419 protein-coding genes, 1 tRNA gene and 3 riboswitches (2 of these 423 cut by a window edge) are annotated in these 451,971 nt (G+C 71.2%); of the genes, 249 read left to right on the forward strand and 171 right to left on the reverse strand.

Annotation, left to right across the window (positions count from 1 at the left end):
* The 4 genes from ctaC to AQJ54_RS10585 form a co-directional block, all read left to right on the forward strand.
* A protein-coding gene (gene ctaC / locus AQJ54_RS10570; protein WP_062024841.1) for an aa3-type cytochrome oxidase subunit II crosses the window boundary here: on the forward strand, positions 1-197 show its final stretch. The gene continues 763 nt to the left of window position 1, outside the view; the window shows 197 of its 960 coding nt (coding positions 764-960); the start codon falls outside the window, past its left edge; it ends in the stop codon at positions 195-197.
* Entirely contained in the window at positions 194-1,930 is a 1,737-nt protein-coding gene (gene ctaD, locus AQJ54_RS10575) for an aa3-type cytochrome oxidase subunit I (protein ID WP_020137385.1), read from the forward strand. The genes ctaC and ctaD overlap by 4 nt, the downstream gene beginning before the upstream one ends.
* Complete coding sequence (locus AQJ54_RS10580; protein ID WP_062024840.1) at positions 1,927-2,325, forward strand: cytochrome c oxidase subunit 4; 399 nt, start codon at positions 1,927-1,929, stop codon at positions 2,323-2,325. The genes ctaD and AQJ54_RS10580 overlap by 4 nt, the downstream gene beginning before the upstream one ends.
* Positions 2,326-2,456: 131 nt before the next feature.
* Positions 2,457-3,719, forward strand: a complete 1,263-nt coding sequence (locus tag AQJ54_RS10585; protein ID WP_062236263.1) for a L,D-transpeptidase — start codon at positions 2,457-2,459, stop codon at positions 3,717-3,719.
* A gap of 93 nt (positions 3,720-3,812) precedes the next feature.
* Here AQJ54_RS10585 and AQJ54_RS10590 read toward each other — a convergent pair whose 3' ends face one another.
* Complete coding sequence (locus tag AQJ54_RS10590) at positions 3,813-4,214, reverse strand: response regulator (protein ID WP_030319115.1); 402 nt, start codon at positions 4,212-4,214, stop codon at positions 3,813-3,815.
* Positions 4,215-4,359: 145 nt separating this feature from the next.
* On the opposite strand from AQJ54_RS10590, the gene ctaE reads away from it, so the two are divergent.
* The 7 genes from ctaE (at position 4,360) to AQJ54_RS10625 (ending at position 13,616) form a co-directional block, all read left to right on the forward strand.
* Positions 4,360-4,980, forward strand: a complete 621-nt coding sequence (gene ctaE, locus AQJ54_RS10595) for an aa3-type cytochrome oxidase subunit III (protein WP_053849778.1) — start codon at positions 4,360-4,362, stop codon at positions 4,978-4,980.
* Between the two features lie 60 nt (positions 4,981-5,040).
* Positions 5,041-5,850, forward strand: coding sequence for a cytochrome bc1 complex diheme cytochrome c subunit (gene qcrC, locus AQJ54_RS10600; protein ID WP_028809595.1), 810 nt, complete (start codon positions 5,041-5,043; stop codon positions 5,848-5,850).
* Positions 5,847-6,902 (forward strand): cytochrome bc1 complex Rieske iron-sulfur subunit, encoded by a 1,056-nt coding sequence (qcrA, locus tag AQJ54_RS10605; RefSeq protein WP_030319113.1) that lies wholly within the window; start codon positions 5,847-5,849, stop codon positions 6,900-6,902. Before qcrC ends, qcrA begins: the two co-directional genes overlap by 4 nt.
* Positions 6,899-8,536 carry a cytochrome bc1 complex cytochrome b subunit gene (gene qcrB / locus AQJ54_RS10610; protein ID WP_062236266.1) on the forward strand — a complete coding sequence of 546 codons (1,638 nt, stop codon included), beginning with the start codon at positions 6,899-6,901 and terminating at the stop codon, positions 8,534-8,536. The genes qcrA and qcrB overlap by 4 nt, the downstream gene beginning before the upstream one ends.
* A 130-nt stretch (positions 8,537-8,666) precedes the next feature.
* Complete coding sequence (gene trpD / locus AQJ54_RS10615) at positions 8,667-9,731, forward strand: anthranilate phosphoribosyltransferase (RefSeq protein WP_062236269.1); 1,065 nt, start codon at positions 8,667-8,669, stop codon at positions 9,729-9,731.
* A 76-nt stretch (positions 9,732-9,807) separates the two neighbouring features.
* Positions 9,808-9,924, forward strand: a riboswitch (SAM riboswitch).
* Positions 9,925-10,046: 122 nt separating this feature from the next.
* The gene (locus tag AQJ54_RS10620) at positions 10,047-11,408 is read left to right on the forward strand and encodes an aminotransferase class V-fold PLP-dependent enzyme (protein ID WP_062236272.1); all 1,362 of its coding nucleotides are present in this window, start codon (positions 10,047-10,049) and stop codon (positions 11,406-11,408) included.
* Positions 11,409-11,474: 66 nt separating this feature from the next.
* Entirely contained in the window at positions 11,475-13,616 is a 2,142-nt protein-coding gene (locus AQJ54_RS10625) for a protein kinase domain-containing protein (RefSeq protein ID WP_062236275.1), read from the forward strand.
* A gap of 47 nt (positions 13,617-13,663) precedes the next feature.
* Here AQJ54_RS10625 and AQJ54_RS10630 read toward each other — a convergent pair whose 3' ends face one another.
* Positions 13,664-13,945 (reverse strand): Lrp/AsnC family transcriptional regulator, encoded by a 282-nt coding sequence (locus tag AQJ54_RS10630; protein ID WP_020137395.1) that lies wholly within the window; start codon positions 13,943-13,945, stop codon positions 13,664-13,666.
* Positions 13,942-14,682, reverse strand: coding sequence for a rhomboid family intramembrane serine protease (locus AQJ54_RS10635; protein WP_079069839.1), 741 nt, complete (start codon positions 14,680-14,682; stop codon positions 13,942-13,944). The genes AQJ54_RS10630 and AQJ54_RS10635 overlap by 4 nt, the downstream gene beginning before the upstream one ends.
* 163 nt (positions 14,683-14,845) lie before the next feature.
* Between AQJ54_RS10635 and AQJ54_RS10640 the strand changes: the two genes are divergently transcribed.
* The 5 genes from AQJ54_RS10640 to AQJ54_RS10660 all read left to right on the forward strand — a co-directional run bounded on the left by AQJ54_RS10640 (position 14,846) and on the right by AQJ54_RS10660 (position 20,153).
* Positions 14,846-15,085 carry a hypothetical protein gene (locus AQJ54_RS10640; protein WP_020137397.1) on the forward strand — a complete coding sequence of 80 codons (240 nt, stop codon included), beginning with the start codon at positions 14,846-14,848 and terminating at the stop codon, positions 15,083-15,085.
* Between the two features lie 34 nt (positions 15,086-15,119).
* Positions 15,120-16,463 carry an NYN domain-containing protein gene (locus AQJ54_RS10645; RefSeq protein WP_062236283.1) on the forward strand — a complete coding sequence of 448 codons (1,344 nt, stop codon included), beginning with the start codon at positions 15,120-15,122 and terminating at the stop codon, positions 16,461-16,463.
* A 211-nt stretch (positions 16,464-16,674) separates the two neighbouring features.
* Complete coding sequence (locus AQJ54_RS10650; protein WP_062237107.1) at positions 16,675-17,709, forward strand: C40 family peptidase; 1,035 nt, start codon at positions 16,675-16,677, stop codon at positions 17,707-17,709.
* A 203-nt stretch (positions 17,710-17,912) separates the two neighbouring features.
* A complete protein-coding gene (locus AQJ54_RS10655) occupies positions 17,913-18,929 on the forward strand; it encodes a C40 family peptidase (RefSeq protein WP_062236286.1) in 1,017 nt (338 codons plus the stop codon).
* A gap of 33 nt (positions 18,930-18,962) precedes the next feature.
* On the forward strand, positions 18,963-20,153 hold the full coding sequence (locus tag AQJ54_RS10660; RefSeq protein ID WP_062236289.1) for a hypothetical protein: 1,191 nt from the start codon (positions 18,963-18,965) through the stop codon (positions 20,151-20,153).
* 19 nt (positions 20,154-20,172) lie between these two features.
* Here AQJ54_RS10660 and AQJ54_RS10665 read toward each other — a convergent pair whose 3' ends face one another.
* Complete coding sequence (locus tag AQJ54_RS10665) at positions 20,173-20,703, reverse strand: PadR family transcriptional regulator (RefSeq protein ID WP_062236292.1); 531 nt, start codon at positions 20,701-20,703, stop codon at positions 20,173-20,175.
* 91 nt (positions 20,704-20,794) lie between these two features.
* Here AQJ54_RS10665 and AQJ54_RS10670 point away from each other — a divergent pair, with 91 nt between their 5' ends.
* Positions 20,795-22,120, forward strand: coding sequence for an MATE family efflux transporter (locus tag AQJ54_RS10670; RefSeq protein ID WP_062236295.1), 1,326 nt, complete (start codon positions 20,795-20,797; stop codon positions 22,118-22,120).
* On the opposite strand, the gene AQJ54_RS10675 is transcribed toward AQJ54_RS10670, so the two are convergent.
* Positions 22,078-23,325, reverse strand: a complete 1,248-nt coding sequence (locus AQJ54_RS10675; protein WP_062024817.1) for a glycosyltransferase family 87 protein — start codon at positions 23,323-23,325, stop codon at positions 22,078-22,080. The two genes, AQJ54_RS10670 and AQJ54_RS10675, sit on opposite strands and share 43 nt — an antisense overlap.
* Before the next feature lie 120 nt (positions 23,326-23,445).
* Between AQJ54_RS10675 and AQJ54_RS10680 the strand changes: the two genes are divergently transcribed.
* Together AQJ54_RS10680 and AQJ54_RS10685 are read left to right on the forward strand one after the other, a co-directional pair.
* A complete protein-coding gene (locus AQJ54_RS10680) occupies positions 23,446-24,588 on the forward strand; it encodes a glycosyltransferase family 4 protein (RefSeq protein ID WP_062236300.1) in 1,143 nt (380 codons plus the stop codon).
* A gap of 32 nt (positions 24,589-24,620) precedes the next feature.
* Complete coding sequence (locus AQJ54_RS10685) at positions 24,621-26,252, forward strand: GMC oxidoreductase (RefSeq protein ID WP_455711788.1); 1,632 nt, start codon at positions 24,621-24,623, stop codon at positions 26,250-26,252.
* A gap of 15 nt (positions 26,253-26,267) precedes the next feature.
* Here the strand turns inward: AQJ54_RS10685 and AQJ54_RS10690 are convergent, their stop codons facing one another.
* Positions 26,268-28,064, reverse strand: a complete 1,797-nt coding sequence (locus AQJ54_RS10690) for an AMP-dependent synthetase/ligase (RefSeq protein WP_062236307.1) — start codon at positions 28,062-28,064, stop codon at positions 26,268-26,270.
* Between the two features lie 293 nt (positions 28,065-28,357).
* Here AQJ54_RS10690 and AQJ54_RS10695 point away from each other — a divergent pair, with 293 nt between their 5' ends.
* From AQJ54_RS10695 to AQJ54_RS10720, 6 genes are all read left to right on the forward strand, one after another.
* Positions 28,358-29,155 carry a metallophosphoesterase family protein gene (locus AQJ54_RS10695; RefSeq protein WP_079069807.1) on the forward strand — a complete coding sequence of 266 codons (798 nt, stop codon included), beginning with the start codon at positions 28,358-28,360 and terminating at the stop codon, positions 29,153-29,155.
* Positions 29,156-29,238: 83 nt separating this feature from the next.
* Positions 29,239-29,679, forward strand: coding sequence for an SRPBCC family protein (locus AQJ54_RS10700; protein WP_053849311.1), 441 nt, complete (start codon positions 29,239-29,241; stop codon positions 29,677-29,679).
* A 191-nt stretch (positions 29,680-29,870) separates the two neighbouring features.
* A complete protein-coding gene (locus AQJ54_RS10705; RefSeq protein WP_062236311.1) occupies positions 29,871-31,028 on the forward strand; it encodes an ArsA family ATPase in 1,158 nt (385 codons plus the stop codon).
* Between the two features lie 57 nt (positions 31,029-31,085).
* Entirely contained in the window at positions 31,086-31,583 is a 498-nt protein-coding gene (locus AQJ54_RS10710) for a DUF5304 domain-containing protein (RefSeq protein WP_030319072.1), read from the forward strand.
* Between the two features lie 67 nt (positions 31,584-31,650).
* Entirely contained in the window at positions 31,651-32,604 is a 954-nt protein-coding gene (locus tag AQJ54_RS10715) for an ROK family glucokinase (protein ID WP_020137409.1), read from the forward strand.
* Between the two features lie 110 nt (positions 32,605-32,714).
* Entirely contained in the window at positions 32,715-33,422 is a 708-nt protein-coding gene (locus AQJ54_RS10720; RefSeq protein ID WP_062236314.1) for an endonuclease/exonuclease/phosphatase family protein, read from the forward strand.
* A 30-nt stretch (positions 33,423-33,452) separates the two neighbouring features.
* Here the strand turns inward: AQJ54_RS10720 and AQJ54_RS10725 are convergent, their stop codons facing one another.
* Both AQJ54_RS10725 and AQJ54_RS10730 read right to left on the reverse strand, forming a co-directional pair.
* Positions 33,453-34,055 (reverse strand): hypothetical protein, encoded by a 603-nt coding sequence (locus tag AQJ54_RS10725; RefSeq protein ID WP_062236317.1) that lies wholly within the window; start codon positions 34,053-34,055, stop codon positions 33,453-33,455.
* Positions 34,048-34,827, reverse strand: coding sequence for an alpha/beta hydrolase (locus AQJ54_RS10730; RefSeq protein ID WP_062024799.1), 780 nt, complete (start codon positions 34,825-34,827; stop codon positions 34,048-34,050). The genes AQJ54_RS10725 and AQJ54_RS10730 overlap by 8 nt, the downstream gene beginning before the upstream one ends.
* A gap of 144 nt (positions 34,828-34,971) precedes the next feature.
* Between AQJ54_RS10730 and AQJ54_RS10735 the strand changes: the two genes are divergently transcribed.
* The 4 genes from AQJ54_RS10735 to AQJ54_RS10750 are packed head-to-tail and all read left to right on the forward strand — an operon-like array spanning position 34,972 to position 38,725.
* Positions 34,972-35,715 (forward strand): lysophospholipid acyltransferase family protein, encoded by a 744-nt coding sequence (locus AQJ54_RS10735; RefSeq protein WP_062236321.1) that lies wholly within the window; start codon positions 34,972-34,974, stop codon positions 35,713-35,715.
* 39 nt (positions 35,716-35,754) lie between these two features.
* Complete coding sequence (macS, locus tag AQJ54_RS10740; RefSeq protein WP_062237109.1) at positions 35,755-36,972, forward strand: MacS family sensor histidine kinase; 1,218 nt, start codon at positions 35,755-35,757, stop codon at positions 36,970-36,972.
* On the forward strand, positions 36,969-37,643 hold the full coding sequence (locus tag AQJ54_RS10745) for a response regulator (RefSeq protein WP_062024793.1): 675 nt from the start codon (positions 36,969-36,971) through the stop codon (positions 37,641-37,643). The genes macS and AQJ54_RS10745 overlap by 4 nt, the downstream gene beginning before the upstream one ends.
* A gap of 53 nt (positions 37,644-37,696) precedes the next feature.
* Positions 37,697-38,725, forward strand: a complete 1,029-nt coding sequence (locus AQJ54_RS10750) for a 6-phosphofructokinase (RefSeq protein WP_062024791.1) — start codon at positions 37,697-37,699, stop codon at positions 38,723-38,725.
* 3 nt (positions 38,726-38,728) lie between these two features.
* On the opposite strand, the gene AQJ54_RS10755 is transcribed toward AQJ54_RS10750, so the two are convergent.
* The gene (locus AQJ54_RS10755; protein ID WP_062236323.1) at positions 38,729-40,585 is read right to left on the reverse strand and encodes an anthranilate synthase family protein; all 1,857 of its coding nucleotides are present in this window, start codon (positions 40,583-40,585) and stop codon (positions 38,729-38,731) included.
* A gap of 100 nt (positions 40,586-40,685) precedes the next feature.
* Positions 40,686-40,742, reverse strand: coding sequence for a trp operon leader peptide (locus AQJ54_RS47745; protein ID WP_071528813.1), 57 nt, complete (start codon positions 40,740-40,742; stop codon positions 40,686-40,688).
* Between the two features lie 96 nt (positions 40,743-40,838).
* On the opposite strand from AQJ54_RS47745, the gene AQJ54_RS10760 reads away from it, so the two are divergent.
* Both AQJ54_RS10760 and AQJ54_RS10765 read left to right on the forward strand, forming a co-directional pair.
* Positions 40,839-42,191 carry a class II 3-deoxy-7-phosphoheptulonate synthase gene (locus tag AQJ54_RS10760; protein WP_062024787.1) on the forward strand — a complete coding sequence of 451 codons (1,353 nt, stop codon included), beginning with the start codon at positions 40,839-40,841 and terminating at the stop codon, positions 42,189-42,191.
* A gap of 122 nt (positions 42,192-42,313) precedes the next feature.
* The gene (locus AQJ54_RS10765) at positions 42,314-42,547 is read left to right on the forward strand and encodes a (2Fe-2S)-binding protein (protein WP_174856980.1); all 234 of its coding nucleotides are present in this window, start codon (positions 42,314-42,316) and stop codon (positions 42,545-42,547) included.
* On the opposite strand, the gene bfr is transcribed toward AQJ54_RS10765, so the two are convergent.
* On the reverse strand, positions 42,544-43,023 hold the full coding sequence (bfr, locus tag AQJ54_RS10770) for a bacterioferritin (protein ID WP_030319052.1): 480 nt from the start codon (positions 43,021-43,023) through the stop codon (positions 42,544-42,546). The two genes, AQJ54_RS10765 and bfr, sit on opposite strands and share 4 nt — an antisense overlap.
* A 178-nt stretch (positions 43,024-43,201) precedes the next feature.
* Here bfr and AQJ54_RS10775 point away from each other — a divergent pair, with 178 nt between their 5' ends.
* Positions 43,202-43,834, forward strand: a complete 633-nt coding sequence (locus tag AQJ54_RS10775) for a sulfite oxidase-like oxidoreductase (RefSeq protein ID WP_030319050.1) — start codon at positions 43,202-43,204, stop codon at positions 43,832-43,834.
* A gap of 6 nt (positions 43,835-43,840) precedes the next feature.
* Here the strand turns inward: AQJ54_RS10775 and AQJ54_RS10780 are convergent, their stop codons facing one another.
* From AQJ54_RS10780 to thiO, 6 genes are all read right to left on the reverse strand, one after another.
* Positions 43,841-44,293, reverse strand: a complete 453-nt coding sequence (locus tag AQJ54_RS10780) for a DUF4396 domain-containing protein (protein ID WP_062236329.1) — start codon at positions 44,291-44,293, stop codon at positions 43,841-43,843.
* Positions 44,294-44,347: 54 nt separating this feature from the next.
* Positions 44,348-45,232, reverse strand: coding sequence for a deoxyribonuclease IV (locus tag AQJ54_RS10785; RefSeq protein WP_079069808.1), 885 nt, complete (start codon positions 45,230-45,232; stop codon positions 44,348-44,350).
* A 227-nt stretch (positions 45,233-45,459) separates the two neighbouring features.
* Positions 45,460-47,391, reverse strand: a complete 1,932-nt coding sequence (gene pknB, locus AQJ54_RS10790; RefSeq protein WP_062236336.1) for a Stk1 family PASTA domain-containing Ser/Thr kinase — start codon at positions 47,389-47,391, stop codon at positions 45,460-45,462.
* 218 nt (positions 47,392-47,609) lie between these two features.
* Positions 47,610-48,404 carry a thiazole synthase gene (locus tag AQJ54_RS10795; RefSeq protein ID WP_062236339.1) on the reverse strand — a complete coding sequence of 265 codons (795 nt, stop codon included), beginning with the start codon at positions 48,402-48,404 and terminating at the stop codon, positions 47,610-47,612.
* Between the two features lie 3 nt (positions 48,405-48,407).
* The gene (gene thiS, locus AQJ54_RS10800; RefSeq protein WP_062024773.1) at positions 48,408-48,608 is read right to left on the reverse strand and encodes a sulfur carrier protein ThiS; all 201 of its coding nucleotides are present in this window, start codon (positions 48,606-48,608) and stop codon (positions 48,408-48,410) included.
* Complete coding sequence (gene thiO / locus AQJ54_RS10805; protein ID WP_062236342.1) at positions 48,605-49,762, reverse strand: glycine oxidase ThiO; 1,158 nt, start codon at positions 49,760-49,762, stop codon at positions 48,605-48,607. Before thiO ends, thiS begins: the two co-directional genes overlap by 4 nt.
* A riboswitch (TPP riboswitch) is annotated at positions 49,760-49,872 on the reverse strand. It overlaps the preceding gene by 3 nt.
* A gap of 52 nt (positions 49,873-49,924) precedes the next feature.
* On the opposite strand from thiO, the gene AQJ54_RS10810 reads away from it, so the two are divergent.
* From AQJ54_RS10810 to AQJ54_RS10835, 6 genes are all read left to right on the forward strand, one after another.
* A complete protein-coding gene (locus tag AQJ54_RS10810) occupies positions 49,925-50,275 on the forward strand; it encodes an avidin-fold protein (RefSeq protein WP_062024769.1) in 351 nt (116 codons plus the stop codon).
* Positions 50,276-50,307: 32 nt separating this feature from the next.
* Positions 50,308-51,525, forward strand: coding sequence for an NAD(P)/FAD-dependent oxidoreductase (locus AQJ54_RS10815; protein ID WP_211278521.1), 1,218 nt, complete (start codon positions 50,308-50,310; stop codon positions 51,523-51,525).
* 587 nt (positions 51,526-52,112) lie between these two features.
* The gene (locus AQJ54_RS10820; RefSeq protein ID WP_030319033.1) at positions 52,113-52,484 is read left to right on the forward strand and encodes an Rv2175c family DNA-binding protein; all 372 of its coding nucleotides are present in this window, start codon (positions 52,113-52,115) and stop codon (positions 52,482-52,484) included.
* Between the two features lie 95 nt (positions 52,485-52,579).
* Positions 52,580-53,230 carry a thiamine phosphate synthase gene (gene thiE, locus AQJ54_RS10825; protein ID WP_062024766.1) on the forward strand — a complete coding sequence of 217 codons (651 nt, stop codon included), beginning with the start codon at positions 52,580-52,582 and terminating at the stop codon, positions 53,228-53,230.
* Positions 53,231-53,328: 98 nt separating this feature from the next.
* Positions 53,329-54,252 (forward strand): methylenetetrahydrofolate reductase [NAD(P)H], encoded by a 924-nt coding sequence (gene metF, locus AQJ54_RS10830; protein WP_051735453.1) that lies wholly within the window; start codon positions 53,329-53,331, stop codon positions 54,250-54,252.
* Between the two features lie 56 nt (positions 54,253-54,308).
* Positions 54,309-55,262, forward strand: coding sequence for an SCO2102 family sporulation regulator (locus AQJ54_RS10835; protein WP_062236345.1), 954 nt, complete (start codon positions 54,309-54,311; stop codon positions 55,260-55,262).
* A gap of 15 nt (positions 55,263-55,277) precedes the next feature.
* Here the strand turns inward: AQJ54_RS10835 and AQJ54_RS10840 are convergent, their stop codons facing one another.
* The 5 genes from AQJ54_RS10840 to AQJ54_RS10860 all read right to left on the reverse strand — a co-directional run bounded on the left by AQJ54_RS10840 (position 55,278) and on the right by AQJ54_RS10860 (position 61,460).
* On the reverse strand, positions 55,278-56,789 hold the full coding sequence (locus tag AQJ54_RS10840) for a phytoene desaturase family protein (RefSeq protein ID WP_079069809.1): 1,512 nt from the start codon (positions 56,787-56,789) through the stop codon (positions 55,278-55,280).
* Between the two features lie 63 nt (positions 56,790-56,852).
* Complete coding sequence (locus AQJ54_RS10845; RefSeq protein ID WP_062024760.1) at positions 56,853-57,458, reverse strand: DUF4126 domain-containing protein; 606 nt, start codon at positions 57,456-57,458, stop codon at positions 56,853-56,855.
* Between the two features lie 441 nt (positions 57,459-57,899).
* Positions 57,900-58,532: a TetR/AcrR family transcriptional regulator gene (locus AQJ54_RS10850; RefSeq protein WP_062024758.1), complete on the reverse strand. Its 633-nt coding sequence runs from the start codon at positions 58,530-58,532 to the stop codon at positions 57,900-57,902.
* Positions 58,533-58,579: 47 nt separating this feature from the next.
* Positions 58,580-60,664 (reverse strand): YhgE/Pip domain-containing protein, encoded by a 2,085-nt coding sequence (locus tag AQJ54_RS10855; protein ID WP_062236352.1) that lies wholly within the window; start codon positions 60,662-60,664, stop codon positions 58,580-58,582.
* Complete coding sequence (locus AQJ54_RS10860) at positions 60,636-61,460, reverse strand: ATP-binding cassette domain-containing protein (protein WP_062237113.1); 825 nt, start codon at positions 61,458-61,460, stop codon at positions 60,636-60,638. Before AQJ54_RS10860 ends, AQJ54_RS10855 begins: the two co-directional genes overlap by 29 nt.
* Before the next feature lie 185 nt (positions 61,461-61,645).
* On the opposite strand from AQJ54_RS10860, the gene AQJ54_RS10865 reads away from it, so the two are divergent.
* The 3 genes from AQJ54_RS10865 to AQJ54_RS10875 all read left to right on the forward strand — a co-directional run bounded on the left by AQJ54_RS10865 (position 61,646) and on the right by AQJ54_RS10875 (position 63,937).
* A complete protein-coding gene (locus AQJ54_RS10865) occupies positions 61,646-62,227 on the forward strand; it encodes an SAV_6107 family HEPN domain-containing protein (RefSeq protein WP_062236357.1) in 582 nt (193 codons plus the stop codon).
* Between the two features lie 270 nt (positions 62,228-62,497).
* A complete protein-coding gene (locus AQJ54_RS10870) occupies positions 62,498-63,268 on the forward strand; it encodes a methyltransferase (protein ID WP_062024750.1) in 771 nt (256 codons plus the stop codon).
* Between the two features lie 276 nt (positions 63,269-63,544).
* Positions 63,545-63,937, forward strand: a complete 393-nt coding sequence (locus tag AQJ54_RS10875) for a DUF3040 domain-containing protein (RefSeq protein WP_062024748.1) — start codon at positions 63,545-63,547, stop codon at positions 63,935-63,937.
* Positions 63,938-64,051: 114 nt separating this feature from the next.
* Here the strand turns inward: AQJ54_RS10875 and AQJ54_RS10880 are convergent, their stop codons facing one another.
* From AQJ54_RS10880 to AQJ54_RS10895, 4 genes are all read right to left on the reverse strand, one after another.
* Positions 64,052-66,463: a transglutaminase TgpA family protein gene (locus AQJ54_RS10880; RefSeq protein WP_062236360.1), complete on the reverse strand. Its 2,412-nt coding sequence runs from the start codon at positions 66,461-66,463 to the stop codon at positions 64,052-64,054.
* Positions 66,463-67,830: a DUF58 domain-containing protein gene (locus AQJ54_RS10885; protein WP_062236363.1), complete on the reverse strand. Its 1,368-nt coding sequence runs from the start codon at positions 67,828-67,830 to the stop codon at positions 66,463-66,465. The genes AQJ54_RS10880 and AQJ54_RS10885 overlap by 1 nt, the downstream gene beginning before the upstream one ends.
* Positions 67,830-68,864 carry an AAA family ATPase gene (locus AQJ54_RS10890; protein ID WP_030319006.1) on the reverse strand — a complete coding sequence of 345 codons (1,035 nt, stop codon included), beginning with the start codon at positions 68,862-68,864 and terminating at the stop codon, positions 67,830-67,832. Before AQJ54_RS10890 ends, AQJ54_RS10885 begins: the two co-directional genes overlap by 1 nt.
* A 244-nt stretch (positions 68,865-69,108) precedes the next feature.
* A complete protein-coding gene (locus AQJ54_RS10895) occupies positions 69,109-69,714 on the reverse strand; it encodes a beta-class carbonic anhydrase (protein ID WP_079069811.1) in 606 nt (201 codons plus the stop codon).
* 354 nt (positions 69,715-70,068) lie between these two features.
* On the opposite strand from AQJ54_RS10895, the gene rsmH reads away from it, so the two are divergent.
* From rsmH to AQJ54_RS10975, 16 genes are all read left to right on the forward strand, one after another.
* The gene (gene rsmH / locus AQJ54_RS10900; protein WP_079069812.1) at positions 70,069-71,025 is read left to right on the forward strand and encodes a 16S rRNA (cytosine(1402)-N(4))-methyltransferase RsmH; all 957 of its coding nucleotides are present in this window, start codon (positions 70,069-70,071) and stop codon (positions 71,023-71,025) included.
* Positions 71,026-71,076: 51 nt separating this feature from the next.
* On the forward strand, positions 71,077-71,730 hold the full coding sequence (gene ftsL, locus AQJ54_RS10905) for a cell division protein FtsL (RefSeq protein WP_079069813.1): 654 nt from the start codon (positions 71,077-71,079) through the stop codon (positions 71,728-71,730).
* A 5-nt stretch (positions 71,731-71,735) separates the two neighbouring features.
* A complete protein-coding gene (locus tag AQJ54_RS10910; protein ID WP_079069814.1) occupies positions 71,736-73,712 on the forward strand; it encodes a peptidoglycan D,D-transpeptidase FtsI family protein in 1,977 nt (658 codons plus the stop codon).
* A gap of 190 nt (positions 73,713-73,902) precedes the next feature.
* Positions 73,903-75,423 (forward strand): UDP-N-acetylmuramoyl-L-alanyl-D-glutamate--2,6-diaminopimelate ligase, encoded by a 1,521-nt coding sequence (locus tag AQJ54_RS10915; RefSeq protein ID WP_062025286.1) that lies wholly within the window; start codon positions 73,903-73,905, stop codon positions 75,421-75,423.
* Between the two features lie 4 nt (positions 75,424-75,427).
* Positions 75,428-76,837, forward strand: coding sequence for a UDP-N-acetylmuramoyl-tripeptide--D-alanyl-D-alanine ligase (locus tag AQJ54_RS10920; protein WP_062236373.1), 1,410 nt, complete (start codon positions 75,428-75,430; stop codon positions 76,835-76,837).
* A complete protein-coding gene (gene mraY, locus AQJ54_RS10925; protein ID WP_062024735.1) occupies positions 76,834-77,907 on the forward strand; it encodes a phospho-N-acetylmuramoyl-pentapeptide-transferase in 1,074 nt (357 codons plus the stop codon). The genes AQJ54_RS10920 and mraY overlap by 4 nt, the downstream gene beginning before the upstream one ends.
* The gene (gene murD, locus AQJ54_RS10930) at positions 77,889-79,307 is read left to right on the forward strand and encodes a UDP-N-acetylmuramoyl-L-alanine--D-glutamate ligase (RefSeq protein ID WP_062024733.1); all 1,419 of its coding nucleotides are present in this window, start codon (positions 77,889-77,891) and stop codon (positions 79,305-79,307) included. Before mraY ends, murD begins: the two co-directional genes overlap by 19 nt.
* A gap of 20 nt (positions 79,308-79,327) precedes the next feature.
* Positions 79,328-80,689: a putative lipid II flippase FtsW gene (gene ftsW, locus AQJ54_RS10935; RefSeq protein ID WP_062024731.1), complete on the forward strand. Its 1,362-nt coding sequence runs from the start codon at positions 79,328-79,330 to the stop codon at positions 80,687-80,689.
* Positions 80,690-80,695: 6 nt separating this feature from the next.
* A complete protein-coding gene (murG, locus tag AQJ54_RS10940) occupies positions 80,696-81,787 on the forward strand; it encodes an undecaprenyldiphospho-muramoylpentapeptide beta-N-acetylglucosaminyltransferase (protein WP_020137454.1) in 1,092 nt (363 codons plus the stop codon).
* Between the two features lie 25 nt (positions 81,788-81,812).
* Positions 81,813-82,607 (forward strand): cell division protein FtsQ/DivIB, encoded by a 795-nt coding sequence (locus tag AQJ54_RS10945; protein WP_062236375.1) that lies wholly within the window; start codon positions 81,813-81,815, stop codon positions 82,605-82,607.
* Between the two features lie 287 nt (positions 82,608-82,894).
* On the forward strand, positions 82,895-84,091 hold the full coding sequence (gene ftsZ, locus AQJ54_RS10950; protein ID WP_062024728.1) for a cell division protein FtsZ: 1,197 nt from the start codon (positions 82,895-82,897) through the stop codon (positions 84,089-84,091).
* Positions 84,088-84,816: a peptidoglycan editing factor PgeF gene (pgeF, locus tag AQJ54_RS10955; protein WP_062236378.1), complete on the forward strand. Its 729-nt coding sequence runs from the start codon at positions 84,088-84,090 to the stop codon at positions 84,814-84,816. Before ftsZ ends, pgeF begins: the two co-directional genes overlap by 4 nt.
* 6 nt (positions 84,817-84,822) lie before the next feature.
* A complete protein-coding gene (locus tag AQJ54_RS10960) occupies positions 84,823-85,542 on the forward strand; it encodes a YggS family pyridoxal phosphate-dependent enzyme (RefSeq protein WP_062024724.1) in 720 nt (239 codons plus the stop codon).
* A gap of 130 nt (positions 85,543-85,672) precedes the next feature.
* On the forward strand, positions 85,673-86,314 hold the full coding sequence (locus tag AQJ54_RS10965; protein WP_062024723.1) for a cell division protein SepF: 642 nt from the start codon (positions 85,673-85,675) through the stop codon (positions 86,312-86,314).
* A 72-nt stretch (positions 86,315-86,386) separates the two neighbouring features.
* On the forward strand, positions 86,387-86,671 hold the full coding sequence (locus tag AQJ54_RS10970; protein WP_020137460.1) for a YggT family protein: 285 nt from the start codon (positions 86,387-86,389) through the stop codon (positions 86,669-86,671).
* 46 nt (positions 86,672-86,717) lie between these two features.
* Positions 86,718-87,917 carry a DivIVA domain-containing protein gene (locus AQJ54_RS10975; RefSeq protein ID WP_030318976.1) on the forward strand — a complete coding sequence of 400 codons (1,200 nt, stop codon included), beginning with the start codon at positions 86,718-86,720 and terminating at the stop codon, positions 87,915-87,917.
* A gap of 183 nt (positions 87,918-88,100) precedes the next feature.
* Here the strand turns inward: AQJ54_RS10975 and ileS are convergent, their stop codons facing one another.
* Positions 88,101-91,232, reverse strand: coding sequence for an isoleucine--tRNA ligase (gene ileS, locus AQJ54_RS10980; protein ID WP_062236381.1), 3,132 nt, complete (start codon positions 91,230-91,232; stop codon positions 88,101-88,103).
* A 588-nt stretch (positions 91,233-91,820) separates the two neighbouring features.
* Between ileS and AQJ54_RS43395 the strand changes: the two genes are divergently transcribed.
* From AQJ54_RS43395 to AQJ54_RS11015, 6 genes are all read left to right on the forward strand, one after another.
* Positions 91,821-93,146: a TraR/DksA family transcriptional regulator gene (locus AQJ54_RS43395; protein WP_079069815.1), complete on the forward strand. Its 1,326-nt coding sequence runs from the start codon at positions 91,821-91,823 to the stop codon at positions 93,144-93,146.
* Between the two features lie 61 nt (positions 93,147-93,207).
* The gene (lspA, locus tag AQJ54_RS10995) at positions 93,208-93,783 is read left to right on the forward strand and encodes a signal peptidase II (protein ID WP_062024716.1); all 576 of its coding nucleotides are present in this window, start codon (positions 93,208-93,210) and stop codon (positions 93,781-93,783) included.
* Positions 93,784-93,874: 91 nt separating this feature from the next.
* On the forward strand, positions 93,875-94,819 hold the full coding sequence (locus AQJ54_RS11000; RefSeq protein ID WP_062236389.1) for an RluA family pseudouridine synthase: 945 nt from the start codon (positions 93,875-93,877) through the stop codon (positions 94,817-94,819).
* Positions 94,816-95,286: a GNAT family N-acetyltransferase gene (locus tag AQJ54_RS11005; protein WP_062236392.1), complete on the forward strand. Its 471-nt coding sequence runs from the start codon at positions 94,816-94,818 to the stop codon at positions 95,284-95,286. The genes AQJ54_RS11000 and AQJ54_RS11005 overlap by 4 nt, the downstream gene beginning before the upstream one ends.
* Before the next feature lie 202 nt (positions 95,287-95,488).
* A complete protein-coding gene (locus AQJ54_RS11010) occupies positions 95,489-97,063 on the forward strand; it encodes a Na+/H+ antiporter (protein ID WP_062024711.1) in 1,575 nt (524 codons plus the stop codon).
* A 64-nt stretch (positions 97,064-97,127) separates the two neighbouring features.
* The gene (locus AQJ54_RS11015; RefSeq protein WP_062236394.1) at positions 97,128-97,868 is read left to right on the forward strand and encodes an SDR family NAD(P)-dependent oxidoreductase; all 741 of its coding nucleotides are present in this window, start codon (positions 97,128-97,130) and stop codon (positions 97,866-97,868) included.
* Positions 97,869-97,963: 95 nt separating this feature from the next.
* Here AQJ54_RS11015 and AQJ54_RS11020 read toward each other — a convergent pair whose 3' ends face one another.
* Positions 97,964-99,076: a mechanosensitive ion channel family protein gene (locus AQJ54_RS11020; protein WP_062236397.1), complete on the reverse strand. Its 1,113-nt coding sequence runs from the start codon at positions 99,074-99,076 to the stop codon at positions 97,964-97,966.
* 128 nt (positions 99,077-99,204) lie between these two features.
* Between AQJ54_RS11020 and AQJ54_RS11025 the strand changes: the two genes are divergently transcribed.
* Positions 99,205-99,774 (forward strand): dienelactone hydrolase family protein, encoded by a 570-nt coding sequence (locus AQJ54_RS11025; protein WP_062236400.1) that lies wholly within the window; start codon positions 99,205-99,207, stop codon positions 99,772-99,774.
* A 32-nt stretch (positions 99,775-99,806) separates the two neighbouring features.
* Here AQJ54_RS11025 and AQJ54_RS11030 read toward each other — a convergent pair whose 3' ends face one another.
* From AQJ54_RS11030 to AQJ54_RS11045, 4 genes are all read right to left on the reverse strand, one after another.
* Positions 99,807-101,462 (reverse strand): alkaline phosphatase D family protein, encoded by a 1,656-nt coding sequence (locus AQJ54_RS11030; protein ID WP_062236403.1) that lies wholly within the window; start codon positions 101,460-101,462, stop codon positions 99,807-99,809.
* A gap of 84 nt (positions 101,463-101,546) precedes the next feature.
* Positions 101,547-102,362 (reverse strand): thioredoxin domain-containing protein, encoded by an 816-nt coding sequence (locus tag AQJ54_RS11035; RefSeq protein WP_062237117.1) that lies wholly within the window; start codon positions 102,360-102,362, stop codon positions 101,547-101,549.
* Between the two features lie 71 nt (positions 102,363-102,433).
* Positions 102,434-103,126, reverse strand: coding sequence for a hypothetical protein (locus AQJ54_RS11040; protein WP_062236407.1), 693 nt, complete (start codon positions 103,124-103,126; stop codon positions 102,434-102,436).
* A 91-nt stretch (positions 103,127-103,217) separates the two neighbouring features.
* Complete coding sequence (locus AQJ54_RS11045; protein ID WP_062024695.1) at positions 103,218-104,543, reverse strand: DUF2252 domain-containing protein; 1,326 nt, start codon at positions 104,541-104,543, stop codon at positions 103,218-103,220.
* 203 nt (positions 104,544-104,746) lie between these two features.
* Between AQJ54_RS11045 and dnaE the strand changes: the two genes are divergently transcribed.
* Positions 104,747-108,286: a DNA polymerase III subunit alpha gene (gene dnaE / locus AQJ54_RS11050; RefSeq protein WP_062024693.1), complete on the forward strand. Its 3,540-nt coding sequence runs from the start codon at positions 104,747-104,749 to the stop codon at positions 108,284-108,286.
* Between the two features lie 139 nt (positions 108,287-108,425).
* Here the strand turns inward: dnaE and AQJ54_RS46065 are convergent, their stop codons facing one another.
* Positions 108,426-108,590 carry a hypothetical protein gene (locus AQJ54_RS46065; protein WP_162952126.1) on the reverse strand — a complete coding sequence of 55 codons (165 nt, stop codon included), beginning with the start codon at positions 108,588-108,590 and terminating at the stop codon, positions 108,426-108,428.
* A 224-nt stretch (positions 108,591-108,814) separates the two neighbouring features.
* On the opposite strand from AQJ54_RS46065, the gene AQJ54_RS11055 reads away from it, so the two are divergent.
* The 4 genes from AQJ54_RS11055 to AQJ54_RS11070 all read left to right on the forward strand — a co-directional run bounded on the left by AQJ54_RS11055 (position 108,815) and on the right by AQJ54_RS11070 (position 112,743).
* Positions 108,815-110,035: an NYN domain-containing protein gene (locus tag AQJ54_RS11055; protein WP_062237119.1), complete on the forward strand. Its 1,221-nt coding sequence runs from the start codon at positions 108,815-108,817 to the stop codon at positions 110,033-110,035.
* Positions 110,036-110,155: 120 nt separating this feature from the next.
* Positions 110,156-111,130, forward strand: coding sequence for an ABC transporter ATP-binding protein (locus AQJ54_RS11060; protein WP_062236410.1), 975 nt, complete (start codon positions 110,156-110,158; stop codon positions 111,128-111,130).
* 73 nt (positions 111,131-111,203) lie between these two features.
* Entirely contained in the window at positions 111,204-112,028 is an 825-nt protein-coding gene (locus AQJ54_RS11065; RefSeq protein WP_062236412.1) for an ABC transporter permease, read from the forward strand.
* A 34-nt stretch (positions 112,029-112,062) separates the two neighbouring features.
* Complete coding sequence (locus AQJ54_RS11070; RefSeq protein ID WP_079069816.1) at positions 112,063-112,743, forward strand: DUF2567 domain-containing protein; 681 nt, start codon at positions 112,063-112,065, stop codon at positions 112,741-112,743.
* A 29-nt stretch (positions 112,744-112,772) separates the two neighbouring features.
* On the opposite strand, the gene ybaK is transcribed toward AQJ54_RS11070, so the two are convergent.
* The 4 genes from ybaK to AQJ54_RS11090 form a co-directional block, all read right to left on the reverse strand.
* Entirely contained in the window at positions 112,773-113,273 is a 501-nt protein-coding gene (gene ybaK, locus AQJ54_RS11075; RefSeq protein WP_062024683.1) for a Cys-tRNA(Pro) deacylase, read from the reverse strand.
* Between the two features lie 17 nt (positions 113,274-113,290).
* Complete coding sequence (locus tag AQJ54_RS11080) at positions 113,291-114,031, reverse strand: LON peptidase substrate-binding domain-containing protein (protein ID WP_062236414.1); 741 nt, start codon at positions 114,029-114,031, stop codon at positions 113,291-113,293.
* Positions 114,032-114,042: 11 nt separating this feature from the next.
* Positions 114,043-115,050 carry a hypothetical protein gene (locus AQJ54_RS11085; protein WP_062236415.1) on the reverse strand — a complete coding sequence of 336 codons (1,008 nt, stop codon included), beginning with the start codon at positions 115,048-115,050 and terminating at the stop codon, positions 114,043-114,045.
* A gap of 121 nt (positions 115,051-115,171) precedes the next feature.
* A complete protein-coding gene (locus AQJ54_RS11090) occupies positions 115,172-116,758 on the reverse strand; it encodes a hypothetical protein (RefSeq protein WP_062236416.1) in 1,587 nt (528 codons plus the stop codon).
* Between the two features lie 169 nt (positions 116,759-116,927).
* Between AQJ54_RS11090 and hisD the strand changes: the two genes are divergently transcribed.
* Genes hisD through hisF form a run of 8 tightly spaced genes read left to right on the forward strand, consistent with a single transcriptional unit; the run spans position 116,928 to position 122,635 of the window.
* On the forward strand, positions 116,928-118,250 hold the full coding sequence (gene hisD / locus AQJ54_RS11095) for a histidinol dehydrogenase (RefSeq protein ID WP_062024676.1): 1,323 nt from the start codon (positions 116,928-116,930) through the stop codon (positions 118,248-118,250).
* Positions 118,247-119,356, forward strand: coding sequence for a histidinol-phosphate transaminase (locus AQJ54_RS11100; protein ID WP_062236417.1), 1,110 nt, complete (start codon positions 118,247-118,249; stop codon positions 119,354-119,356). The genes hisD and AQJ54_RS11100 overlap by 4 nt, the downstream gene beginning before the upstream one ends.
* Positions 119,353-119,946 (forward strand): imidazoleglycerol-phosphate dehydratase HisB, encoded by a 594-nt coding sequence (gene hisB, locus AQJ54_RS11105; RefSeq protein WP_020137489.1) that lies wholly within the window; start codon positions 119,353-119,355, stop codon positions 119,944-119,946. The genes AQJ54_RS11100 and hisB overlap by 4 nt, the downstream gene beginning before the upstream one ends.
* Positions 119,943-120,107, forward strand: coding sequence for a hypothetical protein (locus tag AQJ54_RS46070; protein WP_062024672.1), 165 nt, complete (start codon positions 119,943-119,945; stop codon positions 120,105-120,107). The genes hisB and AQJ54_RS46070 overlap by 4 nt, the downstream gene beginning before the upstream one ends.
* Positions 120,104-120,751 (forward strand): imidazole glycerol phosphate synthase subunit HisH, encoded by a 648-nt coding sequence (gene hisH / locus AQJ54_RS11115; RefSeq protein WP_174856984.1) that lies wholly within the window; start codon positions 120,104-120,106, stop codon positions 120,749-120,751. Before AQJ54_RS46070 ends, hisH begins: the two co-directional genes overlap by 4 nt.
* Positions 120,751-121,488: a bifunctional 1-(5-phosphoribosyl)-5-((5-phosphoribosylamino)methylideneamino)imidazole-4-carboxamide isomerase/phosphoribosylanthranilate isomerase PriA gene (gene priA / locus AQJ54_RS11120; protein ID WP_031048746.1), complete on the forward strand. Its 738-nt coding sequence runs from the start codon at positions 120,751-120,753 to the stop codon at positions 121,486-121,488. Before hisH ends, priA begins: the two co-directional genes overlap by 1 nt.
* On the forward strand, positions 121,485-121,883 hold the full coding sequence (locus tag AQJ54_RS11125; RefSeq protein ID WP_062024669.1) for a RidA family protein: 399 nt from the start codon (positions 121,485-121,487) through the stop codon (positions 121,881-121,883). The genes priA and AQJ54_RS11125 overlap by 4 nt, the downstream gene beginning before the upstream one ends.
* Positions 121,880-122,635, forward strand: coding sequence for an imidazole glycerol phosphate synthase subunit HisF (hisF, locus tag AQJ54_RS11130; RefSeq protein ID WP_062236418.1), 756 nt, complete (start codon positions 121,880-121,882; stop codon positions 122,633-122,635). Before AQJ54_RS11125 ends, hisF begins: the two co-directional genes overlap by 4 nt.
* 76 nt (positions 122,636-122,711) lie before the next feature.
* Here the strand turns inward: hisF and AQJ54_RS11135 are convergent, their stop codons facing one another.
* A complete protein-coding gene (locus AQJ54_RS11135; RefSeq protein WP_062236419.1) occupies positions 122,712-123,347 on the reverse strand; it encodes a TIGR03085 family metal-binding protein in 636 nt (211 codons plus the stop codon).
* An 83-nt stretch (positions 123,348-123,430) separates the two neighbouring features.
* Here AQJ54_RS11135 and hisI point away from each other — a divergent pair, with 83 nt between their 5' ends.
* The 11 genes from hisI to lgt all read left to right on the forward strand — a co-directional run bounded on the left by hisI (position 123,431) and on the right by lgt (position 132,191).
* A complete protein-coding gene (gene hisI, locus AQJ54_RS11140) occupies positions 123,431-123,829 on the forward strand; it encodes a phosphoribosyl-AMP cyclohydrolase (protein ID WP_062025282.1) in 399 nt (132 codons plus the stop codon).
* A gap of 11 nt (positions 123,830-123,840) precedes the next feature.
* The gene (locus tag AQJ54_RS11145; RefSeq protein WP_030318901.1) at positions 123,841-125,319 is read left to right on the forward strand and encodes an anthranilate synthase component I; all 1,479 of its coding nucleotides are present in this window, start codon (positions 123,841-123,843) and stop codon (positions 125,317-125,319) included.
* A 51-nt stretch (positions 125,320-125,370) separates the two neighbouring features.
* On the forward strand, positions 125,371-126,012 hold the full coding sequence (locus AQJ54_RS11150) for a TIGR02234 family membrane protein (protein ID WP_062025281.1): 642 nt from the start codon (positions 125,371-125,373) through the stop codon (positions 126,010-126,012).
* Positions 126,013-126,163: 151 nt separating this feature from the next.
* Complete coding sequence (locus AQJ54_RS11155; protein ID WP_062024657.1) at positions 126,164-126,412, forward strand: HGxxPAAW family protein; 249 nt, start codon at positions 126,164-126,166, stop codon at positions 126,410-126,412.
* A gap of 80 nt (positions 126,413-126,492) precedes the next feature.
* Positions 126,493-126,933, forward strand: coding sequence for a DUF2752 domain-containing protein (locus AQJ54_RS11160; RefSeq protein WP_062236420.1), 441 nt, complete (start codon positions 126,493-126,495; stop codon positions 126,931-126,933).
* Between the two features lie 137 nt (positions 126,934-127,070).
* A complete protein-coding gene (gene trpC, locus AQJ54_RS11165; protein ID WP_030318893.1) occupies positions 127,071-127,880 on the forward strand; it encodes an indole-3-glycerol phosphate synthase TrpC in 810 nt (269 codons plus the stop codon).
* Positions 127,881-127,901: 21 nt separating this feature from the next.
* A complete protein-coding gene (gene trpM / locus AQJ54_RS47750) occupies positions 127,902-128,066 on the forward strand; it encodes a tryptophan biosynthesis modulator TrpM (RefSeq protein WP_107047838.1) in 165 nt (54 codons plus the stop codon).
* A gap of 108 nt (positions 128,067-128,174) precedes the next feature.
* The gene (trpB, locus tag AQJ54_RS11170) at positions 128,175-129,461 is read left to right on the forward strand and encodes a tryptophan synthase subunit beta (protein ID WP_062236424.1); all 1,287 of its coding nucleotides are present in this window, start codon (positions 128,175-128,177) and stop codon (positions 129,459-129,461) included.
* Positions 129,458-130,276 (forward strand): tryptophan synthase subunit alpha, encoded by an 819-nt coding sequence (trpA, locus tag AQJ54_RS11175; protein ID WP_062236427.1) that lies wholly within the window; start codon positions 129,458-129,460, stop codon positions 130,274-130,276. Before trpB ends, trpA begins: the two co-directional genes overlap by 4 nt.
* Before the next feature lie 102 nt (positions 130,277-130,378).
* Positions 130,379-131,152 (forward strand): DsbA family protein, encoded by a 774-nt coding sequence (locus tag AQJ54_RS11180; RefSeq protein WP_062236431.1) that lies wholly within the window; start codon positions 130,379-130,381, stop codon positions 131,150-131,152.
* An 82-nt stretch (positions 131,153-131,234) separates the two neighbouring features.
* The gene (lgt, locus tag AQJ54_RS11185; RefSeq protein ID WP_079069817.1) at positions 131,235-132,191 is read left to right on the forward strand and encodes a prolipoprotein diacylglyceryl transferase; all 957 of its coding nucleotides are present in this window, start codon (positions 131,235-131,237) and stop codon (positions 132,189-132,191) included.
* A 71-nt stretch (positions 132,192-132,262) separates the two neighbouring features.
* Here lgt and AQJ54_RS11190 read toward each other — a convergent pair whose 3' ends face one another.
* The 7 genes from AQJ54_RS11190 to AQJ54_RS43400 all read right to left on the reverse strand — a co-directional run bounded on the left by AQJ54_RS11190 (position 132,263) and on the right by AQJ54_RS43400 (position 140,113).
* Positions 132,263-133,090 carry an HpcH/HpaI aldolase/citrate lyase family protein gene (locus tag AQJ54_RS11190; protein ID WP_062024646.1) on the reverse strand — a complete coding sequence of 276 codons (828 nt, stop codon included), beginning with the start codon at positions 133,088-133,090 and terminating at the stop codon, positions 132,263-132,265.
* Entirely contained in the window at positions 133,087-134,277 is a 1,191-nt protein-coding gene (locus AQJ54_RS11195; protein ID WP_062236438.1) for a CaiB/BaiF CoA transferase family protein, read from the reverse strand. Before AQJ54_RS11195 ends, AQJ54_RS11190 begins: the two co-directional genes overlap by 4 nt.
* Entirely contained in the window at positions 134,274-135,167 is an 894-nt protein-coding gene (gene rbsK, locus AQJ54_RS11200; protein WP_030318885.1) for a ribokinase, read from the reverse strand. Before rbsK ends, AQJ54_RS11195 begins: the two co-directional genes overlap by 4 nt.
* A gap of 101 nt (positions 135,168-135,268) precedes the next feature.
* Positions 135,269-136,621, reverse strand: coding sequence for an ADP-ribosylglycohydrolase family protein (locus AQJ54_RS11205; protein WP_062236441.1), 1,353 nt, complete (start codon positions 136,619-136,621; stop codon positions 135,269-135,271).
* Complete coding sequence (locus AQJ54_RS11210; RefSeq protein ID WP_062236444.1) at positions 136,609-137,775, reverse strand: ADP-ribosylglycohydrolase family protein; 1,167 nt, start codon at positions 137,773-137,775, stop codon at positions 136,609-136,611. The genes AQJ54_RS11205 and AQJ54_RS11210 overlap by 13 nt, the downstream gene beginning before the upstream one ends.
* 8 nt (positions 137,776-137,783) lie before the next feature.
* Positions 137,784-139,100: an ADP-ribosylglycohydrolase family protein gene (locus tag AQJ54_RS11215; RefSeq protein ID WP_079069818.1), complete on the reverse strand. Its 1,317-nt coding sequence runs from the start codon at positions 139,098-139,100 to the stop codon at positions 137,784-137,786.
* Complete coding sequence (locus tag AQJ54_RS43400) at positions 139,097-140,113, reverse strand: ADP-ribosylglycohydrolase family protein (protein WP_062024642.1); 1,017 nt, start codon at positions 140,111-140,113, stop codon at positions 139,097-139,099. Before AQJ54_RS43400 ends, AQJ54_RS11215 begins: the two co-directional genes overlap by 4 nt.
* A gap of 256 nt (positions 140,114-140,369) precedes the next feature.
* Here AQJ54_RS43400 and AQJ54_RS11220 point away from each other — a divergent pair, with 256 nt between their 5' ends.
* The 3 genes from AQJ54_RS11220 (at position 140,370) to AQJ54_RS11230 (ending at position 147,524) form a co-directional block, all read left to right on the forward strand.
* Positions 140,370-141,101, forward strand: coding sequence for a VIT1/CCC1 transporter family protein (locus AQJ54_RS11220; protein ID WP_062024641.1), 732 nt, complete (start codon positions 140,370-140,372; stop codon positions 141,099-141,101).
* Positions 141,102-141,478: 377 nt separating this feature from the next.
* A complete protein-coding gene (gene gltB, locus AQJ54_RS11225) occupies positions 141,479-146,071 on the forward strand; it encodes a glutamate synthase large subunit (protein WP_079069819.1) in 4,593 nt (1,530 codons plus the stop codon).
* Positions 146,064-147,524 (forward strand): glutamate synthase subunit beta, encoded by a 1,461-nt coding sequence (locus AQJ54_RS11230; RefSeq protein WP_062236453.1) that lies wholly within the window; start codon positions 146,064-146,066, stop codon positions 147,522-147,524. The genes gltB and AQJ54_RS11230 overlap by 8 nt, the downstream gene beginning before the upstream one ends.
* A gap of 176 nt (positions 147,525-147,700) precedes the next feature.
* Here AQJ54_RS11230 and AQJ54_RS11235 read toward each other — a convergent pair whose 3' ends face one another.
* Positions 147,701-148,618 (reverse strand): rhomboid family intramembrane serine protease, encoded by a 918-nt coding sequence (locus AQJ54_RS11235; RefSeq protein ID WP_062236457.1) that lies wholly within the window; start codon positions 148,616-148,618, stop codon positions 147,701-147,703.
* A gap of 97 nt (positions 148,619-148,715) precedes the next feature.
* On the opposite strand from AQJ54_RS11235, the gene AQJ54_RS11240 reads away from it, so the two are divergent.
* A complete protein-coding gene (locus tag AQJ54_RS11240; RefSeq protein WP_062236460.1) occupies positions 148,716-149,438 on the forward strand; it encodes a vWA domain-containing protein in 723 nt (240 codons plus the stop codon).
* A gap of 25 nt (positions 149,439-149,463) precedes the next feature.
* Here the strand turns inward: AQJ54_RS11240 and AQJ54_RS11245 are convergent, their stop codons facing one another.
* Positions 149,464-149,973 (reverse strand): MarR family winged helix-turn-helix transcriptional regulator, encoded by a 510-nt coding sequence (locus AQJ54_RS11245; RefSeq protein ID WP_062236462.1) that lies wholly within the window; start codon positions 149,971-149,973, stop codon positions 149,464-149,466.
* A 136-nt stretch (positions 149,974-150,109) separates the two neighbouring features.
* Here AQJ54_RS11245 and AQJ54_RS43405 point away from each other — a divergent pair, with 136 nt between their 5' ends.
* Positions 150,110-151,759 carry an MFS transporter gene (locus tag AQJ54_RS43405; protein WP_062236464.1) on the forward strand — a complete coding sequence of 550 codons (1,650 nt, stop codon included), beginning with the start codon at positions 150,110-150,112 and terminating at the stop codon, positions 151,757-151,759.
* Positions 151,760-151,802: 43 nt separating this feature from the next.
* Here the strand turns inward: AQJ54_RS43405 and AQJ54_RS11255 are convergent, their stop codons facing one another.
* Together AQJ54_RS11255 and AQJ54_RS11260 are read right to left on the reverse strand one after the other, a co-directional pair.
* A complete protein-coding gene (locus AQJ54_RS11255; RefSeq protein WP_030318864.1) occupies positions 151,803-152,699 on the reverse strand; it encodes a hypothetical protein in 897 nt (298 codons plus the stop codon).
* 37 nt (positions 152,700-152,736) lie between these two features.
* Positions 152,737-154,506: a glycoside hydrolase family 35 protein gene (locus AQJ54_RS11260; RefSeq protein ID WP_062236466.1), complete on the reverse strand. Its 1,770-nt coding sequence runs from the start codon at positions 154,504-154,506 to the stop codon at positions 152,737-152,739.
* A 188-nt stretch (positions 154,507-154,694) separates the two neighbouring features.
* On the opposite strand from AQJ54_RS11260, the gene AQJ54_RS11265 reads away from it, so the two are divergent.
* From AQJ54_RS11265 to AQJ54_RS11290, 6 genes are all read left to right on the forward strand, one after another.
* Positions 154,695-155,567, forward strand: a complete 873-nt coding sequence (locus AQJ54_RS11265) for a helix-turn-helix domain-containing protein (protein WP_062024626.1) — start codon at positions 154,695-154,697, stop codon at positions 155,565-155,567.
* 411 nt (positions 155,568-155,978) lie between these two features.
* Positions 155,979-156,329 (forward strand): chorismate mutase, encoded by a 351-nt coding sequence (locus AQJ54_RS11270; RefSeq protein WP_062024625.1) that lies wholly within the window; start codon positions 155,979-155,981, stop codon positions 156,327-156,329.
* Between the two features lie 112 nt (positions 156,330-156,441).
* The gene (locus AQJ54_RS11275) at positions 156,442-157,059 is read left to right on the forward strand and encodes a response regulator (RefSeq protein WP_062236468.1); all 618 of its coding nucleotides are present in this window, start codon (positions 156,442-156,444) and stop codon (positions 157,057-157,059) included.
* 56 nt (positions 157,060-157,115) lie between these two features.
* On the forward strand, positions 157,116-159,602 hold the full coding sequence (gene pepN, locus AQJ54_RS11280; RefSeq protein ID WP_062236470.1) for an aminopeptidase N: 2,487 nt from the start codon (positions 157,116-157,118) through the stop codon (positions 159,600-159,602).
* A gap of 116 nt (positions 159,603-159,718) precedes the next feature.
* Positions 159,719-161,080 (forward strand): pyridoxal phosphate-dependent decarboxylase family protein, encoded by a 1,362-nt coding sequence (locus tag AQJ54_RS11285; protein WP_062236473.1) that lies wholly within the window; start codon positions 159,719-159,721, stop codon positions 161,078-161,080.
* Entirely contained in the window at positions 161,077-162,501 is a 1,425-nt protein-coding gene (locus AQJ54_RS11290) for a lysine N(6)-hydroxylase/L-ornithine N(5)-oxygenase family protein (RefSeq protein WP_062236475.1), read from the forward strand. The genes AQJ54_RS11285 and AQJ54_RS11290 overlap by 4 nt, the downstream gene beginning before the upstream one ends.
* 42 nt (positions 162,502-162,543) lie before the next feature.
* On the opposite strand, the gene AQJ54_RS11295 is transcribed toward AQJ54_RS11290, so the two are convergent.
* Positions 162,544-164,343: a bifunctional metallophosphatase/5'-nucleotidase gene (locus AQJ54_RS11295; protein ID WP_062236479.1), complete on the reverse strand. Its 1,800-nt coding sequence runs from the start codon at positions 164,341-164,343 to the stop codon at positions 162,544-162,546.
* A gap of 127 nt (positions 164,344-164,470) precedes the next feature.
* On the opposite strand from AQJ54_RS11295, the gene AQJ54_RS11300 reads away from it, so the two are divergent.
* On the forward strand, positions 164,471-165,157 hold the full coding sequence (locus AQJ54_RS11300; RefSeq protein ID WP_062236482.1) for an SIMPL domain-containing protein: 687 nt from the start codon (positions 164,471-164,473) through the stop codon (positions 165,155-165,157).
* A gap of 144 nt (positions 165,158-165,301) precedes the next feature.
* Positions 165,302-166,738 (forward strand): pyruvate kinase, encoded by a 1,437-nt coding sequence (gene pyk, locus AQJ54_RS11305; protein ID WP_062236484.1) that lies wholly within the window; start codon positions 165,302-165,304, stop codon positions 166,736-166,738.
* A 12-nt stretch (positions 166,739-166,750) separates the two neighbouring features.
* On the opposite strand, the gene AQJ54_RS11310 is transcribed toward pyk, so the two are convergent.
* Positions 166,751-167,527 carry a helix-turn-helix domain-containing protein gene (locus AQJ54_RS11310; protein WP_062236487.1) on the reverse strand — a complete coding sequence of 259 codons (777 nt, stop codon included), beginning with the start codon at positions 167,525-167,527 and terminating at the stop codon, positions 166,751-166,753.
* An 87-nt stretch (positions 167,528-167,614) separates the two neighbouring features.
* Positions 167,615-167,697 (reverse strand) — tRNA-Leu (locus tag AQJ54_RS11315).
* A gap of 100 nt (positions 167,698-167,797) precedes the next feature.
* Between AQJ54_RS11315 and AQJ54_RS11320 the strand changes: the two genes are divergently transcribed.
* Positions 167,798-168,454, forward strand: a complete 657-nt coding sequence (locus tag AQJ54_RS11320; RefSeq protein ID WP_020137531.1) for an ANTAR domain-containing response regulator — start codon at positions 167,798-167,800, stop codon at positions 168,452-168,454.
* Positions 168,455-168,530: 76 nt separating this feature from the next.
* On the opposite strand, the gene AQJ54_RS11325 is transcribed toward AQJ54_RS11320, so the two are convergent.
* From AQJ54_RS11325 to AQJ54_RS11360, 8 genes are all read right to left on the reverse strand, one after another.
* A complete protein-coding gene (locus tag AQJ54_RS11325) occupies positions 168,531-169,247 on the reverse strand; it encodes an ABC transporter ATP-binding protein (RefSeq protein ID WP_062024605.1) in 717 nt (238 codons plus the stop codon).
* Positions 169,244-170,098 (reverse strand): ABC transporter ATP-binding protein, encoded by an 855-nt coding sequence (locus tag AQJ54_RS11330; RefSeq protein WP_062024603.1) that lies wholly within the window; start codon positions 170,096-170,098, stop codon positions 169,244-169,246. The genes AQJ54_RS11325 and AQJ54_RS11330 overlap by 4 nt, the downstream gene beginning before the upstream one ends.
* A gap of 5 nt (positions 170,099-170,103) precedes the next feature.
* Entirely contained in the window at positions 170,104-171,873 is a 1,770-nt protein-coding gene (locus AQJ54_RS11335) for a branched-chain amino acid ABC transporter permease (protein ID WP_062237121.1), read from the reverse strand.
* Positions 171,874-171,878: 5 nt separating this feature from the next.
* A complete protein-coding gene (locus AQJ54_RS11340; protein WP_020137535.1) occupies positions 171,879-172,808 on the reverse strand; it encodes a branched-chain amino acid ABC transporter permease in 930 nt (309 codons plus the stop codon).
* A gap of 140 nt (positions 172,809-172,948) precedes the next feature.
* Positions 172,949-174,169 (reverse strand): branched-chain amino acid ABC transporter substrate-binding protein, encoded by a 1,221-nt coding sequence (locus AQJ54_RS11345; RefSeq protein ID WP_030318821.1) that lies wholly within the window; start codon positions 174,167-174,169, stop codon positions 172,949-172,951.
* 226 nt (positions 174,170-174,395) lie between these two features.
* Positions 174,396-175,070: a hypothetical protein gene (locus AQJ54_RS11350; RefSeq protein ID WP_062236490.1), complete on the reverse strand. Its 675-nt coding sequence runs from the start codon at positions 175,068-175,070 to the stop codon at positions 174,396-174,398.
* 528 nt (positions 175,071-175,598) lie between these two features.
* Complete coding sequence (locus AQJ54_RS11355) at positions 175,599-176,060, reverse strand: hotdog fold thioesterase (protein ID WP_062024600.1); 462 nt, start codon at positions 176,058-176,060, stop codon at positions 175,599-175,601.
* 55 nt (positions 176,061-176,115) lie between these two features.
* Positions 176,116-178,395: an FdhF/YdeP family oxidoreductase gene (locus tag AQJ54_RS11360; RefSeq protein ID WP_062236493.1), complete on the reverse strand. Its 2,280-nt coding sequence runs from the start codon at positions 178,393-178,395 to the stop codon at positions 176,116-176,118.
* Positions 178,396-178,771: 376 nt separating this feature from the next.
* On the opposite strand from AQJ54_RS11360, the gene polA reads away from it, so the two are divergent.
* Positions 178,772-181,501, forward strand: coding sequence for a DNA polymerase I (gene polA, locus AQJ54_RS11365; RefSeq protein WP_062236497.1), 2,730 nt, complete (start codon positions 178,772-178,774; stop codon positions 181,499-181,501).
* Positions 181,502-182,070: 569 nt separating this feature from the next.
* On the opposite strand, the gene AQJ54_RS11375 is transcribed toward polA, so the two are convergent.
* On the reverse strand, positions 182,071-182,913 hold the full coding sequence (locus AQJ54_RS11375) for a DUF4184 family protein (protein WP_062236502.1): 843 nt from the start codon (positions 182,911-182,913) through the stop codon (positions 182,071-182,073).
* A 307-nt stretch (positions 182,914-183,220) separates the two neighbouring features.
* Here AQJ54_RS11375 and AQJ54_RS11380 point away from each other — a divergent pair, with 307 nt between their 5' ends.
* From AQJ54_RS11380 to pgfA, 3 genes are all read left to right on the forward strand, one after another.
* Positions 183,221-184,978 carry a lytic transglycosylase domain-containing protein gene (locus AQJ54_RS11380; RefSeq protein WP_062236504.1) on the forward strand — a complete coding sequence of 586 codons (1,758 nt, stop codon included), beginning with the start codon at positions 183,221-183,223 and terminating at the stop codon, positions 184,976-184,978.
* Positions 184,979-185,126: 148 nt separating this feature from the next.
* Positions 185,127-185,261, forward strand: a complete 135-nt coding sequence (locus tag AQJ54_RS44930) for an SPW_0924 family protein (protein WP_107121043.1) — start codon at positions 185,127-185,129, stop codon at positions 185,259-185,261.
* A gap of 21 nt (positions 185,262-185,282) precedes the next feature.
* Positions 185,283-186,266: a cell envelope lipid trafficking protein PgfA gene (pgfA, locus tag AQJ54_RS11385; protein ID WP_062236507.1), complete on the forward strand. Its 984-nt coding sequence runs from the start codon at positions 185,283-185,285 to the stop codon at positions 186,264-186,266.
* Here pgfA and hrpB read toward each other — a convergent pair.
* Complete coding sequence (hrpB, locus tag AQJ54_RS11390; RefSeq protein WP_062236509.1) at positions 186,256-188,781, reverse strand: ATP-dependent helicase HrpB; 2,526 nt, start codon at positions 188,779-188,781, stop codon at positions 186,256-186,258. The two genes, pgfA and hrpB, sit on opposite strands and share 11 nt — an antisense overlap.
* Before the next feature lie 42 nt (positions 188,782-188,823).
* Positions 188,824-189,726: a class I SAM-dependent methyltransferase gene (locus tag AQJ54_RS11395; RefSeq protein WP_174857077.1), complete on the reverse strand. Its 903-nt coding sequence runs from the start codon at positions 189,724-189,726 to the stop codon at positions 188,824-188,826.
* A 314-nt stretch (positions 189,727-190,040) separates the two neighbouring features.
* Here AQJ54_RS11395 and rpsA point away from each other — a divergent pair, with 314 nt between their 5' ends.
* The 4 genes from rpsA (at position 190,041) to AQJ54_RS11415 (ending at position 193,770) form a co-directional block, all read left to right on the forward strand.
* Positions 190,041-191,537, forward strand: a complete 1,497-nt coding sequence (gene rpsA / locus AQJ54_RS11400) for a 30S ribosomal protein S1 (protein WP_062024585.1) — start codon at positions 190,041-190,043, stop codon at positions 191,535-191,537.
* A 214-nt stretch (positions 191,538-191,751) separates the two neighbouring features.
* Entirely contained in the window at positions 191,752-192,690 is a 939-nt protein-coding gene (locus AQJ54_RS11405) for a PAC2 family protein (protein WP_062236513.1), read from the forward strand.
* Between the two features lie 31 nt (positions 192,691-192,721).
* The gene (gene coaE, locus AQJ54_RS11410; RefSeq protein WP_062236516.1) at positions 192,722-193,339 is read left to right on the forward strand and encodes a dephospho-CoA kinase; all 618 of its coding nucleotides are present in this window, start codon (positions 192,722-192,724) and stop codon (positions 193,337-193,339) included.
* A 50-nt stretch (positions 193,340-193,389) separates the two neighbouring features.
* Complete coding sequence (locus AQJ54_RS11415) at positions 193,390-193,770, forward strand: tetratricopeptide repeat protein (RefSeq protein WP_020137550.1); 381 nt, start codon at positions 193,390-193,392, stop codon at positions 193,768-193,770.
* Between the two features lie 26 nt (positions 193,771-193,796).
* On the opposite strand, the gene AQJ54_RS11420 is transcribed toward AQJ54_RS11415, so the two are convergent.
* Entirely contained in the window at positions 193,797-194,072 is a 276-nt protein-coding gene (locus AQJ54_RS11420; protein ID WP_062024579.1) for a DUF6343 family protein, read from the reverse strand.
* A gap of 67 nt (positions 194,073-194,139) precedes the next feature.
* On the opposite strand from AQJ54_RS11420, the gene AQJ54_RS11425 reads away from it, so the two are divergent.
* Positions 194,140-195,039, forward strand: a complete 900-nt coding sequence (locus tag AQJ54_RS11425) for an acyltransferase domain-containing protein (protein ID WP_062236520.1) — start codon at positions 194,140-194,142, stop codon at positions 195,037-195,039.
* 102 nt (positions 195,040-195,141) lie between these two features.
* Positions 195,142-195,621 carry a DoxX family protein gene (locus AQJ54_RS11430; RefSeq protein ID WP_062236523.1) on the forward strand — a complete coding sequence of 160 codons (480 nt, stop codon included), beginning with the start codon at positions 195,142-195,144 and terminating at the stop codon, positions 195,619-195,621.
* 93 nt (positions 195,622-195,714) lie between these two features.
* Here the strand turns inward: AQJ54_RS11430 and AQJ54_RS11435 are convergent, their stop codons facing one another.
* Positions 195,715-196,491: an RNA-binding S4 domain-containing protein gene (locus tag AQJ54_RS11435; protein ID WP_062236526.1), complete on the reverse strand. Its 777-nt coding sequence runs from the start codon at positions 196,489-196,491 to the stop codon at positions 195,715-195,717.
* 65 nt (positions 196,492-196,556) lie between these two features.
* Here AQJ54_RS11435 and AQJ54_RS11440 point away from each other — a divergent pair, with 65 nt between their 5' ends.
* Positions 196,557-197,255: a uracil-DNA glycosylase gene (locus tag AQJ54_RS11440; RefSeq protein WP_062237123.1), complete on the forward strand. Its 699-nt coding sequence runs from the start codon at positions 196,557-196,559 to the stop codon at positions 197,253-197,255.
* 89 nt (positions 197,256-197,344) lie between these two features.
* Here the strand turns inward: AQJ54_RS11440 and AQJ54_RS11445 are convergent, their stop codons facing one another.
* On the reverse strand, positions 197,345-198,013 hold the full coding sequence (locus AQJ54_RS11445) for a GntR family transcriptional regulator (protein ID WP_062024572.1): 669 nt from the start codon (positions 198,011-198,013) through the stop codon (positions 197,345-197,347).
* A 193-nt stretch (positions 198,014-198,206) separates the two neighbouring features.
* On the opposite strand from AQJ54_RS11445, the gene AQJ54_RS11450 reads away from it, so the two are divergent.
* Positions 198,207-199,676, forward strand: coding sequence for an NCS1 family nucleobase:cation symporter-1 (locus tag AQJ54_RS11450; RefSeq protein WP_062236528.1), 1,470 nt, complete (start codon positions 198,207-198,209; stop codon positions 199,674-199,676).
* A 5-nt stretch (positions 199,677-199,681) separates the two neighbouring features.
* Positions 199,682-200,404 carry an aspartate/glutamate racemase family protein gene (locus AQJ54_RS11455; RefSeq protein ID WP_062236531.1) on the forward strand — a complete coding sequence of 241 codons (723 nt, stop codon included), beginning with the start codon at positions 199,682-199,684 and terminating at the stop codon, positions 200,402-200,404.
* Positions 200,405-200,515: 111 nt separating this feature from the next.
* On the opposite strand, the gene AQJ54_RS11460 is transcribed toward AQJ54_RS11455, so the two are convergent.
* The 3 genes from AQJ54_RS11460 to AQJ54_RS46365 are packed head-to-tail and all read right to left on the reverse strand — an operon-like array spanning position 200,516 to position 201,842.
* A complete protein-coding gene (locus AQJ54_RS11460) occupies positions 200,516-200,965 on the reverse strand; it encodes a GNAT family N-acetyltransferase (protein ID WP_062024566.1) in 450 nt (149 codons plus the stop codon).
* The gene (locus tag AQJ54_RS11465) at positions 200,962-201,381 is read right to left on the reverse strand and encodes a RidA family protein (RefSeq protein ID WP_062236534.1); all 420 of its coding nucleotides are present in this window, start codon (positions 201,379-201,381) and stop codon (positions 200,962-200,964) included. Before AQJ54_RS11465 ends, AQJ54_RS11460 begins: the two co-directional genes overlap by 4 nt.
* Positions 201,378-201,842: a hypothetical protein gene (locus AQJ54_RS46365; protein ID WP_062236537.1), complete on the reverse strand. Its 465-nt coding sequence runs from the start codon at positions 201,840-201,842 to the stop codon at positions 201,378-201,380. The genes AQJ54_RS11465 and AQJ54_RS46365 overlap by 4 nt, the downstream gene beginning before the upstream one ends.
* Positions 201,843-201,967: 125 nt before the next feature.
* Between AQJ54_RS46365 and AQJ54_RS11475 the strand changes: the two genes are divergently transcribed.
* Both AQJ54_RS11475 and AQJ54_RS11480 read left to right on the forward strand, forming a co-directional pair.
* A complete protein-coding gene (locus AQJ54_RS11475; protein WP_062236540.1) occupies positions 201,968-202,732 on the forward strand; it encodes a nucleotidyltransferase domain-containing protein in 765 nt (254 codons plus the stop codon).
* A gap of 213 nt (positions 202,733-202,945) precedes the next feature.
* Entirely contained in the window at positions 202,946-204,922 is a 1,977-nt protein-coding gene (locus AQJ54_RS11480) for an FUSC family protein (RefSeq protein ID WP_062236543.1), read from the forward strand.
* Positions 204,923-204,983: 61 nt separating this feature from the next.
* Here the strand turns inward: AQJ54_RS11480 and AQJ54_RS11485 are convergent, their stop codons facing one another.
* Positions 204,984-205,931, reverse strand: coding sequence for an endonuclease/exonuclease/phosphatase family protein (locus AQJ54_RS11485; RefSeq protein WP_062236545.1), 948 nt, complete (start codon positions 205,929-205,931; stop codon positions 204,984-204,986).
* Positions 205,932-206,224: 293 nt separating this feature from the next.
* On the opposite strand from AQJ54_RS11485, the gene AQJ54_RS11490 reads away from it, so the two are divergent.
* The 3 genes from AQJ54_RS11490 to AQJ54_RS11500 all read left to right on the forward strand — a co-directional run bounded on the left by AQJ54_RS11490 (position 206,225) and on the right by AQJ54_RS11500 (position 208,825).
* The gene (locus AQJ54_RS11490; protein ID WP_079069820.1) at positions 206,225-207,649 is read left to right on the forward strand and encodes an amidohydrolase; all 1,425 of its coding nucleotides are present in this window, start codon (positions 206,225-206,227) and stop codon (positions 207,647-207,649) included.
* A gap of 131 nt (positions 207,650-207,780) precedes the next feature.
* Positions 207,781-208,470, forward strand: a complete 690-nt coding sequence (locus AQJ54_RS11495) for a DUF899 domain-containing protein (protein ID WP_062236548.1) — start codon at positions 207,781-207,783, stop codon at positions 208,468-208,470.
* A gap of 169 nt (positions 208,471-208,639) precedes the next feature.
* Positions 208,640-208,825, forward strand: a complete 186-nt coding sequence (locus AQJ54_RS11500) for a hypothetical protein (protein WP_020137566.1) — start codon at positions 208,640-208,642, stop codon at positions 208,823-208,825.
* A 2-nt stretch (positions 208,826-208,827) separates the two neighbouring features.
* Here the strand turns inward: AQJ54_RS11500 and AQJ54_RS11505 are convergent, their stop codons facing one another.
* The 3 genes from AQJ54_RS11505 to AQJ54_RS11515 form a co-directional block, all read right to left on the reverse strand.
* The gene (locus AQJ54_RS11505; protein WP_388206030.1) at positions 208,828-210,690 is read right to left on the reverse strand and encodes an ABC transporter ATP-binding protein; all 1,863 of its coding nucleotides are present in this window, start codon (positions 210,688-210,690) and stop codon (positions 208,828-208,830) included.
* Positions 210,691-210,973: 283 nt separating this feature from the next.
* Positions 210,974-211,420 (reverse strand): hypothetical protein, encoded by a 447-nt coding sequence (locus AQJ54_RS11510; RefSeq protein ID WP_020137568.1) that lies wholly within the window; start codon positions 211,418-211,420, stop codon positions 210,974-210,976.
* Positions 211,411-212,073 (reverse strand): ATP-binding protein, encoded by a 663-nt coding sequence (locus AQJ54_RS11515; RefSeq protein ID WP_246091201.1) that lies wholly within the window; start codon positions 212,071-212,073, stop codon positions 211,411-211,413. The genes AQJ54_RS11510 and AQJ54_RS11515 overlap by 10 nt, the downstream gene beginning before the upstream one ends.
* Before the next feature lie 287 nt (positions 212,074-212,360).
* Between AQJ54_RS11515 and AQJ54_RS11520 the strand changes: the two genes are divergently transcribed.
* Complete coding sequence (locus AQJ54_RS11520; RefSeq protein WP_062024548.1) at positions 212,361-213,221, forward strand: helix-turn-helix domain-containing protein; 861 nt, start codon at positions 212,361-212,363, stop codon at positions 213,219-213,221.
* Positions 213,222-213,476 (forward strand): DUF397 domain-containing protein, encoded by a 255-nt coding sequence (locus tag AQJ54_RS11525; protein WP_020137571.1) that lies wholly within the window; start codon positions 213,222-213,224, stop codon positions 213,474-213,476. It abuts the gene before it with no gap.
* Between the two features lie 48 nt (positions 213,477-213,524).
* Here AQJ54_RS11525 and pdxR read toward each other — a convergent pair whose 3' ends face one another.
* Positions 213,525-215,159: a MocR-like pyridoxine biosynthesis transcription factor PdxR gene (pdxR, locus tag AQJ54_RS11530; protein ID WP_062236553.1), complete on the reverse strand. Its 1,635-nt coding sequence runs from the start codon at positions 215,157-215,159 to the stop codon at positions 213,525-213,527.
* Between the two features lie 46 nt (positions 215,160-215,205).
* On the opposite strand from pdxR, the gene AQJ54_RS11535 reads away from it, so the two are divergent.
* A complete protein-coding gene (locus tag AQJ54_RS11535) occupies positions 215,206-215,685 on the forward strand; it encodes a carboxymuconolactone decarboxylase family protein (RefSeq protein ID WP_062236556.1) in 480 nt (159 codons plus the stop codon).
* Between the two features lie 70 nt (positions 215,686-215,755).
* On the opposite strand, the gene AQJ54_RS11540 is transcribed toward AQJ54_RS11535, so the two are convergent.
* The 3 genes from AQJ54_RS11540 to AQJ54_RS11550 all read right to left on the reverse strand — a co-directional run bounded on the left by AQJ54_RS11540 (position 215,756) and on the right by AQJ54_RS11550 (position 219,065).
* Entirely contained in the window at positions 215,756-217,243 is a 1,488-nt protein-coding gene (locus AQJ54_RS11540; protein ID WP_062236558.1) for a glutamate synthase subunit beta, read from the reverse strand.
* A 178-nt stretch (positions 217,244-217,421) separates the two neighbouring features.
* Positions 217,422-217,901, reverse strand: a complete 480-nt coding sequence (locus tag AQJ54_RS11545) for an anthrone oxygenase family protein (protein ID WP_062025273.1) — start codon at positions 217,899-217,901, stop codon at positions 217,422-217,424.
* 447 nt (positions 217,902-218,348) lie between these two features.
* Positions 218,349-219,065, reverse strand: a complete 717-nt coding sequence (locus tag AQJ54_RS11550; RefSeq protein WP_079069821.1) for a DUF2293 domain-containing protein — start codon at positions 219,063-219,065, stop codon at positions 218,349-218,351.
* Positions 219,066-219,126: 61 nt separating this feature from the next.
* On the opposite strand from AQJ54_RS11550, the gene AQJ54_RS11555 reads away from it, so the two are divergent.
* Together AQJ54_RS11555 and AQJ54_RS11560 are read left to right on the forward strand one after the other, a co-directional pair.
* Positions 219,127-219,759 (forward strand): nucleoside/nucleotide kinase family protein, encoded by a 633-nt coding sequence (locus tag AQJ54_RS11555; protein ID WP_062236566.1) that lies wholly within the window; start codon positions 219,127-219,129, stop codon positions 219,757-219,759.
* A 127-nt stretch (positions 219,760-219,886) separates the two neighbouring features.
* A complete protein-coding gene (locus AQJ54_RS11560; protein ID WP_062236570.1) occupies positions 219,887-220,318 on the forward strand; it encodes a CBS domain-containing protein in 432 nt (143 codons plus the stop codon).
* A 22-nt stretch (positions 220,319-220,340) separates the two neighbouring features.
* Here AQJ54_RS11560 and AQJ54_RS11565 read toward each other — a convergent pair whose 3' ends face one another.
* Positions 220,341-221,468, reverse strand: a complete 1,128-nt coding sequence (locus AQJ54_RS11565) for a magnesium and cobalt transport protein CorA (protein ID WP_062024534.1) — start codon at positions 221,466-221,468, stop codon at positions 220,341-220,343.
* A 210-nt stretch (positions 221,469-221,678) separates the two neighbouring features.
* Here AQJ54_RS11565 and AQJ54_RS11570 point away from each other — a divergent pair, with 210 nt between their 5' ends.
* The gene (locus tag AQJ54_RS11570) at positions 221,679-222,473 is read left to right on the forward strand and encodes a class I SAM-dependent methyltransferase (protein WP_062237128.1); all 795 of its coding nucleotides are present in this window, start codon (positions 221,679-221,681) and stop codon (positions 222,471-222,473) included.
* 246 nt (positions 222,474-222,719) lie between these two features.
* Here the strand turns inward: AQJ54_RS11570 and AQJ54_RS11575 are convergent, their stop codons facing one another.
* Both AQJ54_RS11575 and AQJ54_RS11580 read right to left on the reverse strand, forming a co-directional pair.
* Positions 222,720-223,658: a carbohydrate kinase family protein gene (locus AQJ54_RS11575; RefSeq protein WP_062236585.1), complete on the reverse strand. Its 939-nt coding sequence runs from the start codon at positions 223,656-223,658 to the stop codon at positions 222,720-222,722.
* Positions 223,655-224,563 carry a pseudouridine-5'-phosphate glycosidase gene (locus AQJ54_RS11580; RefSeq protein WP_062236588.1) on the reverse strand — a complete coding sequence of 303 codons (909 nt, stop codon included), beginning with the start codon at positions 224,561-224,563 and terminating at the stop codon, positions 223,655-223,657. The genes AQJ54_RS11575 and AQJ54_RS11580 overlap by 4 nt, the downstream gene beginning before the upstream one ends.
* A 98-nt stretch (positions 224,564-224,661) precedes the next feature.
* Between AQJ54_RS11580 and AQJ54_RS11585 the strand changes: the two genes are divergently transcribed.
* Positions 224,662-225,090, forward strand: a complete 429-nt coding sequence (locus AQJ54_RS11585; protein ID WP_062236591.1) for a VOC family protein — start codon at positions 224,662-224,664, stop codon at positions 225,088-225,090.
* A 33-nt stretch (positions 225,091-225,123) separates the two neighbouring features.
* Here the strand turns inward: AQJ54_RS11585 and AQJ54_RS11590 are convergent, their stop codons facing one another.
* Complete coding sequence (locus AQJ54_RS11590) at positions 225,124-225,678, reverse strand: methylated-DNA--[protein]-cysteine S-methyltransferase (protein ID WP_062236595.1); 555 nt, start codon at positions 225,676-225,678, stop codon at positions 225,124-225,126.
* A 56-nt stretch (positions 225,679-225,734) separates the two neighbouring features.
* On the reverse strand, positions 225,735-226,604 hold the full coding sequence (locus AQJ54_RS11595; RefSeq protein WP_062236599.1) for a glycerophosphodiester phosphodiesterase: 870 nt from the start codon (positions 226,602-226,604) through the stop codon (positions 225,735-225,737).
* A gap of 279 nt (positions 226,605-226,883) precedes the next feature.
* Between AQJ54_RS11595 and AQJ54_RS11600 the strand changes: the two genes are divergently transcribed.
* The 7 genes from AQJ54_RS11600 (at position 226,884) to AQJ54_RS11630 (ending at position 236,330) form a co-directional block, all read left to right on the forward strand.
* Entirely contained in the window at positions 226,884-227,753 is an 870-nt protein-coding gene (locus AQJ54_RS11600; protein WP_062024527.1) for an MHYT domain-containing protein, read from the forward strand.
* A gap of 693 nt (positions 227,754-228,446) precedes the next feature.
* Positions 228,447-230,594 carry an excinuclease ABC subunit UvrB gene (uvrB, locus tag AQJ54_RS11605; protein WP_062024525.1) on the forward strand — a complete coding sequence of 716 codons (2,148 nt, stop codon included), beginning with the start codon at positions 228,447-228,449 and terminating at the stop codon, positions 230,592-230,594.
* Positions 230,595-230,724: 130 nt separating this feature from the next.
* Positions 230,725-231,303: a TerD family protein gene (locus AQJ54_RS11610; protein WP_020137588.1), complete on the forward strand. Its 579-nt coding sequence runs from the start codon at positions 230,725-230,727 to the stop codon at positions 231,301-231,303.
* Between the two features lie 52 nt (positions 231,304-231,355).
* Positions 231,356-233,578 (forward strand): TerD family protein, encoded by a 2,223-nt coding sequence (locus tag AQJ54_RS11615; RefSeq protein ID WP_062236602.1) that lies wholly within the window; start codon positions 231,356-231,358, stop codon positions 233,576-233,578.
* Positions 233,579-233,804: 226 nt separating this feature from the next.
* The gene (locus AQJ54_RS11620; RefSeq protein WP_107121044.1) at positions 233,805-234,806 is read left to right on the forward strand and encodes a TerC/Alx family metal homeostasis membrane protein; all 1,002 of its coding nucleotides are present in this window, start codon (positions 233,805-233,807) and stop codon (positions 234,804-234,806) included.
* 130 nt (positions 234,807-234,936) lie between these two features.
* Positions 234,937-235,239 carry a hypothetical protein gene (locus AQJ54_RS11625; RefSeq protein WP_062236607.1) on the forward strand — a complete coding sequence of 101 codons (303 nt, stop codon included), beginning with the start codon at positions 234,937-234,939 and terminating at the stop codon, positions 235,237-235,239.
* A gap of 35 nt (positions 235,240-235,274) precedes the next feature.
* The gene (locus tag AQJ54_RS11630) at positions 235,275-236,330 is read left to right on the forward strand and encodes a calcium:cation antiporter (RefSeq protein ID WP_062024517.1); all 1,056 of its coding nucleotides are present in this window, start codon (positions 235,275-235,277) and stop codon (positions 236,328-236,330) included.
* Between the two features lie 155 nt (positions 236,331-236,485).
* On the opposite strand, the gene AQJ54_RS11635 is transcribed toward AQJ54_RS11630, so the two are convergent.
* Entirely contained in the window at positions 236,486-237,532 is a 1,047-nt protein-coding gene (locus tag AQJ54_RS11635) for a S66 family peptidase (RefSeq protein WP_062236610.1), read from the reverse strand.
* 80 nt (positions 237,533-237,612) lie between these two features.
* Between AQJ54_RS11635 and aroQ the strand changes: the two genes are divergently transcribed.
* Entirely contained in the window at positions 237,613-238,086 is a 474-nt protein-coding gene (gene aroQ, locus AQJ54_RS11640) for a type II 3-dehydroquinate dehydratase (RefSeq protein WP_062024513.1), read from the forward strand.
* A 45-nt stretch (positions 238,087-238,131) separates the two neighbouring features.
* On the opposite strand, the gene AQJ54_RS11645 is transcribed toward aroQ, so the two are convergent.
* The 4 genes from AQJ54_RS11645 to AQJ54_RS11660 all read right to left on the reverse strand — a co-directional run bounded on the left by AQJ54_RS11645 (position 238,132) and on the right by AQJ54_RS11660 (position 241,619).
* Complete coding sequence (locus AQJ54_RS11645) at positions 238,132-238,890, reverse strand: amino acid ABC transporter ATP-binding protein (RefSeq protein ID WP_282959628.1); 759 nt, start codon at positions 238,888-238,890, stop codon at positions 238,132-238,134.
* Positions 238,887-239,777, reverse strand: coding sequence for an amino acid ABC transporter permease (locus AQJ54_RS11650; protein ID WP_062024511.1), 891 nt, complete (start codon positions 239,775-239,777; stop codon positions 238,887-238,889). Before AQJ54_RS11650 ends, AQJ54_RS11645 begins: the two co-directional genes overlap by 4 nt.
* Positions 239,774-240,658, reverse strand: a complete 885-nt coding sequence (locus AQJ54_RS11655) for an ABC transporter substrate-binding protein (RefSeq protein ID WP_062236612.1) — start codon at positions 240,656-240,658, stop codon at positions 239,774-239,776. Before AQJ54_RS11655 ends, AQJ54_RS11650 begins: the two co-directional genes overlap by 4 nt.
* A gap of 379 nt (positions 240,659-241,037) precedes the next feature.
* Positions 241,038-241,619, reverse strand: a complete 582-nt coding sequence (locus AQJ54_RS11660; RefSeq protein ID WP_062236628.1) for a TetR/AcrR family transcriptional regulator — start codon at positions 241,617-241,619, stop codon at positions 241,038-241,040.
* A 120-nt stretch (positions 241,620-241,739) separates the two neighbouring features.
* Between AQJ54_RS11660 and AQJ54_RS11665 the strand changes: the two genes are divergently transcribed.
* Positions 241,740-242,870: an FAD-dependent oxidoreductase gene (locus tag AQJ54_RS11665; RefSeq protein WP_062236631.1), complete on the forward strand. Its 1,131-nt coding sequence runs from the start codon at positions 241,740-241,742 to the stop codon at positions 242,868-242,870.
* A 23-nt stretch (positions 242,871-242,893) separates the two neighbouring features.
* On the opposite strand, the gene AQJ54_RS11670 is transcribed toward AQJ54_RS11665, so the two are convergent.
* Positions 242,894-243,082 carry a hypothetical protein gene (locus tag AQJ54_RS11670; RefSeq protein WP_246091202.1) on the reverse strand — a complete coding sequence of 63 codons (189 nt, stop codon included), beginning with the start codon at positions 243,080-243,082 and terminating at the stop codon, positions 242,894-242,896.
* 93 nt (positions 243,083-243,175) lie between these two features.
* Entirely contained in the window at positions 243,176-243,460 is a 285-nt protein-coding gene (locus AQJ54_RS46370) for a response regulator transcription factor (RefSeq protein WP_062236639.1), read from the reverse strand.
* A 283-nt stretch (positions 243,461-243,743) separates the two neighbouring features.
* Between AQJ54_RS46370 and AQJ54_RS11680 the strand changes: the two genes are divergently transcribed.
* The 6 genes from AQJ54_RS11680 (at position 243,744) to AQJ54_RS11705 (ending at position 248,451) form a co-directional block, all read left to right on the forward strand.
* Positions 243,744-243,974, forward strand: a complete 231-nt coding sequence (locus AQJ54_RS11680) for a hypothetical protein (RefSeq protein WP_062236642.1) — start codon at positions 243,744-243,746, stop codon at positions 243,972-243,974.
* A gap of 67 nt (positions 243,975-244,041) precedes the next feature.
* The gene (locus AQJ54_RS11685) at positions 244,042-245,622 is read left to right on the forward strand and encodes an MFS transporter (protein ID WP_063806407.1); all 1,581 of its coding nucleotides are present in this window, start codon (positions 244,042-244,044) and stop codon (positions 245,620-245,622) included.
* Positions 245,623-245,711: 89 nt separating this feature from the next.
* Positions 245,712-246,116: a winged helix-turn-helix transcriptional regulator gene (locus tag AQJ54_RS11690; RefSeq protein ID WP_062236646.1), complete on the forward strand. Its 405-nt coding sequence runs from the start codon at positions 245,712-245,714 to the stop codon at positions 246,114-246,116.
* Positions 246,113-246,541 carry an HGxxPAAW family protein gene (locus AQJ54_RS11695; protein ID WP_062236649.1) on the forward strand — a complete coding sequence of 143 codons (429 nt, stop codon included), beginning with the start codon at positions 246,113-246,115 and terminating at the stop codon, positions 246,539-246,541. The genes AQJ54_RS11690 and AQJ54_RS11695 overlap by 4 nt, the downstream gene beginning before the upstream one ends.
* Positions 246,542-246,640: 99 nt before the next feature.
* Positions 246,641-247,567, forward strand: coding sequence for a class I SAM-dependent methyltransferase (locus AQJ54_RS11700; protein WP_063806408.1), 927 nt, complete (start codon positions 246,641-246,643; stop codon positions 247,565-247,567).
* 20 nt (positions 247,568-247,587) lie between these two features.
* A complete protein-coding gene (locus tag AQJ54_RS11705; protein WP_062236652.1) occupies positions 247,588-248,451 on the forward strand; it encodes a PhzF family phenazine biosynthesis protein in 864 nt (287 codons plus the stop codon).
* A 98-nt stretch (positions 248,452-248,549) separates the two neighbouring features.
* Here AQJ54_RS11705 and AQJ54_RS11710 read toward each other — a convergent pair whose 3' ends face one another.
* A complete protein-coding gene (locus tag AQJ54_RS11710; protein ID WP_062236655.1) occupies positions 248,550-249,206 on the reverse strand; it encodes an MBL fold metallo-hydrolase in 657 nt (218 codons plus the stop codon).
* A 10-nt stretch (positions 249,207-249,216) separates the two neighbouring features.
* A complete protein-coding gene (locus tag AQJ54_RS11715; RefSeq protein WP_062236657.1) occupies positions 249,217-249,903 on the reverse strand; it encodes a maleylpyruvate isomerase family mycothiol-dependent enzyme in 687 nt (228 codons plus the stop codon).
* Between the two features lie 231 nt (positions 249,904-250,134).
* Here AQJ54_RS11715 and uvrA point away from each other — a divergent pair, with 231 nt between their 5' ends.
* Positions 250,135-253,203: an excinuclease ABC subunit UvrA gene (gene uvrA, locus AQJ54_RS11720; protein WP_062236661.1), complete on the forward strand. Its 3,069-nt coding sequence runs from the start codon at positions 250,135-250,137 to the stop codon at positions 253,201-253,203.
* Between the two features lie 114 nt (positions 253,204-253,317).
* On the opposite strand, the gene AQJ54_RS11725 is transcribed toward uvrA, so the two are convergent.
* The 3 genes from AQJ54_RS11725 to AQJ54_RS11735 all read right to left on the reverse strand — a co-directional run bounded on the left by AQJ54_RS11725 (position 253,318) and on the right by AQJ54_RS11735 (position 256,604).
* Positions 253,318-254,229: a carbohydrate kinase family protein gene (locus AQJ54_RS11725; RefSeq protein ID WP_062236665.1), complete on the reverse strand. Its 912-nt coding sequence runs from the start codon at positions 254,227-254,229 to the stop codon at positions 253,318-253,320.
* The gene (locus tag AQJ54_RS11730) at positions 254,226-255,362 is read right to left on the reverse strand and encodes a LacI family DNA-binding transcriptional regulator (RefSeq protein ID WP_062236668.1); all 1,137 of its coding nucleotides are present in this window, start codon (positions 255,360-255,362) and stop codon (positions 254,226-254,228) included. The genes AQJ54_RS11725 and AQJ54_RS11730 overlap by 4 nt, the downstream gene beginning before the upstream one ends.
* A 285-nt stretch (positions 255,363-255,647) precedes the next feature.
* Entirely contained in the window at positions 255,648-256,604 is a 957-nt protein-coding gene (locus AQJ54_RS11735; protein ID WP_062024487.1) for a hypothetical protein, read from the reverse strand.
* A 328-nt stretch (positions 256,605-256,932) separates the two neighbouring features.
* Here AQJ54_RS11735 and AQJ54_RS44940 point away from each other — a divergent pair, with 328 nt between their 5' ends.
* The 12 genes from AQJ54_RS44940 (at position 256,933) to pgi (ending at position 271,738) form a co-directional block, all read left to right on the forward strand.
* Positions 256,933-257,310 (forward strand): hypothetical protein, encoded by a 378-nt coding sequence (locus AQJ54_RS44940; RefSeq protein WP_062236672.1) that lies wholly within the window; start codon positions 256,933-256,935, stop codon positions 257,308-257,310.
* A gap of 98 nt (positions 257,311-257,408) precedes the next feature.
* Positions 257,409-259,508 carry an excinuclease ABC subunit UvrC gene (uvrC, locus tag AQJ54_RS11745; protein WP_062236674.1) on the forward strand — a complete coding sequence of 700 codons (2,100 nt, stop codon included), beginning with the start codon at positions 257,409-257,411 and terminating at the stop codon, positions 259,506-259,508.
* Complete coding sequence (rapZ, locus tag AQJ54_RS11750) at positions 259,505-260,464, forward strand: RNase adapter RapZ (RefSeq protein ID WP_028809639.1); 960 nt, start codon at positions 259,505-259,507, stop codon at positions 260,462-260,464. The genes uvrC and rapZ overlap by 4 nt, the downstream gene beginning before the upstream one ends.
* Positions 260,461-261,528 (forward strand): gluconeogenesis factor YvcK family protein, encoded by a 1,068-nt coding sequence (locus AQJ54_RS11755; RefSeq protein ID WP_062024480.1) that lies wholly within the window; start codon positions 260,461-260,463, stop codon positions 261,526-261,528. The genes rapZ and AQJ54_RS11755 overlap by 4 nt, the downstream gene beginning before the upstream one ends.
* Complete coding sequence (gene whiA / locus AQJ54_RS11760; RefSeq protein WP_020120074.1) at positions 261,519-262,508, forward strand: DNA-binding protein WhiA; 990 nt, start codon at positions 261,519-261,521, stop codon at positions 262,506-262,508. Before AQJ54_RS11755 ends, whiA begins: the two co-directional genes overlap by 10 nt.
* Positions 262,509-262,653: 145 nt before the next feature.
* Positions 262,654-265,605: a M14 family metallopeptidase gene (locus AQJ54_RS11765; RefSeq protein ID WP_062236676.1), complete on the forward strand. Its 2,952-nt coding sequence runs from the start codon at positions 262,654-262,656 to the stop codon at positions 265,603-265,605.
* A gap of 213 nt (positions 265,606-265,818) precedes the next feature.
* Entirely contained in the window at positions 265,819-266,826 is a 1,008-nt protein-coding gene (gap, locus tag AQJ54_RS11770) for a type I glyceraldehyde-3-phosphate dehydrogenase (RefSeq protein WP_030318674.1), read from the forward strand.
* A gap of 125 nt (positions 266,827-266,951) precedes the next feature.
* Positions 266,952-268,163, forward strand: coding sequence for a phosphoglycerate kinase (locus AQJ54_RS11775; protein WP_062024476.1), 1,212 nt, complete (start codon positions 266,952-266,954; stop codon positions 268,161-268,163).
* A 6-nt stretch (positions 268,164-268,169) separates the two neighbouring features.
* A complete protein-coding gene (tpiA, locus tag AQJ54_RS11780) occupies positions 268,170-268,946 on the forward strand; it encodes a triose-phosphate isomerase (protein ID WP_030318671.1) in 777 nt (258 codons plus the stop codon).
* Between the two features lie 103 nt (positions 268,947-269,049).
* Positions 269,050-269,280 (forward strand): preprotein translocase subunit SecG, encoded by a 231-nt coding sequence (secG, locus tag AQJ54_RS11785; RefSeq protein ID WP_020137612.1) that lies wholly within the window; start codon positions 269,050-269,052, stop codon positions 269,278-269,280.
* 215 nt (positions 269,281-269,495) lie between these two features.
* A complete protein-coding gene (locus AQJ54_RS11790) occupies positions 269,496-269,831 on the forward strand; it encodes an RNA polymerase-binding protein RbpA (protein ID WP_003976875.1) in 336 nt (111 codons plus the stop codon).
* Positions 269,832-270,082: 251 nt separating this feature from the next.
* Positions 270,083-271,738, forward strand: a complete 1,656-nt coding sequence (gene pgi / locus AQJ54_RS11795; RefSeq protein ID WP_062236678.1) for a glucose-6-phosphate isomerase — start codon at positions 270,083-270,085, stop codon at positions 271,736-271,738.
* A 110-nt stretch (positions 271,739-271,848) separates the two neighbouring features.
* On the opposite strand, the gene pgl is transcribed toward pgi, so the two are convergent.
* From pgl to tkt, 5 genes are read right to left on the reverse strand one after another with little or no spacing between them, the layout of a single operon-like run.
* Positions 271,849-272,631 (reverse strand): 6-phosphogluconolactonase, encoded by a 783-nt coding sequence (gene pgl / locus AQJ54_RS11800; protein ID WP_062236679.1) that lies wholly within the window; start codon positions 272,629-272,631, stop codon positions 271,849-271,851.
* The gene (gene opcA, locus AQJ54_RS11805) at positions 272,628-273,803 is read right to left on the reverse strand and encodes a glucose-6-phosphate dehydrogenase assembly protein OpcA (protein WP_062236681.1); all 1,176 of its coding nucleotides are present in this window, start codon (positions 273,801-273,803) and stop codon (positions 272,628-272,630) included. The genes pgl and opcA overlap by 4 nt, the downstream gene beginning before the upstream one ends.
* Positions 273,800-275,323 (reverse strand): glucose-6-phosphate dehydrogenase, encoded by a 1,524-nt coding sequence (gene zwf / locus AQJ54_RS11810; RefSeq protein ID WP_030318659.1) that lies wholly within the window; start codon positions 275,321-275,323, stop codon positions 273,800-273,802. The genes opcA and zwf overlap by 4 nt, the downstream gene beginning before the upstream one ends.
* A 3-nt stretch (positions 275,324-275,326) precedes the next feature.
* Positions 275,327-276,445, reverse strand: coding sequence for a transaldolase (gene tal / locus AQJ54_RS11815; RefSeq protein WP_062024465.1), 1,119 nt, complete (start codon positions 276,443-276,445; stop codon positions 275,327-275,329).
* Between the two features lie 33 nt (positions 276,446-276,478).
* A complete protein-coding gene (gene tkt, locus AQJ54_RS11820) occupies positions 276,479-278,566 on the reverse strand; it encodes a transketolase (protein ID WP_062024463.1) in 2,088 nt (695 codons plus the stop codon).
* 342 nt (positions 278,567-278,908) lie between these two features.
* Between tkt and AQJ54_RS11825 the strand changes: the two genes are divergently transcribed.
* The 4 genes from AQJ54_RS11825 to AQJ54_RS11840 all read left to right on the forward strand — a co-directional run bounded on the left by AQJ54_RS11825 (position 278,909) and on the right by AQJ54_RS11840 (position 282,696).
* Entirely contained in the window at positions 278,909-279,862 is a 954-nt protein-coding gene (locus tag AQJ54_RS11825; protein WP_028809643.1) for a heme o synthase, read from the forward strand.
* Positions 279,863-279,921: 59 nt separating this feature from the next.
* Entirely contained in the window at positions 279,922-280,257 is a 336-nt protein-coding gene (locus AQJ54_RS11830; protein ID WP_062236683.1) for a hypothetical protein, read from the forward strand.
* 568 nt (positions 280,258-280,825) lie between these two features.
* Positions 280,826-281,932 (forward strand): amidohydrolase family protein, encoded by a 1,107-nt coding sequence (locus AQJ54_RS11835; protein WP_062024459.1) that lies wholly within the window; start codon positions 280,826-280,828, stop codon positions 281,930-281,932.
* Positions 281,933-281,976: 44 nt separating this feature from the next.
* Entirely contained in the window at positions 281,977-282,696 is a 720-nt protein-coding gene (locus tag AQJ54_RS11840) for a nucleotidyltransferase domain-containing protein (RefSeq protein ID WP_062236685.1), read from the forward strand.
* Here AQJ54_RS11840 and AQJ54_RS11845 read toward each other — a convergent pair.
* From AQJ54_RS11845 to AQJ54_RS11860, 4 genes are all read right to left on the reverse strand, one after another.
* On the reverse strand, positions 282,651-283,673 hold the full coding sequence (locus AQJ54_RS11845) for a COX15/CtaA family protein (protein ID WP_062236687.1): 1,023 nt from the start codon (positions 283,671-283,673) through the stop codon (positions 282,651-282,653). The two genes, AQJ54_RS11840 and AQJ54_RS11845, sit on opposite strands and share 46 nt — an antisense overlap.
* A 39-nt stretch (positions 283,674-283,712) precedes the next feature.
* The gene (locus AQJ54_RS11850) at positions 283,713-284,483 is read right to left on the reverse strand and encodes an ABC transporter permease (RefSeq protein WP_062236690.1); all 771 of its coding nucleotides are present in this window, start codon (positions 284,481-284,483) and stop codon (positions 283,713-283,715) included.
* Positions 284,480-285,403, reverse strand: a complete 924-nt coding sequence (locus AQJ54_RS11855; RefSeq protein WP_062236693.1) for an ABC transporter ATP-binding protein — start codon at positions 285,401-285,403, stop codon at positions 284,480-284,482. Before AQJ54_RS11855 ends, AQJ54_RS11850 begins: the two co-directional genes overlap by 4 nt.
* 98 nt (positions 285,404-285,501) lie before the next feature.
* On the reverse strand, positions 285,502-286,299 hold the full coding sequence (locus AQJ54_RS11860) for an AAC(3) family N-acetyltransferase (RefSeq protein WP_062236695.1): 798 nt from the start codon (positions 286,297-286,299) through the stop codon (positions 285,502-285,504).
* Between the two features lie 161 nt (positions 286,300-286,460).
* Between AQJ54_RS11860 and AQJ54_RS11865 the strand changes: the two genes are divergently transcribed.
* The 8 genes from AQJ54_RS11865 to AQJ54_RS11900 are packed head-to-tail and all read left to right on the forward strand — an operon-like array spanning position 286,461 to position 293,017.
* Positions 286,461-287,204, forward strand: a complete 744-nt coding sequence (locus tag AQJ54_RS11865; protein WP_062024448.1) for a helix-turn-helix transcriptional regulator — start codon at positions 286,461-286,463, stop codon at positions 287,202-287,204.
* The gene (gene sufB, locus AQJ54_RS11870) at positions 287,201-288,622 is read left to right on the forward strand and encodes a Fe-S cluster assembly protein SufB (protein WP_053847444.1); all 1,422 of its coding nucleotides are present in this window, start codon (positions 287,201-287,203) and stop codon (positions 288,620-288,622) included. Before AQJ54_RS11865 ends, sufB begins: the two co-directional genes overlap by 4 nt.
* A 54-nt stretch (positions 288,623-288,676) precedes the next feature.
* The gene (sufD, locus tag AQJ54_RS11875; RefSeq protein ID WP_062236698.1) at positions 288,677-289,858 is read left to right on the forward strand and encodes a Fe-S cluster assembly protein SufD; all 1,182 of its coding nucleotides are present in this window, start codon (positions 288,677-288,679) and stop codon (positions 289,856-289,858) included.
* Complete coding sequence (locus AQJ54_RS11880) at positions 289,858-290,175, forward strand: non-heme iron oxygenase ferredoxin subunit (protein WP_030318627.1); 318 nt, start codon at positions 289,858-289,860, stop codon at positions 290,173-290,175. Before sufD ends, AQJ54_RS11880 begins: the two co-directional genes overlap by 1 nt.
* 8 nt (positions 290,176-290,183) lie before the next feature.
* Entirely contained in the window at positions 290,184-290,948 is a 765-nt protein-coding gene (gene sufC / locus AQJ54_RS11885) for a Fe-S cluster assembly ATPase SufC (RefSeq protein ID WP_062024442.1), read from the forward strand.
* Positions 290,945-292,201 carry a cysteine desulfurase gene (locus tag AQJ54_RS11890; protein ID WP_062024440.1) on the forward strand — a complete coding sequence of 419 codons (1,257 nt, stop codon included), beginning with the start codon at positions 290,945-290,947 and terminating at the stop codon, positions 292,199-292,201. The genes sufC and AQJ54_RS11890 overlap by 4 nt, the downstream gene beginning before the upstream one ends.
* A gap of 16 nt (positions 292,202-292,217) precedes the next feature.
* Positions 292,218-292,688: a Fe-S cluster assembly sulfur transfer protein SufU gene (sufU, locus tag AQJ54_RS11895; RefSeq protein WP_030318620.1), complete on the forward strand. Its 471-nt coding sequence runs from the start codon at positions 292,218-292,220 to the stop codon at positions 292,686-292,688.
* Positions 292,685-293,017, forward strand: coding sequence for a metal-sulfur cluster assembly factor (locus AQJ54_RS11900; RefSeq protein WP_028809645.1), 333 nt, complete (start codon positions 292,685-292,687; stop codon positions 293,015-293,017). Before sufU ends, AQJ54_RS11900 begins: the two co-directional genes overlap by 4 nt.
* 81 nt (positions 293,018-293,098) lie before the next feature.
* Here AQJ54_RS11900 and AQJ54_RS11905 read toward each other — a convergent pair whose 3' ends face one another.
* Complete coding sequence (locus AQJ54_RS11905; protein WP_062236701.1) at positions 293,099-293,917, reverse strand: AbfB domain-containing protein; 819 nt, start codon at positions 293,915-293,917, stop codon at positions 293,099-293,101.
* A 203-nt stretch (positions 293,918-294,120) separates the two neighbouring features.
* On the opposite strand from AQJ54_RS11905, the gene AQJ54_RS11910 reads away from it, so the two are divergent.
* The 5 genes from AQJ54_RS11910 (at position 294,121) to AQJ54_RS11930 (ending at position 298,092) form a co-directional block, all read left to right on the forward strand.
* Entirely contained in the window at positions 294,121-294,441 is a 321-nt protein-coding gene (locus tag AQJ54_RS11910; protein WP_062024436.1) for a DMT family transporter, read from the forward strand.
* A complete protein-coding gene (locus AQJ54_RS11915) occupies positions 294,441-294,977 on the forward strand; it encodes a TetR/AcrR family transcriptional regulator (RefSeq protein WP_062236704.1) in 537 nt (178 codons plus the stop codon). Before AQJ54_RS11910 ends, AQJ54_RS11915 begins: the two co-directional genes overlap by 1 nt.
* A 194-nt stretch (positions 294,978-295,171) precedes the next feature.
* The gene (dapD, locus tag AQJ54_RS11920) at positions 295,172-296,161 is read left to right on the forward strand and encodes a 2,3,4,5-tetrahydropyridine-2,6-dicarboxylate N-succinyltransferase (RefSeq protein WP_062236707.1); all 990 of its coding nucleotides are present in this window, start codon (positions 295,172-295,174) and stop codon (positions 296,159-296,161) included.
* A 141-nt stretch (positions 296,162-296,302) separates the two neighbouring features.
* On the forward strand, positions 296,303-296,872 hold the full coding sequence (locus AQJ54_RS11925; protein ID WP_062024431.1) for a SigE family RNA polymerase sigma factor: 570 nt from the start codon (positions 296,303-296,305) through the stop codon (positions 296,870-296,872).
* On the forward strand, positions 296,869-298,092 hold the full coding sequence (locus AQJ54_RS11930) for a WD40 repeat domain-containing protein (protein WP_062236710.1): 1,224 nt from the start codon (positions 296,869-296,871) through the stop codon (positions 298,090-298,092). The genes AQJ54_RS11925 and AQJ54_RS11930 overlap by 4 nt, the downstream gene beginning before the upstream one ends.
* Positions 298,093-298,100: 8 nt before the next feature.
* On the opposite strand, the gene dapA is transcribed toward AQJ54_RS11930, so the two are convergent.
* Complete coding sequence (gene dapA / locus AQJ54_RS11935; RefSeq protein WP_062236713.1) at positions 298,101-298,994, reverse strand: 4-hydroxy-tetrahydrodipicolinate synthase; 894 nt, start codon at positions 298,992-298,994, stop codon at positions 298,101-298,103.
* Positions 298,995-299,148: 154 nt separating this feature from the next.
* Here dapA and AQJ54_RS47385 point away from each other — a divergent pair, with 154 nt between their 5' ends.
* Genes AQJ54_RS47385 through AQJ54_RS11950 form a run of 4 tightly spaced genes read left to right on the forward strand, consistent with a single transcriptional unit; the run spans position 299,149 to position 301,034 of the window.
* The gene (locus AQJ54_RS47385) at positions 299,149-299,277 is read left to right on the forward strand and encodes a hypothetical protein (RefSeq protein ID WP_279389298.1); all 129 of its coding nucleotides are present in this window, start codon (positions 299,149-299,151) and stop codon (positions 299,275-299,277) included.
* The gene (locus AQJ54_RS11940) at positions 299,274-299,996 is read left to right on the forward strand and encodes a hypothetical protein (RefSeq protein WP_062236716.1); all 723 of its coding nucleotides are present in this window, start codon (positions 299,274-299,276) and stop codon (positions 299,994-299,996) included. Before AQJ54_RS47385 ends, AQJ54_RS11940 begins: the two co-directional genes overlap by 4 nt.
* 52 nt (positions 299,997-300,048) lie before the next feature.
* A complete protein-coding gene (locus AQJ54_RS11945; RefSeq protein ID WP_062024423.1) occupies positions 300,049-300,468 on the forward strand; it encodes a phage holin family protein in 420 nt (139 codons plus the stop codon).
* Complete coding sequence (locus AQJ54_RS11950) at positions 300,465-301,034, forward strand: DUF3618 domain-containing protein (protein ID WP_062024422.1); 570 nt, start codon at positions 300,465-300,467, stop codon at positions 301,032-301,034. Before AQJ54_RS11945 ends, AQJ54_RS11950 begins: the two co-directional genes overlap by 4 nt.
* A gap of 150 nt (positions 301,035-301,184) precedes the next feature.
* On the opposite strand, the gene AQJ54_RS11955 is transcribed toward AQJ54_RS11950, so the two are convergent.
* The gene (locus AQJ54_RS11955) at positions 301,185-302,165 is read right to left on the reverse strand and encodes a YihY/virulence factor BrkB family protein (protein WP_062237132.1); all 981 of its coding nucleotides are present in this window, start codon (positions 302,163-302,165) and stop codon (positions 301,185-301,187) included.
* Positions 302,166-302,294: 129 nt separating this feature from the next.
* Between AQJ54_RS11955 and AQJ54_RS11960 the strand changes: the two genes are divergently transcribed.
* Together AQJ54_RS11960 and AQJ54_RS11965 are read left to right on the forward strand one after the other, a co-directional pair.
* Positions 302,295-302,891 (forward strand): ArsR/SmtB family transcription factor, encoded by a 597-nt coding sequence (locus AQJ54_RS11960; protein ID WP_062236719.1) that lies wholly within the window; start codon positions 302,295-302,297, stop codon positions 302,889-302,891.
* A 3-nt stretch (positions 302,892-302,894) separates the two neighbouring features.
* Positions 302,895-303,629, forward strand: a complete 735-nt coding sequence (locus AQJ54_RS11965; protein ID WP_062024418.1) for an SRPBCC family protein — start codon at positions 302,895-302,897, stop codon at positions 303,627-303,629.
* Between the two features lie 23 nt (positions 303,630-303,652).
* Here AQJ54_RS11965 and AQJ54_RS11970 read toward each other — a convergent pair whose 3' ends face one another.
* Positions 303,653-305,476 carry an endonuclease/exonuclease/phosphatase family protein gene (locus AQJ54_RS11970; protein ID WP_062236722.1) on the reverse strand — a complete coding sequence of 608 codons (1,824 nt, stop codon included), beginning with the start codon at positions 305,474-305,476 and terminating at the stop codon, positions 303,653-303,655.
* A 292-nt stretch (positions 305,477-305,768) separates the two neighbouring features.
* Here AQJ54_RS11970 and AQJ54_RS11975 point away from each other — a divergent pair, with 292 nt between their 5' ends.
* The 6 genes from AQJ54_RS11975 (at position 305,769) to AQJ54_RS12000 (ending at position 313,671) form a co-directional block, all read left to right on the forward strand.
* Entirely contained in the window at positions 305,769-307,193 is a 1,425-nt protein-coding gene (locus tag AQJ54_RS11975; protein ID WP_062236725.1) for a hypothetical protein, read from the forward strand.
* A 207-nt stretch (positions 307,194-307,400) separates the two neighbouring features.
* Positions 307,401-308,846: an alkaline phosphatase PhoX gene (locus tag AQJ54_RS11980; RefSeq protein WP_062236728.1), complete on the forward strand. Its 1,446-nt coding sequence runs from the start codon at positions 307,401-307,403 to the stop codon at positions 308,844-308,846.
* Between the two features lie 355 nt (positions 308,847-309,201).
* Positions 309,202-310,782, forward strand: a complete 1,581-nt coding sequence (locus AQJ54_RS11985; protein WP_062236731.1) for a TROVE domain-containing protein — start codon at positions 309,202-309,204, stop codon at positions 310,780-310,782.
* Positions 310,783-310,867: 85 nt separating this feature from the next.
* Entirely contained in the window at positions 310,868-311,515 is a 648-nt protein-coding gene (locus AQJ54_RS11990; RefSeq protein WP_062236734.1) for a GntR family transcriptional regulator, read from the forward strand.
* Between the two features lie 14 nt (positions 311,516-311,529).
* Positions 311,530-312,555, forward strand: a complete 1,026-nt coding sequence (locus tag AQJ54_RS11995) for a 1-aminocyclopropane-1-carboxylate deaminase (RefSeq protein WP_062236737.1) — start codon at positions 311,530-311,532, stop codon at positions 312,553-312,555.
* A 78-nt stretch (positions 312,556-312,633) separates the two neighbouring features.
* Positions 312,634-313,671 carry a LacI family DNA-binding transcriptional regulator gene (locus tag AQJ54_RS12000; protein WP_079069822.1) on the forward strand — a complete coding sequence of 346 codons (1,038 nt, stop codon included), beginning with the start codon at positions 312,634-312,636 and terminating at the stop codon, positions 313,669-313,671.
* Positions 313,672-313,700: 29 nt separating this feature from the next.
* On the opposite strand, the gene AQJ54_RS12005 is transcribed toward AQJ54_RS12000, so the two are convergent.
* The 4 genes from AQJ54_RS12005 to AQJ54_RS12020 all read right to left on the reverse strand — a co-directional run bounded on the left by AQJ54_RS12005 (position 313,701) and on the right by AQJ54_RS12020 (position 317,758).
* Entirely contained in the window at positions 313,701-314,717 is a 1,017-nt protein-coding gene (locus tag AQJ54_RS12005) for an aldose 1-epimerase (protein WP_062236740.1), read from the reverse strand.
* A 16-nt stretch (positions 314,718-314,733) separates the two neighbouring features.
* Positions 314,734-315,516: an ATP-binding cassette domain-containing protein gene (locus tag AQJ54_RS12010; protein WP_020137661.1), complete on the reverse strand. Its 783-nt coding sequence runs from the start codon at positions 315,514-315,516 to the stop codon at positions 314,734-314,736.
* Positions 315,513-316,544, reverse strand: a complete 1,032-nt coding sequence (locus AQJ54_RS12015) for an ABC transporter permease (protein WP_062024403.1) — start codon at positions 316,542-316,544, stop codon at positions 315,513-315,515. Before AQJ54_RS12015 ends, AQJ54_RS12010 begins: the two co-directional genes overlap by 4 nt.
* A gap of 86 nt (positions 316,545-316,630) precedes the next feature.
* Positions 316,631-317,758, reverse strand: coding sequence for a substrate-binding domain-containing protein (locus AQJ54_RS12020; RefSeq protein WP_211278522.1), 1,128 nt, complete (start codon positions 317,756-317,758; stop codon positions 316,631-316,633).
* Between the two features lie 149 nt (positions 317,759-317,907).
* Here AQJ54_RS12020 and AQJ54_RS12025 point away from each other — a divergent pair, with 149 nt between their 5' ends.
* Together AQJ54_RS12025 and AQJ54_RS12030 are read left to right on the forward strand one after the other, a co-directional pair.
* Entirely contained in the window at positions 317,908-318,966 is a 1,059-nt protein-coding gene (locus AQJ54_RS12025; protein WP_062236744.1) for a LacI family DNA-binding transcriptional regulator, read from the forward strand.
* Positions 318,959-319,999: a carbohydrate kinase family protein gene (locus AQJ54_RS12030; protein ID WP_248845338.1), complete on the forward strand. Its 1,041-nt coding sequence runs from the start codon at positions 318,959-318,961 to the stop codon at positions 319,997-319,999. Before AQJ54_RS12025 ends, AQJ54_RS12030 begins: the two co-directional genes overlap by 8 nt.
* 76 nt (positions 320,000-320,075) lie before the next feature.
* Here AQJ54_RS12030 and AQJ54_RS12035 read toward each other — a convergent pair whose 3' ends face one another.
* Positions 320,076-322,625: a glycoside hydrolase family 32 protein gene (locus AQJ54_RS12035; RefSeq protein ID WP_062236747.1), complete on the reverse strand. Its 2,550-nt coding sequence runs from the start codon at positions 322,623-322,625 to the stop codon at positions 320,076-320,078.
* Between the two features lie 300 nt (positions 322,626-322,925).
* Here AQJ54_RS12035 and AQJ54_RS12040 point away from each other — a divergent pair, with 300 nt between their 5' ends.
* Together AQJ54_RS12040 and AQJ54_RS12045 are read left to right on the forward strand one after the other, a co-directional pair.
* Positions 322,926-323,972, forward strand: coding sequence for a LacI family DNA-binding transcriptional regulator (locus tag AQJ54_RS12040; protein ID WP_243659608.1), 1,047 nt, complete (start codon positions 322,926-322,928; stop codon positions 323,970-323,972).
* Between the two features lie 121 nt (positions 323,973-324,093).
* Entirely contained in the window at positions 324,094-324,663 is a 570-nt protein-coding gene (locus AQJ54_RS12045) for a TetR/AcrR family transcriptional regulator (RefSeq protein WP_062236750.1), read from the forward strand.
* 178 nt (positions 324,664-324,841) lie between these two features.
* On the opposite strand, the gene AQJ54_RS12050 is transcribed toward AQJ54_RS12045, so the two are convergent.
* The 7 genes from AQJ54_RS12050 to AQJ54_RS12080 all read right to left on the reverse strand — a co-directional run bounded on the left by AQJ54_RS12050 (position 324,842) and on the right by AQJ54_RS12080 (position 332,259).
* Entirely contained in the window at positions 324,842-326,068 is a 1,227-nt protein-coding gene (locus tag AQJ54_RS12050) for a TerD family protein (RefSeq protein WP_211278529.1), read from the reverse strand.
* Between the two features lie 104 nt (positions 326,069-326,172).
* Positions 326,173-327,162, reverse strand: a complete 990-nt coding sequence (locus AQJ54_RS12055) for a zinc-dependent alcohol dehydrogenase family protein (protein ID WP_062024392.1) — start codon at positions 327,160-327,162, stop codon at positions 326,173-326,175.
* Positions 327,159-327,983: a carbohydrate ABC transporter permease gene (locus tag AQJ54_RS12060; protein ID WP_062024391.1), complete on the reverse strand. Its 825-nt coding sequence runs from the start codon at positions 327,981-327,983 to the stop codon at positions 327,159-327,161. The genes AQJ54_RS12055 and AQJ54_RS12060 overlap by 4 nt, the downstream gene beginning before the upstream one ends.
* Entirely contained in the window at positions 327,980-328,918 is a 939-nt protein-coding gene (locus AQJ54_RS12065) for a carbohydrate ABC transporter permease (protein WP_062024389.1), read from the reverse strand. The genes AQJ54_RS12060 and AQJ54_RS12065 overlap by 4 nt, the downstream gene beginning before the upstream one ends.
* Positions 328,915-330,285, reverse strand: coding sequence for an ABC transporter substrate-binding protein (locus tag AQJ54_RS12070; protein ID WP_062236753.1), 1,371 nt, complete (start codon positions 330,283-330,285; stop codon positions 328,915-328,917). Before AQJ54_RS12070 ends, AQJ54_RS12065 begins: the two co-directional genes overlap by 4 nt.
* Before the next feature lie 77 nt (positions 330,286-330,362).
* The gene (locus AQJ54_RS12075) at positions 330,363-331,130 is read right to left on the reverse strand and encodes a DeoR/GlpR family DNA-binding transcription regulator (RefSeq protein ID WP_062024385.1); all 768 of its coding nucleotides are present in this window, start codon (positions 331,128-331,130) and stop codon (positions 330,363-330,365) included.
* Positions 331,131-331,449: 319 nt separating this feature from the next.
* Positions 331,450-332,259, reverse strand: a complete 810-nt coding sequence (locus AQJ54_RS12080) for an NAD-dependent epimerase/dehydratase family protein (protein ID WP_062236756.1) — start codon at positions 332,257-332,259, stop codon at positions 331,450-331,452.
* A 153-nt stretch (positions 332,260-332,412) separates the two neighbouring features.
* On the opposite strand from AQJ54_RS12080, the gene AQJ54_RS12085 reads away from it, so the two are divergent.
* Positions 332,413-333,357, forward strand: coding sequence for a 5-dehydro-4-deoxyglucarate dehydratase (locus AQJ54_RS12085; protein ID WP_062236759.1), 945 nt, complete (start codon positions 332,413-332,415; stop codon positions 333,355-333,357).
* Complete coding sequence (locus AQJ54_RS12090; protein WP_062236762.1) at positions 333,354-334,523, forward strand: hypothetical protein; 1,170 nt, start codon at positions 333,354-333,356, stop codon at positions 334,521-334,523. The genes AQJ54_RS12085 and AQJ54_RS12090 overlap by 4 nt, the downstream gene beginning before the upstream one ends.
* Here AQJ54_RS12090 and AQJ54_RS12095 read toward each other — a convergent pair.
* Positions 334,460-335,683 (reverse strand): MFS transporter, encoded by a 1,224-nt coding sequence (locus AQJ54_RS12095; protein WP_211278523.1) that lies wholly within the window; start codon positions 335,681-335,683, stop codon positions 334,460-334,462. The two genes, AQJ54_RS12090 and AQJ54_RS12095, sit on opposite strands and share 64 nt — an antisense overlap.
* 146 nt (positions 335,684-335,829) lie before the next feature.
* Here AQJ54_RS12095 and AQJ54_RS12100 point away from each other — a divergent pair, with 146 nt between their 5' ends.
* From AQJ54_RS12100 to AQJ54_RS12175, 16 genes are all read left to right on the forward strand, one after another.
* A complete protein-coding gene (locus AQJ54_RS12100; RefSeq protein ID WP_062236768.1) occupies positions 335,830-336,414 on the forward strand; it encodes a TIGR03086 family metal-binding protein in 585 nt (194 codons plus the stop codon).
* Positions 336,415-336,509: 95 nt separating this feature from the next.
* Complete coding sequence (locus AQJ54_RS12105) at positions 336,510-337,265, forward strand: MBL fold metallo-hydrolase (RefSeq protein ID WP_062024375.1); 756 nt, start codon at positions 336,510-336,512, stop codon at positions 337,263-337,265.
* 144 nt (positions 337,266-337,409) lie between these two features.
* Positions 337,410-338,066 (forward strand): GntR family transcriptional regulator, encoded by a 657-nt coding sequence (locus AQJ54_RS12110; protein WP_062236772.1) that lies wholly within the window; start codon positions 337,410-337,412, stop codon positions 338,064-338,066.
* On the forward strand, positions 338,063-338,974 hold the full coding sequence (locus AQJ54_RS12115) for a dihydrodipicolinate synthase family protein (protein WP_062236775.1): 912 nt from the start codon (positions 338,063-338,065) through the stop codon (positions 338,972-338,974). Before AQJ54_RS12110 ends, AQJ54_RS12115 begins: the two co-directional genes overlap by 4 nt.
* Positions 338,971-340,731, forward strand: a complete 1,761-nt coding sequence (gene araD / locus AQJ54_RS12120; RefSeq protein ID WP_062236777.1) for an L-arabinonate dehydratase — start codon at positions 338,971-338,973, stop codon at positions 340,729-340,731. The genes AQJ54_RS12115 and araD overlap by 4 nt, the downstream gene beginning before the upstream one ends.
* Positions 340,732-340,881: 150 nt before the next feature.
* Positions 340,882-341,820 carry a carbohydrate ABC transporter permease gene (locus AQJ54_RS12125; protein ID WP_062236780.1) on the forward strand — a complete coding sequence of 313 codons (939 nt, stop codon included), beginning with the start codon at positions 340,882-340,884 and terminating at the stop codon, positions 341,818-341,820.
* Positions 341,817-342,713, forward strand: coding sequence for a carbohydrate ABC transporter permease (locus AQJ54_RS12130; RefSeq protein ID WP_062236783.1), 897 nt, complete (start codon positions 341,817-341,819; stop codon positions 342,711-342,713). Before AQJ54_RS12125 ends, AQJ54_RS12130 begins: the two co-directional genes overlap by 4 nt.
* A 277-nt stretch (positions 342,714-342,990) precedes the next feature.
* Entirely contained in the window at positions 342,991-344,184 is a 1,194-nt protein-coding gene (locus AQJ54_RS12135; RefSeq protein WP_062024363.1) for a Gfo/Idh/MocA family protein, read from the forward strand.
* A complete protein-coding gene (locus AQJ54_RS12140; RefSeq protein WP_062236787.1) occupies positions 344,181-345,026 on the forward strand; it encodes a DUF6807 domain-containing protein in 846 nt (281 codons plus the stop codon). The genes AQJ54_RS12135 and AQJ54_RS12140 overlap by 4 nt, the downstream gene beginning before the upstream one ends.
* 172 nt (positions 345,027-345,198) lie before the next feature.
* Positions 345,199-346,542, forward strand: a complete 1,344-nt coding sequence (locus AQJ54_RS12145; RefSeq protein WP_062024359.1) for an ABC transporter substrate-binding protein — start codon at positions 345,199-345,201, stop codon at positions 346,540-346,542.
* Positions 346,543-346,637: 95 nt separating this feature from the next.
* The gene (locus AQJ54_RS12150; protein ID WP_062236790.1) at positions 346,638-347,438 is read left to right on the forward strand and encodes a rhamnogalacturonan acetylesterase; all 801 of its coding nucleotides are present in this window, start codon (positions 346,638-346,640) and stop codon (positions 347,436-347,438) included.
* Between the two features lie 32 nt (positions 347,439-347,470).
* Positions 347,471-348,790: a pectate lyase family protein gene (locus tag AQJ54_RS12155; protein WP_062237140.1), complete on the forward strand. Its 1,320-nt coding sequence runs from the start codon at positions 347,471-347,473 to the stop codon at positions 348,788-348,790.
* 315 nt (positions 348,791-349,105) lie between these two features.
* A complete protein-coding gene (locus AQJ54_RS12160) occupies positions 349,106-350,242 on the forward strand; it encodes a pectinesterase family protein (RefSeq protein ID WP_062236793.1) in 1,137 nt (378 codons plus the stop codon).
* Position 350,243: 1 nt separating this feature from the next.
* The gene (locus AQJ54_RS12165; protein WP_062236795.1) at positions 350,244-351,257 is read left to right on the forward strand and encodes a pectinesterase family protein; all 1,014 of its coding nucleotides are present in this window, start codon (positions 350,244-350,246) and stop codon (positions 351,255-351,257) included.
* A 73-nt stretch (positions 351,258-351,330) separates the two neighbouring features.
* Positions 351,331-352,443, forward strand: coding sequence for a right-handed parallel beta-helix repeat-containing protein (locus AQJ54_RS12170; protein ID WP_062236799.1), 1,113 nt, complete (start codon positions 351,331-351,333; stop codon positions 352,441-352,443).
* An 89-nt stretch (positions 352,444-352,532) separates the two neighbouring features.
* Positions 352,533-353,330: an HAD family acid phosphatase gene (locus tag AQJ54_RS12175; RefSeq protein ID WP_062236802.1), complete on the forward strand. Its 798-nt coding sequence runs from the start codon at positions 352,533-352,535 to the stop codon at positions 353,328-353,330.
* Between the two features lie 3 nt (positions 353,331-353,333).
* Here the strand turns inward: AQJ54_RS12175 and AQJ54_RS12180 are convergent, their stop codons facing one another.
* The 3 genes from AQJ54_RS12180 to AQJ54_RS12190 all read right to left on the reverse strand — a co-directional run bounded on the left by AQJ54_RS12180 (position 353,334) and on the right by AQJ54_RS12190 (position 357,110).
* Positions 353,334-355,415 (reverse strand): glycoside hydrolase family 43 protein, encoded by a 2,082-nt coding sequence (locus AQJ54_RS12180; RefSeq protein ID WP_062236804.1) that lies wholly within the window; start codon positions 355,413-355,415, stop codon positions 353,334-353,336.
* A 268-nt stretch (positions 355,416-355,683) separates the two neighbouring features.
* Entirely contained in the window at positions 355,684-356,547 is an 864-nt protein-coding gene (locus AQJ54_RS12185; protein WP_062236806.1) for a hypothetical protein, read from the reverse strand.
* Positions 356,544-357,110 carry a SigE family RNA polymerase sigma factor gene (locus AQJ54_RS12190; protein WP_062236808.1) on the reverse strand — a complete coding sequence of 189 codons (567 nt, stop codon included), beginning with the start codon at positions 357,108-357,110 and terminating at the stop codon, positions 356,544-356,546. Before AQJ54_RS12190 ends, AQJ54_RS12185 begins: the two co-directional genes overlap by 4 nt.
* A gap of 237 nt (positions 357,111-357,347) precedes the next feature.
* Between AQJ54_RS12190 and AQJ54_RS12195 the strand changes: the two genes are divergently transcribed.
* On the forward strand, positions 357,348-358,751 hold the full coding sequence (locus AQJ54_RS12195; RefSeq protein ID WP_062236810.1) for an NCS2 family permease: 1,404 nt from the start codon (positions 357,348-357,350) through the stop codon (positions 358,749-358,751).
* A gap of 13 nt (positions 358,752-358,764) precedes the next feature.
* On the opposite strand, the gene AQJ54_RS12200 is transcribed toward AQJ54_RS12195, so the two are convergent.
* From AQJ54_RS12200 to AQJ54_RS12210, 3 genes are all read right to left on the reverse strand, one after another.
* Positions 358,765-360,216 (reverse strand): peptidoglycan D,D-transpeptidase FtsI family protein, encoded by a 1,452-nt coding sequence (locus AQJ54_RS12200; RefSeq protein WP_062236812.1) that lies wholly within the window; start codon positions 360,214-360,216, stop codon positions 358,765-358,767.
* A gap of 80 nt (positions 360,217-360,296) precedes the next feature.
* Positions 360,297-360,767 carry a GNAT family N-acetyltransferase gene (locus tag AQJ54_RS12205; protein WP_062024337.1) on the reverse strand — a complete coding sequence of 157 codons (471 nt, stop codon included), beginning with the start codon at positions 360,765-360,767 and terminating at the stop codon, positions 360,297-360,299.
* A gap of 25 nt (positions 360,768-360,792) precedes the next feature.
* Positions 360,793-361,566 carry an IclR family transcriptional regulator gene (locus AQJ54_RS12210; protein ID WP_020121403.1) on the reverse strand — a complete coding sequence of 258 codons (774 nt, stop codon included), beginning with the start codon at positions 361,564-361,566 and terminating at the stop codon, positions 360,793-360,795.
* Between the two features lie 206 nt (positions 361,567-361,772).
* Here AQJ54_RS12210 and AQJ54_RS12215 point away from each other — a divergent pair, with 206 nt between their 5' ends.
* The 4 genes from AQJ54_RS12215 (at position 361,773) to AQJ54_RS12230 (ending at position 366,316) form a co-directional block, all read left to right on the forward strand.
* Positions 361,773-363,239: an aldehyde dehydrogenase (NADP(+)) gene (locus tag AQJ54_RS12215; protein WP_062236815.1), complete on the forward strand. Its 1,467-nt coding sequence runs from the start codon at positions 361,773-361,775 to the stop codon at positions 363,237-363,239.
* 241 nt (positions 363,240-363,480) lie between these two features.
* Entirely contained in the window at positions 363,481-364,089 is a 609-nt protein-coding gene (locus AQJ54_RS12220; protein ID WP_062024333.1) for a DUF1349 domain-containing protein, read from the forward strand.
* Positions 364,090-364,384: 295 nt separating this feature from the next.
* The gene (locus tag AQJ54_RS12225; protein ID WP_062024331.1) at positions 364,385-365,110 is read left to right on the forward strand and encodes a DsbA family oxidoreductase; all 726 of its coding nucleotides are present in this window, start codon (positions 364,385-364,387) and stop codon (positions 365,108-365,110) included.
* 144 nt (positions 365,111-365,254) lie between these two features.
* Positions 365,255-366,316 carry an aminotransferase class V-fold PLP-dependent enzyme gene (locus tag AQJ54_RS12230; protein ID WP_062236819.1) on the forward strand — a complete coding sequence of 354 codons (1,062 nt, stop codon included), beginning with the start codon at positions 365,255-365,257 and terminating at the stop codon, positions 366,314-366,316.
* Positions 366,317-366,431: 115 nt separating this feature from the next.
* On the opposite strand, the gene thpD is transcribed toward AQJ54_RS12230, so the two are convergent.
* The 6 genes from thpD to AQJ54_RS12260 form a co-directional block, all read right to left on the reverse strand.
* Entirely contained in the window at positions 366,432-367,328 is an 897-nt protein-coding gene (gene thpD, locus AQJ54_RS12235; protein ID WP_062024328.1) for an ectoine hydroxylase, read from the reverse strand.
* A 4-nt stretch (positions 367,329-367,332) separates the two neighbouring features.
* Positions 367,333-367,749, reverse strand: coding sequence for an ectoine synthase (locus AQJ54_RS12240; protein ID WP_062024326.1), 417 nt, complete (start codon positions 367,747-367,749; stop codon positions 367,333-367,335).
* A 45-nt stretch (positions 367,750-367,794) separates the two neighbouring features.
* Complete coding sequence (ectB, locus tag AQJ54_RS12245) at positions 367,795-369,066, reverse strand: diaminobutyrate--2-oxoglutarate transaminase (RefSeq protein ID WP_062024324.1); 1,272 nt, start codon at positions 369,064-369,066, stop codon at positions 367,795-367,797.
* 80 nt (positions 369,067-369,146) lie between these two features.
* Positions 369,147-369,653, reverse strand: coding sequence for a diaminobutyrate acetyltransferase (ectA, locus tag AQJ54_RS12250; RefSeq protein ID WP_062236821.1), 507 nt, complete (start codon positions 369,651-369,653; stop codon positions 369,147-369,149).
* 306 nt (positions 369,654-369,959) lie between these two features.
* Positions 369,960-370,478: a DinB family protein gene (locus tag AQJ54_RS12255; protein ID WP_062236824.1), complete on the reverse strand. Its 519-nt coding sequence runs from the start codon at positions 370,476-370,478 to the stop codon at positions 369,960-369,962.
* Between the two features lie 164 nt (positions 370,479-370,642).
* Positions 370,643-371,740, reverse strand: a complete 1,098-nt coding sequence (locus AQJ54_RS12260) for a pyridoxal-phosphate-dependent aminotransferase family protein (protein WP_062236827.1) — start codon at positions 371,738-371,740, stop codon at positions 370,643-370,645.
* 94 nt (positions 371,741-371,834) lie between these two features.
* Between AQJ54_RS12260 and AQJ54_RS12265 the strand changes: the two genes are divergently transcribed.
* The 6 genes from AQJ54_RS12265 to AQJ54_RS12290 all read left to right on the forward strand — a co-directional run bounded on the left by AQJ54_RS12265 (position 371,835) and on the right by AQJ54_RS12290 (position 377,518).
* Positions 371,835-372,698 (forward strand): transporter substrate-binding domain-containing protein, encoded by an 864-nt coding sequence (locus AQJ54_RS12265; protein WP_062024315.1) that lies wholly within the window; start codon positions 371,835-371,837, stop codon positions 372,696-372,698.
* The gene (locus AQJ54_RS12270) at positions 372,695-373,528 is read left to right on the forward strand and encodes an amino acid ABC transporter permease (RefSeq protein WP_062236830.1); all 834 of its coding nucleotides are present in this window, start codon (positions 372,695-372,697) and stop codon (positions 373,526-373,528) included. Before AQJ54_RS12265 ends, AQJ54_RS12270 begins: the two co-directional genes overlap by 4 nt.
* Positions 373,525-374,352: an amino acid ABC transporter ATP-binding protein gene (locus tag AQJ54_RS12275; RefSeq protein ID WP_062236833.1), complete on the forward strand. Its 828-nt coding sequence runs from the start codon at positions 373,525-373,527 to the stop codon at positions 374,350-374,352. The genes AQJ54_RS12270 and AQJ54_RS12275 overlap by 4 nt, the downstream gene beginning before the upstream one ends.
* Before the next feature lie 57 nt (positions 374,353-374,409).
* Positions 374,410-375,192: a PIG-L deacetylase family protein gene (locus AQJ54_RS12280; protein ID WP_062236838.1), complete on the forward strand. Its 783-nt coding sequence runs from the start codon at positions 374,410-374,412 to the stop codon at positions 375,190-375,192.
* Positions 375,193-375,324: 132 nt separating this feature from the next.
* The gene (locus tag AQJ54_RS12285; protein WP_062236841.1) at positions 375,325-376,416 is read left to right on the forward strand and encodes an amidohydrolase family protein; all 1,092 of its coding nucleotides are present in this window, start codon (positions 375,325-375,327) and stop codon (positions 376,414-376,416) included.
* Between the two features lie 169 nt (positions 376,417-376,585).
* On the forward strand, positions 376,586-377,518 hold the full coding sequence (locus AQJ54_RS12290; RefSeq protein ID WP_062236845.1) for an SCO1860 family LAETG-anchored protein: 933 nt from the start codon (positions 376,586-376,588) through the stop codon (positions 377,516-377,518).
* Positions 377,519-377,607: 89 nt separating this feature from the next.
* On the opposite strand, the gene cobC is transcribed toward AQJ54_RS12290, so the two are convergent.
* Genes cobC through cobM form a run of 6 tightly spaced genes read right to left on the reverse strand, consistent with a single transcriptional unit; the run spans position 377,608 to position 383,982 of the window.
* The gene (cobC, locus tag AQJ54_RS12295; protein WP_062236847.1) at positions 377,608-378,678 is read right to left on the reverse strand and encodes an Rv2231c family histidinol phosphate aminotransferase CobC; all 1,071 of its coding nucleotides are present in this window, start codon (positions 378,676-378,678) and stop codon (positions 377,608-377,610) included.
* Positions 378,668-379,594, reverse strand: a complete 927-nt coding sequence (locus AQJ54_RS12300) for a sirohydrochlorin chelatase (protein ID WP_062024306.1) — start codon at positions 379,592-379,594, stop codon at positions 378,668-378,670. Before AQJ54_RS12300 ends, cobC begins: the two co-directional genes overlap by 11 nt.
* Positions 379,591-380,181 carry a precorrin-8X methylmutase gene (locus AQJ54_RS12305; protein ID WP_062024304.1) on the reverse strand — a complete coding sequence of 197 codons (591 nt, stop codon included), beginning with the start codon at positions 380,179-380,181 and terminating at the stop codon, positions 379,591-379,593. The genes AQJ54_RS12300 and AQJ54_RS12305 overlap by 4 nt, the downstream gene beginning before the upstream one ends.
* A complete protein-coding gene (gene cobJ, locus AQJ54_RS12310; RefSeq protein WP_062236849.1) occupies positions 380,178-381,869 on the reverse strand; it encodes a precorrin-3B C(17)-methyltransferase in 1,692 nt (563 codons plus the stop codon). Before cobJ ends, AQJ54_RS12305 begins: the two co-directional genes overlap by 4 nt.
* Complete coding sequence (locus AQJ54_RS12315) at positions 381,866-383,164, reverse strand: bifunctional cobalt-precorrin-7 (C(5))-methyltransferase/cobalt-precorrin-6B (C(15))-methyltransferase (RefSeq protein ID WP_062236853.1); 1,299 nt, start codon at positions 383,162-383,164, stop codon at positions 381,866-381,868. Before AQJ54_RS12315 ends, cobJ begins: the two co-directional genes overlap by 4 nt.
* On the reverse strand, positions 383,161-383,982 hold the full coding sequence (cobM, locus tag AQJ54_RS12320) for a precorrin-4 C(11)-methyltransferase (RefSeq protein WP_062236856.1): 822 nt from the start codon (positions 383,980-383,982) through the stop codon (positions 383,161-383,163). Before cobM ends, AQJ54_RS12315 begins: the two co-directional genes overlap by 4 nt.
* A gap of 106 nt (positions 383,983-384,088) precedes the next feature.
* Between cobM and AQJ54_RS12325 the strand changes: the two genes are divergently transcribed.
* Positions 384,089-384,817 (forward strand): ZIP family metal transporter, encoded by a 729-nt coding sequence (locus tag AQJ54_RS12325; RefSeq protein ID WP_030318436.1) that lies wholly within the window; start codon positions 384,089-384,091, stop codon positions 384,815-384,817.
* A gap of 104 nt (positions 384,818-384,921) precedes the next feature.
* On the opposite strand, the gene cobI is transcribed toward AQJ54_RS12325, so the two are convergent.
* The 9 genes from cobI to AQJ54_RS12370 form a co-directional block, all read right to left on the reverse strand.
* Positions 384,922-385,668 (reverse strand): precorrin-2 C(20)-methyltransferase, encoded by a 747-nt coding sequence (gene cobI, locus AQJ54_RS12330; RefSeq protein WP_062236859.1) that lies wholly within the window; start codon positions 385,666-385,668, stop codon positions 384,922-384,924.
* The gene (locus tag AQJ54_RS12335) at positions 385,653-387,086 is read right to left on the reverse strand and encodes a cobyrinic acid a,c-diamide synthase CobB (RefSeq protein WP_062236862.1); all 1,434 of its coding nucleotides are present in this window, start codon (positions 387,084-387,086) and stop codon (positions 385,653-385,655) included. The genes cobI and AQJ54_RS12335 overlap by 16 nt, the downstream gene beginning before the upstream one ends.
* Positions 387,087-387,093: 7 nt before the next feature.
* Positions 387,094-387,693: a cob(I)yrinic acid a,c-diamide adenosyltransferase gene (cobO, locus tag AQJ54_RS12340; protein WP_030318429.1), complete on the reverse strand. Its 600-nt coding sequence runs from the start codon at positions 387,691-387,693 to the stop codon at positions 387,094-387,096.
* The gene (locus AQJ54_RS12345) at positions 387,693-389,702 is read right to left on the reverse strand and encodes a putative cobaltochelatase (protein WP_062236864.1); all 2,010 of its coding nucleotides are present in this window, start codon (positions 389,700-389,702) and stop codon (positions 387,693-387,695) included. Before AQJ54_RS12345 ends, cobO begins: the two co-directional genes overlap by 1 nt.
* A complete protein-coding gene (gene cobN, locus AQJ54_RS12350) occupies positions 389,699-393,355 on the reverse strand; it encodes a cobaltochelatase subunit CobN (RefSeq protein WP_062236867.1) in 3,657 nt (1,218 codons plus the stop codon). The genes AQJ54_RS12345 and cobN overlap by 4 nt, the downstream gene beginning before the upstream one ends.
* On the reverse strand, positions 393,352-394,860 hold the full coding sequence (locus tag AQJ54_RS12355) for a cobyric acid synthase (protein WP_062236870.1): 1,509 nt from the start codon (positions 394,858-394,860) through the stop codon (positions 393,352-393,354). Before AQJ54_RS12355 ends, cobN begins: the two co-directional genes overlap by 4 nt.
* Positions 394,857-395,801: a cobalamin biosynthesis protein gene (locus AQJ54_RS12360; protein ID WP_062236873.1), complete on the reverse strand. Its 945-nt coding sequence runs from the start codon at positions 395,799-395,801 to the stop codon at positions 394,857-394,859. The genes AQJ54_RS12355 and AQJ54_RS12360 overlap by 4 nt, the downstream gene beginning before the upstream one ends.
* Before the next feature lie 101 nt (positions 395,802-395,902).
* Positions 395,903-396,042, reverse strand: a riboswitch (cobalamin riboswitch).
* A 128-nt stretch (positions 396,043-396,170) separates the two neighbouring features.
* Complete coding sequence (locus AQJ54_RS12365; protein WP_020140762.1) at positions 396,171-396,392, reverse strand: hypothetical protein; 222 nt, start codon at positions 396,390-396,392, stop codon at positions 396,171-396,173.
* Between the two features lie 29 nt (positions 396,393-396,421).
* Positions 396,422-397,675 (reverse strand): inorganic phosphate transporter, encoded by a 1,254-nt coding sequence (locus tag AQJ54_RS12370; RefSeq protein ID WP_062236876.1) that lies wholly within the window; start codon positions 397,673-397,675, stop codon positions 396,422-396,424.
* Positions 397,676-397,851: 176 nt separating this feature from the next.
* Between AQJ54_RS12370 and AQJ54_RS12375 the strand changes: the two genes are divergently transcribed.
* The 3 genes from AQJ54_RS12375 (at position 397,852) to AQJ54_RS12385 (ending at position 401,672) form a co-directional block, all read left to right on the forward strand.
* Positions 397,852-398,538, forward strand: a complete 687-nt coding sequence (locus AQJ54_RS12375) for a class II aldolase/adducin family protein (protein WP_062236881.1) — start codon at positions 397,852-397,854, stop codon at positions 398,536-398,538.
* A 329-nt stretch (positions 398,539-398,867) separates the two neighbouring features.
* A complete protein-coding gene (locus AQJ54_RS12380) occupies positions 398,868-400,055 on the forward strand; it encodes an alpha/beta hydrolase (protein WP_062024282.1) in 1,188 nt (395 codons plus the stop codon).
* A 363-nt stretch (positions 400,056-400,418) separates the two neighbouring features.
* A complete protein-coding gene (locus AQJ54_RS12385; RefSeq protein ID WP_062024280.1) occupies positions 400,419-401,672 on the forward strand; it encodes a hypothetical protein in 1,254 nt (417 codons plus the stop codon).
* A gap of 43 nt (positions 401,673-401,715) precedes the next feature.
* On the opposite strand, the gene AQJ54_RS12390 is transcribed toward AQJ54_RS12385, so the two are convergent.
* Positions 401,716-402,129, reverse strand: a complete 414-nt coding sequence (locus AQJ54_RS12390) for a VOC family protein (protein WP_030318409.1) — start codon at positions 402,127-402,129, stop codon at positions 401,716-401,718.
* Between the two features lie 118 nt (positions 402,130-402,247).
* Entirely contained in the window at positions 402,248-403,138 is an 891-nt protein-coding gene (gene ypfJ / locus AQJ54_RS12395; protein ID WP_062024278.1) for a KPN_02809 family neutral zinc metallopeptidase, read from the reverse strand.
* A 276-nt stretch (positions 403,139-403,414) separates the two neighbouring features.
* Here ypfJ and AQJ54_RS12400 point away from each other — a divergent pair, with 276 nt between their 5' ends.
* The 3 genes from AQJ54_RS12400 to AQJ54_RS12410 all read left to right on the forward strand — a co-directional run bounded on the left by AQJ54_RS12400 (position 403,415) and on the right by AQJ54_RS12410 (position 406,500).
* A complete protein-coding gene (locus AQJ54_RS12400) occupies positions 403,415-405,013 on the forward strand; it encodes an ABC-F family ATP-binding cassette domain-containing protein (protein WP_062024277.1) in 1,599 nt (532 codons plus the stop codon).
* A gap of 323 nt (positions 405,014-405,336) precedes the next feature.
* Entirely contained in the window at positions 405,337-405,558 is a 222-nt protein-coding gene (locus tag AQJ54_RS12405) for a helix-turn-helix domain-containing protein (protein ID WP_004002281.1), read from the forward strand.
* A 129-nt stretch (positions 405,559-405,687) separates the two neighbouring features.
* Positions 405,688-406,500, forward strand: coding sequence for an enoyl-CoA hydratase/isomerase family protein (locus tag AQJ54_RS12410; RefSeq protein WP_062024275.1), 813 nt, complete (start codon positions 405,688-405,690; stop codon positions 406,498-406,500).
* A gap of 110 nt (positions 406,501-406,610) precedes the next feature.
* Here AQJ54_RS12410 and AQJ54_RS12415 read toward each other — a convergent pair whose 3' ends face one another.
* The gene (locus AQJ54_RS12415) at positions 406,611-407,363 is read right to left on the reverse strand and encodes a hypothetical protein (protein ID WP_062236883.1); all 753 of its coding nucleotides are present in this window, start codon (positions 407,361-407,363) and stop codon (positions 406,611-406,613) included.
* A gap of 86 nt (positions 407,364-407,449) precedes the next feature.
* Here AQJ54_RS12415 and AQJ54_RS12420 point away from each other — a divergent pair, with 86 nt between their 5' ends.
* The 5 genes from AQJ54_RS12420 to amaP are packed head-to-tail and all read left to right on the forward strand — an operon-like array spanning position 407,450 to position 409,810.
* Complete coding sequence (locus AQJ54_RS12420; protein WP_020140752.1) at positions 407,450-407,908, forward strand: Asp23/Gls24 family envelope stress response protein; 459 nt, start codon at positions 407,450-407,452, stop codon at positions 407,906-407,908.
* Between the two features lie 36 nt (positions 407,909-407,944).
* A complete protein-coding gene (locus AQJ54_RS12425; RefSeq protein ID WP_062024273.1) occupies positions 407,945-408,139 on the forward strand; it encodes a hypothetical protein in 195 nt (64 codons plus the stop codon).
* Entirely contained in the window at positions 408,136-408,543 is a 408-nt protein-coding gene (locus tag AQJ54_RS12430; RefSeq protein ID WP_248845339.1) for an Asp23/Gls24 family envelope stress response protein, read from the forward strand. Before AQJ54_RS12425 ends, AQJ54_RS12430 begins: the two co-directional genes overlap by 4 nt.
* Positions 408,540-409,226, forward strand: a complete 687-nt coding sequence (locus AQJ54_RS12435; RefSeq protein ID WP_062236887.1) for a DUF6286 domain-containing protein — start codon at positions 408,540-408,542, stop codon at positions 409,224-409,226. The genes AQJ54_RS12430 and AQJ54_RS12435 overlap by 4 nt, the downstream gene beginning before the upstream one ends.
* A gap of 5 nt (positions 409,227-409,231) precedes the next feature.
* Positions 409,232-409,810, forward strand: a complete 579-nt coding sequence (amaP, locus tag AQJ54_RS12440; protein ID WP_062236890.1) for an alkaline shock response membrane anchor protein AmaP — start codon at positions 409,232-409,234, stop codon at positions 409,808-409,810.
* Positions 409,811-409,895: 85 nt separating this feature from the next.
* Here amaP and AQJ54_RS12445 read toward each other — a convergent pair whose 3' ends face one another.
* The 5 genes from AQJ54_RS12445 to AQJ54_RS12465 form a co-directional block, all read right to left on the reverse strand.
* On the reverse strand, positions 409,896-410,651 hold the full coding sequence (locus AQJ54_RS12445; RefSeq protein WP_062236893.1) for an SDR family oxidoreductase: 756 nt from the start codon (positions 410,649-410,651) through the stop codon (positions 409,896-409,898).
* Positions 410,652-410,656: 5 nt separating this feature from the next.
* Positions 410,657-412,468 (reverse strand): glycoside hydrolase family 15 protein, encoded by a 1,812-nt coding sequence (locus AQJ54_RS12450; protein ID WP_211278524.1) that lies wholly within the window; start codon positions 412,466-412,468, stop codon positions 410,657-410,659.
* Between the two features lie 423 nt (positions 412,469-412,891).
* Complete coding sequence (locus AQJ54_RS12455) at positions 412,892-413,689, reverse strand: SURF1 family cytochrome oxidase biogenesis protein (RefSeq protein WP_062236896.1); 798 nt, start codon at positions 413,687-413,689, stop codon at positions 412,892-412,894.
* A 70-nt stretch (positions 413,690-413,759) separates the two neighbouring features.
* Entirely contained in the window at positions 413,760-413,993 is a 234-nt protein-coding gene (locus AQJ54_RS12460; protein WP_078616881.1) for a hypothetical protein, read from the reverse strand.
* A gap of 242 nt (positions 413,994-414,235) precedes the next feature.
* A complete protein-coding gene (locus AQJ54_RS12465; protein WP_062024267.1) occupies positions 414,236-415,219 on the reverse strand; it encodes a DEDDh family exonuclease in 984 nt (327 codons plus the stop codon).
* An 88-nt stretch (positions 415,220-415,307) separates the two neighbouring features.
* On the opposite strand from AQJ54_RS12465, the gene AQJ54_RS12470 reads away from it, so the two are divergent.
* The 4 genes from AQJ54_RS12470 (at position 415,308) to AQJ54_RS12485 (ending at position 418,816) form a co-directional block, all read left to right on the forward strand.
* Positions 415,308-416,018: a VIT1/CCC1 transporter family protein gene (locus AQJ54_RS12470; protein WP_062024265.1), complete on the forward strand. Its 711-nt coding sequence runs from the start codon at positions 415,308-415,310 to the stop codon at positions 416,016-416,018.
* Positions 416,019-416,177: 159 nt separating this feature from the next.
* A complete protein-coding gene (locus AQJ54_RS12475) occupies positions 416,178-417,044 on the forward strand; it encodes a sterol desaturase family protein (RefSeq protein WP_062236899.1) in 867 nt (288 codons plus the stop codon).
* The gene (locus AQJ54_RS12480; protein ID WP_062236902.1) at positions 417,041-417,736 is read left to right on the forward strand and encodes a lysoplasmalogenase; all 696 of its coding nucleotides are present in this window, start codon (positions 417,041-417,043) and stop codon (positions 417,734-417,736) included. The genes AQJ54_RS12475 and AQJ54_RS12480 overlap by 4 nt, the downstream gene beginning before the upstream one ends.
* 36 nt (positions 417,737-417,772) lie before the next feature.
* Positions 417,773-418,816 carry a zinc-dependent alcohol dehydrogenase family protein gene (locus tag AQJ54_RS12485; protein ID WP_062236905.1) on the forward strand — a complete coding sequence of 348 codons (1,044 nt, stop codon included), beginning with the start codon at positions 417,773-417,775 and terminating at the stop codon, positions 418,814-418,816.
* 68 nt (positions 418,817-418,884) lie between these two features.
* Here AQJ54_RS12485 and AQJ54_RS12490 read toward each other — a convergent pair whose 3' ends face one another.
* The 4 genes from AQJ54_RS12490 to AQJ54_RS12505 all read right to left on the reverse strand — a co-directional run bounded on the left by AQJ54_RS12490 (position 418,885) and on the right by AQJ54_RS12505 (position 424,630).
* Positions 418,885-419,892, reverse strand: coding sequence for a CopD family protein (locus AQJ54_RS12490; protein WP_062236908.1), 1,008 nt, complete (start codon positions 419,890-419,892; stop codon positions 418,885-418,887).
* Positions 419,893-420,002: 110 nt separating this feature from the next.
* A complete protein-coding gene (locus tag AQJ54_RS12495; RefSeq protein ID WP_062236912.1) occupies positions 420,003-421,343 on the reverse strand; it encodes a CoA transferase in 1,341 nt (446 codons plus the stop codon).
* A 91-nt stretch (positions 421,344-421,434) separates the two neighbouring features.
* Positions 421,435-423,018: a S8 family peptidase gene (locus tag AQJ54_RS12500; RefSeq protein ID WP_062236915.1), complete on the reverse strand. Its 1,584-nt coding sequence runs from the start codon at positions 423,016-423,018 to the stop codon at positions 421,435-421,437.
* 73 nt (positions 423,019-423,091) lie between these two features.
* Complete coding sequence (locus AQJ54_RS12505) at positions 423,092-424,630, reverse strand: S8 family peptidase (protein ID WP_062236918.1); 1,539 nt, start codon at positions 424,628-424,630, stop codon at positions 423,092-423,094.
* Between the two features lie 254 nt (positions 424,631-424,884).
* Between AQJ54_RS12505 and AQJ54_RS12510 the strand changes: the two genes are divergently transcribed.
* The 3 genes from AQJ54_RS12510 (at position 424,885) to moaA (ending at position 428,004) form a co-directional block, all read left to right on the forward strand.
* A complete protein-coding gene (locus tag AQJ54_RS12510; RefSeq protein WP_062236921.1) occupies positions 424,885-425,241 on the forward strand; it encodes a DUF485 domain-containing protein in 357 nt (118 codons plus the stop codon).
* On the forward strand, positions 425,238-426,857 hold the full coding sequence (locus AQJ54_RS12515) for a solute symporter family protein (RefSeq protein WP_062024253.1): 1,620 nt from the start codon (positions 425,238-425,240) through the stop codon (positions 426,855-426,857). Before AQJ54_RS12510 ends, AQJ54_RS12515 begins: the two co-directional genes overlap by 4 nt.
* A gap of 157 nt (positions 426,858-427,014) precedes the next feature.
* Complete coding sequence (moaA, locus tag AQJ54_RS12520) at positions 427,015-428,004, forward strand: GTP 3',8-cyclase MoaA (protein ID WP_062236924.1); 990 nt, start codon at positions 427,015-427,017, stop codon at positions 428,002-428,004.
* On the opposite strand, the gene AQJ54_RS12525 is transcribed toward moaA, so the two are convergent.
* Positions 428,001-428,219, reverse strand: a complete 219-nt coding sequence (locus AQJ54_RS12525; protein ID WP_062236925.1) for a hypothetical protein — start codon at positions 428,217-428,219, stop codon at positions 428,001-428,003. The two genes, moaA and AQJ54_RS12525, sit on opposite strands and share 4 nt — an antisense overlap.
* 189 nt (positions 428,220-428,408) lie before the next feature.
* The gene (locus AQJ54_RS12530) at positions 428,409-428,807 is read right to left on the reverse strand and encodes a DUF3099 domain-containing protein (RefSeq protein ID WP_062024251.1); all 399 of its coding nucleotides are present in this window, start codon (positions 428,805-428,807) and stop codon (positions 428,409-428,411) included.
* 245 nt (positions 428,808-429,052) lie between these two features.
* Here AQJ54_RS12530 and AQJ54_RS12535 point away from each other — a divergent pair, with 245 nt between their 5' ends.
* Positions 429,053-429,334, forward strand: coding sequence for a GlsB/YeaQ/YmgE family stress response membrane protein (locus tag AQJ54_RS12535; RefSeq protein WP_030318355.1), 282 nt, complete (start codon positions 429,053-429,055; stop codon positions 429,332-429,334).
* Between the two features lie 66 nt (positions 429,335-429,400).
* On the opposite strand, the gene tyrS is transcribed toward AQJ54_RS12535, so the two are convergent.
* The 3 genes from tyrS to AQJ54_RS12550 are packed head-to-tail and all read right to left on the reverse strand — an operon-like array spanning position 429,401 to position 433,641.
* Positions 429,401-430,669: a tyrosine--tRNA ligase gene (gene tyrS / locus AQJ54_RS12540; RefSeq protein ID WP_062236929.1), complete on the reverse strand. Its 1,269-nt coding sequence runs from the start codon at positions 430,667-430,669 to the stop codon at positions 429,401-429,403.
* A 57-nt stretch (positions 430,670-430,726) separates the two neighbouring features.
* Positions 430,727-432,121 carry a metallopeptidase TldD-related protein gene (locus AQJ54_RS12545; protein ID WP_020140720.1) on the reverse strand — a complete coding sequence of 465 codons (1,395 nt, stop codon included), beginning with the start codon at positions 432,119-432,121 and terminating at the stop codon, positions 430,727-430,729.
* Positions 432,118-433,641 carry a TldD/PmbA family protein gene (locus AQJ54_RS12550; RefSeq protein ID WP_030318349.1) on the reverse strand — a complete coding sequence of 508 codons (1,524 nt, stop codon included), beginning with the start codon at positions 433,639-433,641 and terminating at the stop codon, positions 432,118-432,120. The genes AQJ54_RS12545 and AQJ54_RS12550 overlap by 4 nt, the downstream gene beginning before the upstream one ends.
* A gap of 295 nt (positions 433,642-433,936) precedes the next feature.
* On the opposite strand from AQJ54_RS12550, the gene fabG reads away from it, so the two are divergent.
* The 3 genes from fabG (at position 433,937) to AQJ54_RS12565 (ending at position 435,948) form a co-directional block, all read left to right on the forward strand.
* Entirely contained in the window at positions 433,937-434,656 is a 720-nt protein-coding gene (fabG, locus tag AQJ54_RS12555; RefSeq protein WP_062024246.1) for a 3-oxoacyl-[acyl-carrier-protein] reductase, read from the forward strand.
* Between the two features lie 5 nt (positions 434,657-434,661).
* The gene (gene fabI / locus AQJ54_RS12560) at positions 434,662-435,429 is read left to right on the forward strand and encodes an enoyl-ACP reductase FabI (protein WP_062024245.1); all 768 of its coding nucleotides are present in this window, start codon (positions 434,662-434,664) and stop codon (positions 435,427-435,429) included.
* A gap of 165 nt (positions 435,430-435,594) precedes the next feature.
* Positions 435,595-435,948, forward strand: a complete 354-nt coding sequence (locus tag AQJ54_RS12565; protein WP_062236932.1) for a hypothetical protein — start codon at positions 435,595-435,597, stop codon at positions 435,946-435,948.
* Here the strand turns inward: AQJ54_RS12565 and AQJ54_RS12570 are convergent.
* Positions 435,923-436,618 carry a FadR/GntR family transcriptional regulator gene (locus AQJ54_RS12570; protein WP_030318338.1) on the reverse strand — a complete coding sequence of 232 codons (696 nt, stop codon included), beginning with the start codon at positions 436,616-436,618 and terminating at the stop codon, positions 435,923-435,925. The genes AQJ54_RS12565 and AQJ54_RS12570 overlap by 26 nt on opposite strands.
* Before the next feature lie 70 nt (positions 436,619-436,688).
* Here AQJ54_RS12570 and AQJ54_RS12575 point away from each other — a divergent pair, with 70 nt between their 5' ends.
* From AQJ54_RS12575 to AQJ54_RS12585, 4 genes are all read left to right on the forward strand, one after another.
* A complete protein-coding gene (locus AQJ54_RS12575) occupies positions 436,689-438,023 on the forward strand; it encodes a CynX/NimT family MFS transporter (RefSeq protein ID WP_079069826.1) in 1,335 nt (444 codons plus the stop codon).
* Between the two features lie 60 nt (positions 438,024-438,083).
* Positions 438,084-438,194, forward strand: a complete 111-nt coding sequence (locus AQJ54_RS47390) for an SGM_5486 family transporter-associated protein (RefSeq protein WP_020140711.1) — start codon at positions 438,084-438,086, stop codon at positions 438,192-438,194.
* Between the two features lie 206 nt (positions 438,195-438,400).
* The gene (locus tag AQJ54_RS12580; protein WP_062236938.1) at positions 438,401-438,607 is read left to right on the forward strand and encodes a hypothetical protein; all 207 of its coding nucleotides are present in this window, start codon (positions 438,401-438,403) and stop codon (positions 438,605-438,607) included.
* A gap of 65 nt (positions 438,608-438,672) precedes the next feature.
* Positions 438,673-439,191, forward strand: coding sequence for a SixA phosphatase family protein (locus AQJ54_RS12585; protein ID WP_062024241.1), 519 nt, complete (start codon positions 438,673-438,675; stop codon positions 439,189-439,191).
* 206 nt (positions 439,192-439,397) lie between these two features.
* On the opposite strand, the gene serB is transcribed toward AQJ54_RS12585, so the two are convergent.
* Complete coding sequence (gene serB, locus AQJ54_RS12590) at positions 439,398-440,612, reverse strand: phosphoserine phosphatase SerB (RefSeq protein WP_062024240.1); 1,215 nt, start codon at positions 440,610-440,612, stop codon at positions 439,398-439,400.
* A 120-nt stretch (positions 440,613-440,732) separates the two neighbouring features.
* Positions 440,733-442,796 carry a streptophobe family protein gene (locus AQJ54_RS12595; protein ID WP_062237146.1) on the reverse strand — a complete coding sequence of 688 codons (2,064 nt, stop codon included), beginning with the start codon at positions 442,794-442,796 and terminating at the stop codon, positions 440,733-440,735.
* 238 nt (positions 442,797-443,034) lie between these two features.
* On the opposite strand from AQJ54_RS12595, the gene AQJ54_RS12600 reads away from it, so the two are divergent.
* Entirely contained in the window at positions 443,035-445,638 is a 2,604-nt protein-coding gene (locus tag AQJ54_RS12600) for an ABC transporter ATP-binding protein/permease (RefSeq protein WP_062236942.1), read from the forward strand.
* 76 nt (positions 445,639-445,714) lie between these two features.
* Here the strand turns inward: AQJ54_RS12600 and AQJ54_RS12605 are convergent, their stop codons facing one another.
* From AQJ54_RS12605 to AQJ54_RS12615, 3 genes are all read right to left on the reverse strand, one after another.
* Positions 445,715-446,473 carry a transglycosylase SLT domain-containing protein gene (locus AQJ54_RS12605; RefSeq protein ID WP_062024237.1) on the reverse strand — a complete coding sequence of 253 codons (759 nt, stop codon included), beginning with the start codon at positions 446,471-446,473 and terminating at the stop codon, positions 445,715-445,717.
* A gap of 298 nt (positions 446,474-446,771) precedes the next feature.
* Positions 446,772-447,878, reverse strand: a complete 1,107-nt coding sequence (locus tag AQJ54_RS12610) for an S-adenosylmethionine:tRNA ribosyltransferase-isomerase (protein WP_079069827.1) — start codon at positions 447,876-447,878, stop codon at positions 446,772-446,774.
* Positions 447,875-448,570, reverse strand: coding sequence for an SDR family NAD(P)-dependent oxidoreductase (locus AQJ54_RS12615; RefSeq protein WP_062237148.1), 696 nt, complete (start codon positions 448,568-448,570; stop codon positions 447,875-447,877). The genes AQJ54_RS12610 and AQJ54_RS12615 overlap by 4 nt, the downstream gene beginning before the upstream one ends.
* Before the next feature lie 186 nt (positions 448,571-448,756).
* On the opposite strand from AQJ54_RS12615, the gene AQJ54_RS12620 reads away from it, so the two are divergent.
* The 4 genes from AQJ54_RS12620 (at position 448,757) to AQJ54_RS12635 (ending at position 451,331) form a co-directional block, all read left to right on the forward strand.
* Positions 448,757-449,902, forward strand: a complete 1,146-nt coding sequence (locus AQJ54_RS12620; RefSeq protein ID WP_062024236.1) for a GAF domain-containing sensor histidine kinase — start codon at positions 448,757-448,759, stop codon at positions 449,900-449,902.
* The gene (locus AQJ54_RS12625; protein WP_030318319.1) at positions 449,895-450,533 is read left to right on the forward strand and encodes a response regulator; all 639 of its coding nucleotides are present in this window, start codon (positions 449,895-449,897) and stop codon (positions 450,531-450,533) included. Before AQJ54_RS12620 ends, AQJ54_RS12625 begins: the two co-directional genes overlap by 8 nt.
* A gap of 117 nt (positions 450,534-450,650) precedes the next feature.
* Positions 450,651-450,896: a chaplin ChpE gene (gene chpE / locus AQJ54_RS12630; protein WP_062024235.1), complete on the forward strand. Its 246-nt coding sequence runs from the start codon at positions 450,651-450,653 to the stop codon at positions 450,894-450,896.
* Between the two features lie 195 nt (positions 450,897-451,091).
* Positions 451,092-451,331 (forward strand): chaplin family protein, encoded by a 240-nt coding sequence (locus tag AQJ54_RS12635; protein ID WP_020140699.1) that lies wholly within the window; start codon positions 451,092-451,094, stop codon positions 451,329-451,331.
* 229 nt (positions 451,332-451,560) lie between these two features.
* On the opposite strand, the gene AQJ54_RS12640 is transcribed toward AQJ54_RS12635, so the two are convergent.
* Positions 451,561-451,971, reverse strand: the 3' portion of a protein-coding gene (locus AQJ54_RS12640; RefSeq protein WP_079069828.1) for a hypothetical protein. It continues 378 nt past the right edge of the window; the window shows 411 of its 789 coding nt (coding positions 379-789); its start codon lies beyond the right edge, outside the window; it ends in the stop codon at positions 451,561-451,563.

Consider the following 451,971-nt stretch of genomic DNA (forward strand, 5'->3'; position numbering starts at 1 on the left):
AGGGCACCTTCCTGGGCAAGTGCGCCGAGCTCTGCGGCGTGGACCACTCCCGGATGCTGTTCAACGTGAAGGTCGTCTCCCCGGAGCGCTACGAGCAGCACCTCAAGGACCTCGCGAAGAAGGGGCAGACCGGTTACGTTCCCGCGGGCATCGAGCAGACCGCCCACGAGAAGGACCGGGAGACGACGAACCTGTGAGCATCCTCAACGAACCCCAGGGTGCCGCCGAAGCAGGGTCCCACTACGCGGACGAACTGCCGGTCCGGCGCCAGAACCGCGGGAGCGTGGTCATCAAGTGGCTCACCACCACTGACCACAAGACGATCGGCACGATGTACCTCGCCACGTCGTTCGCGTTCTTCCTCATCGGTGGCGTGATGGCGCTCTTCATGCGCGCCGAGCTGGCCCGTCCGGGCCTGCAGATCATGTCGAACGAGCAGTTCAACCAGGCGTTCACGATGCACGGCACGATCATGCTGCTGATGTTCGCGACGCCGCTGTTCGCCGGCTTCACCAACTGGATCATGCCGCTCCAGATCGGCGCGCCCGACGTGGCGTTCCCGCGGCTGAACATGTTCGCCTACTGGCTCTACCTGTTCGGTTCGACGATCGCGGTGGGCGGCTTCCTCACCCCGCAGGGCGCGGCCGACTTCGGCTGGTTCGCCTACTCCCCGCTGTCGGACGCGGTCCGCAGCCCGGGCGTCGGCGCCGACCTGTGGATCATGGGTCTGGCCTTCTCCGGCTTCGGCACGATCCTCGGTGCGGTCAACTTCATCACCACGATCATCTGCATGCGCGCGCCCGGCATGACCATGTTCCGCATGCCGATCTTCGTGTGGAACGTGCTGCTGACCGCGGTGCTGGTCCTGCTCGCCTTCCCGGTCCTCGCCGCCGCGCTGTTCGCGCTGGAGGCGGATCGGAAGTTCGGGGCACACGTCTTCGACGCGGCCAACGGCGGAGCGTTGCTGTGGCAACACCTCTTCTGGTTCTTCGGCCACCCAGAGGTGTACATCATCGCGCTGCCGTTCTTCGGCATCATCTCCGAGGTCATCCCGGTCTTCTCCCGCAAGCCGATGTTCGGCTACATGGGCCTGATCGGCGCGACCATCGCGATCGCGGGTCTGTCCGTGACGGTGTGGGCCCACCACATGTACGTCACCGGCGGTGTGCTGCTCCCGTTCTTCTCCTTCATGACGTTCCTCATCGCCGTACCGACCGGCGTGAAGTTCTTCAACTGGATCGGAACGATGTGGAAGGGGTCCCTGAGCTTCGAGACCCCGATGCTCTGGGCCACCGGCTTCCTGATCACCTTCACCTTCGGTGGTCTGACCGGTGTCATCCTGGCCTCGCCGCCGCTGGACTTCCACGTCTCGGACTCGTACTTCGTGGTGGCGCACTTCCACTACGTCGTCTTCGGCACCGTCGTCTTCGCGATGTTCTCCGGATTCCACTTCTGGTGGCCGAAGTTCACCGGCAAGATGCTCGACGAGCGCCTCGGCAAGATCACGTTCTGGACGCTGTTCGTCGGCTTCCACGGCACCTTCCTGGTCCAGCACTGGCTGGGCGCCGAGGGCATGCCGCGTCGTTACGCCGACTACCTGGCGGCCGACGGCTTCACCGCCCTGAACACGATCTCGACGATCAGCTCGTTCGTGCTCGGCCTGTCGATCCTGCCGTTCCTCTACAACGTGTGGAAGACGGCCAAGTACGGCAAGCCGGTCGGCGTCGACGACCCGTGGGGCTACGGCCGCTCCCTGGAGTGGGCGACCTCCTGCCCGCCGCCGCGGCACAACTTCCTCACCCTGCCGCGGATCCGCAGCGAATCCCCGGCGTTCGACCTGCACCACCCGGAGATCGCCGCTCTCGACCAGCTCGAGAACGCCGGCCACGGTGAGAAGGCTCTCTCGGGCGGCAAGGAGGCCGGCAAGTGAAGATCCAAGGACGGATGTTCATCTGGCTGAGCGTCTTCATCCTCGTCATGGCGATCGTCTATGGCGTGTGGTCGAAGGAGCCGGCCGGTACCACCGCGCTCTTCCTGGCCTTCGGCCTGTCCGTCATGATCGGCTTCTACCTGGGCTTCACGGCCAAGCGGGTGGACGCCGGCGCGCAGGACAACAAGGAGGCCGACGTCGCTGACGACGCCGGTGAGATCGGGTTCTTCAGCCCGCACAGCTGGCAGCCGCTCGCCCTCGGCTTCGGCGGCGCCCTCGCCTTCCTGTCGGTCGCGATCGGCTGGTGGCTGCTGTACTTCTCGGTGCCGGTGATCCTGGTCGGCCTGTACGGCTGGGTCTTCGAGTACTACCGCGGTGAGAACCGCACCCAGTAGCACGAGCGGAGCTCAAAAGGAGCCCGGACACTCCGTCAGGAGCGTCCGGGCTCCTGCGTTTGCCGCAAGAGTCATCACTCGTACGAGTCGCCCGGCGTGCCGCAGTTGACTTCGCTTCCTAGCGTGAAGTCATGAATCACACACCGCGTACCCGCACCGTCGTCAGCTGCACGATGTTGGTGATCACCTTCGGCATAAGCACCTCAGCCTGCGGGTCCGACGGGAACCCGCTGGCTGCGACGCCCTACGACGCGGCGGACCAGATCGCCTTCAACGCGCCCACCGGCGACGGCAAGAAGGCCGACCCGGACAAGCCCCTGGAGGTCACGGCCGAGGACGACGACGGCCGTATCACCGACGTCACCGCCACGGACGCCACAGGCCGCTTCGTGGCGGGCGAACTCTCCGCCGACGGCTCCCGCTGGCACAGCACCTCCGCACTGGCCGCCAACGCCCACTACACGGTCCGGGTGAGCACCGAGGACGACGACGGGGCACCCGGTCGCAAGGTCCTCGCCTTCGACACCAGCAAGCCGCTCGGCAAGAAGCGCCTCAACGTCACCTTCGGCCCCAAGTCGGGCACCTACGGCGTCGGCCAGCCGATCACCGCCAAGCTGGACAAGCCCGTCAAGGACAGGGCCCAGCGGGCGGTCGTCGAGCGGGCCCTCAGGGTCGACGCCACCCCCGCCGTGCAGGGCGCCTGGCACTGGGTGGACGACAAGGAGCTCCACTACCGGCCCAAGGAGTACTGGCCCTCCCACGCCACCGTCCAGGTCCGCAGCGAGCTGGAGGGCGTCAAGATCGGCGACCGGCTCTGGGGCGGCAAGGCCAAGCCCGTCAAGCTGACCACCGGCGACCGCATCATCGCCGTGACGGACGCCTCCACGCACTCCATGACCGTCTACAAGAACGACCAGGTCATCAAGGAGCTCCCGGTCACCACCGGCAAGCCCGGCTTCGACACCCGCAACGGCGTCAAGGTCGTACTCGCCAAGGAGTACTTCGTACGTATGCGCGGCACCAGCATCGGCATCGCCGAGGGTTCCTCGGAGTCGTACGACCTGCCGGTCTACTACGCCACCCGCCTCACCTGGAGCGGCGAGTACGTGCACGCCGCCCCCTGGTCGGTCGGCTCACAGGGCTACGCCAACGTCAGTCACGGCTGCACCGGCATGAGCACCGACAACGCCGAGTGGTTCTTCGAGACGGTCCACGAGGGCGACGTCGTCAAGGTCGTCAACTCCGACGGCAAGACCATGGAGTCCTTCGGCAACGGCTTCGGCGACTGGAACCTGGACTGGAAGAACTGGCGCGAGGGCAGCGCACTGGCCTCCGGCACTTCGGACGGCCCCACCCCGGCGGAGCAGGCCAGGCTGAGGCCACAGAGCGTCTAAGCAGGGCTCGCTGGACTTACCAGGGGCGCGGGGAACGGCGCGACCAGCCACGACGAGCCCGCAGCCGCCATCGCACCCCCGCACCCCGAGCTGTCAGGCGCTCAGGGCCTTCCGAGACCGCAGCAAAGAAGCCAACGCCGACGCGAACTCCACCGGATCCACCGGATGCGTCACCGCACCCTCCGCCCGGCTCCACGTGGCCAGCCACGCGTCCTGCGGCCGCCCGATCAGCAACAGCACCGGCGGGCAGTGGAACACCTCGTCCTTGATCTGCCGGCACAACCCCATACCGCCCATGGGCACGGCCTCGCCGTCGAGGACACAGACGTCGATCCCGCCCTTGTCCAGCTCCTTCAGCACCGCCGCAGGCGTGGCGCACTCCACGAACTCCACCACCGGCACGTCGGGAGCGGGACGGCGTCCCGTCGCCAGCCGAACTTGCTCGCGGGTGTTGGAATCGTCGCTGTAGACCAGCACCGTGGCGGTCGGCTGCATTGTTCCTCCGTGACGTCAGCGTCGTAAGGACAGGCCCGTAGGCCCGGATGCTACTCCCTTGAACACCACGTCAACACCGGTACGGAGGAGCAAGACACTCCGAACGGCACCCCCCGGAGTGAGGGCGGGATAAGCGACCGACATAATGTCGGTCGTGGCGACAGCAACGACAGTAGAAACCGGGCACGCGCACCCGTCGGTCAACCGGCCGAACCTCACCAGCGTCGGAACCATCATCTGGCTGAGTTCCGAGCTGATGTTCTTCGCGGCCCTCTTCGCGATGTACTTCACCCTGCGATCGGTGACGGGACCCGATCACTGGAAGGAAATGGCGCACAGCCTGAACTTCCCGTTCTCGGCGACGAACACCACGATCCTGGTGCTCTCCTCGCTCACCTGCCAGCTCGGCGTCTTCGCCGCCGAGCGCGGTGACGTGAAGAAGCTCCGGGGCTGGTTCATCGTCACGTTCATCATGGGCGCGATCTTCATCGGCGGTCAGATCTACGAGTACACGGAGCTGGTGAAGAAGGACGGGCTCTCCCTGTCCTCCGACCCGTACGGCTCGGTGTTCTACCTGACCACCGGCTTCCACGGCATGCACGTGACGGGCGGCCTGATCGCGTTCCTGTTCGTTCTCGGGCGTACCTACGCGGCCAAGAGGTTCACCCACGAGCAGGCGACCGCGGCGATCGTCGTGTCCTACTACTGGCACTTCGTCGACGTCGTCTGGATCGGCCTCTTCGCCACGATCTACATGATCAAGTAGCCGGGCCCGCTCCCGACATCGCAAGCATCGACGCAGAAGATCCTGACACCGGGGTAATCCGTGAAAAAGCTCTCCGCACGACGACGCCACCCGCTGGCGGCGCTCGTCGTCCTACTCCTCGCGCTGGCATGCACCGGGGGGCTGTACGCCGTGTTCGCGCCCGCGAGCAAGGCGCAGGCAGATGAAACCGCCCAGTCCCTGGCCATCGACGAGGGCAAGAAGCTCTTCGCCGTAGGCTGCGCCAGCTGCCACGGCACCGGCGGTCAGGGATCCTCCGACGGCCCGAGCCTGGTGGGCGTGGGCGCCGCGGCCGTAGACTTCCAGGTCGGAACCGGCCGCATGCCGGCCCAGCAGCCGGGCGCGCAGGTTCCGCGCAAGAAGGTCATCTACACGCAGGCCGAGATCGACCAGCTGGCCGCGTACATCTCCTCGCTGGGCGCGGGTCCGAGCATCCCGACCGAGGCGCAGTACGGCCCCGACGGTGCCGACATCGCCAAGGGCGGCGAGCTGTTCCGCGACAACTGCACGCAGTGCCACAACTTCACCGGCAAGGGTGGCGCGCTGACGCACGGCAAGTTCGCGCCGAGCCTCGAGGGCGTCGACCCGAAGCACATCTACGAGGCCATGCAGACCGGCCCGCAGAACATGCCGTCGTTCCCCGACACCACCCTGTCGGAGCAGAACAAGAAGGACATCATCGCGTACCTGAACGCGGTCAACGGCGACGACACCGTGAGCCCCGGCGGCCTTGAGCTGGGCGGTCTCGGCCCGGTCTCCGAAGGCCTGTTCGCCTGGATCTTCGGCCTCGGCGCGCTGATCGCGGTCGCCGTCTGGGTCGCCGCTCGGACCGCAAAGGCCAAGAAGTCATGAGTAGCCAAGACATTCCAGAAGAGAACCTGCCCGCAGAGCAGGGCGCGCACGGCGCGGTAGGCGTCGCGGACGAGCAGAACCCGTTCGCCGACCCCGGTCTCCCGCCGCACGAGCACCGGGTGCAGGACATCGACGAGCGGGCCGCCAGGCGGTCCGAGCGCACGGTGGCCATGCTGTTCACGGTCTCGATGCTGTCGACGATCGGGTTCATCGCCTCGTACGTGAGCATCCCCCACGACAAGTCGATCTTCGTCTTCCCGATCGGCCACATCAACGCGCTGAACTTCGCGCTGGGTCTGACCCTCGGTCTCGCCCTCTTCGCGATCGGCGCGGGCGCGGTCCACTGGGCCCGCACCCTGATGTCCGACGAGGAGATCGCCGACGAGCGTCACCCGATCGAGGCGTCCCCCGAGGTCCGCGCGAAGGTCCACGCGGACTTCAAGCAGGGCGCCAAGGAGTCGGCGCTCGGCCGCCGCAAGCTGATCCGCAACACCATGTTCGGCGCGCTGGCCCTGTTCCCGCTCTCCGGTGTCATGCTGCTGCGCGACCTCGGTCCGCTGCCCGGCACCAAGCTCCGCCACACCATGTGGTCCAAGGGCAAGCTGCTGGTCAACATGAACACCGACCAGCCGCTGCGTCCCTCGGACGTCGCCGTCGGCTCCCTCACCTTCGCCAAGCCCGAGGGCCTGGAGGAGCACTCCGAGGAGTTCCAGACCGAGATCGCCAAGGCCGCCCTGATGATCGTCCGGCTCCAGCCCGACAACATCAAGGACAAGCGCGAGCTCGAGTGGTCGCACGAGGGAATCGTCGCGTACTCGAAGATCTGCACCCACGTCGGTTGCCCGATCTCCCTGTACGAGCAGCAGACGCACCACGTGCTCTGCCCCTGCCACCAGTCCACCTTCGACCTCTCCGACGGTGCCCGGGTGATCTTCGGCCCCGCCGGTCACGCCCTGCCGCAGCTGCGCATCGGCGTGAACGACGAGGGCTACCTTGAAGCGCTCGGCGACTTCGAGGAGCCCGTCGGTCCTGCATTCTGGGAGCGCGGATGAGCACTACAGAGTCCACCGAAGCCCGCTCTCGCGGGAAGGCACCGGCCGGCGAGCGCGTCGCCGACTGGGCCGACGGCCGGCTGGGGATCTACTCCCTGGCCAAGGCCAACATGCGCAAGATCTTCCCCGACCACTGGTCGTTCATGCTGGGTGAGGTCTGCCTCTACAGCTTCATCATCATCATCCTCACGGGTGTGTATCTGACGCTGTTCTTCCACCCGTCGATGAACGAGGTGGAGTACCACGGCAGCTACGTCCCGCTCCAGGGACAGATGATGTCCGAGGCGTTCAACTCGACCATGCACATCTCCTTCGATGTGCGCGGTGGTCTGCTGATCCGGCAGATCCACCACTGGGCGGCGCTGATCTTCCTCGCCGGCATGTTCGTGCACATGATGCGCGTGTTCTTCACGGGTGCGTTCCGCAAGCCGCGTGAGGTCAACTGGCTGTTCGGCTTCCTGCTGTTCGTCCTCGGCATGTTCACCGGCTTCACCGGTTACTCGCTCCCGGACGACCTGCTCTCCGGCACCGGTGTGCGCTTCATGGAGGGCGCGGTCCTGTCCGTGCCGATCGTCGGCACGTACCTGTCGTTCTTCCTGTTCGGCGGAGAGTTCCCGGGCGGCGACTTCGTGGCCCGCTTCTACTCGATCCACGTCCTGCTGCTGCCGGGCATCATGCTCGGCCTGGTCGTCGGCCACCTGATCCTGGTCTTCTACCACAAGCACACGCAGTTCGCGGGCCCCGGCAAGACCAACAACAACGTCGTCGGCATGCCGCTGCTGCCGGTCTACATGGCCAAGGCCGGAGGCTTCTTCTTCCTGGTCTTCGGTGTCATCGCGGCCATCGCGGCGATCGCCTCGATCAACCCGATCTGGTCCATGGGCCCCTACCGTCCCGACCAGGTGTCCACGGGCGCCCAGCCGGACTGGTACATGGGCTTCTCCGAGGGCCTGATCCGTGTCATGCCGGGCTGGGAGATCAACTTCTGGGGCCACACGCTCGTCCTGGGCGTGTTCATCCCGCTGATGATCTTCCCGCTGGTCCTGGTCGCGATCGCGGTCTACCCGTTCATCGAGTCCTGGGTCACCGGCGACAAGCGCGAGCACCACATCCTGGACCGCCCGCGCAACGCCCCGACGCGGACCGCGTTCGGTGTCGCGTGGATCACCTGGTACTTCGTGCTCCTGGTCGGTGGTGGAAACGACCTCTGGGCCACCCACTTCCACCTGTCGATCAACGCCATCACCTGGTTCGTCCGGGTCGCGTTCTTCGTCGCCCCGGTCCTCGCGTTCATCGTCACCAAGCGGATCTGCCTCGGCCTCCAGCGCCGCGACAAGGACAAGGTGCTGCACGGGCGTGAGTCCGGCATCATCAAGCGCCTGCCGCACGGTGAGTTCATCGAGGTGCACGAGCCGCTCAGCCAGGAGCAGCTGCACACGCTCACGGCGCACGAGCAGTACAAGCCGGCCGCGATCGGCGCCACGGTCGACGAGAACGGCGTCGAGCGCAAGGTCGGCCGCTCCGAGAAGCTGCGCGCGAAGCTCAGCGAGGCGTACTACGGCGAGGAAGCGCAGATCGCCAAGCCGACCGTCGAGGAGTACAAGGAGATCACGAGCGGCCACGGCCACCACTGATCACTGCTTGTCGCTGCGCTCGCCACGGCGCGGTAGAAGGGCCCCGTCCGAACACCGGACGGGGCCCTTTGCCGTGCCCCGGGCTGGATAGGGTGGCAGCACACTTTTCTACGACATCTGGAGCGGCCCCATGAGCGCTGTGACCCCCGCTGGAGGCGACACCGCGGCGGGCCGTTCCTGGCCCGAGGTGCTGAACGCCCTGCTGTACGGCCGTGACCAGAGCGCCGACGCGACGGCGTGGGCGATGGACCGGATCATGCAGGGCGAGGCGACCGACGCGCAGATCGCCGGTTTCGTGGTCGCCCTCAGGGCCAAGGGCGAGACGGTCGAGGAGATCAACGGGCTGGTGCGGACGATGTACGCGCACGCCAACGTGATCGAGGTGCCCGGGCGGACGGTGGACATCGTCGGCACCGGCGGCGACGGCGCCAAGACCGTCAACATCTCCACGATGTCGGCGATCGTCGTGGCCGGCACGGGTGCCACGGTCGTCAAGCACGGCAACCGGGCCGCCTCCTCCGCGTCCGGCGCCTCGGACGTCCTGGAGAAGCTCGGCGTCAACCTGGAGCTGACCCCGCAGCGGGTGGCCGAGGTGGCGGGCGAGGCCGGGATCACCTTCTGCTTCGCGATCAAGTTCCATCCGGCGCTGCGGCACGCGGGCGCCGCCCGCGGTCAGTTGGGCATCCGCACGGTGTTCAACATCCTCGGCCCCCTGACCAACCCCGCGCGGGTGCGGTCCCAGGCGGTCGGGGTCGCCGATCCGCGCATGGCACCCGTCGTCGCGGGCGTCTTCGCCGAGCGCGGCAACTCCTCCCTGGTCTTCCGCGGTGACGACGGCCTCGACGAGCTGACGACCACCTCGACCTCGCACGTCTGGGTCGTCCGGGACGGCAAGGTGACCGAGGAGAGCTTCGACCCCCGGGACGTCGGCATCGACCTGGTCCCGGTGGAGGCCCTGCGCGGCGGTGACCCGGCGTACAACGCGGAGGTCGCCAGGAAGCTCCTGGACGGCGAGAGGGGCCCGGTCCGCGACGCCGTACTCCTGAACTCGGCGGCCGCGCTGGTGGCCCTGGATCCGGGCACCGGGACCCTTGCCGAGCAGCTGCGGGCCGGGATGGACAAGGCCGCGGAGTCGATCGACTCCGGGGCGGCCAAGCGGACCCTGGAGCGCTGGGTGGCCGCGAGCAACGCCTAGCGGCAGGCGGGGTGTCGTCCCGCGATCCGGACACGGGTTGCGGGACGACGATCACCTCACGTAAGTTTTTCGACCAGGTCATGAGTGACAGTCATGAGGCCCCGGCCGACTGTCCGGCAACCCTCCGTCCGTGGCGGGGTGCCCCGGGTGAAGACCAGGCCGCAGGCAGCGAGGTCTGCGGCAAGCGCGGATCCCTCACGAACCAGGGATCCTGGTCGTTCGAGGAGTCTTCCGTGAGCAAGCGAATGCGATAGGGCGCCGAGCCCCCACCTCCGCACACCCATCTCACCTTTCTCTTTTGCCCGGGAGTTCCCCATGTCCGTCTCCACCGCTGCCTCCGCCCAGACCATTTGTGCCCAGCTGCCCGTTCTGGGCAGGGATGTCACCGTCCCGCTCGTGACCGGCGGCGAGGTCACCTACGCGGCGCTCGACTACGCGGCCAGCGCCCCCGCCCTCCAGCGCGTCTGGGACGACGTGGCGGCCTACGCGCCCTACTACGGCAGCGTGCACCGCGGGGCCGGCTACCTCTCCCAGCTGTCGACCGACCTGTTCGAGAACGCCCGCCGGACCGTCACCGAGTTCCTCGACTGCCGCGAGGACGACCAGCTGATCTTCACCCGGTCGACCACCGACTCGCTCAACCTGCTCGCCGCCGCGCTCCCGGCCGACTGCCAGGTCTTCGTCTTCGAGACCGAGCACCACGCCAGCCTGCTGCCCTGGAAGGACGCCCGGGTCAGCTACCTCGACGCCCCCCGCACCCCGCGGCAGGCCGTCGAGACCCTGGAGAAGGCCCTCGCCGCCCGCGACCCGCAGGGCCCGGCCCTGGTCTGCGTCACCGGCGCCTCCAACGTCACCGGCGAACTGTGGCCGGTCCGCGAGCTGGCCGCCGCCGCCCACGCCCACGGCGCCCGGATCGTCCTGGACGCCGCCCAGCTCGCCCCGCACCACCCGGTGAGCGTCCGTGACCTGGACGTCGACTGGGTCGCCTTCTCCGGCCACAAGCTCTACGCCCCGTTCGGCTCCGGCGTCCTGGCCGGCCGTGCCGACTGGCTCAAGGCGGCCGACCCCTACCTCGCCGGCGGTGGCGCCAGCCGCAAGGTCACCCGGCGCGAGGACGGGGGAGTGGACGTGGAGTGGCACGACACCGCCGCCCGCCACGAGGCCGGCTCCCCGAACGTCATCGGCGCCTACTCCATCGCCTCGGCCTGCAAGGCCCTCACCGAGGCCGGCTTCGACACCCTGGTCGCCCGTGAGCAGCACCTGATCGCCAAGGTCCGCGCGGGGCTGGCGGAGGTCCCCGAGGTCCGCGTCCTCTCCCTGTTCGGCGACGACGCCCCCCGCGTCGGCGTGATCTCCTTCGTCGTCGAGGGCTGGAACAGCTCCCACTTCGCCGCCGCGCTCTCCGCCGAGTACGGCATCGGCGTCCGCGACGGCCTCTTCTGCGCCCACCCCCTCGTCCGCACCCTCCTCGGCAGCGACCCGCAGACCCAGGGCGAGTGCGGGGCCCCCGAGGCGGCGCCCGGTGAGAAGTCCCTGAACGCGATCCGGGTGAGCTTCGGCGCGGGCACCCCGGACGAGCACGTGGAGCGTTTCGTGAAGGCCGTGAAGGAGCTGGTCGCCGACGGTGCGAAGTGGTCGTACCGCACCGAGGACGGGCGCTGCGTCCCGGCCGTCTGACCGACTGACCCTTACCTACGGCGTATACGCTCGCCCGAGAGCCGTACGAGGCAGGGGGAGCACGGGGTGCAGGAGCTGCGGGAGACCGATCCGCGGACCATCGGACCGTACGGGGTCCTGGGCAGACTCGGGTCGGGCGGCATGGGCGAGGTGTACCTCGCCGAGGCGCGGGGCGGGCTCAGGCTCGCGGTGAAGGTCGTCCGCGCCGAGCACGCCGAGGACCGCACCTTCCGCGCCCGGTTCCGGCACGAGGTGCGGGCGGCGCAGACCGTCGGCGGAGCCGGCACCTACACCGCGCGGGTCGTGGACGCCGACACCGAGGCCGCGCGGCCGTGGATGGCCAGCGAGTTCGTGGCGGGCCCGAACCTGCGGGACGCGGTGCTCGACCGGGGGCCGCTGGGCGCGGACGCGGTACGGCTGCTGGCGGGGGCGCTCGCCGAGGCGCTCGCCGCGATCCACGCCAAGGGCCTGGTGCACCGGGACCTCAAGCCCTCCAACATCCTGCTCGCGCCGGACGGGCCCCGGGTCATCGACTTCGGGATCGTCCGGGCGCTGGAAGGGACCGCGCTGACCCGGACCGGGGTGGTCGTCGGGTCGGTCGGCTACCTCTCGCCCGAGCAGATCCGCAACGGCGCCCAGGTGGTCCCGGCCAGCGACGTCTTCTCCCTGGGCGCGGTCCTCGCCTACGCCTCGGGCGGGAAGGAACCGTTCGGCGAGGGGCAGGACTCGGTCGTCCTGCTGCGGATCCTGACCGGGGACGTCGACCTGTCCGCCGTACCGGAGGAACAACTGCCGCTGGTGGAGGCCTGTCTGCGGGACGATCCCGCGGCGCGGCCCACCCCCGCCGAACTGGTCGCCGCCGTGGGGCACACCGCCGGCTCGCTGCGGGAGGGTCTGCGCGAGGGGTGGTTCTCCGGAGGGCCGCCCACCGTGGCCCTCGGCGCCGACGAGCGCTGGGTGCCGGAGGACGGGGCGCGGGAGCGGCTCAGCGGGGTGGAGTACATGGCCCCCATGACGACGGTCACCGACGTACCCGAGGCCACCGGCCCCGCCCCGGCGAAGCCCTCGCGGCGGCGGATCCTGGCGGCCTGGGCCGGCGGCGCGGGAGCGGTCGGCGCCGGGGGCCTGGGCTGGTGGCTGCTGCGGGGCTCCTCGCACTCCGCCGCCTCCACGGGCGCGGGACGGTCCGTGCAGGGCGGGCCGGTCGCGGCCCAGGTGGGATGGACGTACGCCGTGCAGGGGCTCGGCGGGCGGCGCGGCCCCTGTGCCGCCGTCTCGCCCGACGGCACCCGGGTCTACGTCGGCGGCGCGGACGGCGCGATGCACGCCCTGGACCTGAGCGGCCGGCCGGTGTGGCGGACCGCGCTGGGCGGCGAGGCCATGTCCCCGCTCGCCACCGCGGACGGCGTGTACTGCCTGCTGGAGAACGACCGGGAAGGGGCCTCCGCACTGTGCGCGCTCGGCCCGCGCGGCAAGGTCCGGTGGAAGAAGGCGTTCGCCGCGAACAGCCAGTTCCCGGTCGCCTCCGGACGACTGGTCCTGGTCTCCTACGGCGACGGCTCGGACGCGGGCGGGGTGCGCGCCTACGCCCCGGACGGCAGTGTGCGCTGGTCCACGCCCACGGGTGCGGCGCCCACCAGCGAGCCCCTGGTGGCGGACGGGGTGGTGTACGTCGGCACCTTCGGGGACGAGGTGCAGGCCCTGGACGCGAAGACCGGCAGGCGGCTCTGGGCCACGAAGGCCGGCGCCGACACCGGGCGGCCCACGCTGGTCGGCGGCACGCTCATGGTCGGCTCCGGCGGCGAGCAGATGCTGCACGGCCTCAGCCGCGCGGGCCGGCTCCTGTGGAACTCGGCCAACGACAAGGTGTACGGCAGCCGCTACTTCACCTGCGTGCCCTTCGCGGGGCTCGGCATCGCCGCGTCCGACTTCGAACTCGTCGCCCTCGACCCCGCCGACGGATCGACGGCGTGGTCCTTCCAGTTCACCGACGACGGGAGCCAGTACAGCGACCCGGTGGTCCACGGCGACACCGTCTACGTACGGCGGGGTTCGACGCTCTACGGTCTCGACCGCAAGGGCCGGCGGGTCTGGCGGAAGCGGGTCGAGGGCGGTGCGTCGGTCGGCACCCAGTCACCGGTCGTCCGGGACGGCCGGGTCTACGTCGCGACCGCGGACGGCATCACGGCGCTCGCGCTGGACTCCTAGCCGCGGGGGCCGGTCAGCCGTCGAGGCCGGTCAGCCGTCGACGCCGGTCAGCTGTCGAGGCCGATCGCGAAGGCGGCCTCCAGGTCGTGCTGGGAGTACGTGCGGAAGGCCACGTGGGTGTCGGTGGCCTCCACGCCGGGGATCTTGCTGATGCTGCCGGGGATGACCTCGGCGAGGTCCTCGTGCTGCTTCACCCGGACCATGGCGATCAGGTCGTACGTGCCCGTCACGGAGAAGACCTCGCTCACGGACTCCAGCGCGGCGATCCGCTCCGCGATCTCGGGGATCCGGTCCACGCTGGTCTTGATGAGGACGATCGCGGTGATCACGGCTGGTTCTCTCCCTCGGGGGCCGGAGCTGGGGCGACCTTCACTCTAGTGGTACGGCCGAAGCGCACCCAGGCGAAGGCCAGGCCCAGGCCGAAGCCCACCACGTGGGCGAGATAGGCCACCCCCGGTCCCTCGTTCGCCCGGCCCGCCGCCAGCCATTGCAGCGTGGCCCAGAACGGCAGGACCACCCAGGCCGGGAAGCGCAGCGGGAGGAAGAAGAGGAACGGCAGGAGACTGGTCACCCGGGCTCGGGGGAACAGGAAGAGGAACGCCCCGAGGACCGCGGAGATCGCCCCGGACGCGCCCACCAGGGACTGCTCCGAGCCGGCGTTGGCGGCCGCGTAGCCCAGCAGGGCGAGGTAGCCGCAGCCGAGGTAGAAGAGGAGGAACTGCACCCGGCCCATCCGCTCCTCGGTCATCACGCCGAAGACGTAGAGGAAGAGCATGTTGCCCAGCAGGTGCACCCAGCTGCCGTGGATGAACAGCGCGGTGGCGGGGGACAGGGCGGCGCCGGCGGAGCCCTCGAAGAGCTCGGCGGGGACCACGCCCCAGCGGTGGAAGTACGCCCGCTGGGCGGCCAGGAGCGCGTCACCGTGGCCGTAGGCCGGATTGAGGCCGGACGCGGGCCCGACCAGGAAGACCAGGAAGCACAGGGCGATCAGGCCGTAGGTGACCGGTGCCGACCCCCGAAGCGACGTGCTTGCTGCACCGACCGTCACCCTCCAGTTGCGGATCATGAACACAGAGCATGACGTAACGGGACGCAAGCCGACAGACCGCCTCGCCGCCGTGGACGCCCGAGCGGCGAGTACCCGCCAGGCCGTAGGGTTACGTGCCACACCCCGGGAGCCCGGAGTGTCGCGGACAATAGAAGGCCTAGAAGGAAAGAGCACAGCCACGATGACGGTTCCCCTCCCGACCGCCTCGACGCGGTGGCGCTGCACCCTCTGCGGCAACCTCACGCGCTTCGACGTGACCCGCTCGTCGAAGGTCGTCGAGTACGTCCACCTCGACCTGGCCGGAGAGCCGAAGGTCGAGGAGCGCGAGGTGGTCAGTGAGACCATCGAGTCGGTGCGGTGCCGCTGGTGCAACGCCGTGGACCAGGTGGAACTCGTCGACAGGCCGGGCGCCGACTCCTGAGCGGAGCGGCCCCGCAGGTATTGGGGTGTGACGGATGGTGGAGACCACGGGCGGGGGGCCGGGCGACGGCGCCGCCGAGGTGCTCGACCGTCCGCTGCCCGACGGTGTGCGGCGCCGGGTCGTGCACATCGTCTCGGAGGGCTTCGGCGGGCTGACCGTCGGCGAGCTGCCCGCCCAGCTGCGGCAGTACGCCCGGTTCGCGCCCAACCGGCGCGCCAAGTTCGCGGGCAACGCGATGGCGGCCGCGCTGGAGACCGATCCGCTGTTCCGGCAGCGCATCGCGGAGAAGTTCAGAGAGACCCAGCCGGAGCTGTGCGGTGCTCTGGACTCCGGTGCGCCGCCCCCGGCCGCGGATCCGCTCGACGTGGCGGCCGCGGCCTATGTGCTGCGGCCCACCGGCTGGGTCAAGCTGGTCACCGCGGCCGGCGAGGAGGCCCTGCGCGCGGACGCCGAGCGGGCCGACGAGGAGGCCCGCGCCGAGCTGGAGCGGCTGCGCGAGGAGCTCGCGGCGGCCCGCGACCAGACGCGCGTCGAGACCGAGCGGCTGCGCACCGAGCTGGAATCGGCCAAGAAGGAAGCCGAATCGCTTCACCGCAAACTCCGCGCGGCCCACAGCGACGTCAAGCGCGGCGAGGCGGCCCTGCGCAAGGTGCAGGGCGAGATGGACGCCGTACGCGCCGAGGGCCAGGCCCAGCTGTCGGCCGCGGAGAGCGAGACGCGGCGCCTGAAGGCCCGGCTCGGGGAGGCGGAGGCCGCCCTGGAGGCCACGCGCAGAGCGGCGCGGGAGGGGCGCAGCGTCGAGGACATGCGCGTGCGTCTGCTGCTGGACACCGTGCTGGACGCGGCCCAAGGGCTGCGCCGGGAGCTGGCGTTGCCGCCCGTCTCCGTGCGGCCCGCGGAGACCGTCGACGCGGTCGAACCGGGCCGTATGACCCCGAAGGACATCGCCGCGCGGGCCCTGTCGGAGAACGACCCGGCGATCCTGGACCAGCTTCTCGCCCTGCCCCAGGCGCACTTGGTGGTCGACGGCTACAACGTCACCAAGACCGGCTATCCCCAGATGCCGCTGGAGAAGCAGCGCCTGAGGCTCCTCGGGCAGCTCTCCCAGCTCGCCGCGCAGACCGGCGCCGAGGTGACCTGTGTCTTCGACGGGGCCGAGCTGGCCGCGCCGGTGCTGCTCGCGCCGCCGCGCGGGGTGCGGGTGCTGTTCTCCAAGGCGGGTGTCACCGCCGACGAGTTGATCCGGCAGCTGGTGCGCGCGGAGCCGCCCGGACGGCCGGTGATCGTCGCCTCCACCGACCGCGAGGTCGCCGACGGCATCGCCAAGGCGGGGGCGCGGCCGGTCGCCTCCGCGGTCCTGCTGAAGCGGCTGTCCTAAACCTTAAAGTTAGAGGTTTAACGCCCGAATTGGCCGTTATGGTCACGCAACGTAGCGTCAAGCCGACATCACTGCACGTGAGTTGTGTGTAAAGAATGCATGGCGTGACGGGATTTTGCTCCTGAGGATTTGAACTGATCACAGGAAGGTCACTAGGGTCTGCTCTCGAACCTCCGAGCGGGTGATCACTCAAAAGAAGGAGTTCACCTCCGTGGCGTCCCACCGTCGACCCAAGCAGCCGAGCCGAGTGCGCGTGACCGTGCTCACCACTGCAGCTGCTGCCGCCGTAGCCCTCAGCGCCAACGCCGCCAACGCGGCGCCGAGCGACAAGCACAGCAAGGACGAGGTCAAGGCGAAGGTCGACGCGCTCTACGAGCAGGCCGAGCAGGCCACCGAGAAGCTCAACGGCGCCAAGGAGAAGCAGCAGGAGCTCCAGAAGGAGATCTCCACGGTCCAGGACAACGTGGCCCGCGGCCAGGAGGAGCTCAACGAACTGCGCGACTCCATAGGCCTCGCGGCCGCCGCGCAGTACCGCTCCGGCTCCATCGACTCCTCCCTCCAGCTCTTCCTCTCCTCGAACCCCGAGGACTACCTGGACAAGGCGTCCACCGCCGACCAGCTCAGCGCCCAGCAGGTGGACGCGCTGAAGAAGATCCAGGAGAAGCAGCGCGAACTCGCCCAGGAGCGCGCCGAGGCCACCGAGAAGCTCCAGGACCTCGCGAGCACCCGCGCCGAACTGGCCAAGCAGAAGAAGGCCGTTCAGGCCAAGCTGGCAGAGGCGCAGAAGCTCCTCAACTCGCTGACCGCCGCCGAGAAGGCCGCCCTCGCCGCGGCCGACGCCCGCGCCAGCCGCTCCGCCACCGCGCGCGTGGACCTCGGTGACGCACCGGCCGCCTCCGCCCGGGCCGAGGCCGCCTTCCAGGCCGCCCAGACCCAGCTCGGCAAGCCGTACGTCTACGGCGCCACCGGCACCGCCTCCTACGACTGCTCGGGCCTGACCTCCTGGGCCTACGCACAGGCCGGCGTCACCATCCCGCGCACCTCCCAGGCCCAGGCCAACGCCGGTACCCGGATCTACTCCGAGAGCCAGCTCAAGGTCGGCGACCTGGTCATCTTCTACGGAGACCTGCACCACGTCGGCCTCTACGCGGGCAACGGCCAGATCATCCACGCCCCCCGCACCGGCACCGTCGTCCGCTACGAGTCGATCAACAACATGCCGTTCCAGTTCGGCGTGCGGATCTGAGCCCTTCAGCGGCTCAAGATCGCGACGACTCGCCCCCCGTTCGGGCGAATCCCGGCGACGCCGTCTGACTCCACGCCCCGCCCATGACCTGCGTCTGAGGCGGGGCGTTCCGTTATGCCCCCTCTGAGGTCTTTGGCCGAGTCCCGTTCCCGGGGCTACTGTCTGCCGCGTTCTCGTCCGCCAACGGAAGGAGCGCGGCCTCCGTGGGGTCCCATCGCCGCCTTGTCCAGCCGTCCGGGTTCAACCGGGGCGCCGGTGCCGCCCTATGTGTGCTGTCCGCGGCGGCCGCCGCGCTCGGCGCCGTACCCGCCGACGCCGCTCCGTCCGAGGGCACCCGGGCCGAGGTGGACCGCCTCTACGAGCAGGCCGAGCAGGCCACCGAGGCCTTCAACAAGGCCGACGAGCGCGCCGACGCGCTCCGCGAGGAGATCAGCACCGCGCAGGACGGCATCGCCCGGCAGCAGGAGCGCGTCAACTCCATGCGGGAGGCGCTCGGTTCGCTGGCCGGCGCGCAGTACCGCTCCGGCGGCCTCGACCCCTCGCTCGCGCTGCTGTTCTCCGAGGACCCGGAGGACTACCTCGACAAGGCCGCCGTCCTCGACCGGATCAACGCCCACCAGGCGGGGGAGCTCAAGGACCTCCAGGAGGCCCTGCGCGAACTCGCCCAGGAACGCGCCGAGGCGGCCCGCACGCTCGGCGAGTTGGAGACGAGCCGCAAGGCCGTCGCCACCCACAAGCGCGCCGTCGAGAAGAAGCTCGCCAAGGCACGCGAACTCCTCAACACCCTGCCGTCCGACGAACGGGCCGCCTACGACCGGGCCTCGCGCTCCGGCCGCACCGAGATGCCCGACCTCTCCGGCGCGGTGGCGCCCTCGGGCCGGGCGGCCGCCGCCGTCGCCGCCGCGCAGTCCGCGCTCGGCAAGCCCTACGTGTGGGGCGCCAACGGCCCGAACGGCTTCGACTGTTCGGGCCTGATGCAGTGGTCGTACGCCCGCGCCGGCGTCTCCCTGCCGCGCACCTCCCAGGCCCAGCGGTACGCCGGCCGCCAGGTCCCGCTCTCCCAGGCCCGCCCCGGCGACCTGGTCACCTACCGGGGCGACGCCAGCCATGTCGGCATGTACGTCGGCAACGGCCAGGTCATCCACGCCCCCTACCCCGGCGCCCCGGTGCGCTACGACCCGGTCGGCATGATGCCCGGAGCCACCGTCACGCGCCCCTGACCGGGGGCCGGTGACCCCGTACGATCGGGAAACATGGCTGGTCGAAGGCAGGCGTCGAAACACGGTGTCGTGGTGCTGTGCCTGCTGCTGGCCTCCCTCGTGGCGTGCGGCGGAAGGCCCGCCGCCGACTCCGCCGCTGCGGACGTCCAGCGCGTCCTGGACCTGCGGGCCGCGGCCGTCCTCGACCGGGACCGGGCCGCGATAGCCAGGACGGGCGCGGCGGACTGGTGGAGCGACCTCAGCGCCGTCCCGCTGGCCTCCTGGTCCTACAAGGTCACCTCGGTGCACCGCAGCGGCGCCACGGCCACCGCCGACGCCGAACTCCGTTACCAGGTCCAGGGGTACGACAGCGCCCCCGTCACCGTCGGCCGCGTCCTGGACCTCTCCCTGGACGCCTCCGGGCACTGGTACGTCGTCAGGGAGCGGCCCGCCGCCAAGGCCCCGCAACAGCTGTGGGACCAGGGCCCGGTGACCGTCGTCCGCGGGCGGCACAGCATGGTCCTCGGCGTCGGCCAGTCAGGCGAGAAGCTGCACTCCTTCGCGGACCTGGCCGACCGCGCGGTGCCCGCCGTCTCGGACGCCTGGGGCACCGGGTGGTCCCGGCACGTCGTCGTTCTCGTCCCCAGGTCCCTGGACGGCATGGCGGGCCTGCTGGGCTCGCCCGCCTCCTCGTACCGGGGAATCGCCGCCGTCACCACCGGCGAGACCGGTGCTCCGGCCGAGGCGCCCGCCGACCGGATCATCGTCAACCCCGACGCCTACGCGCTCCTCGGCACCCTGGGCCGGCAGGTCGTGCTGACCCACGAGACCACCCATGTCGCCACCCGCGCCGCCACCACCGCGGCGACCCCGCTGTGGCTGTCGGAGGGGTACGCGGACTGGGTCGGCTACCGGGGCACCGGGCGCACCCCGGCCGAGGCCGCGCCGGAGCTCGCGGAGGCCGTCTCCGCGCGCCGGGTGCCGAGGTCCCTGCCGTCCGACGCGGACTTCGGCTTCTCGGGCAGCGCGACCGGGCTCGCGCTGTCCTACGAGAGCGGCTGGATGGCCTGCCGGATGATCGCGGACCGCTGGGGCGAGGCGAAGCTGGACGCGTTCTACCGAGCGGTGGGCGCCCACGAGAAACGACCGGGCGCGGTCGAGAACGCCCTGGCGAAGACCCTCGACACGAACCTGCGCGACTTCACGACCCAGTGGCGCAACTACCTGCGCGACCGGCTCGACTGACGGCCCGTCTGCCCCTCGGTCAGGACGGCTGCTCCAGCCGCTCGACGGCCTCGGTGAGCCACTCCCGCTCGGCCCGCCCGGTCGCGCGGGCCACTCGCAGCATGCCCTGCCGGAACAGGTCGCCGGTCTCCTCCGCGGACACGGGTGCGCCGGCGTCGTAGAAGAAGCTCGTGGGGGTCTCCAGGAACTCCAGCCGTCGCCGCAGCACGGCCGCCTGTTCGTGCCGGTCCGGGAGATGGCGCAGGAACGCGAGAACGGTGTTGAAGCGGACCTGGTCGGTGATCTCGGCCTGCTTCGGGTGCCGTAGCCGCTCCAGGAGGTCCTCGCGGCCGAGGGCGGTGAGGGAGAGCGTGCGCCGCGGGGCCGCGCTCGTGCCCGGCTCGGAGCGCTCGTCGAGCTTGCCGGCCCCTACGAGCCGGGTGATCGCCGGATAGAGCGCCCCGTCGCTGACCGGGCGGACATGGCCGGTGAGCGCCTTGATGCGCTCCTTGAGTTCGTAACCGTGCAGGGGTTCTTCGGCGAGGAAGCCGAGGATCGACAGCTCCAGCACCGGGATTCCTCCTTGCGGGGTCGTCACTACCGATGCTACCTCTTAACGAGCTACCTCGATTCGAGGTAGCTCGTATCGAGGGGGCCACTCAGTGAACAACCACCGCAGACAGCTCGTCGCGCTCGCCCGTCCCGTCTACTTCGGCCTGCTGGCCTCCGTCGCCGCCGGGATCATCAACACGGTGTGGGTCTCCCGAATCGGCGGCCCGGCCGTCGCCGCCGTCGCCGTGGCGACCGGCGCGGAGAACGTGCTGCTCGGCGTCGCGCTCGTCTTCGGCTCCGGTACGACCGTGCTGGTGGCCCACGCCCGGGGCGCGCGGGATCCCGGTGGAATGCGGGCGGCGGTGCGCGGCGGCACGGCTCTGTGGGCTCTGGTCACCCCGGTGGTGGCCGGGGGCGGGTTCCTGCTGCGGGAGCCCCTCTCCCGGCTGGTCCTCGACGACGGCCCGGCCGTGTCCCTCGCCACGGCCTACTTCGCGCTCTCGATGCCCGGGATCGCCGTCTTCTTCGCCCAGCAGCTCGTCGACGGCATCCTCAAGGGCGCCGGTGACACCCGCACCCCCATGCGGCTCGCCCTCCTCGCCAACGGGCTGATCCTGGTGTGCGACCCGTTCCTGATCCGCGCGTACGGCGTCCAGGGGGCGGCCGCCTCGACCGTGCTGTGCCGGGCCGTGGCCCTGGTGATGGGACTGGTCGTCCTGCGCCGGAACACCATGCTGCGGTCCTCCGTCGGAAGCGGGAGGGCGCTCGGACGCGGGACCGCGCTCGGACGCGTGCTCAGCACCGGCCTGCCCATGGCCGCCGACTTCACCGTGCGCCAGGGCGGCACCCTCGTCCTCGTCGCGGTCGTGGCGCGGCTCGGGGTGACGGCGGTGGCCGCCTACTCCATCGCGTACAAGGTCATGTACGTGGCGACCATGGCCTTCTACGCCGTCCGGCAGGCCGCCTCGATCCACATCGCCCAGCTGCGAGGAGCGGGACGGGACGAGCGGCGGGCGGTCGGGCGGGAGGCGGTGGTCGTGTCCGGGGCGGTCGGGCTCGTGGCCGCCGTCCTGCTCCTGGTGACCGCCCCGTGGATCATGGCCGCCTTAGGGGCGGGACCCGAGGTCGCCCACGCCGGCGTGCTGTTCCTGCGCTGTGTCGGCCCGTATCTGGTGCTCATGGCCTGCTGCATCGCGCTCGGTGGGGTTTTCGAAGGCAGTGGGGGAGCGCCTGCGCTGCTGCGGGTGACCTTGCTGGGCACGGTCGTGCAGTTGGTGTCGGCGTACGGCTTCGCCGGGCTCGGACTGCCCGGGGTGTGTCTGGCGCTCGCGCTGGCCATGGCGGTGCAGTGCGGACTGGTGCTCGTGCTCCTGCGGCGGGCCGGCAGGGGCGTTCAGGAGGACGCCGGGGCCTCCTGGGCCGGGGTTTCGGTCTGATTCGGGGATGGGGGTGGGGTCGGGAGGGGCTGTTGGGGGACCGTGTCGCGCCACAGTTCTCGCATGCCGATGGCCGTGGCGAGGACCAGGAGGCCGTTGCGGACGACGAGGAGGCCGATTCCGCGCGGGGTGCTGCCCACCACGTCCGCGAACCAGATCGGGAACTCCAGGACCGTCACGAAGCACGCCACCAGCACCAGGACGGCCGGCAGCCCCATCCGGCTGGCGCGGAAGCACAGACAGGCCGCCGCCAGGCCCACCAGCCACACCATGTACTGCGGGCTGATCACCCTGCTGGTGGTGGTGAACATCAGCACCGCCACCAGGGCCGCGTCGGCCGCCGTGTGGGCCTGGAACCGGGTGGCCGTCAGCCGCCACAGCAGCAGCAGTCCGAAGGCCATGCCGGTCAGCGCCAGCGCGGCCGTGGAGACAAGGGTCACCCACGGCCCGAGGAACTCCACCGAGCCGTAGTTGAGCAGCACCGAGCCGCTCCAGCCGTGGTGCCGGGCGATGTGGAAGACCAGGGAGCCCAGCGACTCCACCTCGGTGCCCCGCTCCCGCTGGAAGGTCAGGAAGGCGAAGGCCCCGGGCATCGCGAGGGAGAACACCCCGGCCACCACGCCGGCCGTCACCGCAGCCCAGGCCCACACGCTCCGCCTGCGGATCCCGACCAGGACCAGCGCCGGCCACACCTTCAGCATGGCCCCGAAGCCCACCAGGGCTCCGGCCACCCGGGGATGCCGGGCGGCCGCGAGGACCGCGGCGACCGCCACCGCGGTCACCATCACGTCGTAGCGGGAGTAGACGGTCGGTCCGAGCAGCGGTACGCCCACCACCCACACCCAGGCCCCGCGCAGCCGCCGGCCGGGGCGCAGGCCCGCGTACAGCAGCAGGGCGAGGACGGCCAGGTCGGCGGCGAAGGCGATCAGGAAGAAGGCCTGGGTGTACTCCAGGAAGGGCAGCAGGGCGGGGGAGAGGATCGCGAGGGCCGCGGCGGGCGGGTACTGCCAGGTCACGTCGTCCTGCGGGAACGTTCCGGTGCGCAGGACGTCGTACCAGCCCTGGTAGATGACCGACACGTCACTGGTGACGTCCGGGCCCGGGAAGACGTACACCTTGTACACCCAGAGCAGCAGCAGCAGCCTGGTCACGCCCCAGGTCAGCAGCAGTCCGGTCAGGGACCGCCGCCAGGCCGTCGTCTCCACGTGATCCCCTGCCGTTCATTTCCGGTCTTGAGGGGAACATGATGTCCCGCTCTCCTGTGAGGGTGCCATAAACGCGGCCGTGCCCGGCTGTGAGCAGCCCGTTCGGTAGGGTCGGCGGCGATGCACAAGACCCTGATCGTGACGAACGACTTCCCGCCCCGTCCCGGTGGCATCCAGGCGTTCCTGCACAACATGGCGCTGCGGCTCGACCCCGAGCGGCTGGTCGTCTACGCCTCCACCTGGAAGCGGAGCCGGGAGGGCGTCGAGGCGACCGCGGCCTTCGACGCCGAGCAGCCCTTCACCGTCGTACGGGACTCCACGACCATGCTGCTGCCGACGCCCGGGGCGACCCGCAGGGCTGTCGGGCTGCTGCGGGAGCACGGGTGTACGTCGGTGTGGTTCGGGGCGGCCGCGCCGCTCGGGCTGATGGCCCCCGCGCTCAGGAGGGCCGGGGCGGAGCGGCTGGTGGCGACGACCCACGGGCACGAGGCCGGGTGGGCCCAACTGCCCGCCGCACGGCAGCTGTTGGGGCGTATCGGGGAGTCGACGGACACGATCACCTACCTCGGCGAGTACACGCGCTCGCGGATCGCCGGGGCGTTGAGCCCGCAGGCCGCCGCGAGGATGGTGCAGCTGCCGCCGGGGGTCGACGAGAAGACCTTCCACCCCGGCTCCGGCGGGGACGCCGTGCGGGCGCGGCTCGGGCTCACGGACCGGCCGGTGGTGGTGTGCGTCTCGCGGCTGGTGCCGCGCAAGGGCCAGGACACGCTGATTCTCGCCATGCCGCGGATCCTCGCGCGGGAGCCCGAGGCCGTGCTGCTGATCGTCGGGGGCGGCCCGTACGAGAAGGAGCTGCGCAAGCTCGCCCACGAGACCGGGGTCGCCGCGTCCGTGCGCTTCACCGGGGCCGTGCCCTGGGCAGAGCTGCCCGCGCACTACGGCGCCGGGGACGTCTTCGCGATGCCGTGCCGGACCCGGCGGGGCGGGCTCGACGTCGAGGGGCTCGGGATCGTCTACCTGGAGGCCTCGGCCACCGGGCTGCCCGTCGTCGCCGGGGACTCCGGGGGCGCCCCGGACGCCGTGCTCGACGGCGAGACCGGATGGGTGGTGCCCGGCGGTTCCCCGGAGGAGGCCGCCGAGCGGATCACGGTCCTCCTCGGCGACGCGGAACTGCGGAGGCGTATGGGGCAGCGGGGCAGGGAGTGGGTCGAGGAGAAGTGGCGGTGGGACTTGTTGGCGGAAAAGTTGAAGACACTGCTATAGCCGGATGCCGGTAATCCGCCGATGCTGCGGACATGACCGGAAAACTGATACAACGTCAGCTGACTAGACGTCAGATCCTTGGTATGGCCGCCCTTCAGACGGCGGCCACTCTCGGCTTCACCCGTGTCGGGCTCCAGTCGGCCCGCGCGGACGAGCCCGCCGCGGTCGAGTCCGCACCCGCCATCGTCGTGGGCTCCGGCTACGGCGCCTCCGTCGCCGCCCTCCGGCTGGGCCAGGCCGGTATCCGCACCCTCGTCCTGGAGATGGGCCGGCTCTGGAACACCGCAGGCCCCGACGGCAAGGTCTTCTGCAACACCGCCAACCCCGACCAGCGCTCCATGTGGTTCCGCACCCGCTCCGAGGCGCCGCTGGCCACCTTCCTGTGGCTGGACGTCGTCAACAAGGACATCAGCCCCTACCCAGGCGTCCTGGACCGGGTCCACTTCGCCAACATGTCCGTCTTCGTGGGCCGCGGCGTCGGCGGCGGCTCCCTCGTCAACGGCTCGATGGCGGTCACCCCGCTCCAGTCCTACTTCGCCGAGCAGTTCCCGACCGTCGACACCGCCGAGATGTACGCCACGTACTTCCCGCGCGCCCGCGCCATGCTCGGCGTCAACACCATCGACCCGGCATGGTTCGAGTCGACCGAGTGGTACAAGTTCAGCCGGGTCTCCCGCAAGCACGCCCAGAACACCGGCCTGAAGACCACCTTCGTGCCCAGCGTCTACGACTTCGGCTACATGCAGCGCGAGGCCGCCGGCACCGCCACCAAGTCCGCCCTCGGCCAGGAGGTCATCTACGGCAACAACTTCGGCAAGAAGAGCCTCGACAAGACGTATCTGGCGTCCGCGCTCGGCACCGGCAACGTCACCATCCACACCCTGGAGAAGGTCACCGGCATCAGCCGGGCGAGCGACGGCAGTTGGATGCTGACCGCCGACCGCATCGACTACACCGGCGCGGTCGTCGAGACCAAGCAGTACTCCTGTACCTATCTGTTCCTCGGCGGCGGCAGCCTGGGCACGAGCGAACTCCTGCTCAGATCACGGCAGTCGGGGACGCTCCCGGCGCTGGACGCGAGCGTCGGCGCGGGCTGGGGGCCCAACGGCAACACCATGCTCGGGCGGGCCAACCACCTGTGGGACACCGTCGGGGCCAACCAGTCGACCATGCCGGTCATGGGCATCGACGACTGGGCCAACGCCGACAACCCCGTCTTCGCCGAGATCGCGCCCCTGCCCACGGGACTGGAGCACTGGGTGAGCCTGTACCTGGCCATCACCAAGAACCCGCAGCGCGCCAAGTTCTCCTACGGCAGCGGGGGGTTGGCCCTCGACTGGAGCGCGGCGCAGAGCGCGGTCTCCTCCGGCATGGCCAAGAAGCTCTTCGACCGGATCAACTCCGCCAACTCGACCATCTACCGCTACGACCTCTTCGGCTCGCCCAGCAGGGTCTTCGCCGACGACTTCACCTACCACCCGCTGGGCGGCTGCGTGCTGGGCAAGGCCACCGACAACTACGGCCGGGTGAAGGGGTATTCGAAGCTGTACGTCACCGACGGTTCGTTGATCCCCGGCAACATCGGGGTCAACCCGTTCGTCACCATCACGGCGCTCGCCGAACGGACGATGGCGCGGGTCCTCGTGGAGGACACCGCGCCATAAGCCCTGTGCCGGTGACTACTTGGCGTAGATGGCCTCGATCTCGCCGGCGAAGTCCTTCGCCACCACATTGCGCTTGAGCTTCAGCGACGGCGTGAGGTGGCCCGTCTCCTCCGTGAACTGGGAGGACAGAATGCGGAACTTCCGCACCGATTCCGCCTTCGACACCGCGGCGTTGCCGTCGTCGACCGCGGCCTGGATCGCCGCGTTCAGGTCCGCGTCCCCGGCCAGCGACGCCGCGGTGGAACCCGCCGGCTTGCCGTGCTCCTCGGCCCAACGGCCCAGGAACTCCTCGTCGATGGTGACCAGCGCGCCCACGAACGGCCGCCCGTCGCCCACCACCATGCACTCCGCGACCAGCGCGTGCGCCCGGATGCGGTCCTCGATCACGGCCGGGGCGACGTTCTTGCCGCCCGCGGTGACGATGATCTCCTTCTTGCGGCCGGTGATCCTGAGGTAGCCGTCCTCGTCGAGGGTGCCGATGTCACCGGTGTGGAACCAGCCGTCGGTCAGCGCCTCGGCCGTGGCGGCCTCGTTGTTCCAGTAGCCCTTGAACAGGTGCTCGCCGTGCAGCAGCACCTCGCCGTCGTCCGCGATCCGGATCACCGAACCCGGCAGCGGCTGGCCGACGGTACCGATCTTCGTGCGGTCCCACGGGTTGAACGCGGTGGCCGCACAGGACTCGGTCAGGCCGTAGCCCTCCAGGACCGTGAAGCCGATACCGCGGAAGAAGTGGCCGAGGCGCTCGCCGAGCGGGGCGCCGCCGGAGATGGCGTACTCGCCACGACCGCCCAGCACGGCCCGCAGCTTGCTGTAGACCAGCTTGTCGAAGGTCTTGTACTTGATCTTCAGGCCGAGCGACGGGCCCGCGGGGGTGTCCAGCGCCCTGCTGTACGCGATCGCGGTGTCGGCGGCCTTGTCGAAGATCTTGCCCTTGCCGTCCGCCTGCGCCTTGGCGCGCGCCGAGTTGTAGACCTTCTCGAAGACCCGCGGCACGCCGAGAATCAGCGTCGGCCGGAAGGACGCCAGTTCGTCGGTGAGCTGCTTGATGTCCGGGACCATGCCCAGCTTGATCGGCGCCATCATCGGCGCGATCTGCACCAGCCGGCCGAAGACGTGCGCGAGCGGCAGGAACAGCAGCACCGAGCACTCGCCGGTACGGAACAGCGGGCGCAGCCGCTCCACGATGTTGCCGCACTCCGCGAAGAAGCTGCGGTGGGTCAGCACACAGCCCTTGGGGCGGCCGGTGGTGCCGGAGGTGTAGACGATGGTGGCCGGGTCGTCGGCCTTCGCCAGCGAGCTGCGCTCGTCCACGGCCGCGTCGCTGATGTCCTTGCCCGCGCGGCCCAGTTCCTCGATCGCGCCGCCCTCGATCTGCCAGACGTGCTTGAGCGCGGGCAGCTGCTCGCGCACCGACTCGACGGCCGCGGAGTGCGTGTCCAGCTCCACGACACAGGCGGTCGCGCCGGAGTCGGAGAGGATCCACTGGATCTGCTCCGGCGAGCTGGTCTCGTACACCGGCACGGTGACCGCGCCCGCGCTCCAGATCGCGAAGTCGAGCAGCGTCCACTCGTAGCGGGTGCGCGACATCAGGCCGACCCGGTCGCCCGGCTGGACGCCGGAGGCGATGAGCCCCTTGGCGGCGGCGTGCACCTCGGCCAGGAAGGCGGTGGCCGTGACGTCCTGCCACGCGCCGCCCACCTTGCGGGCGATGACGGCGACGTCGGGATGCTGCGCGGCGTTTCTCCGGACGATGTCGGTGAGATTGCCGTCCGCAGGGACCTCGTACAAAGCCGGAAGGCTGAACTCGCGCAAGACTGCTGCTCCTCATAGGGCGCCGGCGCCACGACGTTGTGTGATGCGACGGTCGGTCCAAGGCTCGGGCAGGTGCTCAGGATTTCAGTAGTTGAAGGCTGAGCACGACTGGACTGCCCGGACGTTACCCGCCGGTATGGCTTCTTCGACAGGGGGTCCCGACGAGATGTTCGCTGCGTCACATGGATGGGGGTTCTTGCCGCACAGTAGTCCACCTGCTTACTGACTGGCCAGTAACCGCAGGCCCGGCCGCCACTGTTCACGTATGCCCCACAGGCCTACTCTTGATCGTCATGGCACCCTCACCGGCCGGAAGCCGGACGACGCGCGTTCATGTGGTCAGCGATGTGCACGGCAACGCCCGTGACCTGGCCAGAGCCGGCGAGGGCGCCGACGCCCTGATCTGCCTGGGCGACCTCGTGCTTTTCCTCGACTACGCCGACCACTCGCGCGGCATCTTCCCCGACCTGTTCGGAGCGGAGAACGCCGGCCGGCTCGTGGAACTGCGCACCGCCCGCCGCTTCGAGGAGGCGCGGGAGCTCGGCGCCCGGCTGTGGGGCGGCATCGACGCCGACCGGGCCTCGGTGATCGAGAAGGCGGTGCGCAAGCAGTACGCCGAGATGTTCGCGGCCTTCCCGACACCGACGTACGCCACGTACGGCAATGTCGATATGCCGTCCCTCTGGCCGGAGTACGCCGGACCCGGAACCACCGTGCTCGACGGCGAGCGGGTGGAGATCGGCGGCTGGACGTTCGGCTTCGTCGGCGGCGGCCTGCGCACCCCCATGCGGACGCCGTACGAGATCAGCGACGAGGAGTACGCGGCCAAGATCGAGGCCGTCGGCGAGGTCGACGTGCTGTGCACCCACATCCCGCCCGAGGTGCCCGAGCTGGTCTACGACACGGTGGCGCGGCGGTTCGAGCGGGGGAGCCGGGCGCTGCTGGACGCGATCCGCCGGACCCGCCCCCGGTACTCCCTCTTCGGTCATGTGCACCAGCCCCTCACCCGGCGGATGCGGATCGGGGCGACCGAGTGCGTGAACGTGGGGCACTTCGCGGGGACCGGGAAGCCGTGGGCGCTGGAATGGTGAGTCCGCGCGCGCGGTAGCCTTCACGCTGCACAGACGTGCGTACCACCCTTTCCCACCGGTCCGTATCTGGAGGAGCCACGGCGATGGCGGAACACACCAGTTCGAGCATCACGATCGAAGCTGCGCCGGCCGACGTCATGGCCGTGATCGCCGACTTCGCCCGCTACCCGGACTGGACCGGCGAGGTGAAGCAGGCGGAGGTGCTCTCGACGGACGCGTCCGGCCGCGCCGAGCAGGTCCGGCTGGTCATGGACGCGGGCGCGATCAAGGACGACCAGGTGCTCGGCTACACGTGGACCGGCGAGAACGAGGTCTCCTGGACGCTGGTGAAGTCCCAGATGCTGCGGCAGCTGGACGGCTCGTACGTCCTGAAGCCGGCGGGGGCGGGTTCGACCGAGGTCACCTACCTGCTGACGGTCGACGTCAAGATCCCGATGCTGGGCATGATCAAGCGCAAGGCGGAGAAGGTCATCATCGACCGGGCGCTGGCGGGGCTGAAGAAGAGGGTGGAGTCGGGGCAGTAGGAGTTCGCCGGTTCGCTGTCGTCTGCGGGCCGGTGGGGGCTGATCGCGCAGTTCCCCGCGCCCCTGAAGCATGTGGGTGCAGTCCCACCTTCTTTGGGGGCGCGGGGAACTGCGCGACCGGCCACGACGGACCCGCAGCCGCAAGACGGCACAGCGAGGCACAACCCCGGCGTCCGTTACGGTTCACCCCTATGCGCACCATCCTGATCACCGGCCCCGGCGGCAGTGGCCGTACGACCGTCGCCGCCGCCACCGCGCTCGCCGCCGCCCGCGAGGGAACCCGCACCCTTGTGCTGAGCGCCGACCGGACCGACACCCTGGGCACGGTCCTCGGCGCGACAACCGGCCCCACCCCCACCCAGGTCACCCCCACCCTCACCGCCTGGCGCCCCGACGCGACCGCCGGTTTCCGCGACGACCTCGCCGGCTTCCAGGACCGCGCCTCCAACGTGCTCAACCTGCTCGGCGCCTCCCGGCTCGACCCCGAGGAGGTCACCCCGCTGCCCGGCGCCGAGGAACTCACCCTCCTGCGCGCCCTGCGCGACGCGGCGCTCTCCGAGCGGCACGAGCTGCTCGTCGTCGATCTGCCGCCCACCCCGCAGGCCCTCGCCCTGCTCTCCCTCCCCGAGGAACTGCGCCGCTACCTGCGCCGCCTCCTGCCGGCCGAGCGCCAGGCCGCCGCCGGTCTGCGGCCCGTGCTCGGACGCCTCGCCGGGGTCCCCATGCCCTCGGAGTGGCTGTACGAGACCGCCGCCCGCTGGGACACCGAACTCGGCGCGGTCGAGGCCGTCCTCGCCGACCGGCACCGCGTCGTACGCCTGGTCGCCGAGCCCGGCCCCGCGGGCAGCGACGCCGTACGGTCCGCGACCCTCGCCCTCGCGCTGCGCGGCCTGCGCCCCGACACCCTGGTCGCCAACCGGGTCGTACCGGAGGACTGGCCCCCCGGCCTGGTCGCCCAGCAGCGCAAGGTTCTGGAGGAGTGGCAGGAGACGTACGACGTCCGTGCCCTCCCGCACCTCGGCCACGACCCGCGCGGCACCGACGACCTCGACGCCCTCCAGGTGCCCGGCGTCAACGCCACGACCTCCACCGTCGAGTGGCCCGTCGCCGACCACCTCGCCGAGGACGGCGTCCTCGTGTGGCACATCCCGCTGCCCTGCGCCGTCCGCGAGGAACTGGACCTGATCCGGCGCGGCGACGAACTCGTCGTCACCGCCGGGCAGTTCCGCCGGATCGTCCCGCTGCCCTCCGTCCTGCGGCGCTGCACCGTGGCCGGCGCCGCCCTGCGCGACGGCGAGCTGCGGATCCGGTTCGCGCCGGACCCGGACCTGTGGCCCCGCACCCCGTGAACCGCGTACGGCCGTTCGGGTAACGTCGGAGGGACGAACCGTAGTCAGGAGTCCGTCATGAGCGAACAGCTCCCCCCGTCCGACGCCGGGGAACACGAGGCGAACGACGAGGTACGGGCGACCGACGCCGACGCGTGGGCGACGGCGGCCGCTGAGGACCTCGCGGCGGAGAAGGCCCGCCGCCGAACCCAGTACGGCCCGCCCCCGGGCTCGGCGGCCGAGGAACTGCGCAAGCTCGTCGACAACGTCGCGGAGAAGCTGTCCGGCATCCAGTCCCCGCTGCTCGGCGGCATCGCCGGACCCGCCGCCCAGCAGGTGGTCCGGCAGGTCGTCCAGCAGGCCAAGGCCGCCGTCGAGCCGGTCATCGAGCGCAACCCGGACGTCTTCGACCACCTCGCGGCCGCGGGCGGGGAACTCCTCGCCGCGTACCGCTCGGCGGTCCAGGCGCAGGAACAGCGCTGGACGGCCCGCGGCACCGGACCGCGCGACCCCGACGGCGACGGCCGTGACCGGGGCGAGGGCACCGGCCCGGGTGAGCGCATCGACTTGGACTGAAACCCTGTGACGGCAGGGCCTCGGGTACGGTTGACCGTAGCGGGGCTCGACCGAAACTGAGGGATTCATGGGACTCACCATCGGCGTCGACATCGGCGGCACGAAGATCGCGGCCGGCGTGGTCGATGAGGAAGGCAACATCCTCTCGACGTACAAGGTGCCGACCCCGGGCACGGCCGAGGGCATCGTGGACGCGATCGCCTCGGCGGTGGAGGGCGCGCGTGCCGGGCACGACATCGTGGGCGTGGGCATCGGCGCGGCCGGATACGTCAACCGCCAGCGCTCGGAGGTCTACTTCGCCCCCAACATCCACTGGCGCAACGAGCCGTTGAAGCAGAAGGTCGAGGCCCGGGTCGGCCTTCCGGTCGTCGTGGAGAACGACGCCAACGCGGCCGCGTGGGGCGAGTACAAGTTCGGCGCGGGCAAGGGCCACCGCAACGTCATCTGCATCACCCTCGGCACCGGCCTCGGCGGCGGCATCATCATCGGCAACAAGCTGCGCCGCGGGCACTTCGGCGTGGCCGCCGAGTTCGGCCACATCCGCATGGTCCCGGACGGCCTGATGTGCGGCTGCGGCTCGCAGGGCTGCTGGGAGCAGTACGCGTCGGGGCGGGCGCTGGTGAGGTACGCCAAGCAGCGCGCCAACGCCACCCCGGAGAACGCCGAGATCCTCCTCGGGCTCGGCGACGGCAGCCCCGACGGCATCGAGGGCAAGCACATCTCCATGGCCGCCCGCCAGGGAGACCCGGTCGCCGTCGACTCCTACCGGGAGCTCGCCCGCTGGGCCGGCGCGGGCCTCGCCGACCTCGCCTCCCTCTTCGACCCCTCCGCCTTCATCGTCGGCGGCGGCCTGTCCGACGAGGGCGAACTGGTCCTGGACCCGATCCGCAAGTCCTACAAGCGCTGGCTGGTCGGCGGCAACTGGCGCCCGGTCGCCGACGTCATCGCCGCCCAACTGGGCAACGAGGCGGGCCTGGTCGGAGCAGCGGACCTGGCGAGAGAGCCGGACCCGATCATGTAACGGTGACTGTGCTTCTTTTAGGGGCGCGGGGAACTGCGCGACCAGCCACGGACGACCGGCAGTCGCGCACGATCCCCCCGCCCCTCTCTCGTGGGCGTAAATTGATCCACATGGTTCCGGTCAAAGTCCTGAGCTACAACATCCGCTCGATGCGCGACGACACGGACGCCCTGGCCCGTGTCATCAGCGCCTGTGAACCCGACCTCGTCCTGATCCAGGAGGCCCCCCTCTTCTTCCGCTGGCGCAAGAAGCTCGCGCGGCTCGCGTCGGCCTCAGGGCTGGTCATCCTCACCGGCGGCGGCACCGCCGCGGGACCCGCCATCCTCTGCAACCTGCGGGTCACGGTCGAACGCACGGAGGACGTCCTGCTCCCGCTCACCCCAGGGCTGCACAGAAGAGGCTTCGCCACCGCCGTCGTACGGATCGGCGGCGCCCGCCTCGGCGTGCTGAGCTGTCACCTCTCGCTCCAGAAGGACGAGCGCTACGAGCAGGCGGGCGCGCTCCTCGACCGCCTCGCCGGCATGGGCGTGGACCACGCGATCGCCGGCGGCGACCTCAACGACCGCCCCTCGGGACCCGCCTTCAGCCGTCTCGCGGCCAACCTCCAGGACTGCTGGGCGACCAGCCCCACCGGCGGCGAACACACCTGGACCCACTCGCAGCCCCCGCAGCGCATCGACGCCGTCTTCGCCACCAAGGGCATCGAGGTGCTCGGCTGCGGAGTGCCCACGGACCTTTCCGGGATCACCGCGACAGACCTGAGGGCGGCCACCGACCACCTCCCGGTCCTGGCCACCCTCAACGTGCCCGCGAGCTAGACATTCCCGCGAGCCAGACACTCCCGCGAGCTAGACGACCGCTCCCCGCCCGGGGTCGCCGTCGTCCTCGTCGTCCGTCCGCATCCGCGTCACCAGCGTGACGAAGCCGCCCAGGAAGCCGCCGATCCCGACCGTGGCCAGCCACCAGGTCATCTCCCAGCCGAGCAGCACCGCGACCAGCAGCAGGAGCGGCCCGCCCAGCACCCCCAGCCACGCGAACTTGGCGGTGGTGTCGGCGGCGGGCAGCGGCGGCGGCTCCGGCGGGACGAAGTGGCCCTCGTCGTCCTCCTCGAAGTCGTCCTCGGAGGGCTCCGGAGCGCTGTAGTCGCGTGGTCCCACACCGGGCGCGAAGGAGACGGAGCCGCCCAGCGGCTTCACGGGCTTCTCGTCCTTACGGGCCCCGGGTTCCGCCTTCTCCGCGGTCGTCGGCTCGTCGTTGGTCTCGGTCTCCAGGAGCGCGAGGTCCTCGACCGACTTGAACGGCTTGGTGCCCGGCGGATCCTTCGGCTCCTCGCCGTACCCGGCGACGATCGCCGCCCACGCGGCCTCCTCGTCGAACGGGACGCCCTGCTCCTCCGGCTCGTGGCCCTCGTGGCCCTCGCGGTCCTCACGGTCGGAGTCGTGCTCAGCCACGGGCGGCCGTCCCTTCACTGCCGATGCCGGTGGTGTGCCGGCCGATGAACGCGAGGCTCTCGTCGAAAATCCGCTCCGCGTCATGGTCCAACGTCGCCACGTGGTAGCTCTGTTCCAGCACGATCTCTGTTACGTCCGTAGAGGACACCCGGCTCAGCACGCGCGCGGTGTCGGCCGCCGGCACCACGTGGTCCCGGGCGCTGCGCAGCACCAGCAGCGGCTGGGTGACCTGCGGCAGCTCGCCGTCCACCTGCTTGAAGAAGGTCCGCAGGGAGTGCGCCGCGTGCAGCGGCACCCGGTCGTACCCCAGCTCGACGCTGCCCTCCTTGGCGATGTCACTGGCGATCCCGGGCGCGGTGCGCACGAAGTGCCGGGCCACCGGAAGGGCGTACGGCGCGAGGCCGTGCATCCGGTTCGCCGGGTTGACGACCACGACTCCGCTGACCGCGTCCCCGTGCCGGGCGGCGAGCCTGAGGGCCAGGGTGCCGCCCATGGAGAGCCCGGCCACGAAGACGGAGGAGCAGCGCTCGCTCAGGGCACGCAGCTCGCGGTCCACCTCGGCGTACCAGTCCTGCCAGCCGGTGAGGGCCATGTCCTGCCAGCGGGTGCCGTGTCCGGGCAGCAGGGGCAGGGAGACCGTCAGTCCACGGTCGGCGAGGTACTGGGCCCAGGGACGCAGCGACTGGGGGGAACCGGTGAAGCCGTGGCAGAGAAGGACACCGGCCTCCCCGCCCTCATGGCGGAACGGCTCGGCTCCGGGGAGGACCGGCACCTAGGTCTCCTGTTCATGAAAGAAGTGTGAGCAAGTCCGGGTGTGGTTCACCGTACGCGACCGCACTGACACCGACCAGGGCCGTCGGACTCTTTGACAGCGCTCCGGGTTAAGGTCTGAGCGACGGACACAGGAGGCACTCGGTTGTTGTACGGCACGATGAAGGTCGCCATCGGCGGGCCGCTGAAGGTCGCCTTCAGGCCCTGGGTGGAAGGCCTGGAGAACATTCCCGCCGAGGGTGCCGCCATTCTGGCGAGCAACCACCTCTCCTTCTCCGACTCCTTCTTCCTGCCGGCGGTCCTCGACCGCAAGGTCACCTTCATCGCCAAGGCGGAGTACTTCACCACGCCCGGCGTGAAGGGCCGTCTGACGGCCGCCTTCTTCAAGGGCGTCGGCCAGCTTCCGGTGGACCGCTCCGGAGCGCGCGGCGCGGGCGAGGCGGCGATCAAGAGCGGCCTCGACGTCCTGGAGCGCGGCGAGCTGTTCGGCATCTACCCCGAGGGCACCCGCTCGCCCGACGGACGCCTGTACCGCGGCAAGCCCGGCGGCCTCGCGCGCGTGGCGCTCGCCAGCGGCGCCCCGGTCATCCCCGTCGCGATGATCGACACCGAGAAGATCCAGCCGCCCGGCAAGGTGATGCCCAAGCTGATGCGCCCGGGCATCCGGATCGGCGAGCCGCTGGACTTCAGCCGCTACCAGGGCATGGAGCACGACCGCTTCGTGCTGCGGGCGGTGACCGACGAGGTCATGTACGAGATCATGAAGCTCTCCGGCCAGGAGTACGTCGACATCTACGCGACGGCGGCCAAGCGGCGGATCTCGGAGGCGGCCAAGGCCGAGAAGGCGGCCAGGGCCGAGAAGGACAAGCCCGGCACGTCCGCGTCCTAGGATCCTGGGACACGGCAGTCCGGGCCGGGGGTGGGGGAGATGGCCAAACAGGTACGCGTCATGCGCATGTCCGTCGAGCAGCCGCTGTGGCGTGCCCTGACCGGGTACCGCGTGCTCACCATGCTGTACGCGGTCGGGCTCTTCGCCAGCGAGTACGACAGCTTCGACCTGCCCGGCGTCGCCATCGCCTACTACGTCGTCCTGTGCGTCTGGACGCTCGCCACCCTGCCCCGCGTCCAGAACGCGGCCGCGTGCACCAAGCGCTTCCTCGCCGTCGACCTGGCGATCGCGCTCTCCGGCATCGTCCTGACCCCGCTGGTCGTCGACCAGCACCACATCGACAGCGGCGGGCCCACCCTGCCGTCGATATGGACCGCCGGTTCCGTCCTGGCCTTCGCCATCAAGGGCGGCTGGCGCTGGGCCGCCCTCGCCTCCACCCCGGTCGCCGCCGCCAACCTGATCGAGCGCGGCCAGCCCGCCCGTGACACCGTCCACAACGTGATCCTCGTCTGGGTCGCCTCCATCGCCATCGGCTACGTCGTCGAGGTCGCCCGCGCCTCCGAGCGCACCCTCGCCCGCGCCCTGGAGATCGAGGCGGCGACCCGCGAGCGCGAGCGCCTGGCCCGCGACATCCACGACAGCGTGCTCCAGGTGCTGGCCATGGTGCAGCGCCGGGGCGCGGTCCTGGGCGGCGAGGCCGCCGAACTGGGCCGGATGGCCGGCGAGCAGGAGGTGGCGCTGCGCACGCTGGTCTCCGGCGGCCTGGCGACCGTGTCGCGGGTGTCCTCGGACGCCTCCCAGGGCGCGGTCGTGCACGTGGTGGAGGACGAGGCGGCCGACGACGGCCCGCTCGACCTGCGCGCGCTGCTCGCCCCCTACGCCTCGGCGAAGGTCTCCCTCGTCGAGCCCGGCGCCCCCGTCCCGCTGCCCCCGCCCGCCGCCCGCGAGCTGGCCGCGGCCGTCGGGGCCGCCCTGGACAACGTGCACCGGCACGCCGGCGAGCACGCGCGCGCGTGGATCCTCGTCGAGGACGAGCCCGACGAGGTGATCGTGACCGTGCGCGACGACGGCCCCGGCATCCCCGAGGGCCGGCTCGCCCAGGCCGAGGGCGAGGGGCGGCTCGGGGTGGCCCTGTCGATCCGGGGCCGGTTGCGCGATCTCGGCGGCAGCGCCGAGCTGATCTCTCCTCCGGGGCAGGGCACGGAGGTCGAGCTGAAGGTACCGAAGGTCTCACGGGGGAAGGCAGGACAGCGATGAGCGAGAAGGACCCGATCAAGGTGATGGTGGTCGACGACCACCCCATGTGGCGCGACGCGGTCGCCCGGGACCTGGCCGAGTCCGGTTTCGACGTGGTCGCCACCGCGGGCGACGGCGACCAGGCCGTACGCCGGGCCAAGGCGGCGGACCCCCACGTCCTGGTCCTCGACCTGAACCTGCCGGTCAAGCCCGGCGTCCAGGTCTGCAAGGAACTCGTCGGCCACAACCCGGCCCTGCGCGTCCTCGTGCTGTCCGCGAGCGGTGAGCACGCCGACGTCCTGGAGGCCGTGAAGTCCGGCGCGACCGGCTATCTGCTGAAGTCGGCCTCGACCGAGGAACTCCTCGACGCGGTCCGCCGTACCGCCGTCGGCGACCCCGTCTTCACCCCCGGCCTCGCCGGCCTGGTCCTCGGCGAGTACCGGCGCCTGGCCACCGACCCGGCGCCTTCCGGGGACCCCGACCAGCCCAAGGCCCCGCAGCTCACCGAGCGCGAGACCGAGGTGCTGCGCCTGGTCGCCAAGGGCCTGAGCTACAAGCAGATCGCCGAACGCCTGGTGATCTCGCACCGCACGGTCCAGAACCACGTCCAGAACACGCTCGGCAAGCTGCAACTCCACAACAGGGTCGAGCTCGTCCGGTACGCCATCGAACGGGGCCTCGACGACGAGTGAGACGCGCGTCACACTGACCCTTCGTCGGACACCTACGGCGAAGGGAACCGTCCATGCGCGTCGGAGTACTGACCGGAGGCGGCGACTGCCCCGGTCTCAACGCCGTCATCCGGGCCGTCGTCCGTAAGGGCGTTCAGGAGTACGGCTACGACTTCACCGGCTTCCGGGACGGCTGGCGGGGTCCACTGGAGGACGCCGTCGTGCGTCTCGACATCCCGGCCGTGCGCGGCATCCTGCCCCGCGGCGGCACCATCCTCGGCTCGTCCCGCACCAACCCGCTCAAGCAGGAGGACGGCATCCGCCGGATCCAGGAGAACCTGGCCGCGCGGGACGTCGAGGCGCTCATCGTGATCGGCGGCGAGGACACCCTGGGCGTGGCGGCCGAGCTCTCCGACCGGCATGGCGTGCCCTGCGTGGGCGTACCGAAGACCATCGACAACGACCTCTCCGCCACCGACTACACCTTCGGCTTCGACACCGCGGTCGGCATCGCCACCGAGGCCATCGACCGGCTGCACACCACCGCCGAGTCCCACATGCGGGTCCTGGTCTGCGAGGTGATGGGCCGTCACGCGGGCTGGATCGCCCTGCACTCCGGGCTCGCGGGCGGCGCCAACGTCATCCTCATCCCCGAGCAGCGCTTCGACGTCGAGCAGGTGTGCGCCTGGATCACCTCCCGCTTCAGGGCGTCGTACGCCCCGATCGTGGTCGTCGCCGAGGGCGCCATGCCGAAGGACGGCGACATGGTCCTCAAGGACCAGTCGCTCGACTCCTTCGGCCATGTGCGCCTGTCCGGGGTCGGCGAGTGGCTGGCCAAGCAGATCGAGAAGCGCACCGGCAAGGAGGCCCGCACCACCGTGCTCGGGCACATCCAGCGCGGGGGCACCCCGAGCGCCTTCGACCGCTGGCTCGCCACCCGCTTCGGCCTGCACGCCATCGAGGCCGTCCACGACGGCGACTTCGGCAAGATGGTCGCCCTGCGCGGCACGGACATCGTCCGCGTCCCCATCGGCGAGGCCACGGCACAGCTGAAGACGGTCGACCCGAAGCTGTACGAGGAGGTGGGCGTCTTCTTCGGCTGACGCCTACACGGCCGTGCGGCGCAGCTGTCCCACCAACTCCCGTACGACTGCGGCACCGTTCAGGGTCAGCACCGACTCGGGGTGGAACTGGACGCCCGCGAAGCCGGGGCCGCGCAACGCGTGCACCTCTCCGTTGCCGTCCCGGCTCACCTCGATGCCGTGCGCGGCCAGCTCCTCGGCGGTGTCGTCGTCGCAGCGCGCCACGAAGCTGTTGTAGAAGCCGACGGTCTCCGGCCGCCCGAACAGGTCGACCGTCGTCTGCGCGCCCTGGTACGGCACCTCCTTGCGGACGATCTCCAGGCCCAGCTCCGCCGCGAGCAGCTCGTGGCCCAGGCAGACGCCGAGCACGCCGTGCCGGTGGTCCCGGACGACCTCGGCGGTCAGCTCGCGCAGGAACCGCATCTTGGGGTCGGTGAGGTCGGACGGGTCACCCGGACCCGGCCCGAGCACCACCGGCCCCTCGTGGGCGAGCACGGCCTCCCTGAGCCCCGGCTCGTCGTAGCGCCGTACGGTCACCTCCAGGCCGCCCGAGCGCAGCACGTGCGCGAGCATCGACGTGAAGGTGTCCTCGCCGTCGACCACGAAGGCGTGCCCTTCCAGGTCGTACGAGAGCTCCTGCATCCGCAGCCAGAACGGCGCGAGGTGGGCCCGGCGCCCGTCGAGCGCGGCACGCACGCGTGGGTCGTCGGAGAGGCTCACGCGCGCGTGCTCCCCGCGCGGCCGCGACGGCCGTACGCCAAGGGCCGCCAGCACGCCCGCCGCCTTCGCGTGGGTCTCCGCGACCTCGCTCACCGGGGCCGAGCCGCGCACCAGGGTGGCGCCCACCGGGACCCGCAGCCGGCCGTCGGCGTCGATGTCCGCGGTGCGGATCAGGATGGGGGAGTCGAGGGTCTGGGCGCCCCCGGAGTCCCGGCCGAGCAGGGCCAGCGCACCGGCGTAGTAGCCGCGCCCGCCGACCTCGTGCCGCTCGATGACCCGGCAGGCGTTCTGCACCGGCGAGCCGGTGACCGTCGCCGCGAACATGGTCTCCTTCAGCACCTCCCGGACGTCCAGCGAGGACTTCCCGCGCAGTTCGAACTCGGTGTGCGCGAGATGGGCCATCTCCTTGAGCCGGGGCCCGATCACGACCCCGCCCATGTCGCCGACCGTGCACATCATCTTGAGCTCCTCGTCGACGACCATCGACAGCTCCTCGATCTCCTTGCCGTCGGCGAGGAAGTCGAGCAGGTGCTCGGGGGTGGGGCCCTCGGCGGGATAGCGGTACGTGCCGCTGATCGGGTTCATCACGACGGTCCCGCCGGACATCCGCACGTGCACCTCGGGGCTCGCGCCGACGAGCGTGCGCTCACCGGTGTGGACGACGAAGGTCCAGTACGCGCCCCGCTCGCCTTCGAGGAGCCGCCGGAACAGGGCGAGGGCGTCGGCGCGGGAGAACCCCGGGATCCCGCCCTCGTAGGTCCGCCGGATCACGAAGTTGGCGCCCTCGCCCCGTCCGATCTCCTCGCGCAGGACACGCCCGACGATCTCGGCGTATTCCTCGTCGGCGACGTCGAAGCCGCCGTTCTCGACCCGGACGGGGTGCGTGGGGAGCTGTTCCAGCGCGCGGGCCAGCGGGACGCGGTGGGTCTCGTCGGGGACGAGCACCGCCAACGGCGTCCCGTCGTCCCGCACGTCGAAGCCGCGCTCGCGGATCTGGCGGAAGGGGACGAGCGCCAGGCCCTCGTCGGGGAGGTCGGCGAGGCGGTCGCGGGTGCTGACGGATCCGAGGAACACCTCCACGGTGTTCTCGTCATGGCCCGGCGTGCGGCGGCGCAGCAGGGCGAAGGGGCGGTCGTCGTGCAGGAGCTGGGTCAGGTCCATGGTTCCTCTGCCGTCTGATGTCGATAGCGGTGAGGAACGACCCCGGAAACGCCGAAGGCCGCCCCTCGGGCGGCCTTCGCGAAGTCTTGCGTACGCGCAGTCAGTGGGCCGCCGGATGAGCGGTCCACCACCAGTTCTGGGTCGAATGCGCGAACATGTGCGGCACCCTACCCCATGTCCGGGGAGTGTTTCCGGTGTCTCACTTGATGGGCATGGCGCTGGAGCCATGACACGACCCCGTAATGTTGAGGACGTGACAGTGAACGCTAAGACCAGCGCGAGTGCTGGCAACACCTGGCGAGACCTGCCCGCGGCGCAGCAGCCCGAGTACCCCGACACCGAGGCTCTGCGCGCAGTGATCGCGGACCTCGAGTCGTATCCGCCGCTCGTCTTCGCGGGCGAGTGCGACCAGCTGCGCGCCCGGATGGCGGCGGTCGCCAAGGGAGAGGCGTTCCTCCTCCAGGGCGGCGACTGCGCCGAGGCCTTCGACGCGGTCTCCGCCGACCACATCCGCAACAAGCTCAAGACGCTGCTCCAGATGGGCGCCGTGCTGACGTACGCCGCCTCGGTGCCGGTCGTCAAGGTGGGCCGCATCGCCGGCCAGTACTCCAAGCCGCGCTCCAAGGGCACCGAGACCCGTGACGGCGTGACCCTGCCGACCTACCGCGGCGACTCGGTCAACGGCTTCGAGTTCAACGAGAAGGCCCGCGTCCCGGACCCCGAGCGCCTGAAGCGGATGTACAACGCCTCCGCCTCCACGCTCAACCTGGTGCGCGCCTTCACCACCGGCGGTTACGCCGACCTGCGTCAGGTGCACGCCTGGAACCAGGACTTCGTGAAGTCGTCCCCCTCCGGCCAGCGCTACGAGCAGCTCGCCCGGGAGATCGACCAGGCGCTGAACTTCATGCGGGCCTGCGGGACCGACCCGGAGGAGTTCAAGACCGTCGAGTTCTACTCCTCGCACGAGGCGCTGCTCCTCGACTACGAGTCGGCGCTCACCCGCGTGGACTCGCGCTCCGGGCACCTGTACGACGTCTCGGCGCACATGGTGTGGATCGGTGAGCGCACCCGCCAGCTGGACGGCGCGCACATCGAGTTCGCCTCGAAGATCCGCAACCCGATCGGGATCAAGCTCGGTCCGACGACCACGGCCGAGGACGCGCTCCAGTACATCGAGCGCCTCGACCCCGACCGTGAGCCCGGCCGGCTGACCTTCATCGTGCGCATGGGCGCCGACAAGGTCCGCGACAAGCTGCCCGAGCTGGTCGAGAAGGTCACCGCGTCCGGTGCCACCGTGGCCTGGGTCACCGACCCGATGCACGGCAACACCTTCGAGGCGGCCTCCGGCCACAAGACCCGCCGCTTCGACGACGTGCTCGACGAGGTCAAGGGCTTCTTCGAGGTCCACAAGGGCCTCGGCACCCACCCGGGCGGCATCCACGTCGAGCTCACCGGTGACGACGTCACCGAGTGCGTGGGCGGCGGCGACGAGATCTTCGTCGACGACCTGCACCAGCGCTACGAGACGGCCTGCGACCCCCGGCTGAACCGCAGCCAGTCGCTCGACCTGGCCTTCCTCGTCGCGGAGATGTACCGGGACCAGTGAGTCCCTGAGACGGCTGTGGGGCGCGGATCACATACGATCCGCGCCCCACACCACTTTTGTCGCCCCCCGGCGCCGGGTAAGGTTAGGTTAGCCTTATCGATCTCGGCGGGAGGTGAATCCGCGTGTACGTGTGCAGCTGCTTCGGTGTGACCGAGACGCAGGTCAGGAAGCACGCGGAGGACGGCGCCTGCACGCCGCGCCAGATAGCCTCCGCCTGCAAGGCCGGCACCGACTGCGGTTCCTGCGTACGGCGCATCCAGGCGATCCTCGGCCGGGGCGCGTGTCCGCGTCCTGCCTCCGCCGACGCCGCCACGCCGGTCCTGGCCGAGCTCGAAGCGCTCGAAGAGGCCGCCTAGCTCTCCGGCTGCTCGATCAGCTGCGCGATGTAGAGCGCCTCGCCCAGCTTCTCCAGCAGTTCCAGCTGTGTGTCGAGGTAGTCGATGTGGTGCTCCTCGTCCGCCAGGATCGACTCGAAGATGTTCGCGGACGTGATGTCGCCCTTCGCGCGCATCACCTCGATCCCGCGCCTGAGGCGGTCGATCGCCTCGACCTCCACCTGCCGGTCGGCCTCGAACATCTCCTTGACGGTCTGGCCCACGCGGACGTGGAACAGCCGCTGGTAGTTCGGCAGTCCCTCCAGGAAGAGGATGCGGTCGGTCAGCACCTCGGCGTGCTTCATCTCGTCGAACGACTCGTGCCGCGTGTACTTCGCGAGCTTCGTCCAGCCGAAGTTCTCCTGCATCTTCGCGTGCAGGAAGTACTGGTTGATCGCGGTGAGCTCGCCCGTGAGCTGCTCGTTGAGGAATTCGATGACCTCGGGGTCGCCCTGCATCGCAGAGGCTCCTTCCAACCGTGGGGAACTGGCCAGGTTGGGCCGCATCCTTGCACCGGCGAAGAAGATCGTCCAGTAAGTCTCCACTTAGTTAGTAAGGACATGCTTAGTCCATTTTGGGCTGGTTTGAGGGGTGGCTGGTCAGGTGCATCCCCTCGGGTCTGTCAGGATGGAAGGCATGGGTCAGCCGGAGGAGCGCGAGGGTGGAGCAGCGGCACACTCCGAGCTTCCGCCGGGACAGCGGCTCCAGCGCGGCTGGCCGGTCACGCACTACGGCCCGGTCCCCAAGTTCCGGCCCGAGCGCTGGGAGTTCCGGGTCTTCGGCGCCACCGCGGACGGCGAGAAGCAGTGCTGGAACCACGAGGAGTTCACGGCCCTGCCGTACACCAGTGTCGTGGGCGACCTGCACTGCGTGACGAAGTTCAGCATGCTCGGCTCCGAGTGGGGCGGCATCCCCGCCCGGACCGTCCTGGAGCTCGCCCCGCCCGCGCCCGCAGTCACCCATGTGATGGTCTGGGCCGAGTACGGCTTCAGCTCCAACCTCCGCCTGGCCGACTTCGCGTCCGAGCGCACGATCTTCGCCACCCACAAGGACGGCGAGCCGCTCACCGCTGAGCACGGCTTCCCGCTCCGCCTGGTCGTCCCCCACCTGTACGCCTGGAAGGGGCCCAAGTGGGTCCGTGGCGTGGAGTACATGACCGCCGACCGCCGCGGCTTCTGGGAGGAGCGCGGCTATCACAACGTCGGCGACCCCTGGAAGGAGCAGCGGTACTCCTACCAGGAGGAGCCGGGGGACGGCCCCGAGCTGTGAGGCCCTTCAGTGCGCGTGGTGCTCGTGGACCACGGCATGCCCCTTGCCGCGGCCGATCATCCACTTGTTGACCGGCACGGTCACGACGAACGCGATGGCCAGCGAGATCGCCAGTGACGCCCAGAACAGCAGATCAACGAGTTTCGCGTCCATGGCGTCCGGCCACAGTGCGATCACCCCGTTGTCGATCAGCTCCATCACGGCGATGGACAGGGTGTCGGCGGCCAGGGCCACCTTGACGGCCGCGCCGAGACCGAGGCCGGACTTGAGGATGCCGTACAGGGTGAACGAGTAGCCGAAGAGGAAGGCGAGCGCGATCGCCAGGACGGTCGTCGGCAGGTTTCCCCATCCCAGTGCGGTGCCGACGACCATGCCGAGCACCTCGCCGACGGCACAGCCGGTGAGGCAGTGGAGGGTGGCCTGGACGGCCGTTTTCCAGCTGGAGCCTTGGTGCTGCACGGGTACCCCCAGGGTCGGACGACGGTTCCTGCACTGGCGGGAACCGTATACCCCCTAGGGGTATTCCTCAACGGGCCCCGCCTCGCGGAGTTTCTTCAGTCGCTCCACGTCCGCCGCATGGCCCTCCTTGCCGCCGGGGGTCTCGATGATCAGGGGGACGCCCTCGGTGGCGGGGTGGGTCATCAGGGCGCGGAAGGGGTCCTCGCCGATGTGGCCGGAGCCGATGTTCTCGTGGCGGTCCTTGTGGGCGCCGACCACATCCTTGGAGTCGTTGGCGTGGATCAGCTTCAGACGGCCCTCGCCGACCGTGTCCACCAGCAGGTCCAGCGTCTGGTGCATGCCGGACGGGCCGGTCAGGTCGTGACCGGCCGCGAAGATGTGGCAGGTGTCCAGACAGACGCCCAGCTTCGGATGGGCGTCCAGGGCCTCGAAGTACGGGCCGAAGTCCCAGGTCCGTGAGCAGAGCGAGAAGCCCTGGCCGGCCGTGGACTCCAGCAGCAGGAACGGGTCGTCGTCGTGGGTCAGCTCGTCGAGCAGCGGGAGCAGGTGCTCGCGGACCTGCTTGAGGGCCACGGAACGGTCCCGGCCGCCGGTCGCGCTGCCGGTGTGCACGACGACACCCAGCGCGCCGATCTCCCGTCCGCGTCGCAGGGAGTGCCGGAGCGAGTCGACGGACCTCTCCACGGTCGCCTCCGTGTGGGAGCCGAAGTTGATCAGGTAGGGCGCGTGGACGTACGCCGGGATCGCCTCTTCGGCACACGCCTCGCGGAACGCCTCGTCCTGCTTCGGGTTTCCGGCGGGGGTGGCCCAGCCGCGCGGGTTCGCGACGAAGACCTGCACGGTCTCGGCGTTCAGGTCACGGGCGTAGGAGAGCCCGACGGAGTTGAGACCGCCGGCCACGGGGACGTGTCCGCCGACGGGGTTGCGCTGAGTTGTCACCGGTCAAGGGTGCCATTGCCTGCGGCGGGCTGTGCGGGGCGCCCAGGGATGTGGGTCGGTCCGTCGTAGGGCGGGTGCGGGCCGGTGGGGCTTGGTCGCGCAGTTCCCCGCGCCCCTGAGAGGCGCGTCCAGTGCACCTACCTCAAGGGGTGCGGGGAACTGCGCGACCAGCCACAACGCACCCGCAGCCGCCCGACGACCTTGCCCTGCACCCCGTCCCGCGCCGCTCAGCGGATCGTGATCGTGATCGTCGACCCCTTGGGTGCCGTCTCCCCGCCCTCCACGGACTGTTTCCTCACCGTGTCGCCGAACAGTCCGAGCAGTCCCCGGTCCTCCTCGACCTGGAACCCGGCCTCCTCCAGCGCGGACTTCGCGTCGTCGACGCTGTCGCCCGTGACGTCGGGGACCTCGATCATCTCGGGGCCCTTGGAGATCGTCAGGGTGATGGTGTCGCCCTCGGCGGCCTGGCTGCCGGATTCGGGGCTCTGCCGGGCCACCTGGCCCGCGTCGTACTCGGAGTTGACCCGCGTGTCGGCGATCTTCACCTTCAGGCCGGCCTCCGTGAGGTCGGACCTCGCGTCGGACAGGTCCTCGCCGGTGACGTCCGGGACGTCGACCGGGGCGCCCTTGCTGACGGTGAGGGCGATCGCCGAGCCGGTGCGCAGGGTGGTGCCGCCCGACGGGTCGGTGCTGATCACGAAGCCCCTGGGGACGTCGTCGCTGAACTCCCGGGTGACCATGCCCGGCTGGAGCCCCTCGGCCTTCAGCCGGTTGCGCGCCGTGCCCAGCGCGTCGCCGTCCACATCGGGCACCTTGACCGTCTGCGGGCCCCGGGAGACGGTGATCGCCACCGAGTCGTTGTTCCGTATGCGGCTGCCCACCCCCGGGTCCGTGCTGATCACGGTCCCGCGCTTGACGGTGTCGCTGTAGGCGTAGGTGACCTTGCCGGTCTCCAGCCCCACCTCGTCGAGGCGGTCACGCGCCTGTGCCTCGGTCTTCGCCAGCAGGGCCGGGACCCGGGTGAACTGGCCGGAGTTGATGTACCAGACGCCCGCGCCGAGGCCGAGCGCCAGCAGGACCGCGGCGACGATCAGGACCGGCCCGCGCCGGGAACGGCCACCGGAGGCCCGGCCGCGCCGGGGCGGGGGCGGTGGGGTCTCCAGGACGCTGGTGCGGTGGTGGACCGGCTCGTCCTCGTTGACCGGGAGCAGCCGGGGCACGGTCAGGGAGCGCGGGATCACGCTCGTACGGTTCTCGGCGCCCGTGTACTCCGACGGGAGCGCCTGCGGGGGCACCATGTCCAGCTGGGCGTCGCTCAGCCTGCCGTGTGCGTCACGGGTCTGCGCGAGCAGCGCCACCGCGTCGTACGGGCGCAGCTCCGGGGTGCGGGCGGTGGCCGAGGCGACCAGCTCGTCCAGCTCGTACGGCAGCCCCGGGACCACGGCCGACGGGGGCGGGACGTCCTCGTGGAGGTGCTTGTAGAGCACTATCGCGGGGGATTCGCCCTCGTGCGGCTGGCTGCCGGTCAGCATCTCGTACAGCATGACGCCGCACGCGTACACGTCGACGCGGGCGTCCGCGGTGTTGGGCCGGTCGATCTGCTCCGGTGACAGGTAGGAGACGGTGCCGAGGACCGCTCCGGAGCTGTTGGTCACGTTGTTCACGGACCGCACGAGCCCGAAGTCGGCGACCTTGACCCTGCCGTCGTCCCCTATGAGGACGTTCTCCGGCTTCATGTCCCGGTGCACGAACCCGGCGCGGTGCGCGGCGCCGAGCGCGGCCAGGACCGGCTCCAGGATGTCCAGGGCGGCGCGCGGTTGCAGCGCCCCGCGCTCGCGCAGCACGTCACGCAGGGTGCAGCCGGCCACGTACTCCATGGCGAGGTAGACGTACGACCCGTCGGTGCCCTGGTCGAAGACCTGCACCACGTTGGGGTGGGCCAATCGGGCGACGGACTTGGCCTCCCGGATGAACCGCTCGACGAAAATCCCGTCCGCCGCGAGCGCGGGGTGCATCACCTTGAGCGCGAGCACGCGGTCCAGACGGGTGTCCAGGGCACGGTAGACCGTGGCCATCCCGCCGACCGCGATCCGCGCGTCCACGCGGTAGCGGCCGTCGAGCACCTGCCCGACCAGCGGGTCCTGAAGGGTCGTATCCACGCAGGCGAGTCTACGAGCCACGGCTGACAGCCGATCGGGTTCGGCCGGAACAGGGGCGGTACTGGAGCCGAGCTGTGACGGAGGTCGCACCTGCCCGGGGCCGCGGTCGAACGTGTGTTCAGGTGGCCGGACGGTCCGGTTCAGGTCCAGAAGCCGGGACCTCCGAATCCGGATCCGGTTCAGGTCCAGAAGCCGGGACCTCCGAATCCGGATCCGGTTCAGAAGGCCGGCCGCTCCGGGTCCAGTGCGGCCAGGCCCTCCGCCGGGGACGACGCCTCCGCGAAGTGCCGGCGGGGGATCCGGCCCGCCCGGTACGCCAGTCGGCCCGCCTCCACCCCGTGCCGCATCGCCTGGGCCATCAGTTCCGGCTCCTGCGCCCGCGTCACCGCCGAGGCGAGCATCACCCCCGCGCACCCCAGCTCCATCGCCAGGGCCGCGTCGGACGCCGTACCCGCCCCCGCGTCCAGGATCACCGGCACCCGCGCGTGCTCGACGATCAGCTGGAAGTTGTGCGGGTTGCGGATGCCGAGCCCGGAGCCGATGGGGGAGCCGAGCGGCATGATCGCCGCGCAGCCCACGTCCTCAAGGCGGCGCGCCAGCACCGGGTCGTCGTTGGTGTACGGCAGCACCGTGAAGCCGTCGTCGACCAGGGTCTCCGCCGCGTCCAGCAGCTCCACGCCGTCCGGGAGCAGGGTCCGCTCGTCGGCGATGACCTCCAGCTTGATCAGGTCGGTGCCGAGCGCCTCGCGCGCGAGACGGGCCGTGAGAACCGCCTCGCCGGCCGTGAAGCAGCCCGCCGTGTTGGGCAGCACCCGGATGCCGAGCCGCTCCAGGACGGACAGCACCGAGCCGTGCACCGACGGGTTCACCCGCCGCATCGCGACCGTCGTGAGCTCGGTCCCGGAGGCGACCAGCGCCCGCTCCAGGACGTCCAGGCTCGGCGCCCCGCCCGTGCCCATGATCAGTCGGGACGAGAACGACGTACCGCCGATGACAAAGGGATCGTCGGCCATGGGTCAGCCTCCTTGGACGGCGGTGAGGACTTCCACGCGGTCACCCTCGGCGAGGGGCGTCGAGGGCCACTGCGTGCGCGGCACGACGGTCTCGTTGAGCGCGGCGGCGACCCCGGAGGGCGCCGCGGTGAGGGCCCGTACGACGGTGTCGAGGGCCGTACCGGGAGCGAACTGGCGCGGCTCCCCGTTGACGGAGATGTTCATGCCGGCTGCTCCACCCGCCGGCGGAACCGGCCCGGGGTGAACGGACGGGCCACCTCCGGGAGTTCACCGGTCGCAAGGACGTGGGCCATCGCGTCCCCGGTGACCGGGGTCAGCAGCACGCCGTTGCGGTAGTGCCCGGTGGCGAGCAGCAGGCCGGGCAGGTCCGTCGGGCCGAGCAGGGGAGCGTTGTCGGGGGAGCCCGGGCGCAGGCCCGCGCGGGTCTCCGTCAGCGGCAGTTCGGTGATGCCGGGGACCAGTTCGTGCGCGTCCCGCAGCAGTTCGTACACCCCGCCCGCGGTCACCGTGGTGTCCCAGCCCAGCTCCTCGCTGGTCGCGCCGATCACCAGCTCGCCGTTCTCGCGCGGCACGAGGTAGACCTGGCTGCCGCGTACGACGGCCCGCACGGTACGGCTCAGGAAGGGCGCGTACCGGGTCGGCACCGTCAGGCGCAGCACCTGGCCCTTCACCGGCCGCACCGGGGGCAGGACGGCCTCGGGGACCCCTTCCAGACGGCCGCTCAGACTCCCGGCGGCGAGCACGACCTGGCCCGCGTCCAGTTGGTCGCCGTCCGTCGTGGTGATCCCGGCGGCACGGTCCCGGAGGACCCGCAGGCGCTCCGCCCACACGCGGTGGAACACCACACCGGCCCGCTCGCACGCGGCCAGCAACGCGCGCGTGAGGCGGCGCGGATCGATCTGGTGGTCACCGTCCACCCGCAGCCCGCCCCGCACCCCCGGTGCGAGCATCGGCTCCAGACGGCGGCACTCGCGCCCCGACAGCCACTCCGACTCTAGGCCCGACTGCCGCTGGAGCGCGTGCAGTTCGCGCAGATGGGCGCGGTCGTCGGCGTCCAGCGCCACGGCCAGCGTGCCGCACCTGCGGTAGCCGAGGTCGTGGCCCGTCAGCTCGGTGAGCTCGGCCGCGAAGTCGGGGTAGCGGCGGGCCGAGGCGAGGTTCAGGCCGAGCAAGGTCTGCTCGCCGTAGTGCAGTTCGGTGACCGCGGCCAGCATCCCGGCGGCCACCTGGGCGGCCCCGCCGCCCGGTTCCGGGTCCGCCACGGCCGCGCTCAGACCGCGTTGCGCGGCCCGCCAGGCCGTGACCAGGCCGATGATGCCGCCCCCGACGACGAGGACGTCTGACGTACGTGAGGACATGGGCGTCCAGCCCCTCCCTTCGCCGGCATGACCCGGATCAGGTTCGTACGGTCGGAGGCCGGCCAGCCTCCCTCTCAGCCCGGTGCGTCCGGGCTCCCGCGAGTGCTCTACGTTGGCCACCCTAGCCCGACCCCGTACGTCTCAGTAAGGGAGCCTCTCTCCGTGGCACGCTCGCTCGACAACCTCGTCCTCGCCCCGGTCGCCGACCAGGCCCCAGGTCAGGTGGGCACCGGCACCCGGTTCACGTACCACGAGAAGGACGGGGAGATCTGGGCCGAGTACGCGGGCGGCGACGTGGTCCGCGGGCATCTGGTCGGCACGCGCGCGGGAGACCGCCTCGACTTCCGCTACGTCCAGCTCAAGCACGACGGGACGACGTCCTCGGGCCACTGCGTCTCCACGGTCGTCGACCTGCCCGACGGCCGGGTGCGGCTGGAGGAGACTTGGCAGTGGGAGTCGCAGTCCGGCAGCGGGACCAGCATTGTGGAGCAGGTCACTCGGCACGACTCCTGACTGACTGAACGTCAGGTGGCTAGGGTGATCAAATGACCGAGCAGACACAGGCGCAGCAGCGGGTGGTCGTGGTCGGGGCGGGCATGGCCGGGGTGCAGACCGCGGTCGCCCTGCGCGAACGAGGCTTCCAGGGCACCGTCACGGTGATCGGCGCGGAACCCCATCAGCCCTACGACCGACCGCCGCTCTCCAAGGCGGTCCTGCTGGGCAAGGCCGAGGGCTCCGCCTTCGAGGTGGACTTCGAGGCCCTCGGCATCGAACTGCGGCTCGGCCGCGAGGCGCTGGGCGTGCGCCCGGACGCGCACGAACTGGACACCGAGGCCGGGCCCGTGCCGTACGACGTCCTGGTCCTCGCCACCGGCGCCGAGCCGATCCGGCTGCCCGGCACGGAGGGCGTGCCCGGCGTGCATCTGCTGCGCACCCTGGACGACGCCGAACGGCTGCGCCCCGTGCTCGCCCGGCAGCACGACATCGTGGTCGTCGGCGCGGGCTGGATCGGCGCCGAGTTCGCCACCGCCGCGCGCGAGGCGGGCTGCGCGGTCACCGTCGTGGAAGCCGCCGACCGGCCGCTCGCCGGCGCGCTGCCCGCGGAGGTGGCCGCCCCGATGACGTCCTGGTACGCCGACGCGGGCGCCGATCTGCGCACCCACGCGCGCGTGGTGCGCGTCGAGCCCGGCGAGGTCGTCCTGGACGACGGCTCCCGGGTGCCCGCGGGCGCGGTCGTGGTCGGTATCGGCGCCCGGCCCGCCACGGCCTGGCTCGCCGGTTCCGGCATCCAGCTCGGCGCGCACGGCGAGGTCGTCGCCGACGAACGGCTGCACACCTCCGCGCCGGACGTCTACGCGGTCGGCGACTGCGCCTCCTTTCCCTCGGGGCGCTACGGCGAACGGCTCATGGTCCACCACTGGGACAACGCCCTCCAGGGACCCCGCACGGTCGCCGCGGCCGTCCTGGGCGAGACCTCCGCGGTCTACGACCCGGTCCCGTACTTCTGGTCCGAGCAGTTCGGCCGCTTCGTCCAGTACGCCGGCCACCACAAGTCCGCCGACACGACCCTGTGGCGCGGCGATCCGTCCGGCCCCGCCTGGTCGGTGTGCTGGCTGCGCGAGAACCGCCTGGTCGCCCTCCTGGCGGTGGGCCGCCCCCGCGACCTGGCGCAGGGCCGCCGCCTGATCGACGCGGGCACCGAGATGAACCCGGACCTGCTGGCAGACCCGGCGAGACCGCTGAAGGCGGCGGCGAAGGGGTAGGGCGCGGAGCGGGTGGCTTGAGGCGGCCCGCCTGATTCGATCCGCGGGCTTGCCCGAAGCTGCCCGGGCCGGTGCGGTGGCGTGGCGTTCGGGGGGTGGGTGGCTTGAGGCGGCCTGCCTGGTTCGATCCGCGGGCTTGCCCGAAGCTGCCCGGGTCGGTGCGGTGGCGTGGCGTTCGGGGGGTGGGTGGCTTGAGGCGGCCTGCCTGGTTCGATCCGCGGGCTTGCCCGAAGCTGCCCGGGTCGGTGCGGTGGCGTGGCGTCGGGGGTGGCCGGCGTCAGGGTCTCCCCGGGTCGGCCCACTCACGGGGTCTCCGCGGTGGCCAGGCGCTCTCGGAATCCTCGGGCCGACCCGCCGGGGCCCGGGGCCGTCCAGCTGCCGGGGGCCTGGGCCGGTCCCGATGCAGGGGTCCCCGCCGGGCAGGTCCCGCTGCCGGGATCCACGTCCCGCTCCGGCCCCCCCGCCGGGATCCACGTCCCGGTCCAGCCCCCCGCCGGTGTCGTCGGCACCGGCGAAACCGCCCCCCGTTCCCCCGCCGGAGGCGCCCCGGCTTCCGACTGTCAGTGTGGGATGGCACGCTTAATCCCGTGACCGAGATTGACGCAAAGATCGATGCACTCGTCCCCGCCTGGCTCACCCTCCCCGACATCGCGGAGCTGCTCGACGTCGAGGTGACGCGGGTGCGGCAGCTGGTCAAGGAGGGCCAGCTCATCGCCGTACGCCGTGGTGAGAACCGCGCGCTGCACGTCCCCGCCGCCTTCATCGACGGGGCCGAGCAGAAGGTCGTCAAGGGGCTGGCCGGGACCCTGACGCTCCTGAGGGACGACGGCTTCACCGACGAAGAGATGCTGGAGTGGCTCTTCACCCCCGACGAGAGCCTGCCCGGCACCCCCGCGCAGGCCCTGAGCGAGAATCGCGGCACGGAGGTGAAGCGCCGGGCCCAGGCGCTCGCCGTCTGACCTGACAGCACCGGCGTACGGGCCGGGCCCGCACAGAGGCCGCGGCCGCGGTCGAGCACGGCCCGTACACCGCCGAAACCGGGGGAGACTCCCGCATGCCCGACACCGCCCGCACCCGGCTCGCCGACGCCCGTGTCTACCTGTGCACGGACGCCCGCAGGCGCCAGGGCGACCTTCCCGAGTTCCTGGACGCCGTCCTGGCCGGCGGCGTCGACATCGTGCAGCTGCGGGACAAGGGCATGGAGGCGGCCGAGGAGCTGGAGCACCTGACGGTCCTCGCCGAGGCCTGTGCCCGGCACGGCAGGATGCTCGCGGTCAACGACCGGGCCGACGTGGCCCACGCGGCCGCCGCCGACGTCCTCCATCTGGGGCAGGGCGACCTCCCCGTCCCCGCCGCCCGGGCGATCCTCGGCGACGACGTCCTGATAGGCCGCTCCACGCACGCCGAGGCGGAGGCCGCCGCGGCCGCGGTGCAGGACGGCGTGGACTACTTCTGCACCGGCCCGTGCTGGCCGACCCCCACCAAGCCCGGCCGGCACGCCCCCGGCCTGGACCTGGTCCGGTACACCGCGGCCCTGGGCACCGACCGTCCCTGGTTCGCCATCGGAGGCATCGACCTCGGCAACCTCGACGAGGTCCTGGAGGCCGGGGCCCGCCGGGTCGTGGTCGTCCGGGCGATCACCGAGGCGGACGACCCCGGCGCGGCAGCCGCGGAGTTCGCGAAGCGGGTCCGGCACGCGCTGTAACCGCTCCAGGTGTCCGAGGGGTGGACAACAAGTCGACAATCCGGGCAAATTTCCCGGATCAGGTTGGGTGGTCGCCGCCCCCTGACTAACCTTCCGGTATGGCCCTAGGAACCGCATCCACCAGGACTGACCGCGCACGCACCGTGCGCGACATGCTCGCCACGGGCAAGACGACGTACTCCTTCGAGTTCTCGGCGCCCAAGACTCCCAAGGGTGAGCGAAACCTGTGGAGCGCGCTCAGGAGGGTCGAGGCGGTCGCCCCGGACTTCGTCTCCGTGACCTACGGGGCCGGCGGGTCCACCCGTGCGGGCACCGTCAAGGAGACCGAGCAGATCGTCGCGGACACCACCCTGACCCCGGTCGCCCACCTCACCGCGGTCAACCACTCCATCGCCGAACTGCGCAACATCATCGGCCAGTACGCCGACGCCGGGATCCGCAACATGCTCGCCGTGCGCGGCGACCCGCCCGGCGACCCCATGGGCGACTGGCTGGCCCACCCGCAGGGTCTGACCTACGCGGCCGAACTCGTCCAACTCATCAAGGAGTCGGGCGACTTCTGCGTCGGCGTGGCCGCCTTCCCGGAGATGCACCCACGCTCCGCGGACTGGGACACCGACGTCTCCCACTTCGTCGACAAGTGCCGCGCGGGCGCCGACTACGCCATCACCCAGATGTTCTTCCAGCCGGAGTCCTATCTGCGGCTGCGTGACCGAGTCGACGCCGCCGGCTGCCCGACCCCCGTCATCCCGGAGATCATGCCCGTGACCAGCGTGCGCATGCTGGAGCGGCTCCCGCAGCTCAGTAACGCGATCATCCCCTCCGCCCTGAAAGAGCGGATCCTCACAGCACAGGACGATCCGACCGCTGTACGCTCAATCGGAATCGAGTTCGCCACGGAGTTCTGCGCGCGACTGCTGTCCGAGGGAGTGCCCGGACTGCACTTCATCACGCTCAACAACTCCACGGCATCGCTGGAAATCTACGAAAACCTGGGCCTGCACCACCGACCGCAGGCCTAGACCGGCCGCACGGACATACGACACACTGCGTAGCGGTCACTGGGAGAGGGGCGTACATGGGCTGGACGGTCCTCTACATCGCGTTCGGATTCGTCGCGTTGTGGCTGCTCGGCGAAGTGCTGTTGCAGTACAAGGCGCGGCTGCGCTGGCGGGTGCTCGCCTTCGTCGGCTTCCTGGGCGTGGTCGCCGGCGTGCTCATCTCGCAGGTGGTCGTCATCGGCCTCGGCGCGATCGCCTTCGCGGTCGGTCAGACCTACGTCACCCTGTCGTTCCGGCGCGGCTTCGAGCAGGGCTGGGCGGTCAACCCGCCGGCCGCGCTGGAAGGTCTGACCGGCGGCAAGAAGACCCGCCGGGAGCGCGGCCGCGAGGAGGCCGCGCCGCAGGCCCCGGAGCCGGAGGCCGCGGCCTACCGCGACGAGACCGGCTACGACCAGGGTCTCCCGGACACCGCCGGGTACGGTCACGACGACGACTACGACCGCGACGACGTCTTCACCCCCGCGCGCACCGCCACGGCCGCCGAGACCACCTCGGTCTACGAGCCCCAGCCCATGCCCGACGACACCGGCTCCTACGGCGTGTACAGCGACGCCGGTTACGGCGGCGACCAGTCCTACGCCACGGCGGGCCAGCCCCAGGACCAGTACGCGACGGCCGCCGCCGACCAGACGTACGGCTACGACGGCTACACCGGCTACGACCAGCAGCAGTACGGCTACGACACGGGCGGGCAGCAGTACGCCGCCTACTCCGACCCGTACATCGGCACCCAGACCTACGGGACGGGGTCGTACGACACCTCCTACGGCGGTCAGCAGCAGTTCGCCCAGCAGGGCTACGACCAGTACGGCGGGACCTACGGCGGCGAGACGCCGGCCGGCGGGGTGTGGGTGCCGCAGCAGCGCACCGACGAGTACGGCGCCGAACTCCCGCAGGAGCAGCAGTACTACCAGGACAACAGCGGTCAGGGGCACCAGGGCCAGGGGTACGACGAGCAGTACCGCTTCTGACCCCGGCGGGCGCCCTCACTGCGAGCCGCGGAACTCCGGTCCCTCCACGACGAGTCCGGCGACCAGGGCCCCCGACATGCCGGCGTGCGCGAGCCCACCACCCGGGTGAGACCAGCCGCCGACGGTGAACAGGCCTGGGAGGGCTGTGGTGTTGGAGGGATGCAGCATGCTGCTGCCGCCGGCCAGTGAGGGCGGCGGTACCGCACCGCCTTCGGCTCCCGTCTCTCGCTCGGTGTGCAGGGGCGTCCGTACCTCGCGCCACAGGATCCGCTCCCGGAGGTGCGGCAGCGCGCGCTCGGCGGCGGTGACCATCCTGTCCGCGAAGGCGTCGGCGGCCCCCGGAGCGGTCCAGTCGAAGCTCCCTTGGGACGCCACGGTCGCCGTCAGCACCACGGACTCGTGGTCCGCGTCGGGACGCAGGGCCGGGTCGTCCGGGCGGTCGATCCACACGGTGGGCTCGGGCGAGGGCACTTCCCCGTGCGCGAAGTCGCACAGCTCGCCCTCCGGGTCGGTGCCGTGCACCACCGTGCGGTGCGCGGCGTCCTGCTGCCGCGCTCCGCGCAACGCGAGACAGACCACGACCCGGCCGAGACGCAGGTTCTCGGCGTACGGGGGGACGTCCTCGGTGCCGTAGAGCTCACGTCCCGGCAGGAGCCCGCGCAGTCGCCAGGGCCCGCCGCCGACGACGGTGTCCGCCTCCACGAGCGTCCCGTCGGCCAGCTCCAGACCGCTCGCGCGACCGTCCTTCTCCAGGACACCCGTCACCTCGGCGCCGAAGTGGAACTCCACCTTGCGCTTGACGCACCGCTCGTGGACGGCCCGCGCCAACTCCCGCATGCCGCCCCGGACATACCAGGTCCCGAAGGCGTGCTCCATGTACGGCAGGATCGCGGCGCTGGCCGGAGCGCTGCCCGGGTCGAGGCCGTACGCGAGCGCGTAGCCCTCCAGCAGGGACAGGAGCCGGGGGTCACGCAGCTCCCAGGCGCCGATCTCGGACAGGGTGCGGGCCCGCCGGGTGCGCAGGAACTTCTTGTGGGGGACCGACGGATACGGCTCACGCTGGGCCAGCACCGACCAGTTGGGCCACAGCGGCTCCTCCAGGAGCGGTCTGCGGGTGCGGTCCCAGGCCTCGCGGGCCCGGACCAGGAAGTCGCCCCAGCGTGCGCCGGCCCCCTCACCGAGGGCCTCGTCCAGCGCGGCGACCACTCCCGCGCGGGACGCGTTCGGCAGGGACACCTCGGTGCCGTCCGCGAAGACGTGCCGTGACGAGGGGTCGACCTGGACCAGGTCGACGACCGACTCCAGCGGCTCCTTGCCGGTCTTGACGAACAGATCGCGGTAGACCGCGGGGAGCGTGAGCATCCCCGGTCCTGTGTCGAAGGCGAAGCCGTCCCGCTCGAAGCGGCGCACCGCTCCGCCGTACGTCTCCGTACGCTCGTACACCGCCACCCGATGACCCGCGACGGCCAGCCGGGCAGCGGCCGCCATCGCGCCCATCCCGGCGCCGATCACCGCAATCCTTGCCATGCCTGCGACTTTATCGGCCGCCACTGACAGTCCGGGCCGACAGGGGTGCTCGCCCGGCGGCCCTCAGGCAGGTGGCCGTGCCGCCAGCCGTCGCTCCTCCCGGCGTTGCGCCCGGCGTCTGCGGAATCTCCGGATGCGGGAGATCAGGAAGTACAGCACCACCAGGCCCGCCACCAGCAGGACGCCCGCGATGGTCGCCGCCGCCTCCGGGTGGAAGATCGCGAACGAGACGATGCCGGCCACGCCGAGATCCTCGGCCAGGCTCAGCACGATGTTGCTGAACGGCTCCGGAGAGGCGTTCACGGCCATGCGCGTGCCCGCCTTGACCGTGTGGCTGGCCAGTGCCGTCGAGCCGCCCACCAGACCCGCGACCACGTCGTTGAGCGAACCGCTCTGGCCGGCCAGCAGCGCGCCGACCCAGGCGCCCGCGACCGGGCGGACCACGGTGTGCACGGAGTCCCACGCCGAGTCGACGTACGGGATCTTGTCGGCCACCGCCTCGCACAGGAACAGCAGGCCCGCCACGACGAGGACCTCGGGGCGCTGAAGGGTCTCGGGGACGTCGTCGCTCAGCCCGGTCGCGCCGAAGACGCCGAGCAGCAGCACCACCGCGTACGCGTTGACACCGCTGGCCCAGCCGCTGGTGAACACCAAGGGGAGTACGGACACGGACGCGATGGTAACCAGTCGGCCACAGGCCGTCCTGGGGGTGAGCACGCAGGACTGAGTATCCGTACCTAGGACCTGAGATGAGTACGCGCGCGGATGGGCCTCGACCTGCGTGAACGGGAGAGTGGAGGCACGGCGAAGGGGAACGGCTCCGGCACCGGCGACACGGGGCGCCGGAACGGAGCCGCCCCGGACCCGCTCCTTCCGTCGACCGCGGTCGGCGGGAGCGAGGCACGGGGGAACCCGGAAAGCGGGGGAACGACCGAACGGGGGCCCAACGGGGGGAACCGGGGGGACGTGGGGGAACGGGGGAATCGGGGGAAGAAGGCGCCGGTTCGGGGTGGCCCGCGGGGGACGCGGCCACAACGGACCGGCGCTTTCGCCTGTCAGCCGGACAGCGGCCGGATATCGGTCGAGTACCGGCCAGGTGCCGGGCGGGTGTCAGCCCCTGCGCCCGCTCACCCGCCCCTGCAACAGCCGCGACAGCGCCGCGTGCACGTCGTCCAGGGAGCGTTCGGGCTGGAAGGACTGCCAGTCGAGGGCGGCCACCAGGACCATGCCGACCAGGGCGGCGGCGGTCAGCGGGACATCGATCTCCTCGCTGAACTCGCCGTTCTCCACGCCTTCTCGCAGCACGCCCTCCACGACCGCCACGGCCTCCTGACGGACCACCATGAGCGTGGACTGCCATGCCCGGTTGGTGCGCCACAGCTCGGCCACGTACAGCTGGGTGAAGGCCGGGTAGCGCTCGATGAAGACGAGACCCGCGCGGATCATCGCGTCCAGCGCGTCCACCTTGCCGCCGCCCGCGCGGGCCGTCGACTCCGCCGCCTCCCGCAGGGAGGTGGTGAGCAGGCCCACGCCGTGCCGCAGCAGCTCCTCGAAGAGGACGGACTTGCTCGCGAAGTTGTAGTAGACCGTGCCCTTCGCGACCCCGGCCCGCTCGGCGATCTCGTCGACCGTGGTGGCGGAGAAGCCCTGCTCGGCGATGAGCGTGACGGCCGCCTCGTAGAGCTTCTGCCGGGTGGCTTCGCGGCGCGTGCTGACGCCCGCCGTGGCGCTGCTGCTTTCCATGCCTCTGATTCTCACAGGCGACAGGGCCCCTGAGGTGCCGGAACGGCTCACAGCGTCAGCTCCGGGTGCAGCCGGTCCAAGGTCCACACCTGCCGGCGACGCGCGGACACGGCGGTCAGCGCCAGCGCGCCCGCGGTGAAGGCGAGGAGCACCACGCACGCGTGCCACACCGGAGTGAGACCGCCGCCCGTGATGAGCCTGCGCAGGGCCTCGACGACGTAGCTCATCGGCAGGAACGGGTGGAGGGCGTTGAAGAACCCGGGGCTGGTCTGGACGGGGTAGGTGCCGCCCGCGGACGTCAGCTGGAGCATCAGCAGGGCCAGGACCAGGATCCGGCCGGCCGCTCCGAAGCGGGCGTTCAGCCACTGGACGATCGCCGCGAAGCACGCCGTCACCAGGAACAGGAAGCCCACGGTCCCGGCCGCGCGGGCCATCTGGAGGCCCACGGCCCAGTGCAGCACCGACATCAGGGCCAGCGTCTGGAGCACCCCGATCGCCACCACCGGCAGCCAGCCCGCGAGCGCGATCCGCCAGGCCGCGGCACCGGCGGCGAGCGCCCTGCGGTTCATCGGCGTGATCAGCATGTAGGCCACCATCGCGCCCACCCACAGGGACAGCGGGATGAAGTACGGGGCGAACCCCGTGCCGTAGTTCGGCGCCTTGTGCAGGTCCCTGGAGACCAGCTGGACCGGGTCGGCCATCACGTCGGTGCGCTGGTCGCGGTCCTTCTTGTCGTAGTCGGGGATCCGCGAGGCGCCGTCGTGGAGGCCGCCCGCGAGCTTCCCGGAGCCGTCGGCGAGCTTGTACATGCCGCCGCTCAGGGTGTCGGCGCCGCTGCTGAGCCTGCCGATCCCGTCGTCCAGGGTCTGGGCGCCGGTCGTGGCGCTGCCCAGGCCCGAATGCAGCGTCCTCGCGCCTGCGGCGACCTTCTGCGCGCCCGCGTTCAGCTTGTCGATCTTGGCGACGGCGTCGTCGAGGTCCTCGGAGAGCCGGGGCGACCGGTCGGCGAGCGCCTTCGCCTGCTTCTGGAGGGTGGCGAGCTGTCCGTCGAGCTTCTTCAGGTCGCCGTTCTGGTCGGCGACCAGGACGTTGACGTCGTCGGCGACCCTCGCCGCGTCGGAGGCGGCCTGCTGGGCCTTCTTCAGGTCCGCGCAGGCCGGGTCCGGCAGGACCGCGTCCGTGCAGCGGGCCTTGTAGACGGCGTTCAGGGTGTCGGCGGCCTTGTGCGCCCCCTGGGCGGCCGCCGGGGCGGTCCTCACCAGGGTGCCGAGGTTGTGGCGAACGGCTCCGGCCGAGTCGGCGACGAGCCGCGCGGTGTCGCCGATGCTCTTCTCGTTGTCCGCGACGAAGGGCCCCACCTTGTCGGCGATGCCGTTGACCCGGTCGGCGAGCGTCCGGGTGCCGTCCGCGACCTGCCGGGCGCCGTCCGCGAGGTCGCCGGAGCCCGAGTCGAGCCGTGCCAGCCCGTCGGAGAGCCTGCCGCTGCCCGCCTGGGCGTCCTTCAGGCCCGCGGCGAGGTCCTGGGACCCCTTCTCCGCCTTGCCGATGCCGCCCTCCAGGTCGTCCGCGCCGTTCGCGGCCTTCACGGTGGCGCCGTGGATGTCGGAGAAGGAGATGAAGATCCGGTCCAGGAAGGACCGCGAGGCCTTGGTGGACGCGGCCTGGCGCACCTCGGCGAAGACCGTGCGCGAGATCTGCCCGACGATGTAGTTGTTGGCGTCGTTCGTACGGACCTGGAGCGCGCCGGTCTCGGGCGAGTCGCCCGCGCTGGAGGCGATCCGCCGGCTGAAGTCGGCCGGCATTGTCAGCGACAGGTAGTAGGTGCCGTCCTCGACGCCCTTGCGGGCCTCCTCGGCGCTCACCTGGTGCCAGTCGAAGGTGTCGCTCTTGTGCAGCCCCTTGGTGATGTCCGCGCCCGCCGTGAGCCGGTGGCCGTCGGCGGTGGCCCCCTTGTCGTCGTTCACGAGGGCCACCGGGATGCGGTCCAGGCGGCCGTAGGGGTCCCAGAAGGACCACAGGTACAGGGCGCCGTACAGGAGCGGCAGCACCAGCAGGGCCACCAGTGCGGCGCGCGGCAGTTTCCCCCTGCCGAAGCGGCGCAGCTCAAGCGCGGCCAGTCTCGGTGAGCGCATCGCCCGTCTCCTTCCGGTTCTGCTCGTCGTCGGTGGCGTCGGTGGCGTCGGTGGCGTCGGTGGCGTCGGTGGCGTCGGTGGCCTCGGCAGCTTCGGTGGCTTCGGCAGCTTCGGGGCGCGTGGACACCGTCACGGCGTCCTCCGGGGCCTCGCTGCACACCGCCAGGACCGTCGTCCCGGTCGCGGTGAGCGACCTGAGCAGGGCCCAGGCCTCGGCGCGCTCGGCGTCGGACAGCTTCAGGTCCAGGTCGTCGACGGCGAGCAGTCGCGGACGGCCGATCAGCGCGAGGGCGATCGAAAGCCGCAGTGCCTCCAGCCGTTCCAGATCGCGTACGGCGGTCCGCGCGCCCTTGGGCAGTGCCTCCCTGTCGAGCCCGGCGGCCGCGAGGGCGGTGTCGATCCGCAGCCCCGACTCGGCCGCACGCTCGGCGCGCGGCCGTACCAGCGCCCGCACCGAGTCGCCGAACCGGCGCTGGAGCAGCGCCCGTTCGCGCAGGTGCTCCCCGACGGTGAGGGCCGGGTCGAGGTCGGTGACCCCGGCGACATTGGCCGGCGCGCTGAACCGGCGCACCGCCGCGAGCTGCTTCGGCAGCCGGGCCCCGCCCACGATGGCGGATCCCTCGGTGGCCTTCATCCGCCCGGTGAGCGCGAGCAGCAGGCTCGTCCGCCCGGACCCCGAGGGCCCCTCCACGGCGATCAGCGCACCGGGCTCCGCGGCGAGATCGATCCCGCGGAACGCCCAGCCGCGAGGGCCCTTCAACCCGAACCCCTGGGCCGTGACGTCGACTCCGTCCACGGCCACCCCCTGATTCCTCGAAGTGACAACTTTTTGAACTGACTGGTCAGTGCAAAAATAGACCCGAACCTACGTCCGAAGCAAAACAGCAGGTCAGAACGGATTGTCAGTGCCATACCTCACGATGGGCACATACGGCACTCCGTAGCGGGAGCTGCCGTCAACCAGACGACAGGAGGTTCGTCATGGCCAGCTACCACGCAGCCGCCGCCCGTCGGCGCCGCGCCACCGGCCCTGCCCCCTCACTGACCGGCCCGGCGAGCGACGTGCACCCCGTGCTGCGCCGGGCGACGGCCCCGCCCGCCGCCCTCGACCTGCTCGCCCAGGCCCGCGCCGGCCTGGACGAGGCCTCGGCGCTGGAGACGTCGAACGAGCGCTACGCCACGGCACACCTCGCCGCCCTGCGCACCGCGGCCGCCGTACTCGCCGCGCGGGGGCGTCCGGAGCCCACGCCCCGACGCCGTGCCAAGATCCGCAGCGCCTGGGAAGTGCTCCCGGAGATCGCCCCCGAGCTCGCCGAGTGGAGCGCGCTCTTCGCCTCCGGCGCCCGGCGCCGTGCCCGGGCGGAGGCAGGCATCCAGGGCGCGGCCAGCCGCCGGGACGCCGACGACCTCATACGTGACGTGGCGATGTTCCTGCGCCTCGTCGAGCGGATGCTGGTCCTCCAGCCGGTCCTGCCGCAGCCGCGCCAGGACCCGGAGGGGGCCGAGGAGGGGGCCCGCGGCACCGACCGTGACCGCGAACGCGACTTCCCGGACGCGGGATGAGCCGGCGGATGAGACGGCGATGAGACGGTGCGCGAGACGCCGATGAGTCGCCGGGCGAAATGCCGATGAGACGGCGGACGAGTGCCGATGAGTCGCCGGGCGAGACGCCGGGTGGCGGGCGGGCCGCGCCCCGGGTCGCAGGGGCCCGGCCGGGTCCGCCGTACGAGACGGGCGGCCGGGCGGGCCACCGGAGTGCCCAGGTGGGGCGGCGGAGGCAATAGGGTGGAGGGCGCCTGAAGCCTTCCCCTGCGCGCCGAGGAGCCAACTGCCGTGCCGGACCCGCTGCGACCCCGCGCCTCCCTCCGTACCGCCGTGGTCTGGGACGTCCTCCAGGACGCCCTCGACCGCCGGGTCAAGGCCACGGGACGCCCGGCGCTGGACGTCCTCGACACCGGAGGCGGCAGCGGCAACTTCGCGGTGCCCGTCGCCCGTCTCGGGCACCAGGTCACCGTCGTCGACCCCAGCCCCAACGCGCTGTTCGCGCTGGAGCGCCGCGCGGCGGAGGCCGGAGTCGCCGACCGGGTCCGCGGCGTCCAGGGCGACGCCCACGGCCTCTTCGACGTGGCCGAGCGCGGCGCCTACGACGTCGTGCTGTGCCACGGCGTCCTGGAGTACGTGGACGACCCGGCCGAGGGCGTGCGCAACGTGGTGGCCGCCCTGCGCCCCGAGGGCGTCCTCAGTCTGCTCGCCGCGGGACTCGGCGGTGCCGTGCTCGCGCGGGCCCTGGCCGGCCACTTCAAGGAGGCCCGGCAGGCCCTCGGCGACCCGGACGGCCGCTGGGGCGACGGCGACCCGGTGCCGCGCCGCTTCACCGCCGAACAGCTCACCGCGCTCGTGGAGGGCGCGGGCCTGAGCGTGGGCGCCGTGCACGGCGTGCGGGTCTTCGCGGACCTCGTCCCCGGCGTCCTCGTGGACACCGAGCCCGGCGCCGTGGAGGCCCTCCTGAAGCTGGAGGAGGCGGCGGCCGAGCTCCCCGCCTTCCACTCGGTGGCCACCCAGCTCCATGTGCTCGGCGAGACGCGGGAGACGGCCGGGGCCTGAGTCGCCTCCTGTGCCGTAGTGCTGATCAGGTACTTGATGGCGCATGGAGTACGCCACAGGCCCCCCGATCGGGCGCTCAGCGCCGTATGATCGAGGGAGACCGCCCGGCATGACGGGACGGCCGCTGGGGAATGACAGATTCAGCAGCCGGAGTGTTCATGGCGGATTCCGGTTGGCCAATTGGCGCAGAGGGGCGGGTTTCACGGGGGCGATTCCCTGCCTATCCTGAAGGGACCCCCCGAGTCGCCCCGGCGACTGCACGATGAGGAGGACTCCGTGCCGCTCTCGGAGCACGAGCAGCGCATGCTCGAGCAGATGGAGCGAGCGCTGTACGCCGAAGATCCCAAGTTCGCGTCGGCGCTCGAGGGAAGCGGGCTGCGTACGTACACCCGGCGGCGGGTCTACCAGGCGGTTGCCGGCTTCCTCGTGGGTATCGCGCTCCTCATGGCCGGTATGGTCGCCAAGCAGGTCTGGCTCAGCGTGGTGGGCTTCCTCGTGATGCTCGGCTGCGCGGTTCTCGCCGTGACCGGCTGGCGCAAGGCCCCCAAGCCCGGTGAACAGCCGGCCGGCGCTCCGCATGCCCGTCGGCAGGCGCGTCAGAAGCGCTCGATGATGGACCGGATCGAGCAGCGCTGGCAGAAGCGCCGTGACGAGCAGGGCGGCCAGTAGCCGCTCGCGACCAGCTCCCACAGATGTGTGAGGGGGTGAGCACCCGACAGGGTGCTCACCCCCTCTGCTCACCCCCTCGCGCAGGCCCTGGCGGGCCTGCGCGAGGGGGCTTTTTCAGCCTTGCTGACCCGACGGCCTGCGCAGGGTCGGCCGGGCCGCCGCCACCCTGGCGCGGACCCCGGCCCACCACTCCGACGCCGCCCACACCACCCGAGCGGTCGAACGCGGCGCGATCAGCGCGCGCACCCGGGTGCCCCGGCCGACGGAACCGCGCAGACCGCCGATCACCTGGTGGACGTCCTGGGCGAGACCGGCCGTGAGCCGTGGCCGAGGGGCGTAGAGGACCTGCTCCACCGCGTCCGCCACCCGGTGCACCGAGGCCGCGGCCGAGGTCTCCAGATGCCCGAGCCGTACGATCCGCGCCGCGGCCTTGCGCGGTGTCTGCGAGTCGTCCGGCGGGATCCCGAAGTCCCACGCCGTGTCGGTCAGCTCCTGCCAGACCGCCAGGGTGTGCACGGCCGCGTCCGCCTCGCTGCGGCCGTGACCGCCCAGCCGGGCGGCACGGGTGCGCAGCCGCCACAGCATCGGCGACAGCGGGACCAGGAGCACGGCCAGCCCGAACAGGACCCAGAACAGCAGCTTCAGGTACCACCACGAGCCCTGTACGGCCCACCAGGGGCCGCCACCGCCGCCGCCCGCCACCGCCGCCGGGGACGCGCTGTCGCACGCTTCCAGCTTCCGCAGCTGCGGCGAGCAGCTCTCGCTCGCCGAGGCCGAGGCCGAGGGCGCCGTGGACGAGCCCGCGCTCGGCCGCGGAATGTCGGGGTTCGCGTTGCCGGTGGCGTCCGGGACCGTGTACGACGGCACCGTGCCCCGGGTCGGGGTGGGCTCGAAGCGGGTCCAGCCGACACCCTCGAAGTACAGCTCGGGCCAGGCGTGGGCGTCCTTGAGCCCCACCGACACCGAGCCGTCCGCCTGCGGGGTGCCGGGCGCGAAGCCCACCGCCACCCGGGCCGGGATGCCCAGGGAGCGGGCCATCGCCGCCATGGCGAACGAGAAGTGGACGCAGAAGCCGCGCTTGTCGCGCAGGAAGTTGGCGATCGCGTTGGGCCCGTCACCGACCTCCACCTGGGTGTCGTACTCGAACCCGCCGGTCACCGCGAAGTAGTCCTGAAGGTCGACCGCCTGCTCGTAGGGGTTCTTCGCGTCCGCGGTGACCTCGCGCGCGGTCCTGCCCACCACCGCCGGCAGCGAGTCGGGCAGCTCGGTGTACTCGCGCTCGATCGCCGGGGGAGCGGCCGGCGCCGAGGCCAGCTGCGCCGCGGTGGGCTGCACGTCCAGGCTCGTCACCTGGTAGGTCAGCCCGCGCGTGTTCTGCCCGTGGTCGCCGACGAGCGCCATGCCCTGGGGCTCGTAACGCCAGTTGCCGCTGATCTTCACCCCGCTCGGCGGGTACGGCATCGGCAGGTAGTCCTGGGCGTACCAGTTCGCCGCCGAGACGGTCGTCTCCACCTTGGTGCGGTTGACGTCGGCGCCGAGGCCGATCGGGGTGGGGAACTCCTTCGGGACGGCCGTGATGGAGCGCTTGGACGGCTTCCAGGTGCGGCCGTCGAAGTCGTCCAGGGAGACGATCCGCAGGTACAAGTTGGAGATGTCGGTGCTGCTGCCGGTCTGGAGGGACAGGACCTGGCGGTCCTCGTCGACGTTCAGGCTGTCGCGCAGGGACAGCAGCGGGTTCACCGCGGAGATGGTGCCGCCGTTTCCGTTGCCCGCGCCCACGCCCGCCCCGGTGGCGTCCAGCAGTCCGCCGCTCATCGAGGGCAGCCCGAGGGGCACCACGAGGGCGATGCCCAGGGCGAGCGCGCCGATGCGCCGCCCGGTGCGCACCGGGGCCACGGGGCCGGTGTCGATGCCGGGGGTGCGCGCGGCACCGCCGAAGACGCGGCCCCACTGCGAGAGCCGGTCGCGGCCCTCGGCCAGGAGCAGCAGCAGGTAGCCGCCCGCGGCGACCAGGAACCAGAGCCAGTCGCCCCCGCTGTCGGACAGCCCCGCCGCCACGGAGTACAGCGCGAGCAGCGGCAGGCCCGCCGGGGCCGCGCTGCGGAAGGTCACCGCGAGGGTGTCCACCGCGAGCCCGATGATCAGGACCCCGCCGAACACCATCAGCTTGATGCCCTCGGACTCCAGTGGCGCCGGGATCGCGTACCGCGCGATGTCGTCGCCGCCCTGCTGGAGCAGGTCACCGAAGTGCAGGAAGGCGCCCGGACCGGGGATCAGCCCGAAGAGGGCCTGGCCGCGGGCGAAGATCAGGGTCAGCATCATCAGCGTGACGGCTGTCTGGGCGGCCAGCGTCAGCGGCCGGGCCAGCGGGACGCGCCGGGTCATCGCGCCCACCACCGTCTGGACGCCGAGCAGGAAGGCCACCTGGACGATCCAGGTGACCGGCTCCACCAGGGGGAGCAGGGCGCACGCGGCCATCAGCGTGGCCGCCCACGCGCACAGCGCCAGTCGTGCCCGCCCGCTCATCACGATGCCTCCCCGGCGCCGGCCGTGCCGACGCCCGTGCGCTCACGGTCCGCGAGGCGCCACAGCTCCTCCAGCGAGGTGCCCCTGGGCACGCCCAGGGCCGTCCAGCCCGCCTCGCGCAGCATCCGCAGCCGGCCCTCGTGCTCCGTCGCCGGTCCGGGCACGTCGGTCGGTTCCCGGACCCAGTTCTCGCTGTCCAGCACGAAGGCGAGGGCGCCCCCGCTGCGCTGGCGCATCTTGGCGGCCACCGCGGCCTGCTCCTCGTCGAGGTCGCCGAAGAAGGCCACCAGCAGCCCTTCGTTGCCGCTGCGCAGCACGTCGTACGCGAGCGACAGGCCGGTGCCGTCGGAGTGGTCGATCACCGCGAGGGTGTCCATCATCAGCCCGGCCGCGTCCGCGGTCCCCTGGCTTGCGCCCGCGAAGCCGTCGGCGCCCTCACCGGGCACGGAGTTGCCGGTGTCCGTCAGCAGCCGTACCGAGAAGCCCCGTTCGAGCATGTGCACCAGCACCGAGGCGGCGCCCGAGACGGCCCACTCGAAGGCCGAGTCCGGGCCCGCGCCCGCGTAGGCGAGGCCCCGGGTGTCCAGCAGCACCGTGCAGCGGGCGCGCTGCGGCTGTTCCTCGCGGCGGACCATCAGCTCGCCGTAGCGGGCGGTGGAGCGCCAGTGGACCCGGCGCAGGTCGTCGCCGTAGCGGTAGCCGCGCGGGATCACGTCGTCCTCGCCGGCCAGGGCGAGCGAGCGCTGCCGTCCGTCGCCGTACCCCTTGGCCTCGCCGCTCAGGCGGACCGGCGGCAGCGCCTCCACGCGCGGGATCACGGTCAGGGTGTCGTACGCCGAGAAGGAGCGGGTCAGTTCGCACATCCCGAACGGGTCGGTCAGGCGCAGCTGGAGGGGGCCCAGCGGGTAGCGGCCGCGCAGGTCGGAGCGGACCCGGTAGGAGACCTCGCGGCGACCGCCCGGCTCGACGCGGTCGAGCACGAAGCGGGGGCGCGGGCCGAGGACGTAGGGCACCCGGTCCTGGAGCATCAGCAGGCCGGTGGGCAGCCGCGAGACGTTGTCCATGCGCAGATGGACGCGGGCCTCGCTGCCGGCCGGCACGCGCGCGGGGGAGAGCCTGCGGCTGCCCGCCACCCGGTAACGGGTGCGGTACAGCACGGTGGCGCACACCAGCGGCAGCACGGCGAGCAGCAGGCCGACCCGCAGCAGGTCGCTCTGGCCCAGGACGTACGCGCATATCGCCGCGGCGATGCCGGCGGCGAAGAAGGAGCGGCCGCGGGTGGTGAGGCCGGCCAGCGCGGTGCGCACCCCGCCCTTGTCGCCCCGGTCGGCCTCCGGGCCGCCGGCCGAGGGCACCCCGGTGGACATCACAGGCTCCGCGGCGGCTGCTGCGGATACGCGGGCGCGACCCGGCCGATCCCCGTCCCGCCCTGCTGGGGCGCGGCGGGGACCGCGGTGCGCTGGAGGATCTCCTGCACGACCTGCTCGGCGGTGCGCCGGTTCAGCTGGGCCTGGGCGGTGGGCAGCAGCCGGTGGGCGAGCACGGCCACGGCGAGCGCCTGGACGTCGTCCGGCAGCGCGTACTCGCGGCCGCTGAGGGCGGCGGCGGCCTTGGCGGCGCGCAGCAGGTGCAGCGTCGCGCGTGGGGAGGCGCCGAGTCTGAGGTCGGGGTGGGTGCGGGTGGCGGCGACCAGCTCCACGGCGTACCGCCGGACCGTTTCGGCGACATGGACGCCGCGGACGGCCTCGATCAGCTTCACGATGTCGTGCGCGTGGGCCACCGGCTGGAGGTCCTCCAGCGGGCTCACCCCGCCGTGGACGTCGAGCATCTGCAACTCGGCCTCGACGCTCGGGTAGCCGACCGAGACACGGGCCATGAAGCGGTCGCGCTGGGCCTCGGGCAGCGGGTAGGTGCCCTCCATCTCGACCGGGTTCTGGGTGGCGACCACCATGAAGGGGCTGGGCAGCTCGTAGGTGTGCCCGTCGATGGTGACCTGGCGCTCCTCCATCGACTCCAGGAGCGCCGACTGGGTCTTCGGCGAGGCGCGGTTGATCTCGTCGCCGATCACGATCTGCGCGAAGATCGCGCCCGGCTTGAACTCGAAGTCACGCCGCTGCTGGTCCCAGATGGACACGCCCGTGATGTCCGAGGGCAGCAGGTCGGGCGTGAACTGGATGCGGCGCACCGAGCAGTCGATGGACCGCGCCAGGGCCTTGGCCAGCATGGTCTTGCCGACGCCGGGGACATCCTCGATCAGAAGATGTCCCTCGGCGAGCAGCACGGTCAGAGAGAGCCGTACGACCTCGGGCTTCCCCTCGATCACGCCCTCCACCGAACTGCGTACCCGCTCCACGACGGCGGTCAGATCAGTGAGGCTCGATCGATCGTCATAGGTGGTCACCCGGCCCTCCTCGGCCCGTACTTTCCGGGCCGACGCTCTGTGATGCGTAATCGGCCCACCCCGAATCACGGACACCACGCGTGAAACTCTCAGCGCGACGCCACACCCGCATTCTTGCTGCCGTTACCGATTCGTGTCACTCGACTGTGGACAACTGGCTGCACTATGTCGGGTTTTACGGCGTTGTAGGCACCCCTGGGGCCGAAATCAACAGCGAAACGACAGGTAGGACCCCGCCTGAGGCCTAGGCGGGGTCGACCTCGCGCAGCAGGCCCGTCTTCACGTCGAAGACGAAGCCCCGCACGTCGTCGCTGTGCAGCAGGAACGGCGAGGTCCGCACCCGCTGCATGGACTGCCGTACGTCCTGGTCGACGTCACGGAAGGCCTCCACCGCCCACGCGGGACGCTGGCCGACCTCCATCTCCAGTTCGTTGCGGAAGTCCTCGGTGATCGCCTCGAGGCCACAGCCGGTGTGGTGGATGAGGACGATGCTGCGGGTGCCGAGCTTGCGCTGGCTGATGGTGAGGGAGCGGATCACGTCGTCGGTGACCACACCGCCCGCGTTGCGGATGGTGTGGCAGTCGCCGAGCTCCAGGCCGAGCGCGGCGTGCAGGTCGAGGCGGGCGTCCATGCAGGCCACCACGGCTACATGCAGGACGGGGCGGGCGTCCATCCCGGGGTCCGTGAACGCCGCGGCGTACCGCGTGTTGGCGTCGACCAGGCGGTCGGTCACGGAGTCGTCACGGGTTATGGCGCCTTCGGTGGGAACAGATGCGGAAGTCGTCATAACCATGACGTTACTGGTCACCGCGGACCCGGTCCTGCGGTGGGAAGGGAAAAAGAGCGTCATCACGCCTTCGGTGTGAGGTAACCCACAAGAGTGCCTGGTGCACCCGAACGGGTGGTTTCCGGTCATTCGCCGCTTCGAGTCCCCGTCGATGCGCGACGCGCAGGCCGGTTGATTGACCGCGAGACACCGTGGACTAAAGTGACGCGAAGCGGGAGGCGAGGCCTCCCCGCTGACATTCCCCCGAGACCCCGGCTCACGCACGGACGGTCTCCCCGCGTGCGCGGCGCGTACGTACGGCTCGGCCTCCTCCCGCTTCCGGTCGGCTGACGCTTCCGGCGCCGGCAGGCCCTCCCCTTCCGCCGGCGGGCGGGGCCCCGGCGGTGCGTCCGGCCACGCCGGATCTGAGAGGGCCCCTTGAGCCAGAGTCGACATGTTCCGGTGATGCTCCAGCGGTGCCTGGACCTGCTGGCCCCCGCGCTGGAGCGGCCCGGAGCGGTCGTCGTCGACTGCACGCTCGGTCTCGGCGGCCACAGCGAGGCCCTGCTCCAGCGCTTCCCCGAGGCCCGGCTCGTCGCCCTCGACCGCGACAAGGAGGCCCTGCGCCTGTCCGGCGAGCGGCTCGCGCCCTTCGGTGAGCGCGCCACCCTCGTGCACGCGGTCTACGACGAACTCCCCGACGTCCTCGACCGGCTCGGCATCGCGCGCGTGCAGGGCGTCCTCTTCGACCTCGGTGTCTCCTCCATGCAACTCGACGAGGCCGACCGCGGCTTCGCCTACGCCCAGGACGCCCCGCTCGACATGCGCATGGACCAGACGACCGGCATGAGCGCCGCCGAGGTCCTCAACACCTACCCGCCGGGCGAACTCGTCAGGATCCTGCGGGCCTACGGCGAGGAGAAGCAGGCCAAGCGGATCGTGTCCGCGATCGTGCGGGAGCGCGAGAGGGAGCCCTTCACCAACAGCGCGCGGCTCGTCGAGCTGATCCGGGACTCCCTGCCGCAGGCCGCCAAGCGCACCGGCGGCAACCCCGCCAAGCGCACCTTCCAGGCCCTGCGCATCGAGGTCAACGGCGAACTCGCCGTCCTGGAACGGGCGATCCCGGCCGCTGTCGAGGCGCTCGCGGTCGGCGGCCGGATCGCGGTGCTGTCGTACCACTCGCTGGAGGACCGGCTCGTGAAGCAGGTCTTCGCGGCCGGCGCCGCCACCACCGCACCGCCCGGACTGCCCGTCGTCCCCGAGCGTTACCAGCCCCGGCTCAAGCTGCTCACGCGCGGTGCCGAACTTCCCACCGAGGAAGAGATCGCCGAGAACCGGCGGGCGGCACCGGCGCGCTGCCGGGGCGCCGAGCGAATCAGGGAGTCCATCGAGTGAAGTGCGTAAGCCGCATCAGTGAGTTGGGAAACCGGACTCACGGGAGGGTGTGTGAGTAGGAAACCCGAACTGAGGGGCAGGGCCGCCCGTCTCGCGCGCCTGTTCCCCGGTCCGACGAGCTCAGGACAGGCGGCCCGCACCCCCTTCGTGCTCCTCGTGGTCCTGCTCCTCGGCGGCGGCCTCATCGGCCTGCTGGTACTGAACTCCGCGCTCAGCGAAGGGTCGTTCAAGCTCACCGACCTCCAGAAGGACACCAAGAGCCTCACCGACGAGCAGCAGGCCCTCCAGCGGGACATCGACGCCTACTCCGCACCCGAGGCCCTGGTGCGCCGCGCCCGGGAACTCGGCATGGTGCCCGGCGGCGACCCGGCCTTCCTCGACCCCGACGGCACCGTCAAGGGCGTGCCGTCCCCCGCCTCCGGCGCCGACCTGGCCTCCCTGCGGGAACCGCTCGTCCTCGCACCCGAGGTGCTCGCCGCCGCGACCGTCCCGACGCCCGCGGCCGGTTCCACCCCGTCGGCCGTCCCGACCCCGACCGACCCCACCGAGCCCGGGGCCGCCGGGCAGACCCCGGGAGCCGACGGGCAGACCCCCGACACCGTCGAGCAGACCACCGGGGCCGCCCCCTTGGACGTCCCGCCCGCCGGGACCGCGCCCTCCTACGCCACAACCTTGACGAACCCGACCCCGAACCCCGGCAGGTGACGGCAGTGTCCGACGATTCCGGCAGGCAGCCGCCCCGCCGCCGCGTGCCAGGACCCGCGCGCCCCGAGCGCTCCGCCCGCCCCGTCGGCCGGCCGCGCCCGGGCCCCGGAGCCCGCCCGGCCCGCCGGCCCGCCGCGCCCCGCGCGGCGACCCCCAAGACGATCCGCCTGGGCAGCCCCCGCCCCCGGTTGCGCCTGGTCGGCCTCGCGCTGACCCTGGTGCTCGGCGCCTTCGTCGTACGACTGCTCCAGGTGCAGGCCGTCGACGCGAGCACCTATGCGGCCAAGGCCGAGCAGAACCGGTACGTCGGTTACACCCTGGCCGCCGAGCGCGGCGGGATCACCGACCGCGACGGGGTGGCCCTCGCGACCAGCGAGGACGCGTACGACATCACGGCCGACCCCACGCTGTTCACCCGCAAGCAGCTGAAGATCGACGACGGCCCCGAGCAGGCCGCGGCGCTGCTCGCCCCGATCCTCGGGCAGGACCAGGAGGCGATCGTCCAGAAGCTGCGGCCCAAGGACAAGAAGCTGCGCTACGTCCTGCTGGCGAGCCGTCGCACCCCGCAGGTCTGGAAGCAGATCAAGGACCTGAAGAGCGCGCTCGCGGCGAAGGCGGAGACCGACCCGGGCACGGCCAACGTCCTCGGGGGCGTCCTGTCCGTCCCGACCACCAAGCGGGTGTATCCGAACGGCGACCTCGCCGCCGGGATACTGGGCTGGGTCAACGCCGACGGCAAGGGCGGCGGCGGGGTCGAGCAGGAGCTGAACAGCCTGCTGGCCGGGAAGGACGGCAAGATCCGCTACGCCCAGTCCGGGGGCCGGCAGGTGCCCACCGTGGGCTCCACCGAGACGCCCGCGGTGCCCGGCAGCGACGTCGAGCTCACCATCGACCGCGACATCCAGTGGGCCGCCCAGAAGGCCATCACCGACCAGGTGAAGGAGTCCAAGGCGGACCGCGGGTACGTGATAGTGCAGGACACGCGGACCGGCGAGGTCCTCGCCATGGCCAACGCGCCCGGCTTCGACCCCAACGACCTGTCCAAGGCGAGCTCGGTCAACATGGGCAACGCGGCCCTCCAGGACGCCTACGAGCCCGGCTCCACCGCCAAGATCATGTCCATGGCCGCCGTACTGCAACAGGGCGTCGCCACTCCGCTCACCCATGTCATCGTGCCCAACCGGCTGCACCGCGGCGACCGGCTCTTCAAGGACGACATCGACCACGAGACCTGGTACCTCACGCTCAACGGCGTGCTCGCCAAGTCCTCGAACATCGGCACCATCCTGGCCACCGGCCAGCTCGGCAAGACCCAGGCGCAGGCCAACCAGGTCCTCTACTCGTACCTGCGCAAGTTCGGGCTCGGCAGCTACTCCGGGCTGGACTTCCCCGGCGAGACCCCCGGCATCCTCGCCAAGCCCGCCGACTGGTCGACCTCGCAGCAGTACACGATTCCTTTCGGCCAGGGCGTGTCCCTCAACGCGATGCAGGCCGCGTCCGTCTACTCGACGATCGCCAACGGCGGGGTCCGTATCGAACCCACGCTCGTCCGCGGCACCACGGGGCCCGACGGACGCTTCACACCCGCCGCGAAGCCCAAGGAGACAAGGGTCGTCAGCGCGAAGACGGCGAAGACCCTCTCCCAGATGCTGGAGTCCGTGGTGGACGACCAGGAGGGCACCGGCACCAAGGCGCGCATCCCCGGCTATCGGGTCGCGGGAAAGACGGGCACCGCCAACCGCGTGGATCCGGCCACCGGCAAGTACAAGGGCTACACCTCGTCGTTCGCCGGGTTCGCGCCCGCCGACCAGCCCCGGATCACCGTCTACTGCGCCATCCAGAACGCCACCAAGGGCAGCTACTTCGGCGGCCAGATCTGCGGACCCGTCTACAAGCAGGTCATGGAGTTCGCCCTGAAGACCCTCCAGGTCCCGCCCACGGGAGCGAAGCCGGCCAAGCTGCCCGTCTCCTACACGCCGTGACCAGCGGCCCTTCACACCTGCTCCGCATCTCGGAAAGGCCACCAGGAACCACCTCGTGACGACGATCACCTCCGCAGCCGGTAACCAGGGCACGCCCCGCCCCTCACTTCGCTCCGAGGCGGGTACGCCCGGTACGCTCACCGCCGTGCCACACGCTGATCAGTCCCAAACCACCCAGAAGGGCGCACCCGTGACCTATCCGGGACCGCCCAGGCCGGTCCGGGTCTCCGCAACACCCCTCGCGGAGCTCGCCGATCAGCTGGGCGCCGCCACCCCGGCAGCCGCCGCCGAGATCACGGGCATCACCCATGACTCGCGCGCCGTCCGCCCCGGCGACCTGTACGCCGCCCTCCCGGGCGCCCGCCTGCACGGCGCCGACTTCGCCGGCCAGGCCGCGAGCCTCGGCGCGGTCGCCGTCCTCACCGACCCGGCCGGAGCCGAGCGCGCCGCCGCGAGCGGGCTTCCGGCCCTGGTCGTCGACGACCCGCGCGCGCGGATGGGCGAACTGGCGGCCACGATCTACGGCCACCCCGGCCGTGACCTGCTCCAGATCGGCATCACCGGCACCTCCGGCAAGACCACCACGGCGTACCTCGTCGAGGGCGGTCTGAAGACCTCCCGCAGCACCGGGCTCATCGGCACAGTCGAGATGCGCATCGGCGACGAGCGCATCAAGTCCGAGCGCACCACGCCCGAGGCCACCGACCTCCAGGCGCTGTTCGCGGTCATGCGCGAGCGCGGCGTCGAGGCGGTCGCCATGGAGGTCTCCAGCCACGCGCTGGTCCTCGGGCGTGTGGACGCCTGCGTCTTCGACATCGGCGTCTTCACCAACCTCAGCCCGGAGCACATGGAGTTCCACTCCGGCATGGAGGACTACTTCCAGGCCAAGGCGCAGCTCTTCACGCCGAAACGCAGCCGGCTCGGCGTCGTCAACCTCGACGACGAGTACGGCCGCCGGCTCGTCAAGGAGGCCTCGGTCCCGGTCGTCACCTTCTCCGCCGAGGGGCACCCCGACGCCGACTGGCGTGCCGAGGACGTCCGGGTCGGCCCGATGGACTCGACGTTCACCGTGCTCGGCCCCAAGGACGAGCGGATCACCGCCAGGTCGCCGCTGCCGGGCCCCTTCAACGTGGCGAACACCCTCGCCGCGATCGTCGCCCTGGCCGCTGCGGGCATCGACCCGCAGACCGCCGCCGACGGTGTCGCCGCGGTGCCGGGCGTGCCGGGCCGGCTGGAGCGCGTGGACGCCGGCCAGCCCTACCTCGCGGTCGTGGACTACGCCCACAAGACGGACGCCGTCGAGTCGGTGCTCAAGGCCCTCCGCAAGGTCACCGAGGGCAAGGTGCACGTCGTGCTGGGCTGCGGGGGCGACCGGGACACGACCAAGCGCGGGCCCATGGGCGCCGCCGTGGCCCGCCTCGCCGACACCGCCGTACTGACCTCCGACAACCCGCGCTCCGAGGACCCGCTCGCGATCCTCGCGACCATGCTCCAGGGCGCGGCGTCCGTACCCGTGCACGAACGCGGCGAGGTCCAGGTCTTCGAGGACCGGGCCGCCGCGATCGCCGCGGCCGTCGCCCGCGCGCAGCCCGGTGACACGGTGCTCGTCGCGGGCAAGGGCCACGAGCAGGGCCAGGACATCGCCGGGGTGGTCCGTCCCTTCGACGACCGCCAGGTGCTTCGAGAAGCCATCCAGAAGACCCAGGGATGAACTTGTGATCGCCCTCTCTCTCGCCGAGATCGCCTCAGTCGTCGGCGGGCAGACGCACGACATACCGGATCCGTCGGTGCAGGTGCACGGGCCCGTCGTCATCGACTCCCGGCAGGTGGCGGACGGCGCTCTGTTCGCCGCCTTCGTGGGGGAGCGCGTCGACGGCCACGACTACGCGGAGCAGGCCGTCCGGGCGGGCGCGGTGGCCGTGCTGGCCCAACGCCCCGTCGGAGTGCCCGCGATCGTGGTCGAGGACGTCCAGACGGCCCTCGGCGCCCTCGCGCGTCATGTCGTACGACTGCTCGGCGCGACCCTCGTCGGCCTCACCGGCTCGGCCGGCAAGACCAGCACCAAGGACCTGATCGCCCAGGTGCTCCGGCGCAAGGCGCCGACGGTGTTCACACCGGGCTCGCTCAACAACGAGATCGGGCTCCCGCTCACCGCGCTCACCGCCACCGCCGAAACCCGGTTCCTCGTCCTGGAGATGGGCGCCCGCGGCATCGGGCACATCAGCTACCTCACGGATCTGACACCGCCGAAGATCGGCCTCGTCCTGAACGTCGGCACCGCGCACATCGGCGAGTTCGGCGGCCGCGAGCAGATCGCGCAGGCCAAGGGCGAGCTGGTGGAGGCACTGCCCCCGGCGAGCGAGGGCGGCACGGCGATCCTCAACGCCGACGATCCGCTCGTACGGGCCATGGCGTCCCGTACGAAGGCGAAGGTGCTCCTTTTCGGAGAGTCCGGCGAAGCGGACGTACGCGCCGAGAACGTGCGACTCATGGACAGCGGACAGCCCGCCTTCATGCTCCACACACCCTCCGGTGCAAGCGAAGTGACCATGCGCCTGTACGGTGAGCACCACGTGTCGAACGCGCTCGCCGCGGCCGCCGTCGCCCATGAGCTGGGCATGTCCGCAACCGAGATCGCCACCGCGCTCTCCGAGGCGGGCTCCCTCTCCCGCTGGCGTATGGAGGTCACCGAGCGCCCGGACGGCGTGACCATCGTCAACGACGCCTACAACGCGAACCCCGAGTCCATGCGAGCCGCTCTGCGCGCGCTCGCGGCGATGGGCAAGGGGCGGCGGACCTGGGCTGTGCTCGGCAAGATGGCCGAGCTCGGGGACGAGGCGCTCGCCGAGCACGACGCGGTCGGACGGCTCGCCGTCCGGCTCAATGTCGGCAAGCTCGTCGCGGTCGGGGGCAGGGAAGCGTCCTGGCTGCAACTGGGCGCATATAACGAGGGTTCGTGGGGTGAGGAGTCGGTGCACGTGTCCGACGCACAGGCGGCGGTCGACCTGCTGCGCAGCGAGTTGCGCCCGGGAGACGTCGTCCTCGTGAAGGCGTCCCGTTCGGTCGGCCTGGAGAGCGTCGCCCAGGCGCTGCTCGACGCCGAGGGTGAGGTTGCCGCCCGATGATGAAGCAGATCCTGTTCTCAGGAGTCATCGGCCTCTTTCTGACCCTGGTCGGCACTCCGCTGCTGATCAAGCTGCTCGCGCGCAAGGGTTACGGCCAGTACATCCGCGACGACGGCCCGCGCGAGCACGCCAGCAAGCGCGGTACGCCCACCATGGGTGGTATCGCCTTCATCCTGGCGACCGTCGTCGCCTACTTCCTGTCCAAGGTCATCACCGGCTACCCGCCCACCTACTCGGGCCTGTTGGTGCTCGGCCTGATGTGCGGGATGGGCCTGGTCGGCTTCCTCGACGACTACATCAAGATCGTCAAGCGGCGTTCGCTGGGCCTGCGGGCCAAGGCGAAGATGGCCGGCCAGCTGATCGTCGGCATCAGCTTCGCGGTGCTCGCGCTGATGTTCCCGGACGCCCGCGGCAACACCCCGGCCTCCACCAAGCTGTCCTTCATCACCGACTTCGGCTGGAAGATCGGCCCGATCCTGTTCGTGGTCTGGGCGCTGTTCATGATCCTCGCGATGTCGAACGGCGTGAACCTCACCGACGGTCTGGACGGCCTCGCCACCGGCGCCTCCGTGCTCGTCTTCGGTGCCTACACGTTCATCGGTGTCTGGCAGTTCCAGGAGTCCTGCGCCAACGCGCAGACCCTGACCAACCCGGGCGCCTGCTACGAGGTGCGCGATCCGCTCGACCTCGCGGTGATCGCCTCCGCGCTCATGGGTGCCTGCCTGGGCTTCCTGTGGTGGAACACCTCGCCGGCCAAGATCTTCATGGGCGACACCGGTTCGCTCGCCCTCGGTGGTGTCCTCACCGGCCTCGCGATCCTGTCCCGGACCGAGCTCCTGGTCGCCATCATGGGCGGTCTGTTCGTCCTCATCACCATGTCGGTCGTCATCCAGGTCGGCTCCTTCCGGCTCACCGGCAAGCGCGTCTTCCGGATGGCCCCGCTCCAGCACCACTTCGAACTCAAGGGCTGGTCCGAGGTCCTGGTCGTGGTCCGTTTCTGGATCATCCAGGGCATCTGTGTGATCGTCGGACTGGGCCTCTTCTACGCGGGATGGGCAGCAGAGAAGTGATCGACCTGGAGGGCGTGCGCGTCACCGTCGCCGGGCTCGGCGTCTCCGGCATCCCGGCGGCCAAGGTGCTGCACGCGCGCGGGGCACACGTCACGGTCGTCAACGACGGCGACGACGCACGCGCGCGTGAGCAGGCCGCCGAGTTGGAGGCGCTCGGCGTCACCGTCCGCCTCGGTGACGGTGCGACCCTGCCGGACGGCACCGAACTCGTCGTCACCGCGCCCGGCTGGAAGCCCGACAAGCCGCTCTTCACGGCGGCCCGCGCGGCCGGCGTCGAGATCTGGGGCGACGTCGAACTCGCCTGGCGGCTCAGGGGTCCCGACGCGGCCCCCTGGCTCGCGATCACCGGCACCAACGGCAAGACGACCACCACCCAGATGCTGGCGTCCATCCTGAAGGCCGCGGGCCTGCGTACGGCCGCCGTCGGCAACATCGGCGTCTCCGTCCTGGACGCGGTGCTCGGCGACGAGCAGTACGACGTCCTGGCCGTGGAGTTGTCCAGCTACCAGCTGCACTGGGCGCCCTCGCTGCGCGCCCACTCCGCCGCCGTCCTGAACCTCGCGCCGGACCACCTCGACTGGCACGGCTCCATGGAGGCCTACGCCGCCGACAAGGGCCGTGTCTACGAGGGCAATCGGGTCGCGTGTGTCTACAACGTGGCCGACAAGGCCACCGAGGACCTGGTGCGCGCGGCGGACGTCGAGGAGGGCTGCCGGGCGATCGGCTTCACCCTCGGCACCCCCGGGCCGTCCCAACTCGGCGTCGTGGAGGGCATCCTGGTCGACCGGGCCTTCGTCGAGGACCGGCACAAGAACGCCCAGGAGCTCGCCGAGGTCTCCGACGTCAACCCGCCGGCCCCGCACAACATCGCCAACGCCCTTGCCGCGGCGGCCCTCGCACGCGCTTTCGGGGTGCCCGCGAGGGCCGTACGGGACGGCCTGAGGAACTTCACCCCGGACGCGCACCGCATCGCGCACGTGGCCGACGTGGACTCGGTCGCCTACGTCGACGACTCCAAGGCCACCAACACCCACGCGGCGGAAGCCTCGTTGGCGGCCTACGAGTCGATCGTGTGGATCGCGGGCGGGCTCGCCAAGGGAGCCACCTTCGACGAGCTGGTTGCCAAGTCGGCAAAGCGACTTCGCGGGGTCGTCCTGATCGGCCAGGACCGCGCCCTGATCCGCGAAGCCCTCGCGCGACACGCCCCGGAAGTACCCGTGGTCGACCTCGACCGGACCGACACTGGGGCGATGCTCGCGGCGGTCCGCGAGGCGCAGGCCCTGGCCGTGGCCGGGGACACGGTGCTGCTGGCGCCGGCCTGTGCGTCGATGGACATGTTCGCCAATTACAACAAGCGCGGTGAGGCGTTCGCGGAGGCGGTTCGCGAAATCGGCTCCTGACCGACGTAGCGGAGGCGTTGATGCCCAGTAGCCGGACCGGCAGGCCGCCCGTGCAGCGGGCGCCCCGGCGCCTCGTCGTCCCCCGACAGGCCCGCGAGAACCCCGTCCTGCGGCTCTACACCCGCGCGCGCAAGGCCTGGGACCGGCCACTGACCGCCTACTACCTGATCCTCGGCGGCAGCCTGCTGATCACCGTGCTCGGCCTGGTGATGGTCTACTCGGCCTCCCAGATCACGGCGTTGCAGATGTCCCTGCCCGGTTCCTACTTCTTCCGCAAGCAGTTGCTCGCCGCCGTCATCGGCGGAGTGCTGCTGCTGGTGGCCTCGCGCATGCCGGTCAAGCTGCACCGGGCGCTCGCCTACCCGATCCTCGCGGGCGCGGTCTTCCTGATGGCCCTCGTGCAGGTGCCGGGGATAGGGATGTCGGTCAACGGCAACCAGAACTGGATCTCGCTCGGCGGCTCCTTCCAGATCCAGCCCAGCGAGTTCGGCAAGCTCGCCCTCGTGCTGTGGGCGGCCGACCTGCTCGCCCGCAAGCAGGACAAGAAGCTGCTGTCCCAGTGGAAGCACATGCTGGTGCCGCTCGTCCCGGTCGCCTTCCTGCTGCTCGGTCTGATCATGCTCGGCGGGGACATGGGCACGGCGATCATCCTGACGGCGATCCTGTTCGGCCTGCTCTGGCTCGCGGGGGCGCCCACCCGGCTGTTCGTCGGGGTGCTGTCGGTCGCCGCGTTCATCGGGTTCGTCCTCATCAAGACCAGCCCCAACCGGATGGCCCGGCTCGCCTGCATCGGCGCCACCGAGCCCCGGTCCGGCGGTGCCGACTGCTGGCAGGCCGTGCACGGGATCTACGCCCTCGCCTCCGGCGGGATCTTTGGTTCCGGACTGGGCGCGAGTGTGGAGAAATGGGGCCAACTACCCGAAGCCCACACCGACTTCATCTTCGCCGTCACCGGTGAGGAACTGGGCCTCGCGGGGACGCTGTCGGTGCTCGCCCTCTTCGCGGCTCTAGGCTATGCGGGTATCCGCGTGGCCGGACGCACGGAGGACCCCTTCGTGAGGTATGCCGCGGGAGGCGTGACCACCTGGATCACCGCTCAGGCGGTGATCAACATCGGTGCGGTGCTCGGTCTGCTGCCGATCGCCGGCGTCCCGCTCCCGCTGTTCTCCTACGGAGGGTCCGCCCTGCTGCCGACCATGTTCGCCATCGGGCTGCTGATCGCGTTCGCGCGGGACGACCCCGCTGCGCGGGCGGCGCTGTCGATGCGGCAACCTCGCTTTGGTAAAAAGCGGGCGGGAGGCGCCGTGCCGGCACGGGGGCCTCGGAGATGGAACACGATGCGACGGCGTGCCTCATCGGCGCGTTCGTCCGGAGAGCGGTGAATTTCGGTGCATGTCGTACTCGCCGGTGGGGGGACCGCCGGCCACATCGAGCCCGCGCTCGCCCTCGCGGACGCCCTGCGCAGGCAGGACCCGGGAGTGGGGATCACGGCCCTGGGCACGGAACGGGGTCTGGAGACCAAGCTCGTCCCGCAGCGCGGCTACGAGCTCGCCCTCATCCCGGCCGTCCCGCTGCCCCGTAAGCCCACCCCCGAGCTGATCACCGTCCCGGGCCGGCTGCGCGGCACGATCAAGGCCACCGAGCAGATCCTGGAGCGCACCAAGGCCGACGCGGTCGTCGGCTTCGGCGGCTACGTCGCCCTGCCCGGCTACCTCGCGGCCAAGCGGCTCGGCGTGCCGATCGTGATCCACGAGGCCAACGCCCGCCCCGGCCTGGCCAACAAGATCGGCTCCCGGTACGCCGCCCAGGTCGCCGTCGCCACGCCGGACAGCAAGCTGCGCAACTCCCGCTACATCGGCATCCCGCTGCGCCACACCATCGCCACCCTGGACCGGGCCGCCGCCCGTCCCGAGGCCCGCGCGATGTTCGGCCTCGACCCCAACCTGCCCACGCTGCTGGTCTCCGGCGGCTCGCAGGGCGCCCGGCGCCTCAACGAGGTCGTCCAGCAGGTCGCGCCCTGGCTCCAGCAGGCCGGGATCCAGATCCTGCACGCGGTCGGCCCGAAGAACGAACTGCCGCACGTGCAGCAGATGCCGGGAATGCCCCCCTACATCCCGGTAAGTTACCTGGACCGGATGGACCTCGCGTACGCCGCGGCCGACATGATGCTCTGCCGCGCGGGCGCGATGACCGTCGCCGAACTCTCCGCCGTCGGGCTCCCGGCCGCCTACGTCCCGCTGCCCATCGGCAACGGCGAACAGCGGCTGAACGCCCAGCCGGTGGTCAAGGCCGGCGGCGGACTGCTGGTCGACGACGCGGAACTGACGCCCGACTGGGTACGGGCCAACGTCCTGCCCGTGCTCGCCGACCCGCACCGGCTGTACGAGATGTCCCGCGCCGCCGCCGAGTTCGGCCGCCGGGACGCCGACGACCTCCTCGTCGGCATGGTCTACGAGGCGATCGCCTCGCAGCGCCGTTAGGACCCGTGTACGAAGGGCAGGAAGCGTGGCCGGATCGACGACCGCCGAGCGCGGTGAACGCCAGCAGGAGTCGTCCGGCCCGCCTCCCGCCCGGCGGTTGAGGGTCCGGCGCCTTCGTGTGATCATCATCCTGGCCGTGGCGCTCGTCCTGCTCTCCGCGGGCACCGTCTGGCTGTTGTACGGCTCCCAGTGGCTGCGCGTCGAGCGCGTGTCGGTCTCCGGGACCACCGTGCTCACCCCCCAGCAGGTGCGCGAGGCCGCCGACGTACCGCTCGGATCGCCCCTGATTTCCCTCGACACCGATGCCGTCGAGGCCCGACTGCGCCGGAAATTGCCCCGAATTGACGCAGTTGACGTCAGCCGTTCCTGGCCTCATGGAATCGGGCTGAAAGTGACCGAGCGTGTTCCGGTTCTGCTTGTCCAAAAAGGCGGAAACTTTGTCGAAGTGGACGATGACGGTGTCCGTTTCGCCACAGTTTCCGTAGCCCCGAAAGGCGTCCCCGCACTGCAATTGACGCTCGCCCAGCCCGGCTCCCGCGCCGCGAGCCTGCGCCGCTTCGGGGAAGAGCGGCTGGTGCGCGAGGCGGTCCGCGTGGCGGGTGACATTCCGGCCGCGGTCGCACACGCCACCCGTGCCGTCAAGGTGCGTTCCTACGACGACATCTCGCTGGAGTTGAACGACGGCCGGACCGTCGCCTGGGGGAGCAGCGAGAAGGGTGCCGCCAAGGCCCGTACGCTCAGCGCTCTCATGAAAGCCACCCCGGATGCGCGGCACTTCGACGTCAGCGTTCCCACCGCCCCTGCGTCATCGGGGAGTTGACGCACATCAGCGCAGGCCAGCACCCTGGTTGGGCACTGCTACGGCTGATCACATAGGGTGAAAAGAAAAACGGGAGGTTCGGCGTGTTCGTTGAACGTGCGCCACTTGTCGACTTAGTGTCCTGTTCAGAAGACTCCAGGGAACAGACACACTGGTAACCCTAAACTTCAGCGTTAGGGTTCGGGTCGGCGCTACGGACCGTCCCATTCGGCATCAGTCGACGGATCGCTTGGCAGCAGTGCCACGTCGGTTCGGCGACACGTAACTCGAGGCGAGAGGCCTTCGACGTGGCAGCACCGCAGAACTACCTCGCAGTCATCAAAGTCATCGGTGTCGGCGGCGGTGGTGTCAATGCCATCAACCGGATGATCGAGGTCGGTCTCAAGGGCGTCGAGTTCATCGCCATCAACACCGACGCGCAGGCGCTGTTGATGAGCGATGCCGACGTCAAGCTCGACGTCGGCCGCGAACTCACCCGCGGACTCGGCGCCGGCGCCAACCCGGCCGTCGGCCGCAAGGCCGCCGAGGACCACCGCGAGGAGATCGAGGAGGTCCTCAAGGGGGCCGACATGGTCTTCGTGACGGCCGGTGAAGGCGGCGGCACCGGCACCGGCGGCGCGCCCGTCGTGGCCAACATCGCCCGCTCGCTCGGCGCCCTCACCATCGGCGTGGTCACCCGCCCCTTCACCTTCGAGGGCCGGCGCCGCGCCAACCAGGCCGAGGACGGCATCGCGGAACTCCGCGAAGAGGTCGACACCCTCATCGTCATCCCCAACGACCGCCTGCTGTCCATCTCGGACCGCCAGGTCTCGGTGCTCGACGCCTTCAAGTCGGCCGACCAGGTCCTGCTCTCCGGCGTCCAGGGCATCACCGACCTCATCACCACGCCCGGTCTGATCAACCTCGACTTCGCCGACGTCAAGTCGGTCATGTCCGAGGCCGGTTCGGCGCTCATGGGCATCGGCTCGGCCCGCGGCGACGACCGCGCGGTGGCCGCCGCCGAGATGGCGATCTCCTCGCCGCTGCTGGAGGCGTCCATCGACGGCGCCCGCGGTGTCCTGCTCTCCATCTCCGGCGGCTCCGACCTCGGCCTGTTCGAGATCAACGAGGCCGCCCAGCTGGTCAGCGAGGCCGCCCACCCCGAGGCCAACATCATCTTCGGTGCGGTCATCGACGACGCCCTCGGCGACGAGGTCCGCGTCACCGTGATCGCCGCCGGCTTCGACGGCGGTCAGCCGCCGGCCCGCCGCGAGACGGTCATGGGCTCGTCCTCCTCCTCGGCCCGCCGCGACGAGCCCACTCCGGTACGGCAGCCCGAGAGCCGTCCGTCCTTCGGCTCGCTCGGCAGCGTCACGCCGAAGGAGGACCCGGAGCCGGCGCCCGAGCCGGTCGCCGACCTCCCGGTCTCCCCGCCGGTCCCGCCGTCGCGGAGCTACTCCGACAGCGCGGCGGAGGAACTGGACGTGCCGGACTTCCTGAAGTGATAGGACAGCGCGAGAGCGTGAGCGGCGCGCACTTCGCCTTCACCGACCGGTGGGGCGGGGTGAGCGCCGCTCCGTATGAGGAGCTCAACCTCGGCGGAGCGGTCGGCGACGACCCCGAGGCCGTGGCGACCAACCGTGAACTGGCCGCCAAGTCGCTCGGGCTCGACCCCGCGCGGGTGGTCTGGATGAACCAGGTGCACGGAGCCGACGTCGAGGTGGTCTCCGGGCCGTGGGGCGAGCGCCCGGTGCCCGAGGTCGACGCGATCGTCACCGCCGAACGCGGTCTCGCCCTCGCCGTCCTGACCGCGGACTGCACTCCGGTGCTGCTCGCCGACCCGGTCGCCGGGATCGTCGCGGCGGCCCACGCCGGCCGGCCCGGCATGGTCGCCGGGGTCGTCCCCGCAGCGCTACGCGCGATGACCGCACTCGGCGCCGACCCCGCCCGGATCGTCGCCCGCACCGGACCCGCCGTCTGCGGAAAGTGCTACGAGGTGCCCGAGGAGATGCGGGCCGACGTCGCCGCCGTCGAACCCGCGGCGCACGCCGAGACGAGTTGGGGCACCCCCGCGGTCGACGTGACCGCCGGAGTGCACGCGCAGCTCGACCGGCTAGGGGTGCGCGACCGGCAGCAGTCGCCGGTGTGCACGATCGAGTCGGGCGACCACTTCTCCTACCGCCGCGAGCGCACCACGGGGCGACTCGCGGGATATGTCTGGCTGGGTTGATGGGGCATGACGGACCGTAAGGACGAACTCGCCGCGAATCTGGCGAAAGTGGAGGAGCGCATCGCGGCCGCGTGCGCCGCCGCCGGGCGCGGGCGTGACGAGGTGACGCTCATCGTGGTCACCAAGACCTACCCCGCGAGCGATGTGCGGATCCTCTGCGAGCTCGGGGTGCGGCACGTCGCCGAGAACAAGGACCAGGACGCGGCGCCCAAGGCCGCCGAATGCTCGGATCTGCCGCTCACTTGGCACTTCGTTGGTCAGTTGCAGACCAACAAGGTGCGATCCGTGGTCGGTTACGCGGATCTCGTGCAGTCCGTCGATCGTTCCAAGCTGGTGACGGCCCTCTCCAAGGAGGCCGTGAAGGCAGGGCGTGAACTGGGGTGCCTCATCCAGGTCGCGCTCGACGCCGGATCCAGCGAGCGAGGGGAGCGGGGTGGCGTGGCGCCGGGCGGAATCGAGGAGTTGGCCGGCCTGGTGGCCGGGGCTCCGGGACTGCGGCTCGACGGGCTGATGACCGTCGCTCCGCTCACCGGTGAGTACGCGGGACGTGAACAGGCGGCGTTCGAGCGGTTGATGGATTTGTCGACCGACCTGCGCCGAGCCCATCCGGCTGCGAACATGGTCTCCGCAGGGATGAGCGCGGACCTCGAACAGGCCGTGGCCGCCGGGGCGACACATGTGCGCGTCGGCACCGCGGTACTCGGAGTCCGCCCCAGGCTCGGGTAACGTCGCCAGGAAGTCGGACCACAGCAGAAAATATGGTCATTACCGCCCGAAAGGCGGCAATAACGACCTCGTGGATCGCGGGCACTTGGCAGTAGTCAGTCGATCCACCACAGAGCGGAGGACTCAGAGAATGGCCGGCGCGATGCGCAAGATGGCGGTCTACCTCGGCCTCGTGGAGGACGACGGGTACGACGGCCGTGGGTTTGACCCCGACGACGACTTCGAGCCCGAACTCGACCCGGAGCTCGAGCGGGACCGGCGGCGGCATGAGCCGTCTCACCAGTCACATCAGGCACTTCAGTCCGAAAGGGACGAATCGGTCAGAGTCGTGCAGCCGTCCGTGGCGCGCGACCCGCTGCCCCGATCCTCTTCGCCGGCCGCGGAATCGGTGCGTCCCGCGCGTATCGCGCCCGTGGCATCCATCACACAAGAGCGCGCAAGCCTGGAGAAGAACGCACCGGTGATCATGCCCAAGGTCGTGTCGGAACGAGAGCCTTACCGGATCACCACGCTTCACCCCCGGACCTACAACGAGGCCCGTACCATCGGGGAACACTTCCGTGAGGGCACCCCGGTGATCATGAATCTGACTGAGATGGATGACACAGACGCCAAGCGACTTGTCGACTTTGCGGCCGGTTTGGTGTTTGGTCTTCACGGCAGCATCGAGCGGGTGACGCAGAAGGTGTTCCTGTTGTCGCCTGCTAACGTCGATGTCACGGCGGAGGACAAGGCCCGCATCGCAGAGGGCGGGTTCTTCAACCAGAGCTGAGACGCACAACCGGAAACAGCAGGACCGGCAGTACCCAGCAGCACGGAAACAGGGGAGAGGGAAGCACCAGCAATGAGCGTGGTCGTTCAGGTGATCTACATCGCGCTGATGTGTTTCCTCATCGTGCTCATCTTCCGGTTGGTCATGGACTACGTCTTCCAGTTCGCCCGCTCATGGCAACCCGGCAAGGCGATGGTGGTCGTTCTGGAGGCCACCTACACTGTCACTGATCCACCGCTCAAGCTTCTGCGGCGGGTTATCCCGCCGTTGCGTCTCGGGGGCGTGGCGCTCGACCTGTCCTTCTTCGTACTGATGATCATCGTCTACATCCTGATCTCCGTCGTGAGCCGGCTGTGAACGATACGGTCTTGCCGAATGCCGACGACTACGTTGAGGTGAAGAGATGCCGTTGACCCCCGAGGACGTGCGGAACAAGCAGTTCACGACCGTCCGCCTCCGAGAAGGCTATGACGAGGACGAGGTCGATGCCTTCCTCGACGAGGTCGAAGCCGAACTGACCCGCCTGCTCCGCGAGAACGAGGACCTGCGCGCCAAGCTGGCCGCGGCCACGCGCGCTGCTGCCCAGAACCAGCAGAACATGCGCAAGCCTCCGGAGCAGGACCAGCAGGGCGGCATGCAGCAGGGCGGTATGCAGCAGCAGGGTGGCATGCCCGGACAGGGGATGCCGCAGCAGGGCATGCGCGGACCCGGTCCCGGCGCTCCCGTACCGGCCGGCATATCTGGGCCGCCGCAGCAGATGGGTGGCCCCATGGGTGGTCCTCCCCAGCTGCCGAGCGGTGCGCCGCAGCTGCCCGCCGGCCCCAGCGGCCAGGGCGGCCCGCAGGGCCCCGGACCGATGGGTCAGGGTCCGATGGGTCAGGGCCCCATGGGTCAGGGCCCGATGGGCCAGGGCACCATGGGCGGTCAGCCCATGCAGCAGATGGGTGGCCCGATGGGCGGCCCCATGGGCGGTCCGATGGGCGGCCCCGGTCAGGGCCCCGGTGGCGACAGCGCCGCGCGCGTCCTCTCGCTGGCCCAGCAGACCGCCGACCAGGCGATCGCCGAGGCCCGTTCCGAGGCCAACAAGATCGTGGGCGAGGCGCGTTCGCGTGCCGAGGGCCTCGAGCGTGACGCCCGTGCCAAGGCCGACGCCCTGGAGCGGGACGCGCAGGAGAAGCACCGCGTCGCGATGGGCTCCCTGGAGTCCGCCCGCGCCACGCTGGAGCGCAAGGTCGAGGACCTGCGTGGCTTCGAGCGCGAGTACCGCACGCGTCTGAAGTCGTACCTCGAGTCGCAGCTGCGTCAGCTGGAGACCCAGGCCGACGACTCGCTGGCTCCGCCGCGCACCCCGGCGACCGCGTCGCTGCCGCCGTCCCCGGCGCCTTCCATGGCCCCGGCCGGTGCGAGCGCCCCGTCGTACGGCGGCAACCCCGGCGGCATGGGCGGCGGTCCTTCGCCGGCCGCTCCGTCCTACGGCGGTCAGCAGCAGATGTCGCCCGCGATGACCCAGCCGATGGCTCCGGTCCGGCCGCAGGGCCCCGGCCCGATGGGCCAGGCTCCGTCGCCGATGCGCGGCTTCCTGATCGACGAGGACGACAACTGACGGCCTCTAGTACGCCTTAGGCGTCGGCAGCGTTCAGGGCGGGACCCCGGATCTTTCATCCGGGGTCCCGCCCTTTTACGCGTGTTGATCACGGTGTCCCGGTAGGGAAGAGGCCTCGTTGTCGAAGAGGCATGGAGAAGGCCCGGCCCCCGCTCGGGGACCGGGCCGTCTTCTTGTCGGCGTCTACGCCTTGCGCAGGCGGAACGTCAGCGACAGCCCTTCGTCGCTGAACGCCTCGCCGTAGGAGCCGTCCGCCTCGCCCTGCGCGAAGTCCGTGGCCAGGACCTCGTCGGAGATCAGACCCGCGTGCTCGGTGAGAGCCGCGGTCACCGCCGGCTCCGTGGACGTCCAGCGCAGCGCGATGCGGTCGGCCACGTCGAGGCCGCTGTTCTTGCGGGCCTCCTGGATCAGACGGATCGCGTCACGGGCCAGGCCCGCCTGGCGGAGCTCCTCGGTGATCTCCAGGTCCAGGGCGACCGTGGCACCGGAGTCGGACGCCACCGACCAGCCCTCGCGCGGGGTCTCCGTGATGATGACCTCGTCGGGAGCGAGGGTGACGGTCTCGCCGTCGACCTCGACCGACGCGGTGCCCTCGCGCAGGGCCAGGGAGAGCGCGGCCGCGTCGGCGTTCGCGACGGCCTTGGCCACGTCCTGGACGCGCTTGCCGAACCGCTTGCCCAGGGCGCGGAAGTTGGCCTTCGCGGTGGTGTCGACCAGGCTGCCGCCGACCTCGGAGAGGGACGCGAGCGAGCTCACGTTCAGCTCCTCGGTGATCTGCGCGTGCAGTTCACGGTCGAGGGCGTCGAAGCCGGTCGCCGCGATCAGCGCCCGGGACAGCGGCTGACGGGTCTTCACGCCCGACTCCGCGCGCGTGGCCCGGCCCAGCTCGACCAGCCGGCGCACCAGGACCATCTGCCGCGACAGCTCCGGGTCGATGGCCGAGAGGTCCGCCTCCGGCCAGGAGGCCAGGTGCACCGACTCCGGCGCGTCCGGGGTGACCGGCACCACCAGGTCCTGCCAGACCCGCTCGGCGATGAACGGGGTCAGCGGGGCCATCAGCTTGGTGACCGTCTCGACGACCTCGTGCAGGGTGCGCAGGGCCGCCTTGTCGCCCTGCCAGAAACGCCGCCGGGACCGTCGTACGTACCAGTTGGACAGGTCGTCGACGAACGCCGACAGGAGCTTGCCAGCGCGCTGGGTGTCGTAGGCCTCCAGGGACTGGGTCACCTGGTCGGTCAGGGCGTGCAGTTCGGACAGCAGCCAGCGGTCCAGGACCGGGCGGTCGGCCGGGGCCGGGTCCGCCGCGCTGGGCGCCCAGTTCGACGTACGGGCGTACAGGGCCTGGAAGGCGACCGTGTTCCAGTACGTCAGGAGCGTCTTGCGGACGACCTCCTGGATGGTGCCGTGGCCCACCCGGCGGGCCGCCCACGGGGAACCGCCGGCCGCCATGAACCAGCGCACCGCGTCCGCGCCGTGCCGGTCCATCAGCGGGATCGGCTCCAGGGTGTTGCCCAGGTGCTTGGACATCTTGCGGCCGTCCTCGGCGAGGATGTGGCCTAGGCAGACGACGTTCTCGTACGACGACTTGTCGAAGACCAGGGTGCCGACGGCCATCAGCGTGTAGAACCAGCCGCGCGTCTGGTCGATGGCCTCGGAGATGAACTGCGCCGGGTAGCGGGACTCGAACAGGTCCTTGTTCTTGTACGGGTAGCCCCACTGCGCGAACGGCATCGAACCCGAGTCGTACCAGGCGTCGATGACCTCCGGCACGCGCGTGGCCGTCTTGTGGCACTGCGGGCAGTCGAAGGTGACCGCGTCGATGTACGGGCGGTGCGGGTCCAGTTCGGACTGGTCGGTGCCCGTCAGCTCGGTGAGCTCCGCGCGGGAGCCGACGACCGTGAGGTGGTCGTCCTCGCAGCGCCAGATCGGCAGCGGGGTGCCCCAGTAGCGGTTGCGGGACAGGGCCCAGTCGATGTTGTTCTGGAGCCAGTCGCCGAAGCGGCCGTGCTTGACGGTCTCCGGGAACCAGTTGGTGTTCTCGTTCTCCTGGAGGAGACGGTCCTTGACGGCGGTGGTGCGGATGTACCAGGACGGCTGCGCGTAGTAGAGGAGCGCGGTGTGGCAGCGCCAGCAGTGCGGGTAGCTGTGCTCGTACGGGATGTGCTTGAAGAGGAGGCCGCGCTGCTGGAGGTCCTCGGTGAGCTTTTCGTCCGCCTTCTTGAAGAAGACGCCGCCGACCAGGGGAACGTGCTCCTCGAACGTGCCGTCCCGGCGGACGGGGTTCACGACGGGCAGGCCGTAGGCGCGGCAGACCTTGAGGTCGTCCTCACCGAACGCGGGGGACTGGTGGACCAGACCCGTGCCGTCCTCGGTCGTGACGTACTCGGCGTTGACCACGTAGTGGGCCGGCTCCGGGAACTCCACGAGCTCGAACGGACGTTGATACGTCCAGCGCTCCATTTCGGCGCCGGTGAAGGACTGGCCGGTGGTCTCCCAGCCCTCGCCCAGCGCCTTGGCGAGCAGCGGCTCGGCGACGACGAGCTTCTCCTCGCCATCGGTCGCGACGACGTAGGTGACCTCGGGGTGCGCGGCCACGGCCGTGTTGGACACCAGGGTCCAAGGAGTCGTCGTCCACACCAGGAGCGCGGCCTCACCGGCGAGCGGACCGGAGGTGAGCGGGAAACGGACGTACACGGAAGGGTCGACGATCGTCTCGTAGCCCTGCGCCAGCTCGTGGTCCGACAGGCCCGTCTCGTCGCGGGGACACCAGGGGGCCACGCGGTAGTCCTGGACCAGCAGGCCCTTGTTGAAGATCTCCTTCAGCGACCACCAGACCGACTCGATGTACTCCGGGTCCATCGTGCGGTAGGGGTCCTGGAGGTCGGTCCAGTAGCCCATGCGGGTCGTCAGCGCCTCGAAGGCGTCGGTGTGGCGGGTCACGGACTCGCGGCACTTGGCGTTGAACTCGGCGATGCCGTACGCCTCGATGTCCTTCTTGCCGGTGAAGCCGAGCTCCTTCTCGACCGCCAGCTCCACCGGGAGGCCGTGGCAGTCCCAGCCGGCCTTGCGGGCCACGTGGTAGCCGCGCATGGTGCGGAAGCGGGGGAAGACGTCCTTGAAGACGCGGGCCTCGATGTGGTGGGCGCCCGGCATGCCGTTGGCGGTGGGCGGGCCCTCGTAGAACACCCACTCGGGGCGGCCCTCGGACTGCTCCAGGGTCTTGGCGAAGATCTTCTGCTCGCGCCAGAAGTCGAGCACGGCGTGCTCGAGCGCGGGCAGGTCGACCTGGGCGGGCACCTGGCGGTACTGCGTCATCAGTCTTCCTCCGGCGGATGTGCTGCCTTCCGTCCGGAGGGACGAGAGCCTTCTTCTCTACGCCGGTCTCGGCGCGCTCCCGCGGTACCACCCTCCTTGGCCCGCCGGCACGGGGTGTGCGCCGGTGAGCCCCCTCATTGGGGTCGCGATGCCGGGTCTACGCCCCCTGCTGGGGGTTTCTTCCGGCGGCTCCGGGGTGATCTTCGCGTCGCGCTCGCCCCCGGGCTTCCACCGTCCCCGGGTCGCTCCTGGCTGCGTACGCCGCTACTCGTCCCCATCCACGCTTTTCGCTCCGCCCAGTGTACGGCGCGTCGAGGACAGTGGCCGACCGGATTTCCCGGGCCGGGCGCCGAGGCCGCCGCGGGGCGCGGAGTGACCCGAATGGAGCGGCACGGCTGTTCGCATTCCGGGACGGCCGCTCCGGCGGATTACCTGGCGGGGAGCTGGGCACAACGCTTGCATGCTCCTCGCCCCGCGCGCGGGGGGCGGGCGAATCGGGCGGCGTGCCCCGTTGCCGCGGGACTCGAGTCGATTTATCGTCCCAGCACGATTCGCGAGCAAGATCACAATATGTGAAGGGGCCGCGGCATGGTGGCTAAGAAGACCGCCGTACAGCAGTCGGCGTCGGGCCGGTCCACCGATGCCCGGGCCTCCGGCGGCGAGGCCAAGGAGACAGGCGGGAAGAAGAGTGCGCGGGGGGCGCCCGCCAAGGGTGCCGACAAGGCCGTCAAGGCCGTGAAGGCGGTCGGGGCGGCGGCCAGGAAGGCGGTGCCCCGGAAGGCGAGCGGCGCCAAGAAGGCCACGGCGGCCTCCGGCGGGCGCGGGGCCGCCGAGGAGGGGAGATCGGGCGGGAGAACGGCGGCCGAGGCGCCTGTGGGTGGGGCGGAGGAGGTCACCAAGGGCGTCGGCAAGGCCTCGGTCACGAAGACGTCCGGGGCCGCGAAGAAGTCGACGGCCGCGAAGAAGGCGGCGAGCGCTAAGAAGGCCGTGAGCGCTAAGAAGGCCGCGGTCGGGAAGAAGGCCGCGGTCGGGAAGAAGGCCGAGGCTTCCAAGAAGGCGGTCGGCAGGAAACCCGCGACCGCCGAGCAGCCCGCGGTCGCGGTAGTGAAGAAGACTCCGGGCACGAAGAAGGCCTCGGAGACGAAAAAGGCCCCGGACACGAAGAAGAAGGCGGTCGCGAAGAAGACCGCGGCGAAGAGCGCTGCCGCGGTGAAGGGCACGGCCGCGGCCAAGAGCACGGCCAAGAGCCCCACCGCGGCGAGGACCGCGGGGAAGAGGACGGCCGCCAAGGACACCGCTGTCACGGAGACGGTCGCCACGGAGGCCGGTGTTCCGCAGGGCACCTCCGGGGAGGGCACTCCCAAGAAGCGGGCGGCCAGGAAGAGCACGGCCAAGAAGGCGGGCGCGGCCGAGGCCGCGAAGAAGACGGGAGCCACGACGGTGGTTGCGAAGAAGACTCCTGGCACGGCCACGGCGGACAAGAACGCCGTACCCGGCGCGCGTGCCTCCGCGGAACCCGGCGAACTCGCGGTACGCCCCGGCGAGGATCCCTGGACGCCCGAGGAGGTCGAGGAGGCGCGCGCGGAGCTGACGGCCGAGGTGCTGCGGCTGCGCACCGAGATCACCACCTCCGAGGAGTCCCTGGTCGGGCTCATGCGGGACTCCGGTGACGGCGCGGGCGACGACCAGGCCGACACCGGCACGAAGAACATCACGCGGGAGAGCGAGATGGCCCTCGCGGCCAACGCGCGCGAGATGCTCACCCAGACCGAGCGCGCCCTCGGACGCCTCGACGCCGGCACCTACGGTCTGTGCGAGAACTGCGGCAACCCCATCGGCAAGGCACGCATGCAGGCCTTCCCGCGCGCGACCCTGTGCGTGGAGTGCAAGCAGAAGCAGGAACGCCGGTACTGAGGGTGCTCGTGGGCGTGTCGTACCCTCGTCCTCAGTCAGGTACCTAGGTCGAGGGACTCACGTGGCAGAGGCGGAGCGCATCATCGGTACGCCGGATACCCCAGAGGCGGCGGGGGCCGAGCCGGAGCAGGACCAGCAGGCGCGGTCCCGGGGCAAGCGCCGTGTCGCCGTGCTGTTCACGGTCGCCGCTTTCGCGTACGCCCTGGACCTCATCAGCAAGATGATCGTGGTCGCCAGGCTGGAGCACCACGAGCCGATCGAGATCATCGGTGACTGGCTGAAGCTGGAGGCGATCCGCAACGCGGGCGCGGCCTTCGGCTTCGGCGAGGCCTTCACGGTGATCTTCACGGTGATCGCGGCCGCCGTCATCGTGGTCATCGCCCGGCTGGCCCGCAAGCTCTACAGCCTGCCCTGGGCGATCGCGCTCGGTCTGCTGCTGGGCGGTGCCCTCGGCAACCTCACCGACCGGCTGTTCCGCTCGCCCGGCGTGTTCGAGGGGGCGGTGGTCGACTTCATCGCGCCCAAGCACTTCGCGGTCTTCAACCTCGCGGACTCGGCGATCGTGTGCGGCGGCATCCTGATCGTGCTGCTGTCCTTCAAGGGGCTCGACCCGGACGGCACCGTCCACAAGGGCTGAGCGTCCAGGGCTGAGCGCCGGCCGAGCCCCGGCCTTCCGGTTTTCCACAGGGCCGGTCGGGGCCGTCCGGGCGGTCCGGCATACTCGACGGGTGAGCACGATTCCCGAGATCCGTACCCTGCCCGTGCCCGACGGACTGGAGGGCGAGCGCGTCGACGCCGCCATCTCCCGCATGTTCGGCTTCTCCCGCACCAAGGCGGCCGAGCTCGCCGCCTCGGGGAAGGTCACGGTCGACGGGTCGGTGGTCGGGAAGTCCGAGCGGGTGCACGGCGGGGCCTGGCTCGAGGTCGAGATGCCGCAGGCGCCCGCGCCGGTGCAGATCGTCGCCGAGCCGGTCGAGGGCATGGAGATCGTCCATGACGACGACGACGTGGTCGTGATCGTCAAGCCGGTCGGCGTGGCCGCGCACCCCTCCCCGGGCTGGACCGGGACCACCGTGATCGGCGGGCTCGCCGCCGCCGGGTACCGGATCTCGACCTCCGGCGCCGCCGAGCGCCAGGGCATCGTGCACCGGCTCGACGTGGGCACCTCCGGGCTGATGGTCGTGGCCAAGTCGGAGCGGGCGTACACCTCGCTCAAGCGCCAGTTCAAGGAGCGCACGGTCGACAAGCGCTACCACACGCTCGTCCAGGGCCACCCGGACCCGACCAGCGGCACCATCGACGCACCCATCGGCCGGCACCCCCAGCACGACTACAAGTGGGCGGTCACCGCCGAGGGCAAGCCGTCCGTGACGCACTACGACCTCATCGAGGCGTTCCGCGCGGCCTCCCTGCTCGACGTGAAGCTGGAGACCGGGCGCACCCACCAGATCCGCGTCCACATGGCGGCCCACCGGCACCCCTGCGTCGGCGACCTGACGTACGGCGCCGACCCGACGCTCGCCAAGCGGCTCCGGCTGACCCGGCAGTGGCTGCACGCGGTGCGGCTCGGCTTCGAGCACCCCGGCGACGGGGAGTGGGTGGAGTTCGCGAGCGACTACCCCGAGGACCTCCTGCACGCGCTGGACCTGGTGCGCGAGGAGACCTACGGGTGAGCACGCCCGCCTACGAGGTGCGGGTCGCCGAGGACCCCGCCGACCGTGAGGCCTGCTTCACGGTCCGCAAGGAGGTCTTCGTCGGCGAGCAGGGCGTGCCCGAGGACATCGAGTACGACGCCTACGACGCCGTGGCGCTGCATGTGCTGGCCGTGCGGGAGGACGGGGTGCCGCTCGGGACGGGGCGGCTGCTGTTCGGCGAGGCCGCGGCCGGGAAGACCGGCGGGGACGCCTCGGTGGGGTCCCTGGGGCGGCTCGCGGTGACACAGGCGGCCCGGGGCCTCGGGGTGGGCGCCGCGCTGGTGCGGGCCATCGAGGACGCGGCTCGCGCGCGTGGCCTGGCCGCGGTGGATCTGCACGCGCAGACCCATGCGCTGGGGTTCTACGAGCGGCTGGGGTACGTGGCGTACGGGCCGGAGTTCCCGGACGCGGGGATCGCCCATCGGGCCATGCGGCGGGTGCTCTGACGGCTGGGCGAGTGCTGTGACGCCTGGCGGGTGCTCTGACGGCGGGGCGGGTGCTGCGACGGCCTGACGGTTGCGCGGGCTCCTGGGCCTGGTTCCGGACCGGGTCCGGTCGGTACTCGCAGGCGGCGATCGGGCAGGTCCCCGGGTTGAGCGGGCAGACTTAAGGGACCAATGGTTCGTCGAGGCGCCCGGAGTTCTGACCGTGGATCAGCTGGCCCTGTTGTTCGTGTTGTTGCTGGGGGCTCTGATCAGCGTCCCGGTGGGGGACCGGTTCGGGTTGCCGGCGCCCGTGCTGATGACGCTGCTCGGGATCGTCCTCGCCGTGCTGGACTTCGTGCCCAACGTCGACATCCCGCCCGAGCTGATCCTGCCCATCCTGCTGCCACCGCTGCTCTACGCCGCCGTCCGGCGCACCTCCTGGCGCCAGTTCACGGCCAACAAACGGCCGATCTTCCTGCTCGCCGTCGCTCTCGTCTTCGTCACGACCCTGTGCGTGGCCGCGGTCGCCCACACCATCGTGCCGGGGCTGCCGCTCGCGGCCGCCGTCGCGCTCGGCGCGCTCGTCGCACCGCCCGACCCGGTCGCGGCCACCGCGGTCGCGGGCCAACTGGGTCTGCCCCGCAGGCTGGTGTCCATCCTGGAGGGCGAGGGGCTCTTCAACGACGTGACGGCGATCGTGCTGTACCACGTGGCCGTCGCCGCCGCTGTGAGCGGCTCCTTCACCCCGGGCGAGGCCGCCATCGAGCTGGTGCTCTCCGCCGTGGTGGCCGTCGCCGTGGGGCTCGTGCTGGGCTGGGGCGCCAACAAGCTGATGGACCTGCTGGGCGACGCGACCCTCCAGATCGGGCTCACGGTCCTCGTGCCGTACGCCTCCTACGTCCTCGCCGAGGAGCTGCACGGCTCCGGTGTGCTCGCCGTGCTGACCACCGCGCTGTTCCTCGCCGAGTACGGCACCGACGCCGACGACGTGATGACCCGGCTCGCCGGCCACACCTTCTGGGACATCGTCGACACGCTCGTCACCGGGGTGGCCTTCGGGCTCATCGGGCTGGAGCTGCACAACGCGATCAGGACCGCCTCCGGACGCTGGGGCGAGATGCTCGGCTGGGCCGGGGTGATCGTGGCCGTGGTCGTGTTCGTACGGCTCGCGTGGCTGCTGCCGGCGACCGCGCTCACCAAACGGATGCACGCCAAGCGGGATTACGAGGAGGAGATCCCGGTGGGGTGGCGGGAGACCGTCATCATGTGGTGGTCCGGGATGCGGGGCGTGGCGTCCGTCGCGCTGGCCCTGGCCATTCCGCTGGAGACCGACTCCGGGGCGGGGTTCCCCGACCGGGACGAGATCATCTTCATCGCGTTCGGGGTGATCATGGCGACCCTGGTGCTCCAGGGGCTGACCCTGCCATGGCTGGTGAAGCGGCTGGGGGTGACGGCCGACTCCGAGCGGGAGAAGGAGTTCGAGAAGTCACTGGCGGTGCGGGCGGCGAAGGCGGCCAAGCGGCGGCTCAAGGAGATCGAGAGCGCCGAGGAGCTGTCGGAGGAACTGTCCGAGCAGATGCAGCGGCGGGCGTTCGAGATCGGTGTGCGGATCTACCCGGAGATGGGGGACGAGGAGCGGCGCGAGGCCCGGCGTCGGCTCAAGCGGATGCGGCGGATCCAGGGGGAGATGCTGAGCGCGGCGCGGCACGAGGTGCTCGCGGCGCGGAGCGAGCCGGGGGCCGACCCGGAGGTCGTGGACCGGGTGTTGCGGCATCTTGACGTTCGTAGCCTGCGGTGACGGCTGTGCGAAGGCCGGGTGAATCGGGGTGAGGCGGCCGGGGGACGGTTTGTAGGGTCCACCCATGGCTCGCAATGTGGTGATCAGTGGTGGCGGTACAGGGATCGGGCTCGCGGCGGCGCAGGTGTTCGCCGCGGAAGGGGACCGGGTGCTGCTGCTCGGGCGGCGCGCCGAGGTGTTGGAGAAGGCCGGGGTGCCGGGGGCGTTGACGTACGCCGCGGATCTCGCCGACGTCGACGCGGTGCGCGGGGTCGTCGGGTTCGTGGAGCGGGAGCTGGGGACCGTGGACGTGCTGATCCACAGTGCCGGGGGGAACGGGCAGCTGGAACCGGCCCTGGAGGCCGGGGACGCGCTGGATGCCGTCGCACACAACTGGACCGTGAACTTCCGACTCAATCTGCTGACCGCGGCGCTGCTCACCGAGGGGTTGAAGGAGCGGCTCGCCTCGCCGGGTGGGCGGGTGCTGTTCGTCAGTTCCATCGCCGCGTACCGGGGGTCCGGGAGCGGGGCGTACGGGGCGGCGAAGGCGGGGTTGCATCCGTACGCGCACGATCTGGCGCGGGAGTTGGGGCCCCGGGGGATCACGGCGAACGTGGTGGCGCCGGGGTATGTCGAGGACACGGAGTTCTTCGGGGCGGCGATCGATCCCGCGCGGCGGGAGCGGCTTGTCGGTGACACGTTGACCGGGCGGGCCGGGACGCCGGGGGATGTCGCCGCCACGCTGCATTGGCTGGCGTCAGTGGGGGCGGGGCATGTGACTTCTCAGGTTTTGCAGGTCAATGGGGGTGCGGAGAGGGGGCATTGACCGGTCGGTGGGCGGGTGCGGGTCCGTCGTGGTTGCTCGCGCAGTTCCCCGCGCCCCTGAGTGGGTGCAGTCAACCGGCGCCATGACGGACCGTCCTAGCCGCGGCCCGTGCGGGGGACCTCCTGGGTTCGGCTCTGGCCGTTCCTCGTGTTGCCGTCCACTCGGTGGAACCCCGGTGCCAGTGTCGCGTCCGCCGTGTTGACCCTGGGGAGGGCGTACGGGTGGTGGTCGGTGAGCCAGCGGACCATCTGTTCGCGGACCGTGACCCGGACCGTCCAGATGTCGTCGGCGTCCTTGGCGGTCACCAGGGCCCGTACCTGCATGGTGTTGGGGGTGGTGTCGGTGACGGCCAGGCCGTAGTCGCGGCCGTCCCAGGCCGGGCACTCGCGCAGGATGTCCCGCAGCCGCTCGCGCATCAGCTCCACCGGGGCCGTGTGGTCGACGTGCCAGTAGACGATGCCGGTCATCTGCGGGGTGCCGCGCGACCAGTTCTCGAACGGCTTCGAGGTGAAGTACGACACCGGCATGGTGATCCGGCGCTCGTCCCAGGTGCGGACCGTCAGGAAGGTCAGGGTGATCTCCTCGACGGTGCCCCACTCGCCGTCCACCACCACGGTGTCGCCTATGCGCACCATGTCGCCGAAGGCGATCTGGAGCCCGGCGAACATGTTGCTGAGCGTGGACTGGGCGGCCACACCGGCGACGATGCCGAGGATTCCGGCGGAGGCCAGCAGCGAGGCGCCGGCCGCGCGCATCGCGGGGAACGTCAGCAGCATCGCGGCCACCGCCACCACGCCCACCGTGGCGGCGACCACCCGCATGATCAGCGTCACCTGGGTGCGCACCCGGCGGACCCGGGCGGCGTCGTGGTGGGCGCGCGCGTAGCGGCTGTAGGTGGTCTCCACGACGGCGGCCGCGATCCGGATCACCAGCCAGGCGGTCGCCCCGATGAGGATCAGGGTCAGCGTCTGCCCGATGCCGGCGCCGTGCCGTCGCAGCGGCCGCACCTGGTCGTACGACCCTCTCAGCATGGCCGCGCAGAGCACGAGCATGTAGGGGATGCGGCCACGGCGCAGCAGACCCCACAACGGGGTCTCGCTGTGCCGGTCGTCGGCCTTGCGCAGCAGTCGGTCGGTGGCCCAGCCGATCAGCAGGGTGAGCAGCACGGAGCCGCCGACCACGATCAGTGGGCGGAGTACGTTCTCCATGACCCCGAACCTAACCGGCCCGGCAGGGGCATGAACATGTGACTTCTGCCGCGAAGTGGGTAGGCCCCCGGCCCCGCTCGCCGCCCGTGAGAAACGGCACTGTCGGTCCCGGCTGGCACCATGGCCTCATGAACATCATGCTCTTTCACTCGACCTACGGACTCAGGCCCGCCGTCCGCCAGGCCGCCGACCGGCTGCGGGAGGCCGGGCACGAGGTGTGGACGCCGGACCTCTTCGAAGGGCGCACGTTCGACACGGTCGAGGAGGGCATGGCCTTCAACGAGGAGATCGGCAAGGACGAACTGCTCAAGCGGGCCGTCCTGGCCGCCGCCCCCTACTCCGAGCGCGGCCTCGTCTACGCCGGCTTCTCGCTCGGCGCCTCCGTCGCGCAGACCCTCGCCCTCGGCGACGAGCGGGCCCGCGGCCTGCTGCTCCTGCACGGCACCTCGGACATCGCGGCCAACGCGACCGCGGACGAACTGCCGGTCCAGCTGCACGTGGCCGAGCCGGACCCGTTCGAGACCGACGACTGGCTGAGCGCCTGGTACCTCCAGATGGGCCGCACCGGTGCCGACGTCGAGGTCTACCGGTACGCCGGGGCCGGCCACCTCTACACCGACCCCGACCTGCCGGACTACGACGAGGAGGCCGCCGAGGCCACCTGGCGGGTGGCCCTCGGCTTCCTCGACACCCTCTGAGCGGGTTCGAGAGGTTCTGGAGGTTCGGGCCCCTAGACGGGGCTGTACGTCCGCTCGACCTTCTGCGTGCCGGTCTTCGTGCGGTACGAACGCGCCCAGGACGAGGTCGCGTTCGCCTTCGTCTTGTCGGACAGCACGTAGTAGTCCATCTGCGCCCGGTCGGCGGTGATGTCCAGGACGCCGTACCCGTGGCGGTCGGTGTCGACCCAGTGGACGTGCCGGTTGGCGAGCTGGATGACCGGCGCGGCGAGCGCGGTGACCGTGCCCTCGGGGACCTTCAGGAGGTCGTCGAGGTTGTCGGAGGTCACCGAGGTGACCACGAACTCCGTGGCGGCCGAGGCCGACAGCGGGTAGGTCCCGGCGTCCACGGGCACGTCGTTGGCCCACGCCATATGGATGTCGCCGGTCAGGAAGACGGTGTTGCGGATGGCGTTGGAGCGCAGGTGGGCCAGCAGTTCGCGGCGGTCGTCGGTGTAGCCGTCCCACTGGTCGGTGTTGAGGGCGAGGCCCTCCTTCGGCAGGCCGAGCAGTTCGGCGAGCGGCTTCAGCAGGTCGGCGGAGAGCGAGCCGATCGCGAACGGCGAGATCATCACGGAGTTGCCGACCAGCCGCCAGGTGGTGTCGCTCGACTTCAGGCCGGCCTTCAGCCAGTCGAGCTGGGCGCGCCCGGTGATCGTACGGTCCGGGTCGTCGACCGAGCCGTTGCCCACGGCGACCTGCTGGGAGCGGAAGGACCGCAGGTCGAGCAGGGAGAGGTCGGCGAGCTTGCCGAAGCGCAGCCGGCGGTAGGTGGTGCCGGCGAGCGCGGGGCGCACCGGCATCCACTCGAAGTAGGCCTGCTTGGCGGCGGCCTGACGGGCCGTCCAGGCGCCCTCCGCGCCCTCGGTGTGGTTCTCGGCGCCGCCCGACCAGGCGTCGTTGGCGAACTCGTGGTCGTCCCAGATCGCGACGACCGGGGCGACCGCGTGCAGGGCCTTCAGGTCCGGGTCCGTCTTGTACTTGCCGTGCCGGATCCGGTAGTCGGCGAGGGTGAGGATCTCGTGGGTCGGCGCGTGCTGCCGTACGACGGTGTCGCGGGTGCCGTACTCGCCGGTGCCGTACTCGTAGATGTAGTCGCCCAGGTGCAGCCAGGCGTCCAGGTCGCCGCGGGCCGCGAGATGGCGGTACGACGAGAAGTAGCCGGCCTCCCAGTTGGCGCAGGAGACCACGCCGAAGCGGAGGTTGGTGACCGTCGCGTCCGCCGCCGGCGCGGTGCGGGTGCGCGCCGGCGGGGAGTCGGTGCCGCCGGCCGAGAAGCGGAACCAGTAGTCGGTCGCGGGGGCGAGACCGCGCACGTCCGCCTTGACGGTGTGGTCGGAGGCGGCGGTCGCGGTCACCGACCCCTTGGCGACGACGTTCGTGAAGGCCTTGTCCTTCGCCACCGTCCAGGCGACCTCGGTGTCGGGGCCGAGCCCGGAGCCGGGGACCGCCTCGGCGGTCGGGGTCACGCGGGTCCACAGCAGGATGCCGTCCGGGAGCGGGTCGCCGGAGGCGACACCGTGCAGGAAGGCGGGGGCCTCGGCGGCGCGGGCCGGTATCGCGGCGGCGAGCGGGGCTGCCAGGACAGCGGTCGCCGCCGCGGCCTTGACGACCGTACGGCGGCGAGGGGACAGGGAGTTGCTGTCGGCTGTTCTCTGTCTACTAGTCACGGCCGATCAGGTTACTGATCGGTATGAACGAGAGCGGGCGAACTCGTTAAAGTCCGCCCGCTGTTTTCCCGAAGTGTGCGGGACTCAGCCCTTGAGCGCCGAGGCGAGCGCGGTGTTGAAGTCGGCCACCGTCATCGGCGCGCTCTTGCCGTCGGGGCCGGTCAGCGTCTTGCCGTCCATCTTCAGGGTCGGCGTGCCGCTGATGCCGTCCTTGTTGAACTTGTCGGACATGTCCAGGGCCCACTTGTCGTAGGTGCCGTTCTTCACGGCGTCCTGGAAGGTCTTGTTGTCCTTCAGCTCCGGGACGGTCTGCGCGATCTTGATCAGGTAGGAGTCGTCCTTGAACTTGTCCGGGCCGCTCTCCTCCGGGTGCCACTTCGTGGAGTACATCGCGGTCTTGTACTTCAGGAACGCGTCGGTGCTGACGTTCAGCGCGGCGCCGAGGGCGCTGAGGCCGTTCTTGGAGCCCTCGCCGCCGAGGTTGCCGTCGAGGAAGGTGGCGCCGACGTACTGGATCTTGAACTTGCCGTCCGCGACGTCCTTGTCGACGGTCGAGCCGACGGTCTGCTCGAACTGCGCGCAGACGGGGCAGCGCGGGTCCTCGTACATGACCAGGGTCTTCTTGGCGGTGCTCTTGCCGATGACGACCGTCGTGCCGTTGGTGCCCGTGGAGTTGGCCGGCTTGACGAGCTTGTCGTCCTTGGCCGCCTCCCAGTAGCTGGGCTTGTTGCCCTGGACGACCGCGTAGCTGATGCCGCCGGCTATCGCCAGGACGCCGACTATGGAGGCGACGACGATGAGCTGACGCTTCATCTTGTCGCGCTTGGCCTGGCGCTCGCGTTCCTGCCGCAGCCGCTCGCGGGCGGCGGTCTTCGCCTGCTGGCTGTTCCGCTTGCTCATGGTGGTGTTCTCCGTGAAGGGGACGCGCACACGTCACATGTGCGGGGTACGTGAAGGGGGACTGGTCGGGCTCAGACGGAAGCGACCGAGCACGGCGGTCCACGCCGTCCCAGGGAGTGCGCGAGGATCTCGTCGAGCGCGACGGCCGTACGGCGGCCGGGGCGCGCCGGGCGGACCGGCTCCGGCGCCGAGCGCACGGTCAGCGCGGCGGCCGCGAGGAGCAGCGGCCGGAAGGTGGTGGCGGCCACGGCCCGCAGCAGCTGGGCCAGGGCCCGCTCGCCGCGGCGCAGCCAGGCGGCCGCGAGGAGGCCGACCGAGACGTGGGCGGCGAGCAGCAGCCACGCGGTCTGCGGATCGGCGTGGGCGAGCAGGCCGCCGAGCCGGTCGGTGTCGGTGCCGGTCATCCGGGCCAGCGGCGAGCCGACGCTGGTGCCGTCGCCGCAGAACACGTCCCAGCCGACCGAGCGCAGCGGGCCGGCGACCGGGCCGCCCGCGGCGCCGTAACAGACGTGCTGGCCGGTGGTGAAGACGGTGTCGGCGGCGAGCTCCAGCGGGATCAGCACGGCGGCGATCCGCCCGAAGCCGCGCTCCCGGCCGGCCAGCAGGTAGGCGAGCGCGAACACGGCGACGCCGACCGCCGCCACCGTGTTCAACGGCAGGGGAGCCCGGGACAGCAGCACGTGCGACGTGGTGCTGAGCGTCACGACGAGCGCCGTGAACAGCGCCGCGCGGAGCGCTCGTAGCTGGGTCCCGGATATGTCCATAGCGTGGAGAGTGTGTCACGCGGGCCTGTAAGGGACCCCTAAAGGGTCCCTGTGCGCGGCCCTATCGTTATCGACGGCGGCACGGCCCCGGTCACAGGCCGGGGATGCGGCCGTTGCGGAACAGGTCCACGAAGGTCTGGTGGTCGGCACGCGCGCGTGCGCCGTAGCTGTGCGCGAAGTCGACCAGGAGTTCCGCGAAACCGTCCTCGTCGGCGGCGATCGCCGCGTCGATGGCCCGCTCCGTGGAGAAGGGCACCAGGGATTCCCCGGACTGGTCGTCGGCCGCGCCGTGCATGGTGGCGGTCGCCCGGCCGAGGTCGGCGACGACCGCCGCGATCTCCTCCGGGTCGTCGATGTCGCTCCAGTCCAGATCCACGGCGTACGGCGAGATCTCGGCGACCAGCTGGCCCGCGCCGCCCAGCTCGGTCCAGCCCAGCCACGGGTCAGCGTGCTGCTGGAGGGCGCGCTGGGAGATCACCGTGCGGTGGCCCTCGTGCTGGAAGTAGTCGCGGATCTCCGGGTCGGTGATGTGCCGGGAGACAGCCGGGGTCTGGGCCTGCTTGATGTAGATGACCACGTCGTTCTCCAGGGCGTCGGTGTGGCCCTCCAGGAGGATGTTGTACGACGGCAGCCCGGCCGAGCCGATCCCGATGCCCCGGCGGCCGACGACGTCCTTGACGCGGTAGGAGTCCGGGCGGTCCAGGGAGGCCTCGGGCAGGGTCTCCAGATAGCCGTCGAACGCGGCCAGCACCTTGTAGCGGGTGGCCGCGTCCAGCTCGACCGAGCCGCCGCCCTCGGTGAAGCGGCGTTCGAAGTCACGGATCTCCGTCATCGACTCCAGGAGCCCGAACCGGGTCAGCGCGCGGGCCTCACGCAGTGCCCCCAGCAGCGGGCCCTCGGCGGTGTCCAGCGTGAACGGCGGCACCTCGTCGCTCTTGGCGCCGGTGGCCAGCGCGTGGATCCGCTCGCGGTACGCGGCCGCGTACACCCGCACCAGCTCGCTGATCTGGTCGTCGCCGAGCGCCTTGGCGTACCCGATCAGCGCCACGGAGGCGGCGAAGCGCTTGAGGTCCCAGGTGAAGGGGCCGACGTAGGCCTCGTCGAAGTCGTTGACGTTGAAGATCAGCCGGCCGTTGGCGTCCATGTACGTGCCGAAGTTCTCCGCGTGCAGGTCGCCGTGGATCCACACGCGCGAGGTGCGCTCGTCCAGGTACGGGCCGCCCCGCTTCTCGGCGTCCAGGTCGTGGTAGAAGAGGCACGCCGTGCCGCGGTAGAACGCGAACGCCGAGGCCGCCATCTTGCGGAACTTCACGCGGAACGCTGCCGGGTCGGCGGCCAGGAGCTCGCCGAAGGCGGTGTCGAAGACGGCGAGGATCTCCTCGCCGCGGTGCTCGTCGTTGAGCTGCGGTACCGACATCGCGGAATGCCTCCTGGTGCATGTGTACGACAGCGTTTCTGTCGTCTGTCCAACGGGCGGGCCGGGGGGAAAGTGCCCGCGACCCTCGTTGTGAAGGTACGCGGGGCGGCCCCTTGAGTGTCAGTGCCGAGGCATAGACTTCCGAGCTGTCCCCGGAACTGTCCGCCCGCCAGTCGCCGAGTGTTTTCCATGGAGGCCACGCCGTGTCAAAGCCGCCGTTCACGCACCTGCACGTCCACACCCAGTACTCCCTGCTGGACGGTGCCGCGCGGCTCAAGGACATGTTCAACGCGTGCAACGAGATGGGCATGACCCACATCGCCATGTCCGACCACGGCAACCTCCACGGGGCGTACGACTTCTTCCACTCCGCGAAGAAGGCCGGGGTCACCCCGATCATCGGGATCGAGGCGTACGTCGCCCCCGAGTCCCGGCGCAACAAGCGCAAGATCCAGTGGGGCCAGCCGCACCAGAAGCGGGACGACGTCTCCGGTTCGGGTGGTTACACCCACAAGACGATGTGGGCCGTGAACAAGACCGGCCTGCACAACCTCTTCAGGCTCTCCTCCGACGCGTACGCCGAGGGCTGGCTCCAGAAGTGGCCCCGGATGGACAAGGAGACGATCTCCCAGTGGTCCGAGGGGATCGTCGCCTCCACCGGCTGCCCCTCCGGCGAGCTCCAGACCCGGCTGCGCCTCGGCCAGTACGACGAGGCCCTGAAGGCGGCCGCCGACTACCAGGACATCTTCGGCAAGGACCGGTACTTCCTGGAGCTGATGGACCACGGCATCGAGATCGAGCACCGGGTCCGCGACGGCCTCCTGGAGATCGGCAAGAAGCTCGGCATCCCCCCGCTGGTCACCAACGACTCGCACTACACGTACGCGCACGAGGCGACCGCCCACGACGCCCTGCTGTGCATCCAGACCGGCAAGAACCTCTCCGACCCGGACCGCTTCAAGTTCGACGGCACCGGCTACTACCTGAAGTCCACGGAGGAGATGTACGCCGTCGACTCCTCGGACGCCTGGCAGGAGGGCTGCGCCAACACCCTCCTGGTCGCCGAGATGGTCGACACCACCGGCATGTTCGAGGCCAAGAACCTCATGCCGAAGTTCGACATCCCCGACGGCTACACCGAGGTCACCTGGTTCAAGGAGGAGGTCCGCCGGGGCATGGAGCGCCGCTTCCCCGGCGGCATCCCCGAGGACCGCCAGAAGCAGGCCGACTACGAGATGGACGTCATCATCCAGATGGGGTTCCCCGGCTACTTCCTCGTGGTCGCCGACTTCATCATGTGGGCCAAGAACAACGGCATCGCCGTCGGCCCCGGCCGAGGCTCCGCGGCCGGCTCGATCGTCGCCTACGCCATGGGCATCACCGACCTCGACCCGATCCCGCACGGCCTGATCTTCGAGCGGTTCCTCAACCCCGAGCGCGTCTCCATGCCCGATGTCGACATCGACTTCGACGAGCGTCGGCGCGTCGAGGTGATCCGGTACGTGACGGAGAAGTACGGCGCCGACAAGGTCGCCATGATCGGCACCTACGGCAAGATCAAGGCCAAGAACGCGATCAAGGACTCCGCGCGCGTGCTGGGCTACCCGTACGCGATGGGCGACCGTCTCACCAAGGCCATGCCCGCCGACGTCCTGGGCAAGGGCATCGACCTCGACGGCATCACCAACCCCTCGCACCCGCGCTACAACGAGGCCGGCGAGATCCGCGGGATGTACGAGAACGAACCGGACGTGAAGAAGGTCATCGACACCGCCAAGGGCGTCGAGGGCCTGGTCCGGCAGATGGGTGTGCACGCGGCCGGCGTGATCATGTCCAGCGAGCCCATCGTGGACCACGCCCCGATCTGGGTGCGGCACACCGACGGCGTGACCATCACGCAGTGGGACTACCCGCAGTGCGAGTCGCTCGGCCTGCTGAAGATGGACTTCCTGGGCCTGCGCAACCTCACGATCATGGACGACGCCATCAAGATGGTGAAGGCCAACAAGGGCATCGACCTGGAGATGCTCGCCCTGCCGCTGGACGACCCGAAGACCTTCGAACTGCTCTGCCGCGGCGACACGCTCGGCGTCTTCCAGTTCGACGGCGGCCCCATGCGCTCGCTGCTCCGCCAGATGCAGCCCGACAACTTCGAGGACATCTCCGCCGTCTCGGCCCTCTACCGGCCCGGCCCGATGGGCATGAACTCGCACATCAACTACGCGGAGCGCAAGAACGGCCGCCAGGAGATCACCCCGATCCACAAGGAGCTGGAGGAGCCGCTCGAGGAGGTCCTCGCGGTCACCTACGGCCTGATCGTCTACCAGGAGCAGGTCCAGAAGGCCGCCCAGATCATCGCCGGGTACTCGCTCGGCGAGGCCGACATCCTGCGCCGCGTGATGGGCAAGAAGAAGCCCGACGAACTCGCGAAGAACTTCACCATCTTCCAGGCCGGCGCCCAGAAGAACGGCTACAGCGACGAGGCCATCCAGGCCCTGTGGGACGTCCTGGTCCCCTTCGCCGGCTACGCCTTCAACAAGGCCCACTCCGCCGCGTACGGACTGGTCTCCTACTGGACCGCCTACCTCAAGGCCAACTACCCGGCCGAGTACATGGCCGCGCTGCTCACCTCGGTCAAGGACGACAAGGACAAGTCGGCCGTCTACCTCAACGAGTGCCGGCGCATGAAGATCAAGGTGCTCCCGCCGAACGTCAACGAGTCCGAGCACAACTTCGCCGCCCAGGGCGACGACGTGATCCTCTTCGGCCTCGAGGCGGTGCGCAACGTCGGCACCAACGTGGTCGAGTCGATCATCCGCAGCCGCAAGGCCAAGGGGAAGTACGCGTCCTTCCCCGACTACCTCGACAAGGTCGAGGCGGTGGCCTGCAACAAGCGCACCACCGAGTCGCTGATCAAGGCGGGCGCGTTCGACACCATGGGGCACACCCGCAAGGGCCTCACCGCGCACTTCGACACCATGATCGACAACGTGGTCGCGGTCAAGCGCAAGGAGGCCGAGGGCCAGTTCGACCTCTTCGGCGGGATGGGCGAGGCGGACAACAGCGAGCCCGGCTTCGGACTCGACGTGGAGTTCACCACCGACGAGTGGGACAAGACCTATCTGCTCGCCCAGGAGCGGGAGATGCTCGGTCTGTACGTCTCGGACCACCCGCTCTTCGGTCTGGAGCACGTGCTGTCCGACAAGGCCGACGCGGGCATCGCCCAGCTCACCGGCGGTGAGCACGCGGACGGCGCGGTCGTCACCATCGGCGGCATCATCTCGGGCCTCCAGCGCAAGATGACCAAGCAGGGCAACGCCTGGGCCATCGCCACCGTCGAGGACCTCGCCGGGTCCATCGAGTGCATGTTCTTCCCGGCGACCTACCAGCTGGTGTCGACCCAACTCGTCGAGGACGCCGTGGTGTTCGTCAAGGGCCGCCTCGACAAGCGGGAGGACGTGCCCCGTCTGGTCGCGATGGAGCTCCAGGTGCCGGACCTGTCCAACGCGGGCACCAACGCGCCGGTGATCCTCACCATCCCGGCCCTGAAGGTCACCCCGCCGATGGTCAGCAGGCTCGGGGAGATCCTCAGCCACCACAAGGGCGAGAGCGAGGTCCGCATCAGGCTCCAGGGGCCCAGCAAGACGACGGTCCTGCGCCTCGACCGGCATCGCGTCAAGCCGGATCCGGCGCTGTTCGGCGATCTGAAGGTGCTGCTGGGCCCGTCCTGCCTGGCGGGCTGAGGCGGATTGAGCCAGTGAGCGAAGGGGCGCACCCGCGGTCGGGTGCGCCCCTTCGTGTACCTGGGCCTCAAGGGCCCTCGTGCCCAGGGCCGCAACGGCCCTTGACGTACCCGGGTCTCAACAACCCTTTATGCACATGTCAGTTGTGGCCGAAGCTTTTCTGCCGACCCTTGCGGGCGACATCGCCGGGAGTGACCTGCGTGGCGTGCTGCTCGGACTGCGGCTCCATCGCGGAGTGCTGCGGTGCCTGCGGGCCACGCTCGGACTGCGGCTGCTTGCGGTTCTGCTTCTTGTTCTTGGCCATGGGGATCTGCCTCCTGAGGGGGGTCTAGGGGCCAGGGCCGGGATCAGATTCACATAGGCTGGCAAGAGGCGCATTTCGGATAATTACCGTGTGTGACAGGGAATGTCGCGCGGCGATGCCCCGAAACGCCACGCCGAAGATCGAGTTCGGGCCGTTAACCCCCGTGCGGTCGGGCAGACTCGAAGCAAGCCCGAAGCAAACCTCCCGGAAAGAGGGTGGAAAGCGTGGACCGCTGCATCGTCCTGGTGGACGCCGGGTATCTGCTGGGGGCCGCCGCCAGTCTCCTTGCCGGGGAGCCCTCCCGTTCCCGCATCACCGTCGACCACGCCGCCCTCGTCCAAGGGCTGCGCGACCGGGCCGAGTCCGACACGGAACGGCCCCTGCTGCGCATCTACTGGTTCGACGGCGCCCCCGACCGCGTCCCGCAGCCCGAGCACCGCAGGCTGCGGGTGATGCCCCGGGTCACCGTCCGGCTCGGCGCCCTGACCCGCAGCGACGGACGCTGGGCCCAGAAGGGCGTGGACGCCGCCATGCACGCCGAACTCACCGAACTGGCCCGCAACCGCGCCTGCTCCGACGTCGTCCTCGTCACCGGCGACGGGGACCTGCTGCCGGGCATGATGGCGGCCAAGGAGCACGGGGTCGCCGTACACCTGTGGGCCGTGCAGGCCGCCGACGGGGACTACAACCAGTCGGAGGACCTGGTCGCCGAGGCGGACGAACGGCGGGTGCTCGACCGTACGTGGATCACCAAGGCGGTCCGCGCGAAGGACGTCGGCGGGGTGTGCGCGCCGCCGCCCGTGCCGCGCCCCGAGATCGCCGCGATCCTCTCCGCGCCGCTGCCCGAGTCCGCGCTCTCCCGGGCGCCCGAGCGGACCGACGAGGAGACCGAGCACGCCCCGGCGGGCGCCCCTTCGGAGAACGGCACGCAGGAGCGGGTGCCGGCGCCCAAGGGGGTGCCCACCCCCAAGGACCTCGCCGCGCTGCGGGCCCCCGGCACCCAGCCCGCCCAGCACCCCGCGAGCGCGACCCTGCGCTGGTCCTCCGACAAGGGCTGGGTGGACCGGCCCGGAGCCGCCGCCGAGCCGCCCGAGGTGGCGTCCATGCCGACCCTCGCCCAGCTGACCACCGCCGAACAGCGGTGGGCCGACCGGGAGGAGGACATCACCACGGTCGGCGGGGACCCCTTCGAGGTCGGGCAGGTCTTCGCCCGCCGGTGGATGGAGCGGCTGGGCGACCAGGCGCACCTCCAGCGGCTGTCCGGGATGTACCCGCGGGTGCCGCACCGGATCGACGGCGAGCTGCTGCGCTACGCGGCCCGGTTCGGACTGCTCGCCCACAAGGACGACCAGATCGACGAGCACGACCGTTACGCCATCCGGGCCGGGTTCTGGCGGGAGATCGACGCCCGGACGGCCGCGGAACACGCCTCCGCCGGTGAGTGAGTTTTGCGGTGTATTTCGGTATGAGGGGCGCCCCGGGAACGGCGGAGCGCTCCCGACCCCGTAGTCTCGTCCCTTGTGAGTACGCGCGCTGCCCCGGCACTTCGACACCGTGGTGATGTCGTGTGCGCGGTGCGCGGGCTGACCAAGACCTATCCCGCGGTGCGCGGGCGGCGCGGGGCCCCGGGAACACCCGAGGTGCGGGCCACCGACGACGTACGCCTGGACATCCGCCGGGGTGAGATCTTCGGGCTGCTCGGGCCCAACGGCGCCGGCAAGACCACCCTCGTACGGCAGCTCACCGGGCTGATGCGGCCCGACAGCGGCAGCGTCGAGATCCTCGGCCACGACATCGTGCGCCACCCGGACCGGGCCTCGCGGATCCTCGCCTACCTCGGCCAGGAGTCCAGCGCCCTGGACGAACTGACCGTCTCCCTCGCCGCCGAGACCACCGGACGGTTGCGCGGCCTGGAAGCCAGGCAGGCGCGGGCCGAGCGGGACGCCGTACTCGACGAGCTGGGGCTCACGCCCCTCGCCGGGCGGCCCCTGAAGAAGCTGTCCGGCGGGCAGCGGCGCCTCGCGTGCTTCGCGGCCGCGCTGGTGGGGGAGCGGCCGCTGCTGGTGCTCGACGAGCCGACCACCGCGATGGACCCCGTGGCACGGCGTGCGGTGTGGTCCGCCGTGGACCGGCGGCGGGCCGAGCACGGCACCACCGTGCTGCTCGTCACCCACAACGTCATCGAGGCGGAGACGGTCCTCGACCGGGTCGCCGTCCTCGACCAGGGCCGGGTGATCGCCTGCGACACGCCCTCCGGGCTCAAGGAACAGGTTGCCGGGGAGGTCCGCGTGGACCTGGTGTGGCGCGCGGAGGCCCCGCTGCACGTCCCCGAGGTCGCCGCCCTCCAGGACCGGGCCGTGGCCGCCGGGCGCCGCTGGACCCTGCGGCTCGCCCCCGAGGAGGCCCGCGCGGTCGTCGCCACCGTCACCGGCGGGGCCGCGTTCGCCGCCCTGGACGACTTCACGCTCGCCACCCCCAGCCTGGAGGACGTGTACCTCGCGCTGGGCGGGGCCGCGCAGCAGGGGCTGGTGAAGGCGTGAGCACGTTGAGTACGCGGACTGCCGTATCCGTACGTCACAGGGCGACCGCCGGAGCGAAGAGGAGCAGAGCCACGTGAGTGTCGTACCCGCCGGGATCCTGTCCGGCGGCGCCCTGGCCGCCGAGGAGACGGACCGGGACGGGGCCGCCGAGCTGGGGCCCCGCGCCCGGCTGTGGCCTTCGCTGGCGGCCGTGTACCGCGCGCAGCTGTCCCGCGCGCGGGTCGCCCGCATCCCGCTGCTCTTCGTGGCGACCTTCCAGTCCGTCGGGATCATGATCCTGATGCGGGGGGTCGTGGACGGCGGCGGCGAGGCACAGTCCGTCGTCGCCGGTGCCTCGGTGCTCGTGGTCGCCTTCGTCGCGCTCAACCTGCTCGCGCAGTACTTCGGGCAGCTGCGGGCGAGCGGCGGGCTCGACCACTACGCCACCCTGCCGGTGCCGCCCGCGGCCGTGGTGCTGGGTGCCGCGGGCGCGTACGCCTCCTTCACCGTGCCCGGGACCGTGGTGACCGCCGTCTTCGGGTGTGTGCTGTTCGGGCTGCCGATGGCGCATCTGTGGGTGCTGGTGGCGGTGATCCCGCTGGCGGGTGCGGCCCTGGCGGGGCTGGGGGCGGCCCTCGGCCTCCTCGCGCCCCGGCCGGAACTGGCCACGCTGCTGGGGCAGCTCGGCATGTCCGCCGCGCTGCTGCTCGGGGTGCTGCCCGCCGACCGGATGCCCGAGGTGGTGCGGTTCGCCCGGGACCTGCTGCCGTCGACCTACGGCGTCGAGGCCTTCGCACGGACCTTCGGACCGCATCCCGACTGGGCCTTCGTGCTCGGGGACCTCGCCGTGTGCGGGGGCGTGGGCGTGGTCTCGCTGGCCGTCGCCACCTGGGCCTACCGTCGGGCGGCCGTCCGGTGACGCGCCGCACAGGCGGGCCTGGCACGATGTCAGGGTGACCGCACCATTGACTCCCCCTCCGCCGCCGCACGAACCCTCCCCGCACGACGCGTGGCAGGCTCCTGACGCCGGGTACGCGACCCCTTCCGACGTCGGGTACGGGCACGGTGGGCCCGGGATGAGGACCGAGCTGCGGGAGGCCGCGGTGATCACGGTCTGTGTGGCGGTCGTCGGGGCGCTGCTCGGGGTGCTGTGGTGGTGGCTGGCGCCGCATGTGCCGCTCGTCGGGGACGTCGACGAGCGGGGGAGCTGGGTCGTCTATCTCAAGGACACCGAGGGCGAGCAGGCGGTGGGGGTGGACGGAACGTTCACGCTGCTGGCGCTCGCGTTCGGCCTGCTGAGCGCGCTGGCCGTGTTCCTCTGGCGGCGGCGGGGCGGGGTGCCGCTGGTGGTCGGGCTGGCCGTCGGAGGGCTGCTGGGGTCGCTGCTCGCGTGGCGGGTGGGGATGTGGCTGGGACCCACGTCGGACGTGCTCGCGCACGCGAAGTCGGTGGGCAAGGGGGTGACGTTCTCGGCGCCGCTGCGGATGGGCGCGAAAGGGGCGTTGCTGGTCTGGTCGTTCGCGGGCCTGGTGGTGCATCTGGGGCTCACGGCGTTGTTCGGGCCGCGGGATCCTGAGCCGGGGTTCGGGGCGGTGGCTCCGGAGGGTGGCGGGTACGGGGCGCCTGTGCGGTAGGGGAGTGCCGCCGTACCCGAAAAGCGCGGTCAGGCTCGGGCGATGGGGGCCAGGGTGGCGTCGGTGAGGTGGGCCAGGTCGGTGGGGGAGAGTTCGACCTCCAGGCCCCTGCGGCCCGCCGAGACGCAGATCGTGGCGTGGGCGGAGGCCGAGGCGTCCAGGACCGTGGGGAGCTTCTTGCGCTGGCCGAGCGGGGAGATGCCGCCCCTGACGTAGCCCGTGGTGCGTTCCGCGAGGGTCGGGTCGGCCATCGCGGCCCGCTTGCCGGACACCGCCGTCGCCAGGGCCTTCAGGTCCAGGGAGCCCGCCACCGGGACCACGGCCACCGTGAGGGTGCCGTCCACGTCCGCGACGAGTGTCTTGAAGACGCGGTCCGGGGAGACCCCCATCGCCTCGGCCGCCTCCTCGCCGTAGGACGGGTGGGAGGGGTCGTGGTCGTAGGCGTGGACGGTGAAGGAGACTCCCGCGGAGGTCAGGGCCACCGTCGCGGGGGTGCCTCCCGGCTGCTGCTTCTTCGTCTTCTTCGGCATCTCGCGGTTCCCCGGGCTCAGTTCAGACTCGTCGGGCCGCGCGTCAGGTCCGACGCCGGCAACGACGGAAGGTTACGGATGATCGCCGTCTCCGCGCGCAGGATCCGCAGTTCGTCGCGGAGGCGGGACGCGGTGTCGGGCGCCTGGAGCAGCCGCTGCTTCGTGGGCGTGTCCAGCATCATCGCCGCCGCCACCAGGTAGGACAGCACCGAGGGCTCGTCGGGCAGGTCCGCACCGCTCGACAGGGAGCGTTCCCGCGCCCCCGCCAGGCGCTTCTGGTACTGGCGGAAGGCCCTGAGCACCCCTTCGGCCAGCGGTCCCGACTCGTCGCCCGCCGTCTCCTCCAGCTCCTCCAGCTCGGCCGTGAGATACGGGCCCGAGGCGTCGACCGACACCAGCCGGACGCGGGTCGTGCCCGTCGCCAGGACCTCGAAGGTGCCGTCGGGACGCTCCCGTACCGTCGCCGCGTCCGCCACGCAGCCGGTGGAGTGGAACGCCTTGACCGGGTCCTCGCCGAAGCCGGTCGCCGGACCGCGCTCGGGCAGGGCCGTCGGGTCCGGCATGCCCGGTGCGCTGGGCGCCACCTCGTGGCCGTCGCGGATCGCCACGACGGCGAACCGGCGCGGCTCCTCCTCGGGTGTCTTCAGCAGTTCGCGCATCATGGCGCGATAGCGCTCCTCGAAGACGTTGAGAGGAAGCACCAGCCCCGGGAACAGCACCGAGTTCAGGGGGAAGAGCGGGAGCCGCACGGTGGTCACGGCGCCAAAGCCTAATGGCCTCCGGAGCGGACACGTCCCCCGTGCTCACTCCGTGGATGGATCAAGGCGTGCCGCCGGACCTCCTCACGGACCTCCAGGAACCGGCCGAGCGGGTCCTCGGACTCCCGGCTCCAGGGGAACGAGGTGGCGTACGGGCCGATCATGCGCAGCTGGTCCAGCGCGTCCGTCCAGCGGCCGAGACGCACCAGGACGAACACCAGCTTGTTGCGGATCTCGGCCGGCCACGGGTCGGCGGCCGCGAACGTGGCGGACAGCTCGACCGCCCGGTCCGCCGCCGCGTCCATCCGCTCGCGCGCCACCGCGGTGCCCGAGCCCTCGGTCAGACAGGCCAGCGTGGCCCGCGCGGGCAGCGCCTGGACGAGGGAGCCGGCCGGGGCGTCCTGCGCGGCCCGCTCGGCGAAGTCGAAGCACTCCCGGTGCGAGCCGCGCCAGGAGGTCGCCAGATAGCGCAGGGCGGCCACGTGGCAGCCGTAGTGGAGCGGGGCGCGGCGCACGGCCGCCTCCCACAGCTCGCCGAAGTAGGTGGGGCCCGCCTGCGATCCCCGGGCGTGGTCCAGCGCGAGCCGCCAGGGCACCGGGTCGCGGTCCTCGCCGCGTGCGGCGGCCGTGATCAGCGGGCTCACCTCGCGCAGCAGCTCCGCGCGGGCCGGTGAGTCCCAGGCCCGGTCCACCGCGAGCTGGGCGCCCAGCAGCAGCCGGTCCACGTCCTGCGGGGCCTCGGCACGCCAGGTGTCGTACCACTCGGAGCGGGAGCGGGCGAAGGCGGCCAGCCGTCGGACGTACCGGTCGCGCAGCTCCCAGGCGGCGTCCTGGCGGGTCGCGGCGAGCAGCCGGGACGCGCGTTCGTACGAGCCCTGTCCGGCGGCGACCAGCGCGGGTCCGAGCCGGTCGTCGGGCGCGTCGAGCAGTACCTCGTCGTCGGCGATCAGTCCGCCGGTGAGGTAGGGGGGTCTCCGCGACGCGCGGAAGGGGGGCAGCAGAGCCATGGTGTCGACCATTGAAAGACCGAGGTTCCGCGTCGCGCCAGTGCGCACGTGCAACTCGTGGAAAGTTGTACGGCGGATGGTCAAGGGCAGGTAAAGAGCTGACCCTCGTTCACGTTACGCACCGTGGACCTCCTCAATTCCGCCGCAACAGCCGGGTCGCCCCGGCCGCGACCGTGGTGGCCAGGATCCAGCCCAGGAGGACCATGACCGCCGCCAGCCACTGCCAGCCGCCGCTCAGCTGCCAGAAGCCGACCTGCCCCAGGTCGATCACCGGAAGCAGCAGGTCCAGGGCGAACAGGGCGGGATTCCAGGCCGGATGGTCGCCGCCCTTGAGCGGTGGATGGCTCGCGTGTGCGAACGCCACCGAGCTCGCCGCCCACAGCACCGCCATCCAGACGGCGGCCCGGCCGGGCCGGTACCCGTAGGCGACCGTCCAGTCCTGCACATAGCCCCAGAACTTCGCCGCGGGCGGCAGCGTCTCCCGGCGCCGGCGCTGCTTGGCGAGCAGTACCTCGCGCGCGTCCTCGTCCTCGCCCCCGGCCCGCAGCACCGCGGCGAGCCTCTCGTACGGCTCCGGGTTGTACTCGGCGGTCGCCGCCGCCACCCACTCCAGGCGCTCGGCCAGCGGGAAGGGGCCGTGCGGGACGAGGTTCTCGTAGACGAAGCCGCCCATGTGGAGGTTGCCGGGCCCCGGCCAGGCGGTCGCCCGGTCCACCAGGTTGGCGACCCGGGCCCCCGACAGGACCACCTTGCCGCGCTGCGGCTTCTCCCCGAGGAAGCGCAGCTCCGGGGCCTGGATCCGGCGCAGCGACAGCTCCTGCTCGTCGGTGAAGGTGAACCGGGCCCGCTCCAGGTCGACCGCGTCCCCGAACCGCCCGTCGTCCAGCCGGACCCCGCCCTGGCACTCGAAGCGCTGGATCCGCGTCCCGCGCGCGGGCGTCGCCCCGCTCAGCATGGAGGCGCCCACGCCCGCCGGGGTCAGGTACAGGGTGCGCTCGACGGTCAGCTGGGGGGCGTTCAGCGCGAGCCGGGTGTACGGGTTGTTCAGGCGGGCGCCGCGCAGGCTCAGCGAGACGCCGACGGTGGCGCTGCGCAGGCTCAGCTCGCCGTGCGACTCCAGGAGCTCGGCCTGGAGGTCCTGGCCCACGGTCATGCCGTCCGCGGCGATCGAACGGCCGCTGCGGTCGCGGTAGACGATCGCCTGGTTCATCAGCAGATCGGTGCCGATGTGCGCGTCGGTCAGCCGTACGCCGTTGTGGAACCGGCAGCGCGGCAGATGCAGATCGCCCTCGGTGTGCACCCGCGCCGCCTCCAGGCGCGGCACCGAGCAGTCCACGAACCGCGCGGTGGTGAAGCGGGCCTCCGGCAGCAGGATCTCCCGCTCGAAGCGGCAGCCCTTCATCTCCAGGTACGGCACGATCGTGCCGCCCGCCAGGTCCAGGGTGCCGCTGACCTGCACGCCGGTGAGCTTCAGGGACGCCACCCGGCCCGCGAGCGCGGGGGGCCCGTCCAGGAGCAGCCAGCAGATGATGCGTGCCCGCACCGTCCGTTCGGGCCCCCAGGGATGTCCGCCGTGCGGATCGTCGACGACGGTGTCGCCGCTGCTCAGGTCGTACACGGTGCCGTTGCGGAAGGCCTGCCACATGCCGGCCTCGGCGGCGGTCAGATCGTCCGGCAGGTCCCCGTCGCGGATGCCCCGGATGCCGGCCCCCTCGGTCACGGTTCTTCCAGCTCCTCGGTTCACTTGTGATGCGTACGACCGTTCATGCCCGTTGAGTGACGCCCGGAACACTAGACGTGAAGGGGATCTTCCGGGTTCCTGAGAGGGCCCGTATCAGCCATTGGAATGCGCGGACGGCCGCCGATGCGGGTCTGAGAGAATCGGGTCCGTGATCTCCCGAATCGATCTGCGCGGCGACGCCCTCCCCGAGGGCCCCGCCCTGCGCGACCTGCTGCCCCGAGCCGACTTCGACGTCTCGGCCGCCCTGGAGAAGGTGCGTCCGATCTGCGAGGCCGTGCATCATCGGGGTGACGCGGCGCTGATCGACTTCGCCGAGAAGTTCGACGGGGTGCGCCTGGACCGGGTGCGGGTGCCCGCGGCGGCGCTCGACAAGGCGCTCGAAGAGCTGGACCCGGCCGTGCGCGAGGCCCTGGAGGAGTCCATCCGCCGCGCCCGTCTCGTCCACCGCGAGCAGCGCCGGACCACCCGTACGACCCAGGTCGTGCCCGGTGGCAGCGTGACCGAGAAGTGGGTGCCGGTCGACCGGGTCGGGCTGTACGCGCCGGGCGGCCGGTCCGTCTACCCGTCCTCCGTGATCATGAACGTGGTGCCCGCGCAGGAGGCCGGCGTCGGCTCGATCGCCCTCGCCTCCCCGGCGCAGGCCGAGTTCGACGGCCTCCCGCACCCCACGATCCTCGCCGCCTGCGCGCTGCTCGGCGTCGACGAGGTCTACGCCGCCGGTGGCGCGACCGCCGTCGCGATGTTCGCGTACGGCACCGAGTCCTGCCCGCCCGCCGACATGGTCACCGGCCCCGGCAACATCTGGGTCGCCGCCGCCAAGCGCTACTTCACCGGCAGGATCGGCATCGACGCCGAGGCCGGCCCGACCGAGATCGCGGTCCTCGCGGACTCCACCGCCGACCCGGTGCACGTGGCGTCGGACCTGATCAGCCAGGCCGAGCACGACCCGCTGGCCGCCGCCGTGCTGGTCACTGACTCCGTCGAGCTCGCGGACGCGGTCGAGAAGGAGCTGGAGCCGCAGGTCGCGGCCACCCGGCACGTCGAGGACCGGATCGTGCCCGCGCTGAAGGGCCGGCAGTCCGCGATCGTCCTGGTCGACGGCGTCGACGAGGGCCTCCGGGTCGTCAACGCCTACGGCGCCGAGCACCTGGAGATCCAGACCGCGGACGCGGCCGCCGTGGCCGACCGGGTGCGCAACGCGGGCGCGATCTTCATCGGCCCCTGGGCCCCGGTCTCGCTGGGCGACTACGCGGCCGGGTCCAACCACGTGCTGCCGACCGGCGGTTGCGCCTGCCACTCCTCCGGGCTGTCCGTGCAGTCCTTCCTGCGGGGCATCCACATCGTCGACTACACGCAGGACGCGCTGGCCGAGGTCGCGCACCACGTGGTCACGCTGGCGGAGGCGGAGGACCTGCCGGCCCACGGGGCGGCGATCAAGGCCAGGTTCGGTTGGAAGGTGCCCGGTAAGTGATTTTTGGAATCGACGATCTCCCCGTACGGGACGAGCTGCGTGGCAAGTCCCCCTACGGCGCGCCCCAACTGGACGTCCCCGTACGGCTGAACACCAACGAGAACCCCTACCGGCTGCCCGAGGAGCTGGTCGAGCGCATCGCCGAGCGCGTCCGCGAGGCGGCCCGCGACCTCAACCGCTACCCGGACCGGGACGCGGTGGAACTGCGCACGCGGCTCGCCGAGTACCTCACGGACACCTCCGGACACGAGGTGGGCCTGGCCAACGTGTGGGCCGCCAACGGTTCCAACGAGGTCCTCCAGCAGCTGCTCCAGACCTTCGGCGGACCGGGCCGTACGGCGATCGGCTTCGAGCCGTCGTACTCGATGCACGCGCTCATCTCGCGCGGCACCGGCACCGGCTGGATCTCGGGTCCCCGCAACGCGGACTTCACGATCGACGTGGAGGCCGCCGTGCGGGCCATCGCCGAGCACAAGCCCGACGTCGTGTTCATCACCACCCCCAACAACCCGACGGGCAACGCCGTTCCGCCCGAGACGGTCCTCGCGCTGTACGAGGCAGCCCAGGCGGCGAAGCCGTCCATGGTCGTGGTCGACGAGGCCTACATCGAGTTCAGCCACGGCGACTCGCTGCTGCCGCTCATCGAGGGACGGCCCCAGCTCGTCGTCTCGCGGACCATGTCGAAGGCGTTCGGCGCGGCCGGGCTGCGGCTCGGCTACCTCGCCGCGCACCCGGCGGTCGTGGACGCCGTGCAGCTCGTACGGCTGCCCTACCACCTGTCGGCCGTCACGCAGGCGACCGCGCTGGCCGCCCTGGAGCACACCGACACGCTGCTCAAGTACGTCGAGCAGCTCAAGGCCGAGCGGGACCGGCTGGTGAGCGAGCTGCGGGCGCTCGGGTTCGAGGTCGTGGAGTCGGACGCGAACTTCGTGCAGTTCGGGCGCTTCGACGACTCGCACGCGGCCTGGCAGAAGATCCTCGACCGGGGCGTCCTGGTCCGGGACAACGGCATTCCGGGGTGGCTGCGGGTGTCCGCCGGCACCCCCGAAGAGAACGACGCGTTCCTCGACGCGGTCCGTGACTTGACGAAGGAGCAGAGCACATGAGCCGCGTGGGACGCGTGGAGCGGGTGACCAAGGAGACGTCGGTCCTGGTCGAGATCGATCTCGACGGGTCCGGCAAGGTCGATGTGTCGACAGGCGTCGGCTTCTACGACCACATGCTCGACCAGCTCGGCCGGCACGGTCTGTTCGACCTCACCGTGAAGACCGAGGGCGATCTGCACATCGACTCGCACCACACCATCGAGGACACCGCCCTCGCCCTCGGCGCCGCCTTCAAGCAGGCGCTCGGCGACAAGGTCGGCATCTACCGCTTCGGCAACTGCACGGTCCCGCTGGACGAGTCGCTCGCCCAGGTCACGGTGGACCTCAGCGGCCGCCCCTACCTCGTGCACACCGAGCCCGAGAAGATGGCGCCGATGATCGGCGAGTACGACACCACGATGACCCGGCACATCCTGGAGTCCTTCGTCGCCCAGGCCCAGATCGCGCTGCACGTGCACGTGCCGTACGGGCGCAACGCCCACCACATCGTGGAGTGCCAGTTCAAGGCGCTCGCCCGGGCCCTGCGCTACGCCTCCGAGCGCGACCCGCGCGCGGCCGGCATCCTCCCCTCCACGAAGGGCGCCCTGTGAACGGCCTGTCGACCCTGCTGATCGTCGTCGGCCTCTTCCTGGCCGGCGGCATCTACTCCTTCGTCAAGCAGAAGATGCCCAAGAGCCTGATCGTCCTGCTCTCCATCGCCGCCGGGATGTGCCTGGTCGCCGGCGTCATGCGGCTGGAGGTGTGGAGTTGAGCCCCTCCCCGTCGAAGAAGGTCGTGGTCTTCGACTACGGCTTCGGCAACGTGCGGTCCGCCGAGCGGGCCCTCGCGCGCGCGGGGGCCGAGGTCGAGATCACGCGCGACTACGACAAGGCCATGAACGCCGACGGTCTGCTGGTGCCGGGCGTCGGCGCCTTCGCCGCCTGCATCAAGGGCCTGCACGAGGCGCGCGGCGACTGGATCATCGACCGCCGGCTGTCCGGCGGGCGCCCGGTCATGGGCATCTGCGTCGGCATGCAGATCCTCTTCGCGCGCGGCATCGAGCACGGCGTGGAGTCCGAGGGCCTCGACGAGTGGCCCGGCTCGGTCGAGCCGCTCCAGGCCGACGTCGTGCCCCACATGGGCTGGAACACCGTCGACGCGCCGGCCGACTCACAGCTCTTCGCAGGGCTCGACGCGGACGCCCGCTTCTACTTCGTGCACTCCTACGCCGTCCACGACTGGTCGCTGGAGACGCACAACAAGGCGATGACCGCGCCGAAGGTCACCTGGTCGACGCACGGCAAGCCCTTCGTGGCCGCCGTGGAGAACGGCGCCCTGTGGGCCACCCAGTTCCACCCCGAGAAGTCCGGCGACGCCGGTGCGCAGCTGCTGAACAACTGGATCGGAACCCTGTGATGTCCTCGAAGCCCTCCCGGCTCGAACTCCTGCCCGCCGTCGACGTCCGCGACGGCCAGGCGGTCCGCCTCGTGCACGGCGAGTCCGGCACGGAGACCTCGTACGGCTCCCCGCTGGAGGCCGCCCTGTCCTGGCAGCGCTCAGGCGCCGAGTGGCTGCACCTGGTCGACCTGGACGCGGCCTTCGGCACCGGCGACAACCGGGAGCTGGTCCGCCAGGTCACCGAGGCGATGGACATCAAGGTCGAGCTGTCCGGCGGCATCCGCGACGACGCCTCCCTGGCCGCCGCCCTCGCCACCGGCTGCACCCGGGTGAACCTCGGCACGGCCGCCCTGGAGAGCCCGGAGTGGGTCGCCAAGGTCATCGCCGAGCACGGCGACAAGATCGCGGTGGGCCTGGACGTCCGCGGTACGACCCTCAAGGGCCGCGGCTGGACCAGCGAGGGCGGCGACCTCTACGAGGCGCTGGAGCGGCTCGACAAGGAGGGCTGCGCCCGGTACGTGGTCACCGACATCGCCAAGGACGGCACCCTCCAGGGCCCCAACCTGGAACTGCTGCGCAACGTGTGCGCGGCGACCGACCGCCCCGTGGTGGCCTCCGGTGGCGTGTCCTCGCTGGACGACCTGCGGGCCATCGCCGAACTGGTTCCCCTCGGTGTCGAGGGCTCCATCGTCGGGAAGGCGCTGTACGCGAAGGCGTTCACCCTCGAAGAGGCTTTGGAGGCGGTGGCTCAGTGAGCGATCTGCGACGCGTCACGACCGGTGTGCCCTGGGAGGAGACCTTCGGGTACTCCCGCGCGGTGGAACTGCCGAACGGCCTGGTGCTGGTCTCCGGCTGCACCTCGGTGGTCGACGGCGAGATCGTCGCGGGCGACCCGTACGAGCAGACCGTCAACGCCTTCAACGTCGCGTTCGGGGCGCTGAAGGAGCTGGGGCTCGGCCGGGACGACGTGGTGCGGACCCGCATGTACATCACCCACGCGCGGGACGTCGAGGAGGTCGGACGCGCTCACAAGGAGCTGTTCGACGCCGTCCGGCCCGCCGCGTCCCTGATCATCGTCTCCGGCTTCGTGGACCCCAGCCTGGTCGTCGAGGTCGAGGTGGAGGCGTTCCGAGGAGAGAGCGCGCCATGACCCTCGCCGTACGAGTGATCCCCTGCCTGGACGTGGACAACGGCCGGGTCGTCAAGGGCGTCAACTTCCAGAACCTGCGCGACGCGGGCGACCCCGTCGAGATGGCCAAGGTGTACGACGCCGAGGGCGCCGACGAGCTGACGTTCCTGGACATCACCGCGTCCTCGGGCAACCGCGAGACCACGTACGACGTGGTGCGCCGCACCGCCGAGCAGGTCTTCATCCCGCTCACGGTCGGCGGCGGTGTCCGTACGGCCGAGGACGTGGACAAGCTGCTGCGGGCGGGTGCGGACAAGGTCGGCGTGAACACCGCGGCCATCGCCCGCCCGGACCTGATCCGCGAGATCGCCGAGCGCTTCGGACGCCAGGTGCTGGTCCTCTCGGTGGACGCGCGGCGCACCGGGACGGGTTCCTTCGAGGTGACCACCCACGGCGGCCGCAAGGGCACCGGCATCGACGCGGTCGAGTGGGCGCACCGGGCCGCCGAACTGGGCGCCGGCGAGATCCTGCTCAACTCGATGGACGCGGACGGCACCAAGGACGGCTACGACATCGAGATGATCGAGGCCGTCCGCAAGCACGTGACGGTCCCCCTGATCGCCTCCGGCGGCGCGGGGAAGCTGAACCACTTCACTCCGGCCATCGAAGCGGGCGCGGACGCGGTCCTGGCAGCCTCGGTCTTCCACTTCGGCGACCTGCGCATAGGCGAGGTGAAGCACACGCTGAGGGAGGCGGGCCACCCGGTGAGGTGACGCCACGCTGGGCTGAGCCCCGGTCGCCGGTGTCGGTGGCCAGGGCTTTCTGGTCCTCCGGCCCGCCCCCGCGCCCTCAGATTCCGAGTTCCTTCGCCTCGTGGAGTTTGGCGATGGCGTTCTTGTCGCCTTCCAGGTCCACCTTGGCCGCGCTCTGGCGGCCGTAGAGGAACAGGAGGAGTTCGGAGGGTTCGCCGGTGGCCGTGACGACCGGGGTGCCGCGGTGGGCCACCGCCGTCTGGCCGTCCGGGCGGCGGAGCACCAGGCCGGTGGGGACGCTGCGGCCCATGAGGCGGGCCGTGCGTTCCAGGCGGGACCACAGGGTGTCCTGGAAGACCGGGTCCAGCTCGCGGGGCGTCCAGTCGGGGCGGGCGCGGCGGACGTCCTCCGTGTGGACGTAGAACTCGACCGTGTTCGACAGCTCGTCGACCTGCTTGAGCTGGAACGGCGAGAAACGCGGCGGGCCCGTACGGATGAGCTGGATCAGCTCCTCGTAGGGCTTCTCGGAGAACTCGGCCATCACCCGGTCCAGACGCGACGCGAGCTGCTTGATCACCAGGCCCCCGGCCGCGTCGGGGCGGCGCTCGCGCACCACCACGTGCGCCGCGAGATCGCGGGTGAGCCAGCCGTCGCAGAGAGTGGGGGCCTCCGGGCCCTCGGCCTCCAACAGATCGGCGAGGAGAAGTCGTTCACGCTTGGCGAAAGTCGACATGCAGTCAGCCTACGACCGCGTCACCGGTCCGCACAGTGGACACCCCACGGTCACTGTCAGTGGCGCGCGGCACAATGGCAGTCATGACCAGCACGCCCCCGCCCCGCAGCAGTCTCGACCCGGAGATCGCCGCGCGTCTCAAGCGCAGCGCCGACGGGCTCGTCCCCGCGATCGCCCAGCAGTACGACACCGGCGAGGTGCTCATGCTCGGCTGGATGGACGACGAGGCGCTGCACCGCACGCTGACCACCGGCCGCTGCACCTACTGGTCGCGCAGCCGCCGCGAGTACTGGGTCAAGGGCGACACCTCGGGCCACTTCCAGTGGGTCAAGTCCGTCGCCCTGGACTGCGACGCCGACACCGTGCTGGTGAAGGTGGACCAGGTCGGCGCGGCCTGCCACACCGGCGCGCGCACCTGCTTCGACGCCGACGTACTCCTCAAGGACGGCGCCGGTTCCGGTACCGCCCCCTCGGATCAGTAAGGTCAGCCGCCATGGACCTCGAGACCTTCCGCAAGCTCGCCACCGACCGGCGCGTCATCCCGGTCACGCGCAAGCTCCTCGCCGACGGCGACACCCCCGTCGCGCTCTACCGCAAGCTCGCCGCCGAGCGCCCCGGCACCTTCCTGCTGGAGTCCGCGGAGAACGGCCGCTCCTGGTCCCGGTACTCCTTCGTGGGCGTCCGCTCCGCCGCCACCCTCACCGCCCGCGACGGCCAGGCCCACTGGCTCGGCACCCCACCCGTCGGCGTCCCCGTCGAGGGCGACCCGCTCGCCGCCCTGCGCGCCACCATCGAGACCCTGCACACCCCCCACCAGGAGGGCCTGCCGCCCTTCACCGGCGGCATGGTCGGCTACCTCGGCTACGACATCGTCCGCCGCCTGGAGAAGATCGGCCCCGGCGAGCGCGACGACCTGAAGCTCCCCGAGCTGACCATGCTCCTGACCAGCGACCTCGCCGTCATGGACCACTGGGAGGGCTCGGTCCTGCTGATCGCCAACGCGATCAACCACAACGACCTCGACACCGGCGTCGACGAGGCCCACGCGGACGCGGTGGCCCGTCTGGACGCCATGGAGGCGGACCTGTCCCGCCCGGTGGCCCAGCCCCCGGCTGTCCTGCCGCCCTCCGAGCTGCCCGAGTACACCGCCCTGTGGGGCGGCCCCGACTTCCAGGCGGCCGTCGAGGACATCAAGGAGCGCATCCGGGCCGGCGAGGCCTTCCAGGTCGTCCCCTCCCAGCGCTTCGAGACGCCGTGCACGGCCAGCGCGCTGGACGTCTACCGGGTCCTCAGGGCCACGAACCCCTCGCCGTACATGTACCTGTTCCGCTTCGACGGCTTCGACGTCGTCGGGTCCTCCCCCGAGGCCCTGGTCAAGGTCGAGGACGGACACGCCCTGGTCCACCCCATCGCCGGCACCCGCTGGCGCGGGGCGACCCCGCAGGAGGACCAGGCCCTCGCCGACGAGCTGCTCGCCGACCCCAAGGAGCGCGCCGAGCACCTCATGCTCGTCGACCTCGGGCGCAACGACCTCGGCCGGGTCTGCGAGCCCGGTTCGGTGGAGGTCGTCGACTTCATGTCCGTCGAGCGGTACTCCCACGTGATGCACATCGTCTCGACGGTCACCGGCAAGGTCGCCGAGGGCCGCACCGCCTTCGACGTCCTCACGGCCTGCTTCCCGGCAGGCACCCTCTCCGGCGCGCCGAAGCCCCGCGCGATGCAGATCATCGACGAACTCGAGCCGTCCCGGCGGGGGTTGTACGGCGGCTGCGTCGGCTACCTCGACTTCGCGGGCGACTCCGACACCGCGATCGCCATCCGTACGGCCCTGCTCAGGAACGGCACGGCCTACGTCCAGGCCGGGGCCGGAATCGTCGCCGACTCCGACCCGGTCGCCGAGGACACCGAGTGCCGCAACAAGGCGGCGGCGGTCCTCAGGGCCGTACACACCGCGAACCGCTTGGGCAAGTAGGGCGATTCTCACGGAACCCCGGGTAACCGTTCGTCCGGGGTTCGGGTGATAGTGGGGTACGTGACTGCCGTACCTCACCCCCGTTCCGAAGCCGCAGGACCCGCCAGGGCCGGCCGCCTCAGTCTCGCCGTGGCGCTGCTCGCCGGTGCCCTCGGCGCGGCCGTGGCGCTGCTCGCGACCCGTCAGCGATGGTCGGAGGGCACCGCGACGGTGGCCGGCGGCGCGTTTCCGCTGACCGCCAAGGGCAGCGACGTGACCGGTGTCCCGGCCGCGCTCGCCATAGTGGGCCTCGCCGCGCTCGTCGCCGTCTTCGCCGTACGCAAGGCCGGGCGGCTGCTGGTCGCCGGGGTGCTCGCGCTCTCCGGAGCCGGCATCGTGACGGCGGCGCTGATCGGGGCGGGGGACTCCTCCGCGCTGGACGAGCAGGCGGCGAAGGCCTCCGGCGACACCTCGGCGACGGTCGCTGCGCTGAGCCACACCGCCTGGCCGTATGTGGCCGTCGTGGGCGGGGTGCTGATTCTTCTCGCCGGGTTGCTGGCTCTGCGGTACGGGCGGTTGTGGCCGGCGATGTCGGGGCGGTATGAGCGGGACGGGGCGCCTCGGGTGCGTCGTAAGCCTGTTGTCGTGGATCCGGATCGGCCCGAGGACATCTGGAAGGCGCTTGATCGTGGGGAGGATCCCACGGGGGCGTAGCGGTCCGATTTTGGCTGCGGGCCGGTGGGGGCTGATCGCGCAGTTCCCCGCGCCCCTATCGGGGCGTCTAGGTGACCCCCGAATACATCGCGCCCTTGCGTGCGGAACAATGGGCCCGGACATCACGTACTTCAGCACCTAGGAGCAAGCAATGGCGGGCAGCAGCCACGGTCACACCCCGGCCGCCTGGACCGGTGTCACTATCGCCTTCATCGGTTTCTGCGTCGCGGGCGTCTTCATGGTGATGGCCCAGCCGGCGGGGTTCTGGGCCGGTATGGCGATCGTGGTCATCGGCGGCATCATCGGCTGGATCATGAGCGCGATGGGGATGGGCATGCCCAAGGACGCCCACAAGCCGCTCGTCACCACCAAGGCCGAAGCGGCGGACGCCAAGAGCTGACACGCACCGCGCGTGAAGGGGCGGCCCGGCCGGAAGTGCCGGGGCCGCCCCTCGCGCGTTCGAGGAGAGGGCGGGGGACAATGCCGGACGTGAACGCCGACACGCAGCGAGCGCTGCCCCCCGAAGGACTCCTGGGGCGCCTCGCCGTCCCGGCCGGGATCCTCGCGGCCGTCGCCGGGGCCTTCGCGTACGTGGGGACCGTGGACCCCAACCAGCCCGGCCACTACCCGGTCTGTCCGCTCTACCGGTTCACCGGCCTGTACTGCCCCGGCTGCGGCGGACTGCGCAGTGCGCACGCCTTCGTCCACGGCGACTTCCTCGCCGCGCTCCAGGACAACGCGATGGCCGTCGTGGGCTATCTGGGCTTCGCCGTGCTGTGGACCGTCTGGGTGGTCCGCGCGGCCCGCGGACGGCCGCTGCGGCTCGCTCTCGGGCCCGTGCAGCTGTGGACCGTGGGGGCATTGGCGCTGGTCTTCACCGTTGTCCGGAACCTGCCGTTCGGTGGCTGGCTTCATCCTTGATCAACGGGTGAACGTCCAGGTAGTGGGACCGGCGTCAACCGGATGCGAGGCCTACGCCCTCCTGCGGATACCATCGCAGTGACCACTGTTTTCATCGGTCGCTGGAACTGTCAACCGTCTGGAAGGGGGCCGCTCGCGTGAGTGTGCTCGACGAGATCATCGACGGAGTCCGTGCCGACCTCGCGGAACGGCAGGCGCGCGTCAGCCTCGACGAGCTCAAGGAGCGCGCGGCGAAGGCTCCCGCCGCCAAGGACGGCGTGGCCGCCCTGCGCGGCGACGGCGTCAAGGTCATCTGCGAGGTCAAGCGCTCCAGCCCCTCCAAGGGCGCGCTGGCCGCGATCGCCGACCCGGCCGGGCTCGCCGCGGACTACGAGGCGGGCGGCGCGGCCGTCATCTCCGTCCTCACCGAACAGCGCCGCTTCGGCGGCTCGCTGGCCGACCTGGAGGCCGTCCGCGCCCGCGTGGACATCCCGGTCCTGCGCAAGGACTTCATCGTCACCTCGTACCAGCTCTGGGAGGCCCGGGCCTACGGCGCCGACCTCGCGCTGCTCATCGTCGCGGCCCTGGAGCAGCCCGCCCTGGAGTCCCTCATCGAGCGCGCCGAGTCCATCGGGCTCACCCCGCTCGTCGAGGTCCACGACGAGGACGAGGTCGAGCGCGCGGTGGACGCCGGAGCGAAGGTCATCGGCGTCAACGCGCGTAATCTCAAGACCCTCGAGGTCGACCGCGGCACCTTCGAGCGCGTCGCCCCCGAGATCCCGGCCAACCTGGTCAAGATCGCCGAGTCCGGCGTCCGCGGCCCCCACGACCTGATCGCCTACGCCAACGCCGGCGCCGACGCGGTCCTGGTCGGCGAGTCCCTGGTGACCGGCAAGGACCCGAAGACGGCGGTCGCCGACCTGGTGGCGGCGGGCGAGCACCCGGCCCTTCGGCACGGGCGCGGATGATCTTTCGCTAGGCTTGCCTCGATGACTCTGACCCTGACGGCTGTCGACCGGCACGCACGCCTCGCGCGTGGCTGCCGGCCCCGAGGCTGCCGTGCGCCGGCCCGCCGGGTGCACGGCCGCAGGGTCAGGTATGTCATCGGAGACGAACCCGGGCAGGTCAACGGTCGCCGATGGCGAGGCTTTTAGGGGCGCGGGGAACTGCGCGACCAGCCACTGACGGCCTGTAGTCGGTCAGCGACCCATGCCCCCACGGCGCTTAGTGTCTTTTTCACGCACTCACCGTGAGGTACTGCCATGCCCAGCGAGTTCTTCATCCCCGACCCGGAGGGTCAGGTCCCGAGCCCCGAAGGCTACTTCGGCGCCTTCGGCGGCAAGTTCATCCCGGAGGCCCTCGTCGCCGCCGTGGACGAGGTCGCCGTCGAGTACGACAAGGCCAAGCACGACCCCGAGTTCGCGCGCGAGCTCGACGACCTGCTGGTCAACTACACCGGCCGCCCGAGTTCGCTCACCGAGGTCCCCCGGTTCGCGGAGCACGCGGGTGGTGCCCGGATCTTCCTCAAGCGGGAAGACCTCAACCACACCGGCTCCCACAAGATCAACAATGTGCTCGGTCAGGCCCTGCTCACCAAGCGCATGGGCAAGACCCGTGTGATCGCCGAGACCGGCGCCGGCCAGCACGGCGTCGCGACCGCGACGGCCTGCGCGCTGTTCGGTCTCGAGTGCACGATCTACATGGGCGAGATCGACACCCAGCGCCAGGCCCTCAACGTGGCCCGGATGCGCATGCTCGGCGCCGAGGTCATCGCCGTGAAGTCGGGATCGCGCACCCTCAAGGACGCGATCAACGAGGCGTTCCGCGACTGGGTCGCCAACGTCGACCGCACCCACTACCTGTTCGGCACGGTCGCGGGACCGCACCCCTTCCCGGCCATGGTCCGCGACTTCCACCGCGTGATCGGCGTCGAGGCCCGTCGCCAGCTCCTGGAGCGGGCCGGCCGGCTGCCCGACGCGGCCATCGCCTGCGTCGGCGGCGGCTCCAACGCCATCGGCCTCTTCCACGCCTTCATCCCCGACACCGCCGTACGCCTCATCGGCTGCGAGCCCGCCGGGCACGGTGTGGAGACCGGCGAGCACGCGGCCACCCTCACCGCGGGCGAGCCCGGCATCCTGCACGGCTCCCGCTCCTACGTCCTCCAGGACGAGGAGGGCCAGATCACCGAGCCGTACTCCATCTCGGCCGGTCTGGACTACCCCGGCATCGGCCCCGAGCACTCCTACCTCAAGGACTCCGGCCGCGGCGAGTACCGCGCGGTCACCGACGACGCGGCCATGCAGGCCCTGCGCCTGCTGTCCCGCACCGAGGGCATCATCCCGGCCATCGAGAGCGCGCACGCGCTGGCCGGCGCCCTGGAGGTCGGCCGGGAGCTCGGCAAGGACGGGCTGATCGTCGTCAACCTGTCCGGGCGCGGCGACAAGGACATGGACACCGCCGCACGCTACTTCGGCCTCTACGAAACCGACGCGGCCGTCGCCGCGGACGAGGCCGGCACCGGCGCGGAGATCGAGGGGGACGCCAAGTGAGCGGGAACATCCAACTGCTGTCGGACACCCTCGCCGCCGCCAGGGCCGAGGGCCGCTCCGCGCTCATCGCCTACCTCCCGGCCGGGTTCCCGACCGTGGACGGCGGCATCGAGGCGATCAAGGCCGTCTTCGACGGCGGTGCGGACATCGTGGAGGTCGGTCTGCCGCACAGCGACCCCGTCCTCGACGGCCCCGTCATCCAGACCGCCGACGACATCGCCCTGCGCGGCGGCGTCAAGATCGCGGACGTCATGCGCACGGTCAAGGAGGCCCACGAGGCCACCGGGAAGCCGGTGCTCGTGATGACGTACTGGAACCCCATCGACCGCTACGGCGTCGAGCGCTTCACCGCCGAACTCGCCCAGGCGGGCGGCGCGGGCTGCATCCTGCCCGACCTGCCGGTGCAGGAGTCGGCGCTGTGGCGGGAGCACGCCGAGAAGCACGGGCTCGCCACGGTCTTCGTGGTCGCGCCCAGCAGCAGGGACGCGCGCCTCGCCGAGATCACCGCGGCGGGCAGCGGCTTCGTCTACGCCGCCTCGCTGATGGGCGTCACCGGCACACGCGAGTCGGTGGGCGCTCAGGCCCAGGACCTCGTCGAGCGCACCCGGGCCGCCGGCGGCGACCTGCCCGTGTGCGTCGGGCTCGGTGTCTCCAACGCCAAGCAGGCCGCCGAGGTGGCCGGCTTCGCCGACGGGGTGATCGTCGGCTCGGCCTTCGTGAAGCGGATGCTGGACGCGCCCGACGACAAGGCCGGAGTCGAGGGCGTCCGCGAACTCGCCGCCGAGCTGGCGAAGGGCGTGCGCCGACAGGCGTAGGCGCACCGCGCCCGTCATGACGTCACGGACGGTTCGGTCACTCGAACGGGTGGACCTGGGGCCGGGGAGGCGCGGTGCGCCTCCCCGGTTCGTTCTGCGGGTGTGAGTGAGAAGAACCGTGAGGGAAAGCGCACCGCCCGGGAGCGGCTGGCGGAGGAGCGCGCGAAGCAGAAGTCCGCGGAGAAGCGGCGCCGGGTGCTGATCGTGGGCGCGAGCGTGGTGTGCGTCCTGGGTCTGGCCGCGGTGATCGGCGTGGTCGCGGCGAACTCCGGAAAGGACGACAAGCAGGCCTCGGGCCCGGTCGTGGCGCCCTCGGGGGCCAATGGCCAGGACAGCCTCGCCATCCCGGTCGGCGAGCAGGGCGCCAAGTCGACGCTCGTCGTCTGGGAGGACTTCCGCTGCCCGGCGTGCAAGGCCTTCGAGGCGGCGTACCGGCCGACCATCCACGAGCTCACCGGGTCCGGCAAGCTCAAGGTGGAGTACCACCTGGCGACCATCATCGACGGCAACATGGGCGGCACCGGCTCCCGCACCGCGGCCAACGCCGCGGCCTGCGCCCAGGACGCGGGGAAGTTCCCCGGCTACCACGACGTGCTCTACGAGAACCAGCCGGAGGAGACCAGCGACGACTACGCCGAGAACGCGAAGCTGCTCGAACTGGCGCAGAAGGTCGACGGCCTGGACACCCCCGCGTTCCGTACCTGCGTCGAGAAGGGCACCCACGACAGCTGGGTCGACAAGTCGGCGGCGGCGTTCCGCAACGGCGGCTTCAGCGGTACGCCGACCGTGCTGCTGAACGGCAAGAACATCTACCAGGACCAGACGATGACCCCGGCGAAGCTGAAGCAGCAGGTACTGGAAGCCGCCAAGGGGTAAGGAATTCAAGTCGGCCTGTTATGGACCCGTTGCCGGGCCGCCCGCCGTGGGCCCGGCCCGGCAGGGTAGCGTCGACCCTGCCATGGAACTTGCCTACATTCCCAGCCCGTCGCGCGGGGTGATCCACCTCGGTCCCATCCCGCTGCGTGGCTACGCGTTCTGCATCATCATCGGCGTCTTCGTAGCCGTATGGCTCGGCAACAAGCGCTGGATCGCCCGGGGCGGACGGGCCGGCACGGTGGCCGACATCGCGGTCTGGGCCGTGCCGTTCGGACTCCTCGGCGGCCGTCTCTACCACGTGATCACGGACTACGAGCTGTACTTCAGCGAGGGCCGTGACTGGGTGGACAGCTTCAAGGTCTGGGAGGGCGGACTCGGCATCTGGGGCGCGATCGCGCTCGGAGCGGTCGGCGCCTGGATCGGCTGCCGTCGCCGTGGCATCCCGCTGCCCGCCTACGCCGACGCCATCGCGCCCGGTATCGCCCTCGCGCAGGCCATCGGCCGCTGGGGCAACTGGTTCAACCAGGAGCTGTACGGCAAGCCGACCGACCTGCCGTGGGCCCTGCACATCACGTCCTCGACGGACGGCCGGGTACCGGGCTACTACCACCCGACGTTCCTGTACGAGTCGCTGTGGTGCATCGGTGTCGCCCTGCTCGTCATCTGGGCCGACCGCCGCTTCACCCTGGGCCACGGACGGGCGTTCGCGCTGTACGTCGCCGCGTACTGCACCGGGCGCGGCTGGATCGAGTACATGCGTATCGACGACGCCCACCACATCCTCGGCCTCCGGCTGAACGTCTGGACCGCGATCATCGTGTTCCTGCTCGCCGTCACGTACATCGTGCTGTCGGCGCGGAAGCGGCCCGGGCGCGAGGAGGTCGTCGAGCCGGGCGTCGCCGACGGTCCGGCCGACGAGGGCGGGAAGGCCGACGCGGACGGGACGGCCGTGGGTGCGGAGAAGGCCGAGGCCGGCTCCGAGGATGCCGAGGCCAAGGACGAGACCAAGGACGAGGCCGAGTCGGCGAAGAAGACCTGACGACCGGCTGTACGTCGACGAGGGCGCCCCGGGATTCCCGGGGCGCCCTCTCGCGTGTCGGAGACGTCGGGTCAGAGACCTTGGGTCAGGGACAGGGTCCGATGGGCCTGGGCCGCCACCGCCGTGTCGATGAACGTGCCGTTCGCGAGGGCCTGTGCGCCCGGGTGGGCCTGGGCCGCCTCCAGGATGGACTCCGCCTGCTCGATCTCCTCCTCCGTGGGCAGGTAGGCCCGCTCGATGACCGGGAGCTGGCGGGGGTGGATGGCCGCCCGGCCCAGGAAGCCCAGGGCGCGGCCGTGCGCGCAGGACGCCTTCAGGCCCTCCAGGTCCCGGACGTCGGGGTGCACCGACTGGGACGGCGGAGGCAGGGCCGCCGCTCGCGCCGCCACGATCACCCGGGAGCGGGACCAGTCCAGGCCCGCGTCGTGCCGTACGCCCAGATCGGCCCGGAGATCCGCCTCGCCGAGCGCGAGGCCTCGCAGGGCCGGGTGGGCGAGGGCGATGTCGTAGGCCCGCTCGACGCCCAGGGCCGACTCCAGGAGGGCGTAGAGGGGTGGGGCGCCCTTGTCGGCCGGGGCCGTCTCGGCCACGCGGGTGATCTGGGCCGGGGAGGTGACCTTGGGCAGGCGCAGGGCGGAGAGGCCCGGCAGGTGGGCGAGGGCCCCCAGGTCCGCTGCCGCCAGGGGGGTGTCGACGGCGTTCACGCGGACGTGGACGGGCACCGGCTGGGGGTCGGCGAGGCGTTCCGCGGTCGCCTCGCGGGCGTACGCCTTGCGGTCGGGGTCGACCGCGTCCTCCAGGTCGATCACCACGACGTCGGCGCCGCAGTTCAGGGCCTTGTCCACGACGTGAGGGCGGTCGCCGGGGACGTAGAGCCAGGTCAGGGGGTGCCGTCTCACAGGGCGCCCTCCGTGCGCAGGGCCGTCAACTCGGCCTCGGTCAGGCCCAGTTCGGTCAGGATCTCGTCGGTGTCCGCGCCGTGCGGGCGGCCCGCCCAGCGGATCGCGCCGGGGGTCGAGGAGAGCCGGAACAGGACGTTCTGCATGCGCAGCGGGCCGAGTTCGGGGTCGTCGACGGTGGTGACGGTGTCCAGGGCCTGGTACTGCGGGTCGGCCATCACGTCCCGGATGTCCTGGACGGGGGCGATCGCCGCCTCCGCCTTCTCGAAGGCCGCGAGGACCTCGGTGCGGGAGCGTGCGGCGATCCAGGAGCCGACCGCCGCGTCGAGGACGTCGGCGTGTTCCGCCCGTTGGGCACCCGTCGCGAACCACGGCTCGTCGATCAGCTCCGGGCGGCCGACCAGGTGCATCACCCGTTCCGCGATCGACTGGGCCGACGTGGAGACGGCGACCCAGGTGCCGTCGGCGGTGCGGTAGGTGTTGCGCGGGGCGTTGTTGGCGGAGCGGTTGCCGGTGCGCTCCTGGACGTGACCGAGCTGGTCGTACCAGGTCGGCTGGGGCCCGAGGGCCGCCAGGATCGGCTCGATGATCGCCATGTCGACGACCTGGCCCTCTCCGGTGCGGTCGCGGGCCGCGAGGGCCGTCATCACCGCGTACGCCGTGGCAAGTCCCGCGATCGAGTCCGCGAGGCCGAAGGGGGGCAGGACCGGGGGCGCGTCCGGTTCGCCGGTGATCGCCGCGAAGCCGCTCATCGCCTCGGCGAGGGTGCCGAAGCCGGGGCGCCGGGAGTAGGGGCCGAACTGGCCGAACGCGGTGACACGGGCCAGGACCAGCCGGGGGTTGACGGCGGACAGCTCCGGCCAGCCGAGGTCCCACTTCTCCAGGGTGCCGGGCCGGAAGTTCTCGATGACGACGTCCGCGGTCGCGGCCAGCCGGAGGAAGGTGGTGCGGCCGCCCGGCTTCGACAGGTCGAGGGTGAGGGTGCGCTTGTTGCGGCCCAGCAGCTTCCACCACAGGCCGATGCCGTCCTTGGAGGGGCCGTGCCCGCGGGAGGGGTCGGGCTTCGCGGGGTGCTCGATCTTGACGACCTCCGCGCCGAAGTCACCGAGCATGGTGGCGGCGAGGGGGCCCGCGAAGAGGGTGGCCGCGTCGAGCACACGCAGTCCCGCGAGGGGGGTCTCGGTCATGACGTGTACCCGGCCTCGATCTCGGAGCGGTAGGGCATCGACGCCGACGCGCCCTCCCGCTGGACGGAGAGGGCCGCCGCGGTGGCGGCCCAGGCCATCGCCTCCCGGATCGGCCGTTCCTCGCCGAGGGCGACCGCGAGGGTGCCGACGAAGGTGTCGCCCGCGCCCGTGGAGTCCACCGCGGTGACCCGGGGCGCCGGGACCGCGAGGGGTTCGGCGTCCCGGGTCAGGTAGAGGCTGCCCGCCGCGCCGAGGGTGATCACCACCCGGGGGACCCGGTCGAGGAGCGCGGCGCCCGCGGCGAACGGGTCGGCGATGCCCGTCAGGGTGGCGGCCTCGTGCTCGTTGGGGACCAACAGGTCGGTGGCGTCGAGGAGTTCGGGCGGCAGCGGCCGGGCCGGGGCGGGGGTCAGGATCGTCCGGACGCCGTGGGCGCGGGCGGTCTCGGCGCCGGCCAGGACCGCCTCCAGAGGGATCTCCAGCTGGAGGAGCAGGGCGTCGGCGGAGGCGATCAGGCCCTCGTCGCCGGGGACGAGGTGGTCGACGGTGCCGTTGGCGCCAGGGACGACGACGATCGCGTTGCCGCCCTCGTCGTCCACGACGATGTGCGCGGTGCCGGTGGGGCCCTCGACGGTGCGCAGGTGGTCGGTGGTGACGCCGGAGTGCTCCAGGGTGGAGCGCAGCCGGGGGCCGAAGGCGTCGTTGCCGACCGCGCCGATCATCGAGACGGTGGCACCGGCGCGGGCCGCGGCGATCGCCTGGTTGGCGCCCTTGCCGCCGGGGATCGTGCGGAACTCCCTGCCGGTGACGGTCTCCCCGCGCCGGGGTGCCTTGTCGACGTAGGCGACCAGGTCCATGTTCGTGCTGCCGAGCACGGCGATGTGGGTCATGGGCGGGCGGCTTCCGGGTCGGTGGGGTCGGTCATGGGCGAGCAGCCTCCCGGTGGACGATGTCGGTCATGGGCGAGCAGCCTCCCGGTGGACGATGTCGGTCATGGGCGAGCAGCCTCCCGGTGGGTGAGGTGGGCCAGGGTGTCGAAGCCGACGCCGTTGAAGTCGGCGACGGAGGTGGCGAGCCGGTTCTTGAGCGGGGCGGTCCAGTGGTCGGGCAGGCGCTCGGGGGCGCCGGTCAGCAGGGCGGCGATGCCGCCGGTCGTGGCCCCGTTGGAGTCGGTGTCCCAGCCGCCGCCCACCGCCCGGGCCAGGGAGCCGGTGAAGTCGCCGTCCGCGTGGGTGAGGGCGGCGGCGATGAGCGCGGTGTTGGGGATGGCGTGGACCCAGTGGTGTGCGGCGTGGGTGGCGTGGAGTTCGTCCACGACCGTGTCGAAGTCGTCGTGCCGCCGGGCCAGTTGGATCGCCTGGGTGATCGCCGCTGTCAGTCGCGAGGCCGGGGGGATCACGGTGAGACCGGTGCGCAGGCAGGCGTGGATGTCGGGAGTCGCCGCTGCCTGCGCGATGACCGCCGCGACGAACATCGCCGCGTAGACGCCGTTGGCGGTGTGGGTGAGGACGGCGTCCCGATGGGCCTGTTCGGCGGCCGCGCCCGGGTCGCCGGGGTTGGTCCAGCCGTGGACGTCGGCGCGGATCAGGGCGCCGATCCACTCGCGGAAGGGGTTGCGGTGCCGGGCCGTCCGCGGGGGTTCCAGGCCCTGGAGGAGATTGCGGTAGGCGACGCGCTCCGCGGTGAAGGTGCGGCCCGCGGGAAGCTCGTCGAGCCACAGCCGCGCCACGTCCGCGGTGGTGAAGCGGCGGCCGTGGCGTTGCAGCAACAGCAGGTTCAGCAAGGGGTAGTTGAGGTCGTCGTCCTCGGGCATGCCGTCGATGTTCTCGGCCAGGGAGGTGGGGGCCGAGCGGCGGTTCCAGGGGTGCGCGGCGAGCAGCTCCGCGGGGACCCCCTTCGCGGTGAAGTACGAGGTCAGGGGCCAGTTGCCGGTGGCTGCGGCGAGTTGTCGGATGGCGTCGAGGGGGAGCTTCTCCACCGGCTTGCCGAGCAGGCAGCCGACGGCCCTGCCCAGCCAGGCCGCTTCCAGCGCGTACCGGGTGACGGCGGCAGGGGCGGGCGACGGCCACGCCGGGCAACGGGCCCTGATGGCCGCGAGGTCCGTGGGTTCGTCGTCCGCCAACCGGCTCGGCAGGTCCGCCAGTTCGTCCAGGAGGTCCTCGGCGAGCTGTCGCAGATACCGGGACGCGGGTTCGGCCGAGGCGCCCGCCCGGGCCGGCGCCCCGGCACCGCCTGCCGCCCGCCACCGGGCCGCGATCGCCGAGGGCTCCCGGCCGTCCTGGCGTGCCTGGCGGAGTTCGTGGCCGAGCAGGTCCTCCGGCTGGACCCAGGTCAGTCGGAGCATCTCGGACCTCCGAGCGCGGTGAGGGCCGACTCGTGGGCCCTGCGGCGGCGCACGTCCTGTTCGAAGATCTGCCGGGTGACGGCCGTCAGGGTCCGCGCCGGCTCCCAGAGGTCCAGGCGGCTCGCCTCCGCGACCTTCTTGGACCACTCGTCCGGAACAGGGCTGCCCAGGGCGCCCGCCACCGCGCCCGCCATCGTGGCGATCGAGTCGCAGTCCCGGCCGTAGTTCACCGCGCCGAGCACCGCGTGCCGGAAGTCGCCGCCGGCCACGACCAGCATGCCCAGGGCGACGGGCAGTTCCTCGATGGCGTGCAGGCGGGAGGGTCGGCGCGCGCCGAGCGAGGGGGCGCGGTAGTCGTCGCCGACGGTGTCGTAGGGGGACACCGCCGCGCGCAGCGGCCGTAGCGCCGACTCGAAGTCCGTGTACCGGGACGCCACTTCGCAGACCTTCTCGACGGCGGTGCGGGTGCCGTCCCTGGCGAGGGACAGACAGGCCGCGACGACCGAGTCGGGGGTCGCGCCGGGGGTGCTCGCCGCCGCCACCGCCGCCGCGAACACGCCCGCCGCCTCGCGGCCGTACGACGACTGGTGGGCGCCCGCGACGTCCAGGGCCTCGGCGTAGGCGGCGGCCGGGTTCGCCGCGTTGACCAGGCCGACCGGGGCCATGTACATCGCCGCACCGCAGTTGACGATGTTCCCCACGCCCGCCTCGCGGGGGTCGACATGGCCGTAGTGGAGGCGGGTGACCAGCCATTTCTCGGCGAGGAACAGACGGTGCAGGGGGAGGGCCTCCGCCTCCAGTTCGGGAATCCAGCGCGGGGTCGTCATCAGGTCCGGGACCAGGTGCTCGGCGATCGCGTAGGCGTCCAGGTGGTCGCCGACCCGGTCGTAGACCCTGATCAGGGCGTGGGTCATCAAGGTGTCGTCGGTGACGTGGCCGTCGCCCTTGTGGTACGGCGCGATGGGGCGGGCGGTGCGCCAGTCGTCGCCGTTCCAGGGGCCGACGATGCCGTGGACGCGGCCGGCGTGGCGTTCGAGGATCTGGTCGGGGGAGTAGCCCTCGACGGGGCCGCCGAGGGCGTCGCCCACCGCCGCGCCCACGAGGGCTCCGGCGATCCGTTCCTCAAGGCTGCTTTCTTGGGTTTTGGGCGTCATGCCCGGAATCATCCTCCTGGGAGGGGCGGTTGTGCGGCTTCCAGGAGTCCGGCGAGTTCCACGAGGTCCGTGCCGGTGAGGCGGGGGAGGGCGCAGCCGGACAGGGTGCGGCAGGCGGCCTGCCAGCCGGCGGGGATCGATCCGCTGCCGCCCAGGGCGCCGGTCAGGGCGCCGACCAGGGCCGGGGCGGAGTCCGCCACCCGGGACAGACAGGCCGCCGCGGGGACCGCCTCGGCGATCCGGCCCCGGGCGGCGGTGGCCAGCGCGAGGGCCACGGGGACGGTCTCGGCGGCTGCGATGCCGTAGCTGTAGACGTGGTCGACGATGTCGTGTTCCAGGGCGGGGATCAGGGCGAAGGCGCTGTCGGCGGAGCGGGCGAGGTCCAGCGCGTGGTGGGCGTTGCGGGCGATCTCGGTGCCGTCGGGGAGTTCGGCGAGGGCGGCTTGCACGCAGGTGTCGACGGGAGCGCCGGTCAGGGCCAGCGACAGGGCCGCGGCCATCGCGCGGGCGCCGTGCACGCCGTCGCCGTCCTGGGTGTAGCGGGCGTCGAACTCGGCCAGGTCCGCGGCGAGTCGGGGGGCGCCGGGGTGGGCGACGGCGAGGACGCAGGCCCGGACGCAGGCCGCGTCGTCGAAGTAGTGCGGGTTGTCGTGGCCGGTGGCGGGTGGGCGCAGGCCGGTGGCGAGGTTGCCGAGTCCCGCGCGTACGGAGATGCGGGCGCGCAGGGGGATCTCGGCGGACTCGATCTCGGGGGCCTTGTCGGTCGCCGCGGCCACCTCGTCGGCGAGGGCGTTCCAGGTGAGGTCGATCGCGGTTCTCGTACGGCGGTCGCGGGGGAGGTCGCCGAGGGCGGTGTCGTCGGCCGCCCTGAGGAGGGCCTCCGCGGTGAGGGCCGCCCATTCGGCGTCGTCGGAGGGGCCGAGGCGGAGGGGCTCGGGGGGTTGGTTGAGGGCGATGGGGACCGGGAGGGTGGTGGTGGCGTTCTGCTCGGCGAAGGTGTCGAGTTCGCGGGTGAGGCGGCGGGTCCAGTCGGGGAGGCGGGTGGCTCGGTGGCGGGCGGAGGGCCAGCCGGCGGCGTCGCCTGCGGCCAGGCCCAGGAGGAGGCCGACGGTTCTGCCTGCCTCGGCATTTGTGTTCCCACCCGCACCACCCGTTTCGCTTTCGTGGTCGGGTGCGGGTGGCCCCTGTGGGGCGGTCCCGCCGTCGGCGGCCGCGGGTGCGTTCGGGGGCGCCTCTGCGGGTGCGTTCGCGGGTGGAGCCGCGGGTGCGTACGCCGTCGCCGTCGTCGGTGTGGTCGGCTCGTCCCAGGGGGCCGGCGGGGTCATGAGGCGACCTCCGCCCCTGCGCCCGCCACCAGCGACTCCGCCACGTCCAGTACATGTCGACCCGCCATCGACGGCAGGCAGCTGCCTCTTGCCGGGCCGATCGCCGTGGCCCACAGGGGTGGGATCGCCGAGACGCCCCTCGTCGCGCCGGCCAGTGCTCCCGCGACCGCCGCCGTCGTGTCCGCGTCCCTTCCCATGTTCACCGCCGTCAGGACCGCCTCGCGGAAGTCGCCGTCGGCCGCCGCGTACGCGCCGAAGGCGAGGGCCACCGCCTCCGGGGCCAGGTCGGTCCACGGGTAGCCGCCGATCACCACCGCGGAGCGGACCGCCTTCTCGCCCCGGTGGGCGACGGCCACCGCCCGCCTGAGGGACCTCGCCGTCCAGCTGTCGTCCGGGATCACCGCCAGCGCGGAGGCGACCACGGCGATCGTCGGGGCGCCCGCCATCGCCGCGGCCACTCCCGCCGCGACCGCCTGGCCGCCGTAGATGCCCTCGCCGTCATGGCTCACCGAACCGTCGATCGCCACCAGCCGGGCCGCCTCCGCCGGGCGGCCCGCCGCGAAGACGCCGAAGGGCGCCGCGCGCATGGCGAGACCGTCGCTCCAGGCGTGCCGGTGCTGGGCCGAGATGGGGGCCGCGAGGCCCCTCCGGAGGTTCTCCAGGGTGCCCCGCTCGCTGAAACCGGCGCCCCGGAACGGGCCCTCGTCGCGGTCCGCGATCCACTCGTGCCAGGCCGCCTCCACATGGGCGGGGGTCAGGGCGGAGCCGTGCCGGGCCAGCAGCAGCCCCGAGAAGATCGTGTACTCGGTGTCGTCCGTGCCGGCGGGGGTCTCGGCCACGAAGCCCTCGATACGGCCCCAGCGGGCGCGGATCTCCGAGGGCTTCAGGTTCTCGGCGGGGGCCCCGAGGGCGTCCCCGACCGCCAGGCCGAGCAGGGCGCCGCGGGCCCGCTCGCGGAGTTCGGCGGTGGGCTGCGGCACCGGGGCCGAGGGGACGCAGGCGATCGATGTCATACGCGGGCCTTTCCACAGAGACACCTTTTGCGGATGTGTCCCACCATCGGCGGTTGACCGGAGCCTCCTCGGCCCCAACGTCACCCGGTCGAAATCTGTGCAGGCCTGCTATCGAATGAGCGCTCGACGGTAAAACCGCAGGTTAGCCCAGCCTTTCCTTGCTGGCGGACGGGAATGCCCCGACGTACTGTGGGCGTTGTTGAGAATTAGAATCTGTCCAAAGTTAGCTTTGGCTTAGCTTCCCTGGGGGACCGGAATGGCCATCATCGACATCGAGGCGCCGCTGCACGAGGCGCACCGCGACAACCACACGCACCGGGACGTCAACGGCGGCTGGCTCAGGCCCGCCGTGTTCGGGGCCATGGACGGGCTGGTCTCCAACCTCGCCCTGATGACCGGTGTCGCCGGTGGGGCCGTCGGTCAGCACACCATCGTGCTGACCGGGCTCGCGGGGCTCGCCGCCGGTGCCTTCTCGATGGCGGCCGGCGAGTACACCTCCGTCGCCTCCCAGCGCGAGCTGGTCGAGGCCGAACTGGACGTGGAGCGGCGCGAACTGCGCAAGCACCCGCAGGACGAGGAGGCCGAGCTCGCCGCCCTGTACGAGGGGCGGGGCGTCGAGCCGGAGCTGGCGCGCGAGGTCGCCCGGCAGCTGTCCAAGGACCCCGAGCAGGCTCTGGAGATCCACGCCCGCGAGGAGCTCGGCATCGACCCCGGGGACCTGCCCTCGCCGATCGTCGCCGCGGTCTCCTCCTTCGGCTCCTTCGCGCTGGGCGCCCTGCTCCCCGTGCTGCCGTATCTGCTCGGCGCGACCGCGCTCTGGCCCGCCGTGCTGCTCGCCCTGTTCGGGCTCTTCGCGTGCGGTGCCGTGGTGGCCAGGGTGACCGCGCGGAGCTGGTGGTACAGCGGGCTGCGGCAGCTCGCCCTGGGAGGTGCGGCGGCCGGTGTGACGTACGCCCTGGGCATCCTGATCGGAACGGCCGTAGGATAAGGAGGCCGCTACTTATGCGAGGGACCGCATAAGTAGCCGTTACTCGCTGGTTTCGAATGCTTAACCACTGGGCATGAGCCGTAAGCGCTGCGGGCAATGACGCTTGCGGCGCACTCGCGGGGTGGGCGACGACGCCCCCTCCGCCCCCGGACCGATGGACATGGATCTGACCGATCAGTCCGGTCCGGAACCACCTACTTCAAGCCACGTGTGCGACACCCCCTCGCCCTCACGTGGCGTCCGCATGTTGGAACGACATATCCAGTTCCCGAGAATCGCTCCATCATGTAACCTGCACGAAATTTTGCACTCACGCAGAGGGCCAACGTCGTCCCTCGGCAATCTGCATATGCCAGTTGACGACGACGGGAGAGCCGATGCGTACGCCGCGCCAGCCGTCCCAGCACTCCACGAATGGCCAGAAGTGGTCGTTCATGGATGCTCGCCCTGCTGCGCAGGGTATGTACGACCCCCGCAACGAGAAGGACGCCTGTGGCGTCGGTTTCGTGGCCACCCTCACCGGCGAGGCGAGCCATGCGCTGGTCGAGCAGGCGCTCACGGTTCTGCGCAACCTGGAGCACCGCGGTGCCACCGGCTCCGAGCCCGACTCGGGTGACGGGGCGGGCATCCTGTCCCAGGTTCCGGACGCCTTCCTCCGCGAGGTGGCCGGCTTCGAACTGCCCGCGGCCGGTGCGTACGCCGTAGGTATCGCCTTCCTGCCCGAGGAGGGCACCCAGGAGGCGGTCTCGAAGATCGAGACGATCGCCGGGGAAGAGGGCCTGACGGTTCTGGGATGGCGTGAGGTTCCCGTCGCCCCCGAGCTGCTCGGCGCCACCGCCCGCTCGACGATGCCCGCCTTCCGCCAGGTCTTCGTGACCGACGGTTCCTCGGAGGGCATCGACCTCGACCGCAAGGCCTTCGTGCTGCGCAAGCGCGCCGAGCGCGAGGTCGCCGTGTACTTCCCGTCGCTGTCCGCGCGGACCATCGTCTACAAGGGCATGCTGACCACCGGCCAGCTGGAGCCCTTCTTCCCGGACCTGTCCGACCGCCGCTTCGCCTCCGCGATCGCGCTCGTGCACTCCCGGTTCTCCACGAACACCTTCCCGTCGTGGCCCCTCGCGCACCCGTACCGCTTCGTCGCGCACAACGGTGAGATCAACACCGTCAAGGGCAACCGCAACTGGATGGCCGCCCGCGAGTCCCAGCTCGTCTCGGACCTCTTCGGGGACAAGGGTCTGGAGCGCGTCTTCCCGATCTGTACGCCGGACGCCTCCGACTCGGCGTCCTTCGACGAGGTGCTCGAACTCCTGCACCTGGGCGGCCGTTCGCTGCCGCACTCCGTGCTGATGATGATCCCGGAGGCGTGGGAGAACCACGACTCCATGGAGCCCGCCCGCCGCGCGTTCTACGAGTTCCACTCCACGATGATGGAGCCCTGGGACGGCCCGGCCTGTGTCACCTTCACCGACGGCAAGCAGGTCGGCGCGGTCCTCGACCGCAACGGACTGCGCCCCGGCCGCTACTGGGTCACCGACGACGGCCTCGTCGTCCTCGGCTCCGAGGTCGGCGTCCTCGACATCGACCCCGCCAAGGTGGTCCGCAAGGGCCGCCTCCAGCCGGGCCGCATGTTCCTCGTCGACACCGTCGAGCACCGCATCATCGAGGACGACGAGATCAAGGCCGGCCTCGCCGCCGAGCAGCCCTACGCCGAGTGGCTGGAGGCCGGGGAGATCGAGCTCTCCGACCTGCCCGAGCGTGAGCACATCGTGCACACCCACGCCTCGGTCACCCGCCGCCAGCAGACCTTCGGTTACACCGAGGAGGAGCTGCGCGTCATCCTCGCGCCGATGGCCAAGGCCGGTGCCGAGCCGATCGGCTCGATGGGCACCGACTCGCCCATCGCCGCGCTGTCCTCGCGCCCGCGGCTGCTCTTCGACTACTTCACCCAGCTGTTCGCGCAGGTCACCAACCCGCCGCTGGACGCGATCCGGGAAGAGCTGGTCACCTCCCTGCGCTCCTCGCTGGGCCCCCAGGGCAACCTCCTGGAGCCGAGCGCCGCGTCCTGCCGTACGGTCACCCTGCCCTTCCCGGTGATCGACAACGACGAGCTGGCCAAGCTCATCCACATCAACGCCGACGGCGACATGCCCGGCTTCAAGGCCGCGACCCTGTCCGGCCTGTACCGGGTCTCCGGCGGCGGCGACGCCCTCGCCGCCCGCATCGAGGAGATCTGCGCCGAGGCCGACGCCGCCATCGAGAACGGCGCCCGCCTGATCGTCCTGTCGGACCGCCACTCCGACGCCGAGCACGCGCCGATCCCCTCGCTGCTGCTCACCGCGGCCGTCCACCACCACCTCATCCGCACCAAGCAGCGCACCCAGGTGGGCCTGCTGGTCGAGGCCGGTGACGTCCGCGAGGTCCACCACGTCGCCCTGCTGATCGGCTTCGGCGCCGCGGCCGTGAACCCGTACCTCGCCATGGAGTCCGTCGAGGACCTGGTCCGCGCCGGCACCTTCCTGCCCGGCATCGAGGCCGAGAAGGCCATCCGGAACCTGATCTACGCCCTCGGCAAGGGCGTCCTCAAGGTCATGTCGAAGATGGGCATCTCCACCGTCGCCTCCTACCGCGGCGCCCAGGTCTTCGAGGCCGTCGGTCTCGAAGCGGGCTTCGTCGAGAAGTACTTCAGCGGGACCGCCTCCAAGATCGGCGGCGTCGGCATCGACGTCATCGCCAAGGAGGTCGCCGCCCGGCACGCCAAGGCCTACCCCGCCTCCGGCATCGCTCCCGCGCACCGCGCGCTGGAGATAGGCGGCGAGTACCAGTGGCGTCGCGAGGGCGAGCCGCACCTGTTCGACCCGGAGACGGTCTTCCGCCTCCAGCACTCGACCCGCGCGAACCGCTACGACATCTTCAAGAAGTACACGGACCGCGTGAACGAGCAGTCCGAGCGGCTCATGACGCTGCGTGGACTCTTCGGCTTCAAGTCGGACCGCCCGTCGATCCCCGTCGACGAGGTCGAGCCCGTCTCCGAGATCGTCAAGCGCTTCTCCACCGGCGCCATGTCGTACGGCTCCATCTCCAAGGAGGCGCACGAGACCCTCGCCATCGCCATGAACCAGCTGGGCGGCAAGTCCAACACCGGTGAGGGCGGCGAGGACCCGGACCGTCTTTACGACCCGGCCCGCCGGTCCTCCATCAAGCAGGTCGCCTCCGGCCGCTTCGGTGTGACCTCCGAGTACCTGGTCAACGCGGACGACATCCAGATCAAGATGGCCCAGGGCGCCAAGCCCGGCGAGGGCGGCCAGCTGCCCGGCCACAAGGTCTACCCGTGGGTCGCGAAGACGCGTCACTCGACGCCGGGCGTGGGCCTCATCTCCCCGCCGCCGCACCACGACATCTACTCCATCGAGGACCTGGCCCAGCTGATCCACGACCTGAAGAACGCGAACCCGCAGGCGCGGATTCACGTCAAGCTGGTCTCGGAGGTCGGCGTCGGCACGGTCGCGGCGGGTGTCTCCAAGGCGCACGCGGACGTCGTGCTCATCTCCGGCCACGACGGCGGTACGGGCGCCTCCCCGCTGACCTCGCTGAAGCACGCGGGCGGTCCCTGGGAGCTGGGCCTCGCCGAGACCCAGCAGACCCTGCTGCTCAACGGCCTGCGCGACCGGATCGTCGTCCAGACCGACGGCCAGCTCAAGACCGGCCGTGACGTCGTCATCGCCGCGCTGCTCGGCGCCGAGGAGTTCGGTTTCGCGACCGCGCCGCTCGTCGTCTCCGGCTGCGTCATGATGCGCGTCTGCCACCTGGACACCTGCCCGGTCGGCATCGCCACCCAGAACCCCGTGCTGCGCGACCGGTTCTCCGGCAAGGCCGAGTACGTCGTGAACTTCTTCAAGTTCATCGCCGAGGAGGTCCGCGAGATCCTCGCCGAGCTGGGCTTCCGCTCCATCGAGGAGGCCGTCGGCCACGCCGAGACCCTCGACGTGACCCGCGCGGTCGACCACTGGAAGGCACAGGGCCTGGACCTGGCTCCGCTCTTCTACGTGCCCGAGCTGCCCGAGGGCTCCGCCCTGCACCAGGTCATCGCGCAGGACCACGGCCTGGAGAAGGCGCTCGACAACGAGCTCATCAAGCTCGCCGCCGACGCCCTGGCCGCCGACTCGGCGACCGACGCCCAGCCGGTCCGCGCCCAGGTCAAGGTGCGCAACATCAACCGCACGGTCGGCACCATGCTCGGCCACGAGGTGACGAAGAAGTTCGGCGGCGCGGGTCTGCCCGACGACACCATCGACATCACCTTCACCGGTTCCGCCGGCCAGTCCTTCGGCGCCTTCCTGCCGCGCGGTGTCACGCTGCGCCTGGAGGGCGACGCCAACGACTACGTCGGCAAGGGCCTCTCCGGCGGCCGCGTCATCGTCCGACCCGACCGGGGCGCCGACCACCTCGCCGAGTACTCGACGATCGCGGGCAACACCATCGCCTACGGCGCGACCGGCGGCGAGCTGTTCCTGCGCGGCCGTACCGGTGAGCGCTTCTGCGTCCGCAACTCCGGCGCCCTGGTGGTCTCGGAGGGCGTGGGCGACCACGGCTGCGAGTACATGACCGGCGGTCACGCGGTGGTCCTCGGGCCGACCGGCCGCAACTTCGCGGCCGGCATGTCCGGCGGTATCGCCTACGTCATCGACCTGGACCGCGACAACGTCAACGTGGGCAACGTGGACGCGGTCGAGGCCCTGGACGACGCCGACAAGCAGTGGCTGCACGACGTGGTGCGCCGCCACCAGGAGGAGACCGGCTCCACGGTCGCCGAGAAGATCCTGGCCGAGTGGGACACCGCGGTGGACCGCTTCAGCAAGATCATCCCCAGCACGTACAAGGCAGTGCTCGCCGCCAAGGACGCCGCCGAGCAGGCGGGACTCTCCGAGTCCGAGATCACCGAGAAGATGATGGAGGCGGCGATCAATGGCTGACCCGAAGGGCTTCCTGAACCACGGCCGCGAGGTCGCCAAGTCCCGCCCCGTCGACGTCCGCCTGAAGGACTGGAACGAGGTCTACGTCCCGGGCTCGCTGCTCCCGATCATCTCGAAGCAGGCGTCCCGCTGCATGGACTGCGGCATCCCGTTCTGCCACAACGGCTGTCCGCTCGGGAACCTCATTCCCGAGTGGAACGACTACGCCTACCGCGAGGACTGGACCGAGGCGTCCGAGCGCCTGCACGCGACGAACAACTTCCCGGAGTTCACCGGGCGGCTGTGCCCGGCTCCCTGCGAGGCGGCGTGCGTGCTCGGCATCAACCAGCCGCCGGTCACCATCAAGAACGTCGAGGTCTCGATCATCGACAAGGCGTGGGACAGCGGTGACGTCAAGCCGCAGGCCCCCGAGCGCCTGTCCGGCAAGACCGTCGCCGTGATCGGCTCGGGCCCGGCGGGTCTCGCCGCCGCCCAGCAGCTCACCCGGGCCGGTCACACCGTCGCCGTCTACGAGCGCGCGGACCGCGTCGGAGGCCTCCTCCGGTACGGCATCCCGGAGTTCAAGATGGAGAAGCGGCACATCAACCGCCGTATCGAGCAGATGCGCGCGGAGGGCACCCGCTTCCGCACCGGCATCGAGATCGGCCGCGACCTCAAGGCGACCGACCTCAGGAAGCGGTACGACGCCGTCGTGATCGCCGCCGGTGCCACCACCGCGCGCGACCTGCCGGTGCCGGGCCGCGAGCTCAAGGGCGTCTACCAGGCCATGGAGTACCTGCCGCTGGCGAACAAGGTCCAGGAGGGCGACTACGTCACCTCCCCGGTCTCCGCCGAGGGCAAGCACGTCGTCGTGATCGGCGGCGGCGACACCGGCGCCGACTGCGTGGGCACCGCCCACCGCCAGGGCGCGGCCTCGGTGACGCAGCTGGAGATCATGCCCCGGCCGGGCGAGGAGCGGAACCCGAACCAGCCCTGGCCGACCTTCCCCATGCTGTACAAGGTCACCTCCGCGCACGAGGAGGGCGGCGAGCGGGTCTACTCCGTCTCCACGACCCACTTCGAGGGCGACGAGGACGGCAACGTCCAGTGGCTGCACCTCACCGAGGTCGAGTTCATCGACGGGAAGCTGACCCCCAAGCCGGGCACGGAGCGCAAGATCCCCGCCCAGCTGGTCACCCTCGCGATGGGCTTCACCGGTACCGACCGGGAGAACGGCCTGGTCGAGCAGTTCGGCCTGGAGCTCGACGAGCGGGGCAACATCGCCCGCGACGCCGACTTCGCGACCAACGTGCCGGGCGTGTTCGTCGCCGGTGACGCCGGCCGCGGCCAGTCGCTCATCGTGTGGGCCATCGCGGAGGGCCGCTCGGCCGCCCGCGGCTGCGACCGGTTCCTGACCGGCGCGAGCGAGCTGCCGGCGCCGATCCGTCCGACGGACCGCTCGCTGATGGTGTGATCACCCCCGCATAGACGTCCCGTACAAAGGCGTACGGAACAGTGATGGCGCCCGCCTCATGTCCCCGACCGGACCGAGGCGGGCGCCGTCGCATGTCCGCGAGGCCTACGGCAGCTTGAGGGTCTTCCTGTGCACCGGCCACTCCACTGGTGTCCGCTGGTCCAGGAAGGTGTGCCTCACCGGGCTCCTGTCAGCTCGGTGACCTTTGCCCAGGCGCATGCCACGAGCAGTATCAGCAGCACGGCGCAGGCTCCCGCCTGTACGAGGGCGCGACGGCCGTCCCGGGGAGCGTAGGCGTAGGCGAGGGTGACGGCGCCGCCGGTGAGCAGACCGCCCAGGTGGCCCTCCCAGGACGTCATGGCCGCCGAGATCACCAGCCACAGCAGCAGCCCCGCCATGAACCGGTTGACCTGGGCCATGTCGGCGCCGAGCCGGCGGGCCAGCACCCAGTACGCGGCACCGAGCCCGAAGATCGCGCCGGACGCGCCCAGCGTGGGGTCGTAGGGCGCGATCAGCAGGACGAGGACCGAGCCGCCGAGCGCCGAGAGCAGATACAGGGCGAGGTAGCGGACGCGGCCCAGCTGGGCCTCGACCATGCGGCCGATGTTCCACAGCGACACCATGTTCATCACGATGTGCAGGATCCCGAACGTGCCCCCGGTGGGCGGCAGATGCAGGAACGCGCCGGTCAGCAGCCGGTACCACTCGCCGTCGACGACACCCTCGACATGGAGTTCGGCCGGGTAGGAGGCCTGCCACAGGTAGTGGCCGCCGTCCGGGCCCACCAGGCCCGCCCCGAGCATCTCGAACCGGTCCACGATCGCCGGGCGCACCAACTCGCCCACGTAGGCCAGCACGTTGAGGCCGATCAGGACGTACGTCACCAGCGGTACGGCCGAGATCCGCCCGCCGAACGCGGTCCGCGCCTGCCGTACCGACCGGGCTCCCTCGCGCACGCACTCCGGGCACTGGTGGCCGACGGCCGCCTCCCGCATGCAGCCCGGGCAGATGAACCGGTCGCAGCGGGTGCAGCGGACGTGGGACTCCACCTTCGGGTGGCGATAGCAGGTGGTGAGGGTGGATTCGGGTTCCACGTCCGGCTCCTCGGAGTGACAGGGGTGATCATTGAGCCGGTGGGGACGGCGGCGAACAAAATATCGAACGCCGGTGGCTGCGAGGAGCGGAGGGGTCATGGTCGCGATCAGTCTCAGCAAGGTGCAGGAGACGGCGCCCGCGCTGGTCGACCTGTACAAGAGCGCCGGGGTGTCCCTGGTGAAGCACGGGCTGGACGGACTGCGGGCCGCGGTCTACCTCGTGGTCGACTACTCGGGCTCCATGCGGCCCTACTACCAGGACGGCAGCGTGCAGGCGCTCGCCGACCAGGTCCTCGGGCTGTCCGCGCACCTCGACGACGACGGCCGGGTGCCCGTGGTGTTCTTCTCCACCGACATCGACGCCGAGACGGACATCGAACTCGCCGATCACCAGGGGAGCGTCGACCGGATCGTGGCCGGCCTCGGGCACATGGGCAAGACCAGCTACCACCTGGCCATGGACGCCGTCATCGACCACTACCTCGACAGCGGCAGCACCGCCCCCGCCCTCGTCGTCTTCCAGACCGACGGCGGCCCGATCAACAAGCTCGCCGCGGAACGGTACCTGTGCAAGGCGGCGAAGCTGCCCCTGTTCTGGCAGTTCGTCGGCTTCGGCAACCCGGACAGCAAGCAGTTCGACTTCCTCCGCAGGCTCGACGAACTTCCCGTACCGGACCGGCGGGCGGTGGACAACGCCGGGTTCTTCCACGCGGGCGAGAACCCTCGAACGGTCCCCGACGGCGAGTTGTACGACCGTCTCGTGGGCGAGTTCCCCAAGTGGCTGGAGGCGGCGCGGGCGGCGGGGATCGTGCGGGCGTAGCCCCGCGGTGCGGTGGCCGACGCGTTCAGTCGGCCAGGCGGGCGGCGGCCTGTCGCTGCTGGTTCGTCATCACGTCCAGGAAGCGGATCACCGTCTCCAGCTCGTCCGTGGTGAACGGCTCGCAGGCGGCGGCGATGTCGCGGGCGTACTCCTCGAAGAACGCGAAGAGCTCGGCGAGGTTGTCCCGGTCCGGCTCGATCAGCACCCGCCGCTTGTCCGTGGGGTGCGCGACCCGGCGGACCAGGCCCTTGGCCTCCAGCCGGTCGACCAGGCCGGTGACGGAGGCGGGCGCCAGACGGGTCGATGCGGCGAGCTCCTTCGCGGTGAGCGGGCCGTGCCGCTCCAGGAGGTCGAGGGCCTTCGTCTCCGTGGGGTTGAGACCGCGCTTCGCGGCCACGGCGGTGTGGAACATCACCGTGGCACCGCTCTGCTCCCGGCCCGCCTCGAACAGTCGCAGCAGGACGGCGGCCCGTCGCTCGTCGTCGGCGGGGACGGCCTGGGTGAGGTCGGGGGCCTTCTTGCCGCTGCTGGTCATGGCGTCAGGCTAGCAAAACATTTCGTTCGGTCTAACTAACTACTTGCTATCAGGGGTGGGCGACTGCGAAGGTGGTCAAGGTATTTCGTTCGCCCGAACGAAATGAATAGGACCGAACACCGCAGGGGGAGACCTCATGTCCACGACCCTCACCGAGTCCCCGCCCGCCGGGGCGCAGCCGTATACGCGCCGCTGGGCGGCCGCAGCCGTGATGATGATCGCGGCCCTCATGGACCTGCTGGACGTGACGATCGTGAACATGGCTATCCCGTCCGTCGGCCGTGACCTGCACGCCTCCCAGAGCGACCTCCAGTGGCTCGTCTCCGCCTACCTGCTGGGCTTCGCCGCCACCCTCATCGTCTCCGGCCACCTCGGTGACCGCTTCGGACGCCGGGGACTCTTCCTGGCCGGGGTCGCGGGCTTCGGGCTGGCGAGCCTCGCGTGCGGAATCGCGCAGACACCGGGGCAGCTGATCGCGGCCCGGGCGGTGCAGGGGGTGACCGCCGCGGTCCTGGTCCCGCAGGTGCTCGGCGCGTTCCGCACGATGTTCCACGGCAAGGAGCGCGGGGCGGCCTTCGGGATGTACGGCGCCGTCGCGGGGTTCGCCTCGGCGATCGGGCTGCTCGCGGGCGGACTGCTCACCGACGCCGATCTGTTCGGCTGGGGCTGGCGGTCGGTGTTCCTGGTGAACGTGCCGGTGGCGGTGGGGACGTTCGCGGCCGGGCTGGTCCTGGTCCCGGCCACGAAGGAGCGGTCCGCGGGGCGGCCCGACGTGCCCGGCAGCCTGCTGCTCGCGGGCGGCCTCGTGGCGGTGGTCCTGCCGCTCGTGCAGGGGCGGGAGAACGGGTGGCCGGTGTGGGGGTGGGTGTGCATGGCCGGGGGCGTCTGTGCCGTCGTGGGGCTCGGGGTGTTCGAGGCGCGGAGGGGTTCGCGGCGGGGCATGCGGGGCGCGGTTGCGGAGCGTGGGACTGAGGGGCGTACGGCTGAGGGGTGTGTGACGGCGGAGCGTGCGGGTGAGGGGCGTGTGACTGCGGGGCGTACGGCTGAGCGGGGTGCGGCTGAGAGGCGTACGGCTGAGCGCGGTGCGGCTGAGCAGGGGGGTGTGGCTGAGCGCGGTGCGGCTGAGAGGCGTACGGCTGTGGGCCGGCCGGGGATCGTGCCGTTGCTGCCCGCACGGGCCTTCCGGCTGCCGGCGTTCTCCGTCGGTGTCCTGGTCCAACTGCTGTTCTCCGTCGGCATGCAGGGGTTCTTCCTGGTCTTCGCGCTCTGGCTGCAAGGGGGCCAGGGATACACCCCGCTCCAGGCCGGAGTGCTGACTGTCGCCTTCTCCGCGGGCGCGTTCCTGACCGCGCCGGTCGCGGACGGCCTGGCGGTGCGGTTCGGACGGCTGGTGCTCGGCGCCGGGGCACTGCTGATGGCGGGCGGCTTCGGGTGGGTGTGGTCGGGTGTCGACTCCGCGGCCGCCGTCCACACTGGGGCCTGGCCGCTGGTGCCGGGCCTCGTCCTGGCCGGGGCCGGACTGGGGCTGCTGGCGGTGCCGCTGGTCAACGTCGTGCTGTCGGCGGTGCCGGGGGAACTGGCGGGCGGTGCCTCGGGGATCTTCTCGACGGCCCAGCAGTTCGGGGGCGCGGTGGGCGCCGGGATCGTGGGGACGGTGTTCTTCTCCCACGCGGACGAAGGACCGGGCGCCGCGCTGGGGGCGGCCATGCCGTGGGTGGTCGGGGGGTTCGTGGTGAGCGCGGCGTTGTGCGGGGTGCTGCCGCGGCGGGGGAGGGGCGAGGTGTGAGGCGTGAGGTGCGGGGCGTAGGAGAGCGGAGAGGCGGCGTGCTCTACGTGTCGCACTCCAGCACCGTCCGGCACAGCGCGCACCGGGCCCGTACCCGCCCCCGGACCGGCACCCGGATCCGCTGGTGGCAGGTGGGGCAGGGGAACGACACCCGCAGGCTGCCGGTGCCGTCCGGGGTGAAGGCGTAGCGCGTGCCTGGGCCTTGGCCCTGGCCCGGTCCGGGGCCGCCGTGCCGGCGGTCGCGGGCGTACCGGCGGCGGCCCGCCCAGCCCGCCGCCGTCAGCGGGGGCTGCTGCTCGTCCTCGCGGGCCAGCGCCAGGCCCTTCCCGTAGGCCGTGTACGCCTGCGGACTGGTGAACCACACCGACGGGTCCTCACCGAACACCAGGGACCGCTTCGCCAGCACGTACCCGAACTCCTCCGGCGTCAGATACCCCAGCTTCTGGGACGACGCCGCGTCCTCCCGGTACGCGTCCAGCAGCAGCCACCCTGCCCCCAGATACGTCGTCGCCGTGTCCGTGAGGATCTCGTTCTCGCGCACCCCGGGGAAGGACAGGTCGAGCCGGTGCAGGTACACGTGCATGACCTCGTGGGCCAGCGCCGCGCCGATGTCCCGCCGGTGGGTGCGGAACCGGTCGTTGAGTTCGACGAAGTACTCGGGCCCCGCGGTGAGTTCGACGTTCGCCGCGTGCGTCATCTCCCGGAAGCTCACGACGAACCGCGCGTCCGGGAGCCGGTAGTGCCGCACCAGCTCCCGCGCCACCCGCTGGGCGCCCAGATAGAGGTCGTCGGTGTCGCAGAACGCCACGTCCACCGGCGCCACGCTCGTCGCGAACGTCTGCACCGTGTCGTACGAGAGCCGCTTGTAGAGCGCGGTGATCGCCGCCCGCACCGTCTCCAGGTGCGGGTAGCCGTGCTGGACCGGTCCGTCGTTCGCCACGCCCGTACCCCCAAGACGCCCTGAACCCGATTCCACTCTACGAGGTCGGGCGCGGATCCAGGAGGATCGGATCCGGGGCACGCAGACGCAGTACGGGCCCGTCGGCCGGCGCCTCCTCCAGCTCGAGGACCCACACGTCGTTGCCGCCCTCCCGCAGCACCGGACCGGGCACGTACAGCGACCGCTGCGGGCCCACCGACCAGTACCGGCCCAGATCGAAGCCGTTGACCCAGACGAAGCCCCGGGTCCAGCCCGGCAGCTCCAGCACCGCGTCCCCGGCGCCGCGCACGCTCAGCACACCCCGGTACAGGCCCGGAGAGCCGTCCCCGGGGACCTCTCCGAAGGCGAGCCCCGCCACCGAGTCCAGCGCGTCCAGCCGCAGCCCCGTCGCCCGCACCCCGTGCAGGAACTGCCGCTCGTGCAGCAGACCTCCCGTGATCCCCTTGGCCTCCCCGCTCCTGGGCCCGTAGTTGACCCGCCCCAGCGACTCCACCCACAGCTCCACCCGCGCCGGCCCGGCGACCGGCTTGTCGAGCTGCCCGTCGTCCTCGGTGAGCACCCCGGCCCGCTCCCCGTCGACGTACACCACCGCGAGGTCCCTGAGGCCGCGCGCGATCAGCGGGTACGGCTGCCGCGGCCCCGGCACGTCCACCTCGTACCGCACCAGCCCCCGGTCCACGTCCAGCTCCTCGAAGCCCGGCGGCACGGGACCCTCGACGGGCGCCCCGCCGCGCGCGTCCAGTACGGCGGACAGGGCCGCCCACCCGGACAGGAGCACCTCGTCGGGCTGCCCCAACACCGGTGGTGCGGGCGGCAGTTCGGCCACCGGGCCGTACTCGGCGAGCACCTCCCTGAACCGCCGGAACTTCTCCGTGGGCCTGCCGTACTCGTCGATCGGCGCGTCGTAGTCGTACGACGTCACGTCCGGCTCCAGGGGGCCGTCGTGCAGCGCGCCGCCGCCCCGGTTGGCGCCCGACCAGCCGGCGAAGTTCGTGCCGCCGTGCGCCATGTACAGGTTCACCGAGGCACCGCACTCCAGGATCTCCCGCAGCGCCGCCGCCGCGTCCCCGGCATCCCGGACGACGTGCTCGCCGCCCCAGTGGTCGAACCAGCCGCACCAGAACTCCATGCACATCAGCGGGCCGTCCGGGCGGTACCGGCGCAGCGTCTCGAAGGCCGCGCGGGCATCGGAGCCGAAGTTGACCGTGGCCAGGACCCCGGGGAGCGAGCCGCCGGTGAGCATGTGGTCCTCGGGGCCGTCCGAGGTGAACAGGGGGACGGTCACGCCCACCGCGCGCAGCAGCTCCGCCAGCCGGCGCAGGTAGCCGGTGTCCGAGCCGTAGCTGCCGTACTCGTTCTCCACCTGCACCATCAGCACCGGGCCGCCCCGGTCGACCTGCCGCTCCACGACCTGCGGCAGCAGGCGGCGGAACCAGCGCTCCACCTGCCCCAGGTACACCTCGTCGCTCGTGCGCGCACGACCTCGCAGCCAGTGCGGCAGGCCGCCGTTCTCCCACTCCGCGCAGATGTAGGGGCCGGGACGGACGATCGCCCATAGCCCGGCCTCCTGAGCCGCGTCCAGGAACCGGCCCAGCGCCTCCGCGTCCCGGAAGTCGCCGGGGCGCGGCTCGTGGAGGTTCCACGGCACGTACGTCTCGACGCAGTTGAGGCCCATCGCCCGCAGCATCGCCAGCCGGTGCCCCCAATGCGCCTCGTGGACCCGGAAGTAGTGCAGCGCGCCGGACAGCAGCCGCACCGGCCGTCCGTCCAGCAGGAAATCGGTTTCACCCGTCGAGAACTCGCTCATAGGCTCCACCTTCACGACTGGCGACGATCACGTCCATGGACAAAGATCGGCGCTGCTTGGACCGAAGCGGCGGTCGTCGAACCGGATGAGCGGCCGTCGAACCGGATCGGCGGTCGTCGAACCGGATCTTCGGTCGTCGAGCCGGATCTTCGGTCGTCGAGCCGAAGCGATGCGTGGAAGGCGCGGCGATGTACCACACCTGGATGCGGTTCCTCACCCCCGGCCCCGTCCACCACCGTCTCGGCCTCGTCTGCCTCGGCGTCGGCCTCCAGTACGGCCCGCTGCCCACCGTCGGCCCCCGCACCCTCGACAGCCACGTCGCCGTCGTCATCAGCAGCGGCACCGGGTGGTACGAGACCCCCGACGGGCGGCGCCGGACGGTCACCGCGCCCGCACTGCTGTGGCTCACGCCGGGCGTCCCGCACCACTACGCGCCGGACCCCGGCACCGGCTGGGACGAGGGGTTCGTCGGCTTCACCGGGCCCGCCACGACGACGTACACCGAACTCGGGTACATCGAACCGGAGCGTCCCGTGGTGGCGCTGTCCGATGCCGCCGGTCCCCGCGCGGTGATCGCCCGGATCGCGCGCGCCGCCCGCCGCGACAACCCGCTCCTGGAGGTGGAGACGGGCGCCGCGGTCCACGAACTGCTGGTCGCCCTGCGCCGTGCCCGCGCCGACCTCGCCCCCGACGGCGACCCCGTCCTCAAGGCCCTCGCCCGCGACGCCTTCAAGCCGATGTCCGTCGCCGACCACGCGGGCCGGCACGGCATGACGCTGGCCGAACTGCGCACCGCCGTGCGCCGGGGCGCGGGGTGCAGCCCCAAGGACTACCTCCTCGGCATCCGCCTCGACCGCGCCAAGGAACTCCTCGCCGCGACGGAACTCCCCGTCGCCGCCATCGCCCGCCGCGTCGGCTACGACGACCCCGCCTACTTCTCCCGCCTCTTCACCCGCCGCGTCGGCATGCCCCCCGTCCGCTTCCGAGCCCAGGAGGCCCGAGCGGTCCCCGGAGGCTGGAGCAACCAGGTCCCGGATCCGGGGGATCTGCCGCGGATCTGAGGGGGGCGGCCGTTCTGACGGGGGTGGTCTCCGGGGGACCGGGCCCGCGGACCGAGCCGGGGTGCTCTCCTTGAGACCGGGACCCTGTCCTTCTGGCCGAGGCAGTACCCCGGGCTTGGGCTCCTGCGTGGCCGGGGTGGTCCCTCGGGAGCCTGTGCTTGCGGCTGGGTGGCCCTTCGGGGCCTGGGCTGGGCCCGGGCGTCCCCGGGGAGTGCGCATCCATCAGCCGGGCTGGGACAACCACCTGAGGGGCCGAGGCGGTGACCGTCGCAGGACCGGCCGTCCGAGGGGCTGCGCTGGTGATCTACGGCCCCGGCTCAGTCACCTCGAGCGCCGCCCGGCCGGTCGTGCTTGCGGGCGGGAGTATCCGGCGATCTTTTCCTTAACCCCCTCCCCGTAATGTTGTCGACCATGACCACCAGCAACACCGGAAACGGTGACGTCGACCCCGCCGTCCGTGAGGAGCTCGCCCGGCTGCGGGACAGTATCGACAACATCGACGCGGCCGTAGTGCACATGCTCGCCGAGCGGTTCAAGGCCACCCAGCAGGTCGGCCACCTCAAGGCCCGCCACCAGCTGCCCCCCGCCGACCCGGCCCGCGAGTCCCGCCAGATCGAACGGCTGCGCACCCTCGCCGAGAACGCCAAACTCGACCCGGCCTTCGCGGAGAAGTTCCTCAACTTCATCATCGCCGAGGTCATCCGGCACCACGAGCGCATCGCCGAGGACACCGTCAACGGCAGCACCACCACGGCCGATTGACCCCGCGGGACACACACGGCATGCTGCCCCGAGCACTCCTTGTCAGCCTGCGAGCACTCCCCGTCAACACACGGGCGTAGGCTGGTCGTCCGCGAGGGAGGGACGTCGGGCCATGCCGTCGGATGCCAGGATCCTCATCGTCGACGACCACGAGGACACGCTCTACGCCCTGGAGAGCGCCCTGGCCCCGCTGGGCTACCGGCTCGGCCGCGCCACCAGCGGTGACGAGGCCCTCAAGCAGGTGCTCCGGGGCCAGGTCGGCCTCCTGCTCCTCGACGTGCGGATGCCCGGCGTCAGCGGCCTCGACGTGGTCCGCTACATGCGCCGCCTGGAACAGACCCAGCACATCCCCGTCATCCTGCTCACCGGCTTCGGCCCCGACCACGAACTCACCTCCGCCGCCTTCGCCCTCGGCGTCGCCGACCTCGTGATGAAGCCCATCGACCCCTGGGCCCTGCGCACCAAGGTCCGCTACCTCTTCGACGCCCACCGCCGCCACCTCGCCCTCGAACACGAGGTGCGCGAACTGCGCGCCCTCGTCAAAGGCCACAGCGAGGACCACGGCGACGACCACGGCAACGACCACCGCGACGACCACCGCGAGAACCCCGGTGAGGAACAGGCCGCGCCCACCACCCCCCACCCCACCCTGCCCCACCCCGACGCCCGCGTCCCCCTCCAGCGCGGACAGGGGGCGCACACCGAGGAGCTCGAACAGGACCGGACATAAGGCGTGTACCGATCCGCCTCTGTGAGTTGGCCCTGCCATCAGGCAGCATGTCCTGCATGTCCGTACTGACGCGCGACGAAGCGCAGACCCGTGCCAAGCTCCTCGACGTTCACCGCTACACCATCGCGCTCGACCTCACCACCGGCGACGAGACCTTCGCGTCCCGGACCGTCGTCAGGTTCACCGCGCGCGCGGAGGCGGACACCTTCGTCGAGCTCAAGCCGGCCGAACTGCGAGAGGCGACCCTCGACGGCCGCCCCCTCGACCCGGAGACCCTCGACGGCAACCGGCTGCCCCTGAAGGGCCTGACCGCCGGCGAGCACGAACTGCGGATCGACGCCGTCATGCGCTACTCCCGCACCGGCGAGGGCATGCACCGCTTCACGGACCCCAGCGACGGCGAGTCGTACGTCTACACCCAGCTGTTCATGGAGGACGTCCAGCGCGTCTTCGCCGCCTTCGACCAGCCCGACCTCAAGGCCGTCTTCGACCTCACGGTCACCGCCCCCGAAGGCTGGACCGTCCTCGCCAACGGCATCACCGAACACCTCGGCGAAGGCCGCTGGCAGGCCGCCCCCACCCCCCTCATCTCCACCTACCTCGTCGCCGTCGCCGCCGGCCCCTGGCACTCCGTACGCACCGAACACCGCGGCCTGCCCTTCGGCATCCACTGCCGCCGCTCCCTCGCCCCCTACCTCGACCCGGACGCCGACGAGATCTTCGAGATCACCCGGCAGTGCTACGACCGCTACCACGAGAAGTTCGAGGAGCCCTACCCCTTCGACTCCTACGACCAGGCCTTCGTCCCCGAGTTCAACGCCGGCGCCATGGAGAACCCCGGCCTCGTCACCTTCCGCGACGAGTTCGTCTACCGCTCCGCCGTCACCGACACCGAGCGCCAGACCCGCGCCATGGTCATCGCCCACGAGATGGCCCACATGTGGTTCGGCGACCTCGTCACCCTGCGCTGGTGGGACGACATCTGGCTCAACGAGTCCTTCGCCGAGTACATGGGCTACCAGACCCTCACCGAGGCCACCCGCTTCACGGACACCTGGGTCGACTTCGGCGTCATGCGCAAGGGCTGGGGCTACGACGCCGACCAGCGCCCCTCCACCCACCCCGTCGCCCCCGAAGCCGTCGAGGACACCGCCTCGGCCATGCTCAACTTCGACGGCATCTCCTACGCCAAGGGCGCCTCCGCACTGCGCCAACTCGTGCACTGGCTCGGCGAGAAGGACTTCCTCGCCGGCATCAACACCCACTTCGCCCGGCACAGGTTCGGCAACGCCACCCTCGCCGACTTCATCGACTCCCTCGCCTCCGCCACCGAACGCGACGTCCACGCCTGGGCCGACGCCTGGCTGCGCACCACCGGCGTCGACACCCTGCGGCCCGTCGTCACCCGCGGCGAGGAAGCCACGTACACCCTCCAGGTCGAGCACAAGGGCAGCCGCCCGCACCGCATCGCCGTCGGCCTCTACGACCAGGACGTCACCGACGAGGGCCGCCACCTCGTCCTGCGCGACCGCCTCGACCTCGACGTCCCCCAGAGCGAACCCCTCCCCATCGGCAAGCGGCCCGCCCTCCTGCTCCTCAACGACGGCGACCTCACCTACGCCAAGGTCCGCTTCGACCCCCAGTCCTTCACCACCGTCACCGAGTGCCTCTCCGGACTCCCCTCGCCGCTGACCCGCGCCGTCGTCTGGAACGCCCTGCGCGACGCCGTCCGCGACGGCGAACTCCCGCCCTCCGCCTACCTGGAGGCCGCCCGCGCCCACCTCCCGCACGAGACCGACCTCGCCCTCGTCCAGGGCGTCCTCGCCTTCGCCGCCACCTACGTCGCCGACCGCTACATCACCCCCGAGGAACGCCCCGCCGCCCTGTCCCTCCTCACCGCACTGTGCCGCGACCTCATCCGCCGCACCGAGGACGGCGACAACCCCGGCCTGCGCCTGATCGCCGTACGCCACTGCATCAACGTGGCCGCCCACCCCGACACCATCGCCGCCTGGCTCGCCGACGGCACCGTCCCCGGCGGACCCGAACTCGACCCCGAACTGCGCTGGCGCGTCCTCGCCCGCCTCGCCGTCCTCGGCGCCACCGACGAGGCCGCCATCGCCGCCGAACTCGCCCGCGACCCCTCCGCCACCGGCCAGGAAGGCGCCGCCCGCTGCCGCGCCGCCCTTCCCTCCGAAGAGGCCAAGGCCGCCGCCTGGGACGCCATGTTCACCCGCGACGACCTCTCCAACTACCTCTTCACCGCCACCGCCCAGGGCTTCTGGCAACCCGAACAGGCCGATCTCGTACGGCAGTACGTGCCCCGCTACTACGACGACGCCGTCGCCCTCGCCGCCCGCCGAGGGCCCGCCATCGCCGACGCCGTGGGCCGCTGGGCCTTCCCCGACTACGCCATCGACGAGGACACCCTCCGCCTCGGCGAGACCTGTCTGCGCGACGCCGACCCCATCCCCGCCCTGCGCCGCAAACTCACCGACCAACTCGACGACCTCGGGCGCGCGTTGCGGGTGAGGCAGGCCTAGCGCGGACTTTCCCCGTACGGCAGTACCCCCTTTCGGGTCAGGATCGTTGAACTCTCCGGGCGCGCCCAGCCGACGCCGTCCAAGCTGGAAGCCCCCAGCGCTCCCGGAGGTCGACGATGCACACCTCACTGCGTCCGCTGCTCGACACGGTCCTGGACGCGCTGGAGGAGGGGACCCGCCTGAGGAGCGGGCCCCTGCCGGCCGGCGGCCCGACAGAGGTGGCGGAGCGGCTCCGGTCCGCAGTGGGGGACGTGTTCCCGGACGAGGGCGACCCGGACGCCCTACGGCACCTGGTCCGCGCCGTGGCGGAAGGCGCCGCGGACCCGGCGGACCCCCTCTGCACGGCCCACCTCCACTGCCCACCCCTGGCGGTGGCAGCGGCAGCCGACCTGGCCGTCAGCATCCTGAACCCTTCGATGGACTCCTGGGACCAGGCTCCGGCGGCATCGGAGCTGGAGTCACTGGTGACACGGCAACTGGCGAGAGAGGTCTACGCCGAGACACCTAGGGACGCGGGGAACTGCGCGACAAGCCCCCACCGGCCCGACGCTCTGATCACAACGGGTGGCACGGAATCAAACCAAATCGCCCTCCTCCTGGCCAGAGAGACCCTGGGTCCGGGCGTCCGATTGGTCTGCGGCGAGAACGCCCACCACTCCCTCCCAAGATCCGCATGGCTCCTGGGCCTGCCCGATCCAGTGATCGTTCCCACCCCAACCGGCACACTCGACCCCGCCGCCCTCGACAAGGCCCTCCACGGCCCGTCGGTCATCGTCGCGACCGCCGGCACCACCGACGCCGGCCTCATCGACCCCCTCCCCGAGATCGCCGCCCTGTGCGCACACCGCGGCGCCCGCCTGCACATCGACGCGGCCTACGGCGGAGGGCTCCTCTTCAGCACGAGGTACAGAGCCAAGCTCACTGGCCTGAGCGTCGCAGACACCGTCACCCTCGACCTCCACAAACTCGGCTGGCAGCCCGTCGCCGCAGGACTCCTCGCCGTCCGCGACGACAACGACCTCGCCGCCCTCAACCACCGCGCCGACTACCTCAACGCCGACGACGACACCGAGGCCGGCCTCCCCGACCTCCTCGGCCGCTCCCTGCGCACCACCCGCCGCCCGGACGTCCTCAAGATCGCCGTCACGCTGAAAACCCTCGGCCGCGAAGGACTCGCCGCCCTCGTCGACCAAGTCTGCTCAACAGCACAGGAGTTCGCCGCACTCGTCGACCGGCACCCCGGCTTCGAACTCCACGCCCCGCCCACCATCAGCACCGTCCTGTTCCGCCCCGCGAACGCCACCGACGACGCCGTGGCCGCCGTACGCCGACAACTCCTCACCGACGGCCGCGCCGTCCTCGGCCGAGCCCGCGCGGCGAACCGGCTCTGGCTCAAGGCCACCCTCCTCAACCCCACCACCCGGCCGGCCCAGCTCACCGCACTCCTGCACCTCGTGGAAGGAACCACCCCCCGATGAACCCCCACCCCCCACACCACGAGCCCGACGCGCCCCGCGACCTCGTCGGCATCGGCATCGGACCCTGCAACCTCTCCCTCGCCGCCCTCGCCCAGCCCCTCACCACCCTCGACGCCGTCTTCTACGAACAGCGCCCCGCCTTCCACTGGCACCCCGGACTCCTGATCGACGGCGCCACCGTCCAAGTCCCCTTCCTCGCCGACCTGGTGACCCTCGTCGACCCCGCCAGCAACTGGACCTTCCTCAACTACCTCAAGGCCCGCGAGCGCCTGTTCCCCTTCTACTTCGCCGAGCGCTTCCACATCCAGCGCGCCGAGTACGACGCCTACTGCCGCTGGGTCGCCGAGAACCTCCCCGGCCTGCACTTCCGCCACCAGGTCGACGCCGTCCGCTTCAACCCCGAACGCGACGTCTTCGAAGTCGACTTCACCCAGCTCGACAACGACGGCGAAGCCGAGGCCCTCGGCCGTACGTACACCAAGAACATCGTCGTCGGCATCGGCACCGAGCCCTACGTGCCGGAACCGCTCAAGCCCCTCGTCGAGGCCCCCGGCGTACCCGTCGTCCACGCCGCCGACTACCTCGACCACCGCCAGAGCCTCCTCACCGCAGACCACGTCACCGTCGTCGGCTCAGGACAGTCCGGCGCCGAGGTCTTCCTCGACCTGCTCCGCAACCGCCCCACCGGCCGCGAACGACTGCACTGGCTCGGCCGTACCGAAGCGTTCGCGCCCATGGAGTACTCCAAGCTCGGCCTCGAACACTTCACCCCCGACCACACCCGCTACTTCCACGCCCTGTCCGAAAGCGTCCGCGACCGCCTCGGCACCACCCAGTGGCAGCTCCACCGCGGCATCGGAGCCGACACCATCGCCGCCATCCACGACGAGCTCTACCACCGCACCCTGCACGGCGGCTGGCCCGACGCCGTCCTCACCCCCGGCGTCCGCGTCCGCACCGCCGGACGCATCGCCACCACGAAGATCGTCGAACTCCACCTCGAACACATCCAGCAGGGCAGCCGCTCCCGCCTCACCACCGACGCCGTCGTCCTCGCCACCGGCTACCGCGAACGCCCCCTCGACCGCATCCTCGCCGGACTCGACCCCTACCTGCGCCGCGACAGCCGCGAACGCCCCCGCGCCGACGAGCAGTTCAGACTCGACCTCGACCCCTCCGTCACCGGCGCCGACTGCCATGTGTACGTGCAGAACGCCGAACGCCACACCCACGGCGTCGGCGCCCCCGACCTCGGCCTCGCCGCCTGGCGCAGCGCCACCATCCTCAACACCGTCACCGGCAAGAACCCCTACCCCCTGCCCGCCCGCACCGCCTTCACCACCTTCGGCCTCGAACAGCGGCCCCTGATCCCACCCGCCCGCCAGGCCCCCGCCCTGACACCCCTGGTGGAAGGACGGTGAACGCCGGCGACGGCATACGCAGCACGTCGCCGGCGCGCACCCCTAGAACACCGGCGTACCGTCCCGCGTGAGCTTCCAGTCCACCGACGCGAAGTCCTTCGGGTCCAGCACACCCTTCGCGGTCACCCACTCCGCGATCCGGGTACGGATCTCCGTCGACTCCGACCACAGCTCGGTGGCGGAGGCCACGTGCGGGAACGCCCCGCCACCGTTGGCCCGGTAGTTGTTCACCGCGAACACGAACTTCTGCGCGTCGTCCAGAGCGGCACCGTCGAACGTCAGGTTCTTGATCCGCGAACCCGCCGCCTGCGCGATGTCGATCTCGTACGACAGCCCCGACACGTAGTCGTAGTTGTAGTCCGGGCGGTTGTTCGCGTTCGTCAGCTTCTCCACGTCCACCGGCGCACCCGCCGCCGTCCGCACGAAGTACTCCGCCGAGTACTCCAGGTACGCCCGGACCTGCGCACCCGTCAGCAGCTTCGCGACCAGCGTGTTGTCGTACACGTACAGGCTCGACAGATCCCGGATCGTCACCGCCCCCGCCGGAATCTCCGAGGTCCGGGAGAAGGGGGACGCCTGCGCGATCACCGGCAGCGAGGCGTACTCCGTCGACGCCAGCGCCGCCCGGACCACGTCCTCCTGCACCTTCGTGATCAGGTCGATGATCGGGGCGTCCTTGTACCGCGCCTCGACCGTCGTCAGCGTGGCCGTCGCCGTCCCCACCACCTGGTTGACGTACTTCACGACCACGTCGTGGTCGTCCTTCAGCAGCTTCGTGATCTTCGGATCGTCCGCCACCGAGTTCGAGTTGAGCACCTTCGACGACACCGACTCGACCGACCAGCGGCCCTTCTCGAAGACCAGCTCGACGTCGAACAGCGACAGCCGCTCCGCGTACGCCAACGGCTCCGACAGCACCACCGTCTTCCCGGTCTTCGCGTTGACGACCTTCAGCTCCGGGATCTCCACATGCGCATGCCCCACCAGGATCGCGTCGATCCCCGGCACCTGCTGCGCCACCAGCGCCGCCGAGTTCTCCACGTACGGCAACTGGTCACCGTACGACGACGTCCCCGACGAACCCGAGTGCGCCGACACCACCACCACGTCCGCACCCATCGACCGCAGCTTCGGCACCCACTTCGCCGCCTGCTCCTCAAGCCCCGGGAACGTCAACTTCCCCTGCACGTACGCCTTGTCCCAGATCGCGATACCCGGGTTCGTCAGCCCCAGCACCGCCACCTTCACCGGCGGCGCACCCTTCACGTGGAACGTCTTGATGAAGTACGGCGGGAAAGCGGGCTTCAGCGTCTTCGCGTCCAGCGCGTTGGCGCCGAGCAGCGGGAAGTCGCACTGCTCCTCGAACTTCCGCAGCGTCTCGATGCCGTAGTTGAACTCGTGGTTGCCCAGCGCCACCGCGTCGTACCCGATGGCGTTCATCGCCGCGGCCATCGGATGGACCGGACCACCCTTCGCGGTGATCGGGTCGACCTTCGCGTAGTAGTACGTCAGCGGCGTGCCCTGGATCGTGTCGCCCGCGTCCAGAAGCAGCGTGTTGCAGCGGCCCTTCTCCTTGCGGACCTGGTTCACCAGCGTCGAGATCCGCGACAGACCCTGCGCGTTGCCCGCCGCGTCCTTGTACTCCGCGTCCTTGAAGTAGTCCCAGTTGAAGACATGACCATGCAGGTCGGTGGTGCCCATGACCGTGAGCGAGTACCGCTTCACCGGCTTCCTCCCGCTCTCCGCGCCCTGCGCGGCAGGAGCTCCCACGGCACCCGCCAGCGCGACCCCCGCTCCCGTCACGGCGGACTTCTCCAGGAACTTCCTGCGGTTCAAGGCCATCTCTTGATCTCCTCGGGGAAAGGTCAACAACGCGCGTAGATTCTGACCCGGTCATGCTGAACCGCAACAGACCCCACAGGTTTCGATCTGGTGACTCACCGCGCGAAAACTGACACAGTGAGTCGTTATGACCGTTCCCTACGGCACACCCGACGCACCCCGCATCGCCGTCCGCGGCGAAGCCCACCTCGAAGTCGACCCCGAGATCGCCCGCATCGGCGTCACCGTCGCCTCCCGCGGCAAGGACCGCCGCACCGCCCTCGACGACCTCACCCGCCGCAACACCACCGTCCTGGACCTCCTCAAGTCCTACGGCGACGCCGTCGAACACCTCGAGACCGGCTCCTTCACCGTCACCCCCGAACTCAAGGAACACGGCCGCGGCGAACGCGTCCACGCCTACCACGGCCACGTCCACATCACCGCCGAACTCACTGACTTCACCGCACTGGGCGAACTCACGACCCGACTGGCCGACCAGGAGTTGACCCGCGTCGACGGACCCTGGTGGGCCCTGCGCCGCGACTCACCCGTCTACCGCGAGGCCAGGCAACAGGCGGTACGGGAAGCCGTCCAGCGGGCCAAGGAGTACGCGGAAGCACTGGACACCTCCCTGGCGTCCCTGCTCGAACTCGCCGACATCGGAGCCGAGGACCCCGAACCCCGCTTCGTCGGCAAGGCGAGCCGCGCCCGCTCCATGGCCTACGAGTCCGCGGCCGACGCCACAGCCGCCCCCCTCGACCTCGAACCCCAGCGCCAGCACGTCTACGCCCACGTCAACGCACGGTTCACGATGGCACCGCCGACCCTGTAACAGGTCGCCGCATTTGCTCCTGCGATGCTCATCGGAGCGGGGTCCCGCACACTTCAACACTTGTCAAAAGGGCTTCACCCGGAGGTTGTTGAGTCGTCATGTGCGACCAACTCCCTACCCGCCGGTAAGGCCTAATGTCGAAACATGCGCCGAGCAAAAATCGTCTGCACCCTGGGCCCCGCCACCGACTCCTACGACCAGATCAAAGACCTGGTCGACGCCGGAATGGACGTAGCCCGCTTCAACCTCAGCCACGGCAGCTACGCCGAACACGAGGAGCGGTACCACCGCGTCCGCAAGGCCTCCGACGAGACCGGCCGCAGCGTCGGCCTCCTCGCCGACCTTCAGGGCCCGAAGATCCGACTCGGCCACTTCACCGAAGGACCCGTACTCCTTGAACGCGGGGACGCCTTCACCATCACGGTCGAAGAGGGCGCGGAAGGCGACCAGCGGTCCTGCGGCACGACATACACCGGGCTGGCGGACGATGTCACCGTCGGCGAACGCATCCTCGTCGACGACGGCAAGGTCTGCCTGGAGGTCACCTCGGTCGACGGCCCCCGCGTCCACACCCGCGTGGTCGAGGGCGGCATGGTCTCCGACCACAAGGGCCTGAACCTTCCGGGTGTCTCGGTCTCGGTCCCGGCCTTGTCGGAGAAGGACGAGGAGGACCTGCGCTGGGCGCTGCGCATGGGCTTCGACGTGATCGCCCTGTCCTTCGTCCGCTCCGGCCGCGACATCGAGGACGTCCACCGGATCATGGACGCGGCGGGACGCCGGGTCCCGGTCATCGCCAAGGTGGAGAAGCCCCAGGCGGTCGACGCCATCGAGGACATCGTCGCCGCCTTCGACGGCATCATGGTGGCCCGCGGCGACCTGGGCGTGGAGATGCCGCTGGAGCAGGTGCCGATCGTCCAGAAGCGCGCGATCAAACTGGCCAAGCGCAACGCCAAGCCGGTGATCGTCGCGACCCAGATGCTGGACTCGATGATCGAGAACTCGCGCCCCACGCGCGCGGAGGCGTCCGACGTCGCCAACGCGGTCATCGACGGCACGGACGCGGTGATGCTGTCCGGCGAGACGAGCGTCGGCAAGCACGCGATCGAGACCGTCCGGACGATGGCCAAGATCGTGGAGGCGGCGGAGGAGGACATCCTCGAGAAGGGCCTGCCGCCGCTGACGGAACGGAACAAGCCCCGCACGCAGGGAGGGGCTGTCGCCCGGGCGGCGGCGGAGATGGGCGACTTCCTCGGCGCGAAGTTCCTGGTGGCCTTCACCCAGTCAGGCGACACGGTGAAGCGGTTGTCGAGGTACCGGTCCCCGATCCCGCTCCTGGCCTTCACGCCGGAGCCGGCGACGCGGTCGCAGCTGAGCCTGACGTGGGGCGTGGAGACGTACCTGGGCCCGCAGGTGGATTCGACGGACGCGATGGTCGACCAGGTGGACGAACTCCTGCTGCGCTACGGGCGCTGCGAGAAGGGCGACGTGGTCGTCATCACGGCCGGCTCCCCACCCGGGGTGTCGGGCTCGACGAACCTGGTGCGTGTGCATCACATCGGGGAAGACGACAGCCCCAAGTAGGGGGTGGGTGGGTCAGTGCTTGGGACCTACGTGAGTGTCCATGAGGGCTACTGAGGCTTTGCGGGCGATGGAGATGTTGCGGCTGTTCGCCTGCTTCCACTCGACGCCCACGTGGTCGAGGGTGTCGGTGAAGAGCCGGATGATGTCGCCGGACAGGTTGGTGAAGAAGTACCGGGGATATTCGTAGCGCTTCCGCTCCCCGGCTACGACACGGGTGGCCCAGTTGGTGATGCGGCATCCGTCGGAGTGAATGAGGCCGCGGATGAACTCCCAGGGGTGTTCGTCGACGATGGCCTGCTGCCAGGGTTCGAGAACGATGACGCGCTCATGCTTCCTGCCGGGGCCGTGTTGAGGGAACAGGCAGCGGAGGTGGGTGGAGCAAAGCTTCAGGTCGCGGCAACCAGCTTTACGGATGCGGCACACGGAGTTGTGCGGAAAGACAGTGCGCATGGCTCGTTCACACTCGTCCATGAGCTTGGGCCAGGCATCGTCGCAGGTGATCACCAGAGTTGGTGTGCGGTGGCCTGCCCACTGGACGATGCAGCCGTCACCTAGGTAGAAGCCGAGCAGGTAGCTGTATGCGGCTTCGTTGAGGTCCCCACCTTCGCATCGCGGGCAGGGCAGCTTGCGCCGCCCAGGGCATTCACCGCGCTTAGCGCGGTCTAGGTGAAGCCATTTGCCGATCGTGCCCACTGGAATGTCGAGCTGTCGAGCCACGTCCGCATTTCTTGCGCCGCCGTGCAGCAGGGAGAGCGCCCTTTGTCGAACCTCAGTGCCGTGAAAGTGCATGCGGCTACTCTGAGTGAGTGATCGAAACTCTGCGCAGCAAAAAGCGGATGTTCACGAGAACGTGGACATCCGCTTCTTGATCAGAGGTGCCGGGTGCGGGATTCGAACCCGCACGTCCTTTCGGACAATCGCTTTTGAGGCGATCATGTCTACCCTTCCATCAACCCGGCTAGGCGACAGGCCAGAAGCATACCGGGTCACCGCAGCTCCCCGCCTCTAGGTAGGCTGCACAAGCAGCAGTACCTGCCCGGCCCGTAACAAGGAGCCCCCGTGACCGCCCCCGAGTCGCCCCAGCCCGTAGACGCGCCCGACGACGACAAGTCGCACGTGCCTCCGCTGACGACCCGTGTCGTCATCGCCGAGGACGAGGCCCTGATCCGCCTCGACCTCAAAGAGATGCTGGAGGAAGAGGGCTACAGCGTCGTAGGCGAGGCCGGTGACGGTGAGCAGGCCGTCGAGCTCGCCCGTGAGCACAAGCCGGACCTCGTGATCCTCGACGTGAAGATGCCCAAGCTCGACGGGATCTCCGCCGCCGAGAAGATCGCCGAGGAGCGCATCGCGCCCGTCCTGATGCTCACCGCCTTCTCCCAGCGCGACCTCGTCGAGCGGGCGCGGGACGCCGGTGCCATGGCGTACCTGGTGAAGCCCTTCAGCAAGAGCGATGTCGTGCCGGCGATCGAGATGGCCGTCTCCCGGTTCACGGAGCTGAAGGAGCTGGAGAACGAGGTCGCGGACCTCACGCAGCGTCTGGAGACCCGCAAGCTCGTCGACCGGGCGAAGTCGATTCTTCAGACGTCGTACGGCCTGACCGAGCCTGCCGCGTTCCGGTGGATCCAGAAGACGTCGATGGACCGGCGTATGTCGATGCAGCAGGTCGCGGAGGCGGTCATTCTGGACGCCGACGAGAAGAAGGCCAACAAGGGCTGAGCCCAACGCGCCACAAGACCGAGGCCCGCGTCCCCAGCTGGGGGCGCGGGCCTCGTCGTACGGCGAAGAAGAAGGGTCAGTCCTCGCCGAGGTACGCCTTGCGGACCGACTCGTCGTGCAGCAGGTCCTGGCCGGTGCCGGAGAGGACGATGTTGCCGACCTCCATGACGTGTCCCTGGTCGGCCAGGGAGAGGGCGGCCTGGGCGTTCTGTTCGACCAACAGGATGGTCGTGCCCTGGGACTTGAGTTCGACGATCGTCGCCATGATCTTCTGCATCATGATCGGCGAGAGGCCCATGGAGGGTTCGTCGAGCATCAGCAGCTTGGGCTGGGACATGAGTGCGCGGCCCATGGCGAGCATCTGCTGCTCGCCGCCGGACAGGGTGCCCGCGGCCTGGTTGCGGCGCTCTCCCAGGATCGGGAAGAGGTCGTAGGCGCGCTGTATGTCCTTCTCGATCCCTTCCTTGTCCTTCCTCAGGAACGCTCCGAGCTGGAGGTTCTCGAAGATGGTGAGGCGGGGGAAGATGTGCCGGCCTTCGGGGGAGTGGGCGAGGCCGAAGGAGACGATCTTGTGGGCGGGGATGCCGCTGAGGGGCTGCCCGTCGAACGTGATCTTTCCGGAGGTCGGCTTCAGGAGGCCCGAGAGCGTCCGCAGGGTCGTGGTCTTGCCGGCGCCGTTGGTGCCGATGAGGGTGACGACCTGGCCTGCTTCGACGCTGAAGGAGATGCCTTTGACGGCTTCGATCTTGCCGTAGGAGACCCGGAGGTCCTCGACTTCGAGGAGTGCGGTCACTGGGCTTCTCCCTTGGTGCTGGTGGTGCCCGCCTCGGCCGCGTCGACCTCGGCGGTCTCTGCCGCGCCGGGGTCGCCTTCGAAGGGTTCGCCGAGGTAGGCGGCGATGACGCGCTCGTCGGCCTGGACGACCTCGGAGGTGCCTTCGACGAGCTTCTCGCCCTGGACGAGGACGGCGACGCGGTCGGAGAGGTTGAAGACGAAGCGCATGTCGTGCTCGATGAGGAGGACGGCGATGCCCTTGTCGCGGATGGCGAAGACCAGTTCCTCGGTGGCTCGGGTCTCCTGGGGGTTCATGCCGGCGGTGGGCTCGTCGAGGAGCAGGAGGCCGGGTTCGGAGGCGAGGGCGCGGGCGATCTCGAGCTTGCGCTGTTCGCCGTAGGGGAGGTTGCGGGCGAGGTGGTCGCGCTTGGCTTCGAGGCCGATGAACTCCAGGAGTTCCATGGCGCGTTCTTCGCTGGCCTTCTCCGCCTTCTTGAAGCCGGGGCCGCGCAGGAGGGCGGACCAGAGGCCTTCCTTGGTGCGGGTGTGGCGGCCGACGAGGACGTTCTCGAGGACCGTCATGTTGGCGAAGAGGCGGATGTTCTGGAAGGTGCGGGCGATGCCGGCCTTGGTCACCAGGTGGGGCTTGGGCGGGAGGACGGTGCCCTGGTAGGAGACCGTGCCTTCCGTGGGGACGTAGAGGCCGGTGAGGCAGTTGAAGAAGGTGGTCTTGCCGGCGCCGTTGGGGCCGATGAGTCCGACGATCTCGCCTGCGTTGACGGTGAAGTCGACCGAGCGGACGGCGGTGAGGCCGCCGAAGCGCATGGTGACGTTGCGTGCTTCGAGTACGGGTGTGGTCTCGGTGGTCATGGTGCTCACGCCCCCGCCTTGGTGACGGCGGCCGGTTCGCCGGAGAGTGTGGTGGTGTCTGGTACGTCGAGTTGGCCGGTCTCGTGGAATTCGAGCTGGCGGCGGCGGTTGGCGATGATGCCTTCGGGGCGGAAGCGCATCAGCAGGATGAGGGCGATGCCGAAGGCCAGCAGGGACTTGTCCTGGAGGAAGACGAGCTTCTCGGGGAGCAGGTAGAGGAGCGCGGCGCCGAGGATGGGGCCTGCGACCGTGCCCATGCCGCCGAGGACGACGGCGGCGAGGAGGAAGGCCGAGTTGGGGGGTGTCGAGCCCGCGAACTGGTAGGGCGTCGGGACGACGCTGTAGGTGACGTGGGCGCTGACGGTGCCGGCGAGGCCGGCGAGGGCGGCGCCGAGGGCGAAGGCGATGAGCTTGACGCGGAAGCCGTTGATGCCCATGGCGGTGGCGGCGGTCTCGTCCTCGCGGATGGCGATCCAGGAGCGGCCGATGCGGGAGTCGGCGGCGCGGGTGTAGACCAGGACCACGAGGGCCATGATCAGCACCATGAGCAGGTAGTAGTTGGCGAAGCGGCCGATGGTGAAGCCGGCGATGTCGTGGGCTTCGCCGAGGTTGAACCCGAAGAAGTTGAGGTCCGGGATGGACGGGATGCCGTTCGGGCCGTTGGTGATGTCGGGGCCGGATTCGCCGTCCATGTTGTTGACGGCGATGCGGAAGATCTCTCCGAAGCCGAGGGTGACGATGGCGAGGTAGTCGCCGCGCAGGCGCAGGGTGGGGGCGCCGATGAGGACGCCGAAGATCAGCGATGCGGCGGCGCCGGCGAGTGCGGCGGCCCAGAAGGGGAAGTGGACGCCGGAGAAGCGGGAGAACTCGGAGCCGGAGACGAGGGCGGCGGTGTAGGCGCCGACGCCGAGGAAGGCGACGTATCCGAGGTCGAGGAGGCCCGCGAGGCCGACGACGATGTTGAGGCCCAGGGCGACCGTGCCGAAGATCAGGATGTTCACGCCGATGTTGGCGTAGTGGTCGTCGGTCTGGGTGAAGGGGAACGCGATCGCGGCGGCGAAGCCCATGGCGAGCGTGAAGCTGCGGTTGTGGGCGACGATCCGGGAGAAGCGGTCCATGAGGCCTGCGGTGTGCAGGGCCCAGACGGCGAAGACGACGACGATGAGGAAGCCGACGAAGAGTTCGCCGTACTCGGTGTCGATGCCGTAGGTGAAGACGGCCAGGCCGATGATCGTGGCGACGGTGATGACCGCGCGCTCCAGCCAGGGGCTGAGGGGAGCGGGTGCGGGGATGTTCTCCGGCTTGGCGATGTAGGCCTTGAGGTTGTCCTTGGTGCTCTCGGTGTGCGGCTCGGGGAGGGCGAACGCGCCGATGACGGGGAGGAGGGAGGCGATGGCCGCGACCCAGCCGCCGGGTTCGAGGTTGGCGAGTCCGCCGAGTTCGGCGGCGATCGAGATGATCGTGTACCAGGTGACGCCGAAGGCGCCGATGGCGGTGAGCACGAGGGGCGCGTTGTTGCGGGCGGGGATGAGCCAGCCCAGGCCCGGGACGCCGTACGCGGAGAGCGCGAAGACGGTGACGAGGACGCCGGCGATGAGGGTCAGCCACTGGAGGCCGCCCGGGTAGCCGGTGATGGTGAGGTCGCCGGGGAACTCGCTGGTCCAGGTCCAGGCGAGGAAGGCGGAGACGATGGTGGCGATGCCGCCGACGAGGACGAGCGCGCGGGCTGCCGCGAGGGGCAGCGGGATCAGGGCGCGGGTGGTGGTGTCGGTCATGGTGGTCACGCCCTGTCCGCGACGCGTTCGCCGAGCAGGCCTTGTGGCCTGACGAGGAGGACGATGATGAGGAGGGCGAAGGCCCAGACGTTGGCCCAGCTCTGGCCGCCGAGCTTGTCCATGCCGGGGATGCCGTCGATGTAGGCGGAGGCGAGGGTCTCGGCGACGCCGAGGACGAGTCCGCCGAGCATGGCGCCGTAGATGTTGCCGATGCCGCCGAGGACCGCCGCGGTGAAGGCCTTGAGGCCCATCAGGAAGCCCATGCGGTAGTCGATGTTGCCGTACTTGAGGCCGTAGGCGAGGGCGGCGACGGCGGCGAAGAAGCCGCCGATGGCGAAGGCGATCACGATGATGCGGTTGGTGTCGATGCCCATGAGCTGTGCGGTGTCCGGGTCCTGGGCGGTGGCCTGCATGGCGCGGCCGGTGCGGGACTTGCGGACGAAGAAGGCGAGCGAGGACATGCAGATGATGGCGGCGACGATGAGGAAGATGTCGGCGTCCTTGATGGTGACGGAGCCGATCTCGTGGGTGGCGTCGAGGCCGGGGAAGGCGATGGCGCGGTCGGCGCCGGGGTAGAAGTTGCGGACGACTTCCTGGAGGGCCAGGGAGAGGCCGATCGCGGTGATGAGCGGTGCGAGCCGTGGTGCTCCGCGCAGGGGCCGGTAGGCGAACCGTTCCGCTCCGACCGCGATGAGGACGGCGACGATTCCGCCGCCGATCAGCATCAGGGGGACGGCGACGGCCATGGAGACGCCGTCGGGGAGGATGTAGAAGTAGACCGTGAAGGCGCCGAAGGCCCCGGTCATGAAGATCTCGCCGTGCGCGAAGTTGATGAGCTGGACGATGCCGTACACCATCGTGTAGCCGATGGCGATGAGCCCGTACATCGAGCCTAGAAGCAGCCCGTTGGCCAGCTGCTGCGGCAGGGTGTTCACCGCGTGGCCTCCATTGTCGCTGGTGGTCGTGTGCACTGGTGGTGTGCAGGGGGTGGGGTGTGGCAAGGGCCGCGCGGTCGGGGTCCCCTTCCGCGCGGCCCGTGGTGAGGTGGTGCTGTGTTGCTGTCGAGAGGCCGGTACTAGCTGGCGGTGCCGGTCTTCACGGCCTTCCACGCACCCTTGGTGACCTGGTAGACGGTGAGCTGCTTGTTGGTGGTGTCACCGTACTGGTCGAAGGAGACCTTGCCGGAGATGCCTTCGAAGTCGGACTTCTGGACGTTGTCGACGACGGAGGAACGCAGGGCGTTGATGTCGGTGGGGACCTTGCCGTCGTTGGCGTCGACGGCGGCCTTCACGGCCTTGATGATGGCGGTGGTGGCGTCGTAGGAGTACGCGCCGTAGGCGCCGTAGTCACCCTTGTAGCCCTTGGACTTGTACGTCTCGATGAACGTCTTGGCGGCGGGCAGGGTGTCGGCGGGGACGCCGACGGCGGTGGCGAGGTCGCCCTCGGAGGCGGCGCCCGCGGTCTCGATGTAGGTGGAGGCGAACATGCCGTCGCCGCCGAAGAGCGGGATCTTGACTCCGCCGTCCTTGAGCTGCTTGGTGATCAGCGAGGACTCGTCGTACTGGCCGCCGTAGTAGAGCAGGTCGGCGCCGGAGCTCTTGACCTTGGTGACGAGGGAGCCGAAGTCCTTGTCGCCGGTGTTGACGTGGTCGGTGCCGACCACGGTGCCGCCGAGCTTCTTGAACTGCTCGTTGAAGATCTTGGCGAGGCCGGCGCCGTAGGTCTGCTTGTCGTCGACGACGAAGACCTTCTTCTTCTTGAGGCCGTTGTACGCGTAGTCGGCGGCGAAGCTGCCCTGGAGCTCGTCGGTGGTGGCGGTGCGGAAGTACGTCTTGTAGGGACGCTTCTTGGCCGTCTGCCAGTCCTTGCCCTGGGTCAGGGCCGGGTTGGTGTTCGACGGGGAGATCTCGACCATGTTGGCCGAGGCGAACACCTGCTGCATCGACTGGGCGACACCGGAGTTCAGCGGGCCGACGGCGCCGACGGCGGTCTTGTCGCCGGTGATGGCGGTGGCGTTGGACTGGCCGGTGGCGGGCTGCGCCTTGTCGTCGAAGGCCTTCAGCTTGAAGGTGACGCCGGGGACGAGCTTGTTCTTGTTGGCGTCGTCTACGGCGATCTGGGCGCCGTACTGGATACCGAGACCGGTGGTGGAGTTCTCGCCGGAGAGCGGGGCGTCCACGCCGATGGTGAGGGTGGTGCCACCCCCGCTGTCACTGTTGCCGCCCTTGTCGTCTCGGGAGCCGCAGGCGGTGAGTGTGAGAGCCCCCGTCGCCATGACGGAGGTCAGGATCACCATGGAACGTCGCACAATCATTCCTTTCCGCAGGCACCCGCGCCCTTGTGGGTGCGGCTGGTACCCGCGCTTTACCGAACTCCCGATGGAGCGGTGACTGGCCGTGACTCTAAGCCCGGTTTGCAGGCAGCGGCATCGCTGTGCACGGGCTTGTGACTTTCTTGTTATGACGTGGTGGATGGTGGGCTTCCGCGAGGGGGCCTCTCAGCCGGTTTGGCGGAATTTCCCCTCAGTCCGCATTTTGAGAACCTGCACTTCCGCTTGGCCGTGGGGCTCGGGGCGGCGATGTCGGGTCGCAGGCGCCTCGGAGGAGCGCGAAGAGGTCCTCGGAGTAGGCCCGGCCGAAGATGAAGCTGTGGTGCTGTATTGCGCGCGCGTTACGGAGCGTTACGTCAAGAAATGGTAGGTCGGCATTACGGGGCAGGCCGGAACAGTCGGAAACCGCTATCTCCACGGTGACCCGGCGTGTCGTGCCGGCGTGCACGGTGAAGGCGTGGGGCAGGGCGTGGGCGGTGAGGCCGGGGAAGGCGGCGCCGGTGACCTGGAGGGTGACGGGCGGTCCCGCGGTCACGTCGACGGCGAAGCGGAAGCGTCCGCTGGTGGGGCGGGTGCCGTCGGTCTCGGGGAGTCCGGCGGGTCCGAGGTAGCGCCAGGCGGTGACGTTGGCGGGCCAGGGCAGGGGGGTGGCTGGCGGCTCGGGAGGGGGGTCGTCGGTGAGGAGGAGGACTCCGGCCGCGACCAGGGCGGCCGCGGTGGCGGCGAGAGCCCCACGGGCGCGTGGCGGCAGCCCGCCCCACCACGCGCTCCAGCGATCCGCCCACCGGGGCCCGTCGCCGCCGATGACGTCCTGGCTCTCCCCCGCCCCCGGCGACTCGACCGGCTCGACGGGCCCGATACCGGTCATGACACCGACCTCATGGGGAAACGGTAGGGGAGCCGGGGGGTGGTGCCCAGAGGGTGTGCGGGAGGCCGGGGCTTGGGTGGGGCTCGGGGGGCGGATCGAGGTGCGTGGCGGGGGTCGGTGCAGTGGATCTGGCCGCGTGGCCGGGGCCTGTGTGGCGGACCGGGGTCGTGCGGCTGGGCCGGTGTGGTGGATCGAGCCGTGGGGCGGGGGCCTCTGTGGCAGGTCGAGGCGCGTGGCCGGGGCCGGCGCAGTGGATCGAGCCGTGGGGCGGGGGCCTGTGTGGCGGGTCGAGGTGCGTTGCCGGGGCCTGGGCGGTGGAGGAGCCGCGTGGCCCGCGCGCGGTCCGCGCACAGGCCCCCGGTCGCGCACACCACGAGCAGGCCGAGCCCGCTGACACCGACTTGCCCCCGCACGCCACACCTGGTCACGCGACCCGTCCGCCGCACAGGGCCCGACAACGCGGCTTCTCCGCCGCACCGGCCCCGGCGCTGTCACCCGGAGCCGGCCTGATCCGCCGGACGGCCGGTGCTAGCGGGTGGGGGCGTCGCGCAGGAGGCAGGTCAGGCGGGCGCTGCAGACGCGTCGGCCTTCCTCGTCGCTGATCACGATCTCGTACGTAGCGGTGGAGCGCCCCCGGTGCAGGGGCGTGGCCACGCCGGTGACCAGGCCGGAGCGCGCCCCGCGGTGGTGGGTGCAGTTCAGGTCCACGCCGACCGCGATCTTGGAGCTGCCGGCGTGCAGCATGGAGCCGACCGACCCGAGGGTCTCGGCGAGGACGGCGGAGGCGCCGCCGTGCAGGAGCCCGTACGGCTGGGTGTTGCCCTCGACGGGCATGGTGCCGACGACCCGGTCGGCGGAGGCCTCGAGGATCTCGACGCCCATGCGGGTGCCCAGGTGCCCTGCGGAGAACATCGCGACGAGGTCCACGCCGAGGGCGGCGTACTCGTCGATGACCTCCTGCGGGAACGTGACGTGCTGCTGCTCACCCATGGGCCCGGGCTCCGTTCATCGTGTGCGGTACGGCTGCCTACGGCTGAGCAAACGCTCAGTCGGTCGTCGATTGTTCCAGACGTACGACGACGGATTTGCTGGCCGGGGTGTTGCTGGTGTCGGCGGTCGCGTCCAGCGGCACCAGGACGTTGGTCTCGGGGTAGTACGCGGCCGCGCAGCCCCGGGCCGTCGGATAGTGCACGACCCGGAATCCCGGGGCCCGCCGCTCCACCCCGTCCTTCCACTCGCTCACCAGATCGACGTACGACCCGTCGGCGAGCCCGAGCCCGCTCGCGTCCTCGGGGTTGACCAGGACCACCCGGCGGCCGTTCCTGATGCCCCGGTAGCGGTCGTCGAGGCCGTAGATCGTGGTGTTGTACTGGTCGTGCGAGCGCAGCGTCTGGAGCAGCAGCCGGCCCTCGGGCAGCTCGGGGTGCTCGACGGGCGCGGCGGTGAAGTTGGCCTTGCCGGTGGCGGTGGGGAAGCGCCGCTCGTCGCGCGGGGCGTGCGGCAGGGTGAAGCCGCCGGGGCGGGCCACGCGCGCGTTGAAGTCCTCGAAGCCGGGGATCACGCGGGCGATGCGGTCGCGGATGGTGGCGTAGTCCTTCTCGAACTCCTCCCAGGGCGTGGCGCTGTTCTCGCCGAGGACCCGGCGGGCCAGCCGGGCCACGATGGCGGGCTCGGACAGCAGCTGTCCGCTCGCGGGCTCCAGGCGGCCCCGGGAGGCGTGCACCATGCCCATGGAGTCCTCGACGGTCACGAACTGCTCGCCGCTGCCCTGGAGATCGCGCTCCGTGCGGCCGAGCGTCGGCAGGATCAGGGCACACGCGCCCGTGACCACGTGCGAGCGGTTGAGCTTGGTCGACACGTGCACGGTCAGCCGGGCGCGCCGCATGGCGGCCTCGGTGACCTCGGTGTCGGGGGAGGCGGAGACGAAGTTGCCGCCCATCGCGAAGAACACCTTGGCCTCGCCGTCGCGCAGGGCGCGGATGGCGCGGACCACGTCGAAGCCGTGCTCGCGCGGCGGGGCGAAGCCGAACTCCTTCTCCAGGGCGTCCAGGAAGGCGGGCGCGGGCCGCTCGAAGATGCCCATGGTGCGGTCGCCCTGGACGTTGGAGTGGCCGCGGACCGGGCAGACGCCGGCGCCGGGGCGGCCGATGTTGCCGCGCAGGAGAAGGAAGTTGACGACCTCGCGGATGGTCGGCACGGAGTGCTTGTGCTGGGTGAGGCCCATGGCCCAGCAGACGATGGTCCGCTCGGAGGCGAGGACCATCCGCAGGGCTTCCTCGATCTCCGCGCGCGTGAGACCGGTCGCGGTGAGCGTCGCGTCCCAGTCGGCGGCGCGGGCGGCCTCGGCGAACTCCTCGTAGCCGTGGGTGTGTTCGGCGACGAAGGCCTCGTCGACCGCGCCCTCGGTCTCCAGGATCAGCTTGTTGAGGAGGCGGAACAGGGCCTGGTCGCCGCCGATGCGGATCTGGAGGAAGAGGTCGGTGAGCGAGGCGCCCTTGAGCATGCCCTGCGGGGTCTGCGGGTTCTTGAAGCGCTCCAGGCCGGCCTCGGGCAGCGGATTGACGCTGATGATCTTCGCGCCGTTCGCCTTGGCCTTCTCCAGGGCGGAGAGCATGCGGGGGTGGTTGGTCCCGGGGTTCTGGCCGGCGACGACGATCAGGTCGGCCTGGTAGAGGTCGTCGAGCAGGACGCTGCCCTTGCCGATGCCGATGGTCTCGCTGAGCGCCGAACCGGACGACTCGTGGCACATGTTGGAGCAGTCCGGCAGGTTGTTGGTGCCGAGCTCGCGCGCGAAGAGCTGGTAGAGGAACGCGGCCTCGTTGCTGGTGCGGCCCGAGGTGTAGAAGACGGCCTCGTCGGGGGAGCCGAGGGCGGCGATCTCCTCGGCGACGATGTCGAACGCGCGCTCCCAGGAGACCGGCTCGTAGTGCGTGCCGCCCTCGGGGACGTACATGGGGTGGGTGAGCCGGCCCTGCTGGCCGAGCCAGTAGCCGCTGCGGTTCGCGAGGTCGGCGACGGGGTGCGCGGCGAAGAACTCGGGGGTGACCCGGCGCAGGGTTGCTTCCTCGGCGACCGCCTTCGCGCCGTTCTCGCAGAACTCCGCCGCGTGCCGGTGGTCGGGCTCCGGCCAGGCGCAGCCCGGGCAGTCGAAGCCGTCCTTCTGGTTGACCCGCAGCAGCGTCAGCGCGGTGCGCTTGACGCCCATCTGCTGCTGGGCGATCCGCAGGGTGTGACCGATGGCGGGAAGCCCGGCGGCCGCGTGCTTCGGCTCCGCGATGTGCGGCGCGTCCTGAACGGGGTCGGCCTTCGGCGGCTTCGATGCCATCGCGCACTCTCCTTCGCCTACACGTGCGAGTACGTCCCCGATCCTCCCACGCGCCGCTGACAACGATCACGCCCGGGAGGGAGACGGAACGGGAGCGTGTGATCCACGGCGTTCGGGGTGCGCTCGTCCATCGGCGGAGGCGTGGGGTGGGGGAGGGGCGCCGGTGTGTGCCCGGGGGAGCGTTCGCGAGCGGCGGTGGCTGCGTCGGGGGCCCGGCGGTGGGCGCGGTTCCGTCGGGGCGGGTGTCCGTCACCGGTGCACCCGTGGCCGGAGGTGGGCACACCGGCGCCGTCGGCTCCCTTGTTCGGGGGCCGCGGTCGGACCCGGCGGAGTGCGTGGCGTCCGAGTGTCAGTGGCGCGTGGCAGGATCGGGGGCGTGGCAGAGACAGCAGCGAAGAAGACCGACACCAGCCCCGGCGGCAGCCGCCCGCGTCTGATGCTCATGGACGGGCACTCGCTGGCCTATCGCGCGTTCTTCGCGCTGCCCGCGGAGAACTTCACCACCGCGACCGGCCAGCCGACGAACGCGATCTACGGCTTCGCGTCGATGCTGGCCAACACCCTGCGTGACGAGGCGCCCACCCACTTCGCGGTGGCCTTCGACGTGTCCAGGAAGACCTGGCGCTCCGAGGAGTTCACGGAGTACAAGGCCAACCGCTCCAAGACCCCGGACGAGTTCAAGGGCCAGGTCGAGCTGATCGGCGAGCTCCTGGACGCCATGCACGTCTCGCGGTTCGCGATCGACGGCTTCGAGGCGGACGACGTCATCGCCACCCTCGCGACCCAGGCCGAGGCCGAGGGCTTCGAGGTGCTCATCGTCACCGGCGACCGCGACTCCTTCCAGCTGGTCTCCGAGCACACCACCGTCCTCTACCCGACGAAGGGCGTCTCCGAGCTGACCCGGTTCACTCCGGAGAAGGTCTTCGAGAAGTACGGCTTGACGCCCGCCCAGTACCCCGACTTCGCGGCCCTGCGCGGCGACCCGTCCGACAACCTCCCCGGCATCCCCGGCGTCGGCGAGAAGACCGCGGCCAAGTGGATCAACCAGTTCGGTTCGTTCGCGGAGCTCGTCGAGCGGGTCGAGGAGGTCAAGGGCAAGGCCGGACAGAACCTCCGCGACCACCTGGAGGCCGTCAAGCTCAACCGCCGCCTCACCGAGATGGTGCGCACGGTCGAGCTGCCGAAGGCCGTCACCGACCTGGAGCGCCTGCCGTACGACCGCAAGACCCTCGCGATGATCCTGGACACCCTGGAGATCAGGAACCCCTCGCTGCGCGAGCGCCTGCTGGCCGTCGACCCGGGCGCCGAGGAGGCGGCGGGCGCACCTGCCGCCGCGCCGGGCGTCGCGGTGGACGGCACCGTGCTCGGCACCGGCGAGCTGGCCGGCTGGCTCGCCGAGCACGGCGCACAGCAGGCCCTGGGTCTCGCCACCGTCGACACCTGGGCCCTGGGCACCGGTTCCGTCGCCGAGGTCGCGCTCGCCGCGTCCGGCGGGGCCGCCGCCTGGTTCGACCCCGCCGAGCTGGACGAGGCCGACGAGCGGGCCTGGACCGCCTGGCTCGCGGACGCCGACCGGCCGAAGGTCCTGCACAACGCCAAGGGCGCCATGCGCGTCTTCGCCGAGCACGGCTGGTCCGTCGCCGGAGTCGGCATGGACACCGCGCTGGCCGCCTACCTCGTCAAGCCCGGACGCCGGTCCTTCGACCTGGACGCGCTGTCCCTGGAGTACCTGGGCCGGGAGCTGGCGCCCGCCGCGACGGCCGACGGACAGCTGGCCTTCGGGGCGGACGACGGGGCCGAGGCCGAGGCGCTGATGGTCCAGGCGCGGGCCGTGCTCGACCTGGGCGCCGCCTTCGAGGGCCGCCTGGAGGAGGTCGGCGCGGCGGACCTGCTGCGGGACATGGAGCTGCCCACCTCCGCGCTGCTGGCCCGCATGGAGCGGCACGGCATCGCCGCCGACCGGGCCCACCTGGAAGCCATGGAGCAGATGTTCGCCGGGGCGGTCCAGCAGGCCGTGAAGGAGGCGCACGCGGCGGCGGGACACGAGTTCAACCTCGGCTCGCCCAAGCAGTTGCAGGAAGTCCTCTTCGGTGAGCTGGGTCTGCCGAAGACGAAGAAGACGAAGACCGGCTATACGACGGACGCGGACGCGCTGGCGTGGCTGGCGACCCAGACGGACAACGAACTGCCGGTGATCATGCTCCGGCACCGGGAGCAGGCCAAGCTGCGGGTCACCGTGGAGGGCCTGATCAAGACGATCGCCGCGGACGGCCGGATCCACACGACGTTCAACCAGACCGTCGCGGCGACGGGCCGGCTGTCGTCCACGGACCCGAACCTCCAGAACATCCCGGTCCGCACGGACGAGGGGCGGGCGATCCGGCGCGGGTTCGTGGTGGGGGAGGGCTTCGAGTCCCTCATGACCGCGGACTACAGCCAGATCGAGCTGCGTGTGATGGCGCACCTCTCCGAGGACGAGGGGCTCATCGAGGCGTTCACGTCGGGCGAGGACCTGCACACCACCGCCGCGTCGCAGGTGTTCGGGGTCGAGCCGGACGCGGTCGACGCGGAGATGCGGCGCAAGATCAAGGCGATGTCGTACGGGCTGGCGTATGGGCTGTCGGCGTTCGGGCTCTCGCAGCAGCTGAACATCGAGGCGGGTGAGGCGCGGGCGCTGATGGACGCGTACTTCGAGCGGTTCGGCGGGGTGCGGGACTATCTGCGGCGGGCGGTCGACGAGGCGCGGGCCACGGGGTACACGGCGACGCTGTTCGGGCGGCGGCGCTACCTCCCCGACCTCAACAGCGACAACCGCCAGCGGCGTGAGGCGGCCGAGCGGATGGCGCTGAACGCGCCGATCCAGGGCACGGCGGCGGACATCGTGAAGATCGCGATGCTCAAGGTGGACGGGGCGCTGCGGGAAGCGGGGCTCGGCTCCCGGATGCTGCTCCAGGTCCACGACGAAATCGTCCTCGAGGTGGCTCCGGGGGAGCGGGAGACCGCGGAGGCGATCGTGCGGCGGGAGATGGGGGACGCGGTGCGGTTGCGGGTGCCGTTGGGGGTCTCGGTGGGAGACGGGACGGACTGGGAGTCCGCAGCGCACTAGCCTCCGGCGGTCGGCCGAATTTGTCTGCGGGTCCGGTGGGGGCGGGCGTCTTTGCGCAGTTCCCCGCGCCCCTGGACGCCTGCGGCAGCCCGCCCGGCCCCGTCGTGGCAAAGGTGAGCAAGGGCCCGTGGCGACCCAGGTCGACTGCAACCCCCCCAGGGGCGCGGGGAACTGCGCGACCAGCCACGACGCACCCGCACCCGCCGAACAACCGAACCCGGCACCCAGCACAGCGCCCCATCACCCACGTGGACGAAGAACCCGCGCCCCCCACCCCACCCCCCGCCAGGATGCGCTCATGGGTATACGCATGCTCCACCGCCGGACGGCCCCCGCGCAGGTGTGCGCCGAGCAGAGGGTGTTCTCCCTGCGGGCTCCAGCGCCGGCTCACTCCGTCGGTGCGAGTACCGCTCGGATTCCGCAGGGGCTCACCGCACGTCTGCGCGGGGCCTGCGCAGCGCTTCGGCGCGGGGAACTGGTGCTCAGTTATCTGGCGCTGGTGCTCACCCTGTTCCCCAGGTCCCGTCCGATGCCCACCATGACGGTGTTCGTCGCGACGGAAGAGGCCGTCAGCGGGGGACCGGGACGTCGGCCTCCCGCGGAGCGCCCGGTGCCGGAGCCGGGCGCCACAGCCTGACGGCCAGGGCGTAGAGCAGGACCCCCGGCATCAGCCCGGCGCCGATTCCGAAGCACAGGGTGGGGATCAGATCCCAGGGTTTCGCGACGGCGCCCCAGTACGCCCACCACCGCACGGCCCGCTGGAGCGCGCCCACCGTCACGCAGCCGCCGATGACGACCAGCGCCCACCACCGGTCCCGGGAGGAGAGGTTCGGGACACCCGTCGGGGCCGATACGGGCGCGCGGCGCAGGGCGCGTACGCAGAACGCGGTGATGACCAGTGCCGCCACCGCCGAACTGCCGTACTGGACGTACCAGTACAGCGGGGATCCGGCCACGGTCCGGTCGAGGACCGGCAGGAGCCGCAGGCCCCAGCGGTCGTGGTGGGTGAACGCGTCCCACACGACGTGGGTGAGGGTGCCCAGTGCGGCGGAGAGGTACCAGCGGGCGGCCAGGGCCGGGCTCAGCCGTGCCCGCGGGGTTCCGCAGCGGAGCAGGGCCGCCGGCGCGGACTGGCGGCGGCGGGGCAGCAGGGCCACCAGGGGCTCGCGCAGCAGCAGCCAGAGGCCCACTAGGGCCCAGGCGATGAGGACGTCGACGGTGAGGACGCCCGGGAGGGAGTGCGTGACGGTGCCGAACTCCATCGCGCCGGAAAGGACACTCGCCGCGAAGTAGGTCATGTCGGGCGAGAAGGTTCCGGCCACCAGAACGGCCGGAACCAGTCCGCCCCGGCCGGTGCCGTCGGGGCGCAGCGCGGGCAGCGCCGCCGCCGCATGGCTCAGGGTGAACGGCAACAGGGCTCCTCACGAAGGGCGTTGGCCGGACGGCGGTTCGGGTGATCGCCGCAGTCCAGTATGGGCGACGCGACCCCACGCCGATCGAACATGGCCAACCGGTGAATATCGGGCACGAACCGGTGTTCGTGGAAAGGAAGTTGTCGTAGGGTCGCACGGGTCGCCGCGCTGGGGAGCCCGGTCGGAGGTGCGCCTCAGGAATTGCCGCGTGTCACAGGGGCAACCTCCAGGGTGGTTCGACCGTCAGAACGGGACGAGAGCGAAAGACGGAGACGGGCGTTCGGCGTCCACAGGAGGGGTTCACTTTATGGCGGCGCAATTCGGCAGGAGGCTGGCCAAAGGGGCGACGACCACCGCCGTGGCGGCACTCGCGGTCGCGGCACTGTCCGCCTCCCAGGCCCCCGGGGTCACGGCCGACGACAACGGCAGAACGACCACCGCCGGTGCTGCCGAGGTCTCTCCCGATCCGGTCGCCGGGAACGGCGCCACCGGCAACTCGCCGTACTACACGGACCTGCCGCCGCTGAACACACCGAGCCCCGCGCCGACCGACGGCAGCACGCCCTCCGTCTCCCCGGTCGAGAGCGAGGCCGGCATACCCGCGACCCTCCTCGACGCCTACAAGAAGGCCGAGACGGAACTCCGGGCGTCCAAGCCCGGCTGCAACCTGCCCTGGCAGCTGCTCGCCGCCATCGGCCAGGTCGAGTCGGGCCAGGCGCGCGGCGGCCGCGTCGACGCCGACGGCACCACGACCTCCAAGATCCTCGGCCCGCAGCTCGACGGCAACGGCTTCGCGCTCATCAAGGACACCGACCACGGCGTCTACGACGGCAACAGCTCCTACGACTCGGCCGTCGGGCCCATGCAGTTCATCCCGTCCACCTGGGCGTGGGCCGGCCGCGACGGCAACGGCGACGGGGTGAAGGACCCGAACAACATCTACGACGCCGCCCTCGCCGCGGGCCACTACCTGTGCCGCAACAACTGGGACCTGGCGACCGGTGCCGGCCTGGAAGACGCGATCCTCAGCTACAACCCCTCACGGCACTACCTGAACACCGTCCTGTCGTGGCTGGAGTACTACCGCAAGGGCACCCACGAGATCCCCGACGGCACCGGCACCGTCCCGGGCAGCCGCAGCGACGGCAGCACCGGCGGCTCCACCCCCTCGGCGCCCTCGACCTCCGCCCCCGGCACCACCGCGCCGAGCCGGCCCGGCAACGGCTCGACGAAGCCGAAGCCCACACCTCCGGCTCCGCCCTCGACCACCCCGCCCTCCTCGGGCGGCCCCAGCACGCCGCCGTCGACACCTCCCGTCACGCCCACCGAGTCGGTGGACCACCTGGAGGACTCGGGCACGCCGAAGCTCACCGCCATGGCCGGCGACGCGTTCGGCGACAAGATCAGCACCAGGGCCGAGAACGCCGCCGGCATGGGCGTCCCCAAGGTGCGGATCCGCTTCACGATCGTCGGCGACACCGACGCCACGTTCGCGGGCGGCGAGAAGGTCGCCACCGCCCTCACCGGTTCCTCCGGCGTGGCCACCGCGCCGGCGCTCCAGGCGGGCGAGACCACCGGGAGCTTCACGGTCCGCACGACCCTCATCGGCCGTACGGTCACCGCCCCCGACTACACGGCCACCGTCACCCAGCGCGTCGCCGACACCCTGGTCCGCACCACGACCACCGCCCTGACGTGCGCCCCGAACGGTGAGTTCGCCGACGCGGTCCAGCTGAAGGCCACTTACAAGAAGGCCGTCGCCGACAAGGTCGCCGTCACCGCCACCCTGATCACGTCGGCCGACGACGCCACCGAGAACGCCAAGGGCCCCTACTTCAAGGACGCCGACGGCAAGACCGTCCGCACCCTGACGGGTCTGACGACGGACGCGGACGGCCTGCTGAAGCTGCCGCAGCTCTACTCCGACGACACCACCGGCACCTTCCTGCTGCGCGTCACCACCGCGGGCGGCGCCACCCTCGACGTGACCCTGACCGTGGCGGCGCCCGGCACGGACGCCTCCACGAGCCCCGAGCCGAGCCCGAGCCCCAGCGCGAGCTCGTAACCGGCACCCGACCCACCCCGGAGGGCGTCCTTTCCGCTACGGCGGACAGGGCGCCCTCCGTCCGTGTGCGACCTGTTCTCATCTCGCCCGGGCGTTGCTACGGTGCCGGACCTGACGATGTATCAGTTCCTGCCGCGGGGAGGCGGACATGCGCGCCCTGATCGCCGCCACGACCGGCCTCGTCCTCGCGTTCGCGCTGGTCCTCGCGATCACCGCGATGGGGCAGCAGACGGGCCGGACCTCTCCCAAGCCCCTGCTGACGACCGTCCCCGCCCACCCGTAACCGTCCGCCCGGGAGGCCGAGATGCGCCGCAAGACCAGCCTGGTCCTGCTCGCCCTCGCCGTGTTCTTCGCGGCGCTGTCCCCGCTGCTGCGCTGGTACGCCTTCCCGCGCCTGGCCAAGATCCCCGCGAACCAGTACCAGGACATGGTCCTGGAGGCCAAGGACGCCACCCTCCTCGACTACGGCACCATGACCGCGAAGAAGGTCTCGAAGGTCACCATCGTGCAGACCCTCAAGGGCGATGTGGCGGCCTCCGAGAAGATCGAGAAGACGGCGGGCAGGGACGTCGTCGTCTGGGACGGGCTGTCCTACGTCCAGGGCCCCGACGGCAAGATGGTCTCCGAGATCCCCGAGCGCTACATCTTCGACGCCCACAGCCAGGCCCCGGTCCACGCCCCCGGCGAGATGGTCGACGGCGACCCCGTCAAGCGCACCGGCATCGAGTTCAAGTGGCCCTTCCTGACGGAGAAACGGGACTACGAGTACTTCGACGCGCAGAGCCGCACCACCAACCCCATCCACTACGAGGGCACCCGGACCTTCCGCGGCGTGCCCGTCTACTACTTCGAGCAGACCGTCCCGTGGATCCAGGTCCCCTTCCCCAAGACCATGCCGGTCAAGGGCATCACTCCCGAGACCGTCGCCAGGACCGGCACCACCCGCTGGTACACCACGGTCCGCAGGTTCTGGGTCGAACCGCTCACCGGCGCCCCCGTCTACGGCGAGGAGATCCACAAGGAGGAACTGCGCGGCGGCACCCTCCTCGGCGGCCGTGAGAAGGTCACCGCCTTCGCCGGGCACGTGAAGATGCGCGAGGACTACATCGAGCACACCGTCGACCTGGTGAAGGCCAACCGCCTGCTAGTCCTCCTGATGACCTCCTACCTCCCCTGGGGCTTCGCGACCCTGGGCGTGCTCCTCCTGCTCCTCGCCCTGTGGCTGGAGGCCCGCAGCCGCCGCCCGCACCCGGCGAAGGTCCCGGAACCGGAACCGGTCACCGCCTGAGCCGCGCGTTCGTGTACCGCGTCGGCTCGGCGCCCGCCGGGTCCTCCGGCCACGGATGCTTCGGATACCGGCCGCGCAACTCCGCCCGCACGCCCTTGTAGCCGTCCTTCCAGAAGGAGGCGAGGTCGGCCGTGACGGCGGCGGGCCGCCCGGCGGGGGAGAGGAGATGGACCAGGAGCGGCACCCCGGCGACCTCCGGTGAGGACTGGAGCCCGAACATCTCCTGCAACTTCACCGCCAGGACCGGCTGTTCGGGGTCCCCGTAGTCGATCCGGATCCTGGACCCGCTCGGTACGGCGATCCGCTCCGGCGCCAGCTCGTCGAGCCGCCCGGCCTCACCGGAGGCCCACGGCAGAAGCCGCCGGAGCGCCGCACCGGCATCGAGGCGCGCCAGGTCGGCCCGTCGCCGGGCGCGGCTCAGTTCGGGCTCCAGCCACTCGTCCACGCGCGCGTGGAGGGCCTCGTCGGTGACCTCGGGCCACGGGTCGCCGAGGTGGTGGTGCAGGAACGCGAGCCGCTGCCGCAGGACGTCGGCGTCGGGCGTCCACCGCAGCAGTCGCAGACCGTCCTCGCGCAGCCCTTCGAGGAGCGCCTCGCGTACGAGGGCGGGGTCGGCGTTCCTCAGCGGCCGCACCGCCAGCTCGATCGCCCCGAGCCGCTCCACCCGCCGCGCCACGACGTCCCCGTCCGCCCAGTGCACCTCCTGGCGCTCGGAGTGCAGGGACGCGGCCGCCGACCGGGCAGTGTCCTCGTCGATCACGGCGGCGAGCTGCACGCGCGCGTGCCCCTTGCCCACGGGACGGTCCGCCACGGCGACGGCGATCCAGGGGGCGCCCCGCAGGGGAGAGGCCTCGGAGAGCTCGGCGCGGGTGCCGGAGGCCATGAGGTAGGAGCCGCCGTCCTTCTTCGCCACGCGTTCGGGGAAAGCCAGGGCGGCCACGAGTCCGGCCACGCCGTCCTCGCCGGCGGCCACCGGCCGGGGGCCACCAGGGGCGGGCGCGTCCGTGGACTCCGTCGCGACGGCCCGGAGCCGACGCACCTCCGCCCGCCACCGCCCCGCGTAGGCGTCGCCGCCGCGGCGGGCGGTGCGCAGCGCGCCCACGAGGTCGTCCCCGTACTCCCGCGGCGCCTCCTCGCTCAGCAGCGCGACGACCTCGGCGGCACGCTCGTCCCCGACCGAGGCCGCCGCGTCCAGGAGCGCCCGCCCCACCCGTGGGTGCAGCCCCAGCCGCGCCAGCCGGACGCCCCGCCGTGTGGCCTTTCCGGACGGGTCCACCGCGTCCACCGCCGCGAGGGCCGCCCTGGCGGCCGTCATCGCCCCGACCGGGGGCGGATCCAGCAGCGCGAGCCCGGACGCGTCGTGATCGCCCCAGCAGGCCGCCTGGAGCGCGAACGCCGTCAGGTCGGCCACCTTGATCTCCGGAGCCGGGAAACGCGGCAGCCGGGCGTCCTCGGCCTCCGTCCAGCACCGGTACACCGCACCCGGCGCCTCCCGCCCGGCCCGGCCCGCCCGCTGTCGTCCGGCGGCCTGCGAGGCCCGCACGGTCGCCAGCGCGCTCAGCCCGCGCGCGTGGTCGACCCGCGGCTCCCGCGCGAGCCCCGCGTCCACGACCACCCGCACCCCGGGCACGGTCAGGGAGGACTCGGCCACCGAGGTCGCGAGGACCACCCGGCGCCGCTCCCCGCCCGTCAGCACCGCGTCCTGCACGGCGGCCGGCGCCCGGCCGTGCACCTGGAGCACCTCCACGTCACCGAGGCCGCCCAACTGCCCGGCCACGCGCGCGATCTCGCCCACGCCCGGGAGGAAGCACAGCACGTCCCCGTCCCGCTCGGACAGGGCCCGTCGCACCACCGACGCCACGTGGGTGAGCAGCGCGGGATCGACCCGCATGCCGTGCGGCGGCCGTACCGGACGGGCCGGGGGCGCCCACACGACCTCCACCGGATGCGCGACGCCCGCCGCCTCGACCACGGGCGCGTCGCCCAGCAGCCCGGCCCAGCCCTGCGCGTCGGTCGTCGCGGACGCGGCCAGCAGCCGCAGCTCCGGGCGCAGGGTCTGCCGTACGTCCCACAGGAAGGCCGCCGCGGTGTCCGCGTCCAGGTGCCGTTCGTGGCACTCGTCCAGGACCACCACGTCGACGCCCGCCAGCTCCTGGTCGCGCTGGAGCCGCTGGAGCAGCACACCCGTGGTGACGACCTCCACGCGCGTGTGCCGTCCGACCGCCCGCTCGCCGCGCACCGTGAAACCCACGCTCGCGCCGACCTGCTCGCCCAGCAGCCACGCCATCCGCCGGGCGGCCGCGCGGGCCGCGATGCGGCGGGGTTCGGCCACCACGACCCTCCGGGCGGGCGCGCCGGCGTCCAGCAGGCCGGCCAGCGCCAGCGGGACGAGGGTCGTCTTGCCGGTGCCCGGCAGCGCCACCAGGACCGCCGTGCCGTGTCCCTCCAGGGCGTCGCCCAGCGCGGGCAGGGCACCGCGTACGGGAAGGGCGTCCAGGGCGTCGTAACGGATCACGCCCCTAGTGTCGTACGACCGCCCCGGCGCCCTGGCAGTGCGTCAGTCCCGTTCGCACACGAAGATCGCCGAGCCGGGGATCAGGTTGCCGCGCAGCGGGGACCAGCCGCCCCACTCCGACGTGTTCCAGGCCGGCCACTCCGGCTCCACCAGGTCGACCAGGCGGAAGCCGCCGGCGACCACGTCACGGACCCGGTCGCCGATGGTGCGGTGGTGCTCGACGTAGACCGCGTCGCCGTTCTCGTCCTGCTCGACGTAGGGCGTGCGGTCGAAGTAGGAGGCCGAGACCGACAGGCCCTCGGGTCCCGGCTCGTCCGGGAAGGCCCAGCGGATCGGGTGGGTCACCGAGAAGACGAAGCGGCCGCCCGGACGCAGGACCCGGCGCACCTCCTTCAGGACCAGCACCGGGTCGGCGACGAACGGCAGCGCGCCGTACGCCGAGCACGCCAGGTCGAAGGAGCCGTCCGCGAAGGGCAGGGCGCCCGCGTCGGCGCAGACCAGGGGGAAGGCCGCACCGATGCGCAGGGCGTGCTGGAGCTGGCGGTGGGAGATGTCCAGGGCGACCGGGCGGGCGCCCTGCGCGGCCAGCCACCGCGCGCACTGGGCCGCGCCCGCGCCGATCTCCAGGACGTCCTTCCCCTTGAGGTCCTCGGGCGGGCCCAGCAGCTCGGCCTCCACCTCGTCGAGTCCCTCCGGACCCCAGACGAACCGGTCGTCGCCGAGGAAGGTGCCGTGCTCCACCTGGTACTCGTCCGCGTTGCGGTCCCACCAGCCGCGGTTGGCGCGGGCGCTCTCGGTGACGTCGGCGTCGCGGCGGGTGGCCTCGGGTTCGGTGTCCGCTCCGGAGTCCGGCGCGGTGTCCTGCTGATGTGATGCGGGCCCTTGGATGATCGGCTCCCTCGTCGTACTCTTCCGTCCAACCCGTCGGCGGCGGCCGTCATGAATGGGGCGCCGTCACGCGCGCGTGGCCTCGTGAGACAGGTTTTGTGCCGGGTATGCGGCGATCCGCCCCGGGTGTGCGCCTTCGCGCATTGACCCTGTCCGGCTGCCCCCGTATGCTACAAGTTGCGCTGCGGGCCTGCGCACCTCAGACGTAGCAGGCTGCGCTCGCATCTGTCGTATGTCCCCTCGGTTGTCGAGGCGCCATCACCGGATTCCGGTGGGGCGCTTCCTTGGCTGTCCGGCTTCTTCAGAGCGACACGGGCTCCCGGCGTAGCAGTACCTACGACTTCAATGTCCGTACCGGAGCCCTTTCCCACATGACGAGCAGCACCGAGACCACCGCCACCACCCCGCAGGTTGCGGTCAACGACATCGGTAACGAGGAAGCCTTCCTCGCCGCTATCGACGAGACGATCAAGTACTTCAACGATGGCGACATCGTCGACGGCGTCATCGTCAAGGTTGACCGGGACGAGGTTCTCCTCGACATCGGTTACAAGACCGAAGGTGTCATCCCGAGCCGCGAGCTCTCGATCAAGCACGACGTCGACCCCAACGAGGTCGTCGCCGTCGGTGACGAGATCGAAGCCCTTGTTCTCCAGAAGGAGGACAAGGAAGGCCGCCTGATCCTCTCGAAGAAGCGCGCCCAGTACGAGCGCGCCTGGGGCACCATCGAGAAGATCAAGGAAGAGGACGGCATCGTCACCGGTACCGTCATCGAGGTCGTCAAGGGTGGTCTCATCCTCGACATCGGCCTCCGTGGCTTCCTCCCGGCCTCCCTGGTCGAGATGCGCCGCGTCCGCGACCTCCAGCCCTACGTGGGCAAGGAGCTCGAGGCCAAGATCATCGAGCTGGACAAGAACCGCAACAACGTGGTCCTGTCCCGCCGTGCCTGGCTGGAGCAGACCCAGTCCGAGGTCCGCCAGACGTTCCTCACGACCCTCCAGAAGGGTCAGGTCCGCTCCGGCGTGGTCTCCTCGATCGTCAACTTCGGTGCCTTCGTGGACCTGGGTGGCGTCGACGGTCTGGTCCACGTCTCCGAGCTGTCCTGGAAGCACATCGACCACCCCTCCGAGGTTGTCGAGGTCGGCCAGGAGGTCACCGTCGAGGTCCTCGACGTCGACATGGACCGCGAGCGTGTCTCCCTGTCGCTGAAGGCGACCCAGGAAGACCCGTGGCAGCAGTTCGCCCGCACGCACCAGATCGGTCAGGTCGTGCCCGGCAAGGTCACGAAGCTGGTTCCGTTCGGTGCGTTCGTCCGCGTGGACGAGGGCATCGAGGGTCTGGTCCACATCTCCGAGCTGGCCGAGCGCCACGTGGAGATCCCGGAGCAGGTCGTCCAGGTCAACGACGAGATCTTCGTCAAGGTCATCGACATCGACCTCGAGCGCCGTCGCATCAGCCTCTCGCTGAAGCAGGCCAACGAGTCCTTCGGTGCCGACCCGGCCTCGGTCGAGTTCGACCCGACCCTGTACGGCATGGCCGCGTCCTACGACGACCAGGGCAACTACATCTACCCCGAGGGCTTCGACCCCGAGACCAACGACTGGCTCGAGGGCTTCGAGGCTCAGCGCGAGGTGTGGGAGAACCAGTACGCCGAGGCGCAGTCCCGCTTCGAGCAGCACCAGCAGCAGGTCATCAAGAGCCGCGAGGCCGACGCCGCTGCCGCTGCCGAGGGTGGCGACGCCGCGGGTGCGGCTCCGGTCGCGGGTGGTGGCTCGTACTCCTCCGAGGGTGCGGACACCTCCGGTGCGCTGGCTTCCGACGAGGCGCTCGCTGCGCTTCGCGAGAAGCTCGCGGGTGGCCAGAGCTGAACGCTGGCTCGCTGAGGCTTAGCCGGTAACTGAAGGGCCGTACCTTTCGAGGTGCGGTCCTTCAGTGTTTTCGGTTTGCTCTCGGCTTACGGCAGGTGGGGCTTCTCGCGCCGTTCCCCGCGCCCCTGACGGGGCGCGTTTTTGGGGGCCCCAGTGGGAATGCCGCTGTTCCAGGGCGTGTTGATGTGTGTGAACACGAGGAGGAGCGGTCACTGTGCTTGATCCGCAGGGTTTGTACGCATGGGAGCCCAAGGGCCTGGCCGTCGTCGACATGGCGCTCGCCCAGGAGTCGGCCGGCCTGGTCATGCTCTACCACTTCGACGGATACATCGACGCTGGTGAGACCGGCGACCAGATCGTCGACCGGCTGCTCGACACGCTGCCGAACCAGGTGGTGGCCCGGTTCGACCACGACCGGCTCGTGGACTACCGCGCCCGCCGCCCGCTGCTCACCTTCAAGCGGGACCGCTGGACGGCCTACGAGGAGCCCACGATCGACGTGCGGCTCGTCCAGGACGCCACCGGGGCGCCCTTCCTGCTGCTGTCCGGCCCGGAGCCGGACGTCGAGTGGGAGCGTTTCGCCGCCGCTGTCCAGCAGATCGTGGAGCGGCTCGGCGTGCGGCTGTCCGTGAACTTCCACGGCATCCCCATGGGCGTCCCGCACACCCGGCCCGTCGGCCTCACCCCGCACGGCAACCGGCACGACCTCGTCCCCGGCCACCGCAGCCCCTTCGAGGAGGCGCAGGTGCCCGGCAGCGCCGAGGCCCTCGTCGAGTACCGGCTCATGGAGGCCGGCCACGACGTCCTGGGCGTCGCCGCGCACGTGCCGCACTACATCGCGCGCTCGCCGTACCCGGACGCCGCCCTGACCGTCCTGGAGGCCATCACGGCCGCCACCGGCATGGTCCTGCCCGGCATCGCCCACGCCCTGCGCACCGACGCCCACCGCACCCAGACCGAGATCGACCGCCAGATCCAGGAGGGCGACGAGGAGCTCGTGGCCCTGGTCAACGGGCTCGAGCACCAGTACGACGCGGCGGCCGGCGCGGAGACCAGGGGCAACATGCTCGCCGAACCGGTCGACATCCCCTCTGCCGACGAGATCGGGCTGGAGTTCGAGCGCTTCCTGGCGGAACGGGAAGGCGACAGCTGACCCGCGGCGGCGAGCGTCTAGGCTTCCGGCCATGCTGAAGGTGGGCCTGACCGGCGGTATCGGCGCCGGCAAGAGCGAGGTGTCGAGGCTGCTCGTGGAGCACGGCGCCGTCCTGATCGACGCGGACCGCATCGCACGCGAGGTCGTGGCGCCGGGCACCCCCGGCCTCGCGGCTGTCGTGGCGGCCTTCGGCGAGGAGGTGCTCGCCGAGGACGGCGGTCTCGACCGGCCGAAGCTGGGCTCCATCGTCTTCGCCGACCCGGACCGGCTCGCCGTACTGAACTCGATCGTGCACCCCCTCGTCGGTACCCGGTCCCGTGAGCTGGAATCGGCCGCCGCCGAGGACGCCGTCGTCGTCCATGACGTGCCCCTCCTCGCGGAGAACTCCCTCGCCCCGCTCTACGACCTCGTGGTCGTCGTCGACGCGAGCCCCAGGACCCAGCTCGACCGGCTCGTCAGGCTGCGCGGCATGACCGAGCAGGACGCACGCGCGCGTATGGCCGCCCAGGCGACGCGCGAGAAGCGCCTGGAGATCGCGGACATCGTCATCGACAACGACGTCCCCCTGGACGACCTGCGGCAACGCGTCCAGGACGTATGGGGCGATCTCGTACGACGGGCGCGCGTGTCACAGGGGTCCCAGGAATAGCGTGGCCCTGTCCGGGCGTTGAACCCTTCCAGTGAGGGAAGGACTGTGCCGTGCCCGAGACCAGCGGTTCGACCGGACGTACTCCGGAGACGCATGTCATCGACTTCCGCGCCGCGGAGCAGTTGCTCTCCGCGCGGGACCCGCGAGGCGCGGTGAAGCTGCTCGACTCCGTCATCGCCGCCCACCCGGAGAACACAGCGGCCCGGCTGCTGCGTGCGCGCGCCTTCTTCGCCGCCGCGCAACTGCGCCCCGCCGAACTGGAGTTCACCATCGTCCTGGAGCGTGAGCCGGACAACGCCTTCGCCCACTTCGCGCTCGCGCGCACCTACGAGCGACAGGGGCGGCCGGACCAGGCCAGGCGGCACTTCCGGCTGGCCGCCGCCCTCGACCCGAACCCGGAGTTCCTGAAGGCGGCACGCTTCGAGTCCTGAGGCACCCGCGCCCCCGAGGACCCGGCCTACCTGGGCCGGTTCTCCGGCGGCCGGTACGGCGGGATGTCGGGGCCCGGCTGGTAGTGCGGGCCCTGGCGGATGTGCCGCAGGATCAGGGTGAGATCGACCGTGATCACCAGCCACAGGGCACCGCAGGCGACGGCCCACCCGGGACGTCCCGCCAGCGCGAACGCGACCGTGCCGGCGATCGTCCAGACCAGCCCCCACACGGTCAGCCAGAACCTCGCCCGCAGCGCACTGCGTGCTGTCGTCGGCTCACTGCCCGTACGCATCGGGATCATCGCTCCTCCTTTGCAACGTACTCTTCGGAACGGACGTAGAGCAAAGGGCCGAGCAGGAGGTCACCGCGTGCTTCCGGATGCCGACGAACTGGCCGAGGTGCTGGTGGAACTCGCCGTGGCCCATGAGGACGTGGGCGAACTCGTGCGGATCGGCCGACGGGTCGTGGACGACCCGGAGCTGCGGCGGTTCCTGGAACACTCCGTCGACGAACTCGTCCGGGACATGGGCAAGCTCGGCGAACCGGTCACCCTGCCCGACCTGGACTGGCCGGCCGGTGCCCTCCAACGCTGCTTCCCCGTCTACGTGTTCGTCGCCGCGCTGCCCCACACGCGCGCCTACCACCGCTCGCGCGGCATCCCGGCCGACGTCTCCCGGCGCACCCTCGCCGACCTCGGGCGCAACATGGCCGTGCACCGCAGGCGGTACGGCAGGCCGGGTGTGCAGTCGCCGCGCTGGCTGACCCGGCACTTCCGCGGCGAGCTGTACCAGCTGGGGCGGCTCCAGTTCGAGCGCACCGAGTACGGCCCGTGGAACCGGCGGACGCTCGGGGAGGCCGGGCTGGACGTCCCCGCCGGAACGCCCTGTCTGAGCCTGCACATCCCGGAGTTCCTCGGTCCCCTGTCACCCCGGTCCTGCGACCGTTCGCTCGCGCTCGCCGGGGAGTTCTTCGGCCGCCACTTCCCGGACGAGCCGCACCGGGCCGCGCTGTGCCATTCCTGGCTGCTGGACCCGCAGTTGAAGCGGTACCTGCCTACCGACTCCAACATCGTCCGGTTCCAGGAACGGTTCCGGCTGGCCCCCGAGGACGCGGAACCGGAGGACACCGAGCCGGTGCAGTTCGTCTTCGGGGACCCGGAGCTCGCGGTGGAGAGCCTGCCCCGGCGGACGGTCCTGGAGCGGGCGATCGGTGATCATCTGCGGTCCGGAGGGCACTGGTACATCGGGCACGGCTGGTTTCCGCTGTAGCGGAAAGCCGGCTGTGGAGGGGCGATGAGTTTCCGTGCGGGTGCCGGTCTACCGCTGCGACAGCACCACGGACCGCTTCCCCGCTTCTCCCAGGAGACCCCGATGTCCGAGACCACCGCCCCCGTCACCGCCGCCGCTTCCTCCGTCGAAGGCCCCTGTGTCATCGCCGAGTCCCCGACCGCCCGCGGCCGCCGGGCCCGGATCGCCCTGCGCGTCCTCCAGGTCGTGCTCGCCCTCTTCTACGTCGTCGCGAGCGCGCTGCCCAAGCTGATCGCGCTCCCCGCGGCCGTCGAGAGCTTCGACCGGATGGGCTGGGGGAGCGCGGCCATGTACACCATCGGCGCGCTCGAACTGGCCGGTGGGATCGCCCTGTTGATCCCGGTCCTCCAGTCGGTGGCGGCCGTGGCGCTGAGCGGGCTGATGGTCGGCGCGTTCGTCGTCCAGCTCACCTACTTCGACGGGGAGAACGCGGCGACCCCGCTCATCCTGATGATCCCGCTCGCCCTGATCGCCTGGGCCCGCCGCCGGCACACCGCGGAGCTGCTGGGGCTGCTGCGGCTCCTGCGGCGAAGGGCGGCGTGAGCAGCGGCAGGCCTCGCCGCGGTCGCTGTGGTCGCCGCGGACCGACCGGTCATGCGGCCGGGCCGGCCGCTCCGGGGGGGCAGGGCGTCCGGGTCAGTCCGGGCGCCCTGACCTGTTCGAGCCACCGCCCTTTCCCGAACGACGTGCCCTGGCCGACCGGTCGGGCCTGTCGGCTCGGTCAGGCCTTCCGGCCCGGCCCGTCCCGCGGCGGTCGTCGAAGCCGCCTGGATCGCCGAAGCCGCCTGGATCGCCGGAGCCGCCCGGATCGTCGGCGCCAGCAGGGGCGTCGGCGCCGGCAAGGGCGTCGGCTCCCCTCCGGCCGCCCGGTCCGGCGAAGCGGCCGCGGCGGTCGCCCTCCGCGAGGCCACGCAGCCGTTCCAGTTCCCGGCGGTCGCGCTTGGTGGGGCGGCCCGCGCCGCGGTCCCGCAGACCGGCCGGGGCGAAAGCCTCGCGGGGCGGCGGCGGGGGAGAGTTGTCGACGTAGCACTGGACGGCCACGGGGGCGCCGACCCGCTTGCGGATGAGCCGCTTGACCACCACGATCCGTTCCCGGCCCTCCTGCCGGACCCGCACCTCGTCGCCGACGCGCAGCGAGTGGGCGGGCTTCACCCGCTCACCGTTCACATGCACATGCCCGCCCCGGCAGGCGGTGGCTCCCGCGGAACGGGTCTTGACCAGCCGTACGGACCAGATCCAGCTGTCGGTGCGCACGGTCTCGCCGTGCTGGGGCCCGGCCGCCTCCGCGGCGGCGACGGCGGCGGCGACCTTCGGGTCCGGTGCCTCTGAGGCCTCGGCCTCGGGGGTCACGGCCTTCGGAGCCATGGCCCCGGTCTCCCCGGTCTCGTCGTCGTCCGTACGTTCCACAGCCATGGCTCCGACCTTAGTACCCGGGACCGGGAACCCCGGCGGGCTTTTCCTGCCCGTACGGTGGAGTGGTGGACGCCCTTGCCGAGCTCGACCGCCGGATCGCGGACTGCCGGGCCTGTCCCCGGCTGGTCGAGTGGCGGGAGGACGTGGCCCGGACCAAGCGGGCCGCCTTCGCCGACTGGACGTACTGGGGGCGGCCGGTGCCCGGGTTCGGGCCCGCGGACGCGCGGATGCTGATCGTCGGGCTCGCTCCGGCCGCGCACGGCGGGAACCGCACCGGGCGGATGTTCACCGGTGACCGCTCCGGGGACGTGCTGTACCGCGCGCTGTACGACATCGGGCTGGCCTCGCAGCCGACGGCGGTGACCGCCGACGACGGTCTGGAGCTGTACGGCGTGCGGATCACCTCGCCGGTGCACTGCGCCCCGCCCGCCAACAAGCCGACCCCCGGGGAGCGCGACACCTGCCGGCCCTGGCTGGTCCAGGAGCTGAACCTGTTGCGGCCGACGCTGCGGTCCGTCGTCGTGCTCGGGGCCTTCGGCTGGCAGGCGGCGCTGCCCGCGTTCACGGCGGCCGGCTGGAGCGTGCCCCGGCCTAGGCCCGTCTTCGGACACGGGGCACGCGTCCCGCTCGACGGCCTCGAACTCTTCTGCTGCTTCCACGTCAGCCAGCGCAACACCTTCACCGGCAAGCTCACACCCGAGATGCTGAGGGATGTGCTGGGCACGGCGGCCGAGGCGGCGGGACTGCGGAGCCGTACTCCTTGAAGACCGTGGGGCCGTACTCCTGAAGCCCGCGGAGCCGTACTCCTGGAGCCCGTGAAGCCGTACCCCTTGAACAGCGGGCGGCGTCCGGCTCAGTCCGTCCCTGCGGACTCCCCGAACAACTGCCGTACCGTCGACTCGTAGTTGGTGCGGACGTGCGCGAGGGCGTGCGCGCGGGCCCGGTCGGGGTCGCCCGAGGCGATGGCCTCGTACAACTCGCGGTGTTCGACGAGGAGTTGGGGCCACTCCTCGTTCCTGCGGGTCATCCAGCGCAGTCGCCCGGCGACCGGTTCCAGCGCCTCCACCAGCAGGCTGTTGCGGGCCATGGCCACGATGCTGTCGTGCAGCCGGCTGTTGATGTCGGTGATGGTCTCGGCGTCCCCCGCCGCGGTCGCGGTCGCGGCGAGGTCCAGGAGCCGCTCGACCTCGGCGAGGTCCTCGGGGGTCGCCCGGGCCGCGGCCAGACCGGCGGCACAGACCTCCAGTGCCTCGCGCAGTTCGAAGAGTTCCCTGACGTCGTTCGGGGTCAGTCGCCGTACGACCGTCCGGCGCGGGGTCTCGAAGTGGACGAAGCCCTCGGCGACCAGGGCGCGGATCGCCTCGCGGACCGGCACCCGGGAGACCCCGAAGCGGTCGGCGAGCTCCCGCTCCACCAGTCGGTCGCCCGGGCGCAGTCCGCCCGCGATGATCTCCTGCCGCAGGGTGGCCAGGACACGTTCGCGGACGGCGCCGAGGGGCTCGGTGTTCGTCGTGGAGCTCATGGAGCCATCTTCTCCGACGCCGGTGCCGTCGTTGACCGCCGGAGCCGTGTTAGGGGGCCGCCTGTTTTACGGAGCCTTAACGAACGCGACATCGGTCGGAACTCTTGACGGAGGGACCATGTCGGCAGTTTGGTATACCAAAACTGGATGCCAGGCGGCCGCCATCCTCCTGTCCCCCGTCCTTGGAGGCCCCGTGTCCCTCGCCGACAGCGCCGAAGCCACCGGTGCACCAGCGTTCGTCCCCGATCCCCGGCTCACCAACGAAGACCTCGCGCCCGCGGGCAAGCGCAACTGGAAGGTCTTCGACCTCTTCGCCATGTGGATGTCCGACGTCCACAACCTGGGCAACTACACCTTCGCCGCCGGTCTGCTGGTCCTCGGCATGAACGTCTGGCAGGTCTTCACGTCCCTGCTCGTCGGCTTCGTGCTCATCTACGTCGGCATGAACTGGATGGGCAGGATCGGCCAGCGCCACGGCGTGCCGTTCCCCGTGGTCAGCCGCATCAGCTTCGGCGTCTGGGGCGCCAACATCCCGGCCCTGATCCGGGCCGTGATCGCCATCATGTGGTACGGCATCCAGACCTACCTGGCCTCCGTCGCGGTCAACGTGATGCTGCTGGCCGCCTGGCCGGGACTGGAGTCCTGGACCCACAGCTCCTTCCTCGGCCTCGACGCGCTCGGCTGGGTCTCCTTCGTCTCCCTCTGGCTCATCCAGGCGCTCATCATCAGCCAGGGCATGGAGTCGGTCCGCAAGTTCCAGGACTTCTGCGGCCCGGCGATCTGGCTGGTCATGATCGCCCTCGCGATCTGGGTCCTGGCCAAGGCCGGCTGGAGCATCTCGCTCACCACCACCCCGCACCCGGTGTCGGTCGGCGAGCAGTGGCGGCAGTGGTTCGGCGCGATCGGCCTGATCCTCGCCACCTACGGCACCCTGATGCTCAACTTCTGCGACTTCTCCCGCTTCGCTCCGGACTACAAGACCGTCCGCCGCGGCAACTTCTGGGGCCTGCCCATCAACTCCACGGCCTTCGTGGTCGTCTCCGTGATCGTCACCGCGGGTTCGCTGGAGGTCTGGGGCCAGGCCATCACCGACCCGGCCGAACTGGTCGCCAAGGTCGGCAACACCTGGGTGATGGTGCTGGGCGCGCTCACCTTCGCCGTCGCCACCATGGGCGTCAACATCGTCGCCAACTTCGTCTCACCGGCGTACGACCTCGCCAACGTCTGGCCGCAGAAGATCACCTTCAAGGTCGGCGGCATGATCAGCACGGTCGCCGCCCTCGTCGTGACCCCGTGGAACCTCTTCTCCAACCCCACCGTCGTCAACTACTTCCTCGGCGGCCTCGGCGCCTTCCTCGGCCCGCTGTTCGGCGTGATCATGCTGGACTACTACTGGGTCAAGAAGGGCCGCGTCGACGTCGACGAGCTGTTCAAGGCCGAGCCCGGCTCCCGCTACTACTACCGCAAGGGCGTCAACCCCAAGGCCCTGTGGGCGTTCCTGCCCGCGGCCGCCGTCGCCGGAGTCCTCGCTCTGGTGAAGACCTTCAGCGACGTGGCCCCGTACTCCTGGTTCATCGGTACGGCCCTCGCGGCCGGCCTGTACGCACTGCTGTGCCGCACCGAGCGAGCCGCTCCTGCGGTCCCCGAGGCCGTGGAGGTCTGAGAGACGTGCGGATCGTCGTCACCAACTGCAACACCACGCAGGAGATGACCGAGGAGATCGTACGAGGTGCCCGGGCCGCCGCAGGCCCGGGCACCACCGTGCTCGGGCTCACCCCGCGGTGGGGACCCGAGTCCGCGGAGGGCTGGCTCGACAGCTATCTCTCCGCGGCCGCGGTCATCGACCTGCTGCGCACCTACGAGGGTCCTTCCTACGACGCCGTCGTCATGGCCGGGTTCGGTGAGCACGGACGTGAGGGCGTCCGGGAGTTGGTGGACGTGCCGGTCATCGACATCACCGAGGCCGCCGCCCATCTGGCCTGTCTGCTCGGCCGCCGCTACGGCGTGGTGACCACGCTGGAGCGCTCCTGCGGGCAGATCGAGGACAGCCTGGAGCTGGCGGGGGTGGGCCGCAACTGCGCCGCCGTCGTCGGGACCGGCCTCGGGGTGCTCGACCTGCGGGACGCGGAACGCACCGAGGCCGCCTTCCTCGCGGCCGCCGAGCGGGTACGGGAGGCGGGCGCGGAGGTTCTGGTGCTGGGGTGCGCCGGGATGACCGGGTTGCAGCGGGCGGTGGGGGAGAAGCTCGGTCTGCCCGTCGTCGACGGGGTGGGGGCGGCGGTGAAGCTGGCGGAGTCGCTGGTGGGCCTCGGGCTCAGCACCAGCCGGGCGGGAGGGTACGCACGACCGGTGCCGAAGCGGCGCGTGTGGGGACCGCCGGCCGCGGGGTGATCCTGCTGTGGGGTGACTGTGCCGGGGTGACCCCGCTCGGGGGTGGCCCTGCTCGGGGGGCCTGCTAGGGGGTGGCCCTGCTAGGGGGCGACCCTGCTCGGGGGGTGACCGTCAGGGCCGCCAGACGTACCGCACGTCCGGCTCCCGTTCCTCGTTGCCGCTGCCGTCGGTGCGCTCGGCCTCGACGAAGCCGTGGCGTTCGTAGAAACGGTGGGCGGGCTTGTTGACCTGGAAGGTCCACAGGCTCAGGCCCTGCGGGGACCGCTCCTTGGCGAGCGCGACGAACCGGTCGCCGATGCCGCGTCCCCGCCAGTCCGGGTCGAGATACAGCTGGGACAGCAGGCCCTCGGCGAGGACCATGAGTCCCACGACCCGCCCCTCCGCGTCGGCCACCCACGTCTCACGCGCGGGAACCACCACGTCCCGTATGTACGCGCGCACCTCGTCGTCTGACCGGGGCCGGACGACCGTCGGCAACGCGGCGGCGAAGGAGCGCAGATAGACGTCGGCCGTGGCCGAGGCGTCGGCGGCGGTGGCCCGGCGGATGACGACCCCGCTCACCGCGTCCCCTCCTCCGGGTCCGGGACGACCGCCGTGGCCGTGATCTCCACCAGCTGGCCGGTGTACCCGAGGCAGGCGACCCCGATCAGCGTCGACGAGTGCGGACCGCTGCTCAGCCCGGACGCCTCGACGACCTCCCACACGGTGGACAGCACCGCGGGCTCGCTGCTCACCACGTACACGTCGGTGGCCAGCACATGCTCCAAGTCGCTGCCGACGGAACGCAGTTGCTCCCGCAGATTCGCGATGACCTGCTCGGCCTGCCGCGCGGGATCCCCCTCGCCGACGAGATTCCCCTGGCCGTCCAGCGGAACGGACCCGGCGAGAAACGCGAGCTTCGTGCCGGCCTCGACGACGGAGGCGTGCGAGTACGTGGGCGGCGGGAAGAGGGCCGGGGCGGTGACGCGCTGGATCACGGGGGCTCCTGTGACGAACGGCGGGCAACCTTTCGATCATCGGGGGCGGGAGGAGGGGACCGCACCTGAATTTCCGGGCCCGACCGGAACCGGTCCACCGCCCGCAGCCTGGGCAGCGCCGCTTCCCGTACCGCCCGCCGCCTTCGCAGCGCCGCCTCGCGCACCGCGCCGGACCGCCGCACGGCCACCGCCGCAACAGCCCTGAACTCCTCGCTCCGCTCCACCGCCTCGACCCGCTCGACGCTGTAGAGGCGGGTCGGCGGGGCCGTACGGAAGTACGGGTTGGCCCGCCGCAGATCGGGCTCGCCCAGCAGCCGGCGGATCATCCCCGCCGTCCAGCCCCGGGCCCGCAGACCCGCGGCGGACAGATGCGTGCGCCGCGCCCGCGGCTCCTGGTCCCGCAGTTCCTGGTCCCGCAGTTCCTGGCCCCGCTTGTCCTGGTCCCGCTCGTCCGTCGTCATCGCTGATTCCCCCGTCGTCGTGACACTGAGTGACGACTTCATTGATAACGCGCACCACTGACAACGGCCCCCGAGGCCTCGGAAACCCCGTGGAAAGGCGCCCTCCGCCTTCGTACGCTGCGACCGTGCCGACCTCCCTCTCCGACGCCGATTTCCTCGCCGCCACCGCCGACCGCCTGGCCGCCCTCCCCACGGTCCGGGCCGTGGCCCTCGGGGGCTCGCGGGCCCAGGGCACCGCGCGGCCGGACAGCGACTGGGACCTCGCGATCTACTACCGCGGCGACTTCGACCCCGCCGACCTGCGCGCGGTCGGCTGGCAGGGCGAGGTGTCCGAGGTCGGCGGGTGGGGTGGCGGGGTGTTCAACGGGGGTGCCTGGCTGACGGTCGACGGGCGTCGGGTCGACGTCCACTACCGCGATCTCGACGTGGTGGAAGGGGAGTTGGCGCAGGCGCAGGAGGGCCGCTTCCGGGTGGAGCCGCTGCTGTTCCATCTCGCGGGGATCCCCACCTATCTCGTCGTGGCCGAACTCGCCGTCAACCAGGTCCTGCGGGGAGACCTCCCGCGCCCGGCGGCCTATCCGGCGAAGCTCCGCGCCTCGGCCGCCGCCCGCTGGCGCGACACCGCCCACCTCACCCTCGCCTACGCCGAGGCCAACCACGCCCCGGCGGGCCGCCTCGCCGAGACCGCGGGGGCCCTCGCCACGGCCGCCGCCCAGATGGGGCACTCCGTGCTGGCGGCCCGGGGGGAGTGGGTGACGAACGAGAAGCGGCTGCTGGAGCGGGCCGGATTGCGGGAGACGGACCGGATCGTCGAGTCGCTGTCGACGGCACCCGGGTCGGCCGTCCGCGCGGTCACGGAGGCACGGGCGCTGTTCGACCGGGTGGGCTGAGCGGTCGTAGGGCTGCGGCCGTAGAGCTGCTGCCGGCTCGCGAAACCGCGTTGCGTTCATAAAGAACGTGGCTTGTGCATGCATCGTCACACACGGGTAACACAAGGGTCCCGTAGCCTCCAAGAACGCGCTTTACCGTGGAGGACACCGCTCAGCGCCCGGCCACCGTCGCCCGAAGGCACACCCCCGCCTCGCCCAGACGACAGGAGCCCCGTGTCACTCGCCCCACCGCCCTGGCTCGCCCACGCTCTCCGCGCCCAGCGGGGGCCGATCCCGTGGAGCGCCGTGGTGCGGGGGGCCCTGTCCGCGGGGCCCCTGCTGTGCGCCGGGGTGCTCGCCGACCGCACCTCGCTCGGTGTCGTCGCCGCCATCGCCGCCATGCTGGCCGGGATCAACGACCGGCCCGGGAGCCGGCGGGCGTCCGTGAAGCGGATCGGGATGCCGGCCCTCGCCGGTGCGGCCGGGATGGCCCTCGGCACCTATGCGGGGGACCACATGGGGGCCGTCGCCCTCACCGCTCTGCTCACCCTCGTCGGACTGGTCGCCGGCGGTGTCAGCGCCGTCGGGCCCGTCGCCTCCGGGGCCGGGACCCAACTGCTCGTCACGTCGGCGATCGGGGCGGGCATGCCGTTGCCCGAGGAAGGGTGGCTGCGGGCTCTCGTCTACCTCGGCGGGGCCTGCTGGCTGCTCGGGCTGCGGCTCGTGCTGCCCACTCCGGGCGCGCTGGCCGGGGACTTCCGGTTCGACGGGGAACGGGAGGCCGTGGCCGCCGTCTACGACGCCGTCGCCGAACTCCTCGACGCCGTCGGCACCGAGCGGGCCGGTGACCGGCGCGTCGCCCTCACCGCCGCCCTCGACCACGCCCAGGACGCCCTCACCGGTCCCCGGCTGCGGCGGTACGCCAGCTCCTCCGCCGAGCGGCGGCTGCACGCGCAGTACGCCGCCGCGCTGCCCCTCGCCGAGGCCGCCACCGCGCTCGCCTGGGCCGGGGAGGCGGTGCCGGAGCGGGCCTGCGCCGGACCCCGCCGGCTCGCCGTCGCCGTACGGGAGAACACGCACACCGGACCGCTGCCCGCGCCCACCCGGTCGGCCCCCGCGCTGCGGGCGCTCGACGACGCGCTGCTGCGGGCCGCCGAGGCCTTCGACCGGGGGCGCGGCGGCGATCTGCACACCCGTAGGCGCACCGCCCGGGGCGTGCTGCGGTCCGTCCTCGGGGCCGGCGGGCGGGAGTACGGGCTGCGGGTCGCCCTCTGCTTCGGGGCGAGCGTCGCCGTCGCCCAGGCCCTGCACCACTCCCGCTGGTACGGGGAGCACGCGCACTGGTACTGGCTGCCCGCCACCACCGTCTTCCTCGTCAAGCCGGACCTCGGACCGCTGGCCTCCCGGGTGCTGTGCCGGGCCGCCGGAACCGTCCTCGGGGCGCTGGTCTTCGCCGGGTTCGCGCTCGTGCTGCCGCGGCCCGAGGGGCTCGTCGCGCTCGTCGCCGTCAGCGGGGCGCTCATCCCGGTGGCCACCCGGCACTTCGCCGCGCAGACCGCCGTCGTCACGGTGCTCGTCCTGGCGCTCGTGATGGTCGGCGGCGAACCGCAGGCCTCCGCCGGCCGGATCACCGAGACCCTGCTCGCCTGCGCGATCGTGCTGATCGTGGGGCACCTGCCGATGCCGGGGCAGCGCGGCGGGGGAGTGCGGGCCCGGCTGGCGGCGGCGGGCGGAGCGGCCGAGGCGTACCTCGCGCACGTCCTGCGGGAGGCCGAGGGGGCCGTCGTGCGGAGGCATGGTGACACCCGAGTGGTACGGCCGACCGACGGGCGGCCCGTGTCGCGTAGCGCCCTGCCCGCCGTACGGGACGCCCGTGTCGAGGGTACCGCCGCCGATGACACCCGACCCCTGCGCTGGACCCTCCGCCGTGAGGCCTATCGCGCGCTCGCCGAGGCCCGTACCGCCATCGCGCTCGCCGCCGCCGAACTCCCCGCGCTCGCAAGGCACTCGGAGGGTGCCGAGGAGATCGCCGCCGTGCTCGAACGGCTCGTCGACACGACCACCGCGTGCGCCGTCCACCTCGACGACTCCGGACGGCTCACCGCCGGCGACCTGGACCGGATCACCGGCCTCCTCGACGAACTCGGGCGACTTGACGAGGGGCACGGGCTGGTGGGGCTGCGGCGCTCCGAACTGCCGCTCGCCGGATAGGAGTTCAGTGGGGGTGCAGGAGTTCACGCACCTCACGGTGCTTGGTCGCGACCGCACCGCGTCACAGGCGCACCCACACCGGTGCGTGGTCCGACGCCGTCGCGTCCCGCCGCGCCGCCGGATCCGCGCCGACCGACGGCAGCCGCATCGCGCCCTCGTGCGGTAGGCCCGTGCCCGCCTCCCGGACCCGGTGTATCAGGTGGTGGTCGCACAGGATGTGGTCGATCAGCTCGCGGCGACCGGCGTTGACCCGAGAGTAGCGTTCCTCGGCGGGAATCAGCGGGGCCGTGTCCCACAGGCGGCCCGCGTCGCCCTTGTCGGGCATCTTGTAGCCGGAGGTGCCGATCTCGGAGCCGGGCGGGCCGAGCAGGATCTGGGTGGTCGCGGCCTGCACCTCGTCGTTCAGGTCACCGAGCACCATCACGTTCCGCTCCCGTCCGTCGCCGTCCAGCAGCTCGTCGGCCAGCGCCCTGAGGGCCGTCGCCTCCGCCGCCCGGCGGTACAGGGCGTACGCCCCGAAGCGGGCCCGCTCACCCTCGTCGCGCGGCTGGAAGCGGCCGCCCGGGTACGACAGCAGCTTCGACTTGAGGTGGGCCACCGCCACCCGCAGCGGCCCGCGGTCCGTCTCCACCTCCACCGCCAGGAAGCCGCGGCCCGACCCCGCCACCGTCGCGCCCTCGTCGTCGGCCTGGACCGGCCGCAGCTTTGGCGGGAACACGGTGGTGTCGGCCAGCACCTCGAAGGGGTTGCGGGAGATCACGCCGACCCGGATGCCCCGGCCGTCCGGGTGCCGTGAGGTCGCGACGGTCCAGCCGCTGCCGAGCAGGTCGACCAGGTCCTGCAGGGCCTCCGGCTCGCCGACCTCCTGCACCGCCAGCAGCGTCGGATCGAGGCCGGTGATGGTGGCGGCGAGGGCGGCGAGCTTCGCGTCGTAGGCCGCCTTGTCCCGGGGGCCGAAGGGGCCGCCGGGACGGTACAGGTTCTCCAGGTTCCAGGTGCCGAGAAGCATGCCGGGCTCCCTTCAGAAGCCGGTCCGCATGAAGGTGTGTTGTTGTCGGGCCGTCCGGCCGGGCCTGCCGTGAAAGGTGTCGTCGTCGGGCCGTCCGGCCAGGCCCTGCCGTGAAAGGTGTCGTCGTCGGGCCGTCCGGCCGGGCCTGCCATGAAAGGTGTCGTCGTCGGGCCGTTCGGTCAGGCCCCCTGCCGTGAGGCCAGCGTGCCCCGTCAGCACGGGCCGCGACAGAGCCCTGACGGGATGCGCGGTTCGGCTCACGCACCGCGCCCATCACGCCGTACGTTGGCGTGATGACCGACTCTCGCGCCGGCTCCTCCGACGGTTCCGCCGCCGGTTCTCCCGACCCTTCCGCCGCCGGCTCGACTGCCGGTTCACCCGCTGATCTCATCATCACCGGATGCACCGTCCTCGTGCACGACGATCAAGAGCGGATCGGGTTCGAGGAGGACGCCGCGATCGTCGTACGGGACGGGGCCGTGGTGTCGGTGACGAGCGCCGACGCCGTACGGGAGCTGCCCGCCACCGAGCGGATCGACGCCCGGGGCCAGGTCGCGATGCCCGGGCTCGTCAACTGCCACACCCACGCGCCCATGGTCACCCTGCGCGGGGTCGCCGAGGACCTGCCGACCGAGGAGTGGTTCAACGACGTCGTCTGGCCGGTCGAGTCCAACCTCACGGAGAGAGACGTGGAGTTGGGGGCGCGGCTGGCCTGTGCCGAGATGATCCGGGGCGGTGTCACCTGCTTCGCCGACCACTACTTCTCGATGGACGCCGTCGCCGCGGTCGTCGACGCGTGCGGCATGCGGGCGCACCTCGGCGAGGCCTACTTCTCCTCGCAGGGCCCCCAAGGGCGCGAGCGGTCACTGGAGTTCGCCCTGCGGCACCGCGGCGGCGCCGGTGGCCGCATCACCACGGCCCTCGCCCCGCACGCCCCCTACACCGTCGACGACGCCGACCTCGCCGCGACCGCGTCGCTCGCCCACGCGCACGGGCTCCCCGTCCACCTCCACGCCTCCGAGAACCGCGACCAGGCCGAGGCGAGCCTCGCCCGGCACGGCGTCACCCCCGTCGAGGTGCTCCACCGCACCGGGATCCTCGACACGGACGTCCTGATCGCCCACGGCACCGGCATCCTCGACCGCGACCTGCCGCTCCTGTCGCGTGCCGCCGGTCGTACGGCCGTCGCCACCGCACCGCGCGGCTACCTCAAGTTCGCCTGGCCCACCACCACGCCCGTGCGCGCCCTGCACGACCTCGGCATCCCCGTCGGACTCGCCACGGACGGGGCCGCCTCGAACAACTCCCTCGACGTGTGGGAGTCGATGGCGCTCACCGCGCTCGTCCAGAAGTCGACCACCGGAGACCCCCGCTGGCTGACGGTCCGTCAAGCCCTGCACCACGCAAGCCTCCAGAGCGCCCGCGCGGTCGGACTCGGTGACGTCGTCGGCCGCATCGCGCCCGGCCGGCGCGCCGACATCGTCCTGGTCGACCTCACCGGTCCGCACACCCAGCCCGTCCACGACCTCGCCGCCACGCTCGTCCACAGCGCCCGCTCCTCCGACGTCCGCACCACGATCGTCGACGGCCGCGTCCTGATGCGGGACCGTGCGCTGCTGACCGTCGATGTGGCCGCCGTCGTGGGGGAGTTGGCCGAACGGATGCCCGCGCTGCTGGACCGGAGCCACGGCCGGCGGATCCAGGAGTACGACACCTGACAGCCGGACGTGAGGTGCCGTACCGAGGTGATTCCCCGTGATCTCCCGCGAGAGATTTCCCGTGGCAGCGATGAGTTCCGCCCGTCCCCTCGGTCAGCACTCCCGACGGACCGTCGCACAGGAGGGACCCCATGGCGCTTCCGGAGATCACCTCGCGAGAGGAATGGCGCGCTGCCCGCGCGGAGTTGCTGGTCAGGGAGAAGGCGGCCACGCGCGCGAGGGACGCGCTCAACGCCGAGCGGCGCCGGCTGCCCATGGTCGAGATCGAGGAGGAGTACGTCTTCGAGGGCGGCGACGGCAAGGCCACCCTGCTCGACCTCTTCGAGGGACGCCACCAGCTGGTCGTCCACCACTTCATGTTCGCGCCCGAATGGGACGCCGGGTGCCGCAGCTGCTCCGCCTTCCTGGACCAGATCGGGCATCTCGCCCATCTGAAGGCACGGGGGACGACGTTCGCCGCCGTGTCGAGGGCGCCGTACCCGAAGATCCTGCCGTTCAAGGCGCGGATGGGCTGGACCGTGCCCTGGTACTCGTCGTACGGCGGCCGCTTCAACCACGACTTCGAGGTCACCCTGGAGACCGGCGGGGAGCAGACCGAGCGGCCCGGGGTCAGCTGCTTCCTCAAGGAGGCCGACCGGGTCTTCCACACCTACTCGACCTATGAACGCGGTCTCGACGGGCTCGGCTCGACCACCAGCCTCCTCGACCTCACCGCGCTCGGGCGGCAGGAGGAATGGGAGGAACCCGCGGGCCGGGCTTCCGCTCTCGGAGCGCCTGCCGGCTCCGTGCGCATCAGGTATCACGACGAGTACGACTTCTGACACGGAAAGTAGCGAAAGTGATCGTTGAGTAACCGGACTCTCACACTTCGCGCTGAACCCGTGTCAGCTACGTCTCAGTACGGCAACGCAACGAGGCGATCCGGCTCCGGAAGGCGTTAACTCCTACAAGCGCTCCACGGGTGAGCGCCACGCTTTCTGGAGGTGCAGGATGGTGAACGGGCGAACAGTGCTCGAACGCTTTCCCGCCGGTGGGCCACGAGGATCATGGCCCGCGGAGGAGTTCGCGCAGGCGAGGCGTCTCGAGGGACAGCCGGCCGAGGTCGTCATGGACCTCGCGTCCGACATGTTCCTGGTGATCGTCCGCAGTGGAGGGGCGGCCGACGCCGTCGCATGAGGTCAGCCCGCCTCCTCGGCGGGCACCTTTGCCGTGAACTGCTCGGCCTGGAGCGTGTACAGCTCCGCGTAGACCCCACCGGAGGCCAGAAGCTCGTCGGGCGTGCCCGACTCCACCAGCCGGCCTTGCTCCAGGACATGCACCAGGTCCGCGTGGCGTACGGACGCCAGCCGGTGGGTGATCAGGACGACCGTCTGACCGGTGCCTGCCAGGGCGCGGATCTTCTCGAAGACCTCCAGCTCGGCGCGTGCGTCCAGAGCGGCCGTCGGCTCGTCCACGATCAGGATGTGGCCGCTGCGGTAGGCGGCCCGGGCGATCCCGAGCCGCTGCCACTGTCCGCCGGACAGCTCGTGCCCGCCGCTGAAGTTGCGGGCCAGCAGGGTGTCCAGGCCGCGCGGCAGATCCTCGAGGACGTCCCCGGCCCCGGCCTCCGCGACCGCGCCGGCCACCCGCTCGTCGGTGAGCGGCACCGAGGAACGGCCGACAGCCACATTGACGCGGGCGGTGAACGGCCACCGCTTGAAGTCCTGGGCGACCATCGCGACCCGCTCGGCGAGCAGCCGCCGGTCCGCCCGCGCCGCGTCCACGTCGTCCCACAGGATCCGGCCCCGATCGGGGGCGTACAGGCCGGCCAGCAGTTTGACCAGCGTGGTCTTGCCCGAGCCGTTCTCGCCGACCAGCGCGACGATCTTGCCGAGCGGCAGGGTGAGCGTCACGTCGTCGAGGGCGGGGCGGGTCGCGTCACCCGGGTAGGTGAAGGAGACGTTCTCGAAGCGGATCTCGCGCGGGTCGTCCGGCAGCGCGACCCCGCCCACCGGGATCGCCCGCTCGGCCGCCTCCCGGTACAGCCGCTGGAGATCGCCGACGAACAGCGCGTCCTCGTGCAGCGAGTTCACCTCCATGACCAGCGTCTCCAGGCTCTGCGAGCCGGTACGGATCGCGATCACCGCCGTACCGGCCACGGACAGGGCCATGGCGCCCGCCAGCAGCAGTCCGCCCAGCGTCGCGTACGTCGCCGCGGTGGCGAGGCCTGTCCAGCACGCCGCGATCAGTCCGGTGCGGGCCGCGAGCCGGGCCAGCCGGGCCTGCTCCGCCTCCGCCGTCTCCGCCATCGACCGGAAGTGCCGCAGCAGGAACGGACCCACCCCGTGCACCCGGATCTCCGGCGCCGCCTCGGGCTCGATCAGCAGGGCGCCGAGCAGCCGGCCGGCCCGTACGTGCTGCACCCAGGCGTGGTACCACTCGTAGTGCCTGCGGGCGATGGTCAGCGCGCTCCACGCGCTCGGGATCGTCATCGTGACCAGCAGTGGCAGCAGCGCCGGATGCAGCACGGTCAGGACGCCCGCCGCCGCGATCATCGAGATCGCCGCGTTGATCACCCGAGTGGCGCTCGGGATCATCCGGCGGGCCGAGCTCGCGCCGTACTGCGCGGTGTCCAGCAGCTTGTGGAAGGCGTGGTCCTCGATCGCGGACAGTTCCACGGCCGCCGCCAGCTCCAGATACCGCTCGGTCGCCACCCGCTCGACCTTGGGTTCGAGCCGCCCGGTGGCGTACGTCGACGCGGCCCGCAGCAGTGCCCCGACCAGCATCACGGCACCCATGGTGACCAGGGCGGGCACGGCCTCCCGCAGCCGGTCCTCCAGCGGGCCCCCGCCGATCAGCCGGCCCAGCACACTGTTGACGGCGAGCAGACTCACGGCCTGGGCCAGACCGCGGCCCACCTCGGCGGCCAGCACGGTCCGGGCGGCCTGCCGGTCGGCCTGCCAGGCCAGCCGCATACTCGCCGACAGCAGCACCGGCAACCGGACGACCATGGACCGGAACCCCAGCTCCAGGAAGGCGTCGGAGTGCGAGTTCCACCCCATGTCGTACCGCAGCGGCCCGCCGAACAGCAGCCGCTCGGACTCGGAGACGCCGGGTTGCTTCGCGTCGCTCTGTTTCCCCACCGTGGACCTCCCCCGATCGCTGGACGGGGGTCACTATGGCGGGGTGGGCGGGGCTGGGGCAGGGCGCAGAAGGTCATGGTGAATACACGCGGGGCGCACACCCGCCTTCGGGGGCGCGGGGCGGTGTCACTCTGCGGCTCCGCCGCGCGGGCGCGACCAGCCCCCACTCAGCCGCACCCGAAGGACGGCCCAGCCGGCCGAGTCAACCCGCGGAGCTGACCGGCCGGGACCAGCTCGGCGTCGTTCCCGTCAGGCGGCACAACGCCAGGTACAGCGGTATCGGCGGTGTGTAGGGCAGCGTCCCCTCGGGCCGATGCACGAGAGACGGCACCACCGGGGCGTCCGGAACAACCGCCCCGGTGGCGTATTGAGCGGGCGCGGGCCATTCGAGGGCGTAGTCGGAGTCGGCGGGCACGAGCCACCACCAGTGCGTGTCATCGGCGTACACGCACCCGACCCGCGGCAGCCGGGGCACCAGCTGCTGCCCCAGCAGGGCCGGCATCCCCACCGCGTCGCAGCCCAACGGCACCGTCATGCCCTGCGGCACGGCGAGCCGGAACGGGGTGCCGGGCGCCCGCAGCCCGCGGCGAAGGCGGACCAGCGAGTCCAGGGTCAGCACCGGGCCGCCGGACCCGCTGCTCACGCCCATGCGCCCAGGCCCCCTGTGCCGTGATCGCGCGCGTGTCCCTCGGGCTCGGCCCGGTGATGCTCCTCGGCCTCGTCCCCCTGGCCGGAACCCCCGGAGGGAACCGGCTTGGGCCGGGCACCCCAGCCCAGGTCGTTGCGCGGGCCGGTGTCCGCGCGGGGCTGGTCCGCCTTGCGCGGCAGCTCCGCCCAGACCAGCAGCCCGGGGCCGTGCTCATGGGCGCCCCACGCGTGGCAGAGGGAGTCGACCAGGAGCAGTCCCCTGCCGTGCTCCTCTTCGCCGCGCTGCGGCGACGGGCGGGGTTCACCCGGCGCACAGCCCTCGTCGCGTACGGCTATACGCACCAGGTCGTCGTTGTCGTGCAGCTCGCAGACCACACGGCTGCTCGCGGTGTGCACGATGGCGTTGGTGACGAGTTCGGAGACCACCAGGGCCGCCGAGTCGCAGGTGTCCTCGCAGACCGACCAATGGGTCAGTCTGGCCCTCGTCAGGCGTCTGGCCTGCGCCGGGGAGCCCGGGTGCGCGGCCAGCTCGAAACGGAACCGGCGCCGGGCGGCAGCCCTGTCGGGCCCCGCTCTCCCGGCGGCTCCAAGACCCTGGGGGCGGCCTTCGGCAGCGTCTGTTCCTAAGGGCGGGGACGGAATCACGCTTGCCACTATCGCCCCGTCGTGAACACTTGGCAAGTGTCACTCTGAAAAATGCAGAGTGCTGTGTGACGTGGTGGGAGGCCATGGCACACTGCTCGCAACAGCATCTTGAGCGGCGCCAGTTGGGATCACCGGAGATCCGTACGCATCGGTATTCGTACCGATGGTTGTATCCGTACAGATTTTCGATTAGGTCTTCGAATGGCGCCGCTGGGCTGTCAGCATGCAGACGGCTCGGCTTCAGTCGAATCAGTCGGCTCAGTTGACTTCGATACGGGACTTCGTGGAGGTGGAGCGTGAGCGAACCGCGGTCCGCGCCGACGGTCGGCCAGGTCGTCCTCGGCCGGCGCCTGCTGGACCTGCGGGAACGCGCCGGGCTCAAGCGCGAGGAGGCGGCCCGTATCCTCCGCGTCGCCCCCGCCACCGTCCGCCGGATGGAGATGGCCGAGGTCGGCCTCAAGATCCCCTACCTCCAGCTGCTGCTGAAGGCCTACGGCGTCTCCGACCAGGAGGCCGAGGACTTCGTCCAGCTCGCCGAGGACGCCAACCGCCCCGGCTGGTGGCAGCGCTTCCACGACGTGCTGCCCGGCTGGTTCTCGATGCACGTCAGCCTGGAGGGCGCGGCCGCCCTCATCCGCGAGTACGAGCCGCACTTCGTGCCCGGTCTGCTCCAGACCGAGGACTACGCGCGTGGCGTGCTGCGCTCCGGTGCCATCGGCCAGACCAGCCCCGAGGACATCGAGCGCCATGTCGCCCTGCGCATGGAACGTCAAGGACTGCTCACCCGTCAGGACGCGCCCCGGCTGTGGGTCGTCATGGACGAGACCGTGCTGCGCCGCCCCGTCGGCGGCCCGGAGGTGATGCGTGCCCAGATCGACAAACTGCTCGAGGCAACGAAGCTGCCCAACGTGACGCTCCAGGTCGCCCCGTTCGCCAACGGGCCGCACCCCGGGACGTACGGGCCCTTCGTGCTCTTCCGATTCGCCGTGCCCGAACTTCCGGACATGGTCTACAGCGAGTACCTGACCGGCGCGGTCTATCTGGACGCGCGCGTGGAGGTGGCGACCCACCTCGAGGTCATGGACCGCATGGCGGCGCAGGCCGCTACAGCACATCGCACGAAGGAGTTCCTCCGGGACCTCCGCAAGGAGTTGTGAATGAACCGCATCACGCCGCGTCACTCCGTCTACAACGGCATGCCCGCGAGGGAGCTGGGGAGCGAGGGCTGGCACAAGCCGTGGAGCGGCGGCAACGGCGGCAACTGCCTGGAGGCGATGAAGCTCGCCGACGGCCGGATCGCCGTCCGCCAGTCCACCGACCCGGACGGACCCGCGCTGATCTACACCACCGACGAGATGACCGCCTTCATCGAGGGGGCCAAGGCGGGGGTGGCCGACTTCCTGCTCTCCTGACGTCGTTGTTCATGTGCTCCGTTGCTCCAGTGCTGCATGTTTCATTGCTCATGCTCCATCGTTCAATTGCTCGGTAATCACTGACAGGTTGAGGTGCTGTGGCGGCACCTGGGCGTCTGCCGGCGGAAGTGCTCCGCACAGTGCCTCCAGGGCCGCCGCGTACGCGTGCTCGGACGGGGTCGCGTATCCCACGACCAGGCCGTCGCGGGCCGGCATGTCCGTGTCCGGTCCGCCGGGCCCGTCCGGTCCGTCCGTCGCGTCGGGGTGGCGGAACTCCGCGAGTCCGTCCAGCGCGACGCCCTGCCAGGTCGCGGCCTTCACGGCCGACCGCTCGGTGCCGGGCGGCAGCCGCAGCACGGCGTGCAGGCCCGCCGCGACCCCGCTGACCTCGATGTGCGGCGCGCGTTCGGCCAGCGCGGCGACGAGCCGGTCCCGGCGGGCACGGTACCGCTGCCGCATCCGCCGCACATGACGGTCGTAGGACCCGGAGACGATGAGGTCGGCGAAGGCCAGCTGGTCGAGGACGCTCGCCCAGGCCTCCCGTTCGCCCTTGGCCGCGAGCACGTCACCGACGTACCGCTCGGGCAGCACCATCCATCCCAGCCGCACCGCGGGCGACAGGCTCTTGCTGACCGAGCCGATGAGGATCACCCGCTCGGGGTCGAGGCTCTGGAGGGCGCCGACGGGTTTGCGGTCGTAGCGGAACTCCCCGTCGTAGTCGTCCTCCAGCACCACCCCGCCCCGCGCGCGTGCCCAGTCGACCACCGCCGCCCGCCGCTCGGGGTGCAGCGGGCCGCCGGTGGGGAACTGGTGCGCGGGCGTGAGCAGGACCGCGCGCTCGCGGGTGAGCCGGTCGACCCGGGCGCCGTGTTCGTCGATCGGGAGCGGCACGGTCCGTACCCCCTCGGCGGCCAGCAGCTCGCGGTGGAAGGGCAGTCCGTACGCCTCCACGGCGAGGGGGCCGCGCAGGACCTGCCTGCCTCTGCCCTTCTCTGAGCCTGCGCCTCCGCCTCCGCCGAACAGCAGCCGCAGGGCGTGTGCGAAGCCGGAGCAGACGACGATCCGGTCCGGTTCGGTCCGTACGCCACGCGCGCGTGCGAGGTATTCGGCGAGGGCCTCCCTCAGCTCGGGGCGCCCGGCCGGGTCACCGGGCCCGAAAACCTCGTTGGGCGCCTGCTGGAGGGCCCGGCGGTAGGAGGCGAGCCAGGCGCCCCGGGGGAAGGCGGAGACGTCGGGGGTGCCTTGGCGGAGGTCGTGGACTCGTGCGACTGGGCGTGGGCGTGGCCTTGGGCTTGGGCTCGGGTGTGGGCTTGCGTGTGGGCGTGGAGGCGGCTGCCGGTCCGGAGGTCGGGTCGCGTTCGTCGTGGGCCTTTTCGGGCGTACGGCGGTGTGGGGCGGCCAGGTCTGTTCGGCGACCCGGGTCCCGGAGCCCTGGCGGGCGGTGAGCCAGCCCTCGGCGACGAGTTCGGCGTAGGCGTCGGCGACCGTGTTGCGGGCGACGCCCAGGTCGGCGGCGAGCGAGCGGTAGGGCGGCAGCCGGGTTCCGGGGGCGAGCCGGCCGCTGCGGACGGCGTCCCGCAGCGCCCGGGCCAGCGCGGCCCGCTTGCTCCCCGGACCGGAGAGCTCCAGATGCAGGTCGGAGCCGCCTGTCCGCTCCCCGGAATTGACCCATGATTCTGCCATGGAAATGCACCCTACAGCCGGTCTTTCCGGCTCGTAGGTTGGTCCCATGACGACGACGAACACGCACGTGACCGGTACGGCCCGACTGAACTTCGCGAAGACGGCACCCAAGGTGTTCCGCGCTCTGATCGGCTTCGACGCGGCCGCCCGCGAGGGTCTCGACCCCGCCCTCGTCGAACTGATCCAGATCCGCGCCTCCCACCTCAACCGCTGCGCGTACTGCCTGCACATGCACACCAACGACGCCCGCAAGGCCGGCGAGACCGAGGACCGCCTCCACATGGTCCCGGTCTGGCGGGAGGCCCGGCACTTCTTCACCGAGCGGGAACAGGCGGCCCTGGCCCTCACCGAGGCGGTCACGCTGGTGGCCGACGCAGGAGTCCCCGACGAGGTCTACGCCCAGGCGGCGGCACACTTCGACGAGCAGGAACTGGCCCACGTCCTGTCCCTGATCCTCGCGATCAACACCTGGAACCGGGTGGCGCTGTCGACGGCGAAGGTCGCGGGGACCGACGAGCGGGGCTGAGCGTCCTGCCCCCGGGCGTTCCTGTTCCCGGACGCGACGTCCCCGTCCCTGGACGGTATGTTCCCCGTTCCTAGACGGTCATGGGGCGGTCGTACGGCCCGATCGGTGCCGGAAGTCGCGAACTTCCCGTCAGGTACCGGTCGACCGCCGCCGCGACCGCCCGTCCCTCCGCGATCGCCCACACGATCAACGACTGTCCCCGGGCGGCGTCCCCCGCGGCGAACACCCCCGCCGCGTTCGTACGGAACTCCTCGTCGCGTGCGATCGTCCCGCGCGGCTCCAGCTCCAACCCCAGCTGCTCCACCAGTCCGTCGCCCAGGTCCGGTCCGGAGAACCCGAGCGCGAGGAGCACGAGGTCGGCCGGAAGCGTCCGCCCCGTCCCCGCCACGGGCCTGCGGGCCGCGTCCACGCCGACGAGATGCAGCGACCGCACCCGCCCCTCGGCGTCGCCCTCGAAGCGGAGCGTCGACGCGGCGAACAACCGCGCGTCCGCGTCGGCCGCGGGCGCGGTCGCCAGCGCCCCGGCCTCCTCGTGCGCCGCCGAGAGCCGGTAGATCCTCGGGTACGTGGGCCAGGGTTCGGCATCCTCGTCCCGCACACCCTCCGGCTGCGCGTAGATGTCCAACTGGGTCACGGAAGCGGCCCCTTCACGCACCGCCGTGCCCAGACAGTCCGCCCCCGTGTCACCCCCGCCCACGATGACGACATGCTTCCCGGCCGCCGACAACGGGGAGACCTCCAGATCCCCCTCGCACACTCGGTTCGCCGCCGGCAGGTACTCCATGGCCTGCCACACCCCGGCCAACTCCCGCCCCGGCACGTCCAGTTCACGCCATGCCGTGGCCCCCGTCGCGATCACCAACGCGTCGTACCGTGCCCTGAGCTCCGCGGCCCCCACATCCCGCCCGACCGCCGTGGACGTACGGAACTTCGTCCCCTCGGCCCGCATCTGCTCGATCCGCCGCTCCAGATGGTGCTTCTCCATCTTGAACTCGGGGATGCCGTACCGCATCAGGCCGCCCAGCCGGTCGTCCTTCTCGTAGACGGCGACCGTGTGCCCCGCCCGGGTCAACTGCTGGGCCGCCGCGAGCCCGGTCGGGCCCGATCCGATCACCGCGACGGTCCGCCCGGACAGCCGGTCCGGCGGCCGCGGCGGCGCGAACCCGAGCTCCCAGGCCCGGTCCGCGACGGCCACCTCGACGTTCTTGATGGTGACCGCCGGCTGGTTGATGGCGAGCACACACCCCGCCTCGCACGGCGCCGGGCACAACCGCCCGGTGAACTCGGGGAAGTTGTTCGTCGCGTGCAGCCGGTCCGCGGCCTGCCGCCAGTCCTCCCGGGAGACGAGGTCGTTCCACTCCGGGATGAGATTCCCCAGCGGACAGGCCTCGTGGCAGAACGGGATCCCGCAGTCCATGCAGCGGTCCGCCTGCTTGCTGACGATGGGCAGCAGCGCCCCGGGGACGTACACCTCGTCCCAGTCCCGAACCCGCTCCTCCACCGGCCTACGAGGCCAGTCCCGGCGAGGCGTGCTCATGAATCCCTTGGGATCGGCCATGGCCGTCTTCCTTGCTCGCGCTGGTGACGCCGACGCGTCCGACGCGGCCGTGCGTCATCGGGCGGCACGCTGGCGGAACTCCTTCCGGCCACGATACGACTCCGCGGCCCCCTGCGCAGAGTGCCGTCGGGTACGCAGGGACGGTGCTCTCCTGCACCTGCCGCGCGGGCCGCGCCCCTCAGGTGAGGGCCAGTACGTACGCCACCGCCGCCGCGCCCGAGGCGATCGCGCGGACGTGGTTCCACATCGTCCACTCCCGCACGTACGTCGGCCAGTACGTCGCCGCCTCCGTGGTACCGGGGGCCAGCTTCAGCAGGGCGTCGTTGCGAGGCACGTTCGCCACCATCGTCAGCCCGAACGAGCCGAACAGATAGAGCGCGCTGCCCACCAGCAGCTCCGCCGTCCCCTCGTCCGGCCACAGCACGAACGTCACCACCGCGATCACCGCGCACAGCACCGCGGAGCCCGCGAACACGGCCATGAACGGCGGCCGCACCGCGTTCACGTTGATCGAGTTCATCGCGGCGACGCCCTGCGCGGGCGGCAACGCGGCGAGAGCCCGCATCACGAAGGTCGAGAACGCGCAGAACACGCCGGCCACCAGCCCGGTCCCGAGCACGCCCAGCACCACCAGCCAGAAGTAAGGCCCATCGATCATCACCACACCAGCTCCCGCCTCCGGCCGGGCCCCGGACCCGGCACCACCCGTCCCCACCAGTCAAACCCGCGCCCTCCCTCGTGAACCATGGCCTGTCGGCGCACTCCCATACGCGAGCGTCCAGGGCGGGGCGGGGCAGAGGGGGGCAGGGCAGGCGGGGCAGGGCGGGCGAGGCAGGGCGGAGAGCGGAGACGGCTGACCTGCCGGGTGCCCGGGTGCCCGGGTGTGCGGTGCGGGGTGCGGGGTGCCGGGTGCCCGGGTGTGCGGTGTGGGGTGCGGGGTGCCGGGTGCCCGGGTGGGGGGTGTGGGGTGCGGGGTGCCAGGTGTGGAATGCCCCCCCGGGTGTCGAGTGCTGGGTGTCGGGGGCCTGGTGTCCGTCGTCCACCGGCGGCCGTCGGGTGATCGGCGCCCGCCTGCCGTGGTCGGCCGGTTCCCTCAAGTCCGGCCTCAGCCCGCCGCTTCCCGCACCTCCGCCCCCGCAGCCCGCCACTCCCTCAGTACCGCCTCCACATCCCCCGCGATCCGCCGTCGGGCCTCATGCCGCGCCACCCCGCTCATCAACAACGCGTCATACGGCGTGTCCACATGCCGTACGGAGGCCACCACCGCCGACACCACCGCACCCTCCGACAACGCCCGCCCCGCCGCGCTCCTCCCCACCCGCCCACTGCCCCGCGCCGACGCGTGCGAGGCGATGGCCGCGGCCCGCTCGTCCGGGCACCCGGGAAACAGCCGCCGGATCTCCGCGGCGAACGCCTCCGCGAACCGCACGTCCTCCGCCGCCCGCCGCCGCGCGTCCCGCGCCCGACGCCGCCGCCGTGCCTCCGCGTCCGCGAGACACCGCTCCTCGGCCCGCGCCAGCCCGGCTTCCTCGACGAGCACCCCCTGCCGCTCGTACCGCCCCTTTCGCCGGTTGAAGCGCACCACCACCGCCCACAGCGCACTCTCCTCCCGCGACCGCCGCGTGAGTGCCGTGTCCCCGCGCGGCAGGAAGACCAGATGCCCGAGGTCGGCGCAGTCAAGGCAGCGAGGCGCCCCACTCTCCATGACGAGCAGCGCCAACGGCCCTCTTCGGCACTCCGCGCAGTGCCGTCTCCGCAGCGGCTGGACGACCAGAGGACCACCACGGGCCGGGGGAGGGGAGGGGCGTGCCGGGCTTGCCATGACGAGTTCATTCCCCTTCCACGGCCACGACCGACACCGCCGGTTGACGCATCATGGCCCTGTGCGACTCGAAGCGATCACCTGGGAACGGCTCGGCGACCAACTGGCCGACCGGGTCCTCGACCTGAAGCCGGCCGACGGCAGCCCCTGGCCCCGTGTCGCGCTCGACGGCGCCCCAGCGGCCCGACCGGACGAGCTCGCCGAACGGATCGGCGAGGCCCTGCGCATACGCGGTCGCCCCTCGCTCGTCGTCGGCATGCAGGGCTTTTTGCGTCCTGCCTCGCTCCGCCTGGAATACGGCCGCCACGACCTGGAGGCCTACTACAACGGCTGGTTCGACACCGCGGCCCTCTGGCGCGAGGTCTTCGGCCCGCTCGAACCCGGCGGAGACGGACGCGTCCTGCCCGACCTCTGGGACCCGGTCACCGACCGCGCCACCCGCAGCCCCTACGTCCAACTCCCGCCCGGCGGAGTCCTGCTGCTCCACGGCCCCCTCCTGCTGCGCCACTGGTTCCCCTTCGACCTGTCCGTCCACGTCCTCCTCTCCACGGGCGCCCTCCGCCGCCGCACCCCCGAGACCGACCACTGGACCCTGCCCGCCTACGAGCGCTACGCCGAGGAGACCGACCCGGCCGGCACCGCGGACGTCCTCGTGCGCGCCGACGACCCCCGCCACCCGGCGTGGAGCGGCTGATCCTCTTTCGTGGCTTCCTCGCCGCCGGGTTCCGGGTGCGAGCCCCCGGTGGCGCCGGGAGAATGTGGGGCGTCGGGACTTGCGGTGCCGTCCGCGCCGCGCCGGCCGTCCGGCACGGGAGGTACCCATGACCACCGCCGGAGACATCATGCACCGGGGTGCCCAGTGGATCCCGGCCCACGAGACCCTCGACCGCGCCGCCCAGCTGATGCGGGAACTCGGCGTCGGAGCCCTGCCCATCAGCGACGAGAACGAACGGCTGTGCGGCATCCTCACCGACCGCGACATCGTCATCGGCTGTGTGGCCGTCGGCCACGACCCGGCCCGCGTCACCGCGGGCGAGATGGCCCAGGGCACCCCGCGCTGGATCGACGCGAGCGCCGACGTCGACGCCGTCCTCCACGAGATGCGCGAACACCGGATCCGCAGGCTCCCCGTGATCGAGGACAAGCGCCTGGTCGGCATGATCAGCGAGGCCGACCTGGCCCGGCACCTGACGGACGAACAGATCGCCGACTGGGCGGGAAGCGTCTACGCCCCCTCCTCCACCACCCACTGACCCGCCGCGCGGACGGTCCCCCTCACAGCCAACCGTTGCGCCGGAAGCCGCGGTAGAGCACCCCGCAGGCGGCGGCTATCACACCCATGACCAGCGGATAACCGAACTTCCAGTGCAGCTCCGGCATGTGCTCGAAGTTCATTCCGTACACCCCGCAGACCATCGTGGGCACGGCGATCACCGCGGCCCACGCGGTGATCTTCCGCATGTCCTCGTTCTGCGCGACCGTCACCTGCGCGAGGTGGGCCTGGAGGATCGAGTTGAGCAGTTCGTCGAAGGCGGCGATCTGCTCCTTGGCCCGCAGCAGATGGTCCGAGACATCGCGGAAGTACGCCTGTATCTCCGGGGCGACGACCTGGATCGGCCGGGTCGACAACTCCTCGAGGGGACGGCCGAGCGGGGCCACCGCCCGCTTCAGCTCCAGCAGTTCACGCTTGAGCTGGTAGATGCGGCCCGGGTCGACCCGGGCGCCGCTCTCCGAGAACACCGCCGTCTCGACCAGGTCGATGTCCGACTGCACGGCGTCGGTGACACTCAGGTAGTCGTCGACCACGTGGTCCGCGATGGCGTGCAGCACCGCGGCCGGCCCCTTGGCGAGTTGCGCGGGGTCGGCCTCCAGCTCCTCGCGCAGCGGGCCCAGCGATCCATGACTGCCGTGCCGCACCGTGATCACGAAGTCCTCGCCGACGAACACCATGATCTCGCCGGTGTTGACCACCTCGCTCGTCGCCGTGAGCTCCTCGTGCTCCACGTAGCAGACCGTCTTGAACACCGCGAACAGTGTCTCGCCGTAGCGCTCCACCTTCGGCCGCTGATGGGCCTCGACCGCGTCCTCGACGGCCAGCGGATGCAGGTCGAAGAGGTCGGCGATGCCCTCGAACTCGTGGTCCGACGGCTCGTGCAGACCGAGCCAGACGAAGCCGTCACGGCTGTCGCGCACCCGCTCCACGGTGTCCACCAGATCACCGTCGACCGGGATCCGCGCCCCCTCCTTGTACGTCACGCAGTTGACGACCGAGGTGCCCAGCGGGGAACGGGCGTGGTGGCTCAGGTCGACACGCGGGCGCCGTCGGGCCAGCCGGGCCACCTTGCGCAGCCCGCCGACCCTGCCGAGGCCCGTGACCTTGCGCAGATTCCCTGCCATGGACATCTGGATCTCCTTGCGTGGATCTCCCCGTTCGACGCGTTGCTGCGCCCTGGCGAGCCAGTGTGCCAGTCCGACGTAAGCAGCGGGTGAGCCTGTGGAAAGGGGGCATTCCGGTTGGTTCCCGCCTGTGGACAACCGAACCGGAGCCCCCATCTCGTCGTGGCGAACGCGTCGTCCGTTCCGGACAAGCCCGGCAACTGGGATCATCTCCGCATGACACGAACCGACGGGTATCTGCTCGACAACCGGCAGGCGGAGGCGGCGGAGCGCTTCGACGCCTTCGCGACCCTCTTCGACCCCACGACCTTCCGGCACCTCGAAGGATTCGGCATCGGGCCCGGCTGGCGCTGCTGGGAGGTCGGCGCCGGCGGCACCTCCGTGGTGTCCTGGCTGGCGAAGAAGGTCGGCCCGACCGGCAAGGTCGTCGCCACGGACATCGACACCACCCGGCTCGCCCCGGCGGCCCGCCCGCCCGTGGACGTCCGCGTCCACGACGTGAGCGCCGAGGAACCGCCCGGGGACGGCTTCGACCTGGTGCACGCCCGGCTCGTCCTCGTCCATGTGCCGGACCGCGCCCGGGCGTTGCAGTCCATGATCAAGTCCCTGCGTCCCGGCGGGCGACTCCTGCTGGAGGACGCCGACCCCGCTCTCCAGCCCCTGACCTGCCCCGACGAGTACGGCCCCGAGCAGCAGTTGGCGAACCGGCTGCGGCACGGCTTCCGCTCGTTGCTCGCCGACCGCGGCGCCGACCTCTCCTACGGCCGCACCCTCCCGCGGCTGCTCCGCGAGGCCGGTCTGCGTCAGGTGACCGCCGACGCGTACTTCCCGCTCGCCTCACCGGCCTGCGCGGCACTGGAGTCCGCCACGATCCGCCAGATCCGCGACCAACTCGTCACGGCGGGACTGGCCACGGACGAGGACATCGACCAGCACCTCGCGAACGTGGCCACCGGGACGATGGATCTGGCCACGGCCCCGCTGATCTCGGCTTGGGGGCGCAAGGCGTAGCGGCGTGACGGCCGTAGGGGGTGGTGGTCGGATGCCGGTGGGCGGCGACGGCGTGCGGTCGTGGCGGTGGGCGTCGGAGGGCGGTCGTGGCGCCCGGTGGCGGCGGTGGGCGTCGGAGGGCGTGAACCGGTGGGTCGTATCACCGGACCGGGCACCGGCAGCACGCGCCCACCACGTCCGCACCGGCGGTCGAATAATGAGTGCCCCGGTGCCGGTCCGCCGACGGTGGTCGCGCGACCGCCGGCCTCAGCCCAGCCCCGGCGGTCGCCCGCCGACCCGCTCCACCGCCACTGCCCCCGCCCGGCACCCCTGCGCCGCCGCTTCCTCCGGCCCGGCACCGGCCAGCAGAGCAGCGAGGAACGTCCCGGTGAACGCGTCCCCCGCCCCGGTGGTGTCCCGCGGGGTCGCCGGCACCGCGGGCACGTGGGCGTGCACGGCACCGGACCGGGCGATCAGCGCGCCCTCGGCCCCCTGCTTGGCGACCACCAGCGGAACCTTGCGGCTCAGCTCGGCCGCCGCGTCCGCCGCGTCGGACAACCCGGTGAGCAGACACGCCTCGTCCCGGCTCGGCAGCAGCACGTCCACCCCCTCGATCAGGGCGAGGAAGCGGTCCACGCCCAGTCCCTTCAGGAAGCCCGCCGACGCCGGATCCAGGCTCACCGGCACACCACGCGCGCGTGCCGACTCCAGGGCCACCGCCACCAGGGCGCGGCTCGACTCCGAGAACAGCAGATAGCCCGACAGGTGCAGCCGCCCCACACCGTCGAGCAGGGCCTCCGACCAGTCGTCCGGCGACAGCCGTAGCGACGCCCCGCTGTCCGTCAGGAGCGTGCGCTCGGCGCCCTCGCCCGCGTCCACCAGGCAGATCACCGTGCCGGTGGGCGCCTCGGGGTCGACGACGAGCCGCGGCCGCACTCCGCACGCGGCCAGCTCCCGCTCGTGCCACGCGGCCGCCTCCGCGCCCACCCGCCCGAGCAGCCGCACCTCCGCACCGCCCCGGTACGCGGCCCAGCAGGCCACGTTGGCCCCGGCCCCGCCCGGCACCGTACGGATCGCGGCGGCCGTGTCCGTACCGGCGGCGAGCGGCCCCCGGTGCCGGGCCACGACATCCGTGATGACGTCACCGACGACCAGAAGGGCACCGCCCCGGCCGGGCGTGGCCGCCCCGGGCCCGTCCGTCGTCACGCCCCGGCCCAGGCCGCCGCGATCCGCCCCGCCAGCCGCACGTTGCCGCGCACCGCCGCCAGGTTGGCGCTCAGGGAGGCGCCGTCGGTGTGGCGCACCAGGTAGTCCAGCAGGAACGGGGTGACTCCCTGCCCGGTGACGCCCGCCTCCTCGCACGCGTGCAGCGCCTCCGCGAGCACACGCGCGTGCAGCGAGGGATCCAGCTGCTGCGCCTCCGGCACGGGATTGGCGACGATCAGCGAGGAGTCGGGCCCGTCGAGCGCGTCCTGGGCCCGCATCACGTCCGCCACCTGGTCCGGGGTCTCCAGCGTCCACTCCACGGGGTGCCCGGAGTCGGAGAGGTAGAAGCCCGGGAAGCGGTCCGTGCCGTAGCCGGCCACCGCGACGCCCAGGGTCTCCAGTCGCTGGAGGGTCGCCGGCACGTCCAGGATCGATTTCACGCCCGCGCACACCACGGTGATCCGCGTGCGCGCCAGCAGTCCGAGGTCGGCCGACTCGTCCTGAGTGACGGTCCACTGCCGGTGCACGCCGCCGAGGCCGCCCGTCGCGAACACCCGCACCCCGGCCAGCGCCGCCAGCTGTGCCGTCGCCGACACCGTGGTCGCACCGCTGGCCCCGGTGGCCACTGCGAGCGGCAGATCGCGGTGGCCCAGCTTGCGGATCCCGTCCTCGTTGGCGACCCGCTCCAACTGCTCCTTGTCCAGGCCGACATGAGGCCGCCCGTCCAGTACGGCGATGGTCGCCGGTACGGCTCCCTCCTGCCGTACGACATCCTCCAGCTCGAGCGCCACCTGGAGATTGCGCGGACGCGGCAGCCCGTGCGCGATGATCGTGGACTCCAGGGCCACCACGGGTCGACGCGCGTCAATCGCCTCGCGCACCTCTTCGGACAACACCAGCACCACGGTCTGCCTCCTGTCGTTCGGTCTTCCCTCATCCATGGCGAGCGGCACGTCCGGTCAAACCCTTGCGGGCCGTGGCGGACGACACCAGCCTGGGGTATATGACGGACAACTCGACACGTCTCGACCATGTCGTCCTCTGGGTGCGCGACCCGGTGGCGGCGGCCGGCTTCTACGAGAAGGCGCTGGGCATGGAACCCGTGAGGGTCACCGACTACGCGGCGGGGACGGCGCGCTTCCCCTCGGTACGGCTCAACGACGAGACCGTCTTCGACCTCATGCCGCTCGCGGCGGCGGAGCGCATGGACATGGTCCCGGGGGCCGCGGAGAGTGCCGGACACCCCGTCAATCATGTGTGCCTGGCTCTGCCCGCCGACGATTTCGAGACACTCCGCGCCCGTCTGGAGGAACGCTCCGTGCCTGTCTCGGGGTTCTCCCACGACTCCTTCGGCGCCCGCGGACTGGCCAGGCGCAGCTTCTACTTCCGCGATCCGGACGGGAACGTCTTCGAAGCACGCCACTACGACTGACGTCCTGCCCTCGGGCCGGCCGCGAGACGCGCGTCAGAACAGCGGCTCCGGGAGCACGCCCTCCAGCGCGAGCAGCTTCCGCTTGGTCTCCAGTCCGCCGCCGAACCCGCCGATGCCGCCGTCGCTCTCGACGACACGGTGGCAGGGCACGACGACCGGCAGCGGATTGGAGCCCATGGCCACTCCGACGGCCTGCGCCGCACCGGGCTGACCGACCCGCCCCGCCAGATCGCCGTACCCGACGACCTGGCCGTAGGCCACACCGGAGGCCAGCTCGCGCAGCACCTGGCGGTTGAAGCCCGAGACCAACGACCAGTCCAGGGGCAGCTCGAAGGCCTGCCGCTCGCCCGCGAAGTACGCCTCGACCTGACGTATCGCCTCGGCCAGCAGTGGAGAGCCGGGCGCCTCGACGGGCTCGGTGCCCAGCCGTGCCGCCAGCCGCTCCAGCGCCTTGTCGCGCACCGCGTCGGTGGCGTGGAAGACGACGTTGACCAGACCCTCGTCGGTCGCGGCCAGGAACAGTGGGCCGATGCCGGTACCGACGACGGCCCACACGACCCGCTGTTCGTCCTGCCCATGGCTGTTCATGCGCCCCACCGTACGGGCCGCCACCGACAATGCCCCGTGAGCAGCGAGAACGGTCCCTAGCCGGCCAGCGCGTCCCGCACCACGCCGGGCTCGTTGGTGATGATGCCGTCGACGCCGTACCCGGCCACCCGCCGGGCCGCCTCCGCCGTGTTCACCGTCCACGCGGAGACCTCCAGTGGCCTGCCGTGCGGACCCGTGAAGGCGTGCACCGCGGAGACGTAGGCCGCGGAGAGGGCGGTGTAGGAAGGGTTGATCTGGTCGGCGAAGTCCGCGTACGCGGGCAGGTCCGCGACCGCGGGCTTCCCGAGCAGGCCGGTCCTCACCCCGGGCTTGAGCTCGTGGACGGTCCGCAGGGCGGCCACGCCGAAGCTCTGCACGACGAGCCGGTTCTCGTGCCGCCGGTCGAACCACCCCTCGTTGCTCAGGAGCTTGAGGGTCTGCCCCTCGATGCCCGGGTACAGCTCCGGGTTCTTGAGTTCGAGGAGCAGCTTCTGATGGTGAAGATCGACTCGGTGCAGGTACTGCCGGAGCGTCGGCACGCGCGCGCCCGCGTAGGAGGCGCCGAACCAACTGCCCGCGTCGAGGCGACTGATCTCGGCAGCGGTGAAGTCCTTCACCTTCCAGGGGGCCCGGCCGGGGAAGACCTCCTCGACATCGGTGGTGCGTCGCAGGCTGTCGTCGTGGAGGACGACGAGCGCGCCGTCCTTGGTGCGCTGGACGTCGTTCTCCACCCAGACGGCGCCCAGCGCGGCAGCCTTGTCCACGGCGGCCAGGGTGTTCTCGGGGGCGTGGGCGGAGGCGCCCCGGTGGGCGATGACCTCGGGCGGTGTGCCGTCCTCGACGGCACGGACATCGGTAGCGGGAAGCAGGAGGGCGGCGGTCCCCAGGAGCGCGGTGCTCAAGGCGGTCGCTGCGCGCGCGTGCATACGTACTCCTCGCGTCGAGCATCACGTACAGCACAACTGTGACAGCACCGCGTCAACGGCAACGGGGTGCAGAATGGACACATCCTCGACGGGACTCTCCCAACTCCGCTCACTGGTGCCCCACAACTGGGGCAAGGGCGTGTTTCTTTGCCGGAAAATCGTTCGACCATTCCGGTGGGGGTCATACTCTCTGCCACGACCCCGACCGCCCGGGCGGTACTGGGAAGGGGTGTATTTCAGGAAATTCCAGGACGTAAGAGGGCGGGAGGGTTGCCGCGCATGCAAGGCACGGTCGACGGATTCAGCTATGGACTCGTCACACCGCTGGTGGCTTACCTCATGGCCTGCCTCGGCGGGGCCCTCGGCCTGCGTTGCACCACCAGATCCATGCTCGTCAGACGGTCCTGGCGCCCCGGCTGGCTGGCCCTCGGCTCGGCGGCGATCGGCTCCGGCATCTGGACCATGCACTTCGTGGCGATGATGGGCTTCCAGGTCCGCGAGGCGCCGATCCACTACGACCGGGCGATCACCTTCGCCAGCCTCGGCGTGGCCATCGTGATGGTGGGTGTCGGCGTCTTCATCGTCGGCTACCGGGGTGCGAGGGGAACGGCCCTGCTGACCGGCGGCGCCATCACCGGCCTCGGCATCGCGTCCATGCACTACCTGGGCATGGCGGGCATGCGGCTGAACGGGCAGCTGGAGTACAACACGGCCACCGTCGCCGTCTCCGTGGTCATAGCCGTCGTCGCCGCGACGGCAGCCCTGTGGGCCGCCGGCCAGGTCAGGGGCTTCCTGTGGAGCGTGGGCGCGAGCCTCGTGATGGGCCTCGCGGTCACGGGCATGCACTACACCGGCATGGCCGCTCTCAGCGTGCATGTGCACCGCACCGGTGCCCCGGTCGCGGGCGACTCCCCGGCCTCCCTGCTGGCGCCCATGATGATCGGCCCGCTCGCCTTCCTGCTGCTCGCGGGTGTCGTCGTGATGTTCGATCCGCTGATGGTCATGGGCAAGCCGGTCTGGTCACCCGCCGAGAACAAACCCGGCGTCCCGGCCCGAGAACTGGTCCACCACCCACCCGCCCGCCGCTCCCCGCTCCACCCCCGCCGAGACGTGACGCACCGCGAATCCCGAACGCCCCAGAACCGTTGACCACCGGCCGGGCGCCACACGACGCCTGAGGGCCACTGGTCCAGTCGTCGGCCACGCCGAGGGCAAAGGGAAGGCCCCTGCGGTAGCGGATCGGCGCCTCCGGGCGCCCCGGCTCGAGAGCCGGCCCCGTCCTCGCCTCGCCGAGAGGCCCGCACCGAGAACCCGCGCTATCCGGAACCGTTGACCACCGGCCGGGCGCCACCCATGCCTGAGGGCCACTGGTCCAGTCGTCGGCCACGCCGAGGCCGGCAAAGGGGAGGCCCCTGCGGCAGCGGATCGGCGCCTCCGGGCGCCCCGGCCCGAGAGCCGGCCCCCGTCCTCGCCTCGCCCCGCCGCCGGCCCCCCGTCCTCGCCTCGCCCTCGCCGAGAGGCCCGCACCGAGAATCCCGCGCTATCCGGAACCGCTGAGCCACAGCCCCGGCCCCATCGGCGTGTGCTGTCTCACCGCGCCGGCTGCCGCCGGGACCACTGCCCGCAGCTCCAGCTGCCACCCGAAGCCGGCCCAAGGCTCCCAGCCGCCGGGCCCACGCCCCCGCCGCCCCCCCCGGAATTTCCGCCCCTCCCCGCCGCCACCCGGACCCATGGCCCACGCCCCAGCCACCACCCCGGCCCGCTGCCCCGAGAACCGCTCCCCCCACCCCCGAAACCCCTGATCCGGCCGCGTTGTCAGTGGGGAGTCGTACGGTTGACTTCATGCGGCCCGTTTCCCACATCGAACGTACGGTGGCGCCCTTCGAGGTCGTCAGCCCCTACCAGCCCAGCGGCGACCAGCCGGCGGCCATCGCCGACCTGGCCCGGCGCATCGAGGCAGGTGAGAAGGACGTCGTCCTGCTCGGCGCGACCGGTACCGGAAAGTCCGCCACCACGGCGTGGATGATCGAGAAGCTCCAGCGCCCCACCCTCGTGATGGCCCCGAACAAGACCCTGGCCGCCCAGCTGGCCAACGAGTTCCGGGAGCTGCTGCCGAACAACGCGGTCGAGTACTTCGTCTCGTACTACGACTACTACCAGCCCGAGGCGTACGTCCCGCAGTCGGACACCTACATCGAGAAGGACTCCTCGATCAACGAGGAGGTCGAGCGGCTGCGCCACTCCGCGACCAACTCGCTGCTCACCCGCAGGGACGTCGTCGTGGTTGCCTCGGTCTCCTGCATCTACGGCCTCGGCACCCCCCAGGAGTACGTGGACCGCATGGTCCCCCTCCGGGTCGGCGACGAAGTCGACCGCGACCAGCTGCTGCGCCGCTTCGTCGACATCCAGTACACGCGCAACGACCTCGCCTTCACCCGCGGCACCTTCCGCGTCCGCGGCGACACCATCGAGATCTTCCCGGTCTACGAGGAGCTCGCCGTCCGCATCGAGATGTTCGGCGACGAGATCGAGGCCCTGTCCACCCTCCACCCGCTCACCGGCGAGATCATCAGCGACGACGAGCAGCTGTACGTCTTCCCGGCCTCCCACTACGTCGCCGGCCCCGAGCGCATGGAGCGGGCCGTCAACGACATCGAGAAGGAGTTGGGAGAGCGCCTCGCCGAGCTGGAGAAGCAGGGCAAGCTTCTGGAGGCCCAGCGCCTGCGGATGCGCACCACCTACGACCTGGAGATGCTCCGCCAGATCGGCTCCTGCTCCGGCGTGGAGAACTACTCGATGCACTTCGACGGCCGCCTGCCCGGCTCCCCGCCGAACACCCTGCTCGACTACTTCCCGGACGACTTCCTCCTCGTCATCGACGAGTCGCACGTGACCGTGCCCCAGATCGGCGCCATGTACGAGGGCGACGCCTCCCGCAAGCGCACCCTCGTCGACCACGGCTTCCGGCTCCCCTCGGCCCTGGACAACCGCCCGCTGAAGTGGGAGGAGTTCACCGAGCGCATCGGCCAGACCGTCTACCTGTCGGCGACGCCCGGCAAGTACGAGCTCTCGCGCGGGGACGGCGTCGTCGAGCAGATCATCCGCCCGACCGGCCTGGTCGACCCGGAGGTCGTCGTCAAGCCCACCGAGGGCCAGATCGACGACCTGGTGCACGAGATCCGCACCCGCACCGAGAAGGACGAACGGGTCCTGGTCACCACGCTCACCAAGAAGATGGCCGAGGACCTCACCGACTACTTCCTGGAGCTCGGCATCCAGGTCCGCTATCTGCACAGCGACGTCGACACCCTGCGCCGGGTGGAGCTGCTGCGCGAGCTGCGCTCCGGCGAGTTCGACGTCCTGGTCGGCATCAACCTCCTCCGGGAGGGCCTCGACCTGCCCGAGGTCTCCCTGGTCGCGATCCTCGACGCCGACAAGGAGGGATTCCTGCGCTCCGGCACCTCCCTGATCCAGACCATCGGCCGCGCGGCGCGCAATGTCTCCGGCCAGGTCCACATGTACGCCGACAAGATCACCCCGGCGATGGAGAAGGCCATCGACGAGACCAACCGCCGCCGGGAGAAGCAGGTCGCGTACAACCAGGAGCGGGGGATCGACCCCCAGCCGCTCCGCAAGAAGATCAACGACATCGTCGCCCAGATCGCCCGCGAGGACGTGGACACCGAGCAGCTGCTCGGCTCCGGTTACCGCCAGGGCAAGGACGGCAAGGGAGCCAAGGCACCGGTGCCGGCCCTCGGCGGCAAGGCGGCGGGCACCAAGGGCGCCAAGGCCGCCAGGGGCAAGGCCGCCAAGGAGACCGTCCCTACGGACCGTCCCGCGGCCGAACTCACCGAGCAGATCGAGGAGATGACGGCCCGTATGCGTGCGGCCGCCGCCGACCTCCAGTTCGAGATCGCCGCCCGGCTGCGGGACGAGGTCTCCGAGATGAAGAAGGAGCTCCGGCAGATGAAGGAGGCGGGCCTGGCCTGACCTCATCGCACTGTGTTGCAAGACCGACACAAAGTGCGCTCCGGGGTGCGTCACCGGCCGGGGCGCTGCGTAGGGTGCTGGGCAACCGCGGGCGCCGCGGCAACAGGGGACATCGAGAGGGGTTCGGCGCGTGACCGTCAACATGACCAAGGGTCAGGCCATCAGCCTGCAGAAGAACGACGGAGGCAGCCTGACCGCGGTGCGCATGGGCCTCGGCTGGCAGGCGGCTCCCCGCCGCGGCCTGTTCGGCTCGCGCACCCGGGAGGTCGACCTCGACGCGTCCGCCGTCCTGTTCGCGGACAAGCAGCCCGTCGACGTCGTCTTCTTCCGCCACCTGGTGAGCGACGACGGCTCGGTCAAGCACACCGGTGACAACCTCGTCGGCGGCGCCGGCCAGGGCGGGGACGACGAGTCGATCCTCGTCGACCTGGCTCGCGTCCCGGTCCACATCGACCAGATCGTCTTCACCGTGAACTCCTTCACGGGCCAGACCTTCCAGGAGGTGCAGAACGCGTTCTGCCGTCTGGTCGACGAGACCAACGGCCAGGAACTGGCCCGCTACACCCTTGCCGGCGGCGGCTCCTACACCGCCCAGATCATGGCGAAGGTGCACCGGACGGGACCGGCCTGGACGATGACGGCCCTCGGCACCCCCGCCAACGGCCGCACCTTCCAGGACCTGATGCCGGCGATCCTGCCGCACCTGTAGACGGCCGCCGAGCGGCACCCGACCGACACCACGAACACAGGGGGGCAGGGCGATGACGGCCGAGCTGGTGCGGGGGCAGAACCACCCGCTTTCTCAGGCCCGTCTCGAGATCCGGATCGCGGCCGGCACGCCGGTCGTGGCCGCTGCCACGCTCGGCGACGAGCAGGGCAGGGTGCCCGGCGCCGAATGGGTCGTCCATCCCGGCGCACCCACCCTGCCGGGTCTGGAGGTCTCCCGGCAGGCGGCCGCCGACCACCGGCTCGCGGTCGACCTGGGTGCCGTGCCGGAGGCCGTCCACCGGGTCCATGTGCTGCTCGCCCTGCCCGCGGCGGGCGGCCCCGTGAGCTTCGGTGCCGTGGCCGCCCCGTTCGTCGCGGTCACCGGCCTGGACGGCACCGAGCTCGTCAGCTACACCCTCGTCGGCCTGGACGCCGAGTCTGCGGTCGTCGCGCTGGAACTCTACCGCCGACAGGGCGCCTGGAAGGTGCGCGCGGTGGGCCAGGGCTACGCGGGCGGCCTCGCCGAACTCCTCGGCGACCAGGGCCTTCCCCAGCCCCACCAGCTCGCGAGCGGCATCCACGAGGCGGTGGCCCGGAGCCTGGCCCGCGCGGTGCCGATGCCCCCGCCCCTCACGGCCGACGCCGACCGCGCCCGGCAGGCGGCCACACCGGCACCGGGCCCGGAGCAGGGCTCGACCACGGCCCAGGGCGCCCCCGGCGCCGTATCGCCGCAGCCGCCGCTGTCGCCGTACGGCACCCAACCGCCCGGCACCCCGGCGCAACCCGTACCTCCCCACGGCGGCCCGGCGTCCGGCTCCCCGCAGCCGATGTCGCCCCACGGCAACCCGGCCCCCGGAACGCCCATGCCCCAGCCCGGCTCCCCCTACGGCCCGCCCCCCGCGGCCGGCGGGCCGCAGCCCGGACACGGCGGCCAAGGAACCTCGGAATTCGGCGACCAGGGAGCCTCGGGACACGGCGGTCAGGGAGCGTCGGAATACGGCGGCCAAGGAGCTTCGGACGCCTCCGCTGCCCAGCCGTCCGCGCCCACCGTGGGCGGCCCGATCGACTACAGCCACCCGCGGCGCCAGAACGCCGCCCCACCGCCGCCCCCGCCCACCGCGCCTCCCGCCCCGCCCGGGCAGCCCGCGCCGCCCGTCGCCGGGGACGCGACCGGGTGGTCCATGGACGAGCGGCTCTACAACCAGGTGTGGGGCATGTTCGAGGACCTGGCCCGCTCCACGGCGGCGTACCGCAGCGCCGTGGACTTCGCCGACTCGCGGATGGAGAAGGAACTCGACGCGGCCCTCGCCGACCCCCGCAGCCGGATCAGTGGACAGGGCGATGCCGCACGGGAGGCGGCCCGTGCCAAGCAGGCCCAGCTCGTCGAACAGGCCCGCGCGGTCTACGACCGGGATCTGGACCAGCTCATGGCCGAGTCCGAGGTGGTCGAGCCCGCCCTGCCGCCCGCGTACGCCCGCTGGGACAACCCGGTCTGGCACGGCTACCGGGTGCCCTTCGAGGTCCCCATGGCCGTGCGGCTGGGGGATCTGCATCTGCCCGAGTGCCCGGAGCTGCTGATCCCGATGCTGGTCCGGCTGCCGCTGGAGCGCGGTCTGTGGATCGACAGCGGGGCCGCCGGATCGCTCGACGGCTCGTTCCTCGACGCCCACGAGCTGCACCGGCTCGCGATGGACACGGCCGTGGCGCTCGCGGCCCGGCTGATCGCCGTGCACCCCGCCGGTGACTTCACCCTGCACGTCATCGATCCGGCCGGCTCCGGTGCCCAGGCGCTCGCGCCGCTTTCGCGGGCCGGTGTGCTCGCCGCTCCGCCCGCCGTAGGCGCGGCGGGCGTGGCCGAGATCCTCGCGCGGCTGACCCAGCGCGTCGACCTCGTCCAGATGGCGATCCGCGGCGGCGCGGCCGACTCCCTCCCGCCCGGAGTGGACGCCTCCGAGCAGCTTTTGATCGTCAACGACTTCCCGCACGGCTTCGACGACCGGGCGGTGACCCAGCTGCGCTACCTCGCGGACGAGGGCCCGTCCGTCGGCGTCCACCTGATGATGGTCGCGGACCGTGAGGAGGCCTCCGCCTACGGCCCCCTCCTGGACCCGCTGTGGCGCTCGCTGATGCGCCTGACCCCGGTGCCCGACGATCACCTCGCCGACCCCTGGGTCGGGCACGCCTGGACCTTCGAGCCCGCCCTGGCCCCGCCCGGCAGCCAGGTGCTCCAGCAGGTCCTGACCCAGGTCGCAGCCGCCCGCACCAAGTACTCGTAAAGGCTCCCTGAGCTGCTTATTTGACTTTTACTTTGCCAATCCCTTTACCTTTCCTTGGTGATTGGGTACCGTTGAGGGCACGGAGGGGAGTACTCCCTGTCGACTGCGGCGTACCCGTCAATACGGATCAGGCCTGATCCCGGGGCGTCGACCCACCGTGGGTGGAGGAGACCTCCGGCAGCGCGACGACGCTGGTTACTTGCCGTTACGTATTGCCGGAGGAACTGTGGACGTTTCCGTGACCCTGTGGGTCCTGACCGTCGTGGGCCTCGCCGCCCTCATCGCGGTCGACTTCTTCATCGGCCGCAAGCCGCACGACGTGTCCATCAAGGAAGCGGGCATCTGGACCGTCGTCTGGATCGCCCTGGCCGGACTCTTCGGCCTCGGACTGCTGATCTTCGGCGGTGGCCAGGCCGGCGGAGAGTTCTTCGCGGGCTTCATCACCGAGAAGTCCCTGAGCGTGGACAACCTCTTCGTCTTCGTCCTGATCATGGCGAAGTTCGCGGTGCCCTCGCAGTACCAGCAGCGGGTCCTGCTCGTCGGTGTCCTCATAGCCCTGGTGCTGCGCGCGATCTTCATCGCCGCCGGCGCCGCGATCCTCGCCAGCTTCGCCTGGGTGTTCTACATCTTCGGCGCCTTCCTCATCTGGACCGCCTGGAAGCTCATCCAGGAGGCCCGCGCCGACGAGGAGGACGAGGAGTTCGAGGAGAACAAGCTGCTCAAGGCCGCTGAGCGCCGGTTCGGTGTCGCTGACCGCTACCACGGCACCAAGCTGTGGATCGAGGAGAACGGCAAGCGGGTCATGACCCCGATGCTGGTCGTGATGCTCGCCATCGGCACCACCGACGTGCTCTTCGCGCTCGACTCGATCCCCGCGATCTTCGGCCTGACCCAGGACCCGTACATCGTCTTCACGGCCAACGCGTTCGCCCTGATGGGTCTGCGCCAGCTGTACTTCCTCATCGGCGGCCTGCTGAAGAAGCTGGTCCACCTCAGCTACGGCCTGTCGATCATCCTCGGCTTCATCGGCGTCAAGCTGGTGCTGCACGCCCTGCACGAGTCCGGGGTCCACGTCCCCGAGATCAGCATTCCGGTCTCCCTCGGCGTGATCTGCTCGGTCCTGATCGTGACCACGCTCACCAGCCTCCGTGCCTCCAGGAAGCAGGCGGCGGCCGAGGCGGCGCGAGCGGAGAGCGAAGGCGCTCCGAAGGACAGCATCGAGGCCTGACCCCGGTCGGCGTAGGAAGAACCACCACCGGGAGCAGTGCGCGGCGAATTGCCGGTCACCGCTCCCGGTGCTTGTTTGGTCGAGGAGCGCGTACCCCGGCCCGGGGACGCCGTGGCCGGCTGGAGACCCCATGAAGTTCGTGCAGATCATCGGCTTCGCGACCGAGCGCCTGGAGGAGATGCAGCAGCTGATGGAGGAGGCGGGGCAGCGCAACGAGGGCCGGACGGGCGGCCCCACCCACCGCATGCTCCTGAAGGACCGCGACAAGCCCAACCACTACCTGGCGGTGATCGAGTTCGAGTCGTACGAGGAGGCCATGCGCAACAGCGCCGACCCCGAGACGAGCAAACTGGCGGAACAGCTGGGCGCGCTGAGCTTCGGCGAGCGCGTGTACACCAACTGCGACGTCCTGGAATCGGGCGACCTCAAGTAGTGCGGGCTCAACTGGTTCAACGCTGGACGTCCGTCGTGCCCGGGCTCGCGGTCGTCCTGCTGGTGTTCACCTGGGGTCGCGATCTGCCCGGCGCGGTCGTGGCGCTCGTGACCCTGGTGCTCGCCGGAGCCGTGCTCGCGGCCGTGCACCACGCCGAGGTGGTGGCCCACCGGGTCGGTGAACCCTTCGGCTCGCTCGTTCTCGCCGTCGCCGTCACCATCATCGAGGTCGCCCTGATCGTCACCCTGATGGCCGACGGCGGCGACAAGAGTTCCACCCTGGCCAGGGACACCGTGTTCGCGGCCGTGATGATCACCTGCAACGGCATCGTCGGCATCAGCCTCCTGGTGGCCTCACTGCGCCACGGCACCGCCGTCTTCAACCCCGAGGGCACCGGCGCCGCCCTCGCCACGGTCGCCACCCTGGCCACCCTCAGCCTGGTCCTGCCGACCTTCACGACCAGCAAACCGGGCCCGGAGTTCTCCACCACACAGCTGACCTTCGCCGCGCTGTCCTCGCTGGTGCTCTACGGCCTGTTCGTGGCGACCCAGACCGTGCGGCACCGCGACTACTTCCTCCCGATCACCCACCAGGGCGAGCTGATCACGGCCGACGACCACGCCGAGGTCCCCACCGCCCGGACCGCGCTGATCAGCCTGGGTCTGCTGGGGCTGGCCCTGATCGGCGTGGTCGGCCTCGCCAAGGGCGTCTCGCCGACCATCGAGTCCGGGGTGGCCAAGGCGGGCCTCCCGCACGCCGTCGTCGGTGTGATCATCGCCCTGCTGGTGCTGCTCCCCGAGACGATCGCGGCCCTGCGCTCCGCCCGCCGGGACCGGGTGCAGACCAGCCTCAACCTCGCCCTCGGTTCCGCCATGGCCAGCATCGGCCTGACCATCCCCGCGGTCGCCCTGGCGTCCGTGTGGCTCTCCGGACCGCTCGTCCTCGGCCTGGGTGCCACCCACATGGTGCTGCTGGCCCTGACCGTCGTGGTGAGCTCGCTGACCGTGGTCCCGGGCCGGGCCACCCCGCTCCAGGGCGGCGTCCACCTGGTGCTGTTCGCGGCCTATCTGGAGCTGGCCATCAATCCGTAGCACCCGGAGCCCGCGTCGACCCGTCGAGTCCAGAGCCGGATCCGGCACCACCGGGGGCACCGGCCGTGTGTCCGGCAGCGACGCGAAGCACCCGGGGCTGAGCAGCGCGCGAACCACCCGAAGCGGCCGGCATCCACGGGGGCGCGCGGGTGGCATCAATAGGTGACGGCGATGCGCCGGGCGGGGCCGTCGACGCGGACGAGGCCGCCGTAGGGGATGACGAGTTGGGGATCGGTGTGGCCGTAGTCCACGTCGAAGACGATGGTGGTGTGGGGGGCATATATGCGCATGGCGCGCAGGACGGCCTCCCGCTGGTCGGCGGCGTAACGATCCGCCTCCTCGGGGCTGTTGGGGCGCTCGAAGGACCAGGTCTTGGGGCGGCCCATCAGCAGCGCGGAGAAGCGTTGCAGCAGCCCGCGTTCGCCCATGTTCCGCAGCGTGCGGAAGACCTCGATGTCGCTCGGCATCTCCTCGGAGGTCTCCAGGAGCAGCACGCCGCCGTCGTACTCACCGAGATCGCGCGCGATCTCACGGTCGGCCATCAGCAGCCAGCCGAGGATCTCCAGACAGCCGCCCCAGGCACGGCCCTCCACCACCCGGTCGGCGTTCACCCAGGTCCAGCCGTTGCCGGGGCGGGTCTCGGGTTCCGCGTCGAAGGTGGCGGGGTCGGCCCAGTCGCGGTTGACGTCGTTCCAGCGTGCCGCGGCGGTGAGTTCGTACGGGCCGGAGGTGAACAGAGCCGCCCGCAGGGAGTCGGCGGTCAGCGGATCCATGGCCACCGGCCGGCCGAGCGCGGTCATCACCGTCGCACCGTGATAGCTGACGATGCCGGTGGCGTACAGGTACGCGAGCAGGTTGGTGTTGTCGCTCATCCCGAAGAACGGCTTGGGGTTCGCCCGGATCAACTCCCGGTCCAGGAACGGCAGCACGGTGATCTGGTCGTCACCGCCGATGGAGGCCATGACCGCCTTGACGTCCGGGTCGGCGAAGGCCGCGTGGAGGTCGGCGGCGCGCTCCTGGGGCGTGGAGCCCATCTTGCGGGTCGTCGGGTACTCGACCGGCTCCAGCCCGTACTCCTTGCGGAGCCGCTCCAGCCCGAGCTCGAAGGGACGAGGGAAGAGCCCGGGAAGGCCGGAGCCGGGGGAGACGACGGCGATCCGGTCGCCGGGTACGGGCTTGGAGGGGTACGAGAGCGTGGTCATGCCGGGAGGGTACGGGCGGCACCGCCCGCCTCGCACCGTGATAAACCGGGGACGAGCAGCCCACCCGCACCGGAGGAACCGTGCCCCGCACCCTGGCCAACGCCCCGATCATGATCCTCAACGGCCCCAACCTGAACCTGCTGGGGCAGCGGCAGCCGGAGATCTACGGCAAGGAGACGCTGGCCGACGTCGAGGCCCTGTGCACCGAGGCGGCGGCCGCGCACGGCGGCACGGTCGACTTCCGGCAGTCCAACCACGAGGGCGAACTCGTCGACTGGATCCACGAGGCACGGCTGAACCACTGCGGGATCGTCATCAACCCCGGCGCCTACTCGCACACCTCGGTCGCGATCCTGGACGCCCTCAACACCTGTGACGGGATGCCGGTGCTGGAGGTGCACATCTCCAACATCCACCGGCGCGAGGCCTTCCGGCACCACTCCTACGTCTCGCTGCGCGCGGACGGGGTCATCGCGGGGTGCGGGGTGCAGGGGTACGTCTTCGGCGTGGAGCGGGTCGCCGCGCTGGCGGGGCCGGCGCGGGCCGAGGCGTAGGACATGTAAGGGGCGCCCGCAATGGCGGGCGCCTCTTACACCTGCCTACAGCCGCCCCGCCTCCACGATCCGCCCCAGGAACCGCTGCGTGCGCTCCTGCTGAGGTTCGCCGAAGATCTGTTCGGCGGTGCCGCGCTCGTGGACGACCCCCGAGTCCAGAAAACAAACCTGGTCGGCGACCTCCCGCGCGAAGCCCATCTCGTGGGTGGCCAGCACCATGGTCATGCCCTCGCCCTTGAGGTCGCGCACCACGTTCAGGACCTCGCCGACCAGCTCGGGGTCGAGTGCCGCGGTGATCTCGTCGAGGAGGAGCAGCCGAGGCCGTACGGCCAGGGCCCGCACGATCGCCACCCGCTGCTGCTGACCGCCGCTGAGCCGGTCCGGGTACTCGTCCGCCTTCCCACCGAGCCCGAGCCGCTCCAGCAGCTCCCTGGCGTGCTGCTCGGCCTCCGCGCGGGCCACGCCGTGCACCCGCCGCGGGGCCAGCGTGATGTTCTCCAGCACGGTCATGTGCGGGAAGAGGTTGTACGCCTGGAACACCACGCCGATACGGCGCCGTACCGCGTCCTGGTCGGCCCGCGGGTCGGTGATCTCCTCACCGTCCAGCCAGATCGCGCCGTCGTCGATCTCCTCCAGGAGGTTGGCGCAGCGCAGCAGGGTCGACTTGCCGGAGCCGGAGGCGCCGATCAGGGCGGTCACCGTGTGCGGGGCGACCTCCAGGTCGACGTCCCGCAGGACGACCGAGTCGCCGAAGGTCTTGCGGACGGACTCCATCCGCAGCACCGGCGCGTCCGTGTCGCTCATGCGATCCCTCCCTGCGCCCGCCGGCGGTCCATCCGTGCCGTCACCCAGTCCGTGAAGCGGGTCATCGGGATGGTCAGCGCCACGAACACCAGGCCCGCGACGATGTACGGCGTGTAGTTGAGGCTGCGTCCGACGATGATGTCGGCGGCCCGTACGGCGTCGATCGCGCCGCCGATCGACACCAGGCCGGTGTCCTTCTGGAGGGACACCAGGTCGTTCAGCAGCGGCGGCACCTGGCGGCGCACCGCCTGCGGAAGCACCACGTACCGCAGCGCCTGCCGGTTGGACAGGCCGAGCGAGCGGGCCGCGGCGCGCTGCGAGGGATGCACGGACTCGATGCCCGCGCGGAACACCTCGGCCACGTACGCCGAGTACGTCAGCGTGAGGGCCGTGCCGCCCAGCCACACCGGGTCGACCGTCACGCCCTGGAGCCGCAGCGCCGGGACGCCCAGGACGACGATCATCAGGTTGATGATGAGCGGGAGGCCGCGGAAGAAGTCCGTGTAGGCGGCGGCCAGGAAGCGCAGCGGGAAGAACACCGGACCGCGCAGGGTGCGGGCGATGGCGATGAGCATGCCGAGCACCAGGACGGCCGCCCCGCAGACGAACAGCAGCCGGACGTTCAGCCACAGTCCTTCGAGGACTTTCGGGAACGCCTCGCGCGCGTACTGCCCGTTGAAGAACGTCTCCTTGGTGCGCGGCCAGCCCGGCGCGTTGACGACGACCAGGTAGAGGACGACGGCGGTGACCAGGGTCGAGACCGCGGCGATCGCCGTCGCGCGGCGGGAGCGGGCACGCTTGAACGCCTCCCGCTCGATCCGCCGCTGCGACGGCGTGTAGGAGTCGCCCCCGCTCTCCTGGCCGGTCTCGTCCTTCGTGAGCGTCACTTGAGGACCGGGGCGTCGACGGCGTCCGACAGCCACTGCTGCTCCAGCTCGGCGAGCGTGCCGTCCTTGCGGAGCGCGTCCACGGCGGCCGTCACGCAGGAGGTGAGGGAGCTGCCCTTGTCGAGCACGAGCCCGAACTGCTCGGGCGTGCCGCCCTGGTTCTCGAACTGCCCGACGATCGTGCCGTCCGTCACCTCGGCCGCGGTGATGTAGAAGGCGGTGGGCAGGTCGACGACGATGGCGTCCACCTGCTTGTTCTCCAGTGCGGACTTCGCCTGGTCGTTCTTGGCGTACGCGGCGGCCTCCTGCGTCGGCTTCACCACGTCCTGGATGTAGTTCAGGCTGGTTGTGCCGACCTGGGCGCCGAGCTTGAGGCCCTTCAGGTCCGCGATGCTCTTCGCCTTGGCGGCCTTGGTGCCCTTGAGCGCGATGACGGCCTGCCGCACGTCGTAGTAGCCGGAGGAGAAGTCCACGGCCTTCTTGCGCTCGGCGCTGATCGACACCTGGTTGATGTCGAAGTCGAAGGTCTTCTCCCCGGGCGCGAAGGCCTTGTTGAAGGGGACGCTCTGCCAGACGACCGCGCTCCGGTCGTAGCCGAGCTGCTTGGCCACGGCATAGGCGACGGCGGACTCGAAGCCCTTGCCGTTCGCCGGCTTGTCGTCCTTGAACCACGGCTCGTACGCGGGCTCGTCGGTCGCGACCGTCAGCTTGCCGGAGGTCTTCGTGGCCAGCTTGCCCTTGGCGCAGGCGTTACCGGTCGGCGCCGAGGCCTTGGCGCTCGCGTCGTCCTCGGGCTGCGGGGCGCAGCCGACGGCGGTGGCGAGCAGGGCTATGGATGCCGCGGCGACGGCGCGGCGCAGGGCGCGAGGGGCAGGGTGCATGGCGGGAGAGTGACAGTCCACTGTCCCGTTTGTCGAGGTCACAAAGGCAATTGTCCGTATATTGGGAACGGGTGTTGCGTTTTTGTGAACAGTTTTCGGACAGGTTGCCTGGGCCGCCGGCCGAGGGCGGGGATCGAAAGACCGGCGGCCCTTACCGCGCAGGAGCCGTCATCCTGTGCGGGGCTGCCCCCAGTTGACTGCGCAACCACCTGTGCCGGGAGCGCGTGTGTGCCGCCGGCGTGTGCGAAGAGTTCACACGGGGCGCGCACAACCTCCCTTGCACGCCCCGGCGTTCACCACTCCGCGCCCAGGGTCGTGACACTCGCCGCAGCATCCGGCGCGTCGACCGGGCGCGCGCGATGGCGGTAGGGGAGCGGCCTTACGCAGGGTCGAGTACGGCCTGGACGGCCGGGGCCAGTCCTCTTTCGATCTCGTCCGGTGTCAGGGCCGTCACTGCCGGGAGGCGCAGCAGGTAGCGGGTGAGCCCGAGGCCGAGGAGCTGCGCGGAGACCAAGCCCGCGCGCTGTGCGGCTGCTTCTGGGCCCAGGGCGGCGGCCAGCGCAGGGGCGACCTGCGTCGCGAAGATCTCGTGCATCCGCGCGGCGGCCTGTTCGTTGGTGACCGCCGACCGCATCAGGACGAGCAGTGCGTCATCGGCCGGGTCGCCCTCCCAGCGTTCGAGGAAGTGCCGCACCAGGGCTTGGGCGAGCCGGTCCGCCGGGACGCCCGTGAGGTCCGGCAGGCGCAGGTCGATGGCGAGTGCCGCGTCGAAGAGCTGGGCCTTGTTCCCGAAGTAGCGCATGACCATCGAGGGGTCGATGCCGGCGTCGGAGGCCACGGCTCGGATGGCGGTGCGTTCGTAGCCCTGGGCTGCGAATCGTTCGCGTGCGGCGCGCAGGATCGCGGCCTTGGTGCGATCCGAACGTCTGTCGGTACTGGTGATCTTGGCGGACTGCGTCATGCCAACGACTGTAGGCCAACACGTGTTGACTTTCCAGTGAGAGGTCGAGCATCATGTCAACGAACGTTGGCCAACAATCGTTGGCAAACAGATGTTGACGCGCCCAGGAGGAAGAACGACATGAACACCACCGCACTCCCCGCCCGCACGGAGGTCGCCATCGTGGGCGGTGGCCCGACCGGGCTCGCGCTCGCCGTCACGCTCGCCTCGGCCGGCATCGACCACGTCGTCCTGGACCGGCTGGCCGAGGGGGCGAACACCTCGCGTGCCGCGGTCGTCCACGCACGCACCCTGGAGGTCCTGGACGAGCTGGGAGCCTCCGAGGAGCTGATCGCGCGAGGCGTCCAGGTCACCCGGTTCGCCGTCCGCGACGGCGCCCGCAGGCTGCTGACCGTGCCGTTCGACAGGCTGCCCACACCCCACCCGTACACGCTGATGGTCCCTCAGTACGAGACCGAGGCCGTGCTGCTGGACCGGCTGCGCGCACTCGGCGGTGACGTGCACCGCCCCTACGAGGTCGCCTCCGTCGTCCAGGACGAGGACGGCGTGACCCTCACCATGACCACCGGCGAGACCCTGCGCGCCGCGTACGCCGTCGGGGCCGACGGCATGCACAGCACCGTGCGCCAAGCGGCCGGCATCGGTTTCACCGGCAACGCCTACGCCGAGTCCTTCGTGCTCGCCGACGTGGTGATGGACTGGGCTCCGGGCCCCGTCGAGGTCTCGCTCACCTTCGGCACCGCGGGCCTCACCGTCGTCGCCCCGCTGCCCGGCGGTCACTACCGGGTGGTCGCCACCGTGGACGACGCGCCCCCGGCACCGGACATCGACTTCGTCCAGCGTCTGCTCGACGAGCGTGCCCCCGGTCAGGCCCGGATCAGCGGGCTGGCATGGTCGTCGAGGTTCCGGGTGCACCACCGGGTCGCCGACCACTACCGGGCGGGGCGCCTGCTGCTGGCCGGCGACGCCGCCCACGTGCACAGCCCGGCCGGGGGCCAGGGGATGAACACCGGCATCCAGGACGGTCACGCCCTCGGTCGGGCGTTCGCCACCGGGCAGCTCGACGGTTACGAGGCGCAGCGCCGCCCCGTCGCCCAGCGGGTGGTCTCCTTCACCCACCGGATGACCCGCGTCGCCACCACGCGCAACCCCATGGTCCGTGGGGCACGCAACACAATGCTCCCCCTGCTCGGTCACACCGCACTGCCGAAGAAGCTCGCCACCGAACTCGCCGAACTCAACTACCGCTAGCGCACATGTTCTTCGGAGACTTCTCAGGCCGTCTTCTCCTCGAAGGCCAGCACGTGGTGGCCGGTGTCCCACAGCAGGGTCAGCAGGGCGCGTACCGATGCCTGGTCGACGTGGTGGACCACCAGTACGGTGCCGTCCGCGCCCGGTGTCGACACGTGATCGAACCTGGTCCGGATCACGTCCAGCACGGTGCGGGAGATCGGTCCGCGCATTCTGAACTCGTAGGGGGGAGGGGCCATGCGCACAGCGAACCCGCCGCGCGGGTGGCCGCGCACCACCTGCGCGGAGAAGCACCCGGGGTGGGGTCAGATCAAGCCCAGTTCGCGTCCCGCTGCCACGGCGTCGTGCCGGGAGGCGACGCCGAGCTTGCGGTACAGGCTCTTGTTGTACGCCTTGACCGTGTTGATCGACAGGAACATCGCCGCCCCGATCTCCCGCTGGGTCGCCGGTCCCTGCAGCGCCCGCAGGATCGACAACTCACGGTCGGTCAGCTCCTCCGCGAGGACACCGGAACGTACGGCGGTACGGGCGCCGGCCCGGCCCAGCCGCGCCTCGCTCTCCTCGAGCCGCCGCTTCGCGTAGGTGCTCACCGGCTCCTCCTCCACCACCTCGCGGGCCCACGCCAGGGCGGCGCGGGCGGCGGGCCGGTCGCCGCGGCCGAGCTCGGCGTCAGCGAGGTACAGCAGGCCCAGAAACAGCGTCGTCGGCCGCGGATGGAGCTCTGCGAGGGCGACGGCACGGCGCAGAGGACCGCGGCCCCCTCCACGTCGCCGTTCAGGTGGCGAAGCCGGCCGGCGGCGATACGCAGCGCGGCGAGCCCCGGGGTGCTGGCCTCCCGCCGTTGACCTGCGCGGTGCGACGGCTCTTGCCCGGATGCACTTCACCGCAACCACGCTCCGCCTCGGCCTGCACCACATGAACCAGATCACCGAACGCATCGACCGCGACACCGCGGCCGGCCACCCCGACGTCTTCTCCGCCCGCTGGGCCGCCCTGCTCGGTCGCCCCGCCTCGACCGGCCTGCTCTCCTTCCGCATCGGCCACCCCGAGCGCACACCGGGCCTCAGCCCCCGCCGCAGCCTCGACGACGTCGTCACCAGCTGACCTTTGCCCGGGCGGCGAGTCTCAAGCGCCGCCCGACCACCAGTTCTCGTACAGAAGGAGATTCCCCATGCCCGCATCACCCGTCACGGGCCCGGTCGCAGGCCCGGTGCGCGCCTTGCGTCCCGGCGCCGTTCTGGCAGTGACCTGCCTGGCCCTTGCCACCGTCGTCTCGGCCATGGCGTCGCTGAGCGTGGCGCTGCCCGACGTCGCCCGGGAGACGCACGCCAACCAGACCCAGCTGTCCTGGATCATCGACTCCTACAGTCTGATCTTCGCCTCACTGCTGCTGTTCGCCGCGACCCTCGGTGACCGCTTCGGCCGTCGCAAGGCCCTGCTCGGCGGCGTCGGACTGTTCGCAGCGATATCGTTCGCCGCGACCTTCACGGACGAACCGGGCATCCTGATCACCCTGCGTGCCCTGCTCGGTGTGGCCGCCGCGTTCGTCATGCCCGCCACCTTGTCCACCATCACCAGTACGTTCCCCCGCGATCAGCTGGCGCGTGCCATCAGTGTCTGGGCGGCGGTCGCGGGCGCGAGCGCGGCGCTGGGGCTGTTCGCCTCCGGTCTGCTGCTGGAGGTGTGGTCGTGGCGGTCGGTGTTCTGGCTGAACGCGGTGATGGCCGCAGTGGCGTTCATCGGCACCCACTTCTTCGTCCCGGAATCCGCACAGCCGGGCAGGCACCGGGTGGACGTGGTCGGAGCGGCTCTCACCGTCGCGGGGCTGGGGGCGCTGGTCTACTCGGTGATCGAGGCGCCCGAGCACGGCTGGGGCAGCACACGGACCCTGGTCGGTATGGCCCTCGGGCTCCTCGTCCTGGCCGCCTTCGTCGCCTGGGAACTCAGGCACCCGCATCCCCTGCTCGACCCGAGGCTGTTCCGCCACAAGGCGTTCGCGGCCGGATCGGTCTCGACCACCCTCCAGTTCTTCGCCTTCTTCGGGTTCATCTTCGTCACCATGCAGTACCTCCAACTGGTGCGCGGTGACAGTGCCCTGATGGCCGCCGTCAGTGTGCTGCCGATGTCCGCGGCGATGATCCCCAGCGCCCGGCTCGCCCCGCGCCTGGTCGCCCGGCGAGGCGCCCGCGGGCCCTGGACCGTCGGCCTTCTCCTGGTCACCACCGGCCTGGTCGTGCTGGCCCAGCTCGACGCCGGCAGTTCGTACTGGCTGGTCGCCGGCGGGCTGGTGCCGCTCGGTGCGGGCATGGGCCTGGCCACCACGCCGGCCACCGCGGCGATCACCGACGCACTGCCGCCCCGTCTGCAGAACGTGGGATCCGCCGTCAACGACCTCTCGCGCGAACTCGGCGGCGCCCTGGGCATCGCCGTCCTCGGCAGCCTCATGAGCGCCCAGTACCGCGACGAGCTCGACACCGGCGGGCTCCCCGCCCCGGTCGCGCACGCGGCACGCTCCTCCCTCGCCGCCGCCAACCACATAGGCCACGCCACGGGCAACCCCGCGCTGATCGAACGGGCCCGTGACGCCTTCGCCTCCGGAATGCACCTCGCACTCATCAGCGGCGCCGCAACCACCCTCCTGGCCGCCGTCGTCGTCACCCTTCTGCTGCGCCGAAACGGCAAACCGGGCACGGCCGCCGTGGCGACACAGACCGACGGCGCGGACCGCGACACGGCGCGGGCGACGGCGTAGCAGCGGCCGGCCGCCGGACACATCCACCACCACGGGCGGCGCAAGGGTCCACGATCCGTCCCGCGCGCCGCACCGGGAAGGGAACCGACATGACCCCGCTGCGTCCCCGGACAGCGCACCAACCCGACCCCGACCCCGACCAGTTGCCAGAGCCACTGGAAGCCCTCGCCCGCGCCTTCGCCCTCCTCGGCACACGCGGCACCGGGCTCGTCATCACGGCCCTGGCCAAGGGCCCGGCCGACCTCCACCTCATTCACGAGCGCGTACCCGGCCTCAGCGACGGCCTGCTCACCCGGCGCCTCCGGGAGATGACCGCCCTCGGCCTGGTGACCCGAACCGACCACCCGGGCGCCCCCGCACCCACCGTCTACACCCTCGCAGCCCACGGCAAGGCACTCCTCATCCCCCTGGCCGCCCTGACCGTGTGGGCACAGGACCACCTCTCTGCGCAGGCCTCCGAGGGAACGCTTCCACAGACCTGGAACGGAACATGAGCGCACACGACAACGTCGACCTGGGTCATACGGTCGCCGGCTGGACCGGAACAGCCGTCGCGCTGGTCGGTTTCAGCCTCGCAGGTCTCGGCGTCGTCGCAGGGTCCGCGGCCTTGGTGATCTCCGGCGTCGCAGTGATCGCCCTGGCCGCGATCGTCACCTGGCTCCTCCACCTGACGGGCTGGGGGAAGCCCAGCGGCCCCCGCCCGGCCGACCAGTGGGACTGGCGGGTGAAGGACCTCGGCGCCCGGCAGGGGCACCCGGACTGCTTGGGGTGCCGCCTCGCCGGAAGACGAGCCGAGGCGGTGGCGAAGAGCGCACCGCCGACGTCCGCAGGGACCACCCTGCCGTCGCCGCGCCGACGCCCCCACACCCCGGGCGTCCAGGCAGCAGGGCCTGCGGCAGAGAACCGGACGCTCCTCTGACGGCCGCGCCGCCGACCTGGCCGTCGGCAAGCGACCTCGGAACAGAGACCTCGGAACAGCGACCTCGGAACAGAGACAAAAGCGAAGGAGAGACCTGCAATGACCGCGGAGGACACACCTGATGGCGTACATGACGGCACGGCGGCCCGGGACGGCCTCGCGGCCAACCGGGCCCTCTGGGACGACCTCGCCGAATTCCACGGAACCGACCCTGAGGACCGGTCGTACGACGTGCGGGCATTCCTCGGCGGAGGGCAGACCCTGCGACGGATCGAGCGGGAACTCGCGGGCGACGTGGCCGGCAAGGATCTCCTCCACCTGCAATGCCACTTCGGGATGGACACCCTGAACTGGGCGCGCCTGGGCGCACGCGTCACCGGCGTGGACTTCTCCTCCACGGCGATCGCACGGGCCCGAAGCCTGGCGGAACAGACCGGTCTGGCCGCGGAGTTCGTGGAGGCGGACACCCAGCGCCTCCCCGACGATCTGGCAGGCAGGTTCGACCTGGTCGTCGCCACCTACGGGGTCCTGTCCTGGATCGGGGACCTCGACGCCTGGATGGGCGGTGCCGCGACAGCGCTGCGGCCGGGCGGCCGAATGGTCCTCGTGGACCTGCACCCCGTCTTCCAGACGGTGCTCACGATCGACCCCCTCGTCGCCGACTGGCCCTACGGTGGCGGCGCACCGCGGCACGAGATGATGGGCACCTACGCCCACGCCGACGCTCCCGTCGAGCCGAAGAAGTCCACCCAGTATCCGTATTCGGTCGGCGAGATCGTGACGGCGGCCGCTTCGGCGGGGCTGGTCGTGGAGCGCCTGGGCGAGCACACGGAAACCGAGACCGACGGGCGGCACATCCTGCCGCGGGGCCCGGACGGCCTGTACCGCTTCCCGTTCAGCGACACGTACCTACCTGTCCTGTACTCGCTCGGCGCAGCTCTCCGGCCCGCATCCGGCGGACACCCGAGTGACGCCGACCCCCGAAGGCCCCGCCCGGCAGAGGGCACGACGTCCCCGAGCCTGTGACAGACCGGAGGGTCCGACATATGCACTACCTGCACGTCGACGTTTTCAGTTCCCAGCCCTACAGCGGCAACAGCCTGGCGGTGTTCCCCGACTCCGTGGGGCTCAGCGGGAAGCAGATGACACGCATCACCCAGGAGATGCGCCATTTCGAATCGGTCTTCCTCACCCGCCACCCCGCCCATGAGCGGACCTGGGGTGCGCGCGTCTTCGACCTCGCCGGGGAACTCGACTTCGCGGGCCACCCCCTCATCGGTGCGGCATGCGTCCTGCACGCTCTGCACGACGCCGATGACACGGAGACCTGGCGCCTGAAGCTGAGAGCCCGAACGGTCGACGTCATCACCCGACGCCGCGCAACGGGCCGCTACACCGCAGTTCTCGACCAGGGCCCCGCCGTATTTCTCGGCCGCCCCCATATCCCGGACCTGGCCGCCTGGTTCTCCTTGGACGCGGAGGACCTGGACCCGGAGCTTCCTCCAGAAGTGCTTTCAACGGGGCTGAGGTACCTCGTCGTCCCTGTGCGCGGCGACGCACTCGGCCGTGCCCGGATCGCCCAGGATCTCGAAGCCCCCCTCGCTGCGCTTGGTGCTCACTTCGCCTACCTGCTCGACGCCACGGCACTGGAAGGACGCCACTGGACCAACGACGGCAACCTGGAAGATGTGGTCACAGGATCCGGCGGTGGGTGCGCGGCCGCCTATCTGCGCCGACACGGCCGGATCGGCGACGGAGAGACCGTCACTCTCCACCAGGGGCGCCTCACCGGCCGCGCAGGCAAGATGGCGGTCAGCGCCCACGGCGAAGGGCAGGACATCCGTTCGGTGAGGGTTGGCGGCGAGGTGGCGTTCGTTGCCGAAGGGCACCTCAGGGAGCTACCCGCTTGAGCCTCTGCGCGGAACCGCGGGCGTCGACGCCGACCATGCCTCCGCGATCCCGGGGACGAGGACCTGCGGCCGCGTGGCCGGCGGGCCCATGGATCACATCACCAGCCCCGTGCGCGCCACTCCGCGAGGTGGGGCCGCTCCGCGCCCAGTGTCGTGTCGTGCCCGTGGCCCGGGTACACCCAGGTCTCGTCCGGCAGCACGTCGAAGATCTTCGTCTCTACGTCGTGGATCAGACTGGCGAACGCCTCCGGGTCCTTGCGGGTGTTGCCCACGCCGCCCGGGAAGAGGCAGTCCCCGGTGAACACGTGGGGGTGCCCGTGCGGGTCGTCGTAGACGAGGGCGATCGAGCCCGGTGTGTGCCCGACCAGGTGGCGCGCGGTGAGTTCCACGCGCCCCACCCGGATGACGTCCCCGTCGTCGACCGGGACGTCGGTGGGGACGGGGATGCCCTCGGCATCCGCCCGCCCGGCGTACGTACGCGCGTGTGTGGCCGCGACGACCTCCGCGAGCGCCTGCCAGTGGTCGCCGTGCTGGTGCGTGGTGACGACGGACGCGATGCCGTCGGCGCCGATGGTGCCGAGCAGGGTCTCCGCCTCGTTGGCGGCGTCGATCAGGAGCTGCTCGTCGGTGGCCCGGCAGCGCAGCAGATAGGCGTTGTTGTTCATCGGGCCGACCGCGATCTTGGTGATCATCAGGTCCTTGAGCTCGTGCACGTCGGCGGGCCCGCCGACCGTCACCTGTCCGCTGTACGTCATGACGGCCAGCCTATAGCGGGGGCAGCAGGGGGAGGGGGCCGCCGTGGACCGTCAGCGCGGAGCCGTCGCGGCGGCCGGCGAGCCAGCCGAGGAGGTCGGCGGCGGTGCCCTCGACGCTGACCTCAGGAGCGTCGGCGGCGCGACCGGTGCTCCACGCGTGCGTGCCGTCCGCCAGGCTGGTGGCCGGGACGTCGGGGTGGCCGGAGAAGCGCTCGGTGAGGAACACGATCTCCCGTTCCGCGAACTCCCCGGGCAGGTCCTCCAGCTCGTACCCGATCCCCAGGTCCACGTGGTGCAGCTCGACCTCGACCCACCTCCGGAACGGCACCCGGGCCGCCGCGTCGGTGACCCCGTTCCGCAGCTCGACCGTGCGCGACCAGTCCGCGGGCTCCGCCCCCGCCTCCTGGAAGCGGGCGGCGCTGTCGCGCAGGTCGGCGAGCTGGACGTCGAGGGGCCGGGGGGCGTCGCGCTCGATGTCGGCGTCGCGCGCCTCGGCCGAGGAGTACATGGGCCGGCCCCGCAGCACGTTCACGAGGGCGTCGGCGTTGCGGGAGAGATGGGCGAGGACATGGCCGCGGCTCCAGCCCGGAAGCCGTGACGACTGCGTCACGGCCGCGTTGTCCATCTTGGCGGCTGCGGTCAGCAGCCGCTCGGTCGCAGCACGTACAGACTCCAGGTCATGAGCGTGATCAGTCATGGTGCTGACCCTAGCTCCGCCACACCTTTGGGTGAAGGTGGTGAAGCTGTGCCGTAAATCGAATGCACGTGCTATATGGTCGGAAGCGGCGTCGGGCATGCTGGAAGGCCGGGGATTGTTGTTCCCCATCCGGGAATCCGACCGGCGTTGTCAGTGGCTCCCCCTAGTCTGAGAAAGCACGGGGGCCCCGCCCCTGTCACTCCTCTCAAGCCAAGAAAGGTGCGGACCGGCGTGGCCGACCGTCTCATCGTCCGTGGCGCGCGCGAGCACAACCTGAAGAACGTCTCGCTCGACCTGCCCCGCGACTCGCTCATCGTCTTCACGGGCCTGTCGGGGTCGGGCAAGTCCTCGCTGGCCTTCGACACCATCTTCGCCGAGGGTCAGCGGCGCTACGTGGAGTCGCTCTCCTCGTACGCCCGCCAGTTCCTCGGGCAGATGGACAAGCCCGACGTCGACTTCATCGAGGGCCTGTCGCCCGCGGTCTCCATCGACCAGAAGTCGACCTCGCGCAACCCGCGCTCGACGGTCGGCACCATCACCGAGGTCTACGACTACCTGCGTCTGCTCTTCGCGCGCATCGGCAAGCCGCACTGCCCCGAGTGCGGCCGCCCCATCTCGCGCCAGTCGCCGCAGGCCATCGTCGACCGGGTCCTGGAGCTGCCCGAGGGCAGCCGCTTCCAGGTGCTGTCGCCGCTGGTGCGGGAGCGCAAGGGCGAGTTCGTCGACCTCTTCGCCGACCTCCAGACCAAGGGGTACAGCCGGGCGCGGGTGGACGGCGAGACCGTCCAGCTCTCCAACCCGCCCACGCTGAAGAAGCAGGAGAAGCACACCATCGAGGTGGTCGTCGACCGTCTCACGGTGAAGGACTCCGCCAAGCGCCGCCTCACCGACTCCGTGGAGACCGCCCTCGGGCTGTCCGGCGGCATGGTCGTGCTCGACTTCGTCGACCTCCCCGAGGACGACCCCGAGCGCGAGCGCATGTTCTCGGAGCACCTGTACTGCCCGTACGACGACCTGTCTTTCGAGGAGCTGGAGCCCCGCTCCTTCTCCTTCAACTCGCCCTTCGGCGCCTGCCCCGAGTGCACCGGCATCGGCACCCGCATGGAGGTCGACCCGGAACTGATCGTCCCCGACGAGGACAAGTCCCTCGACGAGGGCGCGATCCACCCCTGGTCGCACGGCCACACCAAGGACTACTTCGGCCGGCTCATCGGCGCCCTCGCGGACGCCCTGGGCTTCCGCACCGACATCCCCTTCGCGGGGCTGCCCCAGCGCGCCAAGAAGGCCCTGTTGTACGGCCACAAGACGCAGATCGAGGTCCGCTACCGCAACCGGTACGGCCGTGAGCGGGTCTACACCACGCCCTTCGAAGGCGCCGTGCCCTTCGTCAAGCGCCGGCACAGCGAGTCCGAGTCCGACGCCAGCCGGGAGCGCTTCGAGGGCTACATGCGCGAGGTGCCCTGCCCCACCTGTGAGGGCACCCGCCTCAAGCCTCTCGTCCTCGCGGTCACCGTCATGGGCAAGTCGATCGCCGAGGTCTCCGGCATGTCCATCAGCGACTGCGCGGACTTCCTGGGCGAGCTGAAGCTCAGCGCCCGTGACAAGAAGATCGCCGAGCGGGTCCTCAAGGAGGTCAACGAACGGCTGAAGTTCCTGGTCGACGTCGGCCTGGACTACCTCTCGCTGAACCGCGCGGCCGGCACCCTGTCCGGCGGCGAGGCCCAGCGCATCCGCCTGGCCACCCAGATCGGCTCGGGACTCGTCGGCGTCCTGTACGTCCTCGACGAGCCGTCCATCGGTCTGCACCAGCGTGACAACCACCGGCTGATCGAGACCCTGGTCCGGCTGCGGGACATGGGCAACACGCTCATCGTCGTGGAGCACGACGAGGACACCATCAAGGTCGCCGACTGGATCGTCGACATCGGCCCCGGCGCGGGCGAGCACGGCGGCAAGGTCGTGCACAGCGGCTCCCTGAAGGAGCTCCTGGCCAACACCGAGTCCGAGACCGGCCAGTACCTTTCGGGCCGGAAGGCCATCCCGCTGCCCGACATCCGCCGGCCCCTCGACCCGTCCCGGCAGCTCACCGTGCACGGAGCCCGCGAGAACAACCTCCAGGACATCGACGTGTCCTTCCCGCTGGGCGTGTTCACCGCGGTCACCGGTGTCTCGGGCTCCGGCAAGTCGACCCTGGTCAACGACATCCTGTACACCCACCTGGCGCGCGAGCTCAACGGCGCCAGGAGCGTCCCGGGCCGGCACACGCGCGTGGACGGCGACGACCTCGTCGACAAGGTCGTGCACGTCGACCAGTCGCCCATCGGCCGCACCCCGCGGTCCAACCCGGCGACGTACACCGGCGTCTTCGACCACGTCCGCAAGCTGTTCGCCGAGACCACCGAGGCGAAGGTCCGCGGCTACCAGCCGGGTCGCTTCTCCTTCAACGTCAAGGGCGGCCGCTGCGAGAACTGCGCGGGCGACGGCACCATCAAGATCGAGATGAACTTCCTCCCGGACGTCTACGTCCCGTGCGAGGTCTGCCACGGCGCCCGGTACAACCGGGAGACCCTGGAGGTCCACTACAAGGGCAAGTCCATCGCCGACGTCCTGAACATGCCGATCGAGGAGGCCACGGACTTCTTCGACGCCGTCCCGGCGATCGCCCGCCACCTCAACACCCTCAAGGACGTCGGTCTCGGCTACGTCCGTCTCGGCCAGGCCGCGACCACCCTGTCCGGCGGCGAGGCGCAGCGCGTGAAGCTCGCCAGCGAGCTCCAGAAGCGCTCCACCGGCCGTACGGTCTACGTCCTGGACGAGCCGACCACCGGTCTGCACTTCGAGGACATCAGCAAGCTGCTGAAGGTCCTGTCCGGGCTGGTCGACAAGGGCAACACCGTCATCGTCATCGAGCACAACCTCGACGTGATCAAGACGGCCGACTGGATCGTCGACATGGGCCCCGAGGGCGGCGCGGGCGGCGGTCTGGTCGTCGCCGAGGGCACCCCGGAGGAGGTCGCCGGAGTCCCGGCCAGCCACACCGGCAAGTTCCTGAGGGAGATCCTGGGCGCCGACCGGATCAGCGACGGGGCCGCGGTGAAGGCCCCGCGCAAGGCACCAGCCCGGAAGACGACCGCGGCGAAGAAGGCGGTCGCCACCGCGTCCGTGGCCAAGAAGACGGCGACGGCCAGGACGACCGCGGCCAAGAAGACAGCCGCGAAGAAGACGGCGACGGCCGGCGAGGCGGCAGCCGCCAAGAAGGCCGCGCCCGCGAAGAAGGCGACCCCGGCCCGCAAGGCCTGAGTCGGCGGACAGCCGCGGTCGGCACGGCCGGGCAGACACACAAAAGGGCGGCGCCCCGCGGGAACTCCCGCGGGGCGCCGCCCTTTCCGCCCACAGCTCCCTCGCCTCTTCCGTCTACAGCGCGCCCACCTCGGCGGCGTACGGCGGCTCCGCGCCCGCTCGTGAGCAGGTGATCGCCGCCGCGCGGGCCGCGAAACGCAGCAGCCGGGCCCAGTCGTCGACGCGCAGTGCGGCGAGCGCCGCCGGAGAGAGGGCGTCCATGGCTGCCAGGCCGTGCAGCAGCGCCGCGTTCACGGTGTCGCCGGCGCCGATGGTGTCCACGACGTCGACCTTCTCGCCCGGCACCGGAAGCGCCGACCCGTCCCGGGTGAACACGCTCAGCCCGTCACCGCCGTGGGTGATCACCACCGCCGAGGGTCCCGCGGCCAGCCATTCCTGGGGGGTGCCGCCGAGCCACAGCGCGTCCTCCTCGGAGAGCTTGAGCAGGGACACCGACGGCAGCCAGCTCTTGAACCGGGCCCGGTACGCGTCCGCGTCGGGGATCAGCCCGGCCCGGATGTTCGGGTCGAGCGCGGTGAACACGCCCTGCGCGGCGGCGGCCCGCAGCAGCTCCTCGTAGGCGCTCGCTCCCGGTTCCAGGACGAGCGAGCAGGTGCCGAAGGACACCGCGCGGGTTCCGGAGGGGAGTGCGGCGGGGGCCGTGAACAGACGGTCGGCGGTGCCGTCGACGTAGAAGGAGTAGGCGGCCGAGCCGCCGTCGTCTATCGAGGCGACGGCGAGCGTGGTGGGCTCGGTCCCGCGCTGGACGGCGGACACGTCCACCCCCGCCTCCCGCAGCCCGTCGAGCAGCGCCTCGCCGAAGGCGTCGAGCGAGACGCGGGAGCAGAACGCCGTGGGGGAGCCGAGCCGGCCGAGGGCCACGGCGGTGTTGTAGGGGCCGCCGCCGAGCGCCGGTTTGAGACTCGCGAGGGCGCCCCTGCCCTGCGGTACCAGATCGATCAGGGCCTCACCGGCGACGACGATCACGAGACGGTTCCTTTCGACTGCGAGGACTGAGAGCGTGGCGCAGGGCGGCCGTACTCCCCGGTCTCCGCGCAGCCGCACGACGTGCGGTGCACGAAGGCACAGGGCAGACGCAGGGTACGGGTGGGGCGGTCCGGGGCGGCGAGCCGGCCCAGGAGCAGGCGGACCGCTTCGGTGCCGATCTCCCTGCTGGGCTGGGCGATCGCGGTGAGCCGGGGGGCGAACAGGTCCGCCCAGGCGAAGTCGTCGAAGCAGCACAGCGCCAGGTCGTCCGGGACCGAGAGGCCGCGTTCGCGCAGGGTGCGCAGGGTGCCGATGGTCATCGTGTTGTTGGCGGTGACCAGGGCGGTGGGCGGCGTCGGGAGGGCGAGCAGGGCGGCGGTGGCCACTTCCGCCCCGGCCGACTCGGAGTCGCCGTGGACGATCAGGTGGGGGTCGTAGGGCAGACCGGAGGCGGTGAGGCCCTGCCGGTACCCGGCGATCCGTTCGGCGGTGGTGCTGAGCCCCGGCAGGCCGGCCACCAGACCGATGCGCCGGTGGCCGAGCCCGGCGAGGTGGGTGACCAGTTCGGCCATCGGCCGGGTGCTCTCGGCGCACACCTGGTCGAAGCGCCGAGGACTGCCCGAGGGAGTCTCCCGCCCTTCAGTGCCGGCGCCGGCATCCCTCGGCCCGTCAACCCCGCCCGCTCCCTCCACCACCCGGTCCAGGAACACCGTGGGGACCTCGTGCCGCGTGAGGTAGGCGACGAGTTCGCGAGGGTCCGCGGAGGGCGCGACGATCATGCCGTCCACGCGCCGTTCGTGCAGCAGCTGGACGACCTTGCGCTCGTGCTCGGGGTCGTCGTGGGGATCGGCGATGAGCAGGCTGTAGCCGTGTTCGAGGGCGCCCGCCTCCACGCCCTGGAGGATCTCCGTGAAGTACGGGTTGCTGATCGCCGACACCGCGAGCCCGATGGAGCGGGTGCGGGAGGTCACCAGGGAGCGGGCCAGGGTGTTGGGGGTGTACCCGAGCTCGTCCACCGCGTCGAGCACGGCCTGCCGGGTGTGGGGCAGGACCGGCCGGGTGCCGTTGAGGACGTGCGAGACGGTCGCCACCGACACGCCCGCAGTGCGTGCCACGTCGGCCATGGTCGGCATCGAGCCCCTCCCGGACAGGCGGCTTCCCGGATCGGGGGCCTCCCGGACGGTGCCCCCACGGCCGGGAAGGTATCCCATCCAGCGACGCACGTAAACGCTTACGCAAGCGTTTACGTCGAGTCACCGGATGACTTCGAGTCGCTGGCCGACCTCGGGTCACCGGCCGACTTCGGGTCACCGGCCGACTTCGGGTCACCGGCCGACTTCGGGTCGCCAGCCGACTTAGGGTCTCCGGGCCTCGGATCACCGGCCCGAGGGCGGATCACCGGCCCGACACCGGGGCCCTCACTCCCAGTCCCACCCGATCCCCACGACCCCCGACCGCACCCGCGGCTCGACGAGGTGGACCGAGTGGTGGTGGCCGGTGAGCGCCAGTTCCTGGCGGCTGCTGCGGGGCGCCGCGGGGGAGTGCTGGGTGAAGCGGTGGCAGCGCACCGGCAGCGCGTTCTCGTCGAACCGGACCTGGAGCGCGTACTGGCCGCCGGGCGAGCCGAAGCCGCGGACGTACTCGCGCGACACCCCGCCCGTGCCGTCCTCGACGCGGTAGCGGAACAGGAAGGTGTCACCGGCCCGCAGCCGGGCGTCCAGGAGCAGCTCGGCCACCAGCACCCCGGTCTCGTGGTGCCGGCGCACCCGCCCCGTACGGCAGTTCTCCAGGGCGTGCACGGTCATGCGCTCCGGCGCGCATCCCGGGTCGCCGTGGTGGACGGCCATGAAGCGGTCGACGCCCTCGCGGTGGGCCCGCACGATGTGGTGCGACTCCAGGCCGCGCAGCTCGCGACGGGGCCCTATGTCGATCCGCTCGTGGTGGCCGAGGGTGTGCAGCCCGCCGTCGTGCGGCGAGTCCAGCTCGTCCAGCAGTTGTCCGAGCACGTCCGAGGCCGCGAGGAGGGAGCGGTAGGAGCGGGTCGCGGAACGCTCCGCGGCCGGCCGGTCGTCGTACTCGGCGAGCAGCCGGATCAGCGACTCCTCCGGCAGCTGGAGGATCTCCTCCAGCGCGCGGACGGCCCGTAGCGACTCGGGGCGCTGCGGGCGCCGGGCGCCCTGCTGCCAGTAACTCAGACTGGTCACACCGACCTTGACCCCGTGGCGCGACAGATGGTGCTGGACGCGCTGGAGCGGCAGCCCCCGTGCGGCGATCGCGGCGCGCAGCGCGACATGGAAGGGGCCGCCTCGCAGGGCCGTGTCCAGTTCCGCGTCGACGACGGTCGCGACGTCCGCGTGCTGTGTGGCGTGCGGCATGCAGGGGCCTTTCTGTACAGGTCCGGGCGGCTGGTCAGGCCGTTCCAAAGAGGGGTGTGCCGGGGCCGTTGGGGGCTGTGCCGGGGGAGGCTTCACATCCGTACGCCGCTGTTCCCGGTCCCGAGTTCCCCCGCATTGAAGCGTGTTGGCCTGGTCCCGACAACACCTGCCGCCCAACGACCGCGCACTCCCGGCCGGTTGGCGGCCCGTTCCGGATGGCCGACGGTCTGTGTCCGGACGGTGTACGGCTCCTCCGCCCAGTCTCCAGGGGCCTCGCCGGCGCCGTCCGGTGTCAGGGGTGAGAGGTTCACATGAGAGGGTCGGCCGCATGGCGGAGACCTGGTGGCTGGACGGCGACAGCGCGCTTCCCCTGAGCGCGGCGGAGGCGCTCGACCTGCTCCGGCGACGGATCGCGGCCGGACTCCTGGAGACCTGGCTGGGCAGCTCCGAAGGACGTGCGCTCGCCCTCGTGACCAACACGGAGCGCGCCCACGTCACCCTCCTCGACGACGAGGACGACCCCGGGCAGCACGTGGTCGACCCCGGCGCCCGGGGGAGCAGCGGCGGCTACGTGCTCGCGAACGGGCAGTGGGACGAGTACCCGGACGAGCACACCGTGCCGCTCGCCCATGCCCTGCGCGTCGTCGCCGGTGTGGTGGAGGCGGGGGTTCCGCCGCCGGACGTCCCCTGGCGCGTCGAGCGCTGACGCGGCCAGCGCTGAGCCGGAGACCGGGGGTTGTCCACAGGCTCGTGCTTGTCCACAGGCTCGTCGGAGTGTCAGCCCTCGCCAGTAGGGTGTGAGACATGGCCGACCCCTCCAGCTACCGCCCCAAACCAGGGGAGATCCCGGACACCCCCGGGGTGTACAGGTTCCGCGACGAGCACCGCCGGGTGATCTACGTCGGAAAGGCGAAGAGCCTGCGCCAGCGCCTGGCGAACTACTTCCAGGACCTGGCGAGCCTGCACCCCCGCACCCGCACGATGGTGACCACCGCCGCGTCCGTGGAGTGGACGGTGGTGTCCACGGAGGTCGAGGCCCTCCAGCTGGAGTACTCCTGGATCAAGGAGTTCGACCCCCGGTTCAACGTCAAGTACCGCGACGACAAGAGCTACCCGTACCTCGCGGTGACGATGAACGAGGAGTTCCCCCGCGTCCAGGTGATGCGCGGCCAGAAACGCAAGGGCGTCAGGTACTTCGGGCCCTACGGACACGCGTGGGCGATCCGCGACACCGTCGACCTCCTGCTGCGTGTCTTCCCCGTCCGCACCTGCTCCGCCGGCGTCTTCAAGAACGCCGCCCGCACCGGACGCCCCTGCCTCCTCGGCTACATCGGCAAGTGCTCGGCGCCCTGCGTGGGCCGCGTCTCGGCCGACGAGCACCGCGACCTCGCCGAGGACTTCTGCGACTTCATGGCCGGCCGCACCGGCACCTACATCCGCCGCCTGGAGCAGCGGATGGCGGACGCGGCCGAGGAGATGGAGTACGAGCGGGCGGCCCGGCTGCGCGACGACATCGGGGCCCTGAAGAAGGCCATGGAGAAGAGCGCGGTCGTGCTCGCCGACGCCACCGACGCCGACCTGATCGCGGTCGCCGAGGACGAGCTGGAGGCGGCCGTCCAGATCTTCCACGTCCGCGGCGGACGCGTGCGCGGCCAGCGCGGCTGGGTCACCGACAAGGTCGAGGAGATCACCACCGGAGCCCTCGTCGAACACGCCCTCCAGCAGCTCTACGGCGAGGAGAAGGGCGACGCGGTCCCCAAGGAGGTCCTGGTCCCCGCCCTGCCCGAGCCGGTGGAGCCGGTCCAGGAATGGCTCGCCGAACGCCGCGGGTCGGGCGTCTCGCTGCGCATCCCGCAGCGCGGCGACAAGAAGGCCCTGATGGAGACCGTGCAGCGCAACGCCCAGCAGGCTCTCGTCCTCCACAAGACCAAGCGCGCCTCCGACCTCACCACGCGCTCGCGTGCCCTGGAGGAGATCGCCGAGGCCCTCGACCTGGACAGCGCCCCCCTGCGGATCGAGTGCTACGACATCTCCCACCTCCAGGGCGACGACGTGGTCGCCTCCATGGTTGTCTTCGAGGACGGCCTCCAGCGCAAGAGCGAGTACCGCCGTTTCCAGATCAAGGGATTCGCGGGACAGGACGACGTGCGGTCCATGCACGAGGTGATCTCCCGCCGGTTCCGCCGCTACCTCGCCGAGAAGGAGAAGACCGGCGAGTGGGTCGACGACGCCTCGCAGGCCGCGTTCAAGGACGCCTCCGGCAGGGACGTCCCGACCGGCGCCCCGGACGCCCCAGACGGCGGCCTCAAGGACGACGACGGCCGCCCCAGGAAGTTCGCCTACCCGCCCCAGCTCGTCGTGGTCGACGGCGGCCGGCCCCAGGTCGCCGCGGCGAAGCGGGCACTGGACGAGCTCGGCATCGACGACATCGCCGTCTGCGGCCTCGCCAAGCGCCTGGAGGAGGTGTGGCTGCCCGACGACGAGGACCCGATCGTGCTGCCCCGCACCAGTGAAGGGCTGTACCTTCTCCAGCGGGTGCGTGACGAGGCCCACCGCTTCGCCATCACCTACCAGCGCACCAAGCGGGCCCAGCGCTTCCGGTCGAGCCCGCTCGACGACGTCCCCGGCCTCGGGGACACACGCAAGCAGGCCCTCCTGAAACATTTCGGGTCCTTGAAGAAACTACGATCCGCCACCATCGACCAGATCTGCGAGGTCCCCGGCATAGGCCGCAAGACGGCCGAGACGATCGCCGTGGCCCTCGCCCAGGCGGCCCCGGCCGCGCCCGCCGTCAACACGGCGACTGGAGAGATCATGGACGAGGAGGAACCCGGTACCACGGGTTCCGGTGGGGATCCCGTGTCGGCGGGCGCCCCGGACGAACGACGGGGGCAGGAGACATGAATGTGAACGAGCACGAAGAACCACAGCACCAGAGCGGAGACGACACCCAGGTGAGCACGGGCGCACCCCACGACACCTCCGGAGTCCCGGAGGCCGCCATCCCCGAGCTGGTGATCATCTCCGGCATGTCCGGCGCCGGCCGCTCCACCGCCGCCAAGTGTCTGGAGGACCTCGGCTGGTTCGTCGTCGACAACCTCCCGCCCGCGCTGATCCCCACCATGGTGGAGCTCGGCGCCCGCTCCCAGGGCAACGTCGCCCGGATCGCGGTGGTCGTCGACGTCCGCGGCCGGCGCTTCTTCGACAACCTCCGCGAGTCCCTCGCCGACCTGGAGTCCAAGCACGTCACCCGCCGGATCGTCTTCCTGGAGTCCTCCGACGAGGCCCTGGTGCGCCGCTTCGAGTCCGTGCGCCGCCCGCACCCCCTCCAGGGCGACGGCCGCATCGTCGACGGCATCGACGCCGAGCGTGAGCTGCTGCGCGAGCTGCGCGGCGACGCCGACCTGGTCATCGACACCTCCAGCCTCAACGTCCACGAACTGCGCGCCAAGATGGACGCCCAGTTCGCCGGTGAGGAGGAGCCGGAGCTGCGGGCCACCGTCATGTCGTTCGGCTTCAAGTACGGCCTGCCGGTCGACGCCGACCTGGTCGCGGACATGCGGTTCCTGCCCAACCCGCACTGGGTCCCGGAGCTGCGGCCCTTCACCGGCCTCAACGAGGAGGTGTCGGCGTACGTCTTCAACCAGCCCGGCGCCAAGGAGTTCCTCGACCGCTACGCCGAGCTGCTGCGCCTGATCGCGGCCGGCTACCGCCGTGAGGGCAAGCGGTACGTGACGATCGCCATCGGCTGCACCGGCGGCAAGCACCGCTCGGTCGCCACCTCGGAGAAGCTCGCCGCGCGTCTCGCGGCCGAAGGCGTGGAGACGGTGGTCGTGCACCGGGACATGGGACGGGAATGACCGCACGCACTCCGCGGCTGAGCAGGCTGCGACGGGCGGTTCCCGAAGGCCGGGCGTCCCGGTCCGTGGAGACCCGCGGCGCGCGGCCCCGGCGGCGCGGTACCCAGCCCAAGGTGGTGGCGCTCGGCGGGGGCATGGGCCTGTCCGCCTCGCTCGCCGCCCTGCGCCGGATCACCGGCGACCTCACCGCCGTCGTCACCGTGGCCGACGACGGCGGCTCCAGCGGACGGCTGCGCGACGAGCTGGGCGTGCTGCCGCCCGGCGACCTGCGCAAGGCGCTGGCCGCGCTGTGCGGCGACGACGACTGGGGCCAGACCTGGGCCCGGGTCATCCAGCACCGCTTCCAGTCCAAGGGCGACCTGCACGAACACGCGGTCGGCAACCTGCTGATCGTCGCCCTGTGGGAGCAGCTCGGCGACCACGTCCAGGCGCTCGACCTGGTCGGCAGGCTGCTGGGCGCCCATGGCCGGGTGCTGCCCATGTCCGCGGTGCCCCTGGAGCTCCAGGCCCTGGTCAAGGGGCATGATCCGGAGCGGCCCGAGGACGTGGAGACCGTGCGGGGGCAGGCGACGGTGGCCCTGACCCCGGGCGAGGTGCAGTCGGTGCACGTCGTGCCGCACGACCCGCCGGCGGTGCCCGAGGCGGTGGAGGCGGTCCGGGACGCGGACTGGGTGGTCCTCGGCCCTGGCTCGTGGTTCTCCTCGGTGATCCCGCACCTGCTCGTGCCCGAACTGCTGGACGCGCTCACCCAGACGAAGGCGCGCCGGGTACTCTCCCTGAACCTCGCCCCGCAGCCGGGAGAAACCGATGGCTTCTCCCCGCAGCGTCATTTGGAGGTTTTGGGACGACACGCCCCTAAACTCGCCCTGGACGTGGTGCTGGCCGACCAGGCCGCCGTGCCCGACCGCGACTCCCTGACCGATGCCGCCGAGCGGTTCGGCGCCGCGGTCGAGCTGGCCCCGGTGGCCCGGCCCGACGGAACCCCGAGGCACGACCCGGAGCTGTTGGCCGCCGCGTACGACCGTATTTTTCGGATGCATGGAAGGATCGGCCCATGGCGATGACGGCAGCGGTGAAGGACGAGATCTCCCGGCTCCCCGTCACCCGTACCTGCTGCAGAAAGGCGGAGGTCTCCGCCATCCTGCGGTTCGCCGGCGGCCTTCACCTGGTGAGCGGGCGCATTGTGATCGAGGCCGAGCTGGACACCGCGATGGCGGCCCGCCGGCTCAAGCGGGACATCCTGGAGATCTTCGGCCACAGCTCGGAGCTGATCGTGATGGCCCCGGGCGGACTGCGCCGCGGCTCGCGGTACGTCGTGCGGGTCGTGGCCGGCGGTGACCAGCTGGCCCGGCAGACCGGCCTGGTCGACGGCCGCGGCCGGCCGATCCGGGGGCTGCCCCCGCAGGTCGTCTCCGGCGCCACCTGTGACGCCGAGGCCGCCTGGCGCGGGGCCTTCCTGGCGCACGGCTCGCTCACCGAGCCCGGTCGCTCCTCCTCCCTGGAGGTGACCTGCCCGGGCCCGGAGGCCGCGCTCGCGCTGGTCGGCGCCGCCCGACGGCTCTCGATCGCCGCCAAGGCCCGCGAGGTCCGCGGGGTCGACCGGGTCGTCGTCCGCGACGGCGACGCGATCGGCGCGCTGCTCACCCGCCTCGGCGCCCACGAGTCGGTGCTCGCCTGGGAGGAGCGCCGGATGCGGCGCGAGGTGCGGGCCACGGCCAACCGGCTCGCCAACTTCGACGACGCCAACCTGCGCCGCTCGGCGCGCGCGGCCGTCGCCGCGGGGGCCCGGGTCCAGCGAGCCCTGGAGATCCTCGCCGACGACGTGCCCGAGCACCTCGCCGCCGCGGGGCGGCTGCGGATGGACCACAAGCAGGCCTCCCTGGAGGAGCTGGGGGCGCTCGCCGACCCGCCGCTGACCAAGGACGCCGTGGCCGGCCGTATCCGACGGCTCCTTGCGATGGCCGACAAGCGCGCCTCCGACCTGGGCATCCCGGGCACGGAGTCCAGCATCACCGAGGAGATGGCCGACAACCTCGTCGGCTGACAGACCTTCAGCACGCCGGTGCCGTCACCCACTTGAGTGACAGCACCGGCGTTTGCGTATCCGTGAGGCGCCCTTGACTGGATCATGAAGTGTCATGAGCCTGGCATCTGTTCGCCGCTGTGGCGGACCACCGCAAGGGGGGCTCATGAGACGTAGAGCGAGACCGATCCTCGCTGTTGGCGCACTCCTCCTCGGCGGCGCGGGCCTCGTGCCCGTCGCCCAGGCCGCGGAGAGCGCCGCTTCTCCTGATCCGAACGAAGTCAAGGTCTTCCGGGCCGAGGTGACCAGCGCGCAGGTACCCCTGCTGCTGGCGGCCGGCCAGGACGGCCACGAACTGAGCGAGCAGGTGCCCGCGAAGGGCACCGCGACCGTCGAGGTCTACCTCACCGACCAGGAGGCGGAGAAGCTCGAGAAGAAGGGTGTCGAGCTCACCGAGCACACCCTGACCGCCAAGGCCGAGGCGCGGGTCGAGAAGGCCGCCGAGGGCGTGTTCCGGCCGTACAGCGGCAGCGGCGGGCTCAAGGAGGAACTCCTCGCCACGGCCCGGGCCAATCCCGCCCTCACCAAGGTCGTCTCCATCGGCAAGACCGTGAACGGCCAGGACATCCTCGCGCTCAAGCTGACCAAGGACGCGAAGAAGTCCAAGGACGGCGCCAAGCCCTCCGTCCTCTACATGTCCAACCAGCACGCGCGCGAGTGGATCACGCCGGAGATGACCCGGCGGCTGCTGCACTACTACGTGGACGGCTACCGGACCGACAAGCGGCTGAAGAAGATCGTCGACTCCACCGAGCTGTGGTTCGTCCTGTCGGCCAACCCCGACGGCTACGACTACACCTTCCAGAGCCCCGACAACCGGCTGTGGCGCAAGAACCTGCACGACAACAACGGCGACGGCGTCATCGGCGTCGGCGACGGTGTCGACCTCAACCGCAACTTCTCCTACAAGTGGGGCTACGACAACGAGGGTTCGTCGCCCAACCCCACCAGTGAGACCTACCGCGGCACGGCCCCGGGCTCCGAGCCCGAGACCAAGGCGCTGGACGCCTTCGAGAAGCGGATCGGCTTCACCTACGGCATCAACTACCACTCCGCCGCCGAGCTCCTCCTCTACGGGGTCGGCTGGCAGGTGGCCACCGACACGCCCGACGACATCATGTACAAGGCGCTCGCCGGCACCCCGGACAACTCGGCGATCCCCGGCTACCGTCCGCAGGTCTCCTCGGAGCTGTACACCACCAACGGCGAGGCGGACGGCCACGCGTCGAACGTCAACGGCCTGGCCATGTTCACCCCCGAGATGTCGACCTGCCAGACCGCCTCGGACCTCGACCCCAACGACCAGTGGAACGCGGCCGACTGCCAGTCGGTGTTCAACTTCCCGGACGACGAGAAGCTGATCCAGCAGGAGTTCCAGAAGAACATCCCGTTCGCGCTCTCCGTCGCCGAGTCGGCCGCCAAGCCGGACCAGCCGAAGTCCTCGCTCGGCCTCAAGGCCGCCGACTTCACCCCGAAGCCGTTCACCACGTCCTACGCGCGCGGCGCCGACCAGGAGGTCTCCGTCACCGTCCGCAGGTCCGTGCGCGACAAGGAGCTCAAGTACCGCGTCAACGGCGGCCGTACGCACGACCGGGACCTCAGGGCCTGGAAGGGCGGCGAGACCTACGGCGGCGAGGACAACCTCTACTTCGACGAGTACCGGGCCAAGGTCGAGGACGCCAGGCCGGGCGACAAGGTCGAGGTCTGGTTCACCGGCCGCGACAGGAGCGGGAAGTCCACCTCCAGCACGCACTTCACGTACACGGTCGCGCAGCGGCCCCGCGCGGACGTGCTCGTGGTCGCCGAGGAGGGCGCGACCGCCACACAGGCGCGGACGTACGTCGACGCGCTCAAGGCGGCCGGCCGTCAGGCGATCGTCTGGAACGTCGGCACCCAGGGCGCGCCCGACGCGCTCGGCGTACTGGACCACTTCAGGTCGGTCGTGCACTACACGGGCGCGACCGTCCCGGGCAACGCCACCCAGCTCCAGCTGCGCGCGTTCCTCAACGAGGGCGGCAAGCTGATCGAGGCGGGCGAGCGGGCAGGCGGCAGCGTCGACCTGGGCGGCGGCACGCTGTCCAACGACTTCAGCCAGTACTACCTGGGCGCCTACACCCGTACGACCCTGCCGAACGCCACCGCCTTCCAGGGCACCGGCAAGCTCGCCGGAGCCTCCGGGACCCTCGGCGCCGCGCCCGGCAACCCGCTGGACGCGGCCGGCTCCTTCAGCGTCACCTCGGACAACCTGCCGGCGGCGACCTTCCCGCAGTTCGCGAGCGCGGGAGCGGGCAGCTACCCCGGCACGCCCAACCCGTACGGACCGTACGAGGGCTCGTCCATGGCGGCCGTCACGCACAGCGACTACGCCTGGAACCGTCTGACCCGCACCGTCGACCTCACCCAGGTGACCGCCGCGCAGGCGCCCACGCTGCGCACCCGGATGCTGTGGGACACCGAGGAGGGCTACGACCACGCCGTCCTGGAGGCGCACACCGCCGGGGCCGACGACTGGACCACCCTCCCCGAGAAGAACGGCGCCACCAGCACCGCGGTGCCCGCCGAGTGCGAGGCCGGCTTCTTCATCGCGGCCCACCCCGCGCTCAAGCGGTACCTGACGCAGACCGCCGCCGGCTGCACCCCCACCGGCACCAGCGGCCAGTGGAACAGCCTCACCGGGGCCTCGGCCGGCTGGCAGGAGGTCTCCTTCGACCTCTCCGCCTACGCGGGCAAGAAGGTCGAGGTGTCCTTCAGCTACATCACCGACCCCGGCTCCGGCGGTCGCGGTGTGCTGCTCGACAACACCTCCGTGGTCGTCGGCGGGCAGGCCGTCGAGACCGAGGGCTTCGAGACCTCGCTCGGCGCCTGGAGCGTGCCCGGACCGCCCGCGGGCAGCCCCGCGGTCGTCAAGGACTGGGGCCGGACCGGAGAGCTGTTCAAGACGTACGGCGCGGTCACCACGGACGACACGGTGTTGCTGGGCTTCGGCCTGGAGCACGTCACCGCGGCGGCCGACCGCACGGCCCTGATCCGCAAGGCACTCGCCGCCGTCGGCGGGTGAACCCGTGGTGACCCGGTGTAGTCGTTCCGGGTGACCGGAGTTCTCGATCCGGGGCGGTCCGTACCCCTACTGGCGGGTACGGACCGCCTGCCCTTTTATGCGGCATCTCGATGTCACCCCGAAAGCCTCAGGGAGGTAGGGTCGGGGGTGGTCGGGGACATCCCATACAGCTCGCCGGTCTCGAAACCGGCGTACCAACGAGGAGATCGGTTCGTGACGATCCGCGTAGGCATCAACGGCTTTGGCCGCATCGGTCGTAACTACTTCCGCGCGCTGCTGGAGCAGGGTGCTGACATCGAGATCGTGGCTGTCAACGACCTGGGTGACACCGCGACCACCGCGCACCTGCTGAAGTACGACACCATCCTGGGCCGGCTCAAGGCCGAGGTGTCGCACACCGCCGACACGATCACCGTCGACGGTCACACCATCAAGGTGCTGTCCGAGCGCAACCCGGCCGACATTCCGTGGGGCGAGCTGGGCGTCGACATCGTCGTCGAGTCCACCGGCATCTTCACGAAGAAGGCCGACGCCGAGAAGCACATCGCCGGCGGCGCCAAGAAGGTCCTCATCTCGGCTCCGGCCAAGGACGAGGACATCACCATCGTGATGGGCGTCAACGAGAACAAGTACGACGCGGCCAACCACCACGTCATCTCCAACGCCTCCTGCACCACCAACTGTGTGGCGCCGATGGCCAAGGTCCTCGACGAGAACTTCGGCATCGTCAAGGGTCTGATGACCACGGTCCACGCGTACACGAACGACCAGCGCATCCTGGACTTCCCGCACTCCGACCTGCGCCGCGCCCGCGCCGCCGCGGAGAACATCATCCCGACCACCACGGGTGCCGCCAAGGCCACCGCGCTGGTCCTCCCGCAGCTCAAGGGCAAGCTCGACGGCATCGCGATGCGCGTCCCGGTCCCCACCGGTTCCGCCACCGACCTGGTCGTGGAGCTGGAGCGCGAGGTCACCAAGGACGAGGTCAACGCCGCGTTCAAGAAGGCGTCCGAGGGCGAGCTCCAGGGCTACCTGTCGTACACGGAGGACCCGATCGTGTCCTCCGACATCGTCAGCGACCCGTCGTCCTGCACCTTCGACTCCTCCCTGACCATGGTCCAGGAGGGCAAGTCCGTGAAGATCCTCGGCTGGTACGACAACGAGTGGGGTTACTCCAACCGCCTCGTCGACCTCACGGTCTTCGTCGGCAACCAGCTCTGATCCACAGAGCAGGCACCTCGATGTGAGAGCAGGGCCCGGGCCGCGCAGGGACGCGCCGCCCGGGCCCTGACTCACGTGCAGAACCGCCCTCGTACGATCAGAGCACCCTCACCAGGAGTTCCCTCATGAAGACGATCGACGAACTCATCGCCGACGGCGTGGACGGCAAGCGGGTCTTCGTCCGCGCCGACCTCAACGTGCCGCTCGCCGACGGCCTCATCACCGACGACGGCCGCATCCGTGCCGTCCTGCCCACCGTCAAGGCCCTCGTGGACGCGGGCGCCAAGGTGGTCGTGGCCTCGCACCTCGGCCGCCCCAAGGGCGCGCCGGACCCGGCCTTCTCGCTGCTTCCCGCCGCCGAGCGGCTCGGCGAACTCCTGGGCGCCCCCGTGGCCTTCGCCCAGGACACCGTCGGCCCCGCCGCGCACGATGCCGTGAACGGCCTCCAGCCCGGCCAGGTCGCCGTGATCGAGAACCTGCGCTTCAACGCGGGCGAGACCTCCAAGGACGACACCGAGCGCGGCGAGTTCGCGGACCAGCTGGCCGCCCTCGCGGACGTCTACGTCGGCGACGGCTTCGGCGCGGTGCACCGTAAGCACGCCTCGGTGTACGACCTGCCGGCCCGGCTGCCGCACTACGCCGGCTACCTCATCGCCACCGAGGTCGGCGTCCTGAAGAAGCTCACCGACGACGTCAAGCGGCCCTACGTGGTCGTGCTCGGCGGCGCCAAGGTCTCCGACAAGCTCGCCGTCATCGACGAGCTGCTCGGCAAGGCCGACCGCATCCTCATCGGCGGCGGCATGGCCTTCACCTTCCTCAAGGCCAAGGGCCACGAGGTCGGCGCCTCCCTGCTCCAGGAGGACCAGATCCCGGCGGTCCTGGAGTACATCGAGCGCGCCGAGAAGACCGGCGTCGAGCTGGTCCTGCCGGTCGACGCCGTGGTCGCCCCGGCCTTCCCGGACCTGAAGACCAAGGCCCCGGCCGACGCCACCACCGTCGCCGCGGACGCCATCCCGGCCGACCGGATGGGCCTGGACATCGGTCCGGCCTCCGGCAAGCTGTACGCCTCGAAGATCACCGACGCCGCCACCGTCTTCTGGAACGGCCCGATGGGCGTCTTCGAGCACCCCGAATTCGCCGAGGGCACCAAGGCGGTCGCCCAGGCCCTCCTCGACTCCCAGGCCTTCACGGTCGTCGGCGGTGGCGACTCCGCCGCGGCCGTCCGCATCCTGGGCTTCGACGAGAACGCGTTCGGACACATCTCGACCGGTGGCGGCGCCTCCCTCGAATACCTCGAGGGCAAGACGCTCCCCGGCCTCGCCGCACTGGAGGACTGACCCCGCATGACCACTCGCACGCCGATCATGGCGGGTAACTGGAAGATGAACCTCAACCACCTCGAGGCCATCGCGCACGTCCAGAAGCTCGCCTTCGCCCTCGCGGACAAGGACTACGAGGCCGTCGAGGTCGCCGTCCTGCCGCCCTTCACCGACCTGCGCTCCGTGCAGACCCTGGTCGACGGCGACAAGCTCAAGATCAAGTACGGCGCCCAGGACCTCTCGGCGCACGACTCCGGCGCCTACACCGGCGAGATCTCCGGCTCGATGCTGGCCAAGCTGAAGTGCACGTACGTGGCGATCGGCCACTCCGAGCGCCGCCAGTACCACGCCGAGACCGACGAGATCGTCAACGCCAAGGTCAAGGCCGCCTACAAGCACGGCCTCACCCCGATCCTGTGCGTCGGCGAGGAGCTGGAGGTCCGCGAGGCGGGCAACCACGTCTCGCACACCCTCGCCCAGGTCGAGGGCGGTCTGAAGGACCTCCCGGCCGAGCAGGCCGAGTCCGTCGTCATCGCCTACGAGCCCGTCTGGGCCATCGGCACCGGCAAGGTCTGCGGCGCCGAGGACGCCCAGGAGGTCTGCGCCGCCATCCGCGGCAAGATCGCCGAGCTGTACACCCAGGAACTGGCCGACCAGGTCCGCATCCAGTACGGCGGCTCCGTCAAGGCCGGCAACGTCGCGGAGATCATGGCGCAGGCCGACATCGACGGCGCCCTGGTCGGCGGTGCCTCCCTGGACGCCGATGAGTTCGTCAAGATCGTGCGCTTCCGGGACCAGTGAGTAGGCCGTAGCGGCGATCCGTCGTACTCTTGCGGGGGCATGGCCCTGACGGCCGTGCCCCCGTCGTTCATCCGAATCCGAGAGAGTTGGTCCAGCCGTGGTTTTGGGGTTCTCGATCGCCCTGATCGTCTTCAGCGGGCTGCTGATGCTGCTGGTGCTGATGCACAAGGGGAAGGGCGGCGGCCTCTCCGACATGTTCGGTGGCGGCATGCAGTCGTCCGTCGGTGGCTCCTCGGTCGCCGAGCGCAACCTCGACCGCATCACCGTGGTGATCGGTCTGCTGTGGTTCGCGTGCATCATCGTGCTCGGTCTGCTCATGAAGACGAACAGCTGAGCGGCCAGGCCACACACAGCACGTACATTCCGCACGTAAGGCCCCACGTTCGGTACGCGCACCTGAGCGCGGCCTATCATGGGGCTTGCGTCTAGGTGTGGGGGCTGTAACTCCAACCACTGGACGCGCGTTGGGCCTTACGTAGACTGAGGCGCTCGCAACGAAGCGACAACGCCGACTCGCTTCGCGGCACCATCACGCAGGGAGTTACGACCGTGGCAAGTGGCAACGCGATCCGAGGTAGCCGGGTCGGGGCGGGGCCGATGGGCGAGGCCGAGCGGGGCGAGTCCGCGCCCCGGCTGCGCATCTCCTTCTGGTGCTCCAACGGGCATGAGACGCAGCCCAGCTTCGCCAGCGACGCGCAGGTCCCCGAAACCTGGGACTGCCCGCGCTGCGGCTTCCCCGCAGGACAGGACCGGGACAACCCGCCGGACCCGCCGCGCACCGAGCCGTACAAGACGCACCTCGCGTACGTACGGGAGCGGCGCAGCGACGCGGACGGCGAGGCGATCCTCGCCGAGGCGCTCGCCAAGCTGCGGGGCGAGATCTAGGAGTCGAGTGCCGGCCGGACACCGAGGGGGGTCTGGCCGGAGGTGTTTCACGGCTTGAGCTGTTCTCCAGCTCGGCCTGTCCGTTCCGCAGCTCGGCCTGTCCGTTGCTTTCGCCGTCTCGCTGATACCCGCGCTCCTCGCGCACGTATCTGTGGGTGCGGTCGGCGCCGCAGTCGTCACGGCTCGCGTCCCGCGTCGATCAACCAGGTTGGCACAGCTGGGACAGGCACGAAAGAAGGCTGAAGTCGGACATGAACGCAGACGGCCGTAGCAGGCTCAACCGGACGCCCGAGTGGACCGCGCTGACCGAGCACCGCGAGGCGCTCGGCGAGGTGCGGCTCAGGGAACTGTTCGCCGCCGACCCGGGGCGCGGCACCGGGTACACCCTGCGGGTCGGGGACCTGTACGTCGACTTCTCCAAGCACCTGGTCACCGACGAGACCCTGCGGCTGCTGCGCGAACTCGCTTCCGCCACCGACGTGTTCGGCCTGCGGGACGCCATGTTCCGCGGTGAGCGGATCAACACCACCGAGGACCGGGCGGTCCTGCACACCGCGCTGCGGGCCCCGCGCGACGCGGTGATCGAGGTCGACGGCGAGAACGTCGTGCCCCGTGTGCACGCGGTGCTGGACAAGATGAGCGACTTCGCGCACCGGGTCCGCTCCGGCGAGTGGACCGGCCACACCGGCAAGCGGATCAAGAACGTCGTCAACATCGGCATCGGCGGCTCCGACCTCGGCCCCGCGATGGCCTACGAGGTGCTGCGGGCCTTCACCGACCGCGACCTCACCGTCCGCTTCGTGTCCAACGTCGACGGCGCCGACCTGCACGAGGCGACCCGTGACCTGGACGCGGCCGAGACGCTGTTCGTCATCGCCTCCAAGACCTTCACCACCATCGAGACGATCACCAACGCCACCTCGGCCCGGTCCTGGCTGCTCGGCGAGCTGAAGGCGGGGCAGGAGGCCGTCGCGCAGCACTTCGTGGCGCTGTCGACCAACGCCCGGAAGGTGTCGGACTTCGGCATCGACCCGGACAACATGTTCGAGTTCTGGGACTGGGTCGGTGGCCGCTACTCCTACGACTCGGCGATCGGCCTGTCGCTGATGATCGCCATCGGCCCGGACCGCTTCCGGGAGATGCTCGACGGCTTCCGGCTCGTCGACGAGCACTTCCGGACCGCCCCCGCAGAGACCAACGTCCCGCTGCTCCTCGGGCTGCTGGGCATCTGGTACGGCAACTTCCATGACGCCCAGTCGCACGCGGTGTTGCCGTACAGCCACTATCTGTCCAAGTTCACGGCGTACTTGCAGCAGCTGGACATGGAGTCCAACGGCAAGTACGTGGGCCGGGACGGGCAGCCCGTCGAATGGCAGACCGGCCCGGTGGTGTGGGGCACGCCTGGTACCAACGGGCAGCACGCCTACTACCAGTTGATCCACCAGGGCACGAAGCTCATCCCGGCCGACTTCATCGGCTTCGCGCGCCCCGTGGACGAGCTGAGCGACGAACTCGCCGCGCAGCACGACCTGTTGATGGCGAACTTCTTCGCCCAGACCCAGGCGCTGGCCTTCGGCAAGACGCCGGACGAGGTCCGTGCGGAGGGCGTGCCCGAGGAACTGGTCCCGCACAAGACGTTCCGGGGCAACCACCCGACCACGACGATCCTGGCCCGCGAGCTGACTCCGTCGGTCCTCGGCCAGCTCATCGCCCTGTACGAGCACAAGGTGTTCGTCCAGGGCGCGGTCTGGAACATCGACTCCTTCGACCAGTGGGGCGTCGAACTCGGCAAGGTCCTCGCCAAGCGGGTCGAACCGGCGCTCACGGAGGGCGCGAAGGTGCCGGGGCTTGACGCGTCGACCGAGGCGCTGGTGGCTGCGTACCGGGAGTTGCGGGGGCGGCAGTAGAACACCCCTGCGGGCGGATCGTCCGTGGCACTCGACTTGCCGGACGTCACAAGGACGCCGGGTCTCTCCTGAGAGAGACCCGGCGTCGACTGCAGTGCACAGGACCGGCGTTACGACAAAGCCGCCGGATACAGCGACCGGGGCAGCTGGGACGCCGCCGTCGAGTCCAGCAGCCACAGGGTGCGGGCCCGGCCGCGTGCTCCCGCCGCCGGGGCCTGGATCTCGCCCGCGCCGGACAGGGCGATCGCCGCGGCCTGCGCCTTGTCCTCGCCGGCCGCGAGCAGCCAGACCTCGCGGGCCGCGCGGATCGCCGGCAGGGTCAGCGTCACCCGCGTCGGCGGCGGCTTCGGGGCACCGTGCACCCCGACGACCGTGCGCTCGGTCTCCCGCACCGCGGGCAGCTCCGGGAACAGGGACGCCACATGCGTGTCCGGGCCGACGCCCAGCATCAGGACGTCGAAGGTGGGGACGGCGCCGTGGTTCTCCGGCCCGGCCGCACGGGCCAGCTCCTCGGCGTAGGAAGCCGCCGCGGCCTCGACGTCGTCGCCGTGCGGGCCGTCCGACGCGGGCATGGTGTGCACGCGCTTCGGGTCCAGCGGGACGGCGTCCAGCAGGGCCTCGCGGGCCTGCGTGTCGTTGCGCTCCGGGTCGCCCTCGGGCAGGAAGCGCTCGTCGCCCCACCACAGGTCGAGGCGGCCCCAGTCGACGGCGTCCCGGGCGGGCGCCGCGGCCAGGGCGGCCAGCAGGCCGTTGCCGTTGCGGCCGCCCGTGAGGACCACCGACGCCGAGCCCCGGGAGGCCTGCGCGTCCACGATCTTCGTGATCAGCCGGGCCGCGGCGGCCTGGGCCATCAGCTCCTTGTCGTGGTGCACGACCAGCTGCGGAGTGCTCACTTCGCCGCCTTCCCGGACAGGCCGGAGGGGACCGGCTTCAGCGCCGGCGGCTGCGCCGCTTCCGGTGCGGGAGCTTGTGCAGGAGCCTCGCCGTCGGCCGGTTCTCCTTTGGCCGACGGTCCCTCCGGGGCACCCTCGACGTCCGAGGCGGCCTCGACGTCCGGGGAAGTCTCCAGGGAAGCCGCAACCGGCTCCTCCGGCTGCTCCGGCTCCTTGGGCTTCTCCACCGTGTCCGCGTGCCCGTTCGACACGTTCAGCCGGTGCACCCCGAACCGCAGGGCGGACGCGTACGTGTCGTCCGGGTCCAGCCTGCGCAGCTCCTCCGCGATCAGCTCGGCCGTTTCCCGGCGCTTGAGCGCCACCGCACGGTCGGGCTGGCCGTCGATGGACAGCGTGGCCAGGGAGCCGTCGGCCCGGTCCAGGGTGATGGGACCGTGGCTGGTCTCCATGCGGACCGCGGTCAGCCCGGGCCCGGAGGACAGCGAACGCCGTACCGGCACGTCGAGACGGTCGGCGAGCCACATGGCGAGCAGCTCGCAGCTCGGGTTGTACTCCTCGCCCTCCACCTCGACGGCCTTGACCTCGACGCTGACCTGGTCCAGAGCCGCCGCCAGCATCGAGCGCCAGGGCGTGATCCGGGTCCAGGACAGGTCGGTGTCGCCGGGCTTGTAGGTCCCGGCGCGGGCCGTCAGCTCACGCACCGGCTGTTCGGAGGAGTAGGTGTCGGTGACCCGGCGCTGGGCGAGCGCGCCCAGCGGGTCCCCGGCCGGGTCGAGCGGGGCGTCCACCGGCCACCACACGACGACCGGCGCGTCCGGCAGCAGCAGCGGCAGGACGACCGACTGGGCGTGGTCGGCCACCTCGCCGTACAGACGCAGCACCACCGTCTCGCCGGTGCCCGCGTCCGCCCCGACCCGGACCTCGGCGTCGAGGCGGGACTGGGTGCGGTCACGGGGACTCCGCGACACCCGCTTGATGACCACCAGCGTGCGCGAGGGGTGCTCGCGGGACGCGTCGTTGGCGGCCTTCAGGGCGTCGTAGGCGTTCTCCTCGTCCGTCACGATGACGAGCGTGAGCACCATGCCGACGGCCGGCGTCCCTATGGCCCGACGGCCCTTGACCAGCGCCTTGTTGATCTTGCTGGCGGTGGTGTCCGTGAGGTCTGTCTTCATGGCCGGCGCCAGCTCCGTCCCTCTCGTGCGAGCATTTCGTCCGCCTCGACCGGGCCCCAGGTCCCCGAGGGGTACTGGGCGGGCCTGCCGTGCTTGTCCCAGTACTCCTCGATCGGGTCGAGGATCTTCCAGGACAGCTCGACCTCCTCCGTACGGGGGAAGAGGTTGGAGTCGCCGAGCAGCACGTCGAGGATCAGCCGCTCGTACGCCTCGGGCGAGGACTCCGTGAACGACTCGCCGTAGGCGAAGTCCATGGACACGTCCCGGATCTCCATCGAGGTGCCCGGCACCTTGGAGCCGAAGCGGACGGTGACGCCCTCGTCGGGCTGGACGCGGATGACGATCGCGTTGGAGCCGAGCTCCTCGGTGGCCGTCGTGTCGAAGGGGGAGTGCGGGGCCCGCTGGAAGACCACCGCGATCTCGGTGACCCGGCGGCCGAGCCGCTTGCCGGTGCGCAGGTAGAACGGCACCCCGGCCCAGCGGCGATTGTCGATCTCCACCTTGATGGCCGCGTAGGTGTCGGTCTTGGAGTTGGGGTCGATGCCCTCCTCCTGGAGGTAGCCGACCGCCTTCTCGCCGCCCTGCCAGCCCTCCGCGTACTGTCCGCGCACGGTGTCCCGGCCCAGGTCCTTCGGCAGCTTCACCGCACCGAGCACCTTGGTCTTCTCGGCGGCCAGCGCGTCCGCGTCGAAGGAGGCGGGCTCCTCCATGGCGGTCAGCGCCATCAGCTGGAGCAGGTGGTTCTGGATGACGTCACGGGCGGCGCCGATGCCGTCGTAGTACCCGGCCCGGCCGCCGATGCCGATGTCCTCGGCCATCGTGATCTGCACGTGGTCCACGAAGGACCGGTTCCAGATCGGCTCGAACATCGTGTTGGCGAAGCGCAGCGCCAGGATGTTCTGGACGGTCTCCTTGCCCAGGTAGTGGTCGATCCGGAAGACCTGGTCCGGGGCGAAGACCTCCTCGACGGTCGTGTTGAGGTCCTCGGCCGACTTCAGGTCGTGGCCGAAGGGCTTCTCGATGACCGCGCGCCGCCAGGAGCCGTTCGACTGGTCCGCCAGCCGGTGCTTCTTCAGCTGCTGGATGACCACGGGGAAGGCGGACGGCGGCACGGACAGGTAGAAGGCGAAGTTGCCGCCGGTGCCCTGCGCCTTGTCGAGTTCCTCGATGGTGTCGCGCAGCCGCTCGAACGACTCGTCGTCGTCGAAGGTGCCCTGGACGAAGCGCATCCCCTGGATGAGCTGCTGCCAGACCTCCTCGCGGAACGGCGTGCGGGCGTGCTCCTTGACGGCGTCGTGGACGACCTCGGCGAAGTCCTCGTGCTCCCAGTCCCGCCGGGCGAAGCCGACCAGCGAGAAGCCCGGCGGCAGCAGACCCCGGTTCGCGAGGTCGTACACGGCGGGCATGAGCTTCTTTCGTGACAAATCGCCCGTGACGCCGAAGATGACCAGGCCCGACGGCCCCGCGATACGCGGGAGCCGTCGGTCGGCGGGGTCACGCAGCGGATTGCTGCTCGACAAGATCTAGCCCTCCGAGGGTGCGAGGCGCTGGAGCTCCGCCTCGGTCGACTTGAGCAGGTCGTTCCAGGACGCCTCGAACTTCTCGACGCCCTCGTCCTCCAGCAGCTGCACGACCTCGTCGTACGAGATCCCGAGCTTCTCGACCGCGTCGAGCTCGGCACGGGCCTGCTCGTACGTGCCGGCGATGGCGTTGCCGCGGATCTCGCCCTGCTCCTCGGTGGCGAACAGGGTCGCCTCCGGCATGGTGTTCACCGTGTTCGGCGCGACCAGTTCCTCGACGTACATGGTCTTCTTGTACGCCGGGTCCTTGACGCCGGTGGAGGCCCACAGCGGACGCTGCTTGTTCGCGCCGGCCTTCTCCAGCTTCGCCCAGCGCTCGCCCGAGAAGACCTCCTCGTAGGCCTGGTAGGCCAGACGGGCGTTGGCGACACCGGCCTTGCCGCGGGCGGCCTTGGCCTCGTCGGTGCCGAGCGCGTCGAGGCGCTTGTCGATCTCGGTGTCCACACGGGACACGAAGAAGGACGCCACGGAGTGGATCTGCGACAGGTCCAGGCCCCGCTCCTTGGCCTTCTCCAGGCCGACCAGGAACGCCTCCATGACCTCGCGGTAGCGCTCCAGGGAGAAGATCAGCGTGACGTTGACGCTGATCCCGAGACCGATGACGTCACTGATCGCCGGGATGCCCGCACGGGTGGCCGGGATCTTGATGAGGGTGTTGGGACGGTCGACGAGCCAGGCCAGCTGCTTGGCCTCGGCGACGGTCGCCTTCTCGTTGTGCGCCAGACGCGGGTCGACCTCGATCGACACCCGGCCGTCCTGGCCGCCGGTGGCGTCGAAGACCGGGCGCAGGATGTCGGCGGCGTCGCGGACGTCCGCCGTGGTGATCATGCGGATGGCCTCTTCGACCGTGACCTTGCGGAACGCCAGGTCGGAGACCTGCGCGTCGTAGCCGTCGCCCTCGGAGATCGCCTTCTGGAAGATCGAGGGGTTGGTGGTGACGCCCACGACGTGCTGCTGGTCGATCAGCTCGGCGAGGTTGCCGGACGTGATCCGCTTGCGCGACAGGTCGTCCAGCCAGATCGCCACGCCTTCCTCGGAGAGGCGCTTGAGTGCGTCTGTCATGGAATTACATCTCCTACGTGTCGTATACGGGCGTCAGCGCTGGGCGGCTGCGAGAGATTCCCGCGCCTTGGCGGCCACGTTCTCCGCAGTGAAACCGAACTCCTGGAAGAGGAGCTTGCCGTCCGCGGAAGCACCGAAGTGCTCCAGGGAAACGATGCGGCCGGCGTCTCCGACGTACTTGTGCCACGTGAGACCGATCCCGGCCTCGACCGCGACACGGGCCTTCACGGACGGGGGCAGGACGCTGTCCCGGTACCCCTGGTCCTGCTCCTCGAACCACTCGACGGACGGCATCGAGACGACCCGCGTCGGCACACCGGAGGCCTCCAGCTGCTCGCGCGCCTCGACCGCGACGTGCACCTCGGACCCGGTGGCGACGAGGATGACCTCGGGGGCGCCGCCGGACGCCTCGAACAAGACGTAACCGCCCTTGACCGCGTCCTCGTTGGGCTCGTACGTCGGCACGCCCTGACGGGTCAGCGCGAGGCCGTGCGGGGCGCCCTTGCCGAACTCCTTGGTGTACCGCTTGAGGATCTCGCGCCAGGCGATCGCCGTCTCGTTGGCGTCCGCGGGGCGGACCACGTTGAGACCGGGGATCGCGCGCAGCGAGGCCAGGTGCTCGACCGGCTGGTGCGTCGGGCCGTCCTCGCCGAGACCGATGGAGTCGTGCGTCCACACGTACGTCACCGGCAGGTGCATCAACGCCGAGAGCCGGACGGCGTTGCGCATGTAGTCGGAGAAGACGAGGAACGTACCGCCGTAGACACGGGTGTTGCCGTGCAGCGCGATGCCGTTCATCTCCGCGGCCATGGAGTGCTCGCGGATGCCGAAGTGGATGGTGCGGCCGTAAGGGTCCGCCTCCGGCAGCGGGTTGTCCGCCGGGAGGAACGAACTGTTCTTGTCGATGGTGGTGTTGTTCGAGCCGGCGAGGTCGGCGGAGCCGCCCCACAGCTCGGGGACCACGGCACCGAGGGCCTGGAGCACCTTGCCGGACGCGGCACGCGTGGCCACACCCTTGCCGGGCTCGAACACCGGGATCGCGGACTCCCAGTCCTTGGGCAGCTCACCCGCGGCGATGCGGTCGAACTCGGCCGCGCGCCCGGGGTTGTTGCTCCGCCACTCCTGGAAGGACTTCTCCCACTCGGCCTTCGCCTGACGGCCGCGCTCCAGCGCCCCGCGGGTGTGCTCGATGACCTCGTCGGCGACCTCGAAGCTCTTCTCGGGGTCGAAGCCGAGGACGCGCTTGGTGGCGGCCACCTCGTCGTCGCCGAGCGCCGAGCCGTGCGCGGCCTCGGTGTTCTGGGCGTTGGGGGCCGGCCAGGCGATGATCGAGCGCATCGCGATGAAGGACGGCCGGTCGGTGACGGCCTTGGCCTTCTCGATGGCCTCGAAGATCGCGACCGGGTCCAGGTCGCCGTTGGCCTGCGGCTCGACGCGCTGGGTGTGCCAGCCGTACGCCTCGTACCGCTTGACGGTGTCCTCGGAGACGGCCGTCTCGGTGTCGCCCTCGATCGAGATGTGGTTGTCGTCCCACAGCAGGATGAGGTTGCCGAGCTTCTGGTGGCCGGCCATCGAGGACGCCTCGGCGGAGATGCCCTCCTGGAGGCAGCCGTCACCGGCGATGGCGAACACGAAGTGGTCGAAGGGGGAGGTGCCCTCTGCGGCCTCCGGGTCGAACAGACCGCGCTCGTAGCGGGCGGCCATCGCCATGCCCACCGCGTTGGCGACACCCTGGCCGAGCGGGCCGGTGGTGGTCTCGACGCCCTTGGTGTGGCCGTACTCCGGGTGACCTGGGGTCTTCGAGCCCCAGGTGCGGAAGGCCTTCAGGTCGTCCAGCTCCAGACCGAAACCGGCCAGGTAGAGCTGGGTGTAGAGCGTCAGGGACGAATGGCCGGCGGACAGCACGAAGCGGTCGCGCCCGACCCAGTCCGGGTCGGCCGGGTCGTGCCGCATCACCTTCTGGAAGAGGGTGTAGGCGGCGGGGGCCAGGCTCATCGCCGTACCGGGATGGCCGTTGCCGACCTTCTGTACGGCGTCGGCGGCCAGGACGCGGGCGGTGTCGACGGCCCGCTGGTCCAACTCGGTCCACTCGAGATCTGTGGTGGTCGGCTTGGTGCTCACCCTGGGTCAGGGCTCCTCTCCACATGTCACGCATGTCGAATGCCGGTGCACGGGACGCCCGGTCTTTGTCGAGCCTACCCCCGCAAGTACGTGCGTTTTTTAGACTGCCGGGCCCTGCGGGGATCCGCCTCCCGACCGGGCCGTGCCGCGTTCGGCAAGTGAATACGCAGCCGCTCGTACGAGTGCTCAACCGAGTGACGCTGAGCTCTTCCGGGGGCCTCCTCGGACACGAGCCGACCCCCGCGAATGTCGGGGTATGGGCAACGTCTACAGTGGCGTGGTACGCGCGAGCCTTTACCGCGACTTCACACGGCCGAGGCTTGCTGGGATGTCTCTGTAGGGGTGTGCGTGACGGCCGTCGAATCCCGTCCAGCCGGTGTGCTGGGGGAGAGCAAGAGCTCGATCCACCGGCCGTTCGGGGCCCGTGTCAAGGCATTCGTGGCGCTGACCAAGCCCAGGATCATCGAGCTGCTGCTGATCACCACCGTTCCGGTGATGTTCCTGGCGCAGCAGGGTGTGCCGGACCTGAAGCTGGTCCTGCTGACCTGCCTCGGCGGCTATCTGTCCGCGGGTGGCGCCAACGCGCTCAACATGTACATCGACCGTGACATCGACGCGCTGATGGACCGCACCTCGCAGCGTCCGCTGGTGACCGGCATGGTGTCGCCGCGCGAGTGCCTGGCCTTCGGCATCACGCTGGCGGTCGTATCGACGCTGCTGTTCGGTCTGACCGTCAACTGGCTGTCCGCCTGGCTGTCACTCGGAGCGCTGCTCTTCTACGTCGTCGTCTACACGATGATCCTCAAGCGGCGTACCTCGCAGAACATCGTGTGGGGCGGTATCGCCGGCTGTCTGCCGGTGCTGATCGGCTGGTCCTCGGTCACGAACTCCATGTCGTGGGCGCCGGTCGTCCTCTTCCTGGTCATGTTCTTCTGGACGCCGCCCCACTACTGGCCGCTGTCCATGAAGGTCCGTGAGGACTACGCGCGCGTGGGCGTGCCGATGCTGCCGGTGGTCGCCTCCAACAAGGTCGTCGCCAAGCAGATCGTCATCTACAGCTGGGTGATGGTCGCGGTCTCGCTCCTCCTCACCCCGCTCGGTTACACGGGCTGGTTCTACACGGCGGTCGCGCTGCTCGCGGGCGGCTTCTGGCTGTGGGAGGCGCACGGCCTCCAGAACCGCGCCAAGGCCGAGGTGACGGGCGCGAAGCTCAAGGAGATGCGGCTGTTCCACTGGTCGATCACCTATGTGTCGATCCTGTTCCTCGCGGTCGCGGTGGACCCCTTCCTGCGCTAGGCGTTCCTGAGGCGAGGGTCACGTCGCCCCCCTCCCTACCGATCGGTAGCATCCTGGTCATGGCAGACACCACGCAGCAGGTTGACGCGAAGGCCGAGCGCAGGGTCGCCCGCCTCGCCCAGCAGATCAGCGCCTTCTCCAAGGAGCACGGCGGCGCCGAGGGCCAGCTGGCCTACATCGGCGAGCGCGGCACCCGGATCGTCCTCGTCGGCGAGGACGGCGGCTGGGGCGACCTGGTCGCCCCCTCCTACGAGATCGCCGAGAAGGCCGTCGAGAAGGCCGGCATCACCGTCCACGAGAACTTCGACGGCGAGTTCGCGGCCAAGGTGAAGACCGGCCCGTACGAGTGGAGCCGCATGGCGGGCATCCAGGTGGGCGGCCCGAGCAACAGCTGATCGAACGCGGCTCAAGGGGGGCGGGGCCGTATCGAGTCGCGGCTGGTGAGCGCGATCCGTAACGACGGGCGCGTGGTGGCACTGTGGCTGCGCCTCCAGCGGGGCGGGTCCCCGGCCACACTCTGCGCCGCGGGGCACGAGCGACCCGCCCCGGGACCTGTATGGGCCCTTCGCGCCCCGTCCGAGCCGGCCACGCGCCGGAGAGGGCGACCGCCCACCACCGACGCGCCGGAGAGTGCCGCCGGCAGGGGAGTGCGCCCCTTGAGGGGCGCGGGGAACTGCGCGATCAGCCACAGCCGACCCGCAGGTCGCCTACGAACAGCCCCCCGCGCGGCCGCCCAGCGGCTCAAGACGCGCCGAGGCCGCGCGGATCAGGACGCGGCCCCAACAGCGCACGCAGCCTCCGACACCGCACGCAGCCCCCGACGAGCGCAGGCCCCAACGGCCGTAGGTCACCCGGCTCGACCCGCGGAGCGTTTCGCACGGGGTGTGTGAGGCCAACACCTCGTGACTGGTTCACCCGTTAGGACGTGTAGTCAGCCCACACGGTCCGTCCACGGGAGTCCGGATGATCGAAACGCCGTCCCTCGTGGACCAGTACTGCCACGGCGTCCTGAGAACGGAGCTGGGCCTCGGCACCTTCGAGGCCCAGCTGGCCCGCACCGAGGGCCCGCCCGCGCCGGGGACCACGCTCTTCGACACCCAGACGGGTTTCGCCGTACGACGCTGGTGCCCGCCCCTGCTCGGTCTGGAACCGCACTGCCCGCCCGCCCGCTACCTGGCCCGGCGCCGTGAACTGGGCGTCCTGGAAGCGGGCCGCAGGCTGCTCAGGGGCAGCGGCATCACGACCTATCTGATGGACACCGGACTGCCCGGCGACCTCACCGGACCCACCGAGCTGGCCTCCACCGCCGCCGCCGACACCCGCGAGATCGTCCGCCTGGAACTCCTCGCCGAACAGGTCGCCGACACCTCCGGCACCGTCGAGTCCTTCCTCGCCAACCTCGCCGAGTCCGTGCACGGCGCCGCCGCGAACGCGGTCGCCTTCACCTCGGTGGCGGGCGTACGGCACGGCCTCGCGCTGGCCCCCGAACCGCCGGGGCCCGGCGAGGTGCGGGGCGCCGCGGGCCGCTGGCTGGCGGGTCGCCGGGTGGGCGGCGAACTCTCCGACCCCGTGCTGCTTCGGCACCTGCTGTGGATCGCGGTCGCTTCCGGGCTGCCCCTCCAGCTGCACGCCGGACTCGGCGAACCGGGCCTGCGCATCGACCGCACCGACCCGGTCCTGCTCACCGACTTCGTCCGGGCCACCGCGGGCCTCGGCACCGACCTCGTCCTGCTGCACAGCTACCCCTACCACCGGCACGCCGCCCATCTCGCCGGGGTCTTCCCGCATGTGTACGCCGACTCCGGCGCCGCCCTCGTGCGCACCGGCGCCCGCGCGGCGACGGTCCTCGCGGAGATCCTGGAGCTGGCCCCCTTCGGCAAGATCGTCTTCTCCAGCGGGGCTCACAGCCTGCCCGAACTGCACGTGGTGGGCGCCCGGCTGTTCCGCGAGGCGCTGGCCCGGGTGCTGGGCGGCTGGGTCGCGGAGGGCTCCTGGTCCCTGGCGGACGCACAGCGGGTGGCGGGACTGATCGCGGCGGGGAACGCGCGCAGGGTGTACGCGCTGGAGTGACGTGCGGGGTGTACGGGGCGTCGAGGGCTGTACAGGATGGGCCCATGCAGCAGACAGAGGCCTTACTGGACCGCTTCCTCGCCGAGCTGAAACCGCTCGACCCCGTCGCCGTCTGGGCCCACGGCTCGCTGGCCGGCGGCGACTACCAGGAGGGCCGCAGCGACCTCGACCTGATCGCCGTACTGCCCGCGCTCCCGCCCCGCACGGTATGGCGGCTGGCGAAGCTGCACGCGCGGCTGCGGTGCGAGCCGCTGGCCGGGCAGCTGCACTGCACGTATCTGACGCCCTCGGCCGACCCCGGCCGCCGCCATCTCACCTGGGCGCACGAGGAGCTGTTCAAGCGGCCGGTCACCGCGGTGACCCGGCGGGAGCTGCACGACTTCGGGCGGGTGCTGCACGGCAAACCACCGGCGGACCTGCTGCCGCCGGTGACGGACCGGGAACTGGCCGCCTTCGTGGTCCGCGACCAGCGGGACTTCTGGCGCCCCGCCGTCGACAAGGCCCAGCTGTGGAGCCGGGACGTCTGGGTGGACCTGGGCCTGGTGACCTTCGCCCGCGCGAGCGTGACCCTGCGCGAGGGCCGGCTGATCTCGAAGCGGGAGGCGCTGGAGCTGCTGCCCGGGCTCGGGGCGCCGGTGGCGGTCGTCGAGGACGTCCGGGGGCGCCGCTACGGCGATCCCCGGCCCGCGGTCGAGAACAGGGCCGAGCTGACCCGGGCCTACTTGGGCCCGGCGATCGACGAGCTGGTGGCGGCGTACGGCTGAGCCGGGAGCTCGGGCAGCTCGCCCTCGGGGCGCTCCCGCAGTGCCAGCAGGACGCGCAGGACCGCGATCCACACCAGGGCCGAGCCGAGCATGTGCAGGCCGACCAGGAACTCGGGCAGGTCGGTGAAGTACTGGACGTACCCGATGACGCCCTGGGAGAGCAGGACCAGGAAGAGGTCGCGGGTGCGGTCCAGGGGGTTCTTGGGGGCGTCGACGGCCTTGAGGATGAACCACAGGGCGAAGGTCAGCGACACCACGATCCAGGCGAGGACCGCGTGCGCCTTGGCGACCGTCTCCCAGTCCAGCGGCATCCGCTCGACCTCGCTGGAGTCGCCGGCGTGCGGCCCGGCACCGGTGACGACCGTGCCGACCAGGATCAGGAGCGCGGCGGCGGCGACCATGAACCAGACCAGCTGCTGCACCGGCTTGCCGACCAGCGGGCGGGGTGCCGTGTCGCCCTCGCGGGTGCGCTGCCACATCACGGTGGCCACGGTGATCAGGGCCGTCGTCGCGACGAAGTGCGCCGCGACGGTGTACGGGTTCAGACCGACGAGCACGACGATGCCGCCGAGGATCGCGTTGCTCATCACGATCCAGAACTGCGCCCAGCCCAGCCGGGTGAGGCTGCGGCGGCGGGGCTTCTCGCTGCGGGCCGCGATGATGGCCCAGCCGACGGCCGCGCACAGTACATAGGTGAGCATCCGGTTGCCGAACTCGATGGCACCGTGGAAGCCCATCGCGCTGGTCGTGGTCAGCGAGTCGTCCGTGCACTTCGGCCAGGTCGGGCACCCGAGCCCCGACCCGGTCAGCCGCACCGCGCCGCCGGTGACCACGATGATCACCGCCATGACGAGCGCGGAGAGCGCTGCTCGCCGGACCGTCCGAGGGGTCGGGGTCCAGCGGGCGGCGATGAAGGCGAGCGGGTTGCGGAGCGCCGCCACGGCGTCGGCGGGGGTCACGTTTGGCACGCCGTCCATCGTAGGGGGCCGCTTGTGCACGCGTTCACGAGGGACCCCCTACTCCCAGCGGAAGAAGCGCCCCGCGGCGGCCAGACCCACCACGGCCCACACCGCGAGGATCCCCAGATCGCCCCAGGGCACCCCGGCCCCGTGCAGCAGTACGTCCCGCAGGCCGTCCGAGAGGGCCGTGATCGGCAGCAGGCCCAGGATGTCCTGGGTGGTCTGGGAGAACCGGTCGAGCGGGACCATGACCCCGCCGCTGACCAGCAGGAGCAGGAAGACCAGGTTGGCGGCGGCCAGGGTGGCCTCCGCCTTCAGGGTGCCGGCCATCAGGAGGCCGAGGCCCGAGAAGGCCGCCGTGCCGAGGAGCAGGAGCAGGGCCACGGACAGCGGGTCGCCGTGCGGGGACCAGCCCAGGGCGAGGGCGATCGCCGTGAGCAACACCACTTGCAGGATCTCCGTCACCAGGACCGACGCGGTCTTCGCCGTCATCAGGGCCCAGCGGGGGAGGGGGGAGCTGGCCAGGCGCTTCAGGACGCCGTACCGGCGCTCGAAGCCCGTGGCGATCGCCTGGCCCGTGAAGGCCGTGGACATGACCGCGAGGGCGAGGACACCGGGAGCGAGGAAGTCCACCGCCTCGGCCTGGCCGGTGTCGATGATGTCCACCGAGCTGAACAGGACCAGCACCAGGGCCGGGATCACCACCGTCAGCAGGAGCTGCTCACCGTTGCGCAGGAGCATCTTCGTCTCCAGCGCCGCCTGGGTCGCGATCATGCGTCCCAGGGGGGCCGCGCCCGGCCGGGGGGTGTAGGTGCCGGTGGCCGTCATGCGCGCAGTTCCTTGCCTGTCAGTTCCAGGAAGACGTCTTCCAGGGTGTGCCGTTCCACCGAGATCTTCTCCGGCATGACGCCGTGCTGGGCGCACCAGGACGTGACCGTGGCCAGGAGCTGGGGGTCGACCTTGCCGATGACCCGGTAGGAGCCGGGCGTCAGCTCCGCCGCCGTGCAGTCGGCGGGGAGGGCCTTCAGGAGGGACCCGACGTCGAGGCCGGGACGGCCCATGAAGCGCAGGGTGTTCTCGGCGCCGCCGCGGCACAGCTCCTCCGGCGTGCCCTGGGCGATGACCCGGCCGCCGTCGATGATCGCCACGTCGTCGGCGAGCTGCTCGGCCTCGTCCATGTAGTGCGTGGTGAGGATGACCGAGACGCCGTCCGACCGCAGGTCCCGGACCAGGTCCCAGGTGGCCCTGCGGGCCTGCGGGTCGAGGCCCGCCGTCGGCTCGTCCAGGAACACCAGTTCAGGGCGGCCCACCACGGCCATCGCGAGCGCGAGGCGCTGCTGCTGGCCGCCGGACAGCCTGCGGTACGTCGTGCGGCCGCAGCTGTCCAGACCCAGGCGCTCGATCAGCGCGTTCACGTCCAGCGGGTGGGCGTGCAGTCTCGCCACGTGCCGCAGCATCTCGTCGGCCCGGGCGCCCGAGTACACGCCCCCGGACTGGAGCATCACGCCGATCCTCGGGTGCAGTTCACGCGCCTGCCGCACCGGGTCGAGGCCCAGGACGCGTACCGTGCCGGAGTCCGGCTTCCGGTAGCCCTCGCAGGTCTCGACCGTGGTCGTCTTCCCCGCCCCGTTGGGCCCGAGTACGGCGGTCACGCCCGCCCGGGCCACCAGGTCGAGGCCGTCCACGGCGGTCTTCGTGCCGTACCGCTTCACCAGGGCGTGGACCTGGACCACGGGCTCACTTCGCATGGGCCCGAGTCTAGGTTCGCGGCTCGCGCGTCAGTCGGCCGGGTGCGAGATCTCCACCGCCGGGGGACTCGTGGGTGCCCGCCGGTCTCCCGCGCCGCCTAGAACTCCTCGCGTGAGCGGTGCAATGGCAGCCAGCGTTCGGCGTAGGCCACCGCGTCGGTGACCGGGAACAGCCGGGTCCCGGCCGCGCCGACGGTTCCCCGTACGACGACGCCGGTGTCCCGCTCGAAGTCGTACCCCAGTTCGTCGAAGCGGTCCGAGGTGATCGAGACCTCGGTGACGACCTCCCAGCCGGCCGGTCCGGGGCGGCCGACCTTCACCAGCGGGCTCGGGACGCGGTACTCGGCGAGGTGGAAGCTCGTGCAGGTGTCGTAGCCGGCGCCGAGGAGCAGCACGCGCGCGTGGAGGTCCTCCAGGCGGGCCAGCGGGCTGCGCTCGCCGAGCCGGCAGTCGGGGGCGTGGCCGTCCAGGACGGGACGCGCGCGGGGGCCGAGCGCCGCGAACGAGGTCTGGGGGTGGGCGCTCCGGAGGGCGCCGGGCCAGGTGCGCACGGTCTCCGGGATCACGCCGACCCCGCGCGAGGGCGTCACGAGGGGGTCGTAGGCGGGCATGGTCGCGCGGACGGTGTCCCACCAGTCCTCGGGGACCGGCGGGTTGCTCCACACCGCCGGGTCGGAGAGGTCGCCGGTCTGGGTGGGGACCACGAGGGTGCCGTCCGGGCCGAGGACGTCGAGGAGGGCCTGGACCACCGCGACGGGGCCGCCGCAGACCCAGCCGAGGGCGCTCAGGGAGGAGTGCACGAGGAGGGTCTCGCCGCTTCTGACACCCAGCTCGCGCAGCTGCCCGGCGAGGGTGTCGCGGGTGACAAGCGGGCCGGTGGGAGGTGGTGTCGGCATGGTTCGGGAGTGTCCCTGACAGAACTGCCGGACGCCACCGGTTTGATCGATCAAAGATCGTTTCCGCAGGTCAAGTTAGGGATGCCTAAGTGACGCAGGGCACCGTCCGCCGGGCCGGGGGCGGCTTGCCCGGTCCTGAGGAATTACGCAACAATGGCGTTGTGAAAAACGTCGGCGAGGTTCGGGAGACCCCCACGGGGGCCCCTCAGGAGGAGCTCGCGACCGGTGAGCGGTCCACCCGCAACCGCGTCGCGCGGTCCATCCTGGACCACGGCCCGTCGACCGTCACCGAGCTGGCCGGACGCCTGGGGCTCACCCCCGCCGCCGTACGGCGCCATCTGGACGCGCTCGTGGCAGACGAGGTCGTGGAGGCCCGGGAGCAGCGGGTGTACGGCGCGCGGACGCGCGGACGCCCCGCCAAGGTCTTCGCGCTCACCGACTGCGGCCGGGACGCCTTCGACCAGTCCTACGACAAGCTCGCCGCGGACGCCCTGCGCTGGATCCAGGAGCGGTTCGGCGGGGACGAGGCGGTCGTCGCCTTCGCGCGCGCCAGGATCGCCGCGCAGGCCGAGGAGTACCGCAAGGCCGTCGAGACCGCCGCCCCCGAGGAGCGCACCGAAGCCCTGGCCAAGGCCCTGAGCGCGGACGGGTACGCTGCTACGGCGCGGAGCGCACCGGTCGGCGAGCAGCTCTGCCAGCACCACTGCCCGGTGGCCCATGTCGCGGAGAAGTTCCCGCAACTGTGCGACGCCGAGACGGAGATCTTCTCCCAGCTCCTCGGCACGCACGTCCAGCGACTGGCGACCATCGCGCACGGCGACGGCGTCTGCACGACGTTCATCCCCAAGATTTCCCACATGTCTGATCACGCATCCGCAAGCACGGCCGGGAGGAACCCCGCATGACTCTCCCCACGGAGACTGCCCACCCTGAGCTCGAGGGTCTGGGCAAGTACGAATACGGCTGGGCCGACTCCGACGAAGCCGGCGCCTCTGCGAAGCGCGGTCTCAGCGAGGAAGTCGTGCGCGACATCTCCGCGAAGAAGAACGAGCCGGAGTGGATGACCAAGCTCCGCCTCAAGGGTCTGCGCCTGTTCGACAAGAAGCCCATGCCGAACTGGGGCTCCGACCTCTCCGGCATCGACTTCGACAACATCAAGTACTTCGTGCGCTCCACGGAGAAGCAGGCGGAGTCCTGGGAGGACCTGCCCGAGGACATCAAGAACACGTACGACAAGCTCGGCATCCCCGAGGCGGAGAAGCAGCGCCTCGTCGCCGGTGTCGCCGCCCAGTACGAGTCCGAGGTCGTCTACCACCAGATCCGCGAGGACCTGGAGGAGCAGGGCGTCATCTTCCTCGACACCGACACCGCCCTCAAGGAGCACCCGGAGCTCTTCAAGGAGTACTTCGGCACCGTCATCCCGGTCGGCGACAACAAGTTCGCGTCGCTGAACACCGCGGTGTGGTCCGGCGGTTCCTTCATCTACGTGCCGAAGGGCGTGCACGTCGAGATCCCGCTCCAGGCCTACTTCCGGATCAACACCGAGAACATGGGCCAGTTCGAGCGGACGCTGATCATCGTCGACGAGGACGCCTACGTCCACTACGTCGAGGGCTGTACGGCGCCGATCTACAAGTCGGACTCCCTGCACTCCGCGGTCGTCGAGATCATCGTGAAGAAGGGCGCCCGCTGCCGCTACACGACCATCCAGAACTGGTCGAACAACGTCTACAACCTGGTCACCAAGCGCGCCGTGGCGTACGAGGGCGCGACCATGGAGTGGATCGACGGCAACATCGGCTCCAAGGTCACCATGAAGTACCCGGCCGTCTACCTGATGGGCGAGCACGCCAAGGGCGAGACCCTGTCCATCGCCTTCGCGGGCGAGGGCCAGCACCAGGACGCCGGCTCCAAGATGGTCCACATGGCGCCGAACACGTCGTCCAACATCGTCTCGAAGTCCGTCGCGCGCGGTGGCGGCCGCACCTCCTACCGCGGTCTCGTCGAGATCGGCGAGGGTGCCGCCGGATCCAAGTCGAACGTGCTGTGCGACGCGCTGCTCGTCGACACCATCTCCCGCTCCGACACGTACCCCTACGTGGACGTCCGCGAGGACGACGTGTCCATGGGCCACGAGGCGACCGTCTCCAAGGTCTCCGAGGACCAGCTCTTCTACCTGATGAGCCGTGGCCTCTCCGAGTTCGAGGCGATGGCCATGATCGTGCGCGGCTTCGTCGAGCCCATCGCGAAGGAGCTGCCGATGGAGTACGCGCTGGAACTCAACCGGCTGATCGAGCTCCAGATGGAAGGCGCGGTCGGCTAAGCGACCGCCGTCTCCATCCAGTCACTTACGTAGGAAGAGAGCAGACCGACAGCCATGGCTGAGGCTCAGAACATCCCGGTGGGCAGCACCACCGCCGGCTCGATCGCGGTGGCCGCCGAGTCGACCGTCGCCACGCGCATGAGCGCGCCCCCGTCCTTCGACGTGCAGGACTTCCCCGTCCCGCACGGCCGCGAGGAGGAGTGGCGGTTCACCCCGCTGGAGCGCCTGCGCGGGCTGCACGACGGCACCGCCGTCGCGACCGACGAGGGCGTGCGGGTCGAGGTGCAGGCACCCGAGGGCGTCACCGTCGAACTCGTGGACCGTGACGACCCGCGCCTCGGTAAGGGGGGCACCCCGGTGGACCGCGTCGCCGCCCAGGCGTACTCGTCCTTCGAGAAGGCCGGCGTGGTCACCGTCCCCAAGGAGACGGTCCTCACCGAGCCGATCCGGATCGCCGTGCACGGCGAGGGCGGGACCCGCTTCGGCCACCAGGTGATCGAACTGGGCGCCTTCGCCGAGGCCGTCGTCGTCATCGACCACACCGGTGACGCCGTGCTCGCCACCAACGTCGACTACATCCTGGGCGACGGCGCCAAGCTCACCGTCGTCTCCGTCCAGGACTGGGACGACAAGGCCGTGCACGTGGCCCAGCACAACGCCCTCATCGGGCGGGACGCGAGCTTCAAGTCGGTCGTGGTGACCTTCGGCGGCGACCTGGTACGCCTGCACCCGCGCGTCTCCTACGCCGGCACCGGCGGCGAGGCCGAGCTGTTCGGGATCTACTTCACCGACAAGGGCCAGCACCAGGAGCACCGCCTCCTGGTCGACCACAACAACCCGCACTGCAAGTCCAACGTCGTCTACAAGGGCGCGCTCCAGGGCGAGGACGCGCACGCGGTGTGGATCGGTGACGTGCTCATCGAGGCCAAGGCCGAGGGCACCGACACCTACGAGATGAACCGCAACCTCGTCCTCACCGACGGCGCCCGGGTCGACTCCGTGCCCAACCTGGAGATCGAGACCGGCGAGATCGTCGGCGCCGGCCACGCCAGCGCGACCGGCCGCTTCGACGACGAGCAGCTCTTCTACCTGATGGCCCGTGGCATCCCGGCCGACGAGGCCCGCCGCCTCGTGGTCCGCGGCTTCTTCGCCGAGCTGGTCCAGCAGATCGGTGTCGACGACATCGAAGAGCGCCTTCTCGTGAAGATCGACGAGGAGCTGGAGGCCACCGTCTGATGGCCTACGTACGCGCCTGCGGGCTGAGCGAGCTGGAGGAGGACACCCCGAAGCGGGTGGAACTCGACGGCACGCCGGTCTCCCTCGTGCAGACCGAGGGGGAAGTGTTCGCGATCCACGACATCTGCTCCCACGCGAACGTCTCGCTCTCCGAGGGCGAGGTGGAGGACTGCCAGATCGAGTGCTGGCTGCACGGCTCCAGCTTCGACCTGCGCACCGGCAAGCCGTCCGGCCTTCCCGCGACGCGCCCCGTCCCCGTATACCCCGTAAAGATCGAAGGGGACGACGTGCTCGTCTCCCTCAACCAGGAGTCCTGAGGCAATCCATGGCAACGCTTGAAATCCGCGACCTGCACGTCACCGTCGAGGCCGACAACGCCACGAAGGAGATCCTCAAGGGCGTCGACCTGACCGTGAAGCAGGGCGAGACGCACGCCATCATGGGCCCCAACGGCTCCGGCAAGTCGACGCTCGCCTACTCCCTCGCGGGTCACCCGAAGTACACCATCACCGGCGGCACCGTCACCCTCGACGGCGAGGACGTCCTGGAGATGGAGGTCGACGAGCGCGCCCGCGCGGGCCTGTTCCTGGCGATGCAGTACCCCGTCGAGGTCCCCGGCGTCTCGGTCTCCAACTTCCTGCGCACCTCCGCCACCGCCGTCCGCGGCGAGGCCCCCAAGCTGCGCACCTGGGTGAAGGAGGTCAAGGAGGCCATGGAGCGCCTCAACATGGACCCCTCCTTCGCCGAGCGCAACGTCAACGAGGGCTTCTCCGGCGGTGAGAAGAAGCGCCACGAGATCCTCCAGCTGGAGCTCCTCAAGCCGAAGATCGCGATCCTCGACGAGACCGACTCCGGCCTCGACGTCGACGCGCTGCGGGTCGTCTCCGAGGGCGTCAACCGGGTCCGTGAGACCGGTGAGGTCGGCACCCTGCTGATCACGCACTACACGCGCATCCTGCGCTACATCAAGCCCGACCACGTGCACGTGTTCGCCGGCGGCAAGATCGTCGAGTCCGGCGGTGCCGAGCTCGCCGACAAGCTGGAGAACGAGGGCTACGAGGCTTACACGAAGGGTGGCGCATCCGAGTGACACAGCTGCCGGGCCTCCTCGACACAGAGGCGATCCGCAAGGACTTCCCCATCCTGGACCGCCAGGTCCACGACGGCCGGAAGCTCGTGTACCTGGACAACGCGGCGACCTCGCAGAAGCCGCGCCAGGTGCTGGACGCCCTGAGCGAGTACTACGAGCGCTACAACGCCAACGTCCACCGCGGTGTGCATGTGCTCGCCGAGGAGGCCACGGCGCTGTACGAGGGAGCGCGCGACAAGGTCGCCGCGTTCATCAACGCGCCGAGCCGCGACGAGGTGATCTTCACCAAGAACGCCTCCGAGTCGCTCAACCTCGTGGCGAACATGCTGGGCTGGGCCGACGAGCCCTACCGCGTGGACTCCGAGACCGAGATCGTCATCACCGAGATGGAGCACCACTCCAACATCGTGCCGTGGCAGCTGCTGGCGCAGCGCACGGGCGCGAAGCTGAAGTGGTTCGGGCTGACCGACGACGGCCGCCTCGACCTGTCCAACATCGACGAGATCATCACCGAGAAGACGAAGATCGTCTCCTTCGTGCTGGTCTCCAACATCCTGGGCACGGTCAACCCGGTCGAGGCGATCGTCCGCCGCGCGCAGGAGGTCGGTGCGCTCGTCTGCGTCGACGCCTCGCAGGCCGCGCCGCACATGCCGCTGGACGTCCAGGCCCTCCAGGCCGACTTCGTGGCCTTCACCGGCCACAAGATGTGCGGCCCGACCGGCATCGGCGTGCTGTGGGGACGGCAGGAACTCCTGGAGGACCTGCCCCCGTTCCTCGGCGGCGGCGAGATGATCGAGACCGTGTCGATGCACTCGTCGACGTACGCCCCCGCCCCGCACAAGTTCGAGGCGGGCACCCCGCCGATCGCGCAGGCGGTCGGGCTGGGCGCGGCGATCGACTACCTCGACTCGATCGGCATGGACAAGATCCTCGCCCATGAGCACGCGCTGACCGAGTACGCCGTCCAGCGGCTCGCCGAGGTCCCCGACCTCAGGATCATCGGCCCGACCACGGCCGAGGACCGGGGTGCGGCGATCTCCTTCACGCTGGGCGACATCCACCCCCACGACGTGGGTCAGGTCCTCGACGAGGAGGGCATCGCGGTCCGGGTCGGCCACCACTGCGCGCGGCCGGTCTGCCTGCGGTACGGAATTCCCGCGACCACGCGAGCGTCGTTCTATCTGTACTCCACGCCCGCCGAGATCGACGCACTGGTCGAGGGGCTGGAGCACGTACGGAACTTCTTCGGCTGAGGGGCGTGCTGAAACCGTGAAGCTGGACTCGATGTACCAGGAAGTCATCCTGGACCACTACAAGCACCCGCACGGGCGTGGTCTGAGGGACGGCGACGCCGAGGTGCACCACGTGAACCCGACGTGCGGCGACGAGATCACCCTCCGCGTCAAGTACGACGGCACGAGGATCGAGGACGTCTCGTACGAGGGCCAGGGCTGCTCGATCAGCCAGGCCTCGGCCTCCGTCCTGAACGATCTGCTGGTCGGCAAGGACCTCGCCGAGGCGCAGCGGATCCAGGAGACCTTCCTGGAGCTGATGCAGTCCAAGGGGAAGATCGAGCCCGACGACGCGATGGAGGAGGTGCTGGAGGACGCGGTCGCGTTCTCCGGTGTCTCCAAGTACCCGGCCCGGGTCAAGTGCGCCCTCCTCAGCTGGATGGCGTGGAAGGACGCGACGGCCCAGGCGCTGGACGCCGGCGCCGACGCCGAAAGGAAGACGGCATGAGCGAGACCGTTGAAATGAAGCCGGCCTCCGAGGAGGAGGTCCGCGAGGCGCTGTACGACGTCGTCGACCCCGAGCTGGGCATCGACGTGGTCAACCTCGGCCTGATCTACGGCATCCACATCGACGACGCGAACATCGCGACCCTCGACATGACCCTGACCTCGGCGGCCTGTCCGCTGACGGACGTCATCGAGGACCAGGCCAAGTCCGCCACGGACGGCCTCGTCAGCGAACTCCGCATCAACTGGGTGTGGATGCCGCCGTGGGGCCCGGACAAGATCACGGACGACGGACGCGAGCAGCTGCGCGCGCTCGGGTTCAACGTCTGAGACTCCTCGGCTGCGACGACAGCCAGTGACGAAAGCGGCGGCACCTTCGGGTGCCGCCGCTTTCGTGTGCTCAGGCGCGGCTCAGGCCAGCCCGCCCACCGGCTGGAACGACGAGTCCGCCACGAACTGGGAGCTGTACTCGACGCGTTGCAGGCGGACCACGAAGTTCTGGTGGCGCAGGAAGTAGCCGGGGTAGTTGACCGACTCCAGCATCTTCGCGCCGGAGTAGGACGGCGAGTCCCGGGGGCAGAACGTGGCGTCCTGCTTGAACAGGGACGAACCGTCGTTGCGTTCGGCCCGCAGGACGAAGCTGCGGTGGCGCAGGTACGCACCGTCGTGTGTGACGAACGAGTAGCACGAGGCGTTCGCCAGGCCCTTGACCTGCTTGAAAGTGGCGTCCTCGCGGGCCTGTTCGCCGCTGACCTGGTCCAGGCCGACATGGTCGGAGTCCACATGCCAGTAGCGGTCGGGGTAGTTGACCGAGCGGAACGAGCCGTAGACCGCCGCGGGCTTCGGCTTCGCCGGACTTCCCTTGGACGGCGTCGACTTGTGCGGCTTCGGGGTGGTCGTGACCGCGATGGTCGGACCGGTGCCCTGCTGCCGGGGGCCCGCGGGACTCGGGGACACCGACGAGAGGTCGCTGTCGCCCTCCGGGGGGAGGGTGGTCGCGGGCTGTGTGGAGAAGGAGATCAGGCCGGACCCCGCGTTCTGCGCGGATTTCGACCGGACGTCGTCCTCGTTGTCGGTCGCGGCTATCGCCGCCACACAGGCGACGATCGTGGTCACCGCCAGCGCACCGGCGAGATAGAGCCGCCTGGTGCCGGGAGTGCGGGAGGTGTCCAGTGTCCAGCCGTTCTCCCAGGGGCGGTCCTGAGGCGGCCGGGACTTGTCTTCGGGCATGCGCGGTTCCTCCGGCACGGCGCGGTGTGCGACGGCCGCTGCTGTGGTGGCGCGGTAGGTGAAGGGTGAACCACGTGTGGTTCCGGAGGGAACATTAGTGGTTACCGGGGGTTGTGAGCAGCACTTTGAAGCAACCGATTTCCACATTCGCGCATCAGCGGACCACAGGATTTCCTCATCCATCGTTATGTACGCTTGTACACATGGGATATCTGCTCCTCGCCGGAGCCATCGCAGCCGAGGTCGCGGCGACCACGGCCATGAAGTACACCGAAGGATTCAGCCGGTTCGGGCCCTCGCTGCTGACCGTGCTCGGCTACGTCCTCTCCTTCGCGCTGCTCGCGCAGACCCTGAAGACGGTGTCGGTCGGCACCGCCTACGCGATCTGGGCCGGAGCGGGCACCGCGACCATCGCCGCCATCGGGATGTTCTTCCTCGGGGAGGGCATGACGGTCACCAAAGCCGCCGGGATCGCGCTGATCATCGTCGGGGTCGTGGTGCTGAACCTGGGTGGGGCGCACTGATGGCGCGCCGGTACGACCCCGAGCGCCGCCAGCGGATCATCGACGCGGCCATCCGGGTCGTGGGGGAGAAGGGCCTCGCGGGGCTCAGCCACCGCAGTGCCGCCGCCGAGGCCGATGTGCCGCTCGGCTCGACGACGTACCACTTCAAGAGCCTCGACGAGCTGATGGTCGCCGCGCTGCGCCAGGCCAGCGAGGGCTTCGCCAAGGCGGTCGCCGCGCACGGGGCACTGGACGGCTCCGGCGGCGACCTGGCCGCCGACCTCGCCCGCGTCCTCGGCGAGTGGCTCGGCGGCGATCGCACCGGCGTCGAGCTGGAGTACGAGCTCTACCTCGCCGCGCTGCGCCGGCCCGCCCTGCGCCCCGTCGCCGCCGAGTGGGCCGACGACCTCGCCGCCCGCCTCGCCCACCGCACGGACCCGGTCACGGCACGGGCCCTGGTCGCGCTGACCGACGGGATCTGCCTCCAGGTGCTGCTGACGGGGGTGCCGTACGACGAGGGGTACGCGCGGGAGATGCTGGCGCGCGTGATCCCCTGACCCCGCCCGACTCCTGGTTCCTGCGCCGGTGTCCGTGAACCCTTGGCCGTCCGTCGGGCAACAGGGGGTGTCACACGCACCGAGCACCGGGGGAGTGGGCCGCCGGCGTTTCCCGTGGCCACGTACCGTTCGGCCTCTGAGACGGGCCGCGCGCGGGTTCGCCTCGCACGCCCCCCGGCGGTTAGGTTTCCCTCATGACCGACACGACTGCTCCGCGTATCACCGGCGCCATCGCCGCAGGCCTCGCCACCGTCGCCGCCGACGGCACCGTTCTCGACACCTGGTTCCCCGCTCCCGAGCTCACCGCCGAGCCGGGTCCCTCCGGCACCGAGCGGCTGTCCGCCGAGCGGGCCGTGGAACTGCTCGGCGAAGGCGCCGCGAAGGCGATCGGTCCGGACGCCCGCCGGGGCGTCGAGGTGGTCGCGGTCCGTACGGTCATCGCCTCCCTGGACGAGAAGCCGCTCGACACGCACGACGCCTACCTGCGTCTGCACCTGCTCTCGCACCGCCTGGTCCAGCCGCACGGCCAGAGCCTTGACGGCATCTTCGGGCTGCTCCCCAACGTCGCCTGGACCTCCCTCGGCCCGGTCACCGTCGACGACATCGAGAAGGTGCGCCTGAACGCCCGCGCCGAGGGCCTGCACCTCGCCGTCACGAGCGTCGACAAGTTCCCGCGCATGACGGACTACGTGGCCCCCAAGGGCGTCCGCATCGCCGACGCCGACCGCGTCCGGCTCGGCGCCCACCTCGCCGCGGGCACCACCGTGATGCACGAGGGCTTCGTCAACTTCAACGCCGGCACCCTCGGCACGTCGATGGTCGAGGGCCGCATCTCCGCCGGTGTCGTGGTCGGCGACGGCTCGGACATCGGCGGCGGCGCCTCCACCATGGGCACCCTCTCCGGCGGCGGCAACGTCCGCATCACCATCGGCGAGCGCTGCCTGATCGGCGCCGAGGCGGGCGTCGGCATCGCGCTCGGCGACGAATGCGTCGTCGAGGCCGGTCTCTACGTCACCGCGGGCACCCGGGTCACCATGCCCGACGGGCAGATCGTCAAGGCCCGCGAGCTGAACGGCGCCTCGAACATCCTCTTCCGCCGCAACTCGGTCACCGGCACCGTGGAGGCCCGCCCGAACAACGCGGTCTGGGGCGGCCTGAACGACATCCTGCACAGCCACAACTGAGCGCTTCCACCCGAGGTCGCCGTAGAGGTTCCGCCTCTACGGCGACTTTTTTCATGGGTGTGGCATAGCGGGGGCACCCCACGCGCGTCACAAGGGGCGGAGGGCCGCGCACCGGCGCCGCCGGGGGAAGAGAAGGTGACGATGAATGCCGAAGGGCTGGAGAGTTTCCGGGACTTCGTGGACAGCAGGTCGTCCGCCCTGCTGAAGACCGCCGTGCTGCTGTGCGGCGGGGACCGGCACGCCGGTGAGGACCTGCTCCAGAACGCCCTGGTCCGGGCGGCCGGACGCTGGCAGAAGATCGACGAACCCGAGGCCTACGTACGGCAGGTCCTCTACCGCCAGCAGGTCAGCCGCTGGCGGCTGAAGTGGCCGCGCCGTGAGGTCAGCGTCGCGGAACCGCCCGAACCTGCGGCCACCGGCGGCACGCCGGGCGACACCGCCGCCGCCACCGAACTGCGCCTCGTGATGCGCCAGGCGCTGTCCCGGCTCACCGCACGTCAGCGCACCGTGCTGGTGCTGCGCTACTTCGAGGACCTGCCCGAGGCCGACGTGGCCCGACTGCTCGGCTGCTCGGTCGGCACCGTGCGGTCCACCGCCCACCGCTCGCTGGCCCGGCTGCGCTCGCTCGCACCCGAACTGGCCGCCCTCGGGCCCGCCGACGCCGAGCGGTCCGCGTCCCGTGACTACTCACCCGTGGAGGTGCGTCCGTGAACGTCGACGACATCGTGCGCGACGCACTGCGCGAGCAGGCCGCCGAACAGGCCCCGGCTACGGCGGGGTTCGCCGACCGGGTGCTCACCGTCCGGCGCCGCCGTCGCACCCGCAGGATCGTGCTCGGCGCCGCGGCCGCGGTGGCCGTGATCGCCGTAGGGGTGACGGTTCCGCTGATGGACTCCGGCAAGGACGACGTACGGCCCTCGGGGGGCATCGTGACCCCGAAGAAGGTCGAGTCCCGTCCCGACCAGTCGCCGCCGCGCGACAGGATCTCCGTCGGGGGCACGACCCTGGCCGGGTACTCCGTCCCGAAGAAGGTCAGGAAGAGTGCGGACAGCGCCGTCTACGAGCGCACCTACTACCTGCTGAATCCGAAGACCGGCAGGTACGACAAGGCCGCGGACTGGTCCTGGGTCGCCGTCGCCCCCGGCGGGAAGACGGCCGCCGTCCTTGAACGGGACCTGCCCGCCTCCCGGATCGGCCTGCTCGACCTGACCACCGGCAAGGTCGAGCGGTGGATCGACGTCGACCACGGTGTCGGCGGGCTCACCTTCTCCCGCGACGGCCGCAAGCTGGTCGCGACGACGTACAGCGCGAACCCCGACCGGCTGATCAAGGCGCAGGGCGACGTCGAGTGGATGCCGCCGTGGACGTCGAGCCGCACCGGCTTCTACGTCCTCGACCTGGCCTCGGGGGACGGTGCCTGGACCGAGATCAAGCTCGCGGGCGACTCGGACGACCCCATGGGCGGCACCATGCTCAACAGCCGCCAGGACTTCTCCCTCACCGACGACGGCCGCCACGTCTGGGAAGGCCGCCCCACCGAGCCCGGCTACGTGTTCTACGACCTCACCGGCAAGGAGGTCCCCGTGCCGGCGGGCTACACGTACCTGGACTGGTCCGTGGACGCGGGCAGGTCGCCCGACGGCAAGCTCGTCGCCGGCGGGTTCGCGGGCAAGAAGTGGAAGACGTCCTCGTACGTCTTCGACGCCCGGACCGGCAAGAAGACCGAGGTGCGCGGCCAGCAGCTGATCGCCTGGGTGGGCAACGAGCAGCTCATCGCGTGGGACATGGGCGAGAACGACAAGAACGAGCACCACAACCGGCTCGTGCTCGTCACCCTCGGCAGCGACAAGGAGATCCCGCTGAGCGGTTTCCGCAGGGGGGACACCCCGGACGGCGCCGGGCGCTGGGAGCCGCTCTTCGCCCAGCCTTGACGAGACCGTCAGGCGGCCATGAACCGTTCGTACTCCGCAAGCAGCCCGTCGGCCGTCTCCCGGTCGGCGGGCCGCAGCGGGGCGCGGACCGGGCCCCCGGGCAGACCGAGCGCGTTGAGGAGGGCCTTGGCAGTGACCGTGCCGGGCAGGCCCGCCGCCATCATCGCCTCGATCAGCGCGGTGGCTCTCTGTTGGAGGCGGGCGGACACGGGGGTGTCGCCCGCCTCGAACAGGTCGATGATCGCGCGCAGCCGCTCCGGGACCACGTTGGCCACCGTGCTGACGTACCCCGCCGCGCCCACCGCGTACAGCGCGAGGATCTGCTCGTCGCAGCCCGCGTAGTACGCCAGCTCCGTGCGGTGCAGGACCTTCTGGGTGCCGAGGAGGTCGTAGGAGCAGTCCTTGACCGCGACGATCCGGGGGTGCCCGGCCAGCCGGATCATGGTCTCCGGTTCGATGCGGGTGCCGGTGCGGCCCGGGATGTCGTACAGCATCACGGGCAGCCCCGAGGCGTCCGCGATCTCCCGGAAGTGCGCCTCCAGCGCGTCCTGCGGCGGCCTGCTGTAGTACGGGCTGACCACCAGCACCCCGTCCGCGCCCGCCTTCTCGGCCGCCAGGGCCAGCTCGACGGTGTGCCGGGTGTCGGAGGTGCCCACGCCCGCCACCACCGGCACCCCCGCGCCCACAGCCTCCCGGACCGCCGTCACCAGCGCCGCCTTCTCCGCGTCCGAGGTCGTCGGGGACTCGCCCGTCGTGCCGGACAGGACGAGGCCGTCGCAGCCGTGGGCCACCAGGTGCGCGGCCAGGAGCTGGGCGCCGTCGAGATCGAGCGCGCCCGCCTCGGTGAAGGGGGTGACTATGGCGCACAGGGCGCGGCCGAAGGGAGGAGGCGTAGTCGTCATGGGGACAGTCTCGGCGCGCCGACAGTGAAGCTCCACTTAATTCTTCTGCGGAATATGTGTAAGCAGAGCTTCACTCCGCGGTCATAGGCCCTATGTCCAATTCGCGCCTCATGGGTCACCATGGCGAGACAGGACCCTGCGTGTGGGAGGCGTCATGAAGCTCGGCAAAGCACTGGCCACGGGAGTCGCCGAGGAGCGGCCGCAGATCCGGGACGAGGAACTCGACCTTCCCGAGGAGATCGAGGACCTGAAGGCTCCCGAAGAGGTACCGGCGGCCCGATGAGGCTGCGGCTTCCGGAGGAACGCCCCGCGGAGCCGCCGACCGGATACAAGATCGCCCACCCGGTGCTGTCCCAGGACGGCACCCGGGCCGGGTTCACCGGTGTGTCGCTCGGCGGCGCGCTGCCGTACGGCGTCCTGGCCGACGCGTCCTGTGTCTACGGACTGCGGCACCGGGCGCCCCACCGCCGCTGCGACTGCGGCTTCCACTGCGTGCACGACCGCGCGGCCGCCGAGGCGCTGTTGTGCACGGCCGAGCACCGCACGGCCGTCCTCCTCGACGTCCTGGTCCTCGGCCGCTACCTGCGCTTCGAACTCGGCTACCGCTACGCCCGCCAGCGGGTGCGCTCCGCCACCGTCGGCCCCTGCGCCTGCGGCACGGTCGCGGCGGCCCTCGCCGACGCCGGCTGGGGGCGGCCCGGCTGGCGCGCCCTCGCCCCCTCCTGCGCGGCCTGTCTGCGCGGTCGTACGGCTGTCTCGCTCGCCGGGTTCGCCCGGCTGGCCGGGGAGGGGCTGCGGGTCGTCGCGGGCCCGGCGGCACCGGTCCCGGCCGGCCTCGCCGCCGGAGAGGCGCTCGGGGTGCCCGGGGTCGCCGTCGGCGAGGGGTTCGGGGTGCCCGAACTCGCCGCCGAGGCCGCCCTGTTGCAGGCGCGGCTGGACTGGTTCCAGAGCCAGCTCGCCCGGCTGGGGGAGCGCGGCCCGGACGGCGGACCGCAGGGGTAGCGGGGGCCGGGCCGGGTACCCGGGGGTTTCGACCGAGAGGAGGCGGAGCACCGTGACCGGAACCACGGCCCCCAGGCCGACGCACGACGAACACCACTCGGTGGGCGAACTCGTCGGACAAGCCACCGAACAGCTCTCCCGGCTGGTACGGCAGGAGGTCGCCCTTGCGAAGGAGGAGCTGGCCGCGAAGGGCCGGCGGGCCGGACGCGGCGGTGGGCTGCTCGGCGCCGCGGGCGCCTTCGCCTACGCGGGACTTCTCGCCCTGGCCGGAACCGGCGCCGCGGCACTGTCGCTGGTGCTGCCGGTCTGGGCCGCGGCGCTGATCGTGACGGGCGTGCTCTTCGTGATCGCGGCGGTTCTCGCCGCGACCGGCCGCGCCCAGCTGCGCCGGGCCACACCCCCCACGCCCGAGGCGGCGCTCGACAGTGTCAAGGCCGATGTCGAGGAGATCAGGGAAAGGGCGCACCGATGACGGACAGGACGACCGGCGAACAGGCCTCGACAGGGGCCAAGGGGCCCGACGAGCTGCGGCGCCAGATCGAGCAGACCCGCAGTGAACTGGGCGACACGGTGGAGGAGTTGGCAGGGAAGATGGACGTGAAAGGCCGCGCCCGGGCCCGGGCCGCGGATCTCAGGGACAAGGCGGGCGCGCTGACCGTGCAGCTGCGCAGCAGCGCCGCGCAGGCCGGGCACACCGTGCACGACAAGGCCACCCAGGCGGGGCACAAGGTGCAGGACCGGGCCGTGCAGGCCGGTCACAAGGCCCAGGACCGTGCCGTGCAGGCCGGCCACAAGGTGCAGGACCGTGCCGTGGAGGCCGGTCACAAGGCGCAGGACCGGACACTGCGCGCCGGTGAGGCCACCCAGGACGGGGCCGCGCGGACCGGCCGGGAGCTGGAGCACAGGGCGCAGCACAGCGTGCCCGCACCGGTCCGGCCCGTCGTCCTCGCGGCCATCCGGCATCCCCGCCCGGTGCTGATCGTCGGCGCGGCCGTGATCGCGGTCGCCGTCGTGTCGTGGCGGTACCCGAAGAAGTGAGCGGCGGTACCTGACCCGTCCACGGAGGTCCCCGACCTGCCGTCCACTGAGGTCAGTCACTCTGGAGCTCCCCGTCGGCCGGACAGGCCGGCGGGGAGCTCCGCTGCTGAGGAGTGCCGGGTCCGCTGCCGGTGGGCGCCGGGTCCGCCGTCACTTCTCCCGCGCCCAGGAGGCCCGCAGTCTCTCCGGCCAGGTCCGGGTGTCCCGCGGCTCCACGTAGGGCTCCTCCGCCGGCTCGTGCTCGCCGGAGGCGATCGCCCGCTCCCGGGCCAGTTCCGCGTCGAACTCCAGGCCCAGCAGGATGGCCAGGTTGGTCAGCCAGAGCCACACCAGGAACACGATGGCGCCCGCGAGGGTGCCGTACGTCTTGTTGTAGGAACCGAAGTACGCGGCGTAGAGCGCGAAGCCGGCGGATGCGGCGAGCCACGCCAGCGTGGCGAGGACGCTGCCGGGGGAGACCCAACGGAAGCCGCGGCCACGGACGTTGGGGGCGGCCCAGTACAGCAGGGCGATCATCCCGACGACCAGGAGCAGCAGCACCGGCCACTTGGCGATGCCCCAGGCCGTGATCGCCGCGTCGCCGAAGCCCACCACCCGGCCCGCCCGTTCGGCGAGCGGTCCCGTGAAGACCACGATCATCGCGCTCGCCGCCAGCATCAGCATCAGCGTCACGGTCAGGGCCAGCCGCAGCGGCGTCAGCTTCCACACCGGGCGGCCCTCCGGGAGGTCGTACACCGCGTTGGACGCGCGGATGAACGCGGCGACGTAGCCGGAGGCGGACCACAGCGCGGCGAGCAGCCCGAGGATCGCCAGGACGCCTCCGGTGCCCCCGCTGTCGCCGAGCTGGATCACCGCGTCCCGCAGGATGTCGCGGGCCGGGCCCGGGGCGAGGCCTCCGATGGTGTCGAGGAGCCTGTCCGTCGCGCGCCGGCCCACCACCCCCAGCAGGGACACCAGCACCAGCAGGGCGGGGAACAGGGACAGGACGCCGTAGTACGTCAACGCGGCCGCGCGGTCGGCCAGTTCGTCGTCCAGCAGTTCCCTGAAGGTGCGCCTGGTGACGGCGGCCCAGGACCGTCTCGGCAACTCCAAGGGGCTTTTCGGCGCGGTGTTCTCGGCCTGCTCGTCCATGGACCGGCGGGTCTCCCGAAACCGCCGGTCGAACCCCTCCCGAGCAGCGTCGGCCCACTCGTCGGGATACTTCGCACCGAACACTTCCCTCTCCTGGACAAAAAAAGTTTTCGGTGAGAGGGTGGGTCCATGCTGGACGTCACCGTGATCGAGGACCCCGAGGCCGCAGCCGTCTCCCTGGACCCCATACGGGCGCGGCTGCTGGCCGAGCTGGCGGCCGGGCCCGCCTCGGCCGCCATGCTCGCCGGGCAGGTCGGCCTGCCCCGCCAGAAGGTCAACTACCACCTCAAGGCGCTGGAGCGGCACGGCCTGGTCGAGCTCGCGGGGGAGCGCCGCAAGGGAAACGTCACCGAACGGCTGATGCGGGCGACCGCCGCCTCGTACGTGATCTCACCGCTGGCCCTGGCCGCCGTGCAGCCCGACCCGGACCGCTTCCGTGACCAGCTCTCCGCCCGCTGGCTGCTCGCGCTCGGCGCCCGGCTGGTACGGGACGTCGGTCAGCTCATCACGGGTGCCGCCAAGGCCCGACAGCGGCTGGCCACCTACGCGCTGGACGGCGAGGTGCGTTTCGCCTCGGCCGCCGAACGGGCCGCGTTCATCCAGGAGTTGACCGCCGGGGTCACCGCCCTGATCCGCAAGTACGACGCCCCGGACACCGAGGGCGGCAGGGACCACCGGATCGTCGTGGCCGTCCATCCCACGCTCAAGAAGACCGAGTTGGAGTAGATCATGTCCAAAGAGTTCGAGATCGCCCGCGAGTTCGAGGTCGACGCCACCCCCGAGCAGGTCTGGGCGGCCGTCACCACCGGCACCGACGGCTATCTGTGGCCCATGGAGCCGCCCGAGCCGCGCGTCGGCGGCACCGGCCCCTTCGGGTCCAAGGTCGTCGCCTGGGACCCGCCGCACCGCTACACCAACCGCGTCGAGGACGTCGAGGGCATCTCGCAGCAGACCCTCAACCAGCTCGACTACACGATCGAACCCCGGGACGAGGGCCGCCGGGCCTGGGTGCGCTACGTCCACAGCGGGATCTTCGTCGACGACTGGGACAACCAGTACGACGGCGCCGCCAAGCACACCGACTTCTATTTGCACACCCTGCGCGAGTACCTGACCCACTTCGCGCCCCGCCCCGCCGCCTTCGCCACCTTCGACGGACCCGAGGCCTCCAAGGCGCCGGACGCCCTCGCCGCCGTGGGGCGCGCGCTCGGGGTCGGCGAGGACGTGGCCGCGGGCACCCGGCTGACGGTCCACGGGCCCGACACCTTCGAGGCCGTGGTCGACTTCCGCAACGCGTACTTCATCGGGCTGCGCACCGACCGGGGTCTCACCCGCATCTTCGGGCGCAACCACTGGGGCCACCCGGTCGGCATCTCCCTGCACGACTTCGCCCCCGACTCCGACATCAAGGAGTGCGAGGGCGAGTGGCAGGGCTGGCTGAACGGCGTGTTCAACCAGCCCTGAGCCGCGGGGAGTTGACCGGAGAGCTACGGCTTGAAGCGCAGCACCTGCGGGTCGTGGTCGCTGATCTGGTCGTTGAACTCCGAGTTGATGTGCACGCTGTCGTACGCGAAGTCGCAGGACTTCCGGATCGACGGGCTGACCAGGATCTGGTCCAGGACCTGCTGGTTGCCCTGGTAGTCGTAGGTGTAACGCTCCTTCTTGGGCAGCGACTTGATCGCCGACCAGAGCTCGCCGTCACCCTCCAGGATCTTCGCGGTGTCGGAGAACTCGAAGTCGTTCATGTCGCCGAGGGCGATGACGTCCGCGTTCTTCTGCACGTCGAGGATGCTCTTGACGAAGGCGTTGACCAGGGTCGCCTGGGCGTGGCGCTGGACCTCCGAGCTGCGCGGCACCGGCTGGGTCGCCGAGGTCAGGCCGAAGTCGCCGCCCTTGGAGTTCAGGTGGTTGGCGATCACGAAGACCGTGCGGCCCCGGAAGACGAACTCGCCGGCCAGCGGCTTGCGGCTGGACTTCCAGGCCTCGTTCGCGGGGTCGATCCGGCCGGGGGAGGCCGTCAGCTGCGCCTTGCCGTGCACCTTGGTGACGCCGACGGCGGTCGTGGAGTCGCCGCCCGCGCGGTCCGTGAAGGAGACCCGCTCCGGGTTGAACAGGAACACCTGGCGGATGTTGCCGCCCGGCTCGCCGCCGTCCTGGTCGTTGACCGGGTTGATCGAACGCCAGTCGTACTTAGGGCCGCCCGCCGCCACGATCGCGTCGATCAGCTTGTTCACGGTGACGTCGGCCGCGACCGTGCCGTCGTCCTTCGCGCCGTTGTTGTCCTGGATCTCCTCCAGCGACACGATGTCGGGCGACTTCAGGTTGTTCACGATCGCGGAGGCGTGCGCCTCGAAGGTGGCGTCGGACGGGTCGAGGTTCTCGACGTTGTACGTCGCGACCGCGAGCTCGTCCTTCTTCTGCTTCTGGGTGGACTCGCGCTGGAGACCGGCGCTCTTCAGCGTGCCGATCTCGTTCGCGACCAGGGTGTAGCCGCCGAACTGGTTGAAGTCCAGGGGGCCCGCGGTGCTGCCGGTGAGGACGTCACCGACGTTCGCGACCGGGAAGGCGGCCGTAGCGCCCAGCGACTGGATCTGGAGCCGGCCGGTGTTCTGGGACGTGTAGGAGCCGTACAGCGTGCCGCCGCGCTTCGTGGCGTTCTCGCGCGGCTTCACCGTCACCCACAGCTCGGTGTACGGGTCGGTCGCGCCGACCACGCGGACGTCCTTGACCTGGACGTTCATGCCCTCGAGGGACTCGTAGTAGTCCAGGGCGTACTTCCTGGGCTGAAGCGTCAGACCGTTGATCGAGTTCGCGGCGGCCGGATCGCCCTCCGGGGCGTACGCGGCGGGCACCGACTTCGCGTCGACCACGACGGGGGCCGGGACCGCGTTGCCGCTGGAGACGACGGTGACCGTCGGCTTGGTGATCTCGGTGACCGACTGGTTGCCGGAGGACGTGCCGCCCGGGACGTACTCCGAGACGGTGCCGGTGACGGTGACGGCGTCACCGACGGCGACCTTCGGCGTCGAGCTGGTGAAGACGAACACGCCCTCACTGGTCGCCGGGTCGGCGTCCGGGTTCGGATCCTGGAACCAGAAACCCTTGGACGAGCCGTAGGTGCGTACGCCGGTCACGATTCCGGCCACATCGGTGACCTTCTGACCGGCGTACGGGGATATCCGGGTCGCGCCCTGGATGTCATGGATGCTCACGCCGGCCGCGTGCGCGGGCGAGACGAGGGCGAGGGCGGAGGCCGCGGAAGCGGCGGCGACGGTGAGCGCGGCGAGACGCGCGGACTTCTTGCTCGGCAACGGGATCCCTCCGGGGACGAACGTAGGCGCCGGGACGAGGGTGGACATGAAGCGGTGGGAGCCGCGACCTGTGGGGGCGGTTGCGACGCGCGTAGAAAATACCGTGCGCAGAAATCCAGTGAACAGGTGTCCGCCGGTTTTCTACGCGCGTCAATCTCCTGCCTGCTCAGGCCAGTTGTCAAGGTTTCAGCCATGTACGCAACCTGTCCGGAACATGAACCGGGCGGCATGGGTGGAAATCCGTCTACGCTGAGCGGCTGAGTGGCACGACGCGTCCTAGGAGAAACAGCCGATGTCAGACAGCTCCCCCCTGCCGCCGGTGCGGCTGCACCCCGAAGCGGAGCTGGCGCGGGACGCCCTGTCCACGCCCCTGCTCACCCGGGCCGCCCGCCTCGCCCGCTGGGCCGGCGAGGACACCCGGGTCGACGCCGGGGGCGGACTCGTCGAGGAACAGCTGCCCGCGGCGGCCTCGGAACTCGGACTGAGCGGAGACGACGCGGCGGCCTGTGCGAGCGAGGCCTGGCGGGTCGCCCTCGACACCGGGCTGGTGGAGATCCTCGACGAGGAGGAGGGCACGGTCACCGCGGGCGCCGACCTGGCCCTGCTCACCGGCTCCCCGCAGGACGTGCTCGGGGTGTGGCTGACCGCGCTGGAGACCGTGCTGGCCGACGCGAGCGTGCCGGACCTCGACGACCTGGTCGACGCCCTGGACGAGGGCGGCGAGGTCGACCTCACCTCCCTGGACTGGGACCCGCAGGCCGAGCAGGAGTTCCTGGACGGCGTGCTCGGCAACCTCTACCTGCTCACCGTCAGCGAGGACGGACCGGGCGACGGCACCGTACCCCTGCCGGCCCTCGCCGCCTCGATGATCGTGCCCAGCGACATGGGCGAGCCCACCAACGACGTCCTGGAGCAGGTCTCCGACGCGATGATGCGGCTCGACGACCAGTTCCGGATCCTGGAGCCGATCGGCCTGGTGGCGTACCGGCCCGTCGACGAGGCGCTGATGGCGGACGCCGACGAGGAACCCGCCGCGGTCGTCGACGAGACCGACGTCTCCCGCTACGGCATGGTCCGGCTGACCCCCCTCGGCCTCTACGGCCTGCGCTCGCGCCTGCTGGAGGCGGGGATCGCGGCACCGGCCGTCGGCGACCTCGCCGACAAGGGCGCGGACGCGCTCCTCGACGGCACCGCCGTCTTCCCGCCGTCCGCCGCCCAGGCCGAGACCGAGCAGTGGCTGGCCCGCCGTGAACCCCTCGCGGCAGCACGGGAGTTGCTGGGCGCGGCCCGGGGCGCCGACCAGGGCGCGCCGCTGCGCCGGCTGCGGTGTCAGCAGGCCCTGTCCCTCGTGGGTACGGTCGCGGAGCCCGCGCTGCGGGAGGTTCTCGACGACCCCGAGCTGGGCGGGCTCGCCCGGGTCTGGCTGGTCGAGCGGGGCTTCGAGGACGTGCCCGCGCCCTCCCAGGACATGGTGTTCTGGCTGACCGTCGACACCATCGCCGCGCAACTGGCCGCGGAGGGCAACTCCGAGGAGCTGCAAGGGCTGGTCGAGGGACTGGCCCAGCAGCACGGCGGGTTCTTCGCGGCGGCCTGGCGGGTGGACCACCCGGCCACAGCGGACGTGCTGGAGGCGATGGGGCGGCTGCACCCGGACAAGAAGGTGGCGAAGGAGGCGCGCAAGGCCGCGTTCAAGGCGCGGTCGCAGCAAGGGGGGTGACCGCAGGGGGCGGCTGCGGGTGTGCGGGGCTGAGCGCGCAGTTCCCCGTGCCCCTAAAGGAATCCCCATCCCACGGTTTTGAATCATTCAAGCCGATTCATGGAGTCCTTCCCTCGTTCAACTCGTGTTCAGACATGGGCGAGACGGTTGCGCCGATTCGAGGTCCCCCACCCTCCACGGCGTTCACCCACCGTCTCAGGAGACACCATGTCGCTCACCCGCAGGGACTTTGCCGCGAAAACCGCGATCACCGGTGCCGGTGTGGCGCTGGCGGGCACGGTCGGCGCCCTCGCCACCGCACCCAACGCGCTCGCCGCGACCGACGTCGAGAGCGAGGGCGCGCAGACCGCGGGCGCCCACCACGGTGTCGGCTACGGTCCGCTCATCGCCGACCCGCAGGGCCTGCTCGCGCTGCCCGCCGGATTCACGTACAAGGTCATCACCTACAGCGGCAGGACCAAGCTGGAGTCGGGTGAGTTCACCCCCTCCAACCACGACGGCACGGCCACCTTCTGCGGTCCCCGCGGGGCGACCCTCCTGGTCAACAACCACGAGCTCAAGGGCCCGCGTGCCAACTGGCCCCACCCCGTGCCGCTCACCGAGGGCCTCGTCTACGACCCCGCCGCCTCCGGTGGCTGCACGGTCGTCGAGGTCCGCCACGGACATGTCGCCGAGTGGGTCGGCATCGCCGGCACCTCCACCAACTGCGCGGGCGGCACCACTCCTTGGGGCACCTGGCTCACCGGCGAGGAGACCGAGGACAAGGCCGGCCAGAACGGCATGACCAAGGACCACGGCTACATCTTCGAGGTCGACCCCGAGGACCGCCGCGCCAACCGCGACCCCAAGCCCGTCAAGGCGTTCGGCCGGTACGCCCACGAGGCGGTCGTCATCGACCCCAAGCGCGGCCACGCCTACCTGACCGAGGACGCCTCCGGCCCCAACGGCCTGCTCTTCCGCTGGACCCCGCCGGCGGGCTTCCACCACGGCCGCGGCAAGCTGCGCACCCTCGCCGACGACGCGGGGGTCCTTCAGGCCTTCAAGTGCTTCGACTCCGGCGGCAAGTTCGTGGACGACCTCTCCCGCGCCACGAAGATCGGCACGGTGTACGGCGTGGACTGGGTGGACGTCCCCGACCGTGACGCGAGGACGACCTCCGTCCGCAAGCAGTTCACCACCGGCCAGGTCACCCGCGCCCGCAAGCTCGAGGGCATGTGGTGGGGCGACGGCGGCGCGTACGTCGTCTCCTCGTACGCCCGTGAGGAGAGCCCCGTCCAGCACGACGGCCAGGTCTGGTTCTACGACCCCAAGCGCCGCACCCTGACCCTGAAGGTCCTCCTCGGCGTGAACCCGGACCCGTCCCAGGAGGGCGCCTTCGACGGTCCCGACAACATCACCGTCTCCCCGTACGGCGGTCTCGTCATCGCCGAGGACGGCGAGGGCGTCCAGCACCTGTTCGGCGCCACGGAGAGCGGCCGCACCTACCCGATCGCCCGCAACGAACTGAACATCGGCACCGAAGAGGAGCCCGAGTACAGCGAGTTCACCGGCGTCACCTTCTCACCCGACGGAAAGACGCTGTACGCCAACATCCAGACCCCGGGAATCATGCTGGCGATCACGGGGCCGTGGAAGCGGCAGAAGCGCGGCTGACCGGGCTGGGCTTAATTCGCTCGCTCCATCTGAGTCGCGCCTCCTACAGTGAGATCACGACAACGCACCTCCCGGTGCGAAGACGGCGGCTACTTCTCTCTCAAAGAAACCGATGCCGCCGTCGAATTGATCTCGGGAGGCGCGGCTCAAGGTGGGTGCCCGGTGCGCAGGCAGCGGATACTTCGGGAACTGATGAGGGAAACCTCGTGCGGGTTCGAATCCCGCCATCGACTCAGGTCGATGTGGCGGAACGGCAGACGCGCCAGTTAAAAGCACCGCAGCCGACTTCGACCTCGGGCACCCTCCTTTCGCCGTGTCTCCCTCCGGAACAGCAATGAATTCGGGGGAATTCACCATGGCGCGATTCAACAAGAAGGCCGCACGGGCGCACCCCGTCTCGCGGGTGACCTCGACCGGACGCATTCTGCGGACTTATGAGGGCGGCCGGGGCCTTGAGCGTGACGCGCGCTCCGAGCTTTTTCTGCTCGCGGTCTCCAACTTCGTCTCCCAGCAGACCTTTTACGAGTCCGGCGCCGACCGCGACGACCGTTTCGCGTGCCTCGTGCGCGAACTCGCCGTCACCGACCCCGCCTGGACCGCCGGCCTGCTCGGCTGGCTGCGCGGCGAGGGCAACCTCCGTACCGCCTCCCTCGTGGGTGCCGCCGAGTACGTCAAGGCGCGTCTCGACGCGGGCACGACCGAGGGCCCCTCGAACCGGCAGGTCGTGGACTCCGTGCTCCAGCGGCCCGACGAGCCCGGCGAGTTCCTCGGGTACTGGACCTCGCGCCACGGCCGTAACCTCCCCAAGCCCGTCAAGCGGGGCGTCGCCGACGCCGTACGCCGGCTGTACAGCGGCAGGTCGCTGCTGAAGTACGACACCGCGTCCAAGGGCTACCGCTTCGGCGACATCCTCAACCTTGTGCACGCGGTCCCGGACCCGGACAAGCCGTGGCAGAGCGAGCTGTTCGAGTACGCCCTCGACCGCCGGCACCACCCCGACACCGCCGTACCGCCCGCATCGAGCCGGGTCCTGACCGCGCACCGTGAGCTGATGGCGCTGCCGGTCGAGGCACGGCGGGCCGTGGTCACGTCGGAGGGCGGTGCCGAACGGCTGGCCGCGGCCGGCATGACCTGGGAGGCGCTGGCGGGCTGGCTCCAGGGCCCGATGGACAAGGCGGCCTGGGAGGCCGTGATCCCGTCCATGGGTGCGATGGCACTGGTCAGGAACCTCCGCAACTTCGACGAGGCCGGAGTCTCCGACGAGGTCGCCGAGCAGGTGGCGGCGAGGATCAGCGACCCGGCGGAGGTCGTACGGTCGCGCCAGTTCCCGTTCCGGTACCTCGCCGCGTACAAGCACGCGCCCTCGCTGCGCTGGTCCCACCCGCTGGAGCAGGCGCTCGGCCACTCGCTGGCGAACGTGCCCGCGCTGCCCGGCCGGACCCTGGTCCTGGTGGACCGCTCGGGTTCGATGTGGGCGCGGCTGTCCGACCGCTCGCAGCTCAACCGGGCCGACGCGGCAGCGATCTTCGGCACGGCGCTCGCGCTGCGCGCCGAGGACGCGGACCTCGTCGAGTTCGGTACCACGAACCGGCGGCTCGCGATCGGCCGGGGCGAGTCGGCGCTGAAGATCCTCGGTCGCTTCGGCGACCTGGGCGGCACCGACACCACCTCGGCGATCCGCGCGCACTACCGGGGCCAGGACCGGGTGCTGATCGTCACCGACGAGCAGTACACCTACCACCGGCAGGGCGGCCCGACCGAGCAGGTCCCCGCCGACGTGCCGGTCTACACCTGGAACCTCGCCGGCTACCGGGCGGGCCACGGCCCCTCCGGCACCGGCAACCGGCACACCTTCGGAGGCCTCTCGGACGCGGCCTTCCGGATGGTTCCGCTGCTCGAGGCGGCCCAGGACGCCGACTGGCCCTGGGCGGCCTGAGCCCCGAGCGTGGCCCGCACTCACGGGGGTGCGGGCCACACCCATGCCTTGCCGGACGACCTACTGACATCTAACATTTCAGTTCATGAAGGCCATCCGACCGCTCGCCCGCACCCTGCTCAGGGACCAGGCCTACGCGTCCATCCGGGACGCCATCGTGGCCGGGGAGATCGAGCCCGGGGCCGTGGTGCGGGACGCGGAGCTCGCCGAGCGGCTCGGGCTGTCCCGGGCGCCGGTGCGGGAGGCCTTCGCCCGGCTGGTGGACGAGGGGCTGCTGGAGAGCAAGCCGCAGAGCTACACCCGGGTGACCCGGGTCGACGCCGCCGAGGTGCGGGACGCCGCCGCCGTGGTCGGCGCCATGCACGAACTGGTCACCCGGGTCGCCGTACCGCGCCTGTTCGCCGCCGACATCGAGACCATGCGCGCGGCCAACGCACGCTTCGCGGCCGCCGTCGCCGCCGGTGACGTGGACGAGGCCCTGCACGCCGACGACGACCTCCACGACGTCCTGGTCCGCGTCAGCGGCAACCGCGCGGCCGCCGCCACCGCCGCCCGCTACACCCCCCTCATCCGCCGCTTGGAGCGCCGGCGCTTCGGCGAGGGCGGCACCTGCCGTTCGGCGAACCTGCACGACCGGCTGATCGAGGCCTGCGCCGCGGGTGACGTCGACCAGGCCGTCGACATCACGGCGGAGATCTGGCGAGGGCTTGCCGAGCTCGCCGACAGCGACTGACCCGGGAGGACCCCATGGCACGCAAGTCCCTTGCCTCGTACGACCGTTACCCCCTGCTCTTCGGGCCGTCCCCGGTGCACCCGCTGGAGCGGCTCACCGCGCACCTCGGCGGCGCCGCGCTGTGGGCCAAGCGGGAGGACTGCAACTCCGGGATCGCGTACGGCGGCAACAAGACCCGCAAGCTGGAGTACCTGGTTGCCGACGCCCTCGCCCAGGGCTGCGACACCCTCGTCTCGATCGGCGGCGTCCAGTCCAACCACACCCGCCAGGTGGCCGCCGTCGCGGCCCGGGCCGGGCTCAAGTGCGTGCTCGTGCAGGAGAGTTGGGTGGACTGGCCGGACGCGGTGTACGACAAGGTCGGCAACATCCTGATCAGCCGGCTCGCCGGGGCCGACGTACGCCTGGTGAAGGCCGGGTTCGGGATCGGGTTCAAGGAGAGCTGGGAGCAGGCGCTCCGGGACGTCGAGGAGTCCGGCGGGAAGCCGTACGCCATCCCGGCCGGCGCCTCCGACCACCCGCTCGGGGGTCTCGGCTTCGCCGGGTGGGCGTACGAGGTCGCCGACCAGGAACGGGAGTTGGGCGTCTTCTTCGACACGGTCGTGGTCTGCTCGGTGACCGGCTCCACCCAGGCCGGCATGGTCGCCGGGTTCCGCGCACTGGAGCAGGCCGGGGGCCGTCCCCGCCGGGTCCTCGGCATCGACGCCTCCGCGAAGCCCGTCGCCACCCGGGAGCAGATCGCGCGGATCGCCCACAACACGGGGCAACTCATCGGCGTCGAGAAGGAGTTGACGGAGGCGGACGTCGAGCTCGACGAGCGCTACCACGCCGGCGTGTACGGCATCCCCGACGAGACCACCCTCAGCGCGATGCGCCTCGCCGCCCGCACCGAGGGCATGGTCACCGACCCGGTCTACGAGGGCAAGTCCATGGCCGGAATGATCGACCTCGTCGAGCGCGGGGAGATCGGCCCCGAGTCCACGGTGCTGTACGCCCACCTCGGCGGGCAGCCTGCGCTCAACGGGTACAGCGCGCTGTTCTGACGGCGGCGACGGGGCGCCGGCGATGGGACGGCGGACCCGTGCCGGGCTGCCTTCGGGTGGCTGGATACAGTGCACGGCATGTGGACCGAGCAACAGCGGGAGCCGAGGGGGCGGGCGGCCGGAGGGCCCCGGCGTCGGGCCACCATCCATGACGTCGCGGAGCTGGCGGGAGTCTCCCGGCAGACGGTCTCCCGGGCCGTCAACGACAAGGGCGAGATAGATCCCGGCACCAAGGCGCGGGTGCTGGAGGCCGTGCGGACGCTGGACTACCGGCCGAGCCGGTTCGCGCGCGGGCTGGTCCGGAAGGGCACGGTCACCGCGGGACTGGTCATCCCGGATCTGATGAACCCGTTCTATCCCGAGGTCGCGGCCGGGGTCCTGGAGGCCGCCGAGGAGCGTGGCTGGCAGGTCGTGGTGTGGGACACCCGCACCGACGGGGCCAGGGAGCGCGAGGCGCTCACGGTGCTGTCGCACCAGGTGGACGCGGTCATGGGCTATCTCAGGAACGACGACGAGGTGCTCGGCCGGTACCTCGGCGGGATGCCCCTCGTCCTGCTGGAACGCGGCCCCGAGCAGACCCGGTTCGCGGCCGTCGGCGTCGATGCGGACGCGGGGCTCGAACAGGGCATCGCGCATCTGGTCCGGGCCGGGCACCGGCGGATCGGCATGCTCGACGGCGACCGGCCCGTCCCTGGCGCCCGCCGTACGGCCTTCCTCGCCGAGGCCCGGCGGCACGGACTGCCGGTCGACGACAGCTGGATCGTGATGTCCGACCAGCACAGTGTGGCGGGCGGCGAGGTGGCCATGGACCGGCTGCTCGACGCCCGGCCGCAGGTCACCGCGGTGTTCGGCTTCAACGACCTCATCGCGGTCGGCGCGATGCGAGCCGCCCGGCGCCGGGGCCGCCGGGTGCCGGAGGACCTGGCCGTGCTGGGCTTCGACGGGCTCGCGCTGAGCGAACTGGTGGAGCCCGCCCTCACCACCCTCCACCTCGACAAGCGCCGCCTCGGCCGACTGGCCGTCGAGCAGGTGGCCCGCCTGAGGTCCGGCGAGGAGCCCCTGACCGGCCCGGACGCATGGCTGGTACCGGAGCTGGTGGTACGGGCTTCGGCCTGAGCGCGCTCAGGGGCTCTACGGGCTCCGGCTCACACGGCCCTCTTCGGACCGCCGTACCGGACGCCGAAGGCGAAGGACCGGGTCTGATCGGGTTCGAGGGCGAGGGCTGCGCTGTGCTCGGGGCGGTTGAAGGCGTTGGTCGTTGTCTCGACGGGTTCGAGGGCGATGGAGGCGCGGCGGTCGCGGGCCAGGGTGTCGCCGGTGAAGACGTGCAGATAGCCGGTGTGCTGCCAGATCCGCAGCTCCTCGCCGGTCTCCGGGTCGGTCAGGACCGTCTCGATGCGGCCGTCGGGGCCGGGGACGAGGTCGGCGTAGCAGGCGTCGATGACCGCGTCGCCGAGCCGCCGTGGTGAGCGGAAGTCCATGTCGGGACGGTCGTCCAGGGGGAGCCGGGCGGCCTCGCCGGGCAGCGGGATGAGGGCGGCGTCGGTGCGGATCAGGGTGTCGGCGGGCACCCGCAGGGTCAGGTCGTCGATGGGGCGGGACAGCGTGAAGTAGGGGTGCCAGCCCGCCGCGTAGGGCGCGGTCGTCCCGCCGACGTTGGTCGCACCGATCTCGATGCCCACCTCGCGGGCGGTGAACGTGTAGACGACGGTCAGGTCCAGGGCGAAGGGATAGCCGGGGTGGCTGTCCGGCCGGATGCTCGTGCGCAGGAGCAGCCGGGCCGCGTCGGGGGTCGTGTCGGCTTCGGCGAGGACGAAAGGGGCCTCGCGGGCGAAGCCGTGGTAGATCAGCCGCTCGCCGTGGGTGCCGGGGAGCAGGTCGTGGTCGCGGCCGCCGTAGCGGTAGCGCCCTTCGGCCACGCGGTTGGGGAAGGGGGCCAGCAGTCCGGCGCGTACGCCGTCCTGGGCCAGGAGTTCCTTCTCGTCGCGGTAGCCGTCCGTCAGCTCCTTCGGCTCCCCGCCGGCCTCCGGCGTGACCTGCCAGCTCAGCAGCGTCGCTCCGTACAGGGCGACGACGGCGCGCGGGGAGCCGTCCGGCGCGGAGACGGTGAGGGTGGGTTCGCCGCCGAGGCGGCTCTCGGTGATCCGGTACTCGGCGGTCATTCCCGTCGCGTTCCCTTCAGCTCGCCTCGGGGGCGAGCTTCTTCGCGCCCGTCATGATGGCCACCGCGTCCTCCATGGAGTACGCGTCCGGGGTGATGACGCCGGCGCAGCCGCCGAGGCGCTGGATGTGGATGCGGTCGGCGACCTCGAACACGTTGGGCATGTTGTGGCTGATGAGGATGACGCCGAGGCCCTGGTCACGCAGGTCGCGGACGAGCCGCAGGACCTGGCCGGTCTCGCGGACACCGAGGGCGGCGGTGGGTTCGTCGAGGATGACGACCCGGCCGCCGAAGGCCGCGGTGCGGGCGACGGCGACCGACTGGCGCTGCCCTCCGGAGAGCGTCTCCACGGCCTGGTTGATGTTCTGGAGGGTGCCGATGCCGAGCCGCTTGATGTGGTCGGCGGCCTGCTTCTTCATCTCGCCGGTGTCGAGCATGCGGAACACCGAGCCGAGGATCCCCTTGCGGCGGATCTCGCGGGCGAGGAACAGATTGCTCGCGATGTCCAGGGCGGGCGAGACGGCGAGGGTCTGGTAGACGGTCTCGATGCCGGCGTCGCGGGCGTCCTGGGGCCGCTTGAAGCTGACCTCCTTCCCGTCGACCAGGAGGGTTCCCTGGTCCGGGACGAGCGCCCCGGACAGGCACTTGATCAGAGTGGACTTGCCGGCGCCGTTGTCGCCGATGACGGCGAGGACCTCGCCGGCGTGCAGGGTGAGGTCGACGTCGTTCAGGCCGACGACCCGGCCGAAGACCTTGACCAGGCCCTTGGCCTCGAGAACGGGGGCGGTGGCGGTCGTCACGACTTCACACTCCGGATCCACTGGTCGACGGAGACAGCCGCGATCACCAGGATGCCGACTGCGAGGACTTGGTAATTGGGGTCGATCCCGGCCAGCGCGAGGCCGTTGACGAAGACCTGGACGATCAGCGCGCCGATCAGCGAGCCGAAGACCACCCCGCGTCCGCCGAAGAGGCTGGTGCCACCGATCACGACGGCGGTGATGGACTGGAGGTTGGCGTTCAGGCCGCTGTTGGGGTCACCGCCGCCGACCCGGCCGACGAGGATCCAGGCGCCCACGGCGATCGCGAAGCCGCCGACCATGTAGGCGCTCAGCAGCACCCGGTTGACGGAGATACCGGCCAGCCGCGCGGCCTCGCTGTCGTCGCCGACCGCGTACAGGTGGCGTCCCCAGGCGGTGTACCGCAGGGCGTACCCGATCACGACGTACAGGGCGATCATGAGCAGGACGCCGTTGGTCAGGTTGAGCTGGCCCAGCGAGACCGTGTTGGCCGTCCACATCAGGATGTTGCCCGGTTGCAGGGCGACCGTCTGGCCCTTGGCGTAGATGAGGGTGATCGCGGTGAAGACGCTGAGGGTGCCGAGGGTGACGATGAAGGGCGGGAGTTTGACCTTGGTCACCAGCAGGCCGTTGACGGCCTGGGCGGCTATCGCGACGACGGCCCCGGCCAGCAGCGCGAACACGCCGGGCCAGTGGTTGTCCGCGACGAGCTTCGACATCAGCAGCGAGGAGAGCACCATCACCGCGCCGATCGACAGGTCGATGCCGGCGGTGAGGATGATGACCGTCTGCCCGACGGCGAGCGAGCCGATGACGGCCACCTGCTGGGCGATCAGCGACAGGTTCTGCAACGCGTAGAAGCGCTCGTTCACCAGGGAGAACACGATGGCGGCGAGCAGGAGGACGATCGCCGGGCTGAGCGCCGGCTGACGGTGCAGCACCGAGTGGATGCGCTGGCTGGGGGTGGCGGGCCTGTTGAGAAACTCCTCCGCCGGTGCCGGAGTGGCTTTCTCCACGTGGGTGGTCACAGGGGGTCCTTCCGGTGTTTTCCCTGGTACGGACTGATGAGCGGGGGGCGGTGCGGCACCGTCACCGGTGCCGCACCCGCGGGGTGTCAGCTGCCCCAGCAGGCGGAGGCGGCCTGGGAGGGGGACTGCACGGTCAGTCCGTCGAGGGACTTGGCGGCGACGAGGGCCGTGCCGGTGTCGTAGAACGACTTGCCGTTGGTGACGGAGGGCTTGCTGCCGCCGCGGGCCAGCTTGGCGATCGAGCTGACGCCGAGGGCGGCCATCTTGCCCGGGTACTGCACCGCGTCGGCCGCGAACTCGCCGCTGGTGACGTTCTTCAGGCCGGAGCAGCTGCCGTCGATCGCGAAGATCGCGGCCTGCTTCTCCTTGCCGGCCGCCTTGAGCGCGTTGTACGCGCCCTCACCGGCGGGCTCGTTGATCGCGTAGACGACGTTGATGTCCGGGTTGGCGGACAGGCAGTTCTCCATCGCGGTGCGGCCGCCGTCGATGGCGCCCTGGGTGGGCTGGTGACAGACGACCTTGTACGTGCCGCCCTTGCCGCCGGTGTACTTGCCGGACTTGGCCTCCTTGCCGTTCTCGGTCTTGCTGCCGGGGTCGATCCCCATGCCCTCCAGGAAGCCGTGGTCGCGGTTGATGTCCACGGAGACGACCTGGTTGTTGAACAGGTCGAGCATGGCGATGACGGCCGGCTTGCCGTTCAGGGAGGCCGCCGCGTACTGGCCGATGAGCTTGCCGGCCTGCTCGTTGTCGGTGGCGTAGGTGATGTCCGCGGTGCTCGCCGGGTTGGGCGCGGTGTCGAGGGCGATCACGAAGAGACCGGCCTGCTTGGCGCGGCCGAGGGCGGCGTTCACGGCGTCGCCGTTGGTGGTGATGAGGATGCCCTTGTCGCCCCGCGATATCGCGTTGTCGATGGCGGTGATCTGGGTCTGGGTGTCGCCGTCGCTGGTGCCCGCGGCCACCGTGAGACTCACGTTGTCCTTGCCGGCCTGGGCCTTGGCGTCCTTCTCCATGCTCACGAAGTAGGGGTTGGAGAGGGTCTTCAGGATCAGCGAGACCCCGACCTTGCCGCCCCCGCCCGAGCCGGACGCGGAGGAGCTGGAGTCGGAGGAGCCGCAGGCCGCGAGCGTGGCGCCGAGGCACACCGTGACGCCGATCGCTGCCGCCCGGCTGCGCCGGCTCCGGCGGCTCGACATCTGGCTGGTGGAGAGGTTCATGGCGTGATCCCTTTCGGTGCCGTCCCTTGGCCGACGCTGAGACAACGTTGACTGGGCGAGATACTGGGCCTCTATGGACGGAGGCGTCAAGAGGCTGGTAGACATGCGTCCGCAACGAGTAGGTAACGCGAATCCGGTTGGAGACAACGATGACTCAGGGCGAGGCGCCGGCCCGGTCCACCCGCAGCCGCCCCACCATGCGTGAGGTCGCGGCGCTGGCCGGAGTCGCCATCAAGACCGTCTCGCGGGTGTTCAACGGCGTCCCCACCGTCGATCCGGCGATCGTCACCCGGGTCCGCGAGGCCGCCGACCAACTGGGCTACCGGCCCAACCTCACGGCGAGCAGTCTGCGCCGCGGGGACGGTCGTACGGCCACCATCGGCATGCTCGTCGAGGACGCCGCGAACCCCTTCTCGGCCGCCCTGACCCGCACCGTGGAGAACGTGGCCCGGGCCCGCGGAGTGCTGGTCCTCGTCGGCAGCCTGGACGAGGACCCGGCCCGGGAGCGGGAGTTGGCCCAGGCGCTGGTCGACCGCCGGGTCGACGGACTGGTGATCGTCCCGGCCGGCCGGGACCAGAGCTACCTGATCAACGAACAGCGCACCGGTACCCGGATGGTCTTCGTCGACCGCGAGGCCGGCCTCCTCGACGCGGACGCGGTCGTCTCCGACAACCGGCAGGGCGCCCTCACCGCCGTCGAGCACCTGATCAAGGCGGGCCACCGCCGGATCGCCTACCTCGGTGACCGCCCCACCATCCCGACCGCCGCCCAGCGTTTCGACGGCTACCGGCACGCGCTGGAGGTCGCGCACCTCCCCTACGACGAGGCGATCGTCCAGCAGGTCCCGGCAGGCGAGGAGGCCGCCGTGGCCGCCACGAAGCGGCTGCTGGAGCTGCCGGACCCGCCCACGGCACTGTTCACCAGCCAGAACCTGGTCACCATAGGAGCCCTGCGTGCCCTGCGCGCCCTCGGACTCCAGGACACCGTCGCCCAGGTCGGCTTCGACGACTTCCCGCTGGCCGACATCCTCAACCCGGGCATCTCCGTCATCGCCCAGGACGTCGAGGAGGTGGGCAGGAGGGCCGCCGAAATGCTCTTCCACCGTCTCGACGGCGACGAGTCGCCCACCCGCACCGTCACCGTGCCGACCCGGCTGATCGAGCGGGGCTCCGGCGAGATCACGGCCGGAGGACCCCGCCATGACTGACGCCGCCCACGTCCCCGCCCAGCCTCCGGCCGTGACCGTGATCGGCGAGGCGCTCATCGACCTCGTCCAGCTCGACGCCCCCGGCGACTACCGCGCCCGGCCCGGCGGCAGCCCCTTCAACGTCGCCATCGGCCTCGCCCGGCTCGGCCACCGCACCGCGCTCATGGCACGGCTCGCCGACAACACCTTCGGCCGGCTGCTGCGCACGCACGCCGCCGCCGAGGGCGTCGACCTGACGTACGCCCCCCGGGCCGGCGAGCCCACCACGCTCGCCGTGGTCTCCATGGACCCGCAGGGGCGGGCCAGTTACGACTTCTACCTGGACCACACCGCCGACTGGCAGTGGACCGAGGCGGAGACGGCCCTCGCCCCGCGGGACACCGCCGTCCTGCACTTCGGCTCGGTCGCCTCCTGGACGCCCCCGGCCGAGGAGCACGTCCACGCCGTGGCCCGGCGCCTGCGCGCCACGGGCACGACACTGATCAGCTACGACCCCAACGTGCGCCCCGCCCTCCTAGGTGACCCGGAGCGCGGCAGGCAGGCCGTCGAACGCGGCGTCGCCGCCGCCCACCTCGTCAAGGCCAGCCGCGAGGACGTGGAGTGGCTGTACCCGGACACCCCGATCGAGGAGATCGCCGCGCGCTGGCTGGAGCTGGGCGCGCTGCTGGTCGTCGTCACCGACGGCCCCGACGGCGCCCACGTCTTCCGTGCCGGTGCGGAGAGCCTGAGCCGTCCCGGCCGCCGGGTGGCGGTGGTCGACACCGTCGGCGCGGGCGACGCGTTCACCGCGGGACTCCTCGGCTCACTGATCCGCCACCGACTGCACACCCCGACGGCGCTCGCCACGGCCGACCCGGGCGTCCTGCGGATCGCCGTGGACGACGCGGTCCTGCTGTCCGCCCTGACCTGCGAACGCCAGGGCGCCGACCCGCCCACCGCACGACCGCGTCCCGCGCTGCTCGCCCAGGCGCCGCTGGAGGCGACGGACCTCACGTTCGCCGACGGCGACCGGCGTGTGACCGCGGGGTTGTGAGGGCGGCTGCCGAGGCGGCGGGCCGGGGGTGTCGCCAGGTGCTCCCGGCGCCTCGCAACACCCCTGACCCGGCAGGTCACTTCCAGATGGACGCCAGCTGCCACGCCTTCAACTGGTCCAGTTTCGCCGTGCCGTTGTCCGCGAAGACACCGATGCCGGTACTGGACGGATCCGGGAAGATCTGGTCGGTGAGGACCACCTGCTCGCCGGAGGCGTTCTCGGCGTAGACCTCCACCGAGGAGTTGTCGACGAGGAGATGCAGCTTCAGGGGCTTGCCGCCGAGGGCCAACGGGGCGCGCTCGGTGCCGGCGAAGGTCGGGTCGAAGTCCGTCGCTCCCGAGGCGGTGCGGTCCAGGTAGACCTCGCCGGTGGTGGTGTCGTAGCCGATCCGGGTGCGCTGGGCGCCGCCGGTGCGTACGTCGAGGCCGAAGCGTTCGGCGGTGCCGGGGGTGAGCGTGGCGTCGAGTTCCACGGTGCCGCCGCGCACCCCGAGTTGCCTGGTGGTGCTGGTGACCGTCGTGGCCGGGATGCTCGTGGCGGCCCCGCGCAGTGTCCTCAGCTCGCCGACGGGCTGCTGGACCAGCTGGATCCTGCCGCCGATGGTCTTCAGGGAGAGCTGACGGGGGAAGGTGTCGGCGCTGCGCCACGGGCTGGTGGGGATGGCCTGCCCGTAGTTCCAGTTGTTCATCCAGGCGATCATGACGCGCCGGCCGTCCGGAGCGTCGGTGAAGCTGTTGGCGGCGTAGAAGTCCTGGCCGTAGTCCAGCCAGTGGGCGCGCTGGAGGACGGACCGGGCGGGTGCCGCGGCGACGGTGAAGTCGTCCGCGAGGACGTGTCCCCAGCCGCCCGTGTTGGCGTCGACGATCTGGATCCGGACCTTCCTGCCCTTGTAGGCGCTGGTGTTGAAGGAGGCCCAGTCGAGGTTCTCGGAGTCGGACCCGGTGGCGCTCTGCACGACCTTGCCGTCCACGAGCAGGTTGACGCCGGTCTCGGCGGACCGCGGCTGGGCCTGGGTGTCGGAGAGGACCACCTGGTCGAGGTTGATGTGGCCCCAGCCGCCGGTGTTGGCGTCCACGACCCTGATCCGGGCCTGCCGGCCCTGGAGGTCGGACAGGTCCCAGGATGACCAGTCCATGGCCTCGGTGTTGCTGCCCGTGGCCGAGCGGACCACCTTGCCGTCGACGAGGAGTTCGACGGCCGTGGGGGACCCGGAGCTGACGCCGTGGTAGCCACCGCCGACGAGGAAGTCCAGGTACTTCTTGTCGATCGTGAAGGCCGGTGAGGTGAGGGTGCCGGTGGACGCGTCCCCGTTCACGAAGCTGTTGACGAGGCCGTGGCCCAGATAGCCGGAGACCTGCTGCTGGCCGGGGAGGGTGCCCTGGGCCGGTCCGGTGCCGAAGGCGTCGCCGGTGGCGGTCCAGTCGCCGATGGGGCTGGAGTAGGTGCCGCCCTCGAAGTCGGCGAGCGTCTCGCCGGTCGGCATGGGCTGGGCGTCCAGGACGGAACCGGGCCGGTAGGGGTGCTTGCCGCCGCCGACCCGGAAGTTGACGTAGTCGCCGGTGACGGTGAACTCGGGCGACGTCAGCGTGCCGGTGGCGGCGTCCCCGCCGTGGAAGCTGTCGGCGAACGCCCGGCCGCCGAAGCCGGTCACCGGGCTCTGGCCGTCCAGGGCGCCCGTCGCCGGGCCGCTGCCGAACGCGCTGCCGGAAGCAGTCCAGTCCCCGAACGAACCGGACTCGAAGTCCTGAAGGGCGGTACCGGACGGGGCGGTGTACGGCCCGCTGTCGTCGGCGGTGAACTTCGTGCCGTCGAAGTCGCCGACGAAGTACTGGGCGCCCGAACCGCCCGCGATGGCACCGGGGTTGAGGTTGACCGCCAGCACCCACTTGGTCTTCTTCGCGTCGCCGTCCACGGGCAGCGGGAACAGGTCGGGGCACTCCCACACCCCGCCGGTCGCGCCGGCCGGGCCGAAGTCGCTCAGATGGCTCCAGTGCTTGAGGTCGGCCGAGCTGTAGAAGGAGATCCTGTGCTGGTCGGAGAGGGCCACGGCCATCAGCCAGCTGCGGGTGGGCGCGTACCAGAACACCTTCGGGTCGCGGAACTCGGTCGAGCCGAGGTCGAGGACCGGGTTGCCGGAGTACTTCGTCCAGGTGGTGCCGCCGTCGGTGCTGTAGGCCAGGGACTGCCGCTGGACGCCGTTCGACTTCACCAGGCTGGTGTAGACGGCGACCAGCGGGGGGTTCTTGGCGGTGCCGAATCCGGTGGTGTTGTTCCTGTCCAGCACCACGCTGCCGGAGAAGACCATCTCGTCGGCGTCCTGCGGGATGGCGACCGGGAGTTCCTTCCAGTGCACCAGGTCGGTGCTGACCGCGTGGCCCCAGGACATGTTGCCCCAGGTGTCGCCCGACGGGTTGTACTGGAAGAACAGGTGGTAGCGGCCCTTGTAGTAGATCAGGCCGTTGGGATCGTTCATCCAGTTCTGGGCCGGGGTGAAGTGGAACTGGGGCCGGTAGGGCTCCTGGTGGAGCGGGGCGGCGGAGGCCGGGGGCGCGACGATCAGGCCGAGGCCGGACAGGGCGGCCAGCGCGGTGAGCAGTCTGCGGCGCGGACGAGGCGATCGGGACATGGTGCTCCTTACGGGCAGGCGGGTGCGGCGCGGCCGTGGGGACCGGCCCGCGTCAGGTGTGGGTGCGGGTGCGGGGCGGGCAAGGGCGGGGGCAGGGTTCCGCCCGGCCTCGTCCAAGGCCGTGGGCGAGCCCGCCCGGCACGGGGGAGCGCGGCTTCGAGGTGCTTCCAGCCGAGGTCTGGAAACGTTTCGCCGAAACGTACGACCGCGGTAACCCGGTGTCCAGACTCTGGGCAGCAAATAGCTTCCGTGTGAGGATGGGGCCGGGCTGTCAGGAGCCGTGACCCGGAGGTGAAAACGTTGCCACCCTCGCAGAACGACGCCGGCAGGCGGTCGGCGACGATGCGTGACGTCGCCACCATGGCCGGGGTCGGCATCGCCACCGTCTCGCGGGTCGTCAACGGCAAGCCGGGAGTCACCCCGGACCTGGCGGAGAAGGTGACACGCGCCGCCGAACTGCTCGGCTACCGGCACGACATGACGGCCAGCAGCCTGCGCAGGGCCGACCGCCGCACCCACACCCTCGGGCTGATCCTCGAGGACGCCGCCAACCCGTTCTCCGCCGCCCTGCACCGCGCGGTCGAGGACACCGCCGCCGAGCGAGGGGTGCTGGTGCTCGCCGGCTCCACCGACGAGGACCCCGTCAGGGAGCGCGGGCTCGTACGCACGTTCACCGCGCGCCGCGTCGACGGGCTCATCGTGGTGCCCACCGGACGGACCGACACGGATCTCGACGCGGCCCGGGGTGCGGGCACACCCGTCGTGTGCGTGGACCGGCCCACGAGCGTGCGCGAGGTGGACACCGTGACGGTGGACAACCGGGCGGGCGTACGCGCGGCGGTCGGGCGGCTGCACGCGGCGGGACACCGGCGCATCGCCTTCCTCGGAGACCTCCCCACGATCTGGACCGCCGAGGAGCGCCACGCCGGATTCGTCGAAGGACTCGCGGAAACGGGCTCCGTCCTGCACCCGGCGCTCGTGCGGCGCGCGGTCCACGGCGTCGAGGCCGCCCAGGAGGCCACCCGGGAACTCCTCGCCCTGCCCCGGCCGCCCACCGCGCTCGTCTCCGGCCAGAACCTCGTGACCGTCGGCGTCCGCAAGACCCTCCAGGACCTGCGACGTCAGCACGACGTGGCGCTGATCGGCTTCGACGACCTGCCCTTCGCCGACCTGCTCGACCCCGGCATCTCGGTGATCGCCCAGGACCCGGTCGCCATCGGCCGTGAGGCCGCGACCCTGCTGTTCGACCGCGTCGACGGCGACCCCGGACCCGCCCGCCACCGAGTGCTGACGACGCGCTACCTGGCCCGCGGTTCCGGCGAACTGCCGGGGCCCGGCGGGGTCTGACGGGCGTGACGGGGCGTGACGGGCGCGCAGGCTGCGCGGTGCGACGCGCTCACCTCGGTCTGGGGCCAGGGGCCGTTCGATACCGTACGGAGGGAGTCCCCGGTTCGCGAGGAGTATCTGGATGACGCAGGTCAGGGCCATGCGTGCGGACGCTCGGCGCAACTACGAGCGGCTGCTGAAGGTCGCCGCGGAGGCCTTCGCCGAGCACGGGGAGGGTGCGTCGCTCGACGACATCGCCAAGCGGGCGGGGGTGGGGTCGGGGACCCTCTACCGGCACTTCCCGACGCGGCGGGCCCTGCTGGAGGCGGCGTACGTGGACCGCGTCGAGGGGCTCGCCCGGCGCGCCGACGAGCTCGCGGAGCGGTTGCCGCCGGGGGAGGCGCTGACGGAGTGGCTGTACGAGCTGTGCGTCGGGACGATCCAGGTGCGGGGGCTTGGCTCGCTGCTGGGATCTGCGATGGCGGGGACGGAGGGGGGTGTCACGCCGACGGTGTGCGGGACGCGTGTGCGGGGGGCGGCGGAGCGGTTGGTGTCGGCGGCGCGGGGGTCGGGGTCGGTGCGGGGGGATGTGGAGCCGGTGGAGTTGCTTCGGTTGGCGTATGGGGTGGCGGGGGCGGCGGAGTTGGGTGGTGGGGGTGGGGCTTCGATCCGGCGGTATCTCACGTTGCTGATGGAGGGGTTGCGGGGTTAGCGGCGCCTATTGATGTGCCTCGCTGCGTCGTTCGGCGGGTGCGGGTGCGATGTGGCTGGTCGCGCAGTTCCCCGCGCCCCTATAGGTGGGTACAGCTAGGCATGCTTTGACTGCACCCACCGCTTTTAGGGGCGCGGGGAACTGCGCGACCAGCCCCCACCGGCGCGCAGCCGAGCAACTACAGCGCTTGCGCCGCCGGTTTCACCATCCCCCTCACCGTGCGGGACTTCACGAAGTCGCCCATCGCCGTCATCTCCCATTCGCCGGAGAACTGGCGGATCAGCTTCGCCATCATGACCCCCGTCTGCGCCTCCGCGCCGGTGAGGTCGAAGCGGACCAGTTCCTCTCCGCTCGCGGCGTCGATGAGGCGGCAGTACGCCTTGGCGACCTCGGTGAACTTCTGGCCGGAGAAGGAGTTGACCGTGAAGACGAGGCCGGTGACCTCCTGGGGCAGCCGGCCGAGGTCCACGACGATCACCTCGTCGTCGCCGCTGCCCTCACCCGTGAGGTTGTCGCCGGAGTGCTTGATCGCGCCGCCGACGATGGACAGCTTGCCGAAGTAGCAGCTGTCGATGTGGTTGCGCTGCGGGCCGTAGGCGATGACGGACGCGTCGAGGTCGATGTCCTTGCCCCGGAACGCCGGTTCCCAGCCGAGGCCCATCTTGACCTGGGAGAGCAGCGGGCGGCCGCCCTTGACCAGGGACACGGTCTGGTTCTTCTGGAGGCTGACCCGCCCCTTGTCCAGGTTGATCTTCCCGGTCCCCGGAGCGGCGGCGGGAGCGGGCGGGGCCGGGGGAGCGGCGGGGGCCGGGGTCTGCAGGGTCGGGGCGGGCGGCGGAGCGACGGGCTGCGGCGGGGCCATCGGCTGGGCCGGGGCCACCGGCTGCTGCGGAGCCACCGGCGCCGGCGCCGGCTCCTCCACGGTCACGCCGAAGTCCGTCGCGATGCCCGCAAGCCCGTTCGCGTACCCCTGTCCGACCGCCCGGGCCTTCCAGGCGCCGTTGCGCAGGTAGATCTCCACGACCACCAGCGCCGTCTCGGTGCCGAGCCGCGGGGGCGTGAAGGTGGCCAGGACGGAGGTGTCGTCCGCGTTGCGGATCGTGGCCGTCGGCTCGATGCCCTGGAAGGTCTGCCCTGCCGCGTCCGGGCTCGCGGTGACGACGATCTTCTCGATGCCGGGCGGCAGGGCCGCCGTGTCGACGGTGATCGCGTCGGGGGATGTGCCGCCGCCCGAGCGGTAGGTCACTCCCGGCCCGGACGGCTGGTTGTAGAAGATGAAGTCGTCGTCGGAGCGCACCTTGCCGTCGGCGGTGAGCAGCAGGCCCGACACGTCGAGCCGCACCGGCGCGGAGACGTCCACCGTCACACGGGTGACGGGGAGGGGGATGTTCGAGCCCGGGGTCATAGCTGTCATGCCCGGTGAACGACCGACGCCGCTTTACCGTTCCCTTAATCTTCCACGACACCCCACCGGCCTACGGCACCCCACTGCCCCCCCGCTCCACCGGCCTACGGCACCACCACGATCTTCCGCCCCACCCCCGCCGCGAACTGCTCCAGCGCCTCCGGATAGCGGTCCAGGGGCAGCCGGTCGCTGATGAAGACCTCCGGGTCCAGGACCCCCGTCGCGAACAGCTCCGCCGCCCGCTCGAAGCTGTGCAGGACGGCCATGGAGCCGGTGATGGTGATCTCCTGGTTGTAGACGCGGTACGGGTCGATCGTCACCCGGGTCGCGTAGTCGGCCACCCCGAACTGGAGGAAGGTTCCCGCCTTGGCCACCCGGTCCAGGCCGTCCTGGATCGCCGCCGCGTTGCCCGTCGCGTCGATCACCAGGTCCCAGCCCTGCGGGCGGTCCAGCTCGTCGGCGTTCGCCGCGGAGTCCGAGACGCCGAGCTTGCGGGCCGTCTCCAGCCGGGCCGGGTTCACGTCCACCACGTCCACGCTCGCCGCGCCGGTCCGCTTGGCCAGCTCCAGCATCATCAGACCCATCGTCCCCGAGCCGTAGATCAGCACATGGGCGCCGAGGCGGGTGCGCAGGACGTCGTACCCCCGGACCGCGCAGGACAGCGGCTCCACCAGCGCCGCGTCCTGGGTGCGGACGTGCTCGGGCAGCCGTACGCAGTTGGCCACCGGGGCGACGGCGAACCGCGCCGCGCCACCGCCCGTGGTGACGCCGATCGCGGCCCAGCGTTCGCAGAGGTTGTTGTGGCCGGTACGGCAGTAGCGGCACTCGTGGCAGTAAAGGGACGGGTCGACGGCCACCCGGTCGCCGACCGCCAGCTCGGTGACCCGGGTGCCGACCCCGACCACCTCGCCCGCGAACTCGTGGCCCGGCACGATCGGCAGCTCGGGGGCGAACTCGCCCTGGAGGATGTGCAGATCGGTGCCGCACAGGCCGCACGCGGCGACCTCGACGACGACCTCGCGCGGGCCCGGCGTCGGGTCCGGGACCTCGGTGACGACGGCACGGCCCACGGACTCGATGACGGCGGCCTTCATTTCACGGCTCCCAGAGACAGGCCCTGGACCAGTTTGTCCTGGGCGGCGAACCCCGCGGCGAGCACCGGCAGGGAGATCACGAGCGACGCGGCGCACACCTTCGCCAGGAACAGCCCCTGGCTGGTGATGAAGCCGGTCAGGAAGACGGGAGCGGTCTCGGCGACCACGCCGGTGAGCACCCTCGCGAACAGCAGTTCGTTCCAGCTGAAGATGAAGCAGATCAGGGCCGTGGCCGCGATGCCCGGCAGGGCGATGGGGGCCACCACGCGCGCGAGGACCGTCGGGAGCCGCGCGCCGTCCACCCGCGCGGCCTCGATCACCGCGACCGGGACCTCGGCGAGGAAGGACTGCATCATCCAGACCGCGATCGGCAGGTTCATCGACGTGTAGAGGACGACCAGCAGCCAGATGTTGTCGAGCGTGCCGGTGTTCTTCGCGAACAGGTAGATCGGCAGCAGGCCCGCCACCACCGGCAGCATCTTCGTGGAGAGGAAGAAGAACAGGACGTCCGTCCACTTCCGCACCCGGCGGATCGACAGCGCGTACGCCGCCGGGAGCGCAAGGAGCAGGACGAACAGGGTCGAAGCCACCGACGCCACCAATGAGTTGACCAGCGCCGGCCAGGGGCTCGCGCCGCCGCCCGTGCCGAAGAAGTCGCGGTAGCCGTCGAGGGTGAGGGCGGCGCCGAAGGAGGGCGGGTTGGTGGCCGCGTCGGCCTCGGAGTGGAAGGACGTCAGGGCCATCCAGGCGATCGGGAGGAAGAACATGATGCCCAGGAGCCAGGCCAGCAGGCCGAGACCGTTGCGGCGCAGGACGTTCATGCGCGCGACACCTCCTCGCGGAACAGGGACGACACCACGCGCAGGGCGAAGGTCGCGATGATGATCGAGCCGATGACGACCAGGACGCCGGCCGCCGAGGCGAGGCCGTTCTCATGGGCCTGGTAGAAGCTCTGGTAGACGGTGTACGGCAGGTTGGCGGTGCCCAGACCGCCGGACGTGATCGTGAAGACCGCGTCGAAGTTCTGGACGATGTAGATCGAACCGAGCAGGGCGCCGAGCTCCAGGTAGCGGCGCAGGTGCGGGAGCGTCAGGTAGCGGAAGATCTGCCAGTCGCTCGCGCCGTCCACCCGCGCGGCCTCGATCTGCTGCTGGTCACGGCTCTGGAGACCGGCCAGCAGGATGAGCATCATGAACGGGGTCCACTGCCAGACCAGCGAGGCCTCGACCGCGAGCAGCGGGGTGCGGGAGATCCAGTCCGGCTGTGGACCGCCCACGTAGTGCAACAGCCCGTTGAACAAGCCGTATTCAGGGTTGTAGAGCACATGTTTCCAGAGCAGCGCGGCCGCCACCGGTACGACCAGGAACGGGGCGATCAGCAGGGTCCGCACCACTCCGCGGCCGCGGAACCTCCTGTCGAGGAGCAGCGCCAGGAGGAGCCCGAGCACCAGGCTGACCAGGACCACCGTCGCCGTCAGCAGGACCGTCGTCCACACCGAGTGGCGCAGGTCCGCGTCGGTGAGCACCTCCGTGTAGTTGTCGACCCCGGTGAAGTGACGGGCCTTCGGATAGAGCGAGTTCCAGTCGAAGAAGGAGATCACCACCGTGGCCACGAACGGCAGTTGGGTGACCACGATCATGAAGACCAGGGCGGGCAGCAGCGGGGCCCGGGTGGCCCAGGCGCGCAGCCGGTTCGAGGGCTGCGGTGCGGTGCGTACGGACAGGGTGGTCGGCGGGGCCGTCGTCGTCGCGGTCATCGTCCCTCGTACTCCTCGGAGATCTTCTCGGCGAGCTGCTGGGACTTGCTCAGGGCCGACTCGACGGACTGGCGTCCGGCGATGGCCGCGCTGATCTCCTGGGAGACCCGGGTGCCGAGGTCGGTGAACTCGGGGATGCCGACGAACTGGATGCCGGGCGCGGGACGCGGCTGCACCCCCGGGTCGTTCGGCCGCGCCTGCTCGATGGCCTCCTTGGTCATCTCCTGGAAGGAGGCGGCCGACTTGATGTACTCCGGGTTCGTGTACGTCGAAGCCCGTTTGCCCGCCGGGACGTTGGACCAGCCGATCTTGTCGCCGACCAGCTGCTCGTACCGTTTGCCGGACGCCCAGGAGACGAACTTCCAGGCGTTGTCGGGGTTGCGGGAGGCCTTCTGGATGCCCCAGGCCCAGGTGTAGAGCCAGCCGGAGGACTCGGTCCGCTCGACGGGGGCGGGGGCGTAGCCGAGCTTGCCCCTGACCGGGGAGTCGGCCGCCTCCAGCAGACCGGCGGCGCTGGTGGCGTCGTACCACATGGCGACCTTGCCCTGGGTCATGTTGTTGAGGCACTCGGCGAAGCCGGACTGGGCGGCGCCGGACTCGCCGTGCGCGCGCACGAGGTCGACGTAGAACCTGGTCGCCTTCTCGAAGGCGGGGGAGTCGAGGCGGGCCTTCCAGTCCTTGTCGAACCAGGTGCCGCCGAAGGTGTTCACGACCGTGGTGAGCGGGGCCATGACCTCGCCCCAACCCGGCAGTCCGCGCAGGCAGATGCCCTTCATCCCGGACTCGGCACCGTCCGCCTTCGCGGCCAGGTCGGCCACCTGGGTCCAGGTGGGACGGGCCGGCATGGTCAGGCCCTTCTTCGCGAAGACGTCCTTGCGGTACATCAGGAAGGAGGACTCGCCGTAGAAGGGCTGGCCGTAGAGCTTGCCGTCGTCGCCGGTCAGGGACTGGCGCATCGGCTTGAGCACGTCCTGTTCGTCGTACGACGGGTCCTTGGCGACGTACGAGTTCATCTCGTGCAGCCAGCCGTTGCGGGCGTAGATGGGGATCTCGTAGTTGGACAGGGTCGCCACGTCGTACTGGCCGGCCTGGTTGGCGAAGTCCTGGCTGATCTTGTCGCGGACGTCGTTCTCGGGCAGGACGGTGAAGTTGACCTTGATGCCGGTCTCCTCGGTGAAGCGCGGGGCGAGCTTCTGGAGTTCCGTCATCTGGGAGTTGTTGACCATCAGGACGTTGACGGAGGTGCCGCCCGACCCGGTCCCGCCCGCTCCGACCCAGCAGCCGGAGAGCAGCGGGGCGAGCAGCGTCCCTGCGGCGGCCAGGGCGAGCGTGGCTCGCGGTGGCCGTCGTCGGCTCGGGGTTCGCATGGATCGCTCCTGGACATAGAGGGATATAAGGGGTACCGCTTGTCGCAAGTGGCCCCATGAGGACGTCAGTTCGGACGTCAGACCCGGATGACCTGTGGGCCCAGCAGGGAGTAGCGGTGGGCCTCGGCCGACGGCAGCAGCGTGCTGGTCACGATCGCCTCCAGCGCGCCGATCTCCGCGAACCGGCAGAAGCTGACCGCGCCGAACTTGGTGTGCACGCCCGCGAACACCGTGCGGCGCGCGGCCCGGATGGCCTGCGCCTTGACCTCGCCGACCGCGGGGTCGGGGGTGGTGAGGCCGTGTTCGCGGGAGATGCCGTTGGCGCCGATGAAGGCCAGGTCGAGGACGAACCCGGCCAGCATCTTCGTCGTCCAGTGGTCGACGGTGGCCAGGGTGCCGGCCCGGACCCGGCCGCCGAGCAGCAGGACGGAGGTGTTCTCGGCCCCGGCCAGGGCGCCGGCGACCGGCAGGGAGGCGGTGACCACGGTCAGCGGCCGGTCCCGGGGCAGGGCCTCGGCGATGAGCTGCGGGGTGAAGCCCTCGTCGACGAAGACCGTCTCGGCGTCCCCGACCAGTTCGGCCGCGGCGGCCGCGACCCGGCGCTTCTCGGGCACGTGGCTGGTGGCGCGGAAGGCCAGCGTCGTCTCGAAACCTGCGCTCTCCACGGGGTAGGCGCCGCCGTGGGTGCGGCGGACCAGGCCGTGGTCCTCCAGGGCGCGGAGGTCTCTCCGCACGGTCTCCTTGGCGACGCCGAGTTGGGCGGCGAGGGTGTTGACGTCGACGGCGCCGGTGGTGCGGGCGGTACGGACGATGTGCCGCTGGCGTTCTTCCGCGGTACGGGTCATTCGGTCACCCGCTCTCCAGTCGTGCGGTGCCCGTTCGGGCCGTCTGGAGGAAGTTGTACAGCGGGTGGGGGGTGGTGACCAGGTCTGTTGCGGGGGTGATCCTGTCCGTGTGTGCCCGTTCGGGCGGGACCGCGCCTGCTGGGGTGGAGGGTGCGGTTGTGCGGCGACTGCGGGTTCGTTGTGGCTGGTCGCGCCCCGCGGCGGAGCCGCAAATGTCACAGCCCCGCGCCCTGGGGGGTGGCGCTTCGCGCCTGCCCCCAAAGCCACTGTCCGTGCCCGGATGCAGGTGTGGGCGGGCCCGTTCCTTGCCCGCCGGTCGTCAGTGCGGCCAGATCGGCGGGTCCGTCACGAACTGGCCGCCCAGGTAGGCATGGGCCTCCACGCCCTCCTCCAGTTCGCCCTGTTCGGCGATGAGCTTCTCGGCGTAGGGCTCCGAGTCGTCCTGGGGGTCGTAGCCGAGGGCGCGTGCGCTGCTCAGGTCCCACCACAGACGGGTGTTGGCCGAGGAGCCGTAGACCACGGTGTGGCCGACCTCCTCGGCGGACAGGGCCGCGTGGAAGAGGCGGGCGCCGTCGGCGGGGCTCATCCACAGGGAGAGCATGCGCACGCTGGTCGGCTCCGGGAAGCAGGAACCGATGCGGACCGAGACGGTCTCCAGGCCGTGCTTGTCCCAGTAGAACTGTGCGAGGTCCTCGCCGAACGACTTGGACAGGCCGTAGAAGGTGTCCGGGCGGCGCGGGGTGTCGACGGGGACGAGGGGGTCCTGGCCCCGGGGGCGCGGGGTGTAGCCCACCGCGTGGTTGGAGGAGGCGAAGACGATCCGCGGGACGCCCTCGGCGCGTGCGGCCTCGTAGAGGTGGTAGGTGCCCTCGATGTTGGCCTTGAGGATCTTCTCGAACGGGGCTTCCAGGGAGATGCCCGCGAGGTGGAGGATCGCGTCGACACCGCGTACGGCCTCGCGCACCGCGTCCTTGTCGGCGAGGTCCGCCACGATCGCGTCCGGCTCGCCCTCGATCGGGCGCAGATCGAGCAACCGAAGCTCGTAGCCGTACTGGGGCAGGAGGTCCCGCATCAGGGTTCCGAGGCCGCCGGCGGCGCCGGTGAGCAGGACGGTGCGGGGAGCGGGCATCCTCGGGTCTCCTTGAACGGCCTCGTCAGTGCACGGTATTCACATGCGTGGACAAGCTAGGGATTGGGTCTTGGCTTCGTCAAGGGTAGCGCGGCGTGCGTTCATAAACATAAACTCTGATCAGTATTCTGCATGTGACTCTAGGGAGAGCCTGTGACGTCGTCCGCCGACCTCGCCCATCGACTCGGCATCCCCAGCGGGCCGCTGTTCTTCCCCGTCACGCCTTACGGCCCGGACGGCTCCGTCGACCTCGGTGTGTACCGCGCGCACGTACGCCAGGGTGTGGACGCCGGGGCCGCCGCCGTGTTCGCGTGCTGCGGCACCGGGGAGTTCCACGCGCTCACGCCCGAGGAGTTCCAGGACTGCGTCCGCGCGGCCGTGGCGGAGACGGCCGGGCGGGTGCCGGTCGTCGCGGGCGCCGGGTACGGCACCGCGCTCGCCGTGCGGTACGCGCGGCTCGCCGCGGCGGCCGGGGCCGACGGACTGCTCGCCCTGCCGCCCTACCTGGTGGTCGCCGGGCAGGCGGGACTGCTGCGGCACTACCGCGAGGTGGCCGCCGCGACCCCGCTCCCGGTGATCGTCTACCAGCGCGACAACGCCGTGTTCACCCCGGAGACCGTCGTCGAACTGGCCCGCACCGAGGGGATCATCGGCCTCAAGGACGGTTTCGGCGACCTCGACCTGATGCAGCGGACCGTGAGCGCGGTGCGCACCGAAGTGCCCGGTGACTTCCTCTACTTCAACGGCCTGCCCACCGCCGAGCAGACCCAGCTCGCCTACCGGGCCGTCGGCGTCACCCTGTACTCGTCGGCCGTCTTCTGCTTCGCCCCCGAGGTCGCCCTCGCCTTCCACCGGGCGCTCGTCGAGGGCGACCGGGCCACGGCCGACCGTCTGCTCGACGGCTTCTACCGTCCCTTCGTCGAACTGCGCGCGCGGGGCCGCGGGTACGCCGTCTCCCTGGTGAAGGCCGGCGTCCGGCTGCGGGGCCTCGACGTGGGCGAGGTCCGGCCACCGTTGCACGAGCCGGACGAGGACCATGTGAAACAGCTCGCGCAGATCATCGAGCGCGGCTACGCGCTCCTGGAGGAGGCACAGTGAAGGCGTCGACGTTCGTGTACCCCTGGGACGTCAACGGGGACCCGGAGGCCGCGGCCCGCATCGCCGGGCTCGGCGTGCGCCAGGCGACCCTCGCCGCCGCGTACCACTCCACGCGCGCGCTGACCCCCCGCCATCCGTGCCACCGCATCGTCACCGCCGAGCACGCCGCGGTGCTGTACCCCACGTCCCCGACGGACGAGCGCTGGGCGGGCCGAGAACTGCGTCCGTACGCGGCCGGTGACTGGGCCCCCGGGGACGCCTTCGGGACGGCCTGTGCGGAACTCACGGGGGCCGGTCTGGAGGTGCACACCTGGGTCGTCCTCGCGCACAACTCCCGTATGGGCGCCGAGCATCCGGACACCTCCGTCGTCAACGCCTACGGCGACCGCTACCCGTGGGCCCCGTGCATCGCCCAGCCCGCCACGCGCACGTACCTCGTCGACCTCGCCGTGGAGGCGGCCGTCCGCCCCGGCGCGGCCGGCACCGAACTGGAGTCCCTCGGCTGGTACGGCCTCCAGCACCTGCACGCCCACGACAAGACCGGTGGGGTCCCGCTCGGCGACGCCGGGATGTACCTCATGGCGCTCTGCTTCTGCGGCACGTGCCGCGAGGGGTACGGCGAACAGGGCGTCGACCCCGACGAGTTGGCGGCGGCCGTGCGTACCGCCCTGGAGCCGCTGTGGCGGGGCGCGCCGGACGACGGGGGCTGGGCCGGGGTCGAGAAGCTGCTCGGCGACGGGCTCGCGGCCGCCACCCGCGCGTGGCGCGACGAGACCGCCCGCACGCTCCAGGAAGCGGCCGTCCGGGCGGTCCGCGCGGCCGCCCCCGAGGGCTTCCAGATCCTGCTGCACGCCGACCCGGTGACCTACCACGTCGGCGCCAACCCGGGCGTCGACCCGGAGCACATCCTGTCCGTCGCGGACGGTGTGGTGGTGCCCTGCGCGGACGGGCCGAGCCTGCTCACGCCGTTCGCCGGGGTCCGGGACGACGCGGTGATCGCCGCCAACTTCCCCGTCGTCCAGGGGATGGGCGGCAGCCCGGGCACCCTCGCGGCGGACGTGGCGCGGGCGCGGGAGCACGGGGCGACCGAAGTCCGGCTGTATCACGCAGGGTTGGCGTCGGACGGCGACCTGGAGGCGATCCGCTCGGCGCTGGCCGGCCTCTGAAACAGGGGCACGGCGGTGGCCAGCCACACGGCGCCGAGGACGGCCGACAGCGGTCGCTGGTCGACCAGTTCGACCAGGGCCGCGCCCGCCGCGAGGCCCAGCGCGTTCGGCGCGAACACCAGGGTGTGGGCGGTGGCGGCGGTACGGCCCAGCAGCGCGTCCGGGGTCTCGCGCTGCACGGCGGTGAGCGCGGCGATCAGCACGCAGGGCAGACCGACGCCGATCGCCGCGCTGCCCGCCAGGGCCAACGGCTCGGAGGGCAGCGCGCGGAGCCCGGCGGCCACGGCGGTGAGGACGATGCCGTACCCGGCGAACCGGCGCCCGCCCAGGCGCCGCAGCGCGGGCCCGGAGAACAGCCCCACGGCCACGGATCCAGCGCCCTGGACGGCGTACAGCACACCGGCGTACGCGGGGGAGCGGCCGAGGCCGTCGATCACGGCGTAGAGCAGGGCGCCGTTGAGCCCGGCACAGAACATGGTGGTGCCGCCGGCCAGGATCAGGGGGCGGAGTACGGGGTGGGCCCATAGGTGGCGGGCGCCTTCGGTGAAGGGGGAGCGGGGGGATGGTCCGGGGCGTTCCTCGCGGGCGGGTGCTCGCTCCTGGTGCACGCGTAGTCCGGCGTACACGCCCGCCGCCAGTGCGAACGTGAGGGCGTCCAGGAGGGCCACGGCCGGGCCGCCGTGCAGGGCGTACAGGCCGGCGCCCGCCAAGGGGGCGATCACTTTCATGCCCTCCGTGATCGCCATCCGCAGCCCGTTGAAGTCACCGAGCAGGGACGGGGCGACGGCTCCGGCGACCAGGGCCGACTCCGCCGCGTCATGGACCACGCCCACGGCGCCGTACACGAGAAGCACCGCGAGGACGACCGGGACACGGGCCGTGAGGAGGACCGGCAGGAGCACGGCGAGCAGCAGGTTCGCGCCGATCAGCAGCGGTTTGCGGCGGACCCGGTCCGCGAGGGTGCCGAGCAGCGGGCCCGCGAGGGTCGGCGCCCACATCGCGAGCATGCACAGCGCGGCCAGGCCGTCCGAGCCGGTGAGGTCCTTGACCCAGACCCCGGACACCAGCCACAGGGCCGAGGTGCCGAAGCCGGAGACGAGCACCCCGGTGAGATACAGCCGTGCGTTGCGGTCCCGGAGCACCGCCCATGTCTTCGTCATGGAGGGAAAGCGTGGGTCTAAGGCCCCGGGGGAGGGATGGGGCAGGTGACCTGGATGTGCGAGCGATGAGTTTTCGGAGCGGGGACGGTCCACCCCTCACGAGCACGCTCACGCCCAACGACCACGCGAACCCTGAGGAGTACCGCATGACCGTCCCGCCCCTGGACCTCGGACCGCAGACCCGCGTCATCGCCCTGCTGGCCGAGGGCGTCACCGATGAGCAGCTGGGCCACGCCACACCGTGTCCGGAGTACGCGGTGCACCACCTGCTCGGCCATCTGCTCGGCCTCTCCGCGGCCTTCCGCGACGCGGCCCGCAAGGACCTGGGCGCCACCACCGACACCCCGCCGACCGACTCCGTCCCGGACATCGGCCCCGGCTGGCGCGAGGAACTGCCCAAGGTCCTCGACGAGCTCGCCGAGGCCTGGCGGGACCCCGCCGCCTGGACCGGCATGACCCGCGCGGGCGGCGTGGACCTGCCCGGCGAGATCGCCGCCGCCGTCGCGGTCGACGAACTCGTCGTCCACGGCTGGGACCTGGCCATGGCCACCGGCCAGCCGTACGAGCCGGACCCGGCCGCGCTCCAGGCGACGTACGCCTTCCTCCAGGCCTCCGCCGACGACCCGAGCCGCGACGCCATCTTCGGCCCGATCGTCCCGGTGCCCGAGGACGCCCCCCTCCTCGACCGGGCCGTGGGCCTCAGCGGGCGGAACCCGGGCCGGCCGTTGTAGACGCCGGTACCACCGTGCCGTAGAAGAACGCACCCGTGCCGTAGTCGAACGGAAACCGGCGGCGGGCGGCGGCCCCGGACCGTACGCTCCCCACCATGCCGCCCCTCAGCCTCACCGTCCTCGGCACCGCCTCCCCGCACCCGGGACCCGGCCGCCCCTGCTCCGGCTATCTGCTGCGCGGCGGGGGCGCCGAGGTGTGGGTGGACGCCGGCCCCGGAACCTTCGCCGAGTTGCAGCGGCACACGAACCCCTCCCGGCTCACGGCGATCTGGATCTCCCACCTCCACGCGGACCACAGCGCCGATCTCCTCGCCGCCGTCTACGCCTTCGCGTACGGCGGTCTCACCCCGCCCGCCCCGATCCCGGTGTACGCCCCGCCCGGCGCCGCCCACCGGCTCGCCGGGTTCTTCGGGCGGTCCGACACCCGGTTCCTCAGCGGTGTCCTCGACTTCCAGCCCCTGTACGACGGCCACGAGGTCCGGCACTGGAACCTGAGGCTCGCCTCCCGTGCCGTCGTCCACGACGCCGAGACGTACGGGTTGCGCGCCGAGTGCGCCGGACGGGTCCTCGCGTACTCGGGGGACAGCGGTCCGTGCACCGCCCTCGTCGAACTCGCCGCGGAATCCGACGTGTTCCTGTGCGAGGCGGACCTCGACCGGCATGGCGAAGGCGAACAGGTCCATCTGACCCCGGAGGACGCCGGTGACATCGCCCGCAAGGCGGGGGCGCGCGAGCTGATCGTCACCCATGTCGGGCCCACGCTCACCCGGGACATGGCGACCGCCCGCGCGGCCGTCGCCTTCACCGGACGGACCTCGACCGCCTTCGAGGGCGCCACCCGGCTCGTCTGACGCGTCGTCACCGCAACTTCAACTTCCTTTGCCGGAAGCATTGACGAAACAACACCGTCCTCCTACCTTCAACGCGTCGTACTTCGTACGTCATATATGAGACGTGATACGCGAGATCAGATACACGAGATCCGAGAGGCGCGCATGACCTCTGTGCCCACGCCGATCCCCTCCCGCACGCAGTACGTGCTGGAGGAGATCAAACGCCGCATCCTCACCGGGCGCCTGACGCCTGGTCAGGCCCTGGTGGAGACCGAACTCGCCGCTCAGTTCGGGGTGTCCAAGACCCCGGTGCGCGAGGCGCTCAAGACCCTGGCCGGGACCGGGCTCGTCGTGATGAGCCAGTACAAGGGCGTCACGGTGCGCATGGTGGACGCGGACATGGCGCGCGAGGTCTACGACGTCCGCCTGCTCCTCGAACCCGAGGCGCTGCGGCGGGCGGTACGGCGAAGGGCCTCCCTCGACGCCGCCCGTGCCGCCCTGACCCGGGCCGACGACGCCACCGACACCGCCGAACGCTCCCTGGCCAACCGGGAGTTCCACCGCGCCCTGTACCTGCCCTGCGGCAATCCGCTGCTCGGCCGAATGCTCGACGAGGTCCGCGACCAGGCCGCCCTGGTCTCCGCCGTCGCCTGGGCGGCCTCGCCGTCCTGGGAGCGCGAGGCCGGCGAGCACCGGGAGATCCTGCGGCTCGCCCAGGAGGGCGACGCGGAGGGCGCGGGCCGGGCCCTGCACGCCCACATCGCGTCCTTCGTCGAGCGGGCGTTCCCCGGAGTGCTGGACCAGGAGGGCCAGGAATGAGCAGCGAGACGTTCGAACCCCAGCGGGCGGCCCTGGCCGACGTGGTGGCGATCCCGGTGACCCCGTTCGCCGAGGACGGCAGCGTCGACCAGGACTCCCACCGGGCCCTGCTGCGTCGGCTGCTCGACGGAGGCGTCACCACCCTCACCCCCAACGGGAACACCGGCGAGTTCTACGCCCTCGCGCCCGAAGAACGCCGCCTGGTCACGGAGTCGACCCTCGACGAGGCCGGGGGGCGGGCCGACGTCCTCGTGGGCGTGGGGCACGACGTGCCCACCGCGGTCGCCTCCGCCCGGCACGCCCGGGAACTCGGCGCGGGCATGGTCATGGTCCACCAGCCCGTCCACCCGTACGTCTCGCAGAGCGGCTGGGTCGACTACCACCGCGCCATCGCCGAGGCCGTTCCGGAGCTGGGGGTCGTTCCCTACATCCGCAACGCCCAGCTCCGCGGGGAGCGCCTCGCCGAACTCGCCGACGCCTGCCCGAACGTCATCGGGGTGAAGTACGCCGTCCCGGACGCGGCCAGGTTCGCCGCCTTCGCCCGGGACGCGGGACTCGAACGCTTCGTGTGGGTGGCCGGGCTCGCCGAGCCCTACGCCCCCTCCTACTTCTCGGCGGGCGCCACCGGCTTCACCTCGGGACTGGTGAACGTCGCCCCCGCCGTCTCGCTGAACATGATCGAAGCGCTTCGATCCGGGGACTTCCCGGCCGCCATGAAGGTCTGGGAGCAGATCCGCCGCTTCGAGGAACTCCGCGCGGCGAACGGTTCCGCCGACAACGTCACCGTCGTCAAGGAGGCCCTCGCCTCTCTCGGCCTGTGCCGCCGCCAAGTCCGGCCGCCGAGCAGGGAGTTGCCCGAAGCCGAGCGCGCCGAGGTCGCCGCCATAGCCGCCGGGTGGGCGATATGACCGCCGACAGGGAGCGCCTGAGGCGGGACGCGGAGCGGTTGAGGCCGGAGGAACTGCGCAGCCACCAGTGGTACGGCACCGAGGGCCAGTTGCGCACCTGGTCGCACAACGCCCGGATGCGGCAGCTCGGTTACGAGGCCGAGGAGTACCGGGGCCGACCGGTGATCGCCGTCCTCAACACCTGGTCCGACATCAACCCCTGCCACGTCCACCTGCGCGAGCGCGCCGAGGCCGTCAAGCGCGGGGTGTGGCAGGCGGGCGGCTTCCCGCTGGAGTTCCCGGTCGCCACGCTCTCGGAGACCTACCAGAAGCCCACCCCGATGCTCTACCGCAACCTCCTCGCCATGGAGACCGAGGAACTGCTGCGGTCGTACCCGATCGACGCGGCGGTGCTGCTCGGGGGCTGCGACAAGTCGACGCCCGCGCTGCTCATGGGCGCGACCTCGGCCGACGTACCCTCGATCTTCGTGCCCGCGGGGCCGATGCTGCCGGGCCACTGGCGCGGGGAGACCCTCGGGTCCGGCACCGACATGTGGAAGTACTGGGACGAGCACCGCGCGGGCAACCTGACCGACTGCGAACTGCGCGAGCTCCAGGGCGGGTTGGCGCGTTCGCCGGGGCACTGCATGACCATGGGGACCGCGTCCACGATGACCGCGGCGGCGGAATCCCTTGGCATGACCCTGCCGGGTGCGTCCTCGATCCCGGCCGTCGACTCCGCTCACGAGCGAATGGCGGCCGCCTCCGGACGCCGGGCCGTGGAACTCGCCTGGACCGGGCTCAAGCCGTCCGCCATCCTCACCCGGGACGCCTTCGAGGACGCCGTCACCACGGTCCTCGGGCTGGGCGGCTCCACCAACGCGGTCATCCACCTGATCGCCATGGCCGGCCGGGCGGGCGTCGAACTCGGCCTGGACGACTTCGACCGCATCGCCCGCACGGTCCCGGTACTGGCGAACGTACGGCCCGGCGGACGGACGTACCTCATGGAGGACTTCCACTTCGCCGGCGGTCTGCCCGCCTTCCTCTCCCGGATCACCGACCTGCTCCACCTGGACCGCCCGACCGTCAACGGCACCCTGGGGGAGCAGTTGGAGGGTGCGGTCGTGCACGACGACGACGTCATCCGCACCCGGGACAACCCGGTCGCGAGCGAGGGCGGGGTGGCCGTCCTGCGCGGCAACCTCTGCCCGGACGGCGCCGTCATCAAGCACATCTCCGCCGAGCCCCACCTGCTCAAGCACACCGGACGAGCGGTCGTCTTCGACGACTACAAGTCCATGCAACGCACCATCAACGAACCGGAGCTGGGCATCACCGCCGACAGCGTCCTGGTGCTGCGCAACTCCGGCCCCAAGGGCGGTCCCGGCATGCCGGAGTACGGCATGCTCCCGATCCCGGACCACCTGCTCAAGCAGGGCGTGCGCGACATGGTCCGCATCTCCGACGCCCGCATGAGCGGCACGAGCTACGGCGCGTGCGTGCTCCATGTGGCCCCGGAGTCGTACGTGGGCGGCCCGCTGGCCCTCGTGCGGACGGGGGACAGCATCACCCTCGACGTAGAGGCACGCACGCTCCAACTCGACGTGTCCGACGAGGAGTTGGAGAGGCGCCGCAAGAACTGGACGCCTCCGCCCACCCGCTACGAACGAGGCTACGGCGCCCTCTACAACGACCAGATCACGCAGGCGAACACAGGCTGCGACTTCGAGTTCCTGGCCAGGCAAGGCAAGGTCTCAGCCCCTTACGCAGGGTGACTGAACCCACCTGAAGGGGCGCGGGGAACTGCGCGACCAGCCACAGCGAACCCGCACCCGCCGCACAAGCAGCAAGTGGCACCCCACGCACAGCGAGAAAGCGCTTACCGCACCGCGAAAGCAAGCCGCACCCAGAACGGAGACCGTGTCATGGCCCAAGCCGCAGCCGTGGCGAAACCGCCCGCGCCCCCCCGGCGGCGGCGCCGCACCTCCGCCACGCCCCGCAGGCTGCCGTACCTGCTGATCGCGCCGGCGGCCCTGCTGATGCTGGGCTTCATCGCCTACCCCGTCATCAGCGTCTTCTACTACAGCCTCCAGAACTACAACCCCACCAAGCCGTGGCGGAACGGCTACGCGGGCTTCGACAACTTCGTCCAGATCTTCACCAAGGACCCGCAGTTCTGGGACACGTTGACCTTCAGCGCCAAGTGGGTCTTCGTCGAGGTAGGGCTCCAGCTGCTGTTCGGCCTCGCGCTCGCGCTGATCGTCAACCAGACGTTCGTGGGCCGGGGGCTGGGCCGCGCACTCGTCTTCTCGCCCTGGGCCGTCTCCGGCGTGCTGACCTCCGCGATCTGGGTGCTGCTCTACAACTCCCAGACGGGCATCACCCGTTACCTCGCCGACATGGGCATCGGCTCCTACGGCACCAGCTGGCTGTCGGACACCTCCACCGTGTTCTCTGCGGCGGTCGTCGCCGACCTGTGGCGCGGGGTGCCCTTCTTCGCGATCCTCATCCTCGCCGACCTCCAGTCCGTCTCGAAGGACCTGTACGAGGCCGCCGAGGTCGACGGCGCCAGCAAGATCAAGCAGTTCTGGCACATCACGCTGCCGCACCTGAAGGACGCGATCATCCTGTCCACGCTGCTGCGCGCGGTGTGGGAGTTCAACAACGTCGACCTGCTGTACACACTGACCGGCGGCGGGCCCGCGGGGGAGACGACCACCCTCCCCCTCTACATCGCCAACACCAGCGTCGACGCCCACAACTTCGGCTACGCGTCCGCCCTCACCACGGTCGCGTTCGTGATCCTGCTCTTCTGCTCGATGGTCTACCTGCGGCTGAGCAAGTTCGGAGGCGGTTCCAAGTGATCACCAAGGAGGCCACGAAGGTCGCGCCCGCCCCCGTGCCGCAGCCACCGGAGGCGACCCGTCCGGTGAAGCACCGCCGCGCCTGGGACGAGGTGCCCCGCTGGCAGATCTACACACCCCTGTCGATCTACCTCGTCTTCACCCTGATCCCCTTCTACTGGATCCTGCTGTTCGCGCTGCGCCCGGCCGGCTCCACCTCGCTGGTGCCCTGGCCGATCACCTTCGACCACTTCGAGAAGGTGTGGACGCAGCGGTCCTTCGGCACCTACTTCGAGAACAGCGTCTACGTCGGTCTCGCGACCCTGGTGATGACGACACTGGTCGCCCTGGCCGGCGGCTACGCCCTCGCCCGCTTCGACTTCAAGATCAAGAACGCGTTCATGCTGGCTCTGCTGTGCTCCCAGTTCGTGCCGGGCGCGCTGCTCCTGGTACCGCTGTTCGAGATCTTCGCCGAGCTGAAGATGATCAACTCGCTGGGCAGCGTCATCATCGCCGAGACGGTGTTCCAGCTGCCCCTGTCGATGATCCTGATCAGCAACTTCATCAAGAACGTGCCGTACTCCCTGGAGGAGGCGGCGTGGGTGGACGGCTGCAACCGGATGACGGCGTTCAGGATCGTCGTGCTGCCGCTGCTCAGGCCGGGGCTGATCGCCGTCGGTTCCTTCGCCTTCGTGCACTCCTGGAACCACTTCCTGTTCGCCCTGATGTTCCTCAACAACCAGGACAAGCAGACGATCCCGGTCGGGCTCAACACCCTGATGAGCGCCGACAGCGTCGACCTCGGCGCGCTGGCCGCCGGCGGCATCATCGCCGCGGTCCCCGTGGTGATCGTCTTCGCCTTCATCCAGAAGTGGCTGATCACGGGCTTCAGCGCGGGGGCGGTGAAGGGATGAGACTCCGTCGGATCGCGGTGACAGGCGTGGTGCTGGGCCTGCTGGGCTTCGTCGTCCGGGCCGAGGGGCGTGCGGTGGGGCGTGTGCTGCTCGGCAGGGGCCCCGCGGGGATGTCCTCGGCGCCGGGTGCGGGGAGCGGACGGCGCTCGACCCACGGGGGCGTGGACCACGTGACCCCGGCTGACGGCGGCCGGACGCCTACCCTGCACACAAAGATCGACAGTGCAGCGGCGGCCGACCGACAGCCGGCACGCGGCGCGGGCGCAGGGAGGATGCCATGAACACCGACGACACCACCACGAACACCGAAGCCGTCACCGGCACCGTGGACATCGTCCTGGCGGGCGCGCGCGGCCATGGCCGTTGGCACCTGGAGAACATCCGCCGGCTCCAGGACAAGGGGATCGTACGACTGGCGGGGATCTGCGAGCTGACCCCGCTGACCGCCGAGGAGATCCCCGAGGGCCTCGGCACGCCCGAGCAGTCCGCCGACTTCGGCGCGCTCCTCGATGCCACCGGCGCCCGGATCGCCGTGATCTGCACACCGATCCCGACCCACACCGACCTGGCGCTCGCGGCGGCCGAGCGGGGCGTGCACGTCCTGCTGGAGAAGCCCCCGGCGCCGTCGTACGCCGAGTTCCGCCGTATGGCCGACGGGGTCGCCGGCGCCGGGATCGCCTGCCAGATCGGCTTCCAGTCGCTGGGCTCGCACGCCGTGCCCGCGATCCGCAGGCTGATCGAGGAGGGCGCGATCGGCGAGCTGACCGGGATCGGCGGTGCCGGAGCCTGGGCCCGCGCCGAGTCGTACTACCGGCGTGCGCCCTGGGCGGGCAAGCGGCGGATGAACGGCGTCGACGTGATCGACGGCGCCCTGACCAACCCCCTCGCGCACGCCGTCGCCACCGCGCTCGCCCTCGCCGACGCGAGCCGCGCCGAGGACGTCACCCGCATCGAGACCGAACTCCAGCGCGCCAACGACATCGAGTCCGACGACACCTCCTGCGTCCGCGTCACCACGGCGAGCGGCCTCAGGGTGACCGTCGCCGTGACCCTGTGCGCCGAGAACCCCGGCGATCCGTACGTCGTCGTGCACGGCGACCGCGGCCGGATCACCTACTGGTACAAGCAGGACCGGGTGCTCCTCCAGCGGGCCGGGCACGGCCCCGAGGAGTACGAGTACGGCAGCACCGACCTGCTGGAGAACCTCGTGGGCCACCTCACCGACGGCGACGAGCTGCTGGTCGCCCCGGAGGCGACGGGTGCCTTCATGAAGGTCGTCGAGGCGATCCGGCTGGCCCCCGACCCCGCCCCGCTGCCGGCGTCCGCCTGGCGGCTGCTGCCGGACGAGGAACGCCGGGTCGTCCCCGGCATCGACGGGCTCGTGGCCGCCGCGGCGGACACCCTCGCCCTGTACTCCGAGCTCGGCGCCGACTGGGCCCGGCCGCACGAAGCGAACGAGGTGAGTCCATGACGCCCCCCGATGCCCCGGTCCTGCGGGTCGCGGGCCGCCCCGTCGCCCGCTGCGTCACCCGCCCCGAGCTGACCGACCGGCTCTCCCCGCGGCCCTACCTGCACCCCGTCACCACCCTGGCCGGAACGGCGGTCACCGAACTCGGCCCCGCCGACCACCCCCACCACCTCGGCGTCGGTGTCGCCGTTCCCGACGTCGAGGGGCACAACTTCTGGGGCGGACGCACCTACGTCCGCGACCAGGGCCCGACCGAGCTCGACAACCACGGCGCCCAGCGCCACACCGCGTTCCCGCTGCGCGACCCGGACGGCTTCGAGGAGGAGCTGCGCTGGGTCGCCTCCGGAGCCGAGCTGCTGCGCGAGCGCCGTACGGTCTCCACCACCGAACTGACCACGGCGGCCTGGGCGTTGGACTTCACCTTCGCCCTCACCAACGTCACCCACGGCCCCCTATCGATCGGCAGCCCGGCCACCAACGGCCGCCCGGGCGCGGCCTACGGCGGCTTCTTCTGGCGGGCCCGCAAGGAGGCCGCGGCACCCGAGGTGTTCACCGTCGACCGTGAGGGCGAGGACGCGATCCACGGCTCCCGCGCCGACTGGGTCGCCCTGACCGGCAGCACCTGGACCCTCGTCTTCGCCGGCGCCACCGAGGTGACCCGACGCGATCCCTGGTTCGTGCGCGCCGCCGAATACCCGGGCGTGGGCTCGTCGTTGGCCTCCGAGGCGCGGCTTCCGGTCCCGCCCGGCGAGACCGTCGTACGCCGGATCGTCACCGTCGTCGCCGACGGACGCCTGCCCCGGCCGGAAGCGGCGGCCCTGGTACGGAAGGCGGTCGGCCGGTGACCCGACCGACCTCGCACTTCAGGGCCGACCGTCTGTAACGCACCGACTCCGTGAGCCTGTTGAGAGCCGCAATGAAGCAGCACCTTTGCAGCAAGCGCTTGCCGACTGCCCTCCGACTTCCCCCCACGACGTCACATCTCCGCTGGAATCCGAAGAAGAAGAGAGCCGACCAATGAAGATCAGCATCCTCAGAAGCAGGCGCGCGGCCCTGGCCGTCGCCCTCGGATCCGTCCTGGCGCTGACCGCCACCGCCTGCGGTGACGACGGCAGCGGGGCCGGCGGCGACAAGGGCGAGGACGGCAGCGGCAAGGGCAAGATCGTCTTCTGGGACAACAACGGCGGTGTGCGCACCGACATCTGGAAGGAGGTCATCGCCGACTTCCAGAAGGCCAACCCCGACATCAAGGTCGAGTACGTCGGCATCGCGTCCACCGAGTACCAGTCCAAGGTCGACACCGCCATCCAGGGCGGCGGCCTGCCGGACGTCGGCGGTGTCGGCGCGGCCATGCTCGCCGGGTTCGCCGCACAGGACGCGCTGGAGCCGCTCGACGACCGGCTCGCCGGGTCCTCGCTCGACGGCAAGCTCAACAAGGACATGGTGAGCGTGCTGAAGGCGTCCGGCGGCGGGGACGGGACCCTCTACTCGATCCCGACCTCCGCCAACAACGGCGTCCTCTACTACCGGACCGACCTGTTCAAGAAGGCCGGCCTGGACGAGCCGACGACCTGGGACACCTTCTACGAGGCCGCGAAGAAGCTCACGAACGCGAAGAAGAACGAGTTCGGTTACACCATCCGCGGCGGTGCCGGTTCCATAGCCCAGGCGCTGGACGCCGCGTACGGGCAGAGCGGGATCACCTCGTTCTGGAACGGCGACAAGACCACGCTCAACGACCCGAAGAACGTGGCGGCGCTGGAGAAGTACGCCGCGCTGTACAAGAAGGACACCCCGGCCGCCGACCTCAACAACGACTTCACCAAGATGGTCGCGCAGTGGGACTCCGGCACGATCGGCATGCTCAACCACAACCTGGGTTCCTACCAGGACCATGTGAAGGCGCTCGGCGTCGACAAGTTCCGGGGCATTCCGCAGCCCGTCGGTGCCAACGGCAAGCGGGTCCAGGTCTCCAACCCCGTCGACGGGCTCGGGGTGTTCAAGAGCTCGAAGAACAAGGACGCCGCGTGGAAGTTCATCGAGTTCGCTACTTCGCACGCGGAGAACTCGAAGTTCAACAAGGCGGCCGGGCAGGTGCCGTCGAACAACGACGCCGCGAAGGATGCGTGGATCTCCGAGGCCGAGCCCACGAAGCTGGCCGCGGCCGCGCTGACCGACGGCTCCACGTCGATCGTCCAGCTGCCGTACTACCTGCCCGACTGGAACACCATCTCCAAGGCGGACAACGAGCCGAACTTCCAGAAGGTGCTGCTCGGTGACATGAGTGCGAAGGACTTCCTGGACACGATGGCCGAGCAGCTGAACAAGGCGCAGGCGGAGTGGAAGGAACAGAACGGCTGACAACTCGGGGGGATCGCTGTGTGGCCGGCTGCGGGTCTCGTCGTGGCTGGTCGCGCAGTTCCCCGCGCCCCTGAGGGAAGAAAGGCTGACCTGTAATGGCACTTACTCGTAGACAAGTCACTGTGGCCGCCCTTGCCGCCGCTCCCGTCGCTCTCAGTGCGACCGGCCCGGCCCAGTCCGCTCCCCGAAGAGCAGGCACCCTTTTCATCGCCGGTGACTCCACCGCCGCCCAGAAATACTCCGACGCCGCTCCCGAGACCGGGTGGGGGATGGCACTTCCCTTCTTCCTCCAGCAGGATCTCTCCGTCGCCAACCACGCGGTGAACGGGCGGAGTTCGAAGTCCTTCGTCGACGAGGGACGGCTGGACGCGATCCTCCGGCTGATCAAGCCCGGGGACTTCCTCCTCGTCCAGTTCGGGCACAACGACGAGAAGTCCGAGGACCCGACCCGGTACACGGAGCCGTGGACGACGTACCAGGGCTACCTGCGCCGGTACATCGAGGGCGCCCGCGCGAAGGGTGCCCGGCCCATGCTGGCCACGCCCGTCGAGCGGCGCAGGTTCGACGCTCAGGGGAACGCCGTCACCAGTCATGGCGAGTATCCGGCCGCCATGCGTGCCCTCGCCCAGGACGAACGCGTCGCCCTGCTCGACATCCAGGCCCTGTCGATCGCGCTCTGGCAGCGGCTCGGGGTCGAGGAGACCAAGCGGTACTTCAACTGGACCGCGACCGAGCAGGACAACACGCACTTCAACCCGCCCGGCGCCATCGCGGTGGCCCGTCTGGTCGCCGGAGAACTGCTCCACCGGCGTGTGCTGGCGCCCCGGGACGTGCGCCGGCTCGACGCCGAGATCCCGGAGTCCTGGATCACCTGGCCCTCGCCGGCCGCGGTCTGAACCTCCCCTTCCTCACAACAGAGAGCCTCATGATGAACACACAACTATGGCATGGGCATGTCATGACAAAGACGCTGGCCGTGGTCGGCTGTGCCGCGCTCGTGCTGACGGTCACCGGCACCACCGCCCAGGCCAGGGCCCACGACACGGCCCGCGAGACCCTCGCCGCCGGGGACGGCTGGGCCTCGTACGGCACCGGCACCACCGGAGGTGCGGCCGCCGATGCCGCGCACGTCCACACGGTCACCGACTGGGCCGGCTTCAAGGCCGCCCTCGCCGCGGGCGGCAGCGCACCGAAGATCATCAAGGTGAAGGGGACCATCGACGCGGTCTCCGAGGGCTGCGACTCCCTCGCCGCGCCCGGGTACGACTTCGACGCCTATCTGGCGAAGTACTCGCCCGAGGCCTGGGGCCTGGACACCGACCTGAGCGCCGAGCCCGACGACAGCCCCGAGGGACTGCGGCGCGCCTCGGCCGCCCAGCAGGACCAGACGATCAAGGCGAACGTCCCGGCCAACACCACGATCATCGGCATCGGCCGGGACGCCGGGTTCAAGGGCGCGAGCCTCCAGATCAAGGGCGTCGACAACGTCATCGTCCGCAACCTCACCTTCGAGAGCCCGGTCGACTGCTTCCCGCAGTGGGACCCCACCGACGGCGACAAGGGCAACTGGAACTCCGAGTACGACACCGCCGTCGTCTACGGCTCCAGCCACGTCTGGCTGGACCACAACACCTTCACCGACGGGTCCCATCCGGACAGCGCCGCGCCCACCTACTTCGGCATGCTCTACCAGCAGCACGACGGCGAACTGGACATCGTGCGCGGAGCCAACCACGTCACCGCCTCCTGGAACGTCTTCACCGAGCACGACAAGACGATCCTGATCGGCAACAGCGACAGCGAGTCCACGGCGGCGGGGGACCGGGGCAAGCTCAAGGTCACCTTCCACCACAACCTGTTCTCGAACCTGGTCGAGCGCGCGCCCCGGGTCCGCTTCGGACAGGTCGACTCGTACAACAACCACTTCGTGGCGAACGGCGACTACGGGTACAGCTTCGGCATCGGCAAGGAGTCCCAACTCGTCGCCGAGCACAACGCGTTCACGCTGCCGGCGGGGATCAGTGCGGCGAAGGTGCTCAAGCGGTGGAACGTCTCGCCGCTCACCGCCGCCGACAACTACGTCAACGGCAGGCCCACCGATCTGATCGCCGTCCACAACGCGGAGATCCCCGCCGAGACCCTGGAGTCCGGCGCGGGCTGGACACCCACTCTGCGTACGAAGGTCGACCCCACGAGGAAGGTCCCGGCCATCGTCGACCGCGGCGCCGGCGCGGGCCGCATCTGCTGACCCCGGCCGCATCTGCTGACACGAGCCGCGTCGGCTGACACGAGCCGCATCTGCTGGCACCGGCCCTTTCTGCTGGGACCCGGTCCACGGACCAGCCGGGTCAGGTGACCGGCACAACCCATGGACCGGCCGGGTCACCTGACCGGCACAACCCACGGACCGGCCGGTTCAGCTGACCGACACCGGCCCCACCGACCGGCCGGGGCGGAATCCAGCGGCCGCCCCGGCCCCCCACCCACCTCGACCACCCCCTCACGCGAGGCGCCCCCACGCGAGGCACCCCACCCGAGAGCCGCGTTCCCAAGGAGCACCCGCATGTCCTCGCACCACGACCGACTCCCCCCGTCCAGAAGGGGCTTCCTGCTCGCGGGCACCGGCGCGGCAGCCGCGCTCACGCTCGCGTCGAGCCCCGCCCGCGCCGCGGGCCACCGCAACCGGCGTCCGTTCGGCCGTTTCGGGTCCCCGGCCGCCCGTCTCACCCCGCAGACGCTCTACGTCGACCCGCACGGCCGAGGCGACCACACCACCGTGAAGGACGCCGTCACCGCCGCCACCGGCAGCGGCTGGACCCTGGTCCTCGCCCCCGGCACCTACCGGGAGACGGTCGCCGTCGACGTCACCCGCGCCGAGACCACCTGGCTCGGCGCCTCCGAGGACCCCCGTGACGTGGTCATCGTCTACGACAACGCCGCCGGCACCCCCAAGCCCGGCGGCGGCACCCACGGCACCACCGGATCGGCCACCACGACCGTGCAGGCCGACGGCTTCACGGCCCGCTGGATCACCTTCGCCAACGACTGGCTGCGCGCCGACCACCCCGACATCACCGGCACCCAGGCCGTCGCCCTCAAGGTCCAGGGCGACCGTTCCGCCTTCCACCACTGCCGCTTCCTCGGCCACCAGGACACCCTGTACGCCGACTCGATCGCGCTCACCTCCTTCGCCCGCCAGTACTTCGCGCACTGCTACGCCGAGGGGGACGTCGACTTCGTCTTCGGGCGGGCCACGGCCGTCCACGAGCACTGCCACTTCCGCACCCTGAACCGCACCGACCTGGCGGCGGCGCCGTACGGCTTCGTGTTCGCGCCCTCGACGGCGGGCGCGAACCCCCGCGGCCACCTCGTGACCGGGAGCCGGGTCAGCAGCGAAGCGCCGGACGCCTTCTACAAGCTGGCCCGGCCGTGGGTGCCGAGTTCGGACACCACCGCGAGGCCGAGCCTGACGGTCCGCGACACCTGGCTCGGCCCCGGCATCGACGCGGTCGCGCCCTACACCAACATGTCGGACGCGTTCCCCTGGCAGAGCCAACGGTTCGCCGAGTACCGCAACTCGGGCCCCGGCGCCCGGATCACCGTTCCCGGCAACCGGCCCCAACTCACCCGCGCACAGGCGGAGTCGGCCACGCGGGAGGCGTATCTCGGCGACTGGCAGCCCTGGAAGGAGACGTGCTGAGATGCGCAGACGGACCTTCCTGGCCGCCGGTACCGGACTCGCCCTCGCGGCGGCGGCCCCTGCCCACGCCGGTACCCGCCGCCTCCTCCACGTCCACCCCGGCGACTCCGTCCAGGCCGCCGTCGACGCGGTGACCGGCCCCGGCTGGACGATCGTCGTGCACCCGGGCACCTATCGCGAGGTCGTCAACATCCCAGTGGCCGCAGCGGAGTTGACCCTGCGGGGCGCCGCCCGTGACCCCCGTGCCGCCGTGATCGTGTACGACAACGCCAACGGCACGAAGAAGCCCGACGGCACCACGTACGGCACCGCGGGCTCCGCCACCTTCACCTCCGCCGCTCCCGGCCTCACCGTCCGCGACCTCACCCTCGCCAACGACTGGCTGCGCGCCGACCACCCCGACATCACCGGCACCCAGGCGGTCGCGGCCTGCACCTACGGCGACCGCACCCACTTCGACAACGTCCGCCTCCTGGCCCACCAGGACACCCTCTTCGTCGAGACGACCGCGCTCGCCTCCTTCGACCGCCAGTACTTCCGGCGCTGCTATATCGAAGGAGACGTCGACTTCGTCTTCGGCCGGGCCACCGCCGTCTTCGAGGAGTGCCACTTCCACACGCTCCAGCGGGACGTGACCTTCACACCCAAGGGCATGGTCTTCGCCCCCTCCACCGCCCGCGCCAACCCGCACGGCATCCTCGCCCTCCGCTCCCGGATCACCTCCGGCGCCGAGGACGGGGCGTACAAGCTGGCCCGCCCCTGGGTGCCGTCGTACGAGACGACCGCCTGGCCGTCGCTGGTCGTGCGGGACTCCTGGCTCGGCCCCGGCATCGACCCGGTCGCGCCCTACACCGACATGCGCGAGCAGTACCCCTGGCAGACCATGCGCTTCCGGGAGTACGGCAACTCCGGCCCCGGCGCGGCGATCACGGTCCCCGGGAACCGGCCCCAACTCACCCCCGAGGAAGCCCAGTCGCACACCAGGCGCGCCTACCTCGGCGACTGGTGTCCGTAAAGCACCCCGCACAACACCCCGCACAACACCCCGCACAAAACCCGAAAAGCACGACGAAAGGACCCGCCCCCCCATGTCCCGTCGTACCGCTCTCATCGCCACGGCCACCCTCGCCCTCGGCTCCGGCCTCGCCGTCCTCCCCACCCAGGCACAGGCCGCCACCGTGGTCGTCAGCAATGTCACCGACCTGTCCAACGCCGTCAAGAACGCCACCCCCGGCACCGTCATCCAGGTCCGCGGCGGCACCTACCGCCCGACGGCCACCCTCCAGTCCACGGCCAACGGCACCTCCTCCTCGCCGGTCACCCTCACCGCGTACGGCTCGGAGACCGTGAAGATCGACGGGTCCTCCCTCCCCGCCGGTGCCTGGATCTTCAAGCTGACCGCCGACTACTGGAACGTCTCCAACCTGACCTTCCAGAACTCCCCGGACAGCGCGGTCGTCTGCCAGTCCTGCACCGGGACGGTCTGGAACAACATCAAGACCATCGACGGGGGCGACTCCGGCTTCACGCTCACCGGCGACGGGACCGTGAACAACACCGTGCGCAACATCGACAGTTACGGCAACTACGACGCCGCGAACCACGGCGAGAACGCCGACGGCATCGCCGTGAAGTTCGGCTCCGGCACCGGCAACCTCATCACCGGGGCCCGCCTCTACAACAACTCGGACGACGGCATCGACTTCTGGTCCTTCTCCTCGCCGGTCACCGTCGAGCACACCTGGTCCATGGGCAACGGCGTCAACCGCTGGTCCGACTCCGCCTTCGCGGGCGACGGCAACGGCTACAAGCTGGGCGGTGACGGCGAGGTCGTCGCGCACGTCGTCAACAACTCCGCCGCCTGGGGCAACGCGGGCAACGGCTTCACCGAGAACTCCAACACCGGCGCCCTCGTCCTCAACCGCACCACCGCCTACGCCAACAGCAAGTGGGGCTACTACTTCGCCACCAGCTCCGCGAAGCTCGGCAAGAACCTCGCCGTGAGCAACGGCAGCGGCTCGGTCAACAAGGGCTCCAGGGTGACCTCGTCCGGCAACAACTGGGACAGCGGGATCGGCACCCCCGCGTTCCGGTCGACGGACGCCTCGACGACGTACAACGCCCGCTCCTCCAGCGGCACCCTGCCCGCCACCACCTTCCTGACCACCGGCAGCACCACCATCGGGGCGACCATGAACTGATCCCGGCGCACCCATGATCAAGGCGCTTGACCCGTTTTTTACCGGGCGGGTCTCGCGCCCGACATGGTGACGCGCGTAGAACCTCTGTCATGCATAAGACATTGCGTATCGCCGCCGTCGCCTCGGCGTGTGCCGTCGCCGCCGGCGCCCTCTACGGCGCCGGTGCGGCCACCGCCGGCCAGTCCACGGCGAACTCCACGCACGAGCCCTACAACATCGGGCTCCTGGTCAAGGACATCGACACCTACTACGGCACCGCGGCCGACGCGAACGGTGTCTACCAGGCGTCGCCCACCAGCCCCTACGCCAAGGACCTGGCGGCCATCGACAAGGCGGCCAGGAAGTACATCGACCAGGCCACCCGCAAGGCGCACCACAAGGGCGAGAAGCCCGCGGTCGTCTTCGACATCGACGACACGCTGCTGCTCAGCCTCGACTACGAGAAGCGCTACAACTACACCTACAACGCCACCACGTGGGCCGACTACGTCAACAAGGCCGACCGCCCGGCCGTCTTCGGCAGCCCCGAGCTCGTGCAGTACGCCGCGAAGAAGGGCGTCGCGGTCTTCTACAACTCCGGTCTGAGCGAGGCCCAGCGCACCGCCGCGGTCGAGAACCTGAAGAAGATCGGCGCCGACGTGAACCTCGACGCCGCCCACATGTTCCTCAAGGACAAGGCGAACCCGCCGTCCTACCTCAGCGCCTGCGCCACGCCGGGCACCTGGACCTGCACCACCGTGCAGTACAAGTCCGGTACCCGCGCGCACATCGAGAACGACCTCGGGTACGAGATCATCGCCAACTTCGGCGACCAGTACTCCGACCTCGACGGCGGCTACGCCGACCGGACGTACAAGCTCCCGAACCCGACGTACTTCGTCAGCTGAGGCTCACCTCCGTACCGGCCGGATCCCTTCGAGGGTCGGCACCACCGGCCTGATCGAACCGTCCGCCGCGAACTCCATGCGGTCGACGGTGGTCTCCCGGTGCGTGCCGTCCCCGCCCGGCCGCCCCGGCCCGTTCAGGGCGAACCGGTGGTAGACGATGTACCAGTCGTCGGTGCCGGGGACGTTCACCACGGAGTGGTGACCGGTGGCGAGGATGCCGTACTCGGGACGCTTGGACAGGATCGTCCCCTGCTTGGTCCACGGACCGAGCGGGGACGGTCCCGTCGCACAGGCGACGTGGTAGTCCTCGCTGCGGGTGTCGTCCTCGGACCACATGAAGTGGTACGTGCCCCGCCGCTTGATCACGAAGGACCCCTCGCGGAAGTCGTCCGGCGTGATGTCCTCGACCTTCGCCGGGTCGTACGAGGTCATGTCGTCGTTCAGCGGCACCACGTACGCGTGCCCGTTGCCCCAGTAGAGGTACGACGTCCCGTCGTCGTCGGTGAAGACGGCCGGGTCGATCATCTGGCCCTTCAGCGAACCCCCCTTCGCCACCAGCGGCCTGCCCAGCGCGTCCCTGAAGGGCCCGGCGGGGGAGTCCGCCACCGCCACGCCGATCTGCTGCTCGGCACAGAAGTAGAAGTAGTACTTCCCGTCCCGCTCGGCGATCGCCGGCGCCCACGCGTACGAGTCGGCCCACGACACGTCCGTACCGAGGTCGAGTATCACCCCGTGGTCCTTCCAGTGGACCAGGTCCGTGGAGGAGTACGCCGTGAACTTCGTGCCGCCCCAGCCGTCGAAGCCGTCTGTGGTCGGGTAGATCCAGTACTCGCCGTCCAGGTGGTGCACGTCCGGGTCGGCGTGCAGACCGGGCAGGACGGGACTGCCGGTCGGCACGGCCTCGACGCTCCAGCGGCGGCTGGTCCCGTCCGGGGCCGTCACGGTGTACGTCTGCGGCGTGCGGAAGTCCCGGCGGGTACCGGACGCGGGGCTCACACGGGCCCCCTCGCCGACCGCCAACTCCGGTGCCAGCACGGAGAGATCGACGCCCGGCCGCATCGGCAGCACGATCTTCGACGCGGCCTCCGTGACGATCGCGTACCCCTTCTGGCCGGCGGCCGTCGCGTCCACGACGGACGTCCCGGAGACCGGATACGCGGCCAGCAGCCGGTCGTACTCCTCCCGTGTCACCGCAAGCACCGAGCCGTGGCGCGGACTCGCGGGCAGCCGGTAGGCCGTGCACGGCGTCCACCTGCCCGAGTCGAGGTCGGTGGTCTCGAAGGGGACGTACCCGCGACCGTCGTACTCGTCGATGAACAGGTACCACCTTCCCCCGGAGTTGGCCCGGAAGACGATCGGCCCCTCGCCCCGGCTCAGCACCCCGCCCCCGATGCCGTCCGCGACCGGTGTGTACGAAGTGCCGGTGAGCGTCGGCGACTTCTCGGCGGTGATGAACTTCGACCCCGGTGAACCGGACGCCGGATCCCGCTCGTCCTTGGTGTAGCGGTAGTAGGTGCCGTCGTGCTCCAGCACCGTCGAGTCGATCACCGAATGCCCGGGGTCGTGCCAGACCTGAGGGGCGCTGAAGACGCGGAAGTCCTTCGTCGTCGCGTACAGCATGGTGTGGTACGTCGAGCCGCGCAGCCTCGACGCCCAGAAGACGACGTACGCGCCGAGCTCGGGGTCGTAACAGGCCTCCGGCGCCCAGGCGTTGCCCGCTCCTTCGGGAGCGACCTCCACCAGCCATGGGTCCGTCCAGTGGACCAGGTCGGTCGACTCCAGGATCACGATCGACCTGCTGCCGCTGTGCTGCACCTCGTCCCAGCTGCCGCTGCTCTCCCGGTACATCCGCAGGTCCGTGGCGAGCAGGAAGAACCGGTCGCCCTCGGGGGAGCGGACCAGGAACGGGTCCCGCAGCCCCCTCTCGCCGATCGCGGAGGTGACGACGGGTGCGCCGCCGTTCAGCTCCCGCCAGTGCAGGGGGTCGTCGCCGCGGCTGAGGGCGTAGCGGATCTGCTCGCCGTCGGCGGTGCCCTCGCCGGTGAAGTAGGCGAAGAGATATCCGGCGTAGGGGGGACGGGTCACGGGTGGGGCTCCTCGGGGGGCGGAAGGTGTGGGGGTGTGGGGGTTTCTGTCGGGTCCGCAACGAGGAAGCGCCCCGCCTGTCGTCACAGGCGGGGCGCTTCTGGTGCCGGCCCGAGGGGGGCTCCAGCCGGCAGCTGTCGACCGAGGGGGGCTCGGGCCGACAGGTCTGTGCACTGGAAAGGACGTCTGAATCGAACATGAGGTTGTGTCACTTCTACCCCAAGGGAGAAATCCTGCACATGCGGAGCCTTCGCGTCCCGGCGGGCGGCTACGAGCCCCCCGCGTCCGCCGAACCGCCGCTCTGCGCGGCGAAGCCGCCCTTCACCGAGAGCTTGTCGGATTTTGTGGCCGCCGTGGCCGCCGTCGCCGTATAGCCGTCGCCCTTCGCGTCCCGGTCGGCACGCCCGCGGTTGTACTGCGCGGCGAACACCCACTCGCCCGCCGGGACCGTGCGGCCCTCCTTGAGCACCCAGGTGTAGACGAGGAAGCCGTCCTTCTCGGCGACCGTGAACGTGTAGTCGTCCGCGGGCAGCGAGCGCCAGCCACCGGTGCTGGTGACACCGCCGGTCTGGGCGATCCGCACCTCCACCGTGAGCGAGGTCAGCTGCTCGGAGGTCTTGAGGGTCACATCGCTCTGCGCCCAGAACTCGTTGCTGTTCGAGTCCAGCGAGCCCGCCGACCGGAGCGGGCCGTCCTCGGCACCGGAGGCCGGCACCTGGGGGGACGCCTCCGATGTGCGCGAGGGCGTGCCGGTCGGACGGTCCGTGCCGTGGGTCGGGGTGGAGCGCGGGGTCGGGTCGGCCGGCGGGGCGGGCGGACGGCTCGTCGCGTCGGGTGACGGGCTGGGCGTGCCCGTGGCGGCGACCGACCTCTCCGCGGTCGGCTCGTCCTTCACGGCGGACGCCACCGCAAAGCCGCCGAACCCCAGGACGCAGGCGACCGCGGCCGTGGCGCCGGCCACCCGCACCCAGCCGTACACCGGCGGCCGGGTCGCCCGGTGGTCGGGACGGCCCTGCTCCGCCATGCCGCGCTCGACCCGGGCGAGGATCCGCTCACGGTCCGGCTCGTGCTGCCCGGCCGCGTCCCGCAGCCGGGCGCGCAGTTCGCCGTGCCCGTCCCGCCGCATGGTCATCGGTCCCTTCCTCCGGTCTCACCGGTGCGCGCCATCGCCGCACGCATCCTCAGCGGGGCGTCCTGGATGCCCAGCAGGCGCTGCAACTCGGCCATCCCCTTCGAGGTCTGGCTCTTCACCGTACCGACCGACACACCGAGGGCCAGCGCGGTGTCCTTCTCGGAGAGGTCGAACGCGTGCCGCAGCACGACACAGGCCCGCTTGCGGAACGGCAGCCTGCGCAGCGCCTCCCGCACGTCGACCACGCCCGCCACGTCCGGGTTCTCGACCTTCTCCGCGCGCTGGGACCAGAACAGGGCGATCCGGCGGCGTTCGCGGACCGTGCCGCGGATGCGGGTGCGGGCCAGGTTGGCGACCACCCCGCGCGCGTAGGCCGCCGGGTGCTCGGCCGCGCGCACCCGGTCCCAGCGCTGCCACAGCGCCAGCAGCGCGTCCGCCGCCAGATCGTCCGCCGCGTCCGACTCGCCGGTCAACAGATGGGCGAGACGGGACAGTTCGGCGTAGTGGCGCTCGAAGAAGGCATGGAACTCCACGGAGGCGTCGTCGTCGACGACTGTGCCCACGGGCTACCTCTCTCACGGGTGTGTGCCATGTGGATGACATGTGATCGTTCCGGGCGGGCCCGGGACGATCCGGAGCGTAGCAGTGGCGTGTGTGCGGTTCTCGTACGGGTCTTCGAACGATGTCCGGCTCATCGGGTCCGATTCCGTAACACGGGGAAAACCCGAACCGGGTTCTTGGCATGCACAATCCAGCCAGCATCCGCACACCGATCACTGAGGCACCAGGGAGCCGCCGGCATGTCCGTCGACCAGTACTTCAGGATCTCCGAACGGGGATCCACCTACACCAGAGAGATACGCGGCGGCCTCGCCACGTTCTTCACGATGGCCTACATCCTCGTCCTGAACCCGATCATCCTCGGCAGCGCCAAGGACAAGTTCGGGCACCACCTGGACGCGGTCCAGCTGACCACCGCGACGGCCCTGGTGGCCGCGGTGATGACGGTCATCATGGGCGTGGGCGGCAACCTGCCGCTCGCGCTCGCCGCCGGGCTCGGGCTGAACGCCGTCGTCGCCTTCCAGATCGCCCCGCTGATGAGCTGGGACGACGCGATGGGGCTGGTCGTCCTGGAAGGACTGCTGATCTGCGTCCTCGTGGTCACCGGACTGCGGGAGGCCGTCATGCGGGCCATCCCGCAACCGCTCAAGCAGGCGATCAGCGTCGGCATCGGCCTGTTCATCGCCTTCATCGGCTTCGTGGACGCGGGATTCGTCAGCCGTATCCCCGACGCCGCGAACACCACCGTGCCGGTGCAGCTCGGGGGCACCGGCGCCCTCGGCGGCTGGCCGATCCTGGTGTTCTGCCTCGGTGTGCTGCTGACCATCGGACTGCTCGCCCGCAAGGTCAAGGGCGCCATCCTGATCAGCATCGTGACCATGACGGTCCTCGCGATGATCATCAACTCCGTCGCCGACATCAAGTCCTGGGGGCTGACGACCCCGGCCTGGCCCGACAAGATCGTGGACACCCCCGACTTCGGACTGATCGGCCACTTCAGCCTGTTCGGCGCCTTCAGCGCGCCCGGTGTGGGCGTGGTCACCGTCGTGCTGCTGATCTTCACGCTGATCCTGTCCGACTTCTTCGACACCATGGGCACGGTCGTCGGCATCAGCGCCGAGGCGGGCCTGCTGGACGAGGAGGGGAAGGTGCCCAACCTGGGTCGCGTGCTCCTCATCGACGGGGCGGCGGCGGTGGCCGGCGGCGCCGCGTCCGCGTCCTCCGCGACCTCGTACATCGAGTCGGCGGCCGGCGTCGGTGAGGGCTCGCGCACGGGCTTCTCGAACCTGGTCACCGGCGGGCTGTTCGCGCTGGCGCTCTTCCTGACCCCGCTGCTGACCATCGTCCCGCTCCAAGCCGCCGCGCCCGCGCTCGTCGCCGTCGGGTTCCTGATGATGACGCAGGTCAAGCACATCGACTGGGACCAGTACGACATCGCGATCCCGGCGTTCCTGACCATCGCCGTGATGCCCTTCACGTACTCGATCACGAACGGCATCGGGGCGGGCTTCCTGGCCTACGTCGTGATCAAGGTCGTGCTCGGCAAGGCCAAGGAGATCCACTGGCTGCTGTGGGGGACGTCCGCGCTGTTCCTGGTCTACTTCGCGATCGACCCCATCGAGCAGGTGCTCGGGGTCAAGTGACCCCCGGGACGGTTCAGTTCCGGACGGCCGCCTCCATCATGGCCTTGGCCACGGGGGCGGCCAGTCCGTTGCCGCTGACCTCCGAGCGGGCCGCGTTCGACTGCTCCACCACGACCGCCACGGCGACCTCCTTGCCCCCGGCCTTAGCGTAGGACGTGAACCAGGCGTAAGGCGTCTGGCTGTTGTTCTCGCCGTGCTGGGCGGTGCCCGTCTTGCCGCCGACCGTGACCCCGTCGATCCGGGCGTTGGTGGCGGTGCCGTCCGTCACCACCGACTGCATCGCCGACTGGAGTTGCTCCGCGGTCCGCGCGCTGACGACCCGCGTGGTCCTCGCCTCGTCGTCGTAGTTCTTCAGGACGTCGCCGCCGTTGTCGGTGATCGACGAGACCATGTGGGGCGTCACCAGCTCGCCGCCGTTGGCGATGGCCGCGGAGACCATGGCCATCTGGAGGGGGGTGGCCGTGACGTCGTACTGCCCGATACCGGTCAGAGCGGTGGAGGACTCGTTCATGTCCGAGGGGTAGACGCTCTCGTACGCCCGCACCGGGACGTCCTGCTCGGTGTCGTTGAAGCCGAACTTCTCGGCCATCGCCCGCACCTTGTCCTGGCCGAGGTTCACGGCCATCTTCGCGAACACGGTGTTGCAGGAGTACTCGAGCGCGACCCGGATCGAGGCGTTCTTGCAGGGCGCCGAGGAGTTCTCGTTCCCCAGCGGGGTCACCGTGCCCGGCAGGGTGTACGGGTCCGGGCTGTCGGTCTTCTCGTCCACCGAGGAGTACAGGCCGTCCTCCAGCGCGGCCGCGGCCACCACCAGCTTGAACGTCGAACCGGGCGGCAGCGGCTGGCGCAGCGCGCGGTTGGTGAGCGGCTTGTCGGGGTCGGCGTTGAGCTGCTTCCAGGCGCCGGCCGCGGTGTTGGCGTCCGTCAGCGAGGACGGGTCGTACGACGGCGTCGACACGACCGCCAGGATCTTGCCGGTCGTCGGGTCGATGGCGACGGCCGCGCCCTTCTTGTCGCCGAGCGTGTCGTAGGCCGCCTTCTGCACGGCCGGGTCGATCGTCGTGATCACATCACCGGGCTGGGCCCGCTGGTTGGTGAGGGTGTCCATGACGGTCTTCAGCCGGGTGTCCGTGCCGTTGAGGAGGTCGGCGTAGATGCCCTCCAACTGGGTGGGGGCGTAGGCCTGCGAGGCGTAGCCCGTCACCGCCGCGTACAGCTTGCCGTTCGTGTACGTCCGCTTGTACGCGAGGTCGCTGTCCTTGGTCCGCGCGGAACCCGTGACCGCCTTTCCGGCCACGATGATGTTCCCGAGCGGTGAGGAGTACGTCTCGATGACGTTCCGCCGGTTGTCCTTGTCGTCCGCGAGTGCCTGGCCCTCGTAGAACTGCACCCAGGTCGCCCGCAGCAGCAGAGCGAACACCAGGAGCAGCGAGAAGACCGATGCGCGCCTGATCGTCTTGTTCATCCCACTCAGAAGACGATCAGGCGCGCGCGAGTCGTTCCCGTCCGTCCGCTTTTCTCATCGGACGCTCATCTACGACGGTCTCAGGCCTCCAGCGTGAGCACGAGCTCGTCGATCTCCGCGCCGCGCGCGTTGGCGTACCCGGAGGCCTCGGCGGTCACCCGGAACCCGCACTTGTGGAGCACCCGCAGCGAGCCCGCGTTGTCGGCGGCGGCCCGGGCGTACAGGGGCCGCTCGGGCACCTGGACGATCAGCTCCCGCAGGGCCGCGGTGGCGATGCCCCGCCCCCAGTAGGCGCGGTCGATCCAGTACGTCACCTCGCGCTCGCCCGCCTCGCCGTACACCGCCGCGCTGCCCACCACGTCCCCGTCCGCGAGGACCGTGCGGTGCACGGCGTCCGAGGCCCTGATCCGTTTCCAGTGGGCGTCGAAGGCGTCCCGGTCGCCCGGGTCCTTCGGGGTGAACGCGGCCATGTGCAGGGCCTCGGGATCGTTCATCTGCCGGAAGAAGACCGGCAGATCACTGTCGTGGACCTCTCGGAGCGCGATCTGCATCCCCCCACCCTAGGGGCAGGGTCTGTCAGAGCCTGCGGGTCGCGAGGGTCAGCCGGTCGCGGGCGTCGAACAGGGCGTCCTTCACCAGCTGTTCATGGGCCGGGGTCAGGCGTGCGACCGGCACCGAGCAGCTGATCGCGTCCCGCGCGGGGGTGCGGTAGGGGATCGCCACCCCGAAGCAGCGCAGGCCCAGGGTGTTCTCCTCACGGTCGACCGAGAAGCCCTGCTCGCGGATCTGGTGCAGCTCCTCGATGAGCTTCTCGCGGTCGGTGATGGTGTGCTCGGTCAGCGCGGGCAGGGTCTCCGGCAGCATCTTGCGGACCTGCTCGTCGGAGTACGTGCTCAGCAGCGCCTTGCCGAGGGAGGTGGAGTGCGCCGGGAGGCGGCGGCCGACCCTCGTGAAGGGGCGCAGGTAGTGCTGGGACTGCCGGGTCGCGAGGTAGACGACGTTCGTGCCGTCCAGCCGCGCCAGGTGGATGGTCTCCGTGGTGTCGTCGGAGAGCCGGTCCAGGGTCGGCCGGGCCGCCGCGACCACCTCGTCGCCGTCGATGTAGGAGGTGCCGACGAGCAGCGCCCGCACCCCGATGCCGTACCGCGTGCCCGTCGCGTCGGTCTCCACCCAGCCCAGCTCCACCAGCGTGCGCAGCAGCATGTAGAGGCTGGACTTGGGGTACCCGACGGCCTCCTGCACGGCGGCCAGGGAGTGCATGCCGGGGCGCCCGGCGAAGTATTCGAGCAGTTCGACCGTCCGTACCGCGGACTTGACCTGTGAACCGCCGCCCGTCTCGCCTGCCGACATCGCCCTTGACCCCTTCGTTGGACGAGAACCAGAGATATAGTCTCGGACAGCATATTCACCACCAGAGACAGCGTTCAGCATATCGAACGTTCCTGGTGGATGACCCGGATGTGGATGACCCGGATACACGTGGAGGGACCGCGGTGGCAGCAGCACCAGTCTGGAGTGTCGACCCCCGAACCGGGAAGCAGCGCGAACAGGTTGCGGTGGAGGCCACAGCCCAGGAGGTGGACGCCACGGTCCGCGCCGCGCACGACGCGCGCGCGTCCCTCGCCGACCGCGCCGTCCGCGCGGCCTTCCTGCGCTCCGCCGCCGACCTGCTCCAGGCCTCCAAGGACCACCTCGTGGAGGCCGCCGACGCCGAGACGGCGCTCGGCCCGGTCCGGCTCACCGGCGAGCTCGCCCGCACCAGCTACCAGTTGCGGGCCTTCGCCGACATCGTCGACGAGGGCGAGTTCCTCGGCGTGGTGATCAACCACCCCGACGACACCGCCACCCCGCCCATCCCCGACCTGCGCCGCTACAAGGTTCCCCTCGGCGTCGTCGCCGTCTACTCGGCCTCCAACTTCCCCTTCGCCTTCTCCGTCGCCGGCGGCGACACCGCGAGCGCGCTCGCCGCGGGCAACCCGGTCGTCGTCAAGGCCCACCCCGACCACCCGGCCCTGTCCGAGCTGGTCGCGTCCGTACTGCGCCGGGCCGCGGCCGAGCACGGCATCCCGGCCGGTGTCCTCGGCCTGGTCCACGGCTTCGAGGCGGGCCTCGAACTGATCAGGCACCCCCTGATCGCCGCGGCCGGCTTCACCGGGTCGGTGAAGGGCGGCCGCGCCCTGTTCGACGCGGCGGCCGCGCGCCCGGTGCCGATCCCCTTCCACGGCGAGCTGGGTTCGCTGAACCCCGTCGTGGTCACCGAGGAGGCCGCCGCCGAGCGCGCGGAGGCCATCGGCGCCGGGCTCGCCGGCTCGATGACCCTCGGGGTCGGCCAGTTCTGCGTGAAGCCGGGCCTGGTCCTCGTGCCGTCCGGCGCGGCGGGCGACGGCCTGGTGAAGTCGCTGACGGACGCCGTCAGCGACACCGACGCGGGCGTCCTCCTCGACCACCGCATGCGGGACAACTTCGTCGCCGGGGTCGCCGAGCGCAGGCAGCTCCCCGAGGTCGACTCCCCGGTGACGCCCGGCGCGGGCGGCGAGCACACGGTCAGCGCGGGCTTCCTCACCGTGGCGGCGGAAAAACTGGCCGAGGAGGGGGCGTACGACCTGCTCCTGGAGGAGTGCTTCGGCCCGGTGACCGTGGTGGTCCGCTACGACGACGACGCCCAGGCGCGCGCGGTGCTGTCCCGGCTGCCGGGCAACCTCACCGCGACGGTCCACCTCTCCGAGGCCGAGGCGGCGGGCCAGGGCCGCGGCGCGGAGATCCTCGCGGAGCTGACCCCGCTGGCCGGCCGGGTCCTCGTGAACGGCTGGCCGACCGGAGTCGCGGTGGCCCCCGCCCAGCACCACGGCGGCCCGTACCCGGCGACCACGTCCACCTCGACGTCGGTGGGCGGTACCGCGATCGAGCGCTGGCTGCGGCCGGTGGCGTACCAGAACGCCCCCGAGGCGCTGCTCCCGCCGGAGCTGCGGGACGACAACCCGCTGGGCCTGCCCCGCCGTTTCGACAACCGTCTCGAACGCTGAGGCTTGTCTGACCATCCCCGTCCGCCGCGCGACGCCATGCACGCTCCCCCCCAGAGGGGGTACCCCCATCGCCGCACCGGGCGCAGACCCAAGTACGTCCAGTACGAGGGCCGACGCCCGGCACGCCGAGAGCACGCACCTGACGCCGCGAGGCCGCCCTTCGGGCGACGACGGGAATGGTCGGACAGGCCCTGGGCAACCCGAGGTCCGCACGCGCGGAGGGAACTGGAAAACTCTGAGGATGGACGTCGAACTCTCCGAGCTCCCTTTCCCTCTCCGCACCTACGGCCCCGACGGGCACTGGGCGTACGAGGACGGCATACTCTCCGGCTGGGCCGGCCCCCGGCAGGACCGGTTCGTGCCGCCCACCGGGGAGTCGCTCGACCCCGCCGCCGACGCGCCGCGGCTGCTCGGCGCCCCCGAGGGGGACTTCCAGCTGATAGCCCGCGTCACCGTGGGCTTCAACGGATCGTTCGACGCGGGCGTGCTGTACGTCCACGTCGGCGAGCGGGCCTGGGCCAAGCTCTGCCTGGAGAACTCCCCGGACGTGCCCACCGTCTGCACGGTCGTCACCCGAGGCCACTCCGACGACTGCAACTCCTTCACCGTGGACGGCAGTTCGGTCTGGCTCCGGGTCAGCCGCACCGGCCGCGCCTTCGCCTTCCACGCCTCCCGCGACGGCGAGCGCTGGACCTTCGTCCGCCTGTTCACCCTGGGCGACGAGAAGGAGACCGGCGCGGCCCTGGTCGGCTTCATGGCCCAGGCCCCGATGGGAGCGGGCTGCGTGGTGACCTACGACCACATCGAGTTCAGGAACGCCTGGCCGGACGACCTGCGCGACGGAAGCTGAGCGCTGCGCTCGGCCTCAACCGGACGCCTGGAAGACGCCTCACCATGTCGTCGGGCGGCTTCGGGACACAGGGGGCCGATCGCGCCCGCCCGCTGCCGCCGCCCGAGCCACCTGGAGAACTGTGGCGGCCCGAAACGACGGCGCCCGGCACACACCCGCCACCGGTGACAGCTACCAGCGTGACGACTGGTCCCGCGCGCACTCCGGCCCCTGGGAATGGAACCCGCTGCTTGAACGTTCACTCATCGATGCGGAGGGAGTCTCCGTGACCGTCCGACCTGGAGAGAGCCGAACCATGCGCGTCGAGATCTGGAGCGACATCGCCTGCCCCTGGTGCTACGTGGGCAAGGCCCGCTTCGAGAAGGCGCTGGAGGCCTTCCCGCACCGCGACGGCGTGGAGGTGGTGCACCGGTCGTTCGAGCTGGACCCCGGGCGGGCCAAGGGGGACGTGCAGCCCGTGCTCGCCATGCTCAGCAAGAAGTACGGCATGAGCCAGGCCCAGGCCCAGGCCGGCGAGGAGAACCTCGGTGCCCAGGCCGCCGCCGAGGGGCTCGACTACCGCACCCGTGACCGCGACCACGGCAACACCTTCGACCTGCACCGCCTCCTCCACCTCGCCAAGGAGCGGGGCCGGCAGGACGAGCTGATCCAGATCTTCTACCGGGCCAACTTCGCCGAGGAGCGCTCCCTGTTCAGCGAGGGCGACGAGCGGCTCGTGGAACTCGCCGTCGAGGCCGGACTGGACGCCGACGAGGTCCGCAAGGTCCTCGCCGACCCCACCGCCTACGCCGACGAGGTCCGCGCCGACGAGCGAGAGGCCGCCGAGCTTGGTGCCAACGGCGTCCCCTTCTTCGTCCTGGACCGCAAGTACGGCGTCTCCGGCGCCCAGCCCGCCGAGGTCTTCACCCAGGCCCTCACCCAGGCCTGGGGCAACCGCTCCCCGCTCCAGCTGATCGACCAGGGCGCCGCGGACGCCGAGGCCTGCGGTCCCGACGGGTGCGCGGTACCGCAGCAGCACTGACGGCCGTACCGCGGCAGCACTGACGGCCGTACCGCGGCAGCACCGACAAAGGCGCAGGTCGGCGCGGACGTATAAGCGTTCCTTAGCGGAACCACGTAAGAAATCGCAATGGACCGAGAGGTCTCCCGGCCCCACAGTGGACCCATGGAGACCTTCGAGAGCCTCGTCCGCGCCGAGTTCGCCCCGAAGAACACCTTCCTCAACACCGCGAGCAGCGGCCTGCTGCCCGCCCGGACCGTGACCGCCCTCCGGGAGGCGGTGCTGATCCGCGCCGAGGGCCGTCCGCTGGACCCCCTGTTCCAGGACGTGGAACAGTCCCGCGCCGCGTTCGCCCGACTGGCCGGCGTGCCGGTCACCCGGGTCGCGGCGGGCGCCTCCGTGTCCGCCCACTCGGGCCTGGTCGCCGCCTCCCTGCCCCCGGGCGCCGAAGTCCTCACCGCCGAGGACGACTTCACCTCCGTGGTGAACCCCTTCCACACCCGCGGCGACCTCAAGGTCCGGATCGTGCCGCTGGAGCGCCTCGCCGAGTCCGTCCGTCCCGGCACCGTGCTCGTCGCGGTCAGCGCCGCCCAGTCCGCCGACGGCCGGATCGCCGACCTGGCCGCCCTGCGGGAGGCCGCGCGCGCCCACGGCGCCCGCACCTACGTCGACTTCTCCCAGGCCGCCGGCTGGCTCCCGGTGGACGCGGAGTCGTACGACTACACCGTCTCCACCACCTTCAAGTGGCTCCTCGGCCCGCACGGCGCCGCCTTCCTCGTCGTGCCGCCGGAGTCCGAGGGCTTCGGCGAGCTCAAGCCCGTGCTCGCCGGCTGGGTCGCGGGGGAGGTGCCCTGGGACAGCTGCTACGGCCCGATCGCCGAACTGGCCCACTCCGCCCGGCGGTTCGACGTCAGCCCGGGCCTGTTCACCTACACCGGAACCCGCAGCTCCCTCGAACTCATCGAGGAACTCGGCGTGGACGCCGTGCGTGCCCACGACCTCGCCCTCGCCGACCGCTTCCGCACCGGACTCGCCGACCTCGGGTACGCCCCGCTGCCCGCACCCGATTCACCCATCGTCTCCGTGCCCGGACTCGGCGCGCGTCAGGGCGAGTTGAGCGCGGCGGGCCTCGAGGTCTCCAACCGGGCCGGCAACCTGCGGGCCTCCTTCCACCTGTACAACACACCCGCGGACGTGGACCGGCTCCTGAACGCCCTGTCTCCCTGACCCGACAACCGCGATGAACGCGACAGGCGACGCGGCCGCCGTACGGAACGTACGGGAGCGGGCCGCGCCGCCTGTTCGTAGGTGAGACCACCTCACCCGGTCACGTCACCGGTGGTCACTTCACCGGCGTGAAGTCCCTCGCGCCGATGAACTCCGGCCGCCGGATGGGCGCCGCGAACGGCTCCACGGCCTCGTTCTCCACGCTGTTGAACACGATGAACACGTTGCTGCGCGGGAAAGGCGTGATGTTGTCACCGGAGCCGTGCATGCAGTTGCAGTCGAACCAGGTCGCCGAACCGGCCTTGCCCGTGAAGAGCTTGATGCCGTACTCGGAGGCCATCGCGGTCAGCGCCTCGTCCGAGGGCGTGCCCGCGTCCTGCATCTGGAGCGACTGCTTGTAGTTGTCCTTCGGAGTGGCCCCCGCGCACCCGAGGAAGGTGCGGTGCGACCCCGGCATGATCATGAGGCCGCCGTTGGTGTCGTAGTTCTCGGTCAGCGCGATCGAGACGGACACCGTGCGCATGTTCGGCAGGCCGTCCTCGGCGTGCCAGGTCTCGAAGTCGGAGTGCCAGTAGAAGCCGCTGGCCCCGAACCCGGGCTTGACGTTGATCCGCGACTGGTGGACATAGACGTCCGAGCCGAGGATCTGCCGGGCCCGGCCGACCACCCGCTCGTCGCGCACCAGGTTCGCGAACACCTCGCTGATCTTGTGCACCTCGAAGACCGAGCGGATCTCCTTGGACTTCGGCTCGACGATCGAGCGCTCGTCCGCGCGGATCTCCGGGTCCGTGACGAGACGCTCCAACTCCCGCTGGTACACGGGGACTTCGTCGGGGCGGATGAGCTGGTCGACGGCGAGGAAGCCGTCGCGCTCGAACGACTCCAGCTCGGCCGTGGCGATCGGTCCCGGCGCGCCGGGCGCCGACCAGACGACCGGGTCCTTGCGCGGGACGGACACCTCGGTGGCGCCTCGGCTGGGGTAGAGATCGGTGACGGTGGTCATGGTGGTCATGTGGTCACACCTCCTCGGTTTCGGCTTCGGGTTCCGTGAGCAGCGGGTAGACGCCGTTCTCGTCGTGGTCCTCCCGGCCGGTGACCGGCGGGTTGAACACGCACAGGCAGCGGAAGTCCTCCTTGACGCGCAGCGTGTGCCGCTCGTGCCCGTCCAGCAGATACATGGTCCCGGGCGTGATCGAGTGGGTCAGCCCGCTCTCGTGGTCGGTCAGCTCGGCCTCGCCCTCGACGCAGACGACGGCCTCGACGTGGTTGGCGTACCACATCGACGTCTCCGTACCCGCGTACAGGATGGTCTCGTGCAGGGAGAAGCCGACCCGCTCCTTGGCGAGCACGATGCGTTTGCTCTCCCAGGTGCCGGACGCGGCCTTCACATGCCGGTCGGTGCCTTCGATGTCCTTGAACGAACGGACGATCACGGTGCTGCGATGCCTCCTAGTTAGACGGTGTGCTGAGACGGGGTCTCAGACGGTTTCCCGTACGGCACGGGCGAGGATGCTCAGCCCCTCGTCCAGCTCCTCCGGGGTGATCGTGAGTGCCGGGAGCAGCTTCACGACCTCGCTCTCGGGGCCCGAGGTCTCGATGAGCAGCCCGAGTTCGAAGGCCCGCTGCGCCACCTTCCCGGCGCGCGCCTTGTCGTGGAACTCCAGACCCCACACCAGCCCGCGGCCGCGGTACTCCTTGATGTCGGCCAGGTTCTCCTCGGTGATGGAGATGAGCCCCTGCTCGACCTGCTCGCCGCGCTGGCGGGTCTGCTTCTCCATCGCGGAACCGTCCGCCCAGTACTGCTCCAGGGTGGCGGTGGCCGTGACGAAGGCCGGGTTGTTGCCGCGGAACGTGCCGTTGTGCTCGCCCGGCTCCCAGATGTCCAGCTCGGGCTTGAACAGGCACAGCGACATGGGAAGGCCGTAACCGCTGATCGACTTCGAGACGGTGACGATGTCGGGCGTGATGCCCGCCTCCTCGAACGAGAAGAAGGCCCCCGTCCGTCCGCAGCCCATCTGGATGTCGTCGACGATGAGCAGCATGTCCTGCCGCTCGCACAGCGCGGCGAGGGCCTGGAGCCACTCGCGCCGGGCGACGTTGATGCCGCCCTCGCCCTGCACGGTCTCCACGATCACCGCGGCCGGCTTGTTGAGGCCCGAGCCCTGGTCCTCCAGGAGCCGCTCGAACCAGAGGAAGTCCTCGACGGTGCCGTCGAAGTAGTTGTCGAACGGCATCGGGGTGCCGTGCACCAGCGGGATGCCGGCGCCGGCCCGCTTGAAGGCGTTGCCGGTGACGGCGAGCGACCCGAGCGACATCCCGTGGAACGCGTTGGTGAAGGACACGATCGCCTCGCGGCCCTTGACCTTGCGCGCCAGTTTCAGCGCGGACTCCACGGCATTCGTCCCCGTCGGACCCGGGAACATGACCTTGTACGGCAGGTCCCGCGGGCGCAGCACCAGGTCCTGGAAGGTCTGGAGGAAGGCGCGCTTGGCGGTGGTCGACATGTCGAGCCCGTGCGTGACCCCGTCCCGCTCCAGGTAGTCGATCAACGCCCGTTTCAGCACCGGGTTGTTGTGGCCGTAGTTCAGTGAACCGGCGCCGGCGAAGAAGTCCAGGTACGCGCGGCCGTCCTCGTCGTACATACGGCTGCCCTGCGCGCGGTCGAAGACGGTGGGCCAGCCGCGGCAGTAGCTGCGCACCTCGGACTCGATGGTCTCGAAGACGCTGAGGTCGGGCTGGGTGATGGTCACGACGAATCGCTCCTCGGGTGCGTGGGGGTGCGTGGGGGAGGGGAGTACGGGGTGGTCGGTCTTCGGTTCTCGTCCGGCCGTCAGGGGGAGAGGGGGCCGATGCGGTAGAGGACCTCGGGGTCGTGCGGTCCGTCGGGGAACTGGCTGGTGTCGAACAGCACCTCGCGCTCCACGGTGGCGCCACGGCGTTCGGCGAACGAGGTGAACAGCCGCTCCGAGGCGGTGTTCCCCGGGGTGATGGTGGTCTCGACGGTGGTCAGCCCGCGCTCGGCGACGAGCCGGGCGGTGAGGCCGTCCAGCAGGGCGGCGGCGAGACCGCGGCCGCGGTAGGCGGAGTCCACGGCCACCTGCCAGACGAGGAGGGTGCCGGGCCGGTCCGGGCGGACGTACCCGGTGACGAAGCCGACCGGCTCCCCACGCTCGTTCCGTGCGACGGCCGAGGTGGCGGCGAAGTCACGGCACCACAGCAGATAGCTGTACGACGAGTTCAGGTCGAGGACTTCGGAGTCGCGGGCGATGCGCCACAGCGCGGCTCCGTCCGCGACCGTGGGCCGGTCGATTTGCAGGTCTGCTTGTACGGCAGTCATGCGAATTCAATTTACCGACGGAAATAGAAAAATGCATCGCCGGGTGGGGTTACGTGAGGGCGTCCCATGTGTTATCACGCGTGCGCGCAGCAGGGCGCAAGGGGTGCCCGATATGGAATATTTCGACCCATCCATATCGGGCAAATCTCCCGCCATGTGTAACGCGTCACAACCGTGTAACCCCCACGAGATCTCCGCGAATTCTGCCTCGATGCGTTCGCAGAATCTTTGCGTTTAGGGAGAGGGAAAGCGGGCAGGAGAATACGGGAAGCTAAGCTCTTATAAACCCGGGAATTACCCCGCCAATTATGCTCCGGTAACCCCGTCGATGCGTTCCCGCAAGATGTCGGCGTGTCCGTTGTGCCGCGCGTATTCCTCGACCATGTGGATGAGCACCCACCGCATACTGACCTCGACCCCGGCCATGTCCCCGTCCACGATCCGCCCCACCGCGTCGAGCGACCGCCCCGCACACACCTCCCGCCCCCGCGCGATTTCCCGCCGCCAGACGTCCAGCGCCTCGTCGAGCCCACGACGCGGATCGAGGACGTACCCGGTGGGCTCGTCGAACACGGGCGGCAGATCGATCCCCCCGACGACCCGCTGGAACCAGTTCCGCTCCACCTCGGCCAGATGCTGCACCAGCCCGAGCAACGTCAGCGCGGACGGCTCGGCGGCCGCGTCCCGCACCTGCCGGTCGTCCAGCCCCCGGCACTTCAGCTCCAGGGTGGCCCGGTGAAAGTCGAGCCAGCTCTCCAGCATGGGCCGCTCGTCACCGGTGAGCAGGGGGACGGGCCGGCCGTCGGGAAGTGTGTGAGTGGTCATGGATCGAGGGTGTCATTTCGAGGCTGGTCGCCGCCCCCGGTTCAGCGCTGAGCACAGACGAACGCCGGTCACAGGTGCGCCCCTTCAGGGGCGCGGGGAACTGCGCGACAAGCCACGACCAGCCCGCAGTCGACAACGGACCGGAGCGGCATACCGCAGGGTGCTCAACGCCAAGCCTCCTCCGCCGCGCGCAGCGCACCCTCCACATCCACCGACACGTTCTCACCCAGCGCCGCCCCCAGAGCCGCCAAGCACCCCCGCACAACCTCCCACGTCGCATCCGCCCCGTAATGGTTGACCCGGATCATCTCCGCGGCCAGCGCACCCCCACCCGCCGCCAGCGGCAACGCGGGGTCGAGGGACAGCGCCCGGGACACCAGTTCCGAGGCCACCACACCCCCCGGCGTGCGCAGCGTCGTGGCGACCGGTGCCGCCGCCCCGTCCTCGTGGACGTACGGCTCGAGGCCGCCGCCCAGGACCCGCGCCCCCGCCCGCGTCGCCGCGGCCGCGGACCGGTGCCGGGCCATCACCGTCTCCAGGCCGTCCGCCTCGATCCGCTCGACGCACGCCTCCAGCGCCAGCATCTCCAACTGCGCCGGCGCGTGCAGCAGAGCACGGCGGCCGCCGTCGATCCAGCGCTCCTTCCAGTCCAGCAGGGAGAGGTACGACCGCCTCGGCGCCCCCGGGTTCGCGGCCATCCGCTCCCACGCCCGCGCGCTCACCGACACCGCCGACACCCCCGCCGGCCCGCCCATCGCCTTCTGCGCCCCGATCACGCACAGGTCCACACCCCACGCGTCCGGCAGCACCGGCTCGGCGCCCACGGAGGCCACCGCGTCCAGGTAGAACAGGGCACCCCGCCGCCGTACGACCCCCCCGATCTCCGCGACCGGGTTGGTGTTGCCGGTCGCCGCCTCCGCGTGCACCAGCGACACGAAGTCGATCTCCGGGTGCTCCTCGAACGCGGCGGAGATCTGCCCGGCCGTCACCGCCGTGTGGAACGGCACCGCCAGGTCGATCACCTTCGCCCCGCAGTCCCGCAGCCAGTTCCCGAAGGTCTGCCCGTACGGACCGGTGATGACGTTCAGCGCGGTCGTCCCCGGGCCGGCGGTCCCCCGGATCGCCCCCTCCAGCGGCAGCAGCGCCTCGCCCTGCATGATCACCACGTCCTGCCTGGTGTCCAGCAGACGGGCCACCCGGTCCTCGATCTCGGCGAAGCGGGCGGCGCTCAGCGGGGCCAGGTCCAGGAGCGGGTGTGTCACGGCGGTGCCTTTTTCTCGGATGGGGTAGAGGTGTCGAGAGTAACCGGCGCCCCAACCCGACCGGCGACCACATCGCCCCCCACCGGAGGTCCTCGTGCACACCGTCCCCGGCCGCAGAGCCCACACCCCGGCCCGTCTTCTGGCCGCGACCACCGCCGCGGCCGGACTGCTGCTCCTGACCGCCTGTACCTCGACCGACGACGGAGGCAGCGGCTCGAAGACCGCCGCCGGCGGGGTCGAACTGGTCAAGGCCGGACAGCTCACCACCTGCACCCACCTGCCGTACCCGCCCTTCCAGTCGGAGATCGACGGCAAGGTCCAGGGCTTCGACGTCTCGCTGATCGACCTGGTCGCCAAGGACCTGGGGGTGAAGCAGGAGATCCTCGACACCCCCTTCGAGAACTTCAAGACCGGCGCCTTCCTCAACTCCGGCCAGTGCGACCTGGCCGCGGCCGGCATGACCATCACCGAGGAACGCAAGAAGAACGTCGACTTCTCCGACCCCTACTTCGAGGCCACCCAGGCCCTCCTGGTCGCCAAGGGCAGCGGGATCACCTCGCTCGCCGACGCCAAGGCCAAGAAGGTCAAGCTCGGCGCCCAGGCGCAGACCACCGGCGAGGACTACGCCAAGAGCCAGGGCTTCGACCCGGTCTCCTTCGAGTCCTCCGACGCCGTCCTCAGCGGCCTGCGCTCCGGCCAGGTCAAGGCCGTCGTCATCGACTACCCGGTCGTCCAGGGCTGGCTGAAGGACAAGGCGAACGCCGACGCCTTCCAGGTCGCCGACAACATCAACACCGGTGAGCAGTACGGCTTCACGGTGAAGAAGGGCAACACCAAGCTGCTCGCCGCCGTCAACAAGGCGATCGCGGACGCCAAGGCCGACGGCACGTACAAGAAGCTCTACGAGAAGTGGATCGGTCCCTACGACGAGTCCGCGGCGTCCCCGTCCGCCTCATGACAGCCGCCGGCACACCCGTCCAGCCCCGCCGGAAGGGCCTGACCCGGCGTCAGAAGCGCAGCGTCTCGCGCGGTGTCCAGTACGTCGTCTTCGTGGCCGTCGTGATCGCCTTCGCGGTCTCGGCGGACTGGGGGCGGCTGAAGAACCAGTTCGCGCAAGGGGACATCGCCCGGCAGATGTTCCCGGACGTCATCACCCTGGCGCTGAAGAACACCGTGCTCTACACGCTGTCCGGCTTCGTCGTCGGACTCGTGCTCGGCATGGTCATCGCGCTGATGAGGCTGTCCTCGGTCGGGCCCTACCGGTGGTTCGCCGGCGTCTACATCGAGATCTTCCGCGGCCTGCCCGCGCTGCTGATCTTCATCTTCATCGGCGTGGCCGTCCCGCTCGCGTTCCCCGGCACGGAGATCGTCGGCGGCACCTATGGCAAGGTCGCCCTCGCGCTCGGCCTGGTGGCGGCGGCCTACATGGCGGAGACGATCCGCGCGGGCATCCAGGCGGTGCCCAAGGGGCAGATGGAGGCGGCCCGTTCACTCGGCTTCTCGCCCGCCCGGGCCATGGTCTCGATCATCGTTCCGCAGGCGTTCCGGATCATCCTCCCGCCGCTCACCAACGAGTTGGTCCTGCTGTTCAAGGACTCCTCGCTGGTGCTGTTCCTCGGCGTCACCCTCGAGGAACGCGAACTGTCCAAGTACGGCCGCGACCTGGCCAGTACGACCGCCAACTCCACGCCGATCCTCGTCGCCGGCCTGTGCTACCTGCTGGTGACGATCCCGCTCGGGTTCGTGGTCCGCCGTATGGAGGCGAAGGCCCAGGAGGCCGTGAAATGACCGTTGGAGCGAGCAGCCCGGAGTCTGTCGGAGCGAGCGGTCCGGAGATCGAGGTGCGGGGCCTGCGCAAGTCGTTCGGCGCCCACGAGGTCCTCAAGGGCATCGACCTGGAGATCGGCCGGGGCGAGGTCGTCTGTGTGATCGGCCCCTCCGGCTCGGGCAAGTCCACGCTGCTGCGGTGCGTGAACCTCCTGGAGGAGCCGACGAAGGGTCAGGTGTTCGTCGGCGGCGCCGAGTTGACCGACCCGGACGTCGACATCGACGCCGTGCGCCGCCGTATCGGCATGGTCTTCCAGCAGTTCAACCTGTTCCCGCACCTCACGGTGACCGAGAACCTCACGCTGCCGCAGCGCAGGGTCCTCAAGCGGGACAAAGCGAAGGCCGCGAAGGTGGCCGCCGAGAACCTGGAGCGGGTGGGGCTCGCCGAGAAGGCCGACGCCTACCCGGCCTCCCTCTCCGGCGGCCAGCAGCAGCGGGTCGCGATCGCCCGCTCGCTGTCCATGGGCCCCGAGGTGATGCTCTTCGACGAACCGACCTCGGCCCTGGACCCGGAGCTGGTGGGCGACGTCCTCGCGGTGATGCGGATGCTCGCCCGGGAGGGCATGACGATGATGGTCGTCACCCATGAGATGACCTTCGCCCGCGAGGTGGCCGACCGGGTCGTCTTCATGGACGACGGGGTGATCGTCGAGGACGGCACCCCGGCCCGGGTGATCGGCAGCCCCTCGCACGAGCGCACGCGTCATTTCCTGTCCCGGTTGCTGGACCCGGCCATGGCCGAGGTGGAGGAGGAGACGTCGGACCAGGTGGGCGAGGACGGCTGAAGCGGGGACATACGTTCCTCTGTCGGCAAGGGGTCGCGGACCTGCATGATTCGGGACATGACGACTCTGCATGACAAGGGCGGCAGCGCACTGCCCCCGCTGCCGGAGAACTGGGAGCGATGTCTGGCCGTGGCCTCGCATCCCGACGACATCGAGTACGGCGCCGCCTCGGCCGTGGCTCGCTGGACCGCGCAGGGCAAGCAGGTCACGTACCTGCTGGTCACCCGCGGCGAGGCCGGCATCGACGGGCTGCACCCGGACGAGGCGGGCCCGCTGCGGGAGGCCGAGGAGCGGGCCGGGGCGCGTGAAGTGGGCGTCGGCACCGTGGAGTTCCTCGACGGTCACCGCGACGGCATGATCGAGGAGGGCCCGGCCCTGCGCCGCGACATCGTGCGGGCGATCCGCAGGCACCGGCCCGAGGTGGTGGTGACCGGGGCGTACACCGTGCGGATGATCGCCGGTGTCGTCAACCAGGCCGACCACCGCGTGGTCGGGCTCGCCACGCTGGACGCGGCCCGCGACGCGGGCAACCGCTGGATCTTCCCCGAACTCGCCGAGGAGGGCCTCGAACCCTGGGGAGGCGTCCGCTTCGTGGCCGTCGCCGGCACCGACCGGCCCACCCACGGGGTCGACATCACCGGCGAACCCCTGGAGCGCGGCATCGCCTCCCTGGCCGCGCACGCCGAGTACACCAAGGGCCTCGGCGCCGGAGCCTTCGAACCGCGCCCCTTCCTGACCTGGGCGGCCCGCCAGGGCGGACCCGCCCTCGGCGTCGAGGCGGCGGTCCTCTTCGACGTCCACCAGCTCGCCTTCGACGGCCCGCCGCCCTGGGAGCAGTGACGGCGCTCCGACCGGCCGGCCGGAGCGCGCCTCCCGCGGAACGTCCGGCTGACCAGGGTGCGAGCCCCTCGGACCTTCCGGCTGACCAGGGTGCGGACCCCTCGGACCTTCCGGCTGGCTAGGGTGCGGTCCATGAACGATCACGCGGTGCTGCACGTGAAGGGCCGGATCCTGGTCGGCCCCGAGGAGGTCCGGGACGAACTGTGGGTGGTCGACGGGCGGATCTCCTACGACCGTCCCGTCGCCGCCCGTGACGTCCGCACGGTGTCGGGCTGGACGCTGCCCGGCCTGGTCGACGCCCACTGCCATGTGGGTCTCGGCCCGCACGGCCCGGTCGACCAGGACGTGGCCGAGCAGCAGGCCCTGACCGACCGGGAGGCCGGCACCCTGCTGATCCGGGACGCCGGTTCCCCCTCCGACACCCGCTGGGTCGACGACCGCGAGGACCTCCCGAAGATCATCAGGGCCGGTCGGCACATCGCCCGCACCCGCCGCTACATCAGGAACTTCGCCTGGGAGATCGAGCCCGAGGACCTCGTCGCGTACGTCGCCCAGGAGGCCCGGCGCGGCGACGGCTGGGTCAAGCTCGTGGGGGACTGGATCGACCGCGAGGTGGGCGACCTGGCCCCCAGCTGGCCCCGCGAGGCGGTCCAGGCCGCCATCGCGGAGGCCCACCGCCTCGGCGCCCGGGTCACCGCCCACTGCTTCGCCGAGAACTCCCTCCAGGACCTGGTGGAGGCCGGCATCGACTGCGTCGAACACGCCACGGGCCTCACCGAGGACCTGATCCCGCTGTTCGCCTCCCGAGGTGTCGCGATCGTCCCCACCCTGGTCAACATCGCGACCTTCCCGAAGCTGGCGGACGGCGGCGAGTCCAAGTTCCCCCGCTGGTCCGCCCATATGCGCCGGCTCCACGAGCGCCGCTACGACACGGTCCGGGGCGCCTTCGACGCCGGCATCCCGGTCTTCGTCGGCACCGACGCCGGCGGCACCCTCCCGCACGGTCTGGTCGCGGCGGAGGTCGCGGAACTGGTCACGGCCGGCATCCCCCCGCTGGACGCCCTGGCCGCGACGACCTGGAGCGCCCGCGCCTGGCTCGGCCGCCCCGGCCTCACCGAGGGCGCCCCCGCCGACCTGGTGGTCTACGGACAGGACCCCCGCGCGGACGTCCGCGTGCTGGCGGACCCGGCGCACATCGTGCTGAACGGCCGGGTGGTGCGGTAGCGCCCGGGCGGCGGGGGCGCGGTCGGCGCCCGGGGCCGTGAAGGCGCGCTCGAAAGCGTGCACGGGTGCGCCACGATCGTGTGAACTCCCGGGGGAACGCTGTCGAACGACGAGGGGTGCGACATCCTTTCGAGGTCCCGAGCCAGTTCTCTCTGGGGGTCCCACCACCTTGAACAGCACCAACTTCCGCATGCCCGCACGCCGGTTCGCCACCGTGGCGGCGGCCACGGCCCTCGCCGCCGGTCCCACGGCACTGGGGGGCGCGAGCGCCGCGCACGCGACCGGCGAACAGGGCCGGGCGAGCGCCGTCGTCCTGCGCACCGGGCTGGACGTCTCCCTCCTCGGCAGGACCGCGAACGTCCCGCTCGCGGTCGCCCTCAACGAGGTCGAGGCACCCCGGAGCGCCCGGAAGACCGCCCTCACCGCCACATTGGACGGCGTGGACGGCGGCCGGCCGTTCAGCGTGCTCGCCGCCGAGACCGCCGACGCGAAGGCCACGGTCACGGACGGGACGGCGGAGGCCACCACCGAGCTCGCCCACGCGAAGGTCCACGTCCCCGGACTCCCGCTGCTCTCCCTCGTCGAGATCGAGGGGGTCACCTCGAAGGCGACCTGCGAGGCCGGAAAGACCCCGACGGCCTCCTCGAACCTCCTGGGCGCGGTCACGGTGCTCGGCAGGAAGGTCACGGTGACCGCGGGCGGTCCCACCGACGTCAAGGTCCCGGGCGTCGGGGAGGTCCGCCTCGACCTGTCGACGAACGCCACCACCTCGCGCACGGCCGCCGCCACCGCACTGCAACTCCGTGTCTCGGTGGACCCGTTGAAGCTGGGCGTCGCCGCGGTCGACGGCACCCTCACCCTCGCGAAGGCCACCTGCGAGGCCCCGCCGGCCCCCGCCGCGTCGGCGGCGCCCCAGGACGAGGCGAAGCCTCCGGCCGAGGCGAAGCCCCAGGGCGAGGTGAAGCCCCAGGGCGGCCCCGCCAAGGAGGCCGGCCTGGCCGAGACCGGCGGCGGCTCCCTGACGCCGTACCTCGCGGGCGGCGCGCTCGCCCTGCTCGTGGCGGGCGGGGCCGCGGCGGCGACGGCCCGGCGCCGGGGCTGACCGAGCCTCCGGTCGGCCGGCGCGGAGGGGGCGCCGGCCGGCCGGGAGCGCCCGCGAGCCCAGAGGTGAAGACGTCCACCCGGGGGCCGTCACCCCTTGGCCAGCGTCACCGCCTGGTCCAGCGCCTGGAGGAAACGGTTCACCGTCGGCCGGTCCCGCACCGCGAGCCGTAGCCACTCCTCGTCGAGCCCCGGGAACGTGTCCCCGCGCCGCACCGCCCACCCGAGATCCCGCAGATGCCGTCGTACGGCGGTGGCGCGCGGCAGGCGGACGAGGACGAAGGGGCCCTCCGCCGGTTCGACGACCCGGAGCCCGTCCGGGGCGAACTCCCGCAGTCCGGCGACGAGATGGGCCCGGTCGGTGGCGACGCGGTGGGCCGCGTGGGCCGCCTCCGCGAGGGCCCGCGGCTCCATGCAGGCCTGCGCCGCGGCGAGGGCCGGGGTGGAGACCGGCCACAGGGGCTGGGCCCGTTCCAGGGCGGCGATCGTCTCCGGGGCGGCGAGCACGTACCCGATCCGGAGGCCCGCGAGACCCCAGGTCTTCGTCAGGCTGCGCAGGACGACCAGACCGGGCACGTCCGTCCGCCCGGCCAGGGCCTCGCGCTCGCCCGGCACCGCGTCCAGGAACGCCTCGTCCACCACCAACGTCCGCCCCGGACGGGTCAGTTCGGCGATCGTGGCGGCCGGGTGCAGGACCGACGTGGGGTTGGTCGGATTGCCGACGACCACCAGGTCGGCGTCCTCGGGGACGGCCGCCGGGTCCAGCCGGAAGCCGTCCTCCTCCCGCAGCAGCGCCCGCTCGACCCGGTGCCCGGCGTCCCGCAGCGCCGCCTCCGGCTCGGTGAACTGGGGGTGCACCACGACCGCATGACGCACCGTCAGGGCGCGGGCGAGCAGCACGAACGCCTCGGCGGCCCCCGCCGTCAGCAGCACCCGCTCCACGGCCACCCCGTGCCGGGCCGCCACCGCCGCTCGCGCCGCGCGGCCGTCCGGGTACGCGGCGAGCCCCGCCAGGGACCCGGCGATGCGCTCCCGCAACCACGCCGGGGGAGTGTCCGCGCGGACGTTCACGGCGAGGTCGGTGAGCTTCGCCCCGTCGTCCCGCACCTCGGCGTCGCCGTGGTGCCGCAGGTCGTGGGCCCCGGCGGGTTCAGTGCGCATGGGTGTGCGCGCCGTGGTGGTGCCCGTGGTGATGGTGGCCGTCGTCGTCCGGGTGGAAGTGCGGCTGCTGCGCCAGGCCCACCTTGTCCTCGAAGCCGGGCAGCGCGATGCGGTACACGCAGGTGTCGCAGTTCATCCTGAGGTCGCCCTTGACGGCCTCCTCGTACCGCTCGAGGACCAGGTCCAGCAGCTCCGGCTCCGGGCCGATCACCTCCGCCGAACGCACCTCGACCTCCGGGTGCGCGGCCGCCCAGCCCTCGGTCTGCTGCTTCACCCGGTCCGGCAGGATCCCGGTGAACAGGAAGTAGGGGAGCACGACGATCCGCCGCGCCCCCAGCGCCGCACACCGGTCGAGCCCGCTCGGCACGTCCGGCGCGGCCAGCGACACGAACGCCGTCTCCACGCCCGCGTACCCGCGCCCCTCCCACAGCAGCCGGGCCGCCTTGTGGACCTCCGCGTTGGCGTCCGGGTCCGTGGAGCCGCGGCCGACGAGCAGCACGGTCACGTCCGCGCGGTCCAGGGGCGTACGCCCCCCGGTGGCGCCCAGCGCCTCGTCCAGGCGGCGCTCCAGCACGTTCAGCAGTGCCGGGTGCGGGCCCAGCGGACGGCCGTAGGTGTACGAGATCCCCGGGTGCCGCTCCTTCTCGCGGGCCAGCGCTGCCGGGATGTCTCCCTTGGCGTGTCCGGCGGACACCAGCATCAGCGGTACCGCGGCGAACCGGCGGACCCCGCGCTCCACCAGCTCGCCCACCGCCTCGGTGAGCGGCGGCGGGGACAGCTCGATGAAGCCGCCCGCGACGGGCAGGTCGGGACGGCGGGCCCCCAGCTGCCGGACGAAGTCGCGGAAGGCCTCGGCTCCGGCGTCGTCCCGGGTGCCGTGTCCGGCGATGAGCAGGGCGGGCGGCGGGGTGGTCACGATGTCTCCTCAGAGGGGTGGGTGGGGTGGTACAGCAGGGCGTTGAGCGCGGCCGAGGCGACCGCCGAACCGCCCTTCTCGGACACGTTGCTCACGGCGGGCAGCCCGCTCGCACGCAGCGCGGCCTTGGACTCGACCGCGCCGACGAAGCCGACCGGCAGCCCGATGACGAGCGCAGGGGCCGCGTCCAGGGTCAGCAACTCCTCCAGCGCGGTGGGGGCGTTGCCGATCACCCAGATCGCGCCCGGCCCGACCTGCTCATGGGCCAGCCGGATGGCGTGGGCCGAACGCGTCAGCCCCGGGCCCGACTTGGCGTCCCGCAGCCGGCAGACGGTCTCCCGCCGGGTGATCCCGGCCGCGACCATCTCCACGTCCGTGACGACGGGCGCCCCGGCGTGCAGCGCCCGGTGCGCCTTCTCCAACTCGCCCTCGTCCATGACGAGATCGCCGGCGTACTCCAGGTCGGCGGCGGAGTGGATGACCCGCTCCACCACGGCCCGGGTCAGCGGCGGGAAGTGCGAGGTGTCCAGGCGGGCGCGCAGCCGCCGGTAGGACTCCACCTCGATCGGGTGGACGACACGGTTCACCGGGTGCCCTCCTGCCAGCGGTAGCCGCGCGGGGTCACCATGCGCCCCGCGATGTCACGGGTGGCCGTGTTGCCCACGGTCACGACCGTCATCATGTCGACCGTCGCCGGGTCGAGCTCGGCCAGGGTCGTCAACCGCGCGGACTCGTCCGGCCGCGACGCGTTCCGTACGACACCGACCGGTGTGGCCGGCTCCCGGTGCCCGGCGAGGATCGCCAGCGCCTTGGGCAGCTGCCAGTCCCGGCCCCGGGAGCGCGGGTTGTAGAAGGTGACCACGATGTCCGCCTCGGCCGCCGCCCGCACCCGCCGCTCGATGACCTCCCACGGGGTGTGCAGGTCGGACAGGCTGATGGACACGTGGTCGTGGCCCAGCGGGGCCCCCAGGATCGCGGCCGCGGCGAGCGCCGCCGTGACCCCCGGGACGCCGATCACGTCGATGTCGTCGGAGGCCTCGGCGAGCGCGGGGGACGCCATCGCGTACACCCCGGCGTCCCCGCTGCCGATCAGCGCGACGGCCTGCCCCTTGCGGGCCTCCTCGACGGCCGTGCGCGCCCGCTCCTCCTCGGCTCCGAGCCCCGACTCCAGGACCCGGGTGCCGGGCCGCAGCAGATCGCGGATCTGGTCGACGTACTGGTCGAGCCCGACCAGCACGGAAGCGCGCCGGAGTTCCGCCTTCGCGCGGGGCGTGAGCAGGTCCCGGGCGCCGGGACCGAGCCCGACGACCGCGAGCCGGCCGCGCGCGGGACGCCGTACGACCGCACAGGTCGCCATGGCGGGCGCCCCGTCCGCACGGACGGACTTCCGCTTGGGCACGAGGAGTTCACCGCCCTCCGCGAGGGCCGAGGCCTCCGCGACCGAGGGGGTCCCCACGGCGGCGAGGGGCGCGTCGGAGGGGTTCGGGACCTCGACGGCCGCCAACTCCTCGGCGGCATAGGTGACCACAGGCACCCCGAGCCGCTCGGCCGCCGCCACGATCCCCGGTTCCCCGGCCTTGGCGTCCACGGTGACGAGTGCGGCGACACTACGACGGGACAGCCCGGCCTCGCGCAACGCGCCCTCGACCAGCTCCAGCACCTCGTCGGCGGGCGCCCCCTTGGAGGCACCGACCCCGACGACGAGGGTGGGCGGACGCAGCACGACCTCCCGCTCGGAGGACTCGACGAGCCGGTCCGTGACACGGATGCCGTACGCACCCTCCCCGGCGACCGGCAGCGGAGGCAGCGGCCAGCCCGGCTCGTTGTGCAGGACGACGGGTTCACCGTCCAGAAGCGCCCGCGACACGGCCGCCACGGCCCCTTCGACGGGCAGCCCGAGGGTGTCGAGCCCCGGCACCCCCACCGCGTCGGTCGCCGTCGTCACCACGGGCTCGGCACCGAGCAACTCCCCGACCTCCCGGGCGAGTTCATTGGCGCCGCCGCCATGCCCGCCGACCAGGGACACGGCGAACCGCCCGCCCTCGTCGACACACACCACACCCGGGTCGGACGCCTTGTCGCCGAGCAGCGGGGCGATCAGCCGTACGACCGCTCCCGTCGCCAGGAAGCACACCAGCTGCTCGCACTCCGCGAACGCCAAGCGCACGGCCTCCGCCACGGGACCGTCGTACACCCGCGTGCGGTCCGGCCAGGCCGCGGCCAGCCGGTCGCGCGCCGCCGCCCCCGCCGCGGTGGCGGAAATAAGGCCGATCACTGAGCAACTCCCTCTCGATACGCGGGGTTTCGGACGCCCCACAGCAGAAAAACCGGATTGGTCGCCGCGAGCCGGGTCACGTCACCCGGCAGCGGCGCGAGCCGGGACGACTGGAGCAGGACGCCCTCGCAGTCGAACCCGGCATCGGTGAGGGCCGCGCGCACGGCCGGCACCCGGTCCAGGGCGGCCATCGCCACCACGACACTCCGCCGGGCCCGGCGCGCACAGGCGGCCACGATCCCGGGCAGCTCACGCCCACCACCACCGACGAAGACGGCGTCGGGATCGTCCAGCCCGGCGAGCGCGTCCGGCGCCGACCCGTGCACGACCTGTACGTCGACGCCGTGCGCGTCGGCGTTGGCACGGATGCGCTCGACTCCGTCGGCGGCCTTCTCGACGGCGACGACAGCAGCCCCGAGCCGCGCACACTCCACGGCCACGGACCCGGACCCCGCACCGACGTCCCAGACGAGATCCCCGAGCCGCGGCCCCAGCCGGGCCAGCGCGAGCGCCCGCACCTCGAACTTGGTGATCATGGAATCCCGATGGGCGAACTCACCTTCTTCCAGGGCCCATTGAGAGGGGGCGGGGGGAGGCCCGGCGACGGTCCGCACACCACCAAGAGCCCGAGACTCGTCGAGACAGAGAACGACACTCACCCCGGAACCCCAGTCCCGGGCGGCGGCTTCAGCGGGGGTGACCCGTTGGACACGCTCGTCCTTGGTGCCGAGGTCAGAGGCAACGAGCAGTACGCGCTTCAGGGGCGCGGGGAACTGCGCGACCAGCCCCGACGCAGCCGCACCCGCCCAACCACCTCTCTCGGCACCCCCTGAGGCGAGCGCAGCTCCAAGCTCCGCAGGCCCGGCCCCGGGCCCCGTAAGCACCGCCACTTTCCCCCGCGCCCGGCACACATTCACCGCCGTCCGCAGATCCCGCCCATGCGTACTGACCACCACCGCGTCGTCCCACGGCACCCCCACCCGGGCAAAAGCCGCGGCCACAGAAGACACACCAGGACGGACGTCCAACGCACCCGCCCCGAACCGCTCCGCCAGCACCCGCACGATCCCGAAGAACCCCGGATCCCCCGAGGCCAGCACGACCACCCGGGACCCCTTGTCCAGATGCCGCTCGACGACATCCAGCGCAGGAGCAAGCGGCCCCAGAACGACCCGCTCGGCGGACGCGGGGACCGCCGCCGCGTCCAGATGCCGCCGCCCGCCCACGACCAGCCCGGCCCCGGCGAGCACGTCCGCGGGCGGTGCCGAAACCCCCGTACCCACGACCGTGATCACGTGCCCGCACCCTTCGCCGCCCGCAGCGCCCGCCGGGCCTCCGGGTCGGCCTTGCGGTACCCGTGGAAGTGCCCGGGGTGGTAGAGGTGCGAGCGCGTGCCCTCGGCGTCCAGCGCCGGTCCGACCAGGAACAGCGTGTGCTTCCAGAGCTTGTGCTCCTTGACCGTCTCCTCCAGGGTGCCGATCGTGCACCGCACCATCAGCTCCTCCGGCCAGGTCGCCTGGTAGGCCACGACGACCGGGGTGGACGTCGGATACCCGCCCTCCAGCAGCTCCCGCACCAACTGTCCGCTGCGCGCGGCGGACAGGAAGATCGCCATGGTGGTGCCGTGCTTGGCGAACTCCCGCACCTCCTCGCCGGGCGGCATCGGCGTCTTGCCGCCGCCGAGCCGGGTCAGCACCACGGACTGCGCGACCTCCGGGATGGTCAGCTCCCGCTGGGCGAGCGCGGCCACGGCCGAGAACGCGGAGACGCCGGGCACGACCTCGGTCTCGACGCCGATCGCCGCGCACCGGTCGAGCTGCTCCTGCGTGCCGCCCCACAGTGCGGGGTCGCCGGAGTGGATACGGGCCACCTTGAGGCCCGACCCGTGGGCCCGCTCGTACACCGCGACGACGTCCTCCAGCGACATGGTCGCCGAGTCCAGGATCTCCGCGTCCGCACGGGCGTGTTCGAGGACCTCCGCCTGCACCAGGCTCGCGGCCCAGATCACGACGTCGGCCTCGGCGATGGCGCGCGCGGCACGGAACGTCAGCAGGTCGGCGGCGCCGGGGCCGGCACCGACGAAGGTCACCTTGCCGGTGGTGGCATCGGCCATGGAAATCGGTCCTCTCATCACAAAGGGTCTGGAAAAGGTCTCAGGGCTGCGGTCGGCCGGGTGGCCGGATGTGCGCGAACGCGGGTCGATCGGATACCAAGTCCCTATGGCGGTCTTCGTAGCGCTCGGCGCGTTCCTGATGACGCTGGCCGGCGGCTGGACGGCACAGCGCGTGACCGACCGCCGTCACCTGGTCCTGGGCCTGGCCGGCGGACTGATGCTCGGTGTGGTCGGCCTTGACCTGCTGCCGGAGGCCCTGCACGCGGCCGGCGACGAGGTCTTCGGCGTCCCCGCGGCCCTGCTCCTGTTCGTGGCCGGCTTCCTGCTGGCCCATCTGGTGGAACGCCTGCTGGCCGCCCGCCAGGCCGCGCACGGCGGCGGTGAGCACTCCCACCGGGTCCCCGAGGTGGGCCTGACGGCCGCGGCCGCGATGGTCGGCCACAGCGCGATGGACGGCGTGGCGATCGGCGCGGCCTTCCAGGTGGGCGGCGGCATGGGCACGGCGGTCGCGCTGGCCGTGGTCGCCCACGACTTCGCGGACGGCTTCAACACGTACACGATCACGAGCCTGTACGGGAACGCCCGCCGACGGGCGCTGGTCATGCTGTGGGCGGACGCGGCGGCCCCGGTGCTGGGCGCTGCCTCGACGACGTTCGTGACCATCCCGGAGGGCCTGCTCGGCGGCTATCTCGGCCTCTTCGGCGGCGCGCTCCTCTACCTGGCGGCCGCCGAGATCCTCCCCGAGGCCCACCACGAACACCCCGCCCGCTCCACCCTGCTGTGCACGGTCGCGGGGGTCGGCTTCATCTGGCTGGTGGTGGGCCTCGCGGGCTGACCTGGGGGCATCCGGCTGGTGGTGGGCCGCGGGGGCTGACCCGGCTTCATCCGGCTGGTGGTGGGGCCGGTGGGCCGACCCGGCGGCTCTGTCCGCGGTGGGGTTCACAACTTGCCACCCCGTGAGCCGTCCCGACGCGCGGGCGCGATGAGGGTGGAGAGATACGGCAGGGCGGCCCCGTCGAGCTCGGCGGCCGACCGGATGGACTCGCCGTCCAGCCCCAGCGCCGATCCCCAGACGGCGTCCTCGATCCGCCCGGTCTCCCGGAGCGCCTCGGCCACCTCGGCGGCCTGCCGCCCGAACTTGTAGGCGACGACGGTCCCGGGACCGGCGAGGGCGTCCTTCAGCACGGCGGCCCCCGCGGTCACGGGCACCAGAGTGAGCGGCTCGGTGCCCTCGGTCAGCACGGCACCGGACCGCGCCGCGAGATCCTGCATCGCGGTGATGCCGGGCACGGTCTCCACGACCACGTCGGGCACGAGTTCGCCGATGGTGTGCGCGAGATAGGTGAAGGTGGAGTACACGTTGGGGTCGCCGATGGTGGCGAAGGCGACCGAGCCGTGGGCGCGCAGCAGCTCGGCGACTTGCTCCCCGGCGGCGTCCCAGGCGGCCTCGCGCCGGCTGCGGTCACTGCGCTCGTTGAGCGCGAACACGACCCGCAGGATCTTCTCCTGCGGCACGTAATGCACCACGGTGGCCTCGGCCCGGCCCACCTCTCCGGTGTCCATGACCGGTACGACGACCACGTCGGCGGCGCGCAGGGCGTTGACGCCCTTGACGGTCACCAGCTCCGGATCCCCGGGCCCGACACCGACCCCGACCAACCTGCTGCTGCTCATGACGTCCGGCACCTCTCCACGAACCGACGGGCGACACCGGGCTCCGAGGCCCAGTGCGTGTGCAGATAACTCGCGTGCACACCACGCTGTACGAAACCTTCGAGCCGCCGCCGGGGCGTCCGCACACCCCAGGCGGCGATGTCCCCGGCGCCGGGCTCCACCACGGTCCGGTGGAACTCGTGCCCCCGCATCCGGGTCCCGGCGACGGCCAGCGCACTGTCGCTCACGGCGACGGCGTCCCGGTACCCGAGCGTGAGCGTCTCCGTCATCCGTGCCTCGGCATCCAGCACCCCGCACATCGGCTGGCCGTCCAGCTCCCGGCACAGATACAGCAGCCCGGCACACTCGGCGGCGACGGGAGCGCCGGTCTCCGCGAGGGCGGAGACGGCTTTGCGGAGGGGTTCGTTGGCGGACAGCTCAGCGGCGAAGACCTCGGGAAACCCGCCCCCGATGACCAACCCGGCCGCACCGTTCGGAAGTTGCTCATCGCGCAAGGGGTCAAAAACGACTACCTCGGCCCCGGCCGCGGTGAGCAGCTCGCTGTGCTCGGCATAGGAGAAGGTGAAGGCGGGACCACCGGCGACGGCGACCACGGGAACTGTCGAGCCCGCCGAGGTTGAATCCAGCCCGTCCGGCGTTTGAGGACGAGGCCCTTCGGGCCGACGGGGGTCTGGGGGCGCAGCCCCCAGGGCCTCAGCCGCGTCCCAGGCCGCACGCGTCAACGCGCCCGCACCCCGTGCCAGCCCGACCAACGCCTCCAGATCGCACCCTTGAGCAACCTGCTCCGCCATCGCCGCCACGGAGTCCACCGCCTCCGCCCGCCGCTCGGCGACCGGCACCAACCCCAGGTGCCGCGACGGCGTGTCCACCTGCGCCGCCCGCCGCAACACCCCGAACACCGGCACCCCGGCCGACTCCAACGCCTCCCGCAACAACGCCTCGTGCCGATCGGACGCGACCTTGTTGAGAATCACGCCCCCGACCCGCACCTCCGGATCCCACGAGGCGAACCCGTGCACCAGAGCCGCCACCGACCGGGACTGCGACGACGCGTCCACGACCAGCACCACCGGCGCCCGCAGCAGCTTGGCGACCTGCGCGGTGGACGCCAGCTCACCCTCCCCCGCGGCCCCGTCGAACATCCCCATCACGCCCTCGACGACGGCGATGTCGGCGCCGCGCGCCCCGTGCAGGAACAGCGGAGCCATCAACTCCGGCCCGCACAGGTACGCGTCGAGGTTCCGCCCCACCCGCCCGCTCGCGAGCGCGTGGTACCCGGGGTCGATGTAGTCCGGCCCCACCTTGTGCGGGGACACGACTAGCCCCCGCGCGGCGAACGCGGCCATCAGACCCGTGGCGACGGTCGTCTTTCCGCTGCCCGAGGAGGGCGCGGCGATGACCAGCCGGGGGACGGAGGACGAGGAAGTCACGACGACATCACCACTCGATGCCCCTCTGGCCCTTCTGCCCGGCGTCCATGGGGTGCTTGACCTTGGACATGTCGGTGACGAGATCGGCGAATTCGACAAGCTTCTCGGGTGCGTTCCGCCCGGTGATCACGACATGCTGCGTCCCCGGCCGGTTCCGCAGCACCTCGACGACCTCATCGGTGTCCACCCACCCCCAGTGCATCGGGTAGGCGAACTCGTCGAGCACGTACAGCTTGTACGTCTCGGCGGCGAGGTCCCGCTTGACCTGCTCCCAGCCCTCCCGGGCCTTCTCCTCGTTGTCCATCTGGGCATCGCGCTGGACCCAGGACCAGCCCTCACCCATCTTGTGCCAGTCGACGGACCCGCCCTCGCCGCTCGCCCCGAGCACCCGCAGCGCGTTCTCCTCGCCGACCTTCCACTTCGCCGACTTGACGAACTGGAACACCCCGATGGGCCACCCCTGGTTCCAGGCCCGCAGCGCGAGCCCGAACGCGGCGGTCGACTTGCCCTTCCCGATCCCGGTGTGCACGACCACCAGCGGCCGGTTACGGCGCTGACGGGTCGTCAGTCCGTCGTCCGGCACGACACTCGGCTGACCCTGCGGCATTACGCGGCCCTCCTCTTCGACCCGCCCTGTACGTCCTTCACCAGCCCGGCGATCGAGTCGGCCCGCAACTCGTCCAACGTCACCGCCGTACCGCCCAGTTCACCGGCGAGCTGCCCGGCGAGCCCCAGCCGTACGGGCCCGGACTCGCAGTCGACGACGACCGAGGCGACCCCCTCCGCGGCGAACAGCCGAGCCGCCCGCCCCGCGAGAGCGACCGGCTCGGGACCGCCGGTGGCCCGGCCGTCGGTCACCACGACGACGAGCGCCCGCCGCGCGGGATCCCGCAGCCGCTCCACCCGCAGCACCTCGTGCGCCCGCAGCAGCCCCGCCGCGAGCGGGGTGCGCCCACCGGTCGGCAGGGTCTCCAGCCGGGCCGCCGCCGCGTCCACCGACGAGGTCGGCGGCAGCGCCACCTCACCCGTCGTCCCCCGGAACGTCACCAGCCCCACCTTGTCCCGCCGCTGGTACGCGTCGAGGAGCAGCGACAGCACGGCCCCCTTCACGGCGCTCATCCGCTGCCGCGCCGCCATCGACCCCGAGGCGTCGACGACGAACAGCACGAGATTGCCCTCGCGCCCCTCGCGCGTCGCCTGCCGCAGATCGTCCCGCCGTACGACGAGACCGCGCCCGGAGCGTCCACGGGCTCGCTGATGCGGCGCCGCCGCCTGCACGGTGGCCGCCAGGTGCAGCTTGGTGAGCGCCCCCTGGGGCCGCCGCGCCCCGGTCGTCCGCCCGTGCTCGGTCCGCGCCCGCGACCGCCGCCCGGCGGCACCGTCGCCCAGCCCGGGCACACTGAGCACCTTCGTCCGGAAGGGCTCGGAAGCCCGTACGGCCGACTGCTCCCCGGAACCGCCCCCGGAAGGCTGCGGCTCGCCGCCGTCACCGGCCTCCGGCTGAGCGCCGGACCCACCACCGTCGGCCTGCGGCCCGTCCGACGACGGCGGCTGCCCGCCACCCCCACCGGGCCCGTCCGGATCCGGCTGGTCATCGTCGTCGGAGCCGCCGAACTCCTCCAGCGTCTCGTCGAGCTTGTCCTCGTCGAGGCCCGGCGCGTCAAAGGGGTTGCGGCGCCTGCGGTGCGGCAGCGCGAGCAGCGCGGCCTGCCGTACGTCCTCCGCGAGCACATCGGTCCGCCCGGCCCACGCGGCCAGCGCGGTCGCCGTGCGCGCCATCACGATGTCGGCCCGCATGCCGTCCACCTCGAACGCGGCACAGGTCGCCGCGATCTGCCGCAGCGCCCCGTCCCCGAGCCGCACCGACGGCAACAACTCCCGCGCGGCGACGACCCGTTGCCGTACGGCGGTCTCCTCGGCCGCCCAACGGGCCGCGAACCCGGCCGGATCGTCGTCGTAGGCGAGCCGCCGCCGTACGACCTCCACCCGCTGGTCCGGCTCCCGCGAGGCCGCGACCTCGACGGTCAGCCCGAACCGGTCGAGCAACTGCGGCCGCAGCTCGCCCTCTTCGGGGTTCATGGTGCCGACCAGCAGGAACTTCGAGGCGTGCCGCACGGACACGCCCTCACGCTCCACGTACGACGCCCCCATCGCGGCGGCGTCGAGAAGCAGGTCGACCAGGTGGTCGTGGAGGAGGTTGACCTCGTCGACGTAGAGGATCCCGCGGTGCGCGTCGGCCAGGAGGCCCGGTTCGAAGGCCTTCACACCCTCCGCGAGCGCCCGCTCGATGTCGAGGGCACCGACGAGCCGGTCCTCGGAGGCGCCGACGGGCAGTTCGACCATGCGGGAGGGGCGCGTGGTGCCGTTGCCGGGCTCGTGCGGTCCGTCCGGGCAGGACGGGTCGGGGGCCGCCGGGTCACAGGAGAAACGGCACCCGGCGACGACCGGGACCTCCGGCAGCAGTGCCGAAAGGGCCCGTACCGCCGTGGACTTGGCGGTGCCCTTCTCGCCCCGCACCAGCACCCCGCCGACCGCCGGCGAGACGGCGTTGAGCAGCAGCGCGAGCCGCAGGTCGTCCTGGCCGACAACGGCCGTGAAAGGGAAGGGGGTGGTCACTGGTCGTCGCCCTCCAGATCGCCTTCGAGCTCCAGATAGGTGGCCCGCAGCCGCTCCAGCGTGTCCGCGTCCGGCTCGGCCCACAGTCCGCGGTCGGCGGCCTCCAGGAGCCGCTCCGTGATGCCCCGCAGCGCCCAGGGGTTGGACTTCTTCATGAAGTCCCGGTTCTCCGCGTCGAAGACGTACTCCGCGCTGAGCTTCTCGTACATCCAGTCGTCGACCACGCCCGCCGTGGCGTCGTACCCGAAGAGGTAGTCCACGGTCGCCGCCATCTCGAAGGCGCCCTTGTAGCCGTGCCGGCGCATGGCCGCCATCCAGCGCGGGTTGACCACCCGGGCCCGGAACACACGGTGCGTCTCCTCGCCCAGCGTGCGCGTCCGCACCTGGTCCGGAGTCGCCGAATCGCCCACGTACGCCTCGGGGTTGGCGCCCGTCAGGTGCCGCACCATGGCTACCATGCCGCCGTGGTACTGGAAGTAGTCGTCGGCGTCGACCAGGTCGTGCTCCCGGGTGTCGACGTTCTTCGCGGCCACGTTGATCCGCCGGAACGCGGTCTCCATGTCCCCGCGCGCCGCCCGCCCGTCGAGCCCGCGCCCGTAGGCGTAGCCGCCCCACACCGCGTACACCTCGGCGAGGTCGGCGTCCGAACGCCAGTTGCGGGCGTCGATCAGCGGCAGCAGACCCGCCCCGTAGGCGCCCGGCTTGGACCCGAAGACCCGGGCCGTGGCCCGCCGCCGGTCGCCGTGCTCGGCGGTGTCCTCGTCGGCGTGCGCCTTCACGAAGTTGCGGTCGGCGGGCTCGTCCAGGTCGGCCACCTTGCGCACCGCGTCGTCGATCAGCCCGACCACGTGCGGGAACGCGTCCCGGAAGAAGCCGGAGATCCGCACGGTGACGTCGATGCGGGGCCGCCCCAGCTCCTCCAGGCCGATCACCTCGAACCCGGTCACCCGCCGCGAGGCCTCGTCCCACACCGGACGGCAGCCCAGCAGCGCCAGGATCTCGGCGATGTCGTCGCCCTGCGTACGCATCGCGGAGGTGCCCCAGACCGTCAGGCCGACGGACTTCGGGTACTCCCCGTTGTCGGCCAGGTACCGCTGCACCAGCGAGTCCGCGAGCGACTGCCCGACCTCCCAACTCAGCCTGGACGGAATGGCCTTGGGATCGACGGAGTAGAAGTTCCGCCCGGTCGGCAGGACGTTGACGAGTCCGCGGGTCGGCGAGCCGGAGGGGCCGGCCGGGACGTAACCGCCGTCCAGCGCCCGGAGGATGTGGTCGATCTCGTCGGTGGTACGGGCGAGCCGCGGCACGACCTCGTTGCAGGCGAACTCCAACACGGCGATCCCGTCCGGGAGTTCGACCCCGAGGACCCCGCGCAGGACGGCGGGGACGACGGAGACGTCCCAGTCCCGTGCCTCCATCCCCTCCGCGACCCGCCGGCACAGCTGCTCCAGCAGGTCGATCGCGTCGGCGGCGGTACGGGACGGGCCCTCGACGAGGTCCGACAGCTCGACCGGGACCTTCACCGGCGCCCCCGGCTCGGCGAGCAACTCCTTCTCGTCGAGGCCGAAGTGGGCGGCGAACGAGGCCCGCAGACCCGGCAGGGCGTTCGCCTGCCCGCCCCACACCTGCGAGGCCCGCAGCACGGCGAGCACCAGGTTGACCCGGGCCTCGTCGACCGGCCCGCCACCGAGGATGTGCAGCCCGTCCCGGATCTGCACGTCCTTGATCTCGCACAGATAGCCGTCGATGTGCATGACGAACTCGTCGAAGTCGTCGTCGTCCGGCTGGTCCTCGACATGCAGGTCGTGGTGGAGCTCGGCCGCCTTGACCAGCGTCCAGATCTGCGCCCGCACGGCAGGCGCCTTCGTCGGGTCCAGGTCGGAGACGAGCGCGTACTCGTCGAGCAGCTGCTCCAGCTTGGCCAGGTCGCCGTAGGTGTCGGCCCGTGCCATCGGCGGCACCAGGTGGTCGACGACGGTGGCGTGCCCGCGCCGCTTGGCCTGGGTGCCCTCGCCGGGGTCGTTGACGATGAACGGGTAGACCAGCGGCAGCTCACCGAGCACCGCGTCCGGCGCGCAACCCCCGCTCAGACCGAGGCCCTTGCCCGGCAGCCACTCCATCGTGCCGTGCTTGCCCATGTGCACGACCGCGTCGGCGCCGAACGAGTTCTCCAGCCACCGGTAGGCGGCCATGTAGTGGTGCGACGGCGGCATGTCCGGGTCGTGGTAGATCGCGATCGGGTTCTCCCCGAAGCCGCGCGGCGGCTGGATCATCACGACGACGTTCCCGAACTGGAGGGAGGCCAGCACGATGTCGTCCCCGTCGACGTACAGCGAGCCCGGCGGCTCACCCCACGCCTGAAGCATCGCGTCCCGCAACGACGGGTCCAGCTTGTCGAACCACGCCTGATAGTCGGCGAGCGGCACCCGCGCGGGCGCCGCGGCCAGCTGCTCCTCGGTGAGCCATTCCACGTCGTGGCCCCCGGCGTTGATGAGCCGGTGGATCAGCTCGTCGCCGTTGTCCGGATGCCCCTCGACCCCGTACCCGGCGTCACGCAGCGCGTCCAGCACCCGCACCGCCGAAGCGGGCGTGTCCAGCCCCACCGCGTTGCCGACCCGCGAGTGCTTGGTCGGGTACGCGGTGAAGACCAGCGCCAACTTCTTCTCGGCGTTCGGCTTGTGCCGCAGCCTCGCGTGCCGCACGGCGATCCCGGCGACCCGCGCGGCCCGCTCCGGGTCGGCCACGTACACCGGGACGTCGTCGGGCCCCTGCTCCTTGAAGGAGAACGGCACGGTGATCAGCCGCCCGTCGAACTCCGGGATCGCGACCTGCATGGCCGCGTCCATGGGGGAGAGGGCGGCGTCGGACTCGTCCCAGACCGCGCGCGACGACGTCAGGCAAAGCCCCTGCAGTACGGGCACGTTGAGGTCGGCGAGCGCCCCGATGTCCCACGCCTCCTCGTCCCCGCCGGCCGACGCCTGCGAGGCGTGGGTGCCGCCGGCGGCGAGGACGGTTGCGACGAGGGCGTCGGCCCGGCCGAGGATCTCGTAGAGCCCGGCGTCCGCCCCGCGCAGCGAACCGCAGTACACGGGAAGGGCGTTGGCCCCCTTCGCCTCGATCTGCTCGCACAGGGTGTCCACGAAGCCGGTGTTGCCGCTCAGTTCATGGGCGCGGTAGAAGAGCACGCCGACGACCGGCCGCCCCTCGACCCATGCGCGCTCGCCGTGGACACCGAACTCCGGCATCTTCCGCGGCTCCTCGAACCCCTCACCGGTCAGCAGCACGGTGTCGGACAGGAACCGGGCGAGCTCCTCCAGGTTCGCGGGCCCGCCCTCCACGAGGTACTTCAGCGCCTCGGCCACCACACCCGCCGGCACCGACGACTCCGCCATCAGCTCGGCGTCCGGCACGGACTCCCCGCCCAGCAGCACGGTCGGGACGCCGGACGCCTTCAGCGCGGCAAGACCGTCCTCCCAGGCCCGCTTGCCGCCGAGCAGCCGTACGACGGCGATGTCCGCGCCCTCGATCAGCGCCGGCAGCTCCTCCGCCACGTCCACCCGGGTCGGATTGCCGATCCGGTAGTCGGCACCCCCGGCGGCCCGGGCCGCCAGCAGGTCCGTGTCGGCGGTCGACAACAACAACACTGTGCTCATGCGGGCGCTCCCGGTGGAATGAAAGGCAGTCCTTGCGGCGCGCCGGACTCGATGAGCCGCCACAGCGCGTCCGTGTCCGCGTGCTGTTCGATCAGGTCGCCGAGCCGGTCGAGCTGCTCCTCGCGCAGCGCGGCGAACGAGGTGTCGGGGGCGGGCACGAACCGGCGGCCCGCGGCGGCCGCCACCTCCCGCAGGAAGGCCCGCCGGAAGCCGTCCGACTCCAGGGAGCCGTGCCAGTGCGTGCCCCAGGTCTGGCCGACCCGGCAGCCGTCCAGGAAGGCTTCTCCGCCGCCTACTCGGGCGACCCCGTGATGGATCTCGTACCCCTCGACCGGCTCCCCGAGGGCCTCGCCGACCGGCCGGGTGAGGGTCTTCTCCCGCGCGAACCGCACGCGGACGGGCAGCAGCCCGAGGCCGTCGACCGAGCCGGCGCGCGATTCGACCTCGTCCTCGATGTGCTCCCCGAGGATCTGGAACCCGCCGCAGATGCCGAGCACGGGCCGCCCCTCGGCGGCCCTTCTGACGAGCGCGTCCGCGAGCCCCCGCTCGCGCAGCCACGCAAGGGCCCTGACGGTGCCTCGGGTTCCGGGAATCACCACGAGATCGGCGTCGGCCAGCTCCTCCGGCCGGTCCACGAACCGCACCACGACACCCGGTTCGGCGGCCAGGGCGTCCACGTCGGTGAAGTTGGACATGAGCGGGATCGCGCAGACGGCGACCCGCAGCACGTCCTCACCCACCGGAGGACTCACGGAGGACTCCCGGACGGTGCCCCGCAGGGAGACCCTCAGCCCGTCCTCCTCGTCGATGCCGAGTCCGTGCCGGAAGGGCAGCACGCCGTACGTGTGCCGCCCGGTGAGCCCGTGGAGCATGTCGAGTCCGGGTTCCAGGAGGCTGACGTCCCCGCGGAACTTGTTGACGAGGAACCCGGCGACCAGCGCCTGGTCCTCGGGCGAGAGCAGCGCGACGGTCCCGAAGAAGGAGGCGAAGACGCCACCGCGGTCGATGTCCCCGACGACCAGCACCGGCAGTCCGGCATTGCGGGCGATGCCCATGTTGACGATGTCGGTCCGCCGCAGATTGATCTCCGCCGGACTTCCGGCCCCCTCACAGATCACCGCGTCATACGTGCCCCGCAACTCGGCGAGGCAGTCGAGCACGGTCCCGAGCAGCTTCTGCTGCCGCCCGCCGTGATAGCCGCGCGCGCTCAGCTCGCCCACGGGCTTCCCGAGCAGCACGACCTGACTGCTCTGCTCCCCACCGGGCTTGAGCAGCACCGGATTCATCAGCGCGGTCGGCTCGACCCGGCAGGCCTGCGCCTGCATGGCCTGCGCCCGCCCGATCTCGGCACCCTCCCTCGTCACGAACGAGTTGAGGGACATGTTCTGCGCCTTGAACGGCGCGACCTTCACTCCCTGCCGCACCAGCCACCGGCAGATCCCGGCGGTCACGACGCTCTTCCCCGCGTCGGAGGTGGTGCCGGCGACGAGAAGCCCCCCGCTCATGCCGTACGTCCCTTCCGGATCAGCCGTGCGGCGACCGCACCGGCACCGAGCGCGAGCAGCCCGACCCGCCGCGACAGCCGTACGGCACGCTCGATGTCGTACGAGGCCACAGCGCGCCCTTCCCCGTTGAGCACGGGCCGGTGCTCGACCCGCCCCCCGTACGAGAGCGTCCCGCCGAGCCGCACCCCGAGCGCCCCCGCGAAGGAGGCCTCCACGGGCCCGGCGTTGGGGCTCGGATGCTTGCCGGCGTCCTTGCGCCACGCCCGCAGGGCGCCCTGCGGATCCGCCCCGGCGACCGTCGCGAGTACGGCGGTCAGCCGGGCCCCCGGCCACCCGGCCAGGTCGTCGAGCCGGGCGGAACCCCACCCGAAACGCCGGTAGCGGACCGACTTGTGACCCACCATGGCGTCCAGCGTGTTGACGGCCCGGAACCCGAGCAGCCCCGGCACCCCAGCGACGGCACCCCACACGAGCGCGCCCACGACGGCGTCGGAGGTGTTCTCGGCGACGGACTCCACGACGGCCCGGGCGATCCCGTCGGCGTCGAGGGCCTGCGGGTCCCGGCCGCACAGATGCGGCAGCCGTTCCCGGGCCGCCTCGACGTCCCCGGCCTCCAGCGCCCGCCCGATGAGCCGCGCCTCGCGGGCCAGCGAAGTGCCGCCCACGACGGCCCAGGTGGCGGCGGCGGTCAACGCGACGGAAGCGGTACGGGACGGACGTACGACATGCTGCGCCACGGCCCCGAGCCCCACCGCACCGCCCACGCAGACGGCGGTGTGCAGTGCGCCCCAGCCCCGGTGGTCCCGCCACAGCACCCGCTCCACGGCACCCGCGGCCCGCCCGAACACGGCGACCGGGTGCCCGCGGCGCGGGTCACCGAGCAGGAGGTCACCGATCAGACCGGCGGCGGCGCCGTACGCGAAAACGCGATCGGCACGCACCGGGTCAGCCGATCGCGGGGTCGTTCAGGTGCCTGGCAGCGCGGGTGGATCGGCAGGCGAGCATCGCGTCATGTCCTCACTCAGGGTGTCCACGCCCTGGTTCGACGAGTCCGGCGGCGAGAGTTCCTGGCTCCCGGGGGTGTCTACCCCGGTGACAGTGGCGGGACCGCGCCGGATTCGCACCGGCTTCCTCTCCTGCTGCCGTAAATGGCTCCGGCAGTCCACCACGGGCCTTCGAGACCCGTCAACTTGCTGTTGACCTGCGACGGGGGAGTGTGCAGAACCCCACACGACCGGTCATGGAAGAACGGCCGGGCGGGCACGGAACGGGGAGTTCCGTGCCCGCCCGGCCGTCGGACGAGGCGGTGGTCAGGCCACGATCAGATAGATCCCGTACGCCACCGCCGCCGCGCAGGCCGCGAAGCAGGCGTAGGCGCCGGTGACCGCGAGAGCGGCCGAGCCGCCCTGGGCGGTGGCCCGCTCCTGGCGGGAGAGGCCCATGATGCCGAGGGTGAACAGGGCCACGAGGCCCACGGTGACGACGAGGCTGACGCCGAAGACGGAGCCGAGGGCTTCCCAGTCGATCTTCATGGTGAGGCTTCCTTAGGACTGGTGCGGGCTCAGACGGCGGCCGGCGGGGCGGCCGTTTCCGGGGCGGCTGTCTCCGGGGCTGCGGGCGGGGCCGGGATCGTGGCGGTGAGGCCGTCGGTCACGGTGCCCGCGGGCGGCGGGGTCACGGCGGCGATCGCCTGCGTCACCACACCGGCCGGCTCGTCGGTCGCGTTGACGTTGGACGCGTCCACCACCTCGCGGCGCGAGATCTTCCAGATCGCCGCGCTGGAGGCGACGAGGAAGACCGCCACGAGCGCGGTGCCCCAGTCACCGAGACCGGTGACCGACTCGGCGAGCGCGCCGACCAGGGCCGCCGCCGGGAGGGTGAGCCCCCAGGCCACGAACATCCGGGTGGCCGTGGACCACCGCACGACCCCGCCCTTGCGGCCGAGGCCCGCGCCCATCACCGAGCCGGAGACGGAGTGCGTGGTGGAGAGGGAGAAGCCGAGGTGGGAGGAGGCGAGGATGACGGTGGCCGCGCTGGTCTGGGCGGCGAAGCCCTGCTGCGGCTGGAGGTCGGTCAGGCCCTTGCCCATGGTGCGGATGATGCGCCAGCCGCCCAGGTAGGTGCCGAGCGCGATGGCGAGGCCCGCCGAGAGGATGACCCAGGTGGGCGGGTCGGAGTCGGGGGCGACGGCGCCGCCGGCGACCAGGGCGAGGGTGATGATGCCCATCGTCTTCTGCGCGTCGTTGGTGCCGTGGGCCAGCGAGACCAGGCCGGCCGAGGCGATCTGACCGGTGCGGTAGCCCTTCGCGGCGGCCTTGCCGTCGGCCTTCTTGCCGAGCGAGTAGGAGAGCCGGGTGGCCAGCATGGCGGCGACGCCCGCGACGATCGGGGCGGCGACCGCGGGGATCAGCACCTTGGTGACGAGCGCGTCACCGTGCACCGCGCCGAAGCCCGCCGAGGCGATGGTGGCGCCGATCAGGCCGCCCATGAGGGCGTGCGAGGAGCTGGAGGGCAGGCCCACCAGCCAGGTCAGGAGGTTCCAGAGGATCGCGCCGACCAGGGCGGCGAAGATGACCTCGGGACGGATGCCGGTCTCGTCGACGAGACCCTTGGAGATCGTGTTCGCGACCTCCACGGAGAGGAAGGCGCCCACAAGGTTCAGCACGGCGGACATGGCCACCGCGACCTTGGGCTTGAGCGCACCGGTCGAGATGGTGGTGGCCATCGCGTTGGCGGTGTCGTGAAAACCGTTCGTGAAATCGAACGCGAGTGCGGTCACGACCACAATCGCGAGGATCAGCGAGAAGTTTTCCATTTACCCAGGCAATCGTTCGAGGTCATTGGCATGTTGAAGGTAAGTAACCTGAGTGAACGGAAGATGAACTGAGGCAGGCCGCACGGTGACCGTAATCTCAGGCGATTGCCGGGCCCGGCCCCGCGCCCCCCGCCCGACCCACCCGCCCCAGGCCCACGGCCTGGCAGGATCACGGCATGGCTGAGGAACAGCGGGATCCGCGACACGTACAGGACAGCGGACAGGAGGAGGCGGAGGCCTGGTCCGAGCTGGTCGACACGGCCCGCCGGACGGTCTCCGACGGACTGGTCGTCGGCACCTCCGGCAACGTCTCGGTCCGGGTCGGGAACACGGTCCTGGTCACCCCGTCCGGCGTCCCCTACGACCGCCTCACACCGGCCGACCTGACGGGCGTCGACCTCCAGGGCCGGCAGGTCCTCGGCACCCTGGTCCCCACCAGCGAACTCCCCATGCACCTCGCGGTCTACCGCAGCACCGACGCCCGCGCGATCGTCCACACCCACGCCGTGCACGCCACGGCCGTCTCCACCCTCGTCCCCGAGCTCCCGGCGATCCACTACATGACCGGCGCGCTCGGCGGCCCCGTCCGGGTCGCCCCCTACGCCACGTACGGCACCGACGAGCTGGCCGAGAACATGCTCCGGGCCCTCACCGGCCGCACCGCCTGCCTCCTCCAGAACCACGGCACGATTGCATACGGCGCGAGCCTGTCCCAGGCGTACGACCGCACGGCCCAACTGGAATGGATGTCCCACCTCTGGCTCACAGCCCGCGCGGTACCGGGCCTGACGCCTCACCTGCTGACGGAGGAGCAGGTTGCCGAGGCCGGTGAGAGGTTGCGGGGGTACGGGCAGCGGGGGTGACGGCGCCTATGGGGGTGCCGGGTGCGGTTTTCGGGCGGCTGCGGGTGCGTTGTGGCTGGTCGCGCAGTTCCCCGCGCCCCCGCTGCGCTGGGCTTGAGCGGGGCGCTCACTTGGGTGCCGGGTGTGGTTCGCGGGCGGGTGCGGGTCCGTTGTGGCTGGTCGCGCAGTTCCCCGCGCCCCTGGGGGCGTGCAGCGGGCCTGCGCCACGACGGATCGCCCCTTCAGGGGCGCGGGGAACTGCGCAAAACGCCCGCCCCCACCCAGCCGCAGACAACCGGACGACCCCCGCCCACTGGCCCAACCCACCCGACCCCGCGAAACTGAAACACGTGCGCACTATCAAGACGAAGGCCGCCGCAGTCACCGCAACCCTGGCCGCCGGCGCCGCCGCGGCCGCCGCAGGCATCGTCGCCGGCCGCCTCGCCAGCGACGCCGGACTGAAGGCACCCCCCGGCCGCCCCCTCCCCGGTGAACCCCGCCTGACCGTGCACTCCACCGCGGCCGGCCGCATCGCCCTCACCCGCGACCTCGCCGCCCTCCGCCCCGGCACCTACGGCCTGGCAGGCGACGCCGCACACGCCGTCGTCGGCCCCGTCCTCACCGGGGAACCCCACTCCGCCGACACCGTCGTACGCCGCCTGGAACGCGTCACCCACGGCACCCTGAAACCCGGCGACAAGGTCCATCTCACCCCGAACGCCCACGTCGGCGACCCGACGTCCGCCCTCGGCCTCGACCACACGGACGTCGAGATCCCCGGCGAACTCGGCCCCCTGCCCGCCTGGTTCGTGCCCGGCACCAGGAACACCTGGGTCATCGCGGTCCACGGCCTCGGCCCGACCCGCGAACACGCCCTGAACGTGATGGAGTTCCTGCACCACCACCGCTTCCCGGTCCTCGCCCCCGCCTACCGCGGCGACGCCGACGCGCCCCGCCCGCCCGACGGCCTCCACCACTTCGGCGAGACCGAGTGGCGCGACCTGGACGCCGCGATGCGCTGGGCCGTCGACCACGGCGCCCGCCAACTCGTCCTGCACGGCTGGTCCACCGGCGCCACCATGGCCCTGCGCGCCGCCGCCCGCTCCCCACTGCGCGGCCGCGTCAAGGGACTCGTCCTGGACTCCCCGGTGCTCAGCTGGGAACGCACCCTGCGCGCCCTCGCCGCCGCCCGCCACACCCCCGGCGTCCTCCTGCCGCTCGCCGTGCGCGCGGCCCAGGGCCGCACCGGCCTGCCCAGCGACCACTCCGGCCTGTACGCCGACCGGACCGTCCCCTACGCCGACCACGCGGACCGTACCGACGACATGGGCCCCGACCGGCCCCCGCCCCCCACCCTGATCTTCCACGGCCCGGACGACACGATCGCCCCCTGGGACCTCTCCCGCCGTCTCGCCGCCACGCACTCGGACCGGATCACCCTCCACACGGTCGACCAGGCCCCCCACGCGGCCATGTGGAACGCCGACCCGAGCGCCTACGAGGAAGCACTGCGCCGCTTCCTCACGCCGCTGATGTGAGCCCCCGGCCCCCTGATCGGGCACTCGGAGGGTGGTACGGACCCCCCGCCCCCACCCCGTTCCCACCCCCGGTCCCACACCTTCCGTTTAAGCCCGTACCACTGGCCTGATCTCGGCGTATACCCCTCCGCGCGGCCCCTGCGTCGGCCCGGCCCGTCGCCCGCGGTGACATTCCGTTTGGGTTTTCGGACCGTCAACCGGAAGACTGCACCCGTGACGTCCCGTATCCCGCGCGACTCCAGGCTTCGACTCGTCCGCCCGCGACCCCTGGCCGCCGCCCCCACAGCTGTGAACCAGCGACGCCCTCGCCGCCCCGCGCCCCGCCCCCCGGAGGGCACTCCGGCCCCCGCGGAACTGGCCAGAATGGCGCGCTCCGGCCTGGCCGACGCGGCCCGCCTCGCCCACTGGGCCGACGACGCGCTACGGCCCGGCGGCGACGGCGCGAGCGACGGCAAGGGCACGCTCTCCGACGAGACGGCCGAACGCGCGGCCGCGGACCTCGGACTGACCGCGGCTCAGATCCGCGCCGACTGGGACACCGCCCGCCTCGCCGGCCTGGTCGAGGTGCACGGGAACAGCGCCCGCCCGGGCTGGCGGCTGCGCGCCTGGGACCGCGACGACAGTGCCGTGCTGCGCGGCTGGGTCGCCCTCTTCGACGCCTGGTCGCTCGCCCACCCGGAACCCGGCGACCGCGAGCCCGCCGCCGTCGCCGAGGTCGTCTCGGCCATGCCCCAGGTCCTCTCCTTCCTCCAGCTCTCCGCCGGACCGGTCCCCGTCGAGCAGCTCCTGGACCTCCTGGAGCAGCGCGTCGTCGAACTGCGCACCGAGCGCTGCGAGATCCCCTACGGCCCCCAGCCCGAGCCCGTGGAGGAGCCCGAGGCGACGGAGCCTCAGGACGCCCCCCTCGCCCCCCTTCTGGACTGGGCCCTGCGCGCCCTCGCCTCCGTCGGCGCCCTGACCTACGGCGACGGCCAGGCCACCCTCACCCCGCTCGGCAACTGGGCGGTGTGGGTCAAACTGGAGCAGATCTGCGTGGCCGCCCAGAGCCCCGCCGGGAACATCGAGGTCGCCGCCGAGGAGATGCTCCGCGGCTGCGCCCAGCTGCGCCCCAACGCGGCCCGCGCCGAGTACCGCGCCTGGCTCGCCGCCCGCCCGGTCGGCAGCGCCGTCACCGACTTGCTCGGCGCCGCCCGCGGCGACGACGCCCTGCTGCGCGGCCTCGCCTTCGAGGCCCTGCGGGTGGTCGGCGCCCCCGCCGAGCCCGACGTCCGCGCGGTGGCCGAGGAGCCCACCCTGCGGCCGTACGCCCTGCTGTGGCTGGCCGAGCACGACGGCATCGACCCTGAGGACGCCCACGAGGTCCTCACCCGGGAGGAGGCCACCTGGCTGTGGGTCGACACGGCTGCCGCCGTCGCGGACCACGGCGAGGCCCCGATGCTGGTGCGGCACCTGGAGTCCGCCCTCCAGCCGACCGTGCCCCAACTGCTCGACGAGGTCCGGGCCGTGGGCCATCCCCGCACCGTGCAGGTCCTGGTCGCGCTCGCCGCCGCCCACCCCGACCCGGCCCTCGCCAAGGCCGTCCGCCGCGCCGCCTTCCAGGTGCACACCGGAGGGTGAGCGCCGAAAGGTGACTGCCGGATGGTGAGCGCCGGAGGGTGAGTCAGACGCGTATCTCCGGCGCGTAGGTGCCGAAGCTCCAGATGTTGCCCTCGAGGTCCCGGGCCATGTAGTCGCGGGAGCCGTAGTCCTGGTCCGTCGGGGGCATCAGGATCTCCGCGCCGTGCTCCACGGCCCGGCGGTGGTGTGCGTCGACGTCGTCCACCACGACGTACACCCCGGTCGTGCCCGCCTCTTTCATCGCCGCGTCGAAGAGGCCGCCGCGGCCCTTGGAGCCGAGCATCACCGCGCCGTTGCCCTGCACCAGCTCGGCGTGCATCACCAGGCCGTCCTCGCCCTCGTACACCGACGACTCGGTGAACCCGAACACCTCCGTCAGCTGCCTGATCGCCGCCTTCGCGTCGGCGTACAGCAGGGTCGGGTAGATGCTCGGACGCGTGCCGCTCGTCCCCGTCATGCCGATCACTCCCTCGTGAACCGAGTGCCGTTGTCCCCTCTGCGAAACAGTCTTGCAGCGACCACTGACAATCGCCTGTGACCAGGCAGAACAGCCTGCGGCCCGGGCGGATCGCCGCTCAGCGGAAGGTGTCGCAGCGGGCCATGTCGCCCGACTCGTACCCCTGCCGGAACCACTGCTGCCGCTGCTCCGCCGACCCGTGCGTCCACGACTCCGGGGTCACCCGCCCCTGGAAGCGCTCCTGGATCCGGTCGTCGCCCACGGCCGCCGCCGCGTCCAGGCCGTCGGTGATGTCCGCGTCCGTGAGGCTCGTGATGAGCGGCCGGCCCGTGGACTCGTCCTTCGTGGTGGTCGCGTGCCGCGCCCACACGCCGGCGTAGCAGTCCGCCTGGAGCTCCACCCGCACCGCGTTGCTGCCGGCCCCGGTGCGCCCGTCCTGCGACCGGCTCAGCGTGCCGGTCAGGTCCTGCACGTGGTGCCCGTACTCGTGGGCCACCACGTACGCCTGCGCGAACGGGCCGCCGGTGGCCCCGAACTTGGAGCGCAGCTCGCCGAAGAACCCGAGGTCCAGATAGACCTTCCGGTCGCCCGGGCAGTAGAACGGCCCGACCGCCGAGGTGGCCGACCCGCACGCCGTGCCGACCCGCTCGCTGAAGAAGACCGTGCGGGAGGGCTCGTAGGATGCGCCGCGCCGCGTGAACTCCTGGTCCCAGTAGTCCTGGACGCTGTTGACCACTGCCACCATGCGGCAGTCGTCGCGGGTGTTCGCGTCCTGCCCGGTCCTGCAGTCCTGTTCGACCTGCGCGAGCCCGGAGGCCGTGGCGGCCGGCTGTCCGCCGCCGTCGGTGAGGCCGAGCTGGTCGGGGCCGACGCCGAGGAAGAGACCGAGGAGCAGGACGATCAGGCCGCCGATGCCACCCCCGATGGTCGCCTTCCCGCCCGGGACGCGGCTGCCGCGCACGTCCTGCACCTCGGAGGTGTCCAAACTGGCGTCGTCGTCGAACTGCATGCGGACACCGCCCTCTGCGCGTACCGGCCCCCGCAGGGCATCCTCGCCCGGCGGTCCCCGCCCGGCCCAGATCACCCACCCGAACGGGGGACGTCGACGGGACCGGCCGACGGAACCGACCGGATACCCGGAGCGAGACCGATCGAACACCCGAACGCAGAAAAAGTGCTTGCACGGCCCCGTTAGACTTGGCCCATGGCCATTCTCCTCGCGCATTAGACGGCGGGAACGTCCTCAGCCGCCCACCGCCCCACAACCCGCCCCTGGAGTCTGTCCGTGATCTCCGCCTCCGGTATCGAGCTGCGCGCCGGCGCCCGAGTCCTCATCGAGTCCGCCACCTTCCGCGTCGCCAAGGGCGACCGCATCGGTCTGGTCGGCCGCAACGGCGCGGGGAAGACCACGCTCACCAAGTGCCTCGCCGGCGAGGGCATCCCCGCCGCGGGCCAGATCACGCGCTCCGGCGAGGTCGGCTACCTCCCCCAGGACCCCCGCACCGGCGACCTCGACGTGCTCGCCCGCGACCGCATCCTCTCCGCGCGCGGCCTGGACGTCCTGCTGAAGAAGATGCGCGACAACGAACAGCGCATCGCGAACGGCCAGGGCGCCACCCGTGAGAAGGCCCTCAGGCAGTACGAGCGCCAGGAGACGGAGTTCCTCACCAAGGGCGGGTACGCCGCCGAGGCCGAGGCCGCCACCATCGCCGCCGCGCTGAACCTCCCCGACCGGGTGCTGGGCCAGCCCCTGCACACCCTCTCCGGTGGTCAGCGCCGCCGTATCGAACTGGCCCGGATCCTGTTCTCGGACGCCGACACCCTGCTCCTCGACGAGCCGACGAACCACCTCGACGCCGACTCGATCGTCTGGCTGCGGGACTACCTGAAGACCTACCGCGGCGGCTTCATCGTGATCTCCCACGACGTCGACCTGGTCGAGACGGTCGTCAACAAGGTGTTCTACCTGGACGCCAACCGCGCCCAGATCGACGTCTACAACATGGGCTGGAAGCTCTACCAGCAGCAGCGCGAGGCCGACGAGAAGCGCAGGAAGCGTGAGCGGCAGAACGCGGAGAAGAAGGCCGCCGCCCTGCACTCGCAGGCCGACAAGATGCGCGCCAAGGCCACCAAGACGGTCGCCGCGCAGAACATGGCCAAGCGCGCCGACAAGCTCCTGTCCGGCCTGGAGGCGGTCCGCCAGCAGGACAAGGTCGCCAAGCTCCGCTTCCCCGAGCCCGCGCCCTGCGGCAAGACCCCGCTGATGGCGGAGGGCCTGTCGAAGTCGTACGGCTCGCTGGAGATCTTCACCGACGTCGACCTGGCCATCGACAAGGGCTCCCGCGTGGTCATCCTGGGCCTCAACGGCGCGGGCAAGACGACCCTGCTGCGCCTGCTCGCCGGGACCGAGCAGCCGGACACCGGCGCGGTCGTGCCCGGTCACGGTCTCAAGCTCGGCTACTACGCCCAGGAGCACGAGACCCTCGACCCGGAGCGCACGGTCCTGGAGAACATGCGCTCGGCGGCGCCCGACCTCGATCTCGTCGAGGTGCGCAAGACGCTGGGTTCCTTCCTGTTCTCCGGCGACGACGTCGACAAGCCGGCCGGGGTCCTCTCCGGCGGCGAGAAGACCCGCCTCGCGCTCGCCACCCTGGTCGTCTCCTCGGCCAACGTCCTGCTCCTGGACGAGCCCACCAACAACCTCGACCCGGCCAGCCGCGAGGAGATCCTCGGCGCGCTGCGCACCTACAAGGGCGCGGTCGTCCTGGTCACCCACGACGAGGGCGCCGTCGAGGCGCTCCAGCCGGAGCGGATCATCCTGCTGCCGGACGGCGTCGAGGACCTGTGGGGCGCGGACTACGCCGACCTCGTCGCCCTGGCGTGATCCACAGCGGATGGATCATTCGGCCTATCGGTGATCCACCATCTGTGTGAGATCTCCTCGTACCGAGGTGTGTCCTACATCCATTTCACGGCCGAGTCCTCTATCGCGGGGGGCTCGGCCGTCGTACATCGCTGACCTGGTATTTCACAAAAGAACCCGTTCGGTGGTCCGAACACCTCTCTACGGAATTTCACATTCCGTATGTGGGGACTCGCTCCTGTCGTCAAAACCATGTCTCACGGACCTTGCCGAATGGGTGGCCATGAACGCCCGGAGGGGTGATCATGAGGAGACCAGAGCGCACTTCCCATGAGGAGGCACGGGTGGCCGAGACTCTGAAGAAGGGCAGCCGGGTGACCGGCGCCGCGCGCGACAAGCTCGCGGCAGACCTGAAGAAGAAGTACGACTCCGGTGCGAGCATTCGGGCGCTGGCCGAGGAAACCGGCCGCTCGTATGGCTTCGTCCACCGGATGCTCAGCGAATCGGGCGTCACGCTTCGAGGGCGTGGCGGAGCGACGCGGGGCAAGAAGGCCGCATCGTCCTGAACCGGGCGGCCCATCGGCTTCGATGGTGGCCACCCGGTCGATCGACCGGTCGACCGGGTGGTTACTGTGCAGTCACTTAGCTGTGCCGAGCCACGGCACTGAGATGACCGCACGCATCGGAGGCGCCTCATGGCTACGTCCAGCCAGGACGGCCAGGAACTCGTTCCCCTGCTCGACAAGGACGGCGTACGGCTCACCGTCGAGGACACCCTCGCCACGGTGACGCTGACCAACCCCGCCAAGCGCAACGCCCAGAGTCCCGCTCTGTGGCGTGCCCTCGGCGAGGCGGGCCGGCTGCTGCCGGGCTCCGTCCGGGTCGTCGTCCTGCGTGGCGAGGGCAAGTCCTTCTCCGCCGGGCTCGACCGGCAGATGTTCACGCCGGAGGGGATCGAGGGCGAGCCGTCGTTCATCGACCTCGCCCGCAGCGGTGACTCCGAACTCGACGCCGCCATCGCCGAGTTCCAGGAGGGATTCACCTGGTGGCGGCGCAGTGACGTCGTGTCCATCGCCGCCGTACAGGGGCACGCCATCGGAGCCGGTTTCCAGCTGGCCCTCGCCTGTGACCTGCGCGTCGTCGCCGACGACGTGCAGTTCGCCATGCGCGAGACCAGCCTCGGCCTGGTCCCCGACCTCACCGGCACCCACCCGTTGGTGGGCCTCGTCGGCTACGCCCGGGCGCTGGAGATCTGCGCCACCGGGCGCTTCGTCACGGCCGAGGAGGCGGTGAACACCGGCCTCGCCAACCTCGCCGTACCGCTGGACCAGCTCGACGGCGCGGTCAAGGACCTGGCGGCGGCGCTCCTGTCCGCCCCCCGCGACGCGGTCATCGAGACCAAGGCGCTGCTGCGTGGCGCCCAGGACCGCACCTACGACGAGCAGCGCGGCGCCGAGCGGGCCGCCCAGACCCGACGGCTGCGGGACCTGGCCGGCATCGGGGACTGACCCGGTCACGGGGGTCGGCGGGCATCGGGGACGGACCCTGTCACGGCCGTCAGCAGCACCGCGTCGGCGACTGGCCCGGTCACGGCCGTCACCATCACCCGCGTCGGGGACTAACTCACCACGGCCGTCACCAGCACGGCCACCGTCGGATGATCCGGCAGCGCGGCGCCCACGGCGGCGCGGACCTCACGGGCCACGTCCACGGCCCGGCGGCCCGCGCCGACCGCCAGTTCGACGCGGACATGGCGGCGTGGCAGTGCGCCCTCCCCGGTCTCCCGGTCCCCGATGTGCACGGGGCGCCCCAGGAGACCGGTCAGCGTGCTCACACCGGGCACCGCCAGCGCGGCGACGGCCGCCAGGGTCTCGTCGCCGGGCGCGGCTTCCGCGGGCTGCCGTACGGACGAGGGCTCCGGTCGCCCTTCCGGTCGTACGGAGGAGGCTTCCGCCGCCTCGTCCCGCAGGGCCGTCTCGTCCAGCAGAGCCGTCACCCGCAGGTCCACCTCGGCGAGATCGAGGCCCAGCGACTCGGCGGCCGCCCCGGCGAGGACCGTGCGCAGCAGCTCCGCCGTCTCCGGCAACGGCTCGGCGGGGGTGGCCTCGAACTCCGCGGACAGCCGCAGCGGGCCGGGCCGCAGCGCGGACGGCGGCGCCGGTACGACGGACTCGTCAGCGTCCCCCGGATGGGCGAGTCCGATGCGCACGGTGCCCAGCCGTGCCCCCACAAGGCCGTCAGCGGCGGTCCGCAGCACCGCCGTGGCCGCCTCCTCGGAGATCCACGCCCCGTCGCCCGGCCCGCCCAGGGGCAGCAGCCTGCCCAGTCCCAGCTGGTGCCGCACCGTCCGTGCCCACTGCTCCGCCGTCATTCCTCCAGCCTGCCGCATCTCCGGCGCGAGATCGCGCCAGCGCACTTACGGTGGTCGAAGGAGGACCACCGAAAGGGGTGACGGCGATGACCGACATGACGCAGAGCACCGAGGCGGAGCCGCAGCTGCGCAAGACCACCAGGCGCGGTGGCGGCGACCCGGCCACCCGAGGCCGTACCACCATCGCCGACGGGGTCGTGGAGAAGATCGCCGGGCTCGCGGCCCGGGACGTCCTCGGCGTGCACGCCATGGGCAGCGGCCTGAGCCGCACCTTCGGTGCCGTGCGCGACCGGGTGCCCGGCGGCTCCAAGTCCGTGACCCGCGGGGTCAAGGCCGAGGTCGGCGAGGTGCAGACCGCGCTCGACCTGGAGATCGTCGTCGACTACGGCGTCTCGATCGCCGACGTGGCCAAGGCCGTACGGGAGAACGTCGTGGCCGCCGTGGAGCGCATGACCGGGCTGGAGGTCGTCGAGGTCAACATCGCGGTGAGCGATGTGAAGCTGCCCGACGAGGAGGACGAGGAACCGGAACCCCGGATCCAGTGACCGCACCCACCTTGAGGACCTTCAGAGGAGCGCACGATGAGCATGGCCGTGGTCGGCATGATCGCCGGCATGGCGCTGGGCTTCGCAGGGTATTTCGGCGGGTTCGGTGCCTTCCTGCTGGTGGCGGCGCTGGGCGCCATCGGCTTCGTCGTCGGCCGGTTCCTGGAGGGGGACCTGGAGGTCGGCGACTTCTTCCGCAGCCGTGACGACCGGCGTGACCGGCGGCCATGACGCCCGTCAGCAGCGAGACCGGTGAGGCGGGCGAGACGGAGGCGTTCCGCAGACCCGGGACCGCCGACGCCGTGGCACCGGGCGAGCGGGGCGCGACCCGCATCGCCGACCGGGTGGTGGCGAAGGTCGCCGGACAGGCCGCCCGCGAGGCGCTCGGAGCGCTGCCCGCCGACGCCGAACCCCCGTACGCCACCGTCGTCGTCCACCACGGCCTGGCCCGCGTCCGCATGCACCTGGAACTCGACTACCCCTGCGACATCGGGGCGCGTTGCAAAGCCGTGCGTCAGCAAGTGGTCCAGCGGGTAGTCGCGTTGGTGGGCATGGAGGTGTCGGAGGTCGCCGTCCAGGTGGAGCGGCTGCATCCGGCACAGGGACACGGCGCGGCACAGGGGAGGACGCGATGAGCGAGCCCCAGGGCTCCGAGGGCACCACACAACGACTGCCGGTCATCGAACGGGCGGCCGAACCGGACCAGCGCGGCCAGTCCGCGTCGGCGGCCGCGTACGGACCCCCACCGGTCCCGGAGGGCGGGACGGGCGGCACCCAACGCCGGTTCTGGTCGGCGCGCAGGATCCCGGCGGCCGTAGTCGCGCTGCTGCTCCTGCTCACCGCGGGCGTGTTCCTCTACGACATCGCAGCCGTCCGGGCCCACCGGCCGCCTATGCACTGGCGCCGCGAACTCGCCCACCAGCTCGCCACCCGCCCCCTGGACGACACGTGGGTCCTGGTCGGCGCGGGCGTGGCCGCACTCCTCGGCCTGTGGCTGATCGTGCTGGCCGTGACACCGGGCCTGCGCGCGGTCCTCCCGATGCACCGCGCCCACCCCGACGTCCGCGCCGGACTCCACCGGGACGCCGCCGCCATGGTCCTGCGCGACCGGGCCATGGAGGTGGCCGGCGTCCAGTCCGCGCGGGTCCGGATGAGGCGGCGGAAGGCCGACGTCCGCGCCGTCTCCCACTTCCGCGAACTGGACGACGTGCGCGCCGACCTGGACCTGACCCTCGCGGAGGCGATCAGGGGACTGGGTCTGTCCCGGCCCCCCGCCCTCGCGGTGCATGTGGCGCGCGCCGCCCGGAAGAAGGGCTGAGACCGATGCTGAGGACCGTCAACCGCGTACTGATCGGCCTGGTGGGTCTGTCGCTGCTGGTGCTCGGCGGCTCGGTGCTCGCCGTGGGCCTCGGCGTGGACCCGCCGTCCTGGTGGATCCACGACGGCAAGCACGACGTCCTGCTGAGCGACGCCGAGCGCACCCGCTGGAACGACGAGAGCTGGTGGTGGCCGACGGTCATCGCCGCGCTGGCCCTCGTGGTGCTCCTGACCCTGTGGTGGCTGACGGCGGTCCTGCGCAGGCGCCGCCTCACGGAGGTCCGCGTCAACACGGGCGACGGCGAGGGCGCGCTGCTGAGGGGCCGGGCCCTGGAGGGCGTACTGGCGAGCGACGCGGGCCGGTTGGACGGCGTGCAGCGAGCCCAAGCCCGCCTGAAGGGCCGCCCGGACGCCCCGGAGACCCACGTACACCTCCACCTGGAACCGCACGCGGACCCGGGGACAACCCTGAACTACCTGACGGAAGAGTCCCTGGCACACGCCCGCAATTCAGCGGGGCTCGAGTCCCTTCCGGCCGAGGTCCGCATGACCGCCGTCAAGCACAAAGCAGAAAGGGTCAGTTGAGGAGCTTTTGGCTTTTAGGGGCGCGGGGCTGTATCGATGTGCGGCTCCGCCGCGTGGGCGCGACAAGCCCCCACCGGCCCGCGCCTCAAAACCCATGCCTCATGCCCCCATCAACGGGCAACATGACCCCGGTCAAATAAGAAGCAGCCGGCGACAGCAAAAACGCCGACACCCGCCCGAATTCCTCCGGCGTCCCATACCGCCGCAACGGAATCCGGGACTCGTTCGCCGCCCGAGTAGCCTCCGGATCCGCGGACATCCCGTCCAGCTCCCGCACACGATCCGTGTCGATACGGGACGGCAGAAGCCCCACCACCCGAATTCCGCGCGGCCCCAATTCGTCGGAGAGCGACTTCGCGAACCCGGCGAGCCCGGGCCGCAGCCCGTTCGAAATGGTCAACCCGGGAAGCGGCTCGTGCACCGACGCCGACAGTACGAACCCGATGACACCCCCGGCCTCCAGCTCCGCCGCAGCCGCCCGAGCCAGACGAACGGCCCCCAGGAACACCGACTCGAACGCGGCCTGCCACTGCTCGTCCGTGTTGTCGGCGACGAAGCCGGGCGCGGGCCCGCCGACACTGATGAGCACCCCGTCGAACCCGCCGAAATGCTCACGCGCGGCGGCGATCAGAGCCTCCGCCGCCGACGGGTCGGCGTTGTCGACGCCCACGCCCACCGCGTTCGGCCCCAACTCCGCCGCCGCAGCGAGCGCACGCGACTCGTCCCGCCCGGTCACCACGACCTTCGCCCCGTCCGCGACCAGCTCACGCGCGGCCGCGTTGCCCAGCCCACGGGTCGCTCCGGTGACGACGTACACACGGTCCTTCAGCCCAAGATCCATGGCCCCTATCCTGCCTGCTCGGCACCGAAGAGCGTGAGGGCGGTCGTCACCAGTCCGATGTGACTGAACGCCTGCGGGAAGTTCCCGAGCTGCGCGCCGGCCACCGGGTCGTACTCCTCGGACAGCAGCCCCACGTCGTTGGCGAGGCCCAGCAGCCGTTCGAACAGGGCCCGCGCCTCCGTCCTGCGGCCCGTCATGTGCAGCGCGTCGGCGAGCCAGAACGAGCACACCAGGAAGCTGCCCTCACCACCGGGCAGCCCGTCCACCGGCGTCTCCTCGGCGCTGTACCGCCGTACGAACCCGTCGTGCTCCAGCTCGGCGCGGACCGCGTCGATGGTGCCGACCACCCGCGGGTCGTCCGCGGGCAGGAAGCCGACGCGGGGGATCAACAGCAGGGACGCGTCGAGCTCGCGGGAGCCGTAGTACTGGGTGAAGGTGTTGCGTTCGGCGTCGTAGCCCTTCTCGCAGACCTCGCGGTGGACCTCGTCGCGCAGCGCGCGCCAGCCCTCCAGGTCGCCGCCCAGCTCGGGGAAGGCCTCCAGGGCACGCACCGCGCGGTCGGCGGCGACCCACACCATGACCTTGGAGTGGACGAAGTCGCGGCGCCCGCCGCGCACCTCCCAGATCCCCTCGTCCGGCTGCCGCCAGGAGGACTGGAGGAAGCCCAGCAGGACGCTCTGGAGGGACCACATGTGCGGCTGGGCGGACAATCCGGCCCGCCGGGCCAGGAACAGGGAGTCCATGACCTCGCCGTACACGTCCAGCTGGAGCTGTTTCACCGCCTCGTTGCCGATCCGCACCGGCCGGGAGCCGCCGAAGCCGGACAGCCAGGGCAGTTCGAACTCGGGCAACCGCCGCTCGCCCGCGACGCCGTACATGATCTGGAGGTCCGCGGGGTCACCGGCGACCGCGCGCAGCAGCCAGTTCCGCCAGGCCTCGGCCTCCTCCAGGTAGCCGCACTGCACGAGGGCGCCCAGGGTGAGGGTGGAGTCGCGCAGCCAGCAGTAGCGGTAGTCCCAGTTGCGCACCCCGCCCATCTCCTCGGGCAGCGAGGTGGTGGCCGCGGCCACGATGCCGCCGGTGGGCCGGTAGGTGAGCGCCTTGAGGGTGATCAGGGAGCGGACCACGGCGTCCCGGTGCGGGCCGTCGTAGCGGCAGCGCGCCGACCACTCCTGCCAGTCGGCCACGCTGCTCTCCAGCGTCTCGAACGGGTCGGTCAGCGGAGGGCGCGGCTCGTGCGAGGGGTGCCAGGTGAGGACGAACGCGACTTTCTCGCCCTCCTCGACGGTGAACTCCGAGTGCGTGCCGAAGTGTTCGCCCCAGGTGTGCACCGGGGGCACGCTGCGCAGCCACGTCGAGTCGGGTCCCGCGATGGCCACCCGCTGCCCGTGGGCCCTGCGCACCCACGGCACGATCGAGCCGTACTCGAAGCGCAGCCGCAGCGTGCTGCGCACGGTGACCCGGCCGCGCAGGCCTTCCACGATCCGTACGAGGTCGGGGGCGACGTCGCGCTGCGGCATCAGGTCGGTGACCCGCACCGCGCCCTCGTCGGTCTCCCACTCGGTGTCCAGGACGAGGGTCCCGGGGCGGTAGCCGCGCCGGGTGCACCGGTCCGCGCCCTGCGGGGCGATCCGCCAGTGGCCGTTCTCCTCGTCGCCGAGCAGCCGCGCGAAGCAGGCCGCCGAGTCGAAGCGGGGCAGGCACAGCCAGTCCACGGAGCCGTCCGTGCCGACCAGGGCGGCGGTCTGTTCGTCGCCGATGAGGGCGTAGTCCTCGATACGGGGGATCCGGTGAGCCGGCGGGGTTCGGGGGTGCACGCAGTGCGGATTCCCGGCTGGCCGAAACGGCAATCAACGGTGGGGCCGGGGGAGTGACACCGCCGCGCCGGAGAAGACCGCCGCCAAGACCGGAAGGGGGCCGCGTGTCCGGTGAGCCTCGGCTCGGCCACGCGGGATCGGAAGGGCCATGTGTTCGGTGCGCCTCGGATTACACGGGGGTCGGCTCGGCCAGGTCGGTACCGGGAGGGCCGCGTATCCGGTCCGCCTCGGAACACATGGGGGCCGGCTCGGCCAGGTCGGGACCGGAAGGGCGGCGCGGCGTGGCCGGTCTGCCTTGGATGAGGCGGCGATCGGCTCGGCCACGCGGGACCGAAGGGCGGCGTGCCCGTGAGCCTCGGATCAGACGGGCGGTCGGATCGGCCGCGCCGGGACCGGAAGGCCGTGTGTTCGGTGCGCCTCGGATCACACCGCGGCGGGCTCTGCCTCCTCGGCGTTCTCGCGCTCCGCCTTCTCGCGGCGGTCGCGCAGCTCGCGTCGGACCAGGATCACCCAGCCGATCGGCACGCCGACCGAGAATAGCCACCACTGGATCGCGTACGCGTAGTTCAGCGCGGCGTCCTCACTGCCGGGGTTGCCGCCGATCAGCTCGGGGGTGTCGCCCTTCGGCTCCGGCGAGATCTGCGCGATGTAGCCGCCGAGGACCTGCTTGCCGAGCCGCCGGGCCTCCTGCTCGCTGTTGATCAGCATGACCTGCCGGTCCGGGAGCCCCTTGAGGTTCTTGATGCCGCTCGCCGCGGTCGTCTCGTCGGGCATCAGCCGCCCGGTGACGGTGATCTCCCCGGCGGGGGGTGCGGGGATCTTCGGGAACGCGGTCTGGCTCGGCCCGTTGGACGGGATCCAGCCCCGGTTGACCAGGAGCACCTTGCCGTCGTCGAGGACGAAGGGGGTCAGGACGTGGTAGCCGACCTCGTCGTCGGAGTTGGTGCGGCGCCGGACGACCTCCTCGGCGGCGGTGTCGAAGCGCCCCTTGGCCGTGACCTTGCGGTACCGGTCGTGCGTGGTGACCGTGTGCCCCGGGGAGGTCATCTCCTCCACCGGCACCGGCTCGGCGTTCAGCGCCTGGGTCACCAGGTTGTTGCGGGCGGTGCGCTCCTCGTAGCGGTGCATCTGCCAGATGCCCAGCCGGATCATCGTGGGGATGAGGAGCAGGGCGACCAGCGTGAGGATCACCCACTGCCGGGACAACAGGAAGCGGTACACCCCACGACGGTACCTCCCGGGTCGTGGGGTGCCATGGGCAGGGGGTGCCCTCCTGTGGGGCAGGGGTGGGTCAGACCCGGTCCACGATGCCGGCCTTCCCTTCCGCGCGGGCGCAGTGCGCACCGCAGAACCAGTGGCCCTCGACCTCCACACCCTGCCCGATGATCTGCACACGACAGTGCTCGCAGATCGGTGCCATCCGGTGGATCGCGCAGGAGAAGCAGTCGAAGACATGCACCGCGCCCTGGGCGTGCACCTCGAAGGTCATTCCGTAGTTGTTGCCGCAAACTTCGCAAGTCGCCATGCGCCACAGGGTGAGCGGTGACCGCCGCGGGGGCGAGCCGACGCCGGGCGAGTCGTACGACAATCACCCGTCCGTCGGCAGCACCGCTCCCGCCGACGCCGGTCACCCTGTGGCGTACGACCGTCCTCTGGCGCCGGCGCCGGTTCCGCTTGGCCCCCTGACGCCGCCGGTAGCTTCTCCCTGCGGCCGCCCCTTGCTGTTCCGCACGGCCGCCCCCTGCGCCAGTGATCCGTGCCGTGCGGTCACCCCTCCGACGCCGGTTCCACGTCCCGGAGGAGTTGTCCGAAGGCCGCCTCGTCGACCACGGGGGTGCCGAACTGCCGGGCCTTGACCACCTTGGACGTGCCCGAGTCCGGGTCGTTGGTGACGAGGAGGCTGGTCAGCCGGGAGATGCTGGTGGCGACATGCAGTCCGGCCTCGATCGCCCGGTCCTCCAGGAGGTCCCGCTCGGTCGAGGTGTCCCCGGAGAACGCGATCCGCATGCCCTGCTTGAGCGGTCTGCCGTCCACGTACCGCCCCGGGTTGGGGTAGGGGCACGCGGGCCGCTTGCGCGCCGGCCGCCAACTGGTCGGCCGGTAGCTGCCGTAGCCCGACGGCTGCCGGGGCACGGCCCGGTCCGTCCACTCGGTCAGCGGCCGGCACTCGTGCAGCGGCAGCCGCACACTGCGCGCGGCCGCGGCCCGCAGACTCGGCCGGAACGCCTCCGCGAGCACGCGCGCGTCGTCGAGGGCGTGGTGCGCCCGCCGCTGTACGACGCCGAAGTGGGCCGCCAGCGTCTCCAGTTTGTGGTTGGGCAGCGGCAGCCCGAGCTCCTTGGACAGGACGATGGTGCACAGCCGCTGGCTCACCGGAGCCACCCGCCCCGCGCGCGCGTACTCGCGGGCGATCATCTGCCAGTCGAAGACGGCGTTGTGCGCGACGAGGACGCGCCCGTCGAGACGGGCCGAGAACTCCTCGGCGATGTCCTGGAAGAGGGGCGCGCCTTCGAGGGTGTCGCTCGTCAGCCCGTGGATCCACACCGGACCGGGATCGCGCTCCGGGTTGACCAGCGTGTACCAGTGGTCCTCGACCTCACCGCGGGCGTCCAACCGGTAGACGGCCGCCGAGATTATCCGGTCGTCCCGGGCCAGGCCGGTGGTCTCCACGTCGACGACCGCGTATCCCTGCGGATACGCGGCCGGCCACGCTGTGGGGGAGGACGCTGCGGTCGTCTGGTCTTCGAGCATGGTCCCTGAGGATACGGGCCGCGACTGACAGTCCCTCACGGCGGCGTCGGTACCGGGCTCCTGGGGACAGGAGTGCGATCCTCCCGGAATGACCGAACCGACGCATGACGAGGCCCACGGCGGCGCCCTCGGCGCCCGCCTCAACTGGCTGCGCGCGGCCGTCCTGGGCGCGAACGACGGCATCGTCTCCACCGCGGGACTGGTGGTCGGCGTGGCGGGGGCGACGAGCGACCGCTCCGCGTTGCTGACGGCGGGTCTGGCCGGGCTGCTCGCCGGCTCGCTGTCCATGGCGGCCGGGGAGTACGTGTCCGTGTCGACGCAGCGGGACTCGGAGAAGGCGGCCCTGGCCCAGGAGAAGCGGGAGCTTCGCGAGCAACCGGAGGCGGAGCTGGAGGAGTTGACGGAACTCCTGGAGCAGCGCGGCCTCTCGCGGGACGTCGCCCTGGAGGCAGCTCAGCAACTGACGGAACGTGACGCCCTGCGGGCCCACGCGCGCGTGGAGCTCGGCATCGACCCGGACGAACTGACCAACCCCTGGCACGCGGCCTGGGCGAGCTTCCTGGCGTTCACGGCGGGCGCGTTGCTTCCCCTGCTGGCCATCGTCCTGCCCCCGTCCGGATGGCGGGTGCCGGTGACGGTGGTGTCGGTGGTGGGCGCACTGGTGCTGACCGGCTGGAGCAGCGCGAGGCTGGGGGCGGCGGCGCCGGGGCGGGCGGTGCTGCGGAACGTGGGGGGCGGGTTGCTGGCGATGGGGGTCACCTATGGCGTAGGGGTGCTGTTGGGGGCGGCGGGGGTCTAGTCGACGAGCGGGCCGTCCCCTCGGTGAGCTTCTCTGCGAGAGCCTTTCGTCCCCCGGCGTCCCTTGGCGGAGATCGCCAAGAAGCAAGCGCGTACCGCCGTGAATACTTGTCGGTAACAACGTCTAGCCGGGCCCGAGCTGCGGTTCTACGGTGCACGCATGCCGAACCTCCCCGATGTCGTGGTCTGGTCCATACCCGCCTTCGTACTGCTCACCGTCGTCGAGGTGATCAGCGTCCGCATCCATCCCGACGAGGACGCGGCGGGCTACGAGGCGAAGGACGCCGCCACCAGCATCGGCATGGGACTCGGCAGCCTCCTCTTCGACTTCCTCTGGAAGATCCCGATCGTCGCCGTCTACACGGCCCTGTACGAACTCACCCCGCTGCGCGTCCCCGTCCTGTGGTGGACGATCCCCCTGATGCTGCTCGCGCAGGACTTCTTCTACTACTGGTCCCACCGCGGCCACCACGTCGTCCGCATCCTGTGGGCCTGTCACGTCGTCCACCACTCCAGCCGGAAGTTCAACCTCACCACCGCGCTGCGCCAGCCCTGGACGAGCCTGACCGTCTGGCCGTTCTACGTCCCCCTCGTCGCCGCGGGGGTCCACCCGGCCGCCCTCGCCTTCTGTTCTTCCGCGAACCTCGTCTACCAGTTCTGGATCCACACCGAACGCATCGACAAGATGCCCCGCTGGTTCGAGTTCGTGTTCAACACCCCGTCCCACCACCGGGTCCACCACGCCTCCCAGGGCGGCTACCTGGACCGCAACTTCGGCGGGATCCTCATCGTCTGGGACCGGCTCTTCGGCTCGTTCGTCGCCGAGACCGAACGGCCTGTCTACGGGTTGACCAAGAACATCAACACGTTCAACCCGATCAAGGTGGCCACCCATGAATACGTGGCGATCGTCAAGGACATCAAGAACGCGCGGAGTTGGCGCGAGCGAGCCGGCCGGGTCTTCAGAGGACCGGGCTGGGGGCCGGCGCCCGCCGCGGAGACCGCCGAGGAAACCGTGCCCGCGTGAGGACTCCGCGCATCTCCGGGAGCCGCTGCCGCGTCCTGCTCGCCGCCTTCGCCCTCGCCGCCGCCCTCGACCTCGTCTCCCTGGCCGTCGGTTTCCACGGCGGTCACGTCATCGCCAAGCCCCTCCTCATGCCGCTCCTCGCCGCGTGGGCGGCCGCCCGGGGCGCGCCTCGCCTGCTCGTCGCCGCGCTCCTGTGCGGCTGGGGCGGTGACGTGCTCCTGTTGTCCGACGCCGACCCCGCCTTCCTTGCGGGCATGACCTGCTTCGCCGCGGGACACGTCTGCTACCTCGCCCTGTTCACACGCGACGGCACGCCCCGCGCGCGTACCGCCCTCCTCGCCCCCGGCTACCTAGTGGCCCTCGTCACCACGGTCGCCCTGCTGTGGCCCGACCTGCCGGCCGGTCTCCGCGTCCCCGTCGCCGGCTACAGCACCCTGCTCGTGGCCATGGCCTGCGCCGCCGCCGTCCGGCTCGGCCCGGTCGCCGGACTCGGCGGTGCGCTCTTCCTGATCTCGGACACCCTCATCGCGACCGGCGTCGCCGACTGGCCCCAGCCGCCCCGACCCGACCTGTGGATCATGCTCACGTACCTCGCCGCCCAGTTCCTGCTGGCCACAGGCACCCTGCGAGCCCTCGAAGCGCGCCCGGGACCGATGGCGACGTACGGTGAGGTGCGCTCGACCACCCCCTGAGCGCCGCCACGCCCTCGCACGAGAAGGATCCTCGACATGCGCGCCACCACCATCCACGCCCCGTACGACATGCGTGTGGAGGACGTCCCCGAGCCGGTGGTGCAACTGCCCACCGACGCCGTGCTGCGGGTGCTGCGCGCCTGTATCTGCGGCAGCGACCTGTGGGCCTACCGCGGTGAGGCGGCCCGGCAGCCGGGGCAGCGCATCGGGCACGAGTTCCTCGGCGTGGTCGAGGAGACCGGCTCCGAGGTCGGCACGGTCCGGCGCGGTGACCTCGTCGTCGCGCCCTTCATGTGGTCCGACGGCGTCTGCGACTACTGCCGCGAGGGCCTGACCACCTCCTGCGAACACGGCGGCTTCTGGGGCTCCGTCGGCTACGACGGCGGCCAGGGCGAGGCCGTACGCGTCCCCTTCGCCGACGGCACCCTCGTACGGCTGCCCAAGGAGGCGGCCTCCGACAGCCGTCTGCTGTCCTCCCTGCTGACCCTCTCCGACGTCCTGGGCACCGGCCACCACGCCGCCCTGGGAGCGGGCGTCCGCCCGGGCGCCACCGTCGCCGTCGTCGGTGACGGAGCGGTCGGCCTGTGCGCGGTGCTCGCCGCCAAACGGCTCGGCGCGGAACGGATCATCGCCCTGGGCCGCCACCAGGTCCGCACCGACATCGCCCGCGGCTTCGGCGCCACCGACGTCGTCGCCGAGCGCGGGGACGCCGCCGTCGAGGCCGTGCGCGAACTCACCCGCGGCCAGGGCGCCCACGCCGTCGTCGAGGCCGTCGGCACCGAGCAGTCCATGCGGACGGCGGTCGACATCACCCGCGACGGCGGCGCCATCGGCTTCGTCGGTGTGCCGCACGGCAGCGGCACCGGCCTCGACCTCGGCGTCCTGTTCGACCGGAACATCGCCCTGCGCGGTGGCGTGGCGCCGGTCCGCGCCTACATCCCCGAGCTGCTGCCCGACGTCCTGGACGGCACCGTCGACGCCTCACCCGTCTTCGACATGACCGTCGGCATCGAGGGGATCCCCGACGGCTACAAGGCCATGGACGAGCGCACGGCCCTCAAGGTCCTCGTGACCAACTAGCCGCGGGACCGCGCTGAAAGGTCCTCATGGCCAACCAGCCGCGGGACCACGCCGAACACGGTCGGCGCTCACCAGCGGATCGGCAGCGGCAGCGCCGTCAGCAGCCCCGACACCGCGACCACCAGACCCAGCGCGACGACCTCCGCGCGCGCCGGGACGCAGGCGGCCAGCGGGTCGGGGGCGCGGCGCAGCCGCAGCCGGGCGCTCAGCGCGAGCACGGCGACGACCGCGACGAGGAGCACCTTGGCCAGCAGGGTGCGCCCGTAGGCGGTGTCCGTGAGCTGCGTCAGGATCGTGCCGGACGGCATCCGGCGCAGCGAACTCCCCACCCCGGTCGCGGTCATGGCGGCGAGCAGTACGGCCGCCACGCGCGCGTAGTGCCCGAGCAGCGCGGCGCCCTGCCCGGTCGGCCCCCAGCGGCGCAGGGTCCGCAGCACATGCAGCAGTCCGCCCGCCCACAGGGCCGCGCACGTCAGATGCACCGCCGTCAGCCCGGAACCCACCAGGGGCGTGTGTTCGCTCGGAGGATGCGCGCGCAGGGCCTCCGCCACGACCACGGCGCCCAGGGGCCACACCTGGACGGAAGACCGGTAGGTGCGGGCGCACAGTCCGGCCACCAGGAACGCGTTGATCTCCAGCAGGGCCAGCTGGCCGTCGCGCGAGGCGTACAGGCCGCCGAAGTCGATCTGGGAGAGGCGGTGCGGCACGTGGTTGCCGGTCGCGACGACCGCGGCCAGCCCCAGCGCGGCGACGGCACCGACGGCGGCCGCCCAAGGTGCCCAGGAACGCGGGCCGTCCGGCGGGGCGCCGGGCACCGAGCGGGCCAGGCGGCGTACGGACAGCTCGCCCAGCGGCACGCACAGCGCCGCGAACAGCATCGCCCGCAGGAGGGCCAGCCCGCCCGCACCGGGTGCGGCGGCCTCCCCGGTGCCGTGCAAGGCGGCGGAGGGCCCCAGCAGCGGTATGGCCACGGCCGATGTCGCCAGCACGAGGACGGCGGCCGCCCGGCCGACACCGGGGTGCCGCACGGGTCCGCTCGCGTCAGCCGTCTCGGCGGTGGGTCTGCTCAAGGTCACCCGACGATACTTGCCAGACCGGACAGAACGGGCAACCTTCGGGAAACAACTGGGAGTACGGCATTCCGTCCACCGGCAGGTCTCAGCTCCCGCCCAGGGCCAGGGCGGGCTCAGCCCCAGCGCGCCGCGTCCGTGCCCCACGGCACCGGCGGCCGGTCCCAGTCCACCGGTCCGCCCTGGAAGGAGACCGGCGACCGCGCGTACCGCAGCCGTCCCAGCGCACTGTCCGTCTCCGCGAGCCACCGCTGAGGGCCGTCGCAGGGTGCGCCCCCGGCGTTGCCCGCCGTCGTCCCGCTCGGCCCCGCCGTCCAGCCCTTCTCCTCCGTCAGCCAGAGGGCCGTCCGCGCCAGCGCCAGCCGCACGGAACGGCTCCCGCCCTCCCGCGCCTGCTCGGTCAGCGCCCGCAGGACGGCCGCCGCCAGCAGATAGCCGGTCCCGTGGTCGAGGGCCTGCGCGGGCAGCGCACCCGGGCCCTCCGTCGCACCCTCCAGTACGGCGATCCCCGTCGCCGCCTGCACCAGGCTGTCGAAGCCCCGCCGCCCGGCCCACGGCCCGTACGCGCCCCACGCCGACAACTGCGCCACGACCACACCGGGCCGCCGCTCCGCCAGCGCCTCGGGGGACAGCCCGAACCGGTCCAGGGCGCCCGGCCGGTACCCGGTGACGACCACGTCCGCCTGTGCCAGCAGCTCCTCGAAGGTCCGCCGGTCGCCGGCCAGGTCGAGGGTCGCCGACCGCTTTCCGAAGCCCGTGTCGGCGTGCTGGTCGGGCAGTTCGGGAAGGTGCGGCGCGTCCAGCCGCAGCACGTCCGCGCCGAGCAGGGCGAGGGTGCGGGTGGCGACCGGTCCCGCGAGGACCCGCGTCAGATCCAGGACCCGTAGACCGGCGGCCGGCAGCAGGGGAGAGGCGCCGATCGGGGCGAACACGCGCGCGGGTGCCCTGTCCAGCCGTCGCCGCTCGACCAGCGGCCGCTTGGCCACCTCGGCCGCCTGGGGGTGTGCGGCCCACTCCTCGGGGGAGCGCAGGGCGACGGCGAGCCCTCCGGCCGCGTACACGGTTTCCTCGACGTCCAGGGCGGACCGCTCGGCGAGCGCCGCCTCGACGGCCGCCGGGTCGTCCGGCACCCCGAGCGCGTCCAGGAGCCGTGCGCGGTGATGCGGGTAGTTGGCGTGCGTGCGCACCCAGCCGTCCGCCGTCCGCCAGAACCGTGACAGCGGTGCGAAGGTGACCGGCGCGCGACCGTCGATCAACAGATGGCGCTCGCTCAGGAAGGCGGCGGCGACCGCCCCGTCGTCCACCCGCGCGGTCGGCACCTCGGGCAACCCGGCCCGCAGCGACCCCAGTTCGGCGGCGGCCCGTGCGCACTCGCCGACACAGGCACGCGCCAGTTCCCGGACGGGAAGGCGCCCCTGGAGGACGCCTTCCCGCACCACAAACTTGATTCCAGTCATGACTGCACTATGCAGTATTGACTGAATCAATATATGGACCGACTTTGATCGACTCGATCGACCCGATCGACCCTTGATCCTGCTCGCGCTCCTACTTCGTCACCGCGTCCAGCGCGTCCACCGTGCCCCAGCCGTAGAAGCCGTTGCGGTTCTTCGACCCCTCGCACACCGCGTCCACCTTGCCGTCGCCGTTGATGTCGTACGGCTTCGTGCACGGCGTGGCGTCGGCCTCGGCGTACAGCAGCGCCTTCACCAGGGCCGGCGGGGCGTACGGGTGCGTCGACTTGATGAGGGCGGCCACGGCGGCGACGTGCGGCGACGCCATCGACGTACCGGCCATGTAACCCCACCTGCCGCCGGGCAGCGTGCCCAGGATCAGACCGCTGGTCGCGGGCGGCGCGGGCGTCTGGTAGGCCGTCGAGTCACCGCCGGGCGCGGCCACGTCGATGACCCCCAGGCCGTAGTTGGAGAACGACGACTTGATGCCCTTCGCACCGGTCGCCGCGACCGTCACGACACCCGGCAGCTGCGTCGGTATGTCGAAGCACTCGGACGGGTCGATCACCCGGTCCGACGGGGTGCCGTCGTTCGGCGACACCGGGTCGGTGATCTCGTCGGCCGCCAGGTCGTAGTTCTCGTTGCCGGCCGCGGCCACGTTCACCACGCCCCGCTTCTCCGCGTACCGCGAGGCCCGGGTGACGGCGTCAACGAGCGCCTTCTGGTCCGGGTCGTCGGTGCAGTTGAAGTACCAGGGGTCGGTGTAATAGCTGTTGTTGGTGACGTCGACACCATGGGTGGCCGCCCACATGAAGCCGCACACCACGGCCTCGGTGTAGAAGTAGCCGTCGGTGGTCGACACCTTGATGCCCGCCACCTTCACCCCGGGCGCGACACCGGTCATGCCGACGCCGTTCTTGGCGGCGGCGATCTCACCGGCCACGTGCGTGCCGTGCGGGCTCTCCGCCGCGCTCGGCCGCCACGCCCCGTCGGCCGTGTCGGGCTTGCCCGTCACGCAGTTGACCGAAGCGGCCCGGTCGAAGTTCGGCGCGAGGTCCGGGTGGGTGTCGTCCACACCGGTGTCGATCACGGCGACGGTCACCTTGCTGCTGCCGAGCGACTTCTCGTGCGCCTTGTCCGCCTTGATGGCGGGCAGGTCCCACTGCAACGACTCCAGCGGGTCCTGGCCGGCGTCGGCGGCGGCCTGCGCGGCGGCCATCTGCGCCGAGCTGAGCGCCTTCGGCGTGCCCTCGTCGGTCGTCGACTGCGCGGGCAGCGGCGCGTTGCGCGTGTTGCCCGCCGACTCGACCCCGCGGACCTTGCGGATCGTCTTCGCGAAGTCGGGGTTCGACGAGTGGACGACGATCACGCCGATCTGGTCGTACGACGTGACGATCGTGCCGCCGGCCTGGGCGATGGCCTTCCTCACCTGAGCGGAAGGACCGTGCCCGGCACGGACGTTGACGACATAGCTGAGCGCCGTGCCGTCCGCGTCGGCGGCGCTGAGGAGGTCGGCGGCGGTGCCGGCACCGGCCGTGGCGCCCGGGACGCCGCTCGCGGTGCCGGGCAGGCCGGCCGCGGACGCCGTGGCCCCCGGGAGGAACGCCATGGCCGTCGCCATGGCCATGCCGAGCGGAAGCGCGAGCGCGCGCCGCCGGCGCGGGTGGAGCCCTGTCATGATGAAAGTCTCTCCAGTTCGTTCTCGGGACAAGCGGTCCGTGCGGGTGGTGCCGTGGGTCCGGATCGGCGCGTCACTTGACCGCGCGCAGCGCGTTGACGATCCCGAAGCCGTAGAACCCGTTGACCCGGGTGCCGCCCTCGCAGACCGCGTCCTGCGTCCCGTCGCCGTCCTGGTCGTAGGAGGCCGGGCAGCTGGTGGCGTTCGCCTGCACCTTGAGCAGCGCCTGGAGCTGGGCCGGGCTCGCCTTGGGGTGCGTCGACTTCAGCAGCGCGGCGACGCCCGCGGCGTGCGGCGAGGCCATCGAGGTGCCCTGGAGGAAGCCGTACGCGCCGTTGGGCAGGGTGGACAGGATGCGGCCGTTCTTCGACGGCGTGTCCGGGATCTGGTAGAGCCGGTCGCCGCCGGGCGCCGCGACGTCGATGACGCCCCTGCCGTACGAGGAGTAGTACGACTTGAGGTTGTTGACGCCCGTCGCGCTGACCGTGACGACACCCGGGAGCTGCGTCGGGACGTCGAAGCACTCGTGCGGGTCGACGGTCCGCTCGACCGCCGTCGAGTCGTCGGGGCTGGAGTCGTCGACGAGCGCGTCGGAGTCCAGGTCGTCGTTGGAGTTGCCCGCCGACGCCAGGCTGAGCGTGCCCTTCTTCTGCGCGTACTGCTGCGCCCTGTTGACCGCATCAACAATGGCCCGCTGATCGGGGTCGTCCATGCAGTTGTACAGCCACGGATCAACGTAGTAGCTGTTGTTCGTGATCTCGACGCCGTGGTCCGCGGCGAAGACGAACGCGCACACCACGCTCTCCGGGTAGAAGAGGCCGTTGCTCCGGTCGGTCACGTTGATGGCCGAGACCTTCACGCCGGGCGCGACGCCGGCCACGCCGATGCCGTTGCGCGCGGCGGCGATCTCACCGGCCACGTGGGTGCCGTGGTAGTCGTCCGCGGTGTACGGCCGCCAGGCGCCCGGGGTGGTGTCCGGGACACCGCCGTTGCAGTTGGCCGACTGGGCGGCGGAGAAGTTCGGCGCGATGTCGGGGTGGGTGTCGTCGACGCCGGTGTCGATCACGGCGACGGTCACCCTGCGGCTGCCGGGGTTGATCTTGGCGGCCTGGTCGGCGCCTATCGCGCGCAGGTCCCACTGGTCGGCCTCGAGGGGCTCGCTGTCCGGCGTGGCGGCCGAGGTCTTCGCGACCTGCGCGGCCTGCTCCGCCGACAGCACCTGGACCGCGCCCTCGTCCGTCGTGCCCGCCGGGGTCAGCGCCGAGGTGCGGGTGGCGCCGGCCGACTGCACCCCGCGCACCTGGCGGATCTTCTGCGCGAAGTCCGGGGCGGAGGAGTGGACGACGATCACGCCGATCTTCTCGTAGGCGATCACGACGGTGCCGCCGGCCACCGGTATCGCCTTCTTCACCGCCGCGATCGTGCGGTGGTCGAGCCGGGTGTTGACGACGTACGACAGGTTCGTCGCGTCCGCGGCCCGCGCCGTGGAGTCCGCGGCGGGGGCGGCCGAGGCGGCCGAGGGCAGGAAGCCGAGCGAGGCCGTGAGGGACAGCACGACCGGAACGGCGAGCGCGAGGCTGCGTCTCGAACGTCCAGAACGCGGCTGGGACATGGGGTCTCCACATCATCCGGAAACGAAACCGGCCCGAGGCACAGGGTGGTGCTCGGGCAGGTACATGACGGGTGGTGCAGCCCGAAGCTATCCCCCGATGTCGCTGGCCAGCAATGACTTCCCCAAGGCGAGTTCGGAAAGAAGCAAAGTGAGTTGAACCGGTCCCAGCGCGGCGCCGTGACCTTGAGCAGGGAACGCGAGGACACTCGCCCCCGATCGCCGTCACCACCGCACCCGCAACGCGAGGAGACCCCGTGGCCACCGACGCACCGCCACCCTCGAAAGAGACCCACAAACTCCCCACCACCGCGGAGTTCACCGAGGTTCAGGAGAGCGCGGAGTTCGGTGAACTGCGCCGCTCCTACCGCTCCTTCGCCTTCCCGCTCACCGTCGGCTTCATCGCCTGGTACCTGCTGTACGTCCTGCTGTCCAACTACGCGGGCGACTTCATGGGCGCCAAGCTCTTCGGCAACATCAACGTCGCCCTGGTCCTCGGTCTCGCCCAGTTCCTGACCACGTTCCTCATCGCCTGGTGGTACTCGCGCGTCGCCGCCGCCAAGTTCGACCCCAAGGCCGAGGCCATCAAGTCCCGGATGGAGGGCGGAGCATGAGCCCCGCGATCACCCTCGCCGCAGGCGAGGCCAGCGAGCACCGGCCGCTGATCATCAGCCTGTTCGCCGTCTTCGTCGTCGCGACCCTCGTCATCACGGTCTGGGCCGGACGCCAGACCAAGGACGCCTCCGACTTCTACGCGGGCGGACGGCAGTTCACCGGCTTCCAGAACGGCCTCGCCGTCTCCGGCGACTACATGTCCGCCGCGTCCTTCCTCGGCATCGCGGGCGCCATCGCCCTGTTCGGCTACGACGGCTTCCTGTACTCCATCGGCTTCCTGGTCGCCTGGCTCGTCGCCCTGCTCCTGGTCGCCGAACCGCTGCGCAACTCCGGCCGCTACACGATGGGTGACGTCCTCGCGTACCGGATGCGCCAGCGCCCGGTCCGCACCGCGGCCGGCACCTCCACCATCGTCGTCTCGATCTTCTACCTGCTGGCCCAGATGGCCGGCGCGGGCGTTCTGGTCTCCCTGCTGCTCGGCATCACCAGCGACGGCGGCAAGATCGGCATCGTCGCCCTGGTCGGCGTCCTGATGATCGTGTACGTCACCATCGGCGGCATGAAGGGCACCACCTGGGTCCAGATGGTCAAGGCCGTCCTGCTGATCGCGGGCGCCCTGCTGCTGACCTTCCTGGTGCTGCTGAAGTTCGACTTCAACGTCTCCGACCTGCTCGGCACGGCCGCCGACAACAGCGGCAAGGGCGCCGCCTTCCTGGAGCCGGGCCTGAAGTACGGCGCCACCGGCACCACCAAGCTGGACTTCATCTCGCTCGGCATCGCCCTGGTCCTCGGCACCGCCGGCCTGCCGCACATCCTGATCCGCTTCTACACGGTGCCCACCGCCAAGGCCGCCCGGAAGTCGGTCATCTGGGCCATCGGCCTCATCGGCGCCTTCTACCTGATGACCCTCGCCCTCGGCTTCGGCGCCGCGGCCCTCATCAAGCCGGACGAGATCATCGCCTCCAACAAGGCGGGCAACACGGCGGCACCCCTGCTGGCCCTGCATCTGGGCGGCGTCGACTCCAACTGGGGCGCGATCCTGCTGGCCACCATCTCGGCGGTCGCCTTCGCCACCATCCTCGCGGTCGTCGCCGGCCTCACCCTGGCCTCGTCCTCGTCGTTCGCCCACGACATCTACGCGAACGTCATCAAGCGCGGCCAGGCCACCGAGAAGCAGGAGATGAGCGCGGCCCGCTGGGCCACCGTCGGCATCGGCGCGGTCTCCATCCTGCTGGGTGCCCTCGCCCGCGACCTCAACGTCGCCGGCCTCGTCGCGCTCGCCTTCGCCGTCGCCGCCTCCGCGAACCTGCCGACGATCATCTACAGCCTCTTCTGGAAGCGGTTCACCACCTCCGGCGCCCTGTGGTCGATCTACGGCGGCCTCGTCACGGCGGTCGGCCTGGTGCTGTTCTCGCCGGTCGTCTCCGGCAAGCCCACCTCGATGTTCCCCGACGTCGACTTCCACTGGTTCCCGCTGGAGAACCCGGGCATCATCTCGATCCCGGTCGGCTTCCTGCTCGGCATCCTCGGCACGTACCTGTCCAAGGAGGAGCCGGACAAGGGCAAGTACGCGGAGCTGGAGGTCCGGTCCCTGACCGGCACGGGCGCCCACTGACCCGTACCTGAGAAGCGGCCGTGTCGTAGGTCTCTACGACACGGCCGCTTCGTACGTCGTGGGATCGGGCACTGTCGTTGTCAGTGACGTCACGTAGGCTCGCAAGTGACGGAAAGAGAAGACTGCCGACTGATCCGCCACGAGGGAGGGGGCCCACGTGCTCATCGACACCTTTGGCCGGCAGGCCACCGACCTGCGGGTCTCGCTGACCGACCGCTGCAATCTTCGCTGCACGTACTGCATGCCCGAAGAAGGTCTGCAGTGGCTGGCCAAGCCGGATCTGCTCACCGACGGCGAGATCGTCCGCCTGATCGACATCGCCGTCACCTCCCTCGGTATCGAGGAGGTCCGCTTCACCGGCGGGGAGCCCCTGCTGCGACCCGGTCTGGTCGGCATCGTCGAGCGCGTCGCGGCCCTTCAGCCGCGCCCCCAGATGTCCCTGACCACCAACGGCATCGGCCTCAAGCGCACCGCGGAGGCCCTCAAGGCGGCGGGCCTGGACCGGGTCAACGTCTCCCTGGACACCCTGCGCCCCGACGTCTTCAAGACCCTCACCCGCCGGGACCGCCACAAGGACGTCCTGGAGGGCATGCGGGCCGCCCGCGAGGCGGGCCTGACCCCGGTCAAGGTCAACTCCGTCCTGATGCCGGGGCTGAACGACGACGAGGCACCCGACCTGCTGGCCTGGGCCGTGGAGAACGACTACGAACTGCGCTTCATCGAGCAGATGCCCCTGGACGCCCAGCACGGCTGGAAGCGCGACGGCATGATCACCGCCGGGGACATCCTGACCTCCCTGCGCACCCGCTTCGAGCTGACGGAGGAGGGCTCCGAGGAGCGCGGTTCGGCTCCCGCGGAACGCTGGATCGTCGACGGCGGGCCGCACCGGGTGGGTGTCATAGCCTCCGTCACCCGGCCGTTCTGCTCTGCCTGCGACCGCACCCGCCTGACGGCCGACGGCCAGGTGCGCACCTGTCTGTTCGCCCGCGAGGAGACCGACCTGAGGGCGGCCCTGCGCTCGGACGCCGGCGACGAGGAGATCGCCCGTCTCTGGCGCGAGGCGATGTGGGGCAAGAAGGCGGGCGCGGGCCTGGACGACCCGACGTTCGTCCAGCCGGACCGCCCGATGTCGGCGATCGGCGGCTAGGCCCCTTCGGGCGCCTGCCACTCCTCGAACGCCACGACATCCTTGAGAAAGCCCCGCACCCCGAGAAACTGCGACAGATGCTCCCGGTGCTCCTCGCACGCGAGCCACGTCTTGCGCCGCTCGGGCGTGTGAATCTTCGGATTGTTCCACGCGAGCACCCAGACGGCGCCGGCACGGCAGCCCTTGGCAGAACAGACAGGGGTCTCGTCACTCACGGAATTCGTCTCACAAGAGGGGAAAAAGGCGACGCCGAGCAGCCACGGGGGGAGCTGCCCGGCGTCGGTCCGTCGCTCCGACGGGGGATGCGGAGCGCGTACGAAGTATGTCACGGGTAACCCTTGGCCCGGCACTGGAACAACATGATTGATCTGAGCTTTTCTTGAGCTTGGTGCGGAGCGGACTCGTCATGTCCGTTCGCGCGGTTCACCCCGTACACCCGCCGTCGGCTCAGCCCCGCCGTCCTCCGCCGCCCGTTCCGCGAAGCCCTCGTCCGCACGCGGCGGCATGATCATCGGCCGGGTCGGAACGGTCACGAACGTCGACGGAAGGGAGGGCGCGTTCTCCCGCCCCGCGTTGGCGATGACGACGGCGATGTAGGGCAGCACCGCCCCGAGCACCAGCGCCACGATCGCGACGTGCCGTTCGACGTTCCAGAGCGTGGCCGCGAGCACCACGGAAATCGTACGGACGGTCATCGAGATGACGTACCGGCGCTGACGCCCGCGCACGTCCTCCTGAAGGCTCGTCCGGGCGCCGGTGATCCGGAACACCTGGGCGCTGCCGCCGCCATGCTGCTTCCGCATCACATTCCACCATCCGCCCGCATCGGACTCCCGCCGCCCCGTATCCGCTCCCTACCCGGTGGGGTACCGGGCCAGGACACTCTCCCCACGGTACGCCGCACCTGCGCCGCCTACGAGACCGGGGCACCTCCCGCCGGGCCGGACAGGCTCACTCCCGCGCGTACGGCCGTACCCGACATGCGGCGTAGCGCGAACGGACCGACACTGGCCGTAATGCTCACGTCGAGCCGTACGAGGAGGCAGCCATGGGCTGGTTGTGGGCGATCATCGTGGGATTCGTGCTGGGCCTGATCGCGAAGGCGATCATCCCCGGCAAGCAGCACAGCCCCCTCTGGCTGACCACCATCTTCGGCATGCTCGGCGCCATCGCCGGCAACGCCATGGCACGCGGGTTCGGCGTGGAGGAGACCCCCGGCATCGACTGGAGCCGCCACGTCTTCCAGCTGATCGCCGCGATCATCATCGTCGCCGTCGGCGACATGGCCTACATGGCGACGCTCGGCAAGAGAAAACACCGCCGGGCCTGAGAGCCGCCGTACGACGAAGGGGGCGCCCTCCGCGAGGAGACCGCCCCCTTCCGACGTGCCCGGAACCTACGCGGACGTGACCTCGACCGCCGCCAGGTTCTTCTTGCCCCGGCGCAGCACCAGCCAGCGACCGTGCAGCAGGTCCTCCGCGGCCGGGACGGCGTCCTCGGCGGTGACCTTGACGTTGTTCACGTAGGCGCCGCCCTCCTTCACGGTCCGCCGCGCGGCCGACTTGCTCGCCACGAGACCGACCTCGGCGAACAGGTCCACGACCTGGCCGAGCTCGGCCACCTGGATGTGCGGGACCTCGGAGAGCGCCGCGGTCAGCGTCTTCTCGTCGAGTTCCGCCAGCTCACCCTGCCCGAAGAGCGCCTTCGAAGCGGCGATCACCGCGGCCGTCTGCTCGGCGCCGTGCACCAGCGTCGTCAGCTCCTCCGCCAGCGCCCGCTGCGCGGCCCGGGCCTGCGGCCGCTCCTCGGTCTGCTTCTCCAGCTCCTCCAGCTCCTCGCGGGACCGGAAGGACAGGATGCGCATGTAGGTCGAGACGTCCCGGTCGTCGACGTTCAGCCAGAACTGGTAGAACGCGTACGGCGTAGTCATCTCCGGGTCGAGCCAGACGGCCCCGCCCTCGGTCTTGCCGAACTTGGTGCCGTCCGCCTTGACCATCAGCGGCGTCGCCAGACAGTGCACCGAGGCGTCGGGCTCCAGGCGGTGGATCAGGTCCAGGCCCGCCGTGAGGTTGCCCCACTGGTCGCTGCCGCCCTGCTGGAGCGTGCAGCCGTAGCGCCGGTACAGCTCCAGGAAGTCCATGCCCTGGAGCAGCTGGTAGCTGAACTCCGTGTAGCTGATGCCCTCCTGCGACTCCAGCCGGCGCGCGACCGAGTCCTTGGTCAGCATCTTGTTGACCCGGAAGTGCTTGCCGATGTCCCGCAGGAACTCGATGGCCGACAGGCCGGCCGTCCAGTCCAGGTTGTTCACCATCGTGGCGGCGTTCTCGCCCTCGAAGGACAGGAACGGCTCGATCTGCGCGCGCAGCCGGGTCACCCAGTTCGCGACCGTCTCCGGGTCGTTCAGCGTGCGCTCCGCCGTGGGGCGCGGGTCGCCGATCTGGCCGGTCGCCCCGCCCACCAGGGCCAGCGGACGCAGCCCCGCCTGCTGGAGCCGGCGCATGGTCAGGACCTGCACCAGGTGGCCGACGTGGAGGGAGGCCGCGGTCGGGTCGAAACCGCAATAGAACGTGACGGGACCGTCCGCGAGCGCCTTGCGCAAAGCGTCCTCGTCAGTGGACAGGGCCCACAGCCCCCGCCACTTCAGCTCGTCGACGATGTCCGTCACGGTTCTCGTATCTCCTAGAAAGATCCTCGGGCAGTCGAGTGACTGCCGGCTACGAGGTTATACGCCCTGACTGACAGAACTCATATTGAAATCCGGCACCCGCAGCGCGGGCATCGCGGCCCTGGTGAAGTAGTCGCTCCACTCCCTCGGCAGCGTCTTCTCGGTCCGCCCCGCCTCCGTCGCCCGACCCAGCAGGCCGACCGGCGACTCGTTGAACCGGAAGTTGTTCACCTCACCGGTCACCTCGCCGTTCTCCACGAGGTACACGCCGTCCCGGGTCAGCCCGGTCAGCAGCAGCGTGGCCGGGTCGACCTCGCGGATGTACCACAGGCAGGTCAGCAGCAGCCCGCGCGTGGTGTTCGCGACCATGTCCTCCAGGGACAGGTCCGAGCCGCCGTCGAGAACGAGGTTGCCGGCCCCGGGGGCGACGGGCAGCCCGGTCAGGCCCGCGCCGTGCCGGGTGTTCACCAGGTGCGCCAGCTCGCCCGCGCGGACCCAGTCGGTGGCCGCGATCGGCAGGCCGTTGTCGAACACCGACTGGTCGCCCCCGGAGGAGTGCGCGACCACGAAGGGCGCCGACTCCAGGCCCGGCTCGTTGGGGTCGCTGCGCAGCGTCAGCGGCAGCTCGGTCAGCCGCTCGCCGACCCGGGTGCCGCCGCCCGGCTTGGAGAACACCGTCCGCCCCTCGACCGCGTCCCGCCCGGACGCCGACCACTGCTGGTAGATCAGCAGGTCGGCGACGGCGGTCGGCGGCAGCAGCGTCTCGTACCGTCCGGCGGGCAGCGGGACGCGCCGCTCGGCCCATCCGAGGCGTACGGCGAGCTCGGCGTCCAGCGCGGCCGGGTCGACGTCCTTGAAGTCCCGCGTGGAGCGTCCCGCCCAGGCCGAGCGGGTGCGGTCCGGCGACTTGGCGTTGAGCTCCAGCGTGCCGTTGGGCTGGTCGTGGCGCAGCCGCAGCCCCGTGGACGTGCCCAGGTAGGTCGACACGAGCTCGTGGTTGGCGAAGCCGTAGAGTTCGCGGCCGCCCGCACGCGCGCGTGCGAAGGACTCGCCGAGCGCCGGCGCGAAGTCGGCGAAGACGGCCGAGGAGGTCTCGGCGGGCCCGTCCGTGAAGTCGGGGGACTCCGGCACACCGGTGACCAGCGGCTGGGCGTCCTCGGCGGGCCCGGCACCGCGTGCGGCGGCCTCCGCGGCCCGGACCAGCGGCTCCAGCTCGTCGGCGGTCACCGCGGACCGGGAGACGACCCCGGAGGCGGTGCCCTCCTTGCCGTCGACGGTCGCCACGACGGTGAGCGTGCGCCCGCGCGTGACGCCGTTCGTGGTGAGCGCGTTGCCCGCCCAGCGCAGGTTGGCGGTCGACTGCTCGTCGGCGATCACGACACAGCCGTCGGCCCGGGACAGCGCGAGGGCCCGCTCGACGATCTCGTGCGGCTTGGTGGTGCGCGGGCTCATCGACCGGCCTCCTGCGTGGTGTTCAGAATGTTGACGCCCTTGAAGAGGGCCGAAGGACAGCCGTGCGAGACCGCCGCGACCTGGCCCGGCTGGGCCTTGCCGCAGTTGAAGGCGCCGCCGAGGACGTAGGTCTGCGGGCCGCCCACCGCGGCCATGGAGCCCCAGAAGTCGGTGGTGGTCGCCTGGTAGGCCACGTCCCGCAGCTGACCGGTGATCCGCCCGTTCTCGATCCGGAAGAACCGCTGGCCGGTGAACTGGAAGTTGTAGCGCTGCATGTCGATCGACCAGGACCGGTCCCCGACGACGTAGATCCCGCGGTCCACGCTGCCGATGAGGTCCTCCGTGGACATGCCCGCCGGGTCCGGCTGTAGCGACACGTTGGCCATGCGCTGCACCGGCACGTGCCCGGGGGAGTCGGCGTAGGCGCACCCGTTGGAGCGCTCGAACCCGGTCAGCTTCGCGATCCGCCGGTCCAGCTGGTAGCCGACGAGCGTGCCGTCCTTCACCAGGTCCCAGGACTGTCCCGCGACCCCCTCGTCGTCGTAGCCGATGGTCGCGAGGCCGTGCTCGGCGGTGCGGTCACCGGTGACGTTCATCAGCTCGGAGCCGTAGCGCAGCTTGCCGAGCTGGTCGAAGGTGGCGAAGGAGGTGCCGGCGTAGGCCGCCTCGTAGCCGAGCGCGCGGTCCAGCTCGGTGGCGTGGCCGATGGACTCGTGGATGGTCAGCCACAGGTTGGACGGGTCGACCACGAGGTCGTACAGGCCCGACTCGACGCTCGGCGCCCGCATCTTCTCGGCGAGCAGCTCCGGGATCTGCTCCAGCTCGCTCTCCCAGTCCCAGCCGGTGCCCGTGACGTACTCCCAGCCGCGCCCGACGGGCGGTGCGATGGTCCGCATGGAGTCGAACTCGCCGCTGGACTCGTCGACCGAGACGGCCGTGAGCGACGGATGCAGGCGCACCCGCTGCTGGGTGGTGACCGTGCCCGCGGTGTCGGCGTAGAACTTGTTCTCGTGCACGGTGAGCAGCGAGGCGTCTACGTGGTTGACGCCGCTCGCCCCCAGCAGCCGCGCGCTCCAGTCCCCGAGCAGCGCCGTCTTCTCCTCGTCGGGCACCGAGAACGGATCGATCTCGTACGACGAGACCCACGTACGGTCGGCGTGCACGGGCTCGTCGGCGAGCTCCACCCGCTCGTCCGACCCGGCGGCCCGGATGACCTGCGCGGACAGCTTCGCCATGGCCACGGCCTGGGAGGCGACCTTGGCGGCCGCGTCCAGTGTCAGGTCCACGCCCGACGCGAAGCCCCAGGTGCCGCCGTGCACGACCCGCACCGCGTATCCGAGGTCGGTGGTGTCCGAGGACCCGGCGGGCTTGGCGTCCCGCAGTCGCCAGGACGCGCTGCGCACCCGCTCGAACCGGAAGTCCGCGTGCTCGGCCCCGAGCGCACGCGCGCGTGCCAGCGCGGCGTCGGCGAGGGCGCGTAGGGGAAGCGCTGTGAAGGCTTCGTCGATGGTATGAGGCACCTGGGTCTCTTTCTGTCGGGACGGGGTCGGCGGCCGGTCGGGATCGGGTGGGCGGCCGGTCGGGATGGGGTGGGCGGCGGCCCGCCCCCGATCATGTCGCGGCGACCGGCGCCCGGACCACACGTTTGTGACCGCTGCCGCCATCTTTCTGTAGGGACCCGACAGCGAGCCCCCTGAGCCACTGTCGGTGCCCGAATGTCCCTGGCAGGGGGCGGACCGATAGGTTTTCGGAGAAGCCGCCTGTCATCCAGGTTTTCGGGCGGGTGTGTCAGACCCCTAGGGAAAGGGTGATCCGTTGAGCCGCTCGGTTCTCGTCACCGGAGGCAACCGGGGCATCGGCCTCGCCATCGCCCGCGCTTTCGCCGAAGCCGGCGACAAGGTCGCCATCACGTACCGCTCGGGTGAGCCGCCGGCCGCCCTGACGGAACTGGGCTGCCTCGCGGTCAAGTGCGACATCACCGACTCCGAGCAGGTGGAGCAGGCCTACAAGGAGATCGAGGCCGAGCACGGTCCGGTCGAGGTCCTGATCGCCAACGCCGGCATCACCAAGGACCAGCTCCTGATGCGCATGTCCGAGGAGGACTTCACCTCGGTCATCGACACCAACCTCACCGGCACCTTCCGCGTGGTCAAGCGCGCCAACCGCGGCATGCTGCGCGCCAAGAAGGGCCGCGTCGTCCTGATCTCCTCGGTCGTCGGCCTCTACGGCGGCCCCGGCCAGGCCAACTACGCCGCCTCCAAGGCCGCGCTGGTCGGCTTCGCGCGCTCCCTCGCCCGTGAGCTGGGGTCGCGCAACCTCACCTTCAACGTCGTCGCGCCCGGCTTCGTCGACACCGACATGACCAAGGCCCTCACCGACGAGCAGCGCGAGGCCATCGTCAAGCAGGTGCCCCTCGGCCGGTACGCGCAGCCGGAGGAGGTCGCCGCGACGGTGCGGTTCCTCGCCTCCGACGACGCCTCGTACATCACTGGAGCCGTCATTCCCGTTGACGGCGGACTGGGAATGGGTCACTGATCACCATGAGCGGAATCCTCGAGGGCAAGCGCGTCCTGATCACCGGTGTGCTGATGGAGTCCTCCATCGCCTTCCACGCCGCCAAGCTGGCCCAGGAGCAGGGCGCCGAGATCATCCTGACGGCGTTCCCGCGGCCCACGCTGACCGAGCGCATCGCCAAGAAGCTCCCGAAGCCCACCAAGGTCATCGAGCTCGACGTCACCAACGACGAGCACATGGGCCGTCTGGCCGACGTGGTCGGCGAGGAGCTCGGCGGCCTCGACGGTGTCGTGCACTCCATCGGCTTCGCGCCGCAGGACGCGCTCGGCGGCAACTTCCTGAACACGCCGTTCGAGTCCGTGGCGACCGCCATGCACGTCTCGGCGTACTCCCTGAAGTCGCTCACCATGGCCTGCCTGCCGCTGATGCAGAACGGCGGCTCGGTCGTCGGCCTCACCTTCGACGCGCAGTACGCCTGGCCGCAGTACGACTGGATGGGCCCGGCCAAGGCCGCCCTGGAGGCCACCAGCCGCTACGTCGCCCGCGACCTGGGCAAGCAGAACATCCGCTGCAACCTCATCTCGGCGGGCCCGCTCGCCTCCATGGCCGCCAAGTCCATCCCGGGCTTCGCGGACCTGGCCTCCGTGTGGGACAACCGCTCCCCGCTGGAGTGGGACCTCAAGGACCCGGAGCCGGCCGGCAAGGGCATCGTCGCCCTGCTGAGCGACTGGTTCCCGAAGACCACGGGCGAGATCATCCACGTGGACGGCGGGCTGCACGCCATCGGCGCGTGACGCTGCCGCCGAGGCTCGGCCGACGCTGAGGGCCCGCACCTGTCACAGGTGCGGGCCCTCACCCGTTCGGCCCACCAGGCCGGGCGCGGTACGGCCACAACTGCGCACCCTGGATTACGCGTTCACCCGCGCTTTCCTCCCCAGCACGGCCGAGGAGGTCCCCTTGTGCGCCTGTCCCGCAGTCTGGCCTCAGCGACCGCAGCCGTCTGTCTCGTGATGTCCCCGCCGTACGACGCGATGCCGCACACGCGCGTGGCGGCGCGTGAAGCCGCACCGCCGGAGCCCTTCGGGGCGTCCTGCCGCAGCCAGGTCACCGGTTCGAGGGTGACCGCCTACTGCCACAACCCGTATCCCCGCACCGACGGCGTCCGCCTGCACATCGAGTGCGCCCGCTGGTGGGACCTGGACACCGACGGTGCCGAGGTCGCTGCGGGGCCCGCCCAGACCGTACGGCTGACCGGCCGGTGCTGGAAGGAGGTCCGGTCGGTGTGGGTCAGCCACCGGAAGCTGGCGCTGTGAACCGCCCCGGACGGCACAGGAACGGATAGCCGGCCGCCTCCCGCGCGGCGGCACCGGCGTCACCCGCGCGGATCGCGTCGACGAGCCGGGCGTGGTCCATGTACATCTCGGGCGTCAGCTCCTCGCCGACGTCCTCGCGCAGCCAGTCCCGCAGCACCTCGCCGAGATCCGCGTACATCTCGGTCATCACGTCGTTGTGCGAGGCGGCCACCACGGCCAGGTGGAAGGTGGTGTCCGCGGTCACGAACGCCTCCGCGACCCCTGACGCCCACGCCTCGTCACGCCGCACCAGGAGCGTGTCGAGCTGCTTGAGATCCTTCTCGGTGCGCCGCTCGGCGGCCAGCCGCGCCGCGGCCGACTCCAGGGTGGAGCGCAGCTCGGCGACGTGCCGGGGGTCCGCGTCGGCGAACCTGCGGTGCATCACGCCCGCCAGCTCACTGGTCGCCACGACGTACGTGCCCGAGCCCTGGCGGATGTCCAGCAGCCCGTTGTGCGCGAGGGCGCGGACGGCCTCACGGACGGTGTTGCGCGCGACCCCGAGCTGTTCGACCAGCTCGGGCTCGGTCGGGATCCGGGAGCCGACCGGCCACTCGCCCGAGGTGATCTGGTTGCGCAGCGCGGCGATGACCTGCTCGGACAGCGCCGAGCGGCGGGGATGGCTCAGGGGCATGGCACACCTTCGCACGGCCGGGGCGACCGAGGGCGCCCCGGGGATGGACAACCAATCATCCCATGATTCTATGATGGGTGTCATGGCAAGCGAGGAAACCCGGGCAGTGAAGCCCACGGAAGCACGCACCCCGTCGGCACAAGGGCCCCTTCCGCCCGCCCCGCGCGCGTGGGCGGTCCGGCTGGTCGTCGTCGGCATCGTGCTCTCCGCGCTCAACCTCCGCCCCGCCATCACCAGCCTCGGCGCCCTCCTCGAAGAGGTCCGCGACGGACTCGGCATGAGCGGCAGCGTGGCCGGGCTGCTCACCTCGGTGCCCCCGCTGTGCTTCGCGGTCTTCGGCGTCACCGCCCCCCGCCTGGCCCGCCGCTTCGGCGCGGGCGCGGTGGTGTGCGCGGGCATGGTCGCCATCACCACCGGCCTGCTCGTACGGCCGTACACGGGCTCCACGCCGGGCTTCCTGGCCGCCAGTGCCCTCGCCCTCATGGGGATAGCCGTCAGCAACGTCCTGATGCCGGTCATCGTCAAGCGCTGGTTCCCGGACCGGGTCGGCTCCATGACCGGCCTGTACTCGATGGCCCTGGCTCTCGGCACCTCCGCCGCGGCCGCGGTGACCGTGCCGCTGACCGACGCGCTGGGCGGCGGCTGGCAGTCCGGGCTCGCGGTGTGGGCCGCTCTCGCCGGAGCCGCCGTACTGCCGTGGATCCCGCTCGTCCGGGACAAGGGCCCCGGGTCCGCCGTGGGCAGCGTGCACGCGCGCGTGGAGGGCGCCGGACCCGTCCAGCACGTGCACGCGCGCGTGGAGCCGACCGCACTGCGGATCACCCGGAGCCGGACCGCCTGGGCGCTCGCCGTCTTCTTCGGGCTCCAGGCCACCGCCGCCTACATCACCATGGGCTGGATGGCGCAGATCTTCCGGGACGCGGGCGTGCCCGCGGGCACCGCCGGGGTGCTGCTCGCCGTCACCATGGTGATGGGCGTCCCCCTGGCCTTCGTCATCCCGCGGGTGGCCACCCGGCTGCCGCACCAGGGCCCGATCGTCCTCGCCCTCGGCGTCTGCGGCCTCGCCGGCTACGCGGGCCTCTACCTCGCGCCCGCCGCCGGCGCCTGGGTCTGGGCCGTACTGCTCGGCGTCTCGAACTGCGCCTTCCCACTGGCCCTCACCATGGTCGGGATGCGCGCCAGGACCGGCGCGGGCGTGGCCCAGCTGTCCGCCTTCGCGCAGAGCACCGGCTATCTGATCTCCATCCCCGGCCCGCTCCTGGTCGGCGTGCTGTACCAGCACAGCGGCGGCTGGGGCCTGCCGATCGCGCTCATGATCGGCCTGATGATCCCGCAGATGGCCGTCGGAGTGCTCGCGGGCCGCGACCGTACGGTCGAGGACGAGGCGGCCGCGGCGACACCCTGAGGGCCGGGCATGAGGCACCCTGACGGACCGGGTAAGAGACCGGAGTGCGACACTGGCCGCATGCTCGACCCGAACCCCCAGAACGGCCAGAAGAAGATGCTGCTGGTCTTCGGCTCGTTCCTCGCCATCTTCGTCGTCATCGCGATCATCGCCACGATCGCCTCGCCTTGATCCGAACCTCGATCCGATGACCTCCGAACCTTGATGTGACGACTTGCTCCCGGGGCCGGCGGTGGGGTTAACCCCCCTGTCCCCTAGGGGGCGAGTGTCAGGGTCAACTGGGTGGATCACCGGATGGGTTGAGGCCCGCAGGGTCCGTACCTTCGAGATGTGACCGCGAGCAGCGGATCACCGGAACTCGAAGACCGGAGGCACTCATGTCGGCCCCTGCGCACACCCCGCCCCACCCGGCGTCCCGGGGCGGCGTCGACATCCGGCTGCCCTGGTGGGCCCTGGCCCTGCCGACGCTGGCCTTCGTGGTGCTCCTGGCCCTCATCCTCAACCCCTCCGATGCGCACGCGGCCTCCGGCGACCCCGCCGTCACCCAGTTCCTGGAGCGCGTCCAGCAGCTCATGGCGCGCTGAGCACCCGCGAAGCCGCCCGTCAACTCCCTGCGCCCCGTGGCCTGTTTCATGCGAAGCTGGATCCTATGAGCGTCGCAGAACCCCGCAGGATTGTCCTTTTCCGGCATGCGAAAGCCGACTGGCCACAGGTCACCGACCATGAGCGGCCGCTCGCCGACCGGGGCCGAAAAGATGCAGCGGAGGCCGGACGGCGGCTGACCGACTCCGGCATCCCCTTCGACCTGGCCCTCTGCTCCACCGCCACCCGGACCCGGGAGACCTGGAAGCTCGCGGTGCAGGAGTTCCCGCACCGGCCGAAAACGGTCTACGAGGAGCGGATCTACGAGGCCTCACCCGGCGAGCTGATCGCCGTGCTCAACGAGACCCCGGACGACGTGCAGAACGCCGTCCTGATCGGCCACAACCCCGGAGTGCAGGGCCTGGCCGACATTCTCGCCGGCGCCGCTGAGGGGGACGCCCGCCGCCGGATGAGCGAGCGCGGCTTCCCGGCCGCCGCCTTCGCCGTCCTGTCCTTCAGCGGCCCCTGGAAGGCCCTGGAACCCGGGGTGGCCACCCTCGTCGACTACTGGGCACCGTCCGACTGAGACCCGACCCGTACGCGAGACGCGACATGACGGGACCCGGCACCGCGAGGGTGCCGGGCCCTGTCAGGCACACCACGCCGAATTCCGCCCCGGACACCGATGAGCGGTCGCCTTCACTGCGCACCCCCACAGGCTGTCCGGCCTGCGCCCCGCACACCGACGGCCGGGCCGGACTCGTGGGCCGGTCCCCGCCCCGTCCGCCCGTTTCAGTCCTCCTCGTGCGCGTCCGCCGCCTCGACCTCTTCGCGGGTGACGCCCAGCAGGTACAGCACCGTGTCCAGGAACGGCACGTTCACCGCGGTGTGCGCGGCCTCCCGTACCACCGGCTTGGCGTTGAAGGCGACCCCCAGCCCGGCCGCGTTCAGCATGTCCAGGTCGTTCGCGCCGTCCCCGATCGCCACCGTCTGGGACAGCGGCACCCCCGCCTCCGCGGCGAACCGTCGCAGCAGCCGCGCCTTGCCCGCGCGGTCCACGATCTCCCCGGTGACCTTGCCGGTCAGCTTCCCGTCGACGATCTCCAGCGTGTTCGCCTGGGCGAAGTCCAGCCCGAGCCGCTCCTTGAGGTCGTCGGTCACCTGGGTGAACCCGCCCGAGACGACCCCCACTTGGAAGCCGAGCCGCTTCAGCGTCCGGATGAGGGTGCGCGCGCCCGGCGTCAGCCGGACCTCGCTGCGCACCTTGTCCACGACCGAGGCGTCCAGCCCCTCCAGCAGGGCCACGCGCGCGTGCAGCGACTGCTCGAAGTCCAGCTCGCCGCGCATCGCGGCGGCGGTCACCTCGGCGACCTGGTCCTCGCAGCCGGCGTGCGCGGCGAAGAGCTCGATCACCTCGTCCTGGATGAGCGTCGAGTCCACGTCCATGACGACCAGCCGCTGAGCCCGGCGGTGCAGACCGGCGGCGACGACGGCCACGTCCACGCCGAGCTTGCCGGCGTCCGTCACCAGGGCGGTGCGCAGCGGCTCGGTCTCGACGCCGGACACCGCGAACTCGACGGCCGTGACGGGGTACTTGGCCAGCCGGAAGATACGGTCGATGTTGCCGCCGGCCTTGGCGATCTTGGCGGCGATGGCGGCGGTGGCCTCCGCGGTGAGCGGGTGACCGAGCACGGTGACCAGGGAACGCCCGAGGCCGCGCGGCCGGTTGTCACCGAGGCCGGAGATGATCTCCGCCTGCATCTTGATCGACTCGGCCCAGCTGTGGACGGTCGCCCGCAGATCACCCTCCTGCGGGCGCGGCGGCGCGGTCACGAGCGCGCACAGCACCATCCGGCCACGGGTGACGACCTGCTCGATGTCGACCACGTCGACCGAGTAGGCGGCGAGGGTGTCGAAGAGGCCGGCCGTGATGCCCGGCCTGTCCTTCCCGAAGATCTTGACGAGAAGGGTGGGGACGTCGGGAGACGAGGTCTGCGAAGCGCTCATGGTGTTCCCACCGTATCCGGCACCCAGTGCCTTCTGCTCCCGCGGTCCGTCTGACGGACAGGGAACAGTCGGTGTCGGGCGGGTGGCGCGGGCCTTGCGAGCGGGCCACGTCCGCGCGCGTCAGTGCCGTCCCTTCGGGTTCCCCGGCGGTGGCGGGGGAGGGGGAGGTGGCGGTGGCGGTGGAGGCGGGGACTGCCGTCCCTCCTCGCCTCCGGAGCCTCGCCGGCCACCGGCCTGCCGCCCGGGAGGACGTTGGGGCGAGCGAGGGGGCGGGTCGATCGGACCGGCCACGGTAGGAGCGCCGTAGACGGTGCCGGGCCGCCCCGGCGACTCGTCCTCAGGCCCCCTCCGCTCCTCAGACCTCCTCCGCTCCTCAGGCCCTCTCCGCTTCTCCGGCCCCCTCAGCTCCTCCGGCACCCGCAGATACGGGTTCGTCGCCGCGTTGGGAGGCCGGTAGGAAGCACCGGGCACGTACGGACCGGCCTCGCCTCCGTACGGCTCGAATCCGCCGCCGGAGGACACGGAACCCCCGGGCCGCGGATCCGGCTCGCCGCCGTACGCCCCCGGCCCGCCGCCCCCGTACAACCTCGCCGCACGGTCGTCATAGGGCCCGGCCCCACGCTCGTGCTCGTACCGAGGATCCCCGCCGGCCCCCGTCCCTCCCGCGGACCAGGTCCCGGCACCCGCCTCCATCCCCGTCCCTCCCGCGGACCAGGTCCCGGCACCCGCTCCCGCCCCCGTCTCCGCACGCAGTGACAGCGCCGACGCCCGCGATCCCGCCGCGCCCGTGGCCCGCGCCAGCAGCGCCCCCGCCGCTCCCGCCGCCGCACCCCACACCGCGCCGAGCAGTGCCGCCATCCCGAGCTGCCCCCGCAACTCCACCCCCGCGCCGAACGCGTCGACCCCCAGCACCGACAGCGAGGCATTCACCGACACCCCCGTCAGCCAGGCGAGCAAGGGCAACGCCAACGCGGTCGCGACTCCCAGCCGCACCGCACACCGCCCGGCGAAACCAAGGGCTCCCGGGTCCCGTACGGCTCCCACGCCCCCGCCGTGCGCATGCCCCGCCCGCACCCCCACCGGCGTCCGCACAGCCGTGAGCACCCCCGCCAACAGCATCAGCAGCGCCGCCCCCACCCCCAGCAGCCACACCCGGCCGTCCAGCTCCGCCAGCTTCCCCAGCGTCACCGAGTGGTCGGAGCCCGAGCCGAGGAGTCGGTCCAGGGGGTCCGGGAGGAAGTTCGTCAGGACGCCGGTCGCGCGGCCGTCGAAGGGGACGAACAGGCCGATGGGGATGCCCAGCCAGACCCCGTTCGGCGTGCCGAGCAGCGCCGCGCCCGCGATCCGCTTCGGATGGTCGTCGCCGATCGCCGCGAACGCCGCCGCGGAGAGCCCCGCGACCACCGCGACCAGCAGCACCGTCACCAACGCGGACACCGCGGGCCGTACGACCCGGTGCACGGCCTCCCAGCCGCGCGGCAGCGGCGTGCGGCGGGACGCCAGCAGCGCGACCAGCAGGATGCCGATCGACCAGCCCAGGCCGCCGAGCAGCGTCGGCGCGGTGCCCACCGTGAAGCCGACGGCGGCCTTCGCGTCGACGAGGTCGCCGATCCTGTCGGGCAGCAGCCCGCCGATGTCGCCGACGTCGCCCAGCCCGGGGATGTCCAGTCCTCCGCCCCCGCCCGCCCCGGGCAGCTTGTCGAGTCCCAGCGCGCCCCCGTCGATCGTGATGACGTCGTGCCCCGCCCAGGCCAGCCCGCCCAGCATCGCCACGAACAGCGCGACCACCGCACCCGCGCGCGCCAGGAGCTCGGAGGGTGCGATCACCGCTCCGGCCGCCCGTAGGGACCGTAGGAAGAACCAGGACAAAAGCACCGCACCGACCATGCTGACGCCCAGTGGCGTGATCTCGATGGCGGTCGCGGCCTGCGCCCCCGTCAACCCGAAGGCGGACCCGTCCCCGGAGGGTGTCACCGAACCTCCCGCCGCGAGGGTCACCACCGCCGCGGTCATCGGGCCGAGCGAGGCCACCGAATCGGCCTCCAGCAGATGCAGTCCGAGCGCAGCCGTCCCCGCCATCCCGATCAACGCCCAGCTCACGGACGTCACCGCGGACAGCACGATGTCCCCCCACGGCAGCCGGACGCCGTGCGGCGCGCTCTCGACGCTCCTGGACGCACTCATGGCAGACCCCCCGATCCGCGGCGCGGCCGAGACCGCGCTCATCCCCCTCGCGTGGATTACCCACTCTCCGGGTCGGTTTCAACCCCGTCAACGGAACCGGCCGAAGCGTGCGAACGTGCTCTTAGCGGGGCTCGTGTTTCGGTCAGGCAGCGAAGCCTGAAACAGTTCCCGACGATGTTCGACATCCCTACACTCCCTGTGACGGGGGCAGTTCGGGGACTACTCAGTGGGGCGTGGCGTGCCGGAACTCGTACTGGAAGCGAATGGACGTACCTGGACGCTCGATCCGTCCCGGGCGTACCGCCTTGGGCGTGATCCGCAGGGTGACATCGTGTTCGACGACGCCAGGGTGTCCTGGCGGCACGCCACGATCAGCCGGAGCGGGCGCGACTGGGTCATCGAGGACCACAGCAGCACCAACGGGACGTTCCTGCACGGGCAGCGGATCCACGAGTCGCAGCTGGGCCCCGGCGCGGCGCTCCGCCTCGGCAACGCGAACGACGGCCCGCTGCTGAGCTTCACCGGTACCGCCGCCCCGGCCGCCGAGCCCCAGCAGCAGCGGTACGCCGCGCAGAGCGCGAACCCGGCCTGGGCCCGGCAGACCCCCCAGCAGCCGGCCGCCCAGCAGACCCCGCACCAGGCGGCGTCCCACGAGGCCCGTCAGCAGACCCCGCCGCAGGCCTCCCACCAGGCTCCGCAGGCCGCCAAGTCCGGCTGGCCGGAGCCCCAGCGGCCGCACTCGTCGCACCAGCCCCAGCGGATCCCGCAACAACAGGGCTCCGGCGGGGGAGTGGACGCCGGCTCGACTCCCGTCTACGGCGACCGCAGCCCGACCACGTTCCACCAGTTCACCATCGGTCGCATCATGCGTATCGGCCGTGCCCTGGAGAACGACCTGGTTGTCTCCGACCTCCAGGTCTCCCGCCACCACGCCGAGTTCCACTCGATGCCCGACGGCCGCATGGAGATCCGCGACCTGGGCTCGCACAACGGCACGTACGTCAACGGCCAGCCGATTCCCAAGGGCGGCTCGCTGCTGCTCGGCCCCGCGGACATCGTCGGTGTCGGCCACTCCACCTTCCGGATCGTCGGCGACCGCCTGGAGGAGTTCGTCGACACCGGCGAGGTCTCCTTCTCCGCCCGCCACCTCACCGTCACGGTCGACGGCGGCAAGCAGATCCTCAAGGACGTCTCCTTCGGTGTCCCGGAGAAGTCCCTGATCGCGGTCATCGGACCGTCCGGTTCCGGCAAGTCGACCCTGCTCAAGGCACTCACCGGCTACCGGCCCGCCAACCAGGGCGACGTCCTCTACGACAACCGCAACCTCTACAAGCAGTTCGCCGAGCTGCGCCAGCGCATCGGTCTGGTCCCGCAGGACGACATCCTGCACAAGGAGCTGACCGTCAAGAAGGCCCTGAAGTACGCGGCCAAGCTCCGCTTCCCGGCCGACACCACCGGCGAGGAGCGCGAGCACCGCATCGACGAGGTGCTGCGCGAGCTGAAGCTCGACATCCACCGCGAGAAGAAGGTCACCGCGCTCTCCGGCGGCCAGCGCAAGCGCGTCTCGGTGGCCCTGGAACTGCTCACCAAGCCGTCCCTGATCTTCCTGGACGAGCCGACCTCGGGCCTCGACCCGGGCATGGACCGCGATGTCATGCAGCTGCTGCGCGGCCTCGCCGACGACGGCCGCACGGTCCTCGTCGTCACCCACTCCGTCGCCGAGCTCGCCCTGTGCGACAAGCTCCTGGTGATGGCCCCGGGCGGCGCCGTCGCCTACTTCGGCCCGCCCGAGGAGGCCCTGAACTTCTTCGGCTACGACACCTGGGCCGACGTCTTCTCCGCCTTCGAGAACTACCGCGACTACGACTGGGCCGGACGCTGGAAGGGCTCGCAGCACTACCAGATGTACGCCGCGGACATAGACGCCGTGGCGCCGCAATCCGTACAGACGCCTCCGATGCAGGGCATGAAGCCGCCGAAGCCGCAGGGCTGGACGGGCCAGTTCACGACGCTCGTGCGCCGCTATGTCGCGGTGATCGCGTCCGACAAGGGCTTCCTGGCCCTGATGGTGATCCTGCCGGCCGTCCTCGGCGCGGTGAGCCTGCTGATCGACTTCGGCAACGCCCTGCTGCCCAAGCCCGTCGACCCGAGGACCAAGCTCCCGGAGCCCAACAGCACGGCCACCACGGTCCTGCTGATCCTCGCGGTGGGCGCCTGCTTCGCCGGGGCCGCCAACTCGGTCCGTGAACTGATCAAGGAACGGGTCATCTACGAACGGGAGCGGGCCACCGGCCTGTCCCGCTCGGCGTATCTGATGTCGAAGGTCTTCGTGCTCGGAGTGATCACCGTGCTCCAGGGCCTGCTGGTCGGTGTCATCGGCTTCTCCAGCCGCGGCATCCCGAAGGAGGGCCTGGTCCTCGGCCACGCCACCCTCGTGGAGCTCTGCCTGCCGGTCATGGGTCTCGGGTTCACGTCGATGATGTTCGGCCTGATCATCTCCGCGCTGGTGAAGACGTCCGAGAAGACCATGCCGCTGCTGGTCATGTTCGCGATCGTCCAGGTGGTCTTCACCGGCTGTCTGTTCACCCTGAACGGCGCGGTCGGCGTCAACGAGTTCTCGTACCTCATGCCGTCCCGCTGGGCGGTCGCCGCCGCGGGCGCCACCCTGGACTTCAACCAGGTCAACCCGCCCAAGCCCGGCGGTGCGACCGACCCGCTGTGGAACCACACCGTCAGCGCCTGGGGCCTCGACATGCTCGCCCTCGTCGCCCTCGGCGTGGTCTGCGGCTTCCTGGTGGCCCGCTTCCTGCGCCGCCACGAACCCGAGGTCATGCGCAAGTGATCACTGCCGTACGACGGTGAAGGGCGGCACCCCGACAGGGTGCCGCCCTTTCCGCGTACGAGAGGTCCGCGCGGCCTCAGTACGCGCTGTTGACGTTGTCGATCGAGCCGTACCGGTGGAAGGCGTAGTTCGCGGACGCGGTGATGTTGGCGACCGGGTCGTACTGGCTCCAGGCCGTACCGGGGACGTGGTAGGCGTTGAAGGTCGGCTTGATGATCTGGAGCAGACCGATCGACGGCGTGCCGTTGATGGCGTTGATGTCCCAGTTGTTGATGGCGTTCGGGTTGCCCGAGGACTCCCGGATGATGTTGCGGTACAGGCCGTTGTACGTGCCCGGGATGCCCTTGGACTTCATGATGTCCAGGGACTCCTTGATCCAGCCGTCCAGGTTGTTGGCGTAGGACTTGCGCACGGCGGCCTTCAGCTTGGCGCGGTGCGCGGCCCGGCTCGCGGCCTTCGCCTTGCGGGCCTTCTCCGCCTTCTTCTTCGCGGCGGCCTTCTTCTTGGCGGCGGCAGCGGCGGCGGCCTTCTTCTTCGCGGCCGCGGCGGCCTTGGCCTTCGCCTCGACCTTGGCCTTGGCCTCGGCGGCCTGGCCCTGGAGGCTCTTGGCGGCGAGCTGCTCGCTGACGTCCGACTGGAGGCCCTTGAGCTGCTCGGAGGAGTACTTCACCGGGGCCGAGGAGACAGCGGCCTCGGAGGTGGTCGTCTCGGCGTTGCCGGGCACCGCACTGAAGGCCACGGCCGCGGCGCCGAGCGTGGCGACACCGGCTACGGCGATCTTGTGACGCTTGGTGAGAGCAGGACGATGAGCACGAGTGAAGGTGTACTTGGGCATGCGGAATGGACCTCTTCGGATAGCGCGGAGGTCGCTCGCTGTCCGGTGGGGACACGGGTGCTTCCGGCACAAACGCCGCGGTGGGAGTCCGCGGCGCTGAGCGACGAGAGCCATTCTTAGCGGCCGCAAAATGCCCGGGCAAAGGTGTGACGTACGATCCCCGATAGTGGGCCGGGGGAGGGCAAATCGGGACAGACTAGAACGTCTGCCCCGTTCACCGCGGAGGCCTTTGTCTCCTATTTCTCTTCGTACGTGATCTGGGCCCTATGTGCGGGCTCACACCGGCTTCACAGCGTTCTCACGAGCAGTTGCTGAAGCAATGCTCTGCGTGAGGATCCTCCGGGGGCAGCAGGAGATGCACGTCCCCGAACTCGTGCCACAGGTAGCGCCCGCGCAGCGCCTCCTCGTAGCCGCGGTCGATCGCGGCCCGCCCGGCGACCGCCTCCAGCATCAGCAGATGCGAGGCCTCGGGCTCGTGCAGCCCCGTCAGCAGCCCGTCCACCACCCGCACCCCGCGCCCCGGGGTCACGACGAGATCCGTCCACCCCGCACGCGCGCGTACGACCCCGTCGGCCCCGGCCGCCGACTCCACGGCCCGCACGGAGGTCGTCCCCACCGCGAGCACCCGGCCGTCCCCGGCCCTCACCGCGTTGATCAACCGCGCGGAGGTCTCCGGCACCGCGAACCACTCCGGATACGGCGGTTCATGCGCCTCCACCGAGGCCACCCCGGCATGCAGCCGCACGGGAGCGAACCCCACCCCCCGGCTCACCAGCTCCGCCACCGTCCGCCCGGTGAAGGGCCGCGCCGCACTGGGCATCTCCGCACTGCCCGCCCCGTCGGACGACGGCAGCGCGAACACCGTCTGGTAGACGGACAGCGGCTGGTCCCGCTCCGTGTAGGAGTACCGAACGGGCCGCCCGTGCTCCCGCAGCAGCCCGAACACCTCCCCGCCGGACACCCGCGCCCACCACAGCCGCTCGCTCACGGCCTCCTCCAGCACCAGGCGCGGGCCCCCGGGCAGCCGCACCTCCGTCCCCGCGGGCCCGCCCGCACGCGCACGCGTGGTGCCCCTCCCGTCCGGATCCCGCAGCTCGACCGTCCACCGGCCGTCGTCCCCGCGCGTGGAGAAGTGCACCACCACACGCGTGTGCCCGATCCGCCCGTCGACCGCCGCGGCCAGCGTGGGCGAGGTGTTCACGACGAGCAGGTCCCCGGCCCGCAGCAGCCGCGGCAGCTCCGCGAAGGAGTGGTGCGACACCTCGGTGCCCCGCGACACCAGCAGCCGTACGGCGTCCCGGTCCAGCCCCGGCCCGCGCTGCTCGGCCGGCACCCGAGCCGACAGCTCCTCCGGCACCCGGTACCCCCGCCGGCCGAACGCAGGCACCCCCGTCACGACGGTCACAGCCCCTCCAGCAGCGCCGGAGCCCCGTACCGCCCACTCGCCGGCCGCTCGTCCAGCAGCCGCAGGAAAGCCGGCACGACACCCGCCGGCCGCGGCCGCGGCTCCCTGTCCTGCGGTACGGCCGCCGCGTACAGGTCCGTCGCCATGTCCCCGGGATCGACGGCCCACACCCGCAGCCCGGGCTCCTCCTCGCCCAGCACCGCCGCGAGGTGGTCCAGGGCGGCCTTGGACGCCCCGTACCCGCCCCACGTCTCGTACGCCTCGGCGGCCGCGTCCGAACTGACCGCGATCACCGTGCCCGCCTCCGACGCCCGCAGCAGCGGCAGCGCCTCCTGGACCAGGCCCAGCGCGGCCACGACATTCACCTCCAGCGCGCGGCGGAACCCGTCCAGCGGCAGCGCGTCGAGGCGGGTCAGCGGCTCGACGCCCAGCGCGCTCGCGTTGTTCACCAGCAGATCCACCCCGCCGAGCCTCCGGGCCGCGGCCACCAGCTCGGAGCGGTGCGCCGGGTCCGTGACGTCCCCGGGCAGGGCCGTCACCCGGGTCCGGTGCGCGGCGAGCGCGGCCGCCGTCCCCGCCAGCCCCTGGGGCGTCCTGGCGTCGAGCACCAGGTCCCAGCCCCGCGCGGCCAACGCCTCGGCGAGCGCCCGTCCAAGACCCTTCGAGGCCCCCGTGATGATCGCGACCGGCATGACATCCGTCCCCTCGTCCTGCACGCCTCCAGATCGGCGTGCCCCCAACCTAGGAACGCGTTGCGGCCGGCCGCCTCGGACGCGGGCCGCAGAGCGGCGCGGCCCTTCGCCCTAGGTCGCTTGCCCTAGTGGGGCGCGGTCACAGGTCCGATCCGCACTGTCACAGCCCGCCCGTACGCTGAGGGCATGAGTCAAGGTCCACGGTCCGGCCTCGGCGCGGTGAGCTCCGCGCTGCTGGCCATGAGCAGGCATCTCGAGGTGCGCGACGTCCTCAAGACGATCGTCGCCTCGGCCCGCGAACTGCTCGACGCCCAGTACGCCGCCCTCGGCGTCCCGGACGACCACGGCGGCTTCGCCCAGTTCGTGGTGGACGGCGTCAGCGACGAGCAGTGGAAGGCCATCGGCCCGCTCCCGCGCCAGCACGGCATCCTCGCCGCGATGCTGCACGAGGCCACCCCTGAGCGCCTCGCCGATGTCCGCAAGGACCCCCGCTTCGAGGGCTGGCCGTCGGCCCACCCCGAGATGTCCGACTTCCTCGGCCTGCCGATCCGCGACGGCGACGAGGTCATCGGCGCCCTGTTCCTCGCCAACAAGAACTGTGACAAGCCCGAGGGCGGCTGCGGCTTCACCGAGGAGGACGAGCAGCTCCTGTCGATCCTCGCCCAGCACGCCGCGATCGCCCTCACCAACGCCCGCCTCTACGAACGCAGCCGCGAACTGACGATCGCCGAGGAGCGCTCCCGGCTCGCCCACGAACTGCACGACGCCGTCAGCCAGAAGCTCTTCTCCCTGCGCCTGACCGCCCAGGCCGCGGCAGCCCTCGTCGACCGCGACCCGTCCCGCGCCAAGGGCGAGCTGCACCAGGTGGCGGTGCTGGCCGCCGAGGCCGCCGACGAACTCAGGGCCGCCGTGGTCGAACTGCGCCCCGCCGCCCTGGACGAGGACGGCCTGACCGCCACCCTGCGCACCCACGTCCAGGTCCTCGACCGCGCCCACACCGCCCGGGTGACCTTCACCGCCCGCAGCTTCCGCGCACTGCCCGCCGCCCAGGAGGAGGCCATGCTCCGCGTCGCCCAGGAGGCCCTGCACAACGCGCTGCGGCACTCGGGCGCCGAGCATGTCGACGTGACGCTGGACCGGCGCGGCAGCGGAGCCGTCCTGCGGGTCACCGATGACGGAAGCGGCTTCGAACCGACGGCGATCCGCCGCGCGGGACGCCACCTCGGCCTGGTCTCCATGCGGGACCGCACCAGCGGGGTCGGCGGCACATTGACCGTTGAGTCGGCGCCCGGCAAGGGCACCACGATCGAGATGGAGGTCCCCGGTGGCTGACGCGATCAAGGTCCTGCTCGTCGACGACCACCAGGTCGTCCGCCGGGGCCTGCGCACGTTCCTCGAAGTACAGGACGACATAGAGGTCGTGGGCGAGGCCGCCGACGGCGCCGAGGGGGTCCAGCGCGCCGAGGAACTGAAGCCCGACGTCGTCCTCATGGACGTCAAGATGCCGGGCATGGACGGCATCGACGCCCTGCGCCGGCTCCGCGAACTGGACAACCCCGCGCGCGTGTTGATCGTCACCAGCTTCACCGAACAGCGCACCGTGGTCCCGGCCCTCCGCGCGGGCGCCGCCGGATACGTCTACAAGGACGTGGACCCCGACGCCCTGGCCGGCGCCATCCGCTCCGTCCACGCCGGCCACATCCTGCTCCAGCCCGAGGTGGCCGGCGCCCTGCTCTCCCAGGAGGAGAACAACTCCGGCCAGGGCAGGGGCGGTTCGCTCACGGAGCGGGAGCGCGAGGTACTCGGGCTGATCGCGGACGGCCGCTCCAACCGGGAGATCGCCCGCGCCCTGGTCCTCTCCGAGAAGACCGTGAAGACCCACGTCTCGAACATCCTGATGAAGCTCGACCTGGCGGATCGAACCCAGGCGGCACTGTGGGCGGTTCGTCATGGTGTGGCCTGATAGGACTTCATACTGTCGTGGGAATGTCCCCCGGACGGCGCAACCCTGATGGATCTCCACCGTTCTCCAGTGCGTGCTGCGGCGACTGCCGCGGCAATCGTTAGGGAGGGCTCAGTAGTGAAGAACCTGAAGAAGGCAGCGGCCGTGACGATGGTGGCCGGCGGGCTGATCGCCGCCGGTGCCGGCATGGCCTCCGCCACCGAGGGGGCGCACGCCGACGGCAAGGCCGTGGGCTCGCCGGGCGTCGCCTCGGGCAACCTCGTCCAGGCCCCGGTCCACGTCCCGGTGAACGCCGTGGGCAACAGCGTGAACGTCATCGGTGTGCTGAACCCCGCCTTCGGCAACCTCGGCCTCAACCACTGATTCCTCGCCTCCGGCGGGCAGTGGCTCCGGCCTCCCGGACGCGTCACGCGTCCGGGAGGCCGATCCGTTTGTCGTTCGAATGAGCCGAACGGTGAATCCTGCGGGGATATGCGTGCCGCCCGGGCCTGCAAACGCGTTGATCAGCGCACGACCCGCGGCCGGGTCGGATACGCGAACGCAGGAGGAACGCTTCCCATGAACATCGCCAAGAAGGCCGCCGTGGCCATCACCGTCGCCGGTATCGCCACGGGTGCCGCCGCCGGTGCCGCTGTCGCCGACGCGGGTGCCGACGGCGCGGCCGTGGGCTCGCCGGGCGTCGTCTCGGGCAACCTGGTCCAGGTCCCGGTCCACGTCCCGGTGAACGTAGTCGGCGACAGCGTGAACGTCATCGGTCTGCTGAACCCGGCGTTCGGCAACACCGGCGTGAACGGCTGACGCCTGGTCTGAACCGAGGGGCCCCTCAAGTCAACGACGACTTGAGGGGCCCTTGGCGTTGACCGTCGTAGGGCAGGGACCGTCGCTCGGCTGCGGCCGGGTGAGGCGGGTGCAGCTGAGTGCGTATGACTGCACCCAGCTGCTTCTAGGGGCGCGGGGAACTGCGCGACCAGCCCCGACGCACCCGCACCCGCAAGACGGCACAGCGAGGCACCCCCTTAGGCGCAGCTCACCGCACCCCCCGCTCCCGCTCCTCCACATACGCGTTGTAAGCCGCCACCTGCGCCCGCCGAGCCGTCCGCTCCACCGGCCGCAACGCCTCCCCCCGAGCCCGCATCTCCGCAGAACTCACCGCACCCCCATGTCCGTTCTCATACGCCAGCGACACCAGCAACCCCACCCGCTGAGCAAGCTCCAACACCCGCACCGCGCGCGGCGGATACCCCGGCGCCAGAACCTCCCGCCCCCGCTCGGCCCGAGCCCGGTACGCCCCGATCGCCGCCTCCGCCACCGGCCCCGACCCGGCCACGTCCAGCCGCGACAACACCTCCGTCGCCTCCCGCAGGGCCTCCGCGAGCTCCCGCTCCGCCTCGCCCAGCGAGGGCACGTCCGCCGGCGGAGCCTCCCGCACCGGCAGTAC

Source organism: Streptomyces griseorubiginosus (assembly GCF_001514195.1).
GTDB classification, from domain to species: Bacteria; Actinomycetota; Actinomycetes; order Streptomycetales; family Streptomycetaceae; genus Streptomyces; species Streptomyces griseorubiginosus.

What these genes read in the sequence shown, in the direction of transcription:
- AQJ54_RS11160 (WP_062236420.1), top strand. Translation starts at nt 126,493, where the DNA reads ATGCCGGACGTGAACGCCGACACGCAGCGAGCGCTGCCCCCCGAAGGA.
- AQJ54_RS44940 (WP_062236672.1), top strand. Translation starts at nt 256,933, where the DNA reads ATGGCGGAGACCTGGTGGCTGGACGGCGACAGCGCGCTTCCCCTGAGC.
- AQJ54_RS11145 (WP_030318901.1), top strand. Translation starts at nt 123,841, where the DNA reads ATGGACCTCGAGACCTTCCGCAAGCTCGCCACCGACCGGCGCGTCATC.
- AQJ54_RS11900 (WP_028809645.1), top strand. Translation starts at nt 292,685, where the DNA reads ATGAGCGAGACCGTTGAAATGAAGCCGGCCTCCGAGGAGGAGGTCCGC.
- AQJ54_RS10895 (WP_079069811.1), bottom strand. Translation starts at nt 69,714, where the DNA reads ATGACGCTCTTTTTCCCTTCCCACCGCAGGACCGGGTCCGCGGTGACC.
- qcrB (WP_062236266.1), top strand. Translation starts at nt 6,899, where the DNA reads ATGAGCACTACAGAGTCCACCGAAGCCCGCTCTCGCGGGAAGGCACCG.
- AQJ54_RS12375 (WP_062236881.1), top strand. Translation starts at nt 397,852, where the DNA reads ATGGCTGAGGAACAGCGGGATCCGCGACACGTACAGGACAGCGGACAG.
- AQJ54_RS12415 (WP_062236883.1), bottom strand. Translation starts at nt 407,363, where the DNA reads ATGACGGCGGAGCAGTGGGCACGGACGGTGCGGCACCAGCTGGGACTG.
- AQJ54_RS11690 (WP_062236646.1), top strand. Translation starts at nt 245,712, where the DNA reads ATGACCCCGCTGCGTCCCCGGACAGCGCACCAACCCGACCCCGACCCC.
- AQJ54_RS11430 (WP_062236523.1), top strand. Translation starts at nt 195,142, where the DNA reads ATGTCCGAGACCACCGCCCCCGTCACCGCCGCCGCTTCCTCCGTCGAA.
- AQJ54_RS10645 (WP_062236283.1), top strand. Translation starts at nt 15,120, where the DNA reads ATGGTGGAGACCACGGGCGGGGGGCCGGGCGACGGCGCCGCCGAGGTG.
- AQJ54_RS12070 (WP_062236753.1), bottom strand. Translation starts at nt 330,285, where the DNA reads ATGCGAACCCCGAGCCGACGACGGCCACCGCGAGCCACGCTCGCCCTG.
- AQJ54_RS10965 (WP_062024723.1), top strand. Translation starts at nt 85,673, where the DNA reads ATGGCCGGCGCGATGCGCAAGATGGCGGTCTACCTCGGCCTCGTGGAG.
- AQJ54_RS11705 (WP_062236652.1), top strand. Translation starts at nt 247,588, where the DNA reads ATGCACTACCTGCACGTCGACGTTTTCAGTTCCCAGCCCTACAGCGGC.
- AQJ54_RS11525 (WP_020137571.1), top strand. Translation starts at nt 213,222, where the DNA reads ATGAACCGCATCACGCCGCGTCACTCCGTCTACAACGGCATGCCCGCG.
- AQJ54_RS12110 (WP_062236772.1), top strand. Translation starts at nt 337,410, where the DNA reads ATGACCTCTGTGCCCACGCCGATCCCCTCCCGCACGCAGTACGTGCTG.
- AQJ54_RS12465 (WP_062024267.1), bottom strand. Translation starts at nt 415,219, where the DNA reads ATGCTCGAAGACCAGACGACCGCAGCGTCCTCCCCCACAGCGTGGCCG.
- AQJ54_RS11240 (WP_062236460.1), top strand. Translation starts at nt 148,716, where the DNA reads ATGGTCGCGATCAGTCTCAGCAAGGTGCAGGAGACGGCGCCCGCGCTG.
- mraY (WP_062024735.1), top strand. Translation starts at nt 76,834, where the DNA reads ATGATGAAGCAGATCCTGTTCTCAGGAGTCATCGGCCTCTTTCTGACC.
- AQJ54_RS46365 (WP_062236537.1), bottom strand. Translation starts at nt 201,842, where the DNA reads ATGACGACGGACGAGCGGGACCAGGACAAGCGGGGCCAGGAACTGCGG.
- AQJ54_RS11215 (WP_079069818.1), bottom strand. Translation starts at nt 139,100, where the DNA reads ATGACCCCGCCGGCCCCCTGGGACGAGCCGACCACACCGACGACGGCG.
- AQJ54_RS11220 (WP_062024641.1), top strand. Translation starts at nt 140,370, where the DNA reads ATGGCCATCATCGACATCGAGGCGCCGCTGCACGAGGCGCACCGCGAC.
- AQJ54_RS11700 (WP_063806408.1), top strand. Translation starts at nt 246,641, where the DNA reads ATGACCGCGGAGGACACACCTGATGGCGTACATGACGGCACGGCGGCC.
- opcA (WP_062236681.1), bottom strand. Translation starts at nt 273,803, where the DNA reads ATGAAGACAGACCTCACGGACACCACCGCCAGCAAGATCAACAAGGCG.
- AQJ54_RS12575 (WP_079069826.1), top strand. Translation starts at nt 436,689, where the DNA reads ATGATGGGTGTCATGGCAAGCGAGGAAACCCGGGCAGTGAAGCCCACG.
- lgt (WP_079069817.1), top strand. Translation starts at nt 131,235, where the DNA reads ATGGAACTTGCCTACATTCCCAGCCCGTCGCGCGGGGTGATCCACCTC.
- AQJ54_RS12230 (WP_062236819.1), top strand. Translation starts at nt 365,255, where the DNA reads ATGGAGACCTTCGAGAGCCTCGTCCGCGCCGAGTTCGCCCCGAAGAAC.
- AQJ54_RS11015 (WP_062236394.1), top strand. Translation starts at nt 97,128, where the DNA reads ATGGCTCGCAATGTGGTGATCAGTGGTGGCGGTACAGGGATCGGGCTC.
- AQJ54_RS10715 (WP_020137409.1), top strand. Translation starts at nt 31,651, where the DNA reads ATGGGACTCACCATCGGCGTCGACATCGGCGGCACGAAGATCGCGGCC.
- AQJ54_RS12475 (WP_062236899.1), top strand. Translation starts at nt 416,178, where the DNA reads ATGCCGAACCTCCCCGATGTCGTGGTCTGGTCCATACCCGCCTTCGTA.
- AQJ54_RS11260 (WP_062236466.1), bottom strand. Translation starts at nt 154,506, where the DNA reads ATGAGCGAGTTCTCGACGGGTGAAACCGATTTCCTGCTGGACGGACGG.
- AQJ54_RS11680 (WP_062236642.1), top strand. Translation starts at nt 243,744, where the DNA reads ATGCACTTCACCGCAACCACGCTCCGCCTCGGCCTGCACCACATGAAC.
- AQJ54_RS12420 (WP_020140752.1), top strand. Translation starts at nt 407,450, where the DNA reads ATGACCGACATGACGCAGAGCACCGAGGCGGAGCCGCAGCTGCGCAAG.
- macS (WP_062237109.1), top strand. Translation starts at nt 35,755, where the DNA reads ATGGCCAAACAGGTACGCGTCATGCGCATGTCCGTCGAGCAGCCGCTG.
- rbsK (WP_030318885.1), bottom strand. Translation starts at nt 135,167, where the DNA reads ATGACCCACATCGCCGTGCTCGGCAGCACGAACATGGACCTGGTCGCC.
- AQJ54_RS11550 (WP_079069821.1), bottom strand. Translation starts at nt 219,065, where the DNA reads ATGGCAAGCCCGGCACGCCCCTCCCCTCCCCCGGCCCGTGGTGGTCCT.
- cobN (WP_062236867.1), bottom strand. Translation starts at nt 393,355, where the DNA reads ATGAGCACAGTGTTGTTGTTGTCGACCGCCGACACGGACCTGCTGGCG.
- gltB (WP_079069819.1), top strand. Translation starts at nt 141,479, where the DNA reads ATGCGTACGCCGCGCCAGCCGTCCCAGCACTCCACGAATGGCCAGAAG.
- AQJ54_RS11735 (WP_062024487.1), bottom strand. Translation starts at nt 256,604, where the DNA reads ATGCCGCACGCCACACAGCACGCGGACGTCGCGACCGTCGTCGACGCG.
- AQJ54_RS10695 (WP_079069807.1), top strand. Translation starts at nt 28,358, where the DNA reads ATGGCACCCTCACCGGCCGGAAGCCGGACGACGCGCGTTCATGTGGTC.
- AQJ54_RS11355 (WP_062024600.1), bottom strand. Translation starts at nt 176,060, where the DNA reads ATGGGTGAGCAGCAGCACGTCACGTTCCCGCAGGAGGTCATCGACGAG.
- AQJ54_RS10880 (WP_062236360.1), bottom strand. Translation starts at nt 66,463, where the DNA reads ATGAGCGGGCGGGCACGACTGGCGCTGTGCGCGTGGGCGGCCACGCTG.
- AQJ54_RS12210 (WP_020121403.1), bottom strand. Translation starts at nt 361,566, where the DNA reads ATGTCGGCAGGCGAGACGGGCGGCGGTTCACAGGTCAAGTCCGCGGTA.
- AQJ54_RS11560 (WP_062236570.1), top strand. Translation starts at nt 219,887, where the DNA reads ATGACCACCGCCGGAGACATCATGCACCGGGGTGCCCAGTGGATCCCG.
- AQJ54_RS11755 (WP_062024480.1), top strand. Translation starts at nt 260,461, where the DNA reads ATGACCGCACGCACTCCGCGGCTGAGCAGGCTGCGACGGGCGGTTCCC.
- AQJ54_RS12615 (WP_062237148.1), bottom strand. Translation starts at nt 448,570, where the DNA reads ATGCCGGTCGCGATCATCACGGGGGCCTCGAAGGGTCTTGGACGGGCG.
- dapA (WP_062236713.1), bottom strand. Translation starts at nt 298,994, where the DNA reads ATGACGACTACGCCTCCTCCCTTCGGCCGCGCCCTGTGCGCCATAGTC.
- AQJ54_RS44930 (WP_107121043.1), top strand. Translation starts at nt 185,127, where the DNA reads ATGCGCGCCCTGATCGCCGCCACGACCGGCCTCGTCCTCGCGTTCGCG.
- qcrA (WP_030319113.1), top strand. Translation starts at nt 5,847, where the DNA reads ATGAGTAGCCAAGACATTCCAGAAGAGAACCTGCCCGCAGAGCAGGGC.
- AQJ54_RS11600 (WP_062024527.1), top strand. Translation starts at nt 226,884, where the DNA reads ATGCAAGGCACGGTCGACGGATTCAGCTATGGACTCGTCACACCGCTG.
- uvrB (WP_062024525.1), top strand. Translation starts at nt 228,447, where the DNA reads ATGCGGCCCGTTTCCCACATCGAACGTACGGTGGCGCCCTTCGAGGTC.
- AQJ54_RS12020 (WP_211278522.1), bottom strand. Translation starts at nt 317,758, where the DNA reads ATGAACCTCTCCACCAGCCAGATGTCGAGCCGCCGGAGCCGGCGCAGC.
- AQJ54_RS10970 (WP_020137460.1), top strand. Translation starts at nt 86,387, where the DNA reads ATGAGCGTGGTCGTTCAGGTGATCTACATCGCGCTGATGTGTTTCCTC.
- dapD (WP_062236707.1), top strand. Translation starts at nt 295,172, where the DNA reads ATGACCGACACGACTGCTCCGCGTATCACCGGCGCCATCGCCGCAGGC.
- AQJ54_RS11905 (WP_062236701.1), bottom strand. Translation starts at nt 293,917, where the DNA reads ATGCCCGAAGACAAGTCCCGGCCGCCTCAGGACCGCCCCTGGGAGAAC.
- AQJ54_RS12390 (WP_030318409.1), bottom strand. Translation starts at nt 402,129, where the DNA reads ATGACGGGGACGAGCGGCACGCGTCCGAGCATCTACCCGACCCTGCTG.
- AQJ54_RS10635 (WP_079069839.1), bottom strand. Translation starts at nt 14,682, where the DNA reads ATGATCCGCAACTGGAGGGTGACGGTCGGTGCAGCAAGCACGTCGCTT.
- AQJ54_RS11850 (WP_062236690.1), bottom strand. Translation starts at nt 284,483, where the DNA reads ATGACGGCCACCGGCACCTACACCCCCCGGCCGGGCGCGGCCCCCCTG.
- AQJ54_RS12620 (WP_062024236.1), top strand. Translation starts at nt 448,757, where the DNA reads ATGAGTCAAGGTCCACGGTCCGGCCTCGGCGCGGTGAGCTCCGCGCTG.
- AQJ54_RS11950 (WP_062024422.1), top strand. Translation starts at nt 300,465, where the DNA reads ATGACGGACAGGACGACCGGCGAACAGGCCTCGACAGGGGCCAAGGGG.
- AQJ54_RS11660 (WP_062236628.1), bottom strand. Translation starts at nt 241,619, where the DNA reads ATGACGCAGTCCGCCAAGATCACCAGTACCGACAGACGTTCGGATCGC.
- AQJ54_RS12225 (WP_062024331.1), top strand. Translation starts at nt 364,385, where the DNA reads ATGCGCGTCGAGATCTGGAGCGACATCGCCTGCCCCTGGTGCTACGTG.
- AQJ54_RS12485 (WP_062236905.1), top strand. Translation starts at nt 417,773, where the DNA reads ATGCGCGCCACCACCATCCACGCCCCGTACGACATGCGTGTGGAGGAC.
- thiE (WP_062024766.1), top strand. Translation starts at nt 52,580, where the DNA reads ATGCCCGACACCGCCCGCACCCGGCTCGCCGACGCCCGTGTCTACCTG.
- hisF (WP_062236418.1), top strand. Translation starts at nt 121,880, where the DNA reads ATGACCCTCGCCGTACGAGTGATCCCCTGCCTGGACGTGGACAACGGC.
- AQJ54_RS12605 (WP_062024237.1), bottom strand. Translation starts at nt 446,473, where the DNA reads ATGCCCAAGTACACCTTCACTCGTGCTCATCGTCCTGCTCTCACCAAG.
- AQJ54_RS11290 (WP_062236475.1), top strand. Translation starts at nt 161,077, where the DNA reads ATGAACCCCCACCCCCCACACCACGAGCCCGACGCGCCCCGCGACCTC.
- whiA (WP_020120074.1), top strand. Translation starts at nt 261,519, where the DNA reads ATGGCGATGACGGCAGCGGTGAAGGACGAGATCTCCCGGCTCCCCGTC.
- ileS (WP_062236381.1), bottom strand. Translation starts at nt 91,232, where the DNA reads ATGACGCAGTACCGCCAGGTGCCCGCCCAGGTCGACCTGCCCGCGCTC.
- AQJ54_RS11510 (WP_020137568.1), bottom strand. Translation starts at nt 211,420, where the DNA reads ATGGGCGTGAGCAGCGGGTCCGGCGGCCCGGTGCTGACCCTGGACTCG.
- AQJ54_RS12145 (WP_062024359.1), top strand. Translation starts at nt 345,199, where the DNA reads ATGAAGATCAGCATCCTCAGAAGCAGGCGCGCGGCCCTGGCCGTCGCC.
- AQJ54_RS11990 (WP_062236734.1), top strand. Translation starts at nt 310,868, where the DNA reads ATGAAGGCCATCCGACCGCTCGCCCGCACCCTGCTCAGGGACCAGGCC.
- AQJ54_RS11275 (WP_062236468.1), top strand. Translation starts at nt 156,442, where the DNA reads ATGCCGTCGGATGCCAGGATCCTCATCGTCGACGACCACGAGGACACG.
- cobO (WP_030318429.1), bottom strand. Translation starts at nt 387,693, where the DNA reads ATGCCGCAGGGTCAGCCGAGTGTCGTGCCGGACGACGGACTGACGACC.
- AQJ54_RS11545 (WP_062025273.1), bottom strand. Translation starts at nt 217,901, where the DNA reads ATGATCGATGGGCCTTACTTCTGGCTGGTGGTGCTGGGCGTGCTCGGG.
- AQJ54_RS11330 (WP_062024603.1), bottom strand. Translation starts at nt 170,098, where the DNA reads ATGACCACCGAGACCACACCCGTACTCGAAGCACGCAACGTCACCATG.
- AQJ54_RS11965 (WP_062024418.1), top strand. Translation starts at nt 302,895, where the DNA reads ATGTCCAAAGAGTTCGAGATCGCCCGCGAGTTCGAGGTCGACGCCACC.
- cobM (WP_062236856.1), bottom strand. Translation starts at nt 383,982, where the DNA reads ATGGCCGATGCCACCACCGGCAAGGTGACCTTCGTCGGTGCCGGCCCC.
- AQJ54_RS10620 (WP_062236272.1), top strand. Translation starts at nt 10,047, where the DNA reads ATGTCCGTCTCCACCGCTGCCTCCGCCCAGACCATTTGTGCCCAGCTG.
- AQJ54_RS10850 (WP_062024758.1), bottom strand. Translation starts at nt 58,532, where the DNA reads ATGGAAAGCAGCAGCGCCACGGCGGGCGTCAGCACGCGCCGCGAAGCC.
- pepN (WP_062236470.1), top strand. Translation starts at nt 157,116, where the DNA reads ATGTCCGTACTGACGCGCGACGAAGCGCAGACCCGTGCCAAGCTCCTC.
- metF (WP_051735453.1), top strand. Translation starts at nt 53,329, where the DNA reads ATGGCCCTAGGAACCGCATCCACCAGGACTGACCGCGCACGCACCGTG.
- AQJ54_RS11625 (WP_062236607.1), top strand. Translation starts at nt 234,937, where the DNA reads ATGAAGTTCGTGCAGATCATCGGCTTCGCGACCGAGCGCCTGGAGGAG.
- pgi (WP_062236678.1), top strand. Translation starts at nt 270,083, where the DNA reads ATGAACGCAGACGGCCGTAGCAGGCTCAACCGGACGCCCGAGTGGACC.
- sufB (WP_053847444.1), top strand. Translation starts at nt 287,201, where the DNA reads ATGACTCTCCCCACGGAGACTGCCCACCCTGAGCTCGAGGGTCTGGGC.
- AQJ54_RS11285 (WP_062236473.1), top strand. Translation starts at nt 159,719, where the DNA reads ATGCACACCTCACTGCGTCCGCTGCTCGACACGGTCCTGGACGCGCTG.
- AQJ54_RS11980 (WP_062236728.1), top strand. Translation starts at nt 307,401, where the DNA reads ATGTCGCTCACCCGCAGGGACTTTGCCGCGAAAACCGCGATCACCGGT.
- AQJ54_RS12285 (WP_062236841.1), top strand. Translation starts at nt 375,325, where the DNA reads ATGAACGATCACGCGGTGCTGCACGTGAAGGGCCGGATCCTGGTCGGC.
- AQJ54_RS12205 (WP_062024337.1), bottom strand. Translation starts at nt 360,767, where the DNA reads ATGCAGATCGCGCTCCGAGAGGTCCACGACAGTGATCTGCCGGTCTTC.
- AQJ54_RS11995 (WP_062236737.1), top strand. Translation starts at nt 311,530, where the DNA reads ATGGCACGCAAGTCCCTTGCCTCGTACGACCGTTACCCCCTGCTCTTC.
- thiS (WP_062024773.1), bottom strand. Translation starts at nt 48,608, where the DNA reads ATGAACATCTCCGTCAACGGGGAGCCGCGCCAGTTCGCTCCCGGTACG.
- AQJ54_RS11210 (WP_062236444.1), bottom strand. Translation starts at nt 137,775, where the DNA reads ATGACGCCCAAAACCCAAGAAAGCAGCCTTGAGGAACGGATCGCCGGA.
- cobC (WP_062236847.1), bottom strand. Translation starts at nt 378,678, where the DNA reads ATGCGCACTGAACCCGCCGGGGCCCACGACCTGCGGCACCACGGCGAC.
- AQJ54_RS12275 (WP_062236833.1), top strand. Translation starts at nt 373,525, where the DNA reads ATGACCGTTGGAGCGAGCAGCCCGGAGTCTGTCGGAGCGAGCGGTCCG.
- AQJ54_RS11040 (WP_062236407.1), bottom strand. Translation starts at nt 103,126, where the DNA reads ATGGACATATCCGGGACCCAGCTACGAGCGCTCCGCGCGGCGCTGTTC.
- AQJ54_RS11710 (WP_062236655.1), bottom strand. Translation starts at nt 249,206, where the DNA reads ATGACGTACAGCGGACAGGTGACGGTCGGCGGGCCCGCCGACGTGCAC.
- AQJ54_RS12505 (WP_062236918.1), bottom strand. Translation starts at nt 424,630, where the DNA reads ATGTCCCAGCCGCGTTCTGGACGTTCGAGACGCAGCCTCGCGCTCGCC.
- AQJ54_RS11420 (WP_062024579.1), bottom strand. Translation starts at nt 194,072, where the DNA reads ATGATCCCGATGCGTACGGGCAGTGAGCCGACGACAGCACGCAGTGCG.
- AQJ54_RS12155 (WP_062237140.1), top strand. Translation starts at nt 347,471, where the DNA reads ATGAACACACAACTATGGCATGGGCATGTCATGACAAAGACGCTGGCC.
- ybaK (WP_062024683.1), bottom strand. Translation starts at nt 113,273, where the DNA reads ATGCCGAAGAAGACGAAGAAGCAGCAGCCGGGAGGCACCCCCGCGACG.
- AQJ54_RS12545 (WP_020140720.1), bottom strand. Translation starts at nt 432,121, where the DNA reads ATGAGCCCGCGCACCACCAAGCCGCACGAGATCGTCGAGCGGGCCCTC.
- ftsW (WP_062024731.1), top strand. Translation starts at nt 79,328, where the DNA reads ATGCCCAGTAGCCGGACCGGCAGGCCGCCCGTGCAGCGGGCGCCCCGG.
- uvrC (WP_062236674.1), top strand. Translation starts at nt 257,409, where the DNA reads ATGGCCGACCCCTCCAGCTACCGCCCCAAACCAGGGGAGATCCCGGAC.
- AQJ54_RS12595 (WP_062237146.1), bottom strand. Translation starts at nt 442,796, where the DNA reads ATGAGTGCGTCCAGGAGCGTCGAGAGCGCGCCGCACGGCGTCCGGCTG.
- AQJ54_RS12100 (WP_062236768.1), top strand. Translation starts at nt 335,830, where the DNA reads ATGACCGTCCCGCCCCTGGACCTCGGACCGCAGACCCGCGTCATCGCC.
- AQJ54_RS10885 (WP_062236363.1), bottom strand. Translation starts at nt 67,830, where the DNA reads ATGTCCACCGGGGTGCCCTCGGCCGGCGGCCCGGAGGCCGACCGGGGC.
- AQJ54_RS12055 (WP_062024392.1), bottom strand. Translation starts at nt 327,162, where the DNA reads ATGAAGGCCGCCGTCATCGAGTCCGTGGGCCGTGCCGTCGTCACCGAG.
- AQJ54_RS12115 (WP_062236775.1), top strand. Translation starts at nt 338,063, where the DNA reads ATGAGCAGCGAGACGTTCGAACCCCAGCGGGCGGCCCTGGCCGACGTG.
- rapZ (WP_028809639.1), top strand. Translation starts at nt 259,505, where the DNA reads ATGAATGTGAACGAGCACGAAGAACCACAGCACCAGAGCGGAGACGAC.
- AQJ54_RS12495 (WP_062236912.1), bottom strand. Translation starts at nt 421,343, where the DNA reads ATGACTGGAATCAAGTTTGTGGTGCGGGAAGGCGTCCTCCAGGGGCGC.
- AQJ54_RS11300 (WP_062236482.1), top strand. Translation starts at nt 164,471, where the DNA reads ATGACCGTTCCCTACGGCACACCCGACGCACCCCGCATCGCCGTCCGC.
- AQJ54_RS11505 (WP_388206030.1), bottom strand. Translation starts at nt 210,690, where the DNA reads ATGGGGTGGAACTCGCACTCCGACGCCTTCCTGGAGCTGGGGTTCCGG.
- AQJ54_RS11845 (WP_062236687.1), bottom strand. Translation starts at nt 283,673, where the DNA reads ATGGACGGCGTGCCAAACGTGACCCCCGCCGACGCCGTGGCGGCGCTC.
- AQJ54_RS11685 (WP_063806407.1), top strand. Translation starts at nt 244,042, where the DNA reads ATGCCCGCATCACCCGTCACGGGCCCGGTCGCAGGCCCGGTGCGCGCC.
- AQJ54_RS12075 (WP_062024385.1), bottom strand. Translation starts at nt 331,130, where the DNA reads ATGACCCGTACCGCGGAAGAACGCCAGCGGCACATCGTCCGTACCGCC.
- AQJ54_RS11495 (WP_062236548.1), top strand. Translation starts at nt 207,781, where the DNA reads ATGGCGCTTCCGGAGATCACCTCGCGAGAGGAATGGCGCGCTGCCCGC.
- AQJ54_RS12140 (WP_062236787.1), top strand. Translation starts at nt 344,181, where the DNA reads ATGACGCCCCCCGATGCCCCGGTCCTGCGGGTCGCGGGCCGCCCCGTC.
- AQJ54_RS10975 (WP_030318976.1), top strand. Translation starts at nt 86,718, where the DNA reads ATGCCGTTGACCCCCGAGGACGTGCGGAACAAGCAGTTCACGACCGTC.
- AQJ54_RS12370 (WP_062236876.1), bottom strand. Translation starts at nt 397,675, where the DNA reads ATGGAAAACTTCTCGCTGATCCTCGCGATTGTGGTCGTGACCGCACTC.
- AQJ54_RS10680 (WP_062236300.1), top strand. Translation starts at nt 23,446, where the DNA reads ATGCACAAGACCCTGATCGTGACGAACGACTTCCCGCCCCGTCCCGGT.
- AQJ54_RS47390 (WP_020140711.1), top strand. Translation starts at nt 438,084, where the DNA reads ATGCTCGACCCGAACCCCCAGAACGGCCAGAAGAAGATGCTGCTGGTC.
- ectA (WP_062236821.1), bottom strand. Translation starts at nt 369,653, where the DNA reads ATGACTGCCGTACAAGCAGACCTGCAAATCGACCGGCCCACGGTCGCG.
- AQJ54_RS11020 (WP_062236397.1), bottom strand. Translation starts at nt 99,076, where the DNA reads ATGGAGAACGTACTCCGCCCACTGATCGTGGTCGGCGGCTCCGTGCTG.
- AQJ54_RS12105 (WP_062024375.1), top strand. Translation starts at nt 336,510, where the DNA reads ATGCCGCCCCTCAGCCTCACCGTCCTCGGCACCGCCTCCCCGCACCCG.
- AQJ54_RS12280 (WP_062236838.1), top strand. Translation starts at nt 374,410, where the DNA reads ATGACGACTCTGCATGACAAGGGCGGCAGCGCACTGCCCCCGCTGCCG.
- AQJ54_RS10720 (WP_062236314.1), top strand. Translation starts at nt 32,715, where the DNA reads ATGGTTCCGGTCAAAGTCCTGAGCTACAACATCCGCTCGATGCGCGAC.
- AQJ54_RS12065 (WP_062024389.1), bottom strand. Translation starts at nt 328,918, where the DNA reads ATGACCGCGACGACGACGGCCCCGCCGACCACCCTGTCCGTACGCACC.
- AQJ54_RS11085 (WP_062236415.1), bottom strand. Translation starts at nt 115,050, where the DNA reads ATGGTCGACACCATGGCTCTGCTGCCCCCCTTCCGCGCGTCGCGGAGA.
- AQJ54_RS10710 (WP_030319072.1), top strand. Translation starts at nt 31,086, where the DNA reads ATGAGCGAACAGCTCCCCCCGTCCGACGCCGGGGAACACGAGGCGAAC.
- AQJ54_RS11045 (WP_062024695.1), bottom strand. Translation starts at nt 104,543, where the DNA reads ATGTCGGTACCGCAGCTCAACGACGAGCACCGCGGCGAGGAGATCCTC.
- AQJ54_RS10835 (WP_062236345.1), top strand. Translation starts at nt 54,309, where the DNA reads ATGGGCTGGACGGTCCTCTACATCGCGTTCGGATTCGTCGCGTTGTGG.
- bfr (WP_030319052.1), bottom strand. Translation starts at nt 43,023, where the DNA reads ATGCAGGGCGACCCCGAGGTCATCGAATTCCTCAACGAGCAGCTCACG.
- AQJ54_RS10775 (WP_030319050.1), top strand. Translation starts at nt 43,202, where the DNA reads ATGGGTCAGCCGGAGGAGCGCGAGGGTGGAGCAGCGGCACACTCCGAG.
- AQJ54_RS12035 (WP_062236747.1), bottom strand. Translation starts at nt 322,625, where the DNA reads ATGTCCCGATCGCCTCGTCCGCGCCGCAGACTGCTCACCGCGCTGGCC.
- AQJ54_RS10660 (WP_062236289.1), top strand. Translation starts at nt 18,963, where the DNA reads ATGGCTGGTCGAAGGCAGGCGTCGAAACACGGTGTCGTGGTGCTGTGC.
- AQJ54_RS12530 (WP_062024251.1), bottom strand. Translation starts at nt 428,807, where the DNA reads ATGCGGAAGCAGCATGGCGGCGGCAGCGCCCAGGTGTTCCGGATCACC.
- AQJ54_RS11445 (WP_062024572.1), bottom strand. Translation starts at nt 198,013, where the DNA reads ATGAGCTCCACGACGAACACCGAGCCCCTCGGCGCCGTCCGCGAACGT.
- AQJ54_RS12060 (WP_062024391.1), bottom strand. Translation starts at nt 327,983, where the DNA reads ATGAACGTCCTGCGCCGCAACGGTCTCGGCCTGCTGGCCTGGCTCCTG.
- AQJ54_RS11955 (WP_062237132.1), bottom strand. Translation starts at nt 302,165, where the DNA reads ATGGACGAGCAGGCCGAGAACACCGCGCCGAAAAGCCCCTTGGAGTTG.
- amaP (WP_062236890.1), top strand. Translation starts at nt 409,232, where the DNA reads ATGCTGAGGACCGTCAACCGCGTACTGATCGGCCTGGTGGGTCTGTCG.
- AQJ54_RS12220 (WP_062024333.1), top strand. Translation starts at nt 363,481, where the DNA reads ATGGACGTCGAACTCTCCGAGCTCCCTTTCCCTCTCCGCACCTACGGC.
- AQJ54_RS10795 (WP_062236339.1), bottom strand. Translation starts at nt 48,404, where the DNA reads ATGGCCGACGATCCCTTTGTCATCGGCGGTACGTCGTTCTCGTCCCGA.
- AQJ54_RS11585 (WP_062236591.1), top strand. Translation starts at nt 224,662, where the DNA reads ATGACGGACAACTCGACACGTCTCGACCATGTCGTCCTCTGGGTGCGC.
- AQJ54_RS10815 (WP_211278521.1), top strand. Translation starts at nt 50,308, where the DNA reads ATGACCGAGCAGACACAGGCGCAGCAGCGGGTGGTCGTGGTCGGGGCG.
- AQJ54_RS12570 (WP_030318338.1), bottom strand. Translation starts at nt 436,618, where the DNA reads ATGCCCCTGAGCCATCCCCGCCGCTCGGCGCTGTCCGAGCAGGTCATC.
- AQJ54_RS11345 (WP_030318821.1), bottom strand. Translation starts at nt 174,169, where the DNA reads ATGGTGATCCTGACCTCCGTCATGGCGACGGGGGCTCTCACACTCACC.
- AQJ54_RS10705 (WP_062236311.1), top strand. Translation starts at nt 29,871, where the DNA reads ATGCGCACCATCCTGATCACCGGCCCCGGCGGCAGTGGCCGTACGACC.
- araD (WP_062236777.1), top strand. Translation starts at nt 338,971, where the DNA reads ATGACCGCCGACAGGGAGCGCCTGAGGCGGGACGCGGAGCGGTTGAGG.
- AQJ54_RS12050 (WP_211278529.1), bottom strand. Translation starts at nt 326,068, where the DNA reads ATGACCCCGGGCTCGAACATCCCCCTCCCCGTCACCCGTGTGACGGTG.
- AQJ54_RS11840 (WP_062236685.1), top strand. Translation starts at nt 281,977, where the DNA reads ATGCAGCAGACAGAGGCCTTACTGGACCGCTTCCTCGCCGAGCTGAAA.
- AQJ54_RS12005 (WP_062236740.1), bottom strand. Translation starts at nt 314,717, where the DNA reads ATGACCGCCGAGTACCGGATCACCGAGAGCCGCCTCGGCGGCGAACCC.
- trpM (WP_107047838.1), top strand. Translation starts at nt 127,902, where the DNA reads ATGACTCTGACCCTGACGGCTGTCGACCGGCACGCACGCCTCGCGCGT.
- AQJ54_RS12425 (WP_062024273.1), top strand. Translation starts at nt 407,945, where the DNA reads ATGAGCATGGCCGTGGTCGGCATGATCGCCGGCATGGCGCTGGGCTTC.
- AQJ54_RS11635 (WP_062236610.1), bottom strand. Translation starts at nt 237,532, where the DNA reads ATGACCACGCTCTCGTACCCCTCCAAGCCCGTACCCGGCGACCGGATC.
- thiO (WP_062236342.1), bottom strand. Translation starts at nt 49,762, where the DNA reads ATGTCCTCACGTACGTCAGACGTCCTCGTCGTCGGGGGCGGCATCATC.
- AQJ54_RS12460 (WP_078616881.1), bottom strand. Translation starts at nt 413,993, where the DNA reads ATGGCGACTTGCGAAGTTTGCGGCAACAACTACGGAATGACCTTCGAG.
- AQJ54_RS12535 (WP_030318355.1), top strand. Translation starts at nt 429,053, where the DNA reads ATGGGCTGGTTGTGGGCGATCATCGTGGGATTCGTGCTGGGCCTGATC.
- AQJ54_RS43395 (WP_079069815.1), top strand. Translation starts at nt 91,821, where the DNA reads ATGGTGGCTAAGAAGACCGCCGTACAGCAGTCGGCGTCGGGCCGGTCC.
- AQJ54_RS11025 (WP_062236400.1), top strand. Translation starts at nt 99,205, where the DNA reads ATGAACATCATGCTCTTTCACTCGACCTACGGACTCAGGCCCGCCGTC.
- AQJ54_RS11335 (WP_062237121.1), bottom strand. Translation starts at nt 171,873, where the DNA reads ATGACCGACACCACCACCCGCGCCCTGATCCCGCTGCCCCTCGCGGCA.
- AQJ54_RS12255 (WP_062236824.1), bottom strand. Translation starts at nt 370,478, where the DNA reads ATGACCACTCACACACTTCCCGACGGCCGGCCCGTCCCCCTGCTCACC.
- AQJ54_RS11500 (WP_020137566.1), top strand. Translation starts at nt 208,640, where the DNA reads ATGGTGAACGGGCGAACAGTGCTCGAACGCTTTCCCGCCGGTGGGCCA.
- AQJ54_RS12325 (WP_030318436.1), top strand. Translation starts at nt 384,089, where the DNA reads ATGGCGGTCTTCGTAGCGCTCGGCGCGTTCCTGATGACGCTGGCCGGC.
- AQJ54_RS11360 (WP_062236493.1), bottom strand. Translation starts at nt 178,395, where the DNA reads ATGGCATCGAAGCCGCCGAAGGCCGACCCCGTTCAGGACGCGCCGCAC.
- AQJ54_RS12470 (WP_062024265.1), top strand. Translation starts at nt 415,308, where the DNA reads ATGACCGAACCGACGCATGACGAGGCCCACGGCGGCGCCCTCGGCGCC.
- AQJ54_RS12195 (WP_062236810.1), top strand. Translation starts at nt 357,348, where the DNA reads ATGTCCGTCGACCAGTACTTCAGGATCTCCGAACGGGGATCCACCTAC.
- hisI (WP_062025282.1), top strand. Translation starts at nt 123,431, where the DNA reads ATGACCAGCACGCCCCCGCCCCGCAGCAGTCTCGACCCGGAGATCGCC.
- AQJ54_RS12000 (WP_079069822.1), top strand. Translation starts at nt 312,634, where the DNA reads ATGTGGACCGAGCAACAGCGGGAGCCGAGGGGGCGGGCGGCCGGAGGG.
- AQJ54_RS47385 (WP_279389298.1), top strand. Translation starts at nt 299,149, where the DNA reads ATGAAGCTCGGCAAAGCACTGGCCACGGGAGTCGCCGAGGAGCGGCCG.
- AQJ54_RS10585 (WP_062236263.1), top strand. Translation starts at nt 2,457, where the DNA reads ATGAATCACACACCGCGTACCCGCACCGTCGTCAGCTGCACGATGTTG.
- AQJ54_RS12150 (WP_062236790.1), top strand. Translation starts at nt 346,638, where the DNA reads ATGGCACTTACTCGTAGACAAGTCACTGTGGCCGCCCTTGCCGCCGCT.
- AQJ54_RS11765 (WP_062236676.1), top strand. Translation starts at nt 262,654, where the DNA reads ATGAGACGTAGAGCGAGACCGATCCTCGCTGTTGGCGCACTCCTCCTC.
- pgfA (WP_062236507.1), top strand. Translation starts at nt 185,283, where the DNA reads ATGCGCCGCAAGACCAGCCTGGTCCTGCTCGCCCTCGCCGTGTTCTTC.
- tal (WP_062024465.1), bottom strand. Translation starts at nt 276,445, where the DNA reads ATGACAGACGCACTCAAGCGCCTCTCCGAGGAAGGCGTGGCGATCTGG.
- murD (WP_062024733.1), top strand. Translation starts at nt 77,889, where the DNA reads ATGGGCAGCAGAGAAGTGATCGACCTGGAGGGCGTGCGCGTCACCGTC.
- AQJ54_RS12030 (WP_248845338.1), top strand. Translation starts at nt 318,959, where the DNA reads ATGACTGACGCCGCCCACGTCCCCGCCCAGCCTCCGGCCGTGACCGTG.
- AQJ54_RS12095 (WP_211278523.1), bottom strand. Translation starts at nt 335,683, where the DNA reads ATGACGAAGACATGGGCGGTGCTCCGGGACCGCAACGCACGGCTGTAT.
- trpD (WP_062236269.1), top strand. Translation starts at nt 8,667, where the DNA reads ATGAGCGCTGTGACCCCCGCTGGAGGCGACACCGCGGCGGGCCGTTCC.
- AQJ54_RS11565 (WP_062024534.1), bottom strand. Translation starts at nt 221,468, where the DNA reads ATGTCCATGGCAGGGAATCTGCGCAAGGTCACGGGCCTCGGCAGGGTC.
- AQJ54_RS11855 (WP_062236693.1), bottom strand. Translation starts at nt 285,403, where the DNA reads ATGCGAAGTGAGCCCGTGGTCCAGGTCCACGCCCTGGTGAAGCGGTAC.
- AQJ54_RS12500 (WP_062236915.1), bottom strand. Translation starts at nt 423,018, where the DNA reads ATGACAGGGCTCCACCCGCGCCGGCGGCGCGCGCTCGCGCTTCCGCTC.
- priA (WP_031048746.1), top strand. Translation starts at nt 120,751, where the DNA reads ATGTCCTCGAAGCCCTCCCGGCTCGAACTCCTGCCCGCCGTCGACGTC.
- AQJ54_RS11265 (WP_062024626.1), top strand. Translation starts at nt 154,695, where the DNA reads ATGTACCACACCTGGATGCGGTTCCTCACCCCCGGCCCCGTCCACCAC.
- AQJ54_RS11205 (WP_062236441.1), bottom strand. Translation starts at nt 136,621, where the DNA reads ATGCTCCGACTGACCTGGGTCCAGCCGGAGGACCTGCTCGGCCACGAA.
- AQJ54_RS11670 (WP_246091202.1), bottom strand. Translation starts at nt 243,082, where the DNA reads ATGCGCGGACCGATCTCCCGCACCGTGCTGGACGTGATCCGGACCAGG.
- AQJ54_RS10960 (WP_062024724.1), top strand. Translation starts at nt 84,823, where the DNA reads ATGACGGACCGTAAGGACGAACTCGCCGCGAATCTGGCGAAAGTGGAG.
- AQJ54_RS11615 (WP_062236602.1), top strand. Translation starts at nt 231,356, where the DNA reads ATGACGGCCGAGCTGGTGCGGGGGCAGAACCACCCGCTTTCTCAGGCC.
- AQJ54_RS11985 (WP_062236731.1), top strand. Translation starts at nt 309,202, where the DNA reads ATGGCGCGATTCAACAAGAAGGCCGCACGGGCGCACCCCGTCTCGCGG.
- AQJ54_RS11230 (WP_062236453.1), top strand. Translation starts at nt 146,064, where the DNA reads ATGGCTGACCCGAAGGGCTTCCTGAACCACGGCCGCGAGGTCGCCAAG.
- AQJ54_RS11535 (WP_062236556.1), top strand. Translation starts at nt 215,206, where the DNA reads ATGACGACGACGAACACGCACGTGACCGGTACGGCCCGACTGAACTTC.
- AQJ54_RS12200 (WP_062236812.1), bottom strand. Translation starts at nt 360,216, where the DNA reads ATGAACAAGACGATCAGGCGCGCATCGGTCTTCTCGCTGCTCCTGGTG.
- rpsA (WP_062024585.1), top strand. Translation starts at nt 190,041, where the DNA reads ATGACGAGCAGCACCGAGACCACCGCCACCACCCCGCAGGTTGCGGTC.
- AQJ54_RS11960 (WP_062236719.1), top strand. Translation starts at nt 302,295, where the DNA reads ATGCTGGACGTCACCGTGATCGAGGACCCCGAGGCCGCAGCCGTCTCC.
- AQJ54_RS11035 (WP_062237117.1), bottom strand. Translation starts at nt 102,362, where the DNA reads ATGAGCAAGCGGAACAGCCAGCAGGCGAAGACCGCCGCCCGCGAGCGG.
- AQJ54_RS46065 (WP_162952126.1), bottom strand. Translation starts at nt 108,590, where the DNA reads ATGGCCAAGAACAAGAAGCAGAACCGCAAGCAGCCGCAGTCCGAGCGT.
- AQJ54_RS12270 (WP_062236830.1), top strand. Translation starts at nt 372,695, where the DNA reads ATGACAGCCGCCGGCACACCCGTCCAGCCCCGCCGGAAGGGCCTGACC.
- AQJ54_RS11940 (WP_062236716.1), top strand. Translation starts at nt 299,274, where the DNA reads ATGAGGCTGCGGCTTCCGGAGGAACGCCCCGCGGAGCCGCCGACCGGA.
- AQJ54_RS11860 (WP_062236695.1), bottom strand. Translation starts at nt 286,299, where the DNA reads ATGCCGACACCACCTCCCACCGGCCCGCTTGTCACCCGCGACACCCTC.
- AQJ54_RS10865 (WP_062236357.1), top strand. Translation starts at nt 61,646, where the DNA reads ATGGCCAGCTACCACGCAGCCGCCGCCCGTCGGCGCCGCGCCACCGGC.
- AQJ54_RS12045 (WP_062236750.1), top strand. Translation starts at nt 324,094, where the DNA reads ATGACGCAGGTCAGGGCCATGCGTGCGGACGCTCGGCGCAACTACGAG.
- AQJ54_RS43400 (WP_062024642.1), bottom strand. Translation starts at nt 140,113, where the DNA reads ATGACATCGATCGCCTGCGTCCCCTCGGCCCCGGTGCCGCAGCCCACC.
- sufD (WP_062236698.1), top strand. Translation starts at nt 288,677, where the DNA reads ATGGCTGAGGCTCAGAACATCCCGGTGGGCAGCACCACCGCCGGCTCG.
- AQJ54_RS11715 (WP_062236657.1), bottom strand. Translation starts at nt 249,903, where the DNA reads ATGACTGATCACGCTCATGACCTGGAGTCTGTACGTGCTGCGACCGAG.
- AQJ54_RS11655 (WP_062236612.1), bottom strand. Translation starts at nt 240,658, where the DNA reads ATGCACCCTGCCCCTCGCGCCCTGCGCCGCGCCGTCGCCGCGGCATCC.
- AQJ54_RS12430 (WP_248845339.1), top strand. Translation starts at nt 408,136, where the DNA reads ATGACGCCCGTCAGCAGCGAGACCGGTGAGGCGGGCGAGACGGAGGCG.
- AQJ54_RS11350 (WP_062236490.1), bottom strand. Translation starts at nt 175,070, where the DNA reads ATGACCGGTATCGGGCCCGTCGAGCCGGTCGAGTCGCCGGGGGCGGGG.
- hisB (WP_020137489.1), top strand. Translation starts at nt 119,353, where the DNA reads ATGAGCCGCGTGGGACGCGTGGAGCGGGTGACCAAGGAGACGTCGGTC.
- AQJ54_RS10755 (WP_062236323.1), bottom strand. Translation starts at nt 40,585, where the DNA reads ATGGACCTGACCCAGCTCCTGCACGACGACCGCCCCTTCGCCCTGCTG.
- AQJ54_RS12025 (WP_062236744.1), top strand. Translation starts at nt 317,908, where the DNA reads ATGACTCAGGGCGAGGCGCCGGCCCGGTCCACCCGCAGCCGCCCCACC.
- AQJ54_RS12175 (WP_062236802.1), top strand. Translation starts at nt 352,533, where the DNA reads ATGCATAAGACATTGCGTATCGCCGCCGTCGCCTCGGCGTGTGCCGTC.
- AQJ54_RS11880 (WP_030318627.1), top strand. Translation starts at nt 289,858, where the DNA reads ATGGCCTACGTACGCGCCTGCGGGCTGAGCGAGCTGGAGGAGGACACC.
- AQJ54_RS11490 (WP_079069820.1), top strand. Translation starts at nt 206,225, where the DNA reads ATGACCGACTCTCGCGCCGGCTCCTCCGACGGTTCCGCCGCCGGTTCT.
- AQJ54_RS11195 (WP_062236438.1), bottom strand. Translation starts at nt 134,277, where the DNA reads ATGACCGAGACCCCCCTCGCGGGACTGCGTGTGCTCGACGCGGCCACC.
- ctaE (WP_053849778.1), top strand. Translation starts at nt 4,360, where the DNA reads ATGTCGGTCGTGGCGACAGCAACGACAGTAGAAACCGGGCACGCGCAC.
- AQJ54_RS12580 (WP_062236938.1), top strand. Translation starts at nt 438,401, where the DNA reads ATGTCGGCCCCTGCGCACACCCCGCCCCACCCGGCGTCCCGGGGCGGC.
- fabI (WP_062024245.1), top strand. Translation starts at nt 434,662, where the DNA reads ATGAGCGGAATCCTCGAGGGCAAGCGCGTCCTGATCACCGGTGTGCTG.
- AQJ54_RS11155 (WP_062024657.1), top strand. Translation starts at nt 126,164, where the DNA reads ATGGCGGGCAGCAGCCACGGTCACACCCCGGCCGCCTGGACCGGTGTC.
- pyk (WP_062236484.1), top strand. Translation starts at nt 165,302, where the DNA reads ATGCGCCGAGCAAAAATCGTCTGCACCCTGGGCCCCGCCACCGACTCC.
- AQJ54_RS11270 (WP_062024625.1), top strand. Translation starts at nt 155,979, where the DNA reads ATGACCACCAGCAACACCGGAAACGGTGACGTCGACCCCGCCGTCCGT.
- AQJ54_RS12355 (WP_062236870.1), bottom strand. Translation starts at nt 394,860, where the DNA reads ATGAGCGGGGGGCTTCTCGTCGCCGGCACCACCTCCGACGCGGGGAAG.
- AQJ54_RS11310 (WP_062236487.1), bottom strand. Translation starts at nt 167,527, where the DNA reads ATGCACTTTCACGGCACTGAGGTTCGACAAAGGGCGCTCTCCCTGCTG.
- AQJ54_RS11975 (WP_062236725.1), top strand. Translation starts at nt 305,769, where the DNA reads ATGTCAGACAGCTCCCCCCTGCCGCCGGTGCGGCTGCACCCCGAAGCG.
- AQJ54_RS12585 (WP_062024241.1), top strand. Translation starts at nt 438,673, where the DNA reads ATGAGCGTCGCAGAACCCCGCAGGATTGTCCTTTTCCGGCATGCGAAA.
- AQJ54_RS11835 (WP_062024459.1), top strand. Translation starts at nt 280,826, where the DNA reads ATGATCGAAACGCCGTCCCTCGTGGACCAGTACTGCCACGGCGTCCTG.
- AQJ54_RS12185 (WP_062236806.1), bottom strand. Translation starts at nt 356,547, where the DNA reads ATGACCATGCGGCGGGACGGGCACGGCGAACTGCGCGCCCGGCTGCGG.
- AQJ54_RS12165 (WP_062236795.1), top strand. Translation starts at nt 350,244, where the DNA reads ATGCGCAGACGGACCTTCCTGGCCGCCGGTACCGGACTCGCCCTCGCG.
- AQJ54_RS11245 (WP_062236462.1), bottom strand. Translation starts at nt 149,973, where the DNA reads ATGACCAGCAGCGGCAAGAAGGCCCCCGACCTCACCCAGGCCGTCCCC.
- AQJ54_RS11830 (WP_062236683.1), top strand. Translation starts at nt 279,922, where the DNA reads ATGGCAGACACCACGCAGCAGGTTGACGCGAAGGCCGAGCGCAGGGTC.
- pdxR (WP_062236553.1), bottom strand. Translation starts at nt 215,159, where the DNA reads ATGGCAGAATCATGGGTCAATTCCGGGGAGCGGACAGGCGGCTCCGAC.
- AQJ54_RS10750 (WP_062024791.1), top strand. Translation starts at nt 37,697, where the DNA reads ATGCGCGTCGGAGTACTGACCGGAGGCGGCGACTGCCCCGGTCTCAAC.
- AQJ54_RS10840 (WP_079069809.1), bottom strand. Translation starts at nt 56,789, where the DNA reads ATGGCAAGGATTGCGGTGATCGGCGCCGGGATGGGCGCGATGGCGGCC.
- AQJ54_RS11645 (WP_282959628.1), bottom strand. Translation starts at nt 238,890, where the DNA reads ATGAGCGACACGGACGCGCCGGTGCTGCGGATGGAGTCCGTCCGCAAG.
- AQJ54_RS10855 (WP_062236352.1), bottom strand. Translation starts at nt 60,664, where the DNA reads ATGCGCTCACCGAGACTGGCCGCGCTTGAGCTGCGCCGCTTCGGCAGG.
- AQJ54_RS12135 (WP_062024363.1), top strand. Translation starts at nt 342,991, where the DNA reads ATGAACACCGACGACACCACCACGAACACCGAAGCCGTCACCGGCACC.
- AQJ54_RS10685 (WP_455711788.1), top strand. Translation starts at nt 24,621, where the DNA reads ATGACCGGAAAACTGATACAACGTCAGCTGACTAGACGTCAGATCCTT.
- AQJ54_RS11590 (WP_062236595.1), bottom strand. Translation starts at nt 225,678, where the DNA reads ATGAACAGCCATGGGCAGGACGAACAGCGGGTCGTGTGGGCCGTCGTC.
- AQJ54_RS12515 (WP_062024253.1), top strand. Translation starts at nt 425,238, where the DNA reads ATGAGCCCCGCGATCACCCTCGCCGCAGGCGAGGCCAGCGAGCACCGG.
- AQJ54_RS43405 (WP_062236464.1), top strand. Translation starts at nt 150,110, where the DNA reads ATGTCCACGACCCTCACCGAGTCCCCGCCCGCCGGGGCGCAGCCGTAT.
- thpD (WP_062024328.1), bottom strand. Translation starts at nt 367,328, where the DNA reads ATGACCACCATGACCACCGTCACCGATCTCTACCCCAGCCGAGGCGCC.
- AQJ54_RS11665 (WP_062236631.1), top strand. Translation starts at nt 241,740, where the DNA reads ATGAACACCACCGCACTCCCCGCCCGCACGGAGGTCGCCATCGTGGGC.
- AQJ54_RS12435 (WP_062236887.1), top strand. Translation starts at nt 408,540, where the DNA reads ATGAGCGAGCCCCAGGGCTCCGAGGGCACCACACAACGACTGCCGGTC.
- AQJ54_RS11135 (WP_062236419.1), bottom strand. Translation starts at nt 123,347, where the DNA reads ATGTCGACTTTCGCCAAGCGTGAACGACTTCTCCTCGCCGATCTGTTG.
- AQJ54_RS12410 (WP_062024275.1), top strand. Translation starts at nt 405,688, where the DNA reads ATGGCTACGTCCAGCCAGGACGGCCAGGAACTCGTTCCCCTGCTCGAC.
- AQJ54_RS11730 (WP_062236668.1), bottom strand. Translation starts at nt 255,362, where the DNA reads ATGCCGACCATGGCCGACGTGGCACGCACTGCGGGCGTGTCGGTGGCG.
- AQJ54_RS11915 (WP_062236704.1), top strand. Translation starts at nt 294,441, where the DNA reads ATGGCGCGCCGGTACGACCCCGAGCGCCGCCAGCGGATCATCGACGCG.
- AQJ54_RS11435 (WP_062236526.1), bottom strand. Translation starts at nt 196,491, where the DNA reads ATGGCTGTGGAACGTACGGACGACGACGAGACCGGGGAGACCGGGGCC.
- AQJ54_RS12635 (WP_020140699.1), top strand. Translation starts at nt 451,092, where the DNA reads ATGAACATCGCCAAGAAGGCCGCCGTGGCCATCACCGTCGCCGGTATC.
- AQJ54_RS11910 (WP_062024436.1), top strand. Translation starts at nt 294,121, where the DNA reads ATGGGATATCTGCTCCTCGCCGGAGCCATCGCAGCCGAGGTCGCGGCG.
- AQJ54_RS11925 (WP_062024431.1), top strand. Translation starts at nt 296,303, where the DNA reads ATGAATGCCGAAGGGCTGGAGAGTTTCCGGGACTTCGTGGACAGCAGG.
- AQJ54_RS11695 (WP_062236649.1), top strand. Translation starts at nt 246,113, where the DNA reads ATGAGCGCACACGACAACGTCGACCTGGGTCATACGGTCGCCGGCTGG.
- AQJ54_RS11595 (WP_062236599.1), bottom strand. Translation starts at nt 226,604, where the DNA reads ATGCACGCGCGCGCAGCGACCGCCTTGAGCACCGCGCTCCTGGGGACC.
- AQJ54_RS12170 (WP_062236799.1), top strand. Translation starts at nt 351,331, where the DNA reads ATGTCCCGTCGTACCGCTCTCATCGCCACGGCCACCCTCGCCCTCGGC.
- AQJ54_RS12385 (WP_062024280.1), top strand. Translation starts at nt 400,419, where the DNA reads ATGGCGCGCTCCGGCCTGGCCGACGCGGCCCGCCTCGCCCACTGGGCC.
- AQJ54_RS11540 (WP_062236558.1), bottom strand. Translation starts at nt 217,243, where the DNA reads ATGGCCGATCCCAAGGGATTCATGAGCACGCCTCGCCGGGACTGGCCT.
- AQJ54_RS12080 (WP_062236756.1), bottom strand. Translation starts at nt 332,259, where the DNA reads ATGCCCGCTCCCCGCACCGTCCTGCTCACCGGCGCCGCCGGCGGCCTC.
- AQJ54_RS12160 (WP_062236793.1), top strand. Translation starts at nt 349,106, where the DNA reads ATGTCCTCGCACCACGACCGACTCCCCCCGTCCAGAAGGGGCTTCCTG.
- sufC (WP_062024442.1), top strand. Translation starts at nt 290,184, where the DNA reads ATGGCAACGCTTGAAATCCGCGACCTGCACGTCACCGTCGAGGCCGAC.
- AQJ54_RS12365 (WP_020140762.1), bottom strand. Translation starts at nt 396,392, where the DNA reads ATGAAGATCGACTGGGAAGCCCTCGGCTCCGTCTTCGGCGTCAGCCTC.
- AQJ54_RS11775 (WP_062024476.1), top strand. Translation starts at nt 266,952, where the DNA reads ATGAAGACGATCGACGAACTCATCGCCGACGGCGTGGACGGCAAGCGG.
- AQJ54_RS11295 (WP_062236479.1), bottom strand. Translation starts at nt 164,343, where the DNA reads ATGGCCTTGAACCGCAGGAAGTTCCTGGAGAAGTCCGCCGTGACGGGA.
- AQJ54_RS11485 (WP_062236545.1), bottom strand. Translation starts at nt 205,931, where the DNA reads ATGCTTCTCGGCACCTGGAACCTGGAGAACCTGTACCGTCCCGGCGGC.
- AQJ54_RS11380 (WP_062236504.1), top strand. Translation starts at nt 183,221, where the DNA reads ATGGCGGCGCAATTCGGCAGGAGGCTGGCCAAAGGGGCGACGACCACC.
- tpiA (WP_030318671.1), top strand. Translation starts at nt 268,170, where the DNA reads ATGACCACTCGCACGCCGATCATGGCGGGTAACTGGAAGATGAACCTC.
- serB (WP_062024240.1), bottom strand. Translation starts at nt 440,612, where the DNA reads ATGAGCGCTTCGCAGACCTCGTCTCCCGACGTCCCCACCCTTCTCGTC.
- AQJ54_RS10700 (WP_053849311.1), top strand. Translation starts at nt 29,239, where the DNA reads ATGGCGGAACACACCAGTTCGAGCATCACGATCGAAGCTGCGCCGGCC.
- AQJ54_RS11570 (WP_062237128.1), top strand. Translation starts at nt 221,679, where the DNA reads ATGACACGAACCGACGGGTATCTGCTCGACAACCGGCAGGCGGAGGCG.
- AQJ54_RS10640 (WP_020137397.1), top strand. Translation starts at nt 14,846, where the DNA reads ATGACGGTTCCCCTCCCGACCGCCTCGACGCGGTGGCGCTGCACCCTC.
- coaE (WP_062236516.1), top strand. Translation starts at nt 192,722, where the DNA reads ATGCTGAAGGTGGGCCTGACCGGCGGTATCGGCGCCGGCAAGAGCGAG.
- AQJ54_RS10745 (WP_062024793.1), top strand. Translation starts at nt 36,969, where the DNA reads ATGAGCGAGAAGGACCCGATCAAGGTGATGGTGGTCGACGACCACCCC.
- AQJ54_RS12445 (WP_062236893.1), bottom strand. Translation starts at nt 410,651, where the DNA reads ATGGATCTTGGGCTGAAGGACCGTGTGTACGTCGTCACCGGAGCGACC.
- AQJ54_RS12125 (WP_062236780.1), top strand. Translation starts at nt 340,882, where the DNA reads ATGGCCCAAGCCGCAGCCGTGGCGAAACCGCCCGCGCCCCCCCGGCGG.
- trpB (WP_062236424.1), top strand. Translation starts at nt 128,175, where the DNA reads ATGCCCAGCGAGTTCTTCATCCCCGACCCGGAGGGTCAGGTCCCGAGC.
- ypfJ (WP_062024278.1), bottom strand. Translation starts at nt 403,138, where the DNA reads ATGCAGTTCGACGACGACGCCAGTTTGGACACCTCCGAGGTGCAGGAC.
- AQJ54_RS10590 (WP_030319115.1), bottom strand. Translation starts at nt 4,214, where the DNA reads ATGCAGCCGACCGCCACGGTGCTGGTCTACAGCGACGATTCCAACACC.